Genomic DNA, 461,373 nt, shown 5'->3' with positions numbered 1-461,373 from the left:
GTCACGCTGGCTATTGCCGGCCGCACGATCCAGCCAGGGAGAGGCGGTCAACACGCGGGGCGTGCTAATGCGAGACTGCTTTGGGGCGGCGGCCTGCCAGTGACAATGCGTGTATTTTTCACCTAAGCAAGATGTTATCCTGAGTAGCGACGGCCGAGTCCGGCCACAAGCGGACGGACCAATATGAGAGAGGAGGTGGTCATGCGCATGACCGAACGCCAGTTCATCCGATTTGAGAGGTGTTGGAGAGCAATTTTCACGTTCTTTGCCGCAATGCTCGCAGCTGTACTGTGTGCCTTTAACTTTGGTCTGGTTGAAGGCGTCGGAATTTTCTGGTGCATTGTAATTGGAGCCATATCGCTTATTGGGGCTGTGTTCGCGGCGAAAGAACTCCGCGACCCTCAACGTCGCGAAGGAGTTTTCGAGGCATTGGAGACTTTAGGCGATGACTAATACTTCATGTCTTGTTCTAATAAATTGAAGGGTAAGTTAGCTTGAACCGATGCCTATAGCATTAGATTCACTCAGTGCGACAGCCCACCAACCGAGCTAATTTCGTCAACAAGGGAGCTGAAAAACTCCGGGCGGCGGCGTGTTCTCGGAAATCTCGTCGGATTACATTTTAGATCTTGCAAGCGGTGGATAAAAACGCGCCTAACGGCCATATGCCGCCGGTCATTTTTTTAATGCAACTTCGGGACTTTCAACGTTGATAAATGCTACTGGGCTGGCTGGGCGAGTAATGAAAGTTAACCATGCAGGAGAGCATGGGGCCGTAAGCATTTATGCAGGTCAGATTTTTATGGCACGTTTTACTGCGAAGTCGATATTGCCTGAACTCTTGACTTTCAAGGCGGATGAAGAGAAGCACAGGACTACTTTCTGCAGAGAGCTCCAACGTCGTGGGTTAAAGCGTTGTAAGAGCTATTGGCTGTGTGCGGCGGGCGGCTATGTTCTCGGCATCGGAACGGGTTTATTTGGTGCACACGCAATATCACTTACAACATTGGCCGTTGAGCGAACTGTGCTTCGCCATCTACGTCACCAAACTGAGCTCCTGGCGGAGGATTTTGAGGCCGTGTCCGCAATTTCTAGTATCCTGAACGATGAACAAGAACATCATGATGCGGCAGCAAATCACAGCCATACATCAGGCATATTCGGACGAATGCTGAGCACGGCGATCTCTGGTGCCACCGAGTCGGTGATATGGCTGGGAATGCGCGTTTAGGTTGAAACGCCGCAACCGGCCAATAGCGGCCGCCCAATCGGAAATTTCACAACGCCCTCACAACTTGAACGTTACCTATGACTCTTAACGCGAAACGAATTTGCTGCTGGTGGGCCACAGCACTAATGCTTCTGGTTGCGCTTTATTCTGCAATGGGCATCCTCCAAGCGGGCAGCATTTATGTCGGGGAGCGTTCTTTGCAGAACCTTAGGTTTTGGGGGGCGATCATGGTATTAAGCCTTATCGGAAGTGCTTGTTCCACCTTCTACGCAATCCGTCTTGGGAAGTCCACGCCGCGATAATAGGAAAACCGCAACGACTGCTATGGCGAAAGCGGACTGATCCGAAGTCCTACACAAAGGAAAAATGGCTCCTGGTTCGTAGCTGCGCTGCGGATGCAGTTCTAGGTGGGCAAACCTATCCTCGGCTTTGCGGCCCACGCAAAAGTGAATGTTATTTTGTTCGTATTATCATCAGCTGGCGCTGAGATTATAGTGAATGCATGTGTTTAAACAGGAGGACATATGCAAGTCACACCCTTGGAAATTGGTTTTGGCGCCGTCATCGAAGGCATGGACCTTCGCCAGGTCGACAGCAGTACAGCCGCATTGCTGCGCGCCTCGCTGCTCGAGTACGGCCTGCTGGTGATACGCGGGCAGTCATTGACGCCCCAGGAGCAAGTGGCGGCGACCAATTTGTTTGGCCAGCCGGAGGTGTTCCCCGTGGTGCGTGGTCAATTGTCGTCATGGCCCGAGATTTTCCGTGTGGCCAGCCAGCCCGCCGACGGACATGTGGAAGTGGGGCGCTACTGGCATTCGGACGGCTCCTTCCGCGAAAATCCCACGCCCATCAGCTTCTGGTACTCGGTGATGCAGTCGGAAGAGGGTGGCGATACGCTGTTTACCGATCTGCAGCAAGCCTACGCCGAGCTGCAGCCCGATATCAGGGAAGAGTTCGATACGCTGAGGACGGCCCATCGCAACGGCGTGGTGCATCCGCTGGTGTTGCGCCACCCGAAGACCGGGGAGCGCGCGCTGTACTTGAACATGGGCCTGACGGCTGGCGTGCTGGGCTATAGCCCGGAGCAGTCCAGGGCAGTGATGGAAGCGGTCGACAGGCATTACTCGCGGCCTGGCGCAAGCTATCGCCATCACTGGCTGCCCGGCGATGTTGTCGTCGCCGATAACCTTCACGTTGCGCACAAAGCGACGCCATTGCCGGCCTCGGCTCGCCGGATTTTAAACCGCACGACTGTGCGTGCCGACGGCGTGATCTGGCACGAGGCGCAGCAGGCGGCGTGACGGCGTGGCGCAAAAAAAAGCCGCCCCCAGCTTGCACCGGGGGCGGCTTTCTCAGAGCTACGCTGCTTAGATTGCTTCCAGCGCGCTGTTGAAGGTGGCGCTAGGACGCATTACAGCCGAGGTCTTGGCTGGGTCTGGGTAGTAGTAGCCGCCGATTTCCACGGCCTTGCCTTGTACTTCAGCCAGCTCTGCCACGATCTTGGCTTCGTTCTCGCCCAGGGCTTTCGCCAGCGGCGTGAAGTAGGCTTTCAGTTCGGCGTCGTCGTTCTGCGCGGCCAAGGCTTGTGCCCAGTACAGCGACAGGTAGAAGTGGCTGCCACGGTTGTCCAGCTCGCCGGTGCGGCTCGATGGCGACTTGTTGTTGTCCAGCAGCTTGCCGGTGGCTTCGTCCAGGGTCTTGGCCAGCAGCTTGGCTTTCGCGTTGCCGGTCTTGATGCCCATGTCTTCCAGCGACACCGCCAGCGCCAGGAACTCGCCCAGCGAATCCCAGCGCAGGTGGTTTTCTTCCACCAGCTGCTTGACGTGCTTAGGCGCCGAACCGCCCGCGCCGGTTTCGTACATGCCGCCGCCGGCCATCAGTGGCACGATGGACAGCATCTTGGCCGAGGTGCCCAGTTCCAGGATAGGGAACAGGTCGGTCAGGTAGTCGCGCAGGATGTTGCCGGTCACCGAGATGGTGTCCAGGCCGCGGAAGGCGCGTTCCAGGGTGAAGCGCATGGCGCGGGTTTGCGACATGATCTGGATGTCCAGGCCTTTGGTGTCGTGGTCTTTCAGGTAGGTCTGTACCTTCTTGATCACTTCGTTTTCGTGCGGACGGTAGGTGTCCAGCCAGAACACGGCAGGCATGCCGGAGTTGCGCGCGCGGGTGACGGCCAGCTTGACCCAGTCACGGATCGGTGCGTCTTTCACCTGGCACATGCGCCAGATGTCGCCTTCTTCCACGGTCTGGGTCAGCAGCACTTCGCCGGTGGCCAGGTCGGTGATGTTGGCGATGCCGCCTTCCGGTACTTCGAAGGTCTTGTCGTGCGAGCCGTATTCTTCGGCTTGCTGCGCCATCAGGCCCACGTTAGGCACGGTGCCCATGGTCTTCGGATCGAAGTTGCCATGCCATTTGCAGAAGCCGATCATTTCCTGGTAGATGCGGGCGAAGGTCGATTCCGGCATCACAGCCTTGACGTCCTTCGGACGGCCGTCGGCGCCCCACATTTTGCCGCCGATGCGGATCATGGCTGGCATCGACGCGTCGACGATGATGTCGTTCGGCGAGTGGAAGTTGGTGATGCCCTTGGCCGAATCGACCATGGCCAGTTCCGGACGGTTGGCGTGGCAGGCGTGCAGGTCCTTCAGGATTTCTTCCTTCTGCGACGCTGGCAGCTTTTCGATCTTCTCGTACAGGTTGCCCATGCCGTTGTTCACGTTCACGCCGATCTCGTCGAACAGCTTGGCGTGCTTGGCGAACGCTTCCTTGTAGAAGATGCGCACGCAGTGGCCGAATACGATGGGGTGGGACACCTTCATCATGGTCGCTTTCACGTGCAGCGAGAACATCACGCCGGTCTTGCGCGCGTCTTCCAGTTCGCGCTCGTAGAATTCCAGCAGCGCTTTTTTGCTCATGAACATGCTGTCGATGATTTCGCCGGCTTGCAGCGAGACCTTCGGTTTCAGCACGATGGTGTTGCCGGAGGCGGTGATCAGTTCCATCTTCACGTCGCGCGGCTTGTCCAGGGTCATGGACTTTTCGCCGTGGTAGAAGTCGCCATGGTGCATATGCGACACGTGGGTGCGCGATGCCTGGCTCCATTCGCCCATCGAGTGCGGGTTCTTGCGTGCGAATTCTTTTACAGCCTTCGGCGCGCGGCGGTCCGAGTTGCCTTCGCGCAGGACCGGGTTGACCGAGCTGCCGATGCACTTGCCAAAGCGGGCTTTCAGTGCTTTTTCTTCGTCGGTCTTCGCGTCTTCCGGGTAGTCCGGCAGCTTGTAGCCGCGTGCTTGCAGTTCGCGCACTGCAGCCACCAGCTGCGCTACCGAGGCGCTGATGTTAGGCAGTTTGATGATGTTGGTGTCCGCCAGCTGGGTCAGGGCGCCCAGTTCGGCCAGGGTGTTCGGTACTTTTTGCTCGTCGGTCAGGTATTCCGGGAACTCTGCCAGCACGCGCGCTGCGACCGAAATGTCGCTGGCGACGACGTCGACGCCGGCCGGTGCGGTGAACTTCTTGATGATGGGCAGCAGGGAATAGGTTGCCAGCAGCGGCGCTTCGTCGGTCAGCGTGTAGATGATTTTAGATTTTTGTGTTGCCATGTCATTCCCTCGTTTGCGGTCGGTGGTCGTACTTTCGTGGGTGTACTTGGTATTGGCGCTGTGGCCTTTTTCACCCAAATGCGTATTTTAGACTGTTGCACCTAAGTTTGCCCAAAAAACCCCCAGAAACAGCACGGATAAGCCCTTCGCAGGGCATTTCTCCAAATTTCTCATAGCTGGCGCGAGAAAATACATAGCTGACGCCCCGCGAAGGGAGTTAATCTCGCAGGATAGTCAACCCTTAAATTTATGTTATGGCAATTTCTGCGAACAAAGTGGTCAAAATAGGCCTGGTCGGACTGGGTAAAATCGCTGTGGATCAGCACATCCCCGCGCTGCGCGGCAATCCGGGCTTTGAGCTGGTGGCCGGCTGCTCGCCCAATGCGCGTCCGGACGGCATCCCCGCTTACCCTAGCATGGAGGCCATGCTGGCCGCCCATCCCGAGATCGAGGCGCTGGCCATCTGCACGCCGCCCCAGGTGCGGCACCGCATTGCCAAGGACGCGCTGGCCACCGGCCGCCACGTCTTCCTGGAAAAGCCGCCCGGCGCCACCTTGGGCGAGGCCGAGGTGCTGCGTTCCTTCGCGGCGGAAAAGGGCGTGACGCTGCTGGCCAGCTGGCACTCGCGCTTTGCCCCGGCCGTGAGCCTCACGCGCGCGTGGATCGCGCAGCGCAAGCTCAAGAGCATGCATATCGTCTGGAAGGAAAACGTGCGCCAGTGGCATCCGGGCCAGGCCTGGATCTTCGCGCCGGGCGGCATGGGCGTGTTCGACCCGGGCATCAACGCGCTGTCCATCCTGACCGCCGTGGTGGGCGACGCGGTGATCGTGAAGAAGGCCGACCTGCACATCCCGGTCAACTGCGACGCGCCCATCGCCGTGGAGATGGAGATGGCGACCGCGCAGGGCGTGCCGGTGCGCGCCGATTTCGACTTCCTGCAGGAGAACCTGCAGACCTGGAGCATTTTTGCCGAGGCCGAGGACGGCGGCAAGCTGTCGCTGGGTATGGGCGGCACCATACTGGAAATCGATGGCCAGCCGGTGATGAAGGAGGCTGAACGCGAGTATCCGGGCCTCTACGCGCACTTCCACGAGCTGATCGCCAGCGGCGCCTCGGACGCGGACTTTGCGCCGCTGCGTATCGTGGCGGACGCCTTCATGCTGGGCAAGCGTATCGCCGCGCCGGAGTACATCGAGTAAAACAATCACGCCAATGATTGAATTGGTCAAGCCAATTTTGTAATTGGTCTTGCCGCAACCTCTTGCTGGGGCTACCATATTTACGGCATTAATCCGTAAAGTCATGTAGTCAAAAAACCATTAAGGGGACACGCAGCATGGACGAAAAAGGCCTGGGACCAATCGATCGACGTACTGTATTGAAAGCGGCCGGCACTGCCGGCTTGCTGCTGGCGGGCGGCGCGGGAGGGGCGGGCGGCGCATTTGCCGCCGAGCCGCGCAAGCGCTACGCCGTGGTGGGCGTGGGATCGCGCTCGCGCATGTACACCGGCGCCATCACCGGCAAGTTCCGCGACCGGAATGAAGTCGTGGCCGTGTGCGACCGCAACGCCGGCCGCGCCGCGCTGGCCGTCAAGAAGATTACCGCCACCGGCGCCAGCGCGCCCAAGGCCTACGGCCCGGACGACTTCGAGCGCATGGTGCGCGAGACCAAGCCGCAGTTCGTGATCGTCACCACCACCGACGCCAGCCATGATGACTTTATCGTGCGCGCGCTCGATGCAGGCTGCGACGTCATCACCGAAAAGCCGATGACCACCACGGCGGAAAAAGCCCAGCGCATCCTGGACGCCGTGAAGCGCAGCGGCCGCCATATCCGCGTCACCTTCAATTACCGCTATTCGCCGCCGCGCACGCAGGTGAAGGACATCCTGATGAGTGGCGAGATCGGCGACGTGCTGTCGGTTGACTTCACCTGGCTGCTCAACACCAAGCACGGCGCGGACTACTTCCGCCGCTGGCACAGCAACAAGGCCAATTCCGGCGGCCTGATGGTGCACAAGGCTACCCACCATTTCGACCTGGTGAACTGGTGGCTGGGCGCGCAGCCGGAATTGGTGCACGCTTTCGGCTCGCGGCAGTTCTACACGCCGGTCATGGCCAAGCGACTGGGCCTGGAGGGCGCGCATGAGCGTTGCCTGACCTGCACCGAAAAGGCCAAGTGCACCTTCTACTTCGACCTGGCGGCGGACCAAGGGCTGAAGGAACTCTATCTGGACAACGAGAAGCACGACGGCTATTTCCGCGACCAGTGCGTATGGCGCCCCGAGATCAATATCGAGGACACCATGAACGTCATGGTCCGGTATGACAACGGCGTGCAGCTGAAGTACGCGTTGTCGGCCTACGATGCGTGGGAGGGCTATCACATTGCCTTCAACGGCACCAAGGGGCGGCTGGAGCACCGCATTGTTGAATCGGCCGGGGTGGCGGGCGCCAACGAGACGCAGAGCAGGAGCGACAATGTGCAGATCCGCGTGATACCGCTGCGCGGCGCGGCGCGCGACATCGAGCCCTGGACCGGCGTGGGCGGGCATGGCGGCGGGGATGATGTCATGCTCACCGAGATCTTCGGCGATGCGCCGGCCGATAAGTACAAGCGCGTGTCCGACGAGCGGGCGGGGACGTATTCCTGCCTGGTGGGGATTGCCGCCAACCGGTGTTTCGTCAACGGGGCATCGGTGCGTATTGCCGATATGGTGACCGGCCTGACGCCGCCGGACCGCGCGCCTATGCCGGACCGCAATGGTCCGGTGCCTATGCCGATTCGCACTGGTAAGGCCTGAGGCGGCTCTTGGCGGGTTACGCGCTGCGCGCTAACCCGCCCTACGATATTTCGGCCCCACGCACCCCATGCCGTGGGGCGTAGGGCGGGTTAGCGGCATAGCCGCGTAACCCGCCATCCTTGTGGACAAATAGCAACGTCGTAGCCACCCTTGCCTGAAGAGTACGGTTTTCCTTGTTAAAGTGGTCTAACCAATTTAGTATCTGGCTATACCAAAAAAAAGATTGATCGAACCAATTCGATTAGACACCTTGAGGAGGAGATCCCCCATGAAGCAAAAACCGCAACTCCAGCGTGCCGTGCTGGCAACCGCCGTCAGCCTGGCAGTACTGCAGATGGCCAGCCATGCGCAGGCCCAAACCGCCCAGTCCGGCGAGCAGCAAGTGCAGGCCGTGGTCGTTACCGGCTCGCTGATCCGCCGCGTCGCCGACGAAGGCGCCACCCCGCTGACCACCATCAAAGCCACCGAACTGGCCGCGCGTGGCCACACCGAACTGAAAGACCTGGTGCTGGAACAGCCGCAGTCGCTGTCGCTGGGCACCAACTCGGGCGCCGCCGGCCCCGTGACCAACTTGCGCGGCCTCGGCCCGATGCGCACCCTGTCGCTGCTGAACGGCCGCCGCCTGGCCAACGAGCCGCTGCAGGACCAGTACGTGTCCGTCAACGTGATGCCGCGCATGGCGCTGGACCGCGTTGAAACCCTGAGCGGCGGCGCCGCTTCGATCTACGGCGCGGACGCCATCGGCGGCGTGCAGAACTACTGGACCAAGCGCGGCTACGAGGGCGCCTCCATCAAGGCCGAATACGCCACGCCTGAAATGAGCGGCGGCGGCGACACCAAGTCCATCGGCGCGATCTTCGGCTACGGTAACCTGAACAAGGACGGCTACAACGCCTACATCGCGGTCGACCACCAGAAGAAATCGGCGCTGTTCCAGGCTGACCGTCCGGAGCAGCACGACCCTGAGATCCTGCGCACGCTGGGCCTGGGCATCCTGCCGGACGCCCGCAACGCCAGCCCGTTCGCCAACTTCGGCTTCACCCGTGCAGCCAACTCGAACTACAACCCGGCCTATGCCACCGGCTGCGGCGACGGCACTTATGCGCGCCCAACGCTGGGCAACGCCAGCGCCAATACGCCGCCGACCTACGCGCCGGGTTGTGCCCGCAATGCGCTGTACTGGACCGCCATCACCGACGGCAGCGAGATCACCAACGTGGCGGCGCGCGCCAGCTGGAACCTGTCCGGCGGTCACAAGATCGACCTGGACGTCCTGCACAGCAATTTCACGGTGCAGAAATTCCGCGGCATGCAGGTGCCGGGCGCCACGCAGCCGTTCACCACGTATTCGCTGCCGTCCACCAGCCGCTTCTACCCTGGCAAAGGCATCACGCCTAATATCCAGGTGGTGGGCAGCAACACCGGCGCCAACACGCCGACCATGTATATCGACGCGACCAAGACGCCGGGCACCGTCAGCAATCTGAACCTGAACAACCGCCCCATCTACTTCCAGTGGGGGCCTGCCGAACTCGGACCTGCCTACCGCAACGACGAGCAGACCAACAACCGCCTGGTGCTGTCGGCCGAGGGCGAAGTCATGGGCTGGGACTACCGCGCAGGCCTGAACTACGGCGCCTCCGAGCGCGACACCCGCGTGGGCGAAGGCTACATCCTGTACAGCAAGGCGCAGGAAGGCTTCGACAAGGGCATCCTGAATCCATTCGGCCTGCAGGACGAAGCCGGCGCGCAATACCTGCGCGACATCCAGGCCAACGACTACACCTACCGCCTGAACAAAGCCTACAACAAGAGCGTGGACGTGACCCTGTCGCGCGCGCTGATGCCATTGGGCGGCGGTGACCTGACGCTGGCCGTGTCCGGCGAACTGCGCCGCGACTCGGCACGCACCTTCAACGCAGCGCTGGATTATGTGCTGAAGAAGGCCGACGGCAGCTACAACATCGACGCCGCAGGCAACGTGGTGCAGTCCGACCTGGTGGGCGAAACCCCGCAAGGCGTGGCCAAGAAGCTGAAGCGCGACATCTCCTCGCTGGTGATGGAGATCGATGCGCCGCTGACTTCAACCTTCCTGCTGAACGGCGCAGTGCGCGCCGACCACTACGACGACCTGAAGCAAACCACCGTCAATCCTAAGCTGGCCGCACGCTGGCAGCCGATCAAGGAACTGGTGCTGCGCTCCTCCCTGTCGACCGGTTTCCGCGCGCCGTCCATCATGGACATCCAGAATCCGACACCGGAAGTGCGCACCCAGGTGATGGATGACCCGGTGCTGTGCCCAAGCTCGCAGCCTACGGTTGCAGGCACCGGTACGCCGAAGGCCGGCTACACTGCGGACCAGGTCTGCAACGTGACCACCAACTACTGGACCAAAACGCCGAACAACACCTTCCTGAAGCCCGAGAAGTCGCGCGGCTTCTCGTTCGGCGGCGCGTATGAGCCGATCAAGGACCTGGCGCTGACGGTGGACTACTGGGGCCTGAAACTGAAGGACGTGCTGGGCGCGCTGACCATCGCCGAAGTGCAGCAGAACCCGACCAAGTACGCCGAGTACATCATTCGCGGCTCGAACGGCGTGATCGACCACATCGTTGCCAGCCAGGCCAACCGTGGCCAGACCCGCATCCGTGGCGCGGACGTATCGGCCAGCTACCGCTTCCCGACCACCAGCATCGGCAACTTCGATGCAAAGATCGACGGCACCTGGTATCACAAGTATGAGTTCCAGAGCGAGAAGGACGGCCCATGGCTGCAGAACGTAGGCATCATCACCAATGATGGCCGCTTCGGTGGCGCAGGCCCGAACTCCGGCCTGGCCGGCATGCCGCAGATGAATCCGCGCTGGAAGTACACGGCGGCTGTGACCTACACCACCGGCGACTGGAGCGGTACGCTGTCGCAGCGCTTCCAGACCGGCTTGACCGACCTGACGCCGCGCGCCGGTTCCACGCTGACCACGGTGGATTCGTACAGCCAGTACAACCTGAACGTGCGCTACAAGGGCTTCAAGAACACCACCATCAGCCTGGGTGTGAACAACCTGACCAAGGAATGGCCGCCGCTCACCTCCAACAGCATCTACGGCGGTGGCTACGTGACCAGCATGGCCGACATGATGGGCCGCGTGTATCGCCTGTCGGTTGAATACAAGTTCTAACAAGCTTGTTTGAAGGGCGCGGCTCCGCTGTTGGCGGAGCCGCGCTTTTATCGTTGTTGGGAGACTGATTTGTTCATGACACTTCGCTGTTTCGCCGCTGTTCCCCTGTTCATCGTATTGACGGCCCATGCGGCTGCCCCCATCAACCGGCAAGCGCTGGCCGCGCGCCACTCTCCCCATTTATCCGCCATCGACATCATGGCCCCGCTCAGCGTGGGCAATGGCCGCTTCTGTTTCACGGCCGACGTCACCGGCCTGCAAACCCTGCCCGAACACTACCGCGCCGGCGGCACGCCGCTGGAAACGCAGGCGCGCTGGTCCTGGCATGAGAACGCCAACCCCAATGGCTACAAGCTGTCCGACGCCAACCGCAACTTCACTGCGCATGGCCGCACGCTGGGCTACCCAACCAACGCGGGCTCGCCGGCCGGCGTGTGGCTGCGCGAGAATCCGCATACCCAGCCGCTGCCGCAGATAGGCTTCGTGATGGCGGGCGAGGGCGCCCGTCCGCTGGCCGCCGCCGACGTGGCGTCCGTGGACCAGCGCCTGGACCTGTGGCAGGGCCAGCTGCAAAGCCGCGTGCGGCTGCTCGGCCAGCCGGCCAGCGTGCGCAGCACCGCCAGTCCGGACAGCGACACGCTGGCGCTGCATATCGAAACCCCGCTGTTCGCGCAGGGCAGGGTGGTGGTGCGCATCGCGCTGCCGCTGGGCTACGACCTGGCGGCGGCCAAGCACAATTCGCCGCTGGACTGGTCGCACCCCGACGCGCACAAGACCGCCGTGCTGGCGCAGACGGCGCGCACGCTCACCGTTGAGCACAGCCGCGACGCGTCGCGCTACAGCATGACGCTGGCCGGCGCCGCGCCGCTGTCCATCAAGCGCAGCGGCCCGCACAGCTTCGACATCACGCCCGCAGCGGGCAAGGTGATGGACCTTACGCTGACCTTCGTGCAGCTCAGCGCGGGCACGCAGGGCGCAGAGCGTATTGCGGACAGGTCTGCGGATCGTCCAGCGGCGGGCAAGCTTGCCCCGGCGCCGACCGCCTCGCAAATCTTTGCCCGCAGCGCCGCCTTCTGGCGCAGCTACTGGCAGTCCGGCGCCGCCGTCGATTTCACCGGCAGCACGGACCCGCGCGCGCAGGAGCTGGAGCGCCGCGTGGTGCTGTCGCAATACCTGGCCGCCATCCAGCTGGGCGACGAGCTGCCAGCCCAGGAAAGCGGGCTGACCACCGCCACCTGGTTCGGCAAGCACCATGCCGAAATGGTGTGGTGGCACACGGCCCACTTCGCACTCTGGGGCCGTCCCGACTACACGGCGCGCACGCTGGGCTGGTTCCAGCGCACGCTGCCCGCCGCGCGCGCGGTGGCGGCCGAGCGCGGCCTGCAAGGCGCGCGCTGGATGAAGATGACCGGCCCCGGCGGCCGCGAAAGCCCGGGCGGCAATCCGCTCATCGTCTGGAACCAGCCGCACCCCATCCACCTGGCCGAGCTGCTGTACCGCGCCGACCCCACGCCCGCCACCCTGGCGCGCTACGGCGAACTGGTGTCCGAAACCGCGCAGGCCATGGCGTCCATGCTGCACTGGCAGGAGGACCGCCAGCGCTACGTGCTCGGCCCGCCGCTGTGGATAGCGCAGGAAATCTACGACCAGTCGACCAGCATGAATCCGGCCTATGAGCTGAGCTACTGGGCCTGGGGCCTGGAGAAGGCGCAGCAGTGGCGCGAGCGCGCCGGCCTGCCGCGCAATCCGGACTGGGAACACAAGCGCACGCATTTGTCCGCGCTGCCGCAGAAGGACGGCAAATACGTGGCCGTGGAATCGCATCCGGACACCTGGGACAACGTGGACAGCCGCCACGACCACCCGTCCTTCCTGATGGCGCTGGGCCAGCTGCCTGGCGACGGCGTGGACCCCGAAACCATGCGCAGCACGCTGCACGCGGTGCTGGCGAACTGGGACTGGGCCACCAAGATCTGGGGCTGGGACTATCCCATGATCGCCATGACCGCCGCCCGCCTGGGCGAGACCGAGCAGGCGGTTAACGTGCTGATGAAAACGGACGGCCCGAACAACGGCTACACGCAGGCGGGCCACAACCCCAACAAGGGCTTGCCGGTCTACCTGCCAGGCAACGGCGCGCTGCTGGCGGCCGTGGCCATGATGGCGGGCGGCTGGGAAGGCGCACCCGGCCGCGCCGCCCCCGGCTTCCCGGCGGACGGCCGCTGGGTGGTGCGCGCAGAAGGATTCAAAAGGTTGCCATGATGAGTAAACGATACTTCCTTAAAACCGCCGTGGCTGCGGCCGTCGCACTGGGCGCCGTCCTGGCCGCACCGTGGAGCGCCGCCGCGTCCGCCGTGGTGGAACGCTGGGGCAGCACGGAGATTGCGCTGTCCGGCCCCAGCGCGGGCAACCCCTTCATGGAGGTGGAGCTGTCCGCCACCTTCCGCCAGGGTGCGCGCACGCTGACGGTGGCGGGCTTCTACGACGGCGACGGCCAGTACAAGATCCGCTTCATGCCGCCCGAGACGGGCGAGTGGGAATACGAAACGCAGAGCAACCGCGCGGAACTGAGCGGCCGCAAAGGCACGCTCACCGCCGTGGCGCCGTCGGCCGGCAACCACGGCCCGGTGCGCGTGAAGAACACCCACCATTTCGCCTACGAGGACGGCACGCCGTTCTGGCAAGTGGGCACCACCAGCTACGCCTGGGCGCACCAGACCGAGGCGCTGGAGCAGCAGACGCTGGCAACGCTGGCCGGCGCGCCGTTCAACAAGCTGCGCATGGCGGTCTTCCCCAACCAGGACGTAAAGAACCAGCCGCCGCGCTTTCCCTTCCCAGGCCAGCCGCCCAAGGGCTGGGATCTCACGCGCTTCAATCCCGAGTTCTTCCGCCATATCGAGCAGCGCGTGGGCCAGTTGCGCGAGCTGGGCATTGAAGCGGACCTGATCCTGTTCCACCCTTACGACAAGGGCTACTGGGGCTTCGACAGCCTGCCGGCCGACGTGAACGAACGCTATCTGCGCTACGTGGTGGCGCGGCTGGGCGCCTACCGCAATGTGTGGTGGTCCATGGCGAACGAGTTCGACTTCCTCAAGGCCAAGAGCATGGCGGAGTGGGACAGCTACTTCCAGATCGTGCAGGCCAGCGACCCTTACCAGCACCTGCGCTCCATCCACAACGCCTTCGTGTTCTACAACCACACCAAGCCCTGGGTCACGCATGTGAGCGTGCAGAGCGGCGCCATCGCCGAGGACTTCGAGCGCGCGGTGCTGTTCCGCGACGTCTACAACAAGCCGGTGGTGTACGACGAAGTGAAATACGAAGGCAATTTCTCGCGCCGCTGGGGCCAGCTCAAGCCGGAGGAAATGGTGCTGCGCTTCTGGGAAGGCGCCATCGCGGGCACCTATGTGGGCCACAGCGAAAGCTATGAAGACCCGAACGGCCTGGTATGGCTGGGCAAGGGCGGCGTGCTGAAAGGGCAAAGCCCGCCGCGCCTGGCCTTCTTCCGCAAGATACTGAGCGAGAGCCCGCCGGAGGGGCTGGAACCGATAGACAAATGGCAGAACCACCCGTTCGCGGGCAAGCATGCGCAGTACTACCTGGGCTACTTCGGCCTGGGCAAACCCAGGAGCTGGCCGTTCGTGCTGTTCAAGACCGGCCTGAAAGACGGCATGAAGTTCAGGGCCGAAGTGATCGATACATGGAATATGAAGGTGACGCCAGTGAACGGTACTTTTGAAATCGTCAAACGCGACGACTATACTTTTGCGGACAAAAATGGCCGCAGCATCGCGCTGCCGGGCAAGCCTTATATGGCGCTGCGCATCGTGCGGGTGGACCAATGAACGCCTCCCGTGTGCCGCGCAGCATCGCCGCTACGGCCGTTGCCACTGCCGTCGCCGCCGCGCTGCTTGCCGCCTTTGCGCTGCCAGCCGTCAGCCATGCGGAAGTCATCGGCCACATGAAGCCTGCCGAAGCGCTGACCGAAGCCAGCGTTGCCAGCCTTGCGGGGCAAGAGCAGAGCGCTTGGCTGGTCTACATCGCCCGCTCGCGCGCGCTGATGGCCGCAGACAAGGCCGCGCTGGCGGCTGAACGCGAAGGCCTGGCCCCGGCGGCCATTGCGCCGCCCCCGCCGCATTCGAGCAGCCGCGACGGCGGTATGCCGCTGGGCCGTCCCGCCGCCTGGTATGGCGGTGCGGAAGCGCGTGTGGTGGCCATGAATATTGTCAGCTTCCAGACGCCCGCCGGCGGCTGGGGCAAGAACGTGGACCGAAACGCGCCAGCGCGCCAGCGCGGCCAGCACTACATCGCGGACGACCACACGCCGGGCCTGCCCGTCCAGCGGGAAGCCTGGAGCTACGTCGGCACCATAGACAACGACGCCACCACCACCGAGCTGCGCTTCCTCGCCCGGGTGATGGCGCAAGCGCCCGCTGCGGAGAGCGGCGCCTACCGCGAGTCCTTCCTGAAAGGCCTGCGCTATCTGCTCAACGCGCAGTACCCCAACGGCGGCTATCCGCAGAACTACCCGCTGGAAGGCGGCTACCATGACGCCATCACCTTCAACGACAACGCCATGGGCAGCGTGGTGACGCTGCTGGACGAGATAGGCGCAGGGAAGGGCGATTACGCCTTCGTCCCCACCGCCATCGCCGCCGAAGCGCGCGCCGCATCGGCCAAGGCGATCCGGATGATACTGGCCGCGCAGATCGTGGTGGCGGGGCAGCGCACCGGCTGGTGCCAGCAGCACGACCCGGTAACGCTGGCCCCTGTTGGCGCGCGCAACTTCGAACCGCCATCGCTCACCAGCTCGGAAAGCGCCTCGCTGCTTAACCTGCTGATGCTGCAGCCTAACCCCGCTCCGGACACCGTGGCCGCCGTCCGCGCTGCCGCCGCCTGGCTGCAGCGCGTGGCGCTGCGCGACGTGGAATTCACCGGCAAGGAAGCCGCCACCGGGCGGCGCCTGGTGGCCAAGCCGGGCGCAGGCCCGCTCTGGTCGCGCTACTACGACATCGCCACCATGAAGCCCATCTTCGGCGACCGTGACCGCAGCATCCACGACGACGTCAACGCCATCAGCCTGGAACGCCGCAACGGCTACGCGTGGTTCGGCAACGGCCCGGCCAAGGCGCTGGAAAACTACGCCCGCTGGCCGCAGCGCACACCTTGATCCATAGCCAGCCTGGCGGAGTTGTGATACTTTTGAGAAATATTAAGTTAATCACAAAATCCGGGGGATGAATGGTATTCAAAAGCGCGGCGTTGGCAATGGCGATGGCGAGCGGACTGGCGGCGGCGGGTAATCCGGCGCTAGCCTATCCCGATCCGGAAGTGGATTTGCAAAAAGCCGAACTGAAAGTGCGGGCGCCGCGCGAGGTTATCGCCAGGCACGCGCAGGCGCTGGAGGAGGGCGACAAGGCGCGCAGCACGCTGAGCGGCGTCTTGCAAAGGCTGGCAGCGCAGCGTTCCTTCCTTGGCGATACCGAAGGCGCGATTGCGGCATTCGACGAGTCGGATGCGCTGGCCCGCCGTAAGGAAACCAGCTACGGCGACGATCTGGATCGTCTTGCTGAGGCGCGGGCAGAGGATGCGCTGGAAGCGATTGTGCGCGAAGCCCGCAAACACCGCATCGTTATCCTGAACGAGGCCCACCATGTTCCCATGCACCGCGCCTTCGCCATGCGCCTGGCGCGCGAGCTGCGCAAGGCAGGCTACACTTGGCTGGCGGCCGAGACGTTTGAGAACACGCCGTTTGAGAAGGGCTATCTTGCGCTGTCCGACGGCTACTATTCGCGCGAGCCCGTGTTCGGCAATTTCTTGCGCGACGCAGCGGCGGACGGCTGGAAAATGGTGCAGTACGAACCTTTCGACCAGCAGGCAAGCGACACTTTTGAGCAGCAGATCGAGCGCCGCGAATCCGGCGAGGCCCGCAACCTGGTCGAGCGCATCTTTGCCAAAGATGCGGCGGCCAAAGTCTTTATCTATGTGGGCTACGGCCACCTGGCCGAGATGCCGCGCGTGGGCAACGGCATCGGTACGGCATGGATGGCCGCGCAGCTCAAGCATATGACGGGCCTGGACCCGCTCACCATCGACCAGACCGTGATGATGGCCCACTCCAAGCCGGAGGCCGAACCAGGTATCTACGGCAAGGCGGTTGCGCGCGAAACCAGGCTGTCGCCCTTCGTGCTGCGCGCGCCGGGCGGCGGCTACGAAGTCTTCGGCAGCAGCCGCTTCAAGGCCGACATGCAGGTGGTGCACCCGCGCTACGGCATGGACGGCGCCACCGGGCGCGCCGCATGGCTGCAGTCGCTGGCGGGCTTCAAGCCCCTGGCTGTGCCGCAGGAACTGTATCCGGAGGCGGGCGCGCAGTGGGTGTTCGCCCACCTGGCGGGCCAGCCGGCGGACTCGGTGCCGGCGGACGTGGTGAAGCTGGAGGCGGGCAAGCCCGCGCCCCAGTTTATGCTGTGACCCGGGAGCTACAGTTATAGCGTCCGCAAATACCCTTAATTCGTTTGACCAGGACAAGGGGTGCAGATAAAATAGATGCAACACAGAAATAGCATGTCGAAACCCAAACTCCGTTTCAGCATTATCTGACACAGGCATTACCTCATCCGCCCAAGCTGTGCCGCGATGAAGGAGCTGCCTTGAAACGGAGTATCAACATGTTTACCAAGACCACCATTCGCTTGCGGCTCATTTCCACCATGGCGCTGCTTGGCCTGCTCATCGTGGGCACTGGCCTGAGCGGCCTGCATGGCATGAACACCATCAACGCCAGCCTGCGCGATGTGAATACCAACACCATGCCGTCCGCAGTCGCGATCCTCAATTCGCAGCTGTCGCTGAGCCGCGCGCGGCTCGCCATGGACCGCGTGACCATGCATCCGGAAGATCCGGATGCGGCGAAGACCCTGCAGCGCGCGGCCAGCTTTGTAGCCGACTCGGACAAGGCCTGGAGCCTCTACCTGACGCTGCCGCAAGGCGCGGACGAGAAAGTACTGTCGGATGAAATGGACAGCCGCCGCCGCAAATTCATCGACGAGGGTTTCCAGCCGCTGGTGGCAGCCGCCAAGGCGGGCGACGCGGCCAAGGCCGACGCCATCACCATGAAGACCATGCAGCCTTTGTTTACCAGCCTGTCCGAGAGCGCGGCCAAACTGACCGACTACCAGGCGCGCAGCAATATGGAGCAGTTCGACGCCAGCCAGGCCATGTACCGCCAGCGCCTGTGGTTCACGCTGGGCGCCATCGCCGGCGGCGTGCTGCTGATGCTGATCGCCTGCGTATCGCTGCTGCGCTCCATCCTGCGCCCGATCAACGAAGCGGTGAACCACTTCAACAGCATCGCCGGCGGCGACCTGTCCAACCGCATTTCGGTGGACGGCCATGACGAGATGTCGGTGCTGATGCGCGGCCTGGCCGGCATGCAGGCCAAGCTGGCGGCTCTGGTGCGCGGCGTGCGCGACGGCACCGCGTCCATCGCCACCGCCACCCACGAAATCGCCGAGGGCAACCTGGACCTGTCGCGCCGCACCGAGCAGCAGGCGGCCAGCCTGGAGGAAACCGCGTCCTCGCTGGAAGAACTGACCGCCACCGTGCAACAGAACTCCGAGCGCGCGCGGCAGTCCAACCAGTTGGCGCAAGCGGCATCGGAGATCGCGGTCAAAGGCGGCGCGCTGGTGGGCGGCGTGATCGGCACCATGGGCGCCATCCGCGAATCGTCCACCCGCATCCAGGACATTATCGGCGTGATCGACGGCATTGCGTTCCAGACCAATATCCTGGCGCTGAACGCGGCGGTGGAAGCGGCCCGCGCGGGCGAGCAGGGACGCGGCTTTGCCGTCGTCGCCTCCGAAGTGCGTAGCCTGGCGCACCGCAGCGCCGAAGCGGCCAAGGACATCAAGACGCTGATCGGCGACTCGGTGGCCAAGGTCGACAGCGGCGGCCAGCAGGTGGGCGAGGCTGGCGCCACGATGGAGGAAATCGTCTCCAGCATCCGCCGCGTGGCCGACATCATGGGCGAGATCGCCGCCGCAGGGCACGAGCAGGAAATGGGCATTGGCCAGATCAACGTGGCCGTGGCCGAACTGGACGACGTGACGCAGCAGAACGCGGCGCTGGTGGAGGAAGCCGCGGCGGCGTCCGAATCGCTGAAAGAGCAGGCCGAGAAGCTGGCCGACGTGGCGAGCGCTTTCCGCGTCGACGGCGTGGACGATGGCGGCGGCGCGGGCAAGGCTGTCCGCGCGCGGCGTCCCGTTGTGGCGGGCATGCTGCAAAGGGCCTGACGGCGCTTACCCGCTCGGTTAAGATGGCCGCTTATCGAGATACGGCAAGGATAAGCGGCATGAGCGACATACTGAAGACATTGCACGGCAACCGCCTGGCGGCCCCTTTCGCCAGGGCGCTGGGTCTGCCCAAACCCGTGACGCTGGCGCGCGCCGCCGGCGGCTACGAGGCGCAGCCCTTTTCGGGGCAGGCCGCGCTGCTGCTGGCAGCGGGCGGCGGCTACGCGGCGCAGGCCTTGCGCAGCGCCTTGGAGGAAGCCGGCGCCAGCGTGGCGGCGGCGCTACCGGAGGATGAACGCCAACAGGCGGGCATCGTGGTGATGGACGCCACCGGCTGCCGTTCCCCCGCCGACTACCGCGCACTGTACGACTCCTTCCACCCCATCATGCGCCGCATCGCCCGCAATGGCCGCGTGCTGATTGCCGCACCGTTGCCGGACGCGGGCGGCGACCCGGTGCAGGCCGCCGTGGCGCGCGGCATTGAAGGCTTCAGCCGCTCGCTGGGCAAGGAGCTGGGGCGCAAAGGCATCTGCGTGAACACCGCCTACGTCGCCGCCGGTGCGGAAGACCGCCTGGCGGGCGTGGTGCGCTTCTTCTGCGGCAAACAATCCACTTACGTATCCGGGCAGGCGGTGCGCGTCACCGCGCGCGTGGCCGCGCCGCGCGCCTTGCCGCAGGCGCAGGCCATGGCGGGCAAGACCGCGCTGGTGACCGGCAGCGCGCGCGGCATCGGCAAGGCCATCGTGGAGCGCCTGTCGCAAGAGGGCGCGCGCGTGATCTGCCTGGACGTGGCGGCAACCGCCGAGGAGCTGCGCAGCACTTGCGCGCAGTTCGGCGCCATTCCGCTCACGCTGGACATCACCGCGCCGGACGCCCCGGTGCAGCTGGCGGACTTCCTGCGCGGCCAGGGCGGCGGACTGGATATCCTGGTTCACAACGCGGGCGTAACGCGCGACCGCACACTGTCCAATATGAAGCCGCAGGACTGGGATGTTGTGGTGAACATCAACTTCGCCGCCATCACGGCCATCGACGCCGCGCTGCTGTCGGGCGGGCTGCTGCGCGACGAGGGACGTATTGTGTATCTGTCGTCCATCAGCGGCGTGGCGGGGAATTTCGGCCAAACCAATTACGCCGCCACCAAGGCCGCGCTGATAGGCTACGCGGCGGCGCAGGCGCCCTTGCTGGCGGCGCGCGGCATCTGCGCCAACGCGATTGCGCCGGGCTTTATCGAAACCGCCATGACCGCGAAGCTGCCGTTCTTCACGCGCGAGATAGGCAGCCGCCTGAACGCGCTGATGCAGGCCGGCCAGCCCCGGGACGCGGCCGAGCTGGTGGCTTTCCTGAGCAGCCCCGGCGCCTATGGCGTCAGCGGCGAAACCATCCGCGTGTGCGGCCAGGGCGTGATGGGCGCGTAGACTGTCATGTCAATGTAATAATCCTGTGATCCAATAAGGTCCGCTGCAAAAAACATAACAGGGACCGGGGATCATGGGCTTCAGCGTGATGGTGGTCGAGGACGAGCCGGCTATCCAGGAGCTGATCGCAGCCTCGCTGAACGGATACGAAGTGCGCTGCACGGGTAGCGCGGAGGCGGCCGTGCTGGCGCTGGCGCAGGCCACGCCGGACCTGCTGCTGCTCGATTGGGGCTTGCCGGGACAATCCGGCATAGACCTGCTGCGCCGCCTGCGCTCGCAGGCGCGCACGCGCGCGCTGCCGGTCATTATGCTCACTGCCCGCTGCCAGCCGCAGGACGTGGTGTTCGGCCTCGAGTGCGGGGCGGACGACTATATTTCCAAGCCATTCAGCCCGCTTGAACTGCGTGCCCGCGTGCAGGTGCAACTGCCGCGCAAAGCGGGCATGGCGCTGAACGGCTTGCAGCTGGACCTGGCTGCGCGAAGCGTGTCTGCGGGGGCGCGCGGCCTTGCACTGGGGCCGGCTGAATTCTCCCTGCTGCGCCATTTCATGCGCCATCCGGAACGCACCCATACGCGGGCTGCCTTGCTGGAGCAGGTGTGGGGCAACGACAGCACCGTCAGCGAGCGCGCGGTCGATACGCGGGTGCGGCGCTTGCGCCTGGCCCTGCAGGCCAGCGGCCACCACGCCATGATAGAAACGGTGCGCGGCGACGGTTACCGCCTGGCGGTCGCGCGCTGAGCGCAGGGACGCCATGGACGATATCGTTACGCCTTCCGCGCGCGAGCTGGAATATCTGGTACGGATAATCGAGCGTGCCGCCACCGTGCGCACGCGCGCGGGCTGGTCTTCCTGGTCGCAGGGATTGCTGCAAACGCTGCTGCCGCATCAGGCCATGGTTTGCCTGCACATGGGCGAGCGCGGGCAACTGCTGGACGCGCATTGCCTGCATGGCGAGATGGCGCATGCGGCGCAGGCGGAGCGCCTGCGTGCACTGGCGGCGCGCTTGGCTGCCATTTGCCGCAGCCAGTATGGCTTGCCGTGGGCGGTGGGCGGTGCGGAAACGTCCGCCGCGCTGACGGAACTGCGGCGCGAGATTTCAGGTCTGGTGGCAGGCGAGCTGCTGCTGCACGGCTCGGGCGAGCTGCAAGGCGGCGCCAGCATGTTTGTGCTGTTCGGGATGCCGGACGAGGGCAGGGCGCGGCACAGGTATTTCATCGAGCTGCTGCTGCCTTGCATGCATCTGGCGTGGCAGCGGCAGGCGGCGCACCAGCCTCCGGCGAGCTTTCCGGAGGCTGGTGCTCTGGCCGACCCGCTCACCGGGCGCGAGCTGGAGATACTGCGCGGGCTGAAGGAGGGCAAGATCAACGCGGAGATCGGGCTGGCGCTGGGCATCAGCGCGCATACAGTCAAGAAGCATGTCTACAACATCTACCGCAAACTGAATGTGCAGAACCGCGTTCAGGCGGTTTCACGCGCCGCTGCGCTGGCCTTGACGGCGCAGGCAGTTTGATGCGCGCCACACGGCCTATGGCGGCGCTGGCCTGCGCCTTGTCGATGGCGCTTGCTGCCGCCCCGTGCGGCGCGGCAGGAGCGGCGGCCAGGCCACTGACGCTGGAGCTGTACAACGTGACTTTGCAGCAGGCTTTCGGCGAACTGGCGCGTTCTTGCGGGCTGGTATTCGACTTCGGCGACGGCGTGCGCACCGACCGCCGCATGTCGCTCTTCCTGAAAGACGCGGATCCGGAATCGGTCCTCTACTACGCATTGCGCGCCAACAGCCTGGCAATGCTCCCTCCGCGCGAGGGCCGCGCATTGCTGGTGCTGGCCGAGGAGACCGACGATGCCCCCACAGTGGCCATCGGCACGCCGTCCCTGCTGATAGAGGTGAACAAGGACGAGGCAGACGTGCAGCAGCAGCGCGCCCGCCTGCAGCCACCGCCCGCCGCTGCGCCGGCAGCCGCGTCAATCGCAGCGGCGCCCGCAGCGCAGTCGGCAGGGACGCTGCTTGACTGGAAGATCCGTCCGCGCTCGCGGGTGGGCAGCAACTTCACCGTGCAGCTTTTCCTGCGCTCCGACCGCCAGGTGGATGCCGTGCCGCTCACCATCAGCTTTGACGGGCAAGCGTTCGAAGTGGTGCGGGTGGAGGCGGGAAGCTACTGGGGAGTGCAATCCAGCCTTGCCAGCCGGGTGGACCCTGGCGGAACCATTACGCTGGAAGCGGCGCATCCGGCCGGCGCCAGTACCGGACCCGGTTCCGGCGATGCCGGCAGAAGCATCGGCCAGCCGGGGCTGCTCGCCTCCATCACCTTCCGCGCCGCCGCCGCCGCGCCGGCCGCGCACATCCAGATCGTCGCCGCGCGCGCCGTGGGCAGCGACGGCAATGACATTGGCGTGGCCGTCCCGCTGCGGCACGCGATGCAAGTCCAGCCCTGACCGCGCATACGCCGTTCGGCCTATTTTCCATGTCAACCATGACATCAGGTTGACACACTTGCAATCTACCATCCTCGGCTGAGCTGCGACGCGCGCAGCGACATCAAACCCCCAACGGAAGCCGACTATGCAAACCCCTTTCAAACTGAAGCACCATCTGCTGCTGGCCGCAATGGGCATGGCCGCCGCCGCGCTGGCCCACGCCGAACCGTTCAAATTCGGCGTGATGGCCGACACCCAGTGGACCAGCAACGACGCGGGCAACAACCCGAACACGGTCGCACTGGGCATCATCAACCAGATCCTGCCCAAGTTCGTGGAGCAGCAAGTGAAGTTCGTGGTGCAGGTGGGCGACCTGACCGACAACGGCAGCACCGGCGGCCTGGACACCTGGAACGTGGCCGCGCAAACCCTGTACAACAACCGCATCGGCTTCTACCCCGTGCGCGGCAACCACGAGCCTTCGGCCGCCGCCGCCGCCCGCTTCAAGACCAACTTCCCGCAGACGCAAGGGCAGGGCTCCAACGTCGCCGGCGCCATCAACCACGCCAGCCCGGCCACGCCGGCGGGCCTGACCGGCCTGACCTACTCCTTCGACTACGGCAACACCCGCTTCATCGCCGTGGACCAGTACACCCGCACCAGCGGCAGCACGCCCGCCGTGAACTCGGCCGCGCTGGACCAGCTGGGCTGGATCGGCCAGCAGCTTGACGGCAAGCCTGCCGACAGCCACGGCTTCGTGTTCGCCCACAAGGAACTGATAGGCCAGAACCACACCGACGTGCTCACGGGCGCGGACCCCGCCGCCAATGCGGCGCAGCGCAATGTGCTGATCGGCGCGATGGCGCGCAACAAGGTGCGCTACTTCCTGGGCGGCCATGACCATATGCACCACCGCTCCATTGTCAAGAGCCCGGACGGCACCGCCACCGTGCAGAACATCATCCACTCGTCGGACAGCTACAAGTTCTACGTGCCGTCGGTGCCGTCGAAAGACCAGGCCTACAACGCCGCCAACCGCCAGGAAATGCCGATTGCGCAGGAGCTGTTCAGCATCGGCTACTACATCTTCACCGTGGACGGCCCGCGCCTGACGGTGGACCACTACGCGTCCGACAACGGCTGCGGCGGTTCGCTGGGCGCAGGCCGCGACTGCGACCTGACCCGCACCCCGGCGCTGACCTTCTTCAAGCGCGAGAGCTACGGCTATAGCCTGAACGGCAAGGAGTTCATCGTGCAGCCGGGCGCCAGCTTCGCCAGCATCGCCGACGCGGCGCCGGCCGGCGGCAACTGGGGCGGCACCAGGATGGCCATCCTGGACGGCGCCAACGCCGTTTCCACTACTCTGTACGATGGCCGCGTGGCGATCCAGGACGTGAACACCGGCTGGTCCAGCCGCGCCGACATCGACGCCAACGGCGCCGCCAAACTGAAAAGCGACGCGTTGACCCTGTGGGGCATGGAAAACGCCATCGGCAGCGAAGAGGCGGACGTATTCACCCTGTCGCTGAGCTACGACGCCAGCGCGCGCGGCCCGCTGGCGCTGGTGGCGCGCCCCTTCAACGGCAGCGCATGGGAGCCGGTGGCCGCGCGCAACCTGGGCGGCAGCGCCAAGTACGTGGTCGGCCCATGGAAAGCCGGCTATGCGCTGGGCACCTACGGCGTGGACCCCGTCACCCGCACCGCATGGGCGGTGGTCAATCGCGGCGGCGAGTTCGCCGTGGCGCAAACCATCAGCGGCGACCTGAATGGCGACGGCGTGGTGGACAGCCGCGACGTGGCCCTGCTGACGCAGAAGGTCAACCGCGACGCGTCCGAACTGCCGGCCGCCGACCTCGATAACGACGGCAAGATCACCGCGCTGGACGCCCGCAAGCTGGCCAGCATCTGCAACAACGCCAACTGCGCCATCGCCAACTAACCCTTACATCTGGAGCTACCATGTTCAACATCATCCGCAAACAGGCGCGCAAGGCGCTGACCGCAGCCCTGCTGGCCGCCAGCGCCATCGGCGCGCCCGCCATGGCCACCACCCTGAGCTTCACGCCTGCCGCAGGCAATGCGACGGTAGGCGGCAATGTCGCCATCGACGTGCGCGTTTCCGGCCTGGCCGCAGGCGTGGACGTGGGCGCGTTCGACTTCAGCGTGCTGTTCGACTCCGCCGTCCTGAATCTGACCGGCTACAACCTGGGCGCGACGCTGGGCGACCTGTCGGCCGTCGAAGCGCTGGACGTCAGCGCAGGCAGCACCGGCGCCGGCAAGTTCAACCTGGCCGAAATCTCGCTGCTGTCCGACCTGGCCTTCCAACAGGACTCGTTCACGCTGGCCACGCTGTACTTCACCGCCATCGCCTCCGGCAATGCCGCGCTGTCCCTGGGCGACGTGGTGCTGGGCGACGCCTTCGGCAACGCACTGGCTGCCGACCTGGGCGGCGCCGCCGTGAGCGCCGTGCCGGAACCGCAAGCGCTGCTGCTGTTCATTAGCGGCCTGGCGCTGCTGGGCGCCGCGCGCCGCCAGCGCAAGCAGTAATGTAGTGGACGCCCGGCTTCGCGCCGGGCGTTTTTCCGACTCCGTCCATCCCGCATCCATGACCTCCATCCTCAAGACTTTCCAGCGCCGTGCCGCGCTGCTGTGCACCGCCGCGCTGTGCCTGGCCGCCGCGCCGTCTTTCGGCGCCGCCACCGCAGCAGCCGTTGCACCTGCCGCCGCCATCGCAGCGTCCGCAGCGCGCAACGGCGAAGCCGCCCCCATGCTGATCGCGCGCCAGGGCCACACGGCCACCGTGCTGCGCGACGGCACCGTGCTGGTGGCCGGCGGCATAGGCCGCGACGGCGCGGCCACCACGCACACCGAAATCTACGACCCGAAATCCAACAAGTGGACCGAGTCCGAGACCATGACGGTGGCGCGCTCCCAGCACACCGCCACGCTGCTCGCCAACGGCAACGTGCTGGTGACCGGCGGCGTGGACCGCACCACCTTCCGCAACAACGCAGAAGTCTACGACCCTGCCGCCAACACCTGGTTCGCGCTCGGCCCCATGAGCGAAGCGCTGCGCGCCGCGCACACGGCCACGCTGCTGCGCGACGGCCGCGTCTTCATCGCCGGCGGCCACGGCTACCCGGATGGCGACGAATACGAGGACACCATGGCGCTGGCCACCGCCGTCATCTACGACCCGCAGTCGCAAACCTGGACCAAGGCCGCGCCCATGCGCACCGCGCGCCAGCTGCACGCGGCCACGCTGCTGGCCAACGGCAAGGTGCTGCTGAGCGCAGGCGCGGGCGAGTTCGGCGGCCTGTCCGACAGCGAAATCTACGACCCCGCCAGCAACAGCTGGACGCCGGGCGGCGTGCTGCGCGAGCAGCGCTGGTCGCACACGGCCAGCCTGCTGCCGAACGGGAAAGTGCTGGTGACCGGCGGCTTCGGCTCCAACCGCTCGCTGGCCAGCGCGGAACTGTACGACGCCGCGCAGCAGCACTGGTCGCCCGCCGCGAGCATGGCCGCCGCGCGCCACCTGCACACGGCCACGCTGCTGCCGAGCGGCCGAGTGCTGGCCGAAGGCGGCGTGATCGCCAGCGGCGCGCTGCCTACGGCGGAACTGTACGACTACGCCGCCGACCGCTGGACCCCGGCCAAGGTGGCGCTGCGCAAGCGCTTCAGCCATTCGGCCACGTTGCTGCCGGGCGAGCGCCTGATGCTGCTCGGTGGCCTGGACGCCAACGACATCCTGTCCAGCGCGGAAGTGTTCAGCCTGAAGGCGGTGGAAGCGGCGCCGTAGCAGGGAGTCCGGGGAGGTAGTCCTTTTTTCGCTTTTGCTATACGTTTTTTGGTATTGATCGGTAAAGCTTTTCAAGTTGATACTGGCTGTCCGATCAATCCATTTTTCTTGCCATGCGCCTGATTCCCCATCTGCTGCTCGCCGCCGGCGTGGGCATGAGCGTGTCCGCCCATGCCGCCGACCGTGTCTCCTTCAACGCCGACTGGCGTTTCATGAAAGGCGAGCCGGCCGGCGCCGCAGGGGCAGGCGCTGCGCCGGGGCTGGACGACAAGGCCTGGCGCAAGCTGGACCTGCCGCACGACTTCGGCATCGAAGGCCCGTTCAAGCAGGAATACGAAGGCGAGACCGGCAAGCTGCCGTGGTGGGGCGTGGCCTGGTACCGCAAGACCTTCACCGCGCCCGCCGGCGACGCGGTCCGGCAAGTCTATCTCGACATCGACGGCGCCATGTCGCACGCCACGGTATGGCTCAATGGCGAGCAGGTGGGAGGCTGGCCTTACGGCTACAGCTCCTTCCGCGTGGACCTGAGCAAGCACCTCAAGCCGGGCGCGGAAAATGTGCTGGCGGTGCGCATCGACAATCCGCCCGATTCCTCGCGCTGGTATCCGGGCGGCGGCATCTACCGCAATGTATGGCTGGTGAAAGCCGCGCCGCTGCACGTGGCGCATAACGGCACCTTCGTCACCACGCCCATCGTCAAGGCCGGCGAGGCCACGGTGGACGTGCAGGTGACGCTGGAGAATAGCGGCGGCGCCACCGCCGCGCAGGTGTCGACCGCCATTTACGCGCTGGATGCGGCGGGCCGCCGCACCGGGCCGGCGCTGGCACAAAGCAGCCCGTCGGCGCTGACCAAGGTGGGCGCGGGGCGCCAGATCCTGCTGGCGCAGTCGCTGCAGCTGGCGCAGCCCAAATTCTGGAGCCCCGCCAAGCCGCAGCGCTACGTGGCGGTGACCACCGTGTCCGGCGAGGGCAAGGTGACGGACGAAGTGGAAACGCCGTTCGGCGTGCGCACGGTGGCCTTCGAGGCCGGGCGTGGGCTGATACTGAACGGTGAGCATGTGCCCATCCAGGGCGTGTGCATGCACCACGACCTGGGGGCGCTGGGCGCCGCGCTGAACGTGCGCGCGCTGGAGCGTCAGCTCGAGATCCTGCGCGACATGGGCGTGAACGCCATCCGCACCACGCACAACCCGCCCGCGCCGGAAATGCTGGAGCTGGCCGACCGCATGGGCTTCCTCATCGTGGAGGAGGCCTTCGACGCCTGGCGCCTGAGCAAGAAGAAGAACGACTACGGCCGCCTGTACGACGAATGGCACGAGAAGGACTTGCGCGCCATGGTGAAGCGCGACCGCAACCACCCCAGCATCATCATGTGGAGCATAGGGAACGAGATCCGCGAGCAGGGCGAACCGGAGGGCTGGAAGATGGCGGCCCACTTGGCGGACATCGTGCGCAGCGAGGACCGTACGCGCCTGACCACGGCCGGATTCAACCACGTGGTCTCAGGCTACAACGGCTTCCAGACCGCCGTGGACGTGGTGGGCTTCAACTACAAGCCGTGGGAGTACCCGACCTTCCACAAGAGCGCCCCGCACATCCCGGTGATAGGCAGCGAGACCGCGTCCACCGTCAGCTCGCGCGGCGAATACTTCTTCCCGGTGAGCGACGACAAGTCGAAAGGCCTGGCCAATTTCCAGGTCAGCAGCTACGACCTGTCTGCGCCGCGCTGGGCCTCCGCGCCGGAGCTGGAGTTCAAGGGCCTGGACGACAATCCTTTCGTGGCGGGCGAATTCGTCTGGACCGGTTTCGATTACCTGGGCGAGCCCACGCCCTACAACGCGGACAGCACCAACGCGCTGAACTTCACCGATCCGGCCGCCCGCGCGCGCGCCGAGAAGGAACTGGCGGAGCTGAGCAAGGTGAAAGTGCCGTCGCGCAGCTCATACTTCGGCATCGTGGACCTGGCGGGCTTCAAGAAGGACCGCTACTACCTGTACCAGGCGCGCTGGCGGCCGGAGCTGCCAATGGCGCACCTGCTGCCGCACTGGAACTGGCCGGAGCGGGTGGGGCAGGTCACGCCGGTGCACCTGTACACCTCCGGCGACGAGGCGGAGCTGTTCCTGAACGGGAAATCGCTGGGCCGCAAGCAGCGCGGCGCGCGCGACTACCGCCTGCGCTGGGACGACGTGGTTTACCAGCCGGGCGCGCTGAAAGCGGTCGTGTACAAGCAGGGCAAGCCCTGGGCCGAGGATACGGTGCAGACGGCGGGCAAGGCCGCCAGGCTGGCGCTGACGGCGGACCGCAGCGCGCTGCAGGCCGACGGCAAAGACCTGTCCTTCGTCACGGTGGCGATCACCGACAAGGAAGGCCGGCCGGTCCCCCGCAGCAGCAACGCGGTGCGCTTCACCGTCAGCGGACCGGGCGAGCTGGTGGCCACCGACAATGGCGACGCCACCAGCCTGGTGTCCTTCCAGTCGCCCGAGCGCGCGGCCTTCAATGGCCTGGCGCTGGCCATCGTGCGGACCAGGGCGGGGCAAGCCGGCGCGATCACGGTGACCGCGTCCAGCGACGGCCTGGCGGGCGCCAAGGTGACGCTGAACAGCAAGGCGCAGCCCTGACAAGGCTCAGGCAGGCCTCAGGCAGCGGCGGCGCGCTCAGTCCGCGCCGGGTGCGCCTTCGTAGTTGACGGGCAGCCAGCGGTAGCCGGGGCTCGCGCCGCCTGGTGCGCCGATGCGGCCCAGGCCGGGGAAGGCGATGTGGGCGGCGCCCACCACCATGCGCTGGCTGGCGGCCATGTCCAGCAAGGCCCGGCGCTGGCGTTGCGCGTCGGCGGCGTCGCTGTCGTACTTGACGGTGGCTTCCGGATGCGGGAACTGCAGCGGGGCCACGTGCACAATGTCGCCCCAGACCAGCAATTGCCGTCCCCGGCTTTCCACCAGATAGGCCGCGTGCCCGGGTGTATGGCCCGGCGCGGGCAGGGCGCGCACGCCCGGTTCCAGCTGGCCGAAGGCGGCGTAGGGCTGGAAGCGGCCTGCGGCCTGGTAGGGCGCCACGGCGGCGCGCGCGCTGTCGAAGAAGCTGCGCAGGAATTCCGGTGCGGCCGCCTGCGCCGATGCGCTCAGCCAGTAGTGCGCTTCGCCCTGCGCCATGCGCAGCACGGCGTTGGGAAAGGCCGCCGCGCCCTGGCGCATCACGCCGCCGGCGTGATCCTTGTGCAGATGGGTGAGCAGCACGGTGTCCACCTGCTCCGGCTTGTAGCCTGCGGCGCGCAGGTGCTCCAGCAGCTTGCCGCAGCAGTCGCCGTACAGCGCGCCGGCGCCTGCGTCGACCAGTATCAGGCGGCTGCCGGTGTTGATGAGGAAGGCGCTGATGGAGCCTTGCAGCGGCTGCGCCAGGCCGGCGTCGTCCAGCCCGCGCCCGATCTGCGCCGGGGTGATGTTGTTCATCACCGTGTCGATGGGGAAGGCGTGCGTGCCGTCGGACAGCACGGTGATTTCAAAGTCGCCCAGCATCATGCGGTAGTAGCCGGGCGCCTGGCTGCGCACTTGCGGCGCGCCCGCCTGGGCGGGCGGAGCCAGCGGCGCAAACTGCAGCATGGCTGCGGCCATGAGCGGAAGCGTGAATCGGGTGGTGGTCGCAGCCATGGCGGGGCCGATCAGGAACGCAGGAAGGCCAGCAGCTCGGCGTTGAGCTTGTCCTTGTGCGTGGCGGGCAGGCCGTGTGGCGCGCCTTCGTACACGCTCAGCGTACCCTGCGGCAGCAGCTCCACGGCGCGGCGCGCGGTGGCGGCGATCGGCACGATCTGGTCGTCGTCGCCGTGGATCACCAGCGTGGGCACCGTCATCTTTTTCAGGTCTTCGGTGAAGTCGGTTTCCGAGAACTGCTTGATGCAGGCGTAGGCGCTGCGGATGCTGCACTGCATGCCTTGCAGCCAGAAGGTGTCGCGCAGGCCCGGCGAGTCCTTGGCGCCTTCGCGGTTGAAGCCGTAGAAGGCGGTGGTTAGATCCTTGAAGAACTGCGAGCGGTCGGCCTGCACCGCGCTGCGGATGCCGTCGAACACTTCCATCGGCACGCCGTTCGGATTGGCCGGACCGACCAGCATTTGCGGCGTGACCGCGCCCACCAGCACCGCGCGCGCCACGCGGTCCGTGCCGTGGCGGCCGATATAGCGCGCCACTTCGCCACCGCCGGTGGAGTGGCCCACCAGGGTGGCACCGGTCAGGTCCAGCGCGTCGATCAGCGTGGCCAGGTCGTCGGCGTAGGTGTCCATGTCGTTGCCGTGCCACGGCTTGCTCGACAGGCCGTGGCCACGGCGGTCGTGCGCGATCACGCGGTAGCCGTGTTCGGCCAGGAACATCATCTGGTCTTCCCAGGCGTCGCCCTGCAGCGGCCAGCCGTGGCTGAACACCACGGCCGGGCCGTGGCCCCAGTCCTTGAAGTTGATCAGCGTGCCGTCGCGGGTGGTGACGGTATTGATGGTGCGGGTAGTGGTCATGGCAAGTCCTTGCAGGTTGGTCAAGCTTGCATTCTGGGCAGCGCACGATTGCCCGTCTATCTGGACTAAGGGATAGATGCAACTCCAACTTCATTGCGCGGCGCGCAAAAATGTTCGGCGCGCGGCGCGTATTCCCCGGCGCAGGCGGCGCAGCTACAGTCGGTTCCCATCCCCACACTCCGGAGCGCCGTGATGAAACGCCTAACCTTTCAACAGAAACTCTGGCTGCCGCTGGCGGCCTGCCTGCTGTGCATCTGCGTCTTGTCGCTGCTGCACGCCTTTGAAACCCGCACCTTGCGCTATGAGGAGCGCAAGGCCAACCTGGCCGATGTGGATCAGGCCGCGCTGTCTATCGTGCGCGGCTTGGCCGCAGCGGCCAGGGCGGGAGAAATCAGCCAGGCGGAAGCGATGGCCGAGGCCAGGCGCGTGCTGCGCCATATCCGCTATGGGCAGGACGGCTACGTCGCCATCCTGGGGCTGGACGGCAGCGCTGTGCAAAACCCGGGCAACCCGGCCAACGACGGCAAGTCCATGCTGGATTTCCGCGATCCGGCCGGCCGCTACGTATTCCGCGAAGTGGCCAGCATGGCGGCTTCCGCCCAGGGCGAGGGCTATCTGTCCTATCTTTGGCTGCGCCCCGGTCAGAGCGCGCCGTCCGCCAAGTTGAGCCGGATAGTGAGTTACCAGCCGTGGGGCTGGGCTTTGGTGGCGGGCGTGTACACGGACGATATCGACGCCGCCTTCCACGCTTCGCTGTATCGGGCGCTGGCGGTGACCGCGCTGCTGTGCGCCCTGCTGGCTGCCGTGGTGGTGCTGGTCAACCGCAGCTTGCAGAGGGCGCTGGGCGGCAGCCCTGAATATGCGGTGGAGGTGGCGCGGCAGATCGCGGCCAACAACCTCGGCATGGCCGTCGCCACCGCGCCGGGAGACGAGGACAGTCTGCTGCACGCAATGAAAACCATGCAGCAGAACCTGGCCGGCATGATAGGGGCCATCAGCGGCAGCGCCGTCACCATTGCCGCGGCCTCCTCGCAGATTGCCACCGGCAACCTGGATCTGTCGGCGCGCACGGAGAGCCAGGCCAGCTCGCTGGAGGAAACCGCCGCATCGATGGAGCAGCTCACGCAGACCGTGGCGCAGAACGCCGAGCATGTCCGGCAGGCCAACCGGCTGGCGGGGGAGGCGGGCGATGTGGCGCACCGTGGCGGGCAAGCAGTGGCGGAGGTGGTGCAGACCATGCACGCCATCCACGCCAGCGCCAGCCGCATCGAGGCCATCACCGGCGTGATCGACGGCATCGCGTTTCAGACCAATCTGCTGGCGCTGAACGCGGCGGTGGAGGCGGCGCGGGCCGGGGAGCAGGGCAAGGGATTCGCGGTGGTGGCGGCCGAAGTGCGCGGCCTGGCCCAGCGCAGTGCGGCCGCCGCGCGCGAGATCAAGACGCTGATCGACGGCGCGGTGCGCGGCATTGCCGAGGGCAGCGGCAAGGCCGCCCGCGCCGGCGGCACGATGGACGAGGTGGTGGCCAGCGTCACCCGCATGCGCACGGTGCTGGCCGGCATAGGCGAGGCGTCCAGCGAGCAAAGCACCGGCATCGGCCATGTTCACGCGGCCATTGCCGATATGGACGCGGCGACCCAGCAGAACGCGGCGCTGGTGGAGCAGGCCGCTGCGGCGGCGGGCAGCCTGAGCGACCAGGCTGGCGTGCTGGCCGCCCTGGTGGGCCGTTTCCGGCTGGCGCGCCAGCCGCTGCGCTTGCAGGGCGGTGTGCGCTAGCCGCCGCCAGGATCAGGTCAGCGGCTGCGCCAGGTGCTCGGCCAGCAGGTCGACAAAGGCCTTGATCGCCTGGGAGCCGCGCCGGTTGGCGGCGTACATGGCGTAAAGGCCGATTTCCATCTCGCCCGGATTGGCCTGGTAGCCGCCCAGCAGGGGCTGCAGCGTGCCGGCGGCCAGGTCGCCGCGCACCAGCCAGTCCGGCAGCATGGCGATCCCCACGCCGTCGAGCGCGGCGCGGCGCAGCATTTCCGAATTATTGATGGTGAGCGTGCCGCGTACCGGCAGTTCGGTGAAGCCGGCGCCGGCCTGCTGGGATTGCAGGCGCCAGCCGCGCCGCGCTACGCCGTAGGAAAACAGCAGGCAGTTGTGGCGCAGCAGATCCTCCGGCGCTTCCGGCGTGCCGTGCCGTTCCAGATATGCCGGACTGGCGCAAATGACGCGCTGGTGGCCGCTCAGGCGGCGCGCGATCAGGTTGGGCTGCTGCTGCGCCGCGCCGATGCGGATCGCCACGTCGATGCTGTCGTCCACCATATTGCTCACCGCATCGCTCAGGTGCAGGTCGAGCTCCAGCCGGGGATGGCGGCGTGCCAGCTCGCCCAGCAGCGGCGCGATAAACATGGTGCTGAACGTGACCGGGGCCGACACCCGCAGCAAGCCGCCGGCCTGGCCGTGGCGGGCTGCGGCCGCGTCGTCGGCCTGGTCCAGCTGCGCCAGGATGGCCTGCGCGCTGGCGTAGTACTGCTGGCCGCTGTCGGTCAGCGTGACCTTGCGCGTGGAGCGGTTCAGCAGCGCCGTGCCGACACGCTTTTCCAGCGCATCGACCAGCCGCGTCACCGACGACGCGGCCACCCCCAGCTGGCGCGCCGCCGGCGAAAACCCGCCGCTGGCCGCCACCAGGCAAAACGCCTTCAATTCCGCAAAACGATCCATCAGTGTTCCTTCATCTTTGCGCGCAGCGCAATGGTGTTGTCGGCCCCGCCCGGATTATCGGCGCGTCCCGGCGCCGCTACAGTGGCTGCATTCAATTACACGGAGCCGAATATGAAAAACATCCTGCAAACCATGACCCTGGGCGGCCTGCCCCTCAGCAGCCGCATCGCCATGGCCCCCGTCACCCGCTCCCGCGCAGGCGACGGCGGCGTGCCGACGGCGCTCAACGCAGAATATTACCTGCAGCGCGCAACGGCGGGGCTGATTATCAGCGAAGCCACCAATGTATCGCCCAACTCGGCCGCCTTCGAGCTGGCCCCCGGCATCTACAGAGAGGCGCAGCTGGCCGGCTGGAAGCAGGTCGCCGCCGCTGTGCATAGCCGGGGCGGGAAGATCTTCATGCAGCTGTGGCACGGCGGCCGCGTGGGCAGCTACGCGCTGCTCGACGGCCGCCAGCCGCTCTCGCCGTCCGGCTTCAACGACGACCTGGGCATGCTGCAGGTATATGGCGCGCTGCGCAACGGCTATTACACGCGCCTGGCGGCTTCGCCTTCGCGCGCCATGAGCGTGGCCGAGATCCACGAGGCGGTGGCCGAATTTGGCGCCGGCGCCGCCAACGCGCTGCGGGCCGGCCTGGATGGCGTGGAGATCCACGCGGCCAACGGCTACCTGCCGCAGCAGTTCCTCTCGCCCCATGTCAACCGGCGCAGCGACGAATTCGGCGGCAGCGTGGAAAACCGCGCGCGCTTCCTGCGCCTGGTGATCGAGGCGGTGCTGCGGGCAGTGCCGCCGGAGCGCGTGGGAGTGCGCATCTCGCCCTTTGCGCTGTATAACAATGCGCTCGACGAGGACGCCGCCGAGACTTACGCCTACGTTTTGCGCATGCTCGACAGCTACGGTATTGGCTACGTGCACGGCGCCGACACCAACGCCTGGGGCGGTAGCAGCGACATGGCGCAGCTGCTGCAGCTTATCCGCAGCAATTACGGCGGCGTGGTGATCGCCAACGCTGGCCTGTCGCCGGAGCAGGCCGAGCACCTGGTTGCCTTTGGGCGCGCGGACATGGTTGCCTTCGGCCGGCAGTTCATCGCCAATCCCGACCTGGTGGCGCGCATTGCCCGCAACGGCCCGTACAACGAGCCCGATCCGTTCAGCTTCTACGGCGGCGGCGCGCGCGGCTACACCGACTACCCGGCATTGTGAACATCACACTTTGGTATGAGGCGGCATACCAAGGTCTGATTTTCAGGCCGCCGTCCGCTATCTATAGTGGTCAGCATCCCGCAGCTTTGCGGCTTGTACCGATCCGGAGGGAGTCATGCCAGTCGAACTGTTAGCCCGTTGGCGCCGCCGTCCGCGCCGCGCCACCGCCGAGTGGCTGGTGCTGGCGCTGGTGCTGTTGATGAGCGGCCTGATGGCCGTGTATTTCATCTGGACCGAGCGCCGCCTGCTGCTCGGCTCCGACATCGAACGCATGCGCATGCAGACGCTGATCATCGACGAGAATCTGCAGCACCAGCTGGAGGGCGTGCGCAATGCGCTCGACAGCGCGCGCGCCGCCTTCGGCTCGCCGGGCAGCGTGGGCACCTGCGCCAGCGACTGCCGCCGCCTGCTGCTGCAGTCGCTCAAGCGCGCCATGCCGGGCGTGCGGGCGCTGGTGGTGGTGGACCGCGAGGGCCGCATCCAGGTGTCGGATGACGACCTGCGCGACGCCCGCCTGGACGACAAACTCTACACCAGCCAGGTGGCGCATATGCGCTCGCCGGACACACTGTACCTGTCGCAGCCCTACGAAAACACGCCCGGCGTGTTCAACATCAAGCTGTCGCTGGCGATGGTGGACGGCGCGGGGCACAATGCGGGCGCGGTCAGCGCCATCCTCAACCCCGAGTATTTCGATGCGGTGATGCGCTCGGCGCTGTACGCGCCCGATATGAGCAGCGCCATCACCGACGGCAGCGGGCGCCGCATCCTGTACGTGCCGGCCAACCCGGCGGCCATGCGCGCCGATGCCGCCGCCGATCTCTTTTTTCGTTATCATCTGCACAGCGCCTTGCCGCTGACGGTGCTGGGCGGCGACCGCCGCCTGGTGGTCCAGCGCACCATGGCGCTGCGCGAGCTGGGACTGGACAAGGCGCTGATCGTGAGCCTGACGCGCAGCCAGGACAAGATAGAGGCGGGCTGGCACAACCTGGCCTGGATCAGCGGCATGGCCTGGCTGCTGACGGGCGTGGCGGGGGCGGGCGGGCTGGCGCTGGCCCAGCGCCGCCGCATGGCGCTGGAGCAGCTGGCGCTGGAGGGCGAGGAGGAGCGCGCCGCCGCCGCCGAGCGGGTGGAGCTGGCGCTGAACGGCGCCAACCTGGGCCTGTGGGACTGGGACCTGGTGCGCGACGTGCGCACCGGCGACGCGCGCGCCGCCGCCATGCTGGGCTATCTGCCCGGTGAGCTGCCCACGGCGCCGGGCAACTGGCGCGCCCTGGTGCATCCGGACGACTGGGAGGCGCTGGACGCCGCGCTGGCCGGCCACCTGGAGGACGGCAGCCGTTCCTACGAAGCCGAGTACCGCATGCGCCACCGCGCCGGGCACTGGATCTGGCTGCAAAGCCGGGGCAAGGTGAGCGAGCGCGCGCCGGACGGCACGGCGCTGCGCATGGTGGGCACGCGCATGGACATCAGCGCGCGCAAGCTGGCCGAGGCGGAAATCGCCCACCTGGCGTTCTACGACGGCCTGACCAAGCTGCCCAACCGGCGCCTGTTGCTGGACCGGCTGGGCCACGCCATCGCCAAGTCCGAGCGCGGCGCCTGCCACGGCGCGGTGCTGTTCGTGGACCTGGACAATTTCAAGTCCCTCAACGACACGCTGGGCCACGAAATGGGCGACCGCCTGCTCGAGATGGTGGCCTTCCGCCTGCAGCAGGTCACGCGCGACAGTGACACCGTGGCCCGGCTGGGCGGCGACGAGTTCGTGATCCTGCTCGAAGTGCTGGGCGCGAGCGCGCAGGAGGCGGCGGCCCATGCCGAGGTGGTGGCGCAGAAGGTGGTCAGCGCGCTGAGCCTGAGCTATCCGCTGGACGGCCACGAGCTGCGCAGCACGCCCAGCATAGGCGTGGTGCTGTTCGGCGCGGGTAACCACACCATCAGCGACCTGCTGCGCCAGGCCGACATGGCCATGTACGAGGCCAAGGCGGCGGGCCGCGCCACCTTCCGCTTCTTCGATCCGCTGATGCAGGCGGCGCTGGACGCCACCGCCATGCTGGAATCGGACCTGCGCTTTGCGCTGGCGCGCGCCGAGCTGGAATTGCACTACCAGCCGGTGGTGGACGCGGACGGGCGGCCCACCGGCGCCGAAGCGCTGCTGCGGTGGCGGCATCCGCGCCGCGGCCTGGTGCCGCCGGCCGAATTCATTCCGCAGGCGGAAAAGAGCGGGCTGATTATCGATATCGGCGACTGGGTGCTGGCCACCGCCTGCCGCCAGCTGGTGCAGTGGCAGGAGTCGCCCTGCACGCGCGGGCTCACCGTGGCGGTCAATGTCAGCGCGCGCCAGTTCCGCCAGCCGGACTTCGCCGAGCATGTGCTGCAGATCGTCGCCGGCACCGGCGCCGATCCGCGCCTGCTGAAACTGGAGCTGACCGAAAGCATGCTGCTGGCCGACGTGGACGACATCATCGCCAAGATGGCGCGGCTGAAGGCCTGCGGCGTGGGCTTCTCGCTGGACGATTTCGGCACCGGCTATTCCTCGCTCAGCTATCTGCAGCGGCTGCCCATCGAGCAGCTGAAGATAGACCGCTCCTTCGTGCGCGACATGCTGCGCGCGCCGAACGCGGCCACCATCGTGCGCAGCATCGTCACGCTGGCGCACGGCATGGGCTTGTGCGTGGTGGCCGAGGGCGTGGAGACCCCGGCGCAGCGGGACGCGCTGTGCCAGATCGGCTGCGACGGGCTGCAGGGCTACCTGTTTGGCCGCGCCGAACCGGCCGATACTATACTTTGGTCTAAGATTATTCCCGTGGCGGTGGAATTATAATAAGAAGATATCACTCCGCATGGGAAGGGCAGGGCATGGTCAGGGTTCAAGGCAGCCCCTTGTTGTCGCTGTTGCTGGTCGGCCTGACGCTGGCCATATTCGCCGTCGACGCGTTTACGCCGCTGGATGTGGCCATCGCCGTCATGTACGTGGTGGTGGTGCTGCTCTCGGCCAGCGTGTGGCGCCGGCGCGGCGTGATACTCACCAGCGCCGTGTGCCTGGGGCTTACTGTGCTGGCCTATGCCTTCTCGCACGCGGCCATGTTCTCCGGCCCCGCCTCCGGCCGCATGGTGGTCAGCCTGGCCGCCATCGGCATCGTTGCCTACCTGGCGCTGCGCTGGCAGGCCGCCACCAATGCGCTGATCGCGCGCGAGGAAGCGCTGCATCGCTCGCAGTCGCAGCTGGCCCATGTCACCCGTGTAACCATGCTGGGCGAGCTGGCCGCGTCCATTGCCCACGAAGTGAACCAGCCGCTGGCGGCCATCACCACCAATGGAGGTGCGAGCCTGCGCTGGCTGAACCGCGCGGAGCCGGATTTGGACGAAGCGCGCGCCGCCATCGGCAGCGTGCTGGAGGAGGCGGGCCGCGCCAGCGAAGTGATACGCCGTATCCGCGCGCTGGCGCGCCGCAGCGATCCGCGCCACCTGCCGCTGTCGCTGAACGAGGTGGCGCAGGAAGCGGCGCGCCTGGTGCGGCGCGAGCTGGCCAGCCACCAGGTCTCGCTCAACCTGGACCTGGCGCCGGACCTGCCGCAGGTATGCGGCGACCGCGTGCAGCTGCAGCAGGTGCTCATCAATTTGTTGATGAACGCCATGCAGGCCATGCAGCATTGCGCGCCCGGCGAGGCCTTGCTGCTGCTGCAGACCCGCATCCACGAGCAGGGCGGCGTGGTGTGCAGCGTGGCCGACACGGGCCCCGGCATTCCGCCTGAGCACCTGCCCAAGCTGTTCGACGCCTTCTTCAGCACCAAGGAGGAAGGCATGGGCATGGGCCTGCCGATCTGCCGCTCGATTATCGAAACCCACGGCGGCCGCATCTGGGCGGGCATGCCGCCGCGCGGCGCCATGCTGTGCTTTTCGCTGCCCGTCACGGAGGAGTGTTCCGCATGAACGTGTATATCGTCGACGACGACGCGCCGCTGCGCGCAGCCATTTCCAGCCTGCTGCGCTCCGTCGGCCTGCGCGTGTTCGATTTCGGTTCCGTGCCGCAGTTCCTGGCGCACCAGCGCGAGGAGGCGGCCAGCTGTTTGCTGCTGGACGTGCGCCTGCAAGGCATCAGCGGGCTGGAATTCCAGGCCGAACTCAATCGCGACGGCGTGTCCCTGCCGGTGGTCTTCATGACCGGCCATGGCGACATTCCCATGTCGGTGCGCGCCATGAAGGCCGGGGCGCTGGATTTCCTGGCCAAACCCTTCCGCGACCAGGACCTGATCGATGCGGTGAATTCTGCGCTGGAAGTGGACCGTGGCCGCAGGCAGCACAACCAGGCGCAGCATGCCTTGCAGGCGTGCTACCAGTCGCTCACGCCGCGCGAGCGCGAGATCATGGCGCTGGCCGCCAGCGGCTTGATGAACAAGCAGATCGCCGGCCAGGTGGGCACCAGCGAGATCACGGTCAAGATCCATCGCGGCAACGCCATGCGCAAGATGCAGGCGCGCACCTTTGCCGACCTGGTGCGCATGGCCGAGGCGCTGGGCATCGACACTGCACGCAAAGGATAATCTCTCTATACCCTTGTATGATTCCGCTACCAAGGCGCACACGGTATCTTGTTCCCATGCAGATTCAGGGAGTAAGCCGTGTCCAGTTCCACCACCAGCAGTACCAACCTTAGTGCCCGCGTAGCCATCGTCGACGACCACGACGCCGTGCGCGGCGCCGTCAGCAGTCTGCTGCGCTCCAGCGGCTATACCGTCACCGAATTCGATAGCGCCGAAAGCCTGCTGGCCGCCGGCGCCCAGCACGACTATAACTGCATCATCAGCGACCTGCAGATGCCTGGCATGAGCGGCCTGGAACTGCTGGAGCACCTGCGCCGCAACGGCTGCGGCGTGCCGCTGATTATGCTCACCGCCTTCCCCGAGCCTGCAGTGCGCCAGCGCGCGCAGCAGGGCGGCGCGGCCGCCTTCCTGAGCAAGCCATTCCAGTGCGACGAGTTGATGCACTGGGTTGCGCTATGCGTTGCCGAGTCCAACCCTTCCTCCGCCCCGTCCACCATCTAGGGAGCTAAAGCATGAGCACAACCATGAGCACAGCCATGAACACCGTTACGAGCAGCCTTCCGTCCGGCGCCGCGCCGCAGTTGCGCCTTCCGTCCGCGCCACGGCTGCGATGGAGCGCCTGCCATTCGCGCTGGGCCGCGTATGCGCTGCTGGTGTGCCTGATCACCGCCAGCGTGGCTTTATCTGTGCTGATAGAACGCTCGTCCGGCTCCGGCATGACGCGCCTGGTCCACCTGTTCGACATCGTGGCGCTGCTCACCGGCGCCTTCCTGCTGTACCACGTCCGTGCCCGCTTCCGCGTCGAGCAGCAGCTGGTGCACCAGGCCGGGCACGATCCGCTGACCGGACTGGCCCACCGCCGCTCCTTTGAAGCGCGCCTGCGCAGCCTGCCCGTGCGGCCGCACGCCGTGGTGCTGGGCACCATAGACCGCTTCTCGCGCATCGTGGGCGGCTATGGCCACGGCTTCGGCGACCGCATGATCATCGGCCTGACCAGCCGCATCCGCCAGGCCGCGGAGGCGCGCGGCGGCGAGGTGTATCGCCTGGACGGCGCCAACTTCGCTATCCTCTACCAGGGCCGTCTCGACAGCCCCGAATTCGACGCGGCCATCTCGGCGCTGCGGGCGGAAGTGGGCCAGCCCTACGTGTGCGAAGGCCACGAAGTGTTCACCACGCTGAGCCTGGGCGCCGTGTGCTACCCGCAGGACGGCGCCGAGCCGGAGATTTTGCTGAGGAACGCCGACGCCGCGCTGCAGGCGGCGCGCCAAGCCGGCGGCGACACGCTGGTGCATTACTCGGAAAGCTTGAACGCGCAGGCTGGCTTGCGGCTGGACCTGGAAGCCCAGCTGCGCCGCGCGGTGGAGCGCCAGGAACTGGAGCTGCACTACCAGCCGCAGCAATCGCTGTCCGACGGCGGCCTGATAGGCTTCGAGGCCCTGATACGCTGGCGCCGCGGCGAGGAGCTGGTGTCGCCGGCCCACTTCATTCCGCTGGCCGAGGAGTCGGGCCTGATCGTCTCCATCGGCGAGTGGGTGCTGGAGGAAGTGTGCCGCCAGCTCAGCCAGTGGCAGGCCGACAGCGGCCGCCGGCTGGTGGTGGCGGTGAACATCTCGCCGCGCCAGTTCGCCGCGCCGGGCTTCCTGGCGCATATCGAAGCGCTGCTGGCCAGCACCCATATTGACCCGTCCAGCATAGAGCTGGAGATTACGGAAGGGGTGATGATGGAGAACGCCGAAAGCGCCATCGTGCTGCTGCAGCGCCTGCGCGCACTGGGCCTGCGGCTGTCGATCGACGATTTCGGCACCGGCTATTCCAGCCTGGCCTACCTGAGCCGCTTCCCCATCGACAAGCTCAAGATCGACCAGTCCTTCGTGCGCAATATGGGCACCGTCAAGCAGCAGAGCGCCATCGTGCAGGCCACCATAGGCCTCGGCCACAGCCTGGGCATGACGGTGATCGCGGAGGGTGTGGAGACCGAAGCCCAGCGCGCGCTGCTGCACAGCTGGCAGTGTGACGAGATCCAGGGCTATCACTACAGCCGGCCCTTGCCCGCCCGCGCCGCATTGAATTTCCTGCAAGGCAGCGTGCAGCTGCGCGCCGCCTGAACCTATCCCCACACCGGAGACCGACAATGAACTGGTTCTATCACCTGAAGATTGCTCACAAACTGCTGGCCGCCGTGGCCGCCGTGATGGCGCTGACCGTGGCGCTGGGCGTGTTTTGCTTCCTGCAATTGCGGCATCTGCACAGCGTCAACAACGACATCACGCAGCGCTGGGCGCCTGCGGTGCGCAACGTGCTGCTGGTGAAATCCAGCCTGCTGCGCTTCCGCACCTACGAGCTGCAGCACGCGCTGTCGACCCAGCCGGTGGAATTCGACTACTACGAAGCGCAGATGAACGGCGAAATGGCGGAGATGCGGCGGGCGCTGGCGCTGTACGCGGCGGTGCCCAAGTCCGGCGCCGAGCAGGCCGACTTCGCCAAGTTCCGTTCCGCGCTGGATTCCTACGCCGCGGCGGTGCGCCAGGTGGTGCAGCTGGACCGCGCAGGCAACCACGCAGGCGCCATGGCGCTGCTGCGCGGCGAATCGCGCACCTATAATTTCGAGGCGACGGACCTGGTGGGGCGCCTGGTGGCGGCGGGAGAGCAGGGCAGCGACGCGGCGGCGGCCTCCGCAGCCGGCGCCTACGCCAAGTCGCGCAGCATGATTACCGCGCTGATCGCGGCCACGGTGGTGCTGGGCATGCTGATGGCGGCCTGGGTGGCGCGCCTGATCTCGCGGCCTTTGCAGCAAGCGGTGGACATCGCACGGCGCGTGGCGGGCGGCGACCTGCGCGCCGTGGCGGCAACTTGCTGGCGTGACGAAACCGGCGATCTGCTGCGCGCCCTGAACGGCATGAGCGCCCGCTTGCAGCAGATGGTGGGCCAGGTGCGCGGCGGCGCGGACACGGTGGCTGCGGCCTCCGCGCAAATTGGCGCCGGCAATGCCGACCTGGCCAGCCGCACCGAGCGCCAGGCCGCGTCGCTGGAGGAAACCGCCGCCACGATGGAGCAGCTCACCGTCACCGTGGGCCACAATGCCGACAAGGCGGAGCAGGCGCACGGCCTGATGGAGCGCACCGCCGCCGAGGCGCAGCAGGCCGAGCGCGCGGTGGGCGCCATGCTGGCCACCATGGAAGGCATAGACGCGTCGTCGCGCCGTATCGGCGACATCGTGGGCCTGATGGACGGCATCGCTTTCCAGACCAATCTGCTGGCGCTGAACGCTGCGGTCGAAGCGGCGCGGGCGGGCGAACAGGGACGCGGCTTCGCCGTGGTGGCGGGCGAAGTGCGCAGCCTGGCTCAGCGCAGCGCGCAATCGGCCAGGGAGATCAAGCAGCTGATCGCCGCGTCCATCGAACAGGTAGGCGAGGGCAGCCGCGTGGTGCGCGGCGCCGGCTCCGCCATAGGCGCGGTAACCGGCGGCGTGCAGCGCGTGGCAGGGCTGGTGGCCGACATCAGCTCCGGCAGCCGCGAGCAGAGCATAGGACTGCAGCAGCTCAACGCCACGCTGGCCGAACTGGACGGCGCCACCCAGCAGAATGCATCGCTGGTGGAGGAGTCGCTTGCCGCCACGCTGTCGCTGGGCGAGCAGGCGCAGCGCCTCACGCGCAGCGTGGACCTGTTCCGCCTGCAGGACGAGAAGCTGGAAGAAGGAGTGATCGACATGGCCATCTCCGCGCCCGCGCCCGCGCGCGGCGCCTTGCGCGGCGGCGCGGTGCGCCGGCCGGTCTACGTGGCGGGCGTGGTCTGAGCGTGCTAGGCCACGACGGTGACCACGTTGAGCAAGCCCTCGCGCGCCATCTTGGCGTAGGGGCAGACGCGTTCGGCGTTGCGCACCAGTTCTTCCGCCGTGCCCTGGCGCAGGCCGGGCAGGCGGATCTTCACGTTGGCCATGAGCAGATACATGCCGTCCACCGGATCGCGCGCGAACGACACCGCAACCTCGACGGAACAGCCGGCGGCGCTGAGTCCCGCCTTGGCCGCCAGCAGGTACAGCACGCCGTGGAAGCAGGCCGCAAAGCCCGCCGCGAACAGCTGCTCCGGATTGGTGCCGCCGCCCGGGCCGCCCAGTTCGGGCGGCAGGCGCAGCGCCAGCTCCAGGTTGCCGTCGTCCGAGCGCGCCACACCCGAGGCGCGTCCGTGTCCAGCCTCGCCGCCGGTCACGGTCACTGTGGTGGTGTAGAGCGGCTGGATGTCCTGGCCGACGTATTTGTCGAGCAGCGACAAGGGCGGCGCGGTTGGTGCTGGCGGCTTCATTTTCTGGTGGTCTCCTGGTGGCGGGTGCGCGGATGCGCACGGTGCGGGCCAGTGTAGGCCGGCGCCGCCGCCGCCGGTAGATACGCGCCGGGGTGCACGCTGGTGAGCGCCGTGCACCAGTGCTGGCCGCGTGTTTTGCTGCGTGCGCGTATTGGTGCCTGGCGCTCACCAGCGTGAGGCCCTCCATGCGTCTACCGGAGCAGCTGGCGCGCTCCTAGAATGATTCTGTGCCGCGAGCTTCCGCAAGCGGACTAATACCCAACCAGGAGATCATCATGACGCAGCGTATCAACTACCAGGAGCAATCCCCCGAGCTGTTCAAGAAACTCGTCGAACTCAATACCGTCATCAAGCAGGGCGCGATTGAAGAATCCATCCTCGACCTGGTGGCCATCCGCGCATCCCAGATCAACGGCTGCGGATTCTGCGTGGACATGCACATCAAGCAGGCCACCATCCACGGCGAGCGCGCACTGCGCCTGCACCACCTGGCCGCATGGCGCGAATCGACACTCTTCATTCCGCGCGAGCGCGCCGCGCTGGCATGGACCGAAGTGCTGACCCGCCTGCCGGAGCAGGGCGTGCCGGACGATATCTATGAGCGCGTGCGCACGCAGCTGTCCGAAAAAGAGCTGTCCGACCTGACCTTCGAAGTCATGGCCATCAATGCGTGGAACCGCATCAACGTCGCCTTCAAGTTCGTGCCCGGCTCTTACGACAAGGCCTTCGGCCTGGACAAAGCCCACCTCGAATAAACCCCCTGGCGCGGCGCGGGGCGGCTTCCGCAGCCGTTCCCGCCAGCCGCATGGAGCCCACTATGAATGCCCCTCTACTGCCATTCGCCAGCCGTCCTGTGGCCCAGCGCATCAAGGTCTACTTGATGCACAGCTCACCCATTGTTCGCGCGGGGCTGGGCGCCATGCTGGCCGGCGAGCCGGACCTGGAAGTCAGCGCGCCGGTACAGTGGCCATGCGCCGACGAAGCCTGCGTAGTGATTGCCGATTACTTCTCCGCCCTGCGCGCCGCGCGCGATTGCGGCCAGGCCCCGGCCCAGTCGGCGCGCGCCATGCGGCTGCTGGTGGTGAGTTCGCAAGGCAAGGCGGGAGAAGTGCGGCACGCGGTCGACAGCGGCGTGCACGGCTATCTGCTGCAGGAGGCCGACGCCGGCGAGCTGCTGGAATGCGTGCGCCTGCTGGGCATAGGCGTGGGCACGGTGAAGACCCATATGAAGCAGCTGATGCACAAATTCGACGTCTCCACCCGCACGCAAGTGGTGCTGAGCGCGATGGAGCAGGGGCTGCTGGGCGTGCCTTTCAGTCCACCAGCGTGACCACGCTGAGCAGGCCTTCGCGCGCCATCTTGGCGTAAGGGCAGACGCGTTCGGCGTTGCGCACCAGTTCCTCGGCGGTGCTCTGCTTCATGCCAGGCAGGCGTACCTGCAGTGCGGACGTGAGCAGATACATGCCATCCATCGGATCGCGCGCAAACGAGACCGACGCCTCCACCGAGGTGCCGGCCGCGCTCAGGCCAGCCTTGGCCGACAGCAGGCTGATGACCCCATGAAAGCAGGCCGCAAAGCCGGCCGCAAAAAGCTGTTCGGGATTGGTGCCGCCGCCCGGGCCGCCCAGTTCGGGCGGCAGGCGCAATTGCAGCTCGAGATTGCCGTCGTCCGAGCGGGCCACGCCGGAGGCGCGCCCGTGTTCGGCCTCGCCCCCCGTCACCCGCACCGTCGTTGTATAGAGGGACTTGATATCCTGCCCTACATACTTGTCGAGCAGTGAAAGCGGCGGGGGCGCGAGCGGTTTCATTTCTTCTGCAGCCAGTTCCGTATGGTGGCCGTGCCCAGGCGCGCCTTGCCCGCCGGGACCAGGGTGCGCTCGCCCAGCAGCGCGCCGAAGTAGCGCGCGCCGGCGTCGGCTTCCACCTTGCGCGTATCGCCGATGGACACCAGGTACTGCTGCACCAGCCCGGACAGGGGGAAGGCTTCCGGACCGGCGATTTCCACCGTGCCATTGACCGGCGCGGCGGTGGCGTAATCGGCCATGGCCAGCGCCACGTCGTCCGACGAGATAGGCTGCACCAGGGCAGGGGACAGGCGCACGGTGTTGCCGTCCGCGCCGGATTGCGCTATCCCGCCGAGGAATTCGAAGAACTGGGTTGAGTGCACGATGGTGTAAGGCACCTTGCCTTCCTTGATCAATTTTTCCTGCGCTATCTTAGCCCGGAAATAGCCGCTTTCGGCCAGCAGGTCGGTGCCCACCACGGACAGGGCGATGTGGTGCTTCACGCCCGCCTCGGTTTCCGCCTTGAGCAGGTTGCGGCCGGAGGCGGTGAAGAAGGCCAGCACGTCGGCGTCCGCGAAGGACGGCGAGTTGGCCACGTCGATCACCACGTCGGCCCCGGCCAGTACCGCAGCCAGGCCCTCGCCGGTGACGGTGTTGACGCCGGAATTGGGCGAGGCCGCGATGGCCTCGTGGCCGCGTTCCTGCAGGATCTTGATGGTTTTGCTGCCTATCAGGCCGGTGCCACCAATGACGACGATTTTCATGATGAAGCTCCTCTTATTGCGCTCAGAGCGGCTGAGCTGTCCGGTTGCGGAGATCGCGGTACAAGGCCAGTGTAGGCCGCGTCCGGGCGCGCCGGTAGGCGCGTGGACGACAGCACAGTGGTGAGCGGCAGGCACCAATCAGGGCGGATCAGGGCGGGGAGAAATTGCCGATGCAGTACAGGTCCAGCGCGCGGACCTGCAAGGTGATGTAGTCGATGAAGACGCGGGTGCGGGTGGGCAGGTGGCGCCGGTTCAGGTAGCAGAGATAGTGGCCGCGGTCGTCCGGCGCGTACTGCGGCAGCACCGCCACCAGCTGCCCGCTGCGCAGCAGCTCGCACACCTGGTAGCCGGCCAGCTGCGCCAGGCCTTCGCCGTTCAGCACGGACTGCAGCACCAGGTCGGCGTCGTTGAAGGTGCAGGCGGCCTTGGGCAGCAGGGTGCGCGCCACGCCGCCCACCCGGAATTCCCATTCCTCCACGCGGCCGGTGGCGAGCCGGTAGGTGATGCAGCGGTGTTCGGCGATCTCCTCCACGCTGGCCGGCAGGCCGCACTCCTGCGCGTAGGCGGGCGAGGCGCACACCAGCAGCTGCATGGGGATGAGCTGCTTGGCCACCACCTGGCTGTCGTCCACGCGGCCGTTGCGGAAGGCCACATCGACGCGCTTGGCGATGAAGTCGGTGGGGTTGCTGTCCAATACAAGATCCACCGCAATGTCGGGATACAGCGCCCGGAAGCCGCTCAGCAGCGGCGCCACCACCTTGCGGCCGAAGCCGGCCGTGGCGCACAGGCGCAGCTGGCCGCGCGGCGCGCCCGAGCGCAGGTCGCGCATCTCCTCCACGGCCTGCACGATGCGCTCCACGCCGGGGCTGCAATACTCGTAAAATAATTCTCCCTCGCTGGTGAGGGTGGTGCTGCGGGTGGTGCGCAGGAACAAGCGCGTATCGAGCTGGGTTTCCAGTTTGAGGATGCTGCGGCTAACGGCGGAACGTCCTATGCCCAGGCGGTCCGCCGCCCTGGCGAAGCTGCCTTCCGTGGCAACGGCGATGAACGCGACCACGCCGGCGTAGGTGGTGGCGAAGCTGGACGCCAGCGCGTCGCTTTCTGCTGCGGAGAATGAATTCATGTTTTCCAGAGCATTATTCTGAGACAATATTGACAGCAAGTAGACTAAACCCGCAGGAGCAGCCCGTAAATGCCAAACAACAGCGATTTTCTGCCAAGCGCGCCTGGCCAACGCCTGGTGCTGTTTGTGGCTTTCCCCGGCATGTGCATGCTGGATATGGCCGGCCCTCAAACCGTGTTCTGGTGTGCGGACCGCGTGATGCAGGAGCGCGGCCGGCCCGGCTATGCGCGTCACACGGTCAGCCTGGAGGGCGGGCCGGTGCCCACGCTGGAGGGTGTGCCCATGCTCACGGAAGCGCTGTCCGCCTTTGATACGGCGGGTGTGGACACCATCGTCGTGCCCGGCGCGCCCAATATCGAACAGGTGCTGGTGCACGCGCAGCCGCTGGTGGACTGGCTGCGCGCGGCGGCGGCCAGCGCGCGCCGCACCACGTCCGTGTGCAGCGGGGCGTTTGTGCTGGCGCAGGCAGGGCTGTTGGACGGCAAGCGCGCCGCCACGCACTGGGCTTTGAGCGACCGCTTGAAGGAGCTGCACCCGACGGTGGAAATCGACCGCGAAGCGATCTTCATCCGCCAGGGCGGCACCTGGACGTCGGCTGGCGTCACCGCCGGCATCGACCTTGCGCTGGCGCTGGTGGAGGCCGACTGCGGGCGCGACGTGGCGTTGGCCGTGGCGCGCGAACTGGTGATGTTCGTCAAGCGGCCCGGCGGGCATGCGCAGTTCAGCGCCTTGCTGGAATCGCAGCTGAGCGACGGCGACCGCTTTGAAGAACTGCACCTGTGGCTGGCGGACAATCTCGCCAGTGCCGGGCTGACGGTGGAGGCGCTGGCCGCACGCGCGCTGATGAGCCCGCGCAATTTCTCGCGCGTCTACAAGGAGACCACCGGCCGCACGCCGGCCAAGGCGGTGGAGATGTTCCGGCTGGAGGCGGCGCGGCGCATGCTGGAAGACTCCAGCCGCAATATCGACCAGATCGCCCGCGACTGCGGCTTTGGCGACGAAGGCCGCATGCGGCAATGCTTCCAGCGCAACCTGTCGGTGTCGCCCAGCGCCTACCGCGAGCAGCGCGGCAGCGCCGCCTGATTTGTCCCGTATTTGTCCCTGATTGGTGCCTGCCGCTCACCAGCGTGCGGCCCGCCGCAGGCCTACCGGTGACGGCCGCGCACTCCTAGAATTGATCCTGTTGCAGCCCCTCATCCCAACAGGAGTATCACAATGGACATCAAGAACATCTGCCTGGGCCTGGCCCTGAATGCCGCCATGGCCGTGGGCATGCCGACGGCGCACGCCGCGCCCGGCGGCATTTCCGTCAAGCCCCTCATCAACAAGGACGTGGCCGAAATGCCCGGCAAGGAGCTGCTGATGATCTCCGTGGAATACGCGCCCGGCGGCGAAGACCCGGTGCACCGCCACGACGCGCACGGCATCGTCTACGTGCTGGAAGGCTCCGTCGTCATGGGCGTGAAGGGCGGCAAGGAAGTCACGCTGAAGCCGGGCGACACCTTCTACGAAGGCCCGGCCGACCTGCACACCGTGGGCCGCAACGCCAGCAAGACCAAGCCCGCCAAGTTCGTCGTCTTCCTGCTCAAGGAAAAGCAAAAGCCGGTGCTGATACCGGTGCCGTGATGCTGCTACGGCCTGGCCGGCTCGCGCCACACCGCCATCGACTCGTCCACCGACATGCCGCGCACCCTCGGGACGGGCCAGTTCATGAGCGCTGATCGCGCCCGCATGCGCGCCCTGCCAGCCCAGCAGGCTGGCGGCAAGTGAGGCGAGTTTTCTGCGTAGGGACATGGCGACGGGGCAGGCTGGTCATGCCGGACAGTATAGTCAACCTAATCAGATGAAAATTACTTCCTGTATTGATGTGCGTATAGCGGGCCATCGGCTATCTGCCGAACAGCTCGCTTATCATGGACCTTAAGGGGGAGCCATGGAAGACCGCGCAGAGTTCTACAGGAACAATGTCCAGGCAATTGAGCAGCTGCTATTGGAGCATGAGGTCGCAGATTTTTTTCGTGGCAACCTATACTTGCACGTTGATGGGCATGCTGAAGGCATCCCGCTGATTGAACTGGAATTGCCCGATCTTGGCGAAGGGCCTGTCAGCTTGTCGCCGGTTGATGTTGGCCGCTTGTTCTTTGCGCCGGATGAATCATTGATTGACTTTGCGCGCATTAACGAAGGCAATGACGGCAGCCCCGCTGGTTTCAGCGTAATTTCGGACAGTCCATTCGTTCAGGACGGTTATCCAATCCAGGTTATTGCGTATCGCAAGAACGACGGCCATGCGCTTCTGCTGAAAAACCTGCATTTGCGCACTCTCTTGTTGTCGCCGGAGGCTCCAGAAAAGTTTGCGACGATCGCTTTTGGCCTAATGGCGACTACTGCATACCGGTTCGGCTTTTTGGAAATCACGCTCTATGCGGCAGGCAGGGGGCCAATTCAACGCAATGACCCCGACGAGCTGGTGGGATAGGCAGTCTGGCCAAAATTTGGTTTTGATGCTGAACTTGAAGCTGTCGACCTGCAAATGGCGCCGGAGCATGTGAGGCGCTGCCGGACCGTTCTTGAAGTTGCCGAGATCGCTCCAGAATGGTGGGCGGCGCGCGGTATTGGCTGTTTCATGTCATTCGGTTTGAGGCCAAACAGCCGCTCATGGATGGTCCTGTTAGAATATCTTTATCGGACCGTGGAGGGTTGATGCAATGCCATTCCCAAAAAAAACATCTCTACTTCCACAGCATACTGTGGAGTCGTATAAGGAGCTGGCGCGCCTACGCCGTGCTGCTAGCGAGCTACGGTTGGGTGCTTTGTCCGACGGAGCAACAGCAAAGTTTGAGGACCGGAAAGCGCCCCCGGCGGACGCTAACGTAACGATCCTCAAGGATGGGGGCAAGGTAACAGTCCTGCTAGGTAAAACGCGGCCCATAACGAAACTCAGCACGAAAGCTGCGCTCGGCCACTCAGACCTGTCTATACCCGAGCTCAAAACAGAGAAAGATTCCATTAGGAATCTGGCGAAGCGCAAACGCGCCATTCGGCAAGCAGGCATACCAGAGGATTGATCCCCGCGCTCCGCCGAGCAGACATGCCGAATTGGCAAGCCGGCCTGTCCGTGCGCGCGCAGTTCGCCGCGTGTTCAATGATCGTGACGATGATGTATGTCGGGGTAATGGGGATGGCTGTGCCGCAGCGGCGCGTGCGCATGAGCATGCGCGTGCGGCTCGGCGCCATCCCACTCGAAGTCATGTTCGTGCTGGTGGTGTTCGTCGTGGCTGTGCATATGCGCATGTGACATCGGAAGGTGTTCGTGCTCATGCGCGTGCGATTCCGTCAGGTGCAGCCAGATGCCTCCGCCCATGAGTGCGGCCGCGATCCAGAATAAGGCGCCAGGCACTTCGCCCAGCGTCAGCAGCGATAGCGCTGCGCCTGCAAAAGGCGCAGCCGAGAAATAGGCGCCCGTGCGGGCCGTGCCCAGATGGCGCAGCGCGAGCACAAAGAGCACCAAACTCAGGCCATAGCCGCAGAAGCCCACCACGGCGGCTAGCAGCACCGTTTGCGCTTCCGGCATGGCGCCTCCTAGCGCAAGTCCGATCGCCAGGTTGACCGATCCGGCCACCAGTCCTTTTATGCCGGCGATCTGCAGCGGATCGCTTGCCGACACTTTGCGCGTTAGATTGTTGTCGATGCCCCAGCACAGGCAGGCCCCGGCAATGGCGATTGCTCCCCAAGGCAGCCCCGAGGCAGGCGCCTGCTCCCACGAGAGCATTAGGCCGGCGGCAACGATGAGCAGCATGCCGATAAAAATGCGGCGGTCGAAGTTTTCCTTGAATACAAACCAGGCCAGCATGGAGGTCAGCACCCCTTCCATGTTCAGCAGCAGCGACGCCGACGAAGCGGAAACGGTACTGAGCCCGGCCATCAGAAGCAGTGGCCCGGCCACGCCGCCTGCGGCAACGGCGCCGGCAAACCAGGGCAAATCATGTCGGGTGAGTGCGACAGGTTTGTCCCGGGCATTGCGCTTGATGACTGCGCGCGCCGCATAGCAAGCCAGAAGGCCGATCCCGCTGCCCAGATACAAGACGCCGGCGAGCGCCACCGGCGGCATTTGGCCCACCAGGGTCTTGGCGAATGGCGTGCTGGCGCCGAACAGTAGGGCTGCCAGCAGAGCGTAGACGACACCTGCATGCATAAAAATGTCCGAATCGCTACCCGCGGCGCGACAGCACCGCCGCCTGGTGGGCGTCCTTCTCCTGCCACTTGGATGCGCCCAGCAGGATCACGTGCAGCTGCTGCACGAAGTTCTCCTCCATCTCGCCCTCCAGCAGCGGCTGGCCGGGCGGCAGGTCCAGGATGTCGGTGGCGGCGGCCAGCATGGTCATGACGATCAGGCCGCACACCATTTGCAGGCGCGGGGTCGGCAGGTCGCGGTAGCGGCCCAGCGCGCGGATGTCCTGCGCCATCTCGTTGGTGAAGTGGGTCACGTCGGTGCGGATGGCCAGGCGCAGGATGCGGCTGCCGCCCGAGCGCTCGGTGGCGATGAACTGGAACTGCAGCCGGTTCGCCTTCACATAGTCCAGGTACACCCGCACCGAACGGCGCAGGATGGAGCCGCGCGACACGTCGATCTGGCGCGCTTCGCGCAGCAGGCGGCGCAGCGTGATGCCGGTTTCGTCCACCAGCTCCAGCCCCAGTTCGTCCGTGTTGCGGAAGTGGCGGTAGAAGGCGTTCGGCACCACGCCGGCCTGGCGCGCGATCTCGCGCAGCCCCAGGCTGGTGAAGCTGCGGCCTTCGCCCACCAGCGTCAGCGCCGCTTGCAGCAGGGCCTTGCGGGTGCCGGTCTTGCGCTCCGGCCGCGCCGCGCCTTCGTCTGATTCATGCTCGATCATGGCTTCCTTGTGTACAGGTGTACCGTCATTTTACACGTGCAATTCACGGAAATGTGACGGGCGTGTGACGTGGCTGCCTATTTGTTGTGCAGACGGGACTTGACTTGATGTGTACAAGTGTCCACAATCATGGCTATTCTTATTATTTGCTATGCCATGACACTACGAGCATCCCTGGCGCGCCTGGCGGACATGTTTGCCTATCCGCTGCGCCATTCGCACTATGTGGAGCTGGTGAACCCGCTCTGGACCACGCACGCGCTGATGGCGCGGGTGGTGGGCGTGCGCGAGGAAACGGCCGACAGCCGCACGCTGACCCTGCGCCCCGGCGCCGGCTGGCGCAGCCACCGACCCGGCCAGTTCGTGCGCCTGGGCGTGCCGATCGGCGGCCAGCGCCATACCCGCACTTATTCCATTTCGTCCGCGCCCGACCGCGAAGACGGCTGCATCACCGTCACCGTGAAGGCGGTGCCGGAAGGGCGCGTGTCCGAGCGCCTGGTGCGCCAGGTGCGCGTGGGCGAATACCTGCCGTTGGGCGAGCCGCAGGGGGACTTCGTGCTGCCCGAGTCCATGCCCGTGCATCCGCTGTTCATCACCGGCGGCAGCGGCATCACGCCCATCATGAGCATGCTGCGCAACTATGTGCAGGAATACGAAGTGGTGCCGGACACGGTGCACCTGCACTACGCGCCGCGCGAGCGCGACGTGATCTTCGGCGGCGAGCTCGATACGCTGGCGTCCACCCAGCGCCACTACCAGCTGTTCCGCCACTACACCCAGGACGGCGGCGCGCGCTTCAGCGCCGAACAGCTGGAAGCGGCCTGCCCGGACTGGCGCGAGCGCGAAGTGTGGGCCTGCGGCCCGGCCAGCCTGCTGGCGGCGGTGGAGGCGCACTGGCAGGCCGCCGGCCTGTCGCACCTGCTGCACGTGGAGCGCTTCCACGCGCCCATGGCGGCCGGCACCGACGCCGCCACCGCCGGCCGCGTGCTGTTCGCGGGCAGCGCCACCGAGGCGCAGTCGGACGGCGTGACCAATCTGCTGCGCATCGCCGAAGATGCCGGCCTTAATCCCAAGCACGGCTGCCGCATGGGCATCTGCCACGGCTGCGACACCAAGCTGGTGAGCGGCTGCGTGCGCGACCTGCGCAACGGCGCCCTGATCGCCGAGCCGGGCGACACCGTGCAAGTCTGCGTCTGCAGCGCGGTCGGCGACGTCGAACTGGCGCTGTAACCACCCAACGAGAATTCCATGCCTATTCCATCCCACCTTACTCCCTCCGACATCGCAGCCTTTGGCGGCGAGATCGAAGCGATCCGCAACGAAGTCATGGCCAGCCGCGGCGAGCGCGACGCGCGCTATGTGCGCCGCCTGCTGAAAGTCCACCGCTGCCTGGAAATCGGCGGCCGCCTGGGCATCTACGCCAGCCTGGCGCTGCTGCCGCAATGGGGCCACGCGCTGGCCGGCTGGGCCTTCTTCTGGCCCGTGATGGTGCTGGGCGTGCTGACGCTGGGCGCGGCCAAGATCCTGGAAAACATGGAGATCGGCCACAACATCCTGCACGCGCAATGGGACTGGCTGCGCGATCCGGAGATCCAGTCCGGCCGCTGGGAGTGGGACCACGTTTGCCCGTCCGACCAGTGGAAGCACGCGCACAACGTCAAGCACCACACCTGGACCAATGTGCTGGGCAAGGACGCCGACGTGGCGGGCTACGGCCTGCTGCGCCTGTTCTCGGGCCAGCGCTGGAAGCCCTTCAACCTGGGCAACCCGCTGTGGGCCTTGCTGCTGGCGGTGTTCTTCGAGTGGGGCATTGCGATCCAGGAGCTGGAGCTGGGCCGCGTGATCCAGGGCCGCATGAAGTGGTCCGCGCTGCGCCCCATGTGGCTGCGCACGCGCGCCAAGATCCTGCGCCAGGCGCGCAAGGACTACCTGCTGTTCCCGCTGCTGGCCGGACCGTTCTTCTTCTACGTGGCGGGCGCCAACGCGGTGGCCAATATCGTGCGCAATCTGTGGACCTACCTGATCATCTTCTGCGGCCACTTCCCGATGGACGTGCATGTGTTCACGAAAGCGGAAGTGGAGAACGAAACCCGCGCGCACTGGTATGTGCGCCAGCTGCTGGGCTCCTGCAATATCAAGGGCGGCAAGCTGTTCCACATCATGAGCGGCAACCTGAGCCACCAGATCGAGCACCACCTGTTCCCTGACATGCCGAGCAACCGCTACGCCGAAGTGGCGCCGCGCGTGCGCGCGCTGTGCGCCCAGTACCGCCTGCCGTACAACACCGGCTCGCTCACGCGCCAGTTCGGCACGACGGTGCTGCGCATCCTGCGCATGAGCTTCCCCGGCTACAGCCCCTTGCTGGACGGCCCGCCGCCCAAGCGCGCACCGCGCGCCCGCAGCACGGGCGACACGGCCAGCCCGGCCTGATTACCTATTCCTACTGCTTGGCAGCCTGCGGCGTGTTCACCAGCTTCTGCAGGCTGTATCCCTGTTTCTCCAGCCGCGCCAGCAGCGCCGCATAGGCTTGCGGCTCCACCGTTGGCGTGCGCGACAAAATCCACAAGTACTCGCGTTTGGGCTCGCTGACGGCGGCCAGCTGGTACTGCTCGTCCAGATCGATCACCCAGTAGTCGGCCCACACCATGGGCAGGAAGGACAGCCAGGCCGGCGCGAAGCGCACTTCCAGCTTGGGCGAAGTGGCGCCGCCAACCTGGCGGCCTTCGGCGGTGGCGGAGATGGCTTCTCCCGGGCCGGTGTCGCAGCGGTTGGTCACCTGCACCGTTTTGTCGGGCTGCAGCGCGTAGTTCGCGGTGGTGTTGCCCACGCATTTGCGCTGGAAGTAGTTGGGGTATTTTGCGATTTCGTACCAGGTGCCCATATAGCGCGGCACGTCCAGCGCGGCGATGGGTTGCACAGGCGCAGCCAGTGCGCCCGTGCAGGCCAGGAAGAGTGCGGCGGCGGCCGATAGTTTGAACATGGATGCCTTCTGTGGTCAAAGCGCCATGATAGCGCCTTGGCCGCATCCGCGCCGCCGCGATGGCTGCTTACATGCCCGGCGCCGGCACTTCCGGGATCTGGTTGCGCAGGCTCAGGTTAATCATGTTCCAACCCTTGATGACGGAGATGGCGTAAGCCAGTTCGGCCACTTCGGTGTCGTTGAAATGCTCGCGCAGCTCGGCGTAGGCCTTGTCGGTGTCGTCCTTGTGCGGCAGGGCGTTCACGGCTTCGGCCCAGCCCAGCGCGGCGCGTTCGCGGGCGCTGAAGAAGGACAGCGGGGCTTCGCGCCAGCCGGCGATGGCGTTCAGGTGGCGGTAGTCCGCGCCTTGCTTGACCAGGTCGCGCCAGTGCATGTCGATGCACATGCCGCAGCCGTTGATCTGCGACACGCGCAGATTGACCAGTTCCACCAGGCGCGGGCCCAGCGAGCTTTGCTTGACCGCGCCGGACAGGGCGATCATGGCTTTCAGTGGGGCAGGGGCCAGGGTGAAGAATGGGATACGTGCGCTCATGATGGTCTCTCTTTCAGTATTGGCAGCACCCGGTGTGCTGCCTTCATACTCATAAGACGTGGGCGGCCGCGCGCTTGTGACAGCTTTTCGAAAATAATTTCGATTATTCGTTCAGGTAAGCTCTGCGCACAAGGAATTTGCGTGGGATCAAGGTAGTTCGGGGTGAGCAGTGCCATCATCGCCGAACCCCTAGCCCCGAGGAGCCCCAGTGGAAAGCGATCTGCTCGACTTCCTGGTCCAGCCCAAGGACCTCATCACCACCAACCGCCCCCTGCGCCTGCGCCTGGACTGCTCCACCCAGCTCTCCGACGACATGCTGCTGCCGCAGCGCGTGTACGGCGCCGAAAGCATCTGCGGCGGACTCGAATACCGCATCCTGTGCGTCTCCGCGCGCGCCCAGCTCCAGCTAAAGGAATTCATCGGCCTGCCCGCCGCGCTGCACTTCGTCACTGATCGGGGCGGCCTGCGCAGCATCTGCGGCATCATCACCGAGATTGCGGCCGGCGATAGCGACGGCGGCCTGGCCAGCTACCAGCTGGTGCTGCGCGACGCGCTCTCCATCATGGACAAGCGCACCAACACCCGCGTGTTCCGCAACAAGGACGAAGTGGAAATCGTCCAGCTGATCCTGGACGAATGGCGGCTGGGGAACCGCATCGTCGGCATCTGCTTCAAGCACGAACTGGCCGACTTCTTCCACACCATCAGCTACCCCAAGCGCGAATTCACCATGCAGCACAACGAGTCCGACGGCGCCTTCATCCGCCGCCTGCTCAAGCGGCGCGGCATCTCCTGGTACTTCCGCGCCGACCACGGCGAGCGCACCCTGTTCCACACCATGGTGCTGCTCAACCGCCCCGACAGCGTGCGCGAAAACGCCGCCGGCACTTTGCGCTACCACCGCGACAGCGCCACCGAGGAGCGAGACAGCATCACCTCCTGGAGCGCGGTGCGCACGCTGCAGCCCGGCAGCACCGCTACCCACAGCTGGGACTACCGCAACCCGCTCGGCGTGCACTTCATGAGCGTGGCCGCGCTGGGAGAGGCCGACCAAGGCAGCAGCGGCCGCTGGATGGGCGCCAGCATGGACGACTACCAGGTACTGCCCCCGCACGCCGGCGACGACCATGAAGACCTGTTCAAACTTGGCCAGCTGCGCATGCAGCGCCACGACTACGAAACCAAGTGCTTCCACGCCGAAGGCAGCGTGCGCGACCTGTGCGTGGGCGAATACTTCACGCTCGAAGGCCACCCGGAGATCAGCAGCCACGCCGCAGAGGAGCGCGACTTCACCGTCACGGCGCTGCAGGTGACCGCGCAGAACAACCTGCCAAAGGCGCTGGCCGCACGCGTGGAACGCCTGTTCGCCCGCAACCGCTGGATGCGCAAGGATGCGGACTGCGCGCACGATGCGCAGCTGCACCAGGAGCTGGCCGGGCACGTGGCCGAAGGCAGCTCGCGCATGCACATCCAGTTCACCGCCGTGCGGCGCGGCGTCCCCATCGTGCCCGCCTACGACCCGGGCACCGACCTGCCGCAGCCGCAGATGCAAAGCGCCATCGTAGTCGGCCCGGAAGGCGAGGAAGTGCATTGCGACGAAATGGGCCGCGTAAAAATCCGCTTCCCCGGCACCCGCGCGCAGGACCACGGCGACCGCGGCCTGGCCGGCACCAGCAACGACGAATACGACTCGGCCTGGGTGCGCGTGGCCTCCAACTGGGCCGGGCCCGGCCCCGGCCACCAAAGCCAGTGCGGCACCCTGGGCCTGCCGCGCATCGGCAGCGAGGTGCTGGTGGCCTTCCTCGGCGGCGATCCGGACAAGCCGGTGATCGTGGGGCAGCTTTACAACCAGGAAGGCCTGCCACCCGCGCTGAGCACGATGGATGGCCTACCCGGCAACAAGCACCTGTCCGGCATCAAAAGCCGCGAAATCAAAGGCGGCCGCGCCAACCAGCTGCGGCTGGATGACACGACTGGCCAGATCAGCGCGCAGCTGGCCAGCGATCATGGCCGCACGGAACTGAATCTTGGCTACCTCACGCAGCCGAAGATTGGCGGTTATGGCGAATGTCGAGGCGAGGGAGGCGAACTGCGTAGTAACCAGGCAATTGCAGTGCGTGGCAAGAACGGCCTGTTGTTGAGTGCCGCAGCGAGCGATAAGGATGAACAGCTGGACCGGTCAGAGATGCTCGGTATGCTGGATATTCTCAACAGCATATCCGCACAATTGGCCTCGTTGGCACAAACGCATTCGCTAGACGATGCAGACGGCGGCGAGCTGGCGAAGTTAAATGACAAGCTGAAGGGATGGTCCCCCGTCTCCGGGAATCATTCCGTTATCGCCGCAAGTGCGCCGGATGGCATGGCACTGATTAGCAGCGAAAGCATCGCCCTTGGTGCTCAGACAAAGCTGGATCTGTTGTGTCAAGGTGAAGCGCAAATCGCATCAGGCAAAAGCATCTTCGCGCGTGCGGCGCAAGGCCTGAGCTTGTTTGCTCACAAACTTGGCGTCAAGCTCATTGCAGCCAGCGGCAATGTCCTCGTCCAGGCACACCAAGGCGATATCAATCTGACCGCAACTGGCCGAATCAAGATCACGGCGGGCGAGGGCGTGGAAATCGTGGGGCCGGAAGTCAAGATCGCGACCAAGGGAGCCCAAGCAGATTTCGGCGGCGGCTCTATTACAGAACAATGCAGCGGTACCCACACCGTCAAATCTGCAAAATTCGAGTACACCAATGGCGGTGATGGCAGTGTCGATGAATTGAAATTTCCGAGCACGAGGCTGGAAACAGACGAACGCATAGTTCTTCATCATTCTCAAACCGGCAAGCCTGTAGTGGGCCGCCGCTACACCCTAACACTGGCGGACGGAAGCAGTATCGATGGCGTTACCGACGAGCTGGGTAGAACCGAGCTGGTGAACAGTGACGACCTTGGCGATATCGAAGTCATTATCCATCCCGAAGATGAACAAGGAGACTAGACACATGGCTGCCGTTCCCGAACCAACACGTCCTTTGACCAACGTCCGTCATGAAAGCGATGGGACCATCCGCGCCACCACTACCTTATCGCCCAAGACTTGCAACACGCGCGCCAGTATCGTAGTGCCGCCTACCAAAGTGATTCCGGTGATTTTCGTTCCAGGAATTATGGGGAGTAATTTGTGCGCGACGCGGGATCCTAAAAAGCCTCTGAACAAAGTGCTTGATCCGGGGGAGGCCGCATGGCGCCCACCTAACGGGGTGGATGAAGGATTTAACGAAGCGAGAAAATGGCAGAGACGCGACCCGGCAACGCGGCAGTCTGTACTCGATGCGTCGACGTTGGACGTTGACGGTAGTGGCATGATTAACGTGGGGATTAATTCCCGCACTGGTGCTCCAGTGCTTAGCCAAGAGGAGGCAAGAAGACGTGGCTGGGGAGAAGTCCACTGCAGCAGCTATGGGACCGTACTGTGTACGCTTCAAGAAAAGCTAAACGCCACATTTCGGGATTTGTGGGGCCACGTGTCGCACGACGGGCATTGGCGACGATTAAACGTATCCACTCCGGAAAACGGCGAAGATGTGAATAGCGCAGAGTTGAATGAAATTTCGGCATGCGAACTGCAAAAGTTCGCTGAATATCACTATCCGGTATATGCCTTTGGCTACAACTGGCTGCAATCCAATGAGCAATCCGCCAACTCTCTTCGTCAGCGCATCGAAGACATTATTGCATCGTGGGCAAACGCAAAGCGCAAATGCACATCGGTCATCCTGGTGACGCATTCGATGGGCGGTTTGGTTGCCCGTGCATGCGCCAAAGCGATCCCCAGCAAGATCGTCGGTGTTATCCACGGGGCTATGCCGGCACTGGGCGCCCCAGTCTGCTATCGGCGCATAGCCTGCGGCACTGAAACGTCGCATCCCGGCAAAGGGAAGCTGGAAAATGCCGCTGCTGAGAAGTTTGCCGACATCGCAGGCCGTCGACCCGAGGACACTACTGCTGTCATGGCAATGTCTGCCGGTGCGTTGGAACTGCTGCCCAACCACCTTTATCCCGAGCGTTGGCTGTTTGCTGCCGTGAAGTCTGGTGATAGCGCAAAGCCTGACGACTATTTGGAACTACCGAAAGGCAATCCGTATGAGATGTATCGCGATATGTCGTCTTGGTATCGGGTCATCAATCCGGACTTGGCGGATCCTGCGAACAACTGTTCGGGTGAGGTGAATGCAAGAATTGACGAAGCGGTACTGCAGGCTGAACGCTTTCACACTGAAGTGCTGGGTTCTTATTACCACCCCAATACCTTCGCATTTTACGGCGATGACGTTCAGCAGCAATCAGTAAGCGGTTGTCGCTGGCTTGCCAGTACTTTGCAAGGCACGCTTAGCCGTGAGCTGCTAGCGAAAGGGAAATACCTAAGCCATGTGGCGAGCGGAGCTCGGAATGTCGCTCTGGCTGGCGGCGCCACTTTGAATTTCTCTCTTAACGAGCAGTACGCAGCCGGTGATGGCACCGTGCCACGGCTTTCAGGCGCCGGTCCCTCCGGCAAAGTCCTGCGCCTGTTTCAGACACAGGGTTATGACCATCAAGGCAGCTACAACAATACGGACATCCTCTACTTGACCCAGCACTTGATCGCGAAGCTAGTGCAAAAGATATGAGCACGCAGCCAGGACGCTCTTTGGGAAGCCGGCTCAAGCTGGTCTGGATTGTGCTGAGCCTTTTAGGCGGTGTTTGGCTAGTCAGGATCATTCAGGAGAATCATATGAAGGCACGAATAGCCGAGATGCCAACCAAGACTGTCTGTGTCGGGCGCTTTCTTATTGACGTACCCAAGCAGGCCATCATCTCATTCGGTAGAACTCGCTTGGCTGGCTGGCGCATATCGGTTGACTACGATGAAACCGAAAGTGCGTTCAAAACTCAGTTACTGGAAAAGGAAAAAGAGCTGCGAGGGCAGAAAAACATGAAGGGCTGGGAAAGCCTGGAATCTGTCACAGAAATTGAGACGGCTGGTGTCAGCGGCAAAGTGCTGGTTTTCAATCGAAAGTGGGCACACCATTACGAGTTCGGGGAGCGGGTCGAAACGACTTCGGCAGCAATACTGGGGTTCGCGAGAACACAAGGGGTGAGCTTCCAGTTTCGCGCCGACTATAGGGACACCAAGAATGTTCCAGGACTGGTCCAGATTTTTAAACAACTTCGTACACGTGATGGAAACAAGATACCAACCGAGCCCGGTTTCTGTTTTGAAAATAGCTTGATTGCCGACCCGCTCATGGCGAGCCAGAGTGAATCCACGGTGATGTTCGCCGGCTTGCCGGGCCATCCCGACCTTGCTATCGCGCTTAGTACTACGGCTGGACTGAAAATCGACCGGACATTGTTGCAGCGTGACGCGGACGGCAACTTCAGGCAGGACTATAGTTCAGCGATTCACAACTTTCGCCTGGGTGAGCGCACGGTGAATGGTTTTGGCGGTCAGGAGCTCATGGACCGTGTCCGGGAGCGCAGCGGCGTTACCGGTCACGATTTTGAATGGGAAGCATACAGCAAGAAGGACAGCGTCTTTACGCCTAAGATATCACTGGAAATGAGCACCGGCCACGGGCGCCCCGGCGGACCAGTTCAATCCAGCCTGTCCGACGTCGAAGCCATCGCATTATGGGACAAGATGCTGTCAAGCTTGCGGCTGCGCCCGACCGCACCCAGCAACTGATCGGATTTGATCGGACAAATACTCACGCGGATGCGCAAACGGCGGCGGGGGATTGATACATAATCGGCTCCATCCCATCGTCCGTCTGCAAGGTATCCCGTGGCCCGAACTTCCCCCTCCATCCTGATCGCGGCGTGCTGGCTGGCCGCCGCCAACCTCCATGCCGCCGAAGTGCGCGACTTGTCCGGCCAGTGGCGCTTCGCCATGGACCGCGCCGACGAGGGCATGGCCCAGGGCTGGTACGGGCACGACCTGGCCGGCAAGATCGCCATCCCCGGCATCTTGCAGGCGCAGGGGCAGGGCGACGAGATCACGGCCAAGACGCCGTGGGTGCTGTCCCTGTACGACAAGAACTGGGACCAGCGCGAGGACTACAAGCAGCACACCGAGCCGGGCAAGGTGAAAGTGCCTTTCCTGTCCCAGCCGCCGCGCCACTACCTGGGCGCGGCCTGGTATCAGCGCGACGTGGACGTGCCCGCGTCCTGGCGCGGCAAGCGCGTGTCGCTGTTCCTGGAGCGGCCGCGCTGGGGCTCCACCGCCTGGGTGGACGATAAAAAGGTAGGCTCCAACCTCAGCCTGGTGGCTGAACACGAATACGACCTGGGCCTGCTGGCGCCGGGCAAGCACCGCGTGTCCATCCGCGTGGACAACCGCATGCTGATGGCCTACCGGCCGGATGCGCACAGCGTGTCCGACTCGCTGGGCATGAGCTGGAACGGCATTATCGGCAAGGTGGAGCTGCGCGCTACGTCGCCCGTGTGGCTGGACGACGCGCAGGCCTACCCCAATGTGCAGGACAAGTCGGTGCTGCTGAAGGTCCGCATCGGCAATGCGGCCGGGCGCGCCGGCAGCGGCGTGCTGACGGCGAACGGCGTGGCGCACCAGGTCAGCTGGGGCGAGGGCGGCGGCAGCGCCGAGATCAAGGTGCAGTTCCCGGCCGGCGCGCAGACCTGGGACGAGTTCCACCCCGCGCTGCACAAGATCAAGCTGCGGCTGAAAGGCGCGCAGGCGGACGACGCGCGCGAAGTGCGCTTCGGCTTCGCGCAGATCGCCGCGCGCGGCAAGGACTTCGTGCTCAACGGCCGCACCCTGCTGCTGCGCGGCACACACCACGGCGGCGACTTCCCGCTCACCGGCTATCCGCCCACCGACGTGGCCTACTGGCGCAAGATCTTCCAGATCAATAAGGACTGGGGCATCAACCATATCCGTTTCCATTCCTTCTGCCCGCCCGAAGCGGCCTTCCAGGCGGCCGATGAACTGGGCGTGTATCTGCAGCCGGAACCGGGCATGTGGAACGAGGTCTCGCCCGGCACCGCCATGGACAAGATGCTGTACGAGGAAACCGAGAGGATCATCCGCGCCTACGGCAACCATCCGTCCTTTGTGCTGCTCAGCCCTGGCAATGAGCCCAAGGGGCGCTGGAAGGAAGCGTTCGACCAGTGGATAGCGCACTACCGCGTGGCCGATCCGCGCCGCCTGTATTCCAACGGCACCGGCCACACCGAGAAGGAAGTGCCGGGCCTGGGCGAGGGCACGGACTTCCTGGCCATGCAGCGCATCGGCCCCAAGCCGCTGCGCGGCAACAAGGGCTGGTTCGGCAAGGACTACGGCGATTCGCTGGCCGAGATCCATGTGCCGGTGGTGTCGCACGAAACGGGGCAGTGGGTGGCTTACCCGGACTTCAGCGTGATCGGCAAATTCAAGGGCTACCTCCAGCCGGGCAACTACGAGATCTTCCGCGACTCGCTGGCGAAGCACGGCATGGCCCACCGCAACAAGGACTTCGCCTACGCCTCCGGCAAATTCCAGCTGAACAGCTATAAAGAGGACATCGAGGCCAATCTGCGCACGCCCGGCATGATGGGCTACCAGCTGCTGGACCTGCACGACTACCTGGGCCAGGGCACTGCGCTGGTGGGCCTGCTGGACACCTTCTGGGAACCCAAGGGCTACGTCACCGCCAAGGAATTCCGCCGCTTCAACGGCCAGACCGTGCCGCTGGCGCGCGTGATGAAGCGGGTCTACACCAGCAATGAAACGCTGACGGCGGACGTGGAGATCGCCCACTTCGGCGAGAAGGCGCTGGCCAATGCCCGGCCGTACTGGAAGCTGGTGGACCCGGCCGGCAAGGTGGCCGCCGGCGGCGACTTCCCGGCGCAGGCCATCGCCATCGGCAAGAATATCAAGCTTGGCACGGTGACGGCGGCGCTGTCCGCGCTGCCGGCGCCCCAGGCCTACAAGCTGGTGGTGGGGCTGCGCGGCATGGAGGTGGAAAACGACTGGAATATCTGGGTTTATCCGGCCGCAGCCCCGGCTGCCGAGACTGCGCAGGGCGGCGTGCTGGTGACGCACAGCTGGCCGGCGGCCGAAGCCGGCCTGGCGGCGGGGGGCAAGGTGCTCTACCTACCGCTGGCGGCGGACCTGGACTGGAATTCGCCCCCGCTGGACGCGGTGCCGGTGTTCTGGAACCGCCTGATGAGCCCCGCCTGGGGCCGCATGCTGGGCGTGTGGGTGGACCACCGCCATCCGGCACTGGCGCAGTTCCCCACCGAGTCCTTCAACGACTGGCAGTGGAACGAGCTGGTGGCCGGCACCCGCGCGCTGAACCTGGACCGCCTGCCGTCCGCCCTGCAGCCCATCGTGCAGCCGGTGGACGACTGGAACCGCAACTTCAAGCTGGGCCTGCTGTTCGAGGCGCAGGTGGGCCAGGGCAGGCTGATGGTGGCCAGCACCGACCTGGAGCGCGACCTGGACCGCCGCGTGGTGGCGCGCCAGCTGCGCAAATCGCTGCTGGACTATATGGCCGGCGGCGGCTTCAAGCCGCAGGCCGTGCTGACGGCGGCGCAGCTGCGCTCGGTGCTGTTCGACACCCAGGTGATGAAGAAGCTGGACGCCAAGGCGGCGGGCGGGCGCGACGCGGCCAATGCCATCGACGGCGATCCGAACACCTTCTGGACGGCGGACGGCAAGAACGGCGCGCCGCGCGAGCTGGCGCTGGCCTTCCCGCAGCCGGTATCCTTCACCGGCCTGGTGCTGCTGCCGCGCCAGAACCACCGCGACCATGAGGGCGACGTGCGCGAGTACGTCGTCCACGCCAGCGACGACGGCGAAAACTGGCGGGAACTCAAGCGCGGCACGCTGGTGTCCACCTTCGAGCAGCAGGCCATCGATTTCGGCCAGGCGGTGACGGCGCGCCACCTGCGCTTCACGGCCCTGTCCGGCTTCGGCAGCGACACGTCCAGCGCCGTGGCCGAGCTGGCGCTGCGCTACACCGGCCCGGCGCTGCCGGAAAACGCCGGTCCGCTGACCTACAAGCGCGTGAGGTCGGCCTCCAGCGACATCGACGAGAACCTGCCGGCCGAGGAGAAGAAGAAACCGGCGCGTTAGCTTAGAAATTGTTGTGGCCGGATGGCATTTTCGCTAGGATGGGGAAAAGAGGAGGGATCATGCTAGCGCCTGCCATGCCTGTGAATGAAGCGACGCGCGTCGCCACGCTCAACGCGCTGCCCTTGCTCGACGCCTGCCCCGAGGAGCGCTTCGACCGCCTGACCCGGCTGGCCAAGCGATTGTTCCAGGTGCCGGTGGCCAAGGTGACGCTGGTGGCGTCGGACGCGGTGTACACGCTGTCCTGTTCCGGCCAGCTGGGCGCGCCGGTGCCGCGCGAAGTGTCGTTTTGCGGCCACGCCATCCTCGGCGACGACATCCTGATGGTGCCGGACGCGCGCCTGGACGCGCGCTTCCACGACAGCCCGCTGGTGCAGGGCGAACCCCATGTGCGCTTCTACGCCGGCTGTCCGTTGTTCGCGCCCAACGGCGCCAAGCTCGGCACGCTGTGCCTGATCGACCACGTGCCGCGCACCATGGGCGAGGAGGATATTGCTCTACTGCATGATCTGGCCACGATGGTGCAACAGGAGATGGCGGCGGTGCAGATGGCCACCATGGACGACCTGACCAAGCTGTCCAACCGGCGCGGCTTTGAAATGCTGGCGCAGCAGGCCATCAATGTGTGCCTGCGCATGAAGAAGGCGGCCTCGCTGCTGTTCTTCGACCTGAACCAGTTCAAGCAAATCAACGACACGCGCGGCCATGCCGAAGGCGACCACGCGCTGGTGGCGTTTGCCGATGTGCTGCGCCACGTGTTCCGGAACAGCGACCTGATCGGCCGCCTGGGCGGGGACGAGTTCGTCACCCTGCTGCTGGACGTGAACCGGAGCGACACCCGGGCCGCCATCGAGCGGCTGCGCGTGGCGCTGGAACTGCACAACGCCGAGGAGCAGCGCGGCTACGACATCTGCTTCAGCGTGGGCCAGGTCGATTTCGATCCGCAGCGGCACGACACCATCGCCCGCATGCTGGCCGACGGCGACGCCGAGATGTACCGCAACAAGGCGGAGATGCGGGCGCAGCGCCTGCCGCCGCAGTAGGGGCCGGGCAGTCCGGCGGCCTCAGGCGAAGCAGGAGCCCCAGCCGCGCTGGATTTCCTGCTTGGCGTAGCGGATGGCGGCGTCGACCGCCAGGGCGCTGTCGGCAAAGGCGTCCGCGCGCGGCGTGCTCCAGGATGTCTTTCGGTTGCCGCGAGAGATGCGGCATTGCGGCCGCCACAGCGTTCCCATCTTCACGGCGGTTGCTTCGATCATGAAGTTGCGGAAAGTGGCGTGCTGTATGGTTCCGGTTTTCATGGTGTTCTCCCTGTAGGACAACATCATCGCCCGGCGGCGGCCGGCGCGTCGGTGCGCAAGCGCACGAAGGCGGCTTAGTCCATGCGCTAGTCCATGCGCTTGAGCATGGCGCGCACCTCGTCGGCCTGGGCGAATTGCATATCGCCAGCCATCAGGTGCTGCAGCTCCTTGCGCGCGCCGTCCTTGTTGCCGGTCTTGTACAGCGCCACCGCCACGTGGTAGCGGATGTCGCGCGCCTGCGGCGCCAGCGCGCTGGCTTTCTGCAGGATGGCCAGGCCGCGGCCGGCGTCGTCCGGATGCTGGTCCACCAGTATCCAGCCCAGCGTGTCCATCACCGCCGGCTTGTTGCCGGCCAGCTGGAAGGCCTGCTCGGCGGTGGGCAGCGCGCGCTCGTCCTTGAGCTGCTGGTAGGTCCAGGCCTGGTTGTTGAGCGCCTGGATGTTCTTCGGCTCCAGCTTGAGCACGCTTTCCAGCTGATGCGCCGCCTGCGGGTACTGCTTGTCCGCCATCAGCGTTTCGGCGCGGAACAGCAGCACGCGCACGTCCTTGGGATGCTGCTGCAGCCATTGCGCCAGGCGCGCTTCGCCGTCCGGCTTGCGTCCGGCCATGCGCATGCCGTGCACGGTCTTGACCAGCAGCTCGCTGCTTTTGGCGTTGGCCCAGGCCTGCTCGTAGGCGGGCAGGGCCTGCGCGTAGCGGTTCTGGCTGACCAGCACGTCGCCCTCCAGCTGGAAGCCGGCCGCCGCCTTCGGATACTGGCGCTGCAGCTGGCGCGCCATCAGCACGGCCAGCTCATGCTGCCCGTTGCGCACGTACAGCTCGGCCTGCGCCACCTGCGCGGCCGGGAAGTCCGGCTGCATGGCCAGCGCGGTTTTCAGCTGGTCCTCGGCCGCCGCCGTGTTCTTGAGCAGCACGTGCAGCGCCGCCACCTGCATGTGGACGGAAGCCGAACGCGGCAGCGCCGCGGCCAGCTTCTTGTAGGTCTCCAGCGCCCCCACCAGCTCGCCGCTGGCGATCTGGCTCTTGCCCAGCAGGTCCAGCAGGTCCGGGTCGCTCGGGTTGCCCACCTGGACCTTGCGCGCCAGCGAAATGGCCTTCTGCGTGTCGCCGGTCTGCAGGTAGTGCGACAGCAGGCGCACCGAGGGCGCCACGGCGTCCGGGTAGGCCGCGCTGCCCTGTTCCAGCCAGTAGGTGGTTTCTTCCTTGTTGCCGGTGCTGGCGGCCAGCGCGGCCAGCGCGGTCATGGTTTCCAGGCTGTTCTTGTTCTTGGCCAGGAAGTCCTTCAGATGCCGGCGCGCGGCGTCCGGCTGCTTTTCGGCCACGTCCAGCTGCGCCAGGTTGGCCACGGCGGGGTAGTAGGCAGGGTCCAGCTGCAAGGCCTTTTCAAAGCAGGCGCGGGCGCGCGCCGCGTCCTGCTTGCCCAGATAGACCAGGCCTTTCAGTTCCTGCACGGCGGCCACGGCCGGATTGGCCTGCTCCAGCGCCTGCACGGCGGCATAGGCCTGCTCGTAGCGGTGCAGGCCGAGCTCGGTGCGCACCAGCGACATGCCGGCGTACTGCGACTTGGCGTCCAGCCGGGTGGCGTGCTGCAGGTCGTTCAGGGCCTGGTCGCGCTCGCCCTTGCCCAGTTTGCTCAAGCCCAGCTGGGTGCGCAGATTGGCGGCCTTGGGATCGAGCTCGCTGGCCTTGGCGTAATACTCCTTGGCCTTGCTGAAATCGCGGATCTGCATATAGGACTCGCCGGCCAGGGCCAGCAGTTGAACGTCCTGCTGGCTGTCCTTGATGATGGGCGCCAGCACATTGAGCGCGTCCGGCGACTGGCCGGTGCGCAGCAGGGTGCTTGCCAGCATCTTGCGCGCATACACATTTTCCGGGTGCGCCTTCAGGTAGACGCGCAAATGCTTTTCGGCCGAGGGCAGCAGGTTCAGGCTGAAGTCGGCCGCGCCGGCCAGCAGCACGCTGGGCATGTGCTCGGGCGCCGAGTTCAGCACCGTTTCCAGGCCTTCCTTGGCGGCCGAGTGCTTGCCTTGCGAGAAGTCCAGCAGGGCCTGGGTATAAGTCACCAGCAGGCTGTTGGGCGTGGTCTCGGCGGCGGCGGTCAAGTCGGCCTGGGCTTCGGCGAACTTGCCGATGGCGATTTGCAGGTAGGCTTTTTCCACGTGGGCAGTGCGGTGCTGGGGGAAGACCTTCAGCGCCTTGTCATACATGGCCAGCGCCGGCTCGTACTGGTGCTGGGCGCGCAGCAGGTCGCCCATGAACATCAGCGCCTCGGTGCTGTTCGGGGCCGCAGCCAATGCCTGGTCGGCATAGGCGCGCGCGGGTTCCGGACCCTGCTCCAGGAAGGCCACCCGGCCCAGGCCGATCAGGGCGGCGGAGTAGCCGGGCTGGCGCGCGAGCGCCGCTTCGAACAGCTGCTTGGCCTCGGCGCGGTGGTCCTGGGCCAGGTGGGCGTCGGCGCGCACGCACAGCAGGGCGGCGTTGAGGCCGTCGTCGGCTTGTTCGGTCTCGTCCAGCGCCTTCTTGAACTGGCCCTGCAGCACCAGGGAGCGGCCCAGGATGGGCATGGTGTCGGCGGGGCTGTAGCCGAGGCTGATGGCGCGGCGGATTTCTTTTTCCGCCGACAGCGCTTCGCCGGTTTCAATGTAAAGCTGGGCCAGCGTGACGCGCGCGACGGCGTCCACCGGATCGCCCTCGACCGCGTTTTTCAGCTCGATGCGGGCCGCTTCCAGGTCGCCTTTCTGGTGGTAGGCCTTGGCGCGCGCCATCAGTTCGGCGGTGGTGTGTTGCTGGCAGGCCGCAAGGCCGGTCAGTAACACGGTAATTAGCGCCAATTTGTTGGTTCGGTGTAACATATATTCCCGCAAAGGTAAAATTAACACGGCGCCGCATGTTGGCATGTTTGCCATTCTCCAGCAATATGGCCGTTGCGGCAACCCGATGGACTGTCGGTATTCTTTACACTTTAGGTCGTGTCAGGCGTTGCGGGGGTACTAAGCACCTGATTTAAAAGGCTTGCGCCAGCATGGCACGAATAGTGCTTATAGGAATTACACGTTTCTAAGAGAAATATCATGAATAGATTGTTCACTTCGATGTGCGCCCTGCTGGCGATGCTGGCTGTGCCAGCTGTCCAGGCCGGCACCATCACGGACAACGGCATCAACGATTACTGGGGGTCGAACGCACATGGCGACGGCGATGTGATCGGCGCGGCCATGTACGACATCAGCGGCGCCACCATTACGCGGGTCGGCAGCGTGCTGAAGATTACCATCTCCACCGCCTTCGCCGGCCATGCCGGCGCCGACCCCTGGGCCGACCCGGGTCCGGTAGGCCAGGCCGGCATCGCCTATGGCGACTTGTTCCTGGCGTCGGCCTGGAAGCCGAAAGTCGTGGCGGGCGTAACCAACTACCAGGCGGACAACGCCAGCACCGGCACCAAGTGGGAGTGGGGCTTCAGCCTGGACAACCGCTGGAGCAACACCGGCGGCACCTTCAAGCTGTACACGCTGGGCGGCACCACCAACGCCGAGAACATCCTCAATTCCGAGGATGTGATGAATTGTTCGCAGCCGTGCACCTTCCGCGACGGCCAGGCCGTGCAGGTGAAGACCACGAACTCCACCACCGCCAAAGTGGTGAACGGCGTCACCGGCAGCTGGACCGTCACCCCGGACCAGAAACTGACCTTTACGCTGGACATGACGGGCACCAGCCTGATCAACTTGCAGGCCTTCGCCATGCACTGGGGCGAAACCTGCCAGAACGACGTGATCGAGGGCTTTACCCGCGTGGTGCCGCTGCCCGGCAGCGCTGCGCTGCTGGTGATAGGTTTTGGCGCCATGCTGCTGCGCCGCCGCCAGCAGGGCGTGGCGCGCGCCTAGCGATACCTTCTGTTATACTCGCGGCACCGTATCAGCCCACCTTCGCGTGGGCTGTTTTATTTCCGCCGCCCGCCAGATCCGCATGAACCAGCTCCCCAGCCGCATCCGCACCGACGTCCTCGCCGGTTTGACCACCTCCTTCGCCCTGGTGCCCGAGTGCATCGCCTTCGCCCTGGTGGCGCAGCTCAATCCGCTGATGGGGCTGTATGGCGCCTTCTTTATCTGCACCATCACCGCGCTGTTCGGCGGGCGGCCCGGCATGATCTCGGGCGCGGCCGGCTCGATGGCGGTGGTGATCGTGGCGCTGGTGGCGCAGCACGGCGCGCAGTACCTGCTGGCCACGGTGGTGCTGGGCGGCCTGCTGATGGCGCTGTTCGGCCTGCTGCGCCTGGGCACGCTGATACGCATGGTGCCGCATCCGGTCATGCTGGGCTTCGTCAACGGCCTGGCCATTATCATAGCCGGCGCGCAGCTGGAGCATTTCAAGACCGGCGGCCACTGGCTGCAGGGCGCGCCGATGCTGCTGATGGCGGGCCTGGTGGCGCTGACCATGGCCCTGGTCTGGCTGCTGCCCAAGCTCACCCGCGCGGCGCCGCCGGCGCTGGTGGCGATCGCCGCCGTGGGCCTGCTGGCCGCGCTGATGGACCTGCCCACCCGCACCCTGGGCGACATGGCCCATATCGCCGGCGGCCTGCCGGCCCTGCACCTGCCCGCCGTGCCGTTCACGCTGGAAACGCTGCGCATCATCCTGCCTTATGCGGTGCTGATGTCGCTGGTCGGCCTGCTGGAAACGCTGCTGACCTTCAACCTCACCGGCGACATCACCGGCACCGAAGGCCAGGCCAACCGAGAGTGCGTGGCGCTGGGCGGGGCCAATGTGGTGTCCGGCCTGTTCGGCGGCATGGGCGGCTGCGCCATGATAGGCCAGACCATGATCAACCTCGGCTCGGGCGGGCGCATGCGCCTGTCGGGCGTGGTGGCGGGAGCCATGATGCTGCTGTTCATCCTGTTCCTGTCGCCGTGGATAGAGCGCATACCGCTGGCGGCGCTGGTGGGCGTGATGTTCGTGGTGGCGCAGCAGACTTTCGCGTGGGGCTCGCTGCGCGTGCTGGGCAAGGTGCCGCGCCACGACGCGCTGGTGATCGTGGCCGTCACCGCCATCACGGTGGCCACCGACCTGGCCACGGCTGTGCTGTGCGGCATCGTGATTGCCGCGCTCAGCTTCGCCTGGCAACATGCGCGCGACATCGGCGCCGATATCGACGACGGCGAACCGGGCGTGCGCAGCTACCGTCCGCGCGGCACGCTGTTCTTCGCGTCCACGGCGCGCTTCCAGGAATTGTTCGCCCCGGCGGACGACCCGGCGCGCGTGGTGCTGGACTGCCGCCACCTGCGCCTGGCCGACCACTCGGCCATCGCCGCGCTGGACGCCTTGCGCGAGCGCTACGCCAAGGCCGGCAAGCGTCTGGAGCTGGTCCACCTGTCCGAACGCTGCAGCGCGCTGCTGCTGCGGGCCGGCGCGGAAGTGTAAAATGCGCCCATTCCAATAAGAGAGACCGCCATGAACACGATATTCGCCGCACCGGTATTCGACGCCACCGTCATTTTCGAAGGCAAGGAACTGTTCAAGGGCCAGGGCGCGGCGCGCACGTGGGCCGAGAAGCTGGCTAAGGAACTGGAAACGCCCATCGACGTGCGCAAGATCGGCACCGGCTGGGCGCTGTTCGGCACGGTGGACGGCGCGGACTGCGTGTGGGCCATCCACGGCCAGCGCCTGAAGCGCATGCAAGCCCCGGAATGACCCGTAATTGAACTGGAATATTAGGCCAGTTCCGTAGTGCGGGCTGGACTTGACCCGTAATTGTCCGTAGTGTTGCTGGGAGTATGCAGTTCATTCCTACGACACAAGGGCTGGGTCATGAAAATAGCAGTAATAGGCGCCGGCATTGCCGGACTGGCCTGCGCACACCAGCTGGCGCGGATGGGCCGGGACGTCACGCTGTACGAGGGCGGCGACTGGTTCGGCGGGCACAGCAACACAGTGGACGTCACGCTGAACGGCGTCACGCATGGCGTCGACACCGGCTTCCTGGTTTTCAACCACGCCACCTATCCCCATCTGACGAGTCTGTTTGCCAAGCTGGGCGTGGAGACGGCCGGCACCGACATGTCCTTCTCCGTCAAGCTGCCGCTTGATGGCGGCCTGCTGGAATGGGCCGGCGCCAACCTCGACACCGTATTCGCGCAGCGCCGCAATCTGCTGCGGCCCGCCTTCCTCGGCATGCTGCGCGACATCCTGCGCTTCAACAAGGCCGCCACCGCGCTGGCGCTGTCGCCCGAAGGCGGCATCCCCGGCAACGCCGCCATGGCGCTGGGCCACTACCTCGACCTGCACGGCTACGGCGCCGCCTTCCGCGACTGGTATCTGCTGCCGATGGCGGCCTGCATCTGGTCCTGCCCGACCGCGCAGATGCTGGACTTCCCGCTGGCGAGCTTTGTGCGGTTCTGCCACAACCACGGCCTGCTGCAGGTGAGCGGCCGCCCGCAATGGCGCACGGTGACGGGCGGCTCGCGCGAGTACGTGCGGCGCATGCTGGACAGCATACCGCAGCGGCGCCTGTCCACGCCGGTGCGCCTGGTGCGGCGCTCGCCGGGCGGCGGCGCGTTGTCGATGACGGTGCACACCGCGAGCGATATCCAGCAGTACGACGAAGTGGTGCTGGCCTGCCATAGCGACCAGGCGCTGGCGCTGCTCGACCGCCCCAGCGTGGACGAGCAGGGCGTGCTGGGCGCGATCCGCTACCAGCCCAACCGCGCCGTGCTGCACACGGACAGCCGCTGCCTGCCGCAGCGGCGCAAGGCCTGGTCGGCCTGGAACTATCAGGGCGGAGTGGACGAACACGGCGCGCCGCGCGTGTGCGTGCACTACCTGCTCAATATGCTGCAGCCGCTGCCCTTCACCACGCCGGTGATCGTCTCGCTCAACCCCATCAACGAACCGTCGCCCGAGCGGGTGCTGGCCAGTTTCGACTACGCGCATCCGGTGTTCGACGCGCGCGCCGTGGCGGCGCAAGCGCGCCTGCCGCAGCTGCAGGGCGAAGGCCATGTGTGGTTCGCCGGCGCCTGGACCGGCTACGGCTTCCACGAGGACGGCCTGAAGTCCGGCATGCGGGTGGCCGCCGCGCTGGCGCAGAAGGCGGTACTGAGCCATGCCGCATAAGGATAACGGCGGCGCCATCCAGCTATGTCTGGGCCAGGTGCGCCACAAGCGCCTGCGGCCGGTGCGCAACGCCTTCAGCTACGGCGTGTTCTATATCCGGGTGCCTGTGCATCGTATACCAGACCTTCAGCTTGACTGCGCCGCGCCGCCGCTGCGCTGGTTCTCGCGCAACCGCTTCAACCTGCTGGCCTTCCATGACGCCGACCACGGCGACGGTGTGCGGCCTTTGCGCGCGTGGATAGCCGACACGCTGGAGCGCGGCGGCGTGAGCGGCGCGGATGGCGAGATCTGGCTGCAGACCATGCCGCGCGTGCTGGGCTATCTGTTCAATCCCGTGTCGTTCTGGTTCTGCCACAGCGCCGACGGCAGCCTGCGCGCCGTCCTGTGCGACGTGCGCAATACCTTCGGCGAGCGCCACCTGTATCTGCTGCAGACCGGAGCGGCGATTTCCAACGGCGCCGAACTGCGGGCGGACAAGGCCTTTCACGTGTCGCCCTTTTTGCCGCTGCGCGGCAGCTACCGCTTCCGCTTTGTGCGCGTGCGGCGCGCCGGGGAGGGCGAGCGCCACCTGGCCTGCATCGACTACCTGGACGGCGGCGAGCTGGCGCTGTCCACCAGCATCAGCGGCACCGCGCAGGCGCTCTGCGACGCGGCCGTGCTGCGCGCCTGCGCCACCCATCCGCTGCTCACGCTGGGCGTGATGGCCAAAATCCACTGGCAGGCACTGCGGCTTTGGTGCAAGCGCGCGCCTTTTTTCAGCAAGCCCGCACCACCGATCGAGGAACTATCGAAATGACCATGCAACTGCCCATCTCCGAATCGTCTGGTGCCCACACCGCCGCAGCCTGCTGCGCCGTGCGGGCACCCGGCGCGCCTGCTTCGACGCGGCCTGCGTCCGCCCGCCTGCTGCTGGCCGCGCTGTCCCGCATCCGCCACGGCGCCGTGCTGCTGCAAACGCCGGACGGCGCCGCCACGCTGTACGGCGAGGGCGCGCCCATCACTTTCAGGCTGGCCAACTGGAACGCGTGCCGCGCGGTGCTGCGTTCCGGCGACATCGGCTTTGCGGAAAGTTTTATCGCAGGCGACTGGAGCACCGACAATCTCCCCGGCCTGGTGGAGCTGCTGGCGCGCAACCGCGAGGAGCTGGAGTCGCTGGTGTACGGCAGCTGGTGGGGCGTGCTGCTGTACCGCCTGCGCCATCTGCTGAACCGCAATTCGCGCAGCGGCAGCAAGAAGAACATCCACGCCCACTACGACCTGGGCAACGCGTTCTACCAGCGCTGGCTGGACCCGTCGATGACGTATTCGAGCGCGCTTTTTGCCTATCCGGGCATGACGCTGGAGCAGGCGCAGCAAGCCAAGTACCGGCGCATCCTGGCGCAGCTGCAGGTGAAGCCGGGCGAGCGCGTGCTGGAAATCGGCTGCGGCTGGGGCGGACTGGCCGAGATGGCGGCGCGCGGCGGCCTGCATGTGACGGGACTGACGCTGTCGCGCGAGCAGCTGGCTTACGCGCAGGCGCGGCTGGCCGCCGCCGGGCTGGCCGCGCAGGCGGACCTGCGACTGTGCGACTACCGCGACAGCGATGGCGAGTACGACGCCGTCGCCTCCATCGAAATGTTCGAGGCGGTGGGGCAGGAGTACTGGGCGAGCTATTTCGCCTGCGTGGCGCGCAACCTGAAACGCGGGGGGCGGGCCTGCGTGCAGACCATCACCATCGCGGACGAACTGTTTGAGCGCTACAGCCGTGGCACCGACTTCATCCAGCAATACATCTTCCCCGGCGGGATGCTGCCGTCGCAAGCCGAGTTCCGCCGCCACGCGGCCATGCACGGGCTGCGCGTGGAGGATGCGCTGCATTTCGGGCCGGACTACGCGGAAACGCTGCGGCAATGGCGCGTGGCCTTCCTGCGCGAGCAGGACAATATCGTGCCGCTGGGCTTCGACCTGAACTTCATGCGCACCTGGGAGTTCTACCTGGCCTATTGCGAAGGCGCTTTCAACGCGGGCAATACCGACGTGGTGCAATTCACGCTGGTCAAGGACTGACATGGGCGTCCGCAACGCAGCCTGGGTGCGGGGCGCTGCGGCGCGGCTGGCCCTGTGCCTGCTGGCCTGCTGCGCCGTGTCGGCCCAGGCGGAGGGCGATGCGGCCGCACCTCAGCCACTGCTGCCAGCGGAGGCATTGCAGCCCATGCAGCCGGTGCGGCTGGCGGGCGAAGGCGTCTACCGCTGGTATGGCTTGCGGATTTATGAAGCGCGGCTGTGGGTGGGGCCGCAGGGCTATCGCGACAGCGCCCCGGCCGCCGCGCCTTTCGTGCTGGAACTGCGCTACGGGCGCGCCTTGCAGGGCAGCCGCATCGCGGAGGCCAGCGCAGAGCAGATGGAGAAGGTCGGCGCAGGCAGCGCCGTGCAGCGCAAAGTGTGGCTGGAGACCATGCGGGGCCTGTTCCCGGACGTGCGCGAGGGCGACCGCATTGCGGGGCGCTACGTGCCCGGCGTGGGCGCGCGCTTCTACCTGAACGGCGCACCCTTAGGCGGGGCACAAGGCGGCGCGCAGCCCCCGGTGCTGGACGCAGAGTTTGCGCAAGCCTTCTTCTCCATCTGGCTGTCACCGCGCAGCACCGCGCCTGCGCTGCGCGAGGCGCTGCTGCGCCAGGCCGCGGCGCAGCCATGAACATCCAGCACACGCCAGCCGCTGGCCGGGACGTATCCGGCAGCGCGCCTTGCGGCGCAACACCGCCCGGCTCGCCTTCTACCGGTTCGGCGCCATCCGCTTCCATCCAGTCGCGCTCCGCACTTGCGAGCTACGCGCTGTTCGCGCTGCCGCTGGCGATGGTGGCGCTGCCGGTGTATCTGTTCGCGCCGGCGCTGTACGTGCGCAGCGGCGGGCTGGCGCTGGCCGGCGTGGGGGCGGTGCTGCTGGCCGTGCGGGTGCTGGCCGCGCTGGCCGATCCGCTGCTCGGCTGGTGGATGGCGCGCAACCAGCGCGGCTATCCCTGGCATGCCGCCGCGTCGCTTGCGCCGCTGCTGCTGGGCTACTGCGCGCTGTTCAACCCGCCCGCGCTGGACGGCGCCGCGCTGATGGCATGGTTCGCCGCCGCGCTGCTGCTGGTCTACCTCGGCTACGGCCTTGCCACCATCGCGCACCAAAGCTGGGGCAGCGCCATCGCCTGCGACGCCGCCGCCCGCGTGCGGCTGATGTCCGCCCGCGAAGGCTGCGGCCTGCTGGGCGCCGTGCTGGCGGCCGCGTGCAGCGGCGTGCTCGGCTACGGCGCGCTGGCGCTGCTGTTCTGCGCCTGCCTGCTGCCCGCCGCCTGGCTGCTGCTGCGCCGCGCCCCTCGGGCGGCCGTGCGGCCCCCGGCCACCGCGTCGGCCGGACAGCCTGCCCAGCCCCCAGCCTTGGGCCAGGCCCCGGCACGGTACGCACTGCTGGCGCCCTGGAGCGAGCCGCGCTTCCGCTGCCTGTTCGGTGTCTACTCAGCCAGCGCGCTGGCGGGCGCCATTCCCGCCACGCTGTTCGTCTTCTTCGCAGCGGACCGCCTTGGCCTGCCGGACAATTGGGCTGGCCCGCTGCTGGTGCTTTACCTGCTGGCGGCCGCCGCATCCATGTCCCTGTGGGCGGCGCTGGCCAGGCGCTGGGACACGCTGGCCGCCTGGCAGGCCAGCATGCTGCTGTCCGCGCTGGTGTTCATCTGGGCCTACGCCCTCGGCCCCGGCGACGGTGCGGCCTTCGCGGCCATCTGCGTATTGACTGGCATCGCAGGCGGGGCGGACCTCGCGCTACCGCCCGCACTGCTGGCCGGACTGGCCGCGCAAAGCCGCAGCGCCGATGCCGCCGCACAGCCATCCGCCGCCCCTTACTTCGCCTGGTGGAACTGGTGCACGCAGCTGGCGCTGGCGTTCGCCGCCGGCGCCACGCTGCCTGCGCTGGCCTTGCTCGGCTATGAGCCCGGCAGCGCCGCCGCAGAGACAGGCGCCGCGCCGCAAGGAACAGCCGTCCTGGCCGCCGCCTACGCGCTGCTGCCGTGCGCATTGAAACTGCTGGCCTGGCTGCTGCTGTTGCGCGGCGCAAGGGGCAGCCTGAAAAGCCTGAACGGGAGAGAAATATGAAGATCAAGCTGCTGCGCGCCTGCTTTGCCGGCGCCGCCATGAGCGCCATGATGGCAAGTCTGCTGTCCGGCTGCTCCACCCGCGCCGACCCGTCCCACTACGCCGCGCAAACGCCGGTGCTGGACGTGCAGCGCTACTTCAACGGCCGCGTGCTCGCCTACGGCATGTTCCAGGACCGGGGCGGCACCGTGCAAAAGCGCTTCACCGTCACCATGACTTGCACCTGGCGGGACGGCATCGGCACCCTGGACGAAGAATTCCTGTACGCCGACGGCACCCGCCAGCGCCGCGTGTGGACCCTGCGCCAGACCGCGCCCGGCCGCTACACCGGCACGGCAGCCGACGTGGTAGGCGAAGCGACCGGCGTGGTGGCGGGCAACGCGCTGCGCTGGAACTACGTGCTGGCGCTGCCGGTGGACGGCAAGACCATCAACGTGGACTTTGAAGACTGGATGTTCATGATAGACGAGGAAGTCATGCTGAACCGCGCCGCCATGAGCAAGTTCGGCATCGACCTCGGCTCGGTCACGCTGTCCTTCCGCAAGCAGAAGGACGGCAATGGCGCTCAATAAGCCCATCAGCGACTGGCAGGGGCGCTGCGTGTGGATCATAGGCGCGTCCAGCGGCATAGGCGAGGCCACTGCCCGGCTGCTGCTCGAGCGCGGCGCGCAAGTGGTGCTGTCGGCGCGGCGCGCGGACTTGCTGGGGGCGCTGTGCGCCGGACAGCCGCGCGCGATGCCGGTCCCGCTGGACATCACCGATGCCGCCAGCGTGCACCGCGCGCGCAGCGCGATCCAGGCGCACGGCTGGCGCATCGACCTCGTGCTGGTGGTGGCGGGCGGCTACCATCCCATGCGGGCCGACAGCTTCAACCTGGAGCAGGCCAACCGCCTGCTCGACCTGAACCTGCGCGGCGTCTACAACTGCCTGGACGCCGTGCTGCCGGAACTGCTGAAGCAGGGCGCAGGCGGCATAGGCGTGGTGGCCTCGGTGGCGGGCTACGGCGGGCTGCCGAAAGCGCTGGCGTACGGCCCCACCAAGGCCGCGCTGCTCAACCTCACGGAAACGCTGTATCTCGACCTGGCGCCGCGCGGCATCGGCGTGTACCAGATCAACCCCGGCTTTGTGGCCACCAGCCTCACCGCCGGCAATGACTTCGCCATGCCCGCGCTGATGACGCCGGAAGCCGCCGCGCAGGCGCTGGTGCGCGGCCTGGAGCGGGGCGACTTCCACATCCACTTCCCGCGCCGATTCAGCAACAGCCTGCGCCTGCTGCGGCTGCTGCCCTACGGCGCTTACTTCTGGCTGGTGCGCAAGGTGACAGGACTATGAACGAACAACAGCCGCTGGAACGCCTGGTGCGCTTCTACGAAACCCTGGCGCTCGAAACGGTGAACGACGTGCGCAGCGTATATGCGCCGGACGCCTTCTTCAAGGACCCGTTCAACGAGGTGCGCGGCCACGCCGCCATCATCCCCATCTTCCGGCACATGTTCGTGCAGGTGGAGCAGCCGCGCTTCGTGGTGAAGGAGCGCATGGAGCAGGGCAGGCAAGCCTTCCTGACCTGGGAATTCCATTTCCGCATGCGCAGCGCGGAAGGCGAGCAGACCATACGCGGCGCCTCGCACATCGTGTTCGACGAACAAGGCCGCGTGGCCATGCACCGCGACTACTGGGACGCGGCGGAGGAACTCTACGAGAAAATACCGCTGCTGGGCGCCGTCATGCGCTGGCTGAAGCGGCGCGCGCGAAAGTAAGGCTGCACTATTCCGCCAGCGACGGCGGCAGCGGCAGGCCGTCGGCGCGCGCCAGGCGCTCCAGCGCGGTCTTCAGCATCATGCGCGCCTGACCGGCCGTATTGCACAGTTCCTGGTGCAGCGCCGCGTCGTCGGCATTGCGCGACGCGCACTGCTGGCTGTAGCGCTCGAAACTGCCCAGCATCATCAGGATGTCGGCCAAGTGGCGCGGGCACTCGCAATTGATGCTGTTCGGCGCGCTGGCCAGGACGGCGAGCGCCTGCTCGTCCAGGCGGCGCGGCGAGGGCGCCGGCGTGACCGGCAGCACCGCCTGCAGCGGATGGCCCGCCAGCGCTGAACTGCAGAGCACCGCCACCTCGGCCGGATCGGCCGGCACGCGCGCCACCAGGCAGCCCTGTTCGCGCAGGCGGCGCACGGTGGCGCTGTCGCAGAAGCGGTACATCACCACCAGGGCCGCACCCGGCGCGGCGGCGCGCGCAGCGGCGATCAGCGGCAGCGTATCGGCCGACATCTCGGACGATTCGATCAGCAGCACGTCGGCCGGCAGGCCGGGCAGGGCGGCGGGCAGCGCCTCCAGCGTGGCGCAGGTGTGGATGATGTCGAGCGGCGGCGCGGTGCGCACGGCGGCCAAGCGGCGCGCCATGGCGGCGCCTACCACGGCCACGCGCAGCGGCACGGCGGCGGCGCCATCGTCGGGTGCCGCGTCCTGCTGCGGCAGCGAGCCTGCCATCACGGCCAGCTCCTCGAAGGACAACGCGGCCACCATGCCGATGGGATGGCCCAGGTCCACCACGCGCTTGAGCAGGCCCAGGCGCCGCACCTGCTCGGCCGAATACAGGCGCTGGCCGTGCGGCGAGCGGTCGGCGCCGGACACGCCGTAGCGCCGCTCCCATACCCGCAGCGTTTCCACCGGCAAGCCTGCCAGCCGCGCTGCCACGCCGCTGCGGTATGCGCCCTTGGGTACTGTCTCTGCCACGTTGCGCCTCTAGCTGTTGTTCCGGTTCCGGATTCTAGCAGAGCGCGGGCGGACGCTCAGCCGCCTTTCGGCGTATCGCGGCCGGGGCGGTCATCGGCCAGCTGGCCTGCGCCGCTGTCCACCGGCATGCCCGAGCCGCGCGTGCCGCGCTCCCCTTTGGTCGGACCGGCTTCCGGCGCGGGCTTGCGCGTGGACTGCTCCGAGCTTGCCGTTTCACCGTGGCGCTGGGAAGAGAAGTCCCCTGCGCCCCGGTCCACGGTGCTGCGGCCCTGTTCCGTGGACGGCATGCCATCGCGCTGCGGCGTGATCACATTGTTGGCCGGATGGCCGTTGGCGATATTGCCGCCGAAATCCTGCTGCGAATTGCGCGCATCCGCAGCCCTGACGTCCTTGTCGCTGTTCATGGCGAGTCCTCCTGGTCAAAGACGCCAGTATGCGGACCAGGGCGGGCGGCGCCCAAGCAGCGCACGTGCCGCGCGCTTGTAAGACGGGACCGACGCCGCCTTACTGGGCGAAATGCACCCGCATCTTGGACGGGCGCGGCTGGGCGATATGGTCCAGCGGCAGCTCGGTCACCTGCTTGACCTTCTTCAGCGAGATATTCGACTTCACATTGGTCACGCCCGGAATGCGCAGCAAATGGTTCATCATGAATTCCGAGAACGAGGCCAGGTCGTGCGACACCACGCGGATCACATAATCGGCCTCTCCGGTGACGGAAAAGCACTCCAGCACCTCCGGCAGATCGCTGATGGCCTGCTCGAAGGTATCGCCCCAGGCGGTGCCGTGGCGGTCCAGGGTCACGTGGACGAAGGCCATCACGCCCAGGCCCACCACGAGCGGGTCCAGCATGGCCGCGTAATGGTCGATCACGCGCGCCTCCTCCAGGCGCTGGATGCGGCGGCTCACCTGCGAGGTGGACAGGTGCACCTTCTCGCCGATGGCGCTGTTGGTGGCGCGGCCGTCGCGCTGCAATTCGGCCAGCAGGGCAAGGTCATGCCGGTCTACGCTGATGGTGCTCATGGTTTTTCCTCGATTCATGCATGTTTTGTGTGCGGGACTGCGGATATTGTGCACATTATGAACGAAATATTCACCGAGAATGGCTAAACTCATCCTATTACTTGAGGAGATCAGCATGACGCTAGAATTATGGGACAACCCGATGGGCACCGACGGCTTTGAATTCATCGAATACGCCGCGCCGGACCCGGTCGCCATGGGCAAGACCTTTGAAGCGATGGGCTTCACCGCCATCGCGCGGCACCGCTGCAAGAACGTGACCCTGTACCGCCAGGGCGAAATCAACTTCATCATCAACGCCGAGCCGGACTCGTTTGCCCAGCGCTTCGCGCGCCAGCACGGCCCGTCGGTCTGCGCCATCGCCTTCCGCGTGCAGGACGCGGGCAAAGCCCACCGCCGCGCGCTGGAACTGGGCGCCTGGGGCTTCGGCGGCCAGCCCGGCCCGATGGAACTGAACATCCCCGCCATCAAAGGCATCGGCGACTCGCTGATCTACCTGGTGGACCGCTGGAAGGGCAAAAACGGCGCCACGCCGGGCGCCATCGGCGACATCAGCATCTACGACGCCGACTTCGAAGCCATCCCCGGCGCCAATCCCAACCCGGTCGGCCACGGCCTGACCTATATCGACCACCTCACCCACAATGTGCACCGTGGCCGCATGGCCGAGTGGGTCAACTTCTACGAAACGCTGTTCAATTTCCGCGAGATCCGCTACTTCGACATCGAAGGCCAGGTGACGGGCGTGAAATCGAAAGCCATGACTTCGCCGTGCGGCAAGCTGCGCATCCCGATCAACGAAGAAGGCACCGACCGCCCGGGCCAGATCACCGAATACCTGAACATGTACAACGGCGAAGGCATCCAGCACATTGCCATGGGCAGCGACAACCTGTACGGCACGGTGGACGCGCTGCGCGCCAGCGGCATCAAGCTGCTCGACACCATCGACACCTACTACGAGCTGGTGGACCGCCGCATCCCGGGCCACGGCGAATCGCTGGACGAGCTCAAGAAGCGCAAGATCCTGATCGACGGCATGCCGGGTGACCTGCTGCTGCAGATCTTCTCCGAAAACCAGCTCGGCCCCGTGTTCTTCGAATTCATCCAGCGCAAGGGCAACCAGGGCTTCGGCGAAGGCAACTTCAAGGCCCTGTTCGAGTCCATCGAGCTCGACCAGATGCGCCGCGGCGTCCTCGAAGCCGTCTAATTACATCGGGGTCTACATCGGGGTCAGTTCCGTCATCGCGTCACAATCACACCGGGGTCAGTTCCGTCATCATGTCACGGACTCTGCAGTAGCTGCGTGCTACAGCTGAGCCCGTGACGCAATGGTGGAACTGACCCCGGTGGTGTAGTTGCGTGCTAAAGCTGAGCCCGTGACGCAATGGTGGAACTGACCCCGGTGGTGGCTAGTTGCGGCCGCTGGCTTCGACGTGGATTTCGCTGCCGCAACGGGAGGTTTGCGGACCCTGGCCGGGTGTCGTACCCAGCAGGCCGTTCAGCCCCTTGTCGACGCTGAAGTCGAGCGGGAGCTGGACGCGGATTTCCTGGAGCTGGCTTTGGCCGGCGCACACCAGCATCACACGGCTGGCGGCCGCTTCGCCGTGCTGGCTGCGCAGCGTGGCGAAGAATTTGTCGGCGTTGAAGCTGCCGCCTATGTTCTTCAGTACCTGCTGGCCGATGGACGAGCTGTTTACCAACTGCACCGCCGCCACTGCTTTCGTGAAGTAGGCGTCCGGGTCGAGCGACTGGCAGGAGCCGTGCTTGTTCCACTCGTATTTGCCGAAGCTGTTTTCGTAGTAGAAGTTGGGCATCCACTGCGCGATGCGGTCGACGGTTTCCTTTTTCAGCGCGAAGGGCTTGCCTTCGCAGTTGCCGTAGCTGGTGCCGCAGGCTTTTTTGTTGGGCCACAGGCCGTGCAGTGTGAGGTTGGTGACCACCAGGCTGCCTTTGTCCATCGCTGCGCACTCGGGCTTGCCGGACGTGCGCGGCGTGTGCTCGCAGAAGCCGGGCTGCCAGCTGATGGCCAGCAGGTAGCTGTCCTGCTGGTTGGCGGTGGAGCAGATTTCGTGTTTGCCGCCGGGACTGTCATTGGCGCTTTCCCGGGCGCTAGCCGGCGCGGCGTCCTGCGTGCCGCCGCCCAGCGCTGCGCTGCCGCAGTCGCGCGCAACCCAGCGCAGCTCGGGCCTGGCGCCCGGCACTTCTATCCGCAGCTGTTCATAGCTGCCCGGCTTGTTGACCTCTTTGATTTCGTAGCTGCTGCCCGGCTTGAGCCGCACATCCCCCGGATTGGTCTCTTTGGCGAAGGACGCGTAGGCTTCGCACGCCTTGCCGGCCTTGAAGCTGCCGCTGGCGGGTTCGCTGGCCAGCGCGAGCGCGGGGAGCAGGGCGAGCAGGCACGCCGCCCCGAGTGTTGTTTTTTTCATCGTAGCCTTCCGTGTTCGTTGTTGCGCTACATCATATCGTCATAGCACGGCAAAGAACAACGGAAAGGCGGGGCTCAGAATGCCTGGGCCGCTTGCGCAGCGGAAATCCGTCCCTTCACTTCCTTGTGGTATTTGGCCCGCGCCGCGGCCTGCTTCACCGCTTCCGCCTCTTTGTTGACCCGTTTGATACGGGCTTTTTCCGCTTTGCTGCGTTGCTGGGCTACGTCTTTGTTGCCGATTCGATTGGTCATGCTCTTCTCCTTGGTTGGTCCAGACTCCAGCATGCACCGGCCGCCACGCGCCATCCGTTCGCTGGCTAACGCGTGTGCGCCATTCCAAATCCATATAGTAATTGGCAAAGAATTCAGTTGCCGCCGCTTGGATTTTCGTCACATAATGTAGTAAATTTACGATATGGCGAGTATCTGGCACCTCGTATGGTGCGGATGTGCGAGATTTGCTGTAATTATGTTCCTAAACTGAAAAATTACTACATACTGGTGAGGCGGGAGATGGACGGTTCAAAGTCGGTGGAATTCAAGGATGAATTGCTGGGGCGGGACATCCGCCAGCTGGGCCGCATGCTGGGCGACACCATACGCACGCAGCACGGCGACGAGGCCTTCAATCGTATCGAGAACGTGCGCCAGCTGGCGATCCGTTTCCGCCGCGAGCAGGACGCGGGCGCGCAAGCACTGCTGGAAGAGGCGCTGCATGCGCTGTCGCCGGATGAAACCAGCCAGCTGATACGCGCTTTCGGCTACTTCTCGCTGCTGTCCAATATCGCCGAGGACCAGCACCACACCCGCCGCAGCCGCGCGCACTTGCTGGCCGGTTCCGCGCCGCGCCTGGGCAGCCTGGCCAAGGCGGTGCAGAACGTGGTGGGCGCCGGCCGCACCTCGTCCTTTGGCGAGTTCTTCGCCGAGGCGCATATCAGCCCGGTCTTCACCGCGCACCCGACCGAGGTGCAGCGCAAGAGTACCCTGAACTGCCAGATGGCCATCGCGCGCGAGCTCGACGAGCGCGACCGCGTGCAGATGACGCCCGAAGAGCAGGAGCAGAACGACGAGGCGCTGGCGCGCGGCATCCACACGCTGTGGCAGACGCGCTTGCTGCGCACGGCCAAGCTGTCGGTGATGGACGAGGTGGAGAACGGCCTGTCCTTCTTCGACCGCACCATCCTGAACGGCTTGCCGCAGCTGTACAGCACTTTGCAGGACATGCTGGCCAAGCTCGATGCGCGCTGGGCCGGCGAGGAGCTGCCGACCTTTATGAAAGTGGGCAGCTGGATAGGCGGCGACCGCGACGGCAATCCTTTCGTCACCGCCACCGTGCTGCGCGCCACGCTGGCGCGCCAGGCCGACGTGGCGCTGGAACACTATCTGGGCGAGCTGCACAAGCTGGCTTCGCAGCTGTCGCTTGCGCAGACCATGACCGGCTGCTCCGAGCAGCTGCGCCAACTGGCCGACGCTTCGCCCGACCATTCGCCGCACCGCGTGGACGAGCCTTACCGCCGCGCCATCTACGGCATCCATAACCGCCTGGCCGCCAACCGCGCGCTGCTGACCAGTGCCGCTGCCGCCGGCCGCGCCGACACCGGCGCCGCTGCAAGCGCCGCCGCGAGCGCGCGTGCTGCCGTTGCCACCATCTGGCCTGCCGCCGCTGCGGCGGGCTACGCGCCTGCCGCTCCCGGCGCGGGCGCCCAGCCTTACGCCTCGGCGCAGGAGCTGCTGGCGGACCTGGAGACGGTGCACGAGTCGCTGGTGGCGCATGGCTCGGCCGTTCTGGCGCGCGGGCGCTTGCGCCAGCTGCGCCGCGCGGTGAAGGTGTTCGGCTTCTCGCTGGCGCCTGTGGACCTGCGCCAGAATTCGGACGTGCACGAGCGCGTGGTGGCGGAGATCCTGTCCTGCGCCCGTCCCGGCATTGATTACGCCGCGCTGTCCGAGCCGGAGCGCTGCAAGCTGCTGCTGGAAGAGCTGCACACGCCGCGCCTGCTGATCTCTCCGTACACCAGCTATTCCGAAGAGACCAGCGGCGAGCTGGCCATCTTCCGCGCGGTGAGCGAGGCGCACCGCGCTTACGGCGCCGAGTCCATCACCAACTACATCATCTCCAAGGCGGACAGCGTGTCCGACCTGCTGGAAGTGGCGCTGCTGCTGAAGGAACACGGCCTGCTGCGCGCCGGTTCGGTGACGGAAGAGTCGTCGATGGCGGTCAACATCATTCCGCTGTTTGAAACCATCGGCGACCTGCAGGCCGGCCCGGACATCATGGACCGCGCCTTCCGCCTGCCGCTGTATATGGACCTGGTGCGCTCGCGCGGCAGCCTGCAGGAAGTCATGCTGGGCTATTCGGACTCGAACAAGGACGGCGGTTTCCTGACCTCCGGCTGGGAACTGTACAAGGCCGAAATCGAACTGGTGGAAGTGTTCAAGCGCCACAGCGTGAAGATGCGCCTGTTCCATGGCCGCGGCGGTTCCGTCGGCCGTGGCGGCGGTCCGAGCTACGAGGCGATCCTGGCGCAGCCGCAGGGCGCGGTGCAGGGCCGCATCCGCCTGACCGAGCAGGGCGAGGTCATCACCGCCAAGTACGCCAATCCGGAAGTGTGCCGCCGCAACTTGGAGGTGATGGTGGCCGCCACCATGGAAGCGACCATGCTGCCGCCGCGCGGCATCGAGCCGGATGCGGCCCAGCTGGCGGCCATGCAGGCGCTGTCCGACGAAGCCATGCGCAGCTACCGTTCGCTGGTGTACGAGACCGAGGGCTTTGAAACCTATTTCTGGGAATCGACCGTCATCTCGGAAATCGCCGCGCTGAACATCGGCAGCCGCCCGGCCTCGCGCAAGAAGTCCACCGCGATTGAAGACCTGCGCGCCATTCCCTGGGTGCTGAGCTGGGCGCAGTGCAGGGTGATGCTGCCGGGCTGGTTCGGCTTCGGCTCTGCGGTGCAGAAGTTCCTGGGCACGCAGCCGGACGGCTTGGCGCTGCTGCAGAAGATGTACCGCGACTGGCCGTTCTTCAACACGCTGCTGTCCAATATGGACATGGTGCTGGCCAAGAGCGATATCGCCATCGCCAGCCGCTACGCCACCCTGGTGAGCGACGCCACGCTGCGCGAGGCCATCTTCGGCCGCATCCGCGCCGAGCATGAGCGCACCATCGCGGCGCTGAAGGAGATCACCGGCCAGGCCGAGCTGCAGGACGCCAACCCGCTGCTGCAACGCTCGATCCGCAACCGCTTCCCCTATATCGACCCGCTGAACCATTTGCAGGTTGAGCTGCTGCGCCGCTTCCGCGACGGCGACTCGGACCCCGCCACGCGCGAGGGCATTCATTTATCGATCAACGGCATTGCCGCCGGCCTGCGTAATAGTGGCTGAGTGGCTGAGCGGTGACCGATACCAACAACAGGAAAGAGACAACGTGCCAAATACCCCTACCGCAGTGACCCGCCGCGCCACCAAGATCGTGGCAACCATCGGCCCCGCATCGAACGACATCGGCACCCTGATCCGCATGTTCAAGGCCGGCGTTGACGTAGTACGCCTGAATTTCTCGCACGGCAAAGCCCAGGACCATGTCGAGCGCGCCCGCATGGTGCGCGACGCCGCCGCCGAGTGCGGCCGCGAAGTGGCCATCATGGCCGACTTGCAGGGTCCGAAAATCCGCGTCGGCAAATTCGAAGAAGGCAAGATCCAGCTGGAAAACGGCGCCCGCTTTATCCTGGACGCCAAGTGGGGCGAGAACGGTGAGCTGGGCAACCAGGAACGCGTGGGCCTGGATTACAAAGACCTGCCGCGCGACCTGCGTCCGCAGGACGTGCTGCTGCTGAACGACGGCTTGATCGTGCTGGTGGTGGACCGCATCTCCGGTAGCGAGATCCACACCACCGTGAAAATCGGTGGCGAGCTGTCGAACAACAAGGGCATCAACCGCCAGGGCGGCGGCCTGTCCGCGCCGGCGCTGACGGCCAAGGATATGGAAGACATCAAGACCGCCATGAGCTTCCAGGCGGATTACATTGCCGTGTCCTTCCCGAAGAACGCGACCGATATGGTGATGGCGCGCCAGCTGGCCAATATCGCCGGCGAGCCGTTCCAGCACAAGCCTTTCATGATCGCCAAGATCGAGCGCGCCGAGGCGATTCCGGCGTTGCAGGAAATCCTGGACGCGTCGGACGGCATCATGGTGGCGCGCGGCGACCTGGCCGTTGAGGTGGGCAATGCCGCCGTGCCTGCGCTGCAGAAGCGCATGATCAAGATGGCGCGCGCGTCGAACAAGCTGGCCATCACCGCCACGCAGATGATGGAATCGATGATCGTCAACGCCGTGCCTACCCGCGCTGAAGTGTCGGACGTGGCCAACGCGGTGCTGGACGGCACCGACGCGGTGATGACGTCCGCCGAAACCGCCTCCGGCAAATACCCGATCGAGACGGTAGAAGCGATGGCGGCGATCTGCCTGGATGCGGAGAAATGGAATCCGTCCAATCCGGACGTGGACCTGATCAACACGACCTTCAGCCGCATCGACCAGTCCATCGCCTATGGCGCGCTGTTCACCGCGCACCATCTGCGCGTGAAGGCCATTGCCGCGCTGACGGAGTCGGGTTCCACCTGTCTCTGGATGAGCCGCAACAATATCGACATTCCCATCATCGCGCTGACGCCCAGCGTGGCGACGCAGCGCAAGCTGGCGCTGTTCCGCAACGTGCAGGCGCTGGAGCTGAAGCAGACGCGCGACCGCGAGGTGGTGCTGCGCTCGGTGGAAGAGCTGCTGGTGGCGCGCGGCATCGCTGAACGCGGCGATACGGTGGTGCTGACCTGGGGCGAGCCTATGGGCCTGGTCGGTGGCACGAATGCGTTGAAGATCATGAAGCTGGGCGCGCCTGCGCATTGATGGAATTTACCAAGCCAACTACTGGAGACTTTGGATGACTGCTATTGTTGATGTGATTGCACGCGAGGTTCTGGATTCGCGCGGCAATCCGACCGTGGAATGCGACGTGCTGCTGGAGTCCGGCGTGACGGGCCGCGCGGCGGTGCCGTCGGGCGCTTCGACCGGTTCGCGCGAGGCCATCGAGCTGCGCGACGGCGACGCCAAGCGCTATTTCGGCAAGGGCGTGCTGCGCGCCTGCGAGAATATCAATACCGAGATCGCGGAAGCCATCATCGGCCTGGACGCGAACGAGCAGGCCTTTATCGACCGCACGCTGATCGATCTGGACGGCACGGAGAACAAGTCCCGCCTGGGCGCCAACGCCACGCTGGCGGTGTCGATGGCGGTGGCCAAGGCCGCCGCCGATGAAGCCGGCCTGCCGCTGTACCGCTATTTCGGCGGGTCGGGCGGCATGGAAATGCCGGTGCCGATGATGAACGTGATTAACGGCGGCGCGCACGCGGACAACAACCTGGATATCCAGGAGTTCATGATCATTCCGGTCGGTGCGCCTTCCTTCAAGGAAGCCGTCCGCTACGGCGCGGAAGTGTTCCATACGCTGAAGAAGATCCTGCACAAGAAAGGCCTGAACACCGCCGTGGGCGATGAAGGCGGCTTTGCGCCTTCGCTGGCCAATCACGAGGAAGCGATCAAGCTGATTATCCAGGCTATCGAGGAAGCCGGCTACGAGCCGGGCACCCAGATCGCGCTGGGCCTGGACTGCGCCGCGTCGGAGTTCTACAAGGACGGCAAGTACCAGCTGGACGGCGAAGGCATGAGCCTGACCGCCGTGGAGTTCACCAACCTGCTGGCCACCTGGTGCGACAAATACCCGATCATCTCGATCGAGGACGCCATGCACGAAGGCGACTGGGAAGGCTGGGCGACCCTGACCGCCGCACTGGGAAAGCGCGTGCAGCTGGTGGGCGACGACCTGTTCGTCACCAACACCAAGATCCTGAAAGAAGGCATACAGAAGGGCATCGCCAACTCGATCCTGATCAAGATCAACCAGATCGGGACCCTGACCGAGACCTTCGCCGCGATTGAAATGGCCAAGCGCGCGGGCTACACCGCCGTGATCTCGCACCGCTCGGGCGAGACCGAAGACTCGACCATCGCGGATATCGCGGTGGGCACCAACGCGCTGCAGATCAAGACCGGCTCGATGTCCCGTTCGGACCGCATGGCGAAGTACAACCAGCTGCTGCGCATCGAGGAAGACCTGGGCGAGACCGCGTCTTATCCGGGACGGGGTGCGTTCTACAATCTGCGTTGATGCATTGACGGGTTACGGCAGGACCAGATGGGGGGCGGGGCAGAGGGGGAGGCGTATTTCGAATCTGCTGCCCTGGCCCGGTCCCTCGCTGTAGGCGGCCACGCTGCCGCCGTGCAGTTCCACTATTTTATGCACCAGGGCCAGGCCCAGTCCCAGGCCTCCGTCGGCGCGGTCCGGCCGGCGCGCTCCCTGCGAGAACAGGTCGAAGATGCGCGGCAGCAGGCCTGGCTCGATGCCGCTGCCGTTGTCGCTCACGGACAGCACCAGCTCCTCTCCCACCCGCACGGCCTCCACCCGGATCTCCGAACCCGGCGGTGAATATTTGATGGCATTGGCCAGCAGGTTCGCCGTCACTTGCACCAGCCGTATCGCGTCCCCGTTCACCCACAGTTCGCCATGGATGGGCGCCACGCTCAGCACGTGCTGCTGGCTGGCCGCCATGCCTGCGGTCTGCTCGACCGCGCTGGCGATCACGGGCTGGATGCTGAGCGGCTTGCGCTCCAGCGAAATCAGCCCGCGCGTCACGCGCGACACGTCCAGCAAGTCGTTCACCAGCCGCGTCATGTGGGCGCTCTGGCGCGCGATCACTTCGCTGGCCTGGCGCAGCTGCTGCGCGCTCAAGCCGGGCATGGCCAGCATGTGGGCCGCCACACTGATGGGGGCCATGGGATTGCGCAGCTCGTGGCCCAGCATGGCGAGGAATTCGTCTTTGGCGCGGTTCTGCGTGTCCGCCACTTCGCGCGCGTGCTGGGCCTGGACCAGCAGCCGTTCGCGCTCGGCCGCCGCTTCGGCCAGCAGGTGCGCGGCCTGGTAGATGCTTTCGCCCAGGTCGTCCGCTTCGTCTATGCCCGACGGGGCGGGGCGCCTGGGCGGCCCGGAACCGATGGCGCCCGCCGCAGCGCTGGTCTGCGCGATGGCCTTGGCGATGCGCGCGCTGAGCGCCCAGGCGGTGGCCACCGCGAGCAGCAGCGCCATCAGCAGGCCCAGGCCGGACAGCAGCGCAATGCGGCGCGCGTTGCCGTCGATGCGCTCGGCGCTGGTGGTGATCACCACCCACCAGCCGGACGTGGGCGAGGTTGCCAGCACCGCGTAGCCGCCGTCCGGCATGGCCACCAGGCCGCCTTGCCTGGAATGGATGGCGGCCGCGATGGCCGGCGGCGCGGCCGCGCCGATGTCGGCGGGCTGGCGGTTGGACTGGATCAGGCGGGCCTGGCGGTCGTAGATATGGTAGGTGTCGCCGTCGCTGTCCGGCGCGGGCAGGGCCTTGTCCATCAGCGCGGCTTCGAAGGCGTAGCCCATCACGTACTGGCGGTCCTCCGCCAGCGAGAAGGGATATTCCAGCGCCACCATGGGCTTGCGCGTGACGGGGCCGGTCAGCAGGTCGGTCACGGAGACTTTCGCGCTCTCCAGCAGCCGCGCGATGCGGTCTCGGTCGGCGCGCGTGTCGGGCAGGGGGGAGCCTTCCGGCACGCTGGTGTTGACGCGCTGCTGGCCGTTGGCGTCGTACAGCACCAGGTTGGCGTCGCGGTCCCTCATCAGCTGGTGCGCCTTGCCGGCGAAGGCTTCCATCTGCTCGGCTTCGAGCTTGCTGGAGGCGCTCAGCGCGCGCATCAGGCCGGCCGCCTCGTTCCACTGGCCGTCCACCGCCACCGAGGTGGCGCGCGCCGCTTCCTGCAGGCTGCGCACGCCCGCGTCGCGCTCGGCGTCGACCAGGCGCGCCAGCGGCGCGGCGAGAAACACCACCACGGGCACCAGTGCCACCGTGATGGTGAGGGCAAGCAGGGAGCGTACCTTCATTGCAGCGAATTGGTTATCTTAACTGCAATAGTATATATGAGGCCGGGCGGCGCGCGTTTGAAAACTGTTTAGAACTTCATCTCCAGGTTGGCCGAGAAGCGCGCGGAACCGGGCGAGCGGGTCCAGGTGCGGCTGCCGCCGTTGGTGTCGATGTATTGCGAGTCGCCCAGGTTGTCCTCGCCCAGCGCATTGCTCACGCCCAGGCGCAACTGGTAGCCGGTGCGTATCTTGTACAGCAGGTAGCCTTCCAGCTCGCGCCGTCCCTGCAGGCGGCTGCTTTGCTGCTCGGAGATGCGCACCGGGCCGCCCTGGCGGTAGGACAGGCTGGCGCCGGCGCTGTATTTGTCTTCGCGGTAGTCCGTTCCCAGCACCAGGGTGAGCGGAATCTGCTGGTCCAGGCGGTTGTCCGGCCCCGGCACGGAGTCGACCCTGGACCAGTTGCGGTTGGCGCTGGCGCGGAAGTCGAAGCCCGGCGCGTCCTTCATGAGGGCCTTGAGCGGGAACTTCAGTTCCACGTCCAGCGAGCGCACGGTGGCGGTGCCGTCGTTGAGCGGCTGGATCAGCCAGTAGCCGCGCGCGTCCTGCGTCAGCTTGCTGCGGATGTAGTCGGAGATGCGGCGCTGCGAGCCGCCCACCGAGAACACGGCGCCGGGGGCGAAGAAGTGCTCATAGGTGAGGTCCACGCCGGTGGCCAGTTCCGGCTTCAGGTCCGGGTTGCCGCTGTAGTCCGGGTTGAAGCGGGTGTTCAGGTCGGACTCGTAGCGGCGGGCGCTGAGCTGGCCGGTGTTCGGCGCCTTGAAAGTGCGCGTCAGGGCCAGGCGCAGCTGGCGGCCGCTCTTGTCCGGGAACTTGTACAGGGTCTGGGCCACGGGGCTGAGCACGCGGTTGCGCGAGTCCGTGGTTTGCAGGCCGCTGCCGGAGCTGTCAGTGTTGATGGTTTCCCAGCGCGCGCCGAGGTAGACCGACCAGTCCTTGCTCACGTTCCATTCGTCCTGCGCGTAGGCGGCGACCTTGGTGACGACGGGATGGAATTCTTCGTTAATGCTGTTTTGCGCCAGGCCGATAATGCCTTCCACTCGCTGGTTGCTGTCGTCCGAGCCCTGGCGGCTGGCTTCCCAGCCGGTGGACAGCGCATGGCCTTCGAAGATGGTGCGCGTGTATTTGCCGCTGGTGCCCGAGTGCGTGAACTGGGACGAGGTGGCGCCCACGCGCGCAAACACCGTCTTGCGGTCCGCCGTGTAGGACAGGGCGTGGTTTTCGTTGTCCGAATTGGCGCGGCCGATATTGGCCTTGGCATCGAGCTTGCCGCCGGCGATTTTCGTGACCCAGTTGACGTCGATATTGCCGTAGCTGGAGGTGTTCCGGCCATCGCCCTGGCGGTCCACATAGTCCGGCTGCGGGAAGCTGCCGATGCGGTTGCTGGTCAGCGTGCCGTTGCCGTAGTTGAAGCGCTGCGACTGGATATAGGAGCTGAGGTTAAGCTGGTCGTCGTTCGCCAGCTTCCAGTTCAGGCGCGGCGCCAGGCCGACCGAGGAGGACGCGTTGCTCTGGCTGCTGGCTTTGTCGCGCAGCTGCAGCACCTGGCCGGACGGCGAGGTGAACTGCTCGGTGCTGTCGCTGGGGTTCTTGCCAAGGAAGCGCGAGGCGGTGGCGTTCAGGTACCAGGACAGCTGGCCGTCGCGGTCCGCCAGCGTGCCGTTGATGAACAGGTTGCGCTGCTGCTCCGAGTAGGCGCTGTTGATGCGCAGGTCGCGCTGCGGCTTGGACACCACTTTTTTCAGGATGATGTTGATGCTGCCCGCGATGGCCTGCATGGAGTTCTCGGCCGTGGCGGCGCGCACCACTTCAATGCGTTCGATCTGGTCCGGCGCCAGCGTGTCCATCGTGAAGCCCGGAGGCGGACGCTCGCCGTTCACCATGATTTGCGTGTAGCCGTTGCCCAGGCCGCGCATGCGGATGGCGTTGCCGATCACCGTCACGCCCGGGGCGCGTTTCAGCACGTCGAACACATTGGTGTCGCCGTACTTGATGATCTCCTCGTGGGTCATCACGGTTTTGCTGGCGGTGTCGTCGCGGCGCGCGTCGTATTCATCCGCGCTGCCCTTGATTTCCACCTTGGCGATGGCGGGTTCGGCTGCTGCTGCCTTGACGGCTTCTTTCGGCGCTGCTTTGATGGTTTCTTTGGCCGGCTGTTGCTGGGCCAGGGAGGCGGTAGCCGTTCCGAGCAGGGCGGCCGCCAGGGCGATGGGGGTGAGGCGCAGATTCATGTAGGGGCTCGGATTTTGCAAACCGCGCAATTATCATCCAGAGCTGCTAATTTAGCAATATTCTTTTAGGGCAATATCTAAATTCTCATGGCAGTGATCGGGGCTGCGTGCGGAGGGAGTCCCCCCGCACGCAGCATTGCCGATTACGGCTGCGGATCCCAGCCGGCGTTGCTGTTAAAGGCGCTGAACACCAGGGCGCGGGTGGCGAAGCCCGCCGCCACGTCGCCCGCGCCGAGCTGGAAGCCGCCCACGCGCGTGGCCAGGTTCAGCGGATTGCCCAGCAGGTCGGTGGTGCCGAACTCGCGCCAACCGCTGGCGGCGGTGGGCACGGTGGGATTGGGCGCTGGCTGGCCGTTCACGCCCAGGCCGGCCCATCCCGCCGGGGCGACATGGCTGTCCATCTTGCAGTTGATGAAGGCGATGTTGTCCCAGGTGGTGGTGCCGCCGGGACTGCGCGCCAGCCAAGTGGCGCCGTTCGCCACGTCGCCGTGCAGCGGGCCGGGACCGGCGCCGTGCGTCAGGCTGCTGTTCAGGAACACAAAGCCCTTGTCCGTTGCGTTGGGCACGCGCGCCTGCAGCACATAGCCGCCGCTGGTGGCGCTGGTGGTGTCGCCCACGGAGCGGATTTCGCTTTCCTCGAACAGCGCGGCGCGGCTGCCGCCCCAGATGAAGTCCACATTACCCGCCACCAGCGAGTGGTAGAACCACGACCAGCCTTTCAGCTGCAGCGTGTCCTGCTCGCTGAGGAATGCGGCGTTGACGGCGACGAGGCGGCCCGCGTCGTTATTGAAGTACATGGTTTCGGCCTGCGCCGAAATCGAGGACGAACGCAGCGTGGTGTTGCGGATGGTGAGCGTGTCCAGGCGCAGCATGTCCGAGGTTTCCACCAGCAGCACCGAGCGGCCGCCCGACGGCGCGGCGGCGCCCGGCGCCTGGCTGCCGCCGGAGCCGGAGTTCAGCGTGTCGTGGTTGGTGTACTGGATCACCACGCCGTCGCGGCTTTCGCCTTTCAGGGTCACGTTGTCCTTGCCGCGCAGGTAGAGCAGCTCCTGGTAGGTGCCGTTCTTGATCTGGATGGTGACCGGGGCGGCCTTGGCCAGCTCCTTCATGGCGAAGTTCAGCGCGGCCTGCACGGTGTTGAAGTCGCCGCTACCGTCCGCCGCCACGGTGAGCGTGGCCGCCGCTGCCGGCGGGCCGGAACGGGTTGCAAAGCTCCAGCCGCCCAGCTTGCCGATGCCGAGGAAGGGCGCGCCGCCCAGGGTGCCAACAATGGTGCCGTTGGAGATGGCGACGTAGTATTCATCTCCGTAGGCCAGGCGGTTGCTGTGCGGGCGCACCGTCAGCGTGTTGCCGCTGATGGTGACCGGCGTGCTGTTCACCTTGCGGATGGCGGCCTGGCCTGCGTAGCCGATTTCCTCGGTTTCGCCGCTGATCCTGATCACGTCCACCAGCGCGTCGTCCGCCTTGCGGAAGATGCGGATGGTGCCGCCGGAGCCCAGTGTGGGCGGGCTGTCGAAGGTGAGCTGCAAGGCCGCGTCCACGTTCACGCCGTCCTGCTGCACGGCCGGGCTGGCGATGCCGGCCAGGCCGTAGGTCTGGGTAGGCTGGATAAACTGCGCCGCGATGGTGGCGGCGATGGCGCGCTTGAGCGTGGGGTCGGAGTCGCTGGTGACGGTGATGTTGGCCGTGCCCGCGCCCACCGGCGTAATGGTCAGCGTGCCGCCGTTGACGCCCACCGCAACCACGGCCGGGTTGCTGGAGCTGGCGGTGTATTCGTCGGCCGTGCCGTCGGCCTTGACGGCGGTGACGGCCACTTGCAGCGGCGTGTCGCCCGCTTCGGCGGCGTAGGTGGTGCCGGAAGGGTTCAGCGTGAGCTGGGCCGGCTTCAGCGCCGGGTCGCCGATGCGCACGTCGTCGATCTGGAAAGACTTGTTGGCGGTGTACAGACCCACCAGGCCGCGCGCGGCGAAGGAAGTGTCGGTCACGCTGCCCAGCGATTCGCCGTCCAGGTAGACGGTCAGCGTGCTGCCTTTCATTTCAAAGCGCACGGTGTAGAACTGCGCGTCCATATTGATGGCTTTCTTCACCTGCTTGGGACGGGTGAGGACGTTGTTCAGCATCTTGGCGATTTCCACCTGCGTGCTGGCGGTGGAACTTTGCACGTTCAGGCCCGCGCCGTACCAGTTGGTGGCGTTCACGTAGCGCGTGATCAGGTAGAGCAGCTTGTTGCCGGTGGTGCCGTTGGTGAGCGGCTTGATGCGCGCTTCCACGAAGTAGTCGCCGCTCGGCACCGAGGCCATGGCGGTGGTCTTGAGCGTGGCGAGCACGCCGCCGGTGGTGGCCGCCGTGTACTGCATGACCTTGTTGCTGCCGGTCGCGGTTTCCGCCTTGACGGAGAAGCTGCCGTTGGCGCCGGCCACGGTCAGCAGGTCCCAGTTGGCGCTGCTGCCGTTCTGGAAGTCGTCGCAGAAGTACAGGCCGGTGGCGGGGCAGGCCAGCGTCAGGCCGGGGTCGACCGACACGTCGCCGGTGCCGGTGATGGTGGTGGCCAGCTTGCCGCCGCCCGCCTGCGCCAGCGCCATGGCTTTCACCAGTGCAGTGGGGCGCGCGGTGAAGGCGTAGGGCGGCGTCCAGCTCACGCTGTCGGAGATGGTGCAGCCGGCCAGAGGCGCGCCGTTGAGCAGCGAGCCGGTGTCCTTGAAGGCGCCGGTGGCGGTGCCGCCCGGGTTCTTCACCACCTGCGCGCAGCTGGTGGTGCCGGCGATCTCGAACACGTTGGCGTTGGACAGGATCTTGGAGTTGTAGCCCGCGCCCACACTGTATTCATAGCCGTACAGCGGTTCGTCCTTGCTGCCCACGAAGTAGTTGTTGAACAGGTGGACCTGGCCGTAGCGCACGCGCGGCGAACGGCTGGTGACGTCGCGGAAGACGTTGTTGCTGAAGGTGACGCGCAGCTTGCCCTCGTCGGCAGACGCGCTGTCGCTGGAGCCGATCAGGTTGTTCTTGCGGTGCTGCGTGAAGTAGTTGTAGGAAGCCGTCACGTAGTCGGACGCGTTGGTGATGTCCAGCGCGCCGTCGTGGCATTGCTTGACCATGCCGTTTTCAATGGGCAGCAGGTTGTCGGTCATGGCGCCGTCGCTGAAGCTCACGTGGTCCACCCACACGTGGTCTGCGCCGGACAGGGCGATGCCGTCGTAGGCCGAGTTCCAGTTGCCGGTGGAGCCGTCGGTCGGGTCCCAGATCGGGCCGACGTCGCAGGGCGCCACGATCTTCAGGTTGCGGATAATGACCTGGGAGATGTTGGTGACCTGGATATGGCCGTTGATGATGCCGGCGTTGGCGCCGTCGCCGATCAGCGTGGTGTTGGGCTTCATGCGGATCACGCCGCGCGCAGCCTGGTCGCCGGTGTTGGCGTAGGGGATGCCCTCGCTCATGTCCACCGTGCCCACCAGTTTGATGATCTTGGGATTGTTGCCGCCGTTGTTCAGCGCGGCGAGCAGTTGCGCGCGGTTGTTCACGGTGTAGATGTAGCTGCTGATGGCGGCCGAGCCGCCTGCGGTGCCGCCGGCCTGGCCCGCCCAGCCGTCGGCTGGCGCCGGCTGGCGTGCGGGGTCGATGGCGGCGGCATTGAGCGATGCGGGCGCCGACGCGGCGAACAGCATCGCAAGGCAAAGCGCGGCCTTGAAACGGAGGTGTCTCATGTGTGCTCCTGTGTCAGGAATCTAATTTAAATTTGATTGTTTGTTTTTGGCTGCGGTGCTGCTAGGCGGGCGGCGCTTTTCGGCGGCGCGCCAGCGCGATGGCGCCTGCGCCCAGCAGCAGTATGGACATGCTGCCCGGCTCCGGCACGGTGGCGGCGCGCGCCGCTGCAATGCTCATTTTGACGGGTATGAAGTCGCCGCCCCAGCTCAGGGAACTCAGGTCCAGGCTGAGCGCAGTGCCGCCGTTCAGGATGGCGAACTGCGGCAGGCCGCCCACCATGCTGGCGTCCAGCACGGAGAAGGCGGTAATGGGCGAGGCCAGCGAGCTGCCGAAGTCGAAGCGGAAGCGGTAGTCGCCGGGCCCGAGCGCGGCGCCGGTGTTGTTGTAAATGGACAGTGTGCCGTCCGGCGCGAAGTCGAAGCCGAAGGCAAAGTCGCCGCTGAGGAATTCAACCGTCGTATCGAGCGGGTCGAGGGCGGTCTTGTTGCCGTTGGGCGAACCGTTGAACAGGTCGTCCAGCCCCAGCATGGCGGCGCCCGAGCCGTTGTAGCTGCCGGTGATGACGGCCCCTTGCAGCGGCAGGACGGTGGCGTGCGCGCCGGCAGGGAGGGCCAATGCGCAGAATGTTCCGATGGCGGCGGCCGAAGTGATAGCGGTGCGCGCCAGTGTCTCCCATGTTCTTTTTTTCATGTGTGCTCCTGGATTGTGGGACAGCAGGGATGATGCAGCGTCCGGACGTGCCGGCGCGCCGTGGGGGACACCTCGCGTGTCCGGTGCCGTTTTGACGAGGGCGGGGAAGAGCGTGCCGAGGTCTCTGCGGGGAGAACTTGCATGTTGCACTTTTGCTCAATTGATTCTACTTTGGCCTGACCAATATATCAAGGCGGACGGACCAAATTCCTTGCGGCAACATTAACGGCTATTGCCGCGCGGACGCTTGTGTTTGCGGTAGAACGATTCCAGTTCTGCGCCGATCAATTCCTGGCCGGAGGTGACCATGAAGTCCTGGAAGGCGGCGGCGATGCGGGGCAGGGGCTGGTCCACCAGGTGCATCACGTGCCAGTCGCCTTCCACCGGGCTTTCCTGCATCGGCAGGATGCCGATCAGGCCGGACTCGAACTCCAGCGCGCAGGCGTGCACCGACACGAAGCCCACGCCCAGGCCCGCCGCCACCATGCTCTTGATCGCCTCGTTGCTCGACACTTCGGAGCCGAAGTGCAGCGTGTGGCCGGCTTCCTTGAACACGCGCTCCACCGTGGTGCGCGTGCCCGAGCCGCGTTCGCGCACCAGCAGGTTGGCCTGCACCACGTCCTCCATGGTGACGCGCTTCTTGCGCATCAGCGGATGCCGGGGGCTGGCCACGAAGGCCATGGGGTGGTGCGCAAAACGCGTGGCGTGGATGCGGAATTCGCGCGGCGGCGTGCCCATGATGGCCAGGTCAATCTCCTTGCGCGACAGCATGGCGACGATCTCGCTGCGGTTGCCCACGTTGAGCTTGAGGCGCACGTTGGGGCGCTCGGTGGTGAACTTCACCAGCATGGACGGCAGCAGGTGTTCCGCCGTGAGCACCGCGCCTATGCGCAGCGTGCCGCTGCTCACGCCCTGTAGTTCGCCCAGCTCGTCGCCGGCCTGTTCCCACAGCTGCAAAATGCGCTCGGAAAACTGCAGCAGCACTTCGCCCGCCGCCGTGAGCTGGATGTTGCGTCCTGCCTTGCGCGTGAGTGCGGTGCCGGCCAGTTCCTCCAGCGCGCGCAGCTGCGCCGATATCGCGGGCTGCGTGACGTGCATCTCCTCCGCCGCGCGCGACACGCTTTCATGCCTGCCCACCAAAACCAGCGCCTGGAGCTGGCGGAAACTCGCGTGATACATAAGCTATTCCTTATCAATCAGTAGAAATAAGTAATTTTTGTTTTCCATTTGACGGGACTATATTAACAGTCAGAAGGAGGGACATCATGCAATCCATCGTTATCGTAGGCGGAGGCGCAGGCGGCCTCGAACTGGCAACCCGGCTGGGAGATACCCTGGGCCGCAAGGGGCAGGCGCGGGTGATACTCGTGGACCGTTCACCCACCCATTTCTGGAAGCCGCTGCTGCACACGGTTGCTTCCGGCAAGCGCGATCCGCAGGTCTACCAGATTGAATATTCGGCGCAGGCTGCGGCGCATGGCTTCACCTTCATGCACGCCGAGCTGCGCTCGGTGGACCGCGCTGCGCGCACGCTGGAGCTGGCGCCGTGCCTGTCGGACGAGGAGGGCGGCGCGCCCGCCGTGCGCGTGCAGGGCTACACCACGCTGGTGCTGGCGCTGGGCGCGGTGACCAACTTCTACGGCGTGCCGGGCGCGGCGGAGCATGTCTGCACGCTGGACAATGTGCGCGAGGCGAAGGGCTTCTACCGCCGCTTCTTCGGCGCCTGCGTGCGGGCCAGCGAAGGGGGCGGCAAGGAAGGCAGCGCCGTGAACGTGGTGATCGTTGGCGGCGGCGCCACCGGCGTGGAGCTGGCGGCGGAACTGGGCTACAGCGCCCGCGCGCTGGCCAAGTACAAGATCCATACGCTGGACCCGGCGCGCGACGTGCGCATCACCATACTGGAACGCGGCCCGCGCCTGCTGCCGCACCTGCCGCTGGAGCAGTCGGCGCGCGCGGAGGCGTATCTGAGATCGCGCGGCATCGAGATCTGCACCGGCACCGGAGTGACGCAAGTGGACGCGGACCGCGTGCATATGGGGGAGGGCACCGTGCGTCCCGCCAGCCTGACCTTGTGGGCCGCCGGCGTGGAAGGCCCTGCCATTGTTGGCACGCTGGGACTGCAGTTGAGCCGCATGCGGCAGATCATGGTGAAGGCCACGCTGCAATCGGTGGACGACCCCAACGTGTTCGCCATCGGCGACTGCGCCAGCTTTGTCTGCCCGGTGAAAGGCGCAGCGCCGCCGCGCGCGCAGGTAGCGCACCAGCAGGCCGTGTTTTTGGCCAAAGCCCTGGCCAGGGCGCTCGCCGCGCCGCGAGGCGGCAAGCGCGCCGCACAGCCCCTGCACGAGTTCAGCTACCGCGACTACGGCTCCCTGGTCTCGCTCGGCCCGGTGGCGGCGGTGGGCGTGCTGCTGGGCGGCGCCTTCGGCAGCAAGCTGCCGGTGAGCGGCGGCTTCGCCCATCTGCTGTACGGCCTGATGTACCAGAAGCACCTGATGGCCCTGCACGGCTTCGTCCGCGCCGCCGCCGTCACCCTGGCCGACTGGCTGCGAAAACGGATCTCGCCCTCAGTCAAGCTGCATTGAGCCAATGTGAGCGATAACATTTTGCCTGCGTAAGGGGCGGAAAATCGCTATCATGGCGGCATGACTACCGCCGCCGCTCCCCGTCCTCATATCTTCACCCTCGCCTGGCCTCTGCTGATTGAACTGTTTCTCGCCGTTGTGGCCGGCGTGGCCGGGACCGCGCTGGCGGCCCGTTTGTCCGATACCTACGGCGCCGCTTTCGCCATCGCCAACAGCATTTCAGTGACCTTGTTCATGCTGTTCCGCATAGTCGGTTCCGGCATCGGCGTGGTCATTACGCAGAACCTGGGCGGCGGGAGGCGCGACATGGCGGACAAGGTGGCGCTGGCGATGCTGGGCGCCAGCACCTGGCTGGGCGCGTTCACCGCATTGCTGGCCTTCGGCGGCGCGCGCTGGCTGCTGGGTCTTATGCACGCCCCGGCCGAGGTGCTGCCGCTGGCCACGCCCTTTTTGCAAGCGCTGGCCGCCGCCATGCTGTTCGATGCCTGGAACGCCTCCATGGCCAGCGTGATGCGCGCCCACCTGCGCACGCGCGACACGCTGGCGGTGCTGGCCGCCATGCATGTGAGCCACCTCGCGCTGGCCGTGCCGCTGATGTTCGGCTGGGGGCCGTTGCCCGCGCTGGGCCTGCCGGGTTTCGCCTTCGCGCTGCTGATCAGCCGCGTGCTCGGCCTGGTGCTGCACCTAATGCTGTGGCGCCGCCACCTGGACATCCATCCCGTGGCCAGCGACTGGTGGAAGCTGCGCCGCGCCGAGCTGGCGGCCGTGCTGCATATCGGCGTGCCTGCGGCGGCGGAAAACATCTCGTGGCGGCTGGCCTTCATGGCCAGCATGGCGGTGGCGGGTATGCTGGGCGCGCAGTCGCTGGCCACGCTGGCTTATGTGCACCAGGTGGGCGGGGTGGTGGTGATGTTCAGCCTCGCCACCGCCTTCGCGGTTGAAATCATGGTCGGCCACATGATAGGGGCGGGCGAGCTGCGCGAAGCGCACGGCCTGGTGCGCGGCGCGCTGGGGCGCGGGCTGGTAATCAGCGGCGTGATCTCGGGCTGCGTGGCGCTGGCCGGCCCCTGGCTGCTGCGCTGCTTCACGCAGGACCCGCTCATCATCAAGAACGGCGCCGTGCTGCTGTGGATCGCGGTGCTGCTGGAGCTGGGCCGCACCTTCAACCTGGTGGTCATCAACGCGCTGCGCGCGGCGGGCGACGCGCGCTACCCGGTGCTGGCGGGCGCCGCGTCCATGGCCCTCGTGATGGCGGGCGGCAGCTGGCTGCTGGGTATCTACTTCGGCCTTGGCCTGGTGGGCCTGTGGATAGCCTACGCCGCTGATGAATGGATACGCGGCCTGATGATGTGGCGGCGCTGGTCGGTGCACGCCTGGGTGCCGCATGCGCGCGCCACGCGGCGGCGCTTGCGCGCAAAAGATCCGGCGTCGTGATTATCTGTGACTTTTGAGCGCTTAAAAAACGTCACAATACCGGCTTTGCCCGCAAGCGGGCGTGGACCGGGATTGCCGTGGACGAGAATTGCTCGAAAGGACTGCCAGGAAGGCGGCGCATACGGCGCCTGGCGCGCGCCGCATGCGCCGGCGTTGCGCTGTTGGCCGCCGCATTGTCGGCAGGCTGCTCGCGCAGCGAGCGCTGGCAGGAGCAGGTGCTGCTGGCCAGCGGCCAGGTCATCCTGGTGGAGCGCGAGAGCAGCGACCGCTCGGCCTCGATGCGCTTCGCCATGCCCGGCCATCCCGGCGAGATCGTCGAATGGCGTTCGCTGCACGACGGCGGCCCCTGGCAGCTCGAGAACCCGGTAGTGCTGGACGTGGAAAACGGCGCGCCGGTGGTGCTCACCGTGGTCTCCACCTCGCCCGGCTGCCGCCTGTTCACCAAGTACGTCAACACCGGCGGCGGCTGGCGCGAAGAAGTGCTGCCGGACCGCTTCAAGGGCCGCGACATGAATCTCTTCATCCGCAGCGGCCTGGCCGTGGGCGACGTGGTAACGCTGGAACACAAGCGCCGCGAAAGCAGCGCCATCTCTTATTCGCGCTCCCTGCGTTTCCTCGGCCCGGCCGACAAGGCTTGCGGCCACTGAATGAAATGCTGCGCCGCAGCGTAAACGTCGATACAATAGAGCTGAAGAATCAAGCCGAGATTCATTAGCAAAGGAGATCGACCATGCAGAACCGTCCCTTCATCGCGCCAGCGCTGTTCAACGACCCGGACGCCGCGCTGGCCCAGGTCCAGGCGCTTTACGACGGCAGCATACGGCATCTGCGTGAATCGCTGCAGCGCTTCGTCGACGGCGAAACGCCGGACGAGCATGTACGCGCCTGCTACCCCTACGTGCGGGTGCACACCGATACCGTGGCGCGCGCCGACTCGCGCCTGTCCTATGGCTTCGTGGCCGGTCCCGGCACCTACGAAACCACGCTCACCCGGCCCGACCTGTTCGCGCGCTACTACCGCGAGCAATTCAGGCTGCTGCTGAAGAACCACGGCAACCGCCAGCAAGTGCAGCTGGAAGTGGGCATGAGCGCGCAGCCGATCCCCATCCATTTCTCCTTCGCCGAGAACGACCACATTGAAGGCAGCATGAACGCCGACCGCCGCCTGCTGATGCGCGACGTGTTCGACCTGCCCAACCTGGCCGCCATGGACGACGGCATTGCCAACGGCACGCACGAAGCGCCGTTCGGCGAGTCGCAGCCGCTGGCGCTGTTCACGGCGCCGCGCGTGGACTACTCGCTGCAGCGCCTGCGCCACTACACCGGCACCTTGCCCGCCTACTTCCAGAAGTTCGTGCTGTTCACGAACTATCAGTTCTATATCGATGAATTCATCAAGCTGGGCCACGAGATCATGGGCCGCTCCGCGCAGGGCGAGGACGACTACGTGGCCTTTGTGGAGCCGGGCAACCTGGTGCTGCGCCGCGCCGGCGCGCCGTCCGAGCCGGGCGACGAACTGGGTTCGCCTTTGCCGCGCCTGCCGCAGATGCCGGGCTACCACCTGGTGCGCAAGGATGGCAGCGGCATCAGCATGGTCAACATCGGCGTGGGTCCGGCCAACGCCAAGACCATCACCGACCATATCGCGGTGCTGCGTCCGCACGCCTGGCTGATGCTGGGCCACTGCGCCGGCCTGCGCAACACGCAGGAGCTGGGTGACTACGTGCTGGCGCACGGCTATGTGCGTGAAGACCATGTGCTGGATGAGGATCTGCCGCTGTGGGTGCCCATCCCGCCGCTGGCCGAGGTGCAGGTGGCGATCGAGGCTGCCGTGGCCGAAGTGACCAAGCTGACCGGGCATGACCTCAAGCGCGTGATGCGCACCGGGACCGTGGCCAGCACCGACAACCGCAACTGGGAGCTGCTGCCGCAGCGCACGCCGGAGCGGCGCTTCAGCCAAAGCCGCGCGGTGGCGCTCGATATGGAAAGCGCCACCATCGCGGCCAACGGCTTCCGCTTCCGCGTGCCTTACGGGACACTGCTGTGCGTGAGCGACAAGCCCATGCACGGCGAAATCAAGCTGCCCGGCATGGCCAATGCGTTCTACCGCGAGCGGGTGGACCAGCATCTGCGCATCGGCATCCGCGCTGTGGAGATGCTGCGCGAGCTGGGCGTGGACAAGCTCCACAGCCGCAAGCTGCGCAGCTTTGCCGAGGTCGCGTTCCAGTAAGCTTGGCGGGTTACGGCTGCGCCTAACCCGCCCTACGCGTCGACCGAACCGCAACGATATCGTAGGGCGGGTTAGCGCCGCAGGCGCGTAACCCGCCGGAGCCGCTAGTACAGCTGGTCTTTCAGCAGCGGCTGGATAATGCTGCTGAAGTCCAGCGTCCCCGCGCCGGACAGGCTATGCATGCCGTACAGGTTGCGCGCCAGCTCCCCCAGCGGCACCGCGCAGCGCGACGCAATCGCCGCCTCGGCGGCCAGCCCGAGATCCTTGTGCATCAGGTCCACGCCGAAGCCGCCGCTGTAGCCGCGCGCCGCCGGCACATTCTCCATCACGCCCGGATACGGGTTGTACAGCTCCAGCGCCCAGTTGCGCCCCGAGCTCTTGCCCATGATATCGGACAGCACCTTCGGGTCCAGCCCATGCGCAGCGCCCAATGCCAGCGCCTCGGCGGTGCCCGCCATGAGTATCCCCAGCAGCATGTTGTTGCAGATCTTGGCGATCTGCCCTGCGCCGCTGCCGCCCGCATGAAAGACGTTCTTGCCCATGGCGGACAGATAAGGCCTTGCGCGCTCCAGCGCCGCCGCCTCGCCGCCCACGATAAAGGTCAGCGTTCCCGCCGCCGCGCCGGCAGTGCCGCCCGAAACCGGCGCGTCCAATGCATCCAGCCCGCGCGCGGCCAGTGCCTGGGCCACCGCCTGCGCCGTGGCGGCGGAAATGGTGCTGCAATCAATCACCAGCGCGCCGTCCGCGATGTGCGGCACGATGCCTTGCTGGCCAAGGTAAAGCCCGTGCACGTGCGTGCTGGCGGGCAGCATGGAGATGACCACCTGCGCGCCTTCCACGGCGGCGCGCGCATCCGGCGCACTGCGGGCGCCCGCGTCGGCCAGTCCTTGCACGGCGCTGGCGGACAAATCGAACACGGCCAGTTCATGCCCGGCCTTGAGCAGGTTGTGCGCCATGGGCGCGCCCATATTCCCCAGGCCGATGAAGGCGATGCGGCTCATGCGGTTTTCCTTTCGAGTTGAGTAAAGAAGCCTTCGCCCCAAGCCTCGCCTACGTCGGCCAGGCTGGCGGGCTGCCAGCGCGGCTGCATGTCTTTGTCGATGATGAGCGCGCGGATGCCTTCGGCGAAGTCCGGCCGCGCGGCGCAGATCAGAGACACGTCCAGCTCGAGCTGGAACACCTCTGCCAGTGACAGGTATTTGGCGCGTTGCTGGATGGCGACCGCCAGCCAGGCCGCGCCCGGCGAGCCTTTGCGTAGCGCGGTGGCGGCCTTTTGCAGCCAGCGGTCCTCGCTTTCCAGCGAGGCGATGCGCAGCACCATGTCGCCGAAATTGCCGCTCGCGCAAAGCTCGTTGATCAGGTCGTAGTGCTCGCGCAGCGGACTGGCGGGGGCGGGCGGGGCGGCTTTCTGCAGCTTGGCCAGCATGGCGCCCAGCATGTGGTGGTTGGCCCCGGGCGGGGCGACCGTACCCGGCGCAGCCCATACCTCGGATTGCAGCATGTCTATCAGGCGGGCCTTGTCCGCGTGGGCAAGGCGGTAGTCGGCCAGGCGCGCGAACTGGGCGTCGGCCGCGTTCAGCGCTGCGCCGGTGAGCGCGAGGAAGGGGCCGGTGTGGCCGGGCGCGCGGTTCAGGAACCAGCTGCCGCCCACGTCGGGATACAGGCCGATGGCCACTTCCGGCATCGCCAGCCGCGACGCCTCGGTCACCACGCGGTGGCTGGCGCCCGCCATCAGGCCTATGCCGCCGCCCATGACGATGCCGTGGCCCCAGGCCAGGACCGGCTTGGCATAGGTGTGGATGCTGAGGTCCAGCGCATACTCGCGGCCGAAGAACTCCCGCGCGTAGGCATTGGCCAGCGGATCGGCCGATTGCGGCGAGGCGTGGTGCTCGCGCATTGAGCGGTACAGCTGCTGCAGGTCGCCGCCAGCGCAGAAGGCTTTGTCGCCCGCGCCTTCCAGCATCACCAGCACCACGGCGGGATCGGCCTCCCAGGCGGCCAGCTGCGTTTCCAGCAGCGCGATCATCTCCAGCGACAGCGCGTTCAGCGTGGCCGGGGCGTTCAGTGTGGCCACGCCTATCAGCGCACCGCCGCCTGCCTTGCTGCGGCAGGGCAGGGTGCGGAACAGTACCGGTGCGGCGCCGCTCATGCCTGGCTCCAGACTGGGGCGCGCTTCTCAAGGAAGGCCTGCACGCCCTCGCGCTGGTCCGCGCCGCCGAACAGGCCGACGAAGGCCTCCCGCTCGGCCGGCAGCACGTGGGCCATGGGCTGGCGGCGCGCGCCCTGGATCAGCTGCTTGCAGGCCTGCACGCTGGCGGGACTCTGCTTTGCCGCCTGCGCTGCCAGCGCCAGGGCGCGCGGCAGGGCGGCGCCGGTTTCCACTACTTCTTCCACCAGGCCGATGCGCTGCGCGGTGGCCGCGTCGATGCGTTCGCCGCACAGTATCATGCGCTTGGCCCAGCCTTCGCCCACCAGCCATGCCAGGTTCTGCGTGCCGCCCGCGCACGGCAGCAGCCCCACGGTGGCTTCCGGCAGCGCCATCTGCGCCTGCGTTTCCGCGATGCGCAAGTCGCACGCCAGCGCGCATTCCAGGCCGCCGCCCATGGCGTAGCCGTTGATGGCGGCAATGGACACGCCCCGGAAGCCCGACAGCGCCTCGAAGGCCGCGCCGAACAGCCGCGCCATGTCGCTGGCCACCGCCACGCCGCCGTCGGCAAACAGCTTCAGGTCCGCGCCGGCGGAGAAGAACTTGGCGCCGCCGCCGGTCACGACCAGGCTGTAGACGTTCTTGTTGGCGTTGAGGTCTTCCACCAGGCGGCGCAGGTCGCGCAGGCTGTCGGCGGTCCAGGTGTTGGCGGGCGGATTGGCCAGCGTGAGCACGGCGGTGTGCTCCATGATTTGCAACTCAAGATTGGTATAGCTGCTCACAGGTTCTCCTCTGTCGGTGCGTTTTTCAGCAAGTGGCGCGCGACGATCACGCGCATGATTTCGTTGGTGCCTTCCAAAATCTGGTGGACGCGCACGTCGCGCAGAAAGCGTTCGAGCGGGTAGTCGCGCAGGTAGCCGTAGCCGCCGTGGATCTGCAGCGCCTCGTTGCAGACGTTGAAGCCGGTGTCGGTCGCCAGCCGCTTGGCCATGGCGCAGTAGATGCCGGCGTTGGCGGCGCCGCCATCGAGCTTAGTGGCTGCCAGGCGCACCATCTGGCGCGCCGCCACCAGGCCGGTCTGCATGTCGGCCAGCTTGAACTGCAGGGCCTGGAAGTCGCCCAGCACGCGCTTGAACTGCACCCGTTCGCCCATGTGGCGCTGCGCGCTGTTTAGCGCAGCCTGCGCCGCGCCGATGGAGCAGGTGGCGATGTTGATGCGGCCTCCGTCCAGCCCGCGCATGGCGAGCTTGAAGCCGTCACCCTCCCGGCCCAGCAAATGCGAGGCGGGCACGCGCACGCCGTCGAAGCTGATGGCGCGCGTGGGCTGGCTGTTCCAGCCCATCTTGTCCTCAGCGCGGCCATAGCCGACGCCCGCGCTGCCGGCAGGCACCAGGAAGGCCGAAATGCCGCCCGCGCCCGCACTGCCGGTGCGCGCCATCACCACCAGCGCGTCCGTCGCGCCCGCGCCGGAGATGAAGGCCTTGCCGCCGGTGATGACGTAGTCGCCGTCCTCCAGCACGGCGGACGTGGTCAGCGAGGCCGCGTCCGAGCCGGCGCCGGGTTCCGTCAGGCAGTAGGAGGCCAGCTTGCGGCCGGAGGCCAGGTCCCCTATCCATTCCTCCCGCACTTCGGGCTGCGCCCACTGCGCGATCATGGCGCTGGCCATGTTGTGGATTGTGAGATAGGCCGTGGTGGAAGGGCAGGCGCGCGCCAGCTCCTCGAACACCACGGTGGCGTCCAGGCGCGACAGGCCCAGGCCGCCCATGGCCTGCGGCACGTACAGGCCGCAGAAACCCAGCTCGCCCGCATGCGCAATGGTCTGGCGCGGGAAGATGCCCTCGGCGTCCCAGCGCGCCGCCTGCCCGGCCATTTCGCGCGCGGCGAACTGGCGCGCGGCGTCCTGGTAGGCACGCTGGTCCTCGTTCAGTTCGAAGTCCATGACGGCCTCCTTACTTGAGCGAGATGGTCGTGTTGACGCCCGCTGTCACGGCCGCGTCGTCGAACCAGCGCGCGGTGATGGTCTTGGTCTGGGTGTAGAAGGCCACCACCTGCTTGCCGTAGGGACCAAGGTCGCCCAGCTTGGAGCCGCGCGAGCCGGTGAAGGAGAACAGCGGCACCGGTACCGGGATGGGCACGTTGATGCCGACCTGGCCGGCGTCCACGTCCTCCTCGAAAGTGCGGGCCGCCGCGCCGGACTGCGTGAACAGCGCCGTGCCGTTGCCGTTCGGGTTGGCGTTGATGATGGCGATGGCTTCCTTCAGGCTGGCGGCGTGCATCACGCACAGCACGGGGCCGAAGATTTCCTCCTTGTAGACTGCCATCTCGCGCGTGACGCCGGAGAACACGGTGGGGCCGACGAAGTTGCCGTTCTCGTAGCCGGGCACCACGGGGCCGCGCCCGTCCAGCTCCAGCTTGGCGCCTTCCTCTATGCCCTGGCCTATGAGCTGCTGCACGCGGGCCTTGGCCTTGCGCGAGATCAGCGGGCCGATGTCGGCGCCCGGTTCCGCGCCGGCGCTGATCTTGAGCGTCTGCGCTTTCTTCACCAGCTCCGGCAGCCATTGCTGCGCCTCCCCGACCAGGATCACCACCGACAGCGCCATGCAGCGCTGGCCCGCCGCGCCGAAGGCGGCGCCGGCCAGGTTGTTCAGGGTCTGCTCGCGGTGCGCGTCCGGCAGCACGATGGCGTGGTTCTTCGCGCCCATCATGCACTGCGCACGCTTGCCCGCCAGCGAGGCGCGCTGGTACACGTGCGTGCCCACCGTGGTGGAGCCGACGAAGGAGACGGCCTTGATGTCCGGATGGTCGCAAATGGCGTTGACCACGTCCGCGCCGCCGTGCACCACGTTGAGCACGCCAGGCGGAATGCCGGCTTGCAGCGCCAGTTCGGCCAAGCGCATGGTCACCATCGGGTCCTGCTCGGACGGCTTGAGGATGAAGGTGTTGCCGCAGGCGATAGCCATCGGGAACATCCACAGCGGGATCATGGCGGGGAAGTTGAACGGCGTGATGCCGGCGCACACGCCCAGCGGCTGGTGCACGGTGTAGGTGTCCACGCCGCCGGCCACGTTGCTGGCCAGTTCGCCCATCTGCAGCTGGCCGATATTGGCCGCATGCTCCACCACTTCCAGGCCGCGGAAGATGTCGCCCTCGGCGTCGGCCAGGGTCTTGCCTTGCTCGGCGGTGAGCAGGGCGGCCAGTTCCGCCATGTGTTCGCGTATCAGCGCCTGGTATTTGAGGAAGATGCGGGCGCGCGCGCCGATGGGCGTTTTGCGCCAGGTCTGGAAAGCGGCTTTCGCGGCGGCGGCGGCTTGCGCCATTTCGTCCGGCGTGGCGTGCGGCACGCGCGCGATCACTTCCTGGGTGGCGGGGTTGACGACGTCGCTCCAGTGCTCGGTGCGCGACTCGACGAGGGCGCCGTTGATGAGGAGTTTGACGGTAGGGATAGCAGTAGCCATGGTGTGTCTTCCTTGATGGGCGGCGCGTGCGTCATTGCGCGTGTTGCGCCGCCAGTCTGCAAAAGTAAGCCGGACGGCGTCTTGCGCCGCGCGGCACCCGCCACGCGCCTTCCGCACGTGGCCAGACCCGGCGCCGCCATGGAGCGGGCGGCGCTGAAGATCAACAGGCCGGTATCCGGGCTTGCAAGTCTTGCTGCTTCGCCTTCCCAGTCTCGTGGACCAGTGGCATGGATGAAGCAGCCGCACTTGCCTACCGTTGCGGAGGCAGCAGGGGCTTGGGGGCGCACCGCATCGAGCGCGCCGACCACTTTCCCGTTTAACGCCGGACAAGAATTTGCCCGGCGCACCTGTTAAATAAAGATTAGCATAACAATTGACGTTTACGTTAACGTAATTTCATTTATCGCTTGCCGGGGACTTCAAGCTGCGCACGATGGCGTCGCGCAGGGTGAACAGATGGCGGTTGCCGTCAAACTCCGCTTTGGGTGAATTGCCGGTATGGACGATGATCACCCTGGCCAGCGGATCGATGAAGATGTTTTGCCCGTTCGTCCCCCAGAAAAACGATCTGCCCCCGGCCGCCTGCGGAATCCAGGTATGCAGGCCGTAGTAGGGCGGCCTGGGCGGCTGCGGCTTGTCCGGGCGGAGCGCGGTCATGGCTGCGATCCAGTCCGCAGGCACCACCTGCTTATCGCCGATCCTGCCCTGATTCATCACCAGGTAGCCCAGCCGGGCGTAGTCGCGCAAGGTGGCGGCGAACTGGCCTTGCACGCCTTCTTCGCCGTTCTGGTTCTTGATCCAGTGCGCGCTGCTTTCCGCGCCCATGGGGATCCAGAGCTTCTGCTCCAGGTAGCTGGTGAGATCCATGCCGACGCGCTGGCGCAGCATGGCTCCCAGCATGGCCGTCTGCGCGCCGTTGTACTGGAACTGCGTGCCGGGCGCCGACGAGCGTTCGCGCTTGCCACGCAGGTAGTCGCGCACGTTCTGCCGTGGCGACACCATGGGATTGGTGGCGCGGTTATCCGCTTCGGCGCCGGGTTCGAATGAATTGACCAGGGCGGCGCCCGAGGTCATCCGCAGCAGGTCTTCCACGGTGGCCGGGGCGAAGGCGCTGTCCTTGAAGTCGGGCAGTACCGCGTCCACGCGTTCGCTGAGCGAGAGCTTGCCTTCCGAGACCGCGATGCCGACCAGCAGGGCCAGCACCGTTTTGGACATGGATGCGGACAGCAGTTTGTCGGCGGCGCCGCCGCCTTGCAGGTAGCGTTCAAAGACGATGTCGCGGTCCTTCAGTATCAGCAAGCCGGTGGTGCAGAATTTGCCGAGATAGTCGTCCAGCGTCGCAGCGGCGCTTTCTCCGGGCAGCTTGTAGCTGACGCTTTTCAACGGTGCGCCCAGCCTCAGCGCCAACGGCGCGGGCGACGCGCTTGCCGTGTTGTTCGGATAGCTGCGCTGCGGGTTGCGGAACACGTCCAGGCATCCGCTCTGGGCGTGGGCCGGCGCCTGCATGGCGACGAAGGCAAGGACGGCAAGCAGCGGGGCAATGCGGGCTTCGGTGCGGGGCGATGGCGTCATGGCTGGTCTCACGGGAGTAGCGGGACATGATATCCCAATGTGCGCCTCACTCCCGCTGCGATTGCGCTCGGATGGCGAGCAGGTAGAAGGCCAGCGAGGCCAGGGCTGCGGCCAGCAGCACCAGCAGCAGGATGGCGGGGGCGGCGTACCGCACCAGCCCGGCCACGGCCAGCGGCCCGGCGGCGCGCGCGATCAGCGCGGGGCCGGCCAGCGCGCCGGAGATGGCGCCGTAGTGGCGGCGCCCGAACATGGTCTGCGGGATGGTGCCGCGCACGATGGTGAGGATGCCGTTGCTCATCCCGTACATCATGCAGAACAGCGCGGCGGCCCAGGCGTGATGGCCGAACAGCAGCAGCGCGAGCAGGGCGGCCGGCAGGGAACAGAAGGTGATCTTGCCGATGGTGCGCGGCAGCGCGTGGCGGCCTATCGTCATTTCGCCGATGCGGCCCGCCACCTGCATGGGGCCGACCAGCGCGGCCAGCCACACCGCCAGCGTCGCGGCGTGGCCGTATTGCTGCAGCAGCGGGATCAGGTGCACGGACAGCGCGGAGAAGATGAAGCTGTTGGCGGAAAAGGCGAAGGCCAGCTTCCAGAAGGCCGGATGGCGGAGGGCTTCCTGCAGCGAGTGTTCGCGCGCCCCGGTGGCTGACGGGGCGGCGGGTGCTGCGGCGGCATGGGGCGGCAGCTGTTTGCCGGACGGTAGCAGCAAATGCAGCGGGAAGCTGAGGAGGAGCTGCGCTGCCGCGTAGACCAGGCAGGTGGCGCGCCAGCCGGCGTGCGCGTCCAGGTATTGCGTCAGCGGCCACGAGACGGTGCTGGCGAAGCCGCCGAACAGGGTGAGCGTGGAGATGGCTTTGCGGCTGTCCATGCCGAACTGGCGGTTGATGGTGGCGAAGGCCGCTTCATACATGGTCATGGCCATGGCGCATCCGAGCACGGTCCAGGCGGCGTAGTAGGCGGGCAGGCTGTGCACCTGGCTAAGCAGCGCGAAGCCCGCCGCGCCGAGCAGCGACCCCGCGCCCATCACGCCGCGCCCGCCGTGCCGGTCCAGCAGGGCGCCGATGGGCGTGGCGGCCAGGCCGGACACCAGCAAGCTCCAGGAAAACGCGCCCACCACGGCCTCGCCGCGCCAGCCCATCTCGCGCTGGATTTCGGGCGCAAGGATGGCGATGGCGTAGTACAGCGCGCCCCAGGACATGATCTGCGTGCAGGCCAGAACGGCGAGGGTCTTCCAGCGTTGCGCCATGCGGCCAGCCTTAAAGGTCGATAATCCCGCGCCGGATGGCGATGGTGACGGCGTGCGTGCGGTCGTTGGCGCCCAGCTTGGCCAGCAGGCCGCTCATGTGGGCCTTCACGGTTTCCTCGGCGATGCCCAGTTCCGCCGCCACGCGCCGGTTGGAATTGCCCAGCGCGACCAGGCGCAGCACGCTGATCTCGCGCGCGGTGAGGGCGTCGGCGGCGAAGTAGGCGGCCATCTCGGCGGCGATTTCGGGCGGTATGTGCTGCTGGCCCGCGTGGACCTTGCGTATGGTGTCCAGCAGGTCGGCGCGCAGCATGCTTTTCAGCAGATAGCCCGCCGCGCCGGCCTTCAGCGCGCGCAGTACCTGCACGTCGCCCTTGTAGGTGGTTAGCACGATGATGCGCGCTTGCGGATCGCCCGCGCGGATGGCGGCAATGGCGTCCAGGCCGCTCATGACCGGCATTTGCAGGTCCATCAGCGTCACGTCCGGGCGGTGCTGGCGGTACAGCTCCACCGCTTGCGCGCCGTTTTCGGCCTCCGCCACCAGCTCGATGTCCGCGCAGTGTTCAAGCACGGCCGCCAGCCCCTCGCGCAGCAAAGGATGGTCGTCGGCGACGAGAACTCGGATGGATTGCGGGCTGTTCACGGGTGATTGATTCGCTAAAAGCAATATTTTACACGAGACAACGGTGTTTTTACGTTCCGTATACCCCAATCGGGGGTAGGGCATTGTGCGCTGCGGCGTTACGCTGCTTTGCATGGATATATTGCTGGAACAGGATTTGGAGCCCCTTGCCTTCGGCCGTTATACGCTGCTGCCGGGGCGGGGCGAACTGCAGGCGGCGGGCGGCAGCCCCGTTGCGCTCGGCCCGCGCGCGACGGCGGTGCTGATGGCGCTGATCGCCGCGCGCGGCAGCGTGGTGAGCCAGAATAGCCTGCTGGCGCATGCCTGGCCTGGCCAGGACATCCACGCCAGCAATCTGCGGGTGCAGATTGCTGCGCTGCGCAAGGCCTTGGGCGAGGACCGCGAGCTGATCGGCACCGTGGCGGGACGCGGTTACGTGTTCACTGGCCGGCTGAGCGCAGTGCCCGCCGCCGTGCCGGACAGCCGCATGATACCGCCCTGCACCGGCCAGTTGCCCTTGCCGATGGCGGAGCTGATAGGCCGCGAGGCGCAGTTGCAGGACGCGCTGGCGCGCCTGGAACGCTGCCGCCTGCTCACGCTGGCCGGACCGGGAGGCATCGGCAAGACCCAGCTGGCGCTGGCGATGGCGCATCGGACTGCAGCTTTGGCCGCAGGCAGCGTGGCCTGGGCCGAGCTGGCGGATCTGCGCGACGGCTGCGGCGAACAGGACGTGGCGAAAGCGGTGGCGTGCGCGCTGGGGCTGGGGGCCGCTGCCGGTGTGGGCGCCGGCTTGCATGTTCCGGCCACGCTGGCGTCTTATATAGGCGAGCAGCCCATGCTGCTGGTGCTGGACAATTGCGAACATGTGGCGGACGCGGTGGCGGGGCTGGTGGAAGTGCTGCAGCAGCGCTGCCCGCAACTGCGCCTGCTGGCCACGAGCCGCCAGCCCTTGCTGGCCGCAGGCGAGACCGTGTGGCGCGTGCCGCCGCTGGCCGTGCCGAATCCGGATGTAGTGGACGGCGCGCATCTGCTGCAATACAGCGCGGTGCAGCTGTTCGTGGCGCGCGTGCGCGCGGCCGATAGCGGCTTTTGCCCGGCGCCGCGCGTGGCGGCGCAGATCGCGGCCATATGCAGAAGGCTGGAGGGGTTGCCGCTGGCGATAGAACTGGCTGCGGCCTGCGTGCCCGCCCTGGGCGTGGAGCAGACCGCTGCGGGATTGGACGACATGCTGCGGCTGCTGCGCCGTGGCCGCCGCAACGCGCCGGTGCGGCACCAGTCCATGCGCGCGGCGCTGGACTGGAGCTATGCCTTGCTGGCCGAGCCGATGCGCTGCGCCTTGCGGCATCTGGCGACGCTGCCGGACGGTTTTTCGCTGGAGGGGGCGGTGGCGGCATTGGCGCCGCAGGGTTTGTCCTCGTTCGAGGCGATTGATGCGCTGGCGGGACTGGTGGCGCATTCGCTGGCGCAGGTGGACCACAGCGGCACGCCGCCGCGCTATCGCCTGTCCACCACCACGCGGGCCTACGCGCTGGAGCTGCGCGGCGGCGGGGCGGGGTGACGCAGGCATGGCGGGTTACGGCGGCTCGCGCCGCCTAACCCGCCCTACGAACTACGAGCGGACAGTAGGGCGGGTTAGCGCAGCGTAACCCGCCATGCTCCGCCACAGGCAAGTCTAATACCTGTTCCAGTTATTGCGCCGGTGCTCGGACGCTTCCTTGAGCAAATGGCCGGCGCGCTGCGCATCGTCGTTTTGAACGGCCAGCGCCAGGTCTTGCAGCGCCGGCGGATACTCATGCTCGGCCGCTTCCTCCAGCCATTTCAAGCCTTTGCGCTCGTCGCGCTCCACGCCCACGCCGTAGCGGTAGGCGTTGGACAGCAAGAACATCGCATGCGCATTGCCCAGCTCACTGGCCACCGCCAGCCACTGCACGGACACCGCCGCGTCCTTGCGCACGCCTTCGCCGTTGGCCGCCATCTGGCCCAGCGTGAGCGCGGCCTTGGCGTGCCGGCCCTCGGCGGCCTGCCGATACCAGGGCCAGGCCCGCGCGGGATGTCCGGCCTGCGCCGGACCGCCCGCGCGCAGCAGCTCGCCGAGCTGGAAAGCCGCTTCCACGTCCCCCGCGCGCGCCGCGTGCTCCAGCAGCTGGCGCGCCGCGCCCAGGCGCTCCGGCTGCTTGCGGTACAGCGTGCCCAGCTCGCGCTCGGCCACCGGCAGGCCTTGCCGCGCCCAGCGTTGCAGCTGCTGGCGCGCTTCGGGACTGCCGGTCTGCGACGCCGACATGGCCGCCGCCTCTATCTGTGCGGAGGAGGGCGGCGCATCCGGCCCAGCGGCCGACCGGCTTGCTCCCGCCCCCGCCGGCGTGGCGGCGCCGTGCATGCTCCACGCCAGCACGGCGCCCGCCAGCACCACCGATGCACCCGCCAGCAGATGTGTGCTTTTCATGGCGGGTTTCACTTGCTCAGGTCCACCGTGTACTTGGCGAAGCCGCTGGCGTCCAGGCCGCCTTCCGCCGTCACGCCCGCCAGGCCGCTGGCCCTGGCTTGCGCCAGGTGTCCCGGCGCCGAGCGCAGGATCACCGGACCGGCCGTCGCCACCTTCACAAAGCTCCAGCTGCGCGCGCTGCCGTTGGCCGCCAGCGTGACCTTGCCGCTGCTCTTGCCCAGCGCTTGCAGGTAGTTGCTCACCACGGTCTGGTTGGCGTCCGGCGACTTGATGATGGTCTTGCTGCCGTCGATGCCGGGCACCGCGCCGCCGCCGCCCGCGCGGTAGTCGTTGGTGGCGACGATGAAGTCGTCCCCGTCCGCCACGGCCTTGCCTTTGTAGGTCAGGCCGACAATGCGGCTGCCGCCCGGCTTGGTCACGTCGATCTGGTACTTCAGCTCATTGTTCTCGGCGTAGAACACGTCGTAGTTGTAGATGGTGCCGTAGCTCGGCACCAGGTCCTGTTCGGCGGTCCTGGCCGGGTCGATCTGGCCGAACTGGCGCGCGGCCGTTTCCAGCCAGGCTTTCAGGTCCGAGCCCTTGATCTTCACCGCCTGCAGGTTGTTATTGCTGTACAGGTAAAGGTCGCCCGGATTGCGCACCTGCAGGCCCACCGGCGCTGCCGCGCTGGCGCCCGGCGCCACGTCGGTGAAGTCCGAAGGACCGTTGCGGCCGGCCTTGAACGGCGCGCTGCACGAGATCACGGGAATGGACTTGTAGCCGGCCAGCGTGGCGTCCGTGCTGGTGGCGATGAAGTTCTTCACGTAGTCGATCTGCGCCTGGTTCACCAGCTGGATGGCGCTCACGTCGCCGGCCAGCGCGAAGTAGGCCGACATCTGGAAGTCCGTGCTCACGCCCAGCGGCTGCTTGGCGTAGGCGATCGTGGCGGCATGCTCGCTGGCCACTTGCGCGGCGATGGCCGGGTCGGCGTTCACATTGGTCACGCCGTCCGTGTACTTGAAGCCGCGCGACTCCACCGTGGTCTTGCCCGGCTGGACCACCCACTTGTTGCCCTGGTAGACCAGGTCCATCTTGATAATGCCCAGGCGGCGTCCCCAGCTCTGCGCCATCACCGTGGGCACGCCGTTGACGAAGCCCTTCACGCCGTCCACATTGGCGCTGGCGGGCAGCGCGGTGAAGGACGGGTCCAGCGCGGCGGCGCCGGTCTCTTTCCCTTTCGGGAAGATCAGGTGCGAGTGGCCTATCATCAGCGCGTCGATGTCCATGCCGGGCGTGGTCAGGTGGTAGCTGGCGTTCTCCATTTTCGGGCTGTAGGTGCTGGAGTCCAGGCCGCCGTGCGACAGCGCCACCACCAGGTCGGCGCCTTTGCCGCGCAGCTCGGGCACGTATTTGCGCGCCGCTTCCACCGCGCCGTTCACTGCCACTTTGCCGGCCAGATTCTTCTGGTCCCATTCCAGGATTTGCGGCGGCACAAAGCTCATCACGCCGATATTGAGTTTCACGCTCACCGGCTTGCCGTCCGGGCCGGTGCCCTTGAACTCGCGCGCCAGCAGGCTGTAAGGCGAGAAGATAGGCTTGCCGCTGGCCACGCCGTCCACATTGGTCAGCACCAGCGGGAAGGCGGGGGCGCCGCAGTTGCCTGCCGGCTTGCTCACGCCGGGCACGCCGAACTCGGTATTGGTCACCTGGCTCAGATAGGGCAGGCCGTAGTTGAATTCGTGGTTGCCCATGCCGCCCGCGTCGAACTTCATGGCGTTCATGGCTTTGTGGATGGCCAGCGTGGCGCTGCACGGCACCGGCGTGGTGACGGCCTGCAGGTCGCCCAGCAGCGTGCCCTGGATGGTGTCGCCGTTGTCGAGCAGGATGTTGTTGGGGAACTCGGCGCGCGCCGCCTGCACCAGCGTGGAGGTGCGCTCCACGCCCAGCGAGGTGTCCTCGGACAGCGAGTAATAGTTGTAGCTCATGACGTTGGCGTGCAGGTCGGTGGTCTCCAGCAGGGCCAGCGTGACGGTGGTGCCTTCGGCGTAGGCCGGCGCCGCAGCGGCGGGCGGCGCGTCGCCGTTGTTGGAACAGCCGGCCAAACCCGCCGCAGCCAGCGCTGCCAGCAATACCTTGTTCTTTGTCATTGCAGTGATTCCGTCAGTTGATAACGGCGCGACTCTACATTGAGCAAGTGACAAGAGCGTGACATGGAAGTGAGCCGGGATTCACCCGGCGTGACCCGCTAGCGCGGCTTGCACGGCTCCAGCGCGATGCCGTAGCGGGCCGCCACGGCGCGCCACTGCGCATCGCAGGGCAGGGCGGCCAGGGCGGCATTCAGGCTGGCCAGCAAGTCCTTGCGGTGCGGGCCGACAAACAGCCGCCGCGTGAACGGCGCCACGCCCGGCTCGGGCTCGGCCTCCAGATGTCCGGCGAACTCCGGTTCGCCCGCCATGCTGCCGTAGAGCAGGCGGTTCATCTGCGTGAAATCGATACGGCCTGCAGCGAGTTTTAGCAGGTTGCTGCGCTCGCCATTGGTGTCCTGGCGCACCACCAGCTCGGCGGCCAGTCCGCCGCCGCCGTCGAGCACGAAGGGTACGCCTGCGTTCCCTGATATCAAAAACGGTATCGAAAACCGTTAAAAATTGATTGGATTGTATTCACTCCACCCCATAAGATGGTTTCCTAAGCGGCATTGCTCACGAGCTTGCTCATAACTAAAACAGACGGAGACCTTATGGAACACGCTATCGGCCCGATTGCGGCCAAGCCCTATACTTTTATCTTGAAAGCTTCTGTCGGCTCACTGTTGGCGGCCGGCCTGCTGAGCACTGCTTCGGTGTGGGCGCAGGAAGCCGCACCGGCCGCGCAGGACGGCGTGAACGGCTCCGTGGTGACCGTGAGCGGCGTGCGCAAAGCGGCCCAGAGCGCGCAAACCATCAAGCGCAACGCCGATGAAGTGATCGACACCATCGTGGCCGAAGAAGCCGGAAAATTCCCGGACAAGAACGTGGCCGAAGTGCTGGGCCGCGTGTCCGGCGTGCAGCTGCGCCGCGAATCGGGCGAAGCCAGCTCCATCATCGTGCGCGGGCTTCCCGGCCTGGTCACCCTGCTGAACGGCCGCGAGATCTACACGGCCCGCGACCGCAGCCTGTTCCTGGCCGACATTCCAACCACCATGCTGCAGCGCGTGGACGTGTACAAGACCCAGAGCGCGGACATGGTCGAAGGCGGCACCGCCGGCGTAATCGACGTGCGCACTTCGCGCCCCTTCGACTTCAAGGGCTTCACCGCCAACGTGGCCGGCCGCGTGGAAAACCGCGACAAGGCCAAGACCAACGACCCGCAAGTGTCGGGCATGGTCTCGAACCGCTGGAAGACCGGCTTCGGCGACGTCGGCGCGCTGCTCGGGCTGTCCTACCAGAAGGGCAACTACCACGACGAAGTGACATGGAGCGCGCCGCCGGCCCACCTGGTGCCGGGCGACCCCGCCGCCACCGGTCCGATCGACCTGGGCCACGTCAACGCGCTGGGCAAGCGGGTGCGCCTGTCGGCCAACTGGGCCGTGCAATGGCGTCCGTCGCGCACCGTGGAACTGTATTCGGAAGGCTGGTCGACCCGCATCGACCACGACATGGAGCGCCAGTTCTTCCTGGCCGGCGTGGGCTGGAATCCTAATTCGACCTACACCTTCTTCCCCGGCACCAAGCAGGTGGCCACGGTCACGTCGACCAATCCGAACGGCCTGTTCTCGCTGAGCTCCAACCAGGCTCCGCAGGACGATTCCGAAAGCCACCAGGGCGCCATCGGTGCGCGCTGGGACGTGACCCCGGACCTGCGCCTGACCACCGAGTTCTCGCGCGTCAACAGCCGCTGGAAGCAGGAAATGCCTATCCTGGACCTGAACGCCAGCCCGACCAAGATCGAAGGCAGCACCTACGTCAACGGCGGCGCCTACTTCAACTACCCGGGTTACGACATGACCAACCCGGCCAACTACAAGATGGGCGCCCTGATCGACAACTGGCAGGCTGCGGGCGGCCAGTCGAACGACTGGCGCGCCGACGCCATCTATAACAATGGCGAAGAGAGCTTCTTCCGCGAATTCAGCGGCGGCGTGCGCCTGGCCCAGCGCAAGGCCAGCTACCAGCACGAGAGCAACAACTTCCTGCCGGCGCCGGCAGGCCTGCCTGCCCCGGCCTCGATCCCCGGCCTGCTGTGCCCATCCATGCAGCTGGCCAACGACTACGGCATGAACCAGTGGCAAGTGGCCTGCGCCGGCTACCTGCATGGCAAACTCGACCAGCTGCGCAAGATGTATGGCCGCGACGGCAGGACCGCGCCCGATCCGTACTCGCTGTTCCGCAACGGCGAGGACACCACCGCCTTCTACGGCAAGACCCGCTTCGGCTTCGACGCCTTCGGCTTGCAGTTCGACGGCACTGCCGGCGTGCGCGTGGTGCGCACCGACCTGAACGTGAACGGTTTCAGCAACATCAACGGCAATCCGGTGGCGGTCAACCGCGACGTGTCCTCGACCGACGTGCTGCCGAATATGACCCTGAAAGCGACCCTGCGCAAAGACCTGATTGCCCGCTTCACTGCCGGCAAGGCGGTCCAGCGCCCGGCCTTCGGCGACTTCAACCCGGGCGTTTCGCTGGGCACCACGCCGGACGGTGAAGGCATCTACGGCGGCAACGGCGGCAATCCGGACCTCAAGCCGATCACCGGCAAGAACATGGACGCGGCGCTGGAATGGTACTTCGCGCCGACCGGCAGCGTGACCGCCACCGTGTTCCAGCACAAGTTCGAGGACTACGTGATCCGCCGCCTGAGCCTGGAGCAGATCGACGGCAAGACCTATCGCATGGACCGTCCGCGCAACGTCAACGACGGCCAGCTGGAAGGCATCGAACTGGGCTACCGCCAGTTCTACGACTTCCTGCCCGGCTGGCTGGGCGGCTTCGGCCTGGAGGCGAACTACACCTATATGAAGGGCTACCTGATGGAGGACGGCAAGCGCAACCCCTTCCAGGGCATGTCCAAGAACGCCTACAACATCGTCGGCCTGTATGAGCGCGGCCCCTGGTCGGCGCGCCTGGCCTACAACTGGCGCAGCCGCTTCGTGGACACCTACAACTACCGCGCCCTGGGCCTGGACCTGATCGTCGATCCGATCAAGACCGCCGATGCGTCGCTGTCGTACAAGATCAACGAAAACATGGGCGTGACGCTGGACGTGGAGAATCTGCTGGATCGTACCTACAACGACTACCACGGCATTCCGACCAACCCGCGCGACGTGCGCCGCTACGACCGCACCGTCGGCCTGTCGCTGCGCTGGAAGATGTAAGCAGCGCAGTGCCTGATGGCGTATTCCGCCGCGAGCCGCCGAGGCAGTCAGCCCCGGCGGCTTTTGCAATTGATATGTGAGGATCGGACCAGACATGCATACCCAAAAATTATCGACGCTGGAAAAAATCGGCTTCGGCGCCGGCGACATGGCCCTGAACGTGGTGATCTCGTCCATGATGCTGATCATCACCTTCTTCTACACCGACATCTACGGCCTGCACACGGCCGACCTGGCGATGCTGTTCCTGGTGGTGAAGTTCGTCGGCGCCGCCGCCGACCTGGTGATGGGCCAGATCACCGACCGGTTCACCAGCCGCTGGGGGCGCTACCGCCCATACTTCCTGCTGCTGGCCGTCCCTTACGGCATCAGCGTGTTCTTCGTGTTCTCCACCCCGGACTGGGGCTACGACGCCAAGCTGCTGTGGGCCTATTCCACCTATATCCTGATGACCGTGATGACGGCGGGCGTCGGCATCCCCTACATTTCGCTGCCCAGCAGCCTGACCGCCGACCCGCAGGAGCGCCTGTCGGCCAACGGCTACCGCCTGTTCTTCGCCAAGATCGCCGGCTTCCTGGTCACCATCGTGGTGCCGGTGCTGGCCGAGCGCTGGGGCAGCGGCAATCCGGCCGTGGGCTACCAGGCGGCGATGGCCGTCATGGCCGCCATGGGCGTGGCGCTGTTCCTGTTCTGCTTCTTCACCACCACCGAGCGCGTCACCCACGTGGTCGAGCGCCAGTCGCTGTGGGTGCAGCTGAAGCTCCTGCTGCGCAACGACCAGTGGCTGATACTGTGCGGCGTCTGCGTGACCGGCACCATAGGCTATGTGCTGCGCGGCTCCGTGGCCATCTACTACGCCAAGTACTACCTGGGCGGGAACACCGCCGTGGTGTCCACCTTCATGTCCATCGGCGTGGGCGCGGCCATCATGTCCATGATCGCCTCCACCTGGATCACCAAGTTCTACTGCAAGGTCAAGCTGTTCCGCTACACCCAGATCGGCGTGGCCGTCATCAGCGTGATGATCTACGCGCTGGTCAAGCCGGGCGACATCATGCTGGCCTTCGTGCTGTACTTCCTGCTTTCCTTCGTGGTGGACCTGCACGCGCCGGTGTTCTGGTCGGCCATCGCCGAGACCATAGACTATGGCCAGGTGAAGACCGGCAAGCGCGTCTCCGGCTTCGCCTTCGGCGGCATCTCCGTGTGCCAGAAAGCCGGCATGGGCATCGCCGGCGTGCTGGTGGGCGTGCTGCTGACCTGGTTCAACTACCAGCCTAACCAGGAGCAGACCCCGTTCGCGCTCACCGGCATCGCGCTGATGCTGTCGATTATTCCCGGCTTCTTCCACTTCTTGATGGGCATGCTGATGTTCAAATACCGCATCAGCGACCAGTACTACACCGAAGTGAAAGCCGAGATGAAATTGCAAGGCTATGTGGCAAACTGAATTTTTAGAATTGGAGAACCCTGTGGCTGAAATACTCAAGCCCCTGATCGAGCAACGCGCCGATCCCTATATCTACAAGCACACCGACGGCTACTACTACTTCACCGCCTCGGTGCCGCAGTACGACCGTATCGAACTGCGCCGCGCCTCCAGCATCGCCGGCCTGGCCTCGGCCGAAAAAGTGGACGCCTGGTTCAAGCCGGACAGCGGCGCCTGGAGCGAGCTTGTATGGGCGCCCGAGCTGCACTACAACGATGGCGCCTGGTACGTCTACTTCGCCGCCGCGCCCAGCCGCGAGATCAAACACAAGCTTTTCCAGCACCGCATGTACGCCATCCGCAACCAGAACGCCAACCCGCTGGAAGGCGAGTGGGAGTTCATGGGCCAGGTCGATACCGGCATCGACACCTTCTGCCTGGACGCCACCACCTTCACCCACAAAGGCCAGCTGTACTACCTGTGGGCGCAGAAAGACGTCGCCATCGAAGGCAATTCCAATCTGTATATCGCGCCAATGAAAACGCCGTGGCAGCTGGGCGGGCCGCCCGTGATGCTCAGCAAGCCGGAATTCGACTGGGAGATCCGCGGCTTCTGGGTCAACGAAGGCCCGTCGGTACTGAAGCGCAATGGCAAAATCTTCATCAGCTACTCCGCCAGCGCCACCGACGAGAACTACGCCATGGGCCTGTTGTGGGCCGACGAAAACGCCGACCCGCTGGACCCGGCCGCATGGACCAAGCTGCGGCAGCCGGTACTGCAAACCTGCTACGAAGGCAAAGTGTACGGCCCGGGCCACAACAGTTTTACATACGGCGATGACGGCGAAGTGCAGTTGGTTTATCATGCGCGCACTTACACCGAAATCGTTGGCGACCCGCTGTGGAATCCGGACCGCCACACCTACGTCAAGCCGCTGCGCTGGGACGCCCAGGGCATGCCGGTGTTCGGCAAAGCATCGGAGGCTTAATGGAATTGCGTATTACCGAGGCGCCTTTCGGCGCCACAACGGACGGCGTGGAAGTCCAGCTCTACACGCTGGCCAACCGTAATGGAACGACCGTCAAGATCACTAACTACGGCGGCATCATCACCGAATTGCATGTGGCAGACCGCGACGGCCGCCTGGCCGACGTCACCCACGGCTTCGACAGCGTGGCGCCGTATTGCGGCGACGTGCCGTACTTCGGCGCCCTGATCGGCCGCTACGGTAACCGCATCAAGCATGGCCGCTTCGAGCTGGACGGACGCACCGTGCTGCTCGACGTAAACGACGGCGAGAACCACCTGCACGGCGGCGCGCTGGGCTTCCACAAGCAGGTGTGGGATGCCACGCCGCTGGTGGCGCAGGACTCGGTCGCGCTGAAGCTCGTCTACCTGAGCCGCGACGGCGAGCAAGGCTACCCCGGCAACTTGCGCGTGGAAGTGGTGTATGAGCTGAACAACGCCAACGAACTGAGCGTGCGCTACAAGGCCGAGACCGACCAGGCCACGCCGGTCAACCTCACGCAGCACGCCTACTTCAACCTGGCGGGGCAGGGCGACATTCTCGGACACGAGCTTGCGATCCACGCCGACCGCTACACGCCCATCGACGGCAAATCGATCCCGCTGGGCGAGCTGGCGCCGGTGGCCGGCACGCCGTTCGACTTCCGCGCGGCGCAGACGGTAGGTTCCCGCATCAACGCACAGGACGTCCAGCTGGCCAACGGCAAAGGCTACGACCACAACTGGGTGCTGAACGGGCAGGACGGCGAGCTGGAACTGGCCGCTACGCTGCGCGATCCGCAATCGGGTCGCGTGCTGGAACTGTACACCCGCGAGCCGGGCCTGCAGTTCTACAGCGGCAATTTCCTGGACGGCAGCCTGAAAGGGAAAGGCCGCAGCTACGAATACCGCACCGGCCTGTGCCTCGAACCCCAGCACCACCCCGACTCGCCCAACCACCCCGAATGGCCCAGCACCATCCTGCGCCCCGGTGAAACCTACTTCACCGAAACGCTGTACCGCTTTTCCGCTGGCTGAGCAGACAATGGCGGGTTACGCGGGGCGCGCCCCGCTAACCCGCCCTACGCTGTAATGGGAGACCGAGCCCCCCCACTGCAATGGGAGATCCGCGTAGGGCGGGTTAGCGCACAGCGCGTAACCCGCCGTTGCAGGCGTGAGCCTAGCGCACTTTATCCAGCACTTCGTTGATCGCCTTCACCACCGCCTGCGGCTTTTCGGCCTGGATAATGTGGCCGGCGCCCGGCACCACGCGCTCGCTGCCGCGTTTCGACAGCGCCGCTATTTCCTTGTGCATCTTGCGGTTCTCGTTTTCAAACGCCTTGTTCAAGGCGCTCTGCGGCTTGCCGGGTACGGCGAAAGGGCTCACGCCGCGCGTGAGCACCAGCACGGGCATGTCGCCGAAGCTGCGCCGGGCCGCGCGCAACTGGTCGCCGCCTTGGTCGAAATTGAAGTCCTCCGAGACCGCCGCGCGCCAGTGTTTGGCGGACGACACCACGCCCAGATAGGCCTTGGCCAGTTCCGGCCCGAAGCCGTCCGGCACGTCCCCGATGCAGTTTTTCAGTTCATCGCTGCCCGGCTGGAAGCCTTTCTCCGCCTGCGCAGCGCACGCCTTCTCCATTTCTTTCTGCTGCGCATAAACCTGTTTCAGCTTGCCTTGCGAGGCCGCGTCCAGGCGCCTGGTTTCGTCCTCATGCTGCGGCTCCACCAGCACCAGGCCCTTCACCTCGGCCGGATAGCGGTAGGCATATAGCTGCACGTTAGCGCCGCCATAGGAATTCCCCACCATCACATACGGCGGCGCGATGCCCGCCTTGCCCAGCAGCGCATGCAGGTCCTCCACCGCGTTGCCCGACACGCCCTCGCGCGGCGACGGATCGCTGAAGCCCAGGCCCGCGCGGTCATACACGCAGGCGCGCGTGCGCTTCGCGATCTCCGGCTGCACGCCGACCCAGCTCCAGCCGGCGTCGGTGGACGGCGAGTCGAACACCACGGTGACCGGCCCGCTGCCGCTGCAATGCAGATTCAATTTGCGCCCGCCGATGTCGATCATCTGCTGGGGCTTGGAGAAGGCGGATTGCTGGTCGAACGGGGCGGCTGCGGTGGCGGAGTTGGCCGCGCATGCGGCGAGGAGCAGTGCGAGGTTTTTGACGTTCATGTCTTCCCGGGCATGTTGGTGAAAAACCAATTTTGGCACAAAATAATCAGGCGCAGGGAAATAGCGAAGCGCAGCGTTTGGGCATCGCCCATCAATGGCGCATAGGTCCCACATTTGCTGCGGCTTTGATCTATCGTAAAACCGCGCAACAAGCGGAGCTTAGACTTCATGAATGGCTAATCGTGATCCAATTTGCGCTAGATATTTCAATCAGGCCGACATTTCCATTACATGGGACAGCTCGATAGGCAGTGAGCAACTCGAATGGGATGCAGTGACAATCGCAAAGCTCACGGGTGCGCCTGATGGAAGCAATATTTTGATTCGGCGCGGCGTTGGCAGCGTCGATTGCTTTGTGTTGACTGTGAAAAATGACGCTATATTCAAATATCCGTCTGAATACATCCTTTTCGGAGAGAGTCCTGCTGGGCGGCCGCAGCTCTTGATGGAATCAATTTATGTGCGTCCTGAGCTCAGGCGGATGGGCGTCGGGGTCCGGTCTGCAATGATCAGTTTGCTTGCTGCGAAGATGTTGGACTTTGCTACCGTCAAGCTTTTGGCCGCAGGCAGTGCGGCAAATCGTCGGATGTTCGTCGGCTATCATGTGTGGCCTCAACTTGGATTCGATGCCCCCTTGCCTGTTGAAAATTCACGAGCATTGCCACCAAGCCTGGCTGGCGCCGTTTGCCTGTCTGATTTGATGGTCTCGGAAGAGGGACGGCGCTGGTGGTACGATCATGGAAGTGCAATTGAAGTGGAGTTTGAGCTGGCAGACGGCAGTGCGAGCTGGAAATTATTTTCTTGCTACGCAAAGAGAAAAGGAGTTTGCTTATGAATCGAAATATTCATCGAAGCGTTTTGGAGCTGAAGCCCACGACTTTGGCTGAGCTGAGGGCCGCACTCGTCCAGGCGCGTGGATACGCGACTTATGCGATGGCGTTTGAGGAGGACATGCTTCCGCTGGGCGATGATCTGCGTGCTCCCGCAATTGACCTGTCTATTTGCGGCCGGGTGGAGCCTGATTGCTGAGCGGCACCGCTACCTGATTGGCCGCTATGCGCCGCGCAGCGCTTTGCGGACCACCAGCTTCAAGCCGGACCAGATTTCGCTGACAGCGCAGACTTTGATGTCGACAAAGCCCAGCATCTTCGCCAGCGTCGTGCCTGAATAGCCTGTGGGCTGCGTCGCCATGGCCTGCGTGCTTATGCCCGGAACAGGTGGGCTGCCAGGAGGCCCAGCATGGCCAGGATGAGCGCGATGCCCATATAGGCGCTGTTCATCATGAAGCGGCCCTCCCAGCTGCCTTCGCGCTTCAAACGCGAGTAGTAGGACCAGCCGCTGCCCGGTACGTAGGCGTTCTTCCTGCGGTGGCGGTAGTCGATAAGCTGGCACGGTATGCCGACCGCCACCACGAAGATCACCATGATGACTTTTAATATCAGCATTGCAGGCCCTTCAGTGTGGCGCTGGCGCGGAGGCAGCGGTCCAGCGCGGCTTGCACCTGCGCCGGATCGGCCTCGGCCGGGCGGCGCTGGAGTTCATCCACCGCCAGGTCTCCAGCCGCCACGTCGGCCAGCAGCGCTTCCCATGCATCCGCGCCCACGTGCGCGCCGGACGCCCGGAAGAAGTCCAGTTCGACTTTCAGCCGCTGCTGGCCGAAGATCAGTTTGCCGATGGTTTCGTAGTCCATGTCCACAATAGAGAAGAGGTTCAGCCCAGCAGCATGACGGAGCACAGGCTGGCGTTGTAGGCCGCATGCAGCAGCATGCCGTAGACCAGGCCGTGCCGGATGCGGAGGTAGCTGAACACCAGGCCGCAGAACAGCTGCGGCAGCAGCAGTAGCGGCATCAGGAAGGCAGCCTTGTGCGAGTATTCGAAATTGCCGATGTGGATAATGGCAAAGGCGGCGGCGTAGGCCCACACCACCAGCGGATAGCGCCGCAGGAAGGCGCGCCCGCGCCGCATGACCAGGCCGGGACGCGCCAGGTAGCGGCGGTACAGCCAGTCCATCAGCCCGATCAGCGCCATGGCGGCCGTCGCGGCCAGCGCAATCTGCCAGGTGCCGGGCCGCGTGACGATAAACAGCGCCGGCCCCAGGAACAAGGTGTAGCGCGCGCTGCGCAGCCCGGCCCGGAATGCCAGTTCCTCCACCACCGGCGCCATGAACACGGCCATCAGCATAAAGCGGGTATCGGTCGTGAGCGCGTATTTAATGGACGGGGCAAACTGCTCGAAGCCCAGCTCCAGCGGGATTTGCAGCATCGCCACCGCCAGGCACAAGCCCCACAGCAGCAGGAAGCGGCTCAGCCATTTCCGCTCGCCGCGCAGGGTGCGGCGCGGCTTGCGCACGAAATCGGCAAACATGCCGACTTCGTGCTTGATCTCGTTCCACGTGCGCTGCCTTTCGGACAGCGGCGCGGCAACCGCTTCGTTTAGGCCGCCTGGCACACGTCCACCCACTGGCCCTCGGTCAGCGCGGCGATCTGCTCGGGGCTGATGCGCACCGCGCTGTGCACCGCACCGGCGGCCGGCAGCACCTCGTCATACTTGCGCAGCGAGGAGTCGAGATAGACCGGCAGCGGCTCGGCCAGGCCGAAGGGGCACACGCCGCCCACCGGATGGCCGGTCATGCGCACCACGTCGTCTGCATCCATCATGCGGCCCTTGCCGAAAGCGTCCTTGAATTTGCGGTTGTCGATGCGCGCGTCGCCGCTGGCCACCAGCAGGATGGCGCGCCCGTCGCCCAGCCGGAAGGACAGCGTCTTGGCGATGCGGCCCGGCTCCACGCCGTGCGCCTCGGCCGCCAGCGCCACCGTGGCGGTGCTCACCTCCAGCTCGATAATCGGCAGATCCAGCTGTTTGGCGGCGAAAAAAGCGCGGACGGATTGCAGGCTCATGGGCGTAAAAAAGAATGTTAGAGTTGTACAGATTATAAGCGTAAGGCAATTTTCACAGGCGATATCAATTTTAGTATCGATATCGATTTTTAATTCATTGGAAAGACATCAATACCTTCTTTAGTATTCCACTATTGCAGTGCGAAAATTACAGGAGATTTTGCATGTCGGAGACGAAGAAAAAAGTGGAACTGCGCTCGGCGCAGTGGTTCGGTACGCAGGACAAGAACGGTTTCATGTACCGTAGCTGGATGAAGAATCAGGGCATTCCAGACCACGAATTCCAGGGCAAGCCGATTATCGGCATCTGCAACACCTGGTCAGAACTCACGCCGTGCAACGCCCATTTCCGCAAGCTGGCCGAACACGTCAAGCGCGGCATTCTCGAGGCGGGCGGCTTCCCGGTGGAGTTCCCGGTGTTCTCGAACGGCGAATCCAATCTGCGCCCAACCGCCATGCTGACCCGCAACCTGGCGTCGATGGACGTGGAAGAGTCCATACGCGGCAACCCCATGGATGCCGTGGTGCTGCTGGTCGGCTGCGACAAGACTACCCCCGCGCTGCTGATGGGCGCCGCGTCCGTGGACGTGCCCACCATCGTCGTCTCCGGCGGCCCCATGCTGAACGGTAAGCTGGACGGCAAGAGCATCGGTTCCGGCACCGCCGTGTGGCAGCTGCACGAGCAGGTCAAGGCCGGCGAAATCTCCATGCACAAATTCCTGGCCGCCGAAGCGGGCCACTCGCGTTCCGCCGGCACCTGCAACACCATGGGCACCGCATCGACGATGGCCTGCATGGCCGAAGCGCTGGGCACCACCTTGCCGCACAACGCCGCCATCCCTGCGGTGGACGCGCGCCGCTACGTGCTGGCCCATATGTCCGGCATGCGCATTGTGGATATGGTGTGGGAAGACCTGCGCCTGTCCAAGATCCTGACCAAGGAAGCGTTCGAGAACGCCATCCGCGTGAACGCCGCCATCGGCGGTTCCACCAACGCCGTGATCCACTTGAAAGCCATCGCCGGCCGCATCGGCGTGGATCTGGAGCTGGAAGACTGGACCCGCATCGGCCGTGGCCAGCCCACCGTGGTGGACCTGCTGCCGTCGGGCCGCTTCCTGATGGAAGAGTTCTACTACGCAGGCGGCCTGCCGGGCGTGATCCGCCGCATGGGCGAAGGCGGCATGCTGCCGCACAAGGACGCGCTGACCGCCAACGGCAAGACGCTGTGGGAAAACAATAACGACGCGCCGATCTACGACGATGAAGTCATCCGTCCGCTGGACAAGCCGCTGCTGAAAGACGGCGGCATCTGCATCCTGCGCGGCAACCTTGCGCCGCGCGGCGCGGTGCTCAAGCCGTCCGCCGCCACGCCGGCGCTGATGCAGCATCGCGGCAAGGCCGTGGTGTTCGAGAACTTCGAGCACTACAAAGAACGCATCATGGACCCGGACCTGGACGTGGACGCGAACGATATCCTGGTGATGAAGAATTGCGGCCCGAAAGGCTACCCCGGCATGGCGGAAGTGGGCAATATGGGCCTGCCGCCCAAGCTGCTGGCGGCCGGCGTGAAAGACATGGTGCGCATCTCGGACGCCCGCATGAGCGGCACCGCCTACGGCACCGTGGTGCTGCACGTGGCGCCGGAAGCGATGGCCGGCGGCCCGCTGGGCATCGTGCGCGACGGCGACTACATCACGCTGGACTGCGCGGGCGGCCAGTTGAACCTGGAAATCTCGGACGAGGAAATGGCGCAGCGCCAGGCCGCGCGCGCCGAGCAGAAAGTGGAAGGCGCCAAGTCCGGCTACCAGCAGCTCTACATCAACCACGTGCTGCAAGCCGACGAAGGCTGCGACTTCGACTTCCTGGTCGGCAGCCGCGGTTCGGCCGTACCCAAACACTCGCATTAATACGGAGACACCCATGCTGCTCGTACAATTTAAAAAAGAAAACGGTGAACGCCGCGTAGGCCTGTTGGAGCAGGGCGCCATCCGCGAACTGGAAAGCTTCGCCACCACCTACGCCCTGGCGCAAGCCGCCATCCGCCAGAAGAAAAGCCTGGCCGAACTGGCCCAGGCAGACGCCGGCGCGCAAACCCACAACTACGCCGACGTGGCCGCAAGCGGCCGCCTGCTCACGCCGCTGGACCACGAAGACGCGGCCCACGCCTATGTCACCGGCACCGGCCTGACCCACCTGGGCAGCGCCGACACGCGCGACTCCATGCACAAGAAGATCGGCGGCGACGTCGAGGCCCTGAGCGACTCCATGAAAATGTTCCGCCTCGGCGTGGAAGGCGGCAAACCCGCCCCCGGCGCCAAAGGCGTGCAGCCGGAATGGTTCTACAAAGGCGACGGCTCCATCGTGGCCGCCAGCGGCCAGCCCCTGGTCATGCCGGACTTCGCGCTGGACGGCGGCGAAGAGCCGGAAATCGCGGGCCTCTACATCATCGGCGACGACGGCCAGCCCTACCGCCTGGGCTACGCCATCGGCAACGAATTCTCGGACCACGTGACCGAGCGCCAGAACTACCTCTACCTGGCCCACTCCAAGCTGCGCGTGTGCGGCCTGGGTCCGGCGCTGCTGGTGGGCGAACTGCCGCAAAGCGTCACCGGCACCTCGCGCATCCTGGACAAGGAAGGCAAGGTGCGCTGGGAGAAGGCCTTCTTCAGCGGCGAGGAAAACATGTCCCACACCATCGCCAACCTGGAGTACCACCACTTCAAATACGGCCTGTTCAAGCGCGCCGGCGACGTGCACATCCACTTCTTCGGCACCGCCACGTTGAGCGTAGCGGACAACATCACCGTGCAGCCCGGCGAAAGCTTCGAAATCGAAGCGCCGGCCTTCGGCCCCGCGCTGCGCAACCGTCTTGAAGTAGTTGAAACCAGCCACACGAAAGTGACCGCGCTATGAAACTCACCGGCGAATCGCTGATAGGCGGCGTTGCCGTCAAAGGCAACGGCGACGCATTCCACGGCTACGACGCCGCGCTGGGCACGGCCATCGAACCCGCCTTCCACACCGTGGACGCGGACCAGATCGGCCAGGCCTGCAGCCTGGCCGGCGCCGCCTTCGACACCTTCCGCGCCACCAGCGACGCCGAGCGCGCCACCTTCCTCGAAGCGATAGGCGCGCAGATCATGGCCCTGGGCGACGCGCTGATCGAACGCGCCATGGCCGAAACCGGCCTGGCCCGCGCCCGCCTCGAAGGCGAGCGCGCACGCACCGTCAACCAGCTCAAGCTGTTCGCGGCCACGCTGCGCGAAGGCTCCTGGCGCGACGCCCGCATCGACACCGCGCTGCCCGAGCGCACCCCGCCGCGTCCCGACCTGCGCATGCGCCTGATCCCGGTCGGTCCGGTGGCCGTTTTCGCCGCCAGCAATTTCCCGCTCGCGTTCTCGGTAGCCGGCGGCGACACCGCCTCTGCACTGGCCGCAGGCTGCCCGGTGCTGCTGAAAGCCCACTTCGCGCATCCCGGCACCTCCGAACTGGTAGCCCGTGCCGTCGTCAAGGCGGTGGAAGAGTGCGGCCTGCCGGCCGGCGTGTTCTCGCTGCTGACCGGCACCGGCAACGCGCTTGGCCAGACGCTGGTGGCGCATCCCGCCATCCAGGCGGTCGGCTTCACCGGCTCGCGCTTCGGCGGCATGGCGCTGATGGCGGTGGCCGCCCAGCGTCCGCAGCCCATCCCCGTGTACGCCGAGATGAGCAGCATCAACCCCGTGTACCTGCTGCCGCAGGCGCTGGCCGCGCGCGCCGAAGGCATTGCCCAGGACTTCGCCGCCTCGCTGGTGATGGGCGTGGGCCAGTTCTGCACCAATCCCGGACTGGTGTTCGGCATAGACGGCCCGAACCTGGACCGCTTCGCCCAAGCCGCCACGGCGGCCCTGCAGCCAACCGCAGCGGCCCCCATGCTCACCGCCGGCATCGCAGGCAACTACCAGCGCGGCGTGGACAAACTGGCCAGCCAGGGCGGCGTTGCCACGCTGGCCAAGGGCGAACAGCTGGCAGGCAAGGGCGCGCCCGCCTTCTTCAAAGCCAGCGCCGCATCCTTTCTCGGCGACCACGCGCTGCACGACGAAGTATTCGGCCCCGCCTCGCTGCTGGTGGCCTGCAAGGACGTCGCCGAAATGCGCGCCATCACCGAAAAGCTCGAAGGCCAACTGACGGCCACGCTGCAGCTCGACGAAGGCGACTACGCCGACGCGCAAGCGCTGCTGCCGGTACTGGAACGCAAAGTCGGCCGCATCCTGGCCAATGGCTGGCCCACCGGCGTGGAAGTGGCGACCGCCATGGTCCATGGCGGCCCGTTCCCGGCCACGGCCGACGGGCGCAGCACCTCGGTCGGCACGGCCGCCATCAACCGCTTCCTGCGTCCCGTGTGCTACCAGAACCTCGCGCAAGCGCTGCTGCCTGTGGAGCTACGCGAAGGCAACCCCCTGGACATCTGGCGCCGACGCGACGGCGTGCTGGGCAAAGCCTGAGCACGTAGGGCGGGTTAGGCCAAAGGCCGTAACCCGCCGCCAGCAGCATAAAAATCATAAAAAAAAGCAGGAGACAAAATGACAGACCTTGCCAAATTCGGCAGCCTGCGCGGCAAGCGCGTATTCATCACAGGCGGCGGCAGCGGCATCGGCGAAGCGCTGGTGACGGCCTTCGCAGAGCAGGGCGCGCTGGTCGGCTTCGTCGACATCGCAAAGAACGCCAGCGAAGCGCTGGTCGAACGCATCGCCGCAGCGGGCCATCCGGTCCCCGAGTTCCGCCACTGCGACATCACCGACATCCCCGCGCTGCAAGCCACGGTGGCCGAACTGGCCGCCAAGCTGGGCGACTTCGACGTGTTGGTCAACAACGCCGCCAACGACCAGCGGCACGACGCCGAAAACGTCACGCTGGACTACTGGAACGAGCGCATCGCCATCAACCAGCGGCCCATGTTCTTCACCGCGCAGGCTGTACTGGCGGGCATGAAGCGCAAAGGCGGCGGCTCCATCATCAACGTCAGCTCCATCTCCTGGCACGCCAAGGGCGCCGGCTACCCGGTGTACGCCACCACCAAGGCCGCCGTGATAGGGCTGACGCGCAGCCTCGCGCGCGACCTCGGCCCGCATGGCATCCGCGTCAACACCGTCACCCCCGGCTGGGTCATGACCCAGCGCCAGATCGACCTGTGGGTGGACGGCGAAGCCGAAGCCGAAATCAAGCGCATGCAATGCCTGCCCGGCAAGCTCATGCCCGGCCACATCGCCTCCATGATCCTGTTCCTGGCCGCCGACGACAGCGCCATGTGCACCGCCCAGGAATTCATCGTCGACGCCGGCTGGGTATAACCCCCCTGGAGGGGAATGTGTGAACTTACAAGGAGGGCGCTTGTCTGGCGACGGGCGTGGCTAAGAATGATGATTTCGCATTTGAATCTTGGTGTGGCGCTGGCAGTTGCCGTTGCCGCCGTTGCGCCGGCGGCCCAGGCGGGCTTGAGCAGTCCGGATGGGCGCCTTGTTGTCAGCGTGCGCGTGGCGCAGGGCGGGGTGACGTATGCTGTTGCGCGCGACGGCAAGCCGGTACTGCTGCCGTCCGCGCTGGGCCTGAGCCTGGAGGGCGCGGATTTCACGCAGGGCCTGGTGCTGGCGGGTTTGACCGCCGCCAAGCCGGTGTCCGATAAGTATCAGATGGCGGTGGGGAAGCGCCGCAGCATCAGCTACGCGGCGAACGAGCAGGTCTACACGCTGCGCAACGCGCAGAAGCAGACCATGGAGGTGGCTTTCCGCGTTTCCAACGACGGCGTGGCCTTCCGCTACCTCGTCGCCGAGCCGTCGCTGCCGCTGAAGAAATTCACCGGCGAGAGCACGAGCTTTGCTTTCGCGAAGTCCGCCCAGGCCTGGCTGCAGCCTATGTCCGTCGCGCAGACGGGCTGGAAGAATACCAACCCGTCCTATGAAGAGCATTATCAGATGGCCATCCCGGTCGGTACGCCGTCGCGGATGAAGGCGGGCTGGGTCTTCCCGGCGCTGTTCAAGACCGGCGATACCTGGGTGGCGTTGACCGAGGCGAATATGGATGGCAGCTTCCACGCGTCCCGCCTGCAGGCCGACTCGTCCAACGGCGTGTACCGCATCGGCGGCCCGGCCGAGCCGGAGGTGTTCACCGGCGGCGCGCTGCTGGCGGAATCGACGGGGACGCTGGCCACGCCTTGGCGTGTGCTGGCGATAGGCTCGCTGCCCACGCTGGTCAATTCCACGCTGGGCACCGACCTGGCCGCACCCGCCGCGCACCGCGCCGCCTCGGCGCCTGCGCTGCCGCAGCCCGGCCACGCGTCCTGGAGCTGGGCGCTGCTGAAGGATGACCACACCGTCTACGACGTGCAGAAGAAATTCATCGATTACGCGGCGGACATGAAGTGGGACTACACGCTGATCGATGCGGACTGGGACCGCAAGATAGGCTACGAGAAGGTGCAGGAGCTGGCCGCCTATGCGGCTGCGAAGAACGTGGGCGTGCTGGTCTGGTACAACTCGTCCGGCGCGTGGAACCAGACCGAATATTCGCCCAAGGGCAAGCTGCTGACGCGCGAGGCGCGCCGCGCCGAGTTTGAGCGCTTGCAGGCCATGGGCGTGAAGGGCGTGAAGGTGGACTTCTTCGCCGGCGACGGCAAGTCCATGATCGCCTACTACATCGATATCCTGAAGGACGCGGCGGACTACGGCCTGCTGGTGAACTTCCACGGCGCGACGCTGCCGCGCGGCTGGTCGCGCACCTATCCCAACCTGATGACGGCGGAGGCCATCAAGGGCTTGGAGTTCACCACCTTTACGCAGGGCGACCAGGACGCGGTGGTGCGCCACATGTCCATGCTGCCGTTCACGCGCAATCTGTTCGATCCGATGGACTTTACGCCCATGGTGTTTGCGGACATCCCCAACATCAAGCGCGCCACGCGCAACGGCTTTGAGCTGGCGGAGTCGGTGCTCCTGCTGTCGGGCATACAGCACTTTGCCGAAGTCCCGGAGGGCATGGCGACGGTGCCGCCTTATGTGAAGGCCTTCCTGCAGGATCTGCCGCGCAGCTGGGACGACAGCCGCTTTGTGGCCGGCTTCCCCGGCAAGTTCGCCGTCATCGCGCGCAAGGCGGGCAATGCCTGGTACGTTGCCGGCATCAATTCGGAAGATACGGACAAGACGCTGGACCTGGACCTGTCCTTCCTCGGCAAGCGCACAGGCATGCTGCTGACGGACGGTGCGGGCCAGCGCGAATTTACCCAGTCTGCCTTCGCGGCGGGCAAGGCAAGCAAGATCACGATCAAGCCGCACGGCGGCTTCGTCGCAGTATTCAAATAAAAACCAAGGAGACGAGATGAACCTGATTAAAAAAACCATACTGGCCATGAGCCTGGCGAGCGGCGCGGCCTTCGCTGCAGGCGAAGTGACCATCACCATTGACGCAGCCAAGCCTGGTCCGGTCATCAACAAGAACGTGTACGGCCAGTTTGCCGAGCACCTGGGCACCGGCATCTACGAGGGCATGTGGGTCGGCCCGAATTCGAAGCAGCCGAACACCAAGGGCTGGCGCAACGACGTGCTGGGTGCGCTGAAGGAGCTGCATGTGCCGCTGGTGCGCTGGCCGGGCGGCTGCTTCGCGGACGAGTACCACTGGCGCGAAGGCATCGGCCCGCGCGCCAAGCGTCCGGTCAAGGTCAACACCATGTGGGGCGGCGTTGAGGAAAACAACGCGGTCGGCACGCACGAGTTCTTCGACCTGGTGGAGCTGCTGGGCGCGGACGCTTATGTGAACGGCAACCTGGGCACCGGCAGCAACCAGGAGATGGCGGAATGGCTGGAGTACATGACGTCGCCGTCCAAGTCCACGCTGGCGGAAATGCGCCGCAAGAACGGCCGCGACAAGCCCTTCAAGGTGGCGTACTTCGCGGTGGGCAATGAGGCCTGGGGCTGCGGCGGCCAGATGACGCCGGAGCACTACACGAACCTCTACAAGAACGCCGCTGAATTCCTGAAGGCGCCCAAGGAGAATATGCCGAAGTTCATCGCGAGCGGCGGCAATGACAACGACACGAAGTGGACCGAGACCCTGTCGGCCAACGTGAAGCACAAGATGGATGCGATCAGCTTCCACTACTACACCATCCCGACCGGCAAGTGGGACGTGAAGGGCGCGGCCACCGGCTTTGCCGAGGACCAGTGGATCTCCACCATGAAGAACACGCTGCGCATGGATGAGCTGATCCAGAAGAACGTGAAGATCCTGGACAAGAACGACCCGTCCAAGAAAGTGGGCTTCTATGTTGACGAATGGGGCACCTGGTACGACGTGGAGAAGGGCACCAACAGCGGCTTCCTGTATCAGCAGAACTCCCTGCGCGATGCGGTGGTGGCGGCGCTGAACTTCAACATCTTCCACAACTACGCGGACCGCGTGAAGATGACGAATATTGCGCAGATGGTGAACGTGCTGCAGGCCATGATCCTGACCGACAAGGACAAGATGCTGCTGACGCCGACCTATCACGCTTACCGCATGTATGTGCCGTTCCAGGACGCGGCTTCGCTGCCGGTGACCGTGGCCAACAACGGCCAGTACAGCGTTGGCAGCGTCAGCGTGCCGCAGGTGAGCGCATCGGCCGCGCGCGGCAAGGACGGCAAGGTCTACCTGGCGCTGGTGAACACCAATCCCAAGGAACAGGCCGAGTTGGAAATCAATGTCGCCGGCGCCAAGGCAGGCGTGGCGCGCGGGCAGCTGCTGACCGCCGAGGCGATGGATGCGCACAACACCTTTGCCCAGCCGCAGGCGGTGAAGCCGGTGCCGTTCGAAGCCAAGGCCAGCGGCGGCAAGCTGCAGGTCAAGCTGCCGGCCAAGGCGGTGGTTGTCGTCGCCGTCGAGTAAGCTGTGAACCGCGCGCCGTGAGTGCAACCTGATGGGAATGACGATGAAGTATGGAGCATGGGCAGTATCGGCAATAGTGGCGGCGGGACTGGCGTGCTCCGCGCAGGCGGCGCAGGTGGGCGTGCACGACCCGGTGATGGCGAAGGAGGGTAATACCTACTACGTCTTCAGCACCGGGCCGGGCATCACCTTCTACAGTTCCACCAATATGAAGGACTGGAAGCCGGAAGGCCGCGTCTTCCCTGGACAGCCTGCGTGGGCAAAGCAGGCTGCGCCCAGCTTCGACGGCCATATCTGGGCGCCGGACGTGCAGCACTACAAGGGCAAGTACTACCTGTACTACTCGGTGTCCGGCTTCGGCAAGATCACCTCGGGCATAGGCGTCACCGTCAACAAGACGCTGGACCCGCGCTCGCCGGACTATAAATGGGAAGACCAGGGCATGGTGCTGCAATCGGTGCCCGGCCGCGACCTCTGGAACGCCATCGACCCCAACGTGATTGAAGACGGCAAGGGCGCGGGCTGGATGTCCTTCGGTTCCTTCTGGGGCGGCTTGAAGCTGGTGAAGCTGAACGACGACCGCACCAGGCTCGCCGAGCCGCAGGAGTGGCGCACCATCGCGCGCCGCGAACGTCCCGCCTTCACGGCAGACGAATCCGGCGGCCCGGCGGAAATCGAGGCGCCGTTCATCTTCCGGAAGGACGGCTACTACTACCTGTTCGCCTCCTGGGGCCTGTGCTGCCAGAAGGAGAAGAGCACCTACCACGTGGTGGTGGGCCGCGCGCGCGAAGTGACCGGCCCTTATCTGGACAAGAGCGGCAAGGACATGGCCGCCGGCGGCGGCTCGCTCGTCATCGCGGGCGACAAGGATTGGCAAGGCGTAGGCCACAACAGCGCCTACAGCATGGACGGCAAGGACTATTTCGTCACCCACGCCTACGAGACCGCCGACAAATACCGCCAGAAGCTCAAGATCCTTGAAATGAAGTGGGACCAGGGCGGCTGGCCGGTACTGGACCAGCAAGACCTCAACCGCTACCAAAGCAATCTGCAGTGACCGGCCTCACGACATGAAACTGATCCCCATCGCCTTTGCATTGCAACTGGCGCTCGCGGCCCAGGCGGGCTACGCGGCCGAGCTGTTTCCGCTATCCGACGTGCGCCTGTCGCCCAGCCCTTTCCTGGATGCCCAGAACACGGACCTGAAATACATCCTCGAACTGGAGCCGGACAAGCTGCTCGCTCCCTTCCTGCGCGAAGCGGGCCTGCCGAAGAAGGACGGCAGCTACGGCAACTGGGAGTCCAGCGGACTTGACGGTCATCTCGGCGGTCACTACCTGTCCGCGCTGGCCCTGATGTACGCCTCCACCGGCGACCCCGAAGTGCTCAAGCGCCTGAACTACTTCGTGGCGGAACTGAAGCGCTGCCAGGAAGCCAACGCCAACGGCTATATTGGCGGCATCCCCGGCGGCAAGGACGTATGGAACGCCATCGCGCAAGGCAAGCTGCAAGCGGATAACTTCTCCGTCAATGGCAAATGGGTCCCCTGGTATAACCTGCACAAAGTCTACGCCGGCCTGTACGACGCCTGGCGCCTGGGCGGCAATGCGGACGCCAAGGCCATGCTGGTCTCCTTGTCCGACTGGGCGCTGGAACTGAGCACCCACCTCACGCCCGAGCAGATGCAGCAGATGCTGCGCAGCGAGCATGGCGGCATGAACGAAGTCTTTGCCCAGGTGGCGGAGATGACCGGCGATAAAAAATACCTGGCCCTGGCCATCAAGTTCTCGCACCAGGCCATACTGAAGCCGCTGGAAGAAGGGCGCGACCAGCTCACAGGCCTGCACGCCAACACGCAGATTCCGAAAGTGATCGGCTTCAAGCGCATCGGCGACATGACGGGCGACCCGAAGTGGCAGCAGGCCGCCCAGTTCTTCTGGCAGACCGTGCGCGACCACCGCACCGTGGCTATAGGCGGCAACAGCGTCAAGGAGCACTTCCACGACGACAAGGACTACAGCTCCATGGTGCAGGAGACCGAAGGTCCGGAAACCTGCAACACCTACAATATGCTCAAGCTTACCGAGCTGCTGTTCCAGGGCGACCAGAAAGGCAGCTACGGCGACTACTACGAGCGCGCGCTGTACAACCACATCCTGTCCTCGCAGCGGCCGGACACCGGCGGCTTCGTCTACTTCACGCCCATGCGGCCCAACCACTACCGCGTGTATTCGCAGGTGGACAAGGGCATGTGGTGCTGCGTGGGCTCCGGAATAGAGAGCCACGCCAAGTACGGCGAATTCATTTACGCGCATGAAGGCGACGCGCTGTTCGTAAACCTGTTCATCCCCTCCACGCTGAACTGGAAGGCCAAGGGCATCCAGCTGCGCCAGGAGACCCGCTTCCCGGACGAAGACCGCACCAGCATCACGCTGGAATCCGGCGGCCGCTTCACCATGAAAGTGCGCTACCCGGAATGGGTTGCCCCCGGCACGCTGGCAATCCGCGTCAACGGCAAGGCCGTGAAGGTGGATGCCAAGCCTGGCTCCTACGCCGCTATCGCGCGCGAGTGGAAGGCCGGCGACAAGGTCGAGATCCAGTTGCCGATGAAGACCCGCCTGGAGCAGATGCCGGACAAGTCCAACTACTACGCGGTGCTGCACGGCCCCATCGTGCTGGCCGCGAAGACGCAGCCTTTCGCCAGCGAGAAGCTGAACTACTTCGCCGACGACTCGCGCATGGGCCACATCGCGCAGGGGCCGGTGTGTCCGCTGGAGGCGGCGCCGCTGTTCGTCAGCGACAGCAAGGCCTTCCTCGACAAGTTCAAGCCGGTGCCGGGCCAGCCGCTCACCTTCCGCGCGTCGGGTCTGGTGCAGGGACCGGGCGCGGAGAGCATCCGCTTTATTCCCTTCTTCCGCCTGCACGACTCGCGCTACATGATGTACTGGCAGCAGACCACGCCCGCCAACCTGGCGGTGATGCGCGCCGCGAACGCGCGCGCCGAGTCCGAGCGCCTGGCGCTGGACGCCATCACCGTGGACCAGGTGGCGCCGGGCGAGCAGCAGCCCGAGTCCGACCACTTCTTCAAAGGCGAGGGGGCGGATGCGGGTATCAACAAGGGCCGCCACTGGCGCCACGCGAAAGCCTGGTTCAGCTACGAGCTGAATGACAAGGAAGGTGCGGCCAAAACACTGCGCCTGTCCTTCTCCCGGGCCGACGCGGGCCGCAAGTTCGACATCGTGGTCAACGGCGAGCTGCTGGAAACGGTGATACTGGGCCGCGACGCCGCCGACGAAATCTACACCCGCGACTTCGCCATCCCCGCCGGCCATCCCGGCCAGCCGCGCAAGCTGACCGTCAAATTCGTCGCGCACCCCGGTTCCATGGCGGGCGGCCTGTACGGCCTGCGCCTGCTGCGTTGATTCCCGGAGCCGGCTCAACTGTAGAAAGTTCAAAAAAAATAAAAAATAAAGTAGCTGCGTGCCTGATGGGGTAATGATTAAATTGCCTACATTGACTTTTGGTTAATTCAATTTTCAATGGGGGACGCAATGAAAATGTTCCTGTTAGCACTAGCGCTCGCCAGTGCCATCCTGCCGCACAGCGCGCAGGCCGAGGAAATGCAGGTGGTTGAGATCGTTGGCCAGCGCCCGATTTTCGATCCTGGAATGCTGGATTATCTCGACCTTATCCGTAATCGGGAGCGCTACGATTGGGTGGAGCGCTCGACGGGAGGCGGTGCCAGGGTCGTCGCCGCACCGCCGTCCGATAGCAACTCAAATCATGGCGAGATTGGCTGCAATAAATCAAAAACAGGAGCGCCGAACGGCGCCTCTCCTGTAATTGGCAACCCCGTGGTGGTCGCCACGGGCGAAAAACTGCTGTTCGAGCGGGACTTCCAGGCGATGGGTGACTACGGCCTCGGCCTTGCCCGCACTTACCGGAGCCAGAACGCCTCCGGAACCCTGTTCGGGCCTTACTGGCTGTCCAGCATCGATTACCCCCGCTTGAATATCGTCACAGCGAATTGCTACCGCCTGCAAGTCGGTGGCTGCATTCCGCGCACGGTCATCGTGACCGATCCCGACGGCGTCAAGCAAAGTTACGGCCTCCAGCTATTCCACGATGAGCGTTTCCGCCTTTATGACTACACCGTGCGCAAATCGCAGTCGGCCGGAACGCTGACCCACAGGGCCAACGGCGAATGGCTGCTCACGCGGGATAAGACGCTCTACGCCTACAGCAACGACGGATACCTGCAGCGCATCGTGGACAGCTTTGGCGCGGTGCTGTCATTCGGCTACCAGGGCAACCGCTTGATCACGGTCACCAGCGCCGCCGGCAAGACCTTAGCGCTGGGCTATGGCGGAAACGGACTGGTGGCTACGGTGCGCGATCCGGCCGGCTCCATCTGGACATACGATTACGACGGCAACAACATGCTGGCGAAGGTGACCGCGCCCGGCGCCGCTGGCCAGCAGGATATCCGTGAATATACCTACGGCGGCCCGGACAACCCCGCAAGCACTGACCCCACGCTGGTGACCGGCATAGTGATTAATGGCGTGCCCTTCAGCAATTACACCTATCACCCGGACCGGCGCGCAAAAGACAGCGGCCCGGCCAGCGGGGAAGAAAAGGAAACGTTCAACTACGGCGCCAACCTGACGAATGTGACGGATTTGCGCGGCCAGTCCACCGACTACACATTCATCAATGTTTTGGGCGAGATGAAGATCGACACCATCTCCCGCGCACCCAGCGCCACCTGCTCGTCCGCCAGCGCGAAAACCGTGTACGACGCCAACGGTTATATCGACTACCAGCTGGACTGGGAAGGCAGCAAAACCGACTACACCTTCGACGAGTTCGGACGTTTGACGGACGTCACGACCGCAGCCGGCACCAGTGATGCCCTGGCAACGATATACACATGGGAAGGCGACGATATCAAGACAACGGAATGGCGCGGCACCAATGGGATAGCCTACCTGCGCGTCACCTACACATACGAAGGATCGCAGCTGAAGTCGGAAGTCTGGGACGACCTGAAGACCGGCAACCGGCGCGAGATTATCTATACATACACCAGGCACCCGAGCAACATCCTGGCCGCGCGCACGGCGTCGCGCTGGCTGCCGGAAGGGTATGTGACCGACACGCTGGAGTTCAATACCAGCGGCAACCTGGTGCGGCACGTGAATCCCTTGGGCTACGCCGAGAGCTGGGCCAACCACAACAGCATGGGCCAGCCGGGCCGCCACACCACGTTCAAGAACCGGGTCGAAGAATTCGGCTACCACGTGAACGGCAACCTCACCCAGCACGCGCTGCTGCTGGCGGGCGGCAAGCGGTTCACCAAATTCAGCTACAACCATGACCGCCAGGTGATGGATGTCAGCCATGCCAGCGGCCGCATTGACCGCTACCGCTACAACGTCAGCGGCCGCCTGGACCGGACTGGCGACGCGGCCGGGAACTATGCCACGACGGTGTTCGATGCGCCCAGCAACACCATGACCTGGAGCGCCGAGCGCCATGTTCCTGCGGCCGGCAACGTGCCGCTGGCGAAATCCGAGGGACGGTTCAGCAAGGTCACCGTGTTCGACTCACTGGGCCGGCCCTACACGGTACTGGGCAATCACGGACAAAGAACCGATTTCCGCTACGACCTCAACGGCAACCTGGCCACCCAGACGGACGCGTTGGGCCGCTCCACCACCTTCGAGTACGACGCCCAGGACCGGCCCGTCAGGCGCGTCGCGCCGGACGGCGGCGTGAGCCGCTGGGAGTACGACAACGAGGGCCGCCTGCATTACTTCTACGACCCGCGCGGTATCCGAACGGACTACACCTACACCGGCTTTGGCGATGTGGCGACAGTGAACAGTCCCGATGGCGGTAATGTGAGCTACGGCTACGATGCCGCCGGCCGGCTGAAAAGCGAAACCCGCGCCGGCGAAGCCATAGTCTATACGCTAGACGCATTGGAGCGCTTGCGGACGCGCAGCCGCGGCGGCGTCACCGAAACGTATGCATACGACCCCATGGGCAAGCTGGAAAGGTTCACCGACGCGACCGGCAGTACCGACTTCGGCTACAACGACGCGGAAGAGCTGGTGGGCAAAGTCAGCAACGTCTATGGCGGGATTCATACGACCGCCTGGGCGTATGACGTGGCCGGACGCCTGATAGGCATGGGCTACGACGGCAGCCAGTTATCGCTGGGCTTCGACTACAACACGGTCGGCCAACTGACCCGCATCCGCACCAGCAAGGGCGGCACCTGGGGTGTGCTTGCCAGCCAGTTCCTGTACCAGCCCGCCACCGGCAGGCGCTACGGCTGGCGCTTCAACAACAGCATTCCACGGCTGGATACTTTGGATACGGACGGGCGTATCGAGAAAATCTACAGCATCAACGCGGTGAACCAGACCTACGGCTACGACGCTACCGACACGCTGAACCGGATCACGGATGCCGCCTATCCGACGTTGAGCGAGAACATGGGGTATGACGCCAATGACCGGCTGGGCTATTCTGGCCCGGCGGCCAATGTGCAGGCCTACGTCTGGGACCAAAGCGGCAACCGTGGCGTGCACCGCAACTTCGGCATCGAATATCACAGCGTGATCTCCCCGACCAGCAACCGCCTGGACTTATTGCACACGCTGGACAATCGGCAGTGGCGCAGCTTCGAATACGACGCGCTAGGCAACCTGTTCAGGGAAACGGCCAACAGCGGAACCCGCACCTACAGCTATGATGCGTTCTTCCGCATGAACGGAGCCCAGGTCGGAGCGAACCAGGCGGCATACTACAACAATGCGCTCAACCAGCGCGCAGTAAAAGTGGCGAACGGCAGCGTCACACATTATCAGTATGGCCCGGATGGCGAGCTCGTGGCCGAGTACATAGGCAGCAGCCGCACCTACTACATCTGGCTGGGCGGCGAACTGCTGGCCATCGAGCGCGACGGCACGATCTACGCGAGCCACAACGACAGGACCGGCCGCCCGGTGGTGCTGCTCGACGCCACGACGAAAAAGGTTTGGCGCGCCGCCAACACGGCGTTCGACCGCAAAGTGGAAACCAGCACCATTGGGGACATGAACATCGGTTACCCGGGGCAGTACTACGACAAGGAGACGGGCCTATGGTACAACTGGCACCGCTATTATGATGCCTCGCTCGGGCGTTACATCCAAAGTGACCCCGTCGGACTGCTAGAAGGGAGTAGCCTCTATTCTTATGTGGATGGTAATCCACTTAGCTATACCGATCGTCTAGGTTTGTGCCCTGCGTGTGTGCCTTTCCTAGCGCTGTTAGATGTAGGATTAACGCTGAATGCACTGGCGACCGGGGATGGGCCGGGAGCGTCGCCAGCTAGTTCGCCAATTCGAAACGCTGTGGCACTGGGACGGCAGGGCGAAGCATCTGTATGCAGTGCCTTCGACATTGGAGTGAGAAGAACAATCAAGGTGAATGGACGTAGGCGAATACCTGATGGCATATCAGAGGATGCCGTTAATGAAGTTAAAAATGTCGCGAAATTGAGTTTTTCTAGACAGTTGCGAGACTATTCTGACTTCGCTAAAGATAATGCGCTCAAGTTTAATCTCTATACCCGGCAAGGCACGAACTTATCTGCTCCTTTACAGAATGCCGTAGACATCGGCCTAATTAACCGTTTATTGATTCCGTAATGAAAAACAGTAAAGAAAAGGCCCCTATCCGCGACCGTATGACGGATGATGAGCTTGAAAACGTAAGAGCTAGCGATTTGTCTCGACTTAAGCTGGATGATGACGAAAAATCCCGATTGCGTGAGATAAACCGAAGGCTCGATGACGAACGATTGTTACGTTCAGCAAGGCTGGCAGTTGAGGCGGCGCCGTTGATCGCAGAGCTTAAAGAGGCCGGAATGAATGTCCGCTCTGTTTGGGATCTGGTGAACACAGCAGAGAGCTATGCGAACGCTGTTCCAGTGCTGCTAAAACATCTCCAGATGCCGTATTCGGATCGCACGCGGGAAGGTATTGCCCGCGCCCTCGCTGTGCGGGATCCTCAAGTCAGGAATGCATGGCCGCTATTGGTTGAAGAGTATCGTAAGGCGAAATCCGGACTCGGATTTAAAGCGCCCGGTGACGACAAGATGTACGAACTGGGCGCCAAGGATGGCCTTGCCTGCACGCTGTCAGCCGCCTTTTCGAAAGACCGCCTGCCTGAATATATCGAACTGCTGCGAGACCGAAGCAATGGGCCAAGTCGCCTGTTGCTTTTGTCTGCACTGCGGCGATCTAAAGATCCGGTCGTTCTGCGCCTGCTAGAGGATCTCGCCAGCGATCCCGATTTGACGGAAGAGTTGTTGTCGTGGGGGCGGTTTAGGACGCATTAAGGTGAGTGGAAGGCGACAGCAGAGTTGGCGAATCTGGTCGGCATGCCATGTTGCCGCCAAGGTGCAGCTGCCGCGTGCCTGCGCGTGCACTCGCTGGCAACTGCGCGCCATGGCCGGGCGCATGTGGCGCACACTGACCTGCTGCACGGCGCCTACCGCGCCCGGAGGGGGAAATGATGAGAACATTGGACGACAACGCCATGCGGCTGGTGCTGCAAATTCTGGCGCGCGGGCAGGAAATGAGCCTGGCCACGCTGCGCCCGGACGGCTATCCGCAGGCCACCACGCTGAACTACGCCAGCAGGGGATTGACGCTTTACGCTGCCATCGGCCTGGGCAGCCAGAAAGCGCACAATATTCAGGAGCACAAGCAGGTGTCGCTTACCATTTCACCCCCGGCTCAGCCGGGAAGCGAAATACAGGCCTTGTCGATCGGCGGGCTGGCCAGCTTCGTAAAAGGAGAGGAGCATACCGTCGATGTGTCGGCACGCCTGCTGCAGCGCTATCCGCAGTTCCGCCATGTGCTGTCCGGCACGCAGGGCCATCCATGGGGCGGCATCGTGTTTCTGCGCATCGATCCGCAGGTGGTGTCACTGCTCGACTACACCAAGGGTTTCGGCCATACCGAATTGTTCAAGGTGCAGGACATCGCCGTGCCTGCTTAGCCGGGCAGGCTGCAACGCGGCAGGTTGACGGTGAACACGCAGCCGGTGCCCGGCACGTCGCGCACCGACAGCGTGCCGCCGCTGGCGATGACGGCGTTTTGCGCTATCGTCAGGCCCAGCCCCAGGCCGCTGCGGTCTTTGCCATGCTGCGAGAACGGCTGGAACATGGAGGCGGCGGCGCCGGCGGGCAGGCCGCCGCAGTGGTCGTGCACTTCGATCAGGATGCGCTCCCCCGCAGCCATGGCAAGCAGCGTCACCTGGGAATGGGGCGGCGAAAATTTGAAGGCGTTCTGCAATAAATTCGCCACCGCCGCGAGCAGCAGTGCGCGGTTGCCGGCAATGGCCAGGCCGGCCTGCACCGGCGATGCCACCAGGGTGCAGCCCCGGCTGCGGGCCGTCAGCTCGGCGGTGCCATGGACTTCGCTGATGAACTCGTCCAGCGCAAACACCGGCGCAGCCTCCGTCTGCTGGTGCAGCACGCGGATCTCGTCGAGCGCGCCGTCTATCAGCCCGGCCAGGCCGTGCAGGCTGCGCTCCAGGATGGTGCTGGTGGCGCCTTGCAGGCTCAAGTTGCCGGAGCGTAGCGCGGTGTGCGCCAGCAAGGCCGTGCCAAGCATATTGCGCGCCTCGTGGGCGAGATAGCCCAGGCGTTTGTTGGCGTCGCTGGTGTGCTGGTCCGAGATGTCGGACTCGCGCTGGCGGCTGAACTCCGTGACCGCGTCGGCAATCGCATTGTCCAGGCAGCGGTTCAGCGTGCGGAACTCGTCCACCTCGAACGGCGTGCCGGACTCCACCGCCAGGTCGGTGATGGCCTGGCACAGGTCACCATAGGTATGCACCGCTTCGTTGACCGTGAAGCCCAGCGTCAGCAATTCCTTGCCGTGCTGTGCCGCCGTCAAGCCGATCTCGCTGGCGGACAAGGCGCCGCCGGCCGGTCCGGAAATCCTCAGGCTTTCGGCCTGGCCGTCGCCTTGCTCGGCCTGCAGCGTGCGTATCAGCTGATCCAGGAATAAAGGGATGCCATATTCGAGTTGCACCTGCGTGACGGAAGGCGCCTGCCGCTGGAGTACTTTGGCCTTGCAGCGTTCTATCAAGTCGCTGCGGGAATCAGACAGGAAAGTGTGCAACATGGGATATCTCCTGATTCTTGCTTGGAAATATAGAGGGATCGGCGGCCCAATGTGAGATGCAGCGCAGATGCAGACGCGGAAAGCGCGTTAAATCGTCTGGCTGTCTTGTTTTATTTTATTCACTCCATAGGGAATTTCATGTCCGATAACATAGCGAAAGCGTTGGAAAAGCAGGGCATGCCGGCTGCGGAGCAGCTTGAACTGTTGAACCTGGCCCTGGACGCGGCACTGGATTGCCTGACCGGCCTGGTCGCCATGAATAGCGCCCTGGCACGCACCGTGGCCGAAAGCGAGCAGCAAATCGCCGCTTCCCTGGCGCTGGTGAGCCGTATCGCCGGGCTGGCCGGCCTGCATGCGCAGCCATCCCCCCGCCAGCACAGCGCCGAACTGCGCGCGATTCTGCTGGCAACGAATGAGGATTTCTCCTCGGCCGTCGATTTCAATGCATGGAAAAAAAGACATCAAATCTCCACCCAGGCGGCCAGCGTCTTGAGGAGCCATCAACATATTGCCCCTGCGGAGCCCATCAGGCAAGCAGCCTCGTCTGCTCAGAAAGACAGCGAGGCCGCAGAACTCATTATGCAGGATGAGGGCGGGCACTGAACTGCTTTTCAGCGCCGCGCAGCCTGCCTGTAAATGTATTCATACTTTCCAATTCGAAAAATTCATCGCAGCCATCGAGGCTTGCTCGCGCTTGAGCAGGTTGGAGAATTGCTCCGCCTGCAAGGGGTGGCTGAATAAAAAGCCTTGCACGGCTTCACAGCGCATGGTTTGCAGATAGGCCAGCTCGGACTCCAGCTCCACTCCTTCGGCCACGATGGTTTTCCCCAGGCTCTGCCCCATGGCGATCACCGCGCCGGCCAGCATGCTGCCCTCCTGGGGGCCATTGATGCTCTGGACGAAGGACCGGTCTATTTTCACCACGTCGATGGGCAGGAAGTTCAGATAGCTCAAACTGGAATAGCCGGTGCCGAAATCGTCGAGCGCCAGCGTCACGCCCATGAGCTTGAGCTGGCGCAGGGTTTCCGCGCAACTGGCGGCGTCCCGCATCAGGACGCTTTCGGTGATTTCGAGCTGCAAATGCCGCGCGGGCAAGCCGGACTGGGCCAGTACTTCGCGCACATTGGCCAGGAACTCGGGGTGGCAGAACTCAAGCGTGGAGACGTTGACCGCCACGTCCACCCACGCCGCGCGCTCGCTTTTCCACTGCTGCGCCTGCATGCACGCGGTCAGCAGCACCCAGCGCCCCATATTGACGATCAGGCCGAATTCCTCCGCGATGGGAATAAAGCGGTCCGGCATGAGCAGGCCCCACTCCGGGTGATTCCAGCGCATCAGCGCCTCGGCGCCGCAGATGCGTCCGCTGCGCAGGTCGACCTTGGGCTGATAGTACAGCTCCAGTTCGCCGCGCAGCAGCGCATGGCGCAAGCTCGATTCGATGGCTTGCCGTTCGACCGCGCGCGTGTTCATGGCCGGGGTGAAGAACTGGTAGTTGTTGCGCCCGGCGCTCTTGGCCTGGTACATGGCCGTGTCCGCATTTTTCAGCAAGGCCTCGGTATCGAGCCCGTCGAAGGGGCACAGGCTGATGCCGATGCTGCAGGTGATGTACAGTTCGTGGCCCAGTATCATGTGCGGCGCGGCCAGCGCCTGCAGGATTTTTTCCGCCAGCTGGGCGGCGGCCGCCGCTTGCGCGCCGTCGGGAACCAGCAGCACGAATTCGTCGCCGCCCTGGCGGCTCACGGTGTCGGACGCGCGCACGCAGGCGGTCAGGCGGCGCGCGATCGATTGCAGCAGGCGGTCGCCGGTCCCGTGGCCGAGGGCGTCATTGACGTGCTTGAAGTTGTCCAGGTCCAGGAAGAACAGGGCGAAATTGCTGCCGTCGCGCTCGGCAAGCAGGGTCGCTTGCGCAATGCGGTCGTTCAGCAGCATGCGGTTGGGCAAGTCGGTCAGGAAATCATGGTAGGCCAGGTGCCCCATCTGTTCGTTCGCCTGCTGCGCCGTGACCTTGCCCGCTTCGGCCTCGAAGCAGGACTGCACCAGTTTTTCGTTCACCTGCCACAGCCGCTGCAAGCGCTGCTCCAGCATGGCGCGCTGCTCGGCGCGCTTTTGCCCGATGCGCCCTCGCCGCATCGCCGAGCGCTCGCGGGCGCCGCCGGCACGCCGCTCCTCGAGCCGGCGCTCAGGCCGGCCGGCGCCTGCCGGCTGGCTGGCGGACGCCGACGGCAGCGCCGGTGCGTCCTCGCCCCAGGCCGCGTGCAGCAAGGTGCTGGTCATCTGCTCGCCCAGCAGGATGGCCAGGCTGTCTATCATGCCCAGGAATACATGGCGGCCGGCAAAGGCAATTTCTATCGGGGCGCGCCCATCGGCGCTGTCGCGCAGCACCGCGATCAGGTCGCCGGGGCTGGCGGGGGGGCTGCGCTGTTTCAGCCAGGGGTAGCGGCTGCGCGCCTGGTGCACGCTGCGGCTGAAAATAATGCAAAACCCCGCGTTGCCTATGAACGGGACCAGTTCCCTGGCCGCCGCCTCGGCCATGCCGATGGCCAGCTCTGCTATGCCATTCCGGCGGGCCGGGTCCAGCTGCGTCCGGATGGACTGCCGTAGTGCCTCAATTGCGTCCATCACATCTCCTGGTCCGGAATGGGCGCAGCCCATCCCGTCTCACTGTGCCGCCCGGCTGGCGCTGGGGTGGCCCGACAGCAGGCCTTCAAATGGCATACGCTGGGCGCCGATTTCTATGCCCTGGTCGCTGATGGCGTAATTGCGCAGATCCGTGCTGTGCCCGCTGCCGCGCACCTTGACCACCGAAATGACTTTCTGCAGGCGGCCGCCGATTTCGGCGTAGCGCATGGCGATGATGGCGTCGGCCAGGAAGGAAGTGTCGCTCAGGCTGAAGCGCATGTCGGTGAAGCGGTCTTCCATGCCCATGGTCACCAGCACCGTCACATTCAGCGCGGCCAGCGTGGCCAGGACGCGGAAGATCGAGGCGCGGAAGTCCTGCGCGAACTCCGGCGCCAGGGACAGCCCGAGTTCGGACAGGGAATCGATCACCACGCGGGTGGCGCCGGTGCGCGCAATTTCCTGCACCAGGTCGTCCAGCACATTCTCAATGGACAGGTCTAGCGAGCGGGTGGCCACCACGGTGACCTGGCCGGCGCCGATCAGGGCGGCCAGGCGGTGATTGCGGCAATGCGAAGGCATTTTTTCAAAGCTGGCCAGCACGCCGTGCCCGCCTTGGCGCGCACCTTCCTCCAGGAAGGCCGTGGCCAGGATGGTCTTGCCGGAGCCCGAAGGCCCGACCACCAGGGCCGCATGGCCTTGCGGCAGGCCGCCGTTCAGCAGTTCGTCCAGCATGGCAATGCCCGTGCCCACCCGCGCCGTGGCGCCGTCTTCCTGCGCGGCATAATAAGAAGGCGGCAAGGAAGGCAGGGTGCGCGGATAGACTTTCAGGCCGTCCCCGGTGATGCGGAAGGTGTGCGCGCCGCCCATGTGGGCGTGGCCGCGCATTTTCACCACGCGCATTTTGCGCACCACGGCGTTGCCCTCCATATGCTGGGCCAGGCAGATCAGGCCGTCGGCCACGGTCATCACCGGATGGGCTTCGATTTCGTTGAAGGAATATTCCCCGATCAGGAAGGTGGTTGCCTGCCAGCTCGCCATGGAGGTGCCCAGTTCCTGCACAAACTGCTGCAGATCGGCGATGCCCTCGTTGCCCTGGCGCGCAGTCTGGATGACGGAGCGGAAGGAGTCGACAAACACCAGCCTGGGCTCGAAGCTGGCCACTTCCTGCATGATGCGCGCCAGCACACCGCTGAAATCGCCGGCCCGCAAGTCATCGGCCAGGTTCACGTAGCGCACGCTCGCTTCGACCTTGTTGACGTCGAAGAAGCTGTAGCGCTGCTGGTAGCGCAGCATTTTCAGCGGCGGCTCGCCCAGTACGGTGAAAAACAGCGCCTTGCAATTGGCCGATGCCAGCGCGAACATGATCTGGTGGGCCAGGGTGGTCTTGCCGCTGCCCGGCGAGCCAGCGATGACGTTGAACGAGTATTCGCTCAGGCCGCCGCCCAGCAGCGTATCGAGGCCAGGCACGCCCGTCGCCAGATACTCGTGGCTGGTAGGGGTAATCATAATGGTTTTCCTTCGGCCGCATTGGCCCAGGCGGTGGTGAGTAAGCGCATCGTGAGCGGCAGCCCGATCAAGCCGGCCAGCAATCCGGTCAGGGTTTCTATCACGGCAATACCAGCGCGGGCCGCCTGCTCGGTGTCGGCCGATGACAAGCTGGCCTGCAGGGCGGTGAAATGGGTGTCATCGCGTTCCATCGTCGAGAGCGGCGCGAGGCATGCGTGCTGCGCCCGGTTCAGATGCACGCTGCGCAAATACAAGGCGAAAAATCCGCTGCTACCCATCAAGGGGCGAAAATGAACTGCCAGTTGCTGTAGCGCCCGCACGACCTGGGCGACAACCGCGCTCTGGTTGGCGCCTTCCTCAAAGGAAAGTACGGACAAGATCAGCAGTTGGCGTTCGTCATCGGATTTGTCCATCGCGAAAAATTATAGTGTTGACTGCGCGCAACCAAATCGCTATTCCACAAGTGAATGCAGGGAATGGACGAAGTATGCTCTGTTTTTGAAAGTGAGGCCGCGAATTCTTTATCTCTTTTCAAGCAAACCATTTTTGCAACTCTTTGTGATACGCAAAACGATATCAATCCATCTAAAAAATGTATTGGATGGCTATGGCGCTTTCCCCTACTATTGGTGCATAACTATTATTGGAGATTCAGCATGCATTTCACTCGCAGGACTATCCTGGGCGCGGCGGTAGCCGCCGCTTGTGTCGCTGTTACCACCGCCGCCGCTCCCGCCTACGCGCAGAAGCCGCTGGTGATCGGTTTTTCGCAGGTGGGCGCGGAAAGCGAATGGCGCACCGCGAACACCGCTTCGGTCAAGGACGCCGCCAAGAAGGCGGGCGTGACGCTGAAGTTCGCCGATGCGCAGCAGCGCCAGGAAAACCAGGTGAAAGCCATCCGCTCCTTCATCGCCCAGCGCGTGGACATCATTGCGTTCTCGCCGGTGGTTGAGTCGGGCTGGGACACGGTGCTGCGCGAGGCGAAGGCTGCCAAGATTCCGGTGATCCTGACCGACCGCTCGGTCAACGTGAGCGACCCGACGCTGTTCGTGTCGCTGATCGGTTCCGATTTCGTCGAGGAAGGCCGCAAGGCCGGCCGCTGGCTGGTGGAGTATGCGAAGAAGTCGCCCGCCGCCACGCTGAACATCGTTGAACTGCAGGGCACCGTGGGATCGGCGCCTGCCATCGACCGCAAGGCGGGCTTCGAGGAAATCATCAAGGGCAATCCCAAGCTGAAAGTGGTGCGCACCCAGACCGGCGACTTCACCCGCGCCAAGGGCAAGGAAGTGATGGAAGCCTTCCTGAAGGCCCAGGGCAAGAGCATCAACGTGCTGTACGCGCACAATGACGACATGGCCATCGGCGCCATCCAGGCCATCGAGGAAGCGGGCCTGAAGCCGGGCAAGGACATCATCATCATTTCCATCGACGGCGTGAAGGGCGCGTTCGAGGCGATGATCGCCGGGAAGCTGAACGTGACCGTGGAATGCAGCCCGCTGCTGGGGCCACAGCTGATGGAAGCCGCCGCCGCCGTCAAGGCCGGCAAGGCCATACCGAAGCGCATCGTGGTGAACGAGGGCGTGTTCCCGGCTGAAGTGGCGGCCAAGGAATTCCCGAACCGGAAGTACTAATGGCGGCGACGGACGTTGCGCCGGTCCTGGAACTGACCGGCATACACAAGGAGTTCCCCGGCGTGAAGGCGCTCAGCGATGCGGGCCTGCGCCTGTATCCGGGCGAGGTGCACACCCTGATGGGCCAGAATGGCGCGGGCAAGTCCACGCTGATCAAGGTGCTGACGGGCGTCTACACGCCGGAGCGCGGCACCATGCTGCTGGAAGGGAAGCCGATCCGGCCTTCGTCCACGCTGGAGGCGCAGGAGCTGGGCATCAGCACGGTGTACCAGGAAGTGAACCTGTGCCCGAACCTGTCCGTGGCGGAGAATATTTTCATCGGCCGCTATCCGCGCAAGTGGGGACGCATCGACTGGAAGGGCATGCAGCGCGAAGCGGCGCGCATGCTGGCGCTGATGGATATCGATATCGACGTGGCCAAGCCGCTGTCCCACTATTCGCTGGCGGTCCAGCAGATGGTGGCGATTTCGCGCGCGCTGAACGTGAACGCGAAGGTGCTGATCCTCGACGAACCGACCTCCAGCCTGGACGAGGCCGAGGTGCAGCTGCTGTTCACGGTGCTGCGCCGCCTGCGCGGCCAGGGCATTGCGATCCTGTTCGTGACGCACTTCCTGGACCAGACCTACGCCATTTCGGACCGCATCACCGTCATGCGCAACGGCGAGCGGGAAGGGGAGTACCTGTGCAGCGAGCTGTCGCGCATTGCGCTGGTTAACAAGATGATAGGCGCGCCTGCCGATGAGCAGCGCGCCGCCGCCGTGGCGGAAGACGCCGCGTTGGCGCAAGGCGGCCAGGCGCAGGCAGGGCAAGCGGCAGCACAGGCGCAGTCGCCGGAACTCGTGCTTGAAGCGCGTGCCCTGGGCCGCCGTGGCGCGCTGCTGCCGACCGATATTTCCATCCGCAAGGGCGAGCTGCTCGGCCTGTGCGGTCTGCTGGGTTCCGGCCGCACCGAGCTGGCGCGCCTGCTGTTTGGCGCGGACAAGGCGGATAGCGGCGGCATCACGGCCGTGGACCGCGCCAGCGCCGCGCCGTTCGCCAATCCGCGCGACGCCATCGGCGCCGGCATCGGCTTCTGTTCGGAGGACCGCAAGCACGAAGGGGCGATCCTGTCGCTGTCGGTGCGCGAGAACCTGATCCTGGCCATGCAGGCGCAGGCCGGCATGCTGCGCGCGATTCCGCTGAAACGCCAGCAGGAACTGGCGAACAACTACGTGAAATGGCTGGGCATCAAAACCGCCAGCATAGAAACGCCTATCGGCTCGCTCTCGGGCGGCAACCAGCAGAAGGTGCTGCTGGCGCGCTGGCTGGCCACCGAGCCCAAGCTGATGATACTGGACGAGCCCACGCGCGGCATCGACGTGCGCGCCAAGGAGGAGATCATGGATTACGTGTCCGCCTTGTGCCGCAAGGGCATGTCCATCCTGTTCATTTCGTCCGAACTGCCGGAAGTGCTGCGCGTGAGCGACCGCATGATCGTCATGCGCGACCGCAAAGCCTGCGGCGAGTACCAGCGCGGCGAGCTCGATGACACCACGGTGCTGCACGCCATCGCAGGGGAGGCGGCATGAGCGCTCCCGACGTCACCGTTCCCCACGCCGCGTCCGCGCGCGGCGGCAACAACCCGGAAAGCTTTGCCATGCTGTTGCAGCACCCTCTTATGAAGCCATTGGCCGCGCTGTTCGCGCTGCTGCTGGTGGACCTGATCTTCATCCCCGGTTTCTTCCACCTCGAATGGAAGGATGGCCATTTGTACGGCAGCGTGATCGACATCGTCAACCGCGCCGCCCCGCTGATGCTGGCGGCGCTGGGCATGACCCTGGTGATCGCCACGCGCGGCATCGACATTTCGGTGGGCGCCGTGGTGGCGCTGTCCGGCACCGTGGCCGCCATGCTGATCGGCGGCACCATGGTCATGCACAACGGCGTGCCGGTCTACGAGGCCAACACGCCCATGCTGTGGGCGCTGTGCGCGGCCATGGGGGCGGCGCTGCTGTGCGGCGCGTGGAACGGCCTGCTGGTCTCCACGCTCGGCCTGCAGCCCATCGTGGCCACGCTGATACTGATGGTGGCCGGGCGCGGCCTGGCGCAGCTGCTGACGGACGGCCAGATCGTCACGGTCTACTACCAGCCCTTCTTCTTCCTCGGCAGCGGCTACCTGTTTGGCCTGCCGTTCTCGCTGTACGTGGTGGCGGCCGTGGTGCTGGCCGTGTCCCTGCTGATGCGCAAGACCGCGCTGGGCCTGTTCATCCAGGCCGTCGGCATCAACCCGGTGGCCGCGCGCCTGGCCGGGCTGAAGACCGCCGCGCTGATCTTCTTTGTCTACGTGTTCTGCTCGGCCTGCGCCGGCATGGCCGGGCTGATGATCAGCTCCAACATCAAATCGGCCGACGCCAACAACGCCGGCCTGCTGCTGGAGCTGGACGCCATCCTGGCCGTCACGCTGGGCGGCACCTCGCTCGCGGGCGGCAAGTTCAGCCTGGCGGGCAGCATGATAGGCGCGCTCATTATCCAGACGCTGACCTACACCATCTACTCGCTCGGCGTGCCGCCGGAAGTGAACATGGTGGTGAAGTCGGTGGTGGTGTTCCTGGTCTGCCTGTCGCAGTCGCCGGAATTCAAGCAGATCTGGAAAAGGAAAGCAGCATGATGGCCCAAGTGCGCGGCTTCGCGTCCGCCCCGTATTTCACGTCCCTGGTGACGGTGTTCCTGCTGCTGGCCATGCTGGCCGCCGGCGGCGCCGCCTATCCGGGCTTCCTGTCGCTGCAGGTGGTCTTCAACCTGCTGATCGATAACGCCTTCCTGCTGGTGATCGCCATCGGCATGAGTTTCGTCATCCTGTCCGGCGGCATCGACCTGTCGGTGGGCTCCGTGCTGGCGCTGGCCACCATGATCTCGGCCTGGCTGCTGCGCAGCGCGCACTGGCCGCCGGTGGCCGTCATTGCCTTCGTGCTGGTGCTGGGCGCGCTGTTCGGCGCGGCGCAGGGCGCGCTGATCCACTACTTCAAGCTGCAGGCCTTCATCGTCACGCTGGCCGGCATGTTCCTGGCGCGCGGCCTGTGCTACCTGATCAGCATCGAGTCCATCACGATAGAAGACCCGCTGTTCGTCGCCATGTCGCAAACGCAGCTGGAACTCCTGGGCGGCTTCATCTCGCCGGGCGCGCTGATCGCGCTGGTGCTGCTCGGCCTTGCCATCTACGCGGCACACTACACGGCCTTTGGCCGCGCGGTGTACGCCATCGGCGGCAACGAGCAGTCGGCGCAGATGATGGGCCTGGCCGTGGGCCGCACCAAGGTGCTGATCTACGCGCTGAGCGGCCTGTGCGCGGCGCTGGCCGGGGTGCTGTTCTCGTTCTATATGCTGTCCGGCTACGGCCTGCATGCGCAGGGCACGGAGCTGGACGCCATCGCGGCGGTGGTCATCGGCGGCACGCTGCTCAGCGGCGGCTACGGCTATCTCGCCGGCGCGCTGTCCGGCGTGCTGATACTGGGCACCATCCAGACCCTGATCGCCTTCGACGGCACGCTCAGCTCCTGGTGGACCAAGATCGTGATCGGCGGCCTGCTGTTCGTGTTTTGCGTAGTACAGCGCCTGATGTCCATCGGCGCGAAGAATAACCAATAATCGGAGAACCCATGTTCAAGAAGTCCCTGCTGGCCTGCGCCATTTCCATGGCGGCAGTCGCCGCCGCACACGCGGGCAATCCGCTGTTCAAGGATAAATTCACCGCCGACCCGGCCGCGCTGAGCGACAACGGCCGCGTCTACCTGTACGTGGGGCGCGACGAGGCCGAGGAAAACGGCAAGGACTACCTGATGAAGGAGTGGCTGGTCTATTCCAGCTGCGACATGAAGAACTGGAAGGCGCACGGCTCGCCGCTGAACGTGCAGACCTTCGCCTGGGCCAAGAAGGACGCCTGGGCAGCCGACATCACCAAGCGCGACGGCAAATACTATTTCTACTCCACCGTGGCGCACGCCACCATACCGGGCAAGGCCATCGGCGTGGCCGTGTCGGACAGCCCAACCGGCCCGTTCAAGGATGCGCGCGGCAGCGCCATCATCACCAACGACATGACCAAGGAAACGGACATCGGCTGGGACGATATCGACCCAGCCGTCTTTATCGACGACGATGGCCAGGCCTATCTGTACTGGGGCAACCAGGTGATGAAGTACGTGAAGCTGAAGCGCAACATGATAGAAGCCGACGGCCCTATCCACACCGTGGCCGTGCCGCACTTCACCGAAGCGACCTATCTGCACAAGCACAAGGGCACCTACTACCTGTCCTGGTCGCGCGAATTCCCGGAGGAGACCGCGTACTCCACCGGCCCGAGCGCCACCGGCCCGTGGACTTACCGCGGCGTGATCATGAAAAAGAACGCGGTGGTGAAGACCATCCACCACGCCATCATTGAGCACAACGGCAAGTCCTACATCTTCTACCACAACGACAAGCTGCCCACCGGCGGCGAGTTCCGCCGCTCGGCGGCCGTGGAGGAGCTGCACTACAACGCGGACGGCACCATCCGCTTCATTCCGCAGACCGACGAAGGCCCGGCCGCCAATCCGAGTCCCGGCTGCCAGGGCTGATATCGAGGTGATATGATTTGCGGATGGATACCCTCAACCCGAACTGGTTTTTACGCGCCCGCCTCAAGACCCGCCAGCTGCTGCTGCTGATAGCGCTGGACGAACACCGCAACATCCACCGCGCAGCCGAAGCGCTGCACATGACGCAGCCCGCCGCGTCCAAGCAGATCAAGGATCTGGAGGAGATGCTGGACGTGCGGCTGTTCGAGCGCCTGCCGCGCGGCATGGAGCCCACCATCTACGGCGAAACCATGATACGCCACGCGCGCATGGCGCTCACCAGCCTGTCGCTGGCGCATGACGACGTGGTGGCGCTCAAGGCCGGCCTGGCGGGGCAGGTGGAGGTGGGCGTCATCATGACGCCGGCCATGTCGCTGCTGCCCAAGGCCATTGCGCGCGTGAAGGAGCAGGCGCCGCTGCTGCGCATCGGCGTCAAGCTGGAGCCGAGCAATGTGCTGGTGGAGATGCTACAGCGCGGCAACCTGGACTTCATGATAGGCCGCATCCTGGAGAAGGACGGCAGCTCGGGCCTGATCTACGAGGAACTGACCGAGGAGCCGGCGTGCGCCGTGTGCCGCCCCGGCCATCCGCTGATGGCGGTGGAGAAGCTGCAGCTGTCCGATATCGCCGGCCATCCTTGGATATTGCCGCCGCCCGGCAGCATCCTGCGCCACCGCTGCGACATGATGTTCCGCCGCGCCAGCCTGGAGCCGCCGGCCAATGTGGTGGACACCACCGCCATGCTGCTGGTGGCGCCGCTGCTGCAGCAGACCGACTTCCTGCACGTGATGCCGCTGGAAGTGGCGCGCTACTACGCCGACCTGAATATCCTCAGCATCCTGCCGATAGACTTGCCGTGTAAAATGGACGCGTTCGGCATTATCCGCCAGCAGGACCACCTGCTATCGCCCGGCGCCGATTTGCTGCTGCGCGCCGTCCGTACCGCTGCCAAGGAAATCCCCGCATGAGTATTGTGTTTTCCAGTCTTAACCATTCGCTGCGCGTGCCGCTTGCGGCCGAAATCCACTCGCGTCCCTTCCTGAAACTGGAAGCGCCGGAACTGATATCGCACTTCGCCGTCTACCGCGCCGCCGACAACGGCAGCGGCGCACCGGTGGGCCACAGCCACCACGCCACGCTGGGCGCGCTGTGCAAGCACTTCGGCGTTTCATCCCCCGCCGGCGACGCCAAATACTTCTTCCACGACTTCGGCCGCTTCCGCCTGAAGTGGGAATGCCATACCGAGTTTTCCACCTACACCTTCGCCGGACGCCCGGCCCAGGACGTGGCGGGCGAGCAGGCTTTCGAGCAGATGCCCGTCACGCACCTGCCGCAGGAATGGCTGCTGTCCCTGCAAGGCCGCCTGATGGTGGCGGCCCACGTGGTGCTGGAACGCGGCGAGCGCCTGAGCGACGCGCAGGACACGCTGCAGCGCATCTTCGAGGGCAACACGCTGGCGGGCAGCCAGGTGATGCAGGGCGGCGAGCTGTACACCGACTTCGCCATCCAGTCCGACGGTTTCAGCCGCTTCATCATCCGCGACGTGGGCATGCGCGCGCAGCAGGCCGGCCGCCTGGTGCAGCGTGTGCTCGAGATTGAAACCTACCGCATGATGGCGCTGCTCGGCCTGCCGCAGGCGCAGCAGGCCGCGCCGGCGCTCAACGCGATTGAATCGGAGCTGGTGAAGCTGGCCGGCGCCATGGTGCAGACCGACGCCGCACAGGCCGACGGCGGCAGCGTGGACGGCGCCACGGAACAGGCGCTGCTGGGCGAGATCACGCGCCTGGCCGCGCGCATAGAAAAGCTCTCGCTGGAAAACAGCTACCGCTTCTCGGCCTCGAAAGCGTATTTCAGGCTGGTGAACGCGCGCATTGAAGAACTGCGCGAGGCGCGCATCGAAGGCATCCCCACCGTGGGCGAATTCATGGACCGCCGCCTGGCGCCGGCCATGAACACTTGCGAGGCGCTGTCGGCGCGGCAGGAAGCGCTGGCGCGGCGGGTGGCCAACACCAATGACCTGCTGCGCACGCGCGTGGGGATCATCCAGGAACAGCAGAACCGCAAGATCCTGCAGTCCATGAACGCGCGCGCGGCGCAGCAGCTGCGCTTGCAGCAGGCGGTTGAGGGCCTGTCGGTGGCGGCGATCTCGTACTACGTGGTCGGACTGGTGGGCTATTCCACCAAGGCCGCCAAGGTGCTTGGCCTGGTGGGCAATCCGGAAGTGGTGATAGGCGTGATGGTGCCGGTGGTGGTGGCCGGCGTGTGGCTGGCGCTGCGAAATATGCACAAGAAGCTGCATACGGCATAATGGCGGGCTTTCCCGCCATGATTCCGCATACATGAAACGATACCTGGCCGCAGCGTGGTGCGCGGCAAGCTTGCTGTCCGTCCCACTCGCCGCCGGCGCGGCCGAACGCACCGTGTCCAGCCTGCGCCTGATCGGCGAGCAGCGCATCCCGCACAGGCTGGACTTCCAGGGCACCGTCGTGGGCGGCTTGTCCGGCGTCGATTACGACCCGGCCAGCGGTGCCTGGCTGCTGGCCAGCGATGACCGCAGCGCCCTGAGCCCGGCCCGTTTCTACAGCGCCCGGCTGGACTACGACGGCGCCGCCTTCCGCAGCGTCACGCTCACCGGCGTGGCCACCTTCAAGCAGGCGGACGGCAGCAACTACCCCAGCGTGAAGCAGTACGACGTGAACAAGACCGGCGACGTGCCGGACATCGAAGCGCTGCGCATCGATCCGCTGGACGGCACCGTGTGGTACACCAGCGAAGGGGACCGCAAGCGCGGCTTCGATCCCTTCGTGCGCCATATGCAGCGCGACGGCGCCTACCTCGGCGCCGTGCAGCTGCCGGAGATGTTCCGCGTGTCCAGGGAAGAGAAGGGCTCGCGCGACAACCTGTCCTTTGAAGGCCTGAGCTTTGCGCCGGACGGGCGTTCGATGTGGGTGGCCATGGAGTCGCCGCTCTACCAGGACGGCCCGCTGCCCACGCCGGCCGGCGGCGCCTTTGTGCGCATCTCGCGCATGGACCGCGACGGCCGCATGCTGGAGCAGTACGCCTATCCGGTGGACGCCATCCCGGCGGCGCCCGGTCCCGGCAAGGTCGCGGACAACGGCGTTTCCGAAATCGTGGCCGTGAACCAGCGCTCGCTGCTGGTGCTGGAGCGCTCCGCCGTGCAGGACGCCGCCGGCGCCTACAAGAACTATATCCGCCTGTACGAAATGGAGACCGGCGGCGGCGCCAGCGACGTGCGCGGCGTGGAGGCGCTGGCCGGAGGCGGCTTCCGTCCCGCCGCCAAGCGCCTGGTGCTGGACCTGAACACGCTCGGCATCCGGCTCGACAACCTGGAAGCCATGAGCTTCGGCCCCAAGCTCCCCAATGGCCATGACAGCCTGCTCATCGTCTCCGACGACAACTTCGGCAAGGACCAGGTCACGCAATTCCTGCTGTTCGAGGTTATTCCGAAAAATGGAATGCTGAATTAGTTTTGGTGGATGTTCTCTTTGTGGATGAAATAATTCACACTGCGGTATCGAATCTCGATCAACCGATTACAAGAGGAAGCCACCATGAAACTGTATTCCCACCCGCTGTCCGGCCATGTGCACCGCGCCCGTCTGTTCCTGTCCCTGCTGGGACTGCAGCACGAGGTGGTCGATGTCGACCTGCTCAAAGGCGAACATAAAACGCCGGAGTTCCTGGCCCTGAACAGTTTCGGCCAGCTGCCGGTGCTGGACGACGGCGGCGTGGTGGTCAGCGATTCGAACGCCATCCTGGTTTACCTGGCCAAGCGCGAAGGCCGCACCGACTGGCTGCCGGAAGACGCCCGCTCGGCGGCGGCGGTGCAGCGCTGGCTGTCGGTGGCGGCCGGCGAAGTGGCTTACGGCCCGGCTGCGGCGCGCATCGCGGCGCTGTTCAAGCGCACCGGCGACACGGCAGAGATGGTGGCGCGCGCGCACCGCATCCTGGGCCTGATGGACGCGCAGCTCGCCGGCCAGGACTGGATCGCCACCACGGCCGCCGCCCCCACCATTGCGGACGTGGCGCTGTACGCCTATATCGCCCGCGCCCCGGAAGGCAGCGTGGACCTGTCGGGCTATGCCAGCGTGAACGCCTGGCTGCGCCGCGTGGAAGCGCTGCGCGGCTTCGTGCCCATGGTTTCAAGCCCTGTCGGCCTGGCTGCTTAAGGTAAGGAGAACATCATGGACGCAGCCCTGGCATCACCCTGGCATGCTGGCGAAGTGGCCATGCAGCGCACGGTTGGCATGGCGGAACGCATGGACGAGCTGGGGCGCAAAGTGATACGCGGCTTTATGCCCGAGCAGCACCGCGCCTTCTTTGCGCAGCTGCCGTTTGTGGTGCTGGGCGCGGTGGACGCGGCCGGCGACGCGTGGGCCACGCTGCGCGCTGGCCGTCCGGGCTTTCTCCATTCGCCCGATCCGCAGCGCCTGCGGGCGGCGCTGCCGCGCGAGCCGCAGGACCCGGCGGAGGCCGGGATGGAACATGGCGATGCGGTCGGCATGCTGGGCATAGAACTGCACACGCGCCGCCGCAACCGCATGAACGGCGTGCTGCGCCGCAGCGGCGAGGACGGTTTCGAGGTCGAGGTGCGGCAGTCCTTTGGCAACTGCCCGCAATATATCCAGCTGCGCGATTACGCTTTTGTGGAAGAGCCGCAGGCCGCGCCGGTGGAACTGGACGCGTTGGACGGCGAGGCGCGCGCGCTGGTAGGCGCGGCCGATTCCTTTTACGTCGCCACCTATGCCGAGGTGGCTGCCGGCGGGCGGCAAGTGGACGTGTCGCACCGTGGCGGCAAGCCCGGTTTCGTGCGGATCAACGCGGACGGCACGCTGACCATCCCCGACTTTCAAGGCAATATGTTCTTCAACACGCTGGGCAATATTGCGCTCAACGGAAAGGCGGGGCTGGTGTTCGTGGACTTCGCCAGCGGTGGTTTGCTGCAGATGAGCGGCAAGGCCGAGCTGCTGAGCGGCGACGAAGCGGCGGCCGATCTGGCGGCTTTCGACGGCGCCGAACGGCTGTGGCGTTTTGCGCCGCAGCGCATCATTCGGCGCGCGCATGCGCTGCCGCTGCGCTGGTTTGCCCAGGACAACGGCGCCTCGCCGGCGGCGCTGCGCACCGGAGCCTGGCCTGCGGCGTAGCACGTGATTCCGGTGTGCGTCTTGTGCGCGTCGTGCGCGGAAGGCTTGGGCTAGAATCGGGAGAACCCGGATACGTTAGCGCCCCCCGATGCACACCGACCGCCATCTGACTGACCCAGCACTGCCCGTCAATGATGAGCGGCTGGCTGGTTTCGGCACCCTGTTCGGCGCCAGTCCGCACATGGCGGTGCTGGTGGATGTTCAAGGCCGCATCCTGGCCTTGAACCGTTGCGCCACCTTGCATGCGATGGACGCGCGGCCCGGCATGCCGGCCGCTCTGCTGTATGCGCCCTGGGCCGGCAGCATCGTGCGCAGCGAAGGGCTGCCGACGGCGCGCGCCATGGGCTACTGGCGCGGCGAAATGGAGCTGGCGGAAAAGGACGGCGAGGCCAGGCCGGTGTCGCTGCTGATTGAGTACCAGCCGGCCGTTGCGGAAGGCGAGGCGACCTACCTGCTGCTCAACTACGAACTCGGCGAGTTCGATTCCTATGGTTCCCGGCTGCGTTTCAAGCGCCTGTTCGAAGCCCACCCGCATCCCATGTGGGCGTATGACCTGTTGACGCTGCGCTTCCTGGTGGTGAACGCCGCCGCCGTCAACCACTACGGCTACACCGAGGCGGAATTCCTGGACATGACCATCAAGGACATCCGCCCCGAGCGCGAGCAGGAGCGGCTGGCCGCCGACCTGGCCGCCACGCCCGCCAAGGGCGCGCAGCGCGCCGGCTACTGGGTGCACCGCAAGAAGGACGGCTCGCTCATCACGGTGGACATTTCCTCCCATTCGCTCACGCTGGCGGGCCGCGCCGCGCGGCTGGTGTTTGCGCACGACGTGACGGCCAAGCTGCATATGGAAGCGGCGCTGCACGCGTCGCAGGAAATGCAGCAGCTGGTGATCAACCATATTCCGCACCAGATTTTCTGGAAGGACCTGGACTCGGTCTACCGCGGCGGCAACCAATCCTTTGCCAGCGCTGCGGGCGTGGGCGGGCCGGCCGGCATCGCCGGCAAGCGCGACAGCGATTTCCCCTGGGCGGCGAACGCCGCGCGCATCGTGGCGGACGACCGCGCCATCATCGACACCGGCCAGCCCAATCTCAACCAGGAAGACCGCATGTTGTTCGCCGACGGCAGCATGCATTGGTTCCTCATCAACAAGCTGCCGCTGCACGACGCCCAGGGCCACATTATCGGCGTGCTGGGCACCATAGAAGACATCAGCCAGCGCAAGCAGGTGGAGCAGACGCTGGCGCTGCGCGGGCGGGCGCTGGACGCCAGCGTGAGCGCCATCGTGATCACCGCGCACAGCGCCGGCGGCAGCGAGATCGAGTACGCCAACAAGGCTTTCGGCCAGCTGACGGGCTATGCGCCCGAGACCCTGGCCGGCCAGCGCCTGGAGCCGCTGCTCGATTGCGACGACGGCGCGGAAGGGGCGCTGGAGGCGAATGCCGACGTCACCCGCCTGCTGCAATGCCGCCACCGCGACGGCACGCTGTACTGGAGCCAGCTGCACGTGGCGCCGGTGCGCGGCGAGGGCGAAGTGAGCCACCATGTGTGCGTGCTGACCGATATGACGGCGGTGATGGATTACCAGGCGCAGCTCGAGCACCAGGCCAACCACGACGCGCTCACCGGGCTGCCGAACCGCCATCTGTTCAGCGACCGGCTGGAGCAGGCGCTGAGCTACGCGCGCCGCTATGGCCACGGGGTATGGGTGGTGTTTATCGACCTGGACAACTTCAAGCTGGTGAACGACAGCCTGGGCCACCAGGCCGGCGACGAGCTGCTGCGCGTGGTGGCGGGGCGCTTGCGCGCCTGTGTGCGCGCCAGCGACACCGTGGCGCGGCTGGGCGGCGACGAGTTCATGCTGCTCCTGCTGGGCGGCAGCGAAGGAACCTTGCCGCACGCCCTGCTGCAGAGCGTACTGGAAAGCGTGGCCGCGCCGGTGCCGCTGGGCGAGGCCGAGGTGGCCATCAGCTGCAGCGTGGGTGTGAGCGCCTACCCGGCCGACGGCGACGACGGCCAGATGCTGCTGCGGCACGCCGACATCGCCATGTACCGGGCCAAGGAGACGGGGCGCAACCAGGCCCAGTACTACGAGCCGGCCATGCAGGCGCGCGTGGCCGAGCGGGCCGCCATCGAAACGGAGCTGCGCTACGCGCTGCCGCGCCAGGAACTGCGGCTGTACTACCAGCCCAAGGTGAGCCTGGAGACTGGAGAACTGAGCGGCATGGAGGCGCTGCTGCGCTGGCCGCATCCGCGCATGGGCATGGTGTCGCCGGACCGCTTCATCGGCGTGGCCGAGGACACCGGGCAGATCGTCGAGATTGGGCGCTGGGTGATACGCACCGCCTGCGCGCAGGCGCGCGCCTGGCAGCAGGCCGGCCTGGCGCCGCTGCGGGTGGCGGTCAATGTGTCGGCGCGCCAGTTCCGCGATCCCGGCCTGGCGGACGACATCGAGGCCGCGCTGCGCGACACGGGACTGGCGCCGCACTACCTGGAGCTGGAGCTGACCGAGAGCATGATGATGCACAGCATAGACGAGGTGCTGGGCACGGTGACGCGGCTCAAAGGGCTGGGCATCGCGCTGTCGATCGACGATTTCGGTACCGGTTATTCGAATCTGTCCTCGCTCAAGCTGCTGCCGCTGAGCCATTTGAAGATAGACCAGTCCTTTGTGCGCGACATGCTGGACGAACCGAATGTGTCCGCCATTGTGCGCTCGGTCATTGCGCTGGGCCACAGCCTTGGTTTCCGCATTATCGCCGAGGGCGTGGAGACCGAGGCGCAGCTGGCCTATCTGCGCGGCTGCGGCTGCGACGAGATCCAGGGCTACCACTTCAGCCGCCCGCTCGACAGCGACGCCTTTACCGCGCTGCTGGAAAGCGGACGGCGGCTGCAGCTGGCCGGCGCGGCCGATCCGGCCGAGCGCACCTTGCTGCTGGTGGACGACGAAGCCCATGTGCTGGCCGCGCTCACGCGCACGCTGCGGCGCGACGGCTACACGATACTGACCGCGCCGTCCGCGCGCGCCGCGTTCGACCTGCTGGCCCTGCATCCGGTGCAGGTGGTGATCAGCGACCAGCGCATGGCGGAGATGAACGGCACGGAATTCCTGCGCCGCGTGAAGCTGCTGTATCCGGACACGGTGCGCATGATACTGTCCGGCCATGCGGAGCTGGAGATGGTCATCAGCGCCATCAACACCGGCGAGATCTACCGCTTCTTCACCAAGCCCTGGGACGACGAAGGCCTGCGCGCCTCGGTGCGCGAGGCTTTCCGCTACCAGGCGCTGATGCGCCAGCGTTGAAACAGGCTTTCAGGCCGGCGGCACCAGCGCGCCGAAGGCGTCGAGCAGGATGCGGGCGCGGAAGGGCTTGACGATCACGCGGGTGACGGCGCGTTCGCGCAGCGCGGCCAGCAGTTCGCCGGTGCAGTTTTCCGCCAGCACCGCGATGGGCATATTGCGCTGGCTGGCCGAGTCGCCCTCGCGGATCTGGTCCAGCAGGCCCAGGTCGATGGCCTCGCCGCTGTTGATGGAGATGATGGCGCCACAAAAGCTCTGCTGGCGCAGCATTTGCCGCGCCAGCGCCGCGCTGGCCGCCTCGTGGACGTCGGCCAGGCCGAGCGAGCGCGCGGTCAGCGCCACGGTCCGGCGCAGCATGGTCTCCGGCTCCACCAGCAGCATGGACGGCTGGCGCGCTTTGCTGTGCTCAGGCATGGCTGGCCTCCTGTTGCGATTGCAGCTCCTGCATGACCAGGCCGCGCAGCGTGGAAAGGATGGCCATTTCCACGTCGTCCAGCTGGCGCGGTTTGGTGTCGATCAGGCATATCGTGCCGAGTGCGTAACCGTTCGGCAGCAGCAGCGGGGCGCCAGCGTAGAAGCGGATGTGGGGCGGGCCGGTCACCAGCGGATTGTCGGCAAAGCGCGGGTCTTGCGCCGCATCCCGCACCTCCATGATTTCGGCGCGCATGATGGCGTGGCCGCAGAACGAGATGTCGCGCCCCGTTTCGCAGGCATCCAGGCCCACGCAGGACTTGAACCACTGCCGGTCGCTGTCGAGCAGCGAGATCAGCGCAATGGGAACGTCGAACTCCGAGGCGGCAAATTCAACGATCTTGTCGAAACGTTCCTCGCGCGGCGTGTCGAGGATGAGCAGGGCGTACAGAGCGGCGATGCGCTCTGCCTCGTTGGGCGGAGTGGGGGCTGCGAGCATGGCTGGTATCCATTCGGGCAATGCGCACACTCTACCACCATCGTTACAATTTAGTCACCCCGTTTGCGTTGGACTTCTGGCAATATTCCCGGGAGATTAATGATGGGGGCGGGGTATGCGAAAAGCGGGACTGGGGCAGTGGATCAAGCGCGTGGCGCTCACCTTGTTGCTGTTGCTGGCCATGCTGGGGCTGGCCCTGTGGTTCTTCCTGCGCGGCAGCCTGGCGCAGCTTGACGGCCGCCTGACCGTGCCCTCGCTAAGCGGCAGCGTGAACATCGCCCGCGACGGCCAGGGCATCCCCACCATCAGCGGCGCCGACCGCAAGGACGTTGCCTACGCCACCGGTTTCGCCCACGCTCAGGACCGCTACTTCCAGATGGATTTGCTGCGCCGGGTGGCGGCCGGCGAACTGGCCGAGCTGTTCGGACCGCGCGCGTTGCCGGTAGACAAAGAGCACCGCCTGCACCGCTTCCGCGCGCGCGCCGAGGCGGTGCTGCAAGCCATGCCTGCCGGCGACCGCGAACTGCTGGCGCGCTACGCGGCGGGCGTGAACGACGGTGTGAACAGCCTGGGTACGCGGCCGTTTGAATACGCGCTGATACGCGTGAGCCCGCGCACGTGGAGCGAGGCTGACTCGCTGCTGGTGATCTGGGCCATGTATTTCGATCTGCAAGGCGGCCAGGAGGCGCGCGAGCTGGCGCGCGGCTGGCTGAAGGAGCACGCCACGCCGGAACAGCTGGCGGTGCTGCTGCCCGAATCCACCCAGTGGGACGCGCCGCTGGACGCGGCCTCCGTGCCCGCGCCGGACGCGCCGTTCCCGGACCAGGCGCCCGCATGGTGGGGCAGGGCTACGGCCAAGGAATCGGCCCGGATAGCCGGCCTGGCCGGGGCGGACGGCGGCAGCGCGGCCGAGCTGCGCGGCATGGTGGGCAGTAACAACTGGGCGGTGGCCGGGAGCCGCAGCCAGGACGGCGGCGCCATCGTGGCGGACGATATGCATTTGGGCCTGCAACTGCCGCACATCTGGTACCGCGCGGTGCTGATGGTGCCGGACGGCCACGGCGCCACGCGCCGCGTGGCGGGCGTGACGCTGCCCGGCGTGCCGCTGGTGGTGGCAGGTTCCAACGGCCACGTGGCCTGGGGCTTCACCAACAGCTATGGCGACTACGCCGACCTGGTGACGCTGGAGACGGACCCCGCGCAGCCGGGCAAGCTGCGTACTCCCGCCGGCTGGGAAAGCCCGGCGGTGCATGAGGAGATCATCCTCGTCAAGGATGCCGCCGCCGAGAAATTCACCGTGCGCGAAACCTCGCTGGGGCCGGTGCGCGAAGTGGCGGGCCGCAGCTACGCCGTGCATTGGGTGGCGCACGCCAGGGAAGCGGTCAGCCTGGCCGCAGGCCGGCTGGAAATGGCCACCACGCTGGACGACGCGCTGGCCGTGGCCAACCGCTCCGGCCTGCCGGCGCAGAACTTCGTGGCCGGCGACAGCAAGGGCAATATCGGCTGGACCATCGCCGGCCCGCTGCCGCGCCGCGCGCAGCCCGGCCTGGCGTCCACCTTCCCGCTTGCGGGCGAGACCCAGGCGGCAGGCTGGCAAGGGCTGCTGGCGCCGGAGGCCTATCCAGCGGTGCGCAATCCGGCCAGCGGCCAGCTGTCCACCGCAAACAGCCGTTTGCTGATGGGCGCGGACGCCGCCAAGCTGGGCGACGGCGGCTTCGACCTCGGCGCGCGCGCCCACCAGGTGCGCGACAGCGTGGCCGCGCTGGGCGCCAAGACGAATGAGAAGGGCGTGTACAGCGTGGCGCTGGACGACCGCGCGCTGTTCCTGGCCGGCTGGCGCGAACGCGCGCTGGCTGCCCTGGACGAGCAGGCCGTGGCGGCGGGCGGCGCCAATAGCGCGCAGCGCGCGGCGGCGCGCGAGCTGCTGAGCAAGAACTGGAGCGGGCACGCCAGCGTGGACTCGGCGGGCTACCGCATTGCGCGCGGCTTCATGTGGTCGATGTATGAGCTGCTGTACGGCGGCGCCAGCGCGGAGATGGGCAAGCTGGCCGACAAGGCGGACATGGCGGCAGCCAGCGCGCGCTGGCCGGTGGTGGTGGCGCGCCTGCTGGACGAGCAGCCGGCCGGATGGCTGCCGCCGCAGTACGCCAGCTGGAAGGATCTGCAATTGGCCGCCATCGACCGCACCGTGGCCGCCATGACGAAGGAAGGCAAGCCGCTGGCCACGGCCACCTGGGGCGAGCGCAATACGCAGGACATCGCGCATCCCATCGCCTCGGCGGCGCCCGCGCTGCGGCGCTGGCTGTCCGCGCCGGGCGACCAGATGCCGGGCGACAGCCACATGCCGCGCGTGGCGGGCCGCAAGTTCGGCCAGTCCGAGCGCATGGTGGTCTCGCCGGGCAAGGAGGAGCAGGGCATCTTCAATATGCCGGGCGGGCAAAGCGGCCATCCGCTGTCGCCGTACTTCCTGGCGGGCCACGCGGACTGGGTGAGCGGCAAGGCCACGCCTTTCTTGCCCGGCCCTGCACAGCATATGCTGACGTTCGTCAAGGTGGTGAACTAGGCCGCAACCGGCTGCGCCGATGCGGCGCGGCTGGTATCCGCGCCGCGCTGCTGCGCGCCATGGATGCCGAAGCAGGCCCGCAGCAGCGGCACCCTGCGCACGGCCTCGAAGATGGCGAAGCTGAACGTGAGCGTGAGCAGCACCAGCAGCAAGCCTTCCTTGGCTGGCTGCATGCGGGCCGGCTGCATCAGGTGGGCGAACACGATAATCAGCGTCTGGTGCACGATGTAGACCGGGAACACCGCCTGCGACAGGTAGCGGCGCTTGGCGCTGTCGAATTGCAGGTGGCGGTGGCCGAAGCCGAGTACCGCCAGCATGGCGCTCCACTGCACCAGGGCGTACACCACGCGCTGCGCCTGGATCAGCGGCATGATGTCGGCCGGGTTCATGTTCTCGGTCAGCGCGTAGTAGGCGATCAGCATGCTCCAGCAGCCCAGGGCCACGCCCAGCGACACAAAGCGCATACCCTCCATGCGCTGCCAGACGGCGCGCTCCTGCTGCATGCCGAGCAAGGCGCCCAGCAGGAACAGCGGCAGATACTGAGCGTGGTTGTACCAGTCCACCACCAGGTTGTGCGTGGACGGGTAGCTGCCGAACAGCGTCACGCGGGCCAGCGCCAGGGCGGCGACGGGCAGGGCGACCAGTTTCCATCCGGTGAGCGCCTTGCACAGCCGGTCCGACACAGCCTGCAAGCGCGGACCGAAGGCTGCGGCCATGGCGCCCAGCAGCAGCGTGTACACCCACAAGTAGGTGACAAACCACAGGTGGTTCCAGGTCGGCAGGTCCAGGCAGGCGCCTTCCTTGCAGAAGCCGTGGTAGCGGGCCAGGTAGAGCTTCATGAAGTCCAGGTAGCTGCCGCTGTAGCCCAGCTTCTCGGCCACCTCGCAGTAGGATTGCGGCGGCACCACCACCAGCATGCCGAAGACCAGCGGCAGCAGCAGGCGCGCGCTGCGCTGGCGCAGGAAGGCGGCGGTAGTGAGCTTTTTCATCAGGTAGGCCGCCGCCACGCCGGACACCAGGAACAGCAGGCCAAGGCGCCACGGTGAGGACAGCATCATCAGCGGTTCGATGGCGTCGCTGGCGAAAGGGCTTTTAATGTGAAAGTCCCAGGTCACGTAGTACATGCCGGTGTGGTACAGGATCAGCAGGAAGAATGCGCAGATGCGTATCCAGTCGAGGAAATATAGTCGGCTTGGGCGGGTGTTCGGCATGGCTGTCTCCACGTTGCGGGTTGCGATGAAGACAAGCTTATGGCCGCGCCGCGCGGCGGGCCAGCGAAATGGGGCGAGGCGGGGGCGGCCTGGGGCGAGCCGGGGGCTCAGCCTCGGCCGGCGAGCTGGGCCAGCAGGGCGGGGCGGTATTGGCGGCTGAGCGGGGCGCGGGCGCCGCCGTGCAGCAGCAGTTCGCCGTCGCCCTTGTCGTCCACTTCGACGGCGGCGACGGCGGACAGGCGCACCGCGCCGCGCCTGTGGCAGCGCAGGAAGTCCGGGCCAAGTTTTTCCAGCAGGCCGGCCAGCGTCTGGCGCAGCAGGGGCTGGCCGCCGGGCGTGTGCAGGATGACGTAGTTGTCCGCCGTTTCTATCCAGCTGATGTCCTCCACCTTGACGATGCGCGTGGCGCCGCGCTCGGGCACCAGCAGCTGGCGTACCGGCGGCATGGCCATTGCCATGGCGGCGGGAGCCTCGGCCGGGGTGCTGGCGCGTTCCATGGCCAGGCGCATGCGCAGGCGTTGCATGGCGCGCTGCAGGCGAGCCTGGTCGTAAGGCTTGAGCAGGTAGTCGATGGCGTTGGCGTCGAAGGCGCGGATGGCGTATTCGTCGTAGGCGGTGACGAAGACGATCAGCGGGGCAGGCGTGGGCAGCGAGGCGGCCACGTCGAAGCCGCCCACCTCGGGCATCTGGATATCGAGGAAGATGGCGTCCGGCGCGCAGGCGGCTGCGCGTTCCAGCGCTTCCACGCCGTCGCGCGCCTCGTCGATGGCGCTGACGTCCGCTTCCAGCGCCAGCAGGCGGCGCAGCTTGTCGCGCGCGGGGCGCTCGTCGTCGACGATCAGCACGCGCATGGCAGCCTCACTTCGGCGCACACGCCGGCCGGTTCCAGCTGCAGCAGTTGCAGCGAGCCCGCGCCGCCGTGCAGCACTTTCAGCCGTTCGCGCAGGTTGCGCAGGCCGATGCCGCTTCTTGCCGCGCCGGAGGATGATGCTGCCAGGCGCCCGCTGTCGTCCGCGATGCGCAGCAGCAGATGTCCGCCTTCGCGCTGCGCGCTGATGGCGATGGCCGTGGGCTGGCGGCGCTGCTCCACCGTGTGCTTGAACACGTTCTCCAGCAGCGGCTGCATGCTCATGAGCGGCACCTGGCAGCCCAGCAGCGATTCGTCGATGTCCCAGGTGATGCCGACCCTGTCCTCGAAACGCTCGCTCATCAGGTGGGCATAGCCGCGCAGCAGGCGCAGTTCGGTGGCCAGCGGCGCCTGCTGCTGGCCCGAGTGGTCCAGCGTGGCGCGCAGCACGTCGGCCAGCTGCATCAGCGTGGCGTCGGCGCGCGCCACGTCGGTGTGCATCAGCGAGGAAATGGTGTTGAGGGCGTTGAACAGGAAGTGCGGCTGCATCTGCTGCGTGAGCTGCTGCAACTGCGCCTGGCGCAGCAGCGTGTTGGCCTGCGCCGCCCGCAGGCGCTCCTCCAGCAGCGCGCGGTAGGACAGCAGGCCAAACTGGATCAGCACGAACAGGCCGAAGAACACGGTGATCTTGATGTCCTCGTACAGGAACACCTGCGGCCATGCTTCGTGCTCGTAGGACTGCCCGGCCAGCGCATACACGGCGTGCCGGATGCCGAAAGCCAGCGGTACGAAAGCCAGCCAGTACACCGGCGCCCACAGCAGCTGAACGCCGGCCCAGCGCAGCGGTGCGGCCATCAGGTGGTCGTAGCGCCGCGTGTGGCGGCGCTGCAGCACCATCAGCACGGTTGCCACCACCGCCGACGAGGACTCCCACAGGATGGGCTTCCAGACCGCGTGCTCGCCGTCGCGCAGCGCGTCCTGCACGGCGGTGAGCACCATCATGCTCCAGAACAGCAGCCAGGCGGCGGACAGGGCGAAGGTGGCGCGGCGGTTCTGCATGGCTTAGCGGAAGCGCGTTTCGCTCAGGTCGATCTCGCGCACCAGCTTGCGCGCGGTTTCGTCCGAGATGTGGTCGTGCCGCGCCAGGTTGAAGATGGCCTTGCGCTCGGCGTGCAGCGCCGCCATGCGCAGCGCCTTTTCCGCCATGTCCAGCTTGCGGAACTGGCGCGCCTGCTCCACTTCGGTGTGCTCGACCAGGCGGTGCCGGTACAGCGCGATCACGCGGCTGGCGGCCTGGGGGTAGAGGTCCGCGTCCACGCTGGTGGACATCAGTTCGATCTGCGCCCGTTCGATAGCGGCGATGGCCGCGTTGGCCGCCACTTCGCGCGCGCGGTCCTCTTCCTGGCTTTCTTCCGAGTCCTCAGGAAAATCCACGCCGCTCAGGATGCGCGGCAGGCCGATGCTGGCCGCCAGCAGCGACAGCAGGATCACCGCGCTGGCCAGGAAGATGGTGAGGTCGCGCGCGGGGAAGGGCTGGCCGCCGGGCATGAACAGCGGCAGCGTCATCACGCCGGCCAGCGTAATGGCGCCGCGCGCGCCGGCCAGCGACGTGGCCAGCAGCAGGCGCCAGTGCGGCGGCGCGGCGTCGTGGCCCATGCGGCTCTTGCGGAACAGCGTGAGCTTGAGCGCGGTCCACACCCAGGCGAAGCGCAGCACCATCAGGCCCAGGGTGATGGCGAAGGCGTACAGCACCAGCCACCACGGATTGACGTGGCCCACCGCCTCCAGCGAGGCGCGCGCACCCTTCAGGATGCTGGGCAGCTGCTCGCCCAGCAGCACGAACATCACGCCGTTGAGGGAGAACTGCACGGTGTCCCACACGGCGGAGCGCTGGATGCGGGTGGCCGCCAGCGCGTGGCCGCCCAGCTCCACATAGCTCATGGTGACGCCGGCCGCCACCGCCGCCAGGATGCCGGACGCGTTCAGGTGTTCGGCCAGCAGGTAGGCGCCGAAAGGCATCAGCAGGTTGACCAGGATGGGCGAACCGGACGGCTCGCCGAAATGGCGCGTCAGCCAGCGCTGCGCCAGCGCGATCAGCAGCGTGACGCCCACGCCCATGCCGATGCCGCCGGCCACCAGCCACACGAAGGTGAGCGTGGCCGAGGTGAGCGAGAAGGTGCCGGTCAGTGCGGCGGCCACGGCGAAGCGGAAGCACACCAGGCCGCTGGCGTCGTTGAGCAGCGATTCGCCTTCGAGAATGTGCATCAGGCGTTTTGGTATCGGCGTGCGCGAGGCGATGGCGGAGACGGCCACGGGGTCGGTGGGCGAGATGATGGCGGCCAGCGCAAAGGCCACCGGCAGCGGCATGGCCGGTATCATCCAGTGGATCAGCAGGCCCATGCCCAGCACGGTGAACACCACCAGGCCGAGCGCCAGTTGCAGGATCACGCCGCGGTCGCGCAGCAGGCCGCTTTTGGGGATGCGCCAGCCGTCCAGGAACAGCAGCGGCGGCAGGAACAGCAGGAAAAAGAATTCGGGGTCGAGCGCAATGCCGTGGCGCGAGAACGCGGCAACGACGAAGCCGAGCGCGATCTGCATCAGCGGCAGCGGCACGGCCACGGGCAGCAGGCGCACCAGGTAGGCGCTGCCGACCACGGCCAACAGCATGGCCAAGACGGTTTCTATTGCATCCATTCATGTCCTTATTTCAACGTGGTGCAATTATATAGTCGGCCCTACTGGCGAGGCTGCAAACTTTCTGTCATAATCTTGCCTTCTGCGGGAGTAGCTCAGTTGGTAGAGCGCAACCTTGCCAAGGTTGAGGTCGAGAGTTCGAGACTCTTCTCCCGCTCCAGAATTCAGAAAAAAGGAAACCTCAGGGTTTCCTTTTTTTTATCCCGGCGCAATTGCAACATCGGCGGGCGAAATGTTTCGTTGTGTAGGGCAATATCGTTATACTGATTGCAGACCTTGCAATGGAGACGATCCCTATGAATTCTGTTCAACAAGAAATTGACGAACGCAGTAACTTAACCAACTCCAACAAGTTCGAACTGCTCTTGTTCCGCCTGGGCGCCGACGCCAATGGCGAGCATTCGGAGCTGTACGGCATCAACGTGTTCAAAATCCGCGAAATCGTGGCCATGCCGGAAGTGACGGCGGTGGCCGGTTCCGCGCCCCATATGCTGGGCGTGGTCAACCTGCGCGGCCAGATTATTTCCGTCATGGACCTGCCCGGCATCGTGGGTGTCACGCCGAAGACCGGCCTGAACATCATGCTGGTGACCGAGTTCGCACGCACCACGCAGGCCTTCGCGGTGGAATCGGTGGACGAGATTGTGCGCCTGGACTGGGGCCAGGTGCTGTCCGCCGAGGGCAGCACGGCCGGCGGCATGGTCACCAGCATCGCCCGCCTGGACGGCGACGTGAACAACACCCGCCTGGCGCAGGTGCTGGACGTGGAAACCATCCTGCGCAAGATGGTGCCGAACGAAGGCAAGGACGTGGACCCGGAAACCATCGGCCCGAAACTGGCGCTCAAGGCCGGCACCATCATTTTGGCGGCGGACGACTCGGTGGTTGCGCGCAGCCTGATCGAGCAGGGCCTGACCGCCATGGGCGCGCCTTTCGTGATGACCAAATCCGGCAAGGAAGCATGGGAACGCCTGCAGCATATCGCCGACGGCGCCAAGGCCGAGGGCATCCCGGTCGAGGACCGCGTGGGGCTGATCCTGACCGACCTGGAAATGCCGGAAATGGACGGCTTTACGCTGACCCGCCTGGTCAAGCAGGACGCCCGTTTCAGCAAGATTCCGGTCGTGATCCATTCCTCGCTGTCGGGCAAGACCAATGAGGACCACGTCAAGGGCGTGGGCGCGGACGCCTACGTTGCCAAGTTCGTGGCGGAAGACCTGGCGGAAACCATCCGCAAGGTGCTGCACAAGTAAAGTAGGCAAGTTGGCAGCATTGCCCGTCAAATAACGCTATCATGGCCAGGTCGTACTTTTCCAACCAAGTGGGAGATGACCGTGGCAGCCAAGCAGATACTGTTATTGACGGGCGATTTCGCCGAGGACTACGAAACCATGGTGCCGTTCCAGGCACTGCAAATGGTGGGCCACACGGTGCATGCCGTGTGTCCGGGCAAAAAGAGCGGGGAGAAGGTCAAGACCGCCATCCATGACTTCGAGGGCGACCAGACCTACACCGAGAAGCCGGGCCACCAGTTCGCCCTGAACGCCAATTTCGATGATGTGAATGTGGCCGCTTACGACGCGCTCGTGATCGCGGGCGGGCGCGCGCCGGAATATCTGCGCTTGAATCCGCGCGTGCTGGAGATCATCCAGCAGTTCGCGCAGGCCTCCAAGCCGATCGCGGCGGTGTGCCACGGCGCGCAGCTGCTGGCGGCGGCGGACGTGATCAAGGGCCGCAGGATTTCCGCCTACCCGGCTTGCGCGCCGGAAGTGAAGCTGGCGGGCGCCGAGTATGCGGATATTTCCGTGGACAGCGCCGTGACGGACGGTATTTTCGTCACCGCGCCGGCATGGCCGGCCCATCCGCAATGGCTGGGGCAGTTCCTGGCGCGGCTGGGGACCGAGATCAAGCTATAGGCGGCGCTCGGCGGGTTACGGCGGCGCGCCGCCTAATCCGCCCTACGCAGAGAGCAAGGATCGTAGGGCGGGTTAGGCGGAACGCCGTAACCCGCCAAGGTTCGCCGCGTGGAAGCGCAAATGATCCTCGATAAAGCTTGAAATGAAGTAGTAGCCGTGATCGTAGCCCGCATGCCGCCGCAGTTGCAGCGGCTGCGCGGCCTGCTTGCACGCCTCCTCGAACGCTTCCGGATACAGCTGCTCGGCCAGGAACTTGTCGCCCAGGCCCTGGTCTATCAATATGCCTTGCGGGAAGGGCGTGCTGGCTGCGGCCATCAGTTCGCTGGCGTCGTGCTTGCGCCATGCGGCCTCGTCCGCGCCCAGGTAGCCGCCGAACGCTTTCTTGCCCCACGGGCAGCGGGTCGGCGCGGCGATGGGCGCAAAGGCCGATACCGAACGGAACACGTCCGGCCGCTTCAGCGCCAACGTCAGCGCGCCGTGGCCGCCCATGGAGTGGCCGAAGATGCCCAGCCGCGCCGCGTCCACCGGCAGTTCCTGGGTCACCAGCCCGCGCAGCTCGTGCAGATAGCTTTCCATGCGGTAGTGCTTGCTCCACGGCGCTTTTGTTGCGTCGATGTAGAAACCGGCGCCGGCACCGAAGTCCCACGCATCCGTTTCGCCGGGCACGCCGGCGCCGCGCGGGCTGGTGTCCGGCGAGATCAATATCAGGCCCAGCTCGGCCGCCACGCGCTGGGCGCCGGCCTTGATGGGGAATGTTTCCTCAGTGCAGGTCAATCCTGCCAGGTAGAACAGCGCGGGTAGCGGCACGTCGTCCTTGCTTTCCGGAATGAAAACCGAAAATCGCATCGGCAGGCCTATTGTGGCGCTATCGTGCTTGTAAAAGCGCTGAACGCCGCCGAAGCAACTATGTTCGCTAATGAGTTCCAGCATGGGGATTCCTTCTCGTGCATTGGTCTGGCCATGATTCTAACCCGGGCTAGGGTGCGACGCGATTTAACGGAATGCAATAAACTGTGTACTGATTTTGCATTGGAGGAAATATTTATGCCGGATTTAGTAGTTATCACGGCCGAACTGGCCTGGCCTATTGCAATCGCCCTGGCCTGGCTGGCGGGGGAAATCATGCACCGCTGGTCCGGCGTACCGCGCATCAGTGTGTACGGCCTGGTCGGCTTCGCGGTGGCCCAAGCCTTCCCGGACCTGTACACCAGCGACAGCTCCAGCCCCGTCACCATACTCGCCAACGTGGCCTTCGGCCTTATCCTGTTCGAGTTCGGCTACCGCATCAATCTCAATTGGCTGCGCCTGAACCCGTGGATCGCCGTCACCGGCCTGGTCGAATCGGCTGCCACCTTCGGCGTGGTGTATGTCATCGGCAACCTGTCCGGCATGCCGCCGCTGACCTCGCTGCTGCTGGCCTCGCTGGCCATGTCCAGCTCGCCTGCCGGCGTGCTGCGCGTGATTAACGAGCAGAACAGCGCAGGCCAGGTCACCGAGCGGGTGCTGCACCTGGTTGCCATCAACTGCGTGCTGGCGGTCTTCGTCTTCAAGGTGGTGGTGGGCGTGTGGGTGTTCCAGACGTCCGGCAGCCTGGGGCAGGCCATTTCGCACAGCGCCATCGAGCTGCTGGCCTCGGCCGTGCTGGGCGCCGTGTTCGGGGTGGTGATCCCCGCGCTACTGCGCCAGCTCGGCCATGTGCAGCGCGACGGCACGGTGGCCTTTGCGCTGGCCGTGGTGCTGCTGGTGGCGATCACGCACGCGGCCAATCTGTCGCCGGTGCTGGCCACGCTGACCTTCGGTCTGATGGCGCGGCACCGCCGCATTTCCTTCAGCCGCACCGAGCGCAATTTTGGCGCCATCGGCGAGCTGCTGACGGTGCTGCTGTTCGTGTTCGCCGTCACCACGCTGGACTGGGAGCGCGTGGTGGCCGGCGCCGGCCTGGCCATCGTGCTGCTGCTGGCGCGCTTTGTCGTCAAGACCGTGGCGGTGGCCGTGTTCGCGCACCCGGGCGGGGTGACCTGGCGCAAGGGGGCGCTCACCGGGGTGGCGCTGGCGCCGATGTCGGTGTTCGTCATCCTGCTGCTGGAGCAGACCAAGAGCATGGGCATCGTGCTGGTCGACGAGCTGGCCGCGCTGGCCGCGATGACGCTGCTCATGGAAGTATTGGGCCCCATCTTCACGCAGTACGCGCTGGTATGGGCCAAGGAAACGCCGCAAGAGGAGGACGCATAAATGGCGCTTGAACAATTCAAAAATTCCCAGCCGCTCACCATGGGCGTGGAGCTGGAACTGCAGCTGATCAGCCATGCGGACTATGACCTCACCGCGTCCAGCCCCGACCTGCTGCACCTGCTGAACCGCAAGCCTTTTCCGGGCAATGTGACGCCCGAGATCACCGAGAGCATGATCGAGATTAACACCGACGTGCACACCAACCATACCGAGATGGTGGCGCAGCTGCAGCTGATCCGCGACACGCTGGTGCAGGCCTGCGAGAAGCTCAACATCGGCATCTGCGGCGGCGGCACGCACCCCTTCCAGAAATGGTCCGAGCGGCGCATCTTCTCCAAGCCGCGTTTCAAGGAAGTGTCGGCGCTGTATGGCTATCTGGCCAAGCAGTTCACCATTTTCGGCCAGCACGTGCACATCGGCTGTGCCAGCGGCGACGACGCGCTGTTCCTGCTGCATTCGCTGAGCCGCTACGTGCCGCACTTTATCGCGCTGTCGGCCTCGTCGCCGTTTGTGCAGGGCGGCGACACGCTGTTCAACTCCGCGCGCTTGAACTCCGTGTTCGCCTTCCCCATGAGCGGCCGCGCGCCCTTCACCTTGAGCTGGGACGACTTCGAGCACGGCTACTTCGCCAAGATGGAGCATACCGGCGTTATCAAGAGCATGAAGGACTTCTACTGGGATATCCGTCCCAAGCCGGAATACGGCACCATTGAGCTGCGCGTGTGCGACACGCCGCTGACGGTGGAGCGGGCGGCGGCGCTGGCGGTGTACCTGCAGGCGCTGTGCCGCTACCTGCTGGAGCGCCACGAGGCTGCGCCGGAGGAGGACGACTACCTGGTCTACAACTACAACCGCTTCCAGGCCTGCCGTTTCGGGCTGGACGGCACCATCGTGCATCCGAAGACCTATGAAAGCCTGTCGCTGCGCGAGGACATCCTGACCACGCTGCGCAAGATGGAGCCGCACGCGGAGGCGCTGGGCGGCAGCGCCGGCCTGGCGCACCTGGTGCAAGTGACGCATACCGGCAGCGACGCCCAGTACCTGCGCGACCAGTTCAGGGAAAGCGGCAGCGTGGAAGGCGTGGTGGACGCGGCGGTGAACCGCTTCCGGGGCTAAGGCACGGCGGGTTACGGCTGCGCCTAACCCGCCCTACGTTTTTTCGACACACGGATATTCGGTATCGCGTAGGGCGGGTTAGCGCAGCGTAACCCGCCGTCCCCGAGCCGCTACAAGCGCGGGTTGCTAAAAGCGGGTCTCGCGGGCCACGCGCAGGAAGTTGTCCAGTATCGGCGTGCAGTCCAGCAGTTCCACGCCGCCCGCGCGGTGGAACTCCGGGTGCCACTGCAGGCCCATGACAAAAGGCGCCTTGGTGTAGCGGATGGCCTCCACCATGCCGTCCGGGACCGAGCGCGCCTCCACCGTCATATCGCGGCCCAGGTTTTTTACCGCCTGGTGGTGGATGGAGTTGACCATCGCCTGGCCGCTGCGCATCTTCAGCATGCGGCCCAGCGAAGCGCCTTCAGGGAAGGCGATTTCGTGGCGGTGGCGGTCGTAGTCGTCATGCACGTGGGCCATGGCGTCCGGCACGTCGGAGGCGATATCCTGGTACAGCGTGCCGCCGAAGGCCACGTTGATCAGCTGGCAGCCACGGCAAATGCCCAGCACCGGTTTGCCCGCCTCCACGAATTCGTGCAGCAGCTCCAGCTCGTACATGTCGCGCGCGCGGTCGCCGCTCCATTCCGGCCGCGTGGGCGATTCCGCATAGCTTTGCGGCGACACGTCCGCGCCGCCTTGCAGCACCAGGCCGTCCAGGTGGCGCGCGTAGTCGCGCAGGCGGATATTCGATGGATGCAGCAGGCCGTCCGTGTTCACGGTCGGTATCATGAACACCAGCACGTCGCGCGACATGACCCACTGCGCGATGGACTCTTCGAGGTATTGCAGGTTCTTGCTGCGCAGGCCCTTGGCGCCGGCCTCCGGATGGAAGATGCGGGCCGACACGCCGATGTGCAGCGGGCGCTGGATGATGTGGCGCGTGGCCGCCGCCGCAATGCGCCGGTAGCGCGCCATGATGATGCGGCCCCACAGGCTGAACACCGTGTCGCCCGGGTCCAGGTAGCGCGGCGTTCCCATCTGGTCGCCGTGGCGGCGTTCATGGCGGCGCTCCTGGCGCCGCGGATCGTGATCTCCGGTACTCATGCAAACTCCCTTAGTGCGCAAGCATGGTTTTACCACACGCCGCCGTTACGGGTCGCCCGGCTGGCGGGCTCAGTGTTTGAAATAGAGTTCGTGCAAGCGCGCCAGCGTGACATTGGCCGCCGCCTCGGACAGCGCCACCTTCCCGCCTTGCAGCAGGTAGACATGGTCGGCAATCGCCAGCGCGCGCTCGGTGTTCTGCTCGACCAGGATAATGGTGCGGCCTTCGGCCTTGAGCCGCGCCAGGATCCCGAACAGCTCGTTCACCAGCAACGGCGCCAGGCCCAGCGAAGGCTCGTCCACGATCAAGATTTTCGGGTCGGACATCAGCCCGCGCGCCATCGCCAGCATCTGCGCCTCGCCGCCGGACAGCGATCCGGCCAGCTGCTTGCGCCGTTCGCGCAGGCGCGGAAACATCTCGTATGCGGCCTCCAGCCGCGCCGCCACGTGCGGGCGGTGCGCCTTGTTGAAGGCGCCCACGATCAGGTTTTCCGCAACGCTCATGTCGCGGAACACCATGCGGCCCTCGGGCACCATGGCCAGGCCACGGTCGGCCATGTCCCAGGTCGGCGTGCCGTCCAGGCGCTTGCCGTGCAGCGTGATTTCACCCTGCTTGAGCGGCAGCAGGCCCATGATGGCGCGCAGCAGCGTGGTCTTGCCCGCGCCGTTCTGGCCCACGATGGCGGTGAGCCGGCCCGGCTGCATGGCCAGCGACACGTCCCACAGCACGTTGATGGCGCCGTAGCCGGCGCGCACATTGCTCAGTTCAAGCATGGCCGTCCCCCGTACCTGCGCCGGTATAGCTCTTGATGACGGCCGGATCGCGGAACACCTCGTCCGGCGTGCCGTCGGCAATCAGCTCGCCGAAATTGAGCACGGCCACGCGCGGGCACAGGCTGCTGATGGTCTCGATATCGTGCTCGATGATGACGATGCCCACGCCGAAGCGCTGCTGCATCTCCTTGAGCATGCCCATGAAGCGCCGCTTGCCGCTGGTTTCCAGCCCGGCCAGCACTTCGTCCAGCAGCAGCAGGCGGGGATTGGTGGCCAGCGCCTTGGCTACCTCCAGCGCTTTCAGCTCGGTCAGCGCCAGGCTGGTGGCGGCGTCGCGCCGAGCCTTGCCGGCAAGGCTGGTGAAGTCCAGTATCTCGTCGATGCGCGCCATATCCACCTTGCCGGTGCCGAAGCGCTGCGCCACCACCAGGTTCTCGCGCACCGTCAGCTCGTGCATGGGCTGCGGAATCTGGAAGGTGCGGCCTATGCCCAGGTGCGCGCGCTTGTGCATGGGCGCGCGCATCACGTCGCGGCCGTCGAAGCGTATCGCCCCGGCGGTGGGCTTCACCAGGCCGGAGATGGCGTTGAACAGCGTGGTCTTGCCCGCGCCGTTGGGCCCCACCAGGCCAAGCACGCCGCTGCCGTCCATGCGCAGCGAGACCGCGTTGACGGCGGTGAGGCCGCCGAAGCGCACCGTGAGCCGGTCCAGTTCAAGCAGGGGATCAGGCGCGGCCACGTCTGCGCCTCCTTCCAAAGCCGCGCAGCAGCGGCATCAGGCCGTTGGGGCTGAGGATAATCATCAGCACCAGCAGCACGCCCAGCACCAGCTGGTGGCCGGTGGGCAGCAGTTCCTTGAACAGCAGCTGGTCCGCCAGCGACACGAACACGGCGCCCGCGATCGGCCCGGGAATGGTGCGGTAGCCGCCGAAAATCGCCGCCACGATGGGCAGCGTTACCCACAGGCCGTTGAAGGCGTAGTCCGGCTCCAGGAAGTTGATGGTGTGCGCGTTGAAGGCGCCCACCACGCCCGCCATGAAGGCGGACACCATCAGCATGGCCGCTTTCAGCAGCGTGCTGTTGACGCCCACCACGCGGGTGGCGTCCTCGCTGTCGTGCATGGCGCGCAGGGCCAGGCCGTAGTGGCTGGCGCGGATGGCGGCGTAGATGAAGGCGAAGGCCACCACGATGGTCAGGATGATGAGGTAGGCGCCGGCCTTGCCGCTGAAGTCGTAGCCCATCAGCGTGGGCAGTCCCGGAATATTGGCCAGCCCGCCCGCGCCGCGCGTGACCGAAGTCCATTCGGTGGCGATGATGCGGAATATGTGGGCGTAGGCGAGGATGGCCAGCGCGAAGTAGGGGCCGCGCAGGCGCAGCACCGGCAGCATGGCGATGGAGGCGGCCGCCGCGCCCGCGCCGCCCAGCAGCATGGCGGGCAGCACCGGCACGCCGAGCCGCATGCTGCACAGCGCGGACACATAGGCGCCCACGCCGAAAAAGGCGGAGTGGCCGAAGCTGATCATGCCGCCCAGGTTGCCCAGCAGCGCCCACGACAGCGCCACGCCGCCCGTCACCAGCGCGGCCACGATGGTGCTCATCACGTAGTTGTTGCCCGCCAGCGTAAGCGGCACCACGAGGTAGGCCAGTATCAGCGCGGACAGCACGCCGCTGTGTATCTTCATCCGCGCCTCCGGGCCGCGCCGAACAGGCCGTTGGGCATAACGAACAGCACCAGCAGGAATAGTGACATGCCCGCCAGTTCCTGCAGCGCGGAGCTGGCCAGCGTGACGGTGAGCGCCTCGCACACGCCAAGCAGGACGGCGCCCAGCAGCACGCCGGGAATCGAGCCCACGCCCGCCAGCACGGTGATGATGAAGGCCTTGACCGTGAGCGCGCTGCCGTAGGAAGGCTGGATCACGCCGTAGCTGAACAGCGCCACCCCCGCGAACGCGGCCAGGATGCCGGCGATGATGAAGGATACCAGTTCCACCTTGCCGGGATTGATGCCCATCAGCTTGGCCGCGTCGCGGTTGCTGGCCACGGCGCGCAGCGCGCGGCCGTACCAGCTGCGCGAAAGCCACCACCACAGCGCCGCCAGCAGCGCCAGGCTGACGCAGAAGAAGATGGCTTCGCTGCGCATGCTGTACAGCGGGCCGATGACCAGCGCTTCCTGCAGCCAGCTGGAGCTGGTGGTGCGGATGTCGGCCTTCCAGGTGATCAGGATGGCGTTGGTGAGGATGATGCCGATGCCGTAGGTGAGTATCAGCGAGTTGATCTCGCGGTCCTTGTTGATGCGCCTGACGGTCCAGTACACGCACACGGACGCCAGGCTGACCAGCACCAGCGCCACTGGAATGGCGAAAACGGGGCCCAGGCCCGCCTGCGATTCCACCGTGTAGGCGATGTAGGCGGCCAGCAGCACCAGCTCGCCGTGCGCGAGGTTGATGATCTTCATGGCGCCGAACACCAGCGCCAGGCCGAGCGCGATCAGCGCGTAGGAGCCGCCTTGCAGCAGGCCGGAATACAGCGCTTGCAGTATCAGTTCGGTCATCAGCTCAGCGTACCGCGCTTACCAGGGCACGGCCGGGTAGGCGATCTTGCCGGTGGCGCCGGCTTTCGGCCAGACGATGACAATCTTCTTGTCCTGGTGCTGGCCCATGCGGTGCACGAAGTTGGGGTTGTCGCCGTTGGCGGAGAACTGCACCTTGCCGATCAGCGTTTCGCGGCTGGTCTTGCGCATTTCCTCGGCGATGCCGCCGGTCTTCACGCTGCCCTTGTCGGCGGCGCGGGCGATGGCTTCGAACAGCAGCATGGACTGCACGTAGCCGAATTGGCCCAGGTAGTCCGGCTCTTTCTTGTACAGCTGCTTGTAGGTCTCGGAGAAGGCCTTGCCGTCCGCCGACTCAAATGTGGCGGGGTAGGGCAGCAGCGCGGTGCCGAACACATTGGGCATCAGGTCGGGGAACTCGGACGCCATCTTGGGCGTGGCCAGCGACCACACGCCCACCATGGCCTTCACGGCGGGCTTGAGCACGCGCGCGGCGCGCAGTATGCCCACGTAGTCGTTTTCGTAGCCGGACATCAGCACCAGCTCGGACTTGTCCTGCAGTTTGATCTTGTTGATGATGGGCTTGAAGTCGGTAATGGCCGGGTCGAAGGAGTGCGAAGCGGCCTTGATGCCTTTCGCTTCGAGCGCCTTCTGGATGTTCTTGGCCAGGTCGGACGTGGCTTCTTTGGTTGAGTAGATGATGGAGACCGATTTGGCGCCCACGTCGTCTATCAGTCCCAGCACGGCTTTCTCGTAGCCTGCGGTGTTATTGATGCGGAAAAAATTCTTGCGCCCGCTGGAGACCAGGCTGTCGTCCACGCCGCCGGAGGTGATGTAGACCAGGTTCAGTTTATTGGCCGCGTCGGACGCCGGAGCGATATTGTTGGAGCCGTAGCCTCCGGTGATGGCGACCACGCCCTGGCTGTGCAGCTTCTCCACGGCGGCGATGGCCTTGGCCGGGGCGGATTCGTCGTCCACGGTGATGATTTTGATCTTGTGCTTGCCGTTGGTACGGTTGAAGACTTCCGCCGCCACCATCACGCCTTCCTGCATGCCGGCGCCCACGCGCGCCAGGGAGCCGGTGAGCGGCAGTTCGGCGCCGACCAGGAATTCTTCGGCGCGCGCGCCGGCCAGTGCTGCGGACAACAGGGATGCCAGGGCGATTTTCTTGTACAGGCTATTCATTGTTTTGTCTCCTTGGTTTGGGCCGCTTGTTGGGCCAGCGTGCGCAGCTGGCTTTTTAATATCTTGCCGGTGGCGGCTGCCGGCAATGATGGCATGGGAATGATCTCGGCGGGGCATTTATAAGGCGCCAGCGCTGCGGCCAGGTGGGCGTGCAGTTCGCCCACCAGCACTTCCGGCTGGCCGGCGTGGCGCGGATCAAGCTCCACGTAGGCGATTACCTCCTCGTCGCCGCCAGCCACGGTGCGGCCGACCACCGCCGACTGCGCCACGGCGGGATGCGCGTTCAGCACCGTTTCCACTTCGAGCGGATAGACGTTGAAGCCGGAGCGGATGATCAGCTCCTTGCTGCGGCCGACGATGAAGAGCGCGCCGTCCGCGTCCTGGCGGGCGACGTCGCCGGTGTTGAGCCAGCCGTCCGCATCGATGGCGGCGGCGGTCAGCGCCGGTTCCTTGTAGTAGCCGAGCATGACGTTGGGCCCGCGCACCCACAGCTCGCCCGTGGCGTCCTGCGCCGGGACTATGCGGGTCTCCACGCCTGGAATGGCGTAGCCCACCGAGGTGTCGCCGCGCGGGGCGTCCAGGCGGGTCTGGCTGATGGTGGGCGAGCTTTCCGTCATGCCGTAGCCGTTGTGCAGCGGCTGGCCGAGCAGGGCTTCGGCCTGGCGCTTGAGCGCCGGGTCCAACGGCGAACCGCCGGCGTAGATGAAGCGCAGGCTGGCGCCCAGCGTCTCGCGTCTGGCTGCGCCATCCGCGCGCGCGCCGGGTTGGCCGAGTATTTCAAGCAGCCGCGCATACATGGCGGGCACGCCTTGCAGTATGGTGAGCTGGTCTTCACGCAGGGCGCCCAGCAGCGCGTCGGCGTTGAAGCGGGGCTGCAAGTGCAGGCAGGCGCCCGCGTACAGGGTGCCCAGCATGACGGAGGCCAGGCCGTAGACGTGCGAAATCGGCAGCACGCCGTAGGCGCGGTCGGCAGGCGTGAGGCCGCGCAGGGTGCTGGAGACGGCGGCCACGAACAGCAGGTTGCGGTGCGACAGCATCACGCCTTTGGACTGGCCGGTGGTGCCGGTGGTGTAGATCAGCGCCGCCGGCTGCCGCGCGCTGAAGTCCGCGCCGGCGGCCACAGGTTCCGGCTGCGCCGCTTCGTTCAGAGGGCCTATCATCCACTCGCCGAACAGCCAGGATTCCCGCTGCGCGCCATCGCGCTCGCCGTGCGCTGCCGCCTCCGGCGACGCCGCCGTTGCTGCTCCCGCCGCCGATCCGCAGCAATAAATTACGCGCCGCGCGCCGGAATGCTCGCGGAACTGGGCGATCTCCCGCGCCGACAAGCGGCTGTTCGCGTTCACGACCCACGCATCCATGCTGGCCGCCGCGAAGATCAGCGCGATCTGGGCGACGCAGTTCTCCGCCACCACCATCAGCCTGTCGCCCGGCCGCACGCCCAGTTCGCGCAGCCGCTGCGCAGTGGCATCCACCGCCGCCGCCAGTTCGCCGTAAGCCCAAACCCGCTCGCCTTCGCGCAGCGCCGGCGCATCCGGCGCGCGTTCTGCCCAGCGGCGCGGAATGTCGCTGATGCGTGGCGGCAGGCCGGCGAGGAGGGCGGAAATATCCATCAACCCTGCGCCGCCTTGATCATATTGCGCGCAATGACGATCTGCTGGATCTGCGAAGTGCCCTCGTATATGCGGAACAGGCGGACGTCGCGGTAGAAGCGCTCCGCCGCGTATTCGGAGATGTAGCCCGCCCCGCCATGTATCTGCACCGAGCGGTCCGCCACGCGTCCGCACATCTCGGATGCGAACAGCTTGCTGCACGAGGCCTCGGTGGAGATGTCCAACCCCTGGTCGCGCTTGCGCGCCGCGTCCAGCACCATGCAGCGGGCCGCGTACAGTTCCGCCTTGCTGTCGGCCAGCATGGCCTGGATCAGCTGGAAGTCCGCAATGGCGTGGCCGAACTGCTCGCGCTCCATGGCGTAGCGCAGCGCATCCTCCAGCATGCGCTCGGCCGCGCCCACGCACACGGCGGCAATGTGCAGCCGGCCCTTGTCCAGCACCTTCATGGCGGTCTTGAAGCCCACGCCTTCCTTGCCGCCGATCAGATTGGCGGCCGGCACGCGGCAGTTCTCGAAGATCACGTCGCAGGTATGCGCGCCGCGCTGGCCCATTTTCTTGTCGATCTTGCCCAGGCTGAGGCCCGGCGTGCCGCGCTCCACGATAAAGGCGGAAATGGCGCCCGCGCCCTTGCGCGTTGCATCCGTGCGCGCCATCACGGTGTAGATGCTGGCCTCGGGCGCGTTGGTGATATAGCGCTTGGTGCCGTTGAGGATGTAGTGGTCGCCGTCGCGCACGGCGGAGGTGCGCAGCGAGGCGGCGTCCGAGCCGGAGCCGGGTTCGGTCAGCGCGAAGGAGCCGATGATGTCGCCCGCCGCCAGCCGGGGCAGGTAGTGCTGCTTCTGCTCCTCTGTGCCGTCGATGACGATGCCCTGCGAGCCGATGCCGTTGTTGGTGCCGATCAGCGAGCGGAATGCGGGGGAAGCGTAGGCGATCTCGAACGCCACCAGCACTTCCTCCTCCATGGTCAGCTGCAAGCCGCCATAGGCTTCGGGGATGGACAGGCCGAACAGGCCCAGTTCGCGCATCTGCGCCACCACGGCGGGAGGAATCTGGTCGGTCTCGGCAACCTCCTGCTCCTGCGGCAGCAGCACTTCGCGCACAAAGCGGCGCACGCCGGCGAGCAGCAGGTTCAGGGTTTCTTCGTCGCGTATCATCGTGGTCCCGTGGGAGGGGTTGCCTGGGCGGGTATCGTATCGACCCGGTGGCTCCACTGTCAATTGTTTTACAGCGCGACGCTGCGGCGCGGCTTCAGGCCTGGATGTCGATCAGCGTGCCGATGCGCTGCTCGGCAGCCTGCACCACTTTGGCGTTCAGGTCGAAGCTGGCTTTGTAGACCAGGGAGTTGGTGATGTCGGAGGCGAGGCCGGTATCGGAAACCGCGCCTTCGGATGCGGCCAGTCCACGGCCTTGCGCGGACAGCGTCACGCCGGAGCCAGCTGGGCTGGCTTCCTGGAATTGGGCTTGCTGGGCCTGGTAGCCCTGCGTGCCCGTATTGGCAATGTTGTTGGCCGCGATACCCAGCGCCTGCTGGTTCGCGTTGAGGCCGGAAGCCCCGGCGCTCAGGGCGGATACACTCATGTTCTTTCCCTTCAGCAATAGCAGCCAGTGTAACCGCTTCGCCGTGGCCGTGCAATCGGATGTTGCTGAAAAAAAAGGCAGTGGTTTTGACGTTCTGGTATTGCCTTTGAAAAACTTGACCCGCAGAATTGTGATATTGCCCCGTTCTCTCATCAGGAGCCGCATCATCCGCGCCCTCGTCCATTCCTGCCGCTGCTTGTTCGCCGCCCTGGCACTCTGTGGCGTGTTTGCACCAGGCCACGCCGCCGCATTGCCAGTCTCGCAACTGAACGAGCAGGTGGTGATGATACCGGCCGGGCAGGGTGCTGCGCTGGAAACCACGCTGTTCAAGCCGGACGGCGACGGCCCCTTCCCGCTGCTGGTCATCAACCACGGCAAGGCGCCGGGCGACCCGAAACTGCAGCAGCGTGACCGCTTCGTCCACATGGCGCGCGCCTTCGTGCGGCGCGGCTACGCCGTGATGGTGCCGATGCGCGCCGGCTTTGCGCACTCCGGCGGCCGCTACATCGATCACGGCTGCGACATGGCCGCCAACGGCTACACCCAGGCCGCCGACGTGCGCGAGGCGATCCGCTACGCGCGCAGCCTGCCCTGGGTGGACGCGCAGCGCATCGTGGCGGCGGGCCAGTCCTATGGCGGCCTGGCGACGATGGCGCTGGCCACGCAGCAGATTCCCGGCCTGCGCGGCGTGATGAATTTCGCCGGCGGCCTGCGCGTGCACGGCGGCCCGTGCGACTGGCAGGAAGCGCTGGTGCGCGCCTTCGGCGAGTATGGCAAGCGCAGCAAGGTGTCCAGCCTGTGGATGTATGGCGCCAACGACTCCTACTTCGGCCCCGAGCTGGCCAGCCGCATGCACGGCGCTTATACGCGGGCGGGCGGCAGCGCCGAGCTGGTGGCCTTCGGTGCATTCAAGCGCGACGCGCACACCATGCTGGCCAGCCAGGACGGCGAGCAGGTCTGGCTGCCGCAGGCCGAGCGCTTCCTGGCGCGCATCGGCATGCCGGTGAAGGAAAAATTCGCGCTTCCGGCCAGCGAGCAGGCGCCCACCGAATACGCCGCCGTGGACGACGTGTCCGCGCTGCCTTACCTGGCCGTGCATGGACGCGAAGAATACCGCGCCTTTCTGCAGCGCCAGCTGCCGCGCGCCTTCGCGCTGTCTCCCAGCGGCGCCTGGGGCTGGGCCGAAGAGGGCGAAGACCCGCGCCGCAGCGCCCTTGCCGCCTGCCAGTCCAGGAGCCGTGAACCCTGCCAGCTCTATTCGGTGGACAATGCCGTCGTCTGGCCCGCCGCCACTTCCTCGGGCGGCACGGACCGCTAGTCCGCGCGCTGAATTTCCGTCATCGCTGCCTCCAGCACTTCGTCGCGGCCTGCGCGGATGCCTTCGATGGTGGGGATGACTTCAATGTCCGGGGTGATGCCCACGCGCTGCGTCGGGCGCTTATCGGGATGGAAGATGCCGATGCCGCTGATGAGGGAACGCAGTCCTCCCGGCATGCCAAAGGGCGAGGTGTTGCCGTCCGCGCCGGCCGTGGTGCTGCCGATAATCCGGGCGCGCGGGGAGGCGCGGAACGCCAGGGCGGTGTATTCGGACTGGCTTTGCGAAATCTCGTCGATCAAAATCATCACCTTGCCTGCGTAGTGCGTCTGTCCGGGGCGCAGCATGGCGCCCTGTTTCCAGTAGAAGGCGCCGGGGTTGTTGAGGTCGGGGAAGGTGAAGCGCACGAAATTGGTGGGGCGCTCGACCAGGTATTGGCCTAGCGCGAAGACGACAAACTCGGACGGGTAGTTGCGGATGTCGACCACCAGTCCCTTGGTACCGGCTGCCGCTTCCATATAGCGCGGAATGTCCGCCTGCTTGATGGACGAGAGTTTGAGGTAGGCTATGCCGCCGGACAGCATTTGGAAGGTGTCGCCCGCGCGGTCATGCGTCTTTGCGCGGCGGATCTCGGGCGTGCGGCTTGCCTGTACATCCAGCTCGCTGTCCGCCCTGCGTATCCGCAGACTGGCTGCGCCACAAGGGCCACGGTGCAGTTCCTGTGCGATGTCGCGCAGCCGCGTGGGCTCGTTGGATGCGGCATAGTAGGGGCGCCATGCCTGCACCAGCTTTGCTACGGGCGTGTTGTCTATGGCTGTGATGACGTCGCCGGGAAGGAGGCCGGAGGCCTTGCCCGCAGCCTCGTCCGTGTATCCCGCGACGACGGCGTCGCCGCCGAGGAAGCGCACATTCACCGGCAGCTTGCACTGCCCCAGCGGCGGGCGGACGTGGAGCGAGGTCCACAGGTTGCTATGCGTGTCGTTGAAGCGCGCGATGACGGCCATCATCTCCAGCTCGTAGGCCGGCCGGTCCTTGGCAAGAACCACTGTGGGAATGGACTGGCGCAGCACACCGTTCCAGTCCTCGCCGATGACATCGCGGTATGGCGCCCAGTATTCAATAATGTTCCAGAAGCGGAACAGTGCCAACAGCCTGAATCCCGCGTCCGGATAGCGCATGCCGTCGTACAGGGGCTCGTGCTTGAATACCGGGTTCTTGACCCCTTTACCCAATTCCAGAAAGAACTGCTGGCCGTTTGCGGGACGATTCCGGTAGATGCGCTTCAGGTCTGCCTGGAGTTCCCCGCCAAGCAGCTTGCCGTCATCCAGCCAGTCCAGCGCCGGGCGCAGATGCAGGTCTTCCGCAGGCAGTGTGGCGCAGGGATTGCACGGAATGATCTCGCCCAGGCTTGCAATCCATTTATGGAGCACCGTATTGGCCTCGGCCTGGTCCCGTGATGCGAGGATTGCGGGCGTCACGCGCAGCAGGTCGTAGTCCCAGTGCCGCTGGCCGGATGTGACTATCGGATGGTGATATTTCAGGAAGCCCCACACCTTGCCCAGCGTTGCCAGATTCTCGATCTGCATGTCCGAAAGAGCGGTGATCCTGATATCCGAGCCAGTGTCGAATGCATGGTCTGTGTCGTAGGCGGTCTGGCCGCTGTCCTGCGCGCATGCTGCCTGGCATGCAAATAGAAGGGTGAGGATGAGAATTCGCATGGGCCGGGAAGGGGGAAGTTGTCATTCAGTATATAGCGGCTGATCTAATACCTTTGTATCACTATGTATCCCCGTCGCCATCGGCCACAATGATGTACAAAAAGCAGCGTTGTCGTACACACAGCCGACACACGCCCGCCTTATTCTGACTGCTGTGCATATTTCAATTCGGAGATAGGAATGCAAGAGAACATCAGCCAACAGCGCCGCCGCTTGATCGGTTCCGCAGCAGTCGCCCTGGCAGCGAGCCAGTTCGGCATCATGGGCCTGGCGCGTGCGCAGGCGAAGCCGGCGTCGCCGTTCGGTGCGCTGAAGCAGATCGATGCGGGCCTGCTGAACGTGGGCTACGCGGACGTGGGACCTGCGGACGGCAAACCGGTGATCCTGCTGCACGGCTGGCCTTATGACATCCACGCTTTCTCCGAAGTGGCGCCCATCCTGGCTGCGGCCGGATACCGCGTCATTATTCCCCACCTGCGCGGCCACGGCACCACGCGCTTCCTGTCCAATGCCACCTTCCGCAACGCCCAGCAGTCGGTGGTGGCGCTCGACATCATCGCGCTGATGGACGCGCTCAAGATTCCACAGGCCGTGATCGGCGCCTTCGACTGGGGCGCGCGCACGGCCTGCATCATCGCGGCGCTGTGGCCCGAGCGCGTGAAGGGGCTGGTGTCGGTGAGCGGCTACCTGGTGACCAATATCGACACGCGCGCAGTGCCTTTGCCGCCGAAGGCCGAGCATGACTGGTGGTACCAGTACTACCTGGCCACGGACCGTGGCGCTGCGGGCTACGCCAAGAACACGCGCGACTTCGCCAAGTACATCTGGGAGACCGCCTCGCCCAAGTGGAAATTCGACGCGGCCACGCTGGACCGCAGCGCCGCGTCCTTTGCCAACCCTGACCATGTGGCCATCGTGCTGCACAACTACCGCTGGCGCCAGGGTGCGGCAGCGGGCGAAGCACAGTACGACGCGCTGGAAAAGCGCCTGGCGGCGGCTCCCGTCATCACCGTGCCCACCATCACGATGGAAGGCGACGCCAACGGCGCACCATTTCCGCCACCGGCCAGCTACCGCCAGAAGTTCACCGGCAAATACGAGCACCGCAACCTGAGCGGCGGCATCGGCCACAACCTCCCGCAGGAAGCGCCGCAGGCGTTCGCCCAGGCCATTCTCGACGTCGCCGCAATGTAACGAGGCAAGCCTGCTGGTATCATGGCCGCATATGCTGGCTGATTGATACCGAGATGATGAAAAACAGTTCCAAAGGCGGGTTGGTGTACTCCACCGAAACCGGCCGCATGTGCCCGGATTGCGGGCAGCCGGTTGCCGCCTGCACTTGCAAGGTTAACGCGAAGCTGGCTCCGGTGGGTGATGGCGTGGTGCGCGTGTCGCGCCAGACCAAGGGGCGCGGCGGCAAGTGCGTCACCGTGGTGAAAGGGCTGGCGCTGGACGGCGAGGCGCTGGCCGCGCTGGGCAAGCAGCTGCGCGGCGCCTGCGGCTCCGGCGGCACCGTCAAGGACGGCTTGATCGAGGTACAGGGCGATCATTGCGACGTGGTGATGGCCGCGCTGTCCAAACTGGGCCACCAGCCCAAGCGGGCCGGCACATGACAGCGAGTACAAGCTGGGTGACCGGGTCGGCATTTTCTCCATACTCTACCTGAGCGACGACGAGGTAATCCTTGGCGATGCGGACAAGCACCTGAAAGTATGCGTCTCGGTGCGCAAGCTCAGCGAGCCGTGCAGCGCGGTTGCCGTATCGACCGTGGTCCACATCCACAACCTGCTGGGCCGCGTGTACATGTTGTTCGTGGCGCCGGTTCACAAACTCATCGTGCCCGCCGTGCTGGTGCGCGCAAGCGATCAACTGTCTCCAATCAAGGCCGCTTCGAGTACTGCTCGTCGCTGACTTTTTCCAGCCATTCCACCACCTTGCCGTCCAGCGCTTCGGCGATGGCGATGTGGCTCATGGCGGTGGTGGGGGCGGCGCCGTGCCAGTGTTTGACGTTGGGCGGTATCCAGACGATGTCGCCGGGTTTGATGTCCTGCACCGCGCCGCCCCAGTGCTGCACCTGGCCTGCGCCTGCGGTGACGATCAGCGTCTGGCCCAGCGGGTGCCGGTGCCATGCTGTGCGCGCGCCCGGTTCGAAGGTGACGGTGGCGCCGCCAATCCGTGCCGCGCCTGTGCGGCAGGAAGGCCAAGCCGGCCTGGAAGGCGGGTTGATGAAGAAGCCCACGCGCCACGAGGCCCAGTCTGCGATCACACCGCCCAGCACCAGTCCGGCGCTGGCGCCTATTCCGGCCACCGAGCCGTGGTAGGCCAGCGCGCGGGTGCGCGGCGCGCCTTCGGCGAAATTGGTGGAGAGCAGGGCCAGCGTGGACGGCGCCAGGATGGCGGCGCCCGCACCCTGCACGGCGCGCGCGAGCAGCAGCCAGGCGGGCGTCTGCGCCAGGCCGATGGCCAGCGAGGCGGCGGTGAACAGGCCCAGGCCGGCCAGGAACATGCGGCGCCGGCCCAGGATGTCGCCGGCGCGCGCGCCCAGCATCAGCAAGCCGCCGAAGGCCAGCGTGTAGGCGCTTTGCACCCAGGACAGTCCGGCGGACGTGAAGTGCAGCTCGTCCTTGATACGGGGCAGGGCGGTGATGACGATGGAGCCGTCCAGCACCAGCATCAGGTAGCTGATGAGCACGATGGGCAGGACGGCGCGGGATGGGGACGTTTTCATGCCGCCAGTGTAGCGGCACGGGGACTGTGCGATAAGACTACATAATCCGCAAAACCTTATTAGCCGGACTTATGAATTCCACGAGCTTAGTGCCGTTTTGCGGTCAGGTTCAGCACGGCCGGCGGTATCACCTTGGACAGGGACTTCAGGAAGCGCTTGCCGATTTCGTCGTTGCCCAGCATGTCGATCAGGACGGCCTGGTCGGCTGGCAGCAAGGTGCGCGTGGAGACGTAGAATCCCGCGTCCTGCCAGGGCACGTCCTCAAGTGCGCTGATCGACAACTGGCCATCGAGCCCGCTCAGCCTCGGATCCTCGACGATGGTGTTGTAGGCGCTGCTGTACGGCAGGATGGTCACGTCCGCGATGTTGGCCTGCATGCGGCGCATCAGATCATTGAGGTCGTTGGCGTATTGTACCCGCGCGGCCTGGGCCGGCTCGAGCAGCTTGCGGTACGCGGGGCCGTAGTCAAAGCCGCGCACCACGGCGATGCGCAGGTCGGTATTCTTGAGCAGGGTATCCACAGACTGCACCGAGGGGTCTATCGGCTTGACGCCGACCAGCACGGCGCGGTACTTGAAGACCGGAACAAAGGTGCCGGACAGGTCGCGCTCGGGCGAGCGGGTGGAGAGGACAATAACGTCCGCGTCGCTGGCGCGGAACAGCATTTCCAGCCGCGCGCGCGGCACCACGGGGAAGGTGAATTTGCAGCCGTATTTGTCGCCCAGTTCGTCGAGCATGTCGGGCATGACGCCCGCCGCCTTGCCGTGCTTGACCACGATGGCCATGCCGTGCGGCGCCACGGGAACGTTGATGGTGCGGGAACAGGCTGCCGCCGCCAAACCTGGCAAGACGCAGCAGAGGGTTGCGAAGGTGGTCAGGCGGCGTGCATTCATATAAATCGTTTTCAGACTTTCTTGACGAATTCGGTTTTCAGGCTCATGTTGCCGAAGCCTTCGATCTTGCAGTCGATATCATGGTCGCTGTCGACCAGGCGGATGTTCTTGACCTTGGTGCCCATCTTGACCGTGCCGCCGCCGCCCTTGAGTTTCAGGTCCTTGATGACGGTGACGGTGTCGCCGTCCTGCAGGAGGTTGCCGGCGGCGTCCTTGTAGACGCGCGGGCCGTCTTCGGTGTCGGCCGCCGCACCCGGCTGCCATTCATGCGCGCATTCCGGGCACACGCATTGCGTGCCGTCGTTGTACGTCAGTTCGGAGCCGCATTGCGGGCAGGGTGGAAGTGCGCTCATGTTCATCCTTGTTGGTGCAGGCCTGGCCTGGAAAGGGCAGCAGTATAACAGGCGGCCCCTCCGGATCAGGTCTTGGCCAGCGCCTCGCGCATCTGCTTTTCCAGCGCGAGCAGGTTGCCTTGCACGCCGTCGATGGTGCTCTCCATCTGGCGCAGCGTGTGGTACAGCGCGGCGGGATCGACCTTGCCCAGCTCCAGGTCCGACAGCGTGTTCATCATGGCCGGGCCGCTCAGCGTGAGCTGGGTGTTGGTGTTGGCCGAATCCAGCGTGTCGCGCTGCTGGGCGTACAGGGCGGAATAGCGCTGCAGCAGCGCGGGCGACATCCAGCTGGCCGACTGGCTGGCGACCGCCACTTCCCATGCTTCGCGCCGCAGCGTGGGCGTTTTCAGGTTCAGGCCGAAGCTGCGGTTGGTGGCCGTCAGCAGGTGTTCGCCCACGTCCTTGTCGGCGACCTTGGCCTTGATGTCGTCGCGCAGGGCTTTGCGCAGCTTGGTGATGTGCTCGAGCTGCTTGCTGTTGGCCTCGGTCACGCGGTGCAGCTCCTCCAGGTTGATGCGCAGCTCGGCTTCGATCTGCTGTTCGGCGTCGCTCGCGCGGTGGCGGTGGTGCCAGCTTTGCGCCGCGTGTTCGAGCGCCAGCGCGGTCAGGATGCTGACCACGATCATCGAGTATTCGCCCAGGAATTCCTTGACGGTTTTCAGTCCGGCTTTTGGCACTTCAAAATGCATGAGATTACCCAGTGGAAGAAATTCAACCGGGCAATCTTACCAGAAATGCATGCGAAATTAGTAAGGTGCTAGTAGCGGGCAGGCTGATTCGCGGCCGGTGTGGTTTGTTTGATGAAGTCACGGATGTCGTCGGTCGAGCGCACCAGGTCTTCCGAGCGCAGATACATCATGTGGCCGCTGCGGTAGCCCTCGAAGCGCAGGCGGTCCTTCATCTTGCCGCTCGGGTCCAGCTGCCACATGGTGTACTTGGCGTCGAAGTAGGTGGTGGCGCCGTCGTAATAGCCGGACTGCACCATCACTTTCATGTAGGGATTCATGGCCATGGCCTTGCGCAGGTTCTCGCCGGTGGTGTCGTTCTTGTTGTCCCACGGATGCACGGAGCCGAACATGTTGTACTTGATGTCGGTCTTGTACTGCAGCACGTCGCGCAGGTAGTGGTTGATGGCGGGCGTGAAGGAATGCAGCCAGGAGGTCAGCTCGGCGTTGTAGTCCGGGCTGGCGCCGGCGTCGGACTTGTCGATGCCCTTGTAGCGCGAGTCCAGGCGGCCCACGGTGTAGCCCTGGTCGCGCAGCAGTTCCTTCCAGAAGAAATTGGTCGGGATCACCAGGTTGTGCTGCAGCACGGCCTTTTCGCCGATGCCGGAGTAGCGCGCCACCTTGGCGGCGATGCCGGCCTTCTTCGCGCTGTCCAGAAAGCCGCCCTTGGCCAGCGCGGGGATCAGCTCGTCCACGGTGAAGGCTTCCACTTCGGGCAGCACGTCTTTCAAGTCCCGGGCCTGCAGGTCGGCCGGCAGCGCTTTCTGGTACCAGGCGGTGGCGGCGTAGTAGGGCAGGTTGAGCGCGTCGCCGACGATGCCGTCGCGCTTCAGTCCCAGCTCGGTGGGCGAGACCAGGATCACGCCGTTCAGGTACATCCAGTGCGCGTTCTGCAGCTCCAGCGACAGGCCGGCCACGCGCGCGGTGCCGTAGCTTTCGCCGATCAGGTATTTGGGCGAGGTCCAGCGGCCTTCGCGCGAGACGAAGGTGTTCAGCCATTCGGCCAGGTAGGAGATGTCGGCGTTCACGCCGAAGAAGGTGGCGCGGTCGGCCTTGCTGTCGAGGATGCGCGAGAAACCGGTGTTGACCGGGTCCACGTACAGGATGTCGGCCACGTCCAGGATGGAGTGCGGGTTGTCGCGCACGCCGTAGGGCTGGACCGGGTAGCCTTCGTCGTCGATGTTGAGCATTTTCGGGCCGGTGTAGGCCACGTGCATCCACACCGAGGCCGAGCCCGGGCCGCCGTTGAAGGACAGCACCAGCGGGCGCCTGGCCTTGTCGGCCACGTCGCTGCGCTGGTAGTAGGTGTAGAACAGCGAGGCGATCACCTTGCCGTCCTTGTCCCACACGGGCTGGGTGCCGGCGGTGACTTTGTAGGGCACGGCTTTGCCTTTGATCATGACCGTGGCGGACTTGCTGACGGCGGACTCGGCCTTCAGGGCGCGCTCGAAAGGCTGCGCGGGCGCGGCGGCAGGGGCGGGCGCGGCGGGCTTGCTGTCGGCGGCTTGCTGGGCGTGGGCGTTGAGCGAGAGCAGCAGCGCGGGGATGATCAAGGATTTCATGGTCGGGACAGGATCGATGGGAAGGCGCGAGTATTCCATATCGGGATCTGCTTGGGCGGCTGAGTTACAAACTCGCTACATTTCGTCAAGCGCGCACGTTTGATCTGGATCATGGTGCGCCGGCGGGGCTCACGTAGTCTGATTGATTCGCGCAGCCATGTTGCAATGCAGCGCGACCCATCAGATAACTTTCATTTCAAGAGGTGATTTATGTTTTCTTTCAACCAGTCCGTCACTCCCGCCGCCAAACACCACATGGAAGCGCAAGTGTCGCTCATCAACGATATGTCCAAATCGCTGTTCCGCACCGTGCAGCAATACAGCGACCTGAACATTCAGCTGGCGCAGACCATCGCCGAAGAAATGTCGTTGACGGGGCAAGAGCTGCTTACCACCAACCGCCCGGCGGAGGTCGTCAACGTCACGCTGTCGCATGCCCAGCCCACTGCCGACAAGCTGCGCGCCTACCAGCAGCACCTGTCGCGCATCGCGGCCAACACGCACGTGGCCCTGGCCAAGGTGGCCGAGGAGCACGTGAGCGAAACCAGCCGTACCGCCAAGGAACTGGCCGAGGAAGTGACCCGCATGGCCACCGAGGAAACCGAGAAAAACGTGCGCACCCAACAGGATGCGATGCGTCGCATGGCCGCCACGTTCGACCAGTTCGCCGACGGCCATCATTTGCAGCCTGACGGCCACAGCAATGGCCGGGACCGTGAAGAGCAGCAGCGTCAGCAGGCCGAGGCGCAAGCTGCCGAAAGCCGCGCAGCCGGTGCCCAGGTGCACCAGACCAGCCAGCCTGCCGGCTCCAAGCAGCCGGGTGCCCGCAAGGAAGGCTGAGATATCCGATCTGACTTGCAGTAGCTAGCCAGCAGTTGGTAGCTGGCCTCCACCGGCGCCTGCTTGCCAGGCTGCCATGAATGTGCGCGGCATCGTCAAAGGCGAAGGCCGCGCCGATACGGGCTGAGCCGCGCTCACGATTTCCGCATTTCTGCTACATTGGCGCCATGCGCAACAAGGATGGCAGCCATGAATACAGCAACCGACAACAACGCAACCCGTACTGATTCCCTCCACATCGTTTGCCCGCATTGCGACGCGGTCAACCGCGTCCCGGCCACGCGCCTGGGGCAAGACCCAACCTGCGGCAAATGCCAGCGCGACCTGTTCACCGGCAAGCCGGTCGACCTGTCGAGCGCGCGCTTTCTGAAGCAGATAGAACGCAGCGAACTGCCGGTGCTGGTGGATTTCTGGGCGCCATGGTGCGGCCCATGCTTGTCGATGGCGCCGTTCTATGAGCAGGCCGCGCAGCGGCTGGAGCCGGATTTCCGCGTCGTTAAAGTCAATACGGAGGAAGCGCAGGATCTGGCGGCGCGCTACGCCATCCGCAGCATTCCCACGCTGGCGCTGTTCAAAGGCGGACGGGAAGTGGCGCGCCAGCCGGGCGCCATGGACGCCAACAGCATCGTGGCGTGGGCGCAGCAGAACAACCGCCGCTAGACTATTCGCAGTGGCGCCGCAGCCAGGCGCGCACGCCGTCCAGGCTGCGGAAATCGGCCACCGAGCGGCAGGCGATGCCGGGGTGGCGCGCCTGCATCATGCGCGACAGCGCCGCGCCGGGGCCGAGCTCCAGCGCCACGGTGATGCCCGCTTCGGCGCAGGCGTCCATGCATTCATCCCATACGATGGTTTCGCAGAGCTGGCGCGGCAAGTGCTCGATGGCTTGCTCGCGGCGCTCCAGGCGGGCCGCGCTGATGCCCGACAGGACCGGCGTCTGGGCGTCATGCAGGCTGGCTGCCCGCAGGGCGTCGGCGAAGGGGGCTTGGGCGCAGGCCATGAGGGGCGTGTGGGAGGCTATCTCCACCGGTAGCGCGGTAACGCGCGCGCCTGCGGCCGCCAGCAGCGCCGTCGCTTCGCTGGCGCTGCTTTGCAAACCGCCGATGATGCAGCTGTCCTCGCCGGTGACGATGGCGGCATGGAAGCCGCAAGCCGCCACCAGCGCTGCTGTCCGCGATGGGTGGGGGCCGGTCACGGCGAGCAAGGCCTGGCCGGGATGCGTGGCCAGGCTCTGATCCATCAGCTCCGCGCGCGTTTGCGCCAGCCGCACCGCTTCAAATGGCGTGAGTGCCCCCGCCACCCCCCAGGCCGCCAGCTCGCCTATGCTGTATCCGGCGACCAGCGCAGGCTGCGGCGCGCAGGACCGCAGCGCCTCCCACATCACCAGCGCCGCCGCCACTATCATCGGCTGCGCCACGCGATTCGAAAAGAGCCCGTGCCCTCCGCGCGCCGCATGATCCGCCTGGCCTGCGTGTTCCGCGTAGGGCGGGTTAGCGCACGCCCCGCGTGCGCGTAACCCGCCAAGCAGCGCCGCCGCAGCCGGATCCCCCTCGGCCAGATCAAACATCCCCTCATGCTGCCCGCCCTGGCCCGGACACAAAATCAGCAGCCTCGCGCTCATGGCCACGCGTGCACCGAAAACGCCTGCACCAGGCAGCAAGCCGCCAGCAAATCCGCCGCCCCCCCCGGCGAGAGCCTATGGCGCATAAACAGCCGGTGAGTATCAAGCGCGCGCGCATGCCAATCCGGCTGCCGCGTCCCGCCCAGCTCCACGAATTCCCGCGCCCGATCCCGCACCATGCTCGCCCCGGCCGCGCCGCCGCGATGCAGCACATTCGTATCGCTCACATGCGCCATCAGCGCAAACAGCGCGTCGATGCGCGCGTGGTGCATGCCGCCGCCGCGCGCCAGCGTAGCCTGCAACGCCGGCAAGCCGACCAGAAATACCGACGGCAAGCCCAGCGCCGCCTCCTCGCGCGCGCCGCTGGCCGAGTGGAGTTGCGCGGCGCGCTGGCCGTGCGAGCCATCCGGCGCGGCCAGCGTGTGGGCCGCCAGCGCCGCGCCCCAGCCGTCCAGCAGGGCGGCGCGCAGCGATGCGGGATCAACTTTCGCCGCAAGCCCGGCATTGCGCCGCGCAAGCTGCCGCCCCAGCGCCGCGCACAGCATGCCCAGGCCGAATATGGCGCCGCGATGCGTGTTCACGCCGCCGGTGGCCGCCATCATGCGGCGCTCGGCGGCCATGCCCAGCTGCTTCAGGCGCGCAAACGGCGCAGCGTCCATGCCAGCGAGGCAGATGGCGGCGAAATAATGCCGCAGCGAGAACAGGCTGCGCATAAAGGTCAGCGCCGTCATATCGTCATGGCTGCCGTTGTCGATCAGCGACACCAGGCCGGGTTTGGGATAGAGGGCCAGTTCGGCGTAGAGCGCCCGCAGCGCCAGGCGAGCAGCCTGATGGCTGGCGACACGCCGGCGCGTACTGCCGAGGCCGTGACCGGATGACAGAACTGACCCCGCGTGGGATTCCGTGTGGTGGCGAGGGAGGGAGGGGGTCATGCGGGCCTCAGGGTGGCGAGCAGCTCGTCGGGGGCGGCGAGGTGGACGCTGTCTGTGGTTTTGACGAGCACGCGCGCCTGGGCGGCGCTGGCGCTCAGCCATTCTTTCCAGGAGACGGCTTGTCCGGATGGGAACATGATTTCGCCGTCCAGCGGCAGGCCGTGCGCGGCGCCGGACAGCAGCGCCAGGCCGGCTTGCAATTGTTGCCGGGTGAGGGGGCGGAACAGGATGTCGATGTCGGAGCTGTCCGTCAGGCAGCGCAGGCTGGTCAGGGCTTGCCAGGCGAGGGAGCCGTAGACGCGCAGGTCCAGCCCGGCCGACAGGCGCTGCAGTTCGGTGTAGCCGGGACGCCAGTGCGCCGGCAGCGCGGGCCGGGCGGCTTTGAGCGTGAGCGGGGCGGTGCTGCGTTCGATGTGCGCGGCCGCGACGCTCAGGGCGATGCGCGGCTTGGCGCCGGTGGAGTCGGGCGGGAGGGCGATGCCGGCGAAGACGTCCTGCCCGGCTTCGCTTTCGGGTTCGGCTACGTCCGTGGCTGCTTTCGCCGCCGATGCCGCTGCGCTGCCGATGCCGGGCTCGCGCCGCCGCACGACGACGGGCCAGTCCTCGTCCCGCCAGTGGCGCAGCACGGCTTCCTGCGCGGGCTGGGCGGCGAGCGCCGCTTGCCAGCCGGCGCGGGTGAGCCAGATCAGGTCATGCCGCTTGAACATCATGGCCGCCAAGGATGGCTTGGATGATGGGCTGCGCGAGCTTGCGGCCGCCGCGCTGGCGCCCCAGTTCGGCCCGTACGTCGGCGCCGGCGGGGGCGCGCAGCGCTTGCGCCAGCTGCTCGGCCAGGCTGCCGTCCCAGATCGATTCGATGCCGCCCATGCGCAGGTAGTTTTCCGGGCCGGGGGCGAATACGGGGTTGCTGCGCGCCAGCTCGGTGAGCACTTCTTCCGGCACCTTGGTGATGCGGGCCATGGCGGGCAGGCCCATCACGCGGATGGTGGCGGCGGGCAGGGCGTGGCAGGTGTCGGCCATCAGGCCGCTGGTGATGAAGCCGCCCGACAGCGCCTGGTCGTACACCAGCGCGACGATCTTGTGGCCGCGCCGGCGCGCGAGGTCCACGCATTTGCCCAGGTGGGCCATGTAGCTATTGATGCCCAGCATTTCGTCGCGGTGGCGCAGGCGCTGGCCCTGGGTGTCGACCAGCATGACGATGGGCCGGCCGGGGTGCTCGCGCACCGTGGCCAGCACGGCCTGCGCTTGCGCCAGCGCGATTTCGATGCCGATGGGGGCGTGGCCGGTGGTGCCGATGACGGCGACCGTGGCGCCGTCCACTTGCGCGCTGCCGGACAGGAACTGGTCTTGCTCGGTGATGGCGTGGCCTTGGGGGAAGAGGTCTGTTGCCAGGGTTTGCCAGTCCATTATTGGCCTCCCGCGCGGCGGCCTGCCGCTGCCGCTTTGAAGGGGGCGATTTCCAGCATGGCGATGTTGGCGGCGTCGGGCATGCCCATCTCGGTCCAGATGTCGGCCGGGTCGGACAGGGCGCCGTAGCGGGCGATACGTTCGGTGAGCATGGCTTGCTCCTGTTCGAGTGCTTGCAGTGTCAGTTCGGGGGCGCTTTGTTGGGCAATGGCTTCTATCGCGGCGGCGCGGAAGGCGCCGATGGCGTCCGGCACAATGGCCTGGCAGTCGCCCATCAGGTAGCGGTGCTTGCCGCCGGTCGTGCGCCACACCAGGGCGCGGTCGCGCGAGTCGAATTCTTCCACGCCGTTGGCGGTTTCGATCACTTCGGGGCCGGACATGGAGAGCCGTGCTTCTTCGGACATGATGACGGCGTTGGTGCAGCGCGCCACGATGCCCATGCCGCCGAAGGCGCCGTTGGCGCCGCCCACGAGGGCGATGACGGGAATGCCGTCCGCCCGCGCTTCCAGCACGGCGCGCATGACTTCGGCCACGGCGATCAGGCCGGCGTTGGCTTCGTGCAGCCGTACGCCGCCCGATTCGATCAGCAGCACCACGGCTTGCGGGCGTTCGTCGAGCGCGCGCCGCAGCAGGCCGGTGAGCTTGGCGCCGTGGACTTCGCCCACCGCGCCGCCCATGAAACCGCCTTCCTGCGCGGCGATGAACACGGGCATGCCGCCCAGCCGCGCGCGGCCGATGGCGACGCCGTCGTCGAAGGCCACGGGGGCGTTGAGCTGGCCCAGGTGGGGGCTGACCACGCGCTGGGCGGGGCCGATGAGTTCTTCAAAGCTGCCCGCGTCGACCAGCTGGAGCAGGCGTTCGCGGGCGCTGGCTTCCTGGTAGCTGCTGTTGTTCATGGCGTGGCCCCCAGCATGGTTTCGACGGCCTGGTCCAGCCGCAGGCTGACCACGGCGGGCGTGGCGCCCACGTCGTTGATGGCGATGCGGGCGTCCGCCAGCGGCCAGCGCTGGTGGAAGTCGCGCATGACGGCTTCCCAGATGGCGCCGAAGCCGACGGCGGCGGTGGTGATCTGTATTTCGCAGCCGCCGGCCAGCGGGGCCGATTCGATCAGCACCTCGAGGTTGCCGGAGCCGACCACGCCCACCACCAGCGGCGCGGCCGGCAGGCTGCGGCTGCCGTTTTCAAAGCGGTACGTTAGAGTTTCCATGTTCTTGCCTTATGCCTTAAGTCTTGTGGCCTACCAGTTGCGGAAGCGCTGCGGCGGGTCGTACAAGCCGCCGGATGCGCGCACCAGGTCTTTCATGTTTCGCGCCGCGAGCAGGTCGCGCGTGGCGAGGCGCTTGTCGACGCCGATGTCTTCGGGCCGCTGTATCACGCCCCGGTCGCGCAGGTTTTCCACCATGCGCCGGTCGCGGCCCAGGCCCACCGGCGTGTAGCCCGCCACGCCGCGTATGGCTTGCTCCCGTTCTTCGTCGCTGCGGCACAGCAGCAGGTTGGCAATGCCTTCTTCGGTCAGGATGTGGGTCACGTCGTCGCCGTAGATCATCACGGGCGGCAGTTCCATCCTGGCCTGTTCGGCCAGCTCCCATGCGTCCAGCTTTTCCACGAAGGCCGGGTGCATGTGTTCGCGGAAGGTTTCCACCATCTGCACCACCAGCTTCTGGCCGCGCGGTATCATGTTGCGGCCTGCGCGCGCCTGCTGGCCCGCCTTGAGCCATGCAGGGCTGGCGTGGCGGCGTCCGCGCGCGTCGGCGCCCATGTTGGGGGCGCCGCCGAAGCCTGCGATGCGGCCCAGCGTGGCGGTGGAAGAATTGCCTTGCAGGTCGATCTGCAGCGTGGAGCCGATGAACATGTCGCAAGCATAATGGCCGGCGGCCTGGCACAGCGCGCGGTTGCTGCGCATGGAGCCGTCCGCTCCCACCGCGAACACGTCGGGCCGGGCGCGGATGTAGTCTTCCATGCCCAGTTCCGAGCCGAAGGAGTGCACTGATTCGACGAAGCCGGCTTCGATGGCGGGTATCAGCGCTGGGTGGGGGTTGAGCGCCCAGTGCTTGCCTATCTTGCCTTTCAGGCCGAGCGAGGCGGCGTAGGTGGGCAGCAGCAGTTCGATCGCTGCGGTGTCGAAGCCGATGCCGTGGTTGAGCCGCTGCACGCCGTACTCGGCGTAGATGCCTTTGATGGCCATCATCGCCATCAGCACCTGGATTTCGGAGATCAGCGCGGGGTCGCGCGTGAACAGCGGTTCGATGTAGTAGGGGCGCGGCGACTGCACCACGAAATCCACCCAGTCGCCGGGTATGTCCACGCGAGGCAGCGTGTCCATGATGCGGTTCACCTGCACGATGACGATGCCGTTCTTGAAGGCGGTGGCTTCGACGATGGGCGGCGTGTCTTCCGTGTTGGGACCGGTGTACAGGTTGCCGTGGCGGTCCGCCGCTTCGGCCGCCACCATGCATACGCGCGGCGGCAGGTCGATGAAGTAGCGGCTGAACAGTTCCAGATAGGTGTGGATGGCGCCGATGTTGAGCTTCCCCGCCGACAGCAGCTTGGCCACGCGGCCCGCCTGCTGGCCGGAGAAGGAGAAGTCCAGCTTGGAGGCCACGCCGCGCTCGAACACGTCCAGGTGCTCCGGCAGCGTCAGCACGGACTGCAGCATGTGCAGGCCGTTGACGCGCGCCGGGTCCAGCTTGGCCAGCGCCTGGGCCAGGAAATCGGCCTGCTTCTGGTTGTTCCCTTCGATGCAGACCCGGTCGCCGCATTCCAGCACCGCGTAGAACAGGTCCGCAATGCGGGCGGCGGGCAGGCTTTTGCCGTCCAGTTCAGCGCCCAGCGCGGCGGCGGCCCGCTCCAGGCGCTGCGCGCGGTTGCGCTGCAAGGTATCCCAGGCGCGCGAGGGTGCGTTCACCGGCGCATTCATCATTTAGCTCCCATCATCATATCCGGCAGGCCCGTTGCGATGGCGGGGAACAGGCATAGCAGGATCACCGCCACGAACATCAGCACCACAAAGGGCGCTACTCCCCAGATCACGTCCTTGAGCGGAATGTCCGGGGCAATATTCTTGATGACGAAGATGTTCAGCCCCACCGGCGGGTGGATCAGGCCCATTTCCATCACCACCGTCATGACGATGCCGAACCAGATCAGGTCGAAGCCGGCGGCTTTCAGCGGCGGCAGGATGATGGGGGCCGTCATCAGGATAATCGATACCGGCGGCAGGAAGAAGCCCAGCACGATCACCATCAGCAGGATCACCGCGAGCAGCAGCCATTTGGACAGGTGCATGCCGACCACCCAGCTGGCGGCGGACTGGCTGATGTGCAGATAGCTCATCACATAGGAATAGAACAGCGACATGCCGATGATCATCAGCAGCATCGTCGATTCCTTGATGGTGGAGGTGAGGATGGGCGCGAGGTCTTTCGGCCGCCACACGCGGTAGACGATGGCGATCAGCACCAGGGCCAGCAGCGCGCCCAGGCCGGCCGTCTCGGACGGCGTGGCGAAGCCGCCGTACAGCGCCACCATCACGCCGATGAGCAGCACCAGGAAAGGAAGCACGCGCGGCAGCATCTCCACTTTTTGCGCCAGCGTGAAGTGTTCGTCATGCAGGCTGGCCGCTTTCTCGCCGCCTTTTTCGTAGATGTCCAGCGCGAGCTTGTATTCCTTGCGGGCGCGGTGCACGGCGTAGCCGGCGAACAGCACCACCAGCAGGACGCCGGGGCCTATGCCGGCCAGGAACAATCGGCCCAGCGACTGCTCGGCCGCCACCGCGTACAGGATCATGGTGATGGAGGGCGGCAGCAGAATGCCCAGCGTGCCGCCCGCCGCGATAATGCCGGCGGCGAAGCCGGGCGAGTAGCCGCGCTTGCGCATTTCGGGGATGCCGGCCGAACCGATGGCCGAGCAGGTGGCGGGCGAGGAGCCGGCCATGGCGGCGAACAGCGCGCAGGCGAACACATTGGCGATGCCCAGGCCGCCCGGCACCTTGTGCAGCCAGGCGTGGATGGCGCCGTACAGGTCGCGCCCCGCAGGCGATTTGCCGATGGCCGCGCCCTTCATGATGAACAGCGGGATGGACAGCAGGGTGATGGAGGCCATTTCCTCGTACACGTTCTGGGTGACCGTGTCCAGCGAGGAGGACGGCATGAAGAAGTACATAAAGCCGGTGGCCACCACGCCCAGCGCGAAGGCGATGGGCATGCCCGAGAACATCACCACCAGGGTGACGGCGCCGTACAGGGCGCCCAGGGTCAGTTCGCTCATGGTGCAGTCTCCGTGGGTTTGTCGCTCAGGCGCGCGGCCGTTTGCAGCAGCAGCTGCAGCGTGAGCAGCGTCATGCCGAGGGCCATCATGCCGTAGGGGATCCAGAGCGGCGGGGCGAAGGTGGAGGTGGTGGTCTGGCCGTCCACATAGGCTTCGTGCCACAGCGTCCAGGACTTCCAGGAGAAGAAGGCGCAGAACAGCATGGACAGCAGGTCGACGAAGAACAGCCGGGCGGCGTTCACGCGCGCGGGCAGCAGCCCGGCCAGCGCTTCAATGCCGATATGGCCGCGATAGGACTGCACATAGGCTGCGCAGGAGAAGGTGACGCCCACCAGCATGAACACCGAGGCTTCGTCCTGCCAGTCGGTCGGTGCGTTGAAGAAGTAGCGCGACACCACCGAGTAGGTGAGGATGAGCGCCGTCAGTATCAGCGCGCACATGGATAGCGTGAGCAGCGCTTTATTCAGCTTGTTGAGCAGGCCTGAGGCGCCGGCCAGGGCCGCGTTGTCCGGCACTGCGGGGCCGGGCGCGGCTTTGAGTTCAAAACCGTGGCTCATAGCGTTTTCTCGGCGAGTTTCAGCAGTTTGGCGCAGTTTTCGTTTTTCTCGCCGTAGTCTTTCCACGCGGTGGTGCGGGCGATGGCCTGCCAGCGCTTGACGGTGGCCGCGTTCAGGTCCACCACCTTGGCGCCGGATTTCTGGTACACGGCGGCCACTTGCGCGTCGTCTTCCTGCGCGGCTTTCAGGGCGAAGGTTTCCATGTCGGCGCCCACGGCAAGGATGGTGGCTTGCTGGTCTTTCGGCAGCTTGTCGAACACCGCGCGGGACATCATCAGTGGCTCGAACATGAACCAGTAGGCGTTGCCGCGTCCCGTGGTCAAGGCTTTGGACACTTCTTCCAGGCGGAAGGAGATCAGCGAGGTGGAAGAGGTGAGGGCGGCGTCCATGGCGCCGGTCTGCATGGCGGCGTAGATTTCATTGGACGGCAGCGACACCACGGCGGCGCCGGCGGCTTTCAGTATCAGGTCCATTTCGCGCGAGCCGCCGCGTATCTTCATGCCTTTCGCGTCCTCCGGTTCCACTACCGGCTTGGTGCGCGAGGCCACGCCGCCGGCCTGCCAGATCCAGCTCACCACCACAATGCCCTTGTCGTACAGGATGCGGGCGAGCTCCTTGCCCACTTCCGCGTTCTTCCAGCTGTAGCCCTGTTCGTAGGAGGTGACCAGGCCGGGCATCAGGCCGATATTCACTTCCGGCACCTCGCCGCCCGCATACGACAGCGGCACCAGCGACAGGTCCAGCGCGCCTTTGCGCATGGCCGAGAACTGGGCGTTGGTCTTCATCAGGGAGGAGCCGGGGTAGATGGCGAACTTGAGCGCGCCCTTGCTGCGCTTTTCCACCTCGGCGGCAAACATGCGCGTGAGACGGTCTCGGAAGTCGCCTTCGGTCAGCGTGCCGCCGGGGAACTGGTGCGAGATCTTCAGCGTGGTGGCTTGCGCCCAGGCGCTGGACATCAGGAAGGGGCTGCCTGCCAGCGCGCCCACAGTGCCGAGTTTGCCCAAGGTGCTTAGTGCGGTCCTGCGTGTCATTCCAGTCATGTCATCCTCCAAGGTGGTTGAAATATGCAATTCCTCTTTTTGTGTATACAAGAATATATGCACTGCATGCATTGTCAAGTTAAAAATCGCTCCTATAATGAAGGCCTACATACAGGAAATTCCATTGCCATGAAGAACCGATCCACAGAATTGCGCGAAGCGCTGGAAGAAATGATCGCCGTAGGCACGCTCTCCCCGGGGCAGCATTTGGACGAGACCGAGCTGGCGGCGCGCTTCGAGGTGTCGCGCACGCCGATACGCGAAGCGCTGATACAGCTGGCGTCCATGGGCGTGGTGGTGATACGGCCGCGGCGCGGCGCCATTGTGGCCGAACTGGGGCCGCAGCAGCTGGTGGAGATGTTTGAGGTGATGTCCGAGCTGGAGGCGACCTGCGGCCGGCTGGCCGCGCGGCGCATGACGGTGGAGGAGCAGCAGGCGCTGCAGGCGGCGCACCAGGCGTGCAAGGAAGCGCTGGACTCGCAGGGGCCGGACGACTATTACTACCGGAACGAGGCTTTCCACGAAGCCATCTACGCGGGCAGCCACAACCAGTTCCTGATCGAGCAGGCGCGCAGCCTGTACCGGCGTTTGCGTCCCTACCGGCGCTTGCAGCTCAGGGTGCGCAACCGCCTGTCCAATTCCTATGCCGAGCATGACGGCGTGGTGCAAGCCATCATCAGCGGCGACGGCGACAAAGCCGCCGAACTGCTGCGCGAGCACGTGATGATACAGGGGCAGCGCTTCTCGGATTTGATGGCGTCGCTGCCGCAGCTGGGCAAGCAGGCTGCCTAGGCTTGCGCCGGCGCATATGGAAACGTCCAAATCGACTTCCCGTACCAGGCGCGCCTTGCTGCTGGCGGCGTGTACGAGCTTGCTGGGCGGCGCATGCGCGCGCGCTGCCGGCAGCGATGCGGCGCCGGGCCGCGAGCTGCGGGTGGTAGGCACACGTTTTCAGCGCATCTACGAGCCCGGGCCGGATGGCGGTATGGGCGGCATGGGGGCGGAGCTGGTGCGTATCATCGCCCTCCAGCTGGGCTATACCTTGCGCTTCGAAATCTACCCGTGGGCGCGGGCGCAGCAGATGCTCAAGCAGGGACAGGCAGACATCTTGATTGGCCCGTACAAGTCGGCCGAGCGCATGCTGGCCATGGCCTTTTCCAGCCGCGCCTTTTTTGAGGACCAGCTGGCGTTTTATGCGCGCACCGACAGCATGATAGCCTGGGGCGGCGACTACAATGCCCTGGCTGGCAAACGCATCGTGGCCTTGAACGGCTGGGCCTATGGCGCGGCCTTCGACCAGGCGCGCCCTGGCTTGCTGCTGAGCGTGTCGAACACGGTGGAAAATGGTTTGAACATGCTGTTCCACCGTCGTGTGGACCTGTTCGCCACCGACCGCCGCGATACCGACCCGGTGGTGGCGTCGCTTGGAATGCAGGGCAAGGTTGCGGTGCTGGCTCCTTTAATCACCACCGAAATTGCCTATCTGGCCTTCCCGAAACTGGCGGCATTCGACGAGTTGCGCACCCAGTTTGACCACGTGCTGAACCAGTTGGCCGCGCGCGGCGCGCTTCAGGAGCTTGGACGGCGCTACGGCGTCAGCGTGCCGTTATAGGCCAAGCGGGAGAGGATGCGGGCGAGACTTCTTGATAGAGTGGATCGCAGCCGAGATGGCGGGCACCGGCGTGGGCCGCATCCTCGCGGCATCTTCGGCGATTAACTCAGGAGAATCGGCATGGACTTGCAACTCAAAGGAAAATTGGCCCTGGTGAGCGGAAGCACGGCCGGTATCGGCTACGCGATCGCGCACACGCTCGCGCAGGAGGGGGCCAGCGTTATCGTCAACGGCAGGTCGCAGGCGGGCGTGGATGAGGCGGTGGAGCGCATACGCGCGGAGACGCAGGGCACGGTCCAGGGCTATGCCGGTGACCTCAGCCAGGCCGAGGCGGCGAATGACGTTGCTCGCCGCTTCGCTGGTATCAATATTCTCGTCAACAACCTCGGCATCTTCGAACCCAAGGCCTTTGAAGATATTCCCGACGAAGACTGGCAGCGCTTCTTTGACGTGAACGTGCTGAGCGGCGTCCGCCTTGCGCGCCTGGTGCTGCCGGAGATGAAGCGGGCGAACTGGGGGCGCATCATCTTCATTTCGAGCGAAAGCGGGATACAGATCCCCACCGAGATGATCCACTACGGCATGTCCAAGACCGCGCAAATCGCGGTTTCGCGCGGACTCGCAGAGTCGGTCGCCGGCACGGGGATCACGGTCAACAGCATCCTCCCCGGCCCGACGAAATCGCGCGGCGTTGGCGACTTCGTGCAGGACATGGCAAACGCCAGCGACAAGACCTTCGAGCAGGTCGAGGCGGAATTCTTCGAGCACGTGCGCCCGACGTCGCTGATCAAGCGCTTCGGCACGCCGCAGGAAGTGGCCTCGCTCGTGGCCTACGTGGCCAGTCCGCTCGCGTCGGCAACCACCGGCGCGGCGCTTCGCGTCGACGGCGGCGTGGTGAAGAGCGCGTTCTAGGGCAGGGCGACCAGGCAAGGTAGCTGCCAAACTTGCCTGAATTATCATCGCTGTGACAAAGGGTGAACATTCTCGCAGAGTAAACACCTACACTGTGCGAAGGAGTAGGGCGGCCGGACGCGAAATTCTTTTTCTCGCAACTTACATTTAGGCGTCTGATGAAATTTCTTAAGTCATCCCTGGTGCTGATTTTCGCCATCGGTTTTTCTGGTTGCACGACTACGCAAACACAGCCGGCAGCTTCCGGAGAAGTTGGCTTGTCTTGCTCGACGTCTCCCGGCGGCGCTTGTTACGCGGGGCCAGGCGGACCGATGTATGCCGGTCCCGGCGGTCCCATGTACGCCGGGCCAGGTGGGCCACTATATGCAGGCCCAGGCGGCCCGCGAGATTCAGGGCCAGGCGGCGTCTGTTATCGGGGGGCAGGCGGGGCTTGCAATGCCACGATAGTGGGGAACCAGCAATGTCCAGCAATTTGTAAACAGTAATGTCGTTCGCACGACCCATACACTTTAGTTGCCGCGCCCGATTTATCCCGCGTTTATGGGGACTGATTGCGGCCAACACCGGACTTCCCAAATGCGTGAGCAGAAGTCCAGTGAGGCCCGGACGGCATTAGTTAATTCTAGATGGCGGCAGCCCGTTTGGAGCCGACACGGTCTTGGGTACAAGGTGAGAACCGGTGCGTAAGTGTGGAGCGGGATGTTGGCAACTATGCTGACTTGCACCCGAGGTATCAATCACGCGCACAGCTGGCACGTTCCCATTTGCGTACTGAACGAATTCAAGCCTTACTCGCCCGGATTTAGTCACGAACGCCGCAGAGCCGATTGCCACAATCTCGGCTTCGGGTTGATTCTCCAGCTGCATCATAAGCCGATTGCCACGGTGCGTGATATTCAGCAGGCAGCCATCGACCAGGTCGTATTGACCTTGAAAATCTTGTAGGCCGGTAGCAGGAATTTGCCGGTCGGATGCCGTGGCGGTGGCGGCGGTGAGCGTGCAGCAGGCCAGTAATGCTGCAAAGAATTTGGTTCGCATGGTATATCCTCTGTAAGTGTCGCCATCTTCTATGCGATGGCAATCCGCTTACTGTAGAGCCACGGCATTGGCATTGGGCAGAGTATCCGACCAATGGCGCGTAATCACGGGTGAGTGGCAGATACGTGGTGGTGAATGAAATCAACAGCGAATATCTTGATGACCATGTGCCTTACGTGGACGCTTGCCGATGTTGGCATCACTGGTAACCCATCTGGCGCACCAAAGCCAGTACTGGCTCCTCTCGCGATTCGCTATCTCTCGTTCATGTTGGCCGAAGGCGATCCATTTTGCGATAGACGATGTCTATGTCACTGTATTTCCTGATTGTTTCTACGTCGGAGACGAAGCCGAACTTCTCATAGAAGGCTATTGCCGGTTCGTTGGACTTTGCGACGTTCAATGAGAGCGGCCCGTCTTCCTTTTCGAGCACGGCCTTCAGCAGCGCGCTGCCTGCGCCGCGCCCACGTGCGTCCGAATGCACGAACAAGGCTCGCAGCAGGCCTGGAACGCTTGCAGCGAAACCGATGATGCCATTGTCGTCGCAGACGAGCACGTTGGATGCCTTGAACGCGGCCAGAATGATGGCGTCTTCCTTGAGCGGCGCCAGAACGAAGGGCTGCGCCTCAAACCTGAGTTCATCAAGCTTCGCGTTCGCGTACACCTCAGCGACGCCATCAAAGTCCCGTTCTTCATAGGATCGTATTTGCATCTAAGCTCCTCGGTATCGCAGCGCTTCCACCAGCAAACTGAACGCCGCCGAAGGGTGGCGGCGGCTGGGGTAGTAGAGATGGTAGCCGTCGTAGTAGGGGCACCATTCGGTGAGCAGGCGGACCAGGCGGCCTTCGGTGATCAGTGCTTGCACCTGGTCTTCCGGCACACACGCAACGCCTAGCCCGTCCAGCACTGCGTGCAGGCGCTGGCCCAGGGTGTTGAAGATGAGTTGGCCTTCGACCCGCACTTTGAGTTCGCGCCCGTCCATCTCGAATTCCCAGGGGTACAAGCCGCCGAGCGTAGGCAGGCGGATGTTGATGCAGTTGTGCTGGGTCAGGTCGTGCGGCGTTTGCGGGGCTGGGCGGGTGGCGAGGTAGGCGGGCGAGGCGACGACTGCCATGCGGATCGGGCCGCTGATTTTGACGGCGATCATGTCCTTGGCCACCTGGTCCCCCAGCCGCACACCCGCGTCGTAGCGCGCGGCCACGATGTCGGTCAGGCCGTTTTCAACCATGACTTCGACGTTGATGTCCGGGTATTCCGGTATCAGCCTGGCCAGCGCGGGGTGCAGCACGGTGAGCGCGGAGTGCTCGCCGGCGCTGATGCGGATGGTGCCGGCCGGTTTCAGGCGCTGTTCGCTCAGCAGCGCCAATTCGGCGTCTATCTCGTCGAAGCGCGGCGCCACGGTGCGCAGCATGTGCTCGCCCGCTTCGGTCGGGGACACGCTGCGCGTGGTGCGGACCAGCAGCCGCAGTCCCAGCTGCTCTTCCAGCCCCCGGATAGTCTGGCTGAGGGCGGACTGCGACACGCCCATCTTGGCCGCCGCCCTGGTAAAGCTGCCTTCCTTTGCCACCGCAACAAAGGCGAGCAAGTCGTTATAGTTGATATGCGCCATTAATTAGTTTAACTAATTGGTTCTAGCTAAATTTGCCGTCTATTCACGCATAGTAGCATCCCTTACATTACGTGCAATGGAGGAACGCGATATGAATACACGTATGCTGGGAAGCAGTAATCTGGAGGTGTCCGCACTGGGCCTGGGCTGCATGAGCATGAGCTCGGGATATGGGCCGGCGGCCGACAAGCAGGAGATGATCGAGCTGATCCGAGCCGCCGTCGAGCAGGGCGTAACGCTGTTCGATACGGCCGAGGTATATGGCCCGTTCAGCAACGAGAAGCTGGTGGGCGAGGCGCTGGCGCCGCTGCGCAGCCGCGTTGTCATAGCGACCAAGTTCGGCTTCGATGTCGATCTGCAGACGGGCGAGCGGCGCGGCGGCTTGAACAGCCGCCCCGAGCATATCCGGGCGGTGGCGGAGGCGTCGCTCAGGCGGCTGCGCACGGACACCATCGATCTGTTCTATCAGCACCGCGTTGATCCGGCCGTGCCGATTGAGGACGTGGCTGGCGCCGTGGGGGAGCTGATCAAGGCGGGCAAGGTGCGGCATTTCGGCTTGTCCGAGGCCGGTGCGCAGACGATACGCCGCGCGCATGCCGTCCAGCCGCTGGCCGCGGTGCAAAGCGAATACTCGCTGTGGTGGCGCGACGCCGAGCGCGAGATCCTGCCGCTGCTGGAGGAACTGGGCATAGGCTTTGTGCCATTCAGCCCGCTGGGCGCGGGTTTCCTCACCGGCCAGATCGGCGAGCACACCACGTTTGACAGCAGCGACTTCCGCAACAGCGTGCCGCGTTTCGCACCCGAAGCGCGCCGCGCGAACCTGGCGCTGGTTGAACTGGTGCGCAGGATCGCCGCGCGCAAGGGGGCCACGCCGGCGCAGATCGCGCTGGCGTGGCTGCTGGCGCAGAAGCCGTGGATCGTTCCTATTCCCGGCACCACCAAGCTGCATCGCCTGCAAGAGAACCTGGGCGCCACCGGCGTGGAGCTGAATGCGGATGATCTGAGCGCGATCGTCCTCGGGCTTGCCGCCATTCCTTTGCAGGGCGAGCGCCTGCCCGCAGGCTCTCTGGCGATGACCGGGCTCTGACATGGACATGAAAAAACTGGCGGGCGCCATGCTCGCGCTGGCATTCGGCGTCAACGTCGCGTGCGCTGCCGATGCGGCTCCGCGCACGGCGTCGGTGTCGCCCGCGCTGGAGAAGTACAGCCGGGACGCACTGGACAAGCTGTGGCGCCAGCCGGACCTGGCGCCGCGCGAGCGCAGCATCGCTACGCTGGCGATACTAATCGCGCGCAACCAGTCCGCCGAGCTGCCACGCTACCTGAACCGGGCGCTCGACAGCGGCGTCCAGGCGGGCGAAATCTCCGAGATCATCACGCACCTGGCGTTCTATTCCGGCTGGGGCGATGCTATGGCGGCGGTGGCGCCAACGAGCAAAGTCTTCGCCGCGCGCGGCATAGGCGCGAAGCAGCTGCCTGCAGCGTCGCCCAAATTGCTGGCCATCGACGCGGCGGCAGAGGCGAAGCGTGCAGCCCGGGTGGAGAAAAGCGCCGGACCCATTGCGCCCGGATTGGTCAGGGATACGACAGAGCTGCTGTTCAATGACCTCTGGCTGCGGCCCGGCCTGGCGCCGCGCGACCGCAGCCTGGTTACCATCAGCGCGCTGATGGCGACGGGGCAGGCGGGCCAGCTGCCGTCCCATCTGAACATCGGCATGGACAATGGGCTGACGCAGGCGCAGATTTCCGCGCTGATCAACCATATTGCATTTTATGCAGGCTGGCCCAAGGCCTTTTCTGCCGTGCCGATAGTGGCGGATGTATTCGCCAGCCGCGCCCGTCCCGCAGCGGCGGCCGAAACGCGCCAGACCGAGCCGCTGCTGGTGCAATCGCAGGGCAGCTTTGCGGCAGGCGGCACGGTAGTGACCGGTCCCGCAGGCGAGACCCTGCATGGCGACCACGCCTATGTGTTCTACCAGATCCCGCCAAACGCGCGTAAGCTGCCGCTGGTGATGTGGCATGGCGCGGGCCAGTTCTCCAAAACATGGGGCACCACGGCCGATGGGCGCGAAGGCTATCAGAATATCTTCCTGCGGCGCGGCTACGGCGTGTATGTGCTGGACCAGCCGAGGCGGGGCGCGGCGGGCCGCAGTACCGTGAGCGCCACGGTGCCCGCAACGCCGGACGAGCAGGTCTGGTTCAATATGTTCCGCATCGGCGCCTGGCCGGGCTACTTCGACGGCGTGCAGTTCCCGCGCGAGCCCGAGGCATTGAACCAGTACTTCCGCGCCATGACGCCCAATACGGGGCCGTTCGATATGGGCGTGGTGTCGGATGCGGTGTCCGCCGCGCTGGACAAGACCGGCCCCGCCATCCTGGTCACGCATTCGCAAAGCGGCGGGCCGGGATGGCGCACCGCCATCAAGAATGCCAACGTGCGCGCCATCGTCGCGTATGAGCCGGGCAGCGGCTTTATCTTCCCCGAAGGCGAAGTGCCGCCGGCCATGCCCAGCGCGGCGGGGCCGCTGGAAGCCTCCGGCGTGCCGCTGGCGGACTTCAAGCGCCTGACGCGCATCCCCATCGTCATCTACTTCGGCGACAATATTCCGGAGCAGCCCCATGCCAATCCCGGGCAGGACAATTGGCGCGTGCGGCTGGCGATGGCGCGCTTGTGGCGCGATGCAGTGAACCGCCACGGCGGTGACGCCACGCTGGTGCACTTGCCGGAACTGGGCATACGGGGCAATACGCACTTTCCGTTTTCGGACCTGAACAATGTCCAGATCGCGGACCTTATGTCCCGCTTCCTGGAGCAGAAGAAGCTGGACGGACGCTGAAGCCGGCAGGGTGCAGCAGCACCGGGATGGATTTGGAGGTGGGCGTGCTCGCGCCTGTCGCCACGCTGGCCAGCGGCACCAGCGGGTTGGTCTCGGGGTAGTAGGCGCCCACGCAGCCGCGCGGAATGTCGTATTCCACCAGCAGGAAGCCGTCGGCACGGCGCTCCACGCCGTCGTCCCACACGCTGGTGATGTCCACCATGCCGCCGGACTGCAAGCCCAGCATGCGCAGGTCTTCCTTGTTGATGAAGACCACGCGGCGCAGGCCGAACACGCCGCGATAGCGGTCGTCCAGGCCGTAGATGGTGGTGTTGTACTGGTCGTGCGAGCGCATGGTCATCATGGTCAGCAGGCGTTCGCCGTGCTGCTTGCGGGCGCGGTGCAGCGGCGTGTCGCGCTCGATGGCGTTGACGAGGAATTGCGCCTTGGCGCCCGGCGTGTCCCACTCGCGCTCGCGCGAGGCCACTTTCAGGTGGAAGCCGCCGGGCTTGGCCACGCGCGCGTTGTAGTCGTGGAAGCCGTCGAAGACTTTTTCAATGTCGTCGCGGATCAGGGCGTAGTTGGCGGCGCGCGCCAGCCAGTCCACGGTGCCGCTGCCCAGCGCGGCGTGCGCCATGCGCGCCACGATGGCCACTTCGGACAGCAGCGCAGGCGAGGCGGGCTGGTTGATGCCGTAGGAGATGTGCACCATGCTCATGGAGTCTTCCACGGTGACGCCTTGCGCCACGCCGTTTTGCAGGTCGGTCTCGGTGCGGCCCAGCGTGGGCAGGATCAGCGCGTCGTGGCCGTGCACCAGGTGGCTGCGATTGAGCTTGGTGGCTACGTGCACGGTCAGCGCGCACTGGCGCAGGCCTTGCCAGGTGAGCGGCGTGTCCGGCGTGGCCATGGCGAAGTTGCCGCCCAGGCCAATGAACACTTTCACGCGCCCGGCGCGCATGGCTTCGATGGTGGCCACCACGTCGTAGCCGTGACGGCGCGGAGGTTCGAAGCCGAATACGTGCTGCAGCCGGTCCAGGAATGCCGGCGTGGGCTGCTCGTCTATGCCCACGGTACGGTCGCCCTGCACGTTGGAGTGGCCGCGCACCGGGCACAGGCCGGCGCCGGGGCGGCCGATATTCCCGCGCATCATCATGAGGTTGGACAGCATCTGTATGGCCGCCACGGAGTTGCGGTGCTGGGTCAGGCCCATGCCCCAGCAGGCGATCACGCGCTCGCTGCGGACATAGACCTGGGTCAGGCGTTCTATCTGCTCGCGCGCCACGCCGGATTCTTCCAGCAGCAGGGGCCAGCTTTCGGCGCGCAGGTCGCGCGCGAAGGCGCCGAAGCCCTGCGTGTGGGCGTCGATAAAGGCGCTGTCGAGCACGCGCGGACCGCCGGTGGCGGCGGCCTTGTCGTCCAGTTCGAGCACGCGCTTGGCCACGGCCTTGATCAGCGCGAAGTCGCCGCCCAGGCGCGGCTGCACGAACAGGGAGCTGATGCGGGTGCTGGAGTTGAGCAGCATTGCGCCGGGACTTTGCGGGTCCTGGAAGCGCTCCAGGCCGCGCTCCTTGAGCGGGTTGATGGAGACGATGGCGGCGCCGCGCTTGGCGCAAGCATGCAGCTCGCCCATCATGCGCGGGTGGTTGGTGGCCGGGTTCTGGCCGAAGATCAGGATGGCGTCCGCCAGTTCAAAGTCGTCCAGCAAGACGGTGCCTTTGCCCACGCCCACCGTGTGCGGCAGGCCGCGGCTGGTGGCCTCGTGGCACATGTTGGAACAGTCGGGGAAGTTGTTGGTGCCATACATACGCGCAAACAGCTGGTACAGGAAGGCCGCCTCGTTGCTGGCGCGGCCGGAGGTGTAGAACGCGGCCTGGTCGGGATCGTCCAGCGCCTGCAAGTGCGTGGCGATGAGGGCGAAGGCCCGGTCCCATGGGATGGGCACGTATTTGCCGGAGGCGCGGTCGTACATCATGGGAGCGGTCAGGCGGCCGTGCTGTTCCAGTTCGTAGTCCGATTGCTGGAGCAGCTCTTCGACCGTGTGGCGGGCGAAGAAGTCGGGCCGCACGCGTTTGCTGGTGGCTTCGGCGGCGACGGCCTTCACGCCGTTTTCGCAGAATTCGAAGGTGGACGCGTGGTTGCGGTCCGGCCAGGCGCAGCCGGGGCAGTCGAATCCGTCCGGCTGGTTTTGCGCCAGCAGCGTGGTCAGCTTGCCGGCGCCCACGCGCTCGCGGTACAGGTTGAGCGCCACGTATTTGAGCGCGCCCCAGCCGCCGGCCGGGTTGGTGTATGGCGCCACGTGGCCCTTGTTTGCCATGCCGAGTTGTTTCACTTGATGCTCCTCTTGTTGCGAGCTTCCAGTGTCGCCGCAGCGGCGGCCGGGCAGGGTGTACAGAACCGCAGACGAGGCTGGGGTACAGTGGCATTGGGGCCAGGATGGGGCGCATGCGGCGCCATGCGCTGCGCTATACTGCGCAGCATGAACCTTTACGAAACCCTCGCTGCCGATATCGAAGGCCAGGTCGCGCGCGGCGTGCTGCTGGAAGGGGACAAGCTGCCCTCGGTGCGGCAGACCAGCCAGCACCGTGGCCTGAGCATCAGCACGGTGCTGCGCGCCTACTCGCTTCTGGAGAGCAAAGGCATTATCGAAAGCCGTCCGCAGTCTGGCTATTTTGTGCGCACCCGCCAGAGCAGCATGCCGCGCCCGGCGCCGCTGGCGGCCAGCGCGCCGCTGGAGCTGTCGTCGGAAGTGGACGTGAGCCGGCTTGTTCTGTCCACGCTGCGCACCATACGCGCCCACGGCGCGGTGCCGCTGGGGTCTCCGTATCCGGACCCGGCGCCGTTCCCCTGGCCGCGCATCAACCAGTACGCCAATGCCATCGCGCGCCGCTCGCAGCACTGGAGCGTGATGGACGACCTGCCGCCGGGGAACCCTCAGCTGATGCGCCAGATCGCGCGCCGCCACCTGGAGAATGGGCTGCCGGTGGACCCGTCCGAAATCATCATCACCGTGGGCGCCACCGAGGCGATCAACCTGTGCCTGCAGGCGGCGGCCAAGCCGGGCGACACGGTGGCGGTGGAGTCGCCCACGTTCTACGCGATGCTGCACGCGATAGAGCGCATGGGCATGCGGGCGCTGGAGATACCGACCGACCCGCGCGAGGGCATCAGCATCGAAGCGTTGCGCTCCATCCTGTCGCAGCAGCGTATTGCGGCCTGCATGGTGATGCCGAACTTCCAGAACCCGCTGGGCTTCCAGATGCCGGATGCGCGCAAGCGTGAACTGGTGGAGCTGCTGGCCAGCTACGACATTCCGGCCATCGAGAACGATGTCTACCACGAGCTGTATTACGGCGACAGCCATCCGACGTCGCTCAAGACCTACGACACCAAGGGCCTGGTGCTGCACTGTTCTTCGTTCTCCAAGAGCCTGACGGCCAACTACCGCATCGGCTGGGCGCTGCCGGGGCGCTACACGGCACAGGTGGAAAAGCTGAAGTTCCTGAACACGCTCACCACGCCCACGCTGCCGCAGATGGCGATTGCGGACTATCTGCAGAACGACGGCTACGACCGCCATCTGCGCAAGGTGCGCAAGGGTTATGAGCAGCGCGCGCGCATGATGGCGGCCGCGGTGCTGCGCTTCTTCCCGGCCGGCACCCGCGTGTCCGAGCCGCAGGGCGGCTATGTGCTGTGGGTGGAATTGCCGCAGGGCGTGGATGCGATGAAGCTTTATGCGCTGGCGCTGGAACGCAAGATCACCATCGGGCCGGGGCATATGTTCTCGGCGCGCGGCAGCTATACGAACTACATCCGCCTGAACTACAGCTATCCGTGGTCGAAGGAGATCGAGGATGCGCTGCGCATGCTGGGGCGCCTGGCGGGGCAACTGGCCTAGGCTTTATCCGCCCACCAGCGACATGCGAACCACCTTGTGCGCGTGCGTGCGCCCGGAGGCGGGGACCGTGCCGCGCAGCTCCGAGTAGCGGTCGCTGCGGGCTTCCCACAAGGCGCGCACGCGGGAGGCCAACTGCGCCTCCTGGCCCTCGCCCAGCCAGGGGCGCAGGTCCGCACCCTGCTGCGAGAACAGGCACAGATACAGTTTGCCGTCCGCCGCCACGCGCGCGCGCACGCAGTCGCCGCAGAAGGGATGCGACATGCTGGAGATGAAGCCTATGCTGCCGGCGCCGTCGGCATGGCGCCAGATCTCGGCCGTGCCGTGGCCGCGTGTGGCGCCGTCCGGCGCCAGCGGGTAGTGCTGCTGCACGATGGCGCGCATGGCGTCCGCGCTGAGCACCTGGCTTGCGCTCCAGCGGCTGGCGCCGCCCACATCCATGTATTCGATAAAGCGCAGCTGCACGCCGCTGTCGCGGAAGTGGTGCACCAGCGGCAGGATCTGGCTGTCGTTCACGCCGCGTTCTATCACCGTGTTGACCTTGACCGGCGCCAGCCCCACGCGCTGCGCCGCCGCTATGCCTTCTAGCACCCGCGCCACCGGAAAATCGACGCCGTTCATACGGCCGGCAAGCTTGTCGTCCAGGCTGTCCAGGCTGACGGTGATGCGGCTAAGGCCCGCGTCCTTCAGCGACTGCGCCCTGGCGGCCAGCAGCGAGCCGTTGGTGGTGAGCGCGATGTCGAGCGGACGGCCTTCCAGCGTGCGCATGGCCGCCAGTGTTTCTATTAGCCGGGGCAGGTCTTTGCGCAGCAGCGGCTCGCCGCCGGTAATGCGCAGCTTCTCCACGCCCAGTTCCACAAAGGTGCGCGCCAGGCGGGCCAGCTGTTCGAAGGACAGGCGCTCGGAAGAGGACATGAACGGGAAGTCCGGCCCGTAGCTTTCCTTGGGCATGCAGTAGGGACAGCGGAAATTGCACTGGTCGATGACGGACAGGCGCAAGTCCCTCAGCGGGCGGCCACGGGTGTCTCGGAGGTCTGTCGTGTGCGTAGTCATGGGGCCAGCATAACGCGCGGGCGTGGAGGGAAAGCAGTACAGTCCGGGCCTTGGCGGAGGGGTACAGTTTGCCGGCGGCGCCGCTTGCGCAGGGGATAAGGCTGTACTCCTTCTTCTGCGGCGGTCCTGTACTCTTTGCGTTGTGCCTTGCGCGGCTATCCTGCGGCCATATTGTTCGCCACCCAAAGGAGATCTGCAATGAACACATCCCGCTTCGAGGTAGCTACCTTGCTCATGGCAGGCTTCGCCACGGTCTGCGTCTTCCTGGCCGCCACCATCGTACTGGGCCTGCGGGAGCAGGCCAAGCTGAACGCCGTCGCGGCGAGCATGGCGGGGGACCGCTGGCCCAAGATTGAACTGGCAACCAATATCCGCTTGCGCGTAACCGATATCGCCGTGGCGCTGCGCAATGTGATGCTGAGCAGCGACGAGACCGTGCGGCGCGCGCAGATCGATGAGATAGCCAAGGCCGGGAGGGAGATCGACGCCGACGCGGCGGAGCTGGACCGCCGCGTGGTGACCGAGAGCGGACGCGCTGCACTCAAGCGCGTGGAGTCGGCGGTGCGGGTTTATGAGGAGGGCCAGCGGCGGCTGGTGGCGCTGGTGCAGGCCGGGCACGAGGCGGAGGCGCGTGCTTATCTGAGCGTGGAAGTCATGCCCATGCTGCAGGCGTGCCGCACAGCGATGGCCGCCATGGTGGGCAACGAGGTGGCGCTGATGGAGGCATCGCGCGAGGAGGCGGAGCAGGCCTACGCCGCCACGCGCCTGAAGATGCTGGCGCTGGGCGCGCTGGCCTTGCTGTGTTCCGCAGGCGTGGCCACGCTGATCATCAGCCGGCTGCGGCGCGAGCTGGGCGGGGAGCCGGGGCAGGCGGCGCAGGTTGCCGCCCGCATCGCCGAGGGCGATCTGACGGGCGCCATTGCGCTGCGCAGCGGCGACAAGCGCAGCATGATGTATGAGATGGAGCATATGCGCGAGCACCTTGGCCTGCTGGTGGGCCATGTGCGGCGCGATGCGGAGCAGATTGCGTCGGCATCGGCGCAGATCGCGGCGGGGAATCTGGATTTGTCGGCGCGCACCGAGGCGCAAGCCGCCAGCCTGGAGGAAACCGCCGCCGCCATGGAGCAGCTGAGCGCCACCGTGGAGCAGAACAGCGCCAATGCCGACGCGGCAAACCAGCTGGCGCGGCAGGCGTCTGCTGCGGCGGAGCGCGGCGGACAGGCGGTGGCCGCCGTGACCGCGCGCATGCAGGACATTGCCGCTTCGGCCAGGCAGATGGCCGATATTATCGGTCTGATCGACGGTATCGCTTTCCAGACCAATATCCTGTCGTTGAATGCGGCTGTTGAAGCGGCGCGCGCGGGCGATGCGGGACGGGGCTTTGCCGTGGTGGCCACCGAGGTGCGCCAACTGGCGCAGCGCTCGGCGGCAGCCGCGCACCAGATCGGCCAGCTGATCTCCGCCGCAACCGGGCAGGCTAGCGCCGGCGCGGCGCTGGTGGAGCAGACCGGGGATGCGATGCGCGACATTATCGACAGCGTGGCGCGGGTGGAGGGCATCATGGCGCAGATACGGCATGCGGGCGCCGAGCAGCACAGCGGTATTGTGGCGTGCAGCCGCGCAGTGGTGGAGATGGACCAGGGCACGCAGCAGAACGCGGCGCTGGTTGAGGAAGTCGCGGCGGCGGCCAATTCCCTGCAAGGCCAGTCCAGCCAGCTCGCGCAAGCGGTCAGCCGCTTCCGTATCGACGCCGCCGATCCAGCCGATCCTGCCGTGAACTCCGGGCGAGTTGCGGGGCGGCCCTCCAGCCGGCGCGCGCTGCCGCTGGCCGCGCAGGCTTGATGGAGGCCCAACTATGGAAACCATGAGACAGGCGCCGCTGCGCGCCGTCGTCATCGTCGGTGACGCAAAGGAAAGGAGCGCCGTGCTGGCCGCCTGCCGCCATCTCGGCCTGGCGCTGGATGGCTGCGCCGGCTCCGGCCTGGCCGGCATGGCCCTGATCGAAACGCTGGCCACTCCGCCGGACCTGGCCATCGTCGACCTGCGCGTAACCGACATGGACGGCGCGGACCTGATACGTTCGCTCTCCATGCTGGACGCCGAAATCGGCCTGGTGCTCTGCGGCGCAGACTGCCCGCGCCTGCAGGACACGGCGCTGGTGCTGGCCGCCGCCCTGGGCATGCGCGGCTGCGCGGCGGTGGCCGGTCCGGTGTCGGCGGCGGTGCTGTCCGCCGCCGTGGCCGAGAGCATGGCCAGCCGTGGCCGGGCCGGTGCCGCAGCCAAGCCCTTCGAGGTGCCGGACGCCATCGACATCCGATCCGGCCTGCTCCGCGATGAGTTCGAGCTGTACTACCAGCCCAAGGTGGCGCTGGCCCACCGCAAGCCGCACGGCGTGGAAGCGCTGCTGCGCATGGCGCTGGACGACAGCGCGGCGCTGCGGGCGGCGGGGCATATGCTGCCGGTTGCGGTCAACCTGTCGCCCAGGGCGTTGGCCAATCCCGACCTGGCTGGCGATGTGGCGGACGCCGTGCGCCGCTCCGGCGTGCCGCCGCAGGCCGTGATGTTCGAAGTCACGTAGCACACCGAGATCGCCGACCTAGGCGCTGCCCTGCGCGTGCTGCTCAAGCTGCGCCTGCGCGGACACCCGCTGTCGCTGGACGACTACGGCGCGGGCCACGCCTCCATACTGCAGCTTTCGCGCATCCCCTTCGGCGAGATAAAGCTGGACCGCCGCCTGGTGCACAATGCCTGGAAGCGGCCGCACCTGGAGCCGCTGCTGCGGCAAGCCATCGGGTCGGCGCGGCAGCTGGGCATGACGTCGGTGGCCGAGGGCATAGAAACGTCCGAAGACAGGGACTTCCTGCGCAAGCTGGGCTGCGATCAGGCGCAGGGCTATCTGATTGCGCGGCCCATGCCTGCCGCGAGCCTGCCCGGATGGCTGCGGCATGCGGCTTCCGCGCCGCCGCTTGCATATGAGGCGGACTCCGCGCCGTGTGACAATGCGTGACTATTTTTCAAAAGGAAACGCGTACACTTCCGGCGATCGACAACATCGCGCGCACGGGAGTCTGGTTTGGGTATCGATTTTTTGTTCGGCATACTGACGTATCCACTGACCCTGCTGCTCTGGCTTGCGCTGATCATCGGCTGCTCGTATGGCGTCTACCATCACCGCAACGCCGCCGCCTTCGTGCCGCCACGGCGGCTGGTGGCTGGCTACGCGGGAGCGGTGCTGGCATGCGTGCTGAGCACCGCTGCTGCGGCCTACGTCACGCCCGAGGAAGCGGCGCAGCTCTGGCAGGTGCCGCCGGATAAATACTGGGCCGCGATACGGCAGGAGTTTGTTTTCACGCTGGCGCCGGCCATCATGTTCGGCACGGCGGGCATTGCGCTGGTTGGCGTGCCGGTCCTGCTGCGGCTTGCGCGCGCGGGGCGGCGCACCGTTGGATGGGCTTTGCTGGCGTCGCTGGCCATCTCGCTGCCGTTTTCGCTGCTGCTCTGCGCAGGCCTGCTTGGCTCGGGCAATGGTATTGCCAATGCGCTCGGCGCGATCTTATCCATCACCGGCGCCCATTTGCTGATGACCTTATTTTTCTGCGTGGGCGCGGGCTTGCCTTGGACGCGCAGCGGACAACTGCGTTCCGCCTCGCGGCTGGCGCTGAGCGCCGCAGCGGTGCTGCTGGTTGCGGCCTATCTGCTGTTCTGGCCCGTCCCGATTGAACCGCAGGCGTGGCGGGCGCCCCAGGCGCCGGGCTATGTGGGGGCGCATGCGCCTAACAGCAGGCTGTCCGATATAAGCGGGATTGCGCTGGGGCGGCAGATCGGGCCTGAATATATCGTGCAGGGCAAGGACGGCAAACTGTACGCGGGCCTGTCGAACGGCGCCATCATGCACATGCAGCCGGATGGTAGCGCGCAGGGCATGCTGGCACATACCGGCGGCAGGCCGCTGGGCATGGCCTTTGATGCGGACGGCAACCTGATCGTGGCCGATGCGATGAAGGGATTGCTGTCCTTCGACCCCAACGGCGCGCAGACCGTGCTGCTGGCCGCAGGGCCGGGCGGGCCGCTGCATTTCGCCAATGCGGTGGCGCTTGCTGGCAGCGGGAAAATTTATCTCACCGATTCGTCTGAGCGCTTCTCGCCTGCGCAGTACGGCAGCACGCAATGGGCGGCCACGCTGGACGTGCTGGAACAGTCGGCCACCGGCCGCGTGCTGGAGTTCGATCCGGCTACCAGGGCCGTGCGCGTGGTGGCGCGGGGACTGAGCCTGGCGAACGGGGTTTTGCTTTCCGCCGACGAGAAGACGCTGCTCGTCAGCGAGAGCGGCAAGTACCGCGTGTGGCGCATATCCGTCGCAGCCAGCCAGCTGGATGTGGCGCAAGCGTCGCCGCAGGCGCAAATCCTGTTCGACAATCTGCCCGGCTATCCGGACAACCTGACGAGGGGGCTGGACGGGCGGATCTGGCTGGGACTGGCGGGGCAGCGCAATGATCTGGATCGAATGGCGGACAAGCCCTTCATGCGGAAGCTGATGCTGCGCATTCCGCGCGCGCTCTGGCCCATGCCCAAGGCCTTCGGCCATGTGATGGCGTTCACCGAGGACGGCAATGTGGTGGCGGATCTGCAGGACGCCAGCGGCCTGTCGCCGCTCACCACCGGCGTGACCGAAACGCCGGAGCGGCTGTATATCCAGAACGTGAACGGGGACCGTTTGGGCTGGCTGCCGCGCGCGGCGCTGGCGCCGTGAGCTGCGGCGCGGCCTGGGTTGCTTGAAGCGGTGGCGGAAGGCAGAAAGAGTCGAACTTACAGAGGAGCGGCTAACGCCCCTCACCGGGTTTGAAGCCCGGCCCCGTCACCGGACGGGAATGCCTTCCTTGGTTTCATGCGTCCAGCTTGCTGAGGGGCGCACCAGATGGCTGTTGCGCACGCGCCGAGTATAGCCGACGCGATCGAAAAATTCCAACAACTGCACGGCGCGCTTGCGTCCCAGCCCTGCGGCGTCGCGCAGGGTGGCCGCCTGCGCGTCCGGAAGGGTGGCGATCATGTGGGCCAGTTCGGCCAGCGGCGCGGGGTGGTAGAACAGGTCCGGCACGATCTGGCTGATGCTGCCGGCGCGCGCCAGTTTGCGCAGCAGGCGGCGCACTTCGCCTTCCGGCACGGCGAGCGTGGCGCTCAGGTCGCGTACCCAGGGCGGGTCGTAGCGGCCGGCCAGCAGCTCGGGCATCAGGCGGTCCGCCAGCGCTTGTTCGGCGGCGCTCAGTTCAACGCTGTGGCTGGGCAGGTGCAGCACGTTGCCCTTGCGGGCCAGACTTCCTTGTGCGATCAGGGCCGTCAGCGCGTGGCTCCATAGCGGGTTATCGCTGTCCGGGCTGGCGATGCGTTTCAGGCGCCAGAAATCGGGGCCGGCTTCGTCCGGGGTGCGGGCGTGGAAATCAGCCAGGGCGGCCAGGGCTTGCTGCTGCAGGTGTTCCAGCGCGCCGGCGTCGATCAGCAGCTCGTCGCCGCCGGGCAGGGGGATGTGGTGCACGCCGGCGGGCAGGGCAAGGCGGCCGGGCGGCAGCTGGGACAGGCGCACCAGTGTGCTTAAGGCCAGGCCGTGCGGGCTGCACGCAAGGAGCGCGGCGATGCCGCTGCTGTCGGCATTTGCGCCACTGCTCGCGTCGCTGCGGCCGGTGCTGCTTTTACGGCCATCCCTGCTGTCGGCAAAGGCGTGCAGCGCGTCCAGCCAGGCCAGGCGCGCGGGGCTGCGGCGCTTGCGGGCGGCGCCGAAAGGATCGAGCACCATGCCACCGCCTATGGTTTGCGTGGCTTGCGCGTTGCGCAGCACGAAGCGGTCGCCGGGGACGGCGTGCAGCTCCTGCTCGAATACCAGCTGCACGCGCGCGCTTTGGCCGGGATGCATGGCGTCCGCATCCAGCGGCACCACGTTGGCGGTGCGGTGCGCCGCGCCCAGGTGGACGTGCACCGGCGACCAGGCCTTGAGCGCCGCGCCGCTGCCGGGCAGCAGCGTCAGCTCCACGTCGATGCGGCTGGAGCAGGCGGCCAGTTCGGGGGCGACTATCCAGCTGCCGCGCTCTATGTCCTCGCGCGCGGCGCCCGCCAGCTTGAGCGCAAGGCGCTGGCCCGCCCGGCCTTCGGTGGCGGACCGGTTCTGCGCATGGATGCCGCGCACCCGGACCTGCTGCCCGCTGGGCGCCAGCGTCAGCGTGTCGCCCACGGCCACGCTGCCTGCCAGCGCGGTGCCGGTGACGACGGTGCCTTGGCCGGCCAGCGTGAACACCCGGTCCACGCCCAGGCGGAACAGGCGCTGCTCGTCGCGTATGGGCAGGGCGCGCGCGGCGGCTGCAAGGTGGAGCAGCAGCGCCGACACGCCCGCGTCGCCGGACACGGTGGCGGCGGTGGGGAAGATGGGGCAGCCGGCGAAGGCGGTAGCTTCCAGCAGGCGTGCGATCTCGGTTTCCAGCTGCTGCAGGCGTTCCGGCGCAACGCGGTCCGCCTTGTTCAGCGCCACGGCGCCGCGCCGCACGCCCAGCAGGCGCAGGATGGCGAGGTGCTCCAGCGTCTGCGGCATGATGCCGTCGTCGGCCGCGATGACCAGCAGCGCGAAGTCGATGCCGGTAATGCCCGCCGCCATGGTGCGGATGAATTTCTCGTGCCCGGGCACGTCAATCACGCCGAGTATGCTGCCGTCTTCCAGCGGCGCGTAGGCGTAGCCCAGCTCTATCGAAATGCCGCGTTCCTTTTCTTCCTTCAGGCGGTCCGTGTCCACGCCGGTGAGCGCGCGCGTGAGCGCGGTCTTGCCGTGGTCGATATGGCCTGCGGTGCCGACGATCATGCCGGGACCAGATCCTTCAGCTGGGCTGCGAACAGTTCCAGCTGGGCGTCTTCCAGGCAGCGCAGGTCGAGCCAGAGCGTGTCGCTGGCGATGCGGCCGATGACGGGGCGGGGCAGGGAGCGCAGGCGTTTTTCGAGCGTGCCGAGCGGGTCGCCGTGCGTTTGGCGGGCGGCGCGGATCGCCAGGCCGTGGCTGGGCAGCTGGTCCACCGGCAGCGCGCCGCTGCCGATCTGGCTCAGAATCGGCTCTGTGGCTACCGAATAGGCCTCGCCCAGCGCCTGCTGGAGCAGCGGCTGCAGCGTGGCGGCGAGCGCGCGCATGGCGGCGGCTGGGCGCGTGAGCAGGCGCAGTGTGGTCAGGCGTTCGGGCAGCAGGTCCGGGGCGCGGTACAGGGCGAGCACCGGTTCCAGCGCTGCCAGCGTGAGTTTGCCCACGCGCAGGGCGCGCTTGAGCGGATTGCGCTTGATGGCGGCGATCAGGTCTGCGCGCCCGGCGATGATGCCGCACTGCGGTCCGCCGAGCAGCTTGTCGCCGCTGAAGGTGACGAGATCGGCGCCGGCGGCGATGGTTTCGCGCACGGTGGTTTCGTGCGGCAGGCCGTATTGTTCCAGGTCTACCAGGGTGCCGCTGCCCAGGTCCACGGCCAGAGGGATATTGTTGCAGCGCGCCAGCGGGGCCAGGTCCGGCAGTTCGACGGCTTTGGTGAAGCCTGTGATGGCGTAATTGCTGCAATGGACTTTCATCAGCAGCGCGGTGTTGGCGGCGATGGCGTTGCCGTAGTCGGCCAGGTGGGTGCGGTTGGTGCTGCCCACTTCACGCAGCGTGGCGCCGGCGCGTGTCATGATGTCCGGGATACGGAAGGCGCCGCCTATTTCCACCAGTTCGCCGCGCGAGACGATGACTTCGCGGCCCATCGCCAGCGTGTTAAGCAGGAGCAGGACGGCGGCGGCGTTGTTGTTGACCACCGTGGCGGCTTCGGCGCCGGTCAGTTCGCGCAGCAGTTCTTCCACCAGGTTGTCGCGGTCGCCGCGCTTGCCGGTGTCGATGTCCCATTCCAGGTTCATGGGCCAGCGCAGCGCTTCGGCCACGGCTTGCACGGCGCTGTCCGGAAGCAGGGCGCGGCCAAGGTTGGTGTGCAGCACGGTGCCGGTGAGGTTGAAGACGGGGCGAAGCGCGGAGCGGTTGGCGCGTTCCAGGCGGTCCGCGAGGCGGGCAGTGACGGCGGCGATGCTGGCGTCGGCAGGATCCTCGGTGGCACTGGCTGCGCCGAGCGAGCAGGCGCGCAGTTCGGCGAGCAGGGCGCGCAGGGTGGCGGTGGTCTGCTCGCGGCCGTATTGCGCGATGAGCGGCTGGCAGGCGGCGTCGCTCAGCACGCGGTGCACGGCGGGCAGCTGCACCGCGCGCGGCGGACGGATGTCGGCGCTCATTCGGAGCCCAGCCACAGCAGGGGATTGACACTGCCGCGCGCGTAGCCCGCTTCCGTCACCAGCACGTCGAGCGCCAGGCTGGCCAGGTCGTCGGCCAGCGGTTCCACCATAAAGTCATGCTCCTGGTTGAATACTTTCCGGTAACTGTGGCAGTCGTCGCAGGTCTCTGCGCGGGCTACGCGGGATGGGTCCTGGGCTTTGCTGGCAGACGCCTCCTCGGGCTGGTCCAGGCTTTGGTAAGCGATGCGGGCGTTCTTTTCGCAGCAGCTGCATTTCACCCGCACCATATGCCACTCGCTGGCGCAGATGCCGCAGTGCAGATAGCGGTAGCCCTGCGCCTGCCCGCCGATGCGGATCACGCTGGCCACCGGATGCGAACCGCACACCGGGCACAGGGCGCCCGTGACCGGCGGCTGGACGCGGCTGGCGTCGAGCTGGCTGGCGTGCGAGGTCCACAGCACTTGTAGGGCAGCGGCCACGAAAGGCGCATGCAGCGGGTTGATGCCTTCGCCGAATTCGGCCAGCACGGCGTCTGCGCAGCCTTCCAGTTCGGCTTCGGGCAGGGCGCGCAGGTCTTGCAGTACGGCGGCCAGCTGGGGCTGGCCGGAGGTGTCCAGCATGTCGAGCAGCGCCAGGTAGACGGCGCGCCAGCCTGCGGGGCGCGGACCGGATACCGGCAGCGGAGGCATATTGTGGGCCAAGGCCGTTTCGATGGCGTCGAGCGAGGGCAGCGGCGGGATGGTGGCGGGGGCGATTTTGGCTTGCGCGTCCGCCAGCGCGGCCATCAGGAGCAGGTAGCCGTGCAGGGATTCAGGGGCAGGTATGCCGGGGACGCCGCCGGCGGCAAGCTGGCGCAGACGGGCGGCGCGGGCAGAAAACAAGACGCCCGGTTGCGGCAGCACCAGGCGCGGAATGGTGTTGTGGTCCAGCGATTCGATCTCGCCGGGGGACAGGAGGCGTTGTACCAAGTAAGTCCTCTCGTTTGCGGTTGGCGGGTTACGCACTGCGTGCTAACCCGCCCTACAATGTTCCTCCGCCATGCAATGCCCAGGGCGCGTAGGGCGGGTTAGTGCGCAGCACGTAACCCGCCAGCTCATTCTAAACCTAGTCACGCTGCTTGCGCGCCATTTCTTCGAACCAGCGCCGGTGGTGCTTGCGCGCCCATCCGTAGGTGACGGTGCCGCGCACCATGGCGCCCACCGAGCCCTTGACCCAGAAGCCCGCATACACATGCACCACAATCGCCACAATAATAACGAAGGCGCAGAAAGCGTGGAGCAGCGCTGCGAAGCGCACCAGGTCTATGGGGAAGTAGAACGCAAAGTAGGCGCGCCAGATCACGATGCCGGACAGGATCAGCCCCACCATGCACGCAATGAGCACAAAGAACAGCACCTTCTGGCCCGCGTTGTAGCGACCCACGGGCGGCACCTTGTCCTCGCGCAGGCTGATCACGTCGGTGGCGCCTTTCAGCCACTCCTTGTCGCCCGGCTCGAAGCGGTTGTGGTGCCAGAAGCGCGCCACCAGCAGCCCGAAGGACACCGCCATCACCACCCCGATAAACGGATGCAGTATGCGCGTCCACTGCCCGCCGCCCAGGAACACGGCCATCCACGCCGTGGCCGGATGGAACATGGCCAGCCCGGACACGGCCAGCAGCACGAAGCAGATCGCCGTCACCCAATGGTTGCTGCGTTCATTTGCGTTATAGCGCTCGATGAGCGGATTGCCGTCTTTATCGCGTTTCATTTTGGCTCTCCCCGATGCGGTTGGCCTCGTGCAGCGCCTCGGCTTCCTCGTCCTTGCTCACTTCATTCGGCCCCACGCGGCTGTAGTGGAACCAGCCGGCCAGCGCGGTGACGGCGATGCCGGCCAGCGCGAGCGGCTTGGTCAGCCCCTTCCACAGTCCTACCATGGGGCTGATTGACGGATTGGCGGGCAGGTTGTGGTACAGGCCGGGACGGTCCGCATGGTGCAGCACATACATCACGTGCGTGCCGCCCACGCCGGCCGGGTCGTACAGGCCCGCCTGCGCAAAGCCGCGCGACTTCAGGTCCTCAATGCGTTCTTCGGCGTGGATTTTCATGTCCTCCTTGGTGCCGAACACGATGGCACCGGTGGGGCAGGTCTTCACGCAGGCCGGTTCCTGGCCCACCGCCACCCGGTCCGAGCACAGCGTGCACTTGTAGGCGCGGCTGTCCTGCTTAGAGATGCGCGGCACGTCGAACGGGCAGCCCGCCACGCAGTAGCCGCAGCCGATGCAGTTCTCCTGGTGGAAGTCCACGATGCCGTTCGTGTACTGCACGATGGCGCCCGGCGCAGGGCAGGCTTTCAGGCAGCCCGGGTCTTCGCAGTGCATGCAGCCGTCCTTGCGGATCAGCCATTCCAGGTTGCCGTCCTTTTCCTCATGCTCGGTGAAGCGCATGACGGTCCAGGACTGCGGCGTGAGGTCGCGCGGATTGTCATACTCGCCGTTGGTGTCGCCCACGTCGTCGCGCAGGTCGTTCCATTCCATGCAGGCGGTCTGGCAAGCCTTGCAGCCTATGCACTTCGACACGTCGATCAGCTTGGCCACGCTTCCTGTGGCCGGACTGCGCGCCACGGGCTGCTGCACCGTGGTGGCCGACATGCGCTTGATATCCAATGATTGCAGTGCCATGTCGGTTCTCCTAAGCTTTCTCGACCTTCACCAGGAAGGACTTGTACTCCGGCGTCTGGGTGTTCGCGTCCCCCACCGACGGCGTGAGCGTGTTGATCAGATAGCCGGGACGGGTTACGCCCTTGAAGCCAAAGTGCAGCGGCAAGCCGACCGTGTGGACTTTCTTGCCCTCGATGGTGAGCGCCTTGATGCGCTTGGTGACCACGGCCTTGGCAAAGATCTGCCCGCGCTTGGACGACGCCTTCACCTTGCCGCCATTGGGCACGCCCAGTTCTTTCGCCAGGTCCTCGCCGATCTCCACGAACTGCTCCGGCTGGATAATGGCGTTCAGGCGCGCGTGCTTGGTCCAGAAGTGGAAGTGCTCGGTGAGACGGTAGCTGGTGGCCACGTGCGGGAACTCCTCGTGCTTGCCCAGCTTGGCCCTGTCGTCCTTGAACATGCGCGCCGCAGGGTTGCTGGTGGCGCGCGGGTTCTTCGGATGCAGCGGGTTGTAGCCCAGCGGGTTCTCCAGCGGCTCGTAGTGCTCGGGGAAGGGGCCTTCGCCCATGCCGGCCCGCGCAAAGAAGCGCGCCACGCCTTCGGCCAGCATGATGAACGGCCCCATGCCGTTTTCGGGCGGCTCGTCCACTTTGAAGTCCGGCACGTCCGCGCCGCCCCAGGTGGCGCCGTTCCAGGCCACCAGCTTGCGGGTAGGGTCGAAAGGCTTGCCCTTGGTGTCGGCGGAGGCGCGGTTGTACAGCACGCGGCGGTTGGCCGGCCAGGCCCAGGCCCAGTTCAGGGTCTGGCCTATGCCGGTCGGATCGCTGTTGTCGCGCCGTGCCATCTGATTGCCGGCCTGGGTCCAGCAGCCGGCGAAGATCCAGCAGCCGCAGGATGTGGAGCCGTCGTCGCGCAGCTGCGCGAAGCCGCCCAGCTGCTCGCCTTTCTTCACCAGCACCTTGGTGGCGTCCTTGGGATCGGTCACCTCCGCCAGCGCCTTGCCGTTGTACTCCATCGCCAGTTCCTCCGGCGTGGGGCTGAACGGCTGCGCATACGGCCAGGTCAGGTTGACGATAGGGTCGGGGAATTTGCCGCCCTCGGCCTGGTACATCTTCCGCATCCGCAGGAAAATGCCGGACATGATTTCCAGGTCGCTGCGGGTCTGCCACGGCGGCTCCGCGCCTTGCCAGTGCCACTGCAGCACGCGCGAAGAGCTGACCAGCGATCCGCGCTCCTCGGCGAAGCAGGTGGTGGGCAGACGGAACACCTCGGTCTGGATCTGCGCCGGATCGGCCTTGTGGAAGTCGCCGTGCGGCTTCCAGAATTCGGCCGTCTCCACCGCCAGCGGGTCCATCACCACCAGGAACTTCAGCTTGGACAGCGCCTCCGTCACCTTCTGCTTGTCCGGCGCGGACGCCAGCACATTGAAGCCCTGGCAGATGTAGCCGTTCATTTTCCCTTGATGCATGAGCTCAAAGGCTTGCATCAGGTCGTAAGGCTTGTCCAGCTTGGGCAGGTAGTCATAGGCCCAGTTGTTTTCCGCCGTCGCCGCCGCGCCCCACCAGGCCTTCATCAGGCTCACGTGGAACTTACGGTAGTTGCTCCAGTAGCTGAGCTGATTCGGCCGCAGCGGCTTGAGGGCGCGCGCGTTGATGTAGCCGTCCAGTTCCTGCTCCGGCTCGTTCGGCAAGGTCATATAGCCGGGCAGCAGGTTGGTCATCAGCCCCAGGTCGGTCAGGCCCTGGATGTTGGAGTGCCCGCGCAGCGCGTTCATGCCGCCGCCCGCGATGCCGATATTGCCAAGCAGGAGCTGCATCATGGCGCCCAGGCGCAGCGTCTGCGCGCCGGTGGAATGCTGGGTCCAGCCCAGCGCGTACAGGATGGTGCCCGCGCGCCCCGGCACGGCGGTGGAGGCCAGCATCTCCGCCACTTTCTGGAACTTGTCCTTGGGGACGCCGCACACGCGCTCCACCAGGTCCGGCGTGTAGCGCGAGTAGTGCTTCTTCATCAGCTGGTAGACGCAGCGCGGGTGCTCCAGCGTGGGGTCGACCTTGGCGTAGCCGTCCTCGCCTTTTTCATAGTCCCAGCTGGACTTGTCCGCGTACTTGCCGGTGGCCTCGTCGTAGCCCGAGTACAGGCCGTCGTTCAGCGCGAAGTCCTCGCGCACGATAAAGGGCATGTCGGTGTAGTTCGTCACGTACTCGCGCTGGATCTTGTCCGTCGTGAGCAGGTAGTTGATGACGGCGCCCAGGAACACGATGTCCGTGCCGGTGCGGGTGGCCACGTAATAGTCGGCCACCGAAGCGGTGCGGGTAAAGCGCGGATCGACCACGATCAGCTGCGCCTTGCGGTGCGCCTTGGCCTCGGTCACCCATTTGAAACCGCAAGGGTGGGCCTCGGCAGCGTTGCCGCCCATGACCAGGATTACATCAGCATTGCGGATATCGACCCAGTGATTCGTCATCGCTCCACGGCCAAACGTCGGGGCAAGACCTGCCACCGTCGGACCATGTCATACACGCGCCTGGTTATCGAATGCCAGCATGCCGAGACTGCGCATGGTCTTGTGTGTCAGGTAGCCGACCTCGTTGCTGGAGGCCGAAGCGGCCAGCATGCCGGTCGAGAGCCACCGGTTGACGGTCTTGCCGTCCGCCGTTTTCTCGATGAAGTTGGCGTCGCGGTCCTGCTTCATCAGCTTGGCGATGCGGTCCAGCGCATCGTCCCAGGACAGCTGCTTCCATTCCGACGAGCCGGGCGCGCGGTATTCCGGCACCTTGAGGCGGTTCGGGCTCTGGATAAAGTCGATCAGGCTGGCGCCCTTGGGGCACAGCGTGCCGCGGTTGACCGGGTGGTCGGCGTCGCCCTCGATGTGGATGATGCGCGCCGCCGCGTTTTTCGCGCCGTCGCCCAGTCCGTACATCAGGATACCGCAGCCCACCGAGCAGTAGGGGCAGGTGTTGCGGGTTTCCGTGGTGCGCAGCAGCTTGTACTGCCGCACTTCGGCGAGCGCCGTGGTGGGGGCAAACCCGAGCGCTGCAATGCTCGACGTTGCCAGGGTGGCGCCAGTTACCCGTAGGAACTGCCGCCGCGACATCTGGTGCATAGCTGCCTCCATCATCGTCCTGAGATCAGACCAGTGTAGCACCATGACAAAAATAAAGTGTTTGCGGAATTGTATCTGTGATGTATCTGTTGCTTTTGTGGAATGGTCTGGGCGGGAGGGGCACCGGAAACTGATAATATCGACCTGGAAGCTCTGGACAACAGCGGGCAAACCGTAGGGCGGGTTAGACGGCCTTGGCCGACGTAACCCGCCATGATTCGTCGAGCCGCAAGCATTGGCGGGTTACGAGAGCCTTCGGCTCTCTAACCCGCCCTACGGGCTAAAAGCCGCATCAGTTGAGTCTATGGCATCATGACTGGATGAGCGCTTTCTTTGAAAATTCTTCGCCAACGTCCTCCCGCCACAGCGTGCGCCGGATCGCGCGCGGGGAGCGTCTGGACGGCATGGATGACCTGGCCGAGGAAGTGCCGGTGGCGCTGGAGTACAACGGCATTTCTCACGCGGTGATGATGGCCACGCCGGCCGATCTGGAAGACTTCGCTCTGGGCTTCTCGCTGACTGAAGGGATCTTGAACGATACAGGCGAATGCTACGGCATCGACATCGAAGAGGCCTGCGGCGGGCTGACCGTGAAGCTGGAGGTTTCGGCGCGCGCTTTCACGCAGCTCAAGGAGCGGCGCCGCAGCTTGAGCGGGCGCACCGGTTGCGGCTTGTGCGGCGTGGACAGCCTGGACCAGGTCTACCGCGCCTTGCCCGCACTCGCGCCGGACCGCGTGCTGACGCCAGCCGCCATCTCCACCGCGCTCGCCGCGCTGACCGGCGCGCAGTCTTTGGCCCGTTTGACCGGCGCTGCCCACGCAGCCGCATGGTGCGGGCCGAACGGCGAATTGCAGGCCGTGTTCGAGGACGTGGGCCGTCACAACGCGCTCGACAAGCTGATAGGCATGATGGCGCGCCGCCGCCTGGACCCGTCGTCCGGCTTTGTGCTTGTCACCAGCCGCGCCAGCGTGGAGATGGTGCAGAAGACCGCCATGGCCCGCGTGTCTGCGCTGGTGGCGATCTCGGCGCCCACGGCGGCGGCGGTGCGCCTGGCCGAAGGCTGCGGCATGACGCTGGTGGCGTTCGCGCGCGGCGGCGGCTTCGTCTGCTACGCGCATGGCACGGAGCGCCTGCTCGGTTGAGCGTCCCGCTCAGTCCATCTCCACCAGAATGTCGCGCACGCGGGTGAGGGCGGGTTCGATGTCCAGCGTGTCGATGGCGCCGTAGCCGAGGAACAGGCCTTGCTGAGGCGGCTGGTCGGCATAGAAATTGGCCAGCGAATACAAGCCCACGTCGGCGCGCCGCGCCAGCCGGATCAGCAGATCGATATCGACCTCCCGCTTGCACAGCGCCGCCAGGTGGAAGCCCGCTTCGGCCGGCACCAGCTCGAACCAAGGCGCCAGCAGCGTGGCGAACAGCGCCTGCAAACGCTCGCGCCGCAAGGCATAGATGCCGTGGCAGCGGCGGATGTGCTTCTGCAGATGCCCGTCGCCGATGAACTTGGCCAGCGCATGCTGGTTCATGGTGCCGGTGTGCCAGTCCGTCAGGTGCTTGACGGTCAGTACCGCGTTGAGCAGCGCGTCCGGCAGCACCATGTAGCCAAGACGCAGCTCGGGCAGCATCACCTTGGAGAAGGTGCCGACGAAGACCACAATGCCGTGCTTGTCCATGCTTTGCAGCGAGTCCGCCGGACGGCCTTCGTAGCGGAATTCGCTGTCGTAGTCATCCTCCACGATAATCGCGCCGATGTCGCGCGCGCGTGCCAGCAGGGCGCGGCGGCGCGCCACGCTCATCGGCATCCCAAGCGGGAACTGGTGCGCGGGGGTGACGTAGATCAGGCGCGTGCCGTCCGGTATGCGCTCCACCAGCATGCCTTCGGCGTCCAGCGGTATGCCGACCACCTGCGCACCCTGGCTGGCGAACAGGCCGCGCGCGGCAGGGTAGCCGGGGTCTTCCACGGCCACCGCGCAGCCCGGCTCCAGCAGCACCCGTCCCAGCAGGTCCAGCGCCTGCTGCGCGCCATTGGTCACCACCACGTTGACGGGCGTGCAGGCCACTCCGCGCGCGAAGGCGATGTGGCGGGCGATGGCTTCGCGCAGCACCGGCAGGCCTTCTGCGTCCGAGTAGCGGCCGCGCAGCGCGGGGTCCTGGCGCAGGGCGTGGGTGACGCAGCGGCGCCATTCGTCCATGGGGAAGTGGCCCGGCGTGGCGCAGCCGCCGATGAATTCATAGCGCGAACGGCCTTCCGGCAGCGGATGGCGCAGCGGCGTGGGCATGCTGTCCCATTTGCGCACGATGTCGGCGCTGGCCAATCCGGCGAGGCCGGCGGGGGCCATGCTGCCACGGCGCGGCGCGGCCGGCGCTTGCACAAAGCTGCCTGCGCCCACGCGGCCCACCACGAGCTTGTCCAGCGTAAGGCGGCTATAGGCTTCGGACACGGTCTTGCGCGACAGGCCAAGCTGCTCGGCCAGGAGACGGGAAGGGGGCAGTTGCTGGCCGTCCGCCAGCCGCCCGCTGCGGATGGCATCCGACAACTGGCGGTAAACCTGCCCGGCCAGGTCCTTGCGGCCTTCGATAGTGATGTGGAGTTCCATGGTTAACAAGGCTGCCCGGATTCCAGCGGCTTGGCAAGGGATTGGACTCTTGGTCTGCACAATTTCCCCGGAATTGGCATCCTTCGCAGGGCTTTTGGCCTCCTACAATGGCTTCACTAACCCACACATTGAAGGAGCAGCAAAATGAACGCACGCATCGATTTCTACACCGCCAACCCAGACGCAATGAAAGCCATGATCGCCCTGGAAGTGGCAGTCGGCAAACTGGGCCTGGAGCCATCGCTGGTTGAACTGATCAAGCTGCGCTCGTCGCAGATCAACGGCTGCGCCTTCTGCGTGGACATGCACACCAGCGACATGCGCAAGGCCGGCGAAACCGAGCGCCGCCTGAGCGGCCTGGTGGTTTGGCAGGAAACCCCGTTCTTCACCGCCCGCGAGCGCGCCGCGCTGGCTTGGACCGAAGCGCTGACCCGCATCGCCGACACCCATGCGCCGGACGCGGTCTACGCCGAACTGGCGGAGCACTTCAATGCATCGGAAATGGTGGCTGTGACGCTGGCCATCAACGCCATCAACGGCTGGAACCGTCTGGCGATCGGCTTCCGCAAGATGCCTGCACTGTAAGGGAGCGCCGCCATGCTACGCAAATCCCTGATCGTGGCGGCGGCGGCCGTCGCCGCGCTGTCCTTGTCCTTGGGCGCGCAAGCCCATGAAGGTCACGTTGACGCCGCCACCGGCAAGGAAGTCCTGGGCATGCTGCAGCATTTGCCGCTGCCCGACGCGCCAGGCAAACATGGCGTGCTGGTGACAGTGACGTATGCGCCAGGCCAGGCCTCCATCCCGCACCGCCATCCGGGCTCCGTGTTCGCTTACGTGCTGGAGGGCGAAGTGGAGTCGCAACTGGCCGATGGCAAGCCCGTGACCTACAAGGCCGGCGACTCCTGGTACGAAGCGCCGCTGATCGTGCATGGAATGTCGCGCAACGCCAGCGCCACCAAGCCGGCCAAGCTGCTGGTTTATATGATGCTGGGGGAGGGCGATCCGCCGCTCATCCCGCTGAGCAAGTAGCTGGCGTTGGACTGGGTGGAGCCGGAAGGCTCCACTTTTCAATACAGTTTCTTGGTCATGAATATGCGGCTGACGCCTTCAATGTCAGACTCAATTTCGCCGAAACTCCTCCACCCGTTCTTCTTGTAGAATCCGGGCGCCTGGAAGCTGATGGTGTAAAGGACGGCTGAACGGCAGCCCCGTTCGCGTGCTTCGTCTTCGAATGCTTGCAGGATCTTTGTGCCCAGTCCCGAGCCACGCAGGGAGTCCGGGAGGTGAAACAGGTCCAGAAACGCCAGCCCGAGTGACGTTCTTCCGACTATTCCGCCCAAGATTTCATTGGTGTCGGGATCTCTCACCATCACGCACAGGGGGCGGCGGTCGCTTAAGCCCGATGTCTGGAGATTGAACTCGTCCAATCCTTTGCCTATCGCTTTTTCGAATTCGGGATCGGTGTTATCGCTGACGACAATGACGTTCTGCTTCAAGGTATTTCCTTCTGAATCGTTCGGCTTAGTAAGGTTCAAACGCTATCCCCGCCTTGCGCAACTGGGACGTCAGCAGCCGGTTCCACGGGCCTCTTGGAGACCAGACCCGCGCTACCGCTTGATACGCCTGTTCGGGCGCTTCGTGCGCTTGTGTCACGCGATACAGAAACGTGAACGTGGACGCACGCATATTGACCTGGCAGTGAATCAGCACCTTGCGGCCCTGAAACCGCTTCATCGCCACGACGAACTGCTCGAAGTCGGCCTCGGTAGGTTCGCCGAATTCGATAGGGATGTTGATGAACTCCAGGCCCTGTCTGCGGACGATGTTCGCCTCGTCGGCAACGGCATCGGAGACAGTCGGCGGCGCGAGGTAGATGACAGCCTGGAAGCCTTGGCTCCCGAGCTGGGAAAGGGACGCAGCGGTCGGTTGGCCTGAAGTTACAATCGTCGGCGAAATGGCCACGACGTTGGGCGCCTGGATACCGGTTTCGTCAGCATGGACTGGTGTGGTTGTCAGCGCCGAAACCAACATGGTGATCGCGATCAGAAAACTGCGGGGTAATGTGCTGATGCGCATGTGGTGGACCTTATCGGTTGTAGTTGCTTAGATTGCATCTTACAGGTTGCGCTAGGTGGCTGGCGGCTTCCGCCTGCGGATTCAACCGATGTACATCCAGTCATACGGAGGTGGCCGCGCCGAGGGGCGATGTTGGGGCCGCCCGTTCGTACTTTTGCATAAGCCAAAATGAAATGCATAGCGCAAAGAGATTTACGCCTATGGCGATACGTTCGCCAGGCTGTCCGAGGTTCAGGCCAAATTGCGCGCCGAGTACGGAGCCGGAAATGCCGACTTCTACCGGAGACAGTTTGACAAGGACTTGCGCCTGGGCGCCGCAAAACGCCGCGTAGCCGAGAGCAGGTGATTGCAGTAAAGGAGCCTGAACTAGCCAGAAGACGGCATTCTGAAATAGTGCTTTCCGATTGCCCTCGAGCATCTGCACGCCGCAATATACGCCCCACAGGAAAAATGCTGTGGCAAGCACAATAGCTATAAAAGAATTTGTCGAGGGGGCCTGACGCTGCAGGTGTGTGTTCATAATTGAACTGAAGCCAATTGCCCCACCACCGAGAGCCAATATGCCAAGTCCACGACGCTGCCACTTATTCAAAGATTTACTCCTGTATATACGATAGAAAACTATTCTGCATAAGCGTACCAGGCGGTAGCACACTACGCTGCGCAAGAGCTAATAGCAGCATTGATACGCAAAGTTTCCCGGCTTGCATCTGTTATGCCGATTATCAACCGTGCCCACGCGTTCCCCTTTAAATCGATTACTACAGTTTGAAGTCCCCCGCGTCTATACACGAACTGCCTGGCGCCTTTTGAAATGAACGTGCCAGCTGCGAGTACAAATGGGATATGTGTTCCCGGAAGACGCCAGCCAAGTTTCAAGCCGTCCAGACCGTTATTTTCCCTTACGGCAACGACTTGACTCAGCGGCACCTTCACCTTATGAACAAAGGAAAAGAGCTGCTCCCACTTATCGAGATGGACGATAAGCTCGCTTTCAGTTATTTCGAATTGGGGCATGCTCGGTCTCCTATGACTGCTAAATCATCAATCTCCGTTTCCGGCCGAACCTGCGACGGCATTCAGTATGCCATCATTTCACCGGGATCATTCCGATCGTCCCAAGCCACGTTTCGACCAGCAAGGGCCACTTCTTGATTGGCGACTTTGTTGCGCGAAGGCCAAACGCGTGCCCGCCATTGGCGAACAAGTGCATCTCAGCGGGTACATTTTCCTTCCTTAGTGCCGCATAATAAAGCAGAGAAAACTCGACGGGGTCTACCGGATCGTCTTGCGCATGAAGCAGAAACGTTGGAGGCGTTTGGCTGGTGACTTTAATGGTTGGATTGAGCCTTGATAAGTCAGCTTTGTAGTTTATCGACATGTGCCCAGGGTACAGAGCCACTGCAAAGTTAGGGAGGCAACTCTCCTTGTCGGCGTCATCAACAGGCGAATAGATGCGTTGACCATGCGTACTGATCGATGCGACCAAGTGCCCGCCAGCGGAAAAGCCGAGAACGCCAATCTTGTTCGGATCGATTTTCCAGTCGGAGGCATTGTGGCGAATGAGCCCCAGCGCCCTTTGGGCATCTTGAAGCGCGGTGTGCGTTTTCGGGATGACACGCATGTTGCGGATCTGATCCCAATGTGGACCGGATCCGGGAACCCGGTATTTCAAAAGTACACATGTCACACCTATCGATGTGAGCCAATCACAGACTTCCGTTCCCTCAAGATCGATAGCCAGGTGCCAATACCCGCCGCCTGGAAAAACTACAACGGCAGCGCCAGTGTTCGGTCCTGTTGGCGGGTAAACCGTCATCGTTGGTCGTGTGACATTGGCCACCTCCAACCAAGATTTACCAGCGACGAGCCGCTTGTCTTGCAGCGTCACTTCTTCAGGCCCAGTGCTTGACTTGGCGTCCGGGATTGCTCCAGGCCAGATCGGTATTTGTTTATTTCCGTTCGCAGGTTGCCACGGGGCTGCCTGCGCGCTGGCGAAAGAAGAGGCCGCAATTATGCAAAGAAGATATTTCAAGAAATTTACTTTCAATGTCGAAGCTGAAATTTCATTTGTGTGGTAATTTTTTGTGCGCTGACGGGTTATCGATTTTTTTAGGCCATACAGCCATGCACACACCGCTGAACATGCCAACAAATGCAGCGCGGTACCAGTCAAGATCATGGCTGCTACTTAAAAAATAAGTGTAAATCAGGGTGCCAATTGCAGCGCCTGTACCAGCCAAAAGGAATTTTTTCATGTGCGCGTTATTATCAATATAAAGTTAGGCAAAATAGGCACAGACCGCGACAAGCGCCAAGGCAAAGGTACCAAGAGCAAGGCGGCTGCGTGTTGGTTGGCTTCGGTCTATACAATATCCGCATGCGTGTCCTGCAAACATGCCCATGCCGAGCCCGAACGTCATATTGGTGCCAAGCGCTGCGGCTACTAGCACACCCAATCCCATTCCCAACAGTAAACCTATGATTGCCTTTGGCACTTGGCGTGTTTGCTCGGCACTTTCTCTCATATCACTCCTAGTATTCGGACGGTATCGAAAACTGGCGGGCTGCCCCCCATCGTTTTGCTAGTGGCGCCTGCCGCTGCCGCAGGTCAGCGCGTGGTTGGTTTTGCGTTCGAGGATCACTTCCTGGCGCTGTGCTTCTGTCAGTCGCTGCGGCGAGTTGCCGCCGTGGGTGATGGAGAGGTGTTTGGTCTTTTCGGCGTATTCGATCTGCTGGCGGTCGCGCGTGCAGAGTTCTTCGTCGCTCATCGCGTTGTTGGAACGGTTGGCGCTGGGGTAGTATGGCTCCTGCTTGGCCTTTGCCGATTCTTCCTGGCTGGCTGCGCGGCGTTCCAAGGCGGTCTGCCGTAGCCAGTTTTTGCGGGAGGCTTGCTCGCGCTCGCGCCAGTCGTCTTTTGCGGCGGCGGTGGAGGAGGTGGCTTGCACGCCCCGCATCGGCTGGACTTTGGCGTCGACGCCGTCCTGCGGGCGGTCCGAGTAGTGGATCTTGCCGTTGGCGTCGGTCCATTTGTATATCTCGGCCTGCGCGGGTAAGGTAGACAGCGCTAGCAGGAATGGCAACAGAATTTTCATGCGGCAACTATAAGCGCTTTCGGTACCGCAAAGGCTCACACATTGTCACAGCGCGGGCGCTATTCCGGCCAATATTAGATCTATCCCTGCAAGAAAATCGCTGCGGTCATCGTGGTCGCGCAGATGGGCGGCCATGCTGCGCGTGAAAGCGTATTCGACGGCGTCCAGCTTGGACCAGTCGTCGGCAACGGCGCCCAGGAAGTCCGTCCTGTCCGCTTCGTGTTCGCGGGCGAATTGCGCGTTGGCGGCGTTTTGCCCGGCCACGCCCAGGATGTAGTGCAGCAGCGCGGACGCGGTCTGCCACAGGGCGCGGTCCGGCACGCCGAGTGCGCCGACTTGCCGGCCTATGCCTTCCAGGATACGCACCATCGGCATCTTGCCCGGGCTGCGCGCAAGTTCGGCGCCCACCCATGGATGCGCGTCGATGGCGTCGAAAATGGCGAGGCCGGCGGCGCGGATTTTCTCCTTCGGCGTGGCGCCGTCCACGGCGGCGGCCATGGCCTGCGCGACGATGCTGTCGCAGGCGGCATTCAGCAGGTCTCCCTTGTTGGCCACATGCCAGTAGATGGCGCCGGCGCCGGTGCCCAGCTGCTCGGAGAGGGCGCGGAACGTCAGGCCGCTTTCGCCGCTGCTGTCCAGCAGCGCGATGGATTGTTCGATGATGCTGTCCCGTGAGAGCGACGCTTCTCCGCGTTGGGTGCGGCGTGTGTTCTTGACCATGCCGCATCTTGACATGCTTGGTGGCTTGCCGCAATATCTGTGGAACGACGTTCCATAACTAAGGTAAGGCATCAAAATGACAACAATCGGCATCATAGGCGCGGGACTGGGTGGGCTGATGCTCGCCCGCGTGCTGCATGTGAACGGCATCGCGGCGACGGTCTACGAGGCGGATGCTTCACCGGACGCGCGCCCGCAGGGCGGCATGCTGGACATCCACGAACAGGACGGCCAGCTGGCGCTGAAGGCGGCGGGCGTGTTCGATGAGTTCACCCGCATCATTCATGAAGGCGGCCAGGCCACGCGGGTGCTGGACAAGCACGGCAAGCTGCTGCACGAGATGGGCGACGATGGCACCGGCGGACGGCCCGAAGTTCCGCGCGGCGAGCTGCGGCGCATCCTGCTTGAGTCGCTGCCCGACGGGACTGTGCAATGGGGCCGCAAGCTGGCGGCGGTCACTTCGCTGGGTGGCGGACGCCATGAACTCGTGTTCAGCGACGGTTCCGCCACCACCACGGAGCTGCTGGTGGGCGCGGATGGCGCGTGGTCCAGGGTGCGGCCGCTGCTGTCCGGGACCAAGCCAGCTTATACCGGGTTCACCTTTATCGAGACCTGGTTTTTCGATGCGGACCATCGCCACCTTCCGAGCGCGCAGGCGGCCGGCAGCGGCGCCGGGTTCGCGCTGGCGCCGGGGCAGGGCATTTTTATGCACCGCGAGCCGGACGGCGTGCTGCATGCTTACCTTGCCTTGAACAAGCCGCTGGATTGGATCGCGGATATCGACTTCGAGGATGCCGCCGCCGCCAAGTCCCGCATCGCCGCCGAATTTGAAGGCTGGGCGCCGGAGCTGAAGTCGCTCATCACGGACAGCGATACCGCGCCGGTGCCTCGCCCCATCCATGCGCTGCCGGACGGGCACAGGTGGAACCGCGTGCCAGGCGTAACACTGCTCGGCGACGCGGCGCACGTGATGGCGCCAGCCGGCGACGGCGCCAATCTGGCCATGGTGGACGGCGCGGAACTGGGCCAGGCCATTGCCGCCAACCCGGGCCACCTGGAGGCCGCGCTGGCCGCCTACGAGCAGGCGCTGTTTCCCCGCGCCGAGGCGGCCGCTGCGGGCGCGCGCGAAGTCTTCGAGGTGTGCTTTGGCATGAATGCGCCGCAGAGCCTGATCGGTTTCTTCACCGCCCACCTGGAATCCGCATATAAATAAACATAAAAGTTTACTTATGTTGGCCGCGCCGGTATATTGATGGAACTCCAGCAATCCGAGATTCATCATGAAAAATGCGCTGCTGATCGCCGCCGCCTGCCTGCTGGCCCTGCTGTCCACCATCGGGGCCTCGCTTCCGTATCCCATATTGCCGCCGCTGTTCGCGTCCGGCGCCGAGTCCGGCCTGAACCAGTTCCTGGGCCTGCCGCCCAAGCTGCTGTTCAGCGTGGCGGTGATGATCAACCCGCTCGGACTGCTGATCGGCTCCACCGTGCTGGGCGCGCTGTCGGACCGCTACGGCCGCCGTCCGGTGCTGCTGGCCACCGGTTTGGGCGCCGCCCTCGGCCATGCGCTGACGGCGGGCGCACTGCTGCTGGAATCCTATCCCTTGTTCCTGGCGGCCCGTTTCGCCACCGGCCTGCTGGAAGGGAACGGCGCCGTGGCGCGCGCCATGCTGGCCGAACGGCTTGAGGGCACGCTGCGCAACCGCGCCATCGGCTGGCTGAACGGCGCTTTCCATTTCGGCTGGCTGGCCGGGCCGCTGTTGGGCGGCTTGACGGTGGGCTTTGGCCTGACGGTGCCGTTCTGGATCGCCGCCGGCGCGCTGCTGGCCGTGGCGCTGGTGGTGATGGCGGTGCTGCCGCGCGAAACGCCGTCCACGCTCACCACGTCCTGGTGGCAGGTGGCGCGCGACCGCCATTCGCTGAATCTGCTCAAGCACGCGGAACTGCGCACGCTGTTCAAGCTTCAGCTGGCGGTGACCTGCGGCGTGACGGCGTTCTATGAGTTCTATCCGCTGTGGCTGGTGGAAGTGGGGCGCTATGACGCGCAGGGCATTGCCGCCATCAACGTGGGCTTGTGCGGCTTGATGACGCTGTCTTCGCTGTTCTCCGGCAGGCCGAGCGCCACGGCGCCGCTCAAGCGCGCTTCCTTGCATGCGTTCGGCATCGCCTGTGCGGTGGCGCTGGTGGCGCTGGGCAATTTGTGGGTGGGCATGGTGGGCATCGTGCTGTTCGGCTTGCCGAATTCCTTCTACAACGCGGTGGTGCAGAACTGGGCGGCGGACCGGTTTGGTGCGCACGGGCAGGGCGCCGTCATGGGACTGTTGTCGACTACTTTCTGCCTGGCGAATATACTGATGGCGCTTGCTGGGGCGGTGCTGACGCTGATCGACACCCGCCTGGTATTGCTGCTGGGTGCTGCGCTGAGCGCTGCCGCAGCCTGGCAGTTGCAGGCGTGGCGCTTGCGTTTGCCCCTGGCCGCTCCGATGACTTTGAATAAATCGCCCGAATGAACACTGCCGACAATGTACTTTTCCTGCTGAAGACGCGCGGTCCGCAAACCGCGCAGAAGCTGGCCGAGCTGCTGGACCTGACTTCGATGGGCGCGCGCCGCCAGCTTGAGTCGGCGCAGGAGAAGGGGCTGGTCGCGTTTGAGGACGTGGCGGACAAGGTGGGGCGGCCGTCGCGCCGCTGGCATCTGACCGAGGCGGGCCATGCGCGCTTCCCGGACCGGCATGCGGACTTGACGCTGCAGATGATCCAGCAGGTGCGCTCGCTGTTCGGCGAGGAGGGCATGGATAAGCTGATCGCTGCGCGGGAGAAGGAGAGCGAGGCGGTCTACAGGGCGGCGCTGGATGCGGTTGCGCCGCCGGCGCGGGCCGATGTGCTGGCCGGGCGCGTGGAGGCGCTGGCGCGCGCGCGGGACGCGGAAGGGTATATGGCGGAGACCGAGCTTCAGCAGGACGGGAGTTTGCTGCTGATCGAGAACCATTGCCCTATCTGCGCGGCGGCGACCAGTTGCCAGGGGTTTTGCAGGTCCGAGCTGCAGGTGTTTCAGCGCGTGCTGGGCGACGCATGTCAGGTTGAGCGCGCGGAGCATTTGCTGTCCGGTGCGCGGCGCTGCGTGTACGTGATCAGGCCTGTGTTGGGCCATGGTTCGTGAGCGCTCGAGCTCGCGTAGGGCGGGTTAGCAGCGCAGCCGCGTAACCCGCCCTACGATGGAAGGGCGTGCGGTGCGCCCGGGTATGCGACGGTGGGCTTATACTGGGCCAATCGCACTAAGCATGGAGAAGTCTTATGGACGAGCAGCAGCGGCGGCAGTTTGTGAACGAAGTCTGGCAGCGCTTCGAGGAGGTGCAGGATTGGGCCATCGCCAACTGGCCCAACCCGGAGCATCCGCTCTCCACGTCCGACTTCGTGGAGGCCCGTAAGGAAATCCTGGCGCTGGGCCAAGCTCGGCACGCGCGCCCGTCGCAGTCCGGCGAGCCCGAACCCGAGCAGGGCGGCGCGCAGTATGTAGACGTTACTCCGTCGCCTTGGCCTTGATGCCGTGCGCCGCCACCCAGGCGGCGAAGCTGATCGCCAGGCCACCCATCACGCCGCAGGCCAGCTTGTAGGCGCTGTCGAACAGCATCGGCGCCACCACGCCCGAGATCAGCGCGAACAAAATCATCTGGATGAAGGACTGCATGGACGAAGCCAGCCCGCTGTTGTTGGGGAAGTGGTTCAGCGCGATCAGCGTCATCGGCGGCATGGCGATGGCCAGTGCGAACGAATACACGAACAGCGGCAGCACGGCCCACGGCACTTCCGCCGCGAAGTAGTGGTTGTAGGCCATGTTGGCCGCGCCCGCTGCGCCCATGATGGCGTAGCTCCACCAGATCTGCGCGTTCTGCGAATAGCGCTTGGCCAGCTTGCCGGACAGGCCGGAACCTATCACCGAGCCGCTGATCAGCGGGAAGAACAGCCAGGCGAACGCGGTTTCCGGCAGGTGCAGGATGTGCATCACGAAGTAGGCGGCCGAGCCGATGTAGAGCGCGAAGCCGCCGAAGGCCATGCCCACGCTGATGGACAGCAGCAGGAACTGGCGGTGGCACAGCACTTTCCAGTAGTTGGCCGCGATAAGGCGGCCGTGGAAGGGATGGCGGTCCTGCTTGGGCAGGCTTTCCGGCAGCAGGCGCAGCACGGCGAAGTACATCAGGATGCCGAAGCCGGTCAGGAACCAGAAGATGGAGCGCCAGCCGAAGGATACTTGCAGCCAGCCGCCCAGGATGGGCGCGATGGCGGGCGCAAGGCCGAACACCATCATCACGTGCGACATGATTTTCTGCGCCTCGGCGCCGGAGAACCGGTCCTGCACGATGGCGCGGCTGACCACCATGCCCGCGCCGGCCGACAGTCCTTGCAGCACGCGGCAGGCCAGCAGCACGCCGAAGGACGGCGCCAGCGCCGCGACGATGGAGGCGGCGATATAAATCACCAGCGATACCAGAATGACAGGCCGGCGGCCGAAGGAATCGGACATGGTGCCGTAGAACAGCATCATGAAGGCGAAGCAGAAAAGGAACAGGCTGAGGGTCTGCTGGATGGCGATGGGGCTCGCGTCGAAGGCCAGGGCGATGGCGGGGAAGGACGGAAGATAGGTGTCGATGGCGAGCGGACCGACCATGGTGAGGCCGGCCAGCAGCAGTGTCAGCAGAATATTCATGGATGCGTTATTGTTACCTGGAGCGGTATTTTACGCCACGTGCCGCGCTTCTGCCGGACGGTGGCTAACGGCATATCGATATGCGGATTTCGCATATGGTATGCCGAATTTATTCCTTCGCTTTGCGCGGGCCGCTGATTAAGCTTCTACGCCATAACATTGTTTTTTTGAGATTCCATGACTATCGATACCTATGACGGCACCGGCGTGCGCCCTGCGCACTGGAATTTGGGGCCGGTGATCGAGCAGCTGCGCATTTCGCGCGAAGCCACGCACAACATCCGCCACCAGGGCCGCGTGCGCGAGCTGCCGTCGCGCGAGGCGCTGACCACCATCGTCAACGGCCTGTCCGCCGTGCTGTTCCCCACGCATTACGGCCGCCCGAACCTGACCGACGAGAGCATTGATTACTTTGTCGGCGACACGCTGAACACCACGCTGAACCGCCTCACCGAGCAGGTGCGGCGCGGCCTGCAGTTCACGGCGCAGCCGGCCGACGGCAACGAGGACGCGCTCACCGAGCAGGCCAACAACATCACACGCGAGTTCGCGGCGGGGCTGCCGGGCGTGCGCGCGCTGCTGGTGTCGGACGTGCAGGCGGCCTTCGCGGGCGACCCTGCGGCGACGTCGATTGCCGAGATCATGCTGTGCTATCCGGGCACCATCGCCATCCTGCATTACCGCCTGGCGCATTTGCTGCACCAACTGGGCGCTCCTTTCATTGCGCGCCTGATCTGCGACATCGCGCACTCGAAGACCGGCGTGGACATCCACCCCGCCGCGCAGATCGGCGCCAGCTTCTTTATCGACCACGGCACCGGCGTGGTGATCGGCGAAACCGCCATCCTGGGGCAGGGCGTGCGCCTGTACCAGCACGTAACGCTGGGCGCCAAGCGCTTCCCGGCGGACGCCAGCGGTGTACTCATCAAGGGTACGCCGCGCCACCCTATCGTGGAGGACGACGTGGTGATCTACGCCGGCGCCACCATCCTGGGCCGCATCACCATCGGCGCAGGTTCCACGATAGGCGGCAATGTGTGGCTCACGCAAAGCGTGCCGGCCAACAGCAATGTGTCGCAGGCGCAGATGCGCAACGACTGCCGCTAAGCCCACTGGGCAGCCTGCCTGCGCGGCTGCCCGGTCAGTTTTTCCTGCAGCGTTCCCGGGGCGTATTCGCGCTGGTATCGCCCCCGGCGCTGCAGCTCGGGCACGATGTAGTCCACCACGTCGCGCATGGATTCATGGGCGACGGCGAAGGCGAGGTTGAAGCCGTCGATGCCGGTTTCGTCCTGCCAGGTTTCCAGCTGGTCCGCCACCTGGGCCGCATCTCCCACCAGCACCGGGCCGCCCGCCCAGGCCGATGAATTCCGCCGCCTGGCGCACGGTCCATGTGCGGTCAGGGTCCGCCTGGCTGAAGGAGGCCAGCGCCGAGCGGCCGGCCTGCGAGTCCATATAGTCTATGGTGGCGTCCAGTGGGTAGGCGCTGAAGTCCACGCCGGTCCAGCCGGACAGCAGCGTTAGCGTCGCTTCGATGTCGATATGGCTGCGGTATTCCTCGTGTTTGGCCCAGGCTTCCTCCTCGCTGGCGCCGGTGATGATGAGCGCTTGCGCGTAGATCAGCAGTCCTTCCGGCTTGCGGCCCGCAGCAGCGGCGGCGCGCACAGGTGGATGCCGGGCACCTTGTAGTAGCGGCCTTCGTGGGCGATGGCGTGTACTTTCGCCGGGTCGATATAGACGCCGCGCTGCTTGTCGTTCACCACCGCGCCGTCTTCCCAGCTTTGCTCCCACAGTTTGCCCACCACTTCCATGTACTCGTCGGCCAGGTCGTAGCGTTCGTCGTGGCCGAGCTGGCGCTGCAGGCCCAGGTTGCGCGCCGCGCTGTCCAGGTAGCCGGTGACGATGTTCCAGCCCATGCGGCCGCGTGTCAAATGGTCCAGCGTGGACATGCGGCGCGCAAAGGTGTAGGGATGTTCGTAGGTCAGCGCGCAGGTGACGCCGAAGCCCAGGTGCTCGGTGGCTTGCGCCATCAGCGGCACCAGCGCGAGTGGGTCGTTCAGCGGCACTTGCACCGCGTGCTTCAACGCAGCCTCCACGCTGCCCTGGTAGACGTCGTACACGCCCAGCACGTCGGCCAGGAAGACGGCGTCGAAGCGGCCCGCTTCCAGCAGCCGGGCCAGTTCGGTCCAGTGCTCAGGATCGGTGTAGCGGTGGCTGGTGTCGCGCGGGTGCGTCCACAGGCCGGGTGACTGGTGGCCCACCGTGTTCATCTGGAAGGCGTTGAAGCGGATCCTCCTGCTCATTTTGCCTCGAGCGCCAGCTGGTAGTCGGTCTTGGAGTAGTCCGCAAAGTGCTTGTTCGTCACGGCCAGGAACTCGCGCGAGCGGTAGGCCGCTTCAATGTCCTTGGCGAACTGCTTGTTCTTGTCGGCCGTGCGTACCGCCACCAGGTTGATGTAGTTGGGCGAAATCTTCTCCGTCACCAGCGCCTCGCTCAGTTTCAGGCCCGAGGCCAGCGCGTAGTTGCCGTTGACGAAGGAGTAGTCCGTGTCCTGCAGGGAGCGCGGCAGCTGCGCGGCTTCCAGCGGCACCAGCTTGATCTTTTTGGTGTTGGTGGCGATGTCCTTTTCGGAGGCGCGGATAGGATCGGTGCCGGCGCGCAGCTTCACCCAGCCCAGCTGGTCCAGCAGCACCAGCGCGCGGGCCTGGTTGGCCGGGTCGTTGGGCAGGGCGACGGTGGTGCCTTCCCTGGCGTCGGCCAGCGTTTTATGCTTTTTGCTGTAGATGGCGATGGGGGCGGTGGGTATCGTCACCAGCTCGCTCAGCGCCAGTTTGTGCTCGCTGGCGAACTTCTTCAGGTAGATGATGTGCTGGAACACGTTGGCGTCCAGCGAGCCTTCGGCCAGCGCGAAATTGGGCTGCACGTAGTCGTTGAACTCCACCAGCTTGACCTTGTAGCCCTGCTTCTCGAGGATGGGTTTGATGCCCAGCTTGATCTGGTCGGCGTAGGGGCCGGCGCTGGTTCCTATCACCAGTTCTTTCGGGTCTTTGGCGTTGGCCGGTGCGGACGTGAGGCCAGCAACGAGGCCGACGGCCAGGCTGGCCGCCGCAATGGCGGTGGCGCTGAGCGCGCGCAGGACGAAGGTGCGGCGGCGGGCGTGGTGCAGGGATGGCATGGGATATTCCTTATGAAGTTAGCGTTTGTCCAGGCGGCTGGCGATGCGGTTGCCCGTGAACTGGATGGTTTGGACGATAGCGATGAGGACGGCGACGGTGGCGATCATGACGTCGGTCTCGAAGCGGTAGTAGCCGTAGCGGATGGCGAGGTCGCCGATGCCGCCGCCGCCCACCACGCCGGCCACGGCGGAATAGGACAGGAAGCTGATGGACAGCACGGTGAGCGCGAGCACCAGGCCGGAGCGGGCTTCCACCAGCAACACGCGCAGCACGATCTGCAGTTCGGAAGCGCCCATGGCGTGCGCCGCTTCAATCACGCCGCGCGGCACTTCGCGCAGCGCCTGTTCGACCATGCGGGCGAAGTAGGGGATGGCGGCGATGGACAGCGGCACGGCGGCCGCCAGCGGGCCGATGGAGGTGCCCGCGATAATGCGCGTGAGCGGCACCAGCGCCACCAGCAGGATGATAAAGGGGAAGGAGCGCACGGTGTTGACGATCCAGCCCAGCACCAGGGAGGCTGGTTTGTTCTGCAGGGACTGGCCGTCTGCCACCAGGAACAGCAGCACGCCCAGCGGGCCGCCTATCAGCACGGCGGCGGACAGGCCTATGCCCAGCATGGTCAGCGTCTGGCCGAGCGCGGTCCAGAGTTCGGGCAGCAGGGAGATGAATTTTTCAAGCATGGACGGTCTCCTTGCGGGGGGCGATTGCGGCGGAGGGAGAGGCAGCGGCGGGGCGCAGGCTGGCCAGCTCGCGGCCCAGGGCGGTCTTGCGCATTTCGCCGCCGGTGAGCGCGAATTCCTCGGCGATGGCGCCGTCCTCGATCACGGCCACACGGTCGCAGATGGCGTCCAGCACGGACAGTTCGTGGCTGACGATGACGATGGTGACGTCCAGCCGCTGGTTGATGTCCTTGAGCGTGGCCAGCAGCGCGCGCGTGGTCTCGGCGTCCAGCGCGGAGGTGGGTTCGTCGCACAGCAGCACGGCGGGGCCGCTGGCCAGCGCGCGCGCAATGGCCACGCGCTGCTTCTGCCCGCCGGACAGCTGCGCGGGGTAGCTTTCCGCCTTGCCGCCCAGTTCAACCAGCTCCAGGCAGTCGCGCACGCGCGCGGCGATCTGCTCCTTGCTGCGGCCGCCGTGGATGCGCAGGGGGAAGGCCACGTTGTCGAACACGCTGGCGTTCTGCAGCAGGTTGAACTGCTGGAAGATCATGCCGATGTTCTGGCGCGCCGCGCGCAGTTCGCGCTTGCCGAGGGCGGTCAGCTCGCGGCCATCGACCGTCACGCTGCCGCTGTCCGGCTGCTCCAGCAGGTTAATCAGGCGCAGCAGGGTGGACTTGCCTGCGCCGCTCTTGCCTATCAGGCCGAATATTTCACCCTCGCGTACTTCCAGCGACACGTTTTTGACGGCGTGGAATTGTCCGCCCTTGGGAAGGGCGAACGTTTTGCTTGCGCCGCGGATCTGTATCAGCGGCGCGCGAGGGACTTGCGGGGTAATCGTCATTGAATTATCGTCGTTTAAGAATATGCAGTTGGTTCGGGCAGCGTGCCTTGCAGCGCGTAGCGGCCCAGGTCGCGGTATTTGTAGTCGATCGGATCGTGCAGGGTATGCACGCGCACATTGCGCCAGTAGCGGTCGAAGCCGTACTTGGCCGAAGTGGACCGGGCGCCGGTCAGTTCGAACAGCTGGCTGCTGATCTCAACGCCCGCCTTGTGGGCCAGCACTTTTGCTTCGGCCACTGTGACGGCCAGTTCGCCGCGCGTGCGGGCGCTCACATGCTCGCCTTGGGCAAACACGCGGTCCAGCTCCTGCGCCGCAAAGTCCGCCAGCACTTGCGCGGGCCGCAGCAGCGTCCACAGCTGGCCGTAGCGGTGCTGCACCAGCGGGTCGTCGCTGGCGGCGGGCACGCCGGACTGGAACCAGGGCCGCGCTTCGTCGTTGGTGTAGGCGCGCGCCGCTTCGAACGCGCCTTCGCCTATGCCCAGATACAGGTTGGCCATGATGAGCTGCGCCACTTGCGAGCGCAGCGTGGCGCGCGGCGTTGGCGCCTGGCCGGGCGCTTGCAGCACCAGCTCGGACGGCAGGCGCACACCGTTGAAGGAGACGTTGCCGCTATCGGTCTGGCGCTGGCCGAACGCATCCCAGTCTGCCTGCACGCGGATGCCCTCCTGGCGCGTGGGCAGCACGGCGATCAGCGCGCTTTGCGTGGACGCGTGCCATGCGGACAGCGTGAGCCAGTCCGAACCCACCGAGCCGGAGGCAAAGCTTTTCAGGCCGTTCAGCTCAAAGCCGTTGCGCGCGTCGGCCGCCATGGTGCGCTTGTCCAGCGGGTTAAGCGCATTGCCCCAGAACAGGCGCTGCTCCACGGTCTCCGTCAGCAGGCGGCGCTGCTGCTGCGGGCTGCCGTATAGAAGGATGCCCGCCAGCTGCAGGTGGTGGAAGCCGAAGACGTGGGCCAGCGCGCTGTCGGCGCGGGCCAGAATGCGAATGACCTGATAGACCTTGCTCCAGCTGCCGCCCTGGCCGCCGAATTCGGCTGGGATGGACAGCGTGAGCAGGCCCGATTCGCGTATCCATTCACGTTCGGCGGCGGCGTGGCCGCCTGCGCGGTCGCGCTCAACGGCGTTCTCGGCAAGGCGCGCGGCCAGCGCCGAGGCGACGGCGATGGGGTCTTCGGTGAAGAAGTCTTCGTCCATGATACGAATTCCAATGATGATGATGCGAACCAGTATCGCACCCGCATTCCGACCCCGTACACGAAGAAATACGGCTTTCCATATGCGGAAATGTCATGCGCCGAAAATCAGATATCGATGCGTAAAACAATTCGTTTTGCTTTCAGGCGGACGCACTTAATCTGCTGAAAAACCAACACTTATCACGGGGAGAAAAATGAGCATCCTACTTCTTGGCGGCAGTCCTTCGATTCCATCCAGTTCCAGCCGCTTGCTGCTGCACATCGGCGACAAGCTGGCGCTGCATGGGCATACGCTGCAGCGCTTGCATGTCCGCGACCTGCCGGCGCAGGCCTTACTGCATGCGGATTTTGAGGACGCTGCCATCAAGCGCGCCGTCGAGGCAGTGGCTTCGGCGCAGGCCATCGTTATCGCCACGCCGGTGTACAAGGCCGCTTATTCCGGCGTGCTGAAGGCCTTCCTGGACCTACTGCCGCAGGACGGGCTTGCGGGCAAGGTCGTGCTGCCCATCGCCACCGGCGGCACGCAGTCGCACATGCTGGCGCTGGACTACGCGCTGCGCCCCGTGCTGCATGCGCTGGCCGCCAGGCAGGTGCTGACCAGCATCTTCGCCACCAGCCAGCAGCTGGTCTGGCATGAGGAGGAAGGCCTCACGCTGGCGCCGCCTATCGCGAGCCGTGTCGCAGCGGGCGTGGATGAAGTGGTGACGGCGCTGGCGCCGCTGGCTAAGCCGCGCGCCGCCGCCGTCCACGGCGTGCACGTTACGAACGGCGCGCCGGTGCGTTCGCTGCAGGACTACCCATACACGGCCGCCACCCAGGCCGCATAAAAAGGAAAGCACATGAGTACCCCAATAAACAAGCGCGATGCGCGCCGCCGTACCCTCGGCCTGCTGTTCGCCGGCGCCGCCGGGGTGGCGGCTTCCGCCTTGCCGGGCATCGCCCAGGCGCAGGCCAAGCCGGTGCTGCGCATCGGCTACCAGAAGTACGGCACGCTCACGCTGCTGAAAGGGCGCGGCACGCTGGAGAAGCGCCTGGCCGCCAAAGGCATCGACGTGAAGTGGACCGAATTCCCGGCCGGCCCCGTGCTGCTGGAAGGCCTGAACGTGGGCAGCATCGACTTCGGCACGGTGGGCGAAGCGCCGCCGATTTTCGCGCAGGCCGCCGGCGCCAATCTGGTCTATATCGGCAACGAGCCGCCGTCGCCGGCCAGCGAAGCGATCGTGGTGCCCAAGGATTCCAAGGTGCGCAGCCTGGCCGAGCTGAAAGGCAAGAAGATCGCCCTGAACAAGGGCTCGAACGTGCACTTCCTGCTGGTGAAGGCGCTGGAGAAAGCAGGCCTGGCCTACAAGGATGTGGAAGTGGTGTTCCTGCCGCCGGCCGACGCTCGCGCCGCTTTCGAGCGCGGCAGCGTGGACGCCTGGGCGATCTGGGATCCCTTCCTGGCTGCGGCCGAGAAGCAGCTGGGCGCGCGCGTGCTGGTGGACGGGCAGGGCCTGGTGGCCAACCACCAGTTCTACCTGGCGGCGCGGCCGTATGCCGAGAAGAATCCGGAGATCGTCCGCATCGTGATCGAGGAGCTGGCCAAGGTGGACGAGTGGGGCCTGAAGAACCAGAAGGAAGTGGCCTCCATCCTGGCCGCGCAGACCGGCCTGGATACGGGCGTGGTGGAACTGGCCGCGTCGCGCTACGCCTACGGGGTGAAGCATGTTACGCCTGAAGTGATCGCCGCGCAGCAGAAGGTGGCGGATGCGTTCGCGGGCCTGAAGTTGATACCCAAGCCGATAGCAGTCAAGGATGCGCTGCTCCAGCTTAAGTTGTAATCCGGTTTTTAAGAGGTATAGCAATGTCGTTGAATATTTTCTGGTTCATTCCCACGCACGGCGACAGCCGCTACCTTGGCACCTCCAAGGGCGCGCGCACGGTCGATGCGGACTATTTGCAGCAGGTGGCTGTGGCGGCCGATACGCTGGGCTATGACGGCGTGCTGCTTCCGACCGGCCGTTCCTGCGAGGACGCGTGGGTGGTGGCTTCGTCGCTGATTAACGTGACGAAGAAGCTGAAGTTCCTGGTGGCGGTGCGGCCCGGCTTGTCCACGCCCGGCCTGGCGGTGCGCATGGCGTCCACCTTCGACCGCTTATCTAACGGACGCTTGCTGATCAACGTCGTCACCGGCGGCGACCAGGGCGAGCTGGAAGCGGACGGCCTGTTCGCCGACCACGCCAAGCGCTACGAGATTTCCGATGAATTCATCCGCGTTTGGCGCGCTTCGCTGTCCGGCGAGGGCGGCGAGGCGGGCTATGACTTCGAGGGCAAGCATATCCAGGTGAAGGGCGCGCGCACGCTGTACCCGCCGGTGCAGAAGCCTTATCCGCCGCTGTACTTCGGCGGCTCGTCCGAACCGGCGCACGAGCTCGCGGCGGAGCAGATGGACGTCTACCTGACCTGGGGCGAACCGCCCGCCGCCGTGGCGGAGAAGATCGCGGACATACGCGCCCGCGCCGCCAGGCATGGCCGCGCGGTGCGTTTCGGCATCCGCCTGCACGTGATTGTGCGCGAGACCAATGAAGCTGCATGGCGCGCCGCCGAAGAACTGATCAGCCACCTGGACGACGAGGTGATCGCCAAGGCGCAGGCGGCGTTCGGCAAGATGGACTCGGTGGGCCAGCGCCGCATGGCCGAGCTGCACGGCGGCCGGCGCGACAAGCTGGAAGTGTCGCCCAATCTGTGGGCCGGCGTGGGCCTGGTGCGCGGCGGCGCCGGCACGGCGCTGGTGGGCGACGCGGAGACGGTGCATGCGCGCATCCAGGAATACGCGGACCTCGGCATCGAGACCTTTATCTTCTCCGGCTATCCGCACCTGGAGGAATCGTATCGCTTCGCCGAGCTGGTGTTCCCGCTGCTGGGCAAGGGTAAGGCCGCCACCGAGCAGTCCCTTACCGGCCCGTTCGGCGAAATCATGGCCAGCAATATCGTGCCGAAGAAGGCGGCCTGATATGGCGGCCGCCAACACCGGAGCAAAGCAGGCGCGCGGCAGCGTATTTTCCTCGTCCTTCGCCTCGTCCCTGGCGCCGTGGATACTGCCGGCCGCGCTCCTGCTGCTGTGGGAAGTGTCGGCCCGCGTGGGCTGGCTGTCCACGCGCGTGCTGCCGGAGCCCTTGTCGGTGGCGCAGGCCTTCTGGACGCTGGCCGCGTCCGGCGAGCTGTGGACCCACCTGGGCACCAGCTTGTGGCGTGCGGGCAGCGGCTTTGCCGTGGGCGCGGGCGCGGGGCTGGCCCTGGGCCTGCTGACCGGCAGCTTCCGCCGCGCCGAAACCCTGCTGGACACCACGCTGCAGATGATACGCAACATCCCCGCGCTGGCGCTGATCCCGCTGGTGATACTGTGGTTCGGCATCGATGAAACGGCCAAGCTGTTCCTGCTGGCGGTGGGCGTGTTCTTCCCGGTGTACCTGAACACCTTCCACGGCATCCGCTCCACCGATCCGGGCCTGATAGAAATGGCGCGCAGCTACGGCGTGTCTGGCTGGCCGCTGTACCGCGACGTGATACTGCCCGGCGCGCTGCCGTCCATCCTGGTGGGCGTGCGCTTCTCGCTCGGCCTGGTGTGGGTGCTGCTGATCGTGGCGGAGACCATCTCGGCGCAAGCCGGCATCGGCTACATGACCATGAACGCGCGCGAGTTCCTGCAAACGGACGTGGTGCTGGTGGGCATACTGCTGTACGCCTTGCTAGGCAAACTGGCCGACCTGGCCTCGCGCGCGATGGAGAAGCATTTCCTGCGCTGGAATCCCGTATACCGTTGAAAAGGAGCGCCATGCTGCTCGCACCCACTTATTTTGAATCCGACCTGATTACGGACGCACCGTCGCAGGGGCCGTCCGCCCGCCATGCCGACGCCGCGCCGCTGGCGCGCGGCGCGCCCGAACGGGAGGGCGTCCCTATCAACATCTCCGCGCTGCGCAAGTCTTACGGCGCGCGTGAAGTGCTGCGCGGGATAGACCTGCAGTTGAAGGCGGGCGAGTTTGTGGCCATCGTCGGCCGCAGCGGCTGCGGCAAGAGCACCTTGCTGCGCGCGCTGGCGGGGCTGGAGCAGGCCGACAGCGGCAGCATCAGCATGGGCGAGGGCAAGGCCGACTTGCGCATCATGTTCCAGGAGGCGCGCCTGCTGCCTTGGAAGCCGGTGCTGGAGAACGTGGCGCTGGGCCTGCCGCATGCGCTCAACGCCGCCGCCGCCGCGCTGTCCACAGTGGGCCTGGGCGAGCGCGCCGACGATTGGCCAGCCGCGCTGTCCGGCGGCCAGAAGCAGCGCGTGGCGCTGGCGCGCGCGCTGGTGCACCAGCCGCAGGTGCTGCTGCTGGACGAACCCCTGGGCGCGCTCGATGCGCTCACCCGCATCGAGATGCAGCAGCTGATCGAGTCGCTGTGGCTGTCGCGCGGCTTCACCGCCGTTCTGGTGACTCACGACGTGACCGAGGCCGTGGCCCTGGCCGACCGCGTGCTGCTGATAGAGGACGGCGCCATTGCGCTGGACCTCGCCATCGATCTCCCCCGTCCCCGCGCCGCCGCGCGCGGCAATGGCGACAACGCTGCGGCCTTCGCCGCGCTGGAGCAGCGCATCCTCTCCCACGTGCTGCGCGCGCACGCCTGAGTGGTACATACTACCTTTGGCAGATGGGCGCTTCGGGCGCCTGTCTGTACACTGCGCTCATGAATTGCTTCAGTCTTGTGGCTACGATCGATTTTTTCGATAATAAACCGGTATATTTTCCGTTTTACAATCGATTTGCGCCAGCGCATAATCGCCGTCAATCACAAAGATAACGGGCACCCGCCCGTCCTGACAATCATTATTGACTGGAGTTTTACTATGAAAAAAATCGTTGCTCTGCTGATCGCCGCTGGCATTTCGATGGCTGCTACCGCTGCCCCGGAAACCTATGTTATCGACGGCACCCACACCTTCCCACGTTTCGAGTACTCGCACTTCGGCTACTCGAACCAGGTGAGCCGCTTCGACAAAACCGAAGGCAAGATCGTGATCGACAAAGCCGCGAAATCGGGCTCCGTGGACGTGACCATTGATGCCAAGTCGGTCAACACCGGCTTCCCGGTCTTCAACAACCACATCCAGGGCGAAGACTTCTTTGACACCGCCAAGTTCCCAACCATCACCTACAAGTCGACCAAGCTGAACTTCGCTGGCGACAAGCTGGCTTCGGTGGACGGCAACCTGACCATCAAAGGCGTCACCAAGCCTGTCACCCTGACCGTGACCTCGTTCCAGTGCATGCCGCACCCAATGCTGAAGAAAGACGCTTGCGGCGCCAACGCCGTCGCCAAAGTGCTGCGTTCGGAATTCGGCGCCGGCAAATACGCTCCTTACGTGGGCGACGAAGTCACCCTGACCTTCGCTGTCGAAGCCGTCAAGGAATAAATGAAGTAATGCAGTAAAGCAGTGCCGGCCGGCCGCCATTTTGATGTGCCCTATAAATTCAAGGACTACAATATGAATCCGGTATTTACCAGGCTGGTACTGCCTGCGGCTTTGTCCGTAGCGTTCCTCACGCCGGCCTACGCGGCCGACCTCATCATCACCAACGGCAAAGTGGCCACCATGGTCAAAGAGGGCAGCTTTGCCCAGGCCGTGGCGATGAAAGACGGCAAAATCGAAGCCGTCGGCAGCAATGCCCAGATCCTCAAACTCAAGCAAGCCAACACCCAGGTGATCGACGCCGGCGGACGCACCGTCATTCCCGGCCTGAACGACTCGCACCTGCACGTTATCCGCGAAGGCCTGAACTACAACGCCGAGCTGCGCTGGGACGGCGTGACCTCGTTGAAAAAAGCGATGGAAATGCTGAAGGAGCAGGCCGCGCGCACCCCGGAAGGCGCCTGGATCAAGGTGGTGGGCGGCTGGAACGAATTCCAGTTCGAGGAAAAGCGCTTGCCCACGCTGGAAGAAATCAACGCCGCCGTGCCGGACAAGCCGGTCTTCCTGCTGTATCTGTACGGCCTGGGCTTCCTGAACCAGAAGGGTATCCAGACCCTGGGCTATAACAAGGACACCAAATTCAAGGACGGCGTGGTGGAGCTGGACGCGGATGGCAAGCCGACCGGCAAGCTGATCGCCAAGCCGAACGCGCTGATCCTGTACACCACGCTGGCCAAGACCAATGTGCTGCCGCGCGACCAGCAGCTGAACTCCACGCTGCACTATTACCGCGAGCTGAACCGCCTGGGCGTGACCAGTGCCATCGACGCGGGCGGCGGCGGACAGAACTTCCCGGACGACTACGGCGTGACCGTCGAGCTGGCCAAGGACGGCAAGCTGACCGTGCGTACCTCTTACTACCTGTTCGCGCAGAAGCCGGGCAAGGAGCTGGAAGACTACCAGCGCTGGCTCACGCTGACCAAGCCGGACAGCAACCAGCATATGTTCTACGCCAACGGCTACACCACCGAGGGCGCGGGCGAGAACCTGGTCTGGAGCGCGGCGGACTTCGAGAACTTCCTGGAGCCGCGTCCGGACATGCCGGCCCATATGGAAGGCGAGCTGGAAGCCGTGCTGCGCCTGCTGGTGAAGAACCGCTGGCCGTTCCGCATCCACGCGACCTATGGCGAATCGATCGACCGCGACCTGGCCGTGATCGAAAAGGTGAACAAGGAAATTCCGCTGAAAGGCCTGCGCTGGTTCTTCGACCACGCCGAGACCATCAGCGACGCGCAGCTGCTGCGCGTGAAAGCGCTGGGCGGCGGCATCGCCGTGCAGGACCGCATGCACTTCCAGGGCGAACACTACTGGAAGCAGTACGGCGCGCAGACGCGCCAGATGCCGCCCATCCGCAAGATGCTGGAGATGAAACTGCCGGTGGGCCTGGGCACGGACGGCACGCGCGTGAGCAGCTACGGCCCGTGGCCGTCGGTGTACTGGGCGGTGACGGGCAAGACCGCAGGCGGCCTGAGCCTGTGGCAGCCGAAGGACATCCTGAGCCGCTACGAGGCGCTCAAGCTGATGACCGTGGGCAGCGCCTGGATGAGCGGCGAGGAAAAGCTTAAGGGCACGCTGGCCAAGGGCCAGTACGCCGACCTGGTGATTTTGCCGCAGGATTATTTCAGCATGCCGGTCGAGCAGATCAAGAACCTGGAAAGCGCGCTGACCGTGGTGAACGGCAAGGTGGTGTATGCGGGCAAGGAATTCGGCCAGTATGCGCAGCCGCTGCCGGACATCGCGCCTGACTGGAGCCCGGTCAAGCACTACGGCGGGTATCAGAACAAATGACGGGACTGCGCAAACTGGTGGGACCGTTTACGCCGGACCTGGGCATGCTGTTCGCCCGGCTTACCGGGGCGGCGCTGCTGCTGCATGTGCATGGCATACCGAAGATCGTGCATTACCAGGAAGAGCTGGCGCACATCGACGATCCGCTGGGCATGGGGCGCGCGCTGACCTTGTGGTGCGCGCTGTTTGCCGAAGTGTTCTGCCCGGTGCTGATCGCGCTGGGGTTGTTCACGCGGCTGGCGGCCTTGCCGGTGGTGTTTCTGCTGGCCGTGTCCATGGTGCTGGTGCATCCGGACTGGAGCATTGCGGAAGGGCAGTTCGGCTGGCTGCTGGTGATCGTGTTCGGCACCATCGCCCTGTCCGGCGCGGGGCGCTACTCGGTGGACGCCAGGCTGGCGGGTTACGCGCCGGCGCGCTAACCCGCCCTACGCGGCTCGTCGTGCATAGGGATCGTCGTGTACGGGGCGCATCGTGTACGGTGCTCGTCGTGCGGCGGTCTCGTCGTGTTACGGGGCACATCGTGTACGGGGCTTGTCGTGCAACTGCGTAGGGCGGGTTAGCGGCGGAGCCGCGTAACCCGCCAAAGCGCCGCTATACCAGCTGAAACCACCCCAGGGCGGCGCCTGCCGCCAGCAGCCACAGCAAATGCAGCCGCGTGCGCCAGATCACCAGGCCCGCGGCTGCCGCCAGCGCCCACAGCGGCCAGTCCTTGGCCGTCTGCGCATTGGCGGTGGCGAGAATGATGCCGGTGGACACAAGCAAGCCCACCACCACCGGCGCCATCCCTTGCTTGAACGCCCGCACGCCGCGCCGTTCGCGGTTGCGGTGCAGCCATTGCGAGGCCAGATAGGTCAGCGTGGTGCTCGGCAGCATGATGCCGCTCATGGTCACCACCACGCCCATCACGGCGGCGAACCAGCTGCCCGCGTTCAGGCCCACATTCCATCCCATCAGCGCCACAAACAGTACATTCGGCCCCGGCGCGGCCTGCGCTATGGCCACCGCGTCGTTGAATTGCGCCGGCGTGAGCCAGTGGTGCTGCTCGACCAGGTAGCGGTGCATCTCGGCCGTGGTGGAAATGGCGCCGCCTATCGACATCAGCGACAGCAGCATGTAATGGCCGAACAGGCTGATCCAGTCGCTCAGGCTCAGCACGATATGGATGGGTGGATTCATGTTTTCAGCCTGCGGTAGGTGAGCACGCAGCACAGCCCGCCTATGCCCAGCAGCACATAGGCCAGCGGAACGCGCAGGAAGGCCACCAGGGCCACGGCGAGCACGGCGGCCGGTACGCTCCAGGACAGCGGCAAGGGATGCTTGCGCAGCGTTGTGAGCAGCTTGAGGCCGGTTGCCGCGATCATGCCGGCGGACACGGCCGCCATGCCGCGCAGCGCGCCCTGCACGCCGGGATGGTCCGCGAAGTGGGCGTGCAGCACGGCCAGCATGACCACCACCAGCAGCGGCAGCGTCAGCATGCCGGCGAGGGCCGCCATGGCGCCGCGCAGGCCGAAATAGCGCGCGCCTATTACCAGCGACAGGTTGACCACATTGGGGCCGGGCATCACCTGCGCCACCGCCCATTCTTCCAGAAATTCCTCCTGCGTCAGCCAGCGCTTGCGCTCGACCATCTCGCGCTGGACCACGGCCAGCACGCCGCCGAAGCCTTGCAGGGCGAGAAAAGTGAAGGACAGAAACAGGTCGGTCAGCGAGGCCGGGCGGGGGCGATCTGGAGGGATGTCGTTGCTGGATATCATCCTGCCATTATCCTTGACTTTGGGATTTATTGTTCGATACTCCTTTCACCGGGCTTTGCCGGCCCGCCCGACCTGTGAAGGATGATGATGGATGCAATGACACTTCCAGCCCAGTTTGCAGAACTGGCCCCGCCTCAGCAGCGCTCGGATGAGCGCTCCAGCGCGATCGTCGACAAGGGCATTGCAGTGCAACGCTGTTTCAGCACCTTGTGCGCGATAGAGTATCTCAAGTCCAACAACGTCGGCCCCGACGTGATCGAACGTGTGCTGCTGCACCCGGATCTGCGCCGAAAATTCTCCCATTAAGCCCTAATTTCCTCCATTTTTCCCCGGTGCCGCAGAATTGCCGCGCCGGGCGCACTTATGCACAAAAAATGATAATAAGAAAATGCGCAAATAAATTTTGGCAGCGCTAGCTATCCACTTCCAAGTGCTTGATTTATAAGGAGATAAAATCTGCCTTTTGAACGGGCAGTTTGTAGAAAAGCCCATAGATACGGGCTGTATGGGCTGTCAAGTGGCCCTTATCCACAAAGATATCCACATTCGCTGTGGATATCGGAAAAAGCGCTTGAGAATCCGCCACTTAGCGCATGGTGGCGGCAAGATGCCGGGGTTTACGCGGCACGTTGCAGGGAGTTCAGGGGGAGATGGCTACTGTATGATTATACAGTGGTTTCTGTCAGTCCGGATTGGCGCTGGCGGCCAGCTTGCGGCCCCGCAGGGATTCTTCGGTTCCACCCAGCAGCGCGGCGGCCTTGGCGCTCAGTTCCACAATGCGCCCCTGTTCGTCCAGCACGAAGCGCACGCTGTTGTCGAGCTTGGACTGTACTTCGGCCAGGTGGCGGTCCGCTTCCACCAGGCCGGCGTAGCCGCGCAGCGAGGAGATCACGGTGGTGAACAGCTTGCGCGTGGTCAGGTCGCTCTTGCACCAGAAGTCGTTGATATCGTAGTCGAGGATGATGCTGTGTTCCAGCGCCTGGCCGGGCTGGCCGGTGCGCAGCACGATGCGCACCAGGTGGTTGTGCAGGTCGTCGCGGATCTGGCGCGCCACCTTGAGGCCGGCTTCGCTGGTTTCCATAATGACGTCCAGCAGCACCAGCGCCACGTCCGGCGTGGTGCGCAGGATGTGCAGCGCTTCGTCGCCGCTGTAGGCGTGCAGGAAGCTCAGGCGGCGGCCCTGGAAGCAGGCATTGCTGAGGGAGAATTTTGTGACAACGTGCACGTCCACGTCGTCGTCTACTATCAGGACGCGCCAAGGCGCAAGAGCGGGCGCGGGGCCGGTCTGCTCCGCATTGGCAGGCACATCTTCTTCTATCATCCAGTCAGCGCTGGTATCTTCTTTCACGTCCATGCACAAATCCCGTGGGGTAAAAAATCTGTTAGTGCATCTGCTTCCGTCAACACTATTCCTCGCCTGCATTTTTGTCAAAGGATTCTATCGGACGCGGCCAAGCGGGCTCAAGAGACCGGTACGGGCATGCGGAAAATATTTTTTCAACTGGCAAAAAAGCGGCGCGTGTCGGGTTCAGGTGCCTTTGTAAGTCGTTGATTTTGTTGAGTTTAAAAACTGCCTGCCAAATTGGCATTTTATTGAAAGCCGCACCGTTGCTGGCTTTGCGGCTTGTCAAGGGGCACTTTTCCACACCGTTATCCACAGTTGGTGTGGATAAGGTGAAAAAGCGCTTTAAAAACGGCTCTTTACGCGCTTAAGCTGAGAAAAAGGCTGGCTTGTGGTTTTTACAGCCTGGCTTTCAATCGCTCCAGTTCCGCCATGAAGCGCTCGCATGCCAGGGCGGGCGGCCAGGGCTCCCACGGCGCGCCACCGTAGACTGCGTGCAGCGGGTCCGTGTCGAGCACGGCGGCGCGTATCTTGAGCGTGCTGCGCACTTCCTCGCGCGACCAGCCCACCACATGCACCGCCTCGCTGGCCGCTGCCAGGCGGTCGGCTTTCTTGTGGACGCGGTGCTGGCCCGGCGTCCAGGCCGGCACGCCGTAGCGCAGGAAGACCGCCCGTTCCAGCCGCTGGCTCAGCTCGCGGAAGCTGTCGCCCAGAAAGGGCTTGAGCACCGAGATGCAGTCGAAACCCAGCAGGCCTTCTTCGGCGTCGTGCAGCAGTTCGCGCAATTCCAGCACCGGGCTGAGCGCGCCGGCCCAGCTGCGCCGCAGTTGCATCACCGTCAGCGAGTGCTGCGCCACCGACAGCGGCAGGGGCCAGGCCGAATGCCCGCCCCAGCGGTAGGTGCGCGCCAGGCCCAAGGCCAGGTCGCCATCGTCCCAGTCGAAGGGAGTGGGGTCGAGCAGGTCCAGCCTCTTGCCCGATGGCATACGGACCCAGGCGCGGGCTGTGTGGTCGGCGCGGCTCATCCGCATATCCTTGTTCTTTGCTTCAAGGCCGCATTGTAATCCGACTACGCTGAATAAGGAAATTGATATGCTTTTGGGCAATATCAAATTAACCCTGACCCCATTTTTCAGTGGGGCAAGCGAGGCTGGAGCAGGGCGAGGACGGCGGCTTCTTCGGGGGCGAGGGCGGATGCTGCCGGGGACGGGACCGTGCCCAGTTCGGCGCCGTCCAGGTAGGCGGCGAGGACGGCGGGGTGGATGTAGCACTTGCGGCAGATGCTGGGGGTGTTGCCGAGCTGCTGCGCCACCGTTTCGATGGCGCGTACGATGTTCTTTTTGGCTTGCGTTTCGCTGTCGAATTTCTCGAACTGGGTCAGCGCAAGGGCGGCCAGGACGGTGCCATGCCAGGTGCGGAAGTCCTTGGCGGTGTAGTCTTCGCCGCTGATGGCGCGCAGGTAGTCGTTGACGTCGGCCGAGTCTATGCTGTGGGTGGCGCCGTCGTCGCCAAGGTACTGGAACAGCTCCTGGCCCGGCAGCTCGCGGGCGCGCTGGATGATGCGGGCCAGGCGGCGGTCGCTGACCGTGACCTTGTGCATGATGCCGCTTTTGCCCCGGAACTGGAAGGCGATTGCGCTGCCGTCGATGCGCACATGGCGGTTGCGCAACGTGGTCAGGCCGAAGGACTGGTTGTCGCGCGCGTATTCCTCGTTGCCAATCCGCATTTTCGTCACTTGCAGCAGGTGCACGACCGTGGCCAGCACTTTTTCACGCGGCAGTCCCGGCAGGCTGAGCGCTGCGTCCACGGCCGCGCGGATGGCGGGCAGGGCCTGGCCGAAGGCGAGCATGCGTTCGTATTTGACCTCGTCGCGCACGCTGCGCCAGCGGGCGTGGTAGCGGTATTGCTTGCGGCCGCGCGCGTCGCGGCCGGTGGCTTGCAGGTGGCCGTTGGCGTGCGGGCAGATCCAGACTTGCTCCCAGGCTGGCGGGATGGCCAGCGCGCGTATCCGCGCCAGCGTGTCCGGGTCGCGCACCGGCTTGCCGCCGGCGTCCACGTAGCGGAAGCCTTTGCTGCTGCGCTTGCGGCTGATGCCGGGCTGGTCTCCGCTCACATAGCGCAGCCCTGCCGCCCTGGCGGTGGCGGGCGCGCCGGGAACGGGTGCTGGTTCGGCTGCTGCTGGCGGGTCGCGTTTCATCGCTGTCTTTCCTTGAGGATGACGCGATGGTAGGGCAGTTCGGCCCGCTATTCCGTTCCCTGCCGCACATAGGCCAGTGCATGGCCAGCCGCTTAGTTGGCGCTCAGGCTGGCTTCGGTGGCGTGGCGGCTGTAGGCGCGCAGGTCGGCGCAGGCCTGGTCGAGGGCGGCGGCGACTTCGGGCAGGGAGTCGACCACCAGCTGCAGCTCGCCAGCGGCGGACAGCTTTTCCAGGTCGTGGCAGAGGCTGTGCAGGCCGGTGTCGCTGAGGTAGCCCGCGCTGCCCTTGAGCGCGTGGAAGGCGGCCGAGGCGGCGTGGCTTTTGCCGCCCAGCGCGGCCTTGCGCGCCACTTCCAGGCGCCGTGGGGCCTCTTCCAGGAAGGCTTGCGTGATGCGCTGCATGTGCTTGGGCGACAGCCCGGCCAGCGGCATGATGCTGATCTTGCCTTGCGCTTCGGCGCCGGCCTCGCCGCTGTCTGCGCAGGCGGGCGGCTCCACGCCGAACTGGGCCGCCAGCTCGGCCTCGCTGGGAGTGGCCGAGCGGACGGAAGGGGCGGGGCCGGGCGACGCCAGCGTGTAGCCGGAGTGCCAGTCTTCTTCCTCCGGTTCGGCTGCCGGCGGCGGGCCGCAGGGCGGCAGTTCGCGGCCGCGCGCAATCAGCTGGGCGATGGTTTTTTCAATCTGGTCGTACAGCAGCCGCTCGTCTACCGGCTTGCTGAGGAAGCCGTCCATGCCCACGGCCAGGTAGCGCGCGCGGTCGTGGTCGCTGGCGTTGGCGGTCAGCGCGATGATGGGCACACAGGTGTCGCGCACGCGGTAGTCTTCCGTGCCGCCGCGCCGTATCAGGCGCGCGGCCTGCTCGCCGTCCATGCTGGGCATGCGGCCGTCCATCAGCACCAGGTCGTAGTCGGCGCTGCTGAGCGCTTCCAGCGATTCGATGCCGTTTTCCACCAGCACCACTTCGTGGCCCATGGCTTCGAGCAGGGTGCTGATGATGATCTGGTTGGTGCGCACGTCTTCGGCGCACAGGATGCGCAGGCGGTAGGCGTGGCGCTGTTCGCGCGGCGCGGCCGGCACGCTGGCTTCGGGCGGCGTGCCTAGCGTCAGCGGCAGCGTGAAGTAGAAGCTGGAGCCCACGCCGGGCTGGCTGGCCACGCCGATCTCGCCGCCCATCAGCTCCACCAGCTCCTTGCAGATGGCCAGGCCCAGGCCGGTGCCGCCGTAGCGGCGCGTGGTGGACATGTCGGCCTGCTCGAATTTCTGGAATAGGCGCTCCATCGTGGTTTCGCTGATGCCGGGGCCGGTGTCGCTGATGCTGAACTGCAGCATGGTGACGCCGCGCTTGTCCTTGCCGGCGGCCGCCTCCAGGCGCACTTCGCCGCGGTCGGTGAATTTGATGGCGTTGCCGAGCAGGTTGAGCAGGATCTGGCGGATGCGGGTGGGGTCGCCCAGCACGTAGCGCGGCAGGTCCAGCGCCAGTTCGCGCCGCAGCAGCAGGCTCTTGGCGTCGGCCTGCGCCTGCAGGATGCCGATGGCTTCGTCGATCAGGGTGCGCAGGTCCACGCTGATGGTTTCGATCGACAGCTTGCCGGCGTCGATCTTGGAGAAGTCCAGGATGTCGTTGAGGATGGCCAGCAGCGCTTCGCTGTTTTGCAGGCCGATGCGCAGGTATTCCTCGGTGCGGCCCTGCACGGTCTGGTCGCGCAGCGCGAACTTGAGCATGCCGATCACGCCCGCCAGCGGGGTGCGGATGTCGTGGCTCATGGCGGACAGGAAGTCGATGCGGTGGCGGCTGACGATCTCGGCGTGCTCCTTGGCTTCGGTCAGCTCGGCGGTGCGTTCGTTCACGCGCTGCTCAAGGTGGTTGCGCAGCAGGCGGATCTGGTCGGCCAGGGCGAAGGCCAGCAGCACGCCGTCCAGCGTGCCGCCGAGCAGCGTGAACAGCTGCGCGTTTTCCACGGCGGCCGGGATCAGGCCGATATTGGCGGGCAGGATCAGCAGGCCGGGCAGCATCAGCGCAATAAAACCGAGCACGAAGAAGCGCGCCGGCTGGTAGCCGTTTTTCCAGACGATGACGCCGCTGGCCAGGGCCAGCGTCATCCACACCATGATGGCGACGGTGGCCAGCGTGTGCGCCCAGCTCAGCGCGATAAAGCAGCTGGGCAGCAGGGCCAGCGGCAGCACGAGGTTGATGGTGCTGAGCTTGTACAGCACCGGCGACTTGTCGCGCAGCTGCAAAAAGGTGCGGTAGAACAGCGTGCTCAGCACCGGCAGCAGGAAGAAGGGGATGTAGTGGATGTGCAGATTGTGCCACCCGAACAGGTCGGCGGGCAGGTGGAAGGTCAGGCCCCAGCCGGCCGCGTAGCACAGCACGTAGAGCGAGTAGTACAGCGGCGCGCGTTCGCGCGTGTAGCTGTAGATGAAGAAGTTGAACACGCCCAGCGCGAGCAGAGCGCCGATGGAGCCGATGATAAGGAAGTTTTCGCGCGCCACCAGCTGCAGGTAGGCTGGGCGCGGCGTGACGGCGAACACCGGCGTGCGGGCGTAGTAGGGGCTGCTGAAGCGTATCAGCACTTCGTAGCTCTCGCCGGGCTGCAGTTCGATGTCTTTGCCGTAGTGCAGCAGGTATTCGTGCGGGGCGCGGTAGCCGGACACCAGGCGCTGCACGGCGCCGTCGGGGCCGTAGATGCGGGTTTCCACGGCGTCGATCAGGGTGTCGTTGGGGTCGATGACCCAGGCGGTCTGGCGGCTGTCGTTGCGCAGGCTGGCGTGCAGCCAGTAGTCGCCGCCCAGCAGGTCCACTTCGCTGGCGGGCTTGAGCGTGGCGATCAGGGCGGGCAGGCCGGCCGCGCTGGCGGGGAAGGTTTCAGCCCCGGCCTGGTACAGGCGGGCGCTGCGCATCAGGTCCTGCGATTGCGGGCTGGTCAGCACGGCCTGGCCGAGGCGGGTGTCGGCCGTGGCCTGGGCATGGGCGGGCGAGGCGAGCACAAGGATGAGCAGACAAGCGGCAAGGCAAGGGAACATCGCGGCGAGGCGACTGAATATCTTGCTGGCTGTACTCATGTTGTTTGCCAAGGGCATCGCGCTGGGATAGTAGAATGGCGGAAATCTTGCCTCATTTTAATCGACTATTCAGGGAAACCCCTATCTTGCTGATCTCTCCGGAACAAATCGTTGCCTTTCTGGCCGCTGCGGTGGTGATAACTGTGTCGCCCGGCCCGGACAATTTAATGGTGCTGGGCATGGGCATGTCGCGCGGACGCGCCAAGGGCATCGTGTTCGGGCTGGGCTGCGCGCTGGGCTGCCTGAGCCATACGCTGCTGGCCACGCTGGGCGTGAGCGCGCTGATCGCCGCCTCGCCGCTGGCGTTCACCGCCCTGAAAGTGGCGGGCGGCGTGTATCTGATCTGGCTGGGCTGGGGCGCGTTGCGCAGTCCGGGCGGCGCGCGCGTGGAGGGCGGCGGCCTGCCGGACGAGTCCCTGCTGCGCCTGTTCGGCAAGGGGCTTTTTGCCAACAGTATCAATCCGAAAGTGGTGCTGTTTTTCCTGTCCTTTTTGCCGCAGTTCGTGGTGCCGGGCAACGGCCCCGTGAGCTGGCAGACCGCCCAGCTGGGCCTGCTGTTCACTTTGCAGGCCTGCGTGCTGTTCGGCCTGCTGGGCTATTTCTCGGGCGCCATCGGCAAGTGGCTGAACCGCAGCCCGCGCGCGGGGCTGTGGATGGACCGCATCGCGGGCACCATCTTTATCGGCCTGGGCATCCGCCTCATCGTTGCCCGTTAATTCGCCACCGCCTCGATGCGGAAGCGCAGCTCCAGCTCGTCCTGCACGGCCAGCGCGCCGCCCAGCACGGAATAAGGCTGGATGCCGAAGTCGGTCTGCTTGAGCCTGAGCGTGCCGGCGGCGCTGATGCCGTTGGCGCGCGGCGTCAGCACGGCGGGGATGGTGTAGCGGCGGGTAATGCCGTGCAGCGTGATGGCGGCCTGCAAAGGGCCTTCCGGCGTGCTGACCGCGTTCACCTGCACGTAGGGGTATTTTTCCGCCTCCAGCACCTTGTTGAGCATATTGTTGCGGGTCCCGGCGATGGCGTCCGCCGCCGGCACGCTGGTCATGCCGGCTTCGGCGCGCAGGGCGCTTTCATCCACGGTCAGCTGGTCCAGGCGGAAACGGAAGTCGGTGTGGCCGGGCTGGCCGCCTGCCGGGGCCACGGCCTGGCCCTCGATGCTGCGGCTGGCCACCACGTGGTCGTGCCCCATCCGCGCCAGCAGGCCGCCGCGCCGCACCGTGACGGCGATCAGGGAGTTTTGCGGGTCGATGCGCAGCAGCTGCCGGGCGGCGGCGGGCGCGGCGGAGGCAGGAGCAGGTGTGCGGGGCCGGGCTGCGGCCGGGGCGGCTGGGGCTGCGGATGCAGGCGCGGAAGCTGCCACCGATGCCGGAGCCGGCGGTGTTCCTAGCGGCGCCGGCGCGCAGGCACACAGCAGTGCGGCAAGCAGGACCGCGCCCAGTGTGGCGCGCGGCAGTGGCTTTTTTGCGATTGTTACTTTTCGAGAGTTTTGCAGGGGTAAGTTTGTCATATTCTGTGCATGAGACCTGAACGCAAACCATACCACCGAATAGCAGGGCAATGTCATGCGCCTGTCACGACGCTGTGCGATGATGGTTCCGCTCTCAAATCTCTCCCGATTTGAATCCCTTGGCCCGCAATGCAAAACATTGCGGGTTTTTTTTGCCCCTTTAGAGCTGGAAGACGCGCACCACCTGCGCCAGCGAGGCCGCTTCCTCCTGCAGCGAGGCGGCCGCTGCGGCGGCTTGCTCCACCAGGGCGGCGTTCTGCTGCGTTACCTCGTCCATGCGGGTGATGGCGGTGTTGACCTGGGCGATGCCGGCGTTCTGCTCCTGGCTGGCCGCTGAAATCTCGGTCATGATGCCGGTCACATGGGCCACGCTGGACACCACTTCGTCCATGGTGGAACCGGCCTGCTGCACCAGCTTGCTGCCTGCCTCCACCTGTTCGACCGAGGCGTTGATCAGCTCCTTGATTTCCTTGGCCGCGCCGGCCGAGCGCTGCGCCAGGTTGCGCACTTCGCTAGCCACCACGGCGAAGCCGCGCCCTTGCTCGCCCGCGCGCGCGGCCTCCACGGCGGCGTTCAGCGCCAGGATATTGGTCTGGAAGGCGATGCCGTCGATGACGCTGATAATGTCCACAATCTTGCGCGAGGACTGGTTGATCGTGCCCATGGTCTCCACCACTTGCGACACCACCTGCCCGCCGCGCGCGGCCGTGTCGGACGCGGCCACGGCCAGGCGGTTGGCCTCCAGCGCGTTCTCCGCGTTCTGGCGCACGGTGGCGGTGAGCTGCTCCATGGCGGCGGCGGTTTCCTCCAGGTTGGAGGCTTGCTGCTCGGTGCGCTGGCACAGGTCTTGGTTGCCGGTGGCGATCTCGCTGGTGGCCGTGGCGATATGCTCGGCGCCCGCGCGCACCTGGCCCACCACGCCGGACAGCTTGCCGCTGATGCCGTTCATGGCGCCGCACAGTTTGCCGATTTCGTCCTTGCTGGTGGTGTGCAGCGTGACCGTGAGGTCGCCCTCGGCGATGCGCTCGGCCGCGCCTTCGGCTTCCACCAGCGGCCGCGTGACGTAGTTGCGCACCAACAGCATCAGCGCCACGGCGAAGGCGGCCAGCGCGACAAAGCCGAACATGACGTAGCGGTTGCGCAGGCGTACCGCGTCCATGGTGATTTCCTCGGCGTAGGCGCCGCCGGCGATCACCCAGTTCCAGTCCGGGAAGGCGGTGTAGACCACCACTTTTTCGCGCGCCGAGCTTTCGCCCGGATTCAGCCAGGGGTAGCGTATCAGTCCCTGCTTCTTCTCGATGATCTCCTTGATGAATTCGCGGCCGCCGGCGTCCTTGCTGTCGATGATGTTGGCGCCTTCCTTGGCCGGGTGCACAACCAGCGTGCCGGCCGCCTTGCCGGGCGTGGAGTCGAGCACGTAGAAGTAGCCGGTCTGGCCCACCTTGATGGACTTGATCTTGTCCTTGAGCGCGCGCAGCGAGGCGCTGACGTCGACCCCGACGAACAGGATGCCGATCACCTTGCCGCCCGCGTTGCGGATGGGGTCATAGCGCGTCATGTACTGCTTGCCGAACAGCGTGGCCAGGCCGGTGTAGTTGTCGCCGGCGCGCAGCTTGGCGTAGCCGGGGTGGGCGCGGTCGAGCAGGGTGCCGATGGCGCGTTCGCCGTTTTCCTTTTTCAGCGAAGTGGATATGCGGATGAAATCCTCGCCGGTGGCGGCGAAGATCGTGGCCACGCTGCCGCTGTTGCGCTGGAATTTGTCCGGCACGCTGAAGTCCATATTGAGGACCTGCTCGCCGTTCTTCAGCGTGGGCGCGGGTTTGCCGGCCACGTCGGTGGTGGCGCTTTCGTCGAGCGTGAACTTGCCGTCGAAGGAGGCCGCCAGCATGCCGGCGTAGCCCGCCGTCTGCGCCTTGAGCGTGGTGTTGAAGATGTCCACCATGTCGGTCACGCCTTGCAGTTCCTGGCGCACGCTGTGGGTGCTGTTTTCTTCCAGCAGATTGGTGGTGGCGCTGCTGATCAGCAGGATCAGGATGCCGATGATGGCGCTGACCAGCGCAAAGGTGAAGGCGGTAATTTTGGCGCCCACGCCCCACAGGCGGGGATCGAATTTGCTGTCTCTCATGTTTGGCCCAGTCTGAATTGTCACTTTTGTACTTGTCGAATTTAATGAAGTCCTAAGCCTTGTCTTCATCAATGCTGGCAAAGTAGCACCTGTAGCGCGCGGTCTCCTCCGTGCGCCAGGTTGCCATATCCCTTAGATGCGGCACGATATCCCCGCGCTCTAAAAAGCGTTTTGACCGGCTCCCTCCAAAGATCGCCGGTCTTTTTTTGCCTGCCGATTTCTTTCGCTACCCGCCTTGTGGGCGTTTTGTACGGGACAAGGCAGTTTCGCCTACACTGGCGGACACTGCAACCAAAAAAGGGTGTCCGATGATAGACCTGTACACGGCAGCAACACCGAACGGCCACAAGATTTCCATCGCGCTGGAGGAACTGGCGCTGCCCTACACACTGCACGCGCTGGACCTGGCCGCCAATGTGCAGAAGGAGCCGTGGTTCCTGGCCCTGAATCCAAACGGCCGCATCCCGGCCATTGTCGACCGCGAGGCGGGCGATTTCGCCGTGTTCGAGTCCGGCGCCATCCTGATTTACCTGGCCGAGAAAACCGGGCGCCTGATGCCGTCCGACCCCAAGGGCCGCTCGCAGGTGCTGCAATGGCTGATGTTCCAGATGGGCGGCGTGGGGCCGATGATGGGCCAGGCCAATGTGTTCTTCCGCTACTTCCCCGAAAAAATCCAGGCCGCCATCGACCGCTACCAGGGCGAGAGCAAGCGCCTGTTCCGCGTGCTGGACGGCCACCTGGCGCGGCATGAATACCTGGCCGGCGACTACTCCATTGCCGACATCGCGAACTGGGCCTGGGTGCGCACGCATAGCTGGTCCGGGGTGGATGTGGACGGTTTGCCACATTTGCAGCGCTGGCTGGCGCTGGTGGGCGAGCGGCCGGCGGTGCGGCGCGGCATACAGCTGCCGCCGTCGCGGCTGGACCGCGCCTCCAGCCCGGAAAAAGCCGAGCAATTTGCGGCCGAAGCGCGCAAAATGCTCGAGACCGGACAATCACGCGAGAAAGGCGTCTAGAGCATGAAACTGTACACGAGCGCGCGCGCGCCCAATCCCCGCCGGGTGGCGATGTTCATGGCCGAGAAAGGCATCACGCTGGACACGCAGCTGATAGACCTGGGCAAGCTGGAGAACCGCGATCCGGCCTTCCTGGCCAAGAACCCCTTTGGCCGCGTGCCCGCGCTGGAACTGGACGACGGCCGCGTGCTGTGCGAGACGCGCGCCATCTGTTCCTATCTTGAGGGCGTTTATCCGGAACCCAACCTGATGGGCGAGGGCTTCGAGGAGCGCGCCTTTATCGAGATGGCGGACCGCCGCATCGAGCTGCATGTGTTTGCGGGCATCGCCAACTGCGTGCGGCATACGCATCCCGGCCTGGCGGCGCTGGAGCAGCCGCAGTTCCCTGACTACGGCGCGGCGCAGGGCGAGAAAATGCGCGAGTGGGCGCGCTGGCTGGACCAGACGCTGGCGGCGCAGCCTTTCGTGGCGGGGCAGCGTTTCACCATCGCCGACATTACGGCCTTCTGCGCCATGGAGTTCGCGCGCGGGCTGATGAAGTTCCGTCCCGGCCAGGAAGGCATGGAGCACCTGCAGGCCTGGCGCGACCGCATGGCCGAACGTCCCAGCGCGGCGGCGGGTTGACCTTCCGGCCATGAGCGGCGCGCGCCCGTCACGCAAGTTCGCCGGCCGGCGGCTTGTGCTGCGGGCCGGCGCCGCCGCAGGCCTGGCTGCGGGCGTATCCGCCGCGATGGGCCAGCCGTCCAAGCCGCCGGCGCCGCTCAAGGTGGTGGCCTTCAGCCTGGTCCCATTCGGTTTGCTGGATGCCTCGGGCCGGCCGGCAGGCATGATCGTCGATTTCCAGAAGCTGCTGGCGGCCGAAAGCGGCCTGGCGATGGACGTGCAGGTCGTGCCGTATCCGCGCGCCGTTGCCATGATGGTGGCGGGCGATGCGGACCTCTTGTTCAGTTTCCCCAATGCCCAGCTGCGCGAGCATGCGCACAGCCTCGGCGTGATCGGCCACGTCGATGTGGTGGCGATGGGCCTGGCGGGCAGCCGCTATGGCAGCGCGGAGGAGCTGCGCGGCAAGCGCGTGGGACATATCCGGGGCGCCGAGTACGATATGGCGCTGCAGTCCGACCCGGCGGTGGCGCGCTATGAAACGGTCACCTACGAACAGACCGTGCGCATGCTGCTGGAAGGCCGCTACGACGCGATGCTGGGCGTGCGCCCGTCCTTCCTGTACACCATGCGGCGGCTGGGCGTGCCGCGCCAGAAGCTCGGGCCGGAACTGGTGCTGCGCAAAGGCGAACTGCTGCTCCACTATTCCAACAAGCGCTACAAGCCGCAGACGGCGGCCACGCTGGTGCGCGCGCTCGCCGCACTGCGCGAGCGCGGCGCACTGGCCGCGCTGTTCAAGGCCTACGAGGACGGCGGCATGCCGCCCTGAGACCTGGCGCTTACAGCGCCTGGCGGTCCAGCCAGGCGTCGATTTCCGGCATGCGGTCGCGGATCACGGTGGCGCGGTACTGGATGCGCGAGATGGCCGTGTTGGTCTGGCTGCGCGCCGTGGCCGGCAGGTTGGCTTCGGCGTAGGCTTTCAGCTTGTCCGCCATGGCGGTGTTGAGCGCGCCGCTGGCCAGGGCGGGGAAGTAGCCCGCGCGCGAGCTGCTTTCCACCAGCGTGTTCACCTTGGGCAGGTTGGCCATGGCGAAATCGAAGGCGCGCTCGGTGTGCTCGCGCGATACGGCGGCGATGATGCCGGAGCCGATGGTGGCGTCCGGCTCGCCGCTCAGGGCCAGGTCCAGCGCACGCTGCGCCAGCGCTGGATCGGCGCTTTCGCCCAGCAGGCCATACAGCTCCGCCTTGACCATGGAGGACTGTTCGGCCTTGGCGGCCGCGTGCAGCTGCTCCCACACGCGGGCGTCCGCGTTGCGGGCCACCACGCCCAGCACCACGCGGCGCAGTTCGGGCGGCAGCGCCTTGGCGTCGCCGGCCAGCGAGGCGTCGTAGCGGCGGCGCGCTTCCACCAGCACGTCGTCGTCGCCCAGCGCGCCCAGCGAATAGATCAGCTGTTCGCGCAGGATGGCGGTGGGGGCGTCCTCGCCGTTGCGGGCGTCCCAGCCTACGCGCGCCAGCACCGGCGCCAGGCGCGAGATGGCGAAGGACGACAGCTTGGCGCGGGTGGCTTCATTGTCGCGGGTATAAACGCGCAGGTCGTCGAAGATGCGCGCGATGCGGCCCCACACTTGCGGCGCGGCGTCCACCGGCGTGGCGCGCGCCAGGCTCAGGGCGTCCGAGGCGGGCTGCTTGCCGGCCATGCCCAGCGCCCAGCTTTCGGTCATCAGTCCCAGCTGGTCCAGCGGCGCCAGCTTGCCGAAGCTGGCCGCCAGCGCGGCGTAGGCCTTGGGCGCGTACACGGTGCGGTAGTAGCCGGCCTGGCCGGCGTTCACCAGCACCGGCCCGCAGCCCGGCAGCGTGAGCGAGGCTTTGCCGCCGGTGACGAGGACGCGGCTCACGTCCTGCGCGCCCACGGTCTGCGCCAGCACCGGCACGCGCCAGGACAGCGGCTTCTTGTTCGGATGGTCCTTGCTGTATTCGCCTTGCGTGAGCGTGACGCGGGTCTGGCCGCCCTGGCAGCTGTAGTCGGACACTTTAATCAGCGGCACGCCGGGCTGCAGCGTGAAGTCGTGCGCGATGGCCTTCACCGGCTTTTTCGCGGCGCGCTCGATGTGCTGCCAGAGCTGGTCCGACACGGCGTTGCCGTAGGCGTTGGCCTTGATGTAGCCGCGCACGCCTTCGCGCCAGGCTTCCTCGCCCACATAGTTTTCCAGCATGTTGATGACGGCGCCGCCCTTGGCGTAGGTGATCTCGTCGAAGGCGGCGTGCGCCTCTTCCACGGTGGCCACCCGCTGCACCACCGGGTGGGTGGTGGCCAGCGCGTCGCGTTCGATGGCGCTGTTGCGGCCTGCCACGCGGTTCAGCGAGGTTTGCCATTCCGGATGCAGCAGCGCCGTGGTGCGGCCCGCCATCCAGGTGGCAAAGCCTTCGTTGAGCCACAGGTCGTCCCACCAGCGCATGGTGACCAGGTTGCCGAACCATTGGTGCGCGGTTTCGTGCGCGGCGGTGCCGAAGGCTTCCTGCTTGTCGGCCTGGGTGGAGATGGCCGGATCGAGCAGCATGGTGGACTCGAAGCTCATGATGGCGCCCCAGTTTTCCATGGCGCCGAAGAACTGGCTGCGGCCCGGCGCGGCCAGGTTGTCCAGCTTGGGCAGCGGGTAGGGCAGGCCGAAGTAGTCGTTGTACTCGCGCAGCACGGCCTTGGACGAGTCCAGCACGAACTGCGCCTGCGGCAGGCGGCCCTTGACGGTGATCACGCCCAGTTCGGTGCCGCCTTCGGTGGCGGTGGCGCGCTCGAAGTCGCCCTGGCCGAAGAACAGCAGATAGGTGGACATGCGCGGCGTGGTGGCGAAGCGCACCAGCTTGCGGCCGCCGTCCAGCGCGGTGCTGCTGGCGATGGGCATGTTGGAGACGGCCACCTGGTCCGCCGGCACGGTGGCCTCCAGCGCGAAGGTGGCGCGGAAGGCCGGTTCGTCCCACGAAGGGACCATGCGGCGCGCGTCGGCCGCTTCGAACTGGGTGTAGAGCGCGCGCTTCTTGCCGGACGGCGTGTCGTAGTCGAGCGAGAACAGTCCGGCGGCCTGGTTGCCGATCTTGCCGCTGTAGTCGATGGCCAGCTGGTAGCTGCCCTTGGCCAGCGGCTGGGCGAAGCTCAGGCTGGCGGTGTGCTTGTCCGCGTTGAGGGCGATCTTGCTGGCCTGCTGCACCTGCTGGCCGGGGCCGGAGGCGATGCTGGCGCTGGCCAGCGCCAGGTCCAGCGCGTGCAGGGTGATGACGGCGGTGGGTTCCAGCACCTCGATGGCGATCACCACGCGGGCGCTGAAGGTGGCCGCTTGCGCGTCCGGCGTCAGCGAGATGGCGTAGTGGGTGGGGCGGACATTGCGCGGCAGCTGGGTGGTGGCCAGGCTTTCCGCAGCGGCGGCTTTGGCGGCCTTTGCCGGTTTGGCTTTGGCGGCTTGCCCGGCCTGCGCCGGCGCGGCGGCGACGAGGGCGGTCAGGGACAGGATGGCTGCGGAAATCAGGCTGCGCTGCATGCAATGCTCCAAGGTTTTTGTTGATGAAGCAATGTAGCTGTAATGGCCAGCGCGGTCAATGGACGGCTGCGGCAGCCTGGGGTAGCAGCATGGTCAGCTTCAGGTCGTGGCGCTTGGCGAGGTGCAGCGTGACCTGCTGAAAGGCCAGGGCTCCCCGCGCGGGATGCTGGAAGCGGCGCTCGCCGCCTTCGCGTCCCAGCACGTCCTGCAGTGTCCACAGCTCACGGAACTCGCCGCTGCCGCGCGCCAGTTCTGCAATCAGCGAGGCCAGCGGCTCCTGGCTGGCGTGCTTGCCGGTATCGGCGCGAAATTCCGCGACCAGGCGCTGTGCGCGGTGGGGCCAATCGACGATGAGGCTGCGCGCGGCGGGGTGGCTGAACATGAAGCGCAGCAGATTCGGTGGCCGCCCGTGCGGGTCCGCGCCGCCGTCCAGCCAGCCGGCGAACAAGGCCGCCGCGTCCGCATTCCAGGCCACGGCGTCCCATTGCTGATCCAGCACATAGGCCGGCGCCTGTATGGCCTGCACGATGGCGTCCAGCTCGCCGGGCGTGCCGCCGCCGTGCTCGTGCGCTTCGCGCTGCGGGTCCAGGCGCTCGGCCAGGCTGAACAGATAGGTCCGTTCCGCGCCGCTCAGGTGTAGCACATCGGCCAGCCGCGCCAGCATGCCGGCGGACGCGGACACCTGCCGGCCCTGCTCGAGCCAGGTCAGCCAGGTCGGGCTGATTCCGCACAGCTGGGCCAGTTCCTCGCGCCGCAAGCCGGGTGTGCGGCGCCGCCCGCCACCGGGCAGGCCGGCGCTTTGCGGGCTGATGCGTTCGCGGTGGCGGCGGATGAACTCGCCCAGTTCGTTGTTCATTGTCGCTAGCATGGAATGATTTATACCAGGATAAATTGTGGTCTTGTTACAGGATAAAACCCAGCCTATTCTGCAACAACTTGCCCAAACCAGGAGAAATAAATGAAGCAGCAAAGCTATGTCGCCCAGCAGTTCGGCAATACCGCCAGCAGCTATCTGAGCAGCAGTGTCCATTCACAAGGGGCGGATCTGGCGGCGCTGCACGCCATTGCGCAGGGCATGCAGTCCCCGCGCGTATTGGACCTGGGCTGCGGCGCGGGCCACGCCAGCTTCGCCGTGGCGCCTGCGGCGCAGTCGGTCGTAGCCTACGATTTGTCGGCGCAGATGCTGGAGGTGGTGGCCGGCGCCAGCCGCGAACGCGGCCTGCGGAACATCAGCATCCGCCAGGGCGACGTGGGCAAGCTGCCTTTTGCCGACGCCAGTTTCGACCTGGTCGTGACGCGCTACTCGGCCCACCACTGGCCGGACGTGCAAGCCGCCCTGCACGAGGTGCGGCGCGTGCTGCGCGCGGGCGGGCGCTTCGTGGCCATCGATATCACGGCGCCGAAGGAGGCGCTGTTCGACACCACCCTGCAGGCGGTCGAGCTGCTGCGCGACGGCTCCCATGTGCGCGACTACCGGGTGTGCGAATGGGGCGCCAAGCTGAAAAATGCGGGCTTTGAGCACCAGTTGTCCAGCCAGTGGAAGCTGACGATGCGGTTCGGTGAGTGGGTGGCGCGCATGCGCACGCCGGAGCTGCGGGTGCAGGCGGTCCGCAGCCTGTTCGATTCGGCGCCGGACGAGGCGCGCGCCTATTTCAGCTTGCGGGACGATTATTCCTTCGACATCGACGCCGCCATGTTCGACGCGGTCTGCGCGGGTTAGGCCACGCGCTTGTACAAGGGCTGCATGGGGAGCAGGGGCCGGTAGAAGGCGGCCAGCGCTTCGTTTTCGTCGAACTGGCGGTCCAGGGCCAGCACGCCGAAAGGCGCCAGGCTGGCGTGGAACAGCTGCAGCACGCGCTGGCGCAGCAGCGGGCCGAAATCGGGCAGGGCGCGGCGGCACACGATGAGGTTGAATTCGTTGAAGGAGGCGTCCGTCACCAGGTTGTACTGCGCCCAGGTGATGCGGCTGCGCAGCTGCGGCAGCAGCACAGCGCGCTGGCCGGTGATGTGGAAGTAGTCGGCAAGCCGCGTGCTGTCGATGGCGGCGCTGGCGCGGTCGTAGCTGGCCTGGTATTCGGCCAGGCGTTCCAGCGGAATGGTGTGGTCCTGGGCTTCGGCCAGCAGTTCGTCGCTGGCGACGGTGCAGTGCAGCTCGGTGCGCGCCAGCAGGCCCTGTTCGGCCAGCAGCACGGCCAGCGTCCAGGCCTGTTCGGCGCCGGCGCAGTCGGCCAGCCAGACCTTGGGCAGCGCGGCGCCGCTCAGGCAGGCCGTGGAAGCCTGCCGCAGCAGGCGGGCTTCTTCCGGATCGTCGAACATGGTTGCGGAGGGCACGTGCAGCGCGCGCAGCACGGCGCTGGCGGCGCGTGGGTCGTGCAGCACCTGGCCCTGCAGGGCGGACAGCGTGCGCAGGCTGCGCTGCTGCAGCAAGGCGCGCAGCTTGCGCCGCAGCGCGGTGCGCTCGTGGCCCCGGAAGTCGTAGCCGTAGCGCTGGAACAGGGCCTCGGCCAGCAGGTCCAGTTCCAGCTCCTCCACTTCCGGCGCCGCCTCGTGCCGCATCGGGGTCACATTGCCCATGGGCGCTCCATCAGTGCAGCCAGACGCGCATCAGTGACAGCAGCTGTGCCACGTCCACCGGCTTGGTGATGTAGTCGGAGGCGCCGGCGGCGATGCATTTGTCGCGGTCGCCCTTCATGGCCTTGGCCGTCAGCGTGATGATGGGCAGCGACTTGAACTTCGGTATGCGGCGGATGGCGCGCATGGTGTCGTAGCCGTCCATCTCCGGCATCATGATGTCCATCAGGACGATCTCGATGGTCGGGTCGCGCTCCAGCACCTCGATGCCGTCGCGCCCGTTCTCGGCGAAGGAGACTTGCATCTGCTGGCGCTCCAGCAGCGAGGACAGGGCGAAGATGTTGCGCAAGTCATCGTCGACGATCAGCACTTTGCGCCCGGCCAGGCCGCTGTCCGCCGCGTGGATTTCCTCCAGCATGCGGCGCTGCAGCTCCGGCAGGCTGGCCTGCGAGCGGTGCAGGAACAGCGCCGTCTCGTCCAGCAGGCGCTCGGGCGAGCGGGCGTCCTTGATGACGATGGTCTTGGCGTAGCGCTTGAGCCGCGCCACTTCCTTGCGGTCCAGGTCCTTGGCCGTGTTGATGACGATGGGCAGGTCGCGCAGCGTGGCGTCCTTGCCGATGATGTTGAGCAGGTCGAAGCCGCTGATGTCGGGCAGCGTCAGGTCCAGCACCATGCAGTCGAAGTGGTGGTCGCGCAGCGCCTGGAGCGCCTTCTCGCCGGAGTCCACCGCCACGATGCGCAGGTCGGCGTCGCCGATCAGGCTGACGATGGCGTCGCGCTGGTGCTGCTCGTCGTCCACCACCAGCAGGCTGCGCTTACCGCCCAGCAGGAACTTCTGGATGCGGCTGAATTCCTCGGTCAGCGTTTCCTTGCTGACCGGCTTGTTCAGGTAGGAAATGGCGCCCTGGCGCAGCGCGCGTTCGCGCTCGCGCAGGCTGGACATCACGTGCACCGGGATGTGGCGCGTGCTCGGGTCGCGCTTCAGGCGGTCCAGCACGGTGAAGCCGTCGATGTCGGGCAGGTCCAGGTCCAGCAGGATGGCCGACGGCAGGTAGTCGCGCGCCAGCGACAGGGCCGAGTCCCCCTGGTGGGTGACGATGCCCTTGAAGTTCTTTTCGCGCGCGTAGTCCAGCACCACCTTGGCGAAGCGCTCGTCGTCCTCGATGATGAGCACTGACGGGTCGCCCGGCGCCACCAGGGTGCGGTCGTCGAAGGAGCTGTAGATGGCCAGGTCGGGTTCCGGCTCGGCCAGCGCTTCGACCGCCAGCGGCGGCGGCGCGTACATGATTTTCGGCGGCTGCGCCGGCGCCCGGGTGGGCGGCTGGCGCGACAGGTCGTAGTTGACGAAGCCGGCGCGGTTGTAGGGCAGGAACAGCGTGAAGGTGGAGCCGCTGCCGACCACCGATTCCACGCGGATCTCGCCGCCCAGCAGGCGCGCCAGCTCGCGCGAGATCGACAGCCCCAGGCCGGTGCCGCCGTATTTGCGTGCGGTGGAGCCGTCGGCCTGCTGGAAGGCTTCGAAGATCAGCTGCAGCTTGTCGGCGGCGATGCCCACGCCGGTGTCGCTGACGGCGAAGGCCAGCACGCCGTCCGCATGCAGCAGGTTGGGGTGGTCGCTGGTCCAGCCGCTGGTGACCAGACCGATCACCAGCGACACCTGGCCGTGGTTGGTGAACTTGAAGGCGTTCGACAGCAGGTTTTTCAGCACCTGCTGCAGGCGCGTGGTGTCCGTCATCACGGCGGTCGGCAGGTTCTCCGACAGCTCCACCGAGAAACCGAGATGCTTGGCTTCGGCCATGTGGCGGAAGGTGCGGTCCACGTAGTTGCGCAGGTTGGCGAAGCGGTATTCGGACACGTCCAGCGTCACCGTGCCGGACTCGATCTTGGACAGGTCGAGAATGTCGTTGATCAGCGTAAGCAGGTCGGAGCCGGAGCCGTGGATGGTTTTCGCGAACTCCACCTGCTTGCCGGACAGGTTGCCCTCCGGGTTGTCGCCCAGTTGCTGCGCCAGGATCAGCAGCGAGTTCAAAGGCGTGCGCAGCTCGTGCGACATATTGGCCAGGAACTCGGATTTGTATTTGGACGACAGCGCCAGCTGCGTGGCTTTCTCCTCCAGTGCCAGCTTGGCCTGCTCCACCTCGCGGTTTTTGCGCTCCACCTCGATGTTCTGCTCGGACAGCAGGCGGGCTTTTTCGGCCAGCTCCTGGTTGGTCTGCTGCAGTTCCTGCGCCAGCGACTGCGACTGCGTCAGCAGCGACTCGGTGCGGCTGTTGGCCTCGATGGTGTTGAGCACCACGCCGATGGATTCCATCAGCTGGTCCAGGAAGGACAAGTGGGTTTCGGTGAAGCGGTCCAGCGAGGCGATTTCAATCACCGCCTTCACCTGCTGCTCGAACAGGATAGGCAGCACCACGATATTGGTCGGCGGCGCGGCTCCCAGGCCGGAGCTGACCACGATGTAGTCGCGCGGCACGTCGGTCAGCCAGATGCGGACTTTCTCCAGCGCGCACTGGCCCACCAGGCCTTCGCCCGGCAGGAAGGAGGTGGGCAGCTTGCGGCTGGAGCGGTAGCCGTAGCTGGCGATCATGCGCAGGCGGGCGTCCGTGTCGAGCGAGTCCATCATGTAGAATACGCCGTGGTGGGCGGACACCAGCGGCGCCAGCTCGGACAGGATCAGCTTGGTCACGGCCTGCAAGTCGCGCTGGCCTTGCAGCAAGCGGGTGAAGCGCGCCAGATTGGTCTTCAGCCAGTCCTGCTGCGCGTTCTTCTGCGTGGTTTCCTTCAGGTTGCGGATCATCTCATTGATGTTGTCCTTCAGGTAGGACACCTCGCCGCGCGCCTCCACCTGGATGGAACGGGACAAGTCGCCGCGCGTCACGGCGGTCGCCACCTCGGCAATCGCGCGCACCTGGTTGGTCAGGTTGGCGGCCAGCTGGTTCACGTTCTCGGTCAAGTCCTTCCACGTGCCGGCCACGCCGGACACATTGGCCTGGCCGCCCAGCTTGCCCTCGGTACCCACCTCGCGCGCCACGCGCGTCACTTCCGATGCGAAGGAGGACAATTGGTCCACCATCACGTTGATGGTGTCCTTCAGTTCCAGGATCTCGCCCTTCACGTCCACGGTGATCTTCTTGGACAAGTCGCCGCGCGCCACGGCGGTGGTCACCGCCGCGATGTTGCGCACCTGGCCCGTCAGGTTGGACGCCATGAAGTTCACGTTGTCGGTCAAGTCCTTCCACGTGCCGCCCACGCCGGGCACATAGGCCTGGCCGCCCAGCTTGCCCTCGGTGCCCACCTCGCGCGCCACCCGCGTCACCTCGGAGGCGAAGGAAGACAATTGGTCCACCATCACGTTGATGGTGTTTTTCAGTTCAAGAATTTCACCCTTCACGTCCACCGTGATCTTTTTGGACAGGTCGCCGTTGGCCACGGCGGTGGTCACCTCCGCGATATTGCGCACCTGGCCGGTCAGGTTGCCCGCCATGGAGTTCACGCCGTCGGTCAAGTCCTTCCACGTGCCGGCCACACCGGGCACGTTGGCCTGGCCGCCCAGCTTGCCCTCGGTACCCACCTCGCGCGCCACGCGCGTCACTTCCGACGCGAAGGAGTTCAATTGGTCCACCATCACGTTGATGGTGTTTTTCAGCTCGAGAATCTCGCCCTTCACGTCCACCGTGATCTTCTTGGACAAGTCGCCGTTGGCAACGGCGGTGGTCACGTCCGCGATGTTACGCACCTGGCCGGTCAGGTTGCCGGCCATGGAGTTCACCGAGTCGGTCAAGTCCTTCCACGTGCCGGCCACGCCCTTCACCTGCGCCTGGCCGCCCAGCTTGCCCTCGGTACCCACCTCCCGCGCCACCCGCGTCACCTCGGAGGCGAAGGAGGACAATTGGTCCACCATCACGTTGATGGTGTTTTTCAGTTCAAGAATCTCGCCTTTCACGTCCACCGTGATCTTCTTGGACAAGTCGCCGTTTGCCACGGCGGTGGTCACCGCCGCGATGTTGCGCACCTGGCCCGTGAGGTTGGACGCCATGAAGTTCACGTTGTCGGTCAAGTCCTTCCACGTGCCGCCCACGCCCGGCACATAGGCCTGGCCGCCCAGCTTGCCCTCGGTGCCCACCTCGCGCGCCACGCGCGTCACTTCGGACGCGAAGGAGCGCAGCTGGTCCACCATCACGTTGATGGTGTCCTTCAGCTGCAGGATCTCGCCGCGCACGTCCACCGTGATCTTTTTGGACAAGTCGCCGTTGGCCACGGCGGTGGTCACCTCGGCGATGTTGCGCACCTGCGACGTCAGGTTACCCGCCATGGAGTTTACCGAGTCGGTCAAGTCCTTCCAGGTGCCGGCCACGCCTTTCACTTGCGCCTGGCCGCCCAGCTTGCCCTCGGTGCCCACCTCGCGCGCCACGCGCGTCACTTCGGAGGAGAAGGAGGAGAGCTGCTCCACCATGGTGTTGGCGGTGGTGGCCGCGCGCAGGTACTGGCCCTTGAGCGGGTGGCCGTCCACTTCCAGCGCCATGGTTTGCGACAGGTCGCCTTTCGCCACGGCGCCGATCACCCGCGCCATTTCCGTGGTCGGGCGCACCAGATCGTCGATCAGGGTGTTGACCGAGCTGATGATGGTCTGCCAGCCGCCGGCCACGTTGGGCACGGAGGCGCGCTGCGTCAAGCGGCCTTCGCGGCCCACCACGCGGCTCACGTCGGTGACCACTTTGACCATTTTTTCCTTGGTCTCGATGATCTCGTTCAGGGTGTCGGCGATCTTGCCCGGCATGCCGGTCCAGTCGGACGGCATGCGCACCGAGAAATCGCCTTTCTTCAGCGCCATCAGGATCTGCAGCAGCAGCTTGCTGTCGAGATCCTCGGCAAATTCGGTCATGTTGTTCATCAGGATAAATCCTCGGCAAAAGGTGGCGGACGATGGACGTAAAAGATACTCCGCTGACTAGCGGAGTCAAGTAAATGTTGCCAAAAGCGAAAAGTATGCCAAATATTAATTTGGTAACAGTATCGCGGGAAACTAATTTCTAATTTAGAACTTTTTTAGTTTCCGGCGCGCACGATTGTGCGGACAGGGCGGCTCAGGCCAGTTGCTTCAGCAGGAAGGCGTAGGTCAGCGCCCACATCTGCGCCTGCTGCGCGTTGTTGGCGGCGCCGGCGTGGCCGCCTTCGGTGTTTTCCCAGTACAGCACGTCGTGGCCCTGGTCCTGCATCAGCGCCGCCATTTTGCGGGCGTGGCCGGGGTGGACGCGGTCGTCGCGGGTGGATGTGGTGAGCAGCACGCGCGGGTAGCGCCCGGCGGCGCGCACGTTCTGGTAGGGCGAGTAGCGCTCGATGTAGGCCCACTGCGCCGGGTCGTCCGGGTCGCCGTATTCGCCCATCCAGGAGGCGCCGGCCAGCAGTTGGTGGTAGCGCCGCATGTCCAGCAGCGGCACCTGGCAGACCACGGCGCCGAACAGCTCGGGCCGCTGCGCCATGACGGCGCCCACCAGCAGGCCGCCGTTGCTGCCGCCCATGATGCCGAGGCGGCGCGGGCTGCTCAGGCCGCGCGCGGCCAGGTCTTCGGCCACGGCGATAAAGTCGTCGAAGGCGCGCTGCCGGTGTTCCTTCAGCGCGGCCTGGTGCCAGCGCGGGCCGAATTCGCCGCCGCCCCGGATATTGGCCAGCACGTAGATGCCGCCTTGCTCCAGCCAGGCCGAGCCGGTGACGGCGCTGTAGAAGGGCTTGAGCGAGACTTCGAAGCCGCCGTAGCCGTACAGCAGCGCGGGCCGCTCGGCGCCCGGCGCCGCGTCCCGCCCGGACACGACAAAATAGGGTACGGCGGTGCCGTCGGCCGAGGTGGCGTGCAACTGCTGCACGCGGTAGGGGGCGGCGTCGAAGAAGGCGGGCAGGGATTTCAGCCGCACACGCTCGTCGCTGCCGGCGCGGGCCAGGTAGAGCGTGGTCGGGGTCAGGAAGTCGGTGACGGTGAGGAAGTAGTCGTCGCTGTCTATGCTGTCCAGGGCGCTGGCGTCCAGCGTGCCGAAGGCGGGCGCGTCCACGGTGCGGCGCTGCCAGGCGCCGTCCACGTGGCGCAGCTCGGTGATGCGGTTCTTTACATTGTCCAGTTCGTTGAGCAGCAGGGCAGAGCGGGTGGCGCTGACGCCGTCCAGCGAACTGGTGGGCGTGGGCGTGAACAGCACGGCGAAGGCGCGCTCGCCGAGCAGGTGGCTGCGGAAGTCGGCTGCCAGCAGCGCGCCTTGCGGATAGCGCACGCCGTCCACCATCCATTCCGAGCGCAGCTCGATGATGAGCTGGTCGCGCACGGTGTAGGCGGTGGCGTCGTCCGGCTTGTCCACCCTGGTCAGCGTGGCGCCGTCGCGCAGGTAGAGCTCGTTGGTGTAGAAGCTCATGGATCGCCAGATCAGCTGGAACTCGTGGCCGGGCGTGAAGTCCTTGGCCGCGCCCACGGCCAGGTCGTCCGGCTCGCCTTCGAACACGGTGGCGGCCTGCTCCAGCGGCGTGCCGCGCCGCCATTCCTTGACGATGCGCGGGTAGCCTGAGCTGGTCATGGAGCCGGGGCCGAAGTCGGTGGCGATGAACAGGGTGTCGCGGTCTATCCAGGCGGCGCGGGACTTGGCTTCGGGCAGGGTGAAGCCGCCGTCGACAAAGCTGCGCGTGCCCACGTCGAATTCGCGCAGCACGCAGGCATCGCCGCCGCCGCGCGACAGCGACAGCAGGCAGCGCGTGCTGCGGTGCAGGAAACTGGCGCCGGCCCAGACCCAGTTTTCGTCCTCGGCGGCGGCCAGCGCGTCAATGTCGAGCACGGTGTCCCAGGCCGGTTCGGGTAGCAGGAACTGTTCCGGCGTGGTGCGGCGCCAGATGCCGCGCACGTGGACCGCGTCGCGCCAGAAGTTGTAGTAATAGCCTTCGTGCAGGCTGACGTAGGGAATGCGGTCCTGGGAATTGAGGATGGTCTTGAGCCGCGCATGCAGCGCCGCGTAGTGCGGCGTGGCTTCCAGCTCCGCCTCGGACACGGCATTCTGGCGCCGCACCCATTCCAGCGGCGCCTCGCCGGCCACGTCTTCCAGCCAGAGGTGGGGATCAATATTCAGTTCTGCGGGCATGCGGGTCTCCAAGGCGGCAGTGGGTTGGTCCGCCTATTGTGGCATGCCTGGGGACGGCTGGCTTATGGCGGAGCGGGCTGCTGGCTGACCCAGACCGGGGCGGACCAGAGCAGGGTGCCGTCGTCCTGGGTGATGCGGGCGTAGTAGTAGTGCTCGCCCGGCTCCGGGGTGAGGGTGATGCCGCCGCCGGAGGCTGCGCCGGCGAGGGGCAGCTGGGTGGTGGAGCCGCGCTTGCCGGGCACGCCCGATATGATGGCCAGCGCGGCTACTTGTCTGCCGGTGGCGCTGGCGTGGCGCACGTCCAGCGTCAGCGGGCCGCTGTTGCTGAAGCGCTCGCCCATCAGGCGGCCGTTGGCGGTGAGGACGATCTGGGCCTGCTTGTCCATGGTGGCGAAGACGCGCCGGGCGCGGATGGCGTCCAGCAAGGCGGCGGACGACAGCGCGGTGTTTTCCGGCAGCAGCACCGCCGTGCGGTTGGTGTAGGACATGCCCCAGTTGGCGCAGTGGTTGTCCTGGTTGCTGGCGAAGGCCAGGTGGTAGCCCGCTTCCAGCAGCCGCTGGCAGGCTGGCTCGTAGTTGCTGCGGCGGTTCTCGGTTTCGTCCGTATTGACGGAAAAGGCGTTGCTGTTCATGACCTCGCACAGCGCCATGGCGGCGTCGCCGTCCTCGGTGTAGCCCAGGGGCTGGCCGACGGCGCGGAACTGGCTTTCTTTCGGATGGTTGAACTGGCCCAGCCAGCCGCGCTCGCGCATCAGGGTGTAGAGCGCGCCGTAGTTGCCCTTGGCGGTGGCGATGTCGGCCAGCAGCTCGCCGCCGGCGTTGCGCTCCCAGCCCAGCAGCTCGGGGCTGTTCAGGATGTTCAGGTGGCCGCCGCCGCTGATCACACCCCATTCCATGCCGTAGATGGCCAGAAACTCCGGGTGCGCGGCCGTGTAGGCGGCGGCCGCCACAAGTCCGCCGTGGTACAGGCCCCTGGCCTGATCCGGGTCGGCGGATGGATTGCTGCCGTCGGAGCCGTCGTACATGTGGTTGTGCTCGGACGCCATCAGGAAGTCCAGGCCGTGGCGGCGGGCGTAGTCGAAAGCGTCTTCCGGGCCGAAGGGCGCGCTTTGCGGCTCCTGCGCGCCGGTGCAGTGGTCGAGTGCGCCTCCGCCGTCGCTGTGGCTGGTCTGGCTGTGCAGGTTGCCGTAGTAGACGGTGTAGGGAAGGGCGCCCGCTGCCGGCGCGGCGGCCGGGCTGCGGGCGGTGCGCGCCGTGGGCAGCGGACTGAACTGCGCCAGCGCCAGCGGGGTTGGCGCGCCCATGGCGACATCCCACTGCTGCCGGATGACTTCGCGCGCCCTGCCGGCGCCGGCTTCGGCGCGCATGCGCAATTGATAGACGCCGTCGGGCAGGGAATTTGCCGCCCTGCCAGCGGCCGCAGCCGCACCGGAAGGCGGGCCGCAGCAGACCACGGTGGCGTCGGCCACGCCGGCCCGCGTGGCTGCCGCACCACGCCAGCGCCGCACGGTTGCACCGCCGGGACTGCGCAGCTCCAGCTGCCAGGCAACCCGCCGCGCGCCAGCGCCAGGCAGTGAAAAGTGCATGCCGATGAGGCCTTGCCCGCGCGCGCCGTCCGCCGCTGCGGCGCTGGCCAGCCGGGCCGGCGCGGCCAGCTCCGCCTCGAATTCCCGGTGCTCCCGCTCTGCGGCCATGCAAGCGCCGCCCCAGACTAGGCTGGCAGCGGCTACCATGATGAACGTCCCTGTGGCTGGCCGTGAACAAATGAACATGATTTCCCTCCTGCTCAACATGGTTAGAGCGGGAGCTTGTGAAATCGTTCACCTTTCTTCATCGCTTGCGTTTCGCTAGGCTCAGGTATGGCCAGTTAACGCTGGTTGAAAAATGCTGTTTGATAGTATGCTGCTTTAATGCAAAACAACTGGAACGAAGTGGCCGTGAATGCGTAAACTGGGTGCCCTGCTCAAAAGCCTGATTAATATAAGGACTGTGCTCTGGGGCATAGGCCTGTCGCTGGCATTGTCGGTGGGCATGGTGCTGTACGCGAACGCGGCGCGCGCGGTGGAGGAAGACGACCGCCAGCGCTTCGACAACCTGGCGCGCAGCACCCAGTACAGCATTTCCGCGCGCGTGAAATCCTACTCGGACGTGGTGCGCAGCCTGGTGGCCCTGTTCCAGACCAGCGACTCGCTCAGCCGCCAGCAGTTCCACGAGTACGTGTCCACGCTGAACCTGCCGCAGCATTTTCCTGCCATCGAAGCGCTCAACTACGCCGTGCCGGTGCGCGACGCCGACCGCGACGCCTTTGTGGCCGCGGTGCGCAACGACCGCAGCCTGCATGCGGGCGGCTATCCCAAGTTCGACATCAAGCCGCCCGGCCGGCGCGACCAGTACACCGTGTTGCTCTACCTGGAGCCGATGGAGATGGTGATGGAGCGCTTCGGCGTGGACATCGGCGTCAACCCGGCCATTGCGCGCGCCATGGAGCTGTCGCGCGACACCGGCCAGATCAGCGCCTCCGGCCAGCCGGTGGTGGTGAAAAAACCGGTGCCGCACATTGGCCTGGGCATGCGCCTGCCGGTGTACAAGCGCGGCATGCCGATACACGACGTGGCCAGCCGCCGCGCCGCCTATATCGGTTCGGTCGGCATCGGCTTTTCGGTAGCCAAGCTGGTGCAGGGCGCGATCGACGAAATGGCGATCCGCGAGGTGCACATGCTGCTGTACGCGGACAGCTCCACCGATGTGGAAAAGCGCCGCCTGACCATAGAAAAGACCGACCGCCTGCTGTACAACGACAACGGCTCCATCGAGGCGGTGCCGGTGGCCCCGGCCAATCCCGACGAATACATGGAAACGGTGCTGCCGATCGACTTCAACGGCACGCTGTGGAAGGCGCTGTTCCGCGTCAAGCGCGCGGACATGCACACCGGGCTGGACGCCTATTTCCCGTGGATCGCGCTGGCCACCGGTTTTATCGTCACCATGCTGATCTACGGCTACCTGCTGACCCTGTATTTCTCGCGCCGCAGCGCGATCGAGCAGCGCCTGCTGCTGGACAGCGTGCTCAACAACGTGGACGCCCGCGTCTTCATGAAGGACCAGCAGCGCCGCTATATCTACGTCAACGCCAAGACCGCCGAGGCGATGGGCATGCCGGTGGAGGAGATCATCGGCAAGAGCGACCGCGAACTGATGCCGCCGGCAGAGGCGGACGCGGCCTGGAAGGAGGAGCGCCAGGTCTTCCTGGACGGCATCAAGCGCGCCGGCGAGGAGCGCTATGTGGGGCGCGACGGCGCCGTGCAGCACCTGTGGACCGTGAAGGCGCCGGTGCATATCGATGGCGACGTTGCGGCCGTGATCGGCCTGGCCACCGATATCACCGAGCTGCACAACCTGAAGGAACAGGCGCAGGCCGCCAACCAGGCCAAGAGCGACTTCCTGTCGAATATGAGCCACGAGATCCGCACGCCGATGAACAGCATTATCGGCATGGCGCACCTGGCGCTGAAATCGGTCACCCACCCCAAGCAGCGCGACTACCTGCAGAAGATCTACCATTCCGGCCAGCACCTGCTGGGCATCATCAACGACATCCTGGACTTCTCCAAGATCGAGGCGGGCAAGCTGGAGCTGGAAGTGCTGGACTTCGCGCTGGAGACCTTGCTGGCCAATGTGTCCAGCCAGTTGGGCGAGAGCGCCGCGCGCAAGGAGCTGGAGCTGGTGTTCGAGATCTGGCCGGGCCTGGAGCACCAGCTGCGCGGCGACCCGCTGCGGCTGGAACAGGTGCTGCTCAATTTCACCAGCAACGCCATCAAGTTCTCGGAGAACGGCAAGATCTACATCCGCGCGCGGCCGGTGGAGGACCGCGACACCCACACCGTGGTGCGTTTCGAGGTGCAGGACCAGGGCATAGGCATGAGCCGGGAGCAGATCGACAAGCTGTTCCAGTCCTTCCACCAGGCCGACACGTCCACCACGCGCAAATACGGCGGCACCGGGCTGGGGCTGGTGATCAGCAAGCAGCTGGCCGAACTGATGGGCGGCACCGTGGGCGTGGACAGCCTGCGCGGGCACGGCAGCACGTTCTGGTTCACCGCGCGGCTGGCCAAGGGCACCAATTTCCTGGAGCAGCGCCACAGCGAAACGCTGCAGGCGGACGTGATGGCCACCATCCAGGGCGCCAACATCCTGCTGGTGGAGGACAATATTTTCAGCCAGCAGGTGGGGCAGGAGCTGCTCGAGGACGCGGGCGCCACCGTGTGCATCGCCAACAACGGCAAGGAAGCCATCGACCTGCTGCTCAAGGAGCATTTCGACTGCGTGCTGATGGACGTGCAGATGCCGGTGATGGACGGCTACGAGGCCACGCGATTGATCCGCTCGCACCCCAAGCTGGCCGGCACGCTGGTGATCGCCATGACGGCCAACGCCGGACGCGACGACCAGGCCCGCTGCATCGCCGCCGGCATGGACGAGTTCATCACCAAGCCGATCGCGCCTAACCTGCTGTTCATGGTGCTGTCGCGCTGGATGGTGCAGCGCGCCGGCGAGGGCACGCGGCCGCCGCGCAAGGACAGCCGGCCGGCCGTGTCCGCCGCCGCCGGGATCGAGACGCCGCTGCCGGAGAGCCCGGCGGACGCGGTTGCCGACGAGCCCGTCAGCGTTGCGGTCCCCGCGCCGCAGGCCGGCGGCGAGCTGTTCGACATCGGCGCGCTGGCGCAAACCTTCGGCAACAAGCACGACAAGATGCGCAAGTACGCGCTGATGTTCCTGGACGCCGCGCGCGACGGCATGGTGGAAGTGAACCAGGCCATGGCCGACGAGGACATGGCGCGCCTGGCCGAGCTGGGCCACCGCATCAAGTCCTCCGCCCGCGCCGTCGGCGCCATGAGCTTCGCCGAGCTGTGCCTGGCCCTGGAACACCTGTCGCCGGACGCCGCGCCGGCCCAGGCCCGGCACATCGTGGACCAGATGCAGCCGCTGCTGGACGTGCTGCAGGGCCATATCGCCCAGGAGCTGACCGCCCACGCGGCGGGCTAGGAGAAAAGTGGACGGAGGGGGAAATATTTTTCGAAGCGTGTCGATTTTGTGCGCAGCCGTCCGTCGTAGGGATGAAGCACCGTTTGCCCATACCACTTTGACCAAGGAAACGCCATGAAGAATCAGATCATCCTCAACTTGCCGGTGAAGGACCTGGATAAGTCCAAAGCCTTCTTTTCCTCGCTCGGCTTTACTTTCAGCGACCGGTTTAGCGGCGAGAACGCGGCATTCATGAACATCGCCGGCGACACCATCCAGGCCATGCTGACGGCCGAGCCTTTCTTCCAGTCCCTGATCAACAAGCCAGTCGTGCAGGCGAAGGACGCCAATGAAGTCGTCATCTGCCTGAGCTGCGAAAGCCGGGAGGAAGTTGACAGCCTCATCGCCAAGGCCGTCGCCGCCGGCGGCCGCACGCCGCACCCGCCGGAGGACCACGGCTTCATGTACGACCAGGGCTTCGAGGACATAGACGGCCACCTGTGGAACCTGGTCTGGATGGCGCCGGAGGCCTGACCCCGAACGGAGGACATGATGGGACTCTTGACCTTCAGTATCAATGTCACCCTGGACGGCTGCATCGACCACCAGGAGGGCATCGCCGACGACGAGACGCACGCCTTCTTCACCCGCCTCATGGACGAGCACGGGGCGATGCTGTGGGGCCGTACGACCTACGAGATGATGGAGAGCTACTGGCCAACTGTCGCCCGCGGCGCTGCGGAGGCGCCGCCGGCGATGCGCGAGTGGGCGGTCAAGCTGGAGGCCAAGCCGAAGTACGTGGTGTCCTCGGCGCGAACCGGCTTCACGTGGACCAACACCCACCACATCGCCGGCGACCTGCGCGCGAGCATACATAAGCTCAAGGACGCCACCCGGGACGGCGTACTCCTCGGCAGCGGCAAGCTCGCGGCCGAGCTCGACCGGCTGGACCTGATCGACGAGTACAAATTCCTCGTGCACCCCAGGATCGCCGGCCATGGCCCGACCCTGTACTGGAGCGGACTGCCCGGCACACGGCGGCTCGAGTTGATCTCGGCGCAGCCGCTCAGCAACGGCGCGGTCGCCATGCATTACCGGCGCGCGCGCTGACAGGGGTTTGCTATGATTGCAAGCCTATCCACCCACCGGAGGCCGCACCATGCTTGAAACGTTCAAGATCGTTGATTTGCCGGCGCAGGCTGTTGCCTGCATCCATATCACCGTGCCCGCCACCCAGATCCAGACGGTGATGGGGCCGGGCATACAGGAGCTGTTTGCGGCGCTGCAGGAGCAGGGCGTGGCGCCCACCGGTCCCTGGTTCACGCACCATTCCCGGCGCCCGACCGATACCTTTGATTTCGATATCTGCCTGCCGGTGGCTGCCGCCGTGAAGGAACAGGGGCGCGTCAAATCCGGCACCATCCCGGCCATGCGCGCCGCGCAGACTGTTTATCAGGGTGCTTATGAAGGCCTGGGCGAGGCCTGGGGCACTTTTATCCAACAAATTGCCGACGCCGGCCACCGCACCAAGGTGGATCTGGTGGAGACCTATGTGCTTGGCCCGGAAACCGGCGCGCCGCCGCAGGAGTGGCGCACGCAGCTGACGCAGCCGCTGGAGTAGTCGGCTACTGTCGATAGGCAACAGTGCAAGAGGTCTGCGGCAGTTGACCTAGAATGGTTCGCTTCACCAGCCCGGAGGAAGCGCACCATGGAAGACTTGCCTGGCACTAAAATTTCCCGCCGTGACTTGTTGATTGCAGGGGCGCTGTCCGCCACGGCGGCGGCCATGCCGCCGGTGGCGATGGCGCAAGCACATGCGCAGGACGGCGCGCCGTCTCCCAGCCTGCCGCCGGTGCGCTGCGCGTTCACCGTGAACGGCGTCCGCCAGGAACTCAGCCTGGATGCGCGCACCTCGCTGCTGGACGCCTTGCGTGAGCACCTGCGCCTGACCGGCACCAAGAAAGGCTGCGACCACGGCCAATGCGGCGCCTGCACGGTGCTGCTGGACGGCCGCCGCATCAATTCCTGCCTGACCCTGGCGGTCATGCACGAGGGCGCGCAGATCACCACCATCGAAGGCCTGGGCACGCCGGACAAGCTGCACCCCATGCAGGCCGCTTTCATCAAGAACGACGGCTACCAGTGCGGCTATTGTACCCCCGGCCAGATCTGTTCGGCCCTGGCGGTGCTGGACGAGATCCGCCAGGGCAAGCCCAGCCACGTTACCCAGGACCTGGCCGCCAGGCCGCTGCTGAGCGTAGAGGAGATCCGCGAGCGCATGAGCGGCAATATCTGCCGCTGCGGCGCTTATTCCAACATTGTGGACGCGATCACCGAAGTGGGCGGCGCGGCGGGGAGGGCGGCATGAGGGCATTTACCTATCAGCGCGCACAGTCCCCGGCCGAGGCGGCGGCAGCGGCCTTCCGCACGCCGGGCAGCCGCTTTATTGCCGGCGGCACCAATCTGCTGGACCTGATGAAGCTGGAAATCGAGACGCCGCAGCATCTGATCGACGTGAACGGCCTGGCGCTGGACAAGATCGAGCCCACGCCGCAAGGCGGCCTGCGCATCGGCGCGCTGGTGCGCAACACCGACCTGGCCTCGGACCAGCGCGTGCGGCAGGATTATGCCGTGCTGTCGCGCGCGCTGCTGGCCGGCGCCTCCATGCAGTTGCGCAACCGCGCCACGACGGCGGGCAATCTGCTTCAGCGCACGCGCTGCCCGTATTTTTACGACACCAACCAGCCTTGCAACAAGCGCCAGCCCGGCAGCGGCTGCGCGGCCATCGGCGGCTACAGCCGCCAGCACGCGGTGGTGGGCGGCAGCGACGCCTGCATCGCTACCCATCCCAGCGACATGGCCGTGGCCATGCGCCTGCTGGACGCGGAGGTGGAAACGGTAAAGCCGGACGGCGCCGCGCGCACCATCCCCATTGTGTCGCTGCACCGGCTGCCGGGCAATACGCCGCACCTGGAAACGGCGCTGGAGCCCGGCGAGCTGATTACCGCCGTCACCCTGCCCAAGCCGGTGGGCGGCAAGCATGTCTACCGCAAGGTGCGAGACCGGTCTTCCTATGCCTTCGCACTGGTGTCCGTGGCCGCCATCGTCCAGCCTGACGGCAGCGGGCGGGTGGCGCTGGGCGGGGTGGCGCACAAGCCGTGGCGCATCGAGGCCGCCGAGCAGCAACTGGCGCGCGGCGCGGAGCCGGTGGCCACGCAACTGCTGGCGGGCGCCCGCACCACGCCGGACAACGCGTTCAAGATCCTGCTGGTGCAGCGCACCCTGGCGTCCGTGCTGGACGAAGCGAAGAAAGGCTGATGCGATGAAATTCACCACTCCCGCCACCACCAATCCCATCGACCAGCTCAAGGTGGTCGGCCGCGCCACCGACCGTATCGACGGCCCGCTCAAGACCTGCGGCGCCGCGCCCTACGCCTACGAACAGCACGGCGCCGCGCCGGACGCCGTCTACGGCCATGTGCTGGGCGCGGGCATCGCCAAAGGCCGCATCGCGGCCATGGACGTGAGCGCGGCGCGGCGCGCGCCCGGCGTGCTGGCCGTGGTCACCGCCGCCAGCGCGGGCAAGCTGTGCAAGGGCAAGTTCAATACCGCCAGGCTGCTGGGCGGCCCGGAAATCGACCACTACCACCAGGCCATCGCGCTGGTGGTGGCCGAGACCTTCGAGCAGGCCCGCGCCGGCGCGCAGCTGATCAAGGTGAAATACGTCCGGCAGAAGGGCGCCTATGACCTGGCGCTCGCCAAGGACAAGGCCAAGGCGCCCAAGCCCGAGCAGGGCGATGCGCCGCCGGACTCGAAGGCCGGCAATTTCGAGGCAGGCTACGCGGCCGCCCCGGTCAAGCTGGACGCGCAGTACACCACGCCTGACCAGTCCCATGCCATGATGGAGCCGCACGCCTCGATGGCGGCGTGGAAAGGGGACCGGCTTACCGTGTGGACCGCGAACCAGATGGTGGACTGGGGGCGCGGCGACATTGCCAAAACGCTGGGCATCCCCAAGGACAAGGTGCGCGTGGTGTCGCCCTATATCGGCGGCGGCTTCGGCGGCAAGCTGTTCGTGCGTTCGGAGGCGCTGCTGGCCGCGCTGGGCGCGCGGGCGGTGCGGCGGCCGGTCAAGGTGGCGCTGGCGCGTCCGCTCATGATGAACAACACCACCCACCGTCCCGCCACCATACAGCGCATCCGCATCGGCGCCACGCGCGACGGCAAGATCAGCGCCATCGGGCACGAGTCCTGGTCGGGCGATCTGCCGGGCGGCAAGCCGGAGACGGCGGTGCAGCAAACGCGCTTGCTGTACGCGGGCGCGGACCGCATGACGAAGACCCGGTTGGCCGTGCTGGACCTGCCCGAGGGGAACGCCATGCGCGCGCCCGGCGAGGCGCCCGGCCTGATGGCGCTGGAGATTGCCATGGACGAGATGGCGGAGAAGCTGCAAATGGATCCGGTGCGCTTCCGCATCCTGAACGACACCAAGGTGGACCCGGAAAAGCCGGGCCGGCCGTTCTCGCAGCGGCGGCTGATCGACTGCCTGCGCGGCGGCGCCGAGCGCTTCGGCTGGAGCGCGCGCAATCCTCAGCCGGCCAGCGTGCGCGACGGGCGCTGGCTGGTGGGCATGGGCGTGGCGGCGGCGTTCCGCAACAACCTGGTGATGAAGTCCGCCGCGCGCGTGCGGCTGGAGCGCGACGGCAGCGTGACGGTGGAAACCGACATGACCGACATCGGCACCGGCAGCTACACCATCATCGCGCAGACCGCCGCTGAAATGCTGGGCGTGCCGCTGGCCAGCGTGGCGGTGCGGCTGGGCGACTCGGACTTCCCCGTGTCGGCCGGCTCCGGCGGGCAATGGGGCGGCAACAGCTCCACCTCGGGCGTGTACGCCGCCTGCGTCAAGCTGCGCGAGGAAGTGGCGCGCAGGCTGGGCTATCCGCCCGACCAGGCGGTGTTCGCGGACGGGCAGGTGAGCGCGGGCGGCAGCGCCACGCCGCTGGCCAAGGCAGCCGAAGCGGGCGAGATCACGGCCGAAGACGCCATCGAGTTCGGCAGGCTGGACAAGGAGTTCCAGCAGTCGACCTTTGGCGCGCATTTTGTGGAGGTGGGGGTGGACGCGGCCACCGGCGAAACGCGCGTGCGGCGCATGCTGGCCGTATGCGCGGCGGGGCGCATCCTCAACCCCAAGTCGGCGCGCAGCCAGGTGATAGGCGCCATGACCATGGGCGTGGGCGCGGCGCTGATGGAGCACCTGGTGGTGGACAAGCGCGGCGGCTTCTTCGTCAACCACGACCTGGCCGGCTACGAGGTGCCGGTGCATGCCGACATTCCGCACCAGGAGGTGATTTTCCTCGACGAGACCGACCCCGTTTCCTCGCCGATGAAGGCCAAGGGCGTGGGCGAGCTGGGGATTTGCGGCGTGGCGGCGGCGGTGGCCAACGCCATCTACAACGCCACCGGGGTGCGGGTGCGGGACTATCCCGTCACCCTGGACAAGCTGCTGGCCGGGATGCCGCGCTACGCCTGATGTGACACCTGGCGCGGCCCCGGCTGCGGCTTGGCTATGCGGCCAGGGGCGGGGCCGGATCGAGGTCGCGCATCACCGGGGTGGTGAATTCGAAGCGCTTGATCTCGCCCACCATCAGCACGTAGCACAGGATGGCGACCGCCGCGTTGGCGCCCACGAACACCAGGGCGCCGGCGAAGGAGCCGGTGGCCTGCAGGATGTAGCCGATCACGATGGGCGTGGTGATGCCGGCCGTGTTGCCGAAGGTGTTGAACAGCGCGCCGCTCATGCCGCCCGCTTCCTTGGGCGAGGTGTCGGCCACCACGGCCCAGCCCAGCGCGCCTATGCCCTTGCCGAAGAAGGCCAGCGACATCACCATCACCACCACCCAGTCGGCCTCCACGTAGTTGCAGACGATCATGGACATGGCCAGCAGCATGCCGCCCACGATGGGCGTCTTGCGCGCCACCGACAGCGAGCGGCCGGACTTGATCATGCGGTCCGAGATCACGCCGCCCAGCACGCCGCCGAGGAAGCCCGCCACGGCCGGCAGCGCGGCCACGAAGCCGGCTTTCAGGATGGTCATGTGACGCTCGGTGACGAGGTAGACCGGGAACCAGGTCAGGAAGAAATAGGTCAGCGTGTTGATGCAGTACTGGCCGATGTAGACGCCCAGCAGCATGCGGTTGGCCAGCAGCTGGCGGATGCAGGACCAGGTGTCCAGTTTCTGCGTGGCGGCGGCCTTGTCCTTGCTTTCCAGGTCCACCAGCGCGCCGCCGGCCTTGATGTATGCCAGCTCGGCGGCGTTGATGCGCGGATGGTCCTTGGGGCCGTAGACCGTCTTCAGCCACAGCAGCGACACCAGGATGCCCAGCCCGCCCATGACGTAGAACACGCTTTGCCAGCCCAGCGAGTGCACCAGCCAGCCCATCAGCGGCGCAAACAGCACGGTGGCGAAATACTGCGCCGAGTTGAAGATGGCGGCGGCCGTGCCGCGCTCGCTGGTCGGGAACCAGGCCGAGGCCAGCCGGCTGTTGCCGGGGAAGGAGGGCGCCTCGGCCACGCCGATGAGCAGGCGCAGCGAGAACAGCACGGCGACGGCGGCCGCGCCGGTGAAGAAGCCCACGCCGCCCATCATCATGGTGAAGGCCGACCACAGGAAAATGCTGAAGAAATAGGTGACTTTGGAGCCGAAGCGGTCCAGCAGCCAGCCGCCGGGCAGCTGCGCCAGCACATAGGACCAGGCGAAGGCCGAGAAGACGAAGCCCATCTGCACCGGCGTCAGCCCCAGCAGCTTTTTCAGCTCGGGTCCGGCGATCGCGATGGTGGCGCGGTCGGCGTAGTTGATGGTGGTAACGAGGAAGAGGATGGCCAGTATCATCCAGCGGACTTTGGTGGCCCTGGCGGGCGCGGCGTGTTGCGGTGTCATTCGAGTCTCCAAGCGAAAGCGTGGAGCCATGATATCTCAGACGTCGGACATCGTACAACTAATTTGCGAAACCGTGCGGCGGCGCTGGCGCATTATTGCTTGCTGGAGCGATAATGGCATCCCGAGTGCGCCTCCCTGCTGACTATATGGATTCAAGCATCACCCCCGGCCTGTTGATTCTGCACGGCAACCAGATGGAACTGCTGCGCGCGGCGGTGTTCCAGTGGCTGCGCCAGCACCCGCTGGCGCCCCTGGAATCGGACATTTTCCTGGTCCAGTCGAACGGCGTGGCCGAGTGGCTCAAGATTGCGCTGGCCGAGGAAATGGGCGTGTGCGCCGCCAACCGCGTGGCGCTGCCGGCGCGATTCCTGTGGGAAACTTATCGCGGCATGCTGGGGCGCGAGCGCGTGCCGCGCATCTCCGCCTTCGATAAAGGCCCGCTCACGTGGCGGCTGATGCGCTTGCTGCCCACGCTCTTGTCTGACGAGTTGTTCGCGCCGCTGCGCCATTTCCTGGGCGACGGCGACCCCGAGCGCCGCCTGCAGCTGGCCGAGCGCCTGGCCGACTTGTTCGACCAGTACCAGGTCTACCGCGCCGACTGGCTCACCGACTGGGCCGCCGGGCGCGACGCGCTGCGCAACGCGCGCGGCGAGAGCGTGGCGCTGGCGCCGGACCAGCGGTGGCAGGGCGCGCTGTGGCGCGCGGTGATCGCCAGCGTGCCGGAACAGGAGCGCGCCCTGGGCCGCGCCGACGTGCACACCGAATTCGTGGCGGCCGCTGCCAGCGGCGCCGCGCCGCAGGGCAAGCTGCCGCGCCGCATCGTGCTGTTCGGCGTGTCCGCGCTGCCTTACCAGACCTTGCAGGCGCTGGCCTCGCTGGCGCGCTACACGCAGGTGGTGCTGGCCGTGCCCAATCCCTGCCAGTTCTACTGGGGCGACATTATCGAAGGACGCGACCTGCTGCGCAGCGCGCACCGCCGCCAGCAGCTGCGCAACGGCGTGGACCTGGGCTTGATACCGCTGGAGGAACTGCACGCGCACAGCCATCCGCTGCTGGCGAGCTGGGGCCGCCAGGGGCGCGACTTCGTGCGCATGCTGGACGAATTCGACGTGGCCGCGAACGAGGCCGCGCAGCTGGCGCAGGAGCAGGGCAAGGATGAAGATAGGGGCGCCGTGGCGCCGCTGCGCGTGGACCTGTTCAGCGACGGCGAAGGCGAGACCATGCTGGCGCAGATGCAGGCCGCCGTGCGCGACCTGCTGCCGCTGTCCGACCACCATTATCCGCCGCCGCCGGACAGCGACCGCTCCATCGAGCTGCACGTGGCGCACAGCGTGCAGCGCGAGGTGGAGGTGCTGCACGACCAGCTGCTGGCCATGTTCGCCGCCGCCCAGCACACGGACCGCCCGCTGCGCCCGCGCGACGTGGTGGTGATGGTGCCGGACATCGACGTCTTCAGCGCCGCCATCCACGCCGTCTTCGCGCAGCACCGGCGCAGCGACCCGCGCTACATCCCGTTTGAAATCGGCGACGTGAACGACCGCAGCGTCAACCCGCTGCTGGTGGCGCTGGAGTGGCTGCTGCGCCTGCCGCAGCAGCGCTGCCGCCAGAGCGAGGTGCGCGACCTGCTGGACGTGCCCGCGCTGGCGGCGCGCTTCGGCCTGTCGGAGGACGACCTGCCCACGCTGGGCCTGTGGATAGAAGGCGCGGGCGTGCGCTGGGGGCTGGACCAGCAGCACCGCTCCGGCCTCGGCCTGGCCCCGGCCGGCGAGCAGAACGCCTGGATCTTCGGCGTGCGGCGCATGCTGCTGGGCTATGCCAGCGGCCGCGACACCGCTTTCGGCGGCATAGAATCCTACGGCGAAGTGGGCGGGCTGGATGCGGCGCTGGCCGGATCGCTGGCGCAGCTGGTGGAGGCGCTGCTGCACTGGCGCGCCCTGCTGGCGCAGCCGCGCTCCCCGGCCGAGTGGGGCGTGCAGGCGCGCGCGCTGCTGGCTGCCTTCTTCGACGCGCGCGAGGAGGGCGACCGCCTCACGCTGGCGCTGCTGGACGACACGCTGAACCACTGGCTGGAAACCTGCGAAGGCGCGGGCTTCGACGAGGCCGTGCCGCTGGCGGTGCTGCGCGAGTCCTGGCTGGGCGCGCTGGACGAGCCCACGCTGGACCACCAGTTCGTGTCGGGCGGCGTGACCTTTTGCACGCTGATGCCGATGCGCGCGGTGCCGTTCCGCGTGGTTTGCCTGCTGGGCATGAATGACGGCGACTTCCCGCGCCGCGCCCGCAAGGCCGACTTCGACCTGCTGGCGCTGCCCGGCATGGCCCGCCCCGGCGACCGCTCGCGCCGCGACGACGACCGCTACCTGATGCTGGAAGCCGTGCTGGCGGCGCGCGACAAGCTGTATATCAGCTGGGTGGGCCGCCACGTGCGCGACAACAGCGAACAGCCGCCGTCCGTGCTGGTGGCGCAGCTGTGCGACTATCTGAAGGCGGGCTGGCAGGTGGATCTGGCCAGGCGCACGACCGAACACGCGCTGCAGCCCTTCAGCCGCCGCTACTTCGAAGCGGGCGGCCTGCTGACCTATGCGGGCGAATGGCGCAAGGCGCACGCGGCCGACAATGCCGCCGATGCCGCCGATGCCGGCCAAGCTGCGGCCCCGCCATCCGCCGTCCTCCCGCCCTACGAGCTGGACCCGAACTTCCGCCTGCGCCTGAACCAGCTGGCCAGCTTCATGCGCCAGCCGGTGCGCTACTTCTTCCGCCAGCGCCTGGGCGTGATGTTCGCGGAAGCGGCCGTGGTGGGCGAGGACGAGGAGCCGTTCGCGCTGAACGCCCTGCAGCGCTACCAGCTGGAAGACATGATGCTGGACGACAGCGGCGAACCCGAACCGATGGCCGACGTGCGCGCCAACCTCACCGAGCGCGCCGAGCAGCTTGGCCGCGAAGGCCGCCTGCCGATAGGCCTGATCGGCAAGCAGGAGCAGCTGAAACTTGTGGAGGCGCTGGTGCCGGTGCGCACCGCCTGGCTGCAGCTGTGCGCGCGCTACCCGCTGCCCGCGCCCAAGCTGCCGGTCAGCCTGGCGTTCGGCGGCGTGCCTTTGGAAGACTGGGTGGACCAGCTGCGCAGCAACGGCGCCGAAAAGGTCTGGCTGGCGCAGATGTCGTCCAAGGCGGCCAGTAAATCCCGCGAAGAATACAAGGGCCGGGGCGACAAGCTGATCGCCATGTGGCTGCGCCAGCTCGCTGCGGCGGCGCAGGGCGAGTCCGTCACCGGCTACCTGGTGGCGCGCGACGTGATCGTGAAAATGGCGCCGCTGGAACTGCAGCCCGCGCGCGACGCGCTGGAGCGGCTGGTGGCGATCTGGCGCGACGGCATGAACCGTCCGCTGCCCACCGCCTGCAAGACCGGCCTTGCGCTGGTGCAGGGCGGCGATCCGCGCGCCACCTACGACGGCGGCTTTGAAGTCAGCGGCGAGAACGAGGACTTGTGCCTGGCCCGCCTGTGGCCGGACTTCGCCGCCCTGGCCGCCGAGCCGGAATGGACCGACGTGGCGCAGGAACTGTATGGCCCGCTGGCGGACTGGATCGCCGGCCAGATAACGATTACGCCCATCGCAGGCGAGGACGAACAATGAGCTTGCTCGCACCACTGACCTTTCCGCTGCACGGCTCGCGCCTGATCGAGGCCAGCGCCGGCACCGGCAAAACCTGGACCATCGCCGCGCTGTATGTGCGCCTGGTGCTGGGCCACGGCGGCGAGCAGGCCTACGGCCGCCCGCTGCTGCCGGCCGACATCCTGGTGATGACCTTCACCCGCGCCGCCACGCGCGAGCTGTCCAACCGCGTGCGCGAACGCCTGATCGAGGCGGCCGCGTATTTCCGGGGCCAGTCCGGCAAGCAGGACGGCTACCTGGACGCGCTGCTGGAGTCCTACCCTTCGCACGCGGAACAGCAGCAGGCCGCGCACCGGCTCATGCTGGCGGCGGAAACGATGGACGAAGCGGCCATCTTCACGATTGACGCCTGGTGCCAGCGCATGCTGCGCGAGCACGCTTTCGACAGCGGCAGCCTGTTCGACGAGGAATTGGTGGGCGACGAGGGCGCGCTGTTCGAGGACGCGGCGCACGACTATTGGCGCCAGCATGTGTATCCGCTGAAGGAGGCCGCGCTGGGCCAGTTGCTGCGCTGCTGGACGGACGTGGAAGCGCTCAAGCGCAGCGTGCGCGAGCTGTCGCGCCGCAGCGAATTCATCGCCGAGGCGGGCGAGGGCGGCGCGCCGGCGGACGAGGCGCTGGACGCGCTGATCGCCCGCGTGCTGCGCACCCAGCGTTCGCAGCTGCTGGAGCTGAAGGACGGCTGGAGCGAGCGCGCCAACCGCATGGAGCAGTGGATAGCGCAGCAGCGCGGCGCCGCGCCCAAGTGCTTCAACGGCGTGAAGATGAAGCCGGAATCGCTGGTCAAATGGTTCGACGGCCTGCGCGCCTGGGCGCAGGACGACTACATGGTCTTCCCCGATATTTCGGACACGGCCTGGCGCCGCCTCACGCCGGACGGCATCGCAGACGCCTGCGCCAAAGGCTACAGCCCGTCCATCCCGGACGACTTCGAGGCCACCGCGCTGCTGGCCGAAGGCCTGAAAGCCATCGAGCCGCTGGAGCATCCGCTGTACCGCCACGCGGCGGCGGCCATTGCGCGCCGCATGGCGGAGCTGAAGCGGCGCACGCGCCAGTTCGGCTTTGCCGACATGCTGGAGCGCCTGCGCGCGGCGCTGCTGGGCGAGAACGGCGCCGCGCTGCGCAAGCGCATCACCGAGCAGTATCCGGTGGCCATGGTGGACGAGTTCCAGGATACCGCGCCCATCCAGTACCAGATTTTCGACCAGCTGTACCGCGTGGCCGACAACGCGCCGGAGACGGGGCTGTTCATGATCGGCGATCCCAAGCAGTCCATCTACGGCTTCCGCGGCGCGGACATCCACAGCTACCTGTCGGCGCGGCGCGCCACGGAGGGGCGGCACTACCAGCTGGGCACCAACTTCCGTTCCACGGAGGCGCTGGTGGCGGCGGTCAACCAGGTTTTCCTGTACGCGGAAGGCGCGGCGCCGGGCGAAGGCCAGCCGCGCGGCGCGTTCCGCTTCCGCAAGCCGGACGGCGCCAATCCGCTGCCTTTCGACGCGGTGGGCGCGAACGGCCGCAAGGAGCGCCTGGTGGGCGCGCATGGGCAACTGGAAGCGCTGATGGTGAGCTGCAGCCAGGCCGACGACATGAAGGCGGACGGCTACCGCGAGTTCTTCGCCTGGCACTGCGCCGAGCACATCACGGCTATGCTGAACGACCCGCAGGCGGGTTTCGAGGGGCCGGATGGCTTCAAACGCCTGCAGCCGGCGGATATCGCGGTGCTGGTGCGGGACGGGAAGGAGGCGGCGGCGATACGGCGCGCGCTGCAAAGGCGCAAGGTCATCAGCGTTTATTTGTCGGACAAGGACTCGGTGCTGGAGAGCGAGGAGGCGGCCGACGTGTTGCGCTGGCTATCGGCGCTGGCCAATCCGCTGGACGGCGCGCTGGCGCGGGCCGCTTTCGCCACCCGCACGGCGGGCCTGCCGCTGGCCGAGCTGGCGCGCCTTTCGGCGGACGAACTGGCGTGGGAGCAGCGCGTGGAGCAGCTTAAGGCGCTGCATATTATCTGGCAGCGCCAGGGCGTGCTGGCCATGCTGCGGCGCTTCATCCACGAACTGAATCTGCCGGCGGCCTTGCTGGCGCAGGCGGGCGGCGAGCGCAGGCTGACCAATCTGCTGCACCTGGCCGAGCTGCTGCAGTCGGCCAGCCGCCAGCTGGACGGCGAGCAGGCGCTGATACGCTGGCTGGCCGAGCAGGTGGAAGGCGGCGGCGAGGGCGGCGACGAGCGCGTGCTGCGGCTGGAAAGCGACGCGGAACTGGTGCAGGTGGTGACGGTGCACAAGTCCAAGGGCCTGGAGTATCCGCTGGTGTACCTGCCGTTCGCCACCACGGCGCGCAAGGTGGACCGGCGCAACCGCAGCTTCTTCGAATACACCGGCGAGGACGGCAGGCGCAGGATAGACATGTCGCTGTCGGAAGAGGCGCTGGAGGCGGCCGAGGCGGCGCGCCTGGAGGAAGACTTGCGCCTGCTGTACGTGGCGCTGACGCGTCCGCGCCATTTCCTGTGGCTGGGCGTGGCCGCGCGCGGCGCCAGCGCGCTGCATGACTCGGCGCTGGGCTATCTGCTCACCGGCGGCGAGCCGCTGCCGGGCGCGGAACTGCTGGCGCGCTGGGAGCAGGTGAAAGCCGGCTGCGCGGCCATCTCGGTGCGCGCGCTGGAGCAGGCGGGCGCGTTGACGGTGCTGAACCGCGTGGAGCAGCGCCCGCAACTGGTGGACGCGCAGCGCTTCGAAGGCGACTTCGAGCGCGACTGGTCGGTGGGCAGCTTTACCTCGCTGGCGCGGCGCGGCAACGCCCCGGCCTACGGCGGCGGTGCTGTGCCCGGCCCGGCGGCGGGCGCCGTGGCCAGCCAGCCCGGCAGCCGCCATGTGCCGCGCAGCGCGGTGGAGGAAAAGCTGCTGGAAGGGCTGGAGGCCGCGCCTGCCATCCGTCCGGAGGACGCCCCCTGGCACCGCTTCCCGCGCGGCTCGGTGCCGGGCAATTTCCTGCACGAGCAGCTGGAGTGGATGGGGCAGGAAGGCTTCGGCGAGGTGCACGATGCGCACTTCGACACCCGCCTGCTGCGCCGCATCGAGCGCGCAGGCTGGTCCAACCGCCAGGACGACACGCTGGCCTGGCTGCGCGCCATCGCCACCACGCCGCTGCCGCAGCTGGGGGCGTCGCTGTCCGAACTGGACGGGGTGCTGCCGGAGATGGAATTCTGGTTCCCCAGCGAGCGCCTGAGCACCGGCGCGCTGGACCGCCTGTGCCGCCGCCACCTGCTGCAAGGCGTGGCGCGGCCCTTGCTGCCCGAGCGCCAGCTGCACGGCATGCTGAAAGGCTTTACCGACCTGGTGTTCGAGCACGAAGGCCGCTACTGGGTGCTGGACTACAAATCGAACGCGCTGGGCGCGGGCGACGCTGCCTACCACACGCAGGCGCTGGCGGCCGGCATGGCCGAGCACCGCTACGACATCCAGGGCGCGATCTATATGCAGGCGCTGCACCGGCTGCTGCGCAACCGCATGGGCGGCGACTATGATCCCGCGCAGCACCTTGGCGGCGCGGTCTTCTTCTTCCTGCGCGGCATAGGCAATGTCCACACGCGCGGCTGCTACCTGCTGGAGCCGGCTCCGGAACTGCTGGACGGGCTGGACGAATTATTGAGCGAGACTGAGCGAGGCACCACAGTTTGAACACCACCGACGACACCCACTGCGCCGCGCTGCTGGCCCGGATCGACGCGCTGACCGAAGCGGGGCAGCTGCGCCGCCTGAGCGGCGCGTTCGCGCGCTTTATCGCCTCGCTGGGCCACGGCTCGCCGCCGCTGATGCTGGCCTGCGTGCTGCTGTCCGAGCTGGAAGGGCGGGGCCACAGCTGTTTGCTGCTGTCCGAGCTGGCCGGCGACCCGCGCGCGCTGCTGGGCTGGAGCGAAGAGGACTGGAGCGCTTTGCGCACCAGCGCCGGGCCGCTGCCCAAGTCCGTCGCCGCGTGGAACGCCATGCTGTACCAGTGCGACCAGGTGTGGCCGGTGCAGGACCTGGATTTCCAGCAGCCGCTGGTGCTGGACGGCGAGCGCCTCTACCTGCGCCGCTACTGGCGCGACGAGACCACCGTGGCGCGCGCCGTGCGCGAGCGCGCCGCCGCGCCGCGCCTGGTGGACGTTGGCCGCGTGCGCCACTGGCTGGACACGCTGTTCCACCACGCGCCGCGCGAGGGCGGGCCGGACTGGCAGAAGATCGCCTGCGCGGCGGCCCTGCGCAGCAACCTGGGCATCATCACCGGCGGGCCGGGCACCGGCAAGACCTACACCGTGGCGCGCCTGCTGGCGCTGCTGTTCGCCACGGCGGGCGGCGCCAGCGGGGCGGACCTGGGCAGCTCGGCGGGCGGCGTGCGCATTGCGCTGGCCGCGCCCACCGGCAAGGCGGCGGCGCGGCTCAAGCAGTCGATCGACAACGCGCTGGAGGAACTGGCCGGACGCGTGCCCGAACTGCGGCTGCCGGAACTGGCGGCCCGCATGGGCGCGGCGCGCACCCTGCATAGCCTGCTGGGCGCGCGTCCGGACACGCGCAGCTTTGTCCACCACCGGGGCAATCCGCTGGACGTGGACGTGCTGATCGTCGACGAGGCGTCCATGGTGCACCTGGAGATGATGGCGGCGCTGCTGGACGCGCTGCCGCCCAACGCGCGCCTGATATTGCTGGGCGACAAGGACCAGCTGGCGTCGGTGGAAGCCGGCGCGGTGCTCGGCGACTTGTGCCACGACGCGCAGGCCGGGGGCTACAGCGCCGCCACGGTGGACTACATCCGCGCCGCCACGGGGCAGGAGATCCCGCCCGGCTTCCAGGGCGCGGCCGGTCCGCTGGCGCAACAGACCGTGATGCTGCGCGAGAGCCGCCGCTTCGGCGGGCCTATCGGGCAGCTGGCGCTGGCCGTCAACGCCGGCGACGCGGCGGCCGCGCGCGCAGCGCTGGCTTCGGACAGCGGCGGCAAGCTGTCCTGGATCGATCCGGCGCAGCAGCAGGACGTGTTGCAGCTGGCGCTGGCCGGCTACCAGGACTACCTGCGCATGATAGCCAGGGCCGGCGCGGGCGCCGACATCGGCGGCGAAGAGCATGACGCCTGGGTGCTGCAGGTGCTGCGCAGCTTCGAAGCGTTCCGCATCCTGTGCGCGGTGCGCGAGGGGGAGTGGGGCGTGACGGGGCTGAACGAGGCCATCGAACAGCGGCTGGAGGCGGCGGGGCTGCTGCGCAAGCGCGGCGAGTGGTATGTGGGGCGGCCGGTCATGGTCACGCGCAACGACTACGGCACCGGCGTGTTCAACGGCGATATCGGCCTGACCCTGCCCGATCCGGCGCGGGCCGGCTCGCTGCGCGTGTATTTCAGCGAGGGCGCCAGCATCCGCAGCGTACTGGCCACGCGGCTGCGCCAGGTCGAAACGGCGTTCGCCATGACGGTGCACAAATCGCAGGGGTCGGAGTTTGCGCACACGGTGGTGGCGCTGCCGCGCGAAGGAGGCGCGGTGCTGGCGCGCGAGCTGGTCTACACCGGCATCACGCGCGCCAAGGAACACTTCACTTTATGCACGCCGTCGGCGGCGGTGCTGGACAGCGCCATCGCCCAGCGTACGCAGCGCGCGAGCGGCCTGCGTACGCTGATCAGCGAATAAGGCTATCAGGACGCGCGGCGGCGGCGCGGGCTCTTGGCCACCGGCGCCTTCTTGCGGCTGGAAGCGCGCATCACGCGCGGTTTTTCTTCCTCGCCGCCGGAGATGAAGCGGCGGATGTTGAAGGCGTCCATCAGGCGGGCCGAGTTGGCCTTGGCGTTGAGCAGCACGACGGTGGCGTTCTTGCCGGCCGAGGTGATGCGCATGATCAGGCAGCGGCCCGCTTCTTCGGTGTAGCCGGTCTTGGACATGCCGATGTCCCAGCCCTTGGCCCCCACCAGGCGGTTGGTGTTGTGGTACTCCACCTGGCGGCCCTTGATCTTGATGACGTCCTTCTTGTCCGTGGTGATGCGGCGGATGTCTTCGTAGCGGGCGGCGGCGGCGGCCATCTTCACCAGGTCGGCGGCGGTCGATTTATTGTTGGGCGACAGGCCGGTCGGCTCCTCGATCACGGTCTGGGTCATGCCCAGCGCGCGGATCTTGGCGTTCACGGCGGCCTTGAAGGCCGGCATGCCGCCCGGATAGGTGCGGCCCAGCGAGGCGGCGGCGCGGTTGTCCGAGGACATCAGCGCGAGCTGCAGCACGTCGCCGCGCGAGATGGTGGCGCCCACCGGCACGCGCGAGGTGCTGTGCTTGAGCGTGTCGACGTCGACCTTGTCGATCTCGATTTCCTCGTCCATGTTCTGCTTGGCGTCCAGCACCACCATGGCGGTCATCAGCTTGGTCAGCGACGCGATCGGCACCACCGCGTTGGCGTTCTTTTCAACCAGGATTTTGCCGGTGTCGTCTTCGACCACCAGCACCGACTGCGAGCCGAGCGGCATCGCCATAGCGGCGGCGCTCAAGGACATCAGCAGGGCAACTACTGTTTTCTTGATCATGTTTTTGTCTTCGGAAAGAGGGTATTCGGGCGGGGACGGCGGGACAGAAGTTTTCTATCTGTGCGGCAACGTTTTCCCAAGATCGACAATACAGGAAATCGACTAACTCGTCTATTGAAACCAGCCCCGGCCGCAGGCGCGGGACGAAAAAAAGCCCCGCAGAGGCTCTGCGGGGCCGGGGTGTGGCGAAAATGTTCGCTGGGGCTTACTTGGTGGCGAAAATCTTGTCGAATTCGCCGCCGTCGTCAAAGTGCTTCTTCTGGGCGGCGCGCCAGCCGCCGAACACCGTGTCCACGCTCAGCAGGGTAATTGGCTTGAAGGTGGCGGCGTATTTCTTGGCCACCGCTTCCGAGGTCGGGCGCAGGTAGTGCTTGGCCAGGATTTCCTGGCCGGCGTCCGAGTACAGGAAGTTCAGGTAGGCGGTCGCTTCCTTGCGCAGGCCGCGCTTGTCGACCACCTTGTCCACCACCGCCACCGGCGATTCGGCCAGGATGGAGACGGCCGGATACACCACTTCGAAGTTGTCGCCGAACTCGGTGCGCACCAGCTGCACTTCGTTTTCAAACGTCACCAGCACGTCGCCGATCTGGCGCTGGGTGAAGGTGGTGGTGGCGGCGCGGCCGCCGGTGTCCATCACCGGCACGTTCTTGAAGATCTTGCCTACCAGCTCGCGCGCCTGCGCTTCGGTGCCGCCTTTTTTCAGCACCGAGCCCCACGCGGCCAGGTAGGTGTAGCGGCCGTTGCCGGAGGTCTTGGGATTCGGGATCACCACTTTCACGTCCGGCTTGGCCAGGTCGGTCCAGTCCTTGATCTGCTTGGGATTGCCCTTGCGCACCAGGTAGACCACGGTGGAGTAGAACGGCGCGGCGCCGTGCGGGAATTTGGCTTTCCAGTCGGCGGCCACCAGGCCGCGGTCGGCCAGCAGGTCCACGTCGTTGGCCTGGTTCATGGTCACCACCGACGCTTCCAGGCCGTCGGCCACGGCGCGGGCCTGCTTGGACGAGCCGCCGTGCGACTGGTTCACCGTCACCGTGGCGCCGGTCTTCTGCTTGTAGTCGGCGATGAAGGCCGGGTTGATATCCTTGAACACTTCGCGCATCACGTCGTAGGAGACGTTCAGCAGCACCGGGTCGGCGGCCCAGACGTTGCCGCCCAGCGGCAGCGTGGCGGCGGCGATGGCGGCCAGCAGGCTGCGGCGTTGTAAATTACTTGCGCTAAATACGGAATTTTTCTTAGACATGGTTTGCTTTCGTAAAAAACATATATGCATGGTCTATAATTTCTGCCCGAAAAGATACGAATTGTTTGTAATATGCTTAGACTATAAGCGCTGCCTGGCGGTCTTGCCACCGGCCCGACGGTTTTTCCGGCGCTGGTGTATAGTCGGGCTGTGACGCCGCCGGGCGGGTAATTTTTTTGAACACACATGAGTCTTGAAATTCGTATTGCTGCACCGGAGGACGCTTTTGCAGCGTGCACAGTGCTGCGCCGTTCCATCACCGAGTGCTGCGTGGCCGACCATAAGGACGACCCTGCCATCCTGGGCGCATGGCTGGGCAACAAGACACCGCAGACCGTGGCAAGCTGGTTCGAATCCCCCACCAATTATTCGCTGGTGGCGCTGAAGGACGGCGCCGTGATCGGCGTGTCGCTGCTGACCGGCGCCGGCAAGCTGGCGCTGTGCTACCTGCTGCCGGAGGCGCGCGGCCTGGGCGCCGGCAAGGCCATGTTGGCCAAGGTGGAGGAGACCGCCTGCAACTGGGGCGTGAAGGCGGTGCAGCTGCACAGCACGGCCACCGGCGAGGAATTCTTCGCCAGCCAGGGCTATGTGCGCTCCGGCCACGTCCGTTCGCCGTATGGCGTGGACACCATCTTCTTCTGGAAGCAGCTCGACCGCGGCGCGGCGCCCGACACCAGCCAGCGCAAGCGCTTCTGCAACTGCAATTCGGCCTGAAGCCGCCTTCGACCATCCCATGACCGATATCGCTGTCTCCCGCCAGGACATTTTCCCCACCACGCTGTGGTCTTTCGATTTGAGTTTTTTGCAGCCGCATTTCCCCGTGTGGCTGAACGCGGTGCAGCAATGGCGCGCGGCGCAGCCGCAGCCTGCCGGCGGCAGCATGCGCAGGGGATGGAACAGCAGTGCCAGCCTGTTCGAGCAGGCGGCGTTCGCGCCGCTGCACGAGGCGGCGCAGGCCTGCTTCGGCCAGGCTTTGCAGGAGATGCAGCTGCCGGGCGCGGTGCGCTTCCGCATGGAGGGCTGGCTGGAGGTGCATGAGCAGGGCAGCTTCAATATGCCGCATGTGCATGCCAACCGTTTGCTGAGCGGATGCTTTTATCTGCAGGCGCCGCCGCAGTGCGGCCCGCTGCTGTTCCGCGATCCGCGCCCGGCGGTGGCGCTGGGACAGGTCGCGGGGCGGGGCGTCAACGGCGGCGGCCTTACGGCGGCGCAGCCGAGCGCGGGGCAGTTGCTGGTGTTTCCGAACTGGCTGGAACAGCAGCTGGAACCGCACGCGGGCGGCGCGCCGCGCGTGACCATCGGCATCAACGCTGTCGCCGCCTAGCCGTTCGCTGTCAGCACAGGGCGCAGGGCCGGCCCGCGCCGGCTTCGCTCCGGCTGCCGCGCGCGCTCAGCGCCGCGCCGTCCAGCACTTTTCCATCCACGAACATTTTCAATTCGCCCGGTACGAAGGCCACCCAGCTTTCATTGGACGTGAGCGGCTCGGTGGCGATCACGGCCATGCGGTCGTCCAGGCCGTGGTGGTTGCGGAAGTCTATGCTGCGCTCGCAGTCCACCAGGCTGGCCACCGAAAAGGGGTAGGCGCGCGCCACGTAGTGCAGGCGGGTGGAGCAGTGCGCGAACAGCGTTTCGCCGTTGGACAGCAGGAAGTTGAAGCTGCCGTGCACGGCGATCTCGGCGCTCAGTTCATGCACCGCCACATATAGCGCACGCCGGCTGGGCGCGCTGCGGAAGCGGTCGGCCAGGCCGGACATCAAATGGCAGAAGGCGCGTTCGCTGTCGGTGTCGCCTTCGGGCGTGTAGGCGCCGGCGTCGGGGGAAAAGCTTTTCAGGTCGCCGTTGTGCGCGAAGGACCAGGACTCGGCGTCCCCGTCCGCCCCCACAGCTCGCGTGTGAACGGGTGGCTGTTCTCCAGCGCCACGCGGCCCTGCGTGGCCTTGCGGATGTGGGCCACCACGTTGCTGGCCTTGATGCGGCGGCGCTTGATGCGCTCGGCCAGCGGCGATTCGATGGTGGCGCGTTCCTCGGTGTACAAACGGCAGCCGCGCCGCGTGTGGAAGGCGATGCCCCAGCCGTCCTTGTGCTCGCCGGTGCGGCCGCCCCGTTCGGCAAAGCCGGCAAAGGAGAAGCGCAGGTCGGCGGGTTTGCTGCTGTTCATTCCGAGTAGCTGGCACATGGCGGCGGCGCTGGTGGGCGGTAGTTGCTGATGGGCTTACGATACCGGCGCGCCATAGGGCCGGGAACGAATGTTTCAGCATATGCATATACGCGGCTTGAAATGCCTGTTTCATGCGTATTCCGCATATGGAATGGCGAAACCATTCCTTCTGGCGCGGACGGCGCTCGGCTAACCTGGCGGCATATCAGCAATTGGAGCACCGCATGACTTACCCCGTACTAAAGCAATACCTGGCGCGCCTGTCCGGCCAGGACAGCACTACCACCAGCATCTGGCTGGACGCGGACGGCCGCGCCCAGGGCCGCTTTTTCAATTGCACCATGACCAGCGCCTTCCAGCCGGTGCGCGACCTGGCACGGGGCGGGGTGGTGGCTTACGAGGGGTTGGCGCGCAGCGTGTCGGCGGCGGACGAGGGCTTGTCGCTGTGGCGCTTGCTGGACCATGCGGCCAGCGACGACGAGTCCGTGGAGCTGGACCGCCTGTGCCGCATGCTGCATGCGATTAACTTCTTCCGCCAGGACGACAATGCCGGAGCGGACCTGTATCTGAACGTGCACGACAGGCTGCTGAGCGCGGTCAGCAGCAATCACGGCTACGCCTTCCAGCGCATCCTGGACGCGCTGGACCTGCCGATAGGGCGCATCGTGCTGCTGCTGCCGACGGTGACGGCGCAGCAGGGCTGGCTGCTGAGCTATGTGGCGGACAACTACCGCCGCAACGGTTTCCGCTTCGCGGTCAACGCCGCCAGCGCGCGCGAGGGGCTGCATCTGCTGGAGCGGGTGCGGCCGGACGTGATACGGCTGGACGCGCGCGGCTTGGCGGACGAAGCGGGCCTGGCGGGCTTGCTGGAGCGCGCCGCGCAGGCTGGGACGCGGGTGGTGTTCAAGCGGATGGAGACACCGGAAGCGCTGCAGGCGCTGCAGCGCATCGGCGCCGCATCGGGGCAGGCGCTGCTGGCCCAGGGCTTCCTGCTGGACGTGCCGCGCACGGCGCTGCTGCATGCAGGGGAGACGCTGGCCGCCGCCGCTTGAATGGCGGGTTAGGCGCAGGGCGCCGTAACCCGCCATGCCACGCCGCCGCTTAAATTTTTCTTAAACCTGCAGCGCATACTTAAAGAGGTTTCTCAACTCCCTCTGCTATACGCTATAGTAATCAATATCGTTACACTGGAATTGCTATGGTTACTCGCAGGGATATCTTACAGACAGGATTTGGGCTGACCGCCGCCAGTTTCATCGGCGTGCCGCTGCTGGGATGCGCGTCAGCGCCGGCCAAGGCGGTGGCGAAAGCCAAGCCCGCCGCCGTCCGTCCTGCGGTGCAGACGGCTTCGGCAGTGGCACCGGCCCCGGCCCAGGTCCAGCCCGCATTGCAAACCGAGCTGGAGCCGCCGCCCGATATCTTCGACGCGCAGCTGCTGGACATGGAATTCTGGCTCAAGCCGCGCACGCTCACCGTGACGCGGCCCGCCAGCGGCGAGAAGGCCCGCCTGCTGTACTGGAAGGACGGCGAGGTGATCGACGCGGCCTACCAGGAGCTGTGCCATCTGCTGCGCGACGTGAACGGCAAGCAGACCGCGCCCATCGATCCCAAGCTGCTGGAAACGCTGTGGGGCACGCAGGCTTTCGTGGCGCGCTACGGCATCGAGAGCCCGGTGGAGATCCTGTCCGGCTACCGCACGCCGGATTCCAACAAGCGCCTGATCGAGCAGGGCGTGCCCGCCGCGCGGCAGTCGCTGCATATCCAGGGCAAGGCGGCCGATATCCGCATCCCCAATCTGAACGCCGAGGTGCTGGGCGGGCTGGTGCGCAGCTTCCGCCAGGGCGGCGTGGGCTATTACTACCGCAACACGCCGCAGGGCGGCTGGATCCACGCGGACACCGGCCTGAAGCGCACCTGGAAAGGCTGACGGGCTTGTATGGCCGCAGCATGACTAATCCCGCGCGCCGGGTTACACTGCCGGATTCGTATAGTTTTACCGACAGGAAATCCATGCAGGACGCAGTAGACGCAGAGAACAACGGCGCGGCCAAACCGCGCTTCCGCCCGGTGCCCTGGAGCGCGCTCGAGAGCCCGGCCGACGTCGAGCTGTGGATAGAAGAGCACAACCTCGCGCTCAAGGAACACATCGCGCCGCATGAAACAGGCTATGGCGTGTGCTTCACGCTGGCCGAGGGCGGCACCATCCATATGCAGACCAGCGCCGACGGCGCCATCATCCTCGACGTGGACGCCGAGGCGGACTGGGTCGCGCCGCTGATCGCGGCCGTGGCGCAGGCCGAGCCGCCGCAGGGCGCCATGTGGGTACTGCCGGACGACAAGCTGGTGCAGCTGATTATGGGCCTGAGCAGCCTGATCGCCACCTCCACCTTGGTGGCGGGCCATCATTTCGGACGCGGCCAGCGCCGCCGCTACTAAAAAACTGATAATAAGGATAAGCATGCGCACTTCCCGATTTTCTTTGAAACTCGCCGCCGCCGGCCTGATGCTGGCGGGCGCCATGGCCGGCGCGCACGCGGCCGACCTGCTCGAGACCGTCAAGGCGCGCGGCGCCATCAAGGTGGCGCTGGAAGGCACTTATCCGCCGTTCAACTACAAAGACCAGAAGACCGGCGAGCTGGCCGGCTTCGACGTGGACGTGGCGCGGCTGATCGCCGGCAAGCTGGGCGTGAAGACCGAATTCGTCACCTCCGAGTGGGCCAGCATCCTGGCCGGACTGCAGGCCGGCAAGTACGACGTGATCGTGTCCCAGGTGACGGTGAACCCCAAGCGCGAGCAGGCCTTTGATTTCTCCGTGCCCTACGAGTATTCGATGCCCCAGCTGGTGGTGCGCAAGGACGAGAAGGCGCAATACGCCACCTTGGCCGACCTGAAAGGCAAGCGCGTGGGCGTGGGCCAGGGCAGCGTGTACGAGCAGCAGGCCAAGGCGGTGCCGGGCATCGAGGTGCGCAGCTATCCGGCCGCGCCGGAAAACCTGCGCGACCTGGCCGTGGGCCGGGTGGACGCGGCGCTGAACGACAGCCTGATGACGGCCTATCTGCTGAAGGCCTCGGACCTGCCGATCAAGGCCGGCGCCAAAGTGGGCAAGGTCGAAAAAGTGGCGGCCGCCTTCAAGAAGGGCAATCCGCAGTTCAAGGCGGCGGTGGACAAGGCGCTGGCCGACGCCGCCGCCGACGGCAGCCTGAAGGCCATTTCGGTGAAATGGTTCGGCGTGGACGTGAGCAAGGCGCCTTAAGCGATGGGGCTGCCGGAGCTGCAGGACTTATTCAGAGAGGCCGCCCCGGTGATGCTGACCGGCGCCGGCTATACGCTGGTGTATGCGGTGGCGTCCATGCTGGGCGGCGTGCTGCTGGGCTTCCCCACGGCCGTGGCGCGCATCCTGCCGTGGAAGCTGCTGGCCTGGCCGGCCGGGCTGTATGTCAGCGTCATGCGCGGCACGCCGCTGCTGGTGCAGATGTTCGTCATTTATTACGGCCTGCCCAGCGTGGGCATAGAATTCACTCCGGTCACGGCCGGCATCCTGGCGCTGAGCCTGAACGCGGGCGCCTATCTGTCGGAGAGCCTGCGCGGCGCCATCCAGAGCGTGGCGCGCGGCCAGTGGTGGGCCAGCTACAGCCTGGGCCTGGGCTACTGGCAGACCCTGCGCCACGTGGTGCTGCCGCAGGCGCTGCGGGTGGCGGTGCCGTCCATGAGCAATACCCTGATCAGCCTGATCAAGGACACCTCGCTGGTGTCCGTGATCACCATGACCGAGCTGATGCTCACCACCAAGGAGCTGATCGCCACCACCTTCCAGCCGCTGCCGCTGTATCTGGCGGCCGCGGCCATCTACTGGGTGCTGAGCCTGGGATTCGAAACGCTGCAGCGCCGCGCCGAGCGCCACCTGAACCGCGCGCACGCGCGCTAGGTTTGTGGCGTAGCGTCCCCGCTTGCCGGGCCGGCTGGCTCGACATTGCCAAAGCACCATGTTAGTCTAGGCTACATGGATAAGGACACGCACGTTCCCGCAGCCGAAGCCGCTCCGCCGGTTCTTGGGCCTGTTTTTGGCGGCCTGGCCAGCGTGCGCGTGCACGATGCCGCGCTGTCCGGCGCTGGAACGGATGGCGAGGACGGCCTGGCGTTCAGCCCCGAGCGTCTGCGCTACGAGCAGGAGCAGGGCTACTTCAACGACATCTACCTGTTGGCCCCGGTGGGCTATTTCGTGCTGGCCTTCGACACCACCTTGCTGCAGATGAACCTGGTGGGCGCCGACCTGCTGGGCCTGCAGCGCAGCAATCCCGGCCGCGCCAAATTCCGCGACTACGTGGCGCCGCGCTTCCTGGCCGACTTCGACGCCTTTGTGCACGGTGCGCTCAACTCGAGCTCGCCGCAGCGCTGCGACCTGCAGATGACGCGCGGACGCGCCGGCGAGCAGGGCTATCCTGTCACGCTGCGGGCCAGCGCGGACGGCAGCGGCCAGGCCTTCCGCCTCGTGCTGGAACTGGCCGAGGGCAAGCTGGCCGCGCTGGAACGCAGCGAGGAGCGCTTCCGCCGCATCGTGCACAGCGCGCAGGAAGGCATCTGGGAGATCGATGCGCAGTCCTGCACCTCCTTTGTCAATCCCAAGATGGCCAGCATGCTGGGCTATCCCATCGAGGACATCGTCGAGCAGCCGCTGGTGGCGTTCATGGACGACGAAGGCCGCGCCATCCTGGAGCGCAATATCGCGCAGCGCCAGCAGGGCGCCGGCAGCGAACGGCACGAATTCAAATTCATCCGGCGCGACGGCAGCGCGTTGTGGACCACGCTGGTCACCAACCCCATCTTCGACGCCAGGGGCGTCTACCTGGGCGCGCTGGCGCTGGTGACCGACATCAGCGCCAGCAAGGCCTCGTCCGACCTGATCTGGCACCAGGCCAATTTCGACGCGCTCACGGCCTTGCCCAACCGGCATATGTTCCAGGACAGGCTGGGCCAGGAAATGAAGAAGGCCAAGCGCGAAGGGCTGACACTGGCGCTGCTGTTCATCGACCTGGACCAGTTCAAGCAGGTCAACGACACGCTGGGCCACGAGCAGGGCGACGCGCTGCTGGTGCAGGCGGCGGCCCGCATTTCGGACTGCGTGCGCGCCTCGGACACGCTGGCGCGCCTGGGCGGCGACGAGTTCACGGTGATCCTGGCCGGGCTGGAGCAGGTCGCCAGCGCCGAGCGCGTGGCGCAGAATATCGTGGCGGCGCTGGCCCGGCCATTCGCGCTGGGCGGCGAGCAGGGCGAGGTGTCGGCCAGCATCGGCATCGCCTGCTATCCGGCCGACGCGGCCACGCCCGAGGAGCTGCTGCGGCACGCCGACCAGGCCATGTACGCGGCCAAGAAGGCCGGCCGCAGCCGCTACCACTATTTCACCCAGGACCTGCAGCTGGCCGCGCAGCACCGCCAGCGCCTGGCGGCCGACCTGCGCAGCGCGCTGGCGGCCGGCGAGTTCGAACTGGCCTACCAGCCCATCGTCAACCTGGCCAGCGGCGTGATCGAGCGCGCCGAGGCGCTGCTGCGCTGGCGCCACCCGCAGCGCGGCGTGCTGCATCCGGGCGAGTTTATCGAACACGCCGAGCACAGCGGCCTGATCGTGGAAATCGGCGACTGGGTGTTCCGGCGCGCGGCCGACCAGGCCAAGCAGTTCCAGAGCGCGCTGGGGCGCCCCTTCCAGATCAGCGTGAACCAGTCGCCGGTGCAGTTCCGGGGCGACCCGGCCTGGTGCCAGGGCTGGCTCGAGTACGTGGCCAGGCTGGACCTGGCGCCGCGCAGCATCGTCATCGACGTGACCGAGGGCATCCTGCTGGACGGCGCGGCCGAAGTGCTGCAGCGCCTGCGCAGCTACCGCGAAATGGGCTTGCAGGTGGCGCTGGACGACTTCGGCACCGGCTACGCTTCGCTGTCCCACCTGAAGACCTTCGACATCGACTTCCTCAAGCTGGACCGGGTCTTCGTGCAGGACATGGCGGGCGATTCGGGCGACCTGGCGCTGTGCGAGGCCATCGTGGTGATGGCGCACAAGCTGGGGCTGACGGTGGTGGCCGAAGGCGTGGAGACGGCGGCGCAGCAGGCGCTGCTGGTGCAGGCCGGCTGCGACTATGCGCAGGGCTACGTGTTTGCGCACGCGCTGGCGCCGGACGAGCTGCTGGCGCTGGCGCGCAGCGGCGTGCCGCTGATAGGGAAGTAAGGAAGGGCGCCTAGCGCAGGCCCAGCAGCGCCATCACGCGTTCGCGGTTGATGCCGGTCAGCGCCGAGGTCAGGCTCAGCAGGGAAGCGTAGCTGGGTTCGTTGGCCGCCACGACGAAGTTCTGCGCCGCCTGGTCCATGCCGGCCGCGCTCACCTGCGGCATGGCCGACACGGCGCGCGCGCTGGCGTCGCTCAGGGCCAGGTTGACCTTGGCCAGCGCCGCTTCCACGTGGTTCAGCGCCTGGATCACCTGGCTCAGGGTCTGGCGGATGGCGTCGGCGTCGCTGGTGCTCCAGGTTTCCGGCGCGATGGCCGGCGCTTCCGGTTCGGTGCGCACGCGGTGCAGCTGGCCGGTGGGGAAGCGGATGCCGCCGCCCTGGATGGCCATGGTGTCGCGCACATTGGCCCAGGCCGATTCCGGCACGGCGAATTCCAGATCGCCGTTGTCGCCCATGCCCACGCTGATATTGACCGGCACCAGCGCCTGGTTGAAGCGCTGCAGGATTTCCTCGTCCGACAGCCCTGGTTCCAGCGCCACCGAGCGCAGGCCGGCCGCGCCGCCGCCGACCGCGATGGCCAGCGTTTCACGCGCGCCACTGCGCAGATTGGCCATATTCATGCCGCGCACCTTGAAGCGCTGCATGGACTGGCTGGAGTTGTAACCGAGCTGGCTGTCCAAGGTCCCCCCCGACGCATCCTGGCGGTTGCGCCAGGTGTCGCTGAACTGGCGCACGCGCGCCTCCACCTGGCCGTCGCGGCCGGCGCGGCTGGCCAGCTTGGCGCTCAGTTCGGCCTTCAGCATGCGCAGCTGCGCCGCGCTCTGCTCCAGGAAGTCCACCGCCTGCTGGGCGCCGGAAATATCGCTCTGCAAAGGCTGGTCCCAGTTGCTCACGCCGCGGCGCGGCGCCGGGGCGGCGGCGCTGACGCCGGGCGCAGGCGCGCCTACCGGCGCCGCCAGCGTGGTCTCGTCGACCTTGCTGGTGGAGCTGGTATTGCCGGCGGCGAGGCCGCTGGAACTGGGGCGCGGAGCGATTTGCATGCGGATTACAGTACGTTAAACAGGGACAGGTTGCTTACCTTGGCATAGGCCTTGTAAGTGGATTGTAATGCAATATTGTAACCGTTTAGCTCGGTCGCGGCGACACCGTAGTCGAGCTTGCCGATATCGGTCAGCGCCATCTGGTTCGACAGGCTGACGTTGCTGTGGTTGTCCTTCAGCGTGGCCAGGATGTTCTGCGAGCCGCCGAAGGCCGCGATCTTGCTCGACACCAGGGTCATGGTGTCGTCCGAGCCGTCCAGCGCGCCTTGCAGCAGGGCGCGCATGGTGGGATCGTTGGGCGACACGCCCGCCACGGTCAGGCCATCGAGCACGGAGTCGATCTGGTTCAGAAAGGTTTCCAGGCCCTGCACATCCACGTTGGCGGTCTGCGCGATGCCGTTGCCGACCACGACTTCCTGCTTGCCGTTGTTGCCGGCGTAGCTGTAGCGCGCGCCCGGCGCCGCACTGGCGTCGAAGCTGATGGCCGGCGTGGTGGTGAGGGTGCCCGAGAAAATGTATTTGCCTTCCTGGTCCTTGACGTTGGCGCTGTAGAGCATACTTTCGCGCAGCGACTGCAGCGAGGTGACCATGGACTGCAAGTCGTCCGGCGTGGTGCTGCCGCCGTCCAGCGCCCACACCATCAGGTCGCGCACCTGGTTGACGTCGCCGACCACGCTGGTCAGATAGGTCTCGTTCTTTTGCAGGCGGATCTGCACCGCGTCGATATTGGCGGTGTACTGGCCGATGATGGCTTCTTCGCGGTTCAGGCGCGAAATGCGCACATTCGACACCGGATCGTCGGACGGCACCTGGATGCGCGCGCCCGAGGCCATTTGCGCGGTCAGGCGGTTCACCGCGTCCTGGTTGTAGGACAGCGAGCGGTTCATCACGGCTTGGGTCTGGGAAGTGGCGATACGCATGGCGGCCCTCTTAGTTGAACATCGCCAAGGTGGCGTCGAACAGGTTGTTGGCCACTGCCAGCACTTTCATGTTGGCCTGGTACATATTCTGGAACTCCACCAGGTTGATCGCTTCCTCGTCCTGGTTCACGCCGCTGGTCGATTTCCAGTCATCCTCGGACTGCTGGCGGATGGTGGTGGCCGTTTTCAGCAGCGCCTGGTTTTGCTGGCTGTCGATGCCCAGCTTGCCCACCAGCTGGGTGTCGGCGTCGCCCACCAGCACCGAGCCGATGGAGGTCAGCGTGACGGGCTGGTTCTTGATGGTGATGAGCTGCTGCAGATTGGCGCTGTCGCCCGGCGTGCCGTCGGCCGAGAAGGCCAGGTCGGAGGCCTGGAAGGCCGGGTCGATCTGCAGCATGCCTGTGGTGCTGGCGGCGTTGAAGGAGAACAGGTCCTTGCCCGGGTTGCCGGCCGTGTCGAAACCGGCGCGCAGCTGGGTGTTGACCTTGTCGGCCATCTGCTCGGCCAGGTCCTTGATCGACTGCTGCAGCGGCTGCAGGATGTTTTTGTCGTAGTCGGCCAGGCCGCCCATCTGGCCGCCCACCTTGGTGTCGTCCAGCTGGAACTGCGAATTGCCGAATTTGAGCGTGAGCACCGGGTCGCCGGCGGTGCTGACCAGGGACACGGTGCTGGCCAGGTTGCCCACCACCAGCGGCTGGCCGGTGCGCATGGAGACGCTGCGCGAGCCGTCCGGCTGGTCGATCACTTCGATCGACACCATGGAGGCCAGCTGGTCGATCGCCATGTCGCGCTCGTCGACCAGGGCCGAGGTGTTGGTGCCGCCGGCGGCCGCGCCCGCGATGCCTTCATTCAGGCGAGCGATATTGGCCAGGGTCTGGTTCATCGACGGCAGCAGGGCGTCGCGCTGCTGGCGCACGGACAGGCGCTGGTTGGCCGTCACGTTGTAGATGCTGTTGAAGTGCTGCGACATGGAGTTGGCCGCCGTCACCACCTGCTGGCGCAGCGGGGTCGAGGTCGGGTCCACGCCGGCCGCGTTGAGGGCCTTGAAGAACTCGTCCACGCCGTTGCTCAGGCCGGACTTGTCGTCGCCCATCACGCGTTCGAGCTGCGACAGGTAGGGCTGGGTCTGGCTGTGCGCGCCCAGGTCGGAGGCCGCGCGCCACATCTGCTGGTTCTTGTAGGAGTCGGAGAAACGCAGCAAACCGCCCACTTGCACGCCTTCGCCGGCCTGTTTCGAGCCGAGGCCGGGCGCCATGGCATTGAGGAGCACGCCCTGGCGGGTGTAGCCCTTCGTCTGCAAGTTGGCAATGTTTTGGCTGGTGGTGTTGAGGGCCGTTTGGGCGGCGATCGAACCGGACAGCGCGTTGCTGAGTATGCTCATTGGTGCTGGTCTTTCCTGGTGTAGGCTTGGACCAGTTGCTTTAAAGCATCATCACTGGTCCGTTAACTGATAAAGGCGACCACTTTTCATGTGGGATTAAATATTTTTGCCAGTATTTGCTACAGGCGCCAGCGGCATGGGGACGCCGGGCTGGTGGGCGGGAGCCGGTGCGGCCGGCAGCAGCTGGCGCAGGATGGCGTCGGCCACGCCGAAGGCGCGCTGGCCGGCCATCTGGTCGGCCACCAGGTTGTCGGCCATGTCCAGCATGTCGCGGTTGATGCTGTCCTTGTGTTCCTCGTCCTTGAGCGCCTCGGTGGAGCTGCGCATGCGGTGCAGCATGTCGCCGATAAAGAAGGACTCGAACTTGACGGCCGCCTCGGTGGCCTTGGCGCGGTAGTGGGCGGCGGCCGGATCGGCGTCGGCCTCGGCGGCGGCGGCGTTGGCCACCGGCGCCAGCGCGGGCTGGTCGGACCGGCCTATGCTGAACTGGCGCGGGAGGATGGGGGCGAAGCGGTCCATGGCGTGCTTTCTATTAGATGACGACCAGTTCGCCTTCGATGGCGCCGGCCTGGTCCAGCGCCTGCAGGATGGCCATGATGTCGTCCGGCGAGGCGCCCAGCGAGTTGACGGTGTCGATAATGGTTTGCAGCTTGGCGCCGGCCGGCCACTTGAACATCTGGCCCGAGCCCTGGTCCACGCTGACGTTGGACTGCGGCGTGACCTGGGTGCTGCCCTGGCCGAAGGCGTTCGGCTGGCTGACCTTGGACGATTCCGAGATCACCACCTTCAGCGAGCCGTGGGTGACGGCGGCGGCGCGCACGCGCAGGCCCTCGGCGATCACCACGGTGCCGGTGCGCGAGTTGAACACCACTTTCGGGTTCTCGTCGCCCACTTCGATGGGCAGGGTTTCCAGCTTGGCCATGAAGGCCACGCGCTGGGTCGGATTCTCGGGCGCCACCACGTCCACGCTGGTGGCGTCGGTGGTGCTGGCGATGTCGCCGAATTTCTTGTTGATGGACTCCACGATATTGGTGGCGGTCTGGAAATGCGGGTGGCGCAGCGACAGGCGCACGGTGGGCTTGGTGGCGAAGTCGCTGGCGATTTCGCGCTCGATGGTGGCGCCGTTCGGAATCCGGCCCGAGGTGGGCGTGTTCACCGTCACCGACGAGCCGCTCTTGCCGGCGGCGGACAGGCCGCCCACCACCACATTGCCCTGGGCCAGCGCGTAGACCTCGTTGTCGGCCGCGCGCAGCGGGGTCAGCAGCAGGGCGCCGCCGCGCAGGCTCTTGGCGTCGCCCAGCGAGGACACGGTGATGTCGATGGCCTGGCCGCGCCGGTAGCCCGGCGGAAACACGGCGCTGACCATGACGGTGGCCACGTTCTTGCTTTTCGCGTCGGTGCCGTCCGGCACTTTCACGCCGAACTGCTTGAGCATATTGATCACGGACTGGCTGGAGAACTTGACCTGGGTCGAGTCGCCGCTGCCGTTCAGGCCCACCACCAGGCCGTAGCCCACCAGCGGGTTGTCGCGCACGCCCTCGATGCTGACCAGGTTGCGCAGCGTCTGCGCGGCCTGGGCCGGCTGGGCGGACAGCACGCCCAGCAGCGCGGTGCAGGCGAGGGCGGCGGAGAAGAGCGAGGTGCGGAAGGAGGTGCGGCGCATGGTGCTACCTTAGAACGGCATGTAGGGACTGCTGAAGAAACGCGTCAGCCAGCCCGGGGAGTTGGCGTCGGCCAGGGTGCCCTGGCCGGAATAGGCGATGCGCGCGTTGGCGATGCGCAGCGAGGACACGCGGTTGTCGGCGTCGATGTCGGCCGCGCGCACATAGCCGCGCAGGCGCACGAATTCTTCGCCCTGGTTCAAGGTCAGCATTTTTTCGCCGGCCAGGCGCAGCAGGCCGTTCGGCATGACTTCCTGCACGATCACGGTGATGGCGCCGGACAGCGCATTCTGCTGGGTGCTGGTGGCGTCGCCCTGGAAGGTGCGGCCGGCGTTCAGGTCGATGCCGGCCTTGGGGCGCACCTTGCCCAGCAGGCTGGGCGCAGCCACGCTGACGCCGGAGTCCTTCTTGAAGGAGGTGCCGGCGCTCTTCGAGGCCTGGGTGGTCTCTTCCAGCAGCACGGTGACCACGTCGCCGACGCGGAAGGCGCGGCTGTCCGAGGTCAGCGAGACGCCGGAGTCGGCGGCGTACACGCCGCCGGAGGTGCCGCGCGGGGCGGCCGAGCGCGCCATGGTGGGCGCCTCGTCGAACGGCCCCGGCCGAACGGCCGGCGGCTGGATGGCGGCGCAGCCGCCCAGCAGCAGCGCGGCCAGGACGGGCAGGGCGGTTTTCATCAGCGTGCCGCCTGCGACAGGTACTGCAGCATATTGTCGGCGGCGGTCAGCACCTTGGTGTTCATCTCGTAGGTGCGCTGGGCGGCGATCATGTCCACCATTTCTTCCACCACCTGCACGTTGGAGCCTTCCAGCGCGCCCTGCTTCAGCTTGCCGAACTGGTCGGTGCCTGGATTGCCTTCGGTCGGCGCGCCGGAGGCGGCGGTTTCGGCAAACAGGTTCTCGCCCAGGGCCTGCAGGCCGGTCGGGTTGATAAACGAGGTCAGGGTCAGCTGGCCCAGCACGGTGGGGGCGGCGGTGCCGGCCACGGTGGCCGAGACCACGCCGTTTTCCGCGATGGTGATGGCGGTGGCGTTGGCCGGAATGGTGATCTGCGGCACCAGCGGCAGGCCGGCGCTGTTGACCAGGATGCCGTTCTGGTCGGGCTGCAGCTGGCCGGCGCGGGTGTAGGCCGGTTCGCCGTCCGGGCGGCGCACCTGGAAGAAGCCGTTGCCGTTGATGGCCACGTCGAGCGCGTTGGTGGTGTTCTGGATATTGCCGTTGGTGAAGATCTTCTGCGTGCCCACCAGCTGCACGCCGTTGCCCAGCTGCACGCCGGACGGCGCCAGCGTGTTGTTGCCGGCGCGCTGGGCGCCCGGCTGCTGCTCGATCGAGTAGAACAGGTCCTGGAAGGCGACGCGGTCGCGCTTGAAGCCGACGGTGTTGGCGTTGGCCAGGTTGTTGGCGATGGTTTGCAGCTTGGCGTCCTGCGCCTGCACACCGGTCTTGCTGATCCACATTGCTGGATTCATGATAACTCCTTGATAGTCCTGTCGTTGGGTGGGCTCAGCCGCCGATCAGGCGGTTGCCGGCTTCAGCCATGCTGTCGCTGGCTTTGAACAGCTTCATCTGCATTTCAAACGTACGGTTCAAGCTCATGGTGGCGACCATTTCCTCGACCGCCGACACATTGCTGCCTTCCAGGTGGCCGGAGCTGACCTTGACGGTCTCGTCGGCGGCCAGCGGCTGGCCGTCGCGCGCCACCAGCAGGCCCGCTTCGTTCTTGGTCAGTTCGGACGCTTCGGCTTTCACCAGCTTGAGCTTGTCGACCACCTGCAGCTGGGCCGTGCCCGGCGTCAGAATGGACACCGTGCCGTCCTGGCCGATCTGCACCTTGGTATGGATGGGCAGCGTGATCGGGCCGCCTTCGCCCAGGATGGGCATGCCGCCCACCGTCATGGCGCCGTCGGCGTCCAGCGTAATGGCGCCGGCGCGGGTGTAGCCCTCGCCGGTGGGGCCTTGCACGGTGAAGAAGCCGTCGCCGGCGATGGCCACGTCCAGCTCGCGGCCGGTCGACTTCATCGTGCCGCTGCGGGTGGTGACGGCGTTGGCCTGCATGTCGGCCATGTGGCGGTCGTCGTAGCCGTAGCCGCTCAGCGGGCGCGAGGTCGACAGCTCCAGGTTGGCGCGGAAGCCGGTGGTGTCCATATTCGCCAGGTTGTTGGCGTGGACCTGTTGCCCGCGCAGCGCCCGTTCGGCGCCGCTCATGGCGGTGTAGATCAGTGCGTCCATGTGTCAGTCCCGGCCGGCGCTTACAGTGCTTGCATCAGCGACTGCAGCATGGCGCTCTCGGTCTGGATGACCTTGGAGTTGGCCTGGTAGTTGCGCTGCGAGGTCATCAGGCCGACCAGTTCGGTGGTCACGTCCACGTTGGACTGCTCCAGCGAAGCCACGCTCAGCGCGCCGGCCATGCCGTTGCCCGGGGTGCCGAACAGCGGCGTGCCGGAGTCGTTCGAGGCCAGCCAGCTGGTGTCGCTGACCGGGGTCAGCGAGCCCTCGTCGGGGAAGGTGGCCACGGTCAGCTTGCCGACGGACTGGCGCTGGTCGTTGCTGTACTTGGCCACCAGCGAGCCGTCCTTGGCCAGCTCGACGCCGATAAAGGTGCCCGAGGCGTAGCCGTCGGCCTTGTTGGTCGAGGTGGTCGCTTCGCCGGCGAACTGGGTGGTGCCGGTGTAGTCGATGGTCAGGTTGATGACCGCCGCGCCATTGGCCGGATCGTAGGTCAGCGCGTGCTTGGGGTCGGGCAGCGCCGCAGCGTCGATCGCGCCCTTGGCGTCGAACGGCAGGTCGATGTCCAGCGCCGGGTCCATGCCGTTGCCGTCCATGGCGTAGGTCACATGCACGTTGTTGGTGGCGGTCTTGATGAAGTACTGCGTCATCGTGTGCTGGTTGCCCTGCGAGTCGTACACCACGGACACGCGCGACATATTGTAGGACTCCGGCGCCGGCGAGGTCACGGTCGGGGTGGTCGTCGGCGGCGCGAAGGGGTTCACCGCCGGGTCGATGGTTTTCCAGTCGGCCGACAGGTTGCTGACGTATTTCAGGTTCTCGCTGGCCACGGCCGGAATCTGGCCGGTCGGCACCTGCAGGTCGCCCATGGGGCCGAGGGTGGTCGACGGCGGGGTGATGGAGAAGCCCTGCACGCGGCGGTCGGACGCATCAACCAGGTAGCCCTCGGTGCTGGCGTGGAAAATGCCGACGCGGGTGTAGTTGTTCTGGCCCTGGATGTCCTTGGTGACGAAGAAGCCGCGGCCGTTGATGGCGGCGTCCAGGCCGATGCCGGTGTTGACCACGCCGCCGTTCTTGCCGATCGACTGGGTCACCGAGCCGATTTGCACGCCGGTCGCCTGGTCGCCCGCGTACTGCGAGGCGAAGTTGGCGCGGCTGGCCTTGAAACCATAGGTACCCGCATTGGCGATGTTGTTGGAGATGGTGCCCAGTTGCTGGTTAATTGCCTGGATGCCGGACAGTGCGATATCGAAACTCATGGCGGATACCTTTCGTGGTGTACTGAGTTGTACTTGCTTGCTAGATGAACAAATGTTTTAAAGCGGTGGTTCAGTTGCTGGCGACGGTGCTGCCGGCCTTGCCGTTGAAGGCGGTGATGTAAGCCGGCGAGGTCTCGCCGACGTTGGCCACGTTGAGCACCACCGCGCCGCCGGAACCAAGGCGCACGCTGTTCAGGCGGCCGATCAGGTCGATCGACGCGTCTTCCTTGCTGCTCGTTTCCACGCGCATCTTGTAGTTGCCTGCCGGCAGGCCCAGGGCTTGCGGGTCGAGCGCGAAGGGCACCGCGCCGCTGGACTGCGCGCCCAGTTCGATCTTGTGTTCCTTGCCATCCAGGCCGGTCAGCACCAGGGTGGTCTTGTTGCTGCTGGCCGCCAGCGTGATCTCGCCCTTGACCTTGGTGCTGTCCAGCTCCACCGAGGTGGACGCCACCTGCACGTCCGAGCCCACTTGCGCGCCCAGCGCGAGCACCTGCATGCTTTGCAGGATGCTGGCGTTGGCGCTGGTGAGGTTGCCCACGTTCTGCAGCGCTTCGGTCTGCGACAGCTGGGTCAGCTGGCTGATAAACTGGCTGGGATCGCTGGGCGACAGCGGGTCCTGGTTCTGGATCTGGGCCACCAGCAGTTTGGTGAACATGGTGGACGTTTCGCTGCCGTTGGCCAGCGGATTGGAACCGGCGGTCTGGGTGGCCGGGGTATTGGAGAAGAAATTAGTTTGCATGGCTTAACCTTCACCGAGTTTGAGCAGCGACTGCTGCATGGAGCGGATGCGACCCAGCACTTCCACGTTGGTTTCAAAGGCGCGCGAGGCCGACATCATGTCGGTCATCTCGGCCACCTGGTTGACGTTGGGGTAGTACACCATGCCCTCGGCATTGGCCAGCGGATTGCCCGGCTCGTAGACCTTGCGCAGCGGCTCGCTGCTCTCGACCACGTCCAGCACCTGCACGCGGCCGCCGTTGTCGGCGTTGGCGCCTTCGTTCATCACGGCCGCGAACACTGGCTTGCGCGCGCGGTAGGTCTGGTTTTCATTGCCGGACACCGAGTCCGCGTTGGCCAGGTTGCTGGCCACGGTATTGAGGCGCACCGTCTGCGCCGCCATCGCCGAACCGGCGATCTGGGAAATGTCTTTGAAGCTCATGGGGATGCCCTGTTGGCCGGGTGGTTGACCGGTTTATTGACCATTGATCGCTTTGGCCAGCCCCTTGAGCTTCATATTAATGAAGGTCAAGCTGGTCTGGAAGTCGCTCGCGTTCTGCGAGAAGGCCGCCTGTTCGACGCCGATCTCGACGGTGTTCCCGTCGCGGGTGGGGTGGTAGGGCACGCGGTAGAGCGCGTTGCCGTCCGCATCGAGTTCCGGCTCGCCGGTTTGCAGGGCCTGGGTCTGGGCCAGCGTGGCGGCGAAATCCATGTCCTGGGCCTGGTAGCCCGGCGTGTTCTCATTGGCAATATTCGATGCCAGGATGCGCGTGCGTTCGGCACGCAAATGGAGCGCATCGCCATGCAGGCCAAGTGCGTCTTTGAAATTAATGCCCATTATTCCCTCCTGTCATAGATACGTTGCCCATGTAAAATGGCGACCGGACGCAAGCGCGCGCCGCAGCCCACATAGTAAAGGTATTGCCCATGTTCAACAATCCCATTTTACATCCGTTTATTGCCGCGTTGGCGATTGCCGTGCCAATTTCTGGCGAAGCGGCCGTCACGCCCGAGCAGACTGTGGCGCTGGTGGAACAAACGGCGCGCGAGGCCCTGCTGCGCCAGGCCGACGCCAGCGGCCTGGCCGAAGCGGAGTTCGAGGTGGCGGCGGTGCGCACCAGCCGGCCGCTGCCGGCCTGTCCCAGCCCGGTGGCGGTGGGGGTGCTGGACGCGCGCCAGGCCACGCGGCTGCGCCTCGTGGCCAGTTGCCCGGGCGAGGGGGGATGGAAATACGAGTTCGTGGTGCGCGCCAAGATCACGGCGCGGGTGGCGGTGATGGCGGCCGAGGTGCCCAGCGGCCGGGCCGTGGAGGCAGCGGACGTGGCGCTGGAGCGGCGCGACATCAGCCTGGTGCCGGACGCCGTGTCCGACCTGGCGCTGCTGGAAGGCATGTCGGCGCGCCGGTCGCTGCGCAGCGGCGAGCTGCTGCGCCAGAACATGCTGACGGCGCAGCTGCTGGTCAAGCGCGGCGAGGCGGTGCGCATCGTGGCGCGCAACGAGCAGATCGAGGTCAGCATGGCGGGCGAGGCGCTGGACCCTGGCGCGCGCGGCGCGCTGATACGGGTGCGCAACAACAACGGCAATGTGATCAAGGCGCGGGTGACGGGCGCTGGAATGGTGGAACCCGCCGATTTGCCCGTGTCCATTCAGTCACCCAAATGATTTTTCATCTGCTGGACTTTGCCGGCTAGCTTGCTGAGCTTGTCGGCATAGCCGGGATCGGTGGCGTAGCCGCCGCGCGCCAGGGCGCTGGCGAAGGCGCGCGCGTCGCTGCCGGTGTTGAGCGCCTGCTGGTAGCGCGGATTGGCCAGCAGCGTGCTGGCGTAGTCGTCGAAGGCGGCGGCCTGGTCGGGATAGCTGCGGAAGCGCTCGACCTTCTTCAGGGCCACGCCCTGTTCGTACTCGGTGGTGGTGGCGGACGCGACCGCGCCCTGCCATTGCCCGCCGGCCTTGATGCCGAACAGATTGTTGCTGTTGCCCACGGGATGCTGGCCCCAGCCCGATTCCAGCGCCGCGTGCGCGGCCACCAGTTCCGGCGCCACGCCCAGGCGCTTGGCGGCGTCGGCCGCCCACGGCTGTATGCTGGCGAGGAACTCCTGCTGGTCCGCCGTGGTGTTGCCGTGGTTCGCGCCGCTGTCCAGGGTGTCGATGGCGCCGGCCGCGCGGGCGCGCAGCGCGGCGGCGGCCGTGCTCAGCGCCTGCGAGGGCAGGGCGCCGTCCTGGCTGCCGGCGGAAGCGCTCCAGCCGCCCTGGATGGTGGCGGCCACGTCGCCCTGCACCTGGCGGAAGGCGGCGCTGAAACCGCCCGCGCTCAAGCCGCCGGCACTGAAACCGCCCGGGGTGGACAGGCTGGCCGTGGGGCGCATATTGCTGGTGGTGGCCGCCGTGGCGGCCGTGGCCTGCGTGGGGCGCAGCGTGTCAGGCCGGCTCATAGAGCTGGTCCTCTCCATGCAGCACGCGCTGCATGATGGTGTATTGGTTGACGAGCAATTCGCTGTTGCGCTTGCCCAGGCGCTTGCATTCGAGCACGCGCAGTTCCAGCTGTTGCCATTGCTGCTCCAGGCGGGCGCGCGGTTCGGGCTTGAGCAGGGCGAACACCCGCTCCATCGACGGCTCGGGGCCGACCAGCTGCACCGCGTACTGCACGCGCTGGGCGCGGCGCGCGTCCATGGCGTCGACCAGGGCCGACACCGTGGTGGCGATTTCTTCCAGGCGGGCGCGCTGGTGGCGCACGGCCGCGTCGAATTGCTGTTCCAGCCAGCCGTGCAGTTCCGCGTAGGCCGCCATGTCCTGGGCGACGCCGTCGAGCAGCAGCTGCATGGCTTGCTGGCGCGTCGAGGGGGCTGCCGCATTCACGGCGGCACTCGGGGCCATACTCACTTGTCGCTCCCGTGGAAGCGCTGGATCAGGCCGGCCAGCTTGTCCGGGTCGAAGGGCAGCTCGCCCCTGGCCAGCGCGTCGCGCAGCTCGGCCACGCGTTCGTGGTCCACCTCGGGCATGGCTTTCAGCGCGGCCAGCGCCGGCTGCAGCACGGCCGATTGCAATTCGGGCGCGGCGGGCGCCCGGGCGGGAGCGTGCGCGCCGTCGGCCGGCGCGCTCTCGGCCACCCGCTGCACGGCCACGCCGTCCACGCCGCCAGTCGAAATTCTCATACGTTGACCCCTGGTCTTGGAAGTTTGCATAGTAACCCGCCTTACGCCGCGACGCGAAGTAAATGTTCAGTTCCCATTTCGCCCGGTCCCGTATTTGCCTTCCGGCCCCAGCTTGTTGCGCAGCTTCTGCAGCGACTCGGCATCCGGCAGCGCGGTGTCGACTTCGCCTTCCATCATGTTCTTGCTGCCGGGCATGCCAAACATCGACGACACCGCCTTGGCCTGGGCCGAGGTCAAAATCAGCAGTTCGATGCGGCGGTTCACGCCGGCGTCGGCCTTCTGGGTGTCGATGGGCGCGCGGTCGGCCATGCCCACCACCTGCAGCACGCTGTCCTTGCGCATGCCGCCCGAGAGCAGCATGGAGCGCGCCGCCATGGCGCGGTTGGACGACAGCGTCCAGTTCGAATAGGCGAAATAGCCGGTGTCGCTGTACTGGACGGAATCGGTGTGGCCCACCACCAGCATCTGGTTCTCCATGCGTTCGAACAGCGGGCCCATGCTTTTCAGCAGATTGGCGAAGCGGTCGGTCGGCACGGCCGAGCCGCGCACGAACATGCCCTGCTTGTCGGTGTCGTGCAGCATCACGCGCAGGCCGTAGGGGGTGATCACCGATTCCAGGTTGGCCGCCAGGCCGGTTTCCGCGCTCAGCTTGGCCAGCGCCTTGGCCAGCTTGTGCAGCTCGCCCGGGGTTTCATAGCTGACCTTGTCCGGCACCTCGGAGGCGTTCTCGCCGCTGGCCAGGGCCTGGCCGGGCGAGTCGTTCTTGCCGCTGCGCGGCATGGGGAAGCGCTCGATCAGGCTGCCGCGCGGGCCGCCCACCTGCTCGGGCATCACGCCCTTGCCCTGGTCGGTCTTGTTGCCGTCGGCCTCGGTCAGGATGTGCTGCAGGCTCTCGGTGTTGCGCGCCGCCATCAGCCACAGCACCAGGAACAAGCACATCAGCGCCAGGCAGAAGTCGGCGAAAGCGACCTTCCAGGCGCCGCCGTGGTCGTCATGCGCATGCTTGCCGCCGCCGCGCTTGACGATGGTGGCTTCATGTTTCTCATGCGGCTTTTGCACGGCCACCTCCACGGCGCGATCCGGACTCAGGCTCGCTGTCGCGGCCTTCCAGCTCGTTGATCCAGCGCTCGAGCTGGGCGAAACTCGGCTTGACGTTCAGCGCCACCAGGCGGCGCCCGGCGTCGATCGCCAGCAGCGCCGGCTTGCCGGCCACGTGGGTGACCAGCACCACTTTCACGCATTCCTTGTTGGAGCCTTCCTGGTTGACCAGCTGCTTCATCACGTTGGCGATGGGGTCGAGCAGGCCGTAGCACAGGAAAATACCGATAAAGGTGCCGACCATGGCCGCGCCCACGTGTTCCGCGATCTCGCCCGAGGTCGCGCCTTCGGACACGGTGCTCATGGTGATCACGATGCCCAGCACGGCGGCCAGAATGCCGAAGCCCGGCATGGCTTCGCCGATCTTGCCGATGGACTTGGCCGGCTGGTTCAGCTCTTCGTGGATGGCTTCCAGTTCCTGCTCCAGCACGCCTTCCAGCTCGTGCGCGTTGATCTTGCCCATCGCCATCAGGCGGAAGTTGTCGACAATGAAAGCCAGCAGTTTCGGCTCTTCCAGCACCAGCGGGTAGCGCTGGAACAGCGGGCTGTCCTTGGGCGCCTCGACGTGGGCGTCCAGTGCCTTCAGGCCGCCGGCGGCCAGCTGCAGCAGTTCGTACATGAGCAGCAGCAACTGGCGCTGGAACTCGGAGTCGTACTTCTTGCGGGTAATGATCTTCTTCAGCTGGGTGCCCATTTCCTTCAGCACGTGCGTGGGATTGCCGATCACGAGCGCGCCCAGGCCGGCGCCGGCGATCACGATGAGCTCGATCGGCTGCCAGATCTGGTGGAAGCTGCCGCCCATCATGAAGAAGCCCCCGAACACACTGCCGAGGACGATCAGAATACCGATTATTTGCTGCATGATGTCACGCCTTTCCGCGTCATGGTCTATCAGGCGCTTTGCAGCACCGCTTTCATTTTATTCAGGGCCGCCTTGTTGAGCTGGCAGACGCGGGCGTCGGTCAGGTCCAGCACGGCGGCAATTTCTTTGTAGCTCAGCTCGAATTCGTAATACATCTGCACCACGCGCTGTTCGCGCTCGTCCAGGCCGCCCAGCGCCTGGGCCAGCGAGCGCCGCATCACCAGCTGGTCTTCCGGGCTGGGCGCGCTGTCGCCGCCGGGGCTGACGGTGTCCTGCAGCACTTCGTCGAAGCTGGCCATCATCTCGGCGCTTTCGTCGAGCTGGTAGGCCTGGTAGTCCTCGGCGCTGATGCCCAGGCCGTCGATAATCTCGCGCTCGTCCGGCTCGCGCCCCAGCTTGCGGGTCAGTTCGCGCACCGCGTCGCGCAGCTTGTGGCTGTGCTGGCGCACCGCGCGCGGGCGCCAATCCTGGCGGCGCAGCTCGTCGAGGATGGCGCCGCGGATGCGCAGGCTGGCGTAGCTGCCGAAGGCGCCGTCCGGCACGCCGTAGCGGCGCAGCGCCTCAAGCAGCCCCATCAGCCCAATCTGCTCCATGTCGTCGCGGTCGATGGCGCCGGCGATCTGCGAATTGAGCTGGCGCACGATGCGCTTGACCAGCGGCGCATACGACAGCAGGTATTTCTGCTCGTCGGCCACGCTGTGCGCGGCGGGCGTGCTGCCCGCCGCGCCATAGCTCTCGGCGTAGCTGTCTGCGTATTGCTCTATATATGCCATGCCCGCCCCACTTGTTACGGCCAGCCTAAGCCAGCCACGCCTACTCGAGGATCAGTTTCCCGATCATCACTTCCGAGAACGGGCGCTCGCGCTTGTCCTTGGCGTAGGTCTCGTCGAATGCCTTGTTCAACTCGTCGGCGAACTGGTCGATCGACATGGTCGCCGCTTTCGACATCGGCAGCCCGGACAGCGCCTTGACGGCCACGCTGCGCAACAGCGGCAGATGTTCCTTGCATTCCTTCTCCTGCTTGGCCGTGGTGGCCACCACCAGGTCGGCCGACAGATAGTGCGTTACCACTTCGCCTTCGCTGCGTTTCAGCATGACGATCACCTTTTCCACGGTGATATATTTCGGTGGTTCGGTCTCGGCCTTCGGCTCCTCGTGCTTGACGGCCTTGCCTTCGCCGCCGGTGGCGGCCTGCTTGCCCATGTACCACACTGCGCCGCCGGCCACGCCGCCGCCCAGCAGCAGCACGCCCACCATCGCTATCACCAGTTTTTTATTCATCTATTCCTTACTCCCGTTCGGTCGTCATGGCAAAGGTGGGGGCGGCAGCCTCGTCGTCGCCCAGGGCGCGGCCGGGGCCGCGCTGTTCCTGGTTCTGCCCCTGCTGGCGGCCGGAGCCGCCGTCGGCCAGCGACTGGCTGCCCCCGCGCGGCGAGGCCGACACGGTGACGGCCACATCGCCGAGGCTGCGCTGCGACAAGTCCTGGCGCACGCTGTCGCCTATGGTGTTGAGCTGGCGCAGCACTTCGCTGTTGTTGGCGGACAAGTTCACCTGCAGCGCGCCGGCGCTGTGGCGGATCGAAATCTCGACGGTGCCCATATTCGGCGGCTCCAGGCGGATCACCGCATGGTCGTTATTGCGTTGCAGCGTCAGCTGCAGGCGGTCGCCCAGGGCGTCGCGCAGCGGCTGTTGCCACTGGTCCGGGTTGCCGGCCAGGCGCACGGCGTCGCCGCCGGCGGGCTGGGCCGCTGCCGCCGCCGCGTTGAGCTGGTGGATGGCGCCGAAACCGCCGCCGGCGCTGCTGCCCGGATTGCCGCCTGCGCTGCCGCCGCCGGCCTGCGCGGCGCTGTCGCCGGCTGCGGCGATGGCGGCGCCGCCCGGCGCCGCACCGGCAGCCAGGGCCGCGCCGCTGATGGTGCCCAGGTCGGCGCGCTGGATGGTGGTGCGCTGCTGGCCTTGCAGCAGCTGGTCGGCCGCTTGCTGCAGGGCGGCCGGAATGGCGGCCTGTGCGGCGGGGGCGGCGCTGGGTGCGGAGGTCGGCGCGGCGGTGGCGGCCAGGTAGGCGGCGCGCTGTTCGCGCGCGGCTTGCTGGGCCGCCAATTGCACCGCTGCCGTCGGGGCGGCTGTGGGCGCGGACGTCGGCACGGCGGAATAAGTGGGGGCCGAAGCCGGCGCGGCGGACGGGGCGGCCGTTGGCGCCGCCGACGGTGCGGCGCTGGCGGTGTAGGCGGCTGCGCCGGCAAACAGCGGCTGGGCCGGCGCGGCGGCGGACGGCGCCGCGGTGGGGGCGGCGCTGCCGGAAACTGCGCCCGGCGCGGCGCTTGGCGCGGAGGTCGGCGCGGAGGTCGATGCATAGCCGGCCGCTTGCGGCGCGGCGCTTGGCGCCCAGGCGGGCGCACCGGCCGGGGCGCTGGTGGCGGCGTAGGCGCCGGCGGGCTGGGCGCCATAGGCGGCGCTGCCGGCCGCGCCCACGGCGGCAATGCCTGCGTCGGCGGCCTGGCCGGGGCCGGATGCCGGGGCGGCCGTCGGTGCGGCGGCCGGACCGGCGGTCGGCGGCAGGACCAGGGCCAGCATGGCGTTCATGGCGTCCAGGCCGGCGCTGCCGGCGGCGCTGTCCGCGCCTTCATCGGCAGCCGGGACGCCGGCATCCGCCGCGCCGCCATCGGCGGCCGGTTCGGCGTCGCCCAGCAGCTGGGAAAACAGCGGCAGCGCCACGGCGGCGGCGCCTGGCAGGGCGGCGCCCAGCAAGGCCAGCGCGGCATCGCCCGCGCCTGCGGCCGGGACTGCGGTGTCCAGCAGGGACGGGGCGGGGGTGGGGGCGCCAGGGGCGCCGTTGGAGATCATAGTCATGCAGTGGTTCCGGTGACCGCAGCTTCGCTGCGTGTTGCTTCGCTGGGCTCGTGCCCGCTGGTCATGGCGTAGGCCATCCAGCCTTCCTTGTTCGCTTGCATTTCGCTCAATTTGGCCGCCAGCTCGGCGCTGGCCAGGCCGGCGCAGTGCTCGGCTTGCCGGTGCAGCTGGCGCAGCGCCGCCAGCGCGGCGCGCTCGGCCGGGCTCCACGGGCCTTGCGCGGCCATGGCCGGCAGCGAGGCGGCCATTAACGTATTAATCGCCGCCAGCGCATTCCAGTCCGAGGAAGCGGTGGCGGCGCTCATTTTTTGCGCCATCTGCAGCAATGTTTGTTGCCTATCCATTCTTGGCCTGTACTCCGAGCCAGCCCTGCTTGATGGTGGTCAGCAGGCCGGTCACCTCGTCCACGATGGCCGGGTCCATATCCACGCCGGCGCGGTACAGCCGGGCCACGCAGTAGTCGTACAGTCGGCCCAGGTTGGCCACCACTTCGCCGCCCTGGTCGTAGTCGAGCGAACTGGACAGGCCGTTGATAATCTCGGTGCACTTGTTCAGGCTGGCGGCCTTCAGCTCGTAGCGCTTGCCCACCACGTGGCCGCGCGCGCGCGCCAGTTCCTCCAGCAAGCCGTCGGTCAGCACCAGCACCAGCTCGATCGGCGAGGCGCGCGCGGTCTGGGCGTCCAGATTAACGGAGTGGTAACTGCTATAGGCTTCCTGGTTCATCATATTCTCTGGTGTGGGCGCGGCGCCCGGTTAGGAGCTCGATTTGTCGGCGAACAGGGCGGAGAACAGGCCGGTGTTCTGGGACATCTGGTTTTGCAGCGACTGCAAGGCGGTGAACTGCTGCAGATAGCGCTTGTAGGAGTTGTTGAACAGGTTGTCCAGCGCGTCCTGGCGGTCGCTCAGGGTGCGCTGCAGGCGGTCGTTGGTCTGGCGGCGTTCGCCGATGTGGCCGTCGACGCTGTTGGTCCAGGTGCTCATCAGCTTGTCCAGGCCGCCCAGCAGCGCGGACGTGTTGTTCAGGCTGCTGGTGCCGAAGATCTTGTCCAGCGCCGCCGGGTTGGCGGCGATGGCCGTGGCCAGGCGGTCGGCTTTGACGGCCAGGCTGCCGTCGCGCTGGGCGGTGATGCCGAACACCGGCAGGCTTACGCCGTCGGTGCTCTTGCGCAGCATGTCCTGCATGCGGCTGCGCAGCGCCTTCAGGCCGGCGTCGTTGGCGAAGGGGCCGGGCGGCTTCTTGTTCGGGGTGTCGCCGACAAAGGTCAGCTCGTCCAGCACCTTGTTCAGCGCATTGTAGGCGTCGACGAAGGACTGCACATTGCTCTTGGTGCCGGCGTTGTCGGTCGCCACGGTCAGGGTGGCGGGCACGCCGCCGGTCTGGGCCTTGGTGAAGGTCATCTTCACATCGTTGACCACGGCAAAGGTGTTGGACGCCTGCTCGATGCGGTTCTGGCTGAGCGGGTTGCCGTCCGGCGCGCCCAGCCACACCACGGCGTTCTGCGCGGTGACGATCTGGGTCTGCTTGCTGGTGTCTTCCAGCATGCCTTTCAGCGCCAGGTTGGTCACGCCGCTGGCGTCGATGGAGGCAGCATTGTCCTTGCCGGTGGCGTTCGAGGTCAGCACCAGGGTGGTGGCGCCGTTGACGGTCAGGGTGGAGGCGGTGACGGTGGAGTCGTTGTCGGCCGCCAGGTTGATGGCGGTGGCCACCTCCTGCGCCGTCAGCGTGCCGTCCAGGTTCTTGTCGGCGTTGACCAGGTTGACGTTGAAATTGGTGCCGTCGGCCAGCACCACGTTCAGGCTGCCGCTGCCGGCGGCGACCGTGTCGGTGATGCCGCCATAGGAGACCTGGCCGGCCGTGGCCAGCTGCTCGACATAGAAGCTATACGTGCCGGCGGCCGCTGCCGAGCCGGCGGTGGCGGTGCCGATATCGCTGCTGAAGGAGGCGGTGTTGGCCAGCACGCTTTTCTTGCCGGACAGGGCCAGCAGGGCGCTGCTGAAGGTGCTCATGGCCGAGCTCAGCTTGCTCACGCCGCTGACGCCGTCGGCGGCGGCCTTGGTCTTGGTGTCGAGCAGGGTCTGTGAGGCTTCCGTATAGCGGGTCGCCAGCTGCGTGGCCATATAAGCCGGGTAGTCTGGGCTACTGCTGCCTGGGACGGTGGTTGCCATGATGTGTGCTCCGGAGAATGAGAGGGAAGTGTACAGTGCTAGAAGGCGACCGAAAATGTTTCCCTATGAAATTTTTGTGGATTAGCCGGGTTTTTGACTGCGCAACCACAATTGCGTTGCCAGTTCGTCATGCTGTTTGCGTTCCTGGGCGCGTTCATGGTGCACGGCGGCCTGCTGCTTCTTCTGCAGCACCTGGTCCAGCACCTCGCGCTTGACATAGGCCGCGTTGAGGGCGCGCTGCGACACGGCCATGTCGGCCTCGTGCATATTCAGGTCGAGGCGGTGGCTGTCGGCCATCTGCATGACGGCCTGCTTGTAGTCGCCGCAGTTGGAGGCCAGCGCCATCGGCAGCTTGCCGCTGGCGCCGCTGTTCTGGTACAGGCCGGTGAGCCGGTCCAGATTTTTCTGGTAGCGGTCGCGCACGCTTTCCTTGGCCGCCATCTCCGAGCGCAGGCGCTCGACCTCGGTGGTGCGCAGGTCCACCAGGGTGGACAGGTTGCGTATCATGTGGGACGGGTTTTTCGGGGACTGGGTCATGCCATCAGCCTTTCCAGAGTGGACACGCATGCCGCGTAGGGCGCCGCTTCCTTGGTGCCCTGGCACAGGTAGTCTTCAACATGAGGGTGCAGATTGACCGCCTTGTCCGTCACCGGGTCGGCGCCGGGCACGTAGGCGCCCAGCGGGATCAGGTCCCGCACCCGGTCATGGCGCGCCATCGACGCCTTCAGCGCGCGCGCGGCCAGCATGTGCTCGTTGCTGATCACCTGGTTCATGCAGCGGCTGATGGAAGCGGCGATGTTGATGGCGGGATAGTGGCCGCGCTCGGCCAGCTCGCGCGTGAGCACGATGTGGCCGTCCAGGATGGCGCGCGCGGTGTCGACCACCGGGTCCTGCTGGTCGTCGCCCTCGGCCAGCACGGTGTAGATGGCGCTCATGCTGCCGTTCGGGTTTTCGCCGTTGCCGGCCGACTCCACCAGCTGCGGCAGCGCCGAGAATACCGACGGCGGATAGCCCTTGGTGGCGGGCGGCTCGCCCAGCGCCAGCGCCTGCTCGCGCAGCGCCATGGCGTAGCGCGTCAGCGAGTCCACCAGCAGCAGCACATTCTTGCCCTGGTCGCGGTAGTGCGCCGCTATCGAATGGCACAGTTCGGTGGCCATGATGCGCATCAGCGGCGATTCGTCGGCCGGGGCGATCACCAGCACGGCCTTGCGCAGGCCCTCGGGGCCGAGCGACATCTCGACGAATTCGCGCACCTCGCGCGAACGCTCGCCGATCAGGCCCACCACCACCACGTCGGCCACGGTCTGGCGCGTGAGCATGCCCAGCAGCACGGACTTGCCCACGCCGGAGCCGGCCATCAGGCCGACGCGCTGGCCCTTGCCCAGGGTCAGCATGGCGTTGATGGCGCGCACGCCCACGTCCAGCGGTTCGGTCACCGGCTTCTTGCGCAGCGGGTGGATGCGGGGCGGGGTGTAGTCGAGCGGAAAATCGCCGCCCAGCTTGCCCAGCCCGTCGATGGGTTCGCCCAGGCCGTTGACCATGCGGCCCAGCCAGCCGGGACCGATGGTCAGGCTGACTTTTTCCGCCGACGGCATCACGCGCGCGCCGGTGGTCAGGCCCACGGCCTTTTTGAACGGCATCAGGAAGGACAGCTTGTCGCGGAAACCGACCACTTGCGCATCCAGCCATTCGCCGCTGACGGTTTCAATTTGGCAACGCTGGCCTGTGTGCATGGGGCAACCCATGGCTTCCAGCAGCAGGCCGGACGCCCCCACCAGCCGCCCGGTCGGGGTGGCCATGGGGACAGCGTCCAGCTCCAGCTTGCGCAAGGCATCGGCTATCATTCTTCGCTTTCGGACTCGTCGCCGCCGTCGGCGGCCTGGAGTTGATTATCGACCTGTTCCATGACAGCGGCAAGACGTTGATGGCATCCGGCATCAACTTCATTGTCGCCGGCGCGGATGCGGCACTCGCCGATGTCGAGGCGGGCGTCCGGAATCAGGTTCCAGCGCTTGGTGCGCTTGGGGTCGAGATCGGCGATGCGTTTCAGTTCTTCCGGATTCAGGTAGACGTCGATGTCCTCGCGGGTGGGCGGCATCGAGGCCAGGGTCTCGTCGACCAGGGCCATGATCTGCACCGGCTGCAGCGCCAGCTCGGCGCGGATCACCGAGCGCGCCACCTTGGCCACCAGGTCCACCACCTCCTTGCGCTGGGCCGCGCGGTAGTCGGCGCGCAGTTTTTTCAGGCCCTTGAGCATGGACTCCACGGGACGGGCCATGGTGTCGAAGCCGACCAGGGTCTCGTTGCGGCCTTCCTCGCGGCCCTGCTCGAAGCCGGCGTTGCGGCCGGCCTCGAAGCCGTCCTCCTGGCCGCGCTGCAGGCCGATCTCGTAGCCGTCGCGCTGGCCCTGTTCAAAGCCTTCGCTGACCGAGGCCTGCCACTGGGCGCTGTCGGTGCTCAGGCCGGCGCTGCCGCTGCCGCGGCTGGGCGGCGGGGCGAACTGCGACAGGGGCGGGAAGCGGTAGGGGCGGAATTGCTTCATCATTCAACCACCGTTTCGGCGAACAGCTGCACTTCGACTTCGCCGGCGTCGGCCAGCGCCTTGACGGTGGCCATGATTTCCTGGCGCGTCTGTTCGATGCGCGACATCGGCACGGGGCCGGCGCGGCGCATCATGTCCTCGAAGGCCTGGGCCTGGCGTTTCGGCATGGTTTTCAGCACCGCGTCGCGGATTGCCAGCTCGGCGCCCTTGAGCGCGATGGCCCACTGTTCCAGCGGCACTTCCTCGATCAGGCGCGACAAGGTGGCCTCGGTCTGGGTCGACAGGATCAGGAAGTCGTACATCGACAGCTCGATCTGGTTCACCACTTCCGGGTCGTGCGCGCGCAGCAGTTCCACGATCTGGGCGCGGTTGCCCGGCAGGCGGTTGAGGATCTCGGCGGTCTGGCGTATGCCTTCCACGCTGGTGCTCTGGCTGTCGAAGCTGCCCAGGCAGCGGTCCACCAGCTCGTCGAGCTCCTGCAGCAGATCGCGGTCGATCTCGTCCAGGCGGGCCAGGTTCAGCAGCACCAGGTCGCGGCCTTCCAGCGGCAGTCCGTCGATAATCTGGCCGGCCAGGGCCGGCGGCAGGAAGGCCAGGAAAACGGCCTGCATCTGCACATGCTCGTTGGCAATATATTCCGCCAGCCATTTCGGCGAGGCCCACTGCAGGCGCGCCATCTTCGGGCGCAGCTCGTCGCCGTAGATGTTGTTGAGCACGGTATTCGCGATATCGTTGCCCAGCGCCAGGTCCAGCGAGCGCTTCAGGTAGGCGCGCGAGGCGCCGTGCACGCCGGACTGCTCGCGGTAGTCGTCGAAGAAGGACTGCATGGCGGTCTTCACCGCTTCGACCTTGATGCCGCTCATGCGCGACATCACCTGGGTCACCTCCAGCAGCTCCTCGCGCGACAGGCAGCGCAGCACGGCGGCGGCCGGCTCCTCGCCTATGCTCAGCAGCACGATGGCGGCCTGTTCAACCGGGGTCAGCCCCGTACCGTCGGGCAGTTCGTTATTGAGATCGGCCATTTTTCTGCATCCATTGTTTGACGACTTCGGCTACGCGTTCCGGCTCTTTTTCGGCCAGAATCTTCAGGTGATCGACCATCACGTCGACCGAGGAACCGGTCGGCGGCAGATCGTAGTTTTCCAGCAGCGGCACCACCGGCATGCCCGGCTTGGCGACCGGCTGGCCTTCCAGCGTCTGGGCGCCGGTCTCCTGCAGCGCTTCCGGCGTGCCCAGCGCGGGCGCGCCCGGGGCGGGCTGGGTGCCCGGCGCGCCGGCGGCCTGGCCGCCCACCACGGTGGCTTCGGCGGTGGCGCCGGAGCGGCCGCTGGCATTGCCGCGCAGCGCCACATTGGCCGGCGCCGGCGGCGCGAAGCGCGCGGTGAGCAGGCGCATGATGGGGCGCAGCAGCAGCAGATAGCCGAGCAGGGCGCCCACCGCGTAGGTCAGCCAGGCGCTGAAGTCGACCACGGTGTCGCGCTCCTGCCACCACGGGGTGACTGCGGCCTTGGGCGGGAAGTTCATGGCGGTGACCACCAGCGCGTCGCCGCGCTCGGCGTTGATGCCCAGGCCGTTGCGCAGCACCTTGTCGATATTGGCCAGTTCGGCCGCGGTCCAGCCGGTTTTCGGGAAGGGGGCGGCGGCCTGCGCCAGCACCACGGCGATGCTTTGCTTCTCCAGCGTGCCGCGCGCATGCTTGGTCTGCACGATGCTGCGGTCGTAGGCGTACTGGCGGGTGGTGGCGTTCTTCTTGGCCGAGCCGTCGGGCTGCTGGTTGGGATCGGTGGCCTTGGCCGCGTCGGCCGCCGGCGGGCGGTTCGACAGGGTGCCGGGCACGCCCATCACCAGGCGGTTGCGGTCCTGCTCCTCGCGCATGGCTTCGCTGGTCACCTTGGGCGTTTCGCCGTATTTCTCCACCGTTTCCTCGACCTTGTCGTTGTTCACGGTGGCCGTCACGCTGAGGCGGAAATTGTCTTCGCCGACGATGGGGCCGAGCAGGCCGCGGATATTGTTGCGGATGTCGTCCTGCAGGCGCTTGCCGTTTTCATTGGTGGCGGCCGAGGACTCGAAGCCGTCGGCCAGGTCCACGTGCGAGGACAGCAGGTTGCCGGCCTGGTCGACCAGGCTGACGCGGCCCGGGCTCAGGCTGGCCACGCTGCCGGCCACCATATTGACCACGGCGGCGATGGTTTCCGGCGACAGCTTCTGGCCCGGCTTGGTGGCGATCACCACCGAGGCGGACGACTTGTCGCCGTCGCTGGTGACGAAGGAGGTCGATTTGGCGATGGACAGGTGCACGCGCGCCGTGGCGATCGCGTCCAGCGTCATGATGGACTGCGCCAGTTCGCCTTCCAGGCCGCGCCGGAAGCGCACGTCCTGCACGAACTGCGACACGCCCAGCGGGTCGTTCTTGTCCATCAGCTCCAGGCCGGCCGGCAGCTGGGCCGTCACGCCTTTCGAGGCCAGCAGCATGCGCACCTTGCCCAGCATGGACTCGGGCACCAGCACCTGGCCGCTGTCCGGATGCACGCGGTAGGGGATGTGCTCGCCGTCGAGCACCGTCATCATGTCGGCCGCCACCACTTTTTCGCGCGCGCCGAACACCGGCTTGTAGGCCGACTGGTCTTTCCACAGCACCATCAGCACCAGCGCGGTCACGCCTATCGCCAGCAGCAATATGGGCGTGAGGTTTTTCAGCAGGGCGGGCGGCAGGGCGGGCGCGGCGCCGTCGCCGGAGCGCCAGCGTCCAAAAGCGGACTTGATGGTGTTGATCACTGTGGACTTTCGCTTGGAAAGGTTTTATTCGAAACGGGAAGACGCCGGACTGCGCTGCCGCGGCAGCGCGGCCTCACAGCGGCAGTTTGATGAGTTCGTCGACCGCGCCCATGACCTTGTTGCGCACTTGCATCAGCATCGAGAAGGACAGGCTGGCTTCCTGGCTGGACAGCATGGCGCCCACCAGGTCGTCGCTGCGGCCGGCGTCGACGTCGGCCATTTTCTGGGCCGCCATCTGGTCGTCGGCGTTGACGCGGGTGACGGCGTCGCGCATCGACTGGGCGAAGGAGAAACTGTGGTTGCCGGCCGCGCCCGGCAGCGCGCCGAACTGGGCCGCAGGGGCGATGCTGCTGGCCGACAGGTCGGCGGCGGCGTTCGTCAGGGAAGCCAGATCCGCCTGAATCAGGCTGGCAAATTCATTAGCCATGTTACCTCCACTTAATTGCAACGTTGCTTACACATGGCTACCATAGCCCCATGTCGGCCATATTCGGACAGTGCCCGGCGCCAATGCCCGGTTGCGACGCGTCTAAAAGCGGACTCAGGAGAATGATACATGCTGGAAATTAGTTCGGTGTGCCGACGTGCGGCGAAACAACAAAAAAGACGTGCGCGGACTGCGGCGTGGCGCGGGAAAACGACAGAATTTCCTTTTTAATCATAGACTAAGCGGGTAGTGGGAGCGGCGGCGGCATTTTTTGTTGCATTGCGGCTGCAAGACCGTCATGCTACGAATAAGCTTACCCGTTAGCAACTTTCCTGTAAAGCCCCAAGGCGAGAAAACGTTTTATTGATGCGTAGCAATAGTGTCGGTTTTGCTGTAAACTCCGGCTCCGCTGCGGCGGGTACAACGCCCTAGCTAAACACCTGCGATTTAAGCTAGGATATGGCATGCGGTTGTGCAACAATCTGCGTATCGCCAGCGTACCGATAGCGTACCGACCAGACCACTGAAATGACCATCACACAACAGACTGCGCAACATCAAGTTCTGGACCCATGCCTGCTGGGCAGGCCTGTGCACCGGCTGCCGGCGTTCGCCGCCCAGCTCAAGGAAGACCTGGCGCAGGCCATGCGGCTCAACGTCAACCGCCGCTACTGGGGCAGCTTCCAGGTCGACAGCGTGGCCTTTGCCCGCCTGGACGGCGAGGAGATCGCGCTGCGCTGGGCCAATTTCTCGGCGCCGGCCGGGCAGATCGCCTTCTCGCTGGAGCGCAAGGTGCTGCTGGCGGTGCTGAACTACCGCTACGGCCGCGCCAAGAGCAATGCCGCCGCCGACGAGACGGCGGTGAAGGTGACCGCTACCGAGGAGCGCCTGGCCGTGGTGCTGGGCCTGCAGCTGGCGGGCACGCTGGCGGCGCGCATCGAATCGAACTTGCCGGCCTCCAATCCCGCGGCGGCCGGTGCGGCGGAGCAGGCCGAGGCCGGCGACCAGGGTTTCAAGCCGGTCGGCGGCGGCCTGCCGTCCAAGGGCGGCTGGGTGATCGCCGTCACGGTCAGCGATCCCGACAGCGCCAGCCCGGAGCCGCTCACCGGGCGCTTCCTGTTCGCGCTCGACAAGAATCTGATGGCCAGCGTGCTGCGCGGCCTGCAGCCCGAGCGCGACACCGCGCGCCGCGCCGCGCGCAACCAGGCGCCGCTGGGCGCGCGCCTGCAGGTGGGCCTGCAGGGCCGCCTGGTCAGCAAGGAAATGGAACTGGGCAACCTGTTCGACTTGCGCATCGGCGACGTGATCCCGATCAGCATGCACCGCGCCGAAGTGCTGCTGGACGATTCGCGCCTGTTCACGGCCGCTGTGAGCGAGCACAAGGGCAAGCTCTGTTTAACCTCTTTTGAAGACGTCGACTAACTCCATGATGAACATCAACGCAAACAGCACCAGCGATGCGCTGCTCGAAGACCTGTCGGAAGAAATGATTATCGACCAGGTCAGCAACGACCTGGCCGACGTGGCCCAGCCCCGCAGCGGCGGCGGCCGCCGCGACCTGCCGCAGATGATGCGCAAGATCCCCGTCACGCTGACGCTGGAGGTGGGCTCGGCCCGCATTTCGCTGCAGGACCTGATGGCGATCGGCCCGGACAGCGTGGTGGAACTGGACGTGCTGGCCGGCGAGCCGCTGGTCATCAAGGTCAACGGCACCGCCATCGGCCGCGCCGAAGTGGTGGTGGCGGGCGAAAACTATGGTTTGAAGGTAATCGACCTGGACGGCCTGAATCTCGACATGATGGCGCCATGACGCTGGCTGCGCGCCGCGCCTGCGCTGCGGCAGGTGCGCTTGCCGCCTGCGTGCTGGCGAGCGCCCCCGCGCACGCGGTCGACCTGCTGGCCAATGTGGTGCCGGGGGCGAACACGGAACTGACGGTCAAGACCCAGATCCTGATCATCATGACCTTGCTGGGCTTGCTGCCCATCCTGGTCATGATGATGACCAGCTTCACCCGCTTCGTGATCGTGCTGTCGCTGCTGCGCCAGGCCCTGGGCCTGCAGCAGGGCTTGCCCAACCGCGTCGTGACGGGCGTGGCCCTGATCCTGACCTTGCTGGTGATGCGCCCGATCGGCGACCAGGTGTGGAAGGACGCCTTCGTGCCCTACGACCAGGACAAGATCGGCCTGCAGGAGGCGCTGAAGATCGCCGAGCAGCCGATTTCGCGTTTCATGCTGGCCCAGACCAGCAAGGCCGCGCTCAAGCAGATCGCCCACCTGGCGGGCGAGGACAATGTGGCCAAGCCGGCCGACCACGCCTTTACCGTCAAGCTGGCCGCCTTTGTGCTGTCGGAGCTGAAGACCGCCTTCCAGATCGGCTGCCTGCTGTTCATCCCTTTCCTCATCATCGACCTGGTGGTGTCCTCGGTGTTGATGGCCATGGGTATGATGATGCTGTCGCCGCTGGTCATTTCACTGCCGTTCAAGCTGCTGCTGTTCGTGCTGGTGGACGGCTGGACCCTGACCGTCAACACGCTCGTCACGAGCATCCAGGCCTATTAGCGATGGGGGCCGACCTATGCTGACCCCCGATATCGCGGTCGACCTGGTGGTCGAGGCGCTGCACGTCGTGATGGTGCTGGTGCTGGTGCTGGTGGTGCCGGGCCTGATCATGGGCCTGCTGGTGGCGCTGGTGCAGGCCGCCACCCAGATCAATGAACAAACCCTGAGCTTCCTGCCGCGCCTGATGGTCACGCTGCTGGCGCTGATACTGGCCGGGCGCTGGATGGCCGGCTACCTGATGGACTATTGCGTGTCCATCTTCACCCGCGCCGCCACACTGGTAGGGTAGGGCGGAGCGGCCATGGAATCCCTACTGGCCCAGTTGCTGCCGCTGCTCAATGCCTGGTGGTGGCCTTTCGTGCGCGTGCTGGCCATGCTGAGCGCGGCGCCGGTGCTGGGCGACGCCATGGTGCCGGTGACGGTGCGCGTGCTGACCGCGCTGGTGCTGTCCATCCTGATGCTGCCGCTGACCGGCAACGCGCTGGCGATCGACCCCATTTCAGTCCAGGGCGTGGCGGCCACGCTGGAGCAGGCCGTGATCGGCGGGGTGCTGGGCCTGGCCTTCCATTTCAGCGTGTCGGTGATGATGGTGCTGGGCTACCTGGTGTCGAGCCAGATCGGTTTCTCCATGGCGGTGATGAACGACCCCGTCAACGGCCAGTCCTCGGACGTGGTGTCGGCGCTGCTGTCCATGCTGGTGATTATTGTGTTTTTCGCCATCGACGGCCACCTCGTCATCGCCGGCGTGATCGGCGGCAGCTTCCAGGCCTGGCCGCTGGGCGGCGGCTACAGCCCGCTGCTGCTGCAGACTGTGGCCTGGAACGTGGCCTGGATCTTCGCCGCCGCCATGCTGCTGGCCGTGCCCATCGTCTTCTCCACCATGGTGGTGCAGGTCGGCTTCGGCTTCCTGAACCGGGTGGCGCCCTCGCTGAACCTGTTCGCGCTGGGCTTTTCCGTGATCACCATTTTCGGCCTGCTGATGCTGGGCCAGGTGGTGCGCTTCATCCCCGAGCACTATGTCCGCATGACCGGGCGGGTGCTGGAAATGATACGGCAGCAGATGCAGGTGGCCCATGGCTGAGAACAGCACCGGCGACAAGTCAGAAAAGGCTTCACAGCAGAAGCTGAAGAAGTCCCGCGAGGAGGGGCAGGTGGTGCGCTCGCGCGACCTGGCCACCGCGCTCGGCATCCTGGTCACGCTCAAGCTCTTCATCTGGCTGCTGCCGTCCTACCTGAGCGATTTCCGCGAGCTGTTCCACCTCAGTTTCGCCGAGTTCGACAGCCAGGGTTCGCTGGACAACACCCTGTCCATCGTCTTCAGCTCGTCGATGGCGCTGCTGATCAAGATGCTGCTGCCGCTGTTCGTGGTGCCGCTGGCCATCGTGCTGGGCGGCCTGTTCCCGGGCGGCTGGGTGTTTTCCAGCAAACACTGGGAGCCCAAGCTGGAGCGCTTCAACCCGGTGGCCAACCTGGGCCGGCTGTTCGGCGGCAAGCACGCCTTCGAGTTCGCCCTGTCGCTGGCCAAGTCCGGCGTGCTGATCTGGGTGCTGGTGCACGTGGGCAGCACCAGCGTGCAGGACTACACGCGGCTGCAGGGCATGCCGCTCAACGAGGCGCTGCTGAGCGGCTCGGCGCTGATGCTGGACGGCCTGATGGCGCTGGTGTCGGTGTTCATCCTGTTCGCCCTGGTCGACGTGCCGGCCCAGGCTTTCTTCTACGCCAAGAACCAGCGCATGAGCAAGCAGGACCTGAAGGAAGAATACAAAAGCAGCGAGGGCCGGCCGGAAGTGCGCCAGCGCGTGCGCCAGCTGCAGCGCGCGCTGGCCCAGCGCGCCGCGCGCAAGACCGTGCCGAACGCCGACGTGGTGATCGTCAACCCCGAGCACTACGCGGTGGCGCTCAAGTACGACGAGCAGCGCGCCGAAGCGCCTTATGTGCTGGCCAAGGGCGTGGACGAGATGGCGCTGTATATCCGCCAGATCGCGCAGGAACACCAGATCGAGGTGCTGCCCCTGCCGCCGCTGGCGCGCGCCATTTACAATACCAGCCAGGTCAACCAGCAGATCCCGGTGCAGCTCTACCAGGCCGTATCGCAGGTGCTGAACTATGTGCTGCAGCTGAAAGCTTTCCGCGCCGGGCGCCGCAATGCCGAGCCCGGCCTGCCGACCGATGTCGCCGTGCCATCTTCCATGAGTGAGGTAATACCGTAATGAATTTCCTGAACCGTATCGTCGCAGAACTGCGCCGCCACAAGTTCGCCACTCCGCTGTTCGTGATGGCCATCCTCGGGATGATCATCCTGCCGCTGCCGCCGGTGCTGCTGGACGTGCTGTTCACGTTCAACATCGTGCTGGCGCTGATCGTGATCCTGGTCAGCGTGTCGGCCAAGCGGCCGCTGGACTTCTCGGTGTTCCCGACGGTGATCCTGGCCACGACGCTGATGCGGCTGACGCTGAACGTGGCGTCGACCCGGGTGGTGCTGCTCAAGGGCCATGAAGGCACGGGCGCGGCCGGCCGGGTGATCGAGGCCTTCGGCAATGTGGTTATCGGCGGCAATTTCGTGGTCGGCCTGGTGGTGTTCGTGATCCTGATGATCATCAACTTCATCGTGGTGACCAAGGGCGCCGAGCGGATCTCCGAGGTGTCGGCGCGCTTCACGCTGGACGCCTTGCCGGGCAAGCAGATGGCGATCGACGCCGACCTGAACGCCGGCCTGATCAACCAGGAAAAAGCCCAGGCGCGCCGCCGCGACGTGGCCATGGAGGCCGACTTCTACGGCGCCATGGACGGCGCCTCCAAGTTCGTGCGCGGCGACGCGGTGGCCTCCATCCTGATCCTGATCATCAATATGGTCGGCGGCGTGGCCATCGGCTCGCTGATGCAGAACATGTCCTTCGGCGACGCCTTCCGCCAGTACGCGCTGCTGACCATCGGCGACGGCCTGGTGGCGCAGATCCCGGCGCTGCTGCTGTCGGCCGCCTCGGCCATCCTGGTCACCCGCATCAGCGATTCGGGCGACTTCGAAGACACCGTCAAGCAGCAGCTGCTGACGTCGCCAAGCGTGATCGGCGGCGCGGCCGGCCTGATGGCCATCCTGGCCGTGGTGCCGGGCATGCCGTGGCTGATGTTCATGACCTTCGCGGCGGTGCTGGGCTATGTGTCCTGGCGCCTGAGCAAGCGCGTGTCCGCACCGGACACCAGCGCGCTGCAGGCCATCGAGGCCGCGCTGCGCGAGGAGAAGGTGCCCGAGCTGGAATGGCAGAACCTGCCGGCGGTGCAGCCGCTGCAGCTGACCCTGGGCTACAAGCTGGTGAGCCTGATAGACAAGGCGCACGGCGAGCCGCTGACCAAGCGCGTGCGCGGCGTGCGGCAAAGCCTGTCCGAATCGATGGGCATGGTGCTGCCGCCGGTGGCGGTGCGCGACGACCTGGGCCTGAAACCCTCGCAGTACGCGGTGGTGCTCAGCGGCAGCGTGGTGGCGCAGGCCGAAGTGTTCCCTGACCGGCTGATGGCGATTCCTTCGCCCACCGTGTACGGCAAGCTGGACGGCATCCCGGGCGTGGAGCCGGCCTACGGCATGCCGGTGATCTGGATCGAGAGCAGCGAGAAGGCCAATGCGCTGGGCTTGGGCTACCAGGTGGTGGAGGCGCCGAGCGCCATCGCCACCCATGTGTCCAAGCTGATACGCGAATACCTGCCCGAGCTGTTCCGCCACGAGGACGTGCCCGCCATCCTGGAGCGGCTGACGGCGCTCTCGCCCAAGCTGGCCGCTTCGCTGGACAAGGCGCTCACGCACACCCAGCTGCTGCGCGTGTTCCGCGTGCTGCTGGCTGAAAATGTGTCGCTGAAGGACATCGTGCCGATCGCCACCACCTTGCTCGACAGCTCGGAAACCACCAAGGACCCCATCCTGCTGGCGGCCGAGGTGCGCTGCGCGCTGCGGCGCCAGATCGTCACCGGCCTGTTCGGGCAGAAGTCGGAGATGCTGGCTTTCAACCTGGGCGGCGAGCTGGAAAATATGCTGCTGGGTTCCCTGAACCAGGCGCGCCAGAGCGGCAAGGTGGTGCTGGACAACTACCCGATCGACCCGCATCTGCTGGCCCAGCTGCAGGTCAATATGCCGGTGGCGCGCGAGCAGATGAAGCAGCAGGCCACGCCGCCGCTGCTGCTGGTGCTGCCGCAGATCCGTCCGCTGCTGGCGCGCTACGCCCGCCTGTTCGCGCCCGGCCTGAGTGTGCTGTCCTACAATGAAGTGCCGGAAAACCGCGAAGTGAGCATTATCGGCACGGTGGGCTAAGCGCCTGCCTTTGCGCGCGCGCAAACCTTGCGTGCATGGGGCCGCGTCCGCCGCGCCGCCCGCATTACACTGCGCTCATGAGAGCGGACCACGACACCGGCTACAAACAGCTGTTCGCGCATCCGGAGCTTGTGCGGGAACTGCTGGCCTTGGTGTTGCCCGGCCTATTGCTTCAGCCGCCGGCAGACTGCCAACGCATCAGCGCAAGCTATACCACGGACGCCGGCCGTCAGCGGCATGGCGACATGGTCTGGCGCGTTCACTTGGAGCCGGGTGCCCGGGTGCTCTACGTCTTGCTCGAATTCCAATCCACGCCGGATCGCTGGATGGCGCTGCGCATGCATGTGTATGCCGGCTTGCTCTGCCAAGAGTTGCTCAAGCAAAGCGCGTCGCTGCGGCATGGCTTGCTGCCGGCAATACTGCCATTGGTGCTCTATAGCGGGGAGGAGCACTGGCCCGGCAGCGTAGAGTTGGCCGATATGTTTGAGACGCCGCCGCCTGGCCTGGAGGAGGTACAGCTTGCGCAGCGCTATCTCTTGATCGATCAGTCATTTTGGGCGCGACATGCTGGCGCTGACGGCAGCGTGGTGGCGGCCTTGTTCGCCCTTGAGTGCGGCAGAAACCTTGGGCCTGTGCTGGCGTGTATTGCACATTGGCTTGAGGAGCAGGGGAACCAATCATTGCGCCGCACGGTCTCACGCTGGATAGTGCTTACATTGCGCGGCAGATTTGCTCATTTGAAAGTACCGCTGCGCTACACGCCGGAGGAGGTGCAAATTATGCATGACCAGAGATTCGGAACATTTGAAGAAATGTGGGAATATGATGCCATCCAGAAGGGCATTCAGATAGGCATTAAGCAGGGAATAGAGCAGGGAATAGAGCAGGGAATAGAGCAGGGAATAGAGCAGGGCCAGCGCGCCGGCTTGAGGCTGGCGGTGCTCTCTATGCTCAGACGCGGCGGAGACGCCGTGCCGGAGGCCGTGCTGGCAAAGGTTGAAGATGGCAACGCCGCCCAGTTGCAGGGCTGGATGGACCTGTTGCTTGACGGGGCGGCGGCCGCCAGCGTTTTCGGCTCGCCGGACAAGCAACGCTAGCTGCGGTCCCGGTGCCTCAGGCCGATTCGGAGAACAGGTCTTTGGGCTGCGGCGGCTGCGATAGCAGCACGGCCGTTTCGGCCATGGCCTTGAAGATGGACTGGGTCAGCATGGCGGTCTGCACCCGGGTGGGGTTGTTGTATTCTTCGCGCACCGGCGCCAGTTCGCGCATCAGGTGGCAGCGCACCAGCGCCAGGCCGTTGCGGCTGACGATGGCGGCCAGTTCCGGCAGCATGTCGCGCATGAACTGCATGGTGGCGTTCTGGTTGGCGCCGATCTCGAGCACCACGCCGTCGCCGGCCGGCTCCATCTGCACCAGCACCTTGCCCATGCCTTCAATAAACAGTTCCAGCCGTATCGCCACGCGCGCGCGGCGGCGGCGGGGCTCGTCTGGCTGGCCAGGGTCGCGCGAGACCACGCGCAGCACCAGTTTCTCGGCGCCCCAGGCGTAGACGGCGAAACGCCACGACTCCATTTCGCTCAGCATCATGGGCGCGGCGCGGCCGTCGCGCATGGCCGACTGGCCCTGCTCGGCCATGAACAGGCCGGACGGCAGATGGCGCCCGCGCGCCTGCTCCATCAGCGCGGCGCGTTGTTCGCCGTAGGTGCGTACCATGATGGCCCAGGACATGGCCATGGTGGTGGCGTCCGGCTGCTGCCAGACCAGCTGGCGCGACATTTGCAATTGATCGGGGCGCAGCGCCGCCGGCTCGGCCATATTGGCCGCCTGCGCCTGCGCCGCATTGGCGAGCGACTTCAGGCCCTGCTGGACCAGTACCGCCTCCTGCGCGTCGGCCACGCCGTTCAGCGCCTGGGACAGGCCGGGCGGCAGCGAGAAGCTGGCTTCCTCGCCGGGCACATGGGCCACCGGCGGGATAGGCGGGGCCTGGCCAGGCTGTTCGCGCATCACCCGCTCGGGGATGTTGAGCGAGGAGCTGATCGGTGTAAGTCGGTCTATTGCCATAAAGCAATCTTATCTTGCGCTTAAACGAAAAAAGCCAACCGGAAGTCCGGTTGGCTCTTGTACTCCCGAGCGCGTCAGCGCCCTGGAAGCCCTTGCTATTATTGCAGCAGGGACAGAACCAGCGAGGACTGGCTGTTGCTTTGTTTCAGCATTGCGGTACCAGCTTGCAGCAGCATCTGGTTCGAGGTCATTGCCGCGGATTCGGAAGCGAAGTCCACGTCCATGATACGGCCGCTTGCGTTTTTGGTGTTGGTCGATACGTTCGACAGGTTGTTGTACACGTGGTCCAGACGGTTCGAAGCAGCACCCAGGGCGGAACGGGTTTTTGCCACGGAGTCGATCGCGGTTTTCAGCGTGTCGATGTTGGTGTTGGCGGCGGTTGCGGTAGCAACTTCGCTGCCGGCGGTGGCGGTAGCGGTGCCGTCGGACTTGTAGTTGGCGGCGGCGGCGACGATGTCTGCGTGCATCTGGGTCAGCGAGTTGTCGCCGGCAGCGGTCAGGTCGACGTCCATCGTTTCGCCTTTGGACGAACCGATCTGGAAGGTCACTTTGGCGTTGAATTTCGAGTCGGCCTTGGTGCTCAGCAGGGTGGTGCCGCCGAACGAGGTGTTCGACAGGATGTTGCTCAGTTCCATGGTCAGTGCGTCGTACTCGGACTGCATCGCGGTGCGGTCGTCGTCGGTGGAGGAGCCGTCGGCCGACTGGGTGGCCAGATCCTTCATACGAACCAGAATGTTGGTGGTCTCGTCCAGCGCGCCTTCGGCGGTCTGCATCATCGAGATCGAATTCTGGGTGTTGCGCATTGCAACAGCCATACCGCTCGTTTGCGCTTTCAGACGGGTGGCGATCTGCAGGCCAGCAGCGTCATCCATTGCCGAGTTGATGCGGTAGCCGGTGCTCAGGCGAGTCATCGACGTCGACAGGCTGTTCTGCGTACGGGTGATCGAGTTTTGAGCGGACAGCGCCGCGTTGTTAGTGTGAAGACTCAGCATGAATAACTCCTGATAGGTGGGTTCGATTCTAGAGCAGCGTTGCTTTGTTTGCGCTCTCCCAAGTACAAGACGACCGTTTCAGCCCGGGCATTAAATGCTTTTGAGAAATTTGTGAAAATTATTTGTTTTTCCTATGATCGGACAGCTGACCGCCCCTGATTATGTTCCTAAAAGCACAACAGCGCAGTCCCTGGGGCGCTGCGCTGTTGTTTATTTTACATATTCGGATAGTTCGGACCGCCGCCGCCTTCCGGCGTGATCCAGACGATATTCTGGGTCGGATCCTTGATATCGCAGGTCTTGCAGTGCACGCAGTTCTGCGCATTGATCTGCAGGCGGTCCTGGCCTTCGTCGGTCTTGACGAATTCATACACCCCGGCCGGGCAGTAGCGCGCCTCCGGTCCGGCGTACTTGGCCAGGTTCACGTCCACCGGCACGCTGGCGTTCTTCAGCGTCAGGTGGACCGGCTGGTCTTCCGCGTGGTTGGTGTTCGAGATGAACACCGAGGACAGGCGGTCGAAGGTCAGCTTGCCGTCCGGCTTGGGGTAGACGATAGGCTGGAAGTTCGCGGCCGGCTTCAGGCATTCATGGTCGGCATGGCTATGGTGCAAGGTCCACGGCGCCTTGCCGCGGAAGATGAGCTGGTCGATGCCGGTCATCAGCGAACCCAGATACAGGCCTTTTTTCAGCCACGGCTTCACATTGCGCGCCACGTGCAGCTCTTCATGCAGCCAGGACTGCTCGAAGGCGGCAGGGTAGGCGGCCAGTTCGTCGTGCTGGCGGCCCGCGCCCAGGGCGTCGAAGGCCGCTTGCGCGGCCAGCATGCCGGACTTGATGGCGGCGTGCGAACCCTTGATGCGGCTCATGTTCAGGAAGCCGGCGTCGCAGCCGATCAGCGCGCCGCCCGGGAAAGTCAGCTTGGGCAGCGATTGCAGGCCGCCGGCCGTGATGGCGCGCGCGCCGTAGGAAATGCGCTTGCCGCCTTCGAAGAAGCTGCGGATGGCCGGATGGGTCTTGTAGCGCTGGAATTCCTCGTACGGCGACAGGTAGGGATTCTCATAGTCCAGTCCGACCACATAGCCCACCATGACCTGGTTGTTTTCCAGGTGGTACAGGAAGGAGCCGCCGTAGGTCTTGCTGTCCAGCGGCCAGCCGGTGGTGTGGATCACCAGGCCGGGCTGGTGCTTGGCCGGATCGATTTCCCACAGTTCCTTGATGCCGATGCCGTAGGACTGCGGATCCTTGCCCTTGTTCAGGTCGTACTTGGCCATCAGCTGCTTGCCCAGGTGGCCGCGCGCGCCTTCGGCGAACAGCGTGTACTTGCCGTGCAGTTCCATGCCCAGCTGGAAGTCCGGACCGGCTTCGCCGTCGCGCTTGACGCCCATATTGCCGGTGGCAATGCCTTTGACGGAGCCGTCGTCGTTGTACAGCACTTCGGCGGCGGCGAAGCCGGGGAAGATTTCGACGCCCAGCGCCTCGGCCTGCTGGCCCAGCCAGCGCACCACATTGCCCAGCGAGATGACGTAGTTGCCATGGTTTTCGAAGCAGGCCGGCAGCGCGAAATTGGGCGTCTTGTAGGCTTTCTTCTCGGTCAGGAACAGCACGCGGTCTTCGGTGACTTCGGTATTCAGCGGCGCGCCCAGTTCTTTCCAGTTCGGGATCAGTTCGGTCAGCGCCTTCGGGTCCATCACGGCGCCCGACAGGATGTGCGCGCCCAGCTCGCCGCCTTTTTCCAGCACCACCACGGACACTTCCTGGTTCTTCTCCGCCGCCAGTTGCTTGATCTTGATGGCGGCCGACAGGCCGGCCGGGCCGCCGCCGACGATGACGACGTCATACTCCATCGCATCGCGCGGGCCGTACTGCTCTACCAGATTGTTAGCTTGGGTCATGTTTTATACTTTTATAAGAATGAGGTGAAAAATTAGCACGAGTGTGCTTCTTTCTCGCCAGTTTAGCAATATGGGCGCCATTTTGCGTGACAATCTTAGACGCCGCAATCTAATACTGGCATTTTGTGTAATCATTACGGACATGCTATCAACCGAAACAGGAGCAGCGCCGTGGGCATAGAAGTGAACTTTGAAGGAAAAATCGCGCTGGTGACCGGTGCCTCGAGCGGACTCGGCGCCCGCTTCGCCAAAGTGCTGGCGCAGGCCGGCGCGCAGGTGGTGCTGGCCTCGCGCCGCATTGAGCGCCTGAAGGAGCTGCGCGCCGAGATCGAGGCGGACGGCGGCGCGGCCCACGTGGTGGCACTGGACGTGACCGATTACGCCAGCATCAAGTCGGCCATCGCGCACGCGGAGACCGAGGCGGGGCAGATCGACATCCTGGTGAACAATTCCGGTGTCTCCACCACACAACGCCTGGTCGACGTCACGCCGGAGGATTACTCCTTCGTCATGGACACCAATCTGCGCGGCGCCTTCTTCGTGGCGCAGGAAACGGCCAAGCGCATGATCGCGCGCGCCAAGGGCGACCCGAAAAAACAGCACCGCATTATCAATATCGCCTCGGTGGCGGGGCTGCGCGTGCTGCCCCAGATCGGCGTGTACTGCATGAGCAAGGCCGGCGTGGTGCAGATGACCAAGGCCATGGCGGTGGAGTGGGGCAAGTACGGCATCAACACCAACGCCATCTGCCCCGGCTATATCTCGACCGAGATCAACGAGGATTATTTCGCCAGCGAGCAGGGCCGCAAGCTGATCGACATGCTGCCGCGCCGCCGCCCCGGCAAGCCGGAAGACCTGGACGGCCTGCTGCTGCTGCTGGCCGGCGAGGATTCGCACTTTATCAACGGCGCCGTGATTTCCGCCGACGACGGCATGACGGCGATGTGAAAAAAGCGGCCAAGGCCGCTTTTTCTACAACTGCACGCCCACCAGCTTGTGCACCAGCTCCGAGGAGGTGGCCGCTTCGAATTTGCGCATCAGCCTGGCGCGGTGCATTTCCACCGTGCGCGGGCTGAGGTCGATCTGGCGCGCGATGACCTTGCTGGTCTTGCCTTCCACCAGCAGGGCGGCGATTTCGCGCTCGCGCGGCGTCAGTTCCGCCGTCACCGGCCGCTTTTCGCTCACATCCTCAAAGGTCCAGATGCCCGCGCCCAGCGGCTCTTTCGCCTTCAGCGCGTGGCCGCTCACATGGCACCAGAACAGCTCGCCGCTCGCGCGGCGCATGATGCGCTCGTCCGAATAGCGGCCCTTGGCGTTCATGATGGGGATGATGCGGTCGCCGGTGCGCAGGAACTCGTCGGCCGAAGGGTAGAGCTGGCAGAAGGACTTGCCCACCAGGTCCGCGCGCGCGTAGCCGAACATGGCGGCCAGCGCCTCGTTGCAGGACTGGATGGTGCGGTTCTCCGAGATGCACATTCCCACCGGCGCATGCAGGAAGATGGTTTCGTAGTCGATTGCGAGTGGTGCGTTCATCGTTGCGGGCCGGTAGTTCTACGGTATTGTGGAAACACTAGGCGTATTCTATGCTGATACCCCATGTGAACAACAGTGCAAGCTTATCAAAACATAAGGGAGATGTATGAATAAAGTTTATCCCGATGCCGCCGCCGCCCTGGCTGGCATTGTGCAAGATGGGCAAACCATTGCCGTCGGCGGCTTTGGCCTGTGCGGTATCCCGGAGGCGCTGATCGCCGCGCTGCGCGACAGCGGCGCCAAGCAGCTGACCGCGATCTCGAACAACGCCGGCGTGGACGGCTTCGGCCTGGGCCAGCTGCTGGAAACCCGCCAAATCCGCAAGATGATCGCCTCTTACGTGGGCGAGAACAAGGAATTCGCGCGCCAGTACCTGGCCGGCGAACTGGAGCTGGAATTCACGCCGCAGGGCACGCTGGCTGAAAAGCTGCGCGCAGGCGGCGCCGGCATCCCGGCCTTCTTCACCAAGACCGGCGTGGGCACCATCGTGGCCGACGGCAAGGAGACCCGCGAATTCGACGGCGAGCAGTACGTGATGGAACGTTCGCTGGTGGCCGACGTGTCGCTGGTCAAAGCATGGAAGGCCGACAAGGCCGGCAACCTGGTGTTCCGCAAGACGGCGCGCAACTTCAACCCCAACGTGGCCGCCGCCGGCAAGATTACTGTCGTGGAAGTCGAGCAGCTGGTGGAGATAGGCGAGATCGATCCGGACGAAGTGCATACGCCGGGTATTTTCGTGCACCGCATCGTGGTCAACGCGGCGCCGGAAAAACGCATCGAACAGCGCACCGTGCGCGCCAACTGAGGAGACGGACATGGCATGGACTCGTGATGAAATGGCCGCCCGCGCGGCCAAGGAACTGCAAGACGGTTTCTATGTAAACCTGGGCATCGGACTGCCCACGCTGGTGGCCAACTATGTGCCCTCGGATATCGAAGTGTATCTGCAGTCGGAAAACGGCCTGCTCGGCATCGGCCCCTTCCCGACCGAAGACGAAATCGACGCCGACCTGATCAACGCCGGCAAGCAGACCGTGACGGCGCTGCCCGGTTCGGCCTACTTCAGCTCGGCCGATTCCTTCGGCATGATTCGCGGCGGCAAGATCAACCTGGCTATCCTGGGCGCGATGCAGGTGTCCGAGCATGGCGACCTGGCCAACTGGATGATACCGGGCAAAATGGTCAAGGGCATGGGCGGCGCCATGGACCTGGTGGCCGGCGTGAAAAAAGTGGTGGTGCTGATGGAGCACGTGGCCACCGCCAAGGACGGCAGCACCTCGCACAAGCTGCTGAAGAAATGCGACCTGCCGCTGACCGGCGTGGGCGTGGTGGACCTGGTGATCACCGACCTGGGCGTCATGGAAGTGACGCCGTCCGGCCTGAAAGTGACCGAACTGGCGCCCGGCGTGACGAAAGAGCAGATCGCCGCCGCCACCGGCACCGAGCTGGACTTCGCGCTGTAATCCGGCGCAGTCCGCCCGGAAAGCACGCTGCGGCGTGCTTTTTTTACGCCCGCGCCGGCAAAGCGTGGCTGCGCCGCCACGCCGGCGAGGCGGGCAGGGCGTGGGCCAATCAACAAGCTGATTCTTTTGGCAATGTGCGCCGCGCGCCGTTGACCTTGCCAAGACGACAAATCGATACTTGGTGCTCCTATAAAAATTAACAAACGGAGACACCATGAATATGTTGAAACACCCTGCGGCCGGGCTGGCCGTGCTGTTGCTGGCTGCCGGCTGCGGCGGCAGCGATCCCGTGGCGGAACAAGGCCAGGCCAAGTCGGCCCTGCGCATGGGGCAGGCCGGCCCCGCCGCGCTGGCCGAAGCAAGCAGCTTCGGCCTCACGTCGGACGCCAACTTCTACACCATCGACACCGGCGCCGGCCTGGTGTTCAAGATCCGCCGCCTGGACAACGGCGTCAGCACGCAGTCGGCCGGCGACATCGCGTCCATGATCTACAACGGCGTGCAGTACCAGGACCAGTCGCGCGGCAGCCAGGTCAATTCGGGCTTCGACTACCTGTACACCGGCGCGTCCGCCGTCAGCGTGAACGCCGAGGCGGTCGGCAGCGAGACCATCAAGGTCACGGTGGTGGCCGGCAACTTGACGCACTATTACATCGTGCAGAAGGGCGTCAACAACATCTACATGGGCACCTACTTCACCAGCGAGCCCAACACGCTGAACCTGGCGCGCTTCATCCTGCGCGTGCCGATAGGTGCGCTGCCCAACGGTCCGGTGCCGTCCGACCTGCGCGGCACCACCACCACGGTGGAGTCGGGCGACGTGTTCGGCCTGCCGAACGGGCAGACCCGTTCCAAGCACTACTCCAATATGCGGCTCAAGGACTGGCAGTACATCGGCGCCACCAGCGCCACGGCCGGGCTGTGGGTGGTGCGGGACAACAACGAAGGCAATTCCGGCGGCCCGTTCTACCGCAGCCTGCTGAACCAGGCCACCGCCACCAACCAGGAGCTGACCTATATCGTCAACTACGGCGAGGCGCAGACCGAGGCGCTGCGCACCAATATCCTGAACAGCTACACCCTGGTGTTCAACGACGGCAGCGCGCCGGCTGCCGTCGACACGTCCTTCTTCAGCGGCCTGGGCCTGACCGGCTATGTCGGTCCTGCGGGGCGCGGCCGTGTGGCCGGCGTGGGCATCACCGGGCGCGATCCGGGCTATGAATACACGGTGGGTTTCGCCAACGCCACCGCGCAGTATTGGGCCAAGGCGGACGCCGCCACCGGCCACTTCGACAGCGCAGGCATGCTGCCCGGCACTTACACGATGAAGGTCTACAAGAACGAATACGCGGTGGACACGCGCAGCGTGACGGTGGCGGCCGGCGGCACGGTGGCGCTGAACACCATCGCCATCGCGGGCGACCCGAGCGCGGCGGCGCCCCTGTGGCGCATCGGCGACTGGGACGGCACGCCGGCCGAGTTCGTCAACGGCGACAAGGTCACCACCATGCACCCGTCCGACGTGCGCATGGCGTCCTGGACGCCGGCCGACTACCAGGTGGGTACCTCCAACGCGGCCACCGGCTTCCCGGCCTACCAGTGGAAGGACGTGAACGGCACGCTGACCATCAGGTTCAACCTGACCAAGAGCCAGATCGCCGACTATCAGCTGCGCCTGGGCATCACCGCCGCTTTCGCCGGCGGCCGGCCCAAGCCGCAGATCAACGGCTGGATCCCGGCCAACCCGGCCGCGTCCACGCAGCCGTCCACGCGCACGCTGACGGTGGGCACCTATCGCGGCAACAACACCATGTACACCTTCAGCGTGCCGGCGTCGGAACTGCAGGTGGGCCAGAACGTGCTGACGCTGACGGCCATCAGCGGCTCCAGCGGCGTCACCTACCTGAGCCCCGGCTACGCCTACGACGCCGTGGACATGATTAAACAATGAAGGGAATGAATGTGAAAAAAATCCTGCAATGCGTGCTGGCCCCGGCCGGCGCCGCCATGCTGCTGTCCTGCGCGCTGCCTGGCGCGGCGGCCGCCGCCGTGATCGCCACGCTGGGCAGCGGCACGGCCGTGAAAACGGTCACCAACGCCGCCCATTTCGAGCTCAACACCGCCATGGCCAGCGGCTATGTCGAGGATGGCCTGCTGTTCAGCTACACCGGATCGTCCGGCAACAACGGCTGCGGCTACGCGGGCGTGGACTGCTACGACGCGCCGTCCGACCTCAGCCCTGCCTTCAGCGGCAACTACATGGCCTCGTCCGGCAACAACGCCTACATCAGCATCCGCCTGGCGAGCGGGCTGGACTTCTACAAGGTGGAGTTCGCGGCCGACAGCAGCTATCTGAACCTGAACGGCTACTGGAAGACCTTCAACGACGGCGTGCAGACGGCGGCGGGCAATTTCAGCCAGCCGCACGGCGCGGTGCTGGGCCTGGCGGACGCGGCCGGCTTCGACGAGGTGCGCTACTACGCTTTTTCCACCGCGAACAAGCAGAGCGGCTTCAGCGGCAGCGCGATCGATGAGGTGAGGGTGGGGGTGCCGGAACCGGCGTCGGGACTGCTGATGGCCGTGGGCCTGTGGGGACTGGCGGCGGTGCGCAGGAGGCGCACCGCCGGGAGGAACTAAGGCTTAGGCTGCCTTGGCGGCGGCCGGGGCAGTGACGGTGGCCGGCTCGTCATTGATTGGCGACGGGTTGGCCAGCTCGCGGTGCATGGTTGCCACGTCCAGCTCGTTTTCCCACTTCGACACCACCACGGCGGCCACGCCGTTGCCGATGAAGTTGGTCAGCGCGCGGGCTTCGCTCATGAAGCGGTCTATGCCCAGGATCAGCGCCATGCCCGCCACCGGGATGGTCGGCACCACGGCCAAGGTGGCGGCCAGCGTGATGAAGCCGGCGCCGGTGATGCCGGACGCGCCTTTCGAGGTCAGCATCGCCACCGCCAGGATGGTCAGTTCCTGGCCCAAGGTCAGGTCGGTATTGGTCGCTTGCGCCACGAACAGGGCCGCCATGGTCATGTAGATATTGGTGCCGTCCAGGTTGAAGGAGTAGCCGGTAGGGACCACCAGGCCCACCACGGGCTTGGCGCAGCCCAGTTTTTCCAGCTTGCGCATCAGCGAGGGCAGGGCGCTTTCCGACGAGCTGGTGCCCAGCACGATCAGCAGTTCTTCCTTGATGTAGTTGATGAAGCGGCCGATCGAGAAACCGGTGAACTTGGCGATCGAGCCCAGCACGATGAAGATGAACAGGAAGCAGGTCAGGTAGAAGGAACCCATCAGCTTGGCCAGCGGCAGCAGCGAGTCGATGCCGTATTTGCCGATGGTGAAGGCCATGGCGCCGAACGCGCCCAGCGGGGCCAGCTTCATGACGATGTTGACGATGCCGAAGATGGCGTGCGCCAGTTCATCGATCAGTTTGGCCAGCGGACGGCCTTTTTCGCCCAGCAGCGACAGCGAGAAGCCGAACAGCACGGAAATCAAGAGCACCTGCAGGATGTCGCCCTTGGCGAAGGCGTCGATCACCGTGTTCGGGATGATGTTCATCACGAAGTCGATGGTGGACTGGTGCTTGGCTTTTTCGGTGAACTGCGCGATGGCCTTGGTGTCCAGCGTGGCCGGATCGACGTTGAAGCCGGCGCCCGGACGCAGGATGTTGGCCACGAACAGGCCGATCACCAGCGCGAAGGTGGACACCACCTCGAAGTACAGCAGGGCCTTGCCGCCGACGCGGCCGATTTTCTTCACGTCCTGCATGCCGGCGATGCCGGACACCACGGTGCAGAAGATCACCGGGGCAATGATCATCTTGATCAGCTTGATGAAGCCGTCGCCGAGCGGCTTCATGGCGACGGCGTCGCCGGGCAGGTAAATGCCCAGCAGCACGCCGCACAGAATGGCAAACAAGACCTGTACATACAGGACTTTGTAGAATGGTTTTTTCATGATCGTTCTCCCTAAAGGCTCTCCAAGTGGAGCGATCATGCTGGAAACCTTATATTGCAGCTATTGTGGGCTTCCCCATTGCGGTTAACCACAATGCGGCTATCCACAATAGCGGACGGCGCCGCCGCCGCTTAGGGCAAGCTTATTGCGCCACCCAGCCGCCGTCCATATTCCAGGCCACGCCGCGCACCTGCTTGGCCGCGTCCGAGCACAGGAACACGGCCAGCGCGCCCAGTTCCTCGGGCGTGACGAACTCGCCGGAAGGCTGCTTGTCGGCCAGCAGCGCGCGCTTGGCTTCGTCGTTGCTCAGGCCGTCCTTGACGGCGCGCGCGTCCACCTGTTTCTGCACCAGCGGGGTCAGCACGAAGCCGGGGCAGATGGCGTTGGCGGTCACGCCGGTCTGCGCGGTTTCCAGCGCGGTCACCTTGGTCAGGCCCACCAGGCCGTGCTTGGCGGCCACATAGGCCGATTTGCCGGCCGAGCCCACCAGGCCGTGCGCCGACGCCAGGTTGATGATGCGGCCCCAGTTCTGTGCGCGCATATGCGGCAGCGCCAGGCGCGAGGTGTGGAAGGCCGAGGTCAGGTTGATGGCGATGATGGAGTCCCATTTCTCAACCGGGAAGTCTTCCACATTGGCCACGTGCTGGATGCCGGCGTTGTTGACCAGCACGTCGATGCCGCCGAACTTGTCGGCCGCGAAGGCGAACAGCGCCTCGATTTCGCCGGCTTTCGACATGTCGGCGTTGTGGTAGGCGGTCTGCACACCGAATTCGCGCGCCGTGGCCGCCTGCAGCTGGGCGATTTCGGCGGCGTCGCCAAAGCCGTTGAAGACGATGTTGGCGCCCTCGGCCGCCAGCGCGCGGGCCATGCCCAGGCCGATGCCGGAGGTGGAACCGGTGACGAGTGCGGTCTTGCCGCGGAGTAGGGTGCTGGCCATAGTGATCCTTCTAGAGAGAGACAGGTTGTCGGATGGGAAATGCGTACGCTACACTTCTTCAAGATTTTAAGCGCAACGCCGGGTAAAATGTCGTAGTTGAAAAAAAGGAATCAGCATGATCGAGCCAAAAATAAAGTCTGTACAGTGCATTTCTCCCAGCGGCTTGCACCAGATGTCCTACAAGGAATGGGGCGACGAGGACAATCCCGACGTGCTGCTGTGCGTGCACGGCGTGACCCGCGTGGGCGACGATTTCGACAATATGGCGCGTGCGCTGGCCGGCGACTACCGCGTGGTGGCGCCGGACGTGGTGGGCCGCGGCCGCTCCGGCCGCCTGCGCAACCCCGAGCTGTACCGCCTGCCGCAATACGTGGCCGACATGGTGACCCTGGTGGCGCGCGTGACCGCGCGCGGCCCGCGCAGCACGGTGGACTGGTTCGGCACCTCGATGGGCGGCCTGATCGGCATGGGCCTGGCTTCGCTGCCGGACAGCCCGATCAGCAAGCTGGTGCTCAACGACATCGGCCCGGTGCTGGACCCGGACGCCTTGCAGCGCATCGGCGACTACATCGGCCAGCACCTGCGCTTCCCCACTTTTGAACAGGGCGCCCAGTTCGTGCGCGACGTGTCGGCGCCGTTCGGTGAACACACGGACGAGGAATGGCACAAGCTGGCCGCCGATGTTTTGCGCCAGGACAATGACGGCCAGTGGGTGCGCCACTATGATATGGGGCTGGCCCAGCCGTTCCGCTCGGCCACGCCGGAGTCGGCGCGCGCCGACGAGGCCATGCTGTGGGCCGCGTATGATGCGATCCGCTGCCCGACCCTGCTGGTGCGCGGCGCCAATTCGGACCTGCTGTCGCCCGCGACGGCTTTAAGCATGACGCAGCGCGGGCCAAAAGCCACGCTGGTGGAGATACCGGACGTCGGTCACGCTCCCACCTTCCTGCATGACGACCAGATCGCCATCGCCAGGAAATTTTTACTTGACCTATAAACCTTTAGAAAGAAATAGTATGGAAATCACCCGCCTGCACGTTGGCAAACGCCTGTCCGAAGCCGCCATCCACAATGGCACCGTCTACCTGGCCGGCCAGATTGCCGATGATCCCAGCAAGGACATCACCGGCCAGACCCAGGAAGTGCTGGCCGCCGTCGACCGCCTGCTGGCCGAAGCCGGCAGCGACAAGACCTGCATCCTGAGCACCGCCATCTACATCAAGGACATGGCCCTGTTCCCGGCCATGAACGAAGTGTGGGACAGCTGGGTAGCCCAGGGCCACACCCCGCCGCGCGCCACCGTGGAAGCCAAGCTGGCCAACCCGGCCTGCCTGGTGGAAGTCGTGGTCGTGGCAGCGCAGCGTTAATTGAAATGCCGCCGTCCCCGCGCTCGCGGGGATGGCATGATTCAACAAAGTAAGAGGTAACATGGTTTCTATCGCAGCGCTGAACAGCGCAACGTCGGACCAATTGGTCCAGGGCCTGTCTGCCGAAGACGGCGCGCGGGTGCTGGCCGCGCTGGACATGGCAAGCGCAGCGTATGGCGACAAGACCTGCAGCAGCGGCCAGGGTGCGTTCGAGTTCGCCGTGGGCGTGGCGAGCACGCTGGCCTTCCTGCGCATCGACGCGGAAACCCGCATCGCCGGCCTGATGTTCGAGGCGACCCTGCTCGACCCGGCCCAGGCCCCCCATATCGAACCCAAATTCGGCCCCGCCGTGGCGGAGCTGGTCAGCGGCGTGCGCCAGCTGATACGCCTGCGCGAGCTGACCCAGAGCCAGCCCGCCAGCGCCCCCGGACGCGGCCGCAACGCCGCCCAGCAGGCCGTGGCGCAGGTGGAAACGCTGCGCAAGATGCTGCTGGCCATGGCCAGCGACATGCGCGTGGTGCTGGTGCGTCTGGCCTCCTGCGTGACCACCTTGCGCTACTTCGCCGAGATCAAGCGCTTCGACGACATGACGCGCGACTACGGCCGCGAAACGCTGGACCTGTACGCGCCGCTGGCCAACCGGCTCGGCATCTGGCAGCTGAAGTGGGAACTGGAAGACTTGTCCTTCCGCTTCATCGAGCCGGAAACCTATAAGCGCATCGCCAAGATGCTGGAAGAAAAGCGCATGATGCGCGAGGGCTTCGTCACGTCCTCCATCACGCGCCTGCAGAACGAACTGACCAGCGCCGGCATTTCGGCCGAAGTGTTCGGCCGGCCCAAGCACATCTACTCCATCTGGAGCAAGATGCGCGGCAAGGAGCTGGACTTCACCGAGCTGTACGACGTGCGCGCCTTCCGCGTCATCGTGGCCGACGTGAAGACCTGCTACACGGTGCTGGGCGTGGTGCACAATATCTGGACCCCGATCCCGAAGGAATTCGACGACTACATCTCGCGGCCCAAGCCGAACGGCTACCGCTCGCTGCACACGGTGGTGACGGCCGACGACGGCCGCCCGCTGGAAGTGCAGATCCGTACCCAGGAAATGCACAACTTCGCCGAGTACGGCGTGGCCGCGCACTGGCGCTACAAGGAGGAGGGCGGCTCCAACTTCCAGGGCCAGAAGTACGACGAGAAAATCGCCTGGCTGCGCCAACTGCTGGCCTGGAAATCCGACGTGGCCGACACCGTGGTGGGCCAGGAGGAAGTGCAGCGCGAGTGGGTGGAAAAGCTCAAGTCCGCGTCGCTGGACGACCGCATCTTCGTGCTCACGCCCCAGGCGCGGGTGCTGGAACTGCCGGTGGGCGCCACGCCGATCGACTTCGCCTACCACCTGCACAGCGACGTGGGCCACCGCTGCCGCGGCGCGCGCGTGGACGGCGTGATGGTGCCGCTGAACACGCCGCTGAAAAACGGCCAGACCTGCGAGATCATCACCGCCAAGGGCGCGCCCGGCACTGCGGGGCCGTCGCGCGACTGGCTCAATCCGGAATACACGGTGGCCACCCGCACGCGCTCCAAGATACGCGCCTGGTTCCACGCCATCGACCAGCAGGAGACCTTGTCCCACGGCCGCACGCTGGTGGAAAAGTCGCTGCAGCGCGAAGGCAAGACGGCGGTCAACCTGGAGGCGCTGGCGAACAAGCTGGGCTTCGCCAAGGTGGACGACCTGTTCATCTCGGTGGGCAAGGAGGAATTCAGCCTGCGCCACGTGGAGCAGGCGCTGCACGACACGGGCGAGCCGGTGGAGGTCGAGGATGCCGTCGTGCTCGGCAAGAGCCGCGCGTCCAGCGTGGAGCAGGGCGCCAAGTCGGGCGTGCTGGTGGTGGGCACGGACGGGCTGATGACGCAGCTGGCCAAGTGCTGCAAGCCGGCGCCGCCGGACAGCATCGTCGGCTTCGTCACGCGCGGCAAGGGCGTGTCCATCCACCGCGCCACGTGCAAGAACTTCGCCGAGATGCGCGCCAAGGCGCCGGAGCGGGTGATCGTCACCGAGTGGGGGCGCGCCGTCAACGAGACCGTGTACCCGGTCGGCATCTTCGTGCTGGCGGGCGACCGCCAGGGCCTGCTGCGCGATATTTCCGAGATCTTCTCGCGTGAAAAGCTCAACGTGATCGGCGTGAACACGCAGAGCGCTAAAGGGCAGGCGCGCATGACTTTTACCGCCGAAATTGGCTCCACGGCGCAGCTGCAAAAAGCCTTGTCGGCGATTGCGGAAGTGAGCGGCGTGCTGGAAGCGCGCCGGTCCTGACGCAATGGCGGGTTACGGCGCTGCGCGCCTAACCCGCCCTACGATGCTCCGCTATACGCGTAGCGCGGGTTAGCACGCAGTGCGTAACCCGCCGTCAAGGCGCCAGCTCGGCCTGCAGGGTGACGTGGTCGATCCCGTGCCGCGCCAGCAGCACGGCCTTGATGTCGGCCAGGATGGCGGGCCAGGCCTGCAGGTCCCGCACTTCAATGTGCCCGATCAGCGCAGGATGGCCCGGCGACATCGACCACACGTGCAGATCGTGCACCGAGACCACGCCCGCCACCTGCTCCAGGTCGGCGCCCACCTGCGGATAATCGATCTGCTCCGGCACGCCCTCCATCAGGTGGTGGTAGGACTCGCGCAATATCGCCACCGTCGACTTCAATATCAGCAGCGACACCAGTATCGACAGCAGCGGGTCGATCTGCATCCAGCCCGTGTACCAGATCACGGCGCCGGCGATCAGCGCCGCGACCGAGCCGAGCAAATCGCCCATCACGTGCACCAGCGCGGCGCGCGTATTCATGCTTTTCGTATCGTGCGACAGCACCCACGCCACCACCACGTTGACGGCCAGGCCGATGGCCGCCACCACCATCACCATGCCGCCCCGCACCTGCTGCGGCGCGCTGAAACGCTGCACCGCCTCGAACACGATCCAGCCCACCACGCCCAGCATCAGCAGGCCGTTGACGAAGGCGGCCAGCGCCTCGGCGCGGCCAAAGCCGAAGGAGTAGCGCGCCGACGGCGGCCGCTTGGCGATCAGCTGCGCCAGCAGGGCCAGGCCCAGGGCGGCGGCGTCGGTCACCATATGGCCCGCGTCCGAGATCAGCGCGAGGGAATTGGCGAGGAAGCCGGACACCGCCTCCACGCCGGCAAAGCCCAGCGTCAGCGCCACCGCCCAGCCCAGCACTGTCAGGCTGCGGTCGCCCACATAGTGTTTATGCTGGGCGTCGCCGTCGTGGTGGGCGTGCAGATGGGTGGTGTCGGTATTGGTGTGCATGGATTATTTATAGGTGCCGCAAGTGATGACGTAGGAACCCACCTGGCGGAACCAGGCCGACTTGGCCTGCAGCTGCCGCGTCAGCGGGTGTACCCATTTATAGTCGACCGGACCTTGCTGGCCTTTGCTGGCTTTGTCCAGGATCTCGCGCACGAACAGCTTGTCGTCTTCGTCGCGGTAGTCGAGCACGTTGATGCCCGCCAAACGCGGAATCGCGCCGTGCGCCATTACCTTACCATGCCTGTCGTAAATAACAATATACAGGTCGCGGTGGATGAAGCGGCCTTTGGGATTGCTGATCTCGAAGAAGGTCTTGTCGGCGCCTTCGTCGGCCAGGTAGGCGGCGGTCTTGTTGATGAGGGAAATGGCTTCGTCGGGCGTGCCGTGTTCGGCGGCGCCTGCGCTCAGGCTGAACAGCGCCGCCGCGAGGAGAGTTGACAACTGTTTCATGTTCTTGGTGTTCTGTATAACGACTGAATATAGCATAGTGGGCTAGAGCAATGTTTTCACATTTGCCCCTTGCGGAGTCGATTTCCACTCTCTATAATGCTGGTCTTCGGGCGGTTAGTTCAGCTGGTTAGAATACTTGGTCGACATCCAAGGGGTCGGGGATTCGAATTCCTCACCGCCCACCAGAACATGTAGTAAGATTTGTTTTCGCAGTAAAGCAGTACGAGCAGTAGCAAAGGGCGGTTAGTTCAGCTGGTTAGAATACTTGGTCGACATCCAAGGGGTCGGGGATTCGAATTCCTCACCGCCCACCACCAACACTATGTAAGAGCGAGAAAGGCAATCCGGTTATGACACCGCGAACTACTACCACGGTTAGTAAGTAACGCTAGTCTCCGGCTTTCTTTTGCTATCACATTGAGAAAAACGCGGCTAGCCCGCGTTTTTTTTCGTCCGCATTTTCCTATACTTCTGTTTTATCTATTTTCCGGCTTCCGCCGACTGGAGAGCATGATGGTTGCAGTCCGACTTCCCGATGGTTCCGTTCGTCAATTCGACGCCCCAGTGACCGTGGCCCAGGTGGCCAGCAATATTTCCACCAGCCTGGGCAAGGCCGCGCTGGCCGGCAAGGTGGGCGGCAAGGTCGTCGACACGTCCTTCCTGATCGAAAAAGATTCCGACGTCGCCATCGTCACCGACCGCGACGCCGAAGGTCTGGACGTGATCCGCCACTCCACCGCCCACTTGCTGGCCTACGCCGTCAAGGAACTGTTCCCGGACGCGCAGGTCACCATCGGCCCGGTGATTGAAAACGGCTTCTATTACGACTTCTCGTACAAGCGCCCGTTCACCCCGGACGACCTGGTCGCCATCGAAAAGAAAATGGCCGAGCTGGCCAAGAAGGACGAGCCGGTCACCCGCAAGGTGCTGCCGCGCGACGAGGCCGTGGCCTACTTCAAGTCCATCAACGAGCACTACAAGGCCGAGATCATCTCCTCCATCCCTGCGGACCAGGATGTGTCGCTGTACTCGGAAGGCAATTTCACCGACCTGTGCCGCGGCCCGCACGTGCCGTCGACCGGCAAGCTGAAAGTATTCAAGCTGATGAAGCTGGCCGGCGCCTACTGGCGCGGCGACTCGAAGAACGAGATGCTGCAGCGCGTCTACGGCACCGCCTGGACCAAGAAGGAAGACCAGGAGCAGTACCTGTTCCAGCTGGAAGAGGCGGAAAAGCGCGACCACCGCAAGCTGGGCAAGCAGCTGGACTTCTTCCACTTCCAGGACGAGGCGCCGGGCCTGGTGTTCTGGCATCCTAAGGGCTGGACCATCTGGCAGCAGGTTGAGCAGTACATGCGCAACAAATACCAGGTGAACGGCTACCAGGAAGTGAAGGCGCCGCAGATCCTGGACTCCAGCCTGTGGGGCAAGACCGGCCACTGGGACAACTACCGCGAAAACATGTTCGTGACGGAATCTGAAAACCGTTCCTACGCGCTCAAGCCGATGAACTGCCCGGGCCACGTGCAGATCTTCAACAGCAATATGCGCTCCTACCGCGACCTGCCGCTGCGCTACGGCGAGTTCGGCCAGTGCCACCGCAACGAGCCGTCCGGCGCGCTGCACGGCATCATGCGCGTGCGCGGCTTCACCCAGGACGACGGCCACATCTTCTGCACCGAAGAGCAGATCGAGCCGGAAGTGGTGTCCTTCCACACCCAGGCCATGGAAGTGTATTCCGACTTCCACTTCGACAATATCGAAGTCAAGCTGGCGCTGCGCCCTGAAAACCGCATCGGCACCGACGAGGTGTGGGACGAGGCGGAAGAGGCGCTGCGCTCCGGCCTGCGCGCCTGCGGCGTGACCTGGACCGAGCTGCCGGGCGAGGGCGCCTTCTACGGCCCGAAAATCGAATACCACCTGAAGGATTCGCTGGGCCGCCCATGGCAGGTCGGCACCATGCAGGTCGACTTCTTCATGCCGCAGCGCCTGGGCGCCGAATACGTGGCGGCCGACAACTCGCGCCAGGTGCCGGTCATGCTGCACCGCGCGATCGTGGGTTCGATGGAGCGCTTCATCGGCATCCTGATCGAGAACTACGCCGGCGCGCTGCCGATGTGGCTGGCGCCGGTGCAAGTGTCGGTGCTGAACATCTCCGACGCGCAGGCCGATTACGTCAACGATGTGGCCGCAAAGCTGCGTAAACAGGGCTTCCGCGTGCAGACCGATTTGCGCAACGAGAAGATTACGTATAAAATACGCGAACATTCCGTCCAAAAACTGCCTTACATTCTGGTTGTGGGCGACAAGGAACGGGATGCCAATACTGTGGCCGTGCGGGCGCGTGGCAATGTCGATCTGGGCGTAATGACCCTCGACGCACTGGTAGAGCGGCTCCAGCAGGACGTCGCCGCCAAAGCCTGATTCTGGGGAAACCCACATACCGGCCATTCATCGAATTTTTAAAGGAAACTACAATAGCTACTGACAAGTCGCATCGCATCAATGGCGAAATCACCGCTCCCGAAATGCGTCTGAGCGGGGTTGACAACGAACCGCTCGGTATCGTGAGCCTGGCCGAGGCCTTCCGCATGGCGGAAGAACTGAACGTTGACCTGGTGGAGATCGCCCCTACGGCGGTCCCTCCGGTGTGCCGTTTGATGGACTACGGCAAGTTCAAGTATTCGGAGCAGAAGAAAGCCCACGAAGCGAAGCTGAAGCAGAAGATCATCGCCGTGAAGGAAGTCAAATTCCGTCCGGGGACCGATGACGGCGATTACAATATCAAGCTGCGCAACCTCATCAAGTTCCTCGATGAAGGCGACAAGACCAAGATCACGCTGCGTTTCCGCGGCCGTGAGATGGCGCACCAGGATATTGGTTTCCGCATGCTGGAACGTCTGAAGGCCGACCTGGAGCCGTATGGCCAGGTCGAGCAGTTCCCGAAGATGGAAGGCCGCCAGATGATCATGATCCTGGCCCCGAAAAAGAAGAAATAAGAAGAATTTGCGGAATCTGATATATAATCACGTTCCGCAAAATGTAGTGGCCGTTGCAAGGCTGGCCGCTGCATCAACAAGTGAAAGCAGGCCTCTAAGCGCAGCGTAGTGCTGCCACCTGCAATCCTGTTAATTTGGAGCTGCCCGTAAGAGGGCAGATGTGTTATGCCAAAAATGAAGACCAAAAGCTCCGCGAAAAAGCGTTTTCGCGTGCGTCCAGGTGGTACTGTGAAATCGGGTATGGCTTTCAAGCGCCACATCCTGACCAAGAAAACCACCAAAAACAAGCGTCAGCTGCGTGGTACCCGTAACGTCAACGCGTCGGATGTAACGTCCGTGATGCGTATGATGCCTACCGCTTAATCTCACACTCATTTAAGGAGCTAATATGCCTCGAGTAAAACGTGGGGTTACTGCGCGTGCCCGTCATAAAAAAGTACTGAACCTGGCCAAGGGTTACCGTGGTCGCCGTAGCAAGGTATACCGTATTGCCAAGCAAGCAGTTATGCGCGCTGGCCAGTACGCTTACCGCGATCGCCGTAACAAGAAGCGCGTCTTCCGCCGCCTGTGGATCGCCCGTATCAACGCCGCTTCCCGTGAGCATGGCGTGACGTACAGCGTGTTCATGAACGGTCTGAAGAAGGCGAACATCGAGCTGGACCGTAAGGTTCTGGCCGATATGGCTGTGATGGACAAGCCGGCCTTCGCCGCGATTGTCAACACCGTCAAAGCACAAATCGCTGCCTAATATCAGCGTTTGATGCGTAGCGCTGCTTCCGGCAGCGCATGAGAGCGGGGCAAGGTGTGAACCTGTGCCCCGTTTTTAATTTCCAAGACAGGAATATTGCATGAACTCCCTGGAAGAACTGGTTGTCTCGGCACGTGCTGACTTTATCGCCGCCGCGGACGCCGCCGCACTTGAAAACGCCAAAGCCAAGTATCTGGGCAAGACCGGCCAGATCACCGAATTGATGAAGGGCCTGGGCAAGCTCGACCCCGACGCGAAAAAAGCGCAGGGCGCGCTGATCAATGCCGCCAAAGTGCAGATCGAGGCCGCGCTCACCGCGCGCCGCGACGCCATGGCCGAAGCCCAGCTGCAAGCCCGCCTGAACGCGGAAGAAATCGACGTCACTTTGCCAGGCCGCGGCCGCGCCGGCGGTGGCCTGCATCCTGTCATGCGCACCTGGGAGCGCGTGGAGGAAATCTTCCGCTCTATCGGCTTCGACGTGGCCGGCGGCCCCGAGATCGAAACCGACTGGACCAACTTCACCGCACTGAACAGCCCGGAAAACCATCCGGCCCGCTCGATGCAGGACACCTTCTACGTGGACGGCAACGACAGCACCGGCAAGCCGCTGCTGCTGCGCACCCACACCAGCCCGATGCAGGTGCGCTACGCGCGCAGCCACACGCCGCCGATCAAGGTGATCGCGCCGGGCCGCACCTACCGCGTCGACAGCGACGCCACCCACTCGCCGATGTTCCACCAGGTCGAAGGCCTGTGGATCGCCGAGGACATCAGCTTCGCCGACCTGAAGGGCGTGTACCTGAACTTCGTCAAGGCCTTCTTCGAGACCGACGACCTGCAGGTGCGCTTCCGTCCCTCGTATTTCCCGTTTACCGAACCGTCGGCCGAGATCGACATCGCCTTCGGCAGCGGTCCATTGAAGGGCCGCTGGCTGGAAGTGTCCGGCTCCGGCCAGGTGCACCCGTCGGTGGTGCGCAACTTCGGCCTCGATCCCGAGCGCTACATCGGTTTCGCGTTCGGCTCCGGCCTCGAGCGCCTGACCATGCTGCGTTACGGCATCAACGACCTGCGCCTGTTCTACGAAGGCGACCTGCGTTTCCTGAAACAGTTCAACTGAGGCACCACGAATATGCAATTCTCTGAAAATTGGCTGCGCACTCTCGTCGATCCGAAAATGACGTCGGATGAACTGGCGCACATGCTGACCATGTCCGGCCTGGAAGTGGAAGAAGTCGAACCGGTGGCGCCGCCGTTCTCCAACGTGGTCGTGGGCCACGTGCGCGAAATGGCCAAGCATCCGGACGCGGACCGTCTGAACGTCTGCCAGGTGGACGTGGGTACCGGCACCTTGCTGAACATCGTCTGCGGCGCGCCGAACGTGCGCCCTGGCCTGAAGGTGGTGTGCGCCATGGCCGGCGCCGTGCTGCCGCCGGGCGCGGACGGCAAGCCGTTCGAAATCAAGGTGGGCAAGCTGCGCGGCGTCGAGTCGCAGGGCATGCTGTGCTCGGCCAAGGAACTGAAGCTGTCGGAAGAGGGCTCGGGCCTGCTGGAACTGCCGGACGATGCGCCGGTGGGCCAGAACTTCCGCGACTACTACGCGCTGAACGACCTGAAATTCACCATCAAGCTGACCCCGAACAAGGCGGACTGCCTGTCGGTGCTGGGCGTGGCGCGCGAAGTGTCCGCGCTGACCGGCGTGCCGCTGACCGTGCCGGTGTTCCGCACCGTGCCGGTCACCATGCAGGAAGTGCTGCCGGTGAAAATCTCGGCGCCGGACCTGTGCGGCCGTTTCTCGGGCCGCGTGATCCGCAACCTGAACGCCAAGGCCGCCACCCCGGAGTGGATGAAGCAGCGCCTCGAGCGCAGCGGCCAGCGTTCGGTGTCGGCGCTGGTGGACATCTCCAACTACGTGATGCTGGAGCTGGGCCGTCCCACCCACGTGTTCGACCTGGCCAAGATCCACGGCGGCCTGGACGTGCGCTGGGGCAAGGCCGGCGAAACGCTGAAGCTGTTGAACGGCAACACCGTTGCGGTGGACGAGTGGGTCGGCGTGATCGCCGACGACAAGGAACTCGAATCGCTGGCCGGCATCATGGGCGGCGACGCCACCGCCGTGTCGCTGGACACCGAGTCCATCTACCTGGAAGCCGCATTCTGGTGGCCGAACGCCATCCAGGGCCGCGCCCGCAAGTACAACTTCTCGACCGACGCGGCGCACCGCTTCGAGCGTGGCGTGGACTACGCCACCACGGTCGAGCACATCGAGCGCATCACCGCGCTGCTGGTGGAAATCTGCGGCACCCCGGCCACGCAGGTGGGCCCGGTGGACGACCAGGTCGTCAACGTGCCGCAGCCCAAGCCGGTACAGATGCGCACCGCGCGCGCCCAGAAAGTGATCGGCGTGCCGCTGACCGACGAGCTGGTGGCCGACATCTTCAAGCGCCTGGGCCTGCAGTTCACGCTGGAAGCCGGCGTGTTCAGCGTGACGGCGCCGTCCTACCGCTTCGACATCGAAATCGAGGAAGACCTGATCGAGGAAGTGGCCCGCGTGTACGGCTTCGAGAACATTCCTGCCGTGGCCCCGGTGGCGCCGAACACCATGCGCATCGCGCCTGAAAACACGCGCTCCCTGTTCGCCGTGCGCCACCAGCTGGCCGACCTCGGCTACCAGGAAGTGGTGAACATGAGCTTTGTGGAAGCCCAGTGGGAACTGGACTTCAGCGGCAACGACAATCCGATCAAGCTGCAGAACCCGATCGCCAGCCAGCTGAGCGTGATGCGCTCCTCGCTGATCGGCAGCCTGGTGGCCAATGTGCGCTACAACCTGAACCGCAAAGCCAGCCGCGTGCGCGTGTTCGAGCTGGGCGCCATCTACCAGCGCGACGCCTCGGTGCAGGACGGCCCGCTGAGCGTGGCCGGCTACAGCCAGCCGCAGCGCGTGGCCGCGCTGGCCTATGGCCCGGTGGCCGACGAGCAGTGGGGCCAGGACAGCCGCGTGGTCGACTACTTCGATGTGAAGGCCGATCTGGAGCACCTGTTCGCGCCGCAAACGCTGCGCTTCAGCAAGGCTGCCCATCCCGGCCTGCACCCCGGCCGCTCGGCAAATATCGAGCTGGACGGCAAAGTGATCGGCTTTATCGGCGAACTGCACCCGCGCTGGCTGCAAAAATACGACCTGCCGCAAGCGCCGGTGCTGTTCGAGGTGGATGCTATTGCCTTGCAGCAACGCAATGTGCCAAAATACAGCGAGATCTCCAAATTCCCCGGCGCCACGCGCGACCTGGCTTTGGTGGTGAAGCAGGCTGTGCCGGCACAGGATCTGCTCGACGCTTTCGCTGCCGCGCAGGCCGCGCATGCGCACGGCAAGTTTGTGCAAGCCATTGTTTTGTTTGATGAATATCGCGGCAAAGGGCTGGAGTCGGACGAGAAATCGCTTGCTTTCCGCTTTAGCTTGCAAGATACTCAAAACACCCTGCAGGACGATGTGGTGGACGCGCTGATGAGTGCGCTGGCCGAGTCGGCGCAGCAAAAACACGGCGCCAAACTGCGCAGCTGACAGCGTAGCTGAGCACATCGCCAACCAGGCACAGGCATCCCAGGAATCCGGCCCTTGCCGGATTCCGGTTCTTTTTATAGGCAGGGCAGCAAAATTAATAATAACGACGTTGATACCGCCGTACTCGAGTCCGCTCTGGACGCCGAGCTGCACAGCGCGATGCTGGTGGCCAAGGTGCGCCAGGAAGCGGAAAAGGACATGCCCACGCTGACCAAGGCGGAGCTGGCGGAGTTGCTGTTCGAGCAGGTCGGCCTGAACAAGCGCGAAGCCAAGGACATGGTGGAAACCTTTTTTGACGAGATCCGCAACGCGCTCGAGCGCGGCGAGGCCGTCAAGCTGTCCGGGTTCGGCAATTTCCAGCTGCGCGACAAGCCGCAGCGACCCGGCCGCAATCCCAAGACCGGGGAAGAAATTCCCATTACCGCGCGCCGCGTGGTGACTTTCCATGCCAGCCAGAAGCTCAAGAGCATGGTCGAGGAAAGCAGTCCCATGGCGCGTGCCGCCTGAATGAGGCCGCAGCATGAACGATAGGCCAGGCAAGTCCGAACTGGTGGTGCTGCCGCCCATCCCCGCCAAGCGCTATTTCACGATAGGCGAGGTGAGCGAGCTGTGCGGCGTGAAGCCGCATGTGCTGCGCTACTGGGAGCAGGAATTCACCCAGCTCAAGCCCGTCAAGCGGCGCGGCAACCGGCGCTACTACCAGCATCATGAGGTGTTGCTGATACGCCGTATACGCGAATTGTTATATGAGCAGGGTTTTACCATTAGCGGGGCGCGCAACAAACTCGATAGCCGCAGTGCCGATCCGGCGCAGGCAGGGTATGATGAGTATGAGCACCAGGCGCCGCCAGTACAGGCGCCGCCGCCGCTGGACCGGGACATGATACGCAGTGAACTGCAGGCCATTCTTGCCCTGCTGGGCTGAAGGCCCTGCGGCCAGCAATGGCGGCACCAACGGGCGCGGACAGCGCCTTTTTTTTGCGTACAATAGCCATGCTACAGTAATAATATTATTATTTTGTAAGCGGAGCGCGGGACTTTCCCATACACGGAAGACACGAGGGAGCACATGATACGCGTTGCCATATGTGACGATCATCAAATAGTCAGGGCTGGCTTCAAGCAGATTTTTTCGTCCGAGGACGACTTTAATGTGGTGGCGGAAGGCAGCACCGGGCGCGAAGCGCTGGATATTGCCCGCCGCGAGATTTGCGACGTGCTGCTGCTGGACATCGCCATGCCGGACCAGTCCGGCATCGATACGCTGCGCACCATACGCCAGGGCCAGCCGGACCTGCCGGTACTGATACTGTCCGGCTATCCGGCGCAGCAGTATGCGCTGAACCTGTTCAAGATGGGCGCCAACGGCTATCTGAACAAGGAATGCGAAGCCAACGAACTGATCACGGCGGTGCGCACCGTGCACCAGGGCCGCCGCTATGTGAGCTCGCAGGTGGGCGAACTGCTGGCGCAAAGCTTCGACCGCGACCCCAACACGGCGCTGCACACCGAGCTGTCGGACCGCGAGTTCCAGGTCTTCCTGCGCCTGGCGCGCGGCGCCACGGTGAGCGATATCGGCGTGGCGCTGTCGCTCAGCATCAAGACCGTCAGCACCTACCGCACCCGCATCATGGAAAAAATGGGCCTGCAATCGAACAGCGATCTGACCTATTATGCAATGAAGAACAACTTGCTGGACTAAGCACGGGTCGAGCAGACCTGGGGCGCGCACGTTAGGAAACTGGTGCGGCGCAGCAAAAAACGGCAGGGTCTATAATGGCCCTGCCATAAACGCTGCTCATCTAGCGAAGGATGCCTATCAGGATGTATTTCACCGTCGACGCGGCGCCCCACCACAGACTGCCCCTGTACAAGACCGTACTGTGCGTCACCTGCGCACTGATACTGATCGTGAACGGCTTCAGCCTGTTTCACAACCTGCAATCACTCAGGGGCGCCAACTTCCAGTTGAGCCAGTCCTCGCGGGTGGCGGAACGCCTGCAATACCTGAACGTGCTGGTGCTCGACGCCGAGAGCAGCATGCGGGGCTATTTCGTGTCCGGCAAGGAGGCCTACCTGGGGCCGACGCGCACCGTCACCGCCGAGACCGAAGCCGAATTCAAGGAACTGGAACTGCTGCTGGCCGACAGCCCCTCGCAGCTGAAAAACCTGGCCCAGCTGCACACCATCGTGCGGCGCAAGCTGGCGCTGATGGGGCAGTCGATCGAGGTCTACCGGCATGGCGGACTGGACGACATCGTCAACATCGCCAAGGTCAGCGACGACCGCGCTTCGATGGACGAGCTGCGCCTGCTGGTCGTCATCATGGTGCAGGAGCAGAACGAAACCCTGGCCGCGCGCAGCGCCAGCTTCTACCAGCAATACCAGAAGACCGTGCTGCTGGGCATGGGCATCAACGCCGTGGCCATTTTCGTGCTGGTGATGTTCTACCAGCTGGTGCGGCGCAGCTTCCGCAACCAGGCGGCGGTCGAGCACGCCTTGCAGATGTCGAACGACAATCTCGAATCCATGGTGGCGCAGCGCACCGAGCAGCTGTCCGTGCTGTCGCGCCACCTGATCAGCATCAGCGAGGAAGAAAAAGTGCGCCTGTCGCGCGAGCTGCACGACGAAATGGGCGCCCATCTCACGTCCATCAGCATGGACCTGGGCGCCGTCATGCAGCAGCTGCAAAAGACCGATCCGGAGCTGGCGGGCCAGCTCAAGCGCGCCCGCGCCACCTTGCTCGACGCGGTGGAAATGAAGCGCCGCATTATCGAAAACCTGCGCCCCAGCCTGCTGGACAACCTGGGCCTGTGCGCCGCCATCGAAAGCTATTGCGAAGAATTCAGCCGCATGTCCACGCTGCCCTGCGAGACCGATATCGCGCGCCATATCGACGGCGTGGCCAAGGCGCGCGACGCCAGCCTGGCCATCGCCTTGTTCCGCATCGTGCAGGAATCGCTGACCAATATCCGCAAATACGCGCGCGCCACCAAGGTGACGGTGACGCTGACGTGCAGCGAGGAGTTGCTGGTGCTGCGCGTGATCGACGACGGGGTGGGCATCGAATCGAACACGCTGGTGAAGCCGATGTCGCATGGCCTGCTGGGCATGCGGGAACGCGCGCTGCTGCTGGGCGGCACCCTGACCATCAGGCGCGGCCGCAACGACAAGGGGACGTGTATCGAGGTGCATATACCGCTGCGCGTCAAGGCCGATCTTGCCGAAGCGGGCCAGCCTAGCAGCCTGCCACGTCCACCAGCAGGCGGTCGTACTCCGTCTTCGCCACCTTATAGCACTCGCCCGCATAGCGTTCCAAGCCTGAACGATCAATAACGGTGATGTTGCCGCGGCGGTAGGTGATCAGGCCGTCTTCCTGCAGCTTGCCGGCGGCGGCGGTGATGCTTTCGCGGCGCACGCCCAGCATGATGGAAATCATTTCCTGGGTCACTTTCAGCTCATTGCTCAGCGAGCGGTCCAGGCGGTCCAGCAGCCAGCGGCACAGCTTCTGCTCGATGGAGCTGTGGCGGCCGCCGACGGCGTTCTGGGCCATCTGCGCGAACAGCGCGTGGTTGTAGCGCATCAGCAGCTGGGGCAGGGCGCCGCCCTGGTTGAAGGCCTCGCGCAGATGCTGGGCTTTCAGGCGGTAGCCGTAGCCGGCGCTCTGCACCACGGCGCTGCACATGGCGCGCTCGCCGGGGAACATCGACACGCCCACCACGCCTTCATGGCCCACCACCGCGATCTCGGTGGTGGCGCCGTCCTCCATCACGTACAGCAGCGAGACGATGGCGGTGGTGGGGAAATACACATTGTCCAGCTTGCTGCCGAACTCGAACAGCTCCTTGCCGAAGGGCAGGGTCACCAGTTCCAGGTGTTCGAACAGCGATTCCAGGACTTCACGAGGCAAGGCGGCCAGCAGTTCGTTCTGCTGTGTACCGCTATAGCTGACAACCGGCCGGGACGCAACTTTGAATTCCCGCGAGCCGACGGGCATCGTCTGGGAGAGCGACAGTTTTGCGGTATCGCTGCTAAGTTGAGTGTTGTTCATTTTGTTCCTCACAGGCTAAGTACAGGGCCGCAAGGGATGCCGGTTTGCTATCTCCGGGTGGGCTTCTGTTCTCGCTCCACTTTATCCATCGCGTTGTTAGCACTTTAGGCTCGTATGTGCCTGGCGAACATAAGACGGGGCACCGCTCCCGTGTAGGCTCCTTGCATGGAGCCTTGTCAGCCCAGTCCTACCGCAGCTAACCGCGGCGGCGCATGCGGAACGCATACTGGCTTCACAAAACCGGCCCAGGATGGCTGCACTTGGTCAAAAGGAGAAGGCAAATGGGAAGATATGCAGGCATGCAGCAGTTCGGCCGGCAGCTAGGCCTGGTGGCGCTGGGCACGGCGCTGATACTGCTGGCGCCGCTGCTGGCGATGCAGTTCACCGATGAGGTGGCGTGGGACGGGTTTGATTTTGCCGCCGCCGCCGTGCTGCTGGCGGGCACCGGCCTGGTCTATCTGATCCTGGCGCGGCTGTTCCGCACCGCGCGCAGCAGGCTGCTGCTGGGCATGGCCATGGCGGCCGTGCTGCTGCTGGCGTGGGCGGAGCTGGCGGTGGGCGTGTTCGGCACGCCCTTCGCGGGAAGCTAGCCCAGCAGGCGCTCGCGTTTGCGCGACACGATGGTGGGCTGGTTGGCGCTCCACTCGCGGGCCGGGGCCACGGTTTCCAGCACGGCGGCGGTGCGGACGGGGGCGGCAGCCTCGGCGGCGTGGCCGTCCAGGCGGAAGCGGCTCACCGCCTGGCCCAGCTGGGCGGCCTCCTCGTGCAGGCGGTCCGCGCCGGCCGAGGCCTGCAGCACCAGCGTGCCGTTCTGGCGCGTCATGTCTTCGATGCGCGCCAGGGCGTGGTCCACTTGTTCGATCTCGCCGCGCTGCACCGCTTCGGCGGCGCTGATCTGCTCGATGATGGCGGCGGTCTGCTGCACCGACTGCACCACCTGCGTCATGGTGGCGCCGGCCGAGTTCACCAGGGCGCTGCCGGCTTCCACCTGCTTGACCGAATCGCCGATCAGTTTCTTGATTTCCAGCGCGGCCGAGGCCGAGCGCTGCGCCAGGCTGCGCACCTCGCCGGCCACCACGGCGAAGCCGCGCCCCTGCTCGCCGGCGCGGGCCGCTTCCACCGCCGCGTTCAGGGCCAGGATATTGGTCTGAAAGGCGATGCCGTCGATGACGCCGATAATGTCGCTGATCTTGTCCGAGCTGGCGCGGATGCCGGCCATGGTGTCGACCACGGCGGCCACGCTGCGCCCGCCCTGCAGCGCAATGCCGGAGGCGCTTTGCACCAGCTGGCGGCCGCTTTCGGCGTGGGCCGCGTTGCGCTGCACGGTGGCGGTCAGGGCGCGCATCGAGGCCACGGTGGCGGACAGATCGTCCGCCTGCGCCTCGGTGTGGCCGGACAGGGCGGCGTTGCCGCTGGCCAGTTCGTCGGCGCCGTCGGCGATGCGGCCGGCGCCGCTGCGGATATCGTCCACCAGCAGGGCCAGCGACTGCGTCATGGCGCCGAAGGAGTTCACCAGGCTGCCGATCTCGTCGCGCGCCGGGGAGCGGACCTCCACCGCCAGGTCGCCGGCGGCGGCGGCTTGCACGGCGCGGTTCAGGCTGGCCACGTCGCGCGAGAAGGACAGGTAGAAGCCGGCGAACAGCACGGCCGCCACCGCCAGCGCGGCGGCCACGCCGGCCAGCATCAGCTTGCGGCGCCACTGGTCGCGCGCCATGCGCTCGGCCAGCAGCTGGTCCAGCGCGGCGGCGGACGCGGCCGCGAAGCCGTACAGCTTGACTATGGCCTCGTTGCCGGCGGCGCTGAATTCCTTGCCGCTGGTCTGGTTGTAGGAGTTGCTCACTTCGTTCTTGTTGCGCTCCAAAAAGGCCAGCGCCGCGGGCACGGCCGCCAGGTGCGGCTGCAGCGCCGTTTTCAGCTGCGGGTTGTGCTGCAGTATGGTGCCGGCTTCGGCAGGCAAACGCTCCAGCTTGTGGCGCGCCAGCAAGGCGGTGGCGTTGACCAGCTGGTCCTCGTTGCCTTCGAACAGGCCGCTGTCGATATAGGCGGCGCCGCGCGCGGCCAGCACGGACAGGTCTTCCGCCACCTCGGGCAAGGTCTGCTGGAAGGTGGAGATCAGGTAGTGGGTCTGCACTTCCGGGTCCAGGCTGAGGCTGGAGCGGTCCGCCACCAGCGTGCCCAGCTTGGCGAGCTGGCCCAGCAGCATACTGTGCGCTGCCATACTGTCCTTCGCGCTTATAGTCGGCTGATGGTCTGCCAGCGTCTTCCACGTCTGGCGCACCGCAGTCCACTCCGGCAGGGCCGCCAGGCCGGCCGCGTCCTGCTGCCAGTTGTCCAGGCGTTTCAGCCGGGTTTCGATATCGCCACGCAGCGCCGCGCCGTCCAGCGGCTGGCGCGCGGCCAGGCGCAGCCGTTCCAGCGTGCGGTGCTGCTGCACCAGCTGGCTGACCTGCTGCAGCTGGCTGATGTAGGCCACGCCGCGTTGCTCGCCTTCGGTCACGGCCAGCGATTTGTGCAGTTCGTGCATCAGCAAGGCCGTGACCACGAGCAGCGGCAGCAGGAAAACCAGCGTCACCAGTACGAATTTGGGAAACAGGCGCAGGCGCTGCATCAGGGCGATGGCTGGGCCGAATAAGGTATTCATCAATATTCCACGTTGTAAAATTTCCACGCTGCAATAATGCCTGCCGATTGTTACAACTTCGTGAAAGAAAAACGGGCTGGTGTGATTATTCGATAGATTTTCCGCCGCGAAACGTGCCATTCTTGGTAGAATTTTCCGGGTGGGAAGTTCAATTATATTTTTATGAAGAAGTGACAAGAAGGGAGCCGTCATCGACGCCGTACTCTATTTCTATCTGGGCACTACCTTGCTGCTGCTGTTCCATTGCGTCAGCGCCGCGTATTTCGTCGCGTCGGGCAAGCGGAAATCGAAGCAGGTGAAGGCGCTTTGCTTCCTGTCGCTGGCCGTGGTGACTTGCGTGATGATCGCCTTGCTGTTCTTCGAGGTGTGTTTCGCAGGCAACATGGAACGCATCGACGCGCTGATGCTGATGGTGCCGCTGGTGGTCTGCGTGGGGGGCGATGTGCTGATGTACCGCCTGTCCTCGACCAGGGCCTACAGCACCACCGACGGCAACGGCGCGCGCATCCGCACGCGCCGCCGCACCACCATCTGAACGGCCCCGCGCCGGTTCCGCCCTCTCCCGCACGGCTGTACATCGGCCGTGCTTGCCCTTATAGTGCCTGCAGGCGCAGCCTTGACTGCGTGAAACATGAGGCAGGCTATGCACGTATTACTGGTGGAAGATGACGTGGTGCTGGCCGACGGCCTGCACCGCGTATTGAGCGGCCACGGCATGGCGGTCGACGTGCTGCGCAGCGGCACCGAGGCCGACGCGCTGCTGCAGCGCGCCGGCGCGGCCGAAGTGGCCGTGGTGGTGCTCGACATCGGCCTGCCCGGCATAGACGGTTTTGAAGTGGTGCGCCGCCTGCGCGCGCGCGGCAGCGCCATTCCCGTGCTGCTGCTGACGGCGCGCGACGCCATCGAGGACCGCGTGCGCGGCCTGGAACTGGGCGCCGACGATTACCTGGTCAAGCCTTTCGCCACCCCGGAACTGGTGGCGCGCCTGCGCGCGCTGGCGCGCCGCAACGCGCCCAAGGCCGCCGCGCTGGCCATGGGCGACCTGGTGCTGGACGGCAGCACCAAGCGCGCCCGCGTCAAGGAGCGCGCCATCGAGCTGTCGGCGCGCGAGTGGGCGGTGCTGGAATACCTGCTGCAGCACGGCGCGCGGGTGGTGTCCAAGCAGCAGATCATCGACGCCATCCTGCCCTGGGGCGAGGACATGACGCAGAACGCGGTGGAAGTGTATATCTCCCGCCTGCGCCTGAAAATCGCCGACGCCGGCGTGACCATCCGCACCATACGGGGCTTCGGCTACATGCTGGAGCTGGCGCCGCATGCCTAGCATCCGGCTGCGCCTGCTCAAGTGGCTGATCGCGCCCATCCTGCTGATCAACCTGGCGGGCGGCGCGCTCACGTATATGCTGGCCTGGCTGCCGGCCCAGGCCGCGTTCGACCAGAGCCTGTCCGACGCCGCCGGCGCGCTGGGGGCGCGCCTGTCCGAGGCCGGCGGCGCCTGGCGCATCGACCTGCCGCCGCAGGCCGAGCAAGTGCTGCGCAACGGCGACGCCGACGCGGTCTATTTCGTGGTGCGCGACGGCGCCGGCCGCCTGCTGGCCGGGGACGCGGACTTTCCCGCGCTGGCTGGCGCGAAGCCGGCGGCTGCCGGCGCGGCGCTGGCCTACGACGGCGCCATGCGCGGCGAAGCGGTGCGCATCGCCGCGCTGCGAGTCAGCGCGGGCGGGGCCGCCGCTGCGCCTGCGACGGCAGCGCCTGCGCCGGCCTACGTCGGCGTGGCGCGCACGCTGCGCCAGCGCACCCAGGTGCGGCAGGCGATTTTCCGTGCGCTGGTGCTGCTCGACAGCCTGTTCACCCTGGCCTGCGTGGGCCTGATCTGGTTCTCGGTGACCAACGGCCTGCGTCCGCTGGAGCGCATGCGCGCCGGCCTGAACGCGCGCAAGGGCGACCAGCTGTCCCCCATCGTGCAGGAGGGCGTGCCCTATGAGCTGGCGCCGGTGGTGCACGCCTTCAACGGCCTGCTGGCGCGCGTGAGCGAGGGCGCGCAAGCGCAGCAGGAATTCCTGGCCAATGTGGCGCACCAGCTGCGCACCCCGCTGGCCGGCCTGCAGACCCAGCTTGAATGGCTGGGCCATCGCCACGCCGAGGCGGAAACCGCGCATTCCATCCGCCTGATGCTGTCCTCCACCGAGCGCATGATACGGCAGACCAACCAGCTGCTGGCGCTGGCGCGCGCCGAGCCCAGCCACTTCGAAAAGACCCGGCTCGAGCCGCTGGCGCTGGACGCCCTGGTGGCCGAGACCGTGCAGCATTTCGTCGAGCAGGCGGCGCGCAAGTCCATCGACCTGGGTTTCGAGCTGCAGCCGGCGCCGGTGCTGGGCGACCGCTTCCTGCTGCGCGACCTGGTCGACAACCTGATCGACAACGCCATCCGCTACACGCCCGAGCACGGCACGGTGACGGTGCGCTGCATGCCCGGCGAGGCGGGCGGCGGGGCGCTGACCGGGGGCACGGTGCTGGAGGTGGAGGACTCGGGGCCGGGCATCGCCCCGGCGCTGCGCGAGGCCGTGTTCAAGCGCTATGTGCGGCTGGACGACAAGGTGGCCGGCAGCGGCCTGGGCCTGGCTATTGTGCGCGACATTGCGGCCGCCCACGGCGCCCGCATCGCCATTGCCAGCGCCACCGGCGGCCAGGCGGGGCAGGGCGCGCTGTTCTCGGTGCGCTTTCCCGCCGCTTAATTTGGGCAAATGTGCGGCTGTCAGGAATTTGTCAGTATTTCTTCAGGGAAATGCAAGCTAGGAGCGCTACCATGCTGTCATGACTTATGACAACATAACGGAGCGTACCAAGATGAAACGCAGCCAGCATGGTTCGCAGCAAGGTTTCTCGCTGATCGAAGTGATGATCGCCGTGGCTATTATTGGCATCCTGGCGGCGGTGGCGCTGCCGGCCTACAGCAAATACGTGGTGCGGGCCAGGCTGACCGAAGCCTTCACTTCCCTGGGCGGCGCGCAGCCCGCCGCCGAGCAGTTCTGGGCCAACAGCCGCACCTATGACGGCTTCCAGAACGCCAGCAACTTCCCCTCGTCGACGGCCAATTTCGACTACACCCTGTCCAACGCCACCGCCTCGGCCTATGTCCTCACGGCCACCGGCAAGGGCAAGGCAGCCGGCTTCAGCTACACGGTGGACCAGAATGGCGGCCGCGCCACCACCGCCACGCCCGAGTGGGGCACCAGCACCAGCTGCTGGGTCGACCGTCCGGGGGGCGTATGCGGCAACTAATGGACAGCGGCCAGCGCGGCACCACGCTGGTCGAGCTGATGATAGGCTTGACCATCCTGGCGCTGCTGGCGGCCATCGGCATCCCCAGCATGGCGACCTGGATCAGCGGCAATAAGGCGGTCTCGGCCGGCGAATTCTATGCCGACGGCTTCGCCATGGCGCGCCGCCAGGCGGTGCTGCATAACGCCGCCAGCCGCATCGTGCTGACGCCGAACGTGAACAACGGCCAGATGGATTGGCAGGTCGACGTGTGCTTCCCGGCCCCGGGCGTGCCCTGCAACGACACCAGCGGCACCTGGTCCACCACCAGCACGCCGGCGCCGTCCGATCCGGAAGGCGTGAACGGCTACAAATCCGTGCTGCGCCCGGCGGATGCCTTGCCGCAAAGCGACATGCTGGTGCCCAAGCTGGAGCCGGAGGGCACCTCGGCCGTGTACTTCACCTCGCTGGGCTGGGTCGACACCGGCTATGCCGACCGCCTGAGCCGCATCCGCCTCGATCCGGCCGGTCCGCACGCCAGCGAAATCCCGCCGGTGGCGGTGGCCGTGTCGCTGTCCGGCCTGTCCATCAAGTGCAACCCCGTCCTGGCCGCGCCCGACTCGCGCGCCTGCCCACCGTGAGCACGCCATGAAAACTTGCCGCCTTCCCCGGCGTCCCGCATGGCGCCAGCGCGGCGTGGCCATGCTGGAAGCCATGATCGCCATCGTCATCCTCGCCATCGGCCTGCTTGGCACGGTGGGCCTGCAGGCGCGCTCGTATTCGGCCCTGTCGGACGCCAGCATGCGCGCCGAAGCCACCATTGCCGGCGAAAAGCTGTTCGGCATCATGAGCAACGACCTGCCCAACCTGGGTGATTACGCGCTGGCCGAAAACGGCACCCCCAGCGGCGCCATCGCGCCCTGGCTGGCGGAAACCAAGCTGCAGATCCCGGGCGCCAAGGTGGCGGTGCGGCTGGTGACGCAAAGCGCCACCACCACCATGGTGGAAATCAGCATCCGCTGGACGCGCAAGACGGGGGGCGCCGAAAACCGCCATGTGCTCACTTCCTATGTCGCGAGGGTGACCTGATGCGCCGCCTGACTTTCCCATCCCCCCGGCGCGCCGGCGCGCGCGGCTTTTCCGTCGTCGAGCTGATGGTGGCCGTCACGGTCGGCATGCTGGCCATTATGTTCGCCACCCGCCTGATCGTGAACTCCGAGCAGAACAAGTCGGTGTCGCTGGGCGGCTCGGACCAGATGCAAAACGGCATGCTGGCGCTGTTTTCCATCACCGAGGACGCGGCCCAGGCAGGCTGGGGCATGAACGACGACCTGGTCGCCGGCTGCAACACCATCTTCTCCGACACCGCCGGCTACGCGCTGGCCGCCGCCGACCGCGGCGGCGTGGCCGTCACGCCGCTGGCGGCGGTGGTGATCACCAACAACGCCAACGGCTCGGACCAGATCAGCCTGAACACCGGCAGCTCGCCGACCGGCGTGGGCTCGGTCAAGGTCAGCGACAACTACGCCGGCGGCGACACGCTCAGCATCTCCACCGCCGCGCCCTTCGGCTTCCTGAAGGGCGACGCCATCGTGGTGGTGCCGGAGCCGCGCGGCGGCAACTGCGCGCTGGCCCAGCTCAGCGCCGATCCCCTCGGCACCGTGCTCACCTTCACCGCCAACGCCGAGTCGCGCTACAACCGCAACGGACTGGGCGCCGCCTTCACCGCGAATCTGGCGCGGGTCTACAACCTGGGGCCGGCGCGCAGCCTGGCGCTGCACACCTGGTCGGTGCAGAACAGCGTGCTGATGCTGCGCGCCTCCAACCTGGCCGGCGCCATGGCGGCGCCGTCGACGGTGGTGGAGGGCATCGTGGCGCTCAAGGCCCAGTACGGTTTTGCCAGCGGCGCATTCAATCCGGCCACCGGCCTGCAGGTGACGCAGTGGTCCAACACCATGGTCAATGCGGACGGCGACGCCGCCACCGGCAGCGCCGGCGACTACCAGCAGGTGGCCGCCATCCGCGTGGCGGTGGTGGCGCGCAGCAAGGCGCCGGAAAAGCCTTCGGCCACCAATGGCCAGTGCAGTGCCACCACGGCCAAGCCGGTGGTGTTCGCCACCGCCAGCCCGGCCAATGTGACGGCGGTGCCGGTCACGGTGGAAGTGGCGCAGCCCGGCGACAGCGTGAGCTGGAAGTGCTACCGCTACCGCGTGTTTGAAACCATTATCCCTATCCGCAACGCAGGCTGGAGGCCGACATGGGAAAGCTGAATACCGCTCAGGGACTGCGCCAGCGCGGCGTGGCGCTGCCCGTCATGCTCATCATGCTGGCAGTGATGATGCTCAGCAGCATATACCTGCTGCGCTCGACCAATTCCAGCACCATGACCACCAGCAACCTGGCCTACGATTCCTCGCTGGCCAAGGCGGCCGACCTGGGGCTGCACACGGCCTTCCAGTTCCTGGCCACGCAGCCCAAGTCCACGCTGGTGGCCAATATTCCGGCGGCCGGCTATGTGGCGTCGATGGCGCCCAACCAGGGCGTGAACCATCCGGACTTCTGGGCCGGCTCGGCCTATGTGGACGACAGCGCCCATAACCGCATCCAGTACGTGATCCACCGCATGTGCATGCTGCCCGGCGCCTACAACTCGACCGCGCCGGCCAACAACTGCACGCTGGCGGCGGCCAAGCAGAAGGTGGCCAGCCAGACCGGGCTCGGGCTCAGCCTGTCGAGCGACCGCTCCGAGTACGCCACCATGCCCGAACTGCACTATGTGATCACAGCGCGCATTTATGGCCCGCGCGGCGGCAACGTCGTGACGCAGTCCGTGGTGATGATGGGTCCCTGAGGCCCTTTAAGACAGGAAACAATATGAACAAGCTCACCTACCAGCCCGGGCTGGCCGCCCTGGCCGCTTTGGCTACGTTGTCGGCGTCCCTGCTGGCGCCGGCCGCCTGGGCCGGCACCACGCAGATTGCGCAAGTGCCGCTGCTGAACATCGCCGGCACCGGCACCGTCAAGCCCAATCTGATGCTGTTGTTCGACAACTCCGGTTCCATGGAGCAGCACTACACGCCCGACTATGTGAACGACAATCTGTGCCGCTCCAGCGCCAAGCTGTCGAACGGCATCATGGCCTGCAACGTCGGCCACCCGCCTTTCATGGCGTCCGACTTCAACCGTCAGTACTACAACCCGAAAATCCGCTACCAGCCCGCGATCAAGGCCGATGGCAGCTATTACAAGGAACAGACCTCGGCCAACACCACCGGCTGGACCAAGGTGGCCAGCGACGCTTTCGGCGTCTACAACAAGGACCTGTACGCCGCCAACGACACCGAGATCAACCTGCTGACCGAGTTCCCCGATCTCAAGTGGTGCGACCCGAACAACACCAGCGACTGCCGCGTCAACAGCGCCACCTACAGCTATCCGGACAACACCTACCGCAGCGCGGTGGCGATTAACACCAGTCCCTACTATTACAACATCGCGGTGGCGGAATTTTGCACCGACGAGAGCATGACCACCTGCAAGTCCACGGCGGCCGGCGGCACGGCGCCGTCCGGCTATCCGGTGCCGGTGAAGGTGCGCTGGTGCAAGGAGACCACGCTGATCAACTGCCAGGCCAAGCGCGTGGGCAGCTATACCTATCCGCGCTATTCCACCGCCAGCGGCGGCATGGCCGCCTTCGGCACCATCGCCATCGGCGCCACCGCCAGCAGCGCCTCGATGACCATCACCAGCGTGACGATACCGGACCCGAGCACGGCGCGCACCATCACCAACGGCACCGTCACCGCGCCCAGCGGCACCAACACCGCGCTCAAGCAGCAAACCATGGCCAGCGCGCTGGCGGCCAGCATCATCGCCAGGACCGGGCTGACCAACCAGTACTACGCCTGCGTGAAAACGCCGATCGGCCAGACCACCGTGCCGCCGTGCTCCAGCTACGGCATTACGCTGACGGCGGAAAACGTGGTGGCGGTGGTGGCCGTGGTATGCAGCGGCACCAAGTCGGCCACGACCTGCTTGCCGGTCAGCGACAACAGCCGCGCCGGCTGGGGCATCACCGTCAACGCGCCCAGCGTGACGGTCACGCCGGCCGTGACGCGCGTGTCGCCCACCGCCATTGTCACCATCTCCGGCACCACCGCCAATACCAACAATCCTACGCCTTCGTTGTCGGACCTGAGCTGGGCCGGCACCCAGCTGATCAATAACTTTTCGCTGGGCCGCAACGTCAGCGCCGCCACGGTGACCACCTCCATCATCAACAAGATCGGCAACGGCGGCACCATCCAGGCCTACGCGGCCGGCAACAGCGTCACGCCCACCTGCGCGGCGCAGAGCGGCAACAACAAGATCTGCCTGGTGCACACCACTCTCAACAACAACGGCAACACGCCCAGCGGCGGCACCGTGAGCGGCCTGACCTTCAGCTATACCGCCGGCGCCGGCTATGTGGCGGCCTCCAGCGCCGTGAACGAGGCCATTCCCACCACCACCGCCGCCATTTCGTCCGGCAGCGAACCCCCCAGCACTTTTGTGCGCGTCAACCTGACCTCGGGCCAGACCTACCCGAAAGGCCCGGACCGCATCGACTGCCTGGGCGCCTCCAGCTGCACCTACGCGGAGGAGATGACCAATTTCGCCAACTGGTACACCTACTACAAGAGCCGGCTGCAAATGATGAAGACCTCGGTCGGCATCGCCTTCGCCGCGCTCAACAGCAACTACCGGGCCGGCTTCGTGCGCCTGTCGCAGGCCGCCGCCGGCGGCGCCATCGACATGAAGCCGACCGATTTCGTCGGCACCGCGCGCACCACCTGGTACAGCACGCTGTACAACACCACCACCAGCGGCTCGACCCCGATCCGCGCGGCGATGGACAATGTGGGCCGCATGTACGCCAACCTCAGCCCTTACGAGTACAGCGCCGGCAACGAGGTGGTGCAGTTCCCCTGCCAGCCCAATTTCCTGATACTGACCACGGACGGCTACTGGAACGGCAGCTCCACCGCCAACGTGGTCAACAACGACAACGTGGAGAACCCGTCGCGCTTCTGCACCCAGGCGCGCGGCTGCGTCGATACGCGCTCCCAGTCCCAGCCCTCGATCTCGGACGTGGCGCTGCACTGGTACAACGGCGGCTCCAGCGACGGCACCGTGTCGCTGCGGCCCTCGCTGGAGCCGGACATGACCAAGCCCGGCCAGGTGCCCGCCGCCGGCGGCGAGAACACCCACTTGCACATGAACACCTACACGCTGGGCCTGGGCATGGACGGGGTGATGACCTATGAACCCAATTACGACACCGCGCCCAAGCCGGGCGGCGACTTCTACAACCTGATCACCGGCGCCGCCTCGGGCTGCCCGTGGAACGCCAACGGCGCCTATGTGTGGCCGGACCCGCAGACCTCCAGCACGGCCAGCACCGTGCAGGAGCGCGTGGACGACCTGTGGCACGCCGCCATTGCCGGCCATGGCAAATACTTCAGCGCCAACGAGCCCAAGGAAGTGGTGGAGGGCCTGGCCTCGGCACTGGCCAATATGCAGGTGACGGTGGGCGCGGCGGCCGCCGCGGCGACCTCGACGCCGAATATTTCGCTGCAGGACAACGACATCTTCTCGGACACCTTCACCACCGTGAAATGGTATGGCGAGCTGTCGGACAAGAAGATCGATCCGGCCACCGGCATCGTCGGCACCACGCCGGTCTGGACCACCTCGGACACGGTCGGCCCGCAGGCCGTGGCAGGGACCGGCGGCACGCCGGCCACCAGCGGCGGCCGCACCATCTACATGCTGGACCCGGGCGGCGCCACCTCGCTGACCGAATTCCGCTACGCCAATATGGGCGGCTCGGCGCTGATGCAGGGCTGGTTCAGCAACAAGTGCACGGCGCTGTCGCAATGCACCTTGCTGTCGACCACGGACCGCGCCATCGTCAACAGCGGCGCCAATATGGTGAACTGGCTGCGCGGCGAGCAGACCTATGCCAACGATGAGATCTTCCGCGCCTACAGCCTGACGGCCACCACGCCGGCCGGCCAGTCCGGCCCGGTCCCCATCGTGCTGGGCGACATCGCCTCGTCCAAGCCGGCCTATCTGCGCGAGCCGCGCAAGGGTTATCCATCGGCCACCTACCAGGCCTACCGCACCAAGTGGACCGCCGACCGCGTGCCGACCGTGTTCACCGCCGCCAACGACGGCATGCTGCATGCCTTCCGCGCCTCGGACGGCCATGAGCTGTGGGCCTATGTGCCGCGCATCACCATGAAGAAGCTCTACGCGCTGGCCAGCACCACCTACGGCACCAACCACCAGTTCAGCACCGACGGTTCGCCGGAAGTGGCGGACGTGGAAGTGGGCGGCACCTGGAAAACCGTGCTGGTGGCCGGCCTGAACGGCGGTGGACGCGGCTACTACGCGCTCGACGTGACCGACCCCACCGCGCCCAAGGCGCTGTGGGAAACCTGCGCCGACGCCGCCGTCTGCGCCCACGCCGACGCCGACCTGGGCCTGACCTTCGGCAATCCGCAGTTCGGCACCTGGCGCGGCCAGTGGGTGGTGTTCGTCACCTCCGGCTACAACAACGTGCCCGGCACCGACGGCGTGGCGGGCGGCACCGGCCGGGGCTTCCTGTTCATTATCGACGTGGCCACCGGCGCCATCCTGCAGAAGATCGACACCGGCTCGGGCAGCACCACCACGCCGTCCGGCCTGGCGAAGATCACCGCCATCACCAACAACCCGGCCACCGATCCGGCCGTGACCTATGTGTACGGCGGCGACAACGACGGCAATTTGTGGCGCTTCGACGCGGCCGCCGCGACGGTGCGCCAGATGGCGACCACCGGCGCGCTGCAGCCCATCACCACGCGCCCCGACATCACCCTGTGCGCGGCCCAGCAGACCAACGCCACCACCGGCGAAATCACCAATATCGCCCAGCGCGTGGTGCTGTTCGGCACCGGCCGCCTGCTGGACGTGCCGGACACCGTGAACGTCGACCTGCAAAGCCTGTACGTGGTGAAGGACGCCGACACCTGCAGCACCACGCCCTGCATCGCGGCGCGCGGCACCGGCATGGTCAAGCAGACGCTGGCGCTGCAAGGCTCGAGCAGCAACACCAATACCTACACGATCACCAGCAATCCGGTGAATCTGGTGACGCAGGACGGCTGGTACTTCGACTGGTCGCTGAACAAGGGCGAGCGCATGAACCTGGATCCGAAAGTGGTCAGCGGCGTGGCCAATGTGGTGACCAATCTGCCGACGTCGTCCTCGTCGTGCTCGGTGGGCGGCACCAGCAACGCCTACGCGCTGAACGTGTGCAACGGCAACGCGGCCATCGGCAATATCGCCGGCAGCACGCTGTCGAACACCTCGGCGGCGGTGGGCTTCATCATCGTGCGCCTGCCCAAGGGCGAGCTGAAGATGATCACCACCACCGCCAAGGGCGAAACGCTGACCCGTCCGCTGATCGAGCTGGAATCGACCGCCGCCCACCGGGCCGGCTGGCGCAGGATCAAGATCGATTGACGAGTGAGATTGAGACTAATGCTGGCCCCGTGTAAAATAGCAGGTTTTACGCGGGGCCATTGTTATGGTCGCGAACATGGCCAACGACATCGACAACAGCATTCCTGACACCCCGGACGACGCGCCGGCAGCCTCCAGCGGCAAGACGCCCGCGCTGATCGCGCGCGAAACCCAGCGCCGCCGCACCTTCGGCATTATTTCCCACCCGGATGCGGGTAAAACCACGCTGACCGAAAAGCTGCTGCTGTTCTCGGGCGCGATCCAGATGGCCGGCACGGTCAAGGCGCGCAAATCGGGCCGCCACGCCACGTCGGACTGGATGGAAATCGAGAAGCAGCGCGGCATTTCCGTGGCTTCCTCGGTGATGCAGTTCGACTTCCGCGACCACATCATCAACCTGCTCGACACCCCCGGCCACCAGGACTTCTCGGAAGACACTTACCGCGTGCTGACGGCGGTGGACTCGGCGCTGATGGTGATCGACGCGGCCAAGGGCGTGGAGGCGCAGACCATCAAGCTGCTGGACGTGTGCCGCATGCGGAATACGCCCATCGTCACCTTCATGAACAAGCTGGACCGCGAATGCCGCGACCCGCTGGAGCTGCTCGACGAGCTGGAATCGGTGCTGAAGATCCAGTGCGCGCCGGTGACCTGGCCTATCGGCATGGGCAAGAACTTCCGCGGCGTGTACCACCTGCTGAACGACGAGATCCTGCTGTTCCGCGCCGGTTCGGAAAGCGCGGACCAGGCGGTGGAAATCATCAAGGGCATCGATAATCCTCGCCTGCAAGAAATGTTCCCGCTGGAAATGGATCAGCTGCGCATGGAAGTGGAACTGGTCAAGGGCGCGTCGCATCCTTTCGACCTGGAAGAGTTCCTGGCCGGCGTGCAGACGCCGGTGTTCTTTGGCTCGGCCATCAACAACTTCGGCGTGCGCGAGATCCTGTCGGCGCTGGTGGACTGGGCGCCGGCGCCGCGCGGCCGCGACGCCACCGTGCGCGTGGTCGAGCCCACCGAGCAGCCGTTCACCGGCTTCGTGTTCAAGATCCAGGCCAATATGGACCCGGCGCACCGCGACCGCATCGCCTTCCTGCGCGTGTGCTCGGGCCGCTTCGAGCGCGGCATGAAGGTCAAGCACCTGCGCCTGGGGCGCGAGGTGAAAGTGTCGTCCGTGGTGACGTTTATGGCGTCCTCGCGCGAGCAGGTGGAAGAGGCGTACGCCGGCGACATCATCGGCTTGCCCAACCACGGCAATATGCAGATCGGCGACTCCTTCTCGGAAGGCGAACTGCTGACTTTCACCGGCATTCCGTATTTCGCGCCGGACTTCTTCCGCCAGGTGCGCATCCGCAACCCGCTGAAAATCAAGCAGCTGCACAAGGGCTTGCAGCAGCTGGGCGAGGAGGGCGCGGTGCAGGTCTTCAAGCCGGTGCAGGGCGGCGAGCTGGTGCTGGGCGCGGTCGGTGTGCTGCAGTTCGAGGTGGTGGCCAGCCGCTTGATGAATGAATACGGCGTGGACGCCGTGTTTGAAGGCACCAGCATCAGCAGCGCGCGCTGGGTGTCGTCGGACGACAAGAAGGCCCTGGTGGACTTCGAGGCGGCGCTGGGCCACAACGTGGCCTACGACGCGGCCGGCAATATGGCCTACCTGGCAACGTCCAGCGTCAACCTGCGCCTGACGCAGGAACGCTGGCCCAAGCTGCAGTTCCACGCCACGCGCGAGCACGCGGCCAAGCTGACCTAAGCTGGGCTTTATTTGGCAGGGGTGGCCAGCGGCTTGCCCTTGTCCACCACGTACACGCCCGTCAGCTTCATGGTTCCGCCGCCGGTGTTGCGGGCGTCGTGCACCACGCCGGCCTTGATCACGAAGGCCTCGCCCGCTTTGACGCGGCGCGGGTCTTCGCCTTCGATCAGCAATTCTCCCTCGCCTTCCTGTATATAGCTGATCTCGTCGCCGGGGTGGCTGTGGCGTCCCGCCACCGCGCCGGGCGCCAGCTCCACATTGGCCACCACCGCTTCCCGCCCCGGTACGGACACGTCCGCCTTGAGCACCACCGTGCGCTTGATGCCGGTGTTTTGCGCATGCGCCGGAGCGGCCAGCGCCACGGCGGCGGCAAGGGCGCAGGCGGCCCGGGTCAGATTGGCTGTCATTGCTGTCCTTGCTGGGGGTGGGGATGCTGGGGATGGTGGTAATGCTGGTCGTTGCCGAACAGAATCGCGTCGAGTATGCTGGCCGACCAGCACAGCACGCAGGCCAGCGTGGCCGCCGTCATGGCCGGGCCGTTGGTGCGCGACGCGGCGATCTGCTGGGCGATCATGGTGATGTCGAAAGGCAAGGTGCCGTTGGCCAGCTGGCCGGCCAGCGCATTCACCTGCACCGCCACCACCCGCAATATGGTCACCGCGCCCGCCAGCGTGGGCAGCAAAAAGATGCAGCCCCGCGCGAAGCGCTTGAGCACCAGTATCTGGCCCAGGCCCGGAAATAGCAGCGCCGAAATCAGAGCCGCCTTGATCGATTGCTTCATGGCCGTCCTCCTGAACAATGAAGCCCTATCTTACTCTTTTTACAAAACAAGGGAAACTGCGCGGCTTTCCTGTTCCAGCCGGCCGTTCCTGACCACCAGCACGCGTTCGGCCATGGCGATGGTTTCCGGCCGGTGCGCCACGATGATGCGGGTCAGCCCCAGGGCCTCGATGGTGGCGTTGACGCTTTTCTCGTTGGCAATATCGAGTTCGCTGGTGGCCTCGTCCAGCACCAGGATTTTTGGCCGGCGGTACAGCGCGCGCGCCAGCAGGATGCGCTGGCGCTGGCCGCCGCTGATGCCCATGCCGTTGTCGCCGGTGATGGTGTTGTAGGCCATGGGCATGGCTTCGATTTCCTGGTGCACCGCCGCCTGCTGGGCGCAGGCGCGGATGCGCTGCCAGTCCGGTTCGGGATCGAAGAAGCTGATGTTCTCGGCCACCGAGCCGGAGAACATGCGGTCCTCCTGCATCACCGTGCCTATCATCTGCCGGTAATTGCTCACGCCCAGCCGCGCCACCGGCACGCCGCCCACCAGCACTTCGCCATGCTCGGGCGTGAGCAGGCCGAGCAATATCTTGACCAGCGTGGTCTTGCCGCAGCCGGAGGCGCCGGTGATGGCGACGCAGGAGCCGGCCGCGATCTTCAGGTCCAGCTGCTCGAAGATCAGCGGCTCGGTGGGCGAATAGCGGAAGGCCACGCCGCGCAGCTCCAGGCTGGGCGCGGCGGGCGGCAGGTCGGGCTCGTCGGCGTCGTGCGGGCCTTCGGGTTCGGTGCCGGTCAGCACAATGTCGGCCACGCGTTCGCCGTGCAGGCGCAGCATGCGGAACTCCACCAGCTTGTCGATCAGCGCGCCCAGGCGCTGGGAAAACTGGTCCTGGTAGGCGATGAAGGCGAACAGCATGCCCACCGTAAAGTGGCCGTCCAGCACGGCGCGCGCGGCCAGCCAGACCACCAGCACGCGCTCGGCGCCGAACAGCAGCGTGCGCGCGGTGTCGTGGCTGATGTTCAAGCGCTGCACGCGCAGCTCGGCGTTGAACTGTTCCGCCAGGATGTTGAGCCAGCCGGCGCGGCGCTGCTCGCCCTTGCCGAACAGGCGCACGCTCTGGATGCCGTTCACCGTTTCAAAGAAATGCGTGGTCTGGCGCGCCGCATGGATGATCTGCTCGGCGGAGGCGTCGCGCAGCGCGTGCAGCAGGCTCCAGCGCAGCACGCCGTACAGCGCGACGGCGCCCACGGCCACGGCCGCCAGCGCGCCGCTGTACAGCACCATCATGGCCAGCGTGCCGGCCACCATCACGCCGTCCACCAGGGCTTGCACGAAACCGGTGGTCAGGGTTTTCTGGATGGCGGCGATGGAGCCGAAGCTGGAGATGATGCGGCCCACGTGGCGCTTTTCGTAGTAGTCCAGCGGCAGGCGCATCATGTGCGAGAACACATTGCCGAACCACTGGAAATTCATGCTGGTGCTGAGCGCCACCACGAACCAGCCGCGCACCGCCGTCATGGCGGCCTGGATCAGCACCAGCAGGGCGAAGCCGAGCGCCAGCGTGGCCAGCAGGTCGCGGTCGGCCGACGGCAGGGCCTGGTCGACCACCCATTGCAGGAAGAAGGGCAGGCCGATGGCGATGGTTTCCAGCCCCAGGCTCAGCAGCAGGATCTGGCCCAGGCCGCGCCGCAGGCCGGTGATATGGCCCATCAGGCCGCGCAGCGTGAACTGCAGCTCCTGGCGCGCCGGGCGGAAGTCGCTGGCCGGGCGCAGTTCCAGCGCCACGCCGGAGAAGTGTTTGCCGAACTCGGCCAGCGTGAGGCGGCGGCGGCCCACGGCGGGGTCGTGGATGACCACGTGGCGCGCCGACACCGCCACCAGCACCACGAAATGGTCCAGGTCCCAGTGCAGGATGCAGGGCAGGGCCAGTTCCGGCAGGTTGGCCGGCTCCAGCCGCAGCGGCCGGCTTTCCAGCCTGAGCGCGCGCGCAATGCGCATCAGGCTCTCCAGCGTGGCGCCCTTGCGCGAGATGGGGAAGCGCAGGCGCAGCGCGGCCAGGCCGGTGCGGTAGCCGTGGTAGTCGGCCACCATGGCCAGGCTGGCCAGGCCGCATTCCGTCGCTTCCGTTTGCAGTAAGACCGGCGCCTGGCGGCGCCATCCCAGATTGATCATTCAGCTAGCTTTCTTTATAAGCGTCCGCGCATGCCCAGCAGCGGTTCCAGCGCCCACTCGGCCAGCGTGCGGTGTTCCAGCACCAGCGTGGCGCCCAGCTGCATGCCGGGCATCAGCGGGCGCCGCTGGCCGGCGGCGGTGATCTGTTGCGCGTCGAGCCGGACGCGGATGCGGTAGACGGGCTCGGCGGCGCCCAGCGCGGCGGCCCCGGCTGCGCCCGCGCCCGTGGCGGCGTAGCCGGCGGCGCGCTGCAGTTCGCCGAACGGCGCGGTGGCCTGCGAGATCTGGCGCACGCGGCCCGTGTATTGGCCGAACTTCTGGTAGGGGAAGGCGTCGTAGCGCAGCAGCACTTCGGTGCCGGGACGGATAAAGCCGGCCGCGCGCGTGGGCACGTAGAGTTCGGCTTCCAGCACGCTGTCCTGCGGCAGCAGGCTGGCCACGCGCTGGTCGGCCGCCACGGCCTGGCCCTGGTCGAGCACGATGGCCGCCACCCGGCCGGGCTGGCCGGCGCGCACCAGCAGCTCGCGCTGGGCCTCGCTTTCGCTGGCAGCCTGCTTCAGCGCTTCTATGTCGCGCTGCAATTGCGACGCTTCGCGCCCGCTTTGCAGCGGCAGGTCGGCGCGGCTGGCGGCCAGCGCCACCAGTTCGCGCTGGGTGGCCAAACGGCTGCCTTCCAGCGCCGCAATGCGCGCTTGCTGCTCCATCAATTCGGCCGCCTTGTCGCTGGCGGCGTTGCGCGAGACGGCGCCGTCGCGCGCGAGATCGGCGACGTTGCTGCTCACTTCACGCATGATCTGTACTTTTTGGCGGCGCAAAGCCAGTTCGCCGTCGATCTGGCGCAAGCTCGCGTCCAGGCTGGCCAGGCGCTGCGCCAGTTCCTCGCCCTTGTTGCCGCGCTGGCGGCCCTGCTGCTCCAGTTCCTGCCGCAAATGGGCGATGCGCGCCTGCAGCGACTGGTTGATGGCGGCCTGGGTGGCGCCGCTGGCGCTGGTGCGCTCGCTCGACAGCAGGTAGAGCGGATCGCCGACGCGCACCGCCTGGCCTTCGCCGACGTAGAGGCGGCTGATCACACCTGCCTGCGGCGTGGCCAGGCGCACGCTGCCGCGCTCGGGCACCAGCATGCCGCTCACCGTTTCTTTGCGGGAAAAGCCGAAATACAGCGCGAAGATAACAATGGCGGCAATCAGGCAACAGAAGAACAGGGTCAGCGCGGGGTAGCTCCAGGTGCGTGCCAGGATGACGGCGCCGTGCAGGCGGTGCGATTTGTGGTGGATGGCCTGATCGCGGAACAGGCTGTTCATGCTGGGCTAGTCATAGGGGTATTAAGCTGGGGGAAGGCCGGGCCGGCCCGAAGGCGGCCCGGTTGCGCAAGCTGGCATCCGGCGGGGGCCGGGCGTTGCCTTATCCGATCACGGGCAGTTGCACGACCACCTTGGCGAGCAGCGTGGTGTCGACTGCCAGCGGGAAGCCGTCATGGCCGATTTCCGGTGCGCCGGCCACCGATGCCACTTCGGCGGCGGACAGGCTGCGCATTGGGGTTGCAGCAGCAGGGGCGGTGGTGTTGCTGAAAGCGTTGCTCAGTGCGGAGAAGATCGATTTCATGGTAAGGCTCCTAAATTAACGGCGGTGGGAACTACTCAGGGAACGGACGTATGCATCCGGGGAACTGCAACTGCAAAAAATGTTCATGGCGCGCCTTTGCCGGAAGCGGCGGCGGACAAGGCCCGCATGTAATGGACCTCCTGGTAGGCCATGCGCTGCAGGCGTTCCTGCTGCGCGGCCGCTTCCGCAAAGGTGCCGGTGCACATGTGGGCGCGCACGTGCGGCGCCAGCAGCGCGTAGTCGGTGCTGCGTTCGGCCAGGCCGGCCAGCACCTGCTGCGCCTTGACGCAGGCACTGCGCGCGGCCGCGCCGTTGCCTGCCGCCCGGTCGAGGTCCGCCTGCATCAGCAGGGCGTTGGCGAGCGGCGGACTGGGCTGGGTCGCGTTCTTGCGGGTCTGGTACAGCTGTTCCAGGATGGCCGTGCTTTCGGCCAACTGGCGGCGGGCGTCGGCCAGCATGTCCAGCTTGAGCTGGGTGGCCGCCAGCGACTGCTGGGCCACTGCGGTCAGCTGCAGGATGCGGTCGTTTTGCGCCTTGCCGTCCGGCCCGCGCAGCGTGGCCAGGTTCTGCTGCAAGGCCAGCTGCTTGGGCAGCGCTTCGGCGGCCTTGCCCAGGTCGCTGTCCAGGTCGTACAGTTTCAGCTGAGCCCAGTACAGATTGGTCAGCCAGTGGCGGTTGCTGGGATCCTGCTTCACCACGTCGCGCAGCAGGCTTTCGGCGTCGTGCAGGTTGGCGCGCGCCTCACCGCGCTGCCCCAGCGCCAGGCGCAATTCGCCCTGGTAGGTCAGCGCGTTGGCCAGGCGGTAAGTCCACAGCGCGTCGCTGGGCGCCGAGTTGTGCAGCGGGCGCACCAGTTCCTCTTCGCGCTGGTACAGCGCCATGGCTTCATTCAGCAAACCTTGCTTGGCCTTGGCTTCGGCCAGCCAGGAAATCGTGTTGGCCAGGTCGGCCGGCAGTTTCGGGGTGCCGGTGCCGCTGGCCAGCACGCGCTGCTTCAATTCCACCGACTTGGCGAAGGCGTCGGCGGCCGCTTCGTATTGGCTGCGGCGCATCGCCACCGCGCCCAGGTTGCTGTGCGCGTAGGACTGCTCCATCCAGCCGTCCGCATCATCGGGATCGCTCGCGGCCAGGCTGTTGCTGTGCTCGCGATACTCCTTGAAGAACTTTTCAGCCGGGTCCAGTTCCGCGCGCGACAGGTGGATCTGTCCCTGGTAGAAGGCGTTTGCGCCCAGCGCCTTGTACAGCGCTTTGCGGTCGCTGCCGGTGCGCTCAAGCTTGAGCAGGATAGCGTGCGCAGCCTGCAGGGCTTCGGTGGCCTTGGCGGGGTTGGAGCGCGCGATATTCACCTCCGCAATGACGTGCAGCGCTTTCACGCGCTGTTCCAGCGTGGTGGGGCTGGCGTCCGTGCTTTGCGCGGCGGAGAGGTAGGCCAGGGCCTTGCCGCTGATGCCGTCGAGCAGGTCGAGGCGGCCCAGGGGGCGCAGTTTTTCCACGAATTCGCCCAGCATATAGCTCATCAGGCCCTCGGCCTCGGTGCGCTGCTGCTCGGCGTCGCGCTCGGCGTTGCGGGCGGCGATGCCGAGGATAACGGCCAGCACCGCCAGCAGGGTCACGCCCGCCATCATGGCCAGCTTCAGGCGTTCGGCCAGCTTCACTTTCTGCATGGACACGCGCACGTATTCCTGCTCCTGCGGCGCCAGCGTAAAGCCGTCCATGTCCAGCAGCGCGCGGGCCTGGTTGACCTGGCTGCCGCGCGGCAGCAGCAGGTCGCGCGGGCGGCCGGCGGCGGCCCAGCGTTCCGCGTCGTGGCCGATGCGGGTGCGCACCTGCAGCGCGTGGCGGTGCTGTTCTATCCAGTCAGCCACGCGCGGCCAGCGCCGCAGCAGCGCCTCGTGGGTGACGCCGAAACTGGCCACGTCGCTGGCCAGCTCGCTCACGAACAGGCGTGCTTCGACCAGTGCGCGCACCAGCGCCTGCGCCTCGGCGCCGTCCAGCGAGGACCAGGCGGCGCGGCGCGCCGTGACCGGGCCTTGTTCTTCCGACAGGTCCACCAGCAGCGACAGCACATGGGGCAGGGCGGCGCGCTGCGACGGTTCCAGCGCTTCCACCACCTGCTCGGCGCGGGCGGCAATGGCGCCGTCGATGCCGCCCAGCTCCGCAAAGACCGAGAAGCGCAGCGTGCCGTCCTCGCCGCGCTGGCGGTACAGTTCATTGAGGCAGTATTGTAATAGCGGCAAGGTATCCGGGCTGCCGCGGGCGGCGTCGCACAGCACGTCGTCCAGGCTGGCGCCGCTGACCGGGTCCTGCTCGAAGCGCAGCTGCGCCGCGCGCGCGGGCTGGCGCACGATCTGGGCGATGTCCGCGCCTTCGGGCGGACTCAGGTCGAAGTGGCCGCCGCGCGCCTTGAGCGCCATCAGCGCGGGCAGGGCGATCACGTCCGGGTAGAAATCGTTGCGGCAGGCCAGCATCACCAGCACGGCGCCGGAGCGCGCCATCTGTTCCAGCAGGGCAATAAAACGGGCGCGCGTGTCGTCGTTCATGCCGGGCGCGCGGAAGATGGCTTCCAGGCGGTCGACAAACAGGCCGACGCGGGGCCGGCGGCCGGCGTGGCGCAGCCGTTCTATCACCGCGTCGCTGTGCGCGCTTTCGAGGCGCTTGGCCAGCGCTTCGGCATTGTCGCCGCTGAACAGCAGCTTGCCGTCCAGTTCGGTATCCAGCAGCACGGCGGCCAGCGCCTGGAACAGGCCGCCTTCGGCCAGGTCCGCGCAGTCCATATACAGCGTGCATTCGAGCGCCACCGGCTCGGCCACGCTGTTCAGGCTTTTCATCAATTGGGGCAGCAGGCCGGCGCGCACCAGCGAGGTTTTGCCGGAACCGGACGGCCCCAGCACCAGTCCCATGGCGCAGCCGCCGGTGGTTTGCTTGCGCACCAGGTCGCGCAACTGGGCGACTGCCTGCATGCGGCCGAAGAACACGGCGGCGTGATTTTCCTGAAAAGCTTCCAGTCCGCGGAAGGGGGAACCCTGCAGCCAGCCGCCCTCGTCGGCGGCCACGTTGGCGGTGACGGGCGCGATGGCGCGGTAGCCGCGCTTGCGGATGGTCTCGATAAAACGCGGTTCCGTGCTCGAATCGCCAAGCGCGCGGCGCAGTTGCGTGATGGCTTTGTGCACCGGATTGTCGCCCAGTTCGGCATTGCCCCAGCAGCTTTGCAGCAGCTCCTCGGCAGGTATCACGGCACCGGCGTGGCGGCACAAATAGCGCAAAACGTCCATTGCTCGCGGTTCCAACTGACTACTTTCATTTCCATTATGCAACGTATTGCTGTCTGGATTGATTTGCCATTCGCCGAAACGAAAGCCCCTATCGCTCATTGTGCTGCCTATGATCAAATTATTTCTTGATAAAAATCAATGCCTTGCATCGCCGGAAGATTTCAGGAAGGCGCCGGAAGGTAATCAACATTACAGTACATCCATGCAATCAGGCTAGATATTAGCAGTTCCTCAAGAAAGAATATAAGATGTCAAACGTTTCCATGTTTACCCGTAGCAACGCAGTCGAAGCGGGCGGCATGCGCACCATGAGCCTGCCTCCCCAGGGTTCGGCCTTGCACTCGCCCGCCGCTTTGGGCGGCTACGATCTGGTCTGGGCGCTCGCTCCCGAGACCCTGCGCGGGCAGTTGGCCGGGCTGCAAAAATCGGGCAAGCTGCCGTCCGAAGTGCTCGTGGGCAACCTGGAGGAATCGGGGCTGGTGATAGGCGGAGCGGATGCGGATCGTGTGCGTGTTGCTGTACCACAACTGACCCTGGACGCCGCCACCCCGCGCAGCGCCAGCCTGGAGTTGCTATTTACCAGTGGCAACATGACTGTCTACAATGCGTTCGGCAACCGCAGCAGCGTGCTCAAGCAGTCTGTTGCCGGATGGAAATTAACCTTCAATGTCAAACTGCAACTGGCGCCGGTGACGCTGGACGACGCGCTGCGCGGCGCCAGCCCCGATTGCGCGCGCGCCCTGATGCGTTTCGACGAAACCCGCTACCGCCTGCACGCGCTGACCCTGGACTTCGACCATAGCGACCTGATGCACGCCGACGAGTCGCGCAGCAAGCTCGGCACGGACAACCCGGTGCTGGCCGGCAATTTTGTCAACTTCATCGGCGCCTGGCTGAAAGGCCTGGCCGAAACCGGCGCCGCCTTCGTGCTGGGCTACGCCGCCGTGCGCGCCACGCCGGGCGAGGACACGCTGAGCCGTTTGCAGGCCGGCAGCGTCAGCGTGGCGGCGGCCGGCACCTTGAACCTGCTGCACATGCTGGGCCGCAAAGCCAGTTCGGACGGACGCGGCGTGGCGGGCGGCCCCGGCCTGGCGGCGGTGCGCCCCGGCTACGCGCCAGGCTGCGCGGCGCGCGCGGTGCTGTCGCGCGAGGTGTTTTTCAAGCGTTTCCTGAAACCGCTGCTGATCGACCCCATCCAGGAGCGCCTGAACCAGCTGCCGGACTACCGCAACCTGCGCGTGGCGCTGGATGGCGGGCTGAACCGGGAAGAGTCGTTCAACGAGAAATCCGGCGTCTCGGCAACCATGGACAACGGCGTGCGCGCCCAGTTCGTGGCCAATTCGGGCGGTTGGGGTTACCGCGACCACGTGCTGCTGCACTGGCGCGAAGGCAACCGCCTGTCCCATGTGCGGGAATCGGAGCAGGACCTGCAGTTCAGCGTGACCGTGTCCAGCCAGCCCGACGGCATGGGCGTGCCGCGCCTGACGGTCGACTTGTACAGCTCGCTGATGCGCTATGAATGGGACCGGGCCAGCCAGAAGATGGCGCTGTTCAACCGCAAGGTCAACCTCGGCAAAGGCTGGGCGCGCAGCACCATGCACTGGGCCATGCGCCTGCAGTTCCTGGCCGACGACCTGGGCGCGATCCGCGTGGCGGTCACGCCCAAGCGTTCGCCGGCGGCGACGGACTCCGGCGTGGTGGGCATGTATATGGTGTCGGACGCGCTGGGGCATTTGCTCAATATGAACAAGCTGAGCAATGAGTGGGAAGGCAACCCGGCCAGCTTGGGCGCGGTGCAGCAGGAGGTGGTGGCCGGTTTCAGCATCGCGGCCACCGAGCTGTTCAACCAGATGGCCGGGCAGCTGGTGCTGCCGTCCGGCCCCCAGCCTGGATGCCGCCGCGTGCAGCTGAACGAGGACGGCAATATCGAGCTCGATCTGGGCTGGTGAGGTTGGCGGGTTACGCGCGGTGCGCTAACCCGCCCTACGATAAGTCCGGCAATGTAGGGCGGGTTAGCACGTAGTGCGTAACCCGCCATGCCTGCGCAGCAGATAAAAAAACGCCCGGTTCGTGAACCGGGCGTGTCCTTATTACTCGTAGTCGCTGATCGGTGCGCAGCCGCACATCAGGTTACGGTCGCCGTAGACGTTGTCGGCGCGGCCCACGGAAGGCCAGTACTTCTGCTTGCGCAGCGCCGGCACCGGGAAGGCAGCCACTTCGCGGCTGTACTTGCGGTCCCAGTTGTCCGAGGTCAGCACTTCAGCCGTGTGCGGCGCGAACTTCAGCGGGTTGTTCAGCTTGTCGAACTCGCCGCTTTCCACCTTGGCGATCTCGCCGCGGATCACGATCATCGCATCGATGAAGCGGTCCAGCTCGGCTTTCGCTTCCGATTCGGTCGGCTCGATCATCAGCGTGCCCGGCACCGGGAAGCTCATGGTCGGCGCGTGGAAGCCGAAGTCCATCAGGCGCTTGGCCACGTCTTCGTTGCTGATGCCGGTGGCATCGGTCAGCGGACGCAGGTCCAGGATGCACTCGTGCGCCACCAGGCCGTCGTGGCCCGAGTACAGCACCGGGTAGTGCGGCGCCAGGCGGCGCGCGATGTAGTTGGCGTTCAGGATGGCGGTTTCGGTCGCCGCGGTCAGGCCTTCGCCGCCCATCATGGCGATGTACATCCACGAGATTGGCAGGATCGAGGCGGAGCCGAACGGCGCTGCCGAGATCGAACCGATGCCGTCTTCGCTGCGCACATAGCCGTTCGAGCGCTGGTTGGGCAGGAACTTGGCCAGGTGGGCGCCAACGCCGATCGGGCCGACGCCTGGACCGCCGCCGCCGTGCGGGATGCAGAAGGTCTTGTGCAGGTTCAGGTGCGACACGTCGCCGCCGAACGCGCCCGGCGCGGCCACGCCGACCAGTGCATTCATATTGGCGCCGTCTATATATACCTGGCCGCCGTGCGAGTGGATGATGTCGCACAGTTCCTGGATGCCGTCTTCGAACACGCCGTGGGTCGAAGGGTAGGTGACCATGACGCAGGCCAGGTTCTTCGAGTGCAGCTCGGCCTTGGCTTTCAGGTCAGCCAGGTCCACGTTGCCGCGCTCGTCGCAGGCGGTGACCACCACCTGCATGCCGACCATATTGGCCGAAGCAGGGTTGGTGCCGTGCGCCGACGATGGGATCAGGCAGATGTTGCGGTGGCCTTCGCCGCGCGACTGGTGGTACTTCTGGATCACCAGCAGGCCTGCGTATTCGCCTTGCGAACCGGCGTTAGGCTGCAGCGACACGGCGGCGTAGCCGGTGACGGCGCACAGCATTTCTTCCAGCTGGGCGATCATTTCGCGGTAGCCCACGGTCTGCTCGTTCGGTGCGAACGGGTGGATGTTGGAGAACTCGGGCCAGGTGACCGGGATCATTTCGCTGGTGGCGTTCAGCTTCATGGTGCAGGAGCCGAGCGGGATCATGGTGCGGTCCAGTGCCAGATCCTTGTCCGCCAGGCTGCGCAGGTAGCGCAGCATTTCGGTTTCGGAGTGGTAGCGGTTGAACACAGGGTGCGTCAGGTAGGCCGAGCTGCGGGCCAGCGCGTCAGGGAAGCTGTTGTTCACGCCGGCTTCCACGGTGTCGAAGTCCGGAGCGGCAGGCGCGTTGGCGACGCCGGTGGCGAACACGGTCCACAGGGTGGCGATGTCTGCGCGGGTGATGGTCTCGTCCAGCGAGATGCCGACGTGGTTGGCGTCGATCTGGCGCAGGTTCACGCCGTTGGCCTGGGCGGCTGCGTGCAGCGCGGCGGCGTTGGCGGTCTTGACGGTCAGGGTGTCGAAGAAGCTGTCGTTGACGCTGTAGCCCAGGGTCTTCAGGTTGGCCGCCAGGATGCCGGTGTAGCGGTGAACGCGGTTGGCGATCTGCAGCAGGCCGGCAGGGCCGTGGTAGACGGCGTACATCGACGCGATTACCGCCAGCAGCACCTGCGCGGTGCAGATGTTGGAGGTGGCTTTTTCGCGGCGGATGTGCTGCTCGCGGGTCTGCAGGGCCAGGCGGTAAGCCTGGTTGCCTTGCTGGTCGATGGTGACGCCGACCAGGCGGCCCGGCATCGATCGCTTGAATTCGTCGCGGGTGGACAGATAGCCGGCGTGCGGGCCGCCGAAGCCCAGCGGTACGCCGAAGCGCTGCGAGTTGCCGACCACCACGTCCGCGCCCCATTCGCCCGGAGGCGTGAGCATGGTCAGGGCCAGCAGGTCGGCCGCGACCACCACCATGGCGCCGGCGGCTTTCACGGTTTCAACGGCGGCGCGGTAGTCGCGCACCACGCCGTTGACGCCTGGGTATTGCAGCAGCACGCCGAAAGCGTCCGTCACGCCGGCCAGTTCGGCCGGGTCGAAGGTCTTCACGGTGATGCCCAGCGGCAGGGCGCGGGTCTGCACCACTTCCAGGGTTTGCGGCAGCACGTCGGATGCGACGTAGAAAGTGTTCGATTTCGACTTGCCCACGCGCTGGATCAGCGTCATGGCTTCGGCGGCGGCCGTGCCTTCGTCCAGCATGGACGCGTTGGCGATGCCCATGCCGGTCAGGTCGGTGACCACTTGCTGGAAGTTCAGGATGGCTTCCAGGCGGCCTTGCGAAATTTCAGGCTGATATGGGGTGTAAGCGGTGTACCAGGCCGGGTTCTCGAAGATATTGCGCAGCACGACGCCGGGCGTGTGGGTGTTGTAGTAACCCTGGCCGATCAGCGATTTGAGCACCTTGTTCTGCGAGGCGATGCCTTTCAGCTTGGCCAGCGCGGTGGTTTCCGGCATCGGCTCAAAGAACTGGCCGAGCGGCAGGGCGCTCTTGTTGCGGATGGACGGCGGCACGATGGCGTCGATCAGCGCGGTGCGGGTGGCGTAGCCGAGCACGTCGAGCATTTGCTGCTGCTCGTTGGCGTCCGGGCCGATGTGGCGGGCGATGAAAGCGTCGCGCGCTTCGAGTTGGGTCAGGCTGGTACGGGTCATGATGGCGGAGGAGATGTGAAGAATTCGTAGGGCGGGTTAGGCCGGAGGCCGTAACCCGCCATGCATGGGCCGCTGGCGGCGCCGGCGGGTTACGCGCTGCGCGCTAACCCGCCCTACATACATAGGCTGATTAGCCTTCGGTGGTCTTGCCGTAGGCAGCGGCGTCGAGCAGGCCGTTGATGGCGGCTGCGTCGGCCGGCTTGATCTTGAACAGCCAGGCGGCGTAGGCGTCGGTGTTGATCGATTCAGGCGCGTCCACCACGGCGTCGTTCACTGCTACCACTTCGCCTGCGATCGGCGCGTAGATGTCGGAAGCGGCTTTCACCGATTCCACCACGGCTGCGTCGTCGCCGGCGCCGTAGGTGGTGCCGACTTTCGGCAGTTCGACAAACACGATATCGCCCAGTGCGTCCTGCGCGAACTCGGTGATGCCGACGGTCACGGTGCCGTCGGCTTCAGCGCGTACCCACTCGTGGGACTCGGTGTACTTCAGGTCTGCAGGAATATTGCTCATGTCTAGCTCCAGTTGGGTTGTGTTCTAAGAATTCGAGGGTCAGGCTACCAGGATTTTACCGTTGCGCACGAACGGCAACTTTACAACCGTGGCGGCCAGTTTCTTGTCGCGGATTTCCACGTGCACGGTGTCGCCCACGGCCACGCCGTTCGGCACGCGCGCCAGCGCAATGGCTTGCTGCATGGTCGGGCTGAAGGTGCCGCTGGTGATCTCGCCGGTCTGCTCGGAGCCCGCCACGATCACCTTCTGGTGCGCGCGCAGCACGCCGCCTTTTTCGCGCAGGATCAGGCCCACGAACTGGGCGTTCTGGCCCATGGCTTGCAGAGCGGCCTTGCCTACGAAGTCGCGCTCGGACACCAGGTCGATGGTCCATGCCAGGCCTGCGTCCAGCGGGTTCACGGTTTCGTCCATGTCCTGGCCGTACAGGTTCATGCCCGCTTCCAGGCGCAGCGTGTCGCGCGCGCCCAGGCCGGCAGGCTTCACGCTGGCCGCGTTCAGCGCGTTCCACAGCGCCTCGGCCTGTTCCGCCGCCACGCCGATTTCAAAACCGTCTTCGCCGGTGTAGCCGGTGCGGGCGATCATCGCCTCGCCGAAGATGGTGTTCGGCACGAAGGCCACGTTGAACGGCTTCATGTCGGCGGTGGCGTCCTGCGAACCGGCGATCACTTCCCATACTTTTGCGCGGGCGTTCGGGCCTTGCACGGCGATCAGGGCCATGGCGTTGGCGCCGTCCCTGCGCTGGGTGATGGTCACGCCCGAGCCGGTGGCTGTGTTCTGCGCCTGCATCCACGCCACGTCTTTCTCGGCGGTGCCGGCGTTGACCACCAGGCGGAACCAGCTCTCGTTGATGAAGTAGACGATCAGGTCGTCGATCACGAAGCCTTGCGGGTTCAGCATGCAGGAGTAGAGCGCCTTGCCGGAGACTTGCAGCTTGTCGACGTTGTTGGCCAGCAGGCCGCGCAGGAATGCGCGGGTGTTGTCGCCCTTGATATCGACCACGCACATGTGGGCTACGTCGAACATGCCGACGTCGGTGCGCACCGCGTGGTGTTCTTCGATTTGCGAACCGTAGTTAACTGGCATGTCCCAGCCGCCGAAATCGACCATGCGTGCATTGAGGGCGCGGTGTGCGGCATTGAGTGGGGTCGCTTTGAGCGTCATGGGGCGGTCCAATAGATATAGGAGTTAACAGAAGCAAAATGCACAGCACAATGCGACGAACCCCTCTGTCCTTGGTACCTGAGAGATAGCGGAATGGCATCCGCACGCCCCTTCGGTGGGCTGCTGGCGTGGTGCCGCAGCCGCTCTCCAGAGTTTGACCCAGCTGCGCGGTGCGCCGCTGGCCCTTGACCGGTCCTTTTGCCTGAGAGTTTTTGGGTAGTGCCCCTTCGGCGGCAACGCGAGTTTGCCCTCTCCCGATCAAGACTGAGGAATATATGCCAGAAGGGGCTTTATGTCAATCTTGCGGGGCCGGCGAGGGCGCCGGCTGAGGCGGTCCGACGGTGAGTATTTGTGACTTTTCCTCTCTGACAATCTGGTAATCTCACGGGCATTCTTATTCCGAAAGGGCGCCCATGCTTTGTCCGGTTGACGACGCACAATTAACGCTTGCCAGCTTTGGCGGCCACCGGATTCACCGCTGCCCGCAATGCCTGGGCGTGTCCTTGAGCGGTAGCTTGCTACCTGAATTGCGTGCACACGTGGCATTGCAACTGCACCAGCAGCGCGACTCCGCCGGCGTTCAGCCTTGCCCAGTGGACGGTCAGGCGATGAAGCCCATTGATTACCAAGGCGTTGCCATGTGCGCTTGCAGACAGTGCCTGGGTCTTTGGCTGGAGGCCGGTCAGTTTTCCCGCCTGCTGGAACTGGTCGAGCCGCCGAGGCAGGCGGACCTGTCGAATATAGGCCAGTGCGTGCCAGGCAGTTCTTCCTCCAGCAGCATTGATGGGCTTGGAGATATCTTGGAATTTGCTTCCGATGTTTTTGATGTTCTTGGAAATTTCACGGACTAAGTAATAAATTCTCTAAGCTGTACCTTGGCTTGCATTGAGTAGCGGTATTAGGCGGCAATCGGCCAGAATCACCTGGTCATCATGTTTGGAATTATTTTAGATTTTGGGAGCTTATGAATGCAACACATTTTTTTATCGCAAGTGTTAACGTGAGATATTGGCCGTCCATGAAATATCTAGCCATCATTGCTCTCGGTCTCGCCATTGCGTCTGCAGCGTTTGGGCAGGAGGGCTATTGGAAGGATGCGAAAGGGAATCCAGCTCCCGAAACAGAAGCTAGACGTTCGCTCAATGGACTTGGGGGCTCGTTGCTCGTTACGTCGGATGTAGATTGGCGCGAGAAATGGGACACGCCTTCTAATAGTGTCCCGCACTTTAACGAGGCAAAGACCGTCGCAAAAGGCAAGCAAGTGTTCGTTCTCACCTTTTTCGCGAACCCCAAGCTGACTGCTGATGGTCGAGCAAACCTGACCTGCGACCTCGACGTAATAAGGCCGGACGGAACGACTTCAATTCATCAAACTGACATCGTTTGCTTTCAGGGCATTCTCAAAGGAAGCCCCTACAACATGTATCTTTCGGCACCTGTTCTTGGTTTCACTGGAGAGGTTTCTGATCCTGCCGGTACGTGGACGGTTCGCGTCTCGCTCAAAGACAACCTCAGAAACTCGGTGCTGCGACTCAAAACGTCCTTCATTCTCAAATGAGCGCTCCCACAGGGCCCTGCAATTCAAACGGCGCGATGAGCGGACTATCTAAAATTAACTTCTACGTGGCAGTGACGGCATCTTTTCGACAGGCCGCGTCCGGCCAGAAGCTGCCCATCACGAAATCCAAATGTCCATGCTATGAAACCTAAAACCAATTGCAAGAATTCCCTGGCCACCTGGCGATGCGTCCTTTGTGCGGTTATTACGTCACTTGCGGTTAGCGAAGGCGTGTACGCGGGCGTTCAAACGGAATCGTTTTCATTGAAAGAGCCGCTTTATGCCAGGCGTGGACATGGCCCTGAGGAATTGCTTGGGAACTTGGTAGTTTGCGCACAAATTTCTGACGATAAGATGCCCATGATTTCGATTAGTATCTCAATGCCAGACTCTGGGCAGGTGTTGATGGTTAAGGCCCCAATGAGCCAGCAGAAGAACAGCGTTGCGACCTTTAATTTTGACGACGATGGATGGGGAAATGCCGGTAGGGGAATACTTCAGAGGAAAGGCGAGGTAGTGGAACTGACATTAGAGCAAACGGGCGCTCAGCCAGACGCCGACAAGAACATTCGGCGGAACTACGGTACCTACTTGCTTCCCAGGGCGCCCTGCAACTGAGCAGCGTAGATTCGATTCGGCTTTCGGCTGCGGATTCAACCGGTCGACGCAACACACTAAACTGCTTAGGCAGGAGGAGTGTTGCCATGAAACGCAAACCACGAATCTATTACACTGACGAGCAAAAGGCATTGATGTGGGAACGCTGGCGTCAGGGTGAATCTCTGCAGCATATTGCCCAACTTTTCGGCCGAAGTCACGGTGCAATTCAGGGAATTCTTATTCAGAACGGCGGGATTAGTCCTGCTCAGCGCTGTCGTTCCAGGTTGGCTTTAACGATTGCTGAGCGCGAAGATATTTCGCGCGCGTTGGTGGCGGGGGCACCGATTCGGAAGATCGCTGCTTCGCTGGGGTGTGCTCCTTCCACCATCAGCCGAGAAATCAGGAGTAATGGCGGGCAGGCGCTGTACCGGGCAAACCAGGCCGACAAGCGCGCCTGGGATCGAGCCAGTCGCCCTAAGCGCTGTAGACTGGCAGAGAACCCTGCGCTGGCTGAAATGGTGGCTGAGAAGCTCCAACTGCAATGGTCACCCGAGCAAATTGCCGGATGGCTCAAGCGCGCTAACCTTGGCGATAAGGCTCATCAAGTGTCACACGAAACGATTTATCGTAGCCTGTATATCCAGGCGCGTGGCGCCTTGAAGAAGGAGCTGACAGAGCATTTACGTCGCACTCGAGTGATGCGCCGTTCCCGCCATCACACGATGAAAACGGAGAATCACGGCAGAATTACTGACGCAGTATCCATCAGTGAGCGCCCTGCAACGGCGGAAGACCTGGCTGTACCTGGGCATTGGGAAGGGGATCTGCTATCTGGTAGCCATAACAGCCAGATCGTCACGCTGGTCGAGCGCAAAACACGCTATGTGATGCTGGTAAAGGTCGCAGGCAAGGATACCGAGACTGTTGTGAACGCGCTGATCCAACACGCTATGAAGCTGCCACAGGAGCACTACAAGTCGCTTACATGGGATCGCGGCAAGGAGTTGGCTGACCACAAGCGCTTCAAGCTGGCGGCCGACATTCAAGTCTATTTCTGCGACCCTCGACATCCTTGGCAGCGTGGTTCAAACGAAAATACCAACGGCCTGCTGAGGCAGTATTTCCCCAAAGGCCTGGACCTGTCGAACTACTCTCAGGGCCAGCTCGATGCTGTAGCAAATCGGCTGAACGGACGGCCCAGGAAAACGCTAGACTATGATACCCCGGCACAACGATTTCACGAATGTGTTGCGTCGACCGGTTGAATCCGCAGGCGTTAACGGACATCGCATTCGCGTCATACTATTTGAAAATTCTATTCAACTATTGAGGCGAAGCATTGAAGAGAGCGTTATTTATCTGCAGCCAGAACCGGCTCCGCAGCCCTACAGCCGAGGCGGTGTTCGCTACTTGGCCAGGTGTCGAAACGGATTCCGCCGGTTTGGGTGGCGACGCGTCGGTGCCGCTGTCGCCTGAGCAGATCGCTTGGTCGAACATCATCTTTGTGATGGAGAAGGCGCACCGGACCAGGCTGTCGATGCGGTTCAAGCCGTACTTGAACGGTAAGCGCGTCATCTGCCTTGATATCCCGGATGACTATGAATACATGCAACCCGAATTGATTAAACTGCTGGAAGCGAAAGTGGGGCGCTTCCTGCGCTAGTTCGTTGACCAAGGAGCTTGAATGGCTGAGAAGCGTCCGGTTGTGCTGGAGTCGGAGCCGGAGATGGCCGATATCTAGGCCTTGGTTGGGCATTTGACGGCCTTTAACGCCGAGCAGGCAAATGGCGACACGCCGCAGTATTTGCTGGCTTCGGTGAGAAATGAGGCTGGGGAGCTTGTTGGCGCATGTTCGGCGCTACTTATTTGGGCTGGCTGCATGTGCATGTCATGTGGCTGCAAGAGTCGCAGCGAGGGCAGGGCTATGGTAGCGAGCTGCTGGCGGTTGCGGAAGCGGAAGGGTTGCGGCGCGGCTGCAAACAGTCCTATGTCGAAACGCTCAGCTTCCAGGCGCTGCCGTTTTATGAAAAATGCGGTTATAAAGTGTTTAGCCGTTTGCCGGACTCTCCTCCCGGCGGTGCCAGATATGCGCTGACCAAATCATTGGCATGAGGCCTGCGCGAGGCGGCCAAGCCCGCCGCAGGGGCGTCATGCTGGATCTCGTCATTTACGGATCAAGTGCCTGAATGTCGGTTCGATATTCCTGGAGTGCAGCAGGGCGATGATGTCTTCCAGCGTGGCGTCTTTCAGCAGCAGTCCGTCTTCGATTACGGCGGTAGGGGCAGCGGCGGGCGCCGGCGCGGAGGTGCTTGTCTGGACGGCCGGAGGCGCAGGCTGGAGCAGCTTCAGCGCATGCGCGAACTGGGCTTCGCTGATGCTGTGCAGGCCGTCGAGCAGCGCCGCTTGCCCGGCGGTGGGCGGCGGCATTTCCAGGCCGGACTCTTCCGCAAACGAGGCGCCCAGGCCGGGATTGATGAAGGCGGTCCATTTGCCCGTGCCCTGATGCAGGTAGGGCGGCAGTTCCAGCGCGGCGCCGTCGGGCTGCGGCGCGTCCGGCAAATACTTCGTCCACAGCTGCGCGGCAAACTGCCGCGCGAGTGCCTCGGGCACAGGCACGGCGAGCGACAGCCACAGGCCGTAGCCGCTGTCGCCTGATATGCTCACGGCCGGCGCGGGCAGGCCGAGTTCTGTCTGCAGCGCATTCGCCACGTCGCACAACTGGGTCCAGTGCTGCGCTTCCAGGCCACCCGCGACGGGGCGGAAGGGGATGGCGATGGCGCGCGTGCGGCCATCGGCAGCCAGCCGCAACTCCACGCCGGACTGGCCCTGCACGCGCTGGGCCAGCAGGTCGGCATAGGCCGCGTCGCCTGCAAGGCCGGCGGGAAGGTAGAGCCGGGTTAATTCCGAAATCAGATTCTGCATGTGTTTCCTTATGGTCCGACCCAGATTGTAGCGCGTGGCGCCGGTGTGGTTGTCCCGCGCACGAATGCCGCACGGTCCCGCTATGAGACCGCGTGTTTTGTTAGAATCATTGCATGTATAAAAGTGAGGATACATTCATGGAAGACCAGGACAAACTGCAGGGCCATGCTTGGTTCACGCTGTCCGGAGATATCAACAGCGACATGGTGCACCGCATGTTCGATGCGGCGGCCGACATGAGCGAGGACATGGTGACCGACGCGCACGTGCTGCTGCAGTCGAACGGCGGCTATGTGAGCGACGGCATTTGCCTGTACAACTACCTGAGCAACCTGCCGATCCGTTTCCATATGTACAACGCCGGGGCGGTGGCGTCGATCGCGGTGATCGTCTACCTGGCTGGCCACAAGCGCTACGCCAGCAGCACGGCGCGCTTCATGGTGCACAAATCGCACGCCAGCGCGCCGTCCGGGGCGCGGCCGGATGCGCTGCGCATCATCGTCGAGGGCCTGCAGGCGGACGACGCCCGCACCGAGGAGATCCTGCGCAGCCACGTCCAGTTCAGCGACGAGCACTGGCGCATCCACGCTTATTCGGACCTGCACCTGACCGCCGCCGAGGCGGTGAAGGTGAACATGATCAACAAAGTGACCGACTTCCGGCCGCCGGCCGGCCACCGCATCACCAATATCTGAAGACGAAGTAATGCCGCCCGGACCGAATGGCCGGGCGGCTGCATGCTGCGGACAGCGGCGCTTGCCAGCAGTACTAGCGGTTGCGCGAACCGCTGCGGCTGGCGCTGCGGCTCACTTCGCTGCGTGCTTCCTCGCTGCGCGAGCGGCGGCTTTCTTCCTTGCGGTCGATGGCGCCGCCCTGGATGTCGGCGCGGCCTACCGAGGTCGAACCAGGGGTTCCGGATTGACGGCTGGCGCTATTGGCATCACTATCCCTCTGGCGCTCCGTGCGTTGCTTCGATTTCATGTCGCTGTCCTTTATCTGTGCAGTGAGGAAAAAAATCAAACAAAATCACCATTTGTTTCCTGCAGGCTATTGCCTTGCGGCAAGAATGTGCAAGAATGCGGTATCGCGGCTGTTAACATGAAACGGACAGGCCGGCCGCGCAGCCCGTCCCACTCAGGTTAGACCATGCTTTCACATCCGACAACTCCGGCAGCGCCAAAAAAAGCGGTTACGCCGCGCCATGCGCTATTGGAGAACCTGATCGAGATCGTCAAGCGGCATGTGGGCGATCAATTCCTGGACTTCACGACCCGTATCGCCGGTGCACTGGTGGACGCGGCCGACGGCGCCGGCGACGTGCGCGAGCTGCAAGCGCGCATCCGCGCGGGCAATCTGTTGCGAAATGATCACTACCGCTATCTGAACCTGGTCCTGAAGGAGCTGGAGCGCGGCCTGCGGCGCGAGATTGCCGAACTGGCGCCTGGCACCAAGGCCAAGCCGCGCCAGCTGGACCAGCCGCTGTCGCTGGTGTCGATGGAGGAGATGGACAATAAAGTCACGCTGGAGGGCATCAGCAAGCCCTTCGAGGCGCAGTATTCGGACGCGCTGGCCACGCTGAACGTGCGCCTGGCCTTCCTGCTGGACCGCGACATCCTGCGCGTGAACCAGAATCCATTCCGCCCCGACGTGTTTTTGCAGGCCTTGCAGCAGGCCTGGCTGGAGTTTAATGCCGACGAGGAGGCCGCCGGGCTGCTGCTGGCGCTGCTCAAGCCCGGCATGTTCATGGAATTGTCGTCCATGCTGGAGGAGCTGAGCCTGACCTTGCAGCGCAAGGGCGTGCTGCCCGGCTCGGTGGACGGCTACAAGGCGCGCAAGGCCGACTCGCACGACGCCAGCAGCGCCAGTCCGGCGCGCAAGCGCAAGCAGCAGGCTGAACTGGCCCAGCAGCTGCGCCAGTTCTTCTCCGCCACGCAGGATGGCCCGCTGGACCCGGACCTCATCATTCCCGATCTGCCCGACATCGCCAACCTGAAAGCGGGGGCGTGGGCGCAGGGCGCGGCCCAGGTGCCTGTGGGCGCGGTGCCGAACGAGGTGGCGCAGCGCGCCGCGCAGACCGCGTCCAAACAGCCGCTGATGAATTACCTGGCGCAGATGCAGCAAAGCGCCATGCCTGCCGCCGGGTTCGCCATGGCGGGCGGACAGGGCGGTGGCATGGCCGTGCCATATCCCGGTTTCGCAGCCCCGTTCCCGCCCGGCGCCGCCGCCACGGCCGGTTCCGTGCCGGCAGGCGGCTATCCGGCCGCCGCTCCCGGCGTGATGGGTATGGCCGGCGCACCAGCCATGCAAGCGATGCAAGCCGTACCTGCGGGCGCGGTGTTCGGCGGTTATGTCGCGCCTGCCGCCGGGTTTGTTCCGGCCGAAGGCATGGTTGCCGTGCCGGCGGGCTTCGCCGTGCCTGGCGCCATGCAGGCGGGTTCGCTGGCGGGCATGCAGGGCGTGGCCGTGGGCGCGCAGGGCGCAGGCCTGCTTGGCCTGCTGAACGCCGCCGCCAGCGCTGCGGGCGTGCAGGGCGTCGCCAGCCTGGGCGCTGCTCCGGACGCGGGCGCTGCCGGTCCTGGCGCAGCGGGCGCCGCGCCCAATGTGTTCTACCTGCCCAACATCAAAAAGAATGCCCCGGAAGGCAGCCTGACGCGCTCGGACGAAAGCACGATAGACCTGCTGTCGGCCATCTTCGACACGGTGTTCCGCGACCAGAACATCTCGCAGGAAATCCGCGACCTGATCCGCTTCCTGCAGATCCCGGTGCTCAAGGCCGCCCTGGTCGACAAGGACTTCTTCTTCCAGGACAGCCATCCTGCGCGCCGCATGATAGACCTGCTGTCCCGCATGGGCTGGGAACAGCGCAAGAGCCCGGAAGATCCGCTGTTCCAGGCCATGCAGCGCAGCGTCGAGCGCGTGGGACGCGATCACGACCTGGAAGTGTCCGCCTTCAGCGAGGCGGTGGAGGAACTGGAAGCGTCCATCAAGGCCGAGGAAGCGGCTTCGGCCGCCGCCATCGCCGAGCCTATCGCCGCCGCGCTCAAGCAGGAAAAAATGGCCGTGGCCGCCAAGTCGGCCCGGAACGCCGTTGCGCTGCGCATCGGCTCCGGCGAAGTGATCGCCATGGTCGAGGCCTTCCTCGAGAACAAATGGGTGTCCGTGATGACCATTGCCTACAGCGTGGAAGAAGGCAAGCCGGGCGCGGTGCAGAACGCCACCCAGACCATGGACGACCTGATCTGGAGCGTCAAGCCCAAGATTACCGCCGACGAGCGCAAGCAGCTGATCTCCAAGCTGCCCAAGCTGCTGTCCACGCTGAACAAGTGGCTGGACGTGATCAAGTGGCAGGACGCCGACCGGCTGCAGTTCTTCGCAGAACTGGCCGAATGCCATGCTTCCATCGTACGCGCGCCGCTGGAACTGTCGCCGGAGCGCCAGGTGGAAATCGCCATGGAAGTGGCGCAGAAGGCGGCCGAGCGCCGCCTGGAACTGGAGGCGCAAGCCGCCGCCGCTGCCGCCAGCGCCGCCCCCGAGCCCGAGCTGCCGCTGGACGACGACGCCACCATCGAGGCCGACGGCCTGGCGCGCGGCATGTGGCTGGAATTCGACCAGGACGACGGCAGCACGCGCAAGGTCAAGCTTGCCTGGATCAGCCCGCTGCGCACGCTCTACATCTTCTCCACCAGCGCGCGGCAGGAAGCGTTCTCGCTGTCCGGAGAGGCGCTGGTGCAGAAATTCCGCGAGCGCAGCGTGCGCGCGGTGCGCACCGAAGGCGTGGTGTCGCGCGCGCTGTCCGCCGCCATGGGCGGCCTGGCCGTCAACGACGCCAGCGTGGACCTGTCGGCCGGCGTGGCCGCCTGATCAGCCCCGCTTCAGGGCGGCGATCAGGCCGTCCGAAGCATCCTCAATATAATCCAGCACCTGGTCGAAGCCGTTCGGGCCGCCGTAGTACGGGTCCGGCACCACGTCCGAATCGGAGTGGGTGGCGTACTGCATGAACAGGGCCAGCTTGTGGCGGTGTTCGGGCGGGCAGGCCGCTTGCAGGCGCGCCAGGTTGTCCTGGTCCATGGCCAGCAGGTGGTCGTAGCGCGCGAAGTCGGCGGCGGACACTTGCCGCGCGCGCTGGGCGCTCAGGTCGTAGCCGCGCCGGGCCGCATGCTGCGACGATCGCGCGTCCGGCGGATTGCCGACGTGGTAGGCGTGCGTGCCCGCCGAATCAATCTCCAGTTCCAGCCCGGCCGCCGCGGCGCGCCGGCGGAACACGCCCTCGGCCGTCGGCGAACGGCAGATATTGCCCATGCAGACGAATAATACGGAATGGTGCTTGGCCATCGGACCTCCTTTGCTTGCGGACGTTTATTTTAATGTAGCGCCGGGCGCCGCCAGGTACTCCCCGCCGACATGCATGGCCGTGGCTGGGGCGGTCGCGGCGATGGCGCGCAGGCGCTCCAGCACCAGCGCGGCGCCGGGCGACAGGCTGCGCCCGTACAGCTGCACGATGCCGATCTCCGCGTACAGCGGCGGCGCGTGGCTGAACCGGATCGGCGCCAGCCGCCCGGCGTTAACGCTGGGCGCCACGGCGGCCTCGCTGGCAATCAGCACCACGTCGCTTTCGCAGGCCAGGTCGGCCAGCACCTGCACATTGTCGCACTCCACCGCCACGGGCAGGGGCTCGTTCGCGTCCATGCCGAGCAGGCGCCGCATCGCTGCCTGCAGGCCGGCCGGCAGTTTCAGCGACACGAAACCGTAGGGCAGCAGATCGGCGGGCCGGAGCTCGGCCTGCGCCAGCAGCGGGTGGCCCGCGCGGCACAGGAAACTGCCGTACTGGCGGCACAGCGGCGTGATGGCGATGGCGGCGTCCGGCTGGATGTCGCGCGTATCGGCCACAAAGAATTCGATTTCCTCGGCGTGCAAATGCTGCAGCAGGTAGCGCCAGTTGTGGCTGCTCACGGTCAGCTGCAGCCCGGGACGCTCGGCGCGCACGCTGGACAGCAGGGCGGGCAGAAAGGCCGCTGTCGGCAGCGGGCCGACGCCGAACGCAACCTGGCCGATCTCGCTGCTGCGCAGCAGGCCCATGTCGCGCTCCATGCTGCGCATCTGGTACACCAGCCGCCGCGCCTGCGCCATGAAGCTGGCGCCCACGGTGGTCAGCGCCACGTTGCGGTTGTCGCGGTCGAACAGCTGCAGCCCCAGCTCCTGCTCCAGCGTCTGGATGCTGCGGCTGAGCGCGGGCTGGCTCAGGTGCACTTTCTCAGCCGCCCTGGCGAAGTTCAGTTCGTCCGCCAGCGCGATCGCGTGGCGCATGCGCTTGATGTCCATGAGGGGAGTTTAATGCAAAGACTGCATTATAACGATCAAAATGATGCATTGGACAGCCGGTGGGCGCATCCATAGACTCGGATGACTACAATAAACCCGGAGATCGTCCATGTCGTACAAAACCGTCCACGGCGCCGTGCTTGCCGCCATCGCCCTGCTCGCGGCAGCCCCCGCGCCCGCCGCCTTCGCCGCCAGCGGTCCCAAAGCCGCCACCGCCGCCACGGCCGCGCGCAACGCCGCCTTCGGCGCCGGCCTGCCGCTGGACGACCAGCAAGCCTTCGAGGACGCCCGGCGCGGCCGCATCGCCGCGCTGCCGCCGGGCGTGCTGGCCGGCGCTAACGGCCAGGCCGTGTGGGACGCCGGACGCTACAGCTTCATGCAGGGCGCGGCGCCCGCCACGGTCAATCCCAGCTTGTGGCGCAACGAGCTGCTGAACAACGAAGCCGGCCTGTTCAAGGTGGGCGAGCGCATCTACCAGGTGCGCGGCATGGACCTGGCCAATATGACGTTGATCGAAGGCGATACCGGCTGGATCGTGGTCGACCCGCTGACCTCGGCGGAAGCGGCCAAGGCGGGCATGGCGCTGGCCGCCGCCCACCTGGCGCGCAAGCCAGTGGTGGCGGTGGTCTACACGCACGGCCATGCGGACCACTTCGGCGGCGTGCTGGGCGTGGCCAGCATGGATGACATCAAATCCGGCAAGGTGCGCGTGATTGCGCCGGAAGGCTTTATGGAATCGGCCATTGCGGAGAACATCCTGGCCGGCAACGCCATGACGCGGCGCGCGGTCTACCAGTTCGGCACCGCCATCGGCGCGTCGGCGCAGGACGGCGTGGGCACCGGCCTGGGCAAGGCGGTCTCGGCGGGCACCATCGGCCTGCTGGCGCCGACCGACATCGTCAGCAAGACCGGGCAGGAAATGACGGTGGACGGCATGCGCTTCGTGTTCCAGATGGCGAACGGCTCCGAAGCGCCGTCCGAGTTCGTGTTCTACCTGCCGCAGCTCAAGGCGCTGTGCCTGTCCGAAGTGGTCAGCCACACCATGCACAACATCTACACGCTGCGCGGCGCCAAGATGCGCGACGCGCTGGGCTGGAGCAAATACATCAACCAGATGCTGGATCTGTTTCCGCAAGCCGAAGTGGCCTTCCGCAGCCACCACTGGCCGGTGTGGGGCCAGCAGCGCGTGCGCGCCCACCTGGCCAACCACCGCGACCTGTACCGCTACATCCACGACGAGGCGCTGCACCAGGCCAACCAGGGCGTGACCATGGACGAGCTGGGCAACGCGACCTTCATGCCCAAGGGACTGCAGCAGGACCTGTCCACGCACGGCTACTACGGCACGCTGAGCCACAATCTGCGCGGCGTGTACGACTTCTACTTGGGGTGGTACGACGCCAACCCGGCCACCTTGCAACCGCTGCCGCGTGTGGACAGCGCGCGCCGCCACGTGGCCGCGATGGGCGGCGCAGACAAGACGCTGGCGCTGGCCCGCGCCGCATTCGCCGAAGGCGACTACCGCTGGGTGGCCGAGATGCTGAACTACCTGGTGTTCGCCGAGCCGGGCAACCGCGCCGCGCGCGAGCTGCAGGCGGACACGCTGGAGCAGCTGGGCTACCAGGCCGAGTCCGCCATCTGGCGCAACGCCTACCTGACGGGGGCGCGCGAGCTGCGCGAAGGCGCGGCGCCGGCGCGCATCACGGCGCAATCGCCGGAGATGCTGCAGGCGCTGCCGACCGAGATGGTGTTCGACTTCCTGGCGGTGCGGCTTGACCACCGCAAGACGGACGGGCTGAACGTGGGCATCAACATCGCCTTCACCGACAGCGGCGAGCACTACGCGCTGGAGCTGTCCAATTCCGTGCTAAACAACACCAAAGGCCGCGTGCTGCCGAACGCCGACGTCAGCCTGAGCCTGACCCGCGAGGCGCTGTTCAAGATGCTGGTGGCCAAGGTGCCGCTGCCGCAGCTGGTCCAGTCCGGCGCCGTCAAGCTGGCCGGCGACCCGCGCGCGCTGGGCGCCGTGTTCGGCAGCGTGGCCGAGTTCAACCCGGTGTTCAACATCGTCACGCCGTAAGGCAGCGTTGCATTGCAGCCGGCGCTTACTGCGCCGGCTCGTCTTCGGGCGGCGCGTCCTGCCGTCCCTGTTCCAGCTTGCGCCGCGCGCGCAACTCCAGCTCCGTGATCTGCGCCTGCGCCATGCGCTGCATGTCCTGCAGCTCGATGATTTCCTTCATGATGGCCAGGCGCGCGGTTGGATCCTCCGTCTCCATCAAGGCCTTGCGCAGCGCCTCGATCTTCTTGCCCAGCACCTTGATCTGCGACTTCAGCATGGCGATGCGCGAGCCCGAATCCATGCCTCCATCGGCCCGGCTGGCGCCGGCTCCGGTTCCGGTACGTATGTGCATTGCGACTCCAGGACAGATTGAAGGAAGCAGCAGTATATCCTCACCCGCTTTGGGTGGGACTGGTTATTTGGGGCGCATGCGGTCGCCGACCAGCAGGGCGGCGAGGCCGGGGAGGAGGAGGATGGCGCCGATCATGTTGACCAGGAACATGAACGCCAGCAGGATGCCCATGTCGGCCTGGAATTTCAGGGCCGAGAAGGCCCACGTCGCCACCGAGACCGTCATCGTCACCGCCGTGAACACGGACGCGGTGCCGCGCTGCTTGAGCGCTTCGACGAAGGCGGCGCGCAGGCTGCGCCCGGCTTGCGCTTCGTGCTTCATGCTTTCAAACAGGTAGATGCCGTAGTCGACGCCCACCCCCACACCCAGCGCCACCACCGGCAGCGTGTTGACCTTGACGCCTATGCCCAGCGCCGCCATCAGCGCGTTGCACAAAATGGTGACCAGGGCCAGCGGCAGGATGATGCACAGCGTGATGCGCAGCGAGCGGAACGCGGCCAGGCACAGCAGGCTCACCGAGGCGAACAGCGCCAGGTTGACCCATTTGTCGGCCGCTTCCACCGCTTCGTTGGTGGCCGCCATCACGCCCACGTTGCCGCCGGCCAGGCGGAACTTCAGCTGCTCGGTGTCGTGCTCGGCCTTGAAGCGCTTGACCACGTCGACGATGCGCGTGATGGTGCCGGCCTGGTGATCGGCCGTGAAGACGGCCACCGGCATGGCGGTGCAGCTGGAATTCATCAGCTCATTGCCGAGCCGGGTGGCGAAGCCCACGCCCTGGGCGATCTGCGCGGTTTCCTCCGGCAGCACGCGCCATTTGATAAAGGTTTCCGCGTAGGCCTGGGTCACGCCTTTGACGAAGCCGGCCAGGCCGCGCACATTGGCCACGCCCGCTTCCTGGTTGAGCGTGAATTCCAGCTGTTCCATTTTTTCCATCACGGGGCGCTGCACGCAGGGCGATTCCTGGCCCTTGGCTTCGGCCACGATCTGCAGCAGGTCCACGCCGATGGCGAAGTGGCTGGTGATGACCTGCACGTCGCGGTTGTAGCGCGAGTCGGCGCGCAGCTCGGGCACGCCCTTGCCGAGGTCGCCGATCTGCAGCTGGCGCGCCTGCCACAGGCCGCCGGCCAGCAGCACGCCGCCCAGCACCAGGGTCAGCGCGCCGCCCTTGCGCGTGGCCAGCGGGCCGATGCGTTCCCACAGGCGGTCGCCGCCGGTTTCCTTACCGGCGTGGCGCTGCGCCTCGCTGGGCGAGAAGCGCAGGTAGGACAGCAGTATCGGCAGCAGCATCTTGTTGGTCACGATCATCACCGACACGCCCACGGTGGCGGTGATGGCCAGCTCGCGCACCATTTCGATCTCGATAAAGGCGATCACGATAAAGCCCAGCGCATTGGCCAGCAGCGCCATGGCGCCCGGCACGAACAGTTTCTGGAAGCTGTTGCGCGAGGCGGTCACGCCGTCTGCGCCGGCCAGCGTTTCCAGCTTCCAGGCGTTGGTCATCTGCACCGCGTGCGAGACGCCGATGGAGAAGATGAGGAAGGGCACCAGGATGGACATCGGGTCCAGTCCCAGCCCCATCAGCGGCAGCAGCCCCAGCAGCCAGACCACGGGCACCATGGCGCAGGCCAGCGCGCAGGCGCTGAGCTTGAGCGAGCCGGAGTACCAGTACAGCAGCAGGGCCGTGACCACGAAGGCGATGCCGAAGAACACCAGCACGCCCGCCGCGCCGGAGGCGATGTCGCCGATGGATTTGGCGAAGCCGATGATGTGCAGCGTGACCGGGCCGCGCTCGTATTTCGCGCGGATCTGCTCCAGCTTGGCGGCCACGTCCTGCAGGTCGTGGCGCTTGCCGGTGTCGGGATCGGTGTCCTGCAGGGTGGCCACTACCATGGCGGCCGTCATGTCGTTCGATACGATGCGGCCCACCCAGTCGGACTTCAGGGTGTTTTCCTTGACCTTGGCCAGCTGCTCCGGCGTGCCGGCGTAGTCGGACGAGACCAGGTTGCCGCCCCGGAAGCCGTCTTCCACCACTTCGTTGTAGCGCACGTTGTTGGTGAACAGCGAGGTGACCGAGCTGCGCTCGACGCCCTTGACGTAGAACACTTCATCGGTGACCTTGCGCAGCGTGTCCATGAAGGCGGGCTGGAAGATCTCGCCGTCCTTCTGCTTGACGGCGATCAGGATCTTGTTGGCGCCGCCGAAGTCCTTCTGGTATTCCATAAAGGTCTGCATGTATTCATGCTTGAGCGGGATCATCTTGGTGAAGCCGGCCTGCACGCGCAGCTGGCTGGCGCAGTAGCCCAGCGCCACGGTGACCAGGATGAACAGCACCAGCAGCGCTTTGCGCCACCGGAATATGCCGTGGGAGATGCGGCCGACCAGGCCGCCGCTGTGCTTGCTCATGGTGTTCCTTTCGCGCCGGGCTTGGCCAGGCTGACTTGCTCCACGCCGGCTTCGCCGACGGCGACCAGGCCGCCGCCATGCAGGCCCGATGTTTGGACGATCTGCGCCAGGCCTTTGCCGCGCGCGGTTTTGCTGAGGGTGAAGCTGCTGCCGTTGTCGGCGCTGACGGCCAGCAGGCCGGCGTTGCCGACCAGGACCAGGCGGCCGTCGGCGAGGCGGCTGCCGCGCATCAGGGCCAGCGAGGTGCCGGAGTCGATCTTGGTCCAGCTGGCGCCGTGGTCGGCCGAGCGGTAGATATTGCCGCGCATGCCGAAGGCCAGCAGGGCGCCGTCGGCGGCGGCGAGGGCGCCGAAGTAGGAGCCGGGGTAGGGCGAGGCCAGGGTTTGCCAGGTCTTGCCGCCGTCCGGCGAGCGCGCCAGCGTGCCCGATTCGCCCACCAGCAGCCAGTGCTGGCCGTTGGCCAGCACTTGCGAAATGTGGCGGTCGAAGTCGGCGCCCAGGGGCTGGCGGCGGGTCCAGCTGGCGCCGCTGTCGTCCGACTCGAGGTAGAGGCCGAAAGCGCCCCAGGCGACGTAGCGCTGGCCGCCCGCGTGCAGCACGCCCAGCAGGGAGTCCTTGCCGGCCGCGTCGGCGGCGACGGCTTGCCAGCTGTTGCCGCCGTCGGCGGTGGTGAGCACGGCGCCGCCGTGGCCCACGGCCACGCCGTGCAGGGCGTCGGCCATGGCAAGGCCGCTCAGCGTGCGGTTGGTGGTGGTGAAGCGGGCTTGCCAGGTCTGGCCGGCGTCGTCCGACAGCAGCACGGCGCCGCGTTCGCCCACCGCCAGCAGGCGTTTGCCGGCCTGGACCACGTCTTGCAGGATGATGCGGTCGGCGCGCACTTGCAGGGCGGGCGCGGGGGCGATTTTGGCATCGGCGCCGGCGGCGGATGCAGGCAGTGCGGCGGCCAGCAGGGCTGCCGCTGCGGCGGCGCAGGTGGCCGCGCGGCGGGCGGTCACGGGGTATTTCATGATGAGTTCCTCTTGGCTTGCGGGAAGGTGGTGGTGCGCGGGGAGCGCATGCGGACGCATACGCTGCGCGCTGCGTAGGGCGGGTTAGGACGAAGTCCGTAACCCGCCATGCTTGACGGGATGCAGGCTGCTTATTTGGTGCCGGCGCGGCGCAGCGCATCCGGCTGGAAGTCCGACCAGTTGCCCTTGACGCCGAATTTCCACGGCGTCTTGATCTCGTTGTCCAGCGTGGACACCAGGTAGTTGCCGTTGCTCAGGTCGTGCCAGATGTTCACGCGGTACCACGGCGCCATGGCGTCGTAATACTGCATGGTGCCGTGCACGCCGATGCGCCACAGCTGGCCCTGGCCGTCGTAGGCGTCCTCGTGCACCACGCCCCAGCTGTCCTCGTCCAGGTAGAAGGTGCGCTTGCCGTAGATATGCTTCTGGCCCGCCTTCAGCGTCGCTTCCACCTGCCAGACGCGGTGCAGCTCGTAGCGCATCAGGTCCGGGTTGATGGAGTTCTTCTGGATGATGTCGGCGTACTTCAGCTTCTTGTCCGACAGCTTGTAGCTGTTGTACGGAATGTACATTTCCTTCTTGCCCACCAGCTTCCACTCGTAGCGGTCCAGCGCGCCGTTGTAGGCGTCGTACTGGTCGGTCACGCGCATGGCCTCGGTGCCGTCGGAGATGTTGTCATAGGCCAGGTCCGGCGCGCGGCGCACGCGGCGCTGGCCGGCGTTGTAGATCCACGCCTGGCGCGGCTCCTTCACCTGGTCGATCGACTCGTGCACCAGGTAGACCGTGCCCTGCAAGGTGGCCGGGGCGGTGAAGAATCCCAGGAAGGAGAACTGGTGGTTCGGCGTCCTGGTGTCGAAATTGGCGTCCGACACGCGCAGCTCGCGGAAGCCCACGCGGTAGAAGTCGCCGTTGGCGCGCACCGGGAACCAGTCATAGGTGCGGTCGAAGCCGCCGCCCAGGTAGCGCGTCATGTGGTTGCTCATGGCTTCCTGGCCCGTTTTCGGAATCGGGAAGGGCACGTGCGAGCCCCCCAGCTCGGTCATGGCCGAGCCTTCCAGCTTGACCTTGGTGGCCTGCTCTTTGGCCTTGTCCGTCACTTCCTTGGGATAGGCGGCGCTGCGGTGGCTGGGGTAGACCACCATCTTGTAGCTCGGGTATTTCTTCAGCAGGGCCAGCGTGCCGGCGGCCAGCTTGTCCTTGTACTGTTCGGCGTTGGCGGCGGTGATGGTGAACAGCGGCTTGTCCCCCGCGTAGGGGTCGGCATAGCCCTGCGCCGGGTTCCAGCCGGCCGGGGCCTTGGTCAGTCCGCCTTCCCAGCTGGGGATGGTGCCTTCCTTGTTGCCGGCTTTTTCGGCGCCGACCGGGGTCAGTTCCTTGCCCAGTTTGTCCGCTTCGGCCGGGGTGATGGCGGCCTGGGCGGAGAAGGCCGACAGCAGCGCTGCCAGCAGCGTGGTATGCATCATTTTCATTATTCGTGTCTCCAATTGCTTAGAAGGTGGCGCTGTAGGTCAGGCCGATGTAGTCGTGGTCGCGCAGCGGGTCGTAGGTCGCCTTGTGGTTGAAGCGGGTGTAGCTCAGCTCCAGGTTGTGGCGCTTCTGGTAGCTCAGGCGCAGGCTCAGGCCCAGCTGGCGGCGGTCTTCCAGCAACTGGCTGTCGAGCGAATAGCCCTTCACGTCGTGCGCGAAATAGACCGCCGGGTAGGCCGTGACGCCGGTGCCGGCCACGTTGCTGTACTCGAGCTGGCCGCGCAGGCGGTAGCCCCAGGCCAGGTCGGTGATGAAGCCGTCGTTCTGGCAGCCGGCCGGGCTCGGGTTGGTGGCGCCGCAGGTGGAGCCGCCGTAGAGCGGATGGGAGGAGGTGCCGAACATGAAGGCGCGGCCGTAGCGGATGGCGCCGGCGTCCTTGTTGTCGGGCACGTTGTTGCGCTGAACGGCCAGCTCGCCGACCACCACGGCCTGCTGCGCGCCCAGCACGTTGGAGAAGGTGTTCACGCCGTTGACCTGGAACTGGGTCTTGTGGAAGCGGTCATAGCCTTGCACGTAGGTGCCCACGCCCTGGGCCACGGCGGCGCGCGCGACGGCGCCCAGCGGGCCGGCGCCTTGCAGGGCCGCGCCGATCAGGTCGTTGCCGTTGCGCTGCACCGGCACATTGGGCGAGTAACTCAGCTCGGAGCCGATGGACCAGCCGCCCAGGTTGGTCGATGCGCTGAGCGCGAAGGTGCGCACGTCTTCCGGATATTCCCAGAAGGCCTGCATGGGCTTGATGGCCGGGTTGGTCATCGGGTTCAGCGCGGCCACGCCGGCAAAGCCCGCCAGCGGCATCAGCAGCGGAATGGCCGGGTTGATGGCTTTCAGGTTGGTGCCGGTCAGGCCGGAGACGATGGGCGTGCGCATGTGCACATTGGTGGCGTACAGGCCGAACTCGGTGTCGATGGCGTCCACCGGGAATCGGTAGGCCAGGCCGTACTGGCCGCTGTCGCTGGCTTTCTTGCCCTGGGCGATGGGCACGTACATGCCGCCCTTGAAGGCGGCCACGCCGCTGATGCCGCCCAGCGGCACCAGCGTGGCGGCCTTGCAAGCGCCCGCGTCGGCCGAGATCGACGTTTCCGTCACGGACCAGTAGGTGCCGCAGGAATCGATCGAGGTGTTGCCCCACTGGTACTGGTAGAACGCTTCCAGCGAGTGGCCGCCACCCAGCCCCATGCTGGCCGACAGCGCGCCCAGCGGCAGCAGCGCTTCCTTCAGTTCGGCGCCGGGGCGGCGCAGCGTGCCCAGGTCGACCGGGTTGAGGCCGTTGACGCCCTGGATGAACAGGCTTTCGCCCCAGTTGATGACCTGGCGGCCCAGGCGCAGCTGCAGCGGCTTGTCCGCCACCTTGAAGGTGTTGTAGACGTAGGCGTCCAGCAGGTAGGCGCCGTCGAACTTCTGCAGGCGCTCCAGGCCGGCGTCGCTCAGCTCGGTGTTCGGGGTGTAGCCGTTGGCCATATTGCCGAAGCGGGCCTTGTGGTGCTTGCCGGCGTGGTCGTACCACAGTTTGGCGCGCACCAGCGCACCCATGTCGCCGTTCTTCACTTCCAGCTCGGTGAGCAGCTTGAACATGGTGGAGATGCGGTCGCCCTTGTCGTAGTTCAGGTTGCCCGCGTCGTTCGGATGGCCGGCGGTGCCGCCGCTCAGGCCGATCAGCTTGCCGTTGCCGGCGGTGTAGCGGTCCGCGTCCGGGGCGGTGGCGCGCCACTGCTGGCCGGCGAACACGGTGTTGTTCCAGGAGCCGGTCCAGCCGTTCTCGAGGTCGAATTCGGTGGCGCCTGCGCCGGCCGCCCAGGCCGCCAGCGCAGCGGCCAGCAGGCCCGGCAGGATGGTGTTCTTCTTGAAATGCGCTTGCATGTGTCCCCTCTTGGTATTGTGGTTTGCCGCTAGGCGCGGCTGTTTAGCACAATAGGGGTTGCCGGGGCGGCGGCTAATCCCCCGATCGGGGGAATGACGGGACGGGCTAGCGGCGGCGCTTGAGCAGGCCGAGCGCTTCGGCCTGCGCCACCGCCTGGATGCGGCGGTCCACGTTGAGCTTGACGAAGATGTTCTTCAGGTGGGTCTTCACCGTTTCCGGGCCGATGCCGAGCAGGCGCGCCACCTCCTTGTTGGAATTGCCCTCGGCGATCAGCTCCAGGATGCCGCATTCGCGCGGCCCCAGGCTCAGGCGCGCGTCGGCGCCCTTGCCGGCCGCGCCGCCGCCCGCGTTGGGGGAGGCCATGCCGCCGTAGAGCGCCTGCCAGGCATCGAGCACCCGCAGCGTGAAGGCGAGCAGCGGCGTGCCCGGCTCCAGCTTGGCGCGCAGCGCGGCCAGCAGGGCGCCCAGCTCCGGCCCCTGGTCCAGCACCGAGCCGATAATCCCTGCGTGGGCCGCCAGCTCCATCGCTTCGCGGCAGGCGCGCAGCGCCTGCACGTGCAGGCGCTGCCCCTGCAGGGCGATGGCCAGCGCCAGGCCGGCGCGGATGGCCAGCAGATTGCTGTCCAGGGCCAGCAGCTCGGCGAGCAGCGGCTCCAGCACCTGCTGCGCGTCTTTGTAGCGGAATTGCTGCAGTGCGCAGTAGGCGTCGCCGAAGGCCGCGTACTGGCGCACCTCGCCCAGCGGGTTGGTGGGCGTGTGCGGGGTGGACGCGGCCAGCTGGCGCAGCCGCTGCAGATAGGCTTGCGCCTCGGCCAGCCGGCCCTGGCTCAGGTGCAGGCGCAGGCGCTCAAGCTGGACGGCGGCCACCAGCCGGTCCCAGTGGCGGCTGATGCCGATGTTCTCGGCCTGCTCCAGCAAGGCCAGCGCGCGGTCGTGGCGGCCCTGGCGCTGCGCCATGCGTGCGGCCGTCAGGAAGATGTGCTTGACGCTTTCGGCAAAGCCCAGCGTGCACAGCACCTCCAGCCGGTTGGCCAGCAGCGCTTCGGCTTCGTCCAGGCGGTTTTGCTCGTAGCAGACGTGGGCCAGCATGCCCGAGGGCAGGGCGGTGACGGCGCTGTCCGGGTTTTCGGCGCTGTAGCCGAGCGAGATGGCGGCCGTGTAGCGCTGTTCGGCCAGCGGCAGCTCGCCGCGCACGCAGTCGCCCACGCCCAGCAGCACCAGGCGGTAGATCGCGGACAGGATGTTGCGCCGGCCTTCGCCGTCCGGGTAGGGCAGGTCGGGCGTGGCGTAGAAATCGGTCCAGCGGCCGGTGCGCAGCGCGCAGAAGCGCAGGATGTTGTACAGGGAGTTGTGGACCCAGCGGTCCGGCACCGGCTGGCGCAGGCAGTCCTCGGCGATGGCGCGCGCCTCCAGCGGGCGGTCCAGCAGGGCGTAGGCGGCGGCGCGGGCGGCGCGGCTGTCCTGGCGCAGCTGTTCGGTGTCGGCGTCGGCCTCGATGTCGTCCAGCAGTTTGATGGCGTCCGGGCAGGCGCAGGCCAGGATGCGCGCCCACGCCAGGGCGATGCGCAGCCGCAGCGGCGGCTGCACCATGTGCGCGGCCAGCTGGCGTTCGCAGCCGACCAGGGTGAGGATGTCGCCGGCCTTCACCAGCGGCATGGCGCATTCCTCTATCCAGGCGTAGGCCTGGGCGGTGGCGCCGCCGTCGAGCGCGTGGCGCACGGCTGGCGACCACAGGCCTTGGGCGTGGTACCACGCGGCGGCGCGCGCGTGCAGCTCGGCCGCCAGTGTGCCGCCTTGCTGCTGCAGGCGCTGGCCCAGGTGCTCGCGGATCAGCTGGTGGTAGGCGTACCACTGGCCTTCGTCGTCCAGGGCGGTGAGCAGCTGGCGCTGTTCCAGCTGCGCCAGCTGGCTGCGCGCCGCGTCATCGCCCACCAGGGCCGCCGCCAGCGCCGGCGACAGCCGTTCGGGCAGGGCGGTGCACAGCATGAAGCCGGCCAGTTCTGGCGGCAGCTGCGTCAGCAGCTCGCACAGGTAGCCGTCGATGGAGCGCGCCAGGCCGGCCGTGGACGGCGCCTGCGGCGCATGGCTGCTCCGGCCCTGGCTTTGCAGTGACAGCGACATCAGGCGCAGCGCCGCCGCCCAGCCCTCGGTCTGGCTGTGGATGCGGCGGCTGTCCTCGGGCGATAGCTGGGCGGCGGGACTGGCGTTGAGGAATTCCTGGGTCTCGTCGGGGGTGAAGCGCAGCTGCGCGGCGTCGATTTCCAGCAGGGCGTGGCGCACGCGCAGCGTGTCGAGCGCCAGCGGCGCGCTGGCGCGCGACAGCAGCACCAGGTGCAGATTGGACGGCGCGTAGCGCAGCAGGAAGGACACGAGCGCGTGGATCTCGGGCAGCGTGAGGCAGTGGTAGTCGTCCAGGAAGAGGAATACCTCCTCGCCGCAGCTCACCACTTCCTCGATCAGCATGGCCAGCGCCTGCTGCGGGTCGGCCAGCATGGACTGGGCGAACATGGCCACGCAGGCCGCGCCCAGGTCCGGGTGGGCGCGCTGCAAGGCGTGGCTGGTGTAGTGCAGGAAGCGCTGCGGCTCGTCATCGTCGTCGTCGAGCGACAGCCAGGCCACCAGGTGGCCGCGTTCGGCCAGGGTGCCGGCCCAGGCCTGGCCCAGCGTGGTCTTGCCGAAGCCGCCCGGGGCTTTGACCACGGTGAGCAGGTGGGACTCGATATCGCCGGCCAGTTCACCCAGCCGCGCGCGCGAAATCAGGCCGCGCCTGTGCTTGGGCGGCAGGGTCTTGGTGGCGATCAGCGGCGTGCTGGAGGGGGCTGGGGTAGGCATGCGTCCATTGTAGTCCCACCCATGGGGGATGGAACATCGCTCCCCCATCAAGGGGATGATGCGGAGGCGGGCACGCCTTCAGAATGGCTTCCAGCACATGCCGGTACGGAGCTATCCGTGCCACATGCGCTATGTAGTCTCCATTCGCGGGAGGACTTGTTCCTCCCGTTTTTTTCAAAGGACACCATGCACCCGCACGCAGACCCCGCGCCCAGCGCGGCGGAGGAACGGGCGCGCCGCCTGTTCGCCGCCCAGCAACAGGCCTATGCCGCCGCCCCCTATCCCAGCGCCGCCCAGCGGCGCGCCGCGCTGCAGGCGCTCAAGCGCCAGGTACAGCGCTACCAGGACGCGCTGGCCGCCGCCATGCATGCCGATTTCGGCTACCGCGCCGTGGCCGAATCCAAGATGCTCGACCTGCTGGCCTCCACGCTGGAGATCAACCACGCCATTTCCCACGTCCGCAAGTGGATGAAGCCGAGCCGCCGCCGCACCGAGCTGCTGTTTTTATCCAATTCCGTGACCGTGCGCTACCAGCCCAAGGGCGTGGTGGGCGTGATCGTGCCATGGAACTTCCCGGTCTACCTGGCGCTCGGTCCCCTGGCGGCGGCGCTGGCGGCCGGCAACCGCGTCATGCTCAAGCTTTCCGAGCTTACGCCCGCCACCAACGCCGTGCTGCGCCGCGTGCTGGGCGAAATCTTCGCGGAAGAGCAGGTGGCGGTGCTGGCCGGGGAGCTGGACGACCCCACCGTCTTCACGGCCCTGCCGTTCAACCACCTGGTCTTTACCGGTTCGCCGGCGGTGGGCAAGCTGGTGATGCAGGCTGCCGCGCGCAACCTCACGCCGGTCACGCTGGAACTGGGCGGCAAGTCGCCTGCGCTGCTGCTGCGGAATTACAACGTGGCCGAGGCGGCGCGCCGCGTGGTGCACGGCAAGAGCGCGAACAGCGGTCAGATCTGCGTGGCGCCGGACTATGCGCTGGTGCCGCGCGAGTCGGTGCAGGCGTTTGCCGCTGCGGCGCAGCTGGCCTACGCCGAGTTTCATGAAACCGGCACGCGCGCGCCCGAGTACACCGCCATCATCAGCCCGGCGCACCATGCGCGCCTGCGCGCGCTGCTGGACGAGGCCCGCGAGCGCGGCGCCACCGTGCTGCGCTGCGGCGAGGGCAGCCGCCTGCTGCTGTCGGCGCGCCAGATGCCGCTGCACCTGGTGCTGGGCGCGGACGCCGGCATGCGCGTCATGCGCGAAGAGATCTTCGGCCCCGTGCTGCCCATCGTCCCGTATGACACGCTGGAGGAGGCCATTGCCTTCATCAATGCGGCCGAGCGCCCGCTGGCGCTGTACTGCTTCGGCCACGACGCGGCGCAGCGGGACGAGGTGCTGCGCCGCACCCATTCGGGCGGCGTGACCGTCAACGACTGGGGCTGGCATGTCATCAACCACGACGCGCCGTTTGGCGGCGTGGGCAATTCCGGCATGGGCAATTACCACGGCGAGGAAGGCTTCCGCGAGCTGTCGCATGCGAAGACGGTGTTCAAGCGCCATCGCTTCTTCCCCATCGACCTGTTCTATCCCCCCTACGGCAACGTGGTGCAGCGGCTGGCGCTGCGCGTATTTCTCGGCAAGGGCGACCCCGGCGTGGCCCCGCGCATTGAACACGGCAAGGAGCAGGCATGAGCATGCAGGAATTCGACTATATCGTGGTGGGCGCCGGTTCTGCCGGCTGCGCCATCGCCGCGCGGCTGACGGAAGACCCGTCGGTCTCGGTCTGCCTGCTGGAGGCGGGTGGTCCGGACAGCAGCGTGCTGATACATGCGCCGGCCGCCGTGGTGGCCATGTTGCCGCGCAAGATCAACAACTATGCCTACGAGACGGTGCCGCAGCCGGGACTGAACGGACGCAGGGGCTACCAGCCGCGCGGCAAAACGCTGGGCGGCAGCAGCTCCATCAACGCCATGCTCTACGTGCGCGGCAACGCCTGGGACTACGACAACTGGGCCGCGCAGGGCAACCCCGGCTGGTCCTACCAGGACGTGCTGCCCTTGTTCAAGCGCGCCGAGAACAACGAAGACTTCGGCGGCGACGCCTTCCATGGCAAGGGCGGCCCGCTCAACGTGTGCTATCCGCGCCACGCCAGTCCGATCAACCAGATGTTCCTGGATGCGGCCGCCCTGAACGGCCTGCCCCAGGTGCGCGACTACAACGGCGTCCGGCAGGAAGGCGCTTTCATGTACCAGGTGACGCACAGGAACGGTGAGCGCTGCAGCGCGGCCAAGGCCTATCTGACGCCGAATCTGGACCGCCCCAACCTGCGGGTGGTGACGCACGCCGTGTCGTCGCGCATCCTGCTGGAGGAAGGACGCGCGGCCGGCGTGGAATACCACCACGGCGGCGCGCTGAAGCAGGTGCGCGCGCGGCGCGAAGTGGTGCTGAGCGGCGGCGCCTTCGGCTCGCCGCAGCTGCTGATGCTGTCCGGCATAGGCCCGGCGGCGCAGCTGCAGGCCATGGGCATCCCCGTGGTGAAGGACTTGCCCGGCGTGGGCCGCAACCTGCAGGACCATATCGACCACGTGCAGGGCTGGCAGACGCCCAGCGATACCGAGACCTTCGGCCTGTCGGCGCGCGGCGCCGGCAAAATCGCGGCCGCCATGCTGGAGTGGCGCAGCAAGCGCAGCGGCATGATCACCAGTCCCTACGCCGAGGCTGGCGCTTTCCTGCGTTCCTCGCCGGATGTGGCGGTGCCGGACCTGCAACTGGTGTTCGTGCTGGCGCTGGTGGACGACCACGCGCGCAAGATGCACCTGGGGCACGGCATTTCCTGCCACGTGGACCTGCTGCGGCCGCACAGCCGGGGCGAAGTCAGCCTGCGCAGCCGCGACGCGCGCGACGCGCCCCATATTGATCCGCGCTTCCTCAGCGACGAGCGCGACCTGGAAACCTTGTACCAGGGCGTGTGCCTGCAGCAGAAAATCATGGAGTCGGCGCCGCTGGATCCGGTGCGCGGCAAGATGCTGTATCCGGTGCGCCTGGGCGACCGCGCCGCCACCATCGCCGATATCCGCAAGCGGGCCGACACGCAGTACCACCCGGTCGGCACCTGCAAGATGGGGCCGCAGGACGATCCCATGGCGGTGGTGGACGCCCAGCTGCGCGTGCGCGGCGTGGCCGGTTTGCGCGTGGCGGACGCCTCCATCATGCCCACCATCGTCTCGGGCAACACCAATGCGCCGAGCATCATGATCGGGGAAAAGTGCGCCATCCTGCTGAGGGACGGCCGCGCCGCCGGCTAGGGGGCGGCCCCGCCCCGCAGCGCGCGCGTTTTTGGCCTGAATCGGGCATTGAAATGGTATGATAGGCCACTTTTCATTGTGGCAATTCAATTCGTCCTAAAACGTGCGTCTATCTTCCATTAAATTGTCGGGATTTAAGTCATTTGTTGATCCCACCAATTTCCAGGTGCCCGGTCAGCTGGTCGGCGTGGTAGGTCCCAACGGCTGCGGCAAATCGAACATTATCGATGCCGTGCGATGGGTGCTGGGCGAATCGAAAGCGTCGGAGCTGCGCGGCGAGTCCATGCAGGATGTGATTTTCAACGGCTCCACGCACCGCAAGCCGGCCGGCCGCGCGTCTGTGGAGCTGGTGTTCGACAATAACGACGGCAAGGCTTCCGGCCAGTGGGGCCAGTACGCCGAGATCGCGGTCAAGCGCACGCTCACGCGCGACGGCACGTCCACCTACTACATCAACGGCCAGCCGGTGCGCCGGCGCGACATCCAGGACATTTTCCTCGGCACCGGCCTCGGTCCGCGCGCCTACGCCATCATCGGCCAGGGCATGATCTCGCGCATTATCGAGTCGCGCCCCGAGGAGCTGCGGGTATTCCTGGAGGAGGCCGCCGGCGTGTCCAAGTACAAGGAGCGCCGCCGCGAAACCGAGAACCGCCTGCACGACACGCGCGAGAACCTGCTGCGCGTGGAGGACATCCTGCGCGAACTGAACGCCAACCTGGAAAAGCTGGAAGCGCAGGCAGCCGTGGCGCACCGCTTCCACCAGCTGCAGGCCGACCAGGACGAGAAGCAGAAACTGCTTTGGCTGCTGCGCAAGAACGAGGCGCAGTACGAGCAGACCAAGTACTTCCGCGAGGTGGAGCAGGCCCAGACCGACCTGGAAGAGCAGACCGCCAAGCTGCGCAACGTGGAGCTGACGCTGGAGCAGATGCGCCAGTCGCACTTCGCCGTGGGCGACCGCCTGCACACCGCGCAAGGCCATCTGTACCAGACCAACTCAGAAATCGGCAGCCTGGAAGCGCAGATCAAGTTCGTGGTGGAGTCGCGCACCCGCTTGCAGAACCAGCTGGCCACCCTGGGCGCGCAGCGCGACCAGTGGCAGAACCAGGCCGCCGAGTACAGCGAGCAGATAGAGGAAGCCGAGTTCAACCTGGAGGAGTTGTCCGCCAAGGTGGAGCAGGCGCGCATGATGGCCGAGCAGAAGGCGGAGTCGCTGCCGGTGCTGGAGGCGGCCTGGCGCGCGGCGCAGGACAAGAGCAGCGCGTCGCGCGCCCGCATCATGCAGGCGCAGCAGCAGCTGGAACTGGAATCGGCGCACCAGCGCAACGCCAGCAACATCCTGAACGGCCTGGCCGTGCGGCGCGAGCGCCTGCAGCAGGAGAAGCACGGCCTGAGCCTGCCGGATTCGGCGCACCTGTCCAACCTGAAGATGCAGCTGGAGGAAAAGCAGCAGGCGTCCGAGGAACTCAACTACCACCTGGAAGAAGCGCTGGAGCAGCAGCCCAAGCTGGAAGCGGAGCGCCAGGACGCGCAGCTGCAGGTGAACGCCGAAGCGGCCGCCAATGCGCAGCTGGAAGCGCGCCTGAATGCGCTGCGCCAGTTGCAGGAGCGCGTGCAGACCCAGGGCAAGGTCACGCCGTGGCTGCAGAAGCACGAGCTGGATGCACTGCCGCGCCTGTGGCAGAAGCTGCAGATCGAGGCGGGCTGGGAGACGGCGATGGAGGCCATCCTGCGCGAGCGCACCTCGGCCCTGCAAGTGTCCAATATTGAATGGGCCAAGCACTTCTTCAGCGACGCGCCTCCGGCCAAGCTGGCGCTGTTCGCGCCCGGCGCCAGCGCGCCGCCCATGCAGCAGGAGCAGCCTGGCCTGAAGCCCTTCATCACGCTGCTGAAACTGAATGATCCCGGCCTGCGCGCGGTGCTGCAGGACTGGCTGCACAACGTCTTCATCGCAGACAGCGCGGACGCCGCCTTCAAGGCGCGCGCCACGCTGCCCGCCGGCGGCGTGTTCGTGACCGCGCAGGGCCACGTTGTCACCCAGTCCAGCGTGCGTTTCTACGCCGCCGACGCGGAGCAGGACGGCATGCTGGCGCGCCAGCAGGAGATCGACAACATCGGCAAGCAGCTGCGCGCCCAGACCATCCTGGCCGACGAGGCGCGCGCCCGCTCGGTGCGCGCGGACGCCGCCGTGGCGGCGCATGCGCGCAGCCTGGCCGAGCTGCGCCAGAAGTCGCAGCTGCTCACGCAGTCGGTGCACGCTTTGCAGCTCGAGGTGGTCAAGCTGTCCGAGATCGAGGCGCGCTTCAACCAGCGCAGCACGCAGATCGAGGCGGACCTGGCCGAAATCGGCGCGCAGGAATCGGAGCAGATGCAGGTGCGCATGGAGTCCGAGGAGAAGTTCGAGCAGCTCGATATGGAGCTGGGCAACCTGCAGGGCGAGCATGAGGACGGCCAGACCCTGTTCATGGAGAAGGAACAGAAGCTGGCCGACGCCCGCCAGGCCCTGCGCGACCTGGAGCGCGGCGCGCAGGAAGCGGAATTTGCCGAGAAGTCCCAGCGCAGCAAGATCGAGGAGCTGCGCCGCAGCATCGCCACCGCCACCACGCAGGCGGCGCAGGTGGCGGATAGCCTGCAGGCCGGGCAGCGCGAACTGGAAAGCCTGGAAGCCGGCACCGCAAGCGAAGGCCTGCAGGAGCTGCTGGAACGCCGCACGCAGCAGGAGCGCGCGCTGTCGGACGCGCGCCATGAGCTGGACCAGATCACGCAGCAGCTGCGCAGCTTCGAGGATGCGCGCATGAACAACGAACGCAGCCTGCAGCCGCAGCGCGACAAGATCATGGAGCTGCAGCTCAAGGAGCAGGCCGCGCGCCTGAACCAGGAGCAGTTCTCCGCGCAGCTGGCGGAGGCGGGCGCGGACGAGGCGGCGCTGGCGGAGAAACTGAATCCGGACATGAAGCCGTCCTATCTGCAAGGCGAGGTCACGCGCCTGAACAACGCCATCTCCATGCTGGGCGCGGTGAATCTGGCCGCGCTGGACGAGTTGGCGCAGGCCTCCGAGCGCAAGAACTTCCTCGACGCGCAGAACGCCGACCTGACCGAAGCGATCAACACGCTGGAAGACGCGATTGCGCGCATCGACAAGGAAACCCGCGACCTGCTGCAAGACACGTTCGACCGCGTGAACGGCCACTTCTCCGAACTTTTCCCTATACTGTTCGGCGGCGGCCAGGCCAAGCTGATCATGACGGGCGACGAAATCCTGGATTCCGGCGTGCAGGTGATGGCGCAGCCGCCGGGCAAGAAGAACGCCACCATCCATTTGCTGTCGGGCGGCGAGAAAGCGCTGACCGCGACCGCGCTGGTGTTTTCCATGTTCCGCCTGAACCCGGCGCCGTTCTGCCTGCTCGACGAGGTCGACGCGCCGCTGGACGACGCTAATACGGAACGTTTCTGCCGCATGGTGAAACGGATGTCCGACCAGACCCAATTCCTCTTCATTTCGCACAACAAGATTGCGATGGAGATGGCCAATCAACTGATCGGTGTGACGATGCAAGAGCAGGGCGTATCGCGCATCGTGGCGGTGGATATGGAAGCCGCCGCCAACTTCGCTTCTGAGGCACAAGCAGCATGACAGACCTTCAAATGAGTTTGATCGCGGCAAGCGGCGTCTTTATCGTCGGCGTTGTCGCTTACAACAAATGGCAGGAATACAAAGCCAAAAAATCGGTGGAGCGGGCGTTTTCGTCCGACCATGACGACGTGCTGATGCGGCCCGACGGCGAAGCCGGCGTGCCCCGGCACGAACCGAGCTTCTCGCTTGGCGAGACCGATGCCGCCGCAGCGGCAGGCGCCAGCGCGCGCTCCCACGGCGGCAGCGCCGGCGGGGCCGGAGCGGCTGGCGGCAGCGGCGGGGTTGGTGGCGCGGGCGGAGACGCCGGCGGTGAATCCTACGCGCCCACCGCGCACGAAGCCGGCACGCTCACGCCAGCAGCGGAGCAGGCCACCGCGCTGGTGGACCCGCTGATCGACTGCCTGCTGCCGCTGGCGCTGGAAGCCCCGGTGCGCGGCGACAAAATCCTGCCGGTGCTGCAGAAGCTGCGCCTGGTGGGCAACAAGCCGGTGCACTACATCGGCCTGCACGTGAACGGCGACTGGGAACCCATCGTCCACGGCGGCGTTTACACGGAGCTGCAAGGCGGCGTGCAGCTGGCCAGCCGCAGCACCGCGCTGAACGAACTCGAATACTCCGAACTGGTGACGCGCTTGCGCGCCATGGCCGATGAAATCGGCGCCGAACCGGCCATTCCGGACATGATGGAAGTGATGGCCGAGGCGAAAACGCTGCACCGCTTCGTCTCCAGCCACGACGCCCAGCTGGGCGTGAACCTGCACACCAACGGCGCGCCGTGGGCCATCAGCACGCTGCTGGGCGCACTGGAGAAGCAGGGCTTCGACGTGCGTCCCGACGGCCGCTACGTGATGCCGGACGGCGACGGCGGCCACCTGTTCTCGCTGTCGACCAATGTCACGCTGGCCGAAGAAACCACGCCGCGCCTGACGCTGCTGCTCGACGTGCCCTGCGTGGCCCCGTCGCGCGACGGCTTCGGCGCCATGATCGCCTGCGCCAAATCGCTGGCGGGCCGCCTGGATGGCACCATCGTGGACGACTACAGCCAGGCGCTGTCGGACGAAGCGCTGGCCGAAATCGCCGGCCAGGTGCGCGACTTCTACGCCGACATGGAGTCCTCCGACATCCCGGCCGGTTCCACCCGCGCGCTGCGCCTGTTCTGCTAAGGGTGCGCAATGAGTGACAAGGAATACCAGGCCAAGGTGGACCGCGCGGCCTGGCTGACGGCCGAATTGAACCGCCATCTGCACGCCTACCACGTGCTCGATGCGCCGACCATCCCGGACGCCGAATACGACCAGCTCTACCTCGAGCTGCAAAAGCTGGAAACGGAACACCCGGAGCTGCAAAAGCAGGATTCGCCAACCTTGCGCGTGGGCGCGGCCCCGCTGCCGCAGTTTGCGCAAGTGACGCACACCGTGCCCATGCTGTCGCTGAATAACGGCTTCAGCGACGAGGACGTGGAAAACTTCGACCGCCGCGTGCGGGAAGGCCTGGACGTGCTGCAAGTGGAGTACGCCGCCGAAGTGAAATTCGACGGCCTGGCCATCAACCTGCGCTACGAGAACGGCCTGTTCGTGCAGGCCGCAACGCGCGGCGACGGCTACACCGGCGAGGACGTTACCGCCAATATCCGCACCATCAAGGGCATTCCGCTGCGCCTGCACGGCGACAAGGTGCCCGCGCTGCTGGACGTGCGCGGCGAGGTGCTGATGTACAAGCGCGACTTCGCCAAGATGAACGAGCGCCAGCGCGAAGCCGGCCAGAAGGAATTCGTCAATCCGCGCAACGCGGCGGCAGGCAGTTTGCGCCAGCTCGATTCGCGCATCACCGCGCAGCGCGCGCTGAGCTTCTTCGCCTACGGCATCGGCGCGCTGGAAGGCGCCGAGATGCCCGAATCGCACTCCGCGCTGCTGGAGTGGTACTACGCCCTCGGCCTGCCGGTGGCCAAGGAACGCGCCGTGGTGCGCGGCGCGCAAGGCCTGCTGGACTACTACGCCGCCATCGGCAAGGCGCGTCCGGACATGCCGTACGAGATCGACGGCGTGGTGTACAAGGCCAACAAGCTGTCCGACCAGCGTCAGCTTGGCTTCGTATCGCGCGCGCCGCGCTTCGCCATTGCGCATAAATTCCCGGCCGAAGAAGCCACCACCATCGTGCACGACATCGAAGTGCAGGTGGGCCGCACCGGCGCCATCACACCGGTGGCGCGCCTGGAGCCCGTGTTCGTGGGCGGCGTGAACGTCACCAACGCCACGCTGCATAACGAAGGCGAAGTGCAGCGCAAGGACGTGCGCGTGGGCGACACGGTCATCGTGCGCCGCGCTGGCGATGTGATTCCCGAGGTGCTGGCCGTGGTGCTGGAAAAGCGCCCGCAGCCCGAGCCGCCGCGCTACGTGCTGCCCAAGGTGTGCCCGGTGTGCGGTTCGCACGTGGTGCGCGAAGAGGGCGAGGCCATTGCGCGCTGCTCCGGCGGCCTGTTCTGCCGCGCACAGCGCAAGGAAGCCATCCGCCACTTCTCCGGCCGCCGCATGATGGACATCGAAGGCCTGGGCGACCGCTATATCGACAACCTGGTCGAATGCGACCTGGTGACCCGCGTGGCCGACCTGTACAAGCTCACGCTGGACGACCTGCTGAAGATGAAGCGCCTGGCCGATGAACGCGACGGCACCACGCCGGAGACCGTCCAGCAAGGCAAGATCGCCACCAAGTGGGCGGACAATCTGCTGGAGGCCATCGCCGCCAGCAAGAACCCGCCGCTGGAGCGCCTGCTGTTCGCGCTGGGCATCCGCCACGTGGGCGAGTCCACCGGCAAGACGCTGGCCGAGTGGCTGGGCAGTTTCGGCCTGGTGCGCCGCGCGCCGATCGCGCTGCTGCGGGTGCTGCCCGATATCGGCGGCACGGTGGCCGAAGCCATCGCCGACTTCTTTTCCGAAGCGAAGAACCAGGAGGCCATCGACGCGCTGCTGGCGGCGGGCGTGGCCCCGCAAGGCGAGCACGCGCCCAGCGCCAAGCTGCGCGAGAAGCTCGACGACATCAAGCTGATGGCCGCACTGGGCATACCGAAGATGACCGAGCCGCGCTGCCGCAAGCTGGTGGAGCAGGGCGTTACGCTGGAAAAGCTGGCGCAGCAGAGCATTTTCTCGGTCTATGGCTTGCCGGCGGACGTCGCCGCTGCGCTGGAAGAGTGGATGGCGCAGCCGGGCAACCGCGACCAGGTGGCCGCGCTGGATGATCTCTGCAAAGGCCTGCTTGCCTTGCTGCCGGAAGTCGTGGAAGCCACGGGCGCCCTGAACGGCAAGACCTTTGTATTGACTGGCACGCTGCCGAACCTGAGCCGCGACCAGGCTGGCGCCATGATTGAAGCGGCGGGCGGCAAGGTGGTTGGTTCCGTATCGAAGAAAACCGGTTATGTAGTGGCAGGCGCCGAGGCGGGCAGCAAGCTGGCCAAGGCGGAAGAACTCGAAATCCCCATCCTGGACGAAGCGGGCCTGCTGGCCCTGCTGGAGAACAATAAATGACCAAAATTCGCAAAGCCGTATTCCCAGTCGCAGGCCTGGGCAGCCGTTTTCTACCTGCCACCAAGGCGCAGCCGAAGGAGATGCTGCCCATCGTCGACAAGCCGCTGATCCAGTATGCGGTGGAAGAGGCGGTGGCGGCCGGCATCACCGACATGATCTTCATCACCGGCCGCAACAAGCGCGCCATTGAAGACCATTTCGACAAAGCCTACGAACTGGAAGCCGAGCTGGAAGCGGCGCAGAAAACCGCGCTGCTGGAGCAGGTGCGCAACGTCATCCCCAAGCACATCAACTGCATCTTCATCCGCCAGTCCGAGCCGCTGGGCCTGGGCCACGCGGTGCTGTGCGCGCGTCCGGTGGTGGGCGACGAGCCTTTCGCCGTGCTGCTGGCGGACGACTTCATGGACACCGACAACGGCGCCCGTCCGGTGCTGGCGCAGATGACCGAAGTGTATTCCTATGAGCGCGCCAGCGTGCTGGCGGTGCAGGACGTGCCGCGCGCGAACACGCGCCAGTACGGCATCGTCAGCGCCTCGCCTTATCAGAGCAGGCTGGAACTGGTGTCCGGCATCGTCGAGAAACCGAAGCCGGAGGAGGCGCCTTCCACGCTGGCCGTGGTGGGGCGCTATGTGCTGTCGGGCCGCATCTTCGAATACCTGGAGCACCTGGGCGCGGGCACCGGCGGCGAGATCCAGCTGACCGACGGCATCGCCGCGCTGATGAAGGCCGAGCGCGTGCTGGCCTACCGCTACGACGGCACCCGTTACGACTGCGGCTCCAAGCTGGGCTACCTGAAAGCCACCACTGCCATGGGCCTGAAGCATCCGGAGATGGGCGACGAATTCCGCAAATATCTGCAGGAGATGCAATTGGAACTGGGGGCGAAATGACGGTCCGTGAAATCCTGAAGATGGGCGACCCGCGCCTGCTGCGCGTGGCGGAGCCGGTGCGCGAATTCGATACGCCCGAGTTGCACGCCCTCATCGCCGACATGTTCGACACCATGCACGCCGCCAACGGCGCGGGCCTGGCCGCGCCCCAGATCGGCGTGAATTTGCAGCTCGTGATCTACGGTTTCAAGAACAACGCCCGCTATCCGGACGCGCCGCAAGTGCCGGAGACGGTGCTGATCAACCCCGTGCTCACGCCGATCACGCAAGAAAAGGAAGACGGCTTCGAAGGCTGCCTGTCCGTGCCCGGCCTGCGCGGCAGCGTGGCGCGCTACAAGAAGCTGCACTACGAAGGCGTGGACCAATACGGCCAGGCCATCGTGCGCGACGCAGACGACTTCCACGCGCGCGTGGTACAGCACGAAGTCGACCACTTGCACGGCATCCTCTACCCGATGCGCATCACCGACTTCAGCAAGTTCGGCTACACCTCGGTGATGTTCCCCGACCTCGATCCCAACGACGACGATTAACCCGCCCTACGCGGGTTCGGCGTGTTCCACCATGAGCTGGACCTTGGTGGTGCCGTTGTATTCGTTGGCGTCGAGCCGGAAGGCGACGCGGGCGCGGTCGCCTACGGATTCGGTGTGGCCGAACCAGATCGCGTCGTAGCGCGCGCCGTTTTTCTCCAGCAGCAGCTTGAGGTGGCGCTCTTTAAGGATGCGCTGGCTCACAACGCGGAACTCGTCGCAGAACACCGGCGGCGCGAAGCCCTGGCCCCATACCTGGCCGTCCATCAGCTCGATGAACTGGGTGGTGTAGTAGCCGTCTTCCAGCGGCCCGTCGGTTTCGATCACGCGTTCCAGCTGCTGTTCCGTCAGCCATGCGCGGCCCACGGCTTCGAAGGCTTCCGAGAACGCGTCGAAGGCATCGGCGCGGATGCTCAGGCCCGCAGCCATGGCGTGGCCGCCGAATTTGTCGATCAGGCTGGGGGCGCGTTTTGAAACCAGGTCCAGCGCGTCGCGCAGGTGGAAGCCTGGGATGGAGCGGCCGGAGCCCTTGATCCAGCCGTCTCCCGCCGGTGCGAAGGTAATCGTCGGACGGAAGAACTTTTCTTTCAGGCGCGATGCCACGATGCCGATCACGCCCTGGTGCCAGCTTTCGTCGAATACGCTGATGGTGCTGCTGGCGGCGGGTTCAAAGCGGTCCAGGTGCAGCAAGGCCGCGTCCTGCATCTCGGCTTCGATCTCGCGCCGTTTCAGGTTGATCTCGTTGAGCTGCTGCGCCAGCTGCCAGGCGCGGTCTTCATCGTCCGTGAGCAGGCACTCGATGCCGAGCGACATGTCCTCCAGCCGCCCGGCCGCGTTCAGGCGCGGGCCGAGCGCGAAGCCCAGGTCGAACGGCGTGGCGGTGCGCGCCTGGCGGCCGGCCACGCGGAACAGGGCGGCCACGCCGGGATGCATACGGCCTGCGCGCATGCGCTTCAGGCCTTGCGCCACCAGGATGCGGTTGTTCGGGTCCAGCTTGACTACGTCGGCCACGGTGCCCAGCGCCACCAGGTCCAATAGACTGTCCAGCTTGGGCTGGGTGGCGGCGTCGAATACGCCGCGCTTGCGCAGTTCTGCGCGCAGGGCCAGCAGCACGTAGAACACCACGCCCACGCCCGCCAGGTTCTTGCTCGGGAAGCCGCAGGCCGGCTGGTTGGGATTGACGATAACGCGCGCCTCGGGCAGCACGTCGGCCGGCAAGTGGTGGTCGGTGACGACGACTTCGATGCCGCGCCGGTTGGCCTCGGCCACGCCGTCTATGCTGGCTATGCCGTTGTCCACGGTGATGATGATGTCCGGCTGCTTTTCGCGCGCCGTCAGCGCCACGATTTCCGGCGTGAGGCCGTAGCCGTATTCGAAGCGGTTGGGGACGATGAAGTCGACATTGGCGCCCATGGAACGCAGGCCGCGCAGCGCCACCGCGCAGGCGGTGGCGCCGTCGCAGTCGTAGTCGGCCACGATCACCATGCGCTTTTGCGCGGCGATGGAGTCGGCCAGGAAGACGGCCGCCGCGCCGATGTGCAGCAGGCCGGAAGGCGCGATCAGCGCCGCCAGCTCGCTGGACAGGTCTTTGGGGTCGGTCAGGCCGCGCGCGGCAAACAGGCGGGCCAGCACAGGATGGATGCCGCCCTGGCGCAGCATTTCCGATTCGCGGAAGGGGCAGGGGCGGGTGGCGATACGGGTCATGGCGTGAGCTTGGTGAGGGCGGGCTTGCGCCAGAATTTGCGCAAAGAGCCCTTGGTGATGGTGAATTCGGCCAGCTTCAGATGGCTGCTGAAAACCAGTTTCAGGCTGCCCAGGCGGCCCGTTTGCAGCGCCGCCAGCAAGGGAGCGAACCATTGCTGCTCGATCTGCTGCATGTGCGCCAGCCAGGGCGCCCAGTCGCCGGCTTTGCCTACCGGGATCAGTTCGCCCAGCACCACGGTGGCGTCGCCGGGCAACGCGAGCACTTGCGGGGCGGTGGCGGCGCGCAGGGCGGGATCGGCCAGCAGCGTTAGCCACGCGGGACAGTTGACGACGGCCAGCGCGCCGGCGTTGCTGGCTGCTGCGTTTGCCGAGGCATTGGCAGAGGCGCCAGCCCACAGCCAGAACGAATTCACCGGCGACAGCCCGCGCTGTTGGCGCGCTTCGTTGACGGGGTGTTCGTGCCACAGCATCTGCACTTCGTTTTGCAGCTTGCGGAACTCGCGCTTGGCATCGCCTTCCGGCATCCAGTCGCTCAGGTTGTCGCCCACGGCCACGTCCGGCGAAGCGGTGCGCAGGCCTTGCCAGTCGTCCGCGCGCATGAACCACATGTCCGGCGCGGCGTAGACCAGCGGCTTGCCGGCGTCGTCGAAGTAGGGCTTGATCAGGTCGAACAGCGCGCGCGAGTCGGCTTCGTTCAGGTTAAGCGAGCGCGGATCGCCCAGCTCCATATGGGTGCGCGCCAGTTGCAGATGCACGGGCTGTACGGCGAACCAATAGCCGTCGGCCTGCGCCACGTCCAGCGCCCGCATCATGGCGGGTGCGAAGGGGGCGTTGTCGGACGGGCCTGCGGGCGCGCCGGCGGTGAGCGCGCGCGACAGCCACGATTCATGCGGCAGAAGGCGGTTGGCGCCGTCTTCCTCCGTCACGCGGTGCGTGCTATTGCGCTCGAGTAACATCGCCAGCGCCGGCACTTGCATAGCGCGGGCCAGGTCTTGAGCGAGTTCGGGCGGGGTGAGGGCGAAGGGCAGGACGAGGGTAAGCTGATTCATAACCCGCGATTGTATCAGCCCGCCGCCTTCCGCTTGCGGCCACGGTGCGGTGTTTCACTCACGAAATGTAATTTGTATGGCACACTTCGGGCTCGGAACGTTTTTCACCTATGGCACCACTAACTACAAGGCCCATGAGCATCATCAAGAATCTGCCTTTCGAATGGCTGGTCGGCCTGCGCTACACACGCGCGGGCAAGCGCAGCGGGCGTAACAGCTTTATATCGTTTATCTCGGCCATCTCCATGCTGGGCATAGGCCTGGGCGTGGCCGCCCTGATCGTGGTGCTGTCGGTGTACAACGGCTTTCAGAAGGAAGTGACCGAGCGCATGGTGTCGGTGCTGGGCCATGTGGAGATGTACGACCTGCGCGGCGGCGGCCTGCGGGACTGGACGGCCACCGCGAAGGAGGCGTTCAAGAATCCCGAAGTGCAGGGCGTGGCGCCATTCGTGGAAACCCAGGCCATGCTGGTGCACGGCAGCGACAAGCTGCGGCCCGCCATTGTGCGCGGCATTCTGCCCAAGGCCGAAGCCACCGTCTCCAGCGTGAGCAAGCAGTTCAAGCAGGGCAGCTTCGACGCGCTGCAGCCGGGCGCGTTCAATATCGTGCTGGGCGTGGGCCTGGCCAAGGCGCTGGACGTGGAAGTGGGCGGCAAGGTCGCCATGGCGCTGGCGCAGAACGGCAAGGACATGATGGGTAGCGGCTCTCCCAGCATGCGCTACTTCACCGTCGCCGGCATTTTCGAGGCCGGCCACAACGAGTTCGATTCCGGCCTGGCCTATGTCCACATCGGCGATGGCATGGAGCTGCTGCACCTGGAGCTGCCGTTCGCGCTGCGCCTGCGCGTGGCGGACGTGCAGCGCGCGCCGGACGTGGCGCGCGAGCTGAAACGCACCATGCCGGGCGAGCTGCTGGTGCGCGACTGGTCCCAGCAGAACGCCAACTGGTTCGCTGCGGTGCAGACGCAAAAGAACATGATGTTCATTATCCTTACGCTGATTATCGCGGTGGCGGCCTTCAACCTGGTTGCCACGCTGGTGATGACGGTGACGGACAAGCAGGCCGACATCGCCATCCTGCGCACGCTGGGCGCCGCGCCGCGCTCGGTGATGTTTATCTTTATGGTGCAGGGCGCGCTGGTGGGTGTGATCGGCACCGCGCTGGGCGTGGCGGGCGGCGTGCTGCTGGCCATGAACGTGGACGTGATCGTGCCCGCCATCGAGCGCATGCTGGGCATGAAGTTCCTGGCCAAGGACATCTACTTTATCAGCGCCGTGCCGTCCGACCTGCGCTGGCATGACGTGGCCGTGATCTCCGCCACGGCGGTTGCGCTGGCCTTTGTCGCCACCCTGTATCCGAGCTGGCGCGCCGCGCGCGTGAAGCCGGCCGACGCCCTGCGCTACGAGTGAACAGACCATGCTGAAGAATCTCCTGTCGAATTTGCCTTTTGAATGGCTGGTTGGCCTGCGCTACACGCGCGCCGGCAAGCGCAGCTCGCGCAACAGCTTTATCTCCTTTATCTCGCTGATCTCCATGGGCGGCATTGCGCTGGGCGTGGCAGCGCTGATTATCGTGCTGTCGGTGATGAACGGCTTCCAGAAGGAAGTCACGGGCCGCATGTTGTCCGTGCTGGCCCACGTGGAAGTGTTCAACACTGGGGGCGAGGGCATGCCGGACTGGGAGCAGCAGGCCAAGAACGCTTTCAAGAATCCGGAAGTGAAGGGCGCCGCGCCGTTCGTGGAAACGCAGGCCATGCTGCAGCATGGCGGCGACACGCTGCGTCCGGCCATCGTGCGCGGCATCCTGCCGGAGCAGGAGCCGAATGTGTCGGACGTGGCCAAGCACACCAAGTACGGCGACTTCAATGCGCTGCGCCAGGGCGAATTCAATATCGTGCTGGGCATAGACCTGGCGCGCGCGCTGCAGGTCAACCTGGGCGACAAGGTGACGATGGCGCTGGCGCAAGGCACGGTCACGCCGGCCGGCATTGTGCCCCGCATGCGCTCCTTTACGGTGACCGGCATCTTCCAGGCGGGCCATGCCGAGTTTGACGGCGGCCTGGCCTTCATCCACATTGTGGACGCTGAAAAAATGCTGCGCCTGTCCGCGCCGGCCGGCTTGCGCCTGCGCCTGGCGGACATGCACCGCGCCCCGCAAGTGGCGGAAGACCTCAAGCCCCTGATGCCCGCCGGGATGGAGATACGCGACTGGTCCAAGCTGAACGCCAACTGGTTCGCGGCGGTGCAGACCGAGAAGCGCATGATGTTCATCATCCTGGCGCTGATTGTGGCCGTGGCCGCGTTCAACCTCGTGTCCACGCTGGTGATGACGGTGACGGACAAGCAGCCCGACATCGCCATCCTGCGCACGCTGGGCGCGTCGCCGCAATCCATCATGCGCATCTTCGTCATACAGGGCGCGCTGGTGGGCACCATGGGCGCGGCGCTGGGTGTGGCCGGCGGCGTGCTGGTGGCCTTGAATATCGATGTGATCGTGCCGTTTATTGAATCAACTTTGGGAGTGCAGTTCTTGTCTAGGGATATCTACTACATCAGCACCGTGCCTTCGGATATGCGCTGGCCGGACGTCACCCGCATCGGCGTGGTGGCGGTGGCGCTGGCCTTCCTGGCCACCATCTATCCAAGCTGGTGGGCTGCCCGTGTCAAACCTGCGGAGGCGCTGCGCTATGAATGATCAATCCATCGTCCTGTCCTGCCGCGGGCTGGGCAAAACCTTCACCCAGGGCAGCTACTCGGTGCAGGTACTGAACGGCATCGACATCGACGTGCGGCGCGGCGAGCGCGTGGCTATTGTCGGCGCATCCGGTTCCGGCAAGTCCACGCTGCTGCACCTGCTGGGCGGCCTGGATACGCCGAGCAACGGCAGCGTGACCCTGCTGGGCAAGGACTTCGCCAGCCTGGGCGAGCGCGAACGCGGCGACTTGCGCAACCAGTCGCTCGGCTTCGTTTACCAGTTCCACCACCTGCTGCCCGAGTTCACTGCGCTGGACAACGTGGCCATGCCGCTGATGATACGGCGCCTGAAGCGCTCGCAGGCGCAGGAGGAAGCGCAGAAGATACTCACGCGCGTGAACCTGGCCAAGCGGGTGACGCACGTGCCGGGCGAGCTGTCCGGCGGCGAGCGCCAGCGCGTGGCCCTGGCGCGCGCGCTGGTGACGCAGCCCGCCTGCGTGCTGGCCGACGAACCGACCGGCAACCTCGATCACGGCACGGCCGAACAGATCTTCGACCTGATGCTGGAGCTGTCGCGCACCCTGGGCACGGCCTTCGTCATCGTCACGCATGACCCGGAACTGGCCAAGCGCTGCGACCGCGTGCTGCGCCTGACCGACCAGGGCCTGCACCAGGAGAAGTAAGCATGTGGATAGACACGCACTGTCATCTGGACGCGCACGAATTCGGTGATACCTCGCTGGACGTGGCGCGCCGCGCGCAGGAGCAGGGCGTGGGCATGATCGTGGTTCCCGCCGTCGAGCGGGCCAATCTTGATATCGTCGCCGGCCTCGCTGCCAGGGCGGACAACGCCTGCTATGCGCTGGGCATCCATCCCATCTACGTGCCCAATGCCACCGAGGACGACCTGCTGGCCCTGCGCGCCAGCGTGGAAGCGGCCATGGACGATGCGCGTATGGTGGCGATAGGCGAGATCGGGCTGGACTTCTTCATCCCCATGCTGGCCGAACCGGCCATGCGCGAGAAGCAGGTGCATTTCCTGCGCGAGCAGCTGCGCATTGCGCGCGACTTCAACCTGCCGGTGCTTACGCATGTGCGCAAGTCGCAGGACCAGGTGCTCAAGCACGTGCGCCAGATCACGCCCAACGGCGGCATCGCGCACGCCTTCAACGGCAGCTTCCAGCAGGCGCAGGGCTATATCGACGTGGGCTTCAAGCTGGGCTTCGGCGGCAGCATGACGTTCACGCGCGCGCTGCAGATACGCCGCCTGGCGGCCGAGCTGCCGCTGTCTTCCATCGTCCTGGAGACGGACGCGCCGGACATTTCTCCGTCCTGGGTCCACCCCGGCGTGAACACCCCGCAGCAGATTCCGCGCATAGGCGAGGTGCTGGCCGAGCTGCGCGGCATCAGCGTGGACGAGGTCCGCACCGCCACCGGCGCCAACGCGCGCGCCATCCTGCCGCGCATGGCCAGCCTGCTGCCGGCTTGAACGCCCCTACTTTGTACAGCGCGCTGCAGCATGCAATGCGCCGCAGCCCATTGAAATCGGAGCGGCTTAGCTACCCGTCAGCGCTTCGCTAATTTGTGTTGTTGCAATCGTAGCGGCTTCCTGCTGGGCGCCAACCAGTTCCGTAAATGCGCGTTGCTGAATTGCGGCTGCGTTCTCCGCGAGCGCCGCCATACACGACTGCGAGGCTTCCACCCAGGCCCGGGCAGCGTGTTCCTGGACAATGCGGATTGAGCTTGTCCACAATTCCTGGTTGCTGTGCTCGAAGGCGCGCTGGTAGACCGAAATTACTTGATCCCACATGCTGCTGCCTGCGGTTGATGTTGCCGGGAACGCAAAAGCGGCGAGATTTGGGAAATAGGGGATCATGGTGCTTCTTTCACTTGTGGAGGGAACGACGGATGTTTGTTGGGTTGTGCAGCGCACAAGAGCAGTATAGATCGCTGGATATTTGTGCGCCGTTCTGCACAAATGCCTGTGCCAAGAATCCAGCCGGCTTGATTTTGATTAGCACGCAGAATTCCTCCTCCGGCAATAATCAGTTCTTTCCCCATGGAACTGATGATGAGATGCGCGATACTCGGCTTTGTTGGCGGCGCGGCGTGGCTGCAAATGCTGGCCGCGTTGCCTACATACCCATCAGCCGGGCTGGCAGCGGCGGTTGCTGCGGCTCTGGCCTTGCCTGCGGCGCGGCGCTGGCTTCCTGCCCGGGTAAGCTGGCTGCGCCATTTTCTTGCCGTACTGGCCGGCGCAGCTGCCGGCTTCTTCTGGGCCGTATTATTGGCGGAAGCGGCACTGGCGCCCGAGCTGTCGAAGGCTGATGAGGGCCGCGACATTACGCTGATCGGCACCATCGCCAACCTGCCCAACCGTTTCGAAGGCGGCGTCCGTTTCAATTTCGCGGTGGAGCAAGTCGAACGCGGCGCGGCGCGCGTGCCGCCGCTGGTCGCGTTGTCCTGGTACGAGGGCTATCGCGGCGAGGCCGTGCCGATAGGCGAAGTGCAGCCGGGCGAACGCTGGCGGCTCACGGTCCGCTTGCAGCGGCCGCACGGCAACGCCAATCCCTATGGCTTCGATTATGAACTTTGGCTGTTGGAGCAGGGCGTGCGCGCCACCGGATATGTGCGCCAGGATGGCCGCAACCAGCGCCTGGCTACTTTTGTCGGCAGCTTTGGCAATGTGATTGAACACTGCCGCGCCGTGCTGCGGGAGCGCATTCTGCGCGCGCTCAAGGGCAAGGAATATGCGGGCGTGATCGTGGCTCTGGTGGTGGGAGACCAACGTGGCATTCCGCAATCGGACTGGCTGGTGTTCAACCGCACGGGCATCAGCCACTTAATCAGTATCTCCGGTTTACACATTACGATGATCGCCGGCCTGTTCGCGCTGGCCGCGTCGGCCTTGTGGCGGCGATCCTTCTTCACGCGCGCGCAGTTGCCGCTGCTGCTGCCTGCGCAGAAAGTGGCGGCGCTGGCTGGCATGCTGGCGGCGCTGGTGTACGTGCTGCTAGCGGGCTTCGGCGTGCCAGCTCAGCGCACGCTGTATATGCTGGCGGTGGTCGCCGTGGCGCTGTGGACGGACCGGCTGGCCAGCGTGACGCATGTGCTGTGCCTTGCTGCCGGCGTAGTGGTGCTGCTGGATCCCTGGGCGGTGATGTGGCCGGGTTTCTGGCTTTCGTTCGGCGCCGTCGCCACCATCCTCTACGCGACGGTGGGCCGCACCGAGGTGCATCACGGCAGCGGCGTGGCGGTGCTGGCGGCAGGCGCCGCCGGTAATGGCGCGCTGCCGCTGCTGCAGCCGCGCCGCGCGCCGCTGTCGAGGCGCGAACGGTGGATGGCGGACTTAAAGATGGCCGCACGCGTGCAGTACGCGGTCACCGTCGGTCTGGTGCCGCTGACCATGCTGCTGTTCGCGCAGGTGTCGGTGGCAAGTCCGGTGGCAAATGCGGTGGCCATTCCGGTAGTCAGCCTGCTGGTCACGCCGCTGGCGTTGGCGGGGGCGGTGCTGCCGGATTTGCTGGCCGCGCCATTGCTGAACCTTGCGCACGGAACCGTATGGCTGCTGGCGCAAGCGCTGCAATGGATGAGCGCGAGCCGCTTCGCCGTATGGGCCGCGCCCACGCCGCCGCCCTGGCTGTTCTGCTGGGCGCTGTTCGGCACGGCGTGGATGCTGGCGCCGCGCGGCTGGCCCTTGCGCTGGCTGGGTATCGTGACCTGGCTGCCCTTGCTGGCGGCGACGCCCAGCCATCCGGCGGACGGCGCATTCCGCGTGACCGCCTTCGACGTGGGGCAGGGCATGGCGCTGCTGGTGGAAACCAGTGGGCATCGCCTGCTGTACGACACCGGCCCCGCCTACGCGCCTGATTCCAATGGCGGCAACCGGGTGATCCTGCCTTACCTGCGGGCGCGCGGCATCGGCGCGCTGGATGCGATGGTGGTGAGCCACGCGGACGCCGACCACTCCGGCGGCGCCCTGGCGATGCTGGAAAATATGCGCATCTCCTGGACCAGCACCTCGCTGCCGGCGGGGCATCCCATCGTGCGCGCCTCGCCCAGGCATGTGCGCTGCGAAGCCGGGCAGGGCTGGAACTGGGACGGGGTGCTCTTTGAGATGCTGCATCCCTCCGCCGAAAGCTACGGCCATGCGGGACTGAAACCGAACGCCCGCAGCTGCGTGCTGAGGGTGAGCGCGGGCGGCAAGGCCATGCTGCTGGCAGGCGACATCGAAGCGGCACAGGAGGCCGAGCTGCTGCTACGCGCCCCGGCGAGCCTGCCGGCCGATGTGCTGCTCGCTCCACACCACGGCAGCGGCACGTCGTCCACGCCGCCATTCCTGGCTGCCGTGCGGCCTGGCGCTGCCATATTCCAGGTCGGCTACCGCAACCGCTATCACCATCCCCAGCCGCAGGTCTTTGAGCGCTACCGCAGCCTTGGTATCGATCGCCTGCGCACCGACGAAAGCGGAGCACTGACGCTGGAGTTCAATGGCCAGCTCAGCGTGGAGCGCTACCGCGAAGCCAACCCGCGCTATTGGCGCCATCCGTAAGATTATTTCGCAATGCTCAATAGTGTATTACGACCGGCGGTCTTTACGGCATTCCGCCTGCCCCGGATACTTGCGCGCCCGAGAATAACGAGAAGCCAATATGAAGCGTCGAAATTTTGTTACAGGCAGTATGGCGGCGATCGCCGCAGCCAGCACCGCCACGGCGTCCGCAGCAGGGACCGCTTCCGCAGGCGGCGCGACGATTACCCGCCCTGACGGCTTGAACCCGGTCGGCATCCGCACGGCAGGCGTGCGCATGATTCCTGTCGCCGGCGGCAAGTACAAGGTGTGGACCAAGAAAGTCGGGCAGGGCCCCATCAAGGTGCTGCTGCTGCACGGCGGTCCCGGCTTTACGCACGAATACCTGGAGGCGATGGAGTCCTTCCTGCCGCAGGCCGGCATCGAGATGTACTACTACGACCAGCTCGGCTGCGGCAACTCCGACCAGCCGGACGATCCCTCGCTGTGGACCTTGCCGCGCTACCTTGAGGAACTGGAAGAAGTGCGCACAGGCCTGGGCCTGGACCAGTTCGTGCTGTACGGCCATTCCTGGGGCGGTTTGCTGGCCATCGAGTATGCGCTGCACCACCAGCGCCGTTTGCGCGGCCTGGTCATTTCCAATATGACGGCGGGCATACAGGCGCTGCTGCGCCACACCGCGTCGATCAAGATGAAGCTGCCGCCGGACACGCTGGCGGAGCTGCAGGCGCTGGAAGCCAGGGAGGCCTACGATACGCCGGAGTACGAGCGCATCATGAACGAGGTGCTGTATCCGCAGGTGCTGTGCCGCATCAGTCCGTGGCCGGATGCGGTGAACCGCGCGTTCCGCCACCTGAATGCGAAGATCTACAACCAGATGCAGGGCAAGAGCGAATTCCTGGTGACCGGCAACCTGAAGGACTGGGAACGCTGGGACAGCCTGCATGAAATCAAGGTGCGCGCGCTGACCATAGGCGCCACCTACGACGAAATGGACCCGGAGGATATCCGCAAAATGGCGCGCATGATGCCGAATGCGAAGTCCATGATCTGCGAAAACGGCAGCCATCTATGCATGTGGGATGCGCAGGAGCAGTACTTCCGGGGCTTGCTGGCCTTCCTGAAGACCGTTTAAGGCGGAACTGACGGATGGCGTGTTGAAAGTCCGGCAACTGTCCTCATCTGGGTGGTCCATCCATCAAGCGAGCGCAGCAATGATTTTTCCCCGCCATCCCAAGCCGGTTGTTCCAGCCAAGGCTGTCGCCACGCAAGTTGTGCAGCAGAAGCAGGACGGCAAGGTAATGGACAAGCACGTCCTTATTATTCCGGCTCCCAAACCGCCCGCGCCGCCCTTGCCGCCGGCCAAGGAGTGAAATTAGAGCAACCGTTCTATTTCTTTTGCCGCCGCTCTCCTTACAATGGCCCCAAGGAGACACTACAAAAATGAACAAACCCAAGCTGCACTTTTCGCACGCCAACAGCTATCCGGCCGGCACCTACCGCCGCCTGTTCGAGCTGCTGGGCCAGCATTACGACATTTCCGCGCTGGACATGCATGCCCACAACCCGGCCTATCCGGTCGGCACCGGCTGGCCGCAGCTGGTGCAGGAGCTGGTGGACGAGCTGGAAAGCCGCTACACCGAGCCGGTGATACTGCTGGGCCACTCGCTGGGCGGCATGCTGAGCGTGATGGTGTCCGCCATGCGGCCGGACCTGGTGCGCTGCGTGGTGATGCTCGATTCACCCGTGGTGGCGGGTTGGCGCGCCATGCTGCTGCGCGTGACGCGCAACTGGTCGGTGGCCAACAAGTTCTCGCCGGCGCGCTTTTCGGAAAAGCGCCGCAATGTCTGGCCGGACGCGGCAGCGGCGCACCAGCACTTCGCCTTGAAAGATCTTTTCGCGGCTTGGGCGCCCGGTGTGCTGGACGATTACATCGCCGCCGGCCTGAAGCCGCATCCGGACGGCGTACAGCTGCGCTTCACGCGGGAGAATGAAACGGCGGTCTACCGCAGCCTGCCGCACCATATCGGCGGCCTGGTCCGGCGCGGCGTGCAGGTGCCGGCCGGCTTTATCGGCGGCAGCGAGTCGGTGGAAAATCGCCAGGCCGGGCTGGACGCCACCCGCCGTCTGGTCGGCAGCAATTTCCGCATCATTCCCGGCGGCCACCTGTTCCCCATGGAGTCCCCCGAACTGACGGCCCAGGTAACCCACGAGATGATCACGCAGCTGCTGGGGATACTGGCAAGCGCTGGTTCTGGCGAGACTGTCGTTTGAGGGTAGTCAAAGCCTTTGCCTGGGAGCGGCTTATAATAGTTGGATGAGCGTGCAAATAACATCTGATGAGTCTGGAGAGACGTTGCCAGACGGAAGCAATCAAATCGGTCCGCAGAGCGAGGCCGAGCGTCACCTGTATGAATTGGTGATGGCGGGACTTAAAAGCGGCGCGCCCAGGGAGTTAAGCGTCGCGGACTTGATCACGCAACTGCGCGCGCGCGTCCCAGCTACCCGCGTAGAGAATGCAGATTAGGCTATTCCCCGCCGCCGAGAGCGATCTTGCGGATATTGTTGACTACTAATCAACAATTTCTACTGCCCTGGCTGAGCGTTTTATTTCTGAACTCCACTCATCGTTAGCCAAACTTTGTGGCAATCCAGGGATCGGATCGCCGCGCTATGCGCACTTTCTACCTGATCGCTCCTTGCGTGTCTGGCAACTGCGCCAGTTTCCCTTTCTGATCTTTTACCGCGTCGATCAGAGTACGCTCGCGGTCTTGCGAGTCTTGCATGAGCGCAGGGCGTTGACTGCCGAAATCATTTCTAGCTGATGTGCCCAAAAGCTTGCAGAATTGTTCTTGAAAGCAGTCCTTTCGCGTAAAATCCCGGGTGAAATGGCGTTGGTGCAAGCTGGCGCCTCCCTGCAATCTTGAGAAATGGTTTTTGCGATGGCAATTAAGAGCGACAAATGGATACGCCGCATGGCGGAACAGCACGGCATGATCGAGCCTTTCGAGCCGGGCCAGGTGCGGGCTGAAAACGGCCGCAAAGTGATCTCTTACGGCACTTCGTCTTATGGCTACGACATCCGCTGCGCGGACGAATTCAAGGTCTTCACCAACATCAACAGCACCATCGTCGATCCGAAGAACTTCGATTCCAACTCCTTTGTCGATATCAAGAGCGACGTCTGCATCATTCCGCCGAATTCCTTCGCGCTGGCCCGCACCATCGAGTATTTCCGCATTCCGCGCAATGTGCTGACGGTCTGCCTGGGCAAGTCGACCTATGCCCGCTGCGGCATCATCGTCAACGTCACCCCGTTCGAGCCGGAATGGGAAGGCTATGTGACGCTGGAGTTTTCCAACACCACGCCGCTGCCGGCCAAGATCTACGCCGGCGAAGGCTGCGCGCAGGTGCTGTTCTTCGAAAGCGACGAAGTGTGCGAAACCTCGTACAAAGACCGCAACGGCAAATACCAGGGCCAGTCCGGCGTTACGCTGCCGAAGGCTTGATTTTCCTCTGGCCTGCTTCGGAAGGGAGAGGCTCTGCTGCGCGCAAGGTGTCAGAATTGCAAAGATTCGCTGACCCTGACGACTGGAGAGCTCCATGCATAAGCGTACATTCCTCATCACATCCGCTGCGGCGCTGGCCTTTGCCGGCGCCGCGCTGACGGGCTGCACTACCACCACCACCTCCGGCAAGGCCGATGCCGGCGCCGTGCGCACCGAGATCGACAACGGCGTCGACAGCACCCTGAACCGCCTCTACGCGGAAGTGAAGGGCTCGCGCGAGCTGGTGGCCAAATCCAACGCTGTCCTGGTATTCCCTCGCGTGCTGGCGGCCGGCCTGGTGGTGGGCGGCGAGTACGGCAAGGGCGCTTTGCGCGTGAAGAGCGAGCATGGCGGCTACTACAGCATGGCCTCGGCCTCCGTGGGCTTGCAGGCGGGCGCACAGTCCAAGGCGGTGGTGCTGCTGTTCATGACGCAGGAAGCGTTCAGCAAGTTCGGCCAGAGCAAAGGCTGGACGGCGGGCGTGGATGCATCGGTGGCTGTCATCAAGGTGGGCGTGAACGGCGAGGTCGACACGGCTACCGCCAACAGCCCGGTGCAGGCGCTGGTGCTCACCAACGCGGGCCTGATGGCCAACCTCACGCTGGAGGGCACCAAGGTGTCGCGCCTGGACCTGTGAGCGCCGTCTTTACCTGGCTTTACACTTCGCAGGGTTGAGCCGCCGAAATTGGCACCGTTACCATCTTTATGAATGATAAAGATGGAGGTGTAGCATGGTGACGGCGATCAGCAGCGGTAGCGCAAGCTCGGCCAGCGTGTCCGGCAGCGGCAGTTCGAGTACGGTGGCGGCGCTGCAAAAGCAGCTGGTGTCGCTGCAGAAGCAGCTGAGCGAAGCGCAGAAGGATACCAGCGAGGCTGGCCAGAAACAGGCGGAGCAGATTTCGCAGCAGGTTCAGGCCGTGCAGGCGCAGATCGCCCAGCTGCAGGTGCAGGAAGCGCAGAAGGCGGCGCAGGCCAGCCAGGCGGCGCAATCGACGGCGCAGCCTGCCCAGCAGGCGAGCGCGCCGCGCTCGTCCAGTTCCACCGTCGGCAGTATTATCGATACGACTGCCTAGACCTTGCTCCGTTCCCCATTGTCGTGCTGCGCAATCGGCAGCGCGACTTCCACGCACAAGCCGCCTTCTTCGCGGTTGCGGGCGGCAATGCTGCCGCCGTGCCCTTGCACCACCTGCTGCGCAATCGCCAGCCCCAGGCCGTGGCCTTCCACGTCCTTGAGCGTGCCGCTGCTGCGGAAGAATGGCTCGAAGATGGCTTGCAGGTCGGCCTGGGCCACGCCGGGGCCGTGATCGAGCACGCGTATCAGCAGGCGGTCCGTCGCTTCGTCCGTGTGCAGCTCCACGCGCACCGTGCCGCCGGCGGGACTGTGCTTGATGGCGTTGCGCACAATGTTTTCAATCGCGCGCGCAAGCAGGTCCGCCTGGCCGTTCACGGCCACGTCGGCGCTGCCGCGCAGTTCGATGGCCCTGTCGTGCGAGGCGGCCTCGAATTCGGCGTCCGCCACGATTTCGTCCAGCAGCTCGG

At 65.7% G+C, this 461,373-nt stretch carries 399 protein-coding genes, 4 tRNA genes, 3 pseudogenes and 3 riboswitches (1 of these 409 cut by a window edge); of the genes and pseudogenes, 220 read left to right on the top strand and 186 right to left on the bottom strand.

What is annotated here, in order from left to right; translation table 11 throughout:
• Positions 1-201 precede the first annotated feature (201 nt).
• The 3 genes from KT882_RS21565 to KT882_RS21555 all read left to right on the top strand — a co-directional run bounded on the left by KT882_RS21565 (position 202) and on the right by KT882_RS21555 (position 2,532).
• Positions 202-453, top strand: a complete 252-nt coding sequence (locus KT882_RS21565) for a hypothetical protein (RefSeq protein ID WP_228893276.1) — start codon at positions 202-204, stop codon at positions 451-453.
• A 289-nt stretch (positions 454-742) separates the two neighbouring features.
• Positions 743-1,231 (top strand): demethoxyubiquinone hydroxylase family protein, encoded by a 489-nt coding sequence (locus tag KT882_RS21560; RefSeq protein WP_228893275.1) that lies wholly within the window; start codon positions 743-745, stop codon positions 1,229-1,231.
• A gap of 524 nt (positions 1,232-1,755) precedes the next feature.
• A complete protein-coding gene (locus KT882_RS21555; RefSeq protein WP_228893274.1) occupies positions 1,756-2,532 on the top strand; it encodes a TauD/TfdA dioxygenase family protein in 777 nt (258 codons plus the stop codon).
• Between the two features lie 66 nt (positions 2,533-2,598).
• Here KT882_RS21555 and KT882_RS21550 read toward each other — a convergent pair whose 3' ends face one another.
• Positions 2,599-4,830, bottom strand: coding sequence for an NADP-dependent isocitrate dehydrogenase (locus KT882_RS21550; RefSeq protein ID WP_228893273.1), 2,232 nt, complete (start codon positions 4,828-4,830; stop codon positions 2,599-2,601).
• A 254-nt stretch (positions 4,831-5,084) separates the two neighbouring features.
• Between KT882_RS21550 and KT882_RS21545 the strand changes: the two genes are divergently transcribed.
• The 16 genes from KT882_RS21545 to galB all read left to right on the top strand — a co-directional run bounded on the left by KT882_RS21545 (position 5,085) and on the right by galB (position 29,353).
• Complete coding sequence (locus KT882_RS21545; protein WP_228893272.1) at positions 5,085-6,029, top strand: Gfo/Idh/MocA family protein; 945 nt, start codon at positions 5,085-5,087, stop codon at positions 6,027-6,029.
• 137 nt (positions 6,030-6,166) lie between these two features.
• On the top strand, positions 6,167-7,633 hold the full coding sequence (locus KT882_RS21540; protein WP_228893271.1) for a Gfo/Idh/MocA family protein: 1,467 nt from the start codon (positions 6,167-6,169) through the stop codon (positions 7,631-7,633).
• A gap of 268 nt (positions 7,634-7,901) precedes the next feature.
• On the top strand, positions 7,902-10,811 hold the full coding sequence (locus tag KT882_RS21535) for a TonB-dependent receptor domain-containing protein (RefSeq protein WP_228893270.1): 2,910 nt from the start codon (positions 7,902-7,904) through the stop codon (positions 10,809-10,811).
• Positions 10,812-10,886: 75 nt separating this feature from the next.
• Positions 10,887-13,073 (top strand): glycoside hydrolase family 65 protein, encoded by a 2,187-nt coding sequence (locus KT882_RS21530; protein WP_161070526.1) that lies wholly within the window; start codon positions 10,887-10,889, stop codon positions 13,071-13,073.
• Positions 13,070-14,656 (top strand): DUF5060 domain-containing protein, encoded by a 1,587-nt coding sequence (locus KT882_RS21525; RefSeq protein WP_161070527.1) that lies wholly within the window; start codon positions 13,070-13,072, stop codon positions 14,654-14,656. Before KT882_RS21530 ends, KT882_RS21525 begins: the two co-directional genes overlap by 4 nt.
• Positions 14,653-15,981 (top strand): pectate lyase, encoded by a 1,329-nt coding sequence (gene pelA / locus KT882_RS21520; RefSeq protein ID WP_161070528.1) that lies wholly within the window; start codon positions 14,653-14,655, stop codon positions 15,979-15,981. The genes KT882_RS21525 and pelA overlap by 4 nt, the downstream gene beginning before the upstream one ends.
• A 71-nt stretch (positions 15,982-16,052) precedes the next feature.
• Entirely contained in the window at positions 16,053-17,282 is a 1,230-nt protein-coding gene (locus tag KT882_RS21515; RefSeq protein ID WP_228893269.1) for a hypothetical protein, read from the top strand.
• Between the two features lie 197 nt (positions 17,283-17,479).
• Positions 17,480-19,102, top strand: coding sequence for a methyl-accepting chemotaxis protein (locus tag KT882_RS30830; RefSeq protein WP_321170280.1), 1,623 nt, complete (start codon positions 17,480-17,482; stop codon positions 19,100-19,102).
• Between the two features lie 59 nt (positions 19,103-19,161).
• Entirely contained in the window at positions 19,162-20,520 is a 1,359-nt protein-coding gene (locus tag KT882_RS21500; protein WP_228893268.1) for a 3-oxoacyl-ACP reductase, read from the top strand.
• Between the two features lie 73 nt (positions 20,521-20,593).
• On the top strand, positions 20,594-21,259 hold the full coding sequence (locus tag KT882_RS21495) for a response regulator (RefSeq protein ID WP_228893267.1): 666 nt from the start codon (positions 20,594-20,596) through the stop codon (positions 21,257-21,259).
• A gap of 13 nt (positions 21,260-21,272) precedes the next feature.
• A complete protein-coding gene (locus tag KT882_RS21490; protein ID WP_161070533.1) occupies positions 21,273-22,031 on the top strand; it encodes a helix-turn-helix transcriptional regulator in 759 nt (252 codons plus the stop codon).
• Entirely contained in the window at positions 22,031-22,954 is a 924-nt protein-coding gene (locus tag KT882_RS21485) for a cohesin domain-containing protein (protein ID WP_228893266.1), read from the top strand. Before KT882_RS21490 ends, KT882_RS21485 begins: the two co-directional genes overlap by 1 nt.
• Before the next feature lie 127 nt (positions 22,955-23,081).
• Positions 23,082-24,875, top strand: coding sequence for a dockerin type I domain-containing protein (locus KT882_RS21480; RefSeq protein ID WP_228893265.1), 1,794 nt, complete (start codon positions 23,082-23,084; stop codon positions 24,873-24,875).
• Between the two features lie 20 nt (positions 24,876-24,895).
• Positions 24,896-25,483, top strand: coding sequence for a PEP-CTERM sorting domain-containing protein (locus KT882_RS21475; protein WP_228893264.1), 588 nt, complete (start codon positions 24,896-24,898; stop codon positions 25,481-25,483).
• 4 nt (positions 25,484-25,487) lie between these two features.
• A complete protein-coding gene (locus KT882_RS21470) occupies positions 25,488-26,735 on the top strand; it encodes a Kelch repeat-containing protein (RefSeq protein ID WP_228893263.1) in 1,248 nt (415 codons plus the stop codon).
• Between the two features lie 113 nt (positions 26,736-26,848).
• Positions 26,849-29,353 carry a beta-galactosidase GalB gene (galB, locus tag KT882_RS21465; RefSeq protein WP_228893262.1) on the top strand — a complete coding sequence of 835 codons (2,505 nt, stop codon included), beginning with the start codon at positions 26,849-26,851 and terminating at the stop codon, positions 29,351-29,353.
• A gap of 36 nt (positions 29,354-29,389) precedes the next feature.
• Here the strand turns inward: galB and KT882_RS21460 are convergent, their stop codons facing one another.
• Together KT882_RS21460 and KT882_RS21455 are read right to left on the bottom strand one after the other, a co-directional pair.
• Positions 29,390-30,343 carry an MBL fold metallo-hydrolase gene (locus KT882_RS21460; protein ID WP_407682054.1) on the bottom strand — a complete coding sequence of 318 codons (954 nt, stop codon included), beginning with the start codon at positions 30,341-30,343 and terminating at the stop codon, positions 29,390-29,392.
• A 47-nt stretch (positions 30,344-30,390) separates the two neighbouring features.
• Positions 30,391-31,212 (bottom strand): alpha/beta fold hydrolase, encoded by an 822-nt coding sequence (locus tag KT882_RS21455; RefSeq protein WP_161070780.1) that lies wholly within the window; start codon positions 31,210-31,212, stop codon positions 30,391-30,393.
• Between the two features lie 210 nt (positions 31,213-31,422).
• Between KT882_RS21455 and KT882_RS21450 the strand changes: the two genes are divergently transcribed.
• The gene (locus KT882_RS21450) at positions 31,423-33,006 is read left to right on the top strand and encodes a methyl-accepting chemotaxis protein (protein ID WP_228893260.1); all 1,584 of its coding nucleotides are present in this window, start codon (positions 31,423-31,425) and stop codon (positions 33,004-33,006) included.
• 12 nt (positions 33,007-33,018) lie between these two features.
• On the opposite strand, the gene KT882_RS21445 is transcribed toward KT882_RS21450, so the two are convergent.
• The gene (locus KT882_RS21445; protein ID WP_161070541.1) at positions 33,019-33,936 is read right to left on the bottom strand and encodes a LysR family transcriptional regulator; all 918 of its coding nucleotides are present in this window, start codon (positions 33,934-33,936) and stop codon (positions 33,019-33,021) included.
• Positions 33,937-34,047: 111 nt separating this feature from the next.
• Here KT882_RS21445 and KT882_RS21440 point away from each other — a divergent pair, with 111 nt between their 5' ends.
• The 7 genes from KT882_RS21440 to KT882_RS21410 all read left to right on the top strand — a co-directional run bounded on the left by KT882_RS21440 (position 34,048) and on the right by KT882_RS21410 (position 43,473).
• Positions 34,048-35,139: an alkene reductase gene (locus KT882_RS21440; protein ID WP_161070542.1), complete on the top strand. Its 1,092-nt coding sequence runs from the start codon at positions 34,048-34,050 to the stop codon at positions 35,137-35,139.
• A gap of 115 nt (positions 35,140-35,254) precedes the next feature.
• The gene (locus KT882_RS21435; protein ID WP_161070543.1) at positions 35,255-37,960 is read left to right on the top strand and encodes a bifunctional diguanylate cyclase/phosphodiesterase; all 2,706 of its coding nucleotides are present in this window, start codon (positions 35,255-35,257) and stop codon (positions 37,958-37,960) included.
• Positions 37,961-37,995: 35 nt separating this feature from the next.
• Positions 37,996-39,069 carry a sensor histidine kinase gene (locus KT882_RS21430; RefSeq protein WP_228893259.1) on the top strand — a complete coding sequence of 358 codons (1,074 nt, stop codon included), beginning with the start codon at positions 37,996-37,998 and terminating at the stop codon, positions 39,067-39,069.
• Positions 39,066-39,680, top strand: coding sequence for a response regulator transcription factor (locus tag KT882_RS21425; protein ID WP_161070545.1), 615 nt, complete (start codon positions 39,066-39,068; stop codon positions 39,678-39,680). Before KT882_RS21430 ends, KT882_RS21425 begins: the two co-directional genes overlap by 4 nt.
• A gap of 78 nt (positions 39,681-39,758) precedes the next feature.
• On the top strand, positions 39,759-40,181 hold the full coding sequence (locus KT882_RS21420) for a response regulator (protein WP_161070546.1): 423 nt from the start codon (positions 39,759-39,761) through the stop codon (positions 40,179-40,181).
• Between the two features lie 11 nt (positions 40,182-40,192).
• Positions 40,193-41,785, top strand: a complete 1,593-nt coding sequence (locus tag KT882_RS21415) for a putative bifunctional diguanylate cyclase/phosphodiesterase (RefSeq protein ID WP_161070547.1) — start codon at positions 40,193-40,195, stop codon at positions 41,783-41,785.
• Positions 41,786-41,811: 26 nt separating this feature from the next.
• Entirely contained in the window at positions 41,812-43,473 is a 1,662-nt protein-coding gene (locus KT882_RS21410; RefSeq protein WP_161070548.1) for a methyl-accepting chemotaxis protein, read from the top strand.
• 5 nt (positions 43,474-43,478) lie between these two features.
• Here the strand turns inward: KT882_RS21410 and KT882_RS21405 are convergent, their stop codons facing one another.
• Positions 43,479-43,979, bottom strand: a complete 501-nt coding sequence (locus tag KT882_RS21405; RefSeq protein WP_161070549.1) for an Ohr family peroxiredoxin — start codon at positions 43,977-43,979, stop codon at positions 43,479-43,481.
• 275 nt (positions 43,980-44,254) lie between these two features.
• Here KT882_RS21405 and KT882_RS21400 point away from each other — a divergent pair, with 275 nt between their 5' ends.
• Together KT882_RS21400 and KT882_RS21395 are read left to right on the top strand one after the other, a co-directional pair.
• Positions 44,255-44,734 (top strand): carboxymuconolactone decarboxylase family protein, encoded by a 480-nt coding sequence (locus KT882_RS21400; protein WP_161070550.1) that lies wholly within the window; start codon positions 44,255-44,257, stop codon positions 44,732-44,734.
• Between the two features lie 62 nt (positions 44,735-44,796).
• Complete coding sequence (locus tag KT882_RS21395) at positions 44,797-45,309, top strand: response regulator transcription factor (protein ID WP_228893258.1); 513 nt, start codon at positions 44,797-44,799, stop codon at positions 45,307-45,309.
• On the opposite strand, the gene KT882_RS21390 is transcribed toward KT882_RS21395, so the two are convergent.
• The 3 genes from KT882_RS21390 to KT882_RS21380 form a co-directional block, all read right to left on the bottom strand.
• Entirely contained in the window at positions 45,293-45,787 is a 495-nt protein-coding gene (locus KT882_RS21390; protein ID WP_228893257.1) for an Ohr family peroxiredoxin, read from the bottom strand. The genes KT882_RS21395 and KT882_RS21390 overlap by 17 nt on opposite strands.
• Positions 45,784-46,527, bottom strand: a complete 744-nt coding sequence (locus KT882_RS21385; RefSeq protein ID WP_228893256.1) for an SDR family oxidoreductase — start codon at positions 46,525-46,527, stop codon at positions 45,784-45,786. The genes KT882_RS21390 and KT882_RS21385 overlap by 4 nt, the downstream gene beginning before the upstream one ends.
• A 148-nt stretch (positions 46,528-46,675) precedes the next feature.
• Positions 46,676-47,650, bottom strand: a complete 975-nt coding sequence (locus tag KT882_RS21380) for a LysR family transcriptional regulator (protein ID WP_228893255.1) — start codon at positions 47,648-47,650, stop codon at positions 46,676-46,678.
• A 69-nt stretch (positions 47,651-47,719) separates the two neighbouring features.
• Here KT882_RS21380 and KT882_RS21375 point away from each other — a divergent pair, with 69 nt between their 5' ends.
• From KT882_RS21375 to KT882_RS21365, 3 genes are all read left to right on the top strand, one after another.
• Entirely contained in the window at positions 47,720-48,733 is a 1,014-nt protein-coding gene (locus KT882_RS21375) for a GlxA family transcriptional regulator (protein WP_161070555.1), read from the top strand.
• A 132-nt stretch (positions 48,734-48,865) separates the two neighbouring features.
• Positions 48,866-49,276, top strand: a complete 411-nt coding sequence (locus KT882_RS21370; RefSeq protein WP_407682018.1) for a cupin domain-containing protein — start codon at positions 48,866-48,868, stop codon at positions 49,274-49,276.
• A gap of 307 nt (positions 49,277-49,583) precedes the next feature.
• On the top strand, positions 49,584-50,129 hold the full coding sequence (locus KT882_RS21365; protein ID WP_228893254.1) for a hypothetical protein: 546 nt from the start codon (positions 49,584-49,586) through the stop codon (positions 50,127-50,129).
• A 663-nt stretch (positions 50,130-50,792) separates the two neighbouring features.
• Here KT882_RS21365 and KT882_RS21360 read toward each other — a convergent pair.
• Complete coding sequence (locus KT882_RS21360; protein ID WP_161070558.1) at positions 50,793-51,845, bottom strand: DMT family transporter; 1,053 nt, start codon at positions 51,843-51,845, stop codon at positions 50,793-50,795.
• A 16-nt stretch (positions 51,846-51,861) separates the two neighbouring features.
• Positions 51,862-52,542: an HTH-type transcriptional repressor FabR gene (gene fabR, locus KT882_RS21355; protein WP_161070559.1), complete on the bottom strand. Its 681-nt coding sequence runs from the start codon at positions 52,540-52,542 to the stop codon at positions 51,862-51,864.
• Positions 52,543-52,698: 156 nt separating this feature from the next.
• Between fabR and KT882_RS21350 the strand changes: the two genes are divergently transcribed.
• A complete protein-coding gene (locus KT882_RS21350; RefSeq protein ID WP_228893253.1) occupies positions 52,699-53,772 on the top strand; it encodes a ferredoxin reductase in 1,074 nt (357 codons plus the stop codon).
• Between the two features lie 18 nt (positions 53,773-53,790).
• On the top strand, positions 53,791-54,972 hold the full coding sequence (locus KT882_RS21345) for a fatty acid desaturase family protein (protein ID WP_161070561.1): 1,182 nt from the start codon (positions 53,791-53,793) through the stop codon (positions 54,970-54,972).
• A gap of 10 nt (positions 54,973-54,982) precedes the next feature.
• Here KT882_RS21345 and KT882_RS21340 read toward each other — a convergent pair whose 3' ends face one another.
• Together KT882_RS21340 and KT882_RS21335 are read right to left on the bottom strand one after the other, a co-directional pair.
• Complete coding sequence (locus KT882_RS21340; protein ID WP_228893252.1) at positions 54,983-55,522, bottom strand: lipocalin family protein; 540 nt, start codon at positions 55,520-55,522, stop codon at positions 54,983-54,985.
• A 67-nt stretch (positions 55,523-55,589) separates the two neighbouring features.
• Positions 55,590-56,054, bottom strand: a complete 465-nt coding sequence (locus KT882_RS21335; protein WP_267478621.1) for a carboxymuconolactone decarboxylase family protein — start codon at positions 56,052-56,054, stop codon at positions 55,590-55,592.
• 208 nt (positions 56,055-56,262) lie between these two features.
• Here KT882_RS21335 and KT882_RS21330 point away from each other — a divergent pair, with 208 nt between their 5' ends.
• The 5 genes from KT882_RS21330 to KT882_RS21310 all read left to right on the top strand — a co-directional run bounded on the left by KT882_RS21330 (position 56,263) and on the right by KT882_RS21310 (position 66,197).
• Positions 56,263-59,040, top strand: a complete 2,778-nt coding sequence (locus KT882_RS21330; RefSeq protein WP_228893251.1) for a type VI secretion system Vgr family protein — start codon at positions 56,263-56,265, stop codon at positions 59,038-59,040.
• 4 nt (positions 59,041-59,044) lie between these two features.
• A complete protein-coding gene (locus KT882_RS21325; protein ID WP_228893250.1) occupies positions 59,045-60,709 on the top strand; it encodes an esterase/lipase family protein in 1,665 nt (554 codons plus the stop codon).
• On the top strand, positions 60,706-61,767 hold the full coding sequence (locus KT882_RS21320; protein WP_161070565.1) for a T6SS immunity protein Tli4 family protein: 1,062 nt from the start codon (positions 60,706-60,708) through the stop codon (positions 61,765-61,767). The genes KT882_RS21325 and KT882_RS21320 overlap by 4 nt, the downstream gene beginning before the upstream one ends.
• A gap of 99 nt (positions 61,768-61,866) precedes the next feature.
• On the top strand, positions 61,867-65,157 hold the full coding sequence (locus tag KT882_RS21315) for a discoidin domain-containing protein (RefSeq protein WP_228893249.1): 3,291 nt from the start codon (positions 61,867-61,869) through the stop codon (positions 65,155-65,157).
• Between the two features lie 59 nt (positions 65,158-65,216).
• Positions 65,217-66,197: a sensor domain-containing diguanylate cyclase gene (locus tag KT882_RS21310; RefSeq protein WP_161070567.1), complete on the top strand. Its 981-nt coding sequence runs from the start codon at positions 65,217-65,219 to the stop codon at positions 66,195-66,197.
• Between the two features lie 21 nt (positions 66,198-66,218).
• Here the strand turns inward: KT882_RS21310 and KT882_RS21305 are convergent, their stop codons facing one another.
• Both KT882_RS21305 and prsT read right to left on the bottom strand, forming a co-directional pair.
• Positions 66,219-66,452 (bottom strand): HlyU family transcriptional regulator, encoded by a 234-nt coding sequence (locus tag KT882_RS21305; protein ID WP_161070568.1) that lies wholly within the window; start codon positions 66,450-66,452, stop codon positions 66,219-66,221.
• A gap of 86 nt (positions 66,453-66,538) precedes the next feature.
• Positions 66,539-69,268 (bottom strand): XrtA/PEP-CTERM system TPR-repeat protein PrsT, encoded by a 2,730-nt coding sequence (prsT, locus tag KT882_RS21300; RefSeq protein WP_228893248.1) that lies wholly within the window; start codon positions 69,266-69,268, stop codon positions 66,539-66,541.
• A 255-nt stretch (positions 69,269-69,523) separates the two neighbouring features.
• On the opposite strand from prsT, the gene KT882_RS21295 reads away from it, so the two are divergent.
• The 11 genes from KT882_RS21295 to KT882_RS21245 all read left to right on the top strand — a co-directional run bounded on the left by KT882_RS21295 (position 69,524) and on the right by KT882_RS21245 (position 79,423).
• Positions 69,524-70,336, top strand: a complete 813-nt coding sequence (locus KT882_RS21295) for a hypothetical protein (RefSeq protein WP_161070570.1) — start codon at positions 69,524-69,526, stop codon at positions 70,334-70,336.
• An 82-nt stretch (positions 70,337-70,418) separates the two neighbouring features.
• Positions 70,419-71,867, top strand: a complete 1,449-nt coding sequence (locus tag KT882_RS21290; RefSeq protein WP_228893247.1) for a SulP family inorganic anion transporter — start codon at positions 70,419-70,421, stop codon at positions 71,865-71,867.
• 30 nt (positions 71,868-71,897) lie between these two features.
• A complete protein-coding gene (locus tag KT882_RS21285; protein WP_228893246.1) occupies positions 71,898-72,137 on the top strand; it encodes a hypothetical protein in 240 nt (79 codons plus the stop codon).
• Between the two features lie 117 nt (positions 72,138-72,254).
• The gene (locus KT882_RS21280; RefSeq protein WP_228893245.1) at positions 72,255-73,556 is read left to right on the top strand and encodes an NAD(P)/FAD-dependent oxidoreductase; all 1,302 of its coding nucleotides are present in this window, start codon (positions 72,255-72,257) and stop codon (positions 73,554-73,556) included.
• Positions 73,546-74,352 (top strand): DUF1365 domain-containing protein, encoded by an 807-nt coding sequence (locus tag KT882_RS21275; protein WP_228893244.1) that lies wholly within the window; start codon positions 73,546-73,548, stop codon positions 74,350-74,352. The genes KT882_RS21280 and KT882_RS21275 overlap by 11 nt, the downstream gene beginning before the upstream one ends.
• Positions 74,349-75,602, top strand: a complete 1,254-nt coding sequence (locus KT882_RS21270; protein ID WP_228893243.1) for a class I SAM-dependent methyltransferase — start codon at positions 74,349-74,351, stop codon at positions 75,600-75,602. Before KT882_RS21275 ends, KT882_RS21270 begins: the two co-directional genes overlap by 4 nt.
• A 1-nt stretch (position 75,603) precedes the next feature.
• On the top strand, positions 75,604-76,230 hold the full coding sequence (locus KT882_RS21265) for a chalcone isomerase family protein (RefSeq protein WP_228893242.1): 627 nt from the start codon (positions 75,604-75,606) through the stop codon (positions 76,228-76,230).
• Positions 76,227-77,666: an MFS transporter gene (locus KT882_RS21260; protein WP_161070575.1), complete on the top strand. Its 1,440-nt coding sequence runs from the start codon at positions 76,227-76,229 to the stop codon at positions 77,664-77,666. Before KT882_RS21265 ends, KT882_RS21260 begins: the two co-directional genes overlap by 4 nt.
• Complete coding sequence (locus KT882_RS21255) at positions 77,663-78,238, top strand: DUF3833 domain-containing protein (RefSeq protein WP_161070576.1); 576 nt, start codon at positions 77,663-77,665, stop codon at positions 78,236-78,238. The genes KT882_RS21260 and KT882_RS21255 overlap by 4 nt, the downstream gene beginning before the upstream one ends.
• The gene (locus KT882_RS21250; protein WP_228893241.1) at positions 78,225-78,998 is read left to right on the top strand and encodes an SDR family NAD(P)-dependent oxidoreductase; all 774 of its coding nucleotides are present in this window, start codon (positions 78,225-78,227) and stop codon (positions 78,996-78,998) included. Before KT882_RS21255 ends, KT882_RS21250 begins: the two co-directional genes overlap by 14 nt.
• Positions 78,995-79,423, top strand: coding sequence for a nuclear transport factor 2 family protein (locus KT882_RS21245; protein WP_228893240.1), 429 nt, complete (start codon positions 78,995-78,997; stop codon positions 79,421-79,423). The genes KT882_RS21250 and KT882_RS21245 overlap by 4 nt, the downstream gene beginning before the upstream one ends.
• A gap of 7 nt (positions 79,424-79,430) precedes the next feature.
• Here KT882_RS21245 and KT882_RS21240 read toward each other — a convergent pair whose 3' ends face one another.
• From KT882_RS21240 to KT882_RS21230, 3 genes are all read right to left on the bottom strand, one after another.
• Complete coding sequence (locus KT882_RS21240) at positions 79,431-80,399, bottom strand: MerR family transcriptional regulator (protein WP_228893239.1); 969 nt, start codon at positions 80,397-80,399, stop codon at positions 79,431-79,433.
• 56 nt (positions 80,400-80,455) lie between these two features.
• Positions 80,456-80,803: a hypothetical protein gene (locus tag KT882_RS21235; protein WP_228893238.1), complete on the bottom strand. Its 348-nt coding sequence runs from the start codon at positions 80,801-80,803 to the stop codon at positions 80,456-80,458.
• Positions 80,804-80,903: 100 nt separating this feature from the next.
• Positions 80,904-81,422 carry an Lrp/AsnC family transcriptional regulator gene (locus KT882_RS21230; RefSeq protein ID WP_161070581.1) on the bottom strand — a complete coding sequence of 173 codons (519 nt, stop codon included), beginning with the start codon at positions 81,420-81,422 and terminating at the stop codon, positions 80,904-80,906.
• 115 nt (positions 81,423-81,537) lie between these two features.
• Here KT882_RS21230 and hppD point away from each other — a divergent pair, with 115 nt between their 5' ends.
• Complete coding sequence (hppD, locus tag KT882_RS21225; RefSeq protein WP_161070582.1) at positions 81,538-82,632, top strand: 4-hydroxyphenylpyruvate dioxygenase; 1,095 nt, start codon at positions 81,538-81,540, stop codon at positions 82,630-82,632.
• 202 nt (positions 82,633-82,834) lie between these two features.
• Here hppD and KT882_RS21220 read toward each other — a convergent pair whose 3' ends face one another.
• Both KT882_RS21220 and KT882_RS21215 read right to left on the bottom strand, forming a co-directional pair.
• A complete protein-coding gene (locus KT882_RS21220; protein WP_161070583.1) occupies positions 82,835-83,851 on the bottom strand; it encodes a ribonuclease T2 family protein in 1,017 nt (338 codons plus the stop codon).
• Positions 83,852-83,925: 74 nt separating this feature from the next.
• Positions 83,926-84,102 (bottom strand): hypothetical protein, encoded by a 177-nt coding sequence (locus KT882_RS21215; protein WP_187358587.1) that lies wholly within the window; start codon positions 84,100-84,102, stop codon positions 83,926-83,928.
• A gap of 261 nt (positions 84,103-84,363) precedes the next feature.
• On the opposite strand from KT882_RS21215, the gene ppc reads away from it, so the two are divergent.
• The 3 genes from ppc (at position 84,364) to eno (ending at position 90,068) form a co-directional block, all read left to right on the top strand.
• Complete coding sequence (gene ppc, locus KT882_RS21210) at positions 84,364-87,231, top strand: phosphoenolpyruvate carboxylase (RefSeq protein WP_228893237.1); 2,868 nt, start codon at positions 84,364-84,366, stop codon at positions 87,229-87,231.
• Positions 87,232-87,295: 64 nt separating this feature from the next.
• Complete coding sequence (gene pyk / locus KT882_RS21205) at positions 87,296-88,750, top strand: pyruvate kinase (protein WP_161070784.1); 1,455 nt, start codon at positions 87,296-87,298, stop codon at positions 88,748-88,750.
• Positions 88,751-88,784: 34 nt separating this feature from the next.
• Positions 88,785-90,068 carry a phosphopyruvate hydratase gene (gene eno, locus KT882_RS21200; protein WP_228893235.1) on the top strand — a complete coding sequence of 428 codons (1,284 nt, stop codon included), beginning with the start codon at positions 88,785-88,787 and terminating at the stop codon, positions 90,066-90,068.
• Positions 90,069-90,080: 12 nt separating this feature from the next.
• On the opposite strand, the gene KT882_RS21195 is transcribed toward eno, so the two are convergent.
• From KT882_RS21195 to KT882_RS21175, 5 genes are all read right to left on the bottom strand, one after another.
• A complete protein-coding gene (locus tag KT882_RS21195; RefSeq protein ID WP_228893234.1) occupies positions 90,081-91,865 on the bottom strand; it encodes a sensor histidine kinase in 1,785 nt (594 codons plus the stop codon).
• Between the two features lie 68 nt (positions 91,866-91,933).
• Positions 91,934-94,132, bottom strand: a complete 2,199-nt coding sequence (locus tag KT882_RS21190; RefSeq protein WP_228893233.1) for a TonB-dependent receptor plug domain-containing protein — start codon at positions 94,130-94,132, stop codon at positions 91,934-91,936.
• Between the two features lie 143 nt (positions 94,133-94,275).
• Positions 94,276-97,833 carry a pectinesterase family protein gene (locus KT882_RS21185; RefSeq protein ID WP_228893232.1) on the bottom strand — a complete coding sequence of 1,186 codons (3,558 nt, stop codon included), beginning with the start codon at positions 97,831-97,833 and terminating at the stop codon, positions 94,276-94,278.
• A gap of 61 nt (positions 97,834-97,894) precedes the next feature.
• Positions 97,895-98,524 carry a PEP-CTERM sorting domain-containing protein gene (locus KT882_RS21180; protein WP_161070589.1) on the bottom strand — a complete coding sequence of 210 codons (630 nt, stop codon included), beginning with the start codon at positions 98,522-98,524 and terminating at the stop codon, positions 97,895-97,897.
• 222 nt (positions 98,525-98,746) lie between these two features.
• Positions 98,747-99,703: a LysR family transcriptional regulator gene (locus KT882_RS21175; RefSeq protein WP_161070590.1), complete on the bottom strand. Its 957-nt coding sequence runs from the start codon at positions 99,701-99,703 to the stop codon at positions 98,747-98,749.
• 86 nt (positions 99,704-99,789) lie between these two features.
• Between KT882_RS21175 and KT882_RS21170 the strand changes: the two genes are divergently transcribed.
• The 4 genes from KT882_RS21170 to KT882_RS21155 all read left to right on the top strand — a co-directional run bounded on the left by KT882_RS21170 (position 99,790) and on the right by KT882_RS21155 (position 104,773).
• Positions 99,790-101,109 (top strand): NAD(P)/FAD-dependent oxidoreductase, encoded by a 1,320-nt coding sequence (locus tag KT882_RS21170; protein ID WP_228893231.1) that lies wholly within the window; start codon positions 99,790-99,792, stop codon positions 101,107-101,109.
• A gap of 60 nt (positions 101,110-101,169) precedes the next feature.
• A complete protein-coding gene (locus KT882_RS21165; RefSeq protein WP_161070592.1) occupies positions 101,170-102,543 on the top strand; it encodes an MATE family efflux transporter in 1,374 nt (457 codons plus the stop codon).
• A 77-nt stretch (positions 102,544-102,620) separates the two neighbouring features.
• The gene (locus tag KT882_RS21160) at positions 102,621-103,190 is read left to right on the top strand and encodes a hypothetical protein (RefSeq protein WP_228893230.1); all 570 of its coding nucleotides are present in this window, start codon (positions 102,621-102,623) and stop codon (positions 103,188-103,190) included.
• Positions 103,191-103,273: 83 nt separating this feature from the next.
• Entirely contained in the window at positions 103,274-104,773 is a 1,500-nt protein-coding gene (locus KT882_RS21155; RefSeq protein WP_161070594.1) for an AMP nucleosidase, read from the top strand.
• Between the two features lie 104 nt (positions 104,774-104,877).
• On the opposite strand, the gene mmsB is transcribed toward KT882_RS21155, so the two are convergent.
• From mmsB to KT882_RS21115, 8 genes are all read right to left on the bottom strand, one after another.
• The gene (mmsB, locus tag KT882_RS21150; RefSeq protein WP_161070595.1) at positions 104,878-105,774 is read right to left on the bottom strand and encodes a 3-hydroxyisobutyrate dehydrogenase; all 897 of its coding nucleotides are present in this window, start codon (positions 105,772-105,774) and stop codon (positions 104,878-104,880) included.
• Positions 105,771-106,922: an enoyl-CoA hydratase/isomerase family protein gene (locus KT882_RS21145; RefSeq protein WP_228893229.1), complete on the bottom strand. Its 1,152-nt coding sequence runs from the start codon at positions 106,920-106,922 to the stop codon at positions 105,771-105,773. Before KT882_RS21145 ends, mmsB begins: the two co-directional genes overlap by 4 nt.
• Entirely contained in the window at positions 106,919-107,701 is a 783-nt protein-coding gene (locus KT882_RS21140) for an enoyl-CoA hydratase (RefSeq protein ID WP_161070597.1), read from the bottom strand. Before KT882_RS21140 ends, KT882_RS21145 begins: the two co-directional genes overlap by 4 nt.
• A complete protein-coding gene (locus KT882_RS21135; RefSeq protein ID WP_228893228.1) occupies positions 107,698-108,858 on the bottom strand; it encodes an acyl-CoA dehydrogenase family protein in 1,161 nt (386 codons plus the stop codon). Before KT882_RS21135 ends, KT882_RS21140 begins: the two co-directional genes overlap by 4 nt.
• 10 nt (positions 108,859-108,868) lie before the next feature.
• Positions 108,869-110,374: a CoA-acylating methylmalonate-semialdehyde dehydrogenase gene (locus KT882_RS21130; RefSeq protein ID WP_228893227.1), complete on the bottom strand. Its 1,506-nt coding sequence runs from the start codon at positions 110,372-110,374 to the stop codon at positions 108,869-108,871.
• Positions 110,375-110,523: 149 nt separating this feature from the next.
• A riboswitch (cobalamin riboswitch) is annotated at positions 110,524-110,740 on the bottom strand.
• Positions 110,741-110,770: 30 nt separating this feature from the next.
• The gene (locus KT882_RS21125; protein ID WP_228893226.1) at positions 110,771-111,946 is read right to left on the bottom strand and encodes a serine hydrolase domain-containing protein; all 1,176 of its coding nucleotides are present in this window, start codon (positions 111,944-111,946) and stop codon (positions 110,771-110,773) included.
• A gap of 46 nt (positions 111,947-111,992) precedes the next feature.
• Entirely contained in the window at positions 111,993-113,192 is a 1,200-nt protein-coding gene (locus KT882_RS21120; protein WP_228893225.1) for an MFS transporter, read from the bottom strand.
• 10 nt (positions 113,193-113,202) lie between these two features.
• A complete protein-coding gene (locus tag KT882_RS21115; protein WP_228893224.1) occupies positions 113,203-113,832 on the bottom strand; it encodes a response regulator in 630 nt (209 codons plus the stop codon).
• A 136-nt stretch (positions 113,833-113,968) separates the two neighbouring features.
• On the opposite strand from KT882_RS21115, the gene KT882_RS21110 reads away from it, so the two are divergent.
• A complete protein-coding gene (locus KT882_RS21110) occupies positions 113,969-115,369 on the top strand; it encodes an ATP-binding protein (RefSeq protein ID WP_228893223.1) in 1,401 nt (466 codons plus the stop codon).
• 114 nt (positions 115,370-115,483) lie between these two features.
• Here KT882_RS21110 and KT882_RS21105 read toward each other — a convergent pair whose 3' ends face one another.
• The 3 genes from KT882_RS21105 to KT882_RS21095 form a co-directional block, all read right to left on the bottom strand.
• Positions 115,484-116,254, bottom strand: coding sequence for a tetratricopeptide repeat protein (locus KT882_RS21105; protein ID WP_228893222.1), 771 nt, complete (start codon positions 116,252-116,254; stop codon positions 115,484-115,486).
• Positions 116,255-116,262: 8 nt separating this feature from the next.
• Entirely contained in the window at positions 116,263-118,380 is a 2,118-nt protein-coding gene (locus KT882_RS21100) for a bifunctional 2',3'-cyclic-nucleotide 2'-phosphodiesterase/3'-nucleotidase (RefSeq protein WP_228893221.1), read from the bottom strand.
• Between the two features lie 98 nt (positions 118,381-118,478).
• Complete coding sequence (locus KT882_RS21095) at positions 118,479-118,853, bottom strand: hypothetical protein (RefSeq protein WP_161070604.1); 375 nt, start codon at positions 118,851-118,853, stop codon at positions 118,479-118,481.
• Between the two features lie 117 nt (positions 118,854-118,970).
• Here KT882_RS21095 and KT882_RS21090 point away from each other — a divergent pair, with 117 nt between their 5' ends.
• The 4 genes from KT882_RS21090 (at position 118,971) to KT882_RS21075 (ending at position 125,055) form a co-directional block, all read left to right on the top strand.
• Positions 118,971-121,586 (top strand): TonB-dependent receptor, encoded by a 2,616-nt coding sequence (locus KT882_RS21090; RefSeq protein WP_228893220.1) that lies wholly within the window; start codon positions 118,971-118,973, stop codon positions 121,584-121,586.
• 94 nt (positions 121,587-121,680) lie between these two features.
• Complete coding sequence (locus KT882_RS21085) at positions 121,681-123,033, top strand: MFS transporter (RefSeq protein WP_228893219.1); 1,353 nt, start codon at positions 121,681-121,683, stop codon at positions 123,031-123,033.
• On the top strand, positions 123,020-124,000 hold the full coding sequence (locus KT882_RS21080; protein ID WP_161070607.1) for a glycoside hydrolase family 43 protein: 981 nt from the start codon (positions 123,020-123,022) through the stop codon (positions 123,998-124,000). Before KT882_RS21085 ends, KT882_RS21080 begins: the two co-directional genes overlap by 14 nt.
• Positions 124,000-125,055 carry an aldose epimerase family protein gene (locus KT882_RS21075; protein WP_228893218.1) on the top strand — a complete coding sequence of 352 codons (1,056 nt, stop codon included), beginning with the start codon at positions 124,000-124,002 and terminating at the stop codon, positions 125,053-125,055. The genes KT882_RS21080 and KT882_RS21075 overlap by 1 nt, the downstream gene beginning before the upstream one ends.
• Positions 125,056-125,197: 142 nt before the next feature.
• Here the strand turns inward: KT882_RS21075 and KT882_RS21070 are convergent, their stop codons facing one another.
• Positions 125,198-126,193, bottom strand: a complete 996-nt coding sequence (locus KT882_RS21070) for an alpha/beta fold hydrolase (RefSeq protein WP_228893217.1) — start codon at positions 126,191-126,193, stop codon at positions 125,198-125,200.
• The gene (locus tag KT882_RS21065) at positions 126,190-126,363 is read right to left on the bottom strand and encodes a hypothetical protein (RefSeq protein ID WP_161070610.1); all 174 of its coding nucleotides are present in this window, start codon (positions 126,361-126,363) and stop codon (positions 126,190-126,192) included. Before KT882_RS21065 ends, KT882_RS21070 begins: the two co-directional genes overlap by 4 nt.
• A gap of 2 nt (positions 126,364-126,365) precedes the next feature.
• Between KT882_RS21065 and KT882_RS21060 the strand changes: the two genes are divergently transcribed.
• Both KT882_RS21060 and KT882_RS21055 read left to right on the top strand, forming a co-directional pair.
• A complete protein-coding gene (locus tag KT882_RS21060; protein ID WP_161070611.1) occupies positions 126,366-127,028 on the top strand; it encodes a GNAT family protein in 663 nt (220 codons plus the stop codon).
• Entirely contained in the window at positions 127,025-127,222 is a 198-nt protein-coding gene (locus KT882_RS21055) for a hypothetical protein (protein ID WP_161070612.1), read from the top strand. The genes KT882_RS21060 and KT882_RS21055 overlap by 4 nt, the downstream gene beginning before the upstream one ends.
• Before the next feature lie 24 nt (positions 127,223-127,246).
• Here KT882_RS21055 and KT882_RS21050 read toward each other — a convergent pair whose 3' ends face one another.
• Genes KT882_RS21050 through KT882_RS21030 form a run of 5 tightly spaced genes read right to left on the bottom strand, consistent with a single transcriptional unit; the run spans position 127,247 to position 129,090 of the window.
• The gene (locus KT882_RS21050) at positions 127,247-127,384 is read right to left on the bottom strand and encodes a hypothetical protein (protein ID WP_223149295.1); all 138 of its coding nucleotides are present in this window, start codon (positions 127,382-127,384) and stop codon (positions 127,247-127,249) included.
• An 11-nt stretch (positions 127,385-127,395) separates the two neighbouring features.
• Complete coding sequence (locus KT882_RS21045; RefSeq protein ID WP_161070613.1) at positions 127,396-127,638, bottom strand: hypothetical protein; 243 nt, start codon at positions 127,636-127,638, stop codon at positions 127,396-127,398.
• Positions 127,632-127,883, bottom strand: a complete 252-nt coding sequence (locus tag KT882_RS21040; RefSeq protein WP_161070614.1) for a hypothetical protein — start codon at positions 127,881-127,883, stop codon at positions 127,632-127,634. Before KT882_RS21040 ends, KT882_RS21045 begins: the two co-directional genes overlap by 7 nt.
• A gap of 20 nt (positions 127,884-127,903) precedes the next feature.
• Positions 127,904-128,641 (bottom strand): CPBP family glutamic-type intramembrane protease, encoded by a 738-nt coding sequence (locus tag KT882_RS21035; RefSeq protein ID WP_161070615.1) that lies wholly within the window; start codon positions 128,639-128,641, stop codon positions 127,904-127,906.
• Positions 128,626-129,090 carry a YbaK/EbsC family protein gene (locus tag KT882_RS21030; RefSeq protein WP_161070616.1) on the bottom strand — a complete coding sequence of 155 codons (465 nt, stop codon included), beginning with the start codon at positions 129,088-129,090 and terminating at the stop codon, positions 128,626-128,628. Before KT882_RS21030 ends, KT882_RS21035 begins: the two co-directional genes overlap by 16 nt.
• Positions 129,091-129,254: 164 nt before the next feature.
• Here KT882_RS21030 and KT882_RS21025 point away from each other — a divergent pair, with 164 nt between their 5' ends.
• The 11 genes from KT882_RS21025 (at position 129,255) to KT882_RS20975 (ending at position 147,045) form a co-directional block, all read left to right on the top strand.
• Entirely contained in the window at positions 129,255-130,997 is a 1,743-nt protein-coding gene (locus KT882_RS21025) for an IlvD/Edd family dehydratase (protein WP_161070617.1), read from the top strand.
• Positions 130,998-131,010: 13 nt separating this feature from the next.
• The gene (gene araD1 / locus KT882_RS21020) at positions 131,011-132,003 is read left to right on the top strand and encodes an AraD1 family protein (RefSeq protein ID WP_161070618.1); all 993 of its coding nucleotides are present in this window, start codon (positions 131,011-131,013) and stop codon (positions 132,001-132,003) included.
• The gene (locus KT882_RS21015) at positions 132,000-133,571 is read left to right on the top strand and encodes an aldehyde dehydrogenase (NADP(+)) (RefSeq protein WP_161070619.1); all 1,572 of its coding nucleotides are present in this window, start codon (positions 132,000-132,002) and stop codon (positions 133,569-133,571) included. Before araD1 ends, KT882_RS21015 begins: the two co-directional genes overlap by 4 nt.
• A gap of 78 nt (positions 133,572-133,649) precedes the next feature.
• A complete protein-coding gene (locus KT882_RS21010) occupies positions 133,650-134,417 on the top strand; it encodes an SDR family NAD(P)-dependent oxidoreductase (protein ID WP_228893216.1) in 768 nt (255 codons plus the stop codon).
• Between the two features lie 66 nt (positions 134,418-134,483).
• Entirely contained in the window at positions 134,484-136,421 is a 1,938-nt protein-coding gene (locus KT882_RS21005) for a glycoside hydrolase family 97 protein (protein WP_228893215.1), read from the top strand.
• Between the two features lie 16 nt (positions 136,422-136,437).
• Positions 136,438-137,982: an alpha-N-arabinofuranosidase gene (locus tag KT882_RS21000; RefSeq protein WP_228893214.1), complete on the top strand. Its 1,545-nt coding sequence runs from the start codon at positions 136,438-136,440 to the stop codon at positions 137,980-137,982.
• A 43-nt stretch (positions 137,983-138,025) separates the two neighbouring features.
• Positions 138,026-139,039, top strand: a complete 1,014-nt coding sequence (locus KT882_RS20995; protein WP_228893213.1) for an arabinan endo-1,5-alpha-L-arabinosidase — start codon at positions 138,026-138,028, stop codon at positions 139,037-139,039.
• A 13-nt stretch (positions 139,040-139,052) separates the two neighbouring features.
• On the top strand, positions 139,053-141,404 hold the full coding sequence (locus tag KT882_RS20990) for a beta-L-arabinofuranosidase domain-containing protein (protein ID WP_228893212.1): 2,352 nt from the start codon (positions 139,053-139,055) through the stop codon (positions 141,402-141,404).
• Between the two features lie 129 nt (positions 141,405-141,533).
• Positions 141,534-145,688, top strand: a complete 4,155-nt coding sequence (locus KT882_RS20985) for an RHS repeat-associated core domain-containing protein (protein WP_321170279.1) — start codon at positions 141,534-141,536, stop codon at positions 145,686-145,688.
• A complete protein-coding gene (locus tag KT882_RS20980) occupies positions 145,688-146,380 on the top strand; it encodes a hypothetical protein (RefSeq protein WP_161070624.1) in 693 nt (230 codons plus the stop codon). Before KT882_RS20985 ends, KT882_RS20980 begins: the two co-directional genes overlap by 1 nt.
• Positions 146,381-146,553: 173 nt before the next feature.
• Positions 146,554-147,045 (top strand): pyridoxamine 5'-phosphate oxidase family protein, encoded by a 492-nt coding sequence (locus tag KT882_RS20975; RefSeq protein WP_161070625.1) that lies wholly within the window; start codon positions 146,554-146,556, stop codon positions 147,043-147,045.
• Here the strand turns inward: KT882_RS20975 and KT882_RS20970 are convergent.
• Positions 147,042-148,175 carry a sensor histidine kinase gene (locus KT882_RS20970; protein ID WP_228893211.1) on the bottom strand — a complete coding sequence of 378 codons (1,134 nt, stop codon included), beginning with the start codon at positions 148,173-148,175 and terminating at the stop codon, positions 147,042-147,044. The two genes, KT882_RS20975 and KT882_RS20970, sit on opposite strands and share 4 nt — an antisense overlap.
• Positions 148,176-148,226: 51 nt before the next feature.
• Here KT882_RS20970 and KT882_RS20965 point away from each other — a divergent pair, with 51 nt between their 5' ends.
• Positions 148,227-148,778: a hypothetical protein gene (locus KT882_RS20965; protein WP_228893210.1), complete on the top strand. Its 552-nt coding sequence runs from the start codon at positions 148,227-148,229 to the stop codon at positions 148,776-148,778.
• A gap of 39 nt (positions 148,779-148,817) precedes the next feature.
• On the opposite strand, the gene KT882_RS20960 is transcribed toward KT882_RS20965, so the two are convergent.
• From KT882_RS20960 to KT882_RS20950, 3 genes are read right to left on the bottom strand one after another with little or no spacing between them, the layout of a single operon-like run.
• A complete protein-coding gene (locus tag KT882_RS20960) occupies positions 148,818-150,794 on the bottom strand; it encodes a putative bifunctional diguanylate cyclase/phosphodiesterase (RefSeq protein ID WP_228893209.1) in 1,977 nt (658 codons plus the stop codon).
• 39 nt (positions 150,795-150,833) lie between these two features.
• Positions 150,834-152,300, bottom strand: coding sequence for an ATPase domain-containing protein (locus tag KT882_RS20955; RefSeq protein WP_228893208.1), 1,467 nt, complete (start codon positions 152,298-152,300; stop codon positions 150,834-150,836).
• Positions 152,297-152,713: a hypothetical protein gene (locus tag KT882_RS20950; RefSeq protein WP_161070628.1), complete on the bottom strand. Its 417-nt coding sequence runs from the start codon at positions 152,711-152,713 to the stop codon at positions 152,297-152,299. The genes KT882_RS20955 and KT882_RS20950 overlap by 4 nt, the downstream gene beginning before the upstream one ends.
• Before the next feature lie 243 nt (positions 152,714-152,956).
• On the opposite strand from KT882_RS20950, the gene KT882_RS20945 reads away from it, so the two are divergent.
• The 11 genes from KT882_RS20945 to KT882_RS20895 all read left to right on the top strand — a co-directional run bounded on the left by KT882_RS20945 (position 152,957) and on the right by KT882_RS20895 (position 166,998).
• Positions 152,957-153,931, top strand: a complete 975-nt coding sequence (locus KT882_RS20945) for an ABC transporter substrate-binding protein (protein WP_161070629.1) — start codon at positions 152,957-152,959, stop codon at positions 153,929-153,931.
• A complete protein-coding gene (locus tag KT882_RS20940; protein ID WP_228893207.1) occupies positions 153,931-155,499 on the top strand; it encodes a sugar ABC transporter ATP-binding protein in 1,569 nt (522 codons plus the stop codon). The genes KT882_RS20945 and KT882_RS20940 overlap by 1 nt, the downstream gene beginning before the upstream one ends.
• A gap of 68 nt (positions 155,500-155,567) precedes the next feature.
• Positions 155,568-156,578 carry an ABC transporter permease gene (locus KT882_RS20935; RefSeq protein ID WP_161070790.1) on the top strand — a complete coding sequence of 337 codons (1,011 nt, stop codon included), beginning with the start codon at positions 155,568-155,570 and terminating at the stop codon, positions 156,576-156,578.
• On the top strand, positions 156,575-157,555 hold the full coding sequence (yjfF, locus tag KT882_RS20930) for a galactofuranose ABC transporter, permease protein YjfF (protein WP_161070631.1): 981 nt from the start codon (positions 156,575-156,577) through the stop codon (positions 157,553-157,555). Before KT882_RS20935 ends, yjfF begins: the two co-directional genes overlap by 4 nt.
• Positions 157,556-157,566: 11 nt before the next feature.
• Positions 157,567-158,526, top strand: a complete 960-nt coding sequence (locus KT882_RS20925; protein ID WP_228893206.1) for a glycoside hydrolase family 43 protein — start codon at positions 157,567-157,569, stop codon at positions 158,524-158,526.
• A 23-nt stretch (positions 158,527-158,549) separates the two neighbouring features.
• Positions 158,550-159,494 carry a LysR family transcriptional regulator gene (locus tag KT882_RS20920; protein ID WP_228893205.1) on the top strand — a complete coding sequence of 315 codons (945 nt, stop codon included), beginning with the start codon at positions 158,550-158,552 and terminating at the stop codon, positions 159,492-159,494.
• Positions 159,491-160,834, top strand: a complete 1,344-nt coding sequence (locus tag KT882_RS20915) for a DUF3422 family protein (RefSeq protein WP_228893204.1) — start codon at positions 159,491-159,493, stop codon at positions 160,832-160,834. Before KT882_RS20920 ends, KT882_RS20915 begins: the two co-directional genes overlap by 4 nt.
• A 31-nt stretch (positions 160,835-160,865) precedes the next feature.
• Positions 160,866-162,014 carry an esterase-like activity of phytase family protein gene (locus KT882_RS20910; RefSeq protein ID WP_228893203.1) on the top strand — a complete coding sequence of 383 codons (1,149 nt, stop codon included), beginning with the start codon at positions 160,866-160,868 and terminating at the stop codon, positions 162,012-162,014.
• 84 nt (positions 162,015-162,098) lie between these two features.
• Positions 162,099-162,716, top strand: a complete 618-nt coding sequence (locus KT882_RS20905; RefSeq protein WP_228893202.1) for a glutathione S-transferase family protein — start codon at positions 162,099-162,101, stop codon at positions 162,714-162,716.
• Positions 162,717-162,731: 15 nt separating this feature from the next.
• Positions 162,732-163,691: a pyridoxamine 5'-phosphate oxidase family protein gene (locus KT882_RS20900; protein ID WP_321170278.1), complete on the top strand. Its 960-nt coding sequence runs from the start codon at positions 162,732-162,734 to the stop codon at positions 163,689-163,691.
• A gap of 88 nt (positions 163,692-163,779) precedes the next feature.
• Complete coding sequence (locus KT882_RS20895) at positions 163,780-166,998, top strand: EAL domain-containing protein (RefSeq protein WP_228893201.1); 3,219 nt, start codon at positions 163,780-163,782, stop codon at positions 166,996-166,998.
• Between the two features lie 9 nt (positions 166,999-167,007).
• Here KT882_RS20895 and KT882_RS20890 read toward each other — a convergent pair whose 3' ends face one another.
• Positions 167,008-167,409: a DNA-binding transcriptional response regulator gene (locus KT882_RS20890; protein ID WP_228893200.1), complete on the bottom strand. Its 402-nt coding sequence runs from the start codon at positions 167,407-167,409 to the stop codon at positions 167,008-167,010.
• On the bottom strand, positions 167,402-167,905 hold the full coding sequence (locus KT882_RS20885; protein ID WP_228893199.1) for a GAF domain-containing protein: 504 nt from the start codon (positions 167,903-167,905) through the stop codon (positions 167,402-167,404). The genes KT882_RS20890 and KT882_RS20885 overlap by 8 nt, the downstream gene beginning before the upstream one ends.
• Positions 167,906-168,020: 115 nt before the next feature.
• Between KT882_RS20885 and KT882_RS20880 the strand changes: the two genes are divergently transcribed.
• A complete protein-coding gene (locus KT882_RS20880) occupies positions 168,021-170,468 on the top strand; it encodes a penicillin acylase family protein (protein WP_228893198.1) in 2,448 nt (815 codons plus the stop codon).
• Here KT882_RS20880 and KT882_RS20875 read toward each other — a convergent pair.
• From KT882_RS20875 to KT882_RS20860, 4 genes are all read right to left on the bottom strand, one after another.
• Positions 170,465-171,679 (bottom strand): acyltransferase family protein, encoded by a 1,215-nt coding sequence (locus KT882_RS20875; protein WP_228893197.1) that lies wholly within the window; start codon positions 171,677-171,679, stop codon positions 170,465-170,467. The two genes, KT882_RS20880 and KT882_RS20875, sit on opposite strands and share 4 nt — an antisense overlap.
• Before the next feature lie 107 nt (positions 171,680-171,786).
• Positions 171,787-172,530 carry a LytR/AlgR family response regulator transcription factor gene (locus KT882_RS20870; RefSeq protein ID WP_161070643.1) on the bottom strand — a complete coding sequence of 248 codons (744 nt, stop codon included), beginning with the start codon at positions 172,528-172,530 and terminating at the stop codon, positions 171,787-171,789.
• Entirely contained in the window at positions 172,518-173,585 is a 1,068-nt protein-coding gene (locus KT882_RS20865) for a sensor histidine kinase (protein ID WP_161070644.1), read from the bottom strand. Before KT882_RS20865 ends, KT882_RS20870 begins: the two co-directional genes overlap by 13 nt.
• A gap of 3 nt (positions 173,586-173,588) precedes the next feature.
• Positions 173,589-175,220, bottom strand: a complete 1,632-nt coding sequence (locus KT882_RS20860; protein WP_161070645.1) for a Na+/H+ antiporter — start codon at positions 175,218-175,220, stop codon at positions 173,589-173,591.
• 84 nt (positions 175,221-175,304) lie between these two features.
• Between KT882_RS20860 and KT882_RS20855 the strand changes: the two genes are divergently transcribed.
• The 3 genes from KT882_RS20855 (at position 175,305) to KT882_RS20845 (ending at position 177,136) form a co-directional block, all read left to right on the top strand.
• Positions 175,305-175,380 (top strand) — tRNA-Gly (locus tag KT882_RS20855).
• Between the two features lie 136 nt (positions 175,381-175,516).
• A complete protein-coding gene (locus KT882_RS20850; protein WP_161070646.1) occupies positions 175,517-176,473 on the top strand; it encodes a chemotaxis protein in 957 nt (318 codons plus the stop codon).
• A gap of 81 nt (positions 176,474-176,554) precedes the next feature.
• On the top strand, positions 176,555-177,136 hold the full coding sequence (locus KT882_RS20845; protein ID WP_321170277.1) for a DJ-1/PfpI family protein: 582 nt from the start codon (positions 176,555-176,557) through the stop codon (positions 177,134-177,136).
• Between the two features lie 72 nt (positions 177,137-177,208).
• On the opposite strand, the gene fghA is transcribed toward KT882_RS20845, so the two are convergent.
• Positions 177,209-178,066: an S-formylglutathione hydrolase gene (gene fghA, locus KT882_RS20840; protein WP_228893195.1), complete on the bottom strand. Its 858-nt coding sequence runs from the start codon at positions 178,064-178,066 to the stop codon at positions 177,209-177,211.
• Positions 178,067-178,180: 114 nt separating this feature from the next.
• On the opposite strand from fghA, the gene KT882_RS20835 reads away from it, so the two are divergent.
• A complete protein-coding gene (locus KT882_RS20835; protein ID WP_161070649.1) occupies positions 178,181-179,368 on the top strand; it encodes a cation:proton antiporter in 1,188 nt (395 codons plus the stop codon).
• Positions 179,369-180,484, top strand: coding sequence for a YbdK family carboxylate-amine ligase (locus KT882_RS20830; protein WP_161070650.1), 1,116 nt, complete (start codon positions 179,369-179,371; stop codon positions 180,482-180,484).
• A 126-nt stretch (positions 180,485-180,610) separates the two neighbouring features.
• On the opposite strand, the gene KT882_RS20825 is transcribed toward KT882_RS20830, so the two are convergent.
• The 9 genes from KT882_RS20825 to KT882_RS20785 all read right to left on the bottom strand — a co-directional run bounded on the left by KT882_RS20825 (position 180,611) and on the right by KT882_RS20785 (position 189,256).
• Positions 180,611-181,567 (bottom strand): gamma-glutamyl-gamma-aminobutyrate hydrolase family protein, encoded by a 957-nt coding sequence (locus KT882_RS20825; RefSeq protein WP_228893194.1) that lies wholly within the window; start codon positions 181,565-181,567, stop codon positions 180,611-180,613.
• A 69-nt stretch (positions 181,568-181,636) separates the two neighbouring features.
• Complete coding sequence (locus KT882_RS20820) at positions 181,637-182,338, bottom strand: ABC transporter ATP-binding protein (protein WP_161070651.1); 702 nt, start codon at positions 182,336-182,338, stop codon at positions 181,637-181,639.
• Entirely contained in the window at positions 182,331-183,056 is a 726-nt protein-coding gene (locus tag KT882_RS20815; RefSeq protein ID WP_161070791.1) for an ABC transporter ATP-binding protein, read from the bottom strand. Before KT882_RS20815 ends, KT882_RS20820 begins: the two co-directional genes overlap by 8 nt.
• Before the next feature lie 4 nt (positions 183,057-183,060).
• Complete coding sequence (locus KT882_RS20810) at positions 183,061-184,017, bottom strand: branched-chain amino acid ABC transporter permease (RefSeq protein ID WP_161070652.1); 957 nt, start codon at positions 184,015-184,017, stop codon at positions 183,061-183,063.
• The gene (locus KT882_RS20805; RefSeq protein WP_161070653.1) at positions 184,014-184,886 is read right to left on the bottom strand and encodes a branched-chain amino acid ABC transporter permease; all 873 of its coding nucleotides are present in this window, start codon (positions 184,884-184,886) and stop codon (positions 184,014-184,016) included. Before KT882_RS20805 ends, KT882_RS20810 begins: the two co-directional genes overlap by 4 nt.
• Positions 184,887-184,904: 18 nt before the next feature.
• Positions 184,905-186,068: an ABC transporter substrate-binding protein gene (locus KT882_RS20800; protein ID WP_161070654.1), complete on the bottom strand. Its 1,164-nt coding sequence runs from the start codon at positions 186,066-186,068 to the stop codon at positions 184,905-184,907.
• Positions 186,065-187,678, bottom strand: a complete 1,614-nt coding sequence (locus tag KT882_RS20795) for a class I adenylate-forming enzyme family protein (RefSeq protein WP_228893193.1) — start codon at positions 187,676-187,678, stop codon at positions 186,065-186,067. Before KT882_RS20795 ends, KT882_RS20800 begins: the two co-directional genes overlap by 4 nt.
• Positions 187,678-188,832 carry an acyl-CoA dehydrogenase family protein gene (locus KT882_RS20790; protein ID WP_228893192.1) on the bottom strand — a complete coding sequence of 385 codons (1,155 nt, stop codon included), beginning with the start codon at positions 188,830-188,832 and terminating at the stop codon, positions 187,678-187,680. The genes KT882_RS20795 and KT882_RS20790 overlap by 1 nt, the downstream gene beginning before the upstream one ends.
• A 94-nt stretch (positions 188,833-188,926) precedes the next feature.
• The gene (locus KT882_RS20785; RefSeq protein ID WP_161070657.1) at positions 188,927-189,256 is read right to left on the bottom strand and encodes a flagellar basal body protein; all 330 of its coding nucleotides are present in this window, start codon (positions 189,254-189,256) and stop codon (positions 188,927-188,929) included.
• 250 nt (positions 189,257-189,506) lie between these two features.
• Between KT882_RS20785 and KT882_RS20780 the strand changes: the two genes are divergently transcribed.
• Entirely contained in the window at positions 189,507-190,574 is a 1,068-nt protein-coding gene (locus KT882_RS20780) for a dienelactone hydrolase family protein (protein ID WP_228893191.1), read from the top strand.
• On the opposite strand, the gene KT882_RS20775 is transcribed toward KT882_RS20780, so the two are convergent.
• Entirely contained in the window at positions 190,571-192,157 is a 1,587-nt protein-coding gene (locus tag KT882_RS20775) for a S41 family peptidase (RefSeq protein ID WP_228893190.1), read from the bottom strand. The two genes, KT882_RS20780 and KT882_RS20775, sit on opposite strands and share 4 nt — an antisense overlap.
• A gap of 312 nt (positions 192,158-192,469) precedes the next feature.
• On the opposite strand from KT882_RS20775, the gene KT882_RS20770 reads away from it, so the two are divergent.
• From KT882_RS20770 to KT882_RS20760, 3 genes are read left to right on the top strand one after another with little or no spacing between them, the layout of a single operon-like run.
• A complete protein-coding gene (locus KT882_RS20770) occupies positions 192,470-193,483 on the top strand; it encodes an alpha/beta fold hydrolase (protein WP_228893189.1) in 1,014 nt (337 codons plus the stop codon).
• A gap of 56 nt (positions 193,484-193,539) precedes the next feature.
• Complete coding sequence (locus KT882_RS20765; RefSeq protein WP_228896730.1) at positions 193,540-193,902, top strand: translation initiation factor Sui1; 363 nt, start codon at positions 193,540-193,542, stop codon at positions 193,900-193,902.
• 13 nt (positions 193,903-193,915) lie between these two features.
• On the top strand, positions 193,916-194,200 hold the full coding sequence (locus KT882_RS20760; protein WP_321170370.1) for a DUF2867 domain-containing protein: 285 nt from the start codon (positions 193,916-193,918) through the stop codon (positions 194,198-194,200).
• On the opposite strand, the gene KT882_RS30930 is transcribed toward KT882_RS20760, so the two are convergent.
• The 5 genes from KT882_RS30930 to KT882_RS20730 form a co-directional block, all read right to left on the bottom strand.
• A complete protein-coding gene (locus tag KT882_RS30930) occupies positions 194,169-195,017 on the bottom strand; it encodes a (R)-mandelonitrile lyase (RefSeq protein WP_407682017.1) in 849 nt (282 codons plus the stop codon). The genes KT882_RS20760 and KT882_RS30930 overlap by 32 nt on opposite strands.
• Before the next feature lie 86 nt (positions 195,018-195,103).
• Entirely contained in the window at positions 195,104-195,910 is an 807-nt protein-coding gene (locus tag KT882_RS20745) for a substrate-binding periplasmic protein (protein WP_161070661.1), read from the bottom strand.
• 11 nt (positions 195,911-195,921) lie between these two features.
• Positions 195,922-196,263: a zinc ribbon domain-containing protein YjdM gene (locus KT882_RS20740; RefSeq protein WP_228893188.1), complete on the bottom strand. Its 342-nt coding sequence runs from the start codon at positions 196,261-196,263 to the stop codon at positions 195,922-195,924.
• Between the two features lie 65 nt (positions 196,264-196,328).
• Positions 196,329-196,991, bottom strand: a complete 663-nt coding sequence (locus KT882_RS20735) for a hypothetical protein (protein ID WP_228893187.1) — start codon at positions 196,989-196,991, stop codon at positions 196,329-196,331.
• A 68-nt stretch (positions 196,992-197,059) separates the two neighbouring features.
• A complete protein-coding gene (locus KT882_RS20730; RefSeq protein WP_228893186.1) occupies positions 197,060-198,589 on the bottom strand; it encodes a S10 family peptidase in 1,530 nt (509 codons plus the stop codon).
• 210 nt (positions 198,590-198,799) lie between these two features.
• Between KT882_RS20730 and KT882_RS20725 the strand changes: the two genes are divergently transcribed.
• Positions 198,800-199,429 carry a phasin family protein gene (locus KT882_RS20725; RefSeq protein WP_161070665.1) on the top strand — a complete coding sequence of 210 codons (630 nt, stop codon included), beginning with the start codon at positions 198,800-198,802 and terminating at the stop codon, positions 199,427-199,429.
• 189 nt (positions 199,430-199,618) lie between these two features.
• On the top strand, positions 199,619-200,089 hold the full coding sequence (gene trxC, locus KT882_RS20720) for a thioredoxin TrxC (RefSeq protein WP_161070666.1): 471 nt from the start codon (positions 199,619-199,621) through the stop codon (positions 200,087-200,089).
• Position 200,090: 1 nt separating this feature from the next.
• Here the strand turns inward: trxC and KT882_RS20715 are convergent, their stop codons facing one another.
• The 10 genes from KT882_RS20715 to KT882_RS20670 are packed head-to-tail and all read right to left on the bottom strand — an operon-like array spanning position 200,091 to position 209,249.
• Positions 200,091-201,047, bottom strand: a complete 957-nt coding sequence (locus tag KT882_RS20715) for an ACP S-malonyltransferase (RefSeq protein WP_228893185.1) — start codon at positions 201,045-201,047, stop codon at positions 200,091-200,093.
• Complete coding sequence (gene mdcB / locus KT882_RS20710; RefSeq protein ID WP_228893184.1) at positions 201,044-201,979, bottom strand: triphosphoribosyl-dephospho-CoA synthase MdcB; 936 nt, start codon at positions 201,977-201,979, stop codon at positions 201,044-201,046. Before mdcB ends, KT882_RS20715 begins: the two co-directional genes overlap by 4 nt.
• The gene (gene mdcG, locus KT882_RS20705) at positions 201,976-202,689 is read right to left on the bottom strand and encodes a malonate decarboxylase holo-[acyl-carrier-protein] synthase (RefSeq protein ID WP_228893183.1); all 714 of its coding nucleotides are present in this window, start codon (positions 202,687-202,689) and stop codon (positions 201,976-201,978) included. Before mdcG ends, mdcB begins: the two co-directional genes overlap by 4 nt.
• Positions 202,670-203,386: a biotin-independent malonate decarboxylase subunit gamma gene (gene mdcE / locus KT882_RS20700; RefSeq protein ID WP_161070670.1), complete on the bottom strand. Its 717-nt coding sequence runs from the start codon at positions 203,384-203,386 to the stop codon at positions 202,670-202,672. The genes mdcG and mdcE overlap by 20 nt, the downstream gene beginning before the upstream one ends.
• Complete coding sequence (locus KT882_RS20695; protein ID WP_228893182.1) at positions 203,386-204,282, bottom strand: biotin-independent malonate decarboxylase subunit beta; 897 nt, start codon at positions 204,280-204,282, stop codon at positions 203,386-203,388. The genes mdcE and KT882_RS20695 overlap by 1 nt, the downstream gene beginning before the upstream one ends.
• Positions 204,279-204,593 carry a malonate decarboxylase acyl carrier protein gene (gene mdcC / locus KT882_RS20690; RefSeq protein WP_228893181.1) on the bottom strand — a complete coding sequence of 105 codons (315 nt, stop codon included), beginning with the start codon at positions 204,591-204,593 and terminating at the stop codon, positions 204,279-204,281. Before mdcC ends, KT882_RS20695 begins: the two co-directional genes overlap by 4 nt.
• Positions 204,594-204,623: 30 nt before the next feature.
• Complete coding sequence (mdcA, locus tag KT882_RS20685) at positions 204,624-206,306, bottom strand: malonate decarboxylase subunit alpha (RefSeq protein ID WP_228893180.1); 1,683 nt, start codon at positions 206,304-206,306, stop codon at positions 204,624-204,626.
• Positions 206,303-207,652, bottom strand: coding sequence for a TRAP transporter large permease (locus tag KT882_RS20680; protein ID WP_228893179.1), 1,350 nt, complete (start codon positions 207,650-207,652; stop codon positions 206,303-206,305). Before KT882_RS20680 ends, mdcA begins: the two co-directional genes overlap by 4 nt.
• Positions 207,649-208,209: a TRAP transporter small permease gene (locus tag KT882_RS20675; RefSeq protein ID WP_161070674.1), complete on the bottom strand. Its 561-nt coding sequence runs from the start codon at positions 208,207-208,209 to the stop codon at positions 207,649-207,651. The genes KT882_RS20680 and KT882_RS20675 overlap by 4 nt, the downstream gene beginning before the upstream one ends.
• Entirely contained in the window at positions 208,206-209,249 is a 1,044-nt protein-coding gene (locus KT882_RS20670; protein ID WP_161070675.1) for a TRAP transporter substrate-binding protein, read from the bottom strand. The genes KT882_RS20675 and KT882_RS20670 overlap by 4 nt, the downstream gene beginning before the upstream one ends.
• Positions 209,250-209,378: 129 nt before the next feature.
• Here KT882_RS20670 and KT882_RS20665 point away from each other — a divergent pair, with 129 nt between their 5' ends.
• The 3 genes from KT882_RS20665 to KT882_RS20655 all read left to right on the top strand — a co-directional run bounded on the left by KT882_RS20665 (position 209,379) and on the right by KT882_RS20655 (position 211,773).
• Positions 209,379-210,041, top strand: a complete 663-nt coding sequence (locus KT882_RS20665; protein ID WP_161070676.1) for a GntR family transcriptional regulator — start codon at positions 209,379-209,381, stop codon at positions 210,039-210,041.
• A 16-nt stretch (positions 210,042-210,057) separates the two neighbouring features.
• Positions 210,058-210,861, top strand: coding sequence for a substrate-binding periplasmic protein (locus KT882_RS20660; protein WP_161070677.1), 804 nt, complete (start codon positions 210,058-210,060; stop codon positions 210,859-210,861).
• 120 nt (positions 210,862-210,981) lie between these two features.
• Positions 210,982-211,773 (top strand): SDR family NAD(P)-dependent oxidoreductase, encoded by a 792-nt coding sequence (locus KT882_RS20655; protein WP_161070678.1) that lies wholly within the window; start codon positions 210,982-210,984, stop codon positions 211,771-211,773.
• Between the two features lie 612 nt (positions 211,774-212,385).
• Here the strand turns inward: KT882_RS20655 and KT882_RS20650 are convergent.
• From KT882_RS20650 to KT882_RS20640, 3 genes are all read right to left on the bottom strand, one after another.
• Positions 212,386-212,811 (bottom strand): 3'-5' exoribonuclease, encoded by a 426-nt coding sequence (locus KT882_RS20650; protein WP_161070679.1) that lies wholly within the window; start codon positions 212,809-212,811, stop codon positions 212,386-212,388.
• Between the two features lie 265 nt (positions 212,812-213,076).
• Positions 213,077-213,523 carry a GNAT family N-acetyltransferase gene (locus tag KT882_RS20645; protein WP_161070680.1) on the bottom strand — a complete coding sequence of 149 codons (447 nt, stop codon included), beginning with the start codon at positions 213,521-213,523 and terminating at the stop codon, positions 213,077-213,079.
• Complete coding sequence (locus tag KT882_RS20640; protein ID WP_161070681.1) at positions 213,524-214,420, bottom strand: LysR family transcriptional regulator; 897 nt, start codon at positions 214,418-214,420, stop codon at positions 213,524-213,526.
• Positions 214,421-214,511: 91 nt separating this feature from the next.
• Here KT882_RS20640 and KT882_RS20635 point away from each other — a divergent pair, with 91 nt between their 5' ends.
• From KT882_RS20635 to KT882_RS20625, 3 genes and pseudogenes are all read left to right on the top strand, one after another.
• Positions 214,512-215,507 (top strand): aldo/keto reductase, encoded by a 996-nt coding sequence (locus tag KT882_RS20635; protein WP_161070682.1) that lies wholly within the window; start codon positions 214,512-214,514, stop codon positions 215,505-215,507.
• A gap of 1 nt (position 215,508) precedes the next feature.
• Positions 215,509-215,841: pseudogene (locus KT882_RS30925) on the top strand (carboxymuconolactone decarboxylase family protein); the annotation flags it as partial.
• A complete protein-coding gene (locus KT882_RS20625) occupies positions 215,833-217,257 on the top strand; it encodes a carboxymuconolactone decarboxylase family protein (RefSeq protein WP_371869320.1) in 1,425 nt (474 codons plus the stop codon). The pseudogene KT882_RS30925 and the gene KT882_RS20625, both read left to right, overlap by 9 nt.
• Here KT882_RS20625 and KT882_RS20620 read toward each other — a convergent pair.
• Complete coding sequence (locus tag KT882_RS20620) at positions 217,214-219,550, bottom strand: FdhF/YdeP family oxidoreductase (RefSeq protein ID WP_161070797.1); 2,337 nt, start codon at positions 219,548-219,550, stop codon at positions 217,214-217,216. The genes KT882_RS20625 and KT882_RS20620 overlap by 44 nt on opposite strands.
• Positions 219,551-219,712: 162 nt before the next feature.
• Here KT882_RS20620 and KT882_RS20615 point away from each other — a divergent pair, with 162 nt between their 5' ends.
• Positions 219,713-221,131 (top strand): aminotransferase-like domain-containing protein, encoded by a 1,419-nt coding sequence (locus KT882_RS20615; RefSeq protein WP_161070684.1) that lies wholly within the window; start codon positions 219,713-219,715, stop codon positions 221,129-221,131.
• 3 nt (positions 221,132-221,134) lie between these two features.
• Here the strand turns inward: KT882_RS20615 and moaA are convergent, their stop codons facing one another.
• A complete protein-coding gene (moaA, locus tag KT882_RS20610) occupies positions 221,135-222,181 on the bottom strand; it encodes a GTP 3',8-cyclase MoaA (RefSeq protein WP_228893178.1) in 1,047 nt (348 codons plus the stop codon).
• Between the two features lie 198 nt (positions 222,182-222,379).
• Here moaA and KT882_RS20605 point away from each other — a divergent pair, with 198 nt between their 5' ends.
• The 4 genes from KT882_RS20605 to KT882_RS30825 all read left to right on the top strand — a co-directional run bounded on the left by KT882_RS20605 (position 222,380) and on the right by KT882_RS30825 (position 226,931).
• On the top strand, positions 222,380-224,023 hold the full coding sequence (locus KT882_RS20605) for a methyl-accepting chemotaxis protein (RefSeq protein WP_228893177.1): 1,644 nt from the start codon (positions 222,380-222,382) through the stop codon (positions 224,021-224,023).
• Positions 224,024-224,036: 13 nt separating this feature from the next.
• A complete protein-coding gene (locus KT882_RS20600; protein WP_228893176.1) occupies positions 224,037-224,759 on the top strand; it encodes an EAL domain-containing protein in 723 nt (240 codons plus the stop codon).
• Positions 224,760-224,768: 9 nt separating this feature from the next.
• Positions 224,769-225,188, top strand: coding sequence for an EAL domain-containing protein (locus KT882_RS20595; protein WP_267478654.1), 420 nt, complete (start codon positions 224,769-224,771; stop codon positions 225,186-225,188).
• Between the two features lie 66 nt (positions 225,189-225,254).
• Positions 225,255-226,931: an SMP-30/gluconolactonase/LRE family protein gene (locus KT882_RS30825; protein ID WP_321170276.1), complete on the top strand. Its 1,677-nt coding sequence runs from the start codon at positions 225,255-225,257 to the stop codon at positions 226,929-226,931.
• Between the two features lie 31 nt (positions 226,932-226,962).
• Here KT882_RS30825 and KT882_RS20585 read toward each other — a convergent pair.
• The 7 genes from KT882_RS20585 to fdnG all read right to left on the bottom strand — a co-directional run bounded on the left by KT882_RS20585 (position 226,963) and on the right by fdnG (position 236,187).
• Positions 226,963-227,058 (bottom strand) — tRNA-Sec (locus KT882_RS20585).
• Positions 227,037-229,019 carry a selenocysteine-specific translation elongation factor gene (selB, locus tag KT882_RS20580; RefSeq protein WP_228893174.1) on the bottom strand — a complete coding sequence of 661 codons (1,983 nt, stop codon included), beginning with the start codon at positions 229,017-229,019 and terminating at the stop codon, positions 227,037-227,039. Before selB ends, KT882_RS20585 begins: the two co-directional genes overlap by 22 nt.
• On the bottom strand, positions 229,016-230,446 hold the full coding sequence (gene selA, locus KT882_RS20575) for an L-seryl-tRNA(Sec) selenium transferase (protein ID WP_228893173.1): 1,431 nt from the start codon (positions 230,444-230,446) through the stop codon (positions 229,016-229,018). The genes selB and selA overlap by 4 nt, the downstream gene beginning before the upstream one ends.
• On the bottom strand, positions 230,443-231,414 hold the full coding sequence (fdhE, locus tag KT882_RS20570; RefSeq protein WP_161070690.1) for a formate dehydrogenase accessory protein FdhE: 972 nt from the start codon (positions 231,412-231,414) through the stop codon (positions 230,443-230,445). Before fdhE ends, selA begins: the two co-directional genes overlap by 4 nt.
• A 136-nt stretch (positions 231,415-231,550) precedes the next feature.
• Positions 231,551-232,195 carry a formate dehydrogenase subunit gamma gene (locus KT882_RS20565; RefSeq protein ID WP_228893172.1) on the bottom strand — a complete coding sequence of 215 codons (645 nt, stop codon included), beginning with the start codon at positions 232,193-232,195 and terminating at the stop codon, positions 231,551-231,553.
• Positions 232,182-233,105, bottom strand: a complete 924-nt coding sequence (gene fdxH, locus KT882_RS20560; RefSeq protein ID WP_161070692.1) for a formate dehydrogenase subunit beta — start codon at positions 233,103-233,105, stop codon at positions 232,182-232,184. The genes KT882_RS20565 and fdxH overlap by 14 nt, the downstream gene beginning before the upstream one ends.
• A gap of 10 nt (positions 233,106-233,115) precedes the next feature.
• The gene (gene fdnG / locus KT882_RS20555; protein WP_228893171.1) at positions 233,116-236,187 is read right to left on the bottom strand and encodes a formate dehydrogenase-N subunit alpha; all 3,072 of its coding nucleotides are present in this window, start codon (positions 236,185-236,187) and stop codon (positions 233,116-233,118) included.
• Between the two features lie 320 nt (positions 236,188-236,507).
• On the opposite strand from fdnG, the gene fdhD reads away from it, so the two are divergent.
• Positions 236,508-237,329: a formate dehydrogenase accessory sulfurtransferase FdhD gene (gene fdhD, locus KT882_RS20550; RefSeq protein WP_228893170.1), complete on the top strand. Its 822-nt coding sequence runs from the start codon at positions 236,508-236,510 to the stop codon at positions 237,327-237,329.
• A gap of 9 nt (positions 237,330-237,338) precedes the next feature.
• Here the strand turns inward: fdhD and pdxR are convergent, their stop codons facing one another.
• Positions 237,339-238,781, bottom strand: a complete 1,443-nt coding sequence (pdxR, locus tag KT882_RS20545; RefSeq protein WP_228893169.1) for a MocR-like pyridoxine biosynthesis transcription factor PdxR — start codon at positions 238,779-238,781, stop codon at positions 237,339-237,341.
• Positions 238,782-238,925: 144 nt separating this feature from the next.
• On the opposite strand from pdxR, the gene KT882_RS20540 reads away from it, so the two are divergent.
• Positions 238,926-239,366 carry a carboxymuconolactone decarboxylase family protein gene (locus tag KT882_RS20540; protein WP_161070696.1) on the top strand — a complete coding sequence of 147 codons (441 nt, stop codon included), beginning with the start codon at positions 238,926-238,928 and terminating at the stop codon, positions 239,364-239,366.
• Positions 239,367-239,378: 12 nt separating this feature from the next.
• The gene (locus KT882_RS20535; protein ID WP_161070697.1) at positions 239,379-239,810 is read left to right on the top strand and encodes a cupin domain-containing protein; all 432 of its coding nucleotides are present in this window, start codon (positions 239,379-239,381) and stop codon (positions 239,808-239,810) included.
• 38 nt (positions 239,811-239,848) lie between these two features.
• On the opposite strand, the gene KT882_RS20530 is transcribed toward KT882_RS20535, so the two are convergent.
• From KT882_RS20530 to KT882_RS20500, 7 genes are all read right to left on the bottom strand, one after another.
• Complete coding sequence (locus KT882_RS20530; protein WP_161070698.1) at positions 239,849-240,277, bottom strand: GNAT family N-acetyltransferase; 429 nt, start codon at positions 240,275-240,277, stop codon at positions 239,849-239,851.
• A gap of 25 nt (positions 240,278-240,302) precedes the next feature.
• The gene (locus KT882_RS20525; RefSeq protein WP_161070699.1) at positions 240,303-240,857 is read right to left on the bottom strand and encodes a protein tyrosine phosphatase family protein; all 555 of its coding nucleotides are present in this window, start codon (positions 240,855-240,857) and stop codon (positions 240,303-240,305) included.
• A gap of 100 nt (positions 240,858-240,957) precedes the next feature.
• On the bottom strand, positions 240,958-241,449 hold the full coding sequence (locus tag KT882_RS20520) for a hypothetical protein (protein WP_161070700.1): 492 nt from the start codon (positions 241,447-241,449) through the stop codon (positions 240,958-240,960).
• Positions 241,450-241,511: 62 nt separating this feature from the next.
• Positions 241,512-241,874 carry a hypothetical protein gene (locus KT882_RS20515; RefSeq protein ID WP_161070701.1) on the bottom strand — a complete coding sequence of 121 codons (363 nt, stop codon included), beginning with the start codon at positions 241,872-241,874 and terminating at the stop codon, positions 241,512-241,514.
• 73 nt (positions 241,875-241,947) lie between these two features.
• On the bottom strand, positions 241,948-243,039 hold the full coding sequence (locus tag KT882_RS20510; protein ID WP_228893168.1) for an alpha/beta hydrolase: 1,092 nt from the start codon (positions 243,037-243,039) through the stop codon (positions 241,948-241,950).
• Between the two features lie 403 nt (positions 243,040-243,442).
• A complete protein-coding gene (locus KT882_RS20505; RefSeq protein ID WP_228893167.1) occupies positions 243,443-243,940 on the bottom strand; it encodes a DUF4124 domain-containing protein in 498 nt (165 codons plus the stop codon).
• Positions 243,941-243,997: 57 nt separating this feature from the next.
• Positions 243,998-244,672, bottom strand: coding sequence for a TetR/AcrR family transcriptional regulator (locus tag KT882_RS20500; RefSeq protein ID WP_161070704.1), 675 nt, complete (start codon positions 244,670-244,672; stop codon positions 243,998-244,000).
• 76 nt (positions 244,673-244,748) lie between these two features.
• Here KT882_RS20500 and KT882_RS20495 point away from each other — a divergent pair, with 76 nt between their 5' ends.
• From KT882_RS20495 to KT882_RS20480, 4 genes are all read left to right on the top strand, one after another.
• A complete protein-coding gene (locus KT882_RS20495) occupies positions 244,749-245,885 on the top strand; it encodes an FAD-dependent oxidoreductase (RefSeq protein WP_228893166.1) in 1,137 nt (378 codons plus the stop codon).
• 67 nt (positions 245,886-245,952) lie between these two features.
• A complete protein-coding gene (locus KT882_RS20490; RefSeq protein WP_228893165.1) occupies positions 245,953-247,179 on the top strand; it encodes an MFS transporter in 1,227 nt (408 codons plus the stop codon).
• A complete protein-coding gene (locus tag KT882_RS20485; protein ID WP_228893164.1) occupies positions 247,176-247,829 on the top strand; it encodes a helix-turn-helix transcriptional regulator in 654 nt (217 codons plus the stop codon). The genes KT882_RS20490 and KT882_RS20485 overlap by 4 nt, the downstream gene beginning before the upstream one ends.
• A gap of 161 nt (positions 247,830-247,990) precedes the next feature.
• Complete coding sequence (locus tag KT882_RS20480; RefSeq protein WP_228893163.1) at positions 247,991-248,212, top strand: hypothetical protein; 222 nt, start codon at positions 247,991-247,993, stop codon at positions 248,210-248,212.
• On the opposite strand, the gene KT882_RS20475 is transcribed toward KT882_RS20480, so the two are convergent.
• On the bottom strand, positions 248,190-249,374 hold the full coding sequence (locus KT882_RS20475; protein WP_161070709.1) for a multidrug effflux MFS transporter: 1,185 nt from the start codon (positions 249,372-249,374) through the stop codon (positions 248,190-248,192). The genes KT882_RS20480 and KT882_RS20475 overlap by 23 nt on opposite strands.
• 177 nt (positions 249,375-249,551) lie before the next feature.
• Between KT882_RS20475 and epsC the strand changes: the two genes are divergently transcribed.
• The gene (gene epsC / locus KT882_RS20470) at positions 249,552-250,481 is read left to right on the top strand and encodes a serine O-acetyltransferase EpsC (protein ID WP_228893162.1); all 930 of its coding nucleotides are present in this window, start codon (positions 249,552-249,554) and stop codon (positions 250,479-250,481) included.
• On the opposite strand, the pseudogene KT882_RS20465 reads toward epsC, so the two are convergent.
• The 5 genes and pseudogenes from KT882_RS20465 to KT882_RS20445 all read right to left on the bottom strand — a co-directional run bounded on the left by KT882_RS20465 (position 250,478) and on the right by KT882_RS20445 (position 255,240).
• Positions 250,478-251,674, bottom strand: a pseudogene (locus KT882_RS20465) (LLM class flavin-dependent oxidoreductase). The gene epsC and the pseudogene KT882_RS20465 overlap by 4 nt on opposite strands.
• Entirely contained in the window at positions 251,671-252,546 is an 876-nt protein-coding gene (locus KT882_RS20460) for a MetQ/NlpA family ABC transporter substrate-binding protein (protein ID WP_161070711.1), read from the bottom strand. The pseudogene KT882_RS20465 and the gene KT882_RS20460 overlap by 4 nt, the downstream one beginning before the upstream one ends.
• An 18-nt stretch (positions 252,547-252,564) precedes the next feature.
• Positions 252,565-253,227, bottom strand: coding sequence for a methionine ABC transporter permease (locus KT882_RS20455; RefSeq protein WP_228893161.1), 663 nt, complete (start codon positions 253,225-253,227; stop codon positions 252,565-252,567).
• Positions 253,220-254,047 carry a methionine ABC transporter ATP-binding protein gene (locus KT882_RS20450; RefSeq protein ID WP_161070713.1) on the bottom strand — a complete coding sequence of 276 codons (828 nt, stop codon included), beginning with the start codon at positions 254,045-254,047 and terminating at the stop codon, positions 253,220-253,222. The genes KT882_RS20455 and KT882_RS20450 overlap by 8 nt, the downstream gene beginning before the upstream one ends.
• 14 nt (positions 254,048-254,061) lie before the next feature.
• The gene (locus KT882_RS20445; RefSeq protein ID WP_161070714.1) at positions 254,062-255,240 is read right to left on the bottom strand and encodes an acyl-CoA dehydrogenase family protein; all 1,179 of its coding nucleotides are present in this window, start codon (positions 255,238-255,240) and stop codon (positions 254,062-254,064) included.
• Positions 255,241-255,436: 196 nt separating this feature from the next.
• Here KT882_RS20445 and ssuE point away from each other — a divergent pair, with 196 nt between their 5' ends.
• The 8 genes from ssuE (at position 255,437) to KT882_RS20405 (ending at position 262,940) form a co-directional block, all read left to right on the top strand.
• Positions 255,437-256,069 carry an NADPH-dependent FMN reductase gene (gene ssuE, locus KT882_RS20440; RefSeq protein ID WP_161070715.1) on the top strand — a complete coding sequence of 211 codons (633 nt, stop codon included), beginning with the start codon at positions 255,437-255,439 and terminating at the stop codon, positions 256,067-256,069.
• A 12-nt stretch (positions 256,070-256,081) separates the two neighbouring features.
• On the top strand, positions 256,082-257,062 hold the full coding sequence (locus tag KT882_RS20435) for a sulfonate ABC transporter substrate-binding protein (protein WP_228893160.1): 981 nt from the start codon (positions 256,082-256,084) through the stop codon (positions 257,060-257,062).
• Positions 257,063-257,085: 23 nt separating this feature from the next.
• Positions 257,086-258,234: an FMNH2-dependent alkanesulfonate monooxygenase gene (gene ssuD / locus KT882_RS20430; protein ID WP_228893159.1), complete on the top strand. Its 1,149-nt coding sequence runs from the start codon at positions 257,086-257,088 to the stop codon at positions 258,232-258,234.
• Position 258,235: 1 nt separating this feature from the next.
• A complete protein-coding gene (gene ssuC, locus KT882_RS20425; RefSeq protein WP_228893158.1) occupies positions 258,236-259,045 on the top strand; it encodes an aliphatic sulfonate ABC transporter permease SsuC in 810 nt (269 codons plus the stop codon).
• A gap of 11 nt (positions 259,046-259,056) precedes the next feature.
• The gene (locus KT882_RS20420; protein ID WP_228893157.1) at positions 259,057-259,890 is read left to right on the top strand and encodes an ATP-binding cassette domain-containing protein; all 834 of its coding nucleotides are present in this window, start codon (positions 259,057-259,059) and stop codon (positions 259,888-259,890) included.
• Between the two features lie 219 nt (positions 259,891-260,109).
• Positions 260,110-260,676, top strand: coding sequence for a YceI family protein (locus KT882_RS20415; protein ID WP_161070717.1), 567 nt, complete (start codon positions 260,110-260,112; stop codon positions 260,674-260,676).
• A gap of 72 nt (positions 260,677-260,748) precedes the next feature.
• Positions 260,749-262,521, top strand: coding sequence for an amidohydrolase (locus tag KT882_RS20410; protein ID WP_161070718.1), 1,773 nt, complete (start codon positions 260,749-260,751; stop codon positions 262,519-262,521).
• A complete protein-coding gene (locus KT882_RS20405) occupies positions 262,518-262,940 on the top strand; it encodes a DoxX family protein (RefSeq protein ID WP_228893156.1) in 423 nt (140 codons plus the stop codon). Before KT882_RS20410 ends, KT882_RS20405 begins: the two co-directional genes overlap by 4 nt.
• Before the next feature lie 172 nt (positions 262,941-263,112).
• On the opposite strand, the gene KT882_RS20400 is transcribed toward KT882_RS20405, so the two are convergent.
• Positions 263,113-263,697 carry a chromate transporter gene (locus tag KT882_RS20400; RefSeq protein ID WP_161070720.1) on the bottom strand — a complete coding sequence of 195 codons (585 nt, stop codon included), beginning with the start codon at positions 263,695-263,697 and terminating at the stop codon, positions 263,113-263,115.
• On the bottom strand, positions 263,694-264,275 hold the full coding sequence (locus KT882_RS20395) for a chromate transporter (RefSeq protein ID WP_161070721.1): 582 nt from the start codon (positions 264,273-264,275) through the stop codon (positions 263,694-263,696). Before KT882_RS20395 ends, KT882_RS20400 begins: the two co-directional genes overlap by 4 nt.
• A gap of 96 nt (positions 264,276-264,371) precedes the next feature.
• Between KT882_RS20395 and KT882_RS20390 the strand changes: the two genes are divergently transcribed.
• Positions 264,372-264,581, top strand: a complete 210-nt coding sequence (locus KT882_RS20390; protein WP_161070722.1) for a hypothetical protein — start codon at positions 264,372-264,374, stop codon at positions 264,579-264,581.
• Between the two features lie 376 nt (positions 264,582-264,957).
• On the opposite strand, the gene KT882_RS20385 is transcribed toward KT882_RS20390, so the two are convergent.
• The 5 genes from KT882_RS20385 to KT882_RS20365 form a co-directional block, all read right to left on the bottom strand.
• Positions 264,958-265,629, bottom strand: a complete 672-nt coding sequence (locus KT882_RS20385) for a response regulator (protein WP_228893155.1) — start codon at positions 265,627-265,629, stop codon at positions 264,958-264,960.
• A gap of 52 nt (positions 265,630-265,681) precedes the next feature.
• Positions 265,682-265,906 (bottom strand): hypothetical protein, encoded by a 225-nt coding sequence (locus KT882_RS20380; RefSeq protein WP_228893154.1) that lies wholly within the window; start codon positions 265,904-265,906, stop codon positions 265,682-265,684.
• A gap of 109 nt (positions 265,907-266,015) precedes the next feature.
• Entirely contained in the window at positions 266,016-266,642 is a 627-nt protein-coding gene (locus tag KT882_RS20375) for a phosphohydrolase (protein WP_161070723.1), read from the bottom strand.
• A gap of 107 nt (positions 266,643-266,749) precedes the next feature.
• On the bottom strand, positions 266,750-267,814 hold the full coding sequence (locus KT882_RS20370) for a DNA topoisomerase IB (RefSeq protein ID WP_228893153.1): 1,065 nt from the start codon (positions 267,812-267,814) through the stop codon (positions 266,750-266,752).
• 92 nt (positions 267,815-267,906) lie between these two features.
• Entirely contained in the window at positions 267,907-270,876 is a 2,970-nt protein-coding gene (locus KT882_RS20365) for a 7TM diverse intracellular signaling domain-containing protein (RefSeq protein WP_228893152.1), read from the bottom strand.
• Positions 270,877-270,962: 86 nt separating this feature from the next.
• Between KT882_RS20365 and KT882_RS20360 the strand changes: the two genes are divergently transcribed.
• Entirely contained in the window at positions 270,963-271,592 is a 630-nt protein-coding gene (locus tag KT882_RS20360) for a LysE family translocator (RefSeq protein WP_161070725.1), read from the top strand.
• Here the strand turns inward: KT882_RS20360 and KT882_RS20355 are convergent.
• Positions 271,589-272,236 carry a YceI family protein gene (locus tag KT882_RS20355; RefSeq protein ID WP_228893151.1) on the bottom strand — a complete coding sequence of 216 codons (648 nt, stop codon included), beginning with the start codon at positions 272,234-272,236 and terminating at the stop codon, positions 271,589-271,591. The two genes, KT882_RS20360 and KT882_RS20355, sit on opposite strands and share 4 nt — an antisense overlap.
• 307 nt (positions 272,237-272,543) lie before the next feature.
• On the bottom strand, positions 272,544-274,508 hold the full coding sequence (locus KT882_RS20350; RefSeq protein WP_161070727.1) for a methyl-accepting chemotaxis protein: 1,965 nt from the start codon (positions 274,506-274,508) through the stop codon (positions 272,544-272,546).
• A 308-nt stretch (positions 274,509-274,816) separates the two neighbouring features.
• Here KT882_RS20350 and KT882_RS20345 point away from each other — a divergent pair, with 308 nt between their 5' ends.
• From KT882_RS20345 to KT882_RS20335, 3 genes are read left to right on the top strand one after another with little or no spacing between them, the layout of a single operon-like run.
• Positions 274,817-275,524, top strand: coding sequence for a glutathione S-transferase family protein (locus KT882_RS20345; RefSeq protein ID WP_161070728.1), 708 nt, complete (start codon positions 274,817-274,819; stop codon positions 275,522-275,524).
• Between the two features lie 3 nt (positions 275,525-275,527).
• The gene (locus KT882_RS20340) at positions 275,528-276,148 is read left to right on the top strand and encodes a glutathione S-transferase family protein (protein ID WP_161070729.1); all 621 of its coding nucleotides are present in this window, start codon (positions 275,528-275,530) and stop codon (positions 276,146-276,148) included.
• A 10-nt stretch (positions 276,149-276,158) separates the two neighbouring features.
• Positions 276,159-276,953, top strand: coding sequence for a substrate-binding periplasmic protein (locus KT882_RS20335; protein WP_228893150.1), 795 nt, complete (start codon positions 276,159-276,161; stop codon positions 276,951-276,953).
• Positions 276,954-276,963: 10 nt separating this feature from the next.
• Here the strand turns inward: KT882_RS20335 and KT882_RS20330 are convergent, their stop codons facing one another.
• Positions 276,964-279,657: a M1 family metallopeptidase gene (locus tag KT882_RS20330; protein ID WP_228893149.1), complete on the bottom strand. Its 2,694-nt coding sequence runs from the start codon at positions 279,655-279,657 to the stop codon at positions 276,964-276,966.
• 55 nt (positions 279,658-279,712) lie between these two features.
• Positions 279,713-280,513: a helix-turn-helix transcriptional regulator gene (locus KT882_RS20325; RefSeq protein ID WP_228893148.1), complete on the bottom strand. Its 801-nt coding sequence runs from the start codon at positions 280,511-280,513 to the stop codon at positions 279,713-279,715.
• Positions 280,514-280,615: 102 nt separating this feature from the next.
• On the opposite strand from KT882_RS20325, the gene KT882_RS20320 reads away from it, so the two are divergent.
• Positions 280,616-281,377, top strand: a complete 762-nt coding sequence (locus KT882_RS20320; RefSeq protein WP_228893147.1) for a class I SAM-dependent methyltransferase — start codon at positions 280,616-280,618, stop codon at positions 281,375-281,377.
• Here the strand turns inward: KT882_RS20320 and KT882_RS20315 are convergent.
• The 4 genes from KT882_RS20315 to KT882_RS20300 all read right to left on the bottom strand — a co-directional run bounded on the left by KT882_RS20315 (position 281,374) and on the right by KT882_RS20300 (position 291,031).
• Positions 281,374-282,231 carry a CheR family methyltransferase gene (locus KT882_RS20315; RefSeq protein WP_228893146.1) on the bottom strand — a complete coding sequence of 286 codons (858 nt, stop codon included), beginning with the start codon at positions 282,229-282,231 and terminating at the stop codon, positions 281,374-281,376. The two genes, KT882_RS20320 and KT882_RS20315, sit on opposite strands and share 4 nt — an antisense overlap.
• Before the next feature lie 10 nt (positions 282,232-282,241).
• Entirely contained in the window at positions 282,242-287,119 is a 4,878-nt protein-coding gene (locus KT882_RS20310) for a HAMP domain-containing protein (protein WP_161070735.1), read from the bottom strand.
• A gap of 193 nt (positions 287,120-287,312) precedes the next feature.
• On the bottom strand, positions 287,313-289,337 hold the full coding sequence (locus KT882_RS20305) for a prolyl oligopeptidase family serine peptidase (protein ID WP_228893145.1): 2,025 nt from the start codon (positions 289,335-289,337) through the stop codon (positions 287,313-287,315).
• Between the two features lie 62 nt (positions 289,338-289,399).
• The gene (locus tag KT882_RS20300; protein ID WP_228893144.1) at positions 289,400-291,031 is read right to left on the bottom strand and encodes a CehA/McbA family metallohydrolase; all 1,632 of its coding nucleotides are present in this window, start codon (positions 291,029-291,031) and stop codon (positions 289,400-289,402) included.
• 247 nt (positions 291,032-291,278) lie between these two features.
• On the opposite strand from KT882_RS20300, the gene KT882_RS20295 reads away from it, so the two are divergent.
• From KT882_RS20295 to paoC, 7 genes are all read left to right on the top strand, one after another.
• The gene (locus tag KT882_RS20295) at positions 291,279-294,380 is read left to right on the top strand and encodes a CHASE domain-containing protein (RefSeq protein ID WP_161070738.1); all 3,102 of its coding nucleotides are present in this window, start codon (positions 291,279-291,281) and stop codon (positions 294,378-294,380) included.
• A 114-nt stretch (positions 294,381-294,494) separates the two neighbouring features.
• Entirely contained in the window at positions 294,495-294,893 is a 399-nt protein-coding gene (locus tag KT882_RS20290; RefSeq protein ID WP_161070739.1) for a VOC family protein, read from the top strand.
• Positions 294,894-294,908: 15 nt separating this feature from the next.
• Complete coding sequence (locus tag KT882_RS20285) at positions 294,909-295,469, top strand: dihydrofolate reductase family protein (protein WP_228893143.1); 561 nt, start codon at positions 294,909-294,911, stop codon at positions 295,467-295,469.
• A 49-nt stretch (positions 295,470-295,518) separates the two neighbouring features.
• Positions 295,519-295,980, top strand: coding sequence for a GyrI-like domain-containing protein (locus tag KT882_RS20280; RefSeq protein ID WP_161070740.1), 462 nt, complete (start codon positions 295,519-295,521; stop codon positions 295,978-295,980).
• 87 nt (positions 295,981-296,067) lie between these two features.
• Complete coding sequence (paoA, locus tag KT882_RS20275; RefSeq protein WP_228893142.1) at positions 296,068-296,727, top strand: aldehyde dehydrogenase iron-sulfur subunit PaoA; 660 nt, start codon at positions 296,068-296,070, stop codon at positions 296,725-296,727.
• Complete coding sequence (locus KT882_RS20270) at positions 296,724-297,677, top strand: FAD binding domain-containing protein (protein WP_228893141.1); 954 nt, start codon at positions 296,724-296,726, stop codon at positions 297,675-297,677. Before paoA ends, KT882_RS20270 begins: the two co-directional genes overlap by 4 nt.
• Before the next feature lie 4 nt (positions 297,678-297,681).
• Positions 297,682-299,892 (top strand): aldehyde oxidoreductase molybdenum-binding subunit PaoC, encoded by a 2,211-nt coding sequence (gene paoC, locus KT882_RS20265; protein ID WP_228893140.1) that lies wholly within the window; start codon positions 297,682-297,684, stop codon positions 299,890-299,892.
• 34 nt (positions 299,893-299,926) lie between these two features.
• On the opposite strand, the gene KT882_RS20260 is transcribed toward paoC, so the two are convergent.
• The gene (locus KT882_RS20260) at positions 299,927-301,300 is read right to left on the bottom strand and encodes an MFS transporter (protein ID WP_161070744.1); all 1,374 of its coding nucleotides are present in this window, start codon (positions 301,298-301,300) and stop codon (positions 299,927-299,929) included.
• A 146-nt stretch (positions 301,301-301,446) separates the two neighbouring features.
• Between KT882_RS20260 and recC the strand changes: the two genes are divergently transcribed.
• From recC to recD, 3 genes are read left to right on the top strand one after another with little or no spacing between them, the layout of a single operon-like run.
• Entirely contained in the window at positions 301,447-304,929 is a 3,483-nt protein-coding gene (recC, locus tag KT882_RS20255) for an exodeoxyribonuclease V subunit gamma (RefSeq protein ID WP_228896723.1), read from the top strand.
• On the top strand, positions 304,926-308,645 hold the full coding sequence (gene recB / locus KT882_RS20250) for an exodeoxyribonuclease V subunit beta (protein WP_228893139.1): 3,720 nt from the start codon (positions 304,926-304,928) through the stop codon (positions 308,643-308,645). Before recC ends, recB begins: the two co-directional genes overlap by 4 nt.
• Positions 308,642-310,618, top strand: coding sequence for an exodeoxyribonuclease V subunit alpha (gene recD, locus KT882_RS20245; RefSeq protein WP_161070747.1), 1,977 nt, complete (start codon positions 308,642-308,644; stop codon positions 310,616-310,618). Before recB ends, recD begins: the two co-directional genes overlap by 4 nt.
• A 5-nt stretch (positions 310,619-310,623) precedes the next feature.
• On the opposite strand, the gene KT882_RS20240 is transcribed toward recD, so the two are convergent.
• Together KT882_RS20240 and KT882_RS20235 are read right to left on the bottom strand one after the other, a co-directional pair.
• Positions 310,624-311,496, bottom strand: coding sequence for a serine hydrolase (locus KT882_RS20240; protein ID WP_161070748.1), 873 nt, complete (start codon positions 311,494-311,496; stop codon positions 310,624-310,626).
• A 205-nt stretch (positions 311,497-311,701) separates the two neighbouring features.
• Positions 311,702-312,736 (bottom strand): sulfate ABC transporter substrate-binding protein, encoded by a 1,035-nt coding sequence (locus KT882_RS20235; protein ID WP_228893138.1) that lies wholly within the window; start codon positions 312,734-312,736, stop codon positions 311,702-311,704.
• A 186-nt stretch (positions 312,737-312,922) separates the two neighbouring features.
• Here KT882_RS20235 and KT882_RS20230 point away from each other — a divergent pair, with 186 nt between their 5' ends.
• Together KT882_RS20230 and KT882_RS20225 are read left to right on the top strand one after the other, a co-directional pair.
• The gene (locus tag KT882_RS20230; protein WP_161070750.1) at positions 312,923-313,450 is read left to right on the top strand and encodes a GNAT family N-acetyltransferase; all 528 of its coding nucleotides are present in this window, start codon (positions 312,923-312,925) and stop codon (positions 313,448-313,450) included.
• Positions 313,451-313,469: 19 nt separating this feature from the next.
• Positions 313,470-314,060 carry a putative 2OG-Fe(II) oxygenase gene (locus tag KT882_RS20225; RefSeq protein ID WP_161070751.1) on the top strand — a complete coding sequence of 197 codons (591 nt, stop codon included), beginning with the start codon at positions 313,470-313,472 and terminating at the stop codon, positions 314,058-314,060.
• Between the two features lie 10 nt (positions 314,061-314,070).
• Here KT882_RS20225 and KT882_RS20220 read toward each other — a convergent pair whose 3' ends face one another.
• Together KT882_RS20220 and KT882_RS30820 are read right to left on the bottom strand one after the other, a co-directional pair.
• Positions 314,071-314,619 (bottom strand): class II glutamine amidotransferase, encoded by a 549-nt coding sequence (locus KT882_RS20220; RefSeq protein ID WP_321170275.1) that lies wholly within the window; start codon positions 314,617-314,619, stop codon positions 314,071-314,073.
• Positions 314,565-314,894, bottom strand: coding sequence for a class II glutamine amidotransferase (locus KT882_RS30820; RefSeq protein ID WP_308807686.1), 330 nt, complete (start codon positions 314,892-314,894; stop codon positions 314,565-314,567). Before KT882_RS30820 ends, KT882_RS20220 begins: the two co-directional genes overlap by 55 nt.
• Before the next feature lie 224 nt (positions 314,895-315,118).
• Between KT882_RS30820 and KT882_RS20215 the strand changes: the two genes are divergently transcribed.
• The 6 genes from KT882_RS20215 (at position 315,119) to KT882_RS20190 (ending at position 321,108) form a co-directional block, all read left to right on the top strand.
• Positions 315,119-315,946 (top strand): EAL domain-containing protein, encoded by an 828-nt coding sequence (locus KT882_RS20215; protein WP_228893137.1) that lies wholly within the window; start codon positions 315,119-315,121, stop codon positions 315,944-315,946.
• A gap of 146 nt (positions 315,947-316,092) precedes the next feature.
• Positions 316,093-316,821: a YcbK family protein gene (locus KT882_RS20210; protein ID WP_187358592.1), complete on the top strand. Its 729-nt coding sequence runs from the start codon at positions 316,093-316,095 to the stop codon at positions 316,819-316,821.
• 83 nt (positions 316,822-316,904) lie between these two features.
• Positions 316,905-317,330, top strand: a complete 426-nt coding sequence (locus tag KT882_RS20205; protein ID WP_161070753.1) for a hypothetical protein — start codon at positions 316,905-316,907, stop codon at positions 317,328-317,330.
• Between the two features lie 22 nt (positions 317,331-317,352).
• Positions 317,353-318,147 (top strand): transporter substrate-binding domain-containing protein, encoded by a 795-nt coding sequence (locus KT882_RS20200; RefSeq protein ID WP_161070754.1) that lies wholly within the window; start codon positions 317,353-317,355, stop codon positions 318,145-318,147.
• 3 nt (positions 318,148-318,150) lie between these two features.
• Positions 318,151-318,819, top strand: coding sequence for an amino acid ABC transporter permease (locus KT882_RS20195; protein WP_161070755.1), 669 nt, complete (start codon positions 318,151-318,153; stop codon positions 318,817-318,819).
• 75 nt (positions 318,820-318,894) lie between these two features.
• Entirely contained in the window at positions 318,895-321,108 is a 2,214-nt protein-coding gene (locus KT882_RS20190; RefSeq protein WP_228893136.1) for a putative bifunctional diguanylate cyclase/phosphodiesterase, read from the top strand.
• A gap of 10 nt (positions 321,109-321,118) precedes the next feature.
• Here KT882_RS20190 and KT882_RS20185 read toward each other — a convergent pair whose 3' ends face one another.
• The 12 genes from KT882_RS20185 to flgB all read right to left on the bottom strand — a co-directional run bounded on the left by KT882_RS20185 (position 321,119) and on the right by flgB (position 331,145).
• Positions 321,119-322,147 carry a hypothetical protein gene (locus tag KT882_RS20185; RefSeq protein WP_228893135.1) on the bottom strand — a complete coding sequence of 343 codons (1,029 nt, stop codon included), beginning with the start codon at positions 322,145-322,147 and terminating at the stop codon, positions 321,119-321,121.
• A gap of 5 nt (positions 322,148-322,152) precedes the next feature.
• Positions 322,153-323,067: a flagellar hook-associated protein FlgL gene (gene flgL, locus KT882_RS20180; RefSeq protein ID WP_228893134.1), complete on the bottom strand. Its 915-nt coding sequence runs from the start codon at positions 323,065-323,067 to the stop codon at positions 322,153-322,155.
• Between the two features lie 10 nt (positions 323,068-323,077).
• Positions 323,078-324,448, bottom strand: coding sequence for a flagellar hook-associated protein FlgK (gene flgK, locus KT882_RS20175; RefSeq protein WP_161070759.1), 1,371 nt, complete (start codon positions 324,446-324,448; stop codon positions 323,078-323,080).
• A 96-nt stretch (positions 324,449-324,544) separates the two neighbouring features.
• Positions 324,545-324,967, bottom strand: a complete 423-nt coding sequence (locus KT882_RS20170) for a rod-binding protein (RefSeq protein WP_161070760.1) — start codon at positions 324,965-324,967, stop codon at positions 324,545-324,547.
• Between the two features lie 13 nt (positions 324,968-324,980).
• Positions 324,981-326,111 carry a flagellar basal body P-ring protein FlgI gene (locus KT882_RS20165; protein ID WP_161070761.1) on the bottom strand — a complete coding sequence of 377 codons (1,131 nt, stop codon included), beginning with the start codon at positions 326,109-326,111 and terminating at the stop codon, positions 324,981-324,983.
• Between the two features lie 9 nt (positions 326,112-326,120).
• On the bottom strand, positions 326,121-326,783 hold the full coding sequence (gene flgH, locus KT882_RS20160) for a flagellar basal body L-ring protein FlgH (protein ID WP_161070762.1): 663 nt from the start codon (positions 326,781-326,783) through the stop codon (positions 326,121-326,123).
• A complete protein-coding gene (gene flgG / locus KT882_RS20155; protein WP_187358593.1) occupies positions 326,783-327,574 on the bottom strand; it encodes a flagellar basal-body rod protein FlgG in 792 nt (263 codons plus the stop codon). The genes flgH and flgG overlap by 1 nt, the downstream gene beginning before the upstream one ends.
• Before the next feature lie 34 nt (positions 327,575-327,608).
• The gene (gene flgF / locus KT882_RS20150; protein WP_161070763.1) at positions 327,609-328,334 is read right to left on the bottom strand and encodes a flagellar basal-body rod protein FlgF; all 726 of its coding nucleotides are present in this window, start codon (positions 328,332-328,334) and stop codon (positions 327,609-327,611) included.
• A 20-nt stretch (positions 328,335-328,354) separates the two neighbouring features.
• Complete coding sequence (locus KT882_RS20145) at positions 328,355-329,590, bottom strand: flagellar hook-basal body complex protein (protein WP_161070764.1); 1,236 nt, start codon at positions 329,588-329,590, stop codon at positions 328,355-328,357.
• A 70-nt stretch (positions 329,591-329,660) separates the two neighbouring features.
• Positions 329,661-330,329: a flagellar hook capping FlgD N-terminal domain-containing protein gene (locus KT882_RS20140; protein WP_161070765.1), complete on the bottom strand. Its 669-nt coding sequence runs from the start codon at positions 330,327-330,329 to the stop codon at positions 329,661-329,663.
• Positions 330,330-330,332: 3 nt separating this feature from the next.
• Entirely contained in the window at positions 330,333-330,749 is a 417-nt protein-coding gene (gene flgC / locus KT882_RS20135) for a flagellar basal body rod protein FlgC (protein WP_161070766.1), read from the bottom strand.
• Positions 330,750-330,782: 33 nt separating this feature from the next.
• Positions 330,783-331,145 (bottom strand): flagellar basal body rod protein FlgB, encoded by a 363-nt coding sequence (gene flgB, locus KT882_RS20130; protein ID WP_161070767.1) that lies wholly within the window; start codon positions 331,143-331,145, stop codon positions 330,783-330,785.
• Positions 331,146-331,285: 140 nt separating this feature from the next.
• On the opposite strand from flgB, the gene flgA reads away from it, so the two are divergent.
• Complete coding sequence (flgA, locus tag KT882_RS20125; protein WP_228893133.1) at positions 331,286-331,969, top strand: flagellar basal body P-ring formation chaperone FlgA; 684 nt, start codon at positions 331,286-331,288, stop codon at positions 331,967-331,969.
• On the opposite strand, the gene KT882_RS20120 is transcribed toward flgA, so the two are convergent.
• The 17 genes from KT882_RS20120 to KT882_RS20040 form a co-directional block, all read right to left on the bottom strand.
• Positions 331,954-332,739 (bottom strand): glycoside hydrolase family 73 protein, encoded by a 786-nt coding sequence (locus tag KT882_RS20120; protein WP_228893132.1) that lies wholly within the window; start codon positions 332,737-332,739, stop codon positions 331,954-331,956. The two genes, flgA and KT882_RS20120, sit on opposite strands and share 16 nt — an antisense overlap.
• Entirely contained in the window at positions 332,726-333,181 is a 456-nt protein-coding gene (gene flgN / locus KT882_RS20115; protein ID WP_228896719.1) for a flagellar export chaperone FlgN, read from the bottom strand. Before flgN ends, KT882_RS20120 begins: the two co-directional genes overlap by 14 nt.
• Positions 333,182-333,183: 2 nt before the next feature.
• Positions 333,184-333,459: a flagellar biosynthesis anti-sigma factor FlgM gene (flgM, locus tag KT882_RS20110; protein WP_161070770.1), complete on the bottom strand. Its 276-nt coding sequence runs from the start codon at positions 333,457-333,459 to the stop codon at positions 333,184-333,186.
• Positions 333,460-333,525: 66 nt separating this feature from the next.
• The gene (locus KT882_RS20105; protein ID WP_161070771.1) at positions 333,526-334,518 is read right to left on the bottom strand and encodes a flagellar motor protein MotB; all 993 of its coding nucleotides are present in this window, start codon (positions 334,516-334,518) and stop codon (positions 333,526-333,528) included.
• A complete protein-coding gene (gene motA, locus KT882_RS20100) occupies positions 334,502-335,419 on the bottom strand; it encodes a flagellar motor stator protein MotA (RefSeq protein ID WP_161070772.1) in 918 nt (305 codons plus the stop codon). Before motA ends, KT882_RS20105 begins: the two co-directional genes overlap by 17 nt.
• Before the next feature lie 29 nt (positions 335,420-335,448).
• The gene (locus tag KT882_RS20095; RefSeq protein WP_161070773.1) at positions 335,449-336,192 is read right to left on the bottom strand and encodes a FliA/WhiG family RNA polymerase sigma factor; all 744 of its coding nucleotides are present in this window, start codon (positions 336,190-336,192) and stop codon (positions 335,449-335,451) included.
• 40 nt (positions 336,193-336,232) lie between these two features.
• On the bottom strand, positions 336,233-336,700 hold the full coding sequence (locus KT882_RS20090) for a flagellar basal body-associated FliL family protein (protein ID WP_161070774.1): 468 nt from the start codon (positions 336,698-336,700) through the stop codon (positions 336,233-336,235).
• A 7-nt stretch (positions 336,701-336,707) separates the two neighbouring features.
• Entirely contained in the window at positions 336,708-338,270 is a 1,563-nt protein-coding gene (locus tag KT882_RS20085) for a flagellar hook-length control protein FliK (protein WP_228893131.1), read from the bottom strand.
• On the bottom strand, positions 338,267-338,575 hold the full coding sequence (locus KT882_RS20080; protein ID WP_187358855.1) for a hypothetical protein: 309 nt from the start codon (positions 338,573-338,575) through the stop codon (positions 338,267-338,269). Before KT882_RS20080 ends, KT882_RS20085 begins: the two co-directional genes overlap by 4 nt.
• Positions 338,576-338,606: 31 nt before the next feature.
• Entirely contained in the window at positions 338,607-338,996 is a 390-nt protein-coding gene (gene fliS, locus KT882_RS20075; RefSeq protein ID WP_161075007.1) for a flagellar export chaperone FliS, read from the bottom strand.
• Between the two features lie 27 nt (positions 338,997-339,023).
• Positions 339,024-340,436 (bottom strand): flagellar filament capping protein FliD, encoded by a 1,413-nt coding sequence (gene fliD / locus KT882_RS20070; protein WP_161075008.1) that lies wholly within the window; start codon positions 340,434-340,436, stop codon positions 339,024-339,026.
• Between the two features lie 81 nt (positions 340,437-340,517).
• Positions 340,518-340,973, bottom strand: a complete 456-nt coding sequence (gene fliJ, locus KT882_RS20065) for a flagellar export protein FliJ (protein ID WP_161075009.1) — start codon at positions 340,971-340,973, stop codon at positions 340,518-340,520.
• Positions 340,970-342,280, bottom strand: coding sequence for a flagellar protein export ATPase FliI (gene fliI, locus KT882_RS20060; protein ID WP_161075010.1), 1,311 nt, complete (start codon positions 342,278-342,280; stop codon positions 340,970-340,972). Before fliI ends, fliJ begins: the two co-directional genes overlap by 4 nt.
• Positions 342,277-342,978 carry a flagellar assembly protein FliH gene (gene fliH, locus KT882_RS20055; RefSeq protein ID WP_161075045.1) on the bottom strand — a complete coding sequence of 234 codons (702 nt, stop codon included), beginning with the start codon at positions 342,976-342,978 and terminating at the stop codon, positions 342,277-342,279. The genes fliI and fliH overlap by 4 nt, the downstream gene beginning before the upstream one ends.
• Entirely contained in the window at positions 342,978-344,000 is a 1,023-nt protein-coding gene (locus tag KT882_RS20050) for a flagellar motor switch protein FliG (RefSeq protein ID WP_161075011.1), read from the bottom strand. The genes fliH and KT882_RS20050 overlap by 1 nt, the downstream gene beginning before the upstream one ends.
• A complete protein-coding gene (gene fliF, locus KT882_RS20045) occupies positions 343,984-345,753 on the bottom strand; it encodes a flagellar basal-body MS-ring/collar protein FliF (protein ID WP_161075012.1) in 1,770 nt (589 codons plus the stop codon). The genes KT882_RS20050 and fliF overlap by 17 nt, the downstream gene beginning before the upstream one ends.
• Positions 345,754-345,826: 73 nt before the next feature.
• Complete coding sequence (locus KT882_RS20040; protein ID WP_161075013.1) at positions 345,827-346,180, bottom strand: flagellar hook-basal body complex protein FliE; 354 nt, start codon at positions 346,178-346,180, stop codon at positions 345,827-345,829.
• 528 nt (positions 346,181-346,708) lie between these two features.
• On the opposite strand from KT882_RS20040, the gene KT882_RS20035 reads away from it, so the two are divergent.
• From KT882_RS20035 to KT882_RS20000, 8 genes are all read left to right on the top strand, one after another.
• Entirely contained in the window at positions 346,709-347,602 is an 894-nt protein-coding gene (locus KT882_RS20035; protein WP_187358856.1) for a FliM/FliN family flagellar motor switch protein, read from the top strand.
• A 4-nt stretch (positions 347,603-347,606) separates the two neighbouring features.
• Positions 347,607-347,990: a FliM/FliN family flagellar motor switch protein gene (locus tag KT882_RS20030; protein ID WP_161075014.1), complete on the top strand. Its 384-nt coding sequence runs from the start codon at positions 347,607-347,609 to the stop codon at positions 347,988-347,990.
• On the top strand, positions 347,987-348,739 hold the full coding sequence (gene fliP, locus KT882_RS20025) for a flagellar type III secretion system pore protein FliP (RefSeq protein WP_161075015.1): 753 nt from the start codon (positions 347,987-347,989) through the stop codon (positions 348,737-348,739). Before KT882_RS20030 ends, fliP begins: the two co-directional genes overlap by 4 nt.
• Before the next feature lie 16 nt (positions 348,740-348,755).
• A complete protein-coding gene (locus KT882_RS20020; RefSeq protein ID WP_161075016.1) occupies positions 348,756-349,028 on the top strand; it encodes a flagellar biosynthetic protein FliQ in 273 nt (90 codons plus the stop codon).
• Between the two features lie 12 nt (positions 349,029-349,040).
• The gene (locus tag KT882_RS20015; RefSeq protein ID WP_161075017.1) at positions 349,041-349,820 is read left to right on the top strand and encodes a flagellar biosynthetic protein FliR; all 780 of its coding nucleotides are present in this window, start codon (positions 349,041-349,043) and stop codon (positions 349,818-349,820) included.
• Entirely contained in the window at positions 349,813-350,949 is a 1,137-nt protein-coding gene (locus tag KT882_RS20010; protein WP_161075018.1) for an EscU/YscU/HrcU family type III secretion system export apparatus switch protein, read from the top strand. Before KT882_RS20015 ends, KT882_RS20010 begins: the two co-directional genes overlap by 8 nt.
• Positions 350,949-353,036, top strand: a complete 2,088-nt coding sequence (locus KT882_RS20005; protein ID WP_161075019.1) for a flagellar biosynthesis protein FlhA — start codon at positions 350,949-350,951, stop codon at positions 353,034-353,036. Before KT882_RS20010 ends, KT882_RS20005 begins: the two co-directional genes overlap by 1 nt.
• 77 nt (positions 353,037-353,113) lie before the next feature.
• Complete coding sequence (locus tag KT882_RS20000) at positions 353,114-354,133, top strand: Rpn family recombination-promoting nuclease/putative transposase (RefSeq protein WP_161075020.1); 1,020 nt, start codon at positions 353,114-353,116, stop codon at positions 354,131-354,133.
• 16 nt (positions 354,134-354,149) lie between these two features.
• On the opposite strand, the gene KT882_RS19995 is transcribed toward KT882_RS20000, so the two are convergent.
• From KT882_RS19995 to KT882_RS19985, 3 genes are all read right to left on the bottom strand, one after another.
• A complete protein-coding gene (locus KT882_RS19995) occupies positions 354,150-355,097 on the bottom strand; it encodes a hypothetical protein (protein WP_187358857.1) in 948 nt (315 codons plus the stop codon).
• A 98-nt stretch (positions 355,098-355,195) separates the two neighbouring features.
• Positions 355,196-356,089, bottom strand: coding sequence for a flagellin N-terminal helical domain-containing protein (locus KT882_RS19990; protein ID WP_161075021.1), 894 nt, complete (start codon positions 356,087-356,089; stop codon positions 355,196-355,198).
• A 215-nt stretch (positions 356,090-356,304) separates the two neighbouring features.
• The gene (locus KT882_RS19985) at positions 356,305-357,981 is read right to left on the bottom strand and encodes an electron transfer flavoprotein-ubiquinone oxidoreductase (RefSeq protein ID WP_187358858.1); all 1,677 of its coding nucleotides are present in this window, start codon (positions 357,979-357,981) and stop codon (positions 356,305-356,307) included.
• Positions 357,982-358,152: 171 nt separating this feature from the next.
• On the opposite strand from KT882_RS19985, the gene KT882_RS19980 reads away from it, so the two are divergent.
• Positions 358,153-358,929, top strand: coding sequence for an SDR family oxidoreductase (locus tag KT882_RS19980; protein ID WP_161075022.1), 777 nt, complete (start codon positions 358,153-358,155; stop codon positions 358,927-358,929).
• Between the two features lie 24 nt (positions 358,930-358,953).
• Here the strand turns inward: KT882_RS19980 and KT882_RS19975 are convergent, their stop codons facing one another.
• Positions 358,954-359,514, bottom strand: coding sequence for a LuxR C-terminal-related transcriptional regulator (locus KT882_RS19975; RefSeq protein WP_161075023.1), 561 nt, complete (start codon positions 359,512-359,514; stop codon positions 358,954-358,956).
• Positions 359,515-359,620: 106 nt separating this feature from the next.
• On the opposite strand from KT882_RS19975, the gene KT882_RS19970 reads away from it, so the two are divergent.
• The 4 genes from KT882_RS19970 to KT882_RS19955 all read left to right on the top strand — a co-directional run bounded on the left by KT882_RS19970 (position 359,621) and on the right by KT882_RS19955 (position 363,614).
• Positions 359,621-360,319 (top strand): CoA transferase subunit A, encoded by a 699-nt coding sequence (locus KT882_RS19970; RefSeq protein WP_228893130.1) that lies wholly within the window; start codon positions 359,621-359,623, stop codon positions 360,317-360,319.
• A 10-nt stretch (positions 360,320-360,329) separates the two neighbouring features.
• Entirely contained in the window at positions 360,330-360,977 is a 648-nt protein-coding gene (locus tag KT882_RS19965; RefSeq protein ID WP_161075025.1) for a CoA transferase subunit B, read from the top strand.
• A gap of 214 nt (positions 360,978-361,191) precedes the next feature.
• Entirely contained in the window at positions 361,192-362,928 is a 1,737-nt protein-coding gene (locus KT882_RS19960; RefSeq protein WP_228893129.1) for a rhamnogalacturonan lyase B N-terminal domain-containing protein, read from the top strand.
• Positions 362,925-363,614: a PEP-CTERM sorting domain-containing protein gene (locus KT882_RS19955; RefSeq protein WP_228893128.1), complete on the top strand. Its 690-nt coding sequence runs from the start codon at positions 362,925-362,927 to the stop codon at positions 363,612-363,614. The genes KT882_RS19960 and KT882_RS19955 overlap by 4 nt, the downstream gene beginning before the upstream one ends.
• Positions 363,615-363,617: 3 nt before the next feature.
• On the opposite strand, the gene KT882_RS19950 is transcribed toward KT882_RS19955, so the two are convergent.
• Both KT882_RS19950 and KT882_RS19945 read right to left on the bottom strand, forming a co-directional pair.
• Positions 363,618-364,931: a dicarboxylate/amino acid:cation symporter gene (locus tag KT882_RS19950; protein ID WP_321170369.1), complete on the bottom strand. Its 1,314-nt coding sequence runs from the start codon at positions 364,929-364,931 to the stop codon at positions 363,618-363,620.
• Positions 364,932-365,070: 139 nt separating this feature from the next.
• On the bottom strand, positions 365,071-365,865 hold the full coding sequence (locus tag KT882_RS19945; protein ID WP_228893127.1) for a 3-hydroxybutyrate dehydrogenase: 795 nt from the start codon (positions 365,863-365,865) through the stop codon (positions 365,071-365,073).
• Between the two features lie 115 nt (positions 365,866-365,980).
• On the opposite strand from KT882_RS19945, the gene KT882_RS19940 reads away from it, so the two are divergent.
• From KT882_RS19940 to KT882_RS19930, 3 genes are all read left to right on the top strand, one after another.
• Entirely contained in the window at positions 365,981-366,862 is an 882-nt protein-coding gene (locus KT882_RS19940; protein WP_228893126.1) for an alpha/beta fold hydrolase, read from the top strand.
• 19 nt (positions 366,863-366,881) lie between these two features.
• The gene (locus KT882_RS19935; RefSeq protein ID WP_161075031.1) at positions 366,882-367,232 is read left to right on the top strand and encodes a RidA family protein; all 351 of its coding nucleotides are present in this window, start codon (positions 366,882-366,884) and stop codon (positions 367,230-367,232) included.
• A 61-nt stretch (positions 367,233-367,293) separates the two neighbouring features.
• Positions 367,294-369,543 carry a RelA/SpoT family protein gene (locus KT882_RS19930; protein ID WP_161075032.1) on the top strand — a complete coding sequence of 750 codons (2,250 nt, stop codon included), beginning with the start codon at positions 367,294-367,296 and terminating at the stop codon, positions 369,541-369,543.
• A 94-nt stretch (positions 369,544-369,637) separates the two neighbouring features.
• Here KT882_RS19930 and KT882_RS19925 read toward each other — a convergent pair whose 3' ends face one another.
• Together KT882_RS19925 and KT882_RS19920 are read right to left on the bottom strand one after the other, a co-directional pair.
• Positions 369,638-370,546, bottom strand: a complete 909-nt coding sequence (locus KT882_RS19925) for a cation diffusion facilitator family transporter (protein ID WP_161075033.1) — start codon at positions 370,544-370,546, stop codon at positions 369,638-369,640.
• A gap of 3 nt (positions 370,547-370,549) precedes the next feature.
• A complete protein-coding gene (locus tag KT882_RS19920) occupies positions 370,550-370,996 on the bottom strand; it encodes a cache domain-containing protein (RefSeq protein ID WP_161075034.1) in 447 nt (148 codons plus the stop codon).
• A gap of 108 nt (positions 370,997-371,104) precedes the next feature.
• Here KT882_RS19920 and KT882_RS19915 point away from each other — a divergent pair.
• From KT882_RS19915 to KT882_RS19860, 12 genes are all read left to right on the top strand, one after another.
• Positions 371,105-371,181: transfer RNA gene (locus KT882_RS19915), tRNA-Val, on the top strand.
• A gap of 52 nt (positions 371,182-371,233) precedes the next feature.
• Positions 371,234-371,310 (top strand) — tRNA-Val (locus KT882_RS19910).
• Between the two features lie 199 nt (positions 371,311-371,509).
• Positions 371,510-373,417 (top strand): threonine--tRNA ligase, encoded by a 1,908-nt coding sequence (thrS, locus tag KT882_RS19905; RefSeq protein WP_161075049.1) that lies wholly within the window; start codon positions 371,510-371,512, stop codon positions 373,415-373,417.
• A gap of 29 nt (positions 373,418-373,446) precedes the next feature.
• The gene (gene infC / locus KT882_RS19900) at positions 373,447-373,992 is read left to right on the top strand and encodes a translation initiation factor IF-3 (protein ID WP_267478653.1); all 546 of its coding nucleotides are present in this window, start codon (positions 373,447-373,449) and stop codon (positions 373,990-373,992) included.
• A gap of 165 nt (positions 373,993-374,157) precedes the next feature.
• Positions 374,158-374,355 carry a 50S ribosomal protein L35 gene (rpmI, locus tag KT882_RS19895; protein WP_161075035.1) on the top strand — a complete coding sequence of 66 codons (198 nt, stop codon included), beginning with the start codon at positions 374,158-374,160 and terminating at the stop codon, positions 374,353-374,355.
• Between the two features lie 25 nt (positions 374,356-374,380).
• Positions 374,381-374,740 (top strand): 50S ribosomal protein L20, encoded by a 360-nt coding sequence (rplT, locus tag KT882_RS19890; protein WP_028833836.1) that lies wholly within the window; start codon positions 374,381-374,383, stop codon positions 374,738-374,740.
• A gap of 100 nt (positions 374,741-374,840) precedes the next feature.
• Positions 374,841-375,857 carry a phenylalanine--tRNA ligase subunit alpha gene (gene pheS, locus KT882_RS19885; RefSeq protein WP_161075036.1) on the top strand — a complete coding sequence of 339 codons (1,017 nt, stop codon included), beginning with the start codon at positions 374,841-374,843 and terminating at the stop codon, positions 375,855-375,857.
• A gap of 12 nt (positions 375,858-375,869) precedes the next feature.
• On the top strand, positions 375,870-378,296 hold the full coding sequence (pheT, locus tag KT882_RS19880; RefSeq protein WP_161075037.1) for a phenylalanine--tRNA ligase subunit beta: 2,427 nt from the start codon (positions 375,870-375,872) through the stop codon (positions 378,294-378,296).
• A 159-nt stretch (positions 378,297-378,455) separates the two neighbouring features.
• Positions 378,456-378,803: an integration host factor subunit alpha gene (locus KT882_RS19875; protein WP_056391332.1), complete on the top strand. Its 348-nt coding sequence runs from the start codon at positions 378,456-378,458 to the stop codon at positions 378,801-378,803.
• A gap of 13 nt (positions 378,804-378,816) precedes the next feature.
• Positions 378,817-379,221, top strand: a complete 405-nt coding sequence (locus KT882_RS19870; protein ID WP_161075038.1) for a MerR family transcriptional regulator — start codon at positions 378,817-378,819, stop codon at positions 379,219-379,221.
• A gap of 144 nt (positions 379,222-379,365) precedes the next feature.
• A complete protein-coding gene (locus KT882_RS19865; RefSeq protein WP_161075039.1) occupies positions 379,366-379,998 on the top strand; it encodes a response regulator in 633 nt (210 codons plus the stop codon).
• A 122-nt stretch (positions 379,999-380,120) separates the two neighbouring features.
• Positions 380,121-381,632, top strand: coding sequence for a CHASE3 domain-containing protein (locus KT882_RS19860; protein WP_161075040.1), 1,512 nt, complete (start codon positions 380,121-380,123; stop codon positions 381,630-381,632).
• Here the strand turns inward: KT882_RS19860 and KT882_RS19855 are convergent.
• Positions 381,535-382,347 (bottom strand): Crp/Fnr family transcriptional regulator, encoded by an 813-nt coding sequence (locus KT882_RS19855; protein ID WP_161075041.1) that lies wholly within the window; start codon positions 382,345-382,347, stop codon positions 381,535-381,537. The two genes, KT882_RS19860 and KT882_RS19855, sit on opposite strands and share 98 nt — an antisense overlap.
• A 281-nt stretch (positions 382,348-382,628) precedes the next feature.
• On the opposite strand from KT882_RS19855, the gene KT882_RS19850 reads away from it, so the two are divergent.
• Positions 382,629-382,937 (top strand): hypothetical protein, encoded by a 309-nt coding sequence (locus KT882_RS19850; protein ID WP_223149400.1) that lies wholly within the window; start codon positions 382,629-382,631, stop codon positions 382,935-382,937.
• Here the strand turns inward: KT882_RS19850 and KT882_RS19845 are convergent.
• A complete protein-coding gene (locus KT882_RS19845) occupies positions 382,934-384,988 on the bottom strand; it encodes a methyl-accepting chemotaxis protein (RefSeq protein WP_161075042.1) in 2,055 nt (684 codons plus the stop codon). The two genes, KT882_RS19850 and KT882_RS19845, sit on opposite strands and share 4 nt — an antisense overlap.
• 226 nt (positions 384,989-385,214) lie before the next feature.
• Here KT882_RS19845 and KT882_RS19840 point away from each other — a divergent pair, with 226 nt between their 5' ends.
• From KT882_RS19840 to KT882_RS19795, 10 genes are all read left to right on the top strand, one after another.
• A complete protein-coding gene (locus KT882_RS19840) occupies positions 385,215-385,523 on the top strand; it encodes a hypothetical protein (protein ID WP_161075043.1) in 309 nt (102 codons plus the stop codon).
• A gap of 108 nt (positions 385,524-385,631) precedes the next feature.
• Positions 385,632-386,312, top strand: a complete 681-nt coding sequence (locus tag KT882_RS19835; protein ID WP_161075044.1) for a response regulator transcription factor — start codon at positions 385,632-385,634, stop codon at positions 386,310-386,312.
• Complete coding sequence (locus tag KT882_RS19830) at positions 386,305-387,723, top strand: sensor histidine kinase (RefSeq protein WP_228893124.1); 1,419 nt, start codon at positions 386,305-386,307, stop codon at positions 387,721-387,723. Before KT882_RS19835 ends, KT882_RS19830 begins: the two co-directional genes overlap by 8 nt.
• Before the next feature lie 112 nt (positions 387,724-387,835).
• Positions 387,836-388,270: a type IV pilin protein gene (locus KT882_RS19825; protein WP_161074236.1), complete on the top strand. Its 435-nt coding sequence runs from the start codon at positions 387,836-387,838 to the stop codon at positions 388,268-388,270.
• Positions 388,258-388,890 (top strand): pilus assembly FimT family protein, encoded by a 633-nt coding sequence (locus tag KT882_RS19820; RefSeq protein WP_228893123.1) that lies wholly within the window; start codon positions 388,258-388,260, stop codon positions 388,888-388,890. The genes KT882_RS19825 and KT882_RS19820 overlap by 13 nt, the downstream gene beginning before the upstream one ends.
• Before the next feature lie 7 nt (positions 388,891-388,897).
• Complete coding sequence (locus tag KT882_RS19815; protein ID WP_161074234.1) at positions 388,898-389,338, top strand: type IV pilus modification PilV family protein; 441 nt, start codon at positions 388,898-388,900, stop codon at positions 389,336-389,338.
• On the top strand, positions 389,338-390,519 hold the full coding sequence (locus tag KT882_RS19810) for a PilW family protein (protein ID WP_161074233.1): 1,182 nt from the start codon (positions 389,338-389,340) through the stop codon (positions 390,517-390,519). The genes KT882_RS19815 and KT882_RS19810 overlap by 1 nt, the downstream gene beginning before the upstream one ends.
• Entirely contained in the window at positions 390,507-391,100 is a 594-nt protein-coding gene (locus KT882_RS19805; RefSeq protein ID WP_161074232.1) for a pilus assembly PilX family protein, read from the top strand. Before KT882_RS19810 ends, KT882_RS19805 begins: the two co-directional genes overlap by 13 nt.
• Before the next feature lie 23 nt (positions 391,101-391,123).
• A complete protein-coding gene (locus KT882_RS19800; RefSeq protein ID WP_228893122.1) occupies positions 391,124-395,800 on the top strand; it encodes a PilC/PilY family type IV pilus protein in 4,677 nt (1,558 codons plus the stop codon).
• A 76-nt stretch (positions 395,801-395,876) separates the two neighbouring features.
• Positions 395,877-397,544, top strand: coding sequence for a peptide chain release factor 3 (locus tag KT882_RS19795; protein WP_161074242.1), 1,668 nt, complete (start codon positions 395,877-395,879; stop codon positions 397,542-397,544).
• Positions 397,545-397,552: 8 nt separating this feature from the next.
• Here the strand turns inward: KT882_RS19795 and KT882_RS19790 are convergent, their stop codons facing one another.
• From KT882_RS19790 to KT882_RS19765, 6 genes are all read right to left on the bottom strand, one after another.
• The gene (locus tag KT882_RS19790; RefSeq protein ID WP_161074230.1) at positions 397,553-397,951 is read right to left on the bottom strand and encodes a cupin domain-containing protein; all 399 of its coding nucleotides are present in this window, start codon (positions 397,949-397,951) and stop codon (positions 397,553-397,555) included.
• Positions 397,948-398,325 carry a hypothetical protein gene (locus tag KT882_RS19785; protein WP_228893121.1) on the bottom strand — a complete coding sequence of 126 codons (378 nt, stop codon included), beginning with the start codon at positions 398,323-398,325 and terminating at the stop codon, positions 397,948-397,950. The genes KT882_RS19790 and KT882_RS19785 overlap by 4 nt, the downstream gene beginning before the upstream one ends.
• 39 nt (positions 398,326-398,364) lie before the next feature.
• Entirely contained in the window at positions 398,365-400,482 is a 2,118-nt protein-coding gene (locus KT882_RS19780) for a peptidase domain-containing ABC transporter (protein ID WP_228893120.1), read from the bottom strand.
• 14 nt (positions 400,483-400,496) lie between these two features.
• Complete coding sequence (locus KT882_RS19775) at positions 400,497-401,783, bottom strand: HlyD family secretion protein (protein WP_161074228.1); 1,287 nt, start codon at positions 401,781-401,783, stop codon at positions 400,497-400,499.
• A gap of 100 nt (positions 401,784-401,883) precedes the next feature.
• Positions 401,884-402,084: a hypothetical protein gene (locus KT882_RS19770; protein WP_161074227.1), complete on the bottom strand. Its 201-nt coding sequence runs from the start codon at positions 402,082-402,084 to the stop codon at positions 401,884-401,886.
• 83 nt (positions 402,085-402,167) lie between these two features.
• The gene (locus KT882_RS19765; RefSeq protein WP_260048879.1) at positions 402,168-405,455 is read right to left on the bottom strand and encodes an nSTAND1 domain-containing NTPase; all 3,288 of its coding nucleotides are present in this window, start codon (positions 405,453-405,455) and stop codon (positions 402,168-402,170) included.
• 164 nt (positions 405,456-405,619) lie between these two features.
• Here KT882_RS19765 and KT882_RS19760 point away from each other — a divergent pair, with 164 nt between their 5' ends.
• Positions 405,620-407,305, top strand: a complete 1,686-nt coding sequence (locus KT882_RS19760; RefSeq protein ID WP_228893119.1) for a hypothetical protein — start codon at positions 405,620-405,622, stop codon at positions 407,303-407,305.
• A gap of 141 nt (positions 407,306-407,446) precedes the next feature.
• Here KT882_RS19760 and gcvP read toward each other — a convergent pair whose 3' ends face one another.
• The 3 genes from gcvP to gcvT all read right to left on the bottom strand — a co-directional run bounded on the left by gcvP (position 407,447) and on the right by gcvT (position 412,013).
• Positions 407,447-410,338 carry an aminomethyl-transferring glycine dehydrogenase gene (gene gcvP / locus KT882_RS19755; RefSeq protein WP_228893118.1) on the bottom strand — a complete coding sequence of 964 codons (2,892 nt, stop codon included), beginning with the start codon at positions 410,336-410,338 and terminating at the stop codon, positions 407,447-407,449.
• Positions 410,339-410,468: 130 nt separating this feature from the next.
• Positions 410,469-410,852, bottom strand: a complete 384-nt coding sequence (gcvH, locus tag KT882_RS19750; protein ID WP_161074223.1) for a glycine cleavage system protein GcvH — start codon at positions 410,850-410,852, stop codon at positions 410,469-410,471.
• 39 nt (positions 410,853-410,891) lie between these two features.
• Complete coding sequence (gene gcvT / locus KT882_RS19745) at positions 410,892-412,013, bottom strand: glycine cleavage system aminomethyltransferase GcvT (RefSeq protein WP_161074222.1); 1,122 nt, start codon at positions 412,011-412,013, stop codon at positions 410,892-410,894.
• Between the two features lie 55 nt (positions 412,014-412,068).
• Positions 412,069-412,174, bottom strand: a riboswitch (glycine riboswitch).
• A gap of 19 nt (positions 412,175-412,193) precedes the next feature.
• A riboswitch (glycine riboswitch) is annotated at positions 412,194-412,280 on the bottom strand.
• 146 nt (positions 412,281-412,426) lie between these two features.
• On the opposite strand from gcvT, the pseudogene KT882_RS30920 reads away from it, so the two are divergent.
• The 6 genes and pseudogenes from KT882_RS30920 to KT882_RS19720 all read left to right on the top strand — a co-directional run.
• A pseudogene (locus KT882_RS30920) lies at positions 412,427-412,501 on the top strand (hypothetical protein); the annotation flags it as partial.
• 51 nt (positions 412,502-412,552) lie between these two features.
• Positions 412,553-412,864, top strand: a complete 312-nt coding sequence (locus tag KT882_RS19740; RefSeq protein ID WP_187358797.1) for a TFIIB-type zinc ribbon-containing protein — start codon at positions 412,553-412,555, stop codon at positions 412,862-412,864.
• A gap of 167 nt (positions 412,865-413,031) precedes the next feature.
• Positions 413,032-413,571: a hypothetical protein gene (locus tag KT882_RS19735; protein ID WP_228893117.1), complete on the top strand. Its 540-nt coding sequence runs from the start codon at positions 413,032-413,034 to the stop codon at positions 413,569-413,571.
• Positions 413,572-414,275: 704 nt separating this feature from the next.
• Entirely contained in the window at positions 414,276-415,436 is a 1,161-nt protein-coding gene (locus KT882_RS19730) for an IS30 family transposase (RefSeq protein WP_228893116.1), read from the top strand.
• Between the two features lie 74 nt (positions 415,437-415,510).
• Positions 415,511-415,834 (top strand): low molecular weight protein tyrosine phosphatase family protein, encoded by a 324-nt coding sequence (locus tag KT882_RS19725; RefSeq protein WP_161074219.1) that lies wholly within the window; start codon positions 415,511-415,513, stop codon positions 415,832-415,834.
• Between the two features lie 185 nt (positions 415,835-416,019).
• Complete coding sequence (locus KT882_RS19720; protein ID WP_161074218.1) at positions 416,020-416,283, top strand: GNAT family N-acetyltransferase; 264 nt, start codon at positions 416,020-416,022, stop codon at positions 416,281-416,283.
• A gap of 51 nt (positions 416,284-416,334) precedes the next feature.
• Here KT882_RS19720 and KT882_RS19715 read toward each other — a convergent pair whose 3' ends face one another.
• Positions 416,335-417,093 (bottom strand): hypothetical protein, encoded by a 759-nt coding sequence (locus KT882_RS19715; RefSeq protein WP_161074217.1) that lies wholly within the window; start codon positions 417,091-417,093, stop codon positions 416,335-416,337.
• Positions 417,094-417,230: 137 nt separating this feature from the next.
• On the opposite strand from KT882_RS19715, the gene KT882_RS19710 reads away from it, so the two are divergent.
• On the top strand, positions 417,231-417,788 hold the full coding sequence (locus KT882_RS19710) for an ATP-dependent Clp protease proteolytic subunit (protein WP_228893115.1): 558 nt from the start codon (positions 417,231-417,233) through the stop codon (positions 417,786-417,788).
• Positions 417,789-417,861: 73 nt separating this feature from the next.
• On the opposite strand, the gene KT882_RS19705 is transcribed toward KT882_RS19710, so the two are convergent.
• Positions 417,862-418,074, bottom strand: coding sequence for a hypothetical protein (locus tag KT882_RS19705; RefSeq protein WP_161074215.1), 213 nt, complete (start codon positions 418,072-418,074; stop codon positions 417,862-417,864).
• A gap of 165 nt (positions 418,075-418,239) precedes the next feature.
• On the opposite strand from KT882_RS19705, the gene KT882_RS19700 reads away from it, so the two are divergent.
• On the top strand, positions 418,240-420,954 hold the full coding sequence (locus KT882_RS19700) for a DUF1631 family protein (protein WP_228893114.1): 2,715 nt from the start codon (positions 418,240-418,242) through the stop codon (positions 420,952-420,954).
• Here KT882_RS19700 and KT882_RS19695 read toward each other — a convergent pair whose 3' ends face one another.
• Together KT882_RS19695 and KT882_RS19690 are read right to left on the bottom strand one after the other, a co-directional pair.
• Positions 420,955-421,425 (bottom strand): low molecular weight protein-tyrosine-phosphatase, encoded by a 471-nt coding sequence (locus KT882_RS19695; RefSeq protein WP_228893113.1) that lies wholly within the window; start codon positions 421,423-421,425, stop codon positions 420,955-420,957.
• 24 nt (positions 421,426-421,449) lie between these two features.
• Complete coding sequence (locus tag KT882_RS19690) at positions 421,450-422,397, bottom strand: LysR family transcriptional regulator (RefSeq protein WP_228893112.1); 948 nt, start codon at positions 422,395-422,397, stop codon at positions 421,450-421,452.
• Positions 422,398-422,521: 124 nt separating this feature from the next.
• On the opposite strand from KT882_RS19690, the gene KT882_RS19685 reads away from it, so the two are divergent.
• Entirely contained in the window at positions 422,522-424,492 is a 1,971-nt protein-coding gene (locus KT882_RS19685) for an alkyl/aryl-sulfatase (RefSeq protein ID WP_228893111.1), read from the top strand.
• A gap of 25 nt (positions 424,493-424,517) precedes the next feature.
• On the opposite strand, the gene KT882_RS19680 is transcribed toward KT882_RS19685, so the two are convergent.
• The 6 genes from KT882_RS19680 to KT882_RS19655 all read right to left on the bottom strand — a co-directional run bounded on the left by KT882_RS19680 (position 424,518) and on the right by KT882_RS19655 (position 434,450).
• Entirely contained in the window at positions 424,518-424,823 is a 306-nt protein-coding gene (locus KT882_RS19680; protein WP_161074210.1) for a hypothetical protein, read from the bottom strand.
• 63 nt (positions 424,824-424,886) lie between these two features.
• Positions 424,887-427,226 carry an efflux RND transporter permease subunit gene (locus tag KT882_RS19675; RefSeq protein ID WP_228893110.1) on the bottom strand — a complete coding sequence of 780 codons (2,340 nt, stop codon included), beginning with the start codon at positions 427,224-427,226 and terminating at the stop codon, positions 424,887-424,889.
• Positions 427,223-428,233 carry a WD40/YVTN/BNR-like repeat-containing protein gene (locus tag KT882_RS19670; RefSeq protein WP_228893109.1) on the bottom strand — a complete coding sequence of 337 codons (1,011 nt, stop codon included), beginning with the start codon at positions 428,231-428,233 and terminating at the stop codon, positions 427,223-427,225. The genes KT882_RS19675 and KT882_RS19670 overlap by 4 nt, the downstream gene beginning before the upstream one ends.
• Positions 428,234-428,364: 131 nt before the next feature.
• Positions 428,365-429,702 carry a DUF1329 domain-containing protein gene (locus KT882_RS19665; protein ID WP_228893108.1) on the bottom strand — a complete coding sequence of 446 codons (1,338 nt, stop codon included), beginning with the start codon at positions 429,700-429,702 and terminating at the stop codon, positions 428,365-428,367.
• A gap of 19 nt (positions 429,703-429,721) precedes the next feature.
• Positions 429,722-431,617 carry a DUF1302 domain-containing protein gene (locus KT882_RS19660; protein WP_228893107.1) on the bottom strand — a complete coding sequence of 632 codons (1,896 nt, stop codon included), beginning with the start codon at positions 431,615-431,617 and terminating at the stop codon, positions 429,722-429,724.
• Positions 431,618-431,723: 106 nt separating this feature from the next.
• Positions 431,724-434,450, bottom strand: a complete 2,727-nt coding sequence (locus KT882_RS19655) for a LuxR C-terminal-related transcriptional regulator (RefSeq protein ID WP_228893106.1) — start codon at positions 434,448-434,450, stop codon at positions 431,724-431,726.
• A gap of 186 nt (positions 434,451-434,636) precedes the next feature.
• On the opposite strand from KT882_RS19655, the gene KT882_RS19650 reads away from it, so the two are divergent.
• The 7 genes from KT882_RS19650 to def all read left to right on the top strand — a co-directional run bounded on the left by KT882_RS19650 (position 434,637) and on the right by def (position 446,312).
• Entirely contained in the window at positions 434,637-436,124 is a 1,488-nt protein-coding gene (locus KT882_RS19650) for a coniferyl aldehyde dehydrogenase (protein ID WP_228893105.1), read from the top strand.
• Positions 436,125-436,126: 2 nt separating this feature from the next.
• Positions 436,127-437,737 carry a GMC family oxidoreductase gene (locus KT882_RS19645; protein ID WP_456107287.1) on the top strand — a complete coding sequence of 537 codons (1,611 nt, stop codon included), beginning with the start codon at positions 436,127-436,129 and terminating at the stop codon, positions 437,735-437,737.
• A 103-nt stretch (positions 437,738-437,840) separates the two neighbouring features.
• A complete protein-coding gene (gene smc / locus KT882_RS19640) occupies positions 437,841-441,368 on the top strand; it encodes a chromosome segregation protein SMC (protein WP_161074204.1) in 3,528 nt (1,175 codons plus the stop codon).
• The gene (locus KT882_RS19635; RefSeq protein ID WP_161074203.1) at positions 441,365-442,531 is read left to right on the top strand and encodes a cell division protein ZipA C-terminal FtsZ-binding domain-containing protein; all 1,167 of its coding nucleotides are present in this window, start codon (positions 441,365-441,367) and stop codon (positions 442,529-442,531) included. Before smc ends, KT882_RS19635 begins: the two co-directional genes overlap by 4 nt.
• Before the next feature lie 9 nt (positions 442,532-442,540).
• The gene (ligA, locus tag KT882_RS19630) at positions 442,541-444,889 is read left to right on the top strand and encodes an NAD-dependent DNA ligase LigA (protein WP_228893103.1); all 2,349 of its coding nucleotides are present in this window, start codon (positions 442,541-442,543) and stop codon (positions 444,887-444,889) included.
• Positions 444,886-445,779, top strand: coding sequence for a UTP--glucose-1-phosphate uridylyltransferase GalU (gene galU / locus KT882_RS19625; RefSeq protein WP_161074201.1), 894 nt, complete (start codon positions 444,886-444,888; stop codon positions 445,777-445,779). Before ligA ends, galU begins: the two co-directional genes overlap by 4 nt.
• Positions 445,776-446,312 (top strand): peptide deformylase, encoded by a 537-nt coding sequence (gene def, locus KT882_RS19620; protein ID WP_161074200.1) that lies wholly within the window; start codon positions 445,776-445,778, stop codon positions 446,310-446,312. The genes galU and def overlap by 4 nt, the downstream gene beginning before the upstream one ends.
• Positions 446,313-446,318: 6 nt before the next feature.
• Here the strand turns inward: def and recJ are convergent, their stop codons facing one another.
• Both recJ and KT882_RS19610 read right to left on the bottom strand, forming a co-directional pair.
• A complete protein-coding gene (recJ, locus tag KT882_RS19615) occupies positions 446,319-448,013 on the bottom strand; it encodes a single-stranded-DNA-specific exonuclease RecJ (RefSeq protein ID WP_161074199.1) in 1,695 nt (564 codons plus the stop codon).
• The gene (locus tag KT882_RS19610; RefSeq protein WP_161074198.1) at positions 448,010-449,062 is read right to left on the bottom strand and encodes a hypothetical protein; all 1,053 of its coding nucleotides are present in this window, start codon (positions 449,060-449,062) and stop codon (positions 448,010-448,012) included. Before KT882_RS19610 ends, recJ begins: the two co-directional genes overlap by 4 nt.
• Before the next feature lie 134 nt (positions 449,063-449,196).
• On the opposite strand from KT882_RS19610, the gene KT882_RS19605 reads away from it, so the two are divergent.
• From KT882_RS19605 to KT882_RS19590, 4 genes are read left to right on the top strand one after another with little or no spacing between them, the layout of a single operon-like run.
• Positions 449,197-450,471 (top strand): lipoprotein-releasing ABC transporter permease subunit, encoded by a 1,275-nt coding sequence (locus tag KT882_RS19605; protein ID WP_161074197.1) that lies wholly within the window; start codon positions 449,197-449,199, stop codon positions 450,469-450,471.
• 7 nt (positions 450,472-450,478) lie between these two features.
• Positions 450,479-451,756, top strand: coding sequence for a lipoprotein-releasing ABC transporter permease subunit (locus tag KT882_RS19600; RefSeq protein WP_228893102.1), 1,278 nt, complete (start codon positions 450,479-450,481; stop codon positions 451,754-451,756).
• On the top strand, positions 451,749-452,438 hold the full coding sequence (gene lolD / locus KT882_RS19595) for a lipoprotein-releasing ABC transporter ATP-binding protein LolD (RefSeq protein WP_228893101.1): 690 nt from the start codon (positions 451,749-451,751) through the stop codon (positions 452,436-452,438). The genes KT882_RS19600 and lolD overlap by 8 nt, the downstream gene beginning before the upstream one ends.
• Before the next feature lie 2 nt (positions 452,439-452,440).
• On the top strand, positions 452,441-453,244 hold the full coding sequence (locus KT882_RS19590; RefSeq protein WP_228893100.1) for a TatD family hydrolase: 804 nt from the start codon (positions 452,441-452,443) through the stop codon (positions 453,242-453,244).
• A gap of 66 nt (positions 453,245-453,310) precedes the next feature.
• On the opposite strand, the gene KT882_RS19585 is transcribed toward KT882_RS19590, so the two are convergent.
• A complete protein-coding gene (locus KT882_RS19585) occupies positions 453,311-453,631 on the bottom strand; it encodes a hypothetical protein (RefSeq protein ID WP_228893099.1) in 321 nt (106 codons plus the stop codon).
• 195 nt (positions 453,632-453,826) lie between these two features.
• On the opposite strand from KT882_RS19585, the gene KT882_RS19580 reads away from it, so the two are divergent.
• The 8 genes from KT882_RS19580 (at position 453,827) to KT882_RS30670 (ending at position 460,907) form a co-directional block, all read left to right on the top strand.
• On the top strand, positions 453,827-456,307 hold the full coding sequence (locus tag KT882_RS19580) for a DNA internalization-related competence protein ComEC/Rec2 (RefSeq protein ID WP_228896717.1): 2,481 nt from the start codon (positions 453,827-453,829) through the stop codon (positions 456,305-456,307).
• Positions 456,308-456,437: 130 nt separating this feature from the next.
• A complete protein-coding gene (locus KT882_RS19575; protein ID WP_228893098.1) occupies positions 456,438-457,421 on the top strand; it encodes a proline iminopeptidase-family hydrolase in 984 nt (327 codons plus the stop codon).
• 79 nt (positions 457,422-457,500) lie between these two features.
• The gene (locus KT882_RS19570) at positions 457,501-457,659 is read left to right on the top strand and encodes a hypothetical protein (protein ID WP_228893097.1); all 159 of its coding nucleotides are present in this window, start codon (positions 457,501-457,503) and stop codon (positions 457,657-457,659) included.
• Positions 457,660-457,729: 70 nt separating this feature from the next.
• The gene (locus tag KT882_RS19565) at positions 457,730-458,560 is read left to right on the top strand and encodes an alpha/beta fold hydrolase (protein ID WP_228893096.1); all 831 of its coding nucleotides are present in this window, start codon (positions 457,730-457,732) and stop codon (positions 458,558-458,560) included.
• Between the two features lie 308 nt (positions 458,561-458,868).
• Positions 458,869-459,111, top strand: a complete 243-nt coding sequence (locus KT882_RS19560) for a type II toxin-antitoxin system RelE/ParE family toxin (RefSeq protein WP_321170368.1) — start codon at positions 458,869-458,871, stop codon at positions 459,109-459,111.
• Between the two features lie 117 nt (positions 459,112-459,228).
• Positions 459,229-459,795, top strand: coding sequence for a dCTP deaminase (gene dcd, locus KT882_RS19555; RefSeq protein WP_161074188.1), 567 nt, complete (start codon positions 459,229-459,231; stop codon positions 459,793-459,795).
• A gap of 94 nt (positions 459,796-459,889) precedes the next feature.
• Positions 459,890-460,471, top strand: a complete 582-nt coding sequence (locus tag KT882_RS19550) for a BPSL1445 family SYLF domain-containing lipoprotein (protein ID WP_161074187.1) — start codon at positions 459,890-459,892, stop codon at positions 460,469-460,471.
• Between the two features lie 94 nt (positions 460,472-460,565).
• Positions 460,566-460,907, top strand: a complete 342-nt coding sequence (locus KT882_RS30670; RefSeq protein ID WP_267478619.1) for a FlxA-like family protein — start codon at positions 460,566-460,568, stop codon at positions 460,905-460,907.
• Here the strand turns inward: KT882_RS30670 and KT882_RS19540 are convergent.
• Positions 460,904-461,373 carry the final stretch of a HAMP domain-containing sensor histidine kinase gene (locus KT882_RS19540; RefSeq protein WP_161074185.1) on the bottom strand. It continues 1,225 nt past the right edge of the window, so 470 of the gene's 1,695 nt are visible here — the last part of the coding sequence; its start codon lies off the right edge, out of view — the gene reads right to left on this strand; it ends in the stop codon at positions 460,904-460,906. The genes KT882_RS30670 and KT882_RS19540 overlap by 4 nt on opposite strands.

The sequence above is a fragment of the Pseudoduganella aquatica genome, from assembly GCF_020865585.1.
Classification (GTDB): domain Bacteria; phylum Pseudomonadota; class Gammaproteobacteria; order Burkholderiales; family Burkholderiaceae_D; genus Rugamonas; species Rugamonas aquatica_A.
The sequence above is the reverse complement of the archived record's forward strand: the minus strand, read 5'-3'. Positions and strand labels throughout refer to the sequence as shown.

Coding starts and splice junctions, on each gene's coding strand:
- KT882_RS21565 (WP_228893276.1), top strand. CDS start 202: ATGCGCATGACCGAACGCCAGTTCATCCGATTTGAGAGGTGTTGGAGA.
- KT882_RS21560 (WP_228893275.1), top strand. CDS start 743: ATGAAAGTTAACCATGCAGGAGAGCATGGGGCCGTAAGCATTTATGCA.
- KT882_RS21555 (WP_228893274.1), top strand. CDS start 1,756: ATGCAAGTCACACCCTTGGAAATTGGTTTTGGCGCCGTCATCGAAGGC.
- KT882_RS21550 (WP_228893273.1), bottom strand. CDS start 4,830: ATGGCAACACAAAAATCTAAAATCATCTACACGCTGACCGACGAAGCG.
- KT882_RS21545 (WP_228893272.1), top strand. CDS start 5,085: ATGGCAATTTCTGCGAACAAAGTGGTCAAAATAGGCCTGGTCGGACTG.
- KT882_RS21540 (WP_228893271.1), top strand. CDS start 6,167: ATGGACGAAAAAGGCCTGGGACCAATCGATCGACGTACTGTATTGAAA.
- KT882_RS21535 (WP_228893270.1), top strand. CDS start 7,902: ATGAAGCAAAAACCGCAACTCCAGCGTGCCGTGCTGGCAACCGCCGTC.
- KT882_RS21530 (WP_161070526.1), top strand. CDS start 10,887: ATGACACTTCGCTGTTTCGCCGCTGTTCCCCTGTTCATCGTATTGACG.
- KT882_RS21525 (WP_161070527.1), top strand. CDS start 13,070: ATGATGAGTAAACGATACTTCCTTAAAACCGCCGTGGCTGCGGCCGTC.
- pelA (WP_161070528.1), top strand. CDS start 14,653: ATGAACGCCTCCCGTGTGCCGCGCAGCATCGCCGCTACGGCCGTTGCC.
- KT882_RS21515 (WP_228893269.1), top strand. CDS start 16,053: ATGGTATTCAAAAGCGCGGCGTTGGCAATGGCGATGGCGAGCGGACTG.
- KT882_RS30830 (WP_321170280.1), top strand. CDS start 17,480: ATGTTTACCAAGACCACCATTCGCTTGCGGCTCATTTCCACCATGGCG.
- KT882_RS21500 (WP_228893268.1), top strand. CDS start 19,162: ATGAGCGACATACTGAAGACATTGCACGGCAACCGCCTGGCGGCCCCT.
- KT882_RS21495 (WP_228893267.1), top strand. CDS start 20,594: ATGGGCTTCAGCGTGATGGTGGTCGAGGACGAGCCGGCTATCCAGGAG.
- KT882_RS21490 (WP_161070533.1), top strand. CDS start 21,273: ATGGACGATATCGTTACGCCTTCCGCGCGCGAGCTGGAATATCTGGTA.
- KT882_RS21485 (WP_228893266.1), top strand. CDS start 22,031: ATGCGCGCCACACGGCCTATGGCGGCGCTGGCCTGCGCCTTGTCGATG.
- KT882_RS21480 (WP_228893265.1), top strand. CDS start 23,082: ATGCAAACCCCTTTCAAACTGAAGCACCATCTGCTGCTGGCCGCAATG.
- KT882_RS21475 (WP_228893264.1), top strand. CDS start 24,896: ATGTTCAACATCATCCGCAAACAGGCGCGCAAGGCGCTGACCGCAGCC.
- galB (WP_228893262.1), top strand. CDS start 26,849: ATGCGCCTGATTCCCCATCTGCTGCTCGCCGCCGGCGTGGGCATGAGC.
- KT882_RS21460 (WP_407682054.1), bottom strand. CDS start 30,343: ATGGCCGCAGCCATGCTGCAGTTTGCGCCGCTGGCTCCGCCCGCCCAG.
- KT882_RS21450 (WP_228893260.1), top strand. CDS start 31,423: ATGAAACGCCTAACCTTTCAACAGAAACTCTGGCTGCCGCTGGCGGCC.
- KT882_RS21445 (WP_161070541.1), bottom strand. CDS start 33,936: ATGGATCGTTTTGCGGAATTGAAGGCGTTTTGCCTGGTGGCGGCCAGC.
- KT882_RS21440 (WP_161070542.1), top strand. CDS start 34,048: ATGAAAAACATCCTGCAAACCATGACCCTGGGCGGCCTGCCCCTCAGC.
- KT882_RS21435 (WP_161070543.1), top strand. CDS start 35,255: ATGCCAGTCGAACTGTTAGCCCGTTGGCGCCGCCGTCCGCGCCGCGCC.
- KT882_RS21430 (WP_228893259.1), top strand. CDS start 37,996: ATGGTCAGGGTTCAAGGCAGCCCCTTGTTGTCGCTGTTGCTGGTCGGC.
- KT882_RS21425 (WP_161070545.1), top strand. CDS start 39,066: ATGAACGTGTATATCGTCGACGACGACGCGCCGCTGCGCGCAGCCATT.
- KT882_RS21415 (WP_161070547.1), top strand. CDS start 40,193: ATGAGCACAACCATGAGCACAGCCATGAACACCGTTACGAGCAGCCTT.
- KT882_RS21410 (WP_161070548.1), top strand. CDS start 41,812: ATGAACTGGTTCTATCACCTGAAGATTGCTCACAAACTGCTGGCCGCC.
- KT882_RS21405 (WP_161070549.1), bottom strand. CDS start 43,979: ATGAAGCCGCCAGCACCAACCGCGCCGCCCTTGTCGCTGCTCGACAAA.
- KT882_RS21400 (WP_161070550.1), top strand. CDS start 44,255: ATGACGCAGCGTATCAACTACCAGGAGCAATCCCCCGAGCTGTTCAAG.
- KT882_RS21395 (WP_228893258.1), top strand. CDS start 44,797: ATGAATGCCCCTCTACTGCCATTCGCCAGCCGTCCTGTGGCCCAGCGC.
- KT882_RS21390 (WP_228893257.1), bottom strand. CDS start 45,787: ATGAAACCGCTCGCGCCCCCGCCGCTTTCACTGCTCGACAAGTATGTA.
- KT882_RS21385 (WP_228893256.1), bottom strand. CDS start 46,527: ATGAAAATCGTCGTCATTGGTGGCACCGGCCTGATAGGCAGCAAAACC.
- KT882_RS21380 (WP_228893255.1), bottom strand. CDS start 47,650: ATGAATTCATTCTCCGCAGCAGAAAGCGACGCGCTGGCGTCCAGCTTC.
- KT882_RS21375 (WP_161070555.1), top strand. CDS start 47,720: ATGCCAAACAACAGCGATTTTCTGCCAAGCGCGCCTGGCCAACGCCTG.
- KT882_RS21370 (WP_407682018.1), top strand. CDS start 48,866: ATGGACATCAAGAACATCTGCCTGGGCCTGGCCCTGAATGCCGCCATG.
- KT882_RS21365 (WP_228893254.1), top strand. CDS start 49,584: ATGGAAGACCGCGCAGAGTTCTACAGGAACAATGTCCAGGCAATTGAG.
- KT882_RS21360 (WP_161070558.1), bottom strand. CDS start 51,845: ATGCATGCAGGTGTCGTCTACGCTCTGCTGGCAGCCCTACTGTTCGGC.
- fabR (WP_161070559.1), bottom strand. CDS start 52,542: ATGATCGAGCATGAATCAGACGAAGGCGCGGCGCGGCCGGAGCGCAAG.
- KT882_RS21350 (WP_228893253.1), top strand. CDS start 52,699: ATGACACTACGAGCATCCCTGGCGCGCCTGGCGGACATGTTTGCCTAT.
- KT882_RS21345 (WP_161070561.1), top strand. CDS start 53,791: ATGCCTATTCCATCCCACCTTACTCCCTCCGACATCGCAGCCTTTGGC.
- KT882_RS21340 (WP_228893252.1), bottom strand. CDS start 55,522: ATGTTCAAACTATCGGCCGCCGCCGCACTCTTCCTGGCCTGCACGGGC.
- KT882_RS21335 (WP_267478621.1), bottom strand. CDS start 56,054: ATGAGCGCACGTATCCCATTCTTCACCCTGGCCCCTGCCCCACTGAAA.
- KT882_RS21325 (WP_228893250.1), top strand. CDS start 59,045: ATGGCTGCCGTTCCCGAACCAACACGTCCTTTGACCAACGTCCGTCAT.
- KT882_RS21320 (WP_161070565.1), top strand. CDS start 60,706: ATGAGCACGCAGCCAGGACGCTCTTTGGGAAGCCGGCTCAAGCTGGTC.
- KT882_RS21310 (WP_161070567.1), top strand. CDS start 65,217: ATGCTAGCGCCTGCCATGCCTGTGAATGAAGCGACGCGCGTCGCCACG.
- KT882_RS21305 (WP_161070568.1), bottom strand. CDS start 66,452: ATGAAAACCGGAACCATACAGCACGCCACTTTCCGCAACTTCATGATC.
- KT882_RS21295 (WP_161070570.1), top strand. CDS start 69,524: ATGAATAGATTGTTCACTTCGATGTGCGCCCTGCTGGCGATGCTGGCT.
- KT882_RS21290 (WP_228893247.1), top strand. CDS start 70,419: ATGAACCAGCTCCCCAGCCGCATCCGCACCGACGTCCTCGCCGGTTTG.
- KT882_RS21285 (WP_228893246.1), top strand. CDS start 71,898: ATGAACACGATATTCGCCGCACCGGTATTCGACGCCACCGTCATTTTC.
- KT882_RS21280 (WP_228893245.1), top strand. CDS start 72,255: ATGAAAATAGCAGTAATAGGCGCCGGCATTGCCGGACTGGCCTGCGCA.
- KT882_RS21275 (WP_228893244.1), top strand. CDS start 73,546: ATGCCGCATAAGGATAACGGCGGCGCCATCCAGCTATGTCTGGGCCAG.
- KT882_RS21270 (WP_228893243.1), top strand. CDS start 74,349: ATGACCATGCAACTGCCCATCTCCGAATCGTCTGGTGCCCACACCGCC.
- KT882_RS21265 (WP_228893242.1), top strand. CDS start 75,604: ATGGGCGTCCGCAACGCAGCCTGGGTGCGGGGCGCTGCGGCGCGGCTG.
- KT882_RS21260 (WP_161070575.1), top strand. CDS start 76,227: ATGAACATCCAGCACACGCCAGCCGCTGGCCGGGACGTATCCGGCAGC.
- KT882_RS21255 (WP_161070576.1), top strand. CDS start 77,663: ATGAAGATCAAGCTGCTGCGCGCCTGCTTTGCCGGCGCCGCCATGAGC.
- KT882_RS21250 (WP_228893241.1), top strand. CDS start 78,225: ATGGCGCTCAATAAGCCCATCAGCGACTGGCAGGGGCGCTGCGTGTGG.
- KT882_RS21245 (WP_228893240.1), top strand. CDS start 78,995: ATGAACGAACAACAGCCGCTGGAACGCCTGGTGCGCTTCTACGAAACC.
- KT882_RS21235 (WP_228893238.1), bottom strand. CDS start 80,803: ATGAACAGCGACAAGGACGTCAGGGCTGCGGATGCGCGCAATTCGCAG.
- KT882_RS21230 (WP_161070581.1), bottom strand. CDS start 81,422: ATGAGCACCATCAGCGTAGACCGGCATGACCTTGCCCTGCTGGCCGAA.
- hppD (WP_161070582.1), top strand. CDS start 81,538: ATGACGCTAGAATTATGGGACAACCCGATGGGCACCGACGGCTTTGAA.
- KT882_RS21220 (WP_161070583.1), bottom strand. CDS start 83,851: ATGAAAAAAACAACACTCGGGGCGGCGTGCCTGCTCGCCCTGCTCCCC.
- KT882_RS21215 (WP_187358587.1), bottom strand. CDS start 84,102: ATGACCAATCGAATCGGCAACAAAGACGTAGCCCAGCAACGCAGCAAA.
- ppc (WP_228893237.1), top strand. CDS start 84,364: ATGGACGGTTCAAAGTCGGTGGAATTCAAGGATGAATTGCTGGGGCGG.
- eno (WP_228893235.1), top strand. CDS start 88,785: ATGACTGCTATTGTTGATGTGATTGCACGCGAGGTTCTGGATTCGCGC.
- KT882_RS21195 (WP_228893234.1), bottom strand. CDS start 91,865: ATGAAGGTACGCTCCCTGCTTGCCCTCACCATCACGGTGGCACTGGTG.
- KT882_RS21190 (WP_228893233.1), bottom strand. CDS start 94,132: ATGAATCTGCGCCTCACCCCCATCGCCCTGGCGGCCGCCCTGCTCGGA.
- KT882_RS21185 (WP_228893232.1), bottom strand. CDS start 97,833: ATGAGACACCTCCGTTTCAAGGCCGCGCTTTGCCTTGCGATGCTGTTC.
- KT882_RS21180 (WP_161070589.1), bottom strand. CDS start 98,524: ATGAAAAAAAGAACATGGGAGACACTGGCGCGCACCGCTATCACTTCG.
- KT882_RS21175 (WP_161070590.1), bottom strand. CDS start 99,703: ATGTATCACGCGAGTTTCCGCCAGCTCCAGGCGCTGGTTTTGGTGGGC.
- KT882_RS21170 (WP_228893231.1), top strand. CDS start 99,790: ATGCAATCCATCGTTATCGTAGGCGGAGGCGCAGGCGGCCTCGAACTG.
- KT882_RS21165 (WP_161070592.1), top strand. CDS start 101,170: ATGACTACCGCCGCCGCTCCCCGTCCTCATATCTTCACCCTCGCCTGG.
- KT882_RS21155 (WP_161070594.1), top strand. CDS start 103,274: ATGCAGAACCGTCCCTTCATCGCGCCAGCGCTGTTCAACGACCCGGAC.
- mmsB (WP_161070595.1), bottom strand. CDS start 105,774: ATGAGCCGCATCGCCTTCATCGGCCTGGGGAATATGGGCGCGCCCATG.
- KT882_RS21145 (WP_228893229.1), bottom strand. CDS start 106,922: ATGAGCGGCGCCGCACCGGTACTGTTCCGCACCCTGCCCTGCCGCAGC.
- KT882_RS21135 (WP_228893228.1), bottom strand. CDS start 108,858: ATGGACTTCGAACTGAACGAGGACCAGCGTGCCTACCAGGACGCCGCG.
- KT882_RS21130 (WP_228893227.1), bottom strand. CDS start 110,374: ATGGCTACTGCTATCCCTACCGTCAAACTCCTCATCAACGGCGCCCTC.
- KT882_RS21125 (WP_228893226.1), bottom strand. CDS start 111,946: ATGACGCCATCGCCCCGCACCGAAGCCCGCATTGCCCCGCTGCTTGCC.
- KT882_RS21120 (WP_228893225.1), bottom strand. CDS start 113,192: ATGGCGCAACGCTGGAAGACCCTCGCCGTTCTGGCCTGCACGCAGATC.
- KT882_RS21105 (WP_228893222.1), bottom strand. CDS start 116,254: ATGAAAAGCACACATCTGCTGGCGGGTGCATCGGTGGTGCTGGCGGGC.
- KT882_RS21100 (WP_228893221.1), bottom strand. CDS start 118,380: ATGACAAAGAACAAGGTATTGCTGGCAGCGCTGGCTGCGGCGGGTTTG.
- KT882_RS21090 (WP_228893220.1), top strand. CDS start 118,971: ATGGAACACGCTATCGGCCCGATTGCGGCCAAGCCCTATACTTTTATC.
- KT882_RS21085 (WP_228893219.1), top strand. CDS start 121,681: ATGCATACCCAAAAATTATCGACGCTGGAAAAAATCGGCTTCGGCGCC.
- KT882_RS21080 (WP_161070607.1), top strand. CDS start 123,020: ATGTGGCAAACTGAATTTTTAGAATTGGAGAACCCTGTGGCTGAAATA.
- KT882_RS21075 (WP_228893218.1), top strand. CDS start 124,000: ATGGAATTGCGTATTACCGAGGCGCCTTTCGGCGCCACAACGGACGGC.
- KT882_RS21070 (WP_228893217.1), bottom strand. CDS start 126,193: ATGAACGTCAAAAACCTCGCACTGCTCCTCGCCGCATGCGCGGCCAAC.
- KT882_RS21065 (WP_161070610.1), bottom strand. CDS start 126,363: ATGAAGTCTAAGCTCCGCTTGTTGCGCGGTTTTACGATAGATCAAAGC.
- KT882_RS21060 (WP_161070611.1), top strand. CDS start 126,366: ATGGCTAATCGTGATCCAATTTGCGCTAGATATTTCAATCAGGCCGAC.
- KT882_RS21055 (WP_161070612.1), top strand. CDS start 127,025: ATGAATCGAAATATTCATCGAAGCGTTTTGGAGCTGAAGCCCACGACT.
- KT882_RS21050 (WP_223149295.1), bottom strand. CDS start 127,384: ATGGCGACGCAGCCCACAGGCTATTCAGGCACGACGCTGGCGAAGATG.
- KT882_RS21045 (WP_161070613.1), bottom strand. CDS start 127,638: ATGCTGATATTAAAAGTCATCATGGTGATCTTCGTGGTGGCGGTCGGC.
- KT882_RS21040 (WP_161070614.1), bottom strand. CDS start 127,883: ATGGACTACGAAACCATCGGCAAACTGATCTTCGGCCAGCAGCGGCTG.
- KT882_RS21030 (WP_161070616.1), bottom strand. CDS start 129,090: ATGAGCCTGCAATCCGTCCGCGCTTTTTTCGCCGCCAAACAGCTGGAT.
- KT882_RS21025 (WP_161070617.1), top strand. CDS start 129,255: ATGTCGGAGACGAAGAAAAAAGTGGAACTGCGCTCGGCGCAGTGGTTC.
- araD1 (WP_161070618.1), top strand. CDS start 131,011: ATGCTGCTCGTACAATTTAAAAAAGAAAACGGTGAACGCCGCGTAGGC.
- KT882_RS21015 (WP_161070619.1), top strand. CDS start 132,000: ATGAAACTCACCGGCGAATCGCTGATAGGCGGCGTTGCCGTCAAAGGC.
- KT882_RS21010 (WP_228893216.1), top strand. CDS start 133,650: ATGACAGACCTTGCCAAATTCGGCAGCCTGCGCGGCAAGCGCGTATTC.
- KT882_RS21005 (WP_228893215.1), top strand. CDS start 134,484: ATGATGATTTCGCATTTGAATCTTGGTGTGGCGCTGGCAGTTGCCGTT.
- KT882_RS21000 (WP_228893214.1), top strand. CDS start 136,438: ATGAACCTGATTAAAAAAACCATACTGGCCATGAGCCTGGCGAGCGGC.
- KT882_RS20995 (WP_228893213.1), top strand. CDS start 138,026: ATGAAGTATGGAGCATGGGCAGTATCGGCAATAGTGGCGGCGGGACTG.
- KT882_RS20990 (WP_228893212.1), top strand. CDS start 139,053: ATGAAACTGATCCCCATCGCCTTTGCATTGCAACTGGCGCTCGCGGCC.
- KT882_RS20985 (WP_321170279.1), top strand. CDS start 141,534: ATGAAAATGTTCCTGTTAGCACTAGCGCTCGCCAGTGCCATCCTGCCG.
- KT882_RS20980 (WP_161070624.1), top strand. CDS start 145,688: ATGAAAAACAGTAAAGAAAAGGCCCCTATCCGCGACCGTATGACGGAT.
- KT882_RS20975 (WP_161070625.1), top strand. CDS start 146,554: ATGATGAGAACATTGGACGACAACGCCATGCGGCTGGTGCTGCAAATT.
- KT882_RS20970 (WP_228893211.1), bottom strand. CDS start 148,175: ATGTTGCACACTTTCCTGTCTGATTCCCGCAGCGACTTGATAGAACGC.
- KT882_RS20960 (WP_228893209.1), bottom strand. CDS start 150,794: ATGGACGCAATTGAGGCACTACGGCAGTCCATCCGGACGCAGCTGGAC.
- KT882_RS20955 (WP_228893208.1), bottom strand. CDS start 152,300: ATGATTACCCCTACCAGCCACGAGTATCTGGCGACGGGCGTGCCTGGC.
- KT882_RS20950 (WP_161070628.1), bottom strand. CDS start 152,713: ATGGACAAATCCGATGACGAACGCCAACTGCTGATCTTGTCCGTACTT.
- KT882_RS20945 (WP_161070629.1), top strand. CDS start 152,957: ATGCATTTCACTCGCAGGACTATCCTGGGCGCGGCGGTAGCCGCCGCT.
- KT882_RS20940 (WP_228893207.1), top strand. CDS start 153,931: ATGGCGGCGACGGACGTTGCGCCGGTCCTGGAACTGACCGGCATACAC.
- KT882_RS20935 (WP_161070790.1), top strand. CDS start 155,568: ATGCTGTTGCAGCACCCTCTTATGAAGCCATTGGCCGCGCTGTTCGCG.
- yjfF (WP_161070631.1), top strand. CDS start 156,575: ATGATGGCCCAAGTGCGCGGCTTCGCGTCCGCCCCGTATTTCACGTCC.
- KT882_RS20925 (WP_228893206.1), top strand. CDS start 157,567: ATGTTCAAGAAGTCCCTGCTGGCCTGCGCCATTTCCATGGCGGCAGTC.
- KT882_RS20920 (WP_228893205.1), top strand. CDS start 158,550: ATGGATACCCTCAACCCGAACTGGTTTTTACGCGCCCGCCTCAAGACC.
- KT882_RS20915 (WP_228893204.1), top strand. CDS start 159,491: ATGAGTATTGTGTTTTCCAGTCTTAACCATTCGCTGCGCGTGCCGCTT.
- KT882_RS20910 (WP_228893203.1), top strand. CDS start 160,866: ATGAAACGATACCTGGCCGCAGCGTGGTGCGCGGCAAGCTTGCTGTCC.
- KT882_RS20905 (WP_228893202.1), top strand. CDS start 162,099: ATGAAACTGTATTCCCACCCGCTGTCCGGCCATGTGCACCGCGCCCGT.
- KT882_RS20900 (WP_321170278.1), top strand. CDS start 162,732: ATGGACGCAGCCCTGGCATCACCCTGGCATGCTGGCGAAGTGGCCATG.
- KT882_RS20895 (WP_228893201.1), top strand. CDS start 163,780: ATGCACACCGACCGCCATCTGACTGACCCAGCACTGCCCGTCAATGAT.
- KT882_RS20890 (WP_228893200.1), bottom strand. CDS start 167,409: ATGCCTGAGCACAGCAAAGCGCGCCAGCCGTCCATGCTGCTGGTGGAG.
- KT882_RS20885 (WP_228893199.1), bottom strand. CDS start 167,905: ATGCTCGCAGCCCCCACTCCGCCCAACGAGGCAGAGCGCATCGCCGCT.
- KT882_RS20880 (WP_228893198.1), top strand. CDS start 168,021: ATGCGAAAAGCGGGACTGGGGCAGTGGATCAAGCGCGTGGCGCTCACC.
- KT882_RS20875 (WP_228893197.1), bottom strand. CDS start 171,679: ATGCCGAACACCCGCCCAAGCCGACTATATTTCCTCGACTGGATACGC.
- KT882_RS20870 (WP_161070643.1), bottom strand. CDS start 172,530: ATGCGCGTGCTGATCGTCGACGACGAGCGCCCCGCGCGCGACAAGCTG.
- KT882_RS20865 (WP_161070644.1), bottom strand. CDS start 173,585: ATGCAGAACCGCCGCGCCACCTTCGCCCTGTCCGCCGCCTGGCTGCTG.
- KT882_RS20860 (WP_161070645.1), bottom strand. CDS start 175,220: ATGGATGCAATAGAAACCGTCTTGGCCATGCTGTTGGCCGTGGTCGGC.
- KT882_RS20850 (WP_161070646.1), top strand. CDS start 175,517: ATGAATTCTGTTCAACAAGAAATTGACGAACGCAGTAACTTAACCAAC.
- fghA (WP_228893195.1), bottom strand. CDS start 178,066: ATGCTGGAACTCATTAGCGAACATAGTTGCTTCGGCGGCGTTCAGCGC.
- KT882_RS20835 (WP_161070649.1), top strand. CDS start 178,181: ATGCCGGATTTAGTAGTTATCACGGCCGAACTGGCCTGGCCTATTGCA.
- KT882_RS20830 (WP_161070650.1), top strand. CDS start 179,369: ATGGCGCTTGAACAATTCAAAAATTCCCAGCCGCTCACCATGGGCGTG.
- KT882_RS20825 (WP_228893194.1), bottom strand. CDS start 181,567: ATGAGTACCGGAGATCACGATCCGCGGCGCCAGGAGCGCCGCCATGAA.
- KT882_RS20820 (WP_161070651.1), bottom strand. CDS start 182,338: ATGCTTGAACTGAGCAATGTGCGCGCCGGCTACGGCGCCATCAACGTG.
- KT882_RS20810 (WP_161070652.1), bottom strand. CDS start 184,017: ATGAAGATACACAGCGGCGTGCTGTCCGCGCTGATACTGGCCTACCTC.
- KT882_RS20805 (WP_161070653.1), bottom strand. CDS start 184,886: ATGACCGAACTGATACTGCAAGCGCTGTATTCCGGCCTGCTGCAAGGC.
- KT882_RS20800 (WP_161070654.1), bottom strand. CDS start 186,068: ATGAATAGCCTGTACAAGAAAATCGCCCTGGCATCCCTGTTGTCCGCA.
- KT882_RS20795 (WP_228893193.1), bottom strand. CDS start 187,678: ATGGATATTTCCGCCCTCCTCGCCGGCCTGCCGCCACGCATCAGCGAC.
- KT882_RS20790 (WP_228893192.1), bottom strand. CDS start 188,832: ATGATACGCGACGAAGAAACCCTGAACCTGCTGCTCGCCGGCGTGCGC.
- KT882_RS20785 (WP_161070657.1), bottom strand. CDS start 189,256: ATGAGTGTATCCGCCCTGAGCGCCGGGGCTTCCGGCCTCAACGCGAAC.
- KT882_RS20775 (WP_228893190.1), bottom strand. CDS start 192,157: ATGCAGATCGAGAATCTGGCAACGCTGGGCAAGGTGTGGGGCTTCCTG.
- KT882_RS20770 (WP_228893189.1), top strand. CDS start 192,470: ATGCAAGAGAACATCAGCCAACAGCGCCGCCGCTTGATCGGTTCCGCA.
- KT882_RS20765 (WP_228896730.1), top strand. CDS start 193,540: ATGAAAAACAGTTCCAAAGGCGGGTTGGTGTACTCCACCGAAACCGGC.
- KT882_RS30930 (WP_407682017.1), bottom strand. CDS start 195,017: ATGAAAACGTCCCCATCCCGCGCCGTCCTGCCCATCGTGCTCATCAGC.
- KT882_RS20745 (WP_161070661.1), bottom strand. CDS start 195,910: ATGAATGCACGCCGCCTGACCACCTTCGCAACCCTCTGCTGCGTCTTG.
- KT882_RS20740 (WP_228893188.1), bottom strand. CDS start 196,263: ATGAGCGCACTTCCACCCTGCCCGCAATGCGGCTCCGAACTGACGTAC.
- KT882_RS20735 (WP_228893187.1), bottom strand. CDS start 196,991: ATGCATTTTGAAGTGCCAAAAGCCGGACTGAAAACCGTCAAGGAATTC.
- KT882_RS20730 (WP_228893186.1), bottom strand. CDS start 198,589: ATGAAATCCTTGATCATCCCCGCGCTGCTGCTCTCGCTCAACGCCCAC.
- KT882_RS20725 (WP_161070665.1), top strand. CDS start 198,800: ATGTTTTCTTTCAACCAGTCCGTCACTCCCGCCGCCAAACACCACATG.
- trxC (WP_161070666.1), top strand. CDS start 199,619: ATGAATACAGCAACCGACAACAACGCAACCCGTACTGATTCCCTCCAC.
- KT882_RS20715 (WP_228893185.1), bottom strand. CDS start 201,047: ATGAGCGCGAGGCTGCTGATTTTGTGTCCGGGCCAGGGCGGGCAGCAT.
- mdcB (WP_228893184.1), bottom strand. CDS start 201,979: ATGACCCCCTCCCTCCCTCGCCACCACACGGAATCCCACGCGGGGTCA.
- mdcG (WP_228893183.1), bottom strand. CDS start 202,689: ATGATGTTCAAGCGGCATGACCTGATCTGGCTCACCCGCGCCGGCTGG.
- mdcE (WP_161070670.1), bottom strand. CDS start 203,386: ATGGACTGGCAAACCCTGGCAACAGACCTCTTCCCCCAAGGCCACGCC.
- KT882_RS20695 (WP_228893182.1), bottom strand. CDS start 204,282: ATGAACAACAGCAGCTACCAGGAAGCCAGCGCCCGCGAACGCCTGCTC.
- mdcC (WP_228893181.1), bottom strand. CDS start 204,593: ATGGAAACTCTAACGTACCGCTTTGAAAACGGCAGCCGCAGCCTGCCG.
- mdcA (WP_228893180.1), bottom strand. CDS start 206,306: ATGATGAATGCGCCGGTGAACGCACCCTCGCGCGCCTGGGATACCTTG.
- KT882_RS20680 (WP_228893179.1), bottom strand. CDS start 207,652: ATGAGCGAACTGACCCTGGGCGCCCTGTACGGCGCCGTCACCCTGGTG.
- KT882_RS20675 (WP_161070674.1), bottom strand. CDS start 208,209: ATGAGCCACGGTTTTGAACTCAAAGCCGCGCCCGGCCCCGCAGTGCCG.
- KT882_RS20670 (WP_161070675.1), bottom strand. CDS start 209,249: ATGACTGGAATGACACGCAGGACCGCACTAAGCACCTTGGGCAAACTC.
- KT882_RS20665 (WP_161070676.1), top strand. CDS start 209,379: ATGAAGAACCGATCCACAGAATTGCGCGAAGCGCTGGAAGAAATGATC.
- KT882_RS20660 (WP_161070677.1), top strand. CDS start 210,058: ATGGAAACGTCCAAATCGACTTCCCGTACCAGGCGCGCCTTGCTGCTG.
- KT882_RS20655 (WP_161070678.1), top strand. CDS start 210,982: ATGGACTTGCAACTCAAAGGAAAATTGGCCCTGGTGAGCGGAAGCACG.
- KT882_RS20650 (WP_161070679.1), bottom strand. CDS start 212,811: ATGCGAACCAAATTCTTTGCAGCATTACTGGCCTGCTGCACGCTCACC.
- KT882_RS20645 (WP_161070680.1), bottom strand. CDS start 213,523: ATGCAAATACGATCCTATGAAGAACGGGACTTTGATGGCGTCGCTGAG.
- KT882_RS20640 (WP_161070681.1), bottom strand. CDS start 214,420: ATGGCGCATATCAACTATAACGACTTGCTCGCCTTTGTTGCGGTGGCA.
- KT882_RS20635 (WP_161070682.1), top strand. CDS start 214,512: ATGAATACACGTATGCTGGGAAGCAGTAATCTGGAGGTGTCCGCACTG.
- KT882_RS20625 (WP_371869320.1), top strand. CDS start 215,833: ATGGCGGCGGTGGCGCCAACGAGCAAAGTCTTCGCCGCGCGCGGCATA.
- KT882_RS20620 (WP_161070797.1), bottom strand. CDS start 219,550: ATGGCAAACAAGGGCCACGTGGCGCCATACACCAACCCGGCCGGCGGC.
- KT882_RS20615 (WP_161070684.1), top strand. CDS start 219,713: ATGAACCTTTACGAAACCCTCGCTGCCGATATCGAAGGCCAGGTCGCG.
- moaA (WP_228893178.1), bottom strand. CDS start 222,181: ATGACTACGCACACGACAGACCTCCGAGACACCCGTGGCCGCCCGCTG.
- KT882_RS20605 (WP_228893177.1), top strand. CDS start 222,380: ATGAACACATCCCGCTTCGAGGTAGCTACCTTGCTCATGGCAGGCTTC.
- KT882_RS20600 (WP_228893176.1), top strand. CDS start 224,037: ATGGAAACCATGAGACAGGCGCCGCTGCGCGCCGTCGTCATCGTCGGT.
- selB (WP_228893174.1), bottom strand. CDS start 229,019: ATGATCGTCGGCACCGCAGGCCATATCGACCACGGCAAGACCGCGCTC.
- selA (WP_228893173.1), bottom strand. CDS start 230,446: ATGAGCGCCGACATCCGTCCGCCGCGCGCGGTGCAGCTGCCCGCCGTG.
- KT882_RS20565 (WP_228893172.1), bottom strand. CDS start 232,195: ATGAAACGCGATAAAGACGGCAATCCGCTCATCGAGCGCTATAACGCA.
- fdxH (WP_161070692.1), bottom strand. CDS start 233,105: ATGGCACTGCAATCATTGGATATCAAGCGCATGTCGGCCACCACGGTG.
- fdhD (WP_228893170.1), top strand. CDS start 236,508: ATGAGCGCTTTCTTTGAAAATTCTTCGCCAACGTCCTCCCGCCACAGC.
- pdxR (WP_228893169.1), bottom strand. CDS start 238,781: ATGGAACTCCACATCACTATCGAAGGCCGCAAGGACCTGGCCGGGCAG.
- KT882_RS20540 (WP_161070696.1), top strand. CDS start 238,926: ATGAACGCACGCATCGATTTCTACACCGCCAACCCAGACGCAATGAAA.
- KT882_RS20535 (WP_161070697.1), top strand. CDS start 239,379: ATGCTACGCAAATCCCTGATCGTGGCGGCGGCGGCCGTCGCCGCGCTG.
- KT882_RS20525 (WP_161070699.1), bottom strand. CDS start 240,857: ATGCGCATCAGCACATTACCCCGCAGTTTTCTGATCGCGATCACCATG.
- KT882_RS20515 (WP_161070701.1), bottom strand. CDS start 241,874: ATGCCCCAATTCGAAATAACTGAAAGCGAGCTTATCGTCCATCTCGAT.
- KT882_RS20510 (WP_228893168.1), bottom strand. CDS start 243,039: ATGATCTTGACTGGTACCGCGCTGCATTTGTTGGCATGTTCAGCGGTG.
- KT882_RS20500 (WP_161070704.1), bottom strand. CDS start 244,672: ATGGTCAAGAACACACGCCGCACCCAACGCGGAGAAGCGTCGCTCTCA.
- KT882_RS20495 (WP_228893166.1), top strand. CDS start 244,749: ATGACAACAATCGGCATCATAGGCGCGGGACTGGGTGGGCTGATGCTC.
- KT882_RS20490 (WP_228893165.1), top strand. CDS start 245,953: ATGAAAAATGCGCTGCTGATCGCCGCCGCCTGCCTGCTGGCCCTGCTG.
- KT882_RS20485 (WP_228893164.1), top strand. CDS start 247,176: ATGAACACTGCCGACAATGTACTTTTCCTGCTGAAGACGCGCGGTCCG.
- KT882_RS20475 (WP_161070709.1), bottom strand. CDS start 249,374: ATGAATATTCTGCTGACACTGCTGCTGGCCGGCCTCACCATGGTCGGT.
- epsC (WP_228893162.1), top strand. CDS start 249,552: ATGACTATCGATACCTATGACGGCACCGGCGTGCGCCCTGCGCACTGG.
- KT882_RS20460 (WP_161070711.1), bottom strand. CDS start 252,546: ATGCCATCCCTGCACCACGCCCGCCGCCGCACCTTCGTCCTGCGCGCG.
- KT882_RS20455 (WP_228893161.1), bottom strand. CDS start 253,227: ATGCTTGAAAAATTCATCTCCCTGCTGCCCGAACTCTGGACCGCGCTC.
- KT882_RS20450 (WP_161070713.1), bottom strand. CDS start 254,047: ATGACGATTACCCCGCAAGTCCCTCGCGCGCCGCTGATACAGATCCGC.
- KT882_RS20445 (WP_161070714.1), bottom strand. CDS start 255,240: ATGGACGAAGACTTCTTCACCGAAGACCCCATCGCCGTCGCCTCGGCG.
- ssuE (WP_161070715.1), top strand. CDS start 255,437: ATGAGCATCCTACTTCTTGGCGGCAGTCCTTCGATTCCATCCAGTTCC.
- KT882_RS20435 (WP_228893160.1), top strand. CDS start 256,082: ATGAGTACCCCAATAAACAAGCGCGATGCGCGCCGCCGTACCCTCGGC.
- ssuD (WP_228893159.1), top strand. CDS start 257,086: ATGTCGTTGAATATTTTCTGGTTCATTCCCACGCACGGCGACAGCCGC.
- ssuC (WP_228893158.1), top strand. CDS start 258,236: ATGGCGGCCGCCAACACCGGAGCAAAGCAGGCGCGCGGCAGCGTATTT.
- KT882_RS20420 (WP_228893157.1), top strand. CDS start 259,057: ATGCTGCTCGCACCCACTTATTTTGAATCCGACCTGATTACGGACGCA.
- KT882_RS20415 (WP_161070717.1), top strand. CDS start 260,110: ATGAAAAAAATCGTTGCTCTGCTGATCGCCGCTGGCATTTCGATGGCT.
- KT882_RS20410 (WP_161070718.1), top strand. CDS start 260,749: ATGAATCCGGTATTTACCAGGCTGGTACTGCCTGCGGCTTTGTCCGTA.
- KT882_RS20405 (WP_228893156.1), top strand. CDS start 262,518: ATGACGGGACTGCGCAAACTGGTGGGACCGTTTACGCCGGACCTGGGC.
- KT882_RS20400 (WP_161070720.1), bottom strand. CDS start 263,697: ATGAATCCACCCATCCATATCGTGCTGAGCCTGAGCGACTGGATCAGC.
- KT882_RS20395 (WP_161070721.1), bottom strand. CDS start 264,275: ATGATATCCAGCAACGACATCCCTCCAGATCGCCCCCGCCCGGCCTCG.
- KT882_RS20390 (WP_161070722.1), top strand. CDS start 264,372: ATGACACTTCCAGCCCAGTTTGCAGAACTGGCCCCGCCTCAGCAGCGC.
- KT882_RS20385 (WP_228893155.1), bottom strand. CDS start 265,629: ATGGACGTGAAAGAAGATACCAGCGCTGACTGGATGATAGAAGAAGAT.
- KT882_RS20375 (WP_161070723.1), bottom strand. CDS start 266,642: ATGAGCCGCGCCGACCACACAGCCCGCGCCTGGGTCCGTATGCCATCG.
- KT882_RS20370 (WP_228893153.1), bottom strand. CDS start 267,814: ATGAAACGCGACCCGCCAGCAGCAGCCGAACCAGCACCCGTTCCCGGC.
- KT882_RS20365 (WP_228893152.1), bottom strand. CDS start 270,876: ATGAGTACAGCCAGCAAGATATTCAGTCGCCTCGCCGCGATGTTCCCT.
- KT882_RS20350 (WP_161070727.1), bottom strand. CDS start 274,508: ATGAGAGACAGCAAATTCGATCCCCGCCTGTGGGGCGTGGGCGCCAAA.
- KT882_RS20345 (WP_161070728.1), top strand. CDS start 274,817: ATGATAGACCTGTACACGGCAGCAACACCGAACGGCCACAAGATTTCC.
- KT882_RS20340 (WP_161070729.1), top strand. CDS start 275,528: ATGAAACTGTACACGAGCGCGCGCGCGCCCAATCCCCGCCGGGTGGCG.
- KT882_RS20335 (WP_228893150.1), top strand. CDS start 276,159: ATGAGCGGCGCGCGCCCGTCACGCAAGTTCGCCGGCCGGCGGCTTGTG.
- KT882_RS20330 (WP_228893149.1), bottom strand. CDS start 279,657: ATGCAGCGCAGCCTGATTTCCGCAGCCATCCTGTCCCTGACCGCCCTC.
- KT882_RS20325 (WP_228893148.1), bottom strand. CDS start 280,513: ATGAACAACGAACTGGGCGAGTTCATCCGCCGCCACCGCGAACGCATC.
- KT882_RS20320 (WP_228893147.1), top strand. CDS start 280,616: ATGAAGCAGCAAAGCTATGTCGCCCAGCAGTTCGGCAATACCGCCAGC.
- KT882_RS20315 (WP_228893146.1), bottom strand. CDS start 282,231: ATGGGCAATGTGACCCCGATGCGGCACGAGGCGGCGCCGGAAGTGGAG.
- KT882_RS20310 (WP_161070735.1), bottom strand. CDS start 287,119: ATGAACAACATGACCGAATTTGCCGAGGATCTCGACAGCAAGCTGCTG.
- KT882_RS20305 (WP_228893145.1), bottom strand. CDS start 289,337: ATGCCCGCAGAACTGAATATTGATCCCCACCTCTGGCTGGAAGACGTG.
- KT882_RS20300 (WP_228893144.1), bottom strand. CDS start 291,031: ATGGCCGCAGAGCGGGAGCACCGGGAATTCGAGGCGGAGCTGGCCGCG.
- KT882_RS20295 (WP_161070738.1), top strand. CDS start 291,279: ATGCGTAAACTGGGTGCCCTGCTCAAAAGCCTGATTAATATAAGGACT.
- KT882_RS20290 (WP_161070739.1), top strand. CDS start 294,495: ATGAAGAATCAGATCATCCTCAACTTGCCGGTGAAGGACCTGGATAAG.
- KT882_RS20285 (WP_228893143.1), top strand. CDS start 294,909: ATGATGGGACTCTTGACCTTCAGTATCAATGTCACCCTGGACGGCTGC.
- KT882_RS20280 (WP_161070740.1), top strand. CDS start 295,519: ATGCTTGAAACGTTCAAGATCGTTGATTTGCCGGCGCAGGCTGTTGCC.
- paoA (WP_228893142.1), top strand. CDS start 296,068: ATGGAAGACTTGCCTGGCACTAAAATTTCCCGCCGTGACTTGTTGATT.
- KT882_RS20270 (WP_228893141.1), top strand. CDS start 296,724: ATGAGGGCATTTACCTATCAGCGCGCACAGTCCCCGGCCGAGGCGGCG.
- paoC (WP_228893140.1), top strand. CDS start 297,682: ATGAAATTCACCACTCCCGCCACCACCAATCCCATCGACCAGCTCAAG.
- KT882_RS20260 (WP_161070744.1), bottom strand. CDS start 301,300: ATGACACCGCAACACGCCGCGCCCGCCAGGGCCACCAAAGTCCGCTGG.
- recC (WP_228896723.1), top strand. CDS start 301,447: ATGGATTCAAGCATCACCCCCGGCCTGTTGATTCTGCACGGCAACCAG.
- recB (WP_228893139.1), top strand. CDS start 304,926: ATGAGCTTGCTCGCACCACTGACCTTTCCGCTGCACGGCTCGCGCCTG.
- KT882_RS20240 (WP_161070748.1), bottom strand. CDS start 311,496: ATGATCAAGAAAACAGTAGTTGCCCTGCTGATGTCCTTGAGCGCCGCC.
- KT882_RS20235 (WP_228893138.1), bottom strand. CDS start 312,736: ATGTCTAAGAAAAATTCCGTATTTAGCGCAAGTAATTTACAACGCCGC.
- KT882_RS20230 (WP_161070750.1), top strand. CDS start 312,923: ATGAGTCTTGAAATTCGTATTGCTGCACCGGAGGACGCTTTTGCAGCG.
- KT882_RS20225 (WP_161070751.1), top strand. CDS start 313,470: ATGACCGATATCGCTGTCTCCCGCCAGGACATTTTCCCCACCACGCTG.
- KT882_RS30820 (WP_308807686.1), bottom strand. CDS start 314,894: ATGAACAGCAGCAAACCCGCCGACCTGCGCTTCTCCTTTGCCGGCTTT.
- KT882_RS20215 (WP_228893137.1), top strand. CDS start 315,119: ATGACTTACCCCGTACTAAAGCAATACCTGGCGCGCCTGTCCGGCCAG.
- KT882_RS20210 (WP_187358592.1), top strand. CDS start 316,093: ATGGTTACTCGCAGGGATATCTTACAGACAGGATTTGGGCTGACCGCC.
- KT882_RS20205 (WP_161070753.1), top strand. CDS start 316,905: ATGCAGGACGCAGTAGACGCAGAGAACAACGGCGCGGCCAAACCGCGC.
- KT882_RS20200 (WP_161070754.1), top strand. CDS start 317,353: ATGCGCACTTCCCGATTTTCTTTGAAACTCGCCGCCGCCGGCCTGATG.
- KT882_RS20195 (WP_161070755.1), top strand. CDS start 318,151: ATGGGGCTGCCGGAGCTGCAGGACTTATTCAGAGAGGCCGCCCCGGTG.
- KT882_RS20190 (WP_228893136.1), top strand. CDS start 318,895: ATGGATAAGGACACGCACGTTCCCGCAGCCGAAGCCGCTCCGCCGGTT.
- KT882_RS20185 (WP_228893135.1), bottom strand. CDS start 322,147: ATGCAAATCGCTCCGCGCCCCAGTTCCAGCGGCCTCGCCGCCGGCAAT.
- flgL (WP_228893134.1), bottom strand. CDS start 323,067: ATGCGTATCGCCACTTCCCAGACCCAAGCCGTGATGAACCGCTCGCTG.
- flgK (WP_161070759.1), bottom strand. CDS start 324,448: ATGAGCATACTCAGCAACGCGCTGTCCGGTTCGATCGCCGCCCAAACG.
- KT882_RS20170 (WP_161070760.1), bottom strand. CDS start 324,967: ATGGACCGCTTCGCCCCCATCCTCCCGCGCCAGTTCAGCATAGGCCGG.
- KT882_RS20165 (WP_161070761.1), bottom strand. CDS start 326,111: ATGCGCCGCACCTCCTTCCGCACCTCGCTCTTCTCCGCCGCCCTCGCC.
- flgH (WP_161070762.1), bottom strand. CDS start 326,783: ATGAAAACCGCCCTGCCCGTCCTGGCCGCGCTGCTGCTGGGCGGCTGC.
- flgG (WP_187358593.1), bottom strand. CDS start 327,574: ATGAATCCAGCAATGTGGATCAGCAAGACCGGTGTGCAGGCGCAGGAC.
- flgF (WP_161070763.1), bottom strand. CDS start 328,334: ATGGACGCACTGATCTACACCGCCATGAGCGGCGCCGAACGGGCGCTG.
- KT882_RS20145 (WP_161070764.1), bottom strand. CDS start 329,590: ATGAGTTTCGATATCGCACTGTCCGGCATCCAGGCAATTAACCAGCAA.
- KT882_RS20140 (WP_161070765.1), bottom strand. CDS start 330,329: ATGCAAACTAATTTCTTCTCCAATACCCCGGCCACCCAGACCGCCGGT.
- flgC (WP_161070766.1), bottom strand. CDS start 330,749: ATGAGCTTCAAAGACATTTCCCAGATCGCCGGTTCGGCGATGGCGGCG.
- flgB (WP_161070767.1), bottom strand. CDS start 331,145: ATGGGCATTAATTTCAAAGACGCACTTGGCCTGCATGGCGATGCGCTC.
- KT882_RS20120 (WP_228893132.1), bottom strand. CDS start 332,739: ATGAGCCGGCCTGACACGCTGCGCCCCACGCAGGCCACGGCCGCCACG.
- flgN (WP_228896719.1), bottom strand. CDS start 333,181: ATGGCCCCGAGTGCCGCCGTGAATGCGGCAGCCCCCTCGACGCGCCAG.
- flgM (WP_161070770.1), bottom strand. CDS start 333,459: ATGAGAATTTCGACTGGCGGCGTGGACGGCGTGGCCGTGCAGCGGGTG.
- motA (WP_161070772.1), bottom strand. CDS start 335,419: ATGCAGCAAATAATCGGTATTCTGATCGTCCTCGGCAGTGTGTTCGGG.
- KT882_RS20095 (WP_161070773.1), bottom strand. CDS start 336,192: ATGGCATATATAGAGCAATACGCAGACAGCTACGCCGAGAGCTATGGC.
- KT882_RS20090 (WP_161070774.1), bottom strand. CDS start 336,700: ATGAATAAAAAACTGGTGATAGCGATGGTGGGCGTGCTGCTGCTGGGC.
- KT882_RS20085 (WP_228893131.1), bottom strand. CDS start 338,270: ATGACTATGATCTCCAACGGCGCCCCTGGCGCCCCCACCCCCGCCCCG.
- KT882_RS20080 (WP_187358855.1), bottom strand. CDS start 338,575: ATGAGCGCCGCCACCGCTTCCTCGGACTGGAATGCGCTGGCGGCGATT.
- fliS (WP_161075007.1), bottom strand. CDS start 338,996: ATGATGAACCAGGAAGCCTATAGCAGTTACCACTCCGTTAATCTGGAC.
- fliD (WP_161075008.1), bottom strand. CDS start 340,436: ATGGCAACCACCGTCCCAGGCAGCAGTAGCCCAGACTACCCGGCTTAT.
- fliJ (WP_161075009.1), bottom strand. CDS start 340,973: ATGACCCAGTCCCCGAAAAACCCGTCCCACATGATACGCAACCTGTCC.
- fliI (WP_161075010.1), bottom strand. CDS start 342,280: ATGATAGCCGATGCCTTGCGCAAGCTGGAGCTGGACGCTGTCCCCATG.
- fliH (WP_161075045.1), bottom strand. CDS start 342,978: ATGAAGCAATTCCGCCCCTACCGCTTCCCGCCCCTGTCGCAGTTCGCC.
- KT882_RS20050 (WP_161075011.1), bottom strand. CDS start 344,000: ATGGCCGATCTCAATAACGAACTGCCCGACGGTACGGGGCTGACCCCG.
- KT882_RS20040 (WP_161075013.1), bottom strand. CDS start 346,180: ATGGCTAATGAATTTGCCAGCCTGATTCAGGCGGATCTGGCTTCCCTG.
- KT882_RS20035 (WP_187358856.1), top strand. CDS start 346,709: ATGACCATCACACAACAGACTGCGCAACATCAAGTTCTGGACCCATGC.
- KT882_RS20030 (WP_161075014.1), top strand. CDS start 347,607: ATGATGAACATCAACGCAAACAGCACCAGCGATGCGCTGCTCGAAGAC.
- fliP (WP_161075015.1), top strand. CDS start 347,987: ATGACGCTGGCTGCGCGCCGCGCCTGCGCTGCGGCAGGTGCGCTTGCC.
- KT882_RS20020 (WP_161075016.1), top strand. CDS start 348,756: ATGCTGACCCCCGATATCGCGGTCGACCTGGTGGTCGAGGCGCTGCAC.
- KT882_RS20015 (WP_161075017.1), top strand. CDS start 349,041: ATGGAATCCCTACTGGCCCAGTTGCTGCCGCTGCTCAATGCCTGGTGG.
- KT882_RS20010 (WP_161075018.1), top strand. CDS start 349,813: ATGGCTGAGAACAGCACCGGCGACAAGTCAGAAAAGGCTTCACAGCAG.
- KT882_RS20005 (WP_161075019.1), top strand. CDS start 350,949: ATGAATTTCCTGAACCGTATCGTCGCAGAACTGCGCCGCCACAAGTTC.
- KT882_RS20000 (WP_161075020.1), top strand. CDS start 353,114: ATGAGAGCGGACCACGACACCGGCTACAAACAGCTGTTCGCGCATCCG.
- KT882_RS19995 (WP_187358857.1), bottom strand. CDS start 355,097: ATGGCAATAGACCGACTTACACCGATCAGCTCCTCGCTCAACATCCCC.
- KT882_RS19990 (WP_161075021.1), bottom strand. CDS start 356,089: ATGCTGAGTCTTCACACTAACAACGCGGCGCTGTCCGCTCAAAACTCG.
- KT882_RS19985 (WP_187358858.1), bottom strand. CDS start 357,981: ATGACCCAAGCTAACAATCTGGTAGAGCAGTACGGCCCGCGCGATGCG.
- KT882_RS19975 (WP_161075023.1), bottom strand. CDS start 359,514: ATGAACGCACCACTCGCAATCGACTACGAAACCATCTTCCTGCATGCG.
- KT882_RS19970 (WP_228893130.1), top strand. CDS start 359,621: ATGAATAAAGTTTATCCCGATGCCGCCGCCGCCCTGGCTGGCATTGTG.
- KT882_RS19965 (WP_161075025.1), top strand. CDS start 360,330: ATGGCATGGACTCGTGATGAAATGGCCGCCCGCGCGGCCAAGGAACTG.
- KT882_RS19960 (WP_228893129.1), top strand. CDS start 361,192: ATGAATATGTTGAAACACCCTGCGGCCGGGCTGGCCGTGCTGTTGCTG.
- KT882_RS19955 (WP_228893128.1), top strand. CDS start 362,925: ATGAAGGGAATGAATGTGAAAAAAATCCTGCAATGCGTGCTGGCCCCG.
- KT882_RS19945 (WP_228893127.1), bottom strand. CDS start 365,865: ATGGCCAGCACCCTACTCCGCGGCAAGACCGCACTCGTCACCGGTTCC.
- KT882_RS19940 (WP_228893126.1), top strand. CDS start 365,981: ATGATCGAGCCAAAAATAAAGTCTGTACAGTGCATTTCTCCCAGCGGC.
- KT882_RS19935 (WP_161075031.1), top strand. CDS start 366,882: ATGGAAATCACCCGCCTGCACGTTGGCAAACGCCTGTCCGAAGCCGCC.
- KT882_RS19930 (WP_161075032.1), top strand. CDS start 367,294: ATGGTTTCTATCGCAGCGCTGAACAGCGCAACGTCGGACCAATTGGTC.
- KT882_RS19925 (WP_161075033.1), bottom strand. CDS start 370,546: ATGCACACCAATACCGACACCACCCATCTGCACGCCCACCACGACGGC.
- KT882_RS19920 (WP_161075034.1), bottom strand. CDS start 370,996: ATGAAACAGTTGTCAACTCTCCTCGCGGCGGCGCTGTTCAGCCTGAGC.
- thrS (WP_161075049.1), top strand. CDS start 371,510: ATGGTTGCAGTCCGACTTCCCGATGGTTCCGTTCGTCAATTCGACGCC.
- rpmI (WP_161075035.1), top strand. CDS start 374,158: ATGCCAAAAATGAAGACCAAAAGCTCCGCGAAAAAGCGTTTTCGCGTG.
- rplT (WP_028833836.1), top strand. CDS start 374,381: ATGCCTCGAGTAAAACGTGGGGTTACTGCGCGTGCCCGTCATAAAAAA.
- pheS (WP_161075036.1), top strand. CDS start 374,841: ATGAACTCCCTGGAAGAACTGGTTGTCTCGGCACGTGCTGACTTTATC.
- pheT (WP_161075037.1), top strand. CDS start 375,870: ATGCAATTCTCTGAAAATTGGCTGCGCACTCTCGTCGATCCGAAAATG.
- KT882_RS19875 (WP_056391332.1), top strand. CDS start 378,456: ATGCTGGTGGCCAAGGTGCGCCAGGAAGCGGAAAAGGACATGCCCACG.
- KT882_RS19870 (WP_161075038.1), top strand. CDS start 378,817: ATGAACGATAGGCCAGGCAAGTCCGAACTGGTGGTGCTGCCGCCCATC.
- KT882_RS19865 (WP_161075039.1), top strand. CDS start 379,366: ATGATACGCGTTGCCATATGTGACGATCATCAAATAGTCAGGGCTGGC.
- KT882_RS19860 (WP_161075040.1), top strand. CDS start 380,121: ATGTATTTCACCGTCGACGCGGCGCCCCACCACAGACTGCCCCTGTAC.
- KT882_RS19855 (WP_161075041.1), bottom strand. CDS start 382,347: ATGAACAACACTCAACTTAGCAGCGATACCGCAAAACTGTCGCTCTCC.
- KT882_RS19850 (WP_223149400.1), top strand. CDS start 382,629: ATGGGAAGATATGCAGGCATGCAGCAGTTCGGCCGGCAGCTAGGCCTG.
- KT882_RS19845 (WP_161075042.1), bottom strand. CDS start 384,988: ATGAATACCTTATTCGGCCCAGCCATCGCCCTGATGCAGCGCCTGCGC.
- KT882_RS19835 (WP_161075044.1), top strand. CDS start 385,632: ATGCACGTATTACTGGTGGAAGATGACGTGGTGCTGGCCGACGGCCTG.
- KT882_RS19830 (WP_228893124.1), top strand. CDS start 386,305: ATGCCTAGCATCCGGCTGCGCCTGCTCAAGTGGCTGATCGCGCCCATC.
- KT882_RS19825 (WP_161074236.1), top strand. CDS start 387,836: ATGAAACGCAGCCAGCATGGTTCGCAGCAAGGTTTCTCGCTGATCGAA.
- KT882_RS19820 (WP_228893123.1), top strand. CDS start 388,258: ATGCGGCAACTAATGGACAGCGGCCAGCGCGGCACCACGCTGGTCGAG.
- KT882_RS19815 (WP_161074234.1), top strand. CDS start 388,898: ATGAAAACTTGCCGCCTTCCCCGGCGTCCCGCATGGCGCCAGCGCGGC.
- KT882_RS19810 (WP_161074233.1), top strand. CDS start 389,338: ATGCGCCGCCTGACTTTCCCATCCCCCCGGCGCGCCGGCGCGCGCGGC.
- KT882_RS19805 (WP_161074232.1), top strand. CDS start 390,507: ATGGGAAAGCTGAATACCGCTCAGGGACTGCGCCAGCGCGGCGTGGCG.
- KT882_RS19800 (WP_228893122.1), top strand. CDS start 391,124: ATGAACAAGCTCACCTACCAGCCCGGGCTGGCCGCCCTGGCCGCTTTG.
- KT882_RS19795 (WP_161074242.1), top strand. CDS start 395,877: ATGGCCAACGACATCGACAACAGCATTCCTGACACCCCGGACGACGCG.
- KT882_RS19790 (WP_161074230.1), bottom strand. CDS start 397,951: ATGACAGCCAATCTGACCCGGGCCGCCTGCGCCCTTGCCGCCGCCGTG.
- KT882_RS19785 (WP_228893121.1), bottom strand. CDS start 398,325: ATGAAGCAATCGATCAAGGCGGCTCTGATTTCGGCGCTGCTATTTCCG.
- KT882_RS19780 (WP_228893120.1), bottom strand. CDS start 400,482: ATGATCAATCTGGGATGGCGCCGCCAGGCGCCGGTCTTACTGCAAACG.
- KT882_RS19775 (WP_161074228.1), bottom strand. CDS start 401,783: ATGAACAGCCTGTTCCGCGATCAGGCCATCCACCACAAATCGCACCGC.
- KT882_RS19770 (WP_161074227.1), bottom strand. CDS start 402,084: ATGAAATCGATCTTCTCCGCACTGAGCAACGCTTTCAGCAACACCACC.
- KT882_RS19765 (WP_260048879.1), bottom strand. CDS start 405,455: ATGAGCGATAGGGGCTTTCGTTTCGGCGAATGGCAAATCAATCCAGAC.
- KT882_RS19760 (WP_228893119.1), top strand. CDS start 405,620: ATGTTTACCCGTAGCAACGCAGTCGAAGCGGGCGGCATGCGCACCATG.
- gcvP (WP_228893118.1), bottom strand. CDS start 410,338: ATGACCCGTACCAGCCTGACCCAACTCGAAGCGCGCGACGCTTTCATC.
- gcvH (WP_161074223.1), bottom strand. CDS start 410,852: ATGAGCAATATTCCTGCAGACCTGAAGTACACCGAGTCCCACGAGTGG.
- gcvT (WP_161074222.1), bottom strand. CDS start 412,013: ATGACGCTCAAAGCGACCCCACTCAATGCCGCACACCGCGCCCTCAAT.
- KT882_RS19735 (WP_228893117.1), top strand. CDS start 413,032: ATGAAATATCTAGCCATCATTGCTCTCGGTCTCGCCATTGCGTCTGCA.
- KT882_RS19730 (WP_228893116.1), top strand. CDS start 414,276: ATGAAACGCAAACCACGAATCTATTACACTGACGAGCAAAAGGCATTG.
- KT882_RS19720 (WP_161074218.1), top strand. CDS start 416,020: ATGTTCGGCGCTACTTATTTGGGCTGGCTGCATGTGCATGTCATGTGG.
- KT882_RS19715 (WP_161074217.1), bottom strand. CDS start 417,093: ATGCAGAATCTGATTTCGGAATTAACCCGGCTCTACCTTCCCGCCGGC.
- KT882_RS19710 (WP_228893115.1), top strand. CDS start 417,231: ATGGAAGACCAGGACAAACTGCAGGGCCATGCTTGGTTCACGCTGTCC.
- KT882_RS19705 (WP_161074215.1), bottom strand. CDS start 418,074: ATGAAATCGAAGCAACGCACGGAGCGCCAGAGGGATAGTGATGCCAAT.
- KT882_RS19700 (WP_228893114.1), top strand. CDS start 418,240: ATGCTTTCACATCCGACAACTCCGGCAGCGCCAAAAAAAGCGGTTACG.
- KT882_RS19695 (WP_228893113.1), bottom strand. CDS start 421,425: ATGGCCAAGCACCATTCCGTATTATTCGTCTGCATGGGCAATATCTGC.
- KT882_RS19690 (WP_228893112.1), bottom strand. CDS start 422,397: ATGCGCCACGCGATCGCGCTGGCGGACGAACTGAACTTCGCCAGGGCG.
- KT882_RS19685 (WP_228893111.1), top strand. CDS start 422,522: ATGTCGTACAAAACCGTCCACGGCGCCGTGCTTGCCGCCATCGCCCTG.
- KT882_RS19680 (WP_161074210.1), bottom strand. CDS start 424,823: ATGCACATACGTACCGGAACCGGAGCCGGCGCCAGCCGGGCCGATGGA.
- KT882_RS19675 (WP_228893110.1), bottom strand. CDS start 427,226: ATGAGCAAGCACAGCGGCGGCCTGGTCGGCCGCATCTCCCACGGCATA.
- KT882_RS19670 (WP_228893109.1), bottom strand. CDS start 428,233: ATGAAATACCCCGTGACCGCCCGCCGCGCGGCCACCTGCGCCGCCGCA.
- KT882_RS19665 (WP_228893108.1), bottom strand. CDS start 429,702: ATGAAAATGATGCATACCACGCTGCTGGCAGCGCTGCTGTCGGCCTTC.
- KT882_RS19660 (WP_228893107.1), bottom strand. CDS start 431,617: ATGCAAGCGCATTTCAAGAAGAACACCATCCTGCCGGGCCTGCTGGCC.
- KT882_RS19655 (WP_228893106.1), bottom strand. CDS start 434,450: ATGCCTACCCCAGCCCCCTCCAGCACGCCGCTGATCGCCACCAAGACC.
- KT882_RS19650 (WP_228893105.1), top strand. CDS start 434,637: ATGCACCCGCACGCAGACCCCGCGCCCAGCGCGGCGGAGGAACGGGCG.
- KT882_RS19645 (WP_456107287.1), top strand. CDS start 436,127: ATGCAGGAATTCGACTATATCGTGGTGGGCGCCGGTTCTGCCGGCTGC.
- KT882_RS19635 (WP_161074203.1), top strand. CDS start 441,365: ATGACAGACCTTCAAATGAGTTTGATCGCGGCAAGCGGCGTCTTTATC.
- ligA (WP_228893103.1), top strand. CDS start 442,541: ATGAGTGACAAGGAATACCAGGCCAAGGTGGACCGCGCGGCCTGGCTG.
- galU (WP_161074201.1), top strand. CDS start 444,886: ATGACCAAAATTCGCAAAGCCGTATTCCCAGTCGCAGGCCTGGGCAGC.
- def (WP_161074200.1), top strand. CDS start 445,776: ATGACGGTCCGTGAAATCCTGAAGATGGGCGACCCGCGCCTGCTGCGC.
- recJ (WP_161074199.1), bottom strand. CDS start 448,013: ATGACCCGTATCGCCACCCGCCCCTGCCCCTTCCGCGAATCGGAAATG.
- KT882_RS19610 (WP_161074198.1), bottom strand. CDS start 449,062: ATGAATCAGCTTACCCTCGTCCTGCCCTTCGCCCTCACCCCGCCCGAA.
- KT882_RS19605 (WP_161074197.1), top strand. CDS start 449,197: ATGAGCATCATCAAGAATCTGCCTTTCGAATGGCTGGTCGGCCTGCGC.
- KT882_RS19600 (WP_228893102.1), top strand. CDS start 450,479: ATGCTGAAGAATCTCCTGTCGAATTTGCCTTTTGAATGGCTGGTTGGC.
- lolD (WP_228893101.1), top strand. CDS start 451,749: ATGAATGATCAATCCATCGTCCTGTCCTGCCGCGGGCTGGGCAAAACC.
- KT882_RS19590 (WP_228893100.1), top strand. CDS start 452,441: ATGTGGATAGACACGCACTGTCATCTGGACGCGCACGAATTCGGTGAT.
- KT882_RS19585 (WP_228893099.1), bottom strand. CDS start 453,631: ATGATCCCCTATTTCCCAAATCTCGCCGCTTTTGCGTTCCCGGCAACA.
- KT882_RS19580 (WP_228896717.1), top strand. CDS start 453,827: ATGAGATGCGCGATACTCGGCTTTGTTGGCGGCGCGGCGTGGCTGCAA.
- KT882_RS19575 (WP_228893098.1), top strand. CDS start 456,438: ATGGCGGCGATCGCCGCAGCCAGCACCGCCACGGCGTCCGCAGCAGGG.
- KT882_RS19570 (WP_228893097.1), top strand. CDS start 457,501: ATGATTTTTCCCCGCCATCCCAAGCCGGTTGTTCCAGCCAAGGCTGTC.
- KT882_RS19565 (WP_228893096.1), top strand. CDS start 457,730: ATGAACAAACCCAAGCTGCACTTTTCGCACGCCAACAGCTATCCGGCC.
- dcd (WP_161074188.1), top strand. CDS start 459,229: ATGGCAATTAAGAGCGACAAATGGATACGCCGCATGGCGGAACAGCAC.
- KT882_RS19550 (WP_161074187.1), top strand. CDS start 459,890: ATGCATAAGCGTACATTCCTCATCACATCCGCTGCGGCGCTGGCCTTT.
- KT882_RS30670 (WP_267478619.1), top strand. CDS start 460,566: ATGGTGACGGCGATCAGCAGCGGTAGCGCAAGCTCGGCCAGCGTGTCC.